Annotated in this window: 419 protein-coding genes, 7 tRNA genes, 4 pseudogenes and 1 riboswitch (2 of these 431 only partly in view); of the genes and pseudogenes, 222 read left to right on the forward strand and 208 right to left on the reverse strand. The window is 64.8% G+C overall.

Annotated elements, in window-relative coordinates:
- Nucleotides 1–366, forward strand: partial view of an SDR family oxidoreductase gene (locus tag GRI48_RS06020; RefSeq protein ID WP_160672827.1) — the 3' end only. It extends 429 nt beyond the left edge of the window; only the last 366 of its 795 coding nucleotides appear in the window; its start codon lies off the left edge, out of view; it ends in the stop codon at nt 364–366.
- A gap of 10 nt (nt 367–376) precedes the next feature.
- On the opposite strand, the gene GRI48_RS06025 is transcribed toward GRI48_RS06020, so the two are convergent.
- Nucleotides 377–1,321, reverse strand: coding sequence for an alpha/beta fold hydrolase (locus GRI48_RS06025; protein ID WP_202389190.1), 945 nt, complete (start codon nt 1,319–1,321; stop codon nt 377–379).
- A gap of 90 nt (nt 1,322–1,411) precedes the next feature.
- Nucleotides 1,412–1,485: transfer RNA gene (locus tag GRI48_RS06030), tRNA-Gly, on the reverse strand.
- A 157-nt stretch (nt 1,486–1,642) separates the two neighbouring features.
- Between GRI48_RS06030 and GRI48_RS06035 the strand changes: the two genes are divergently transcribed.
- The 10 genes from GRI48_RS06035 to mmsB all read left to right on the forward strand — a co-directional run bounded on the left by GRI48_RS06035 (nt 1,643) and on the right by mmsB (nt 9,589).
- On the forward strand, nt 1,643–3,139 hold the full coding sequence (locus GRI48_RS06035) for a CoA-acylating methylmalonate-semialdehyde dehydrogenase (RefSeq protein WP_160672830.1): 1,497 nt from the start codon (nt 1,643–1,645) through the stop codon (nt 3,137–3,139).
- Between the two features lie 5 nt (nt 3,140–3,144).
- Complete coding sequence (locus GRI48_RS06040) at nt 3,145–3,636, forward strand: hypothetical protein (protein WP_160672833.1); 492 nt, start codon at nt 3,145–3,147, stop codon at nt 3,634–3,636.
- A complete protein-coding gene (locus tag GRI48_RS06045; protein ID WP_160672836.1) occupies nt 3,626–3,943 on the forward strand; it encodes an I78 family peptidase inhibitor in 318 nt (105 codons plus the stop codon). Before GRI48_RS06040 ends, GRI48_RS06045 begins: the two co-directional genes overlap by 11 nt.
- Nucleotides 3,944–4,031: 88 nt before the next feature.
- The gene (locus tag GRI48_RS06050; RefSeq protein WP_160672839.1) at nt 4,032–5,006 is read left to right on the forward strand and encodes a polysaccharide deacetylase family protein; all 975 of its coding nucleotides are present in this window, start codon (nt 4,032–4,034) and stop codon (nt 5,004–5,006) included.
- Nucleotides 5,003–6,148, forward strand: a complete 1,146-nt coding sequence (locus tag GRI48_RS06055) for an acyl-CoA dehydrogenase family protein (RefSeq protein ID WP_160672842.1) — start codon at nt 5,003–5,005, stop codon at nt 6,146–6,148. Before GRI48_RS06050 ends, GRI48_RS06055 begins: the two co-directional genes overlap by 4 nt.
- Nucleotides 6,145–6,534, forward strand: a complete 390-nt coding sequence (locus GRI48_RS06060; RefSeq protein WP_160672845.1) for a VOC family protein — start codon at nt 6,145–6,147, stop codon at nt 6,532–6,534. Before GRI48_RS06055 ends, GRI48_RS06060 begins: the two co-directional genes overlap by 4 nt.
- Nucleotides 6,531–7,577, forward strand: coding sequence for an enoyl-CoA hydratase/isomerase family protein (locus tag GRI48_RS06065; protein WP_160672847.1), 1,047 nt, complete (start codon nt 6,531–6,533; stop codon nt 7,575–7,577). The genes GRI48_RS06060 and GRI48_RS06065 overlap by 4 nt, the downstream gene beginning before the upstream one ends.
- A complete protein-coding gene (locus GRI48_RS06070; RefSeq protein ID WP_160672850.1) occupies nt 7,574–8,371 on the forward strand; it encodes an enoyl-CoA hydratase-related protein in 798 nt (265 codons plus the stop codon). Before GRI48_RS06065 ends, GRI48_RS06070 begins: the two co-directional genes overlap by 4 nt.
- A gap of 1 nt (nt 8,372) precedes the next feature.
- The gene (locus GRI48_RS06075) at nt 8,373–8,726 is read left to right on the forward strand and encodes a hypothetical protein (RefSeq protein WP_160672853.1); all 354 of its coding nucleotides are present in this window, start codon (nt 8,373–8,375) and stop codon (nt 8,724–8,726) included.
- Nucleotides 8,723–9,589 (forward strand): 3-hydroxyisobutyrate dehydrogenase, encoded by an 867-nt coding sequence (gene mmsB, locus GRI48_RS06080; RefSeq protein WP_160672856.1) that lies wholly within the window; start codon nt 8,723–8,725, stop codon nt 9,587–9,589. The genes GRI48_RS06075 and mmsB overlap by 4 nt, the downstream gene beginning before the upstream one ends.
- Here mmsB and GRI48_RS06085 read toward each other — a convergent pair.
- Complete coding sequence (locus GRI48_RS06085; RefSeq protein ID WP_160672859.1) at nt 9,576–10,301, reverse strand: Nmad3 family putative nucleotide modification protein; 726 nt, start codon at nt 10,299–10,301, stop codon at nt 9,576–9,578. The two genes, mmsB and GRI48_RS06085, sit on opposite strands and share 14 nt — an antisense overlap.
- Nucleotides 10,302–10,413: 112 nt before the next feature.
- Between GRI48_RS06085 and GRI48_RS06090 the strand changes: the two genes are divergently transcribed.
- On the forward strand, nt 10,414–11,706 hold the full coding sequence (locus GRI48_RS06090; protein ID WP_160672862.1) for a lipopolysaccharide biosynthesis protein: 1,293 nt from the start codon (nt 10,414–10,416) through the stop codon (nt 11,704–11,706).
- Here GRI48_RS06090 and gcvPB read toward each other — a convergent pair.
- From gcvPB to GRI48_RS06135, 9 genes are all read right to left on the reverse strand, one after another.
- Nucleotides 11,703–13,307, reverse strand: a complete 1,605-nt coding sequence (gene gcvPB / locus GRI48_RS06095) for an aminomethyl-transferring glycine dehydrogenase subunit GcvPB (protein ID WP_160672865.1) — start codon at nt 13,305–13,307, stop codon at nt 11,703–11,705. The genes GRI48_RS06090 and gcvPB overlap by 4 nt on opposite strands.
- A complete protein-coding gene (gcvPA, locus tag GRI48_RS06100) occupies nt 13,304–14,671 on the reverse strand; it encodes an aminomethyl-transferring glycine dehydrogenase subunit GcvPA (protein WP_160672868.1) in 1,368 nt (455 codons plus the stop codon). The genes gcvPB and gcvPA overlap by 4 nt, the downstream gene beginning before the upstream one ends.
- Before the next feature lie 19 nt (nt 14,672–14,690).
- On the reverse strand, nt 14,691–15,062 hold the full coding sequence (gene gcvH, locus GRI48_RS06105) for a glycine cleavage system protein GcvH (RefSeq protein ID WP_160672871.1): 372 nt from the start codon (nt 15,060–15,062) through the stop codon (nt 14,691–14,693).
- A 4-nt stretch (nt 15,063–15,066) separates the two neighbouring features.
- A complete protein-coding gene (gene gcvT, locus GRI48_RS06110; RefSeq protein WP_160672874.1) occupies nt 15,067–16,272 on the reverse strand; it encodes a glycine cleavage system aminomethyltransferase GcvT in 1,206 nt (401 codons plus the stop codon).
- A gap of 155 nt (nt 16,273–16,427) precedes the next feature.
- Nucleotides 16,428–16,522: riboswitch (glycine riboswitch) on the reverse strand.
- Between the two features lie 73 nt (nt 16,523–16,595).
- Nucleotides 16,596–17,537, reverse strand: a complete 942-nt coding sequence (locus tag GRI48_RS06115) for a sulfite exporter TauE/SafE family protein (protein WP_160672877.1) — start codon at nt 17,535–17,537, stop codon at nt 16,596–16,598.
- Complete coding sequence (gene metH, locus GRI48_RS06120; RefSeq protein ID WP_160672880.1) at nt 17,513–20,125, reverse strand: methionine synthase; 2,613 nt, start codon at nt 20,123–20,125, stop codon at nt 17,513–17,515. Before metH ends, GRI48_RS06115 begins: the two co-directional genes overlap by 25 nt.
- Before the next feature lie 3 nt (nt 20,126–20,128).
- Entirely contained in the window at nt 20,129–21,175 is a 1,047-nt protein-coding gene (locus tag GRI48_RS06125; RefSeq protein ID WP_160672883.1) for a homocysteine S-methyltransferase family protein, read from the reverse strand.
- Between the two features lie 4 nt (nt 21,176–21,179).
- Nucleotides 21,180–22,100, reverse strand: coding sequence for a methylenetetrahydrofolate reductase [NAD(P)H] (metF, locus tag GRI48_RS06130; RefSeq protein ID WP_160672886.1), 921 nt, complete (start codon nt 22,098–22,100; stop codon nt 21,180–21,182).
- Complete coding sequence (locus tag GRI48_RS06135) at nt 22,097–23,083, reverse strand: ArsR/SmtB family transcription factor (RefSeq protein ID WP_160672889.1); 987 nt, start codon at nt 23,081–23,083, stop codon at nt 22,097–22,099. Before GRI48_RS06135 ends, metF begins: the two co-directional genes overlap by 4 nt.
- 121 nt (nt 23,084–23,204) lie before the next feature.
- On the opposite strand from GRI48_RS06135, the gene GRI48_RS06140 reads away from it, so the two are divergent.
- The 5 genes from GRI48_RS06140 to GRI48_RS06160 all read left to right on the forward strand — a co-directional run bounded on the left by GRI48_RS06140 (nt 23,205) and on the right by GRI48_RS06160 (nt 27,881).
- Nucleotides 23,205–23,948, forward strand: a complete 744-nt coding sequence (locus GRI48_RS06140; RefSeq protein WP_160672892.1) for a methyltransferase domain-containing protein — start codon at nt 23,205–23,207, stop codon at nt 23,946–23,948.
- Nucleotides 23,949–23,951: 3 nt separating this feature from the next.
- Complete coding sequence (locus GRI48_RS06145; protein ID WP_160672895.1) at nt 23,952–24,950, forward strand: hypothetical protein; 999 nt, start codon at nt 23,952–23,954, stop codon at nt 24,948–24,950.
- Nucleotides 24,947–26,197 (forward strand): WcaI family glycosyltransferase, encoded by a 1,251-nt coding sequence (locus GRI48_RS06150; protein ID WP_337190776.1) that lies wholly within the window; start codon nt 24,947–24,949, stop codon nt 26,195–26,197. The genes GRI48_RS06145 and GRI48_RS06150 overlap by 4 nt, the downstream gene beginning before the upstream one ends.
- Nucleotides 26,194–27,567, forward strand: coding sequence for a lipopolysaccharide biosynthesis protein (locus GRI48_RS06155; RefSeq protein ID WP_160672898.1), 1,374 nt, complete (start codon nt 26,194–26,196; stop codon nt 27,565–27,567). The genes GRI48_RS06150 and GRI48_RS06155 overlap by 4 nt, the downstream gene beginning before the upstream one ends.
- 176 nt (nt 27,568–27,743) lie before the next feature.
- On the forward strand, nt 27,744–27,881 hold the full coding sequence (locus tag GRI48_RS06160; RefSeq protein WP_160672901.1) for a hypothetical protein: 138 nt from the start codon (nt 27,744–27,746) through the stop codon (nt 27,879–27,881).
- Nucleotides 27,882–27,896: 15 nt separating this feature from the next.
- Here the strand turns inward: GRI48_RS06160 and GRI48_RS14490 are convergent, their stop codons facing one another.
- The gene (locus GRI48_RS14490) at nt 27,897–29,030 is read right to left on the reverse strand and encodes a glycosyltransferase (protein WP_160672904.1); all 1,134 of its coding nucleotides are present in this window, start codon (nt 29,028–29,030) and stop codon (nt 27,897–27,899) included.
- 103 nt (nt 29,031–29,133) lie between these two features.
- On the opposite strand from GRI48_RS14490, the gene GRI48_RS06170 reads away from it, so the two are divergent.
- Both GRI48_RS06170 and GRI48_RS06175 read left to right on the forward strand, forming a co-directional pair.
- Nucleotides 29,134–30,543 (forward strand): O-antigen polymerase, encoded by a 1,410-nt coding sequence (locus GRI48_RS06170; protein WP_160672907.1) that lies wholly within the window; start codon nt 29,134–29,136, stop codon nt 30,541–30,543.
- 101 nt (nt 30,544–30,644) lie between these two features.
- Nucleotides 30,645–31,649 (forward strand): phosphatase PAP2 family protein, encoded by a 1,005-nt coding sequence (locus GRI48_RS06175; protein ID WP_160672910.1) that lies wholly within the window; start codon nt 30,645–30,647, stop codon nt 31,647–31,649.
- Between the two features lie 20 nt (nt 31,650–31,669).
- Here GRI48_RS06175 and GRI48_RS06180 read toward each other — a convergent pair whose 3' ends face one another.
- The 8 genes and pseudogenes from GRI48_RS06180 to GRI48_RS06215 form a co-directional block, all read right to left on the reverse strand.
- The gene (locus GRI48_RS06180; protein WP_160672913.1) at nt 31,670–34,999 is read right to left on the reverse strand and encodes an error-prone DNA polymerase; all 3,330 of its coding nucleotides are present in this window, start codon (nt 34,997–34,999) and stop codon (nt 31,670–31,672) included.
- A gap of 13 nt (nt 35,000–35,012) precedes the next feature.
- On the reverse strand, nt 35,013–36,545 hold the full coding sequence (locus GRI48_RS06185; protein ID WP_202389191.1) for a Y-family DNA polymerase: 1,533 nt from the start codon (nt 36,543–36,545) through the stop codon (nt 35,013–35,015).
- Nucleotides 36,463–37,155, reverse strand: coding sequence for an ImuA family protein (locus GRI48_RS06190; RefSeq protein WP_160672919.1), 693 nt, complete (start codon nt 37,153–37,155; stop codon nt 36,463–36,465). The genes GRI48_RS06185 and GRI48_RS06190 overlap by 83 nt, the downstream gene beginning before the upstream one ends.
- 146 nt (nt 37,156–37,301) lie before the next feature.
- Entirely contained in the window at nt 37,302–38,747 is a 1,446-nt protein-coding gene (locus tag GRI48_RS06195) for a sugar MFS transporter (protein ID WP_160672922.1), read from the reverse strand.
- A gap of 66 nt (nt 38,748–38,813) precedes the next feature.
- Nucleotides 38,814–40,925, reverse strand: a complete 2,112-nt coding sequence (locus GRI48_RS14495) for a glycoside hydrolase family 3 protein (RefSeq protein WP_337190777.1) — start codon at nt 40,923–40,925, stop codon at nt 38,814–38,816.
- Nucleotides 40,820–42,103: pseudogene (locus GRI48_RS06205) on the reverse strand (MFS transporter); the annotation flags it as partial. The gene GRI48_RS14495 and the pseudogene GRI48_RS06205, both read right to left, overlap by 106 nt.
- Nucleotides 42,003–43,064 carry a LacI family DNA-binding transcriptional regulator gene (locus GRI48_RS06210; RefSeq protein ID WP_160672931.1) on the reverse strand — a complete coding sequence of 354 codons (1,062 nt, stop codon included), beginning with the start codon at nt 43,062–43,064 and terminating at the stop codon, nt 42,003–42,005. The pseudogene GRI48_RS06205 and the gene GRI48_RS06210, both read right to left, overlap by 101 nt.
- Before the next feature lie 155 nt (nt 43,065–43,219).
- Entirely contained in the window at nt 43,220–44,728 is a 1,509-nt protein-coding gene (locus GRI48_RS06215) for a TonB-dependent receptor domain-containing protein (RefSeq protein WP_337190809.1), read from the reverse strand.
- Here GRI48_RS06215 and GRI48_RS14500 point away from each other — a divergent pair.
- Nucleotides 44,651–44,899, forward strand: a complete 249-nt coding sequence (locus tag GRI48_RS14500) for a hypothetical protein (RefSeq protein WP_337190778.1) — start codon at nt 44,651–44,653, stop codon at nt 44,897–44,899. The two genes, GRI48_RS06215 and GRI48_RS14500, sit on opposite strands and share 78 nt — an antisense overlap.
- Nucleotides 44,868–45,212, forward strand: a complete 345-nt coding sequence (locus GRI48_RS06220; protein WP_237451741.1) for a tryptophan 7-halogenase — start codon at nt 44,868–44,870, stop codon at nt 45,210–45,212. The genes GRI48_RS14500 and GRI48_RS06220 overlap by 32 nt, the downstream gene beginning before the upstream one ends.
- Before the next feature lie 18 nt (nt 45,213–45,230).
- On the opposite strand, the gene GRI48_RS06225 is transcribed toward GRI48_RS06220, so the two are convergent.
- Nucleotides 45,231–47,255: a TonB-dependent receptor gene (locus GRI48_RS06225; protein WP_160672934.1), complete on the reverse strand. Its 2,025-nt coding sequence runs from the start codon at nt 47,253–47,255 to the stop codon at nt 45,231–45,233.
- A gap of 102 nt (nt 47,256–47,357) precedes the next feature.
- Between GRI48_RS06225 and GRI48_RS06230 the strand changes: the two genes are divergently transcribed.
- The 6 genes from GRI48_RS06230 (at nt 47,358) to GRI48_RS06255 (ending at nt 54,117) form a co-directional block, all read left to right on the forward strand.
- Nucleotides 47,358–48,848, forward strand: coding sequence for a flavin-containing monooxygenase (locus GRI48_RS06230; RefSeq protein ID WP_160672937.1), 1,491 nt, complete (start codon nt 47,358–47,360; stop codon nt 48,846–48,848).
- A 57-nt stretch (nt 48,849–48,905) separates the two neighbouring features.
- Nucleotides 48,906–49,670 carry a competence/damage-inducible protein A gene (locus tag GRI48_RS06235; RefSeq protein ID WP_160672940.1) on the forward strand — a complete coding sequence of 255 codons (765 nt, stop codon included), beginning with the start codon at nt 48,906–48,908 and terminating at the stop codon, nt 49,668–49,670.
- Nucleotides 49,671–49,703: 33 nt separating this feature from the next.
- A complete protein-coding gene (locus tag GRI48_RS06240) occupies nt 49,704–50,237 on the forward strand; it encodes a hypothetical protein (RefSeq protein ID WP_160672943.1) in 534 nt (177 codons plus the stop codon).
- A gap of 72 nt (nt 50,238–50,309) precedes the next feature.
- A complete protein-coding gene (locus GRI48_RS06245; protein WP_160672946.1) occupies nt 50,310–53,273 on the forward strand; it encodes a DUF2339 domain-containing protein in 2,964 nt (987 codons plus the stop codon).
- A gap of 113 nt (nt 53,274–53,386) precedes the next feature.
- Nucleotides 53,387–53,839 (forward strand): hypothetical protein, encoded by a 453-nt coding sequence (locus GRI48_RS06250; protein ID WP_160672949.1) that lies wholly within the window; start codon nt 53,387–53,389, stop codon nt 53,837–53,839.
- Nucleotides 53,836–54,117, forward strand: coding sequence for a transcriptional regulator (locus GRI48_RS06255; RefSeq protein WP_160672952.1), 282 nt, complete (start codon nt 53,836–53,838; stop codon nt 54,115–54,117). The genes GRI48_RS06250 and GRI48_RS06255 overlap by 4 nt, the downstream gene beginning before the upstream one ends.
- A gap of 105 nt (nt 54,118–54,222) precedes the next feature.
- Here the strand turns inward: GRI48_RS06255 and rplA are convergent, their stop codons facing one another.
- Complete coding sequence (gene rplA, locus GRI48_RS06260) at nt 54,223–54,915, reverse strand: 50S ribosomal protein L1 (protein ID WP_160672955.1); 693 nt, start codon at nt 54,913–54,915, stop codon at nt 54,223–54,225.
- Nucleotides 54,916–54,917: 2 nt separating this feature from the next.
- Nucleotides 54,918–55,349 carry a 50S ribosomal protein L11 gene (gene rplK, locus GRI48_RS06265; RefSeq protein WP_160672958.1) on the reverse strand — a complete coding sequence of 144 codons (432 nt, stop codon included), beginning with the start codon at nt 55,347–55,349 and terminating at the stop codon, nt 54,918–54,920.
- A 219-nt stretch (nt 55,350–55,568) separates the two neighbouring features.
- On the opposite strand from rplK, the gene GRI48_RS06270 reads away from it, so the two are divergent.
- The 3 genes from GRI48_RS06270 to GRI48_RS06280 all read left to right on the forward strand — a co-directional run bounded on the left by GRI48_RS06270 (nt 55,569) and on the right by GRI48_RS06280 (nt 59,132).
- The gene (locus GRI48_RS06270) at nt 55,569–56,042 is read left to right on the forward strand and encodes a hypothetical protein (RefSeq protein WP_160672961.1); all 474 of its coding nucleotides are present in this window, start codon (nt 55,569–55,571) and stop codon (nt 56,040–56,042) included.
- Nucleotides 56,043–56,106: 64 nt separating this feature from the next.
- Nucleotides 56,107–57,237, forward strand: coding sequence for a transporter (locus GRI48_RS06275; RefSeq protein WP_160672964.1), 1,131 nt, complete (start codon nt 56,107–56,109; stop codon nt 57,235–57,237).
- Nucleotides 57,238–57,392: 155 nt separating this feature from the next.
- A complete protein-coding gene (locus GRI48_RS06280; protein WP_160672967.1) occupies nt 57,393–59,132 on the forward strand; it encodes a TIR domain-containing protein in 1,740 nt (579 codons plus the stop codon).
- Between the two features lie 21 nt (nt 59,133–59,153).
- Here the strand turns inward: GRI48_RS06280 and nusG are convergent, their stop codons facing one another.
- Together nusG and secE are read right to left on the reverse strand one after the other, a co-directional pair.
- On the reverse strand, nt 59,154–59,690 hold the full coding sequence (gene nusG, locus GRI48_RS06285) for a transcription termination/antitermination protein NusG (RefSeq protein WP_160672970.1): 537 nt from the start codon (nt 59,688–59,690) through the stop codon (nt 59,154–59,156).
- Between the two features lie 26 nt (nt 59,691–59,716).
- A complete protein-coding gene (gene secE / locus GRI48_RS06290) occupies nt 59,717–59,947 on the reverse strand; it encodes a preprotein translocase subunit SecE (RefSeq protein ID WP_160672973.1) in 231 nt (76 codons plus the stop codon).
- Between the two features lie 240 nt (nt 59,948–60,187).
- Here secE and GRI48_RS06295 point away from each other — a divergent pair, with 240 nt between their 5' ends.
- On the forward strand, nt 60,188–61,720 hold the full coding sequence (locus GRI48_RS06295; protein WP_160672976.1) for an alanine/glycine:cation symporter family protein: 1,533 nt from the start codon (nt 60,188–60,190) through the stop codon (nt 61,718–61,720).
- Nucleotides 61,721–61,802: 82 nt separating this feature from the next.
- Here the strand turns inward: GRI48_RS06295 and GRI48_RS14170 are convergent, their stop codons facing one another.
- Nucleotides 61,803–61,955: a hypothetical protein gene (locus tag GRI48_RS14170; protein WP_202389192.1), complete on the reverse strand. Its 153-nt coding sequence runs from the start codon at nt 61,953–61,955 to the stop codon at nt 61,803–61,805.
- 129 nt (nt 61,956–62,084) lie between these two features.
- Nucleotides 62,085–62,160, reverse strand: a tRNA-Trp gene (locus tag GRI48_RS06300).
- 95 nt (nt 62,161–62,255) lie between these two features.
- Between GRI48_RS06300 and aat the strand changes: the two genes are divergently transcribed.
- Complete coding sequence (gene aat, locus GRI48_RS06305; RefSeq protein WP_160672979.1) at nt 62,256–62,954, forward strand: leucyl/phenylalanyl-tRNA--protein transferase; 699 nt, start codon at nt 62,256–62,258, stop codon at nt 62,952–62,954.
- On the opposite strand, the gene GRI48_RS06310 is transcribed toward aat, so the two are convergent.
- Genes GRI48_RS06310 through GRI48_RS06325 form a run of 4 tightly spaced genes read right to left on the reverse strand, consistent with a single transcriptional unit; the run spans nt 62,870 to nt 64,880 of the window.
- A complete protein-coding gene (locus GRI48_RS06310) occupies nt 62,870–63,412 on the reverse strand; it encodes a DUF2155 domain-containing protein (protein ID WP_202389193.1) in 543 nt (180 codons plus the stop codon). The genes aat and GRI48_RS06310 overlap by 85 nt on opposite strands.
- Nucleotides 63,394–63,792 (reverse strand): NADH:ubiquinone oxidoreductase subunit NDUFA12, encoded by a 399-nt coding sequence (locus tag GRI48_RS06315; protein WP_160672982.1) that lies wholly within the window; start codon nt 63,790–63,792, stop codon nt 63,394–63,396. The genes GRI48_RS06310 and GRI48_RS06315 overlap by 19 nt, the downstream gene beginning before the upstream one ends.
- A gap of 45 nt (nt 63,793–63,837) precedes the next feature.
- Entirely contained in the window at nt 63,838–64,320 is a 483-nt protein-coding gene (locus tag GRI48_RS06320; RefSeq protein ID WP_160672985.1) for a DUF192 domain-containing protein, read from the reverse strand.
- A complete protein-coding gene (locus tag GRI48_RS06325) occupies nt 64,320–64,880 on the reverse strand; it encodes a regulatory protein RecX (RefSeq protein WP_160672988.1) in 561 nt (186 codons plus the stop codon). Before GRI48_RS06325 ends, GRI48_RS06320 begins: the two co-directional genes overlap by 1 nt.
- 130 nt (nt 64,881–65,010) lie before the next feature.
- Here GRI48_RS06325 and GRI48_RS06330 point away from each other — a divergent pair, with 130 nt between their 5' ends.
- From GRI48_RS06330 to GRI48_RS06355, 6 genes are all read left to right on the forward strand, one after another.
- On the forward strand, nt 65,011–66,750 hold the full coding sequence (locus GRI48_RS06330) for a fatty acyl-AMP ligase (RefSeq protein WP_160672991.1): 1,740 nt from the start codon (nt 65,011–65,013) through the stop codon (nt 66,748–66,750).
- A gap of 156 nt (nt 66,751–66,906) precedes the next feature.
- On the forward strand, nt 66,907–68,121 hold the full coding sequence (locus GRI48_RS06335) for a toxic anion resistance protein (protein ID WP_160672994.1): 1,215 nt from the start codon (nt 66,907–66,909) through the stop codon (nt 68,119–68,121).
- Nucleotides 68,121–68,900 carry a hypothetical protein gene (locus GRI48_RS06340; RefSeq protein WP_160672997.1) on the forward strand — a complete coding sequence of 260 codons (780 nt, stop codon included), beginning with the start codon at nt 68,121–68,123 and terminating at the stop codon, nt 68,898–68,900. The genes GRI48_RS06335 and GRI48_RS06340 overlap by 1 nt, the downstream gene beginning before the upstream one ends.
- 1 nt (nt 68,901) lies before the next feature.
- Nucleotides 68,902–69,198 carry a polyhydroxyalkanoic acid system family protein gene (locus tag GRI48_RS06345; protein WP_160673000.1) on the forward strand — a complete coding sequence of 99 codons (297 nt, stop codon included), beginning with the start codon at nt 68,902–68,904 and terminating at the stop codon, nt 69,196–69,198.
- A gap of 218 nt (nt 69,199–69,416) precedes the next feature.
- A complete protein-coding gene (locus GRI48_RS06350) occupies nt 69,417–69,884 on the forward strand; it encodes a biliverdin-producing heme oxygenase (protein WP_160673003.1) in 468 nt (155 codons plus the stop codon).
- Nucleotides 69,881–72,460 carry an HWE histidine kinase domain-containing protein gene (locus tag GRI48_RS06355; RefSeq protein ID WP_160673006.1) on the forward strand — a complete coding sequence of 860 codons (2,580 nt, stop codon included), beginning with the start codon at nt 69,881–69,883 and terminating at the stop codon, nt 72,458–72,460. Before GRI48_RS06350 ends, GRI48_RS06355 begins: the two co-directional genes overlap by 4 nt.
- Before the next feature lie 7 nt (nt 72,461–72,467).
- On the opposite strand, the gene GRI48_RS06360 is transcribed toward GRI48_RS06355, so the two are convergent.
- The 3 genes from GRI48_RS06360 to GRI48_RS06370 form a co-directional block, all read right to left on the reverse strand.
- Nucleotides 72,468–73,241 carry a class I mannose-6-phosphate isomerase gene (locus GRI48_RS06360; protein ID WP_337190779.1) on the reverse strand — a complete coding sequence of 258 codons (774 nt, stop codon included), beginning with the start codon at nt 73,239–73,241 and terminating at the stop codon, nt 72,468–72,470.
- Nucleotides 73,238–74,269 (reverse strand): mannose-1-phosphate guanylyltransferase, encoded by a 1,032-nt coding sequence (locus GRI48_RS06365; RefSeq protein ID WP_160673009.1) that lies wholly within the window; start codon nt 74,267–74,269, stop codon nt 73,238–73,240. The genes GRI48_RS06360 and GRI48_RS06365 overlap by 4 nt, the downstream gene beginning before the upstream one ends.
- 62 nt (nt 74,270–74,331) lie before the next feature.
- Nucleotides 74,332–75,054, reverse strand: a complete 723-nt coding sequence (locus tag GRI48_RS06370; RefSeq protein WP_160673012.1) for an energy transducer TonB — start codon at nt 75,052–75,054, stop codon at nt 74,332–74,334.
- An 86-nt stretch (nt 75,055–75,140) separates the two neighbouring features.
- On the opposite strand from GRI48_RS06370, the gene GRI48_RS06375 reads away from it, so the two are divergent.
- Nucleotides 75,141–75,302, forward strand: coding sequence for a hypothetical protein (locus GRI48_RS06375; protein ID WP_160673015.1), 162 nt, complete (start codon nt 75,141–75,143; stop codon nt 75,300–75,302).
- Between the two features lie 226 nt (nt 75,303–75,528).
- Here GRI48_RS06375 and GRI48_RS06380 read toward each other — a convergent pair whose 3' ends face one another.
- The 3 genes from GRI48_RS06380 to GRI48_RS06390 all read right to left on the reverse strand — a co-directional run bounded on the left by GRI48_RS06380 (nt 75,529) and on the right by GRI48_RS06390 (nt 81,460).
- A complete protein-coding gene (locus GRI48_RS06380) occupies nt 75,529–78,969 on the reverse strand; it encodes a TonB-dependent receptor (protein WP_160673018.1) in 3,441 nt (1,146 codons plus the stop codon).
- 233 nt (nt 78,970–79,202) lie between these two features.
- Nucleotides 79,203–80,132, reverse strand: coding sequence for an isopenicillin N synthase family dioxygenase (locus GRI48_RS06385; protein ID WP_160673021.1), 930 nt, complete (start codon nt 80,130–80,132; stop codon nt 79,203–79,205).
- Nucleotides 80,133–80,140: 8 nt separating this feature from the next.
- On the reverse strand, nt 80,141–81,460 hold the full coding sequence (locus GRI48_RS06390) for a NupC/NupG family nucleoside CNT transporter (protein WP_160673025.1): 1,320 nt from the start codon (nt 81,458–81,460) through the stop codon (nt 80,141–80,143).
- A 148-nt stretch (nt 81,461–81,608) separates the two neighbouring features.
- Between GRI48_RS06390 and GRI48_RS06395 the strand changes: the two genes are divergently transcribed.
- From GRI48_RS06395 to GRI48_RS06420, 6 genes are all read left to right on the forward strand, one after another.
- Nucleotides 81,609–82,325: a queuosine precursor transporter gene (locus GRI48_RS06395; protein ID WP_160673028.1), complete on the forward strand. Its 717-nt coding sequence runs from the start codon at nt 81,609–81,611 to the stop codon at nt 82,323–82,325.
- A gap of 65 nt (nt 82,326–82,390) precedes the next feature.
- Nucleotides 82,391–83,353 carry a sulfate adenylyltransferase subunit CysD gene (gene cysD / locus GRI48_RS06400; protein ID WP_237451743.1) on the forward strand — a complete coding sequence of 321 codons (963 nt, stop codon included), beginning with the start codon at nt 82,391–82,393 and terminating at the stop codon, nt 83,351–83,353.
- Complete coding sequence (gene cysN, locus GRI48_RS06405) at nt 83,353–85,278, forward strand: sulfate adenylyltransferase subunit CysN (RefSeq protein ID WP_160673031.1); 1,926 nt, start codon at nt 83,353–83,355, stop codon at nt 85,276–85,278. The genes cysD and cysN overlap by 1 nt, the downstream gene beginning before the upstream one ends.
- An 8-nt stretch (nt 85,279–85,286) precedes the next feature.
- Nucleotides 85,287–86,006, forward strand: a complete 720-nt coding sequence (locus GRI48_RS06410) for a 3'(2'),5'-bisphosphate nucleotidase CysQ (protein WP_237451745.1) — start codon at nt 85,287–85,289, stop codon at nt 86,004–86,006.
- Nucleotides 86,007–86,091: 85 nt separating this feature from the next.
- Nucleotides 86,092–86,982 carry an aldose 1-epimerase gene (locus GRI48_RS06415; RefSeq protein WP_160673039.1) on the forward strand — a complete coding sequence of 297 codons (891 nt, stop codon included), beginning with the start codon at nt 86,092–86,094 and terminating at the stop codon, nt 86,980–86,982.
- 71 nt (nt 86,983–87,053) lie between these two features.
- Nucleotides 87,054–88,616, forward strand: a complete 1,563-nt coding sequence (locus tag GRI48_RS06420; protein ID WP_160673042.1) for an aldehyde dehydrogenase (NADP(+)) — start codon at nt 87,054–87,056, stop codon at nt 88,614–88,616.
- 19 nt (nt 88,617–88,635) lie between these two features.
- Here the strand turns inward: GRI48_RS06420 and GRI48_RS06425 are convergent.
- The 6 genes from GRI48_RS06425 to GRI48_RS06450 form a co-directional block, all read right to left on the reverse strand.
- A tRNA-Lys gene (locus GRI48_RS06425) sits at nt 88,636–88,711 on the reverse strand.
- Complete coding sequence (gene folK, locus GRI48_RS06430) at nt 88,711–89,241, reverse strand: 2-amino-4-hydroxy-6-hydroxymethyldihydropteridine diphosphokinase (protein WP_160673045.1); 531 nt, start codon at nt 89,239–89,241, stop codon at nt 88,711–88,713. The genes GRI48_RS06425 and folK overlap by 1 nt, the downstream gene beginning before the upstream one ends.
- Nucleotides 89,226–90,089 carry an N-carbamoylputrescine amidase gene (aguB, locus tag GRI48_RS06435; protein ID WP_160673048.1) on the reverse strand — a complete coding sequence of 288 codons (864 nt, stop codon included), beginning with the start codon at nt 90,087–90,089 and terminating at the stop codon, nt 89,226–89,228. Before aguB ends, folK begins: the two co-directional genes overlap by 16 nt.
- A gap of 12 nt (nt 90,090–90,101) precedes the next feature.
- Nucleotides 90,102–90,857, reverse strand: a complete 756-nt coding sequence (locus GRI48_RS06440; protein ID WP_160673051.1) for an SIMPL domain-containing protein — start codon at nt 90,855–90,857, stop codon at nt 90,102–90,104.
- Between the two features lie 74 nt (nt 90,858–90,931).
- On the reverse strand, nt 90,932–91,396 hold the full coding sequence (locus GRI48_RS06445; protein WP_337190780.1) for a YybH family protein: 465 nt from the start codon (nt 91,394–91,396) through the stop codon (nt 90,932–90,934).
- Nucleotides 91,393–92,235: a class I SAM-dependent methyltransferase gene (locus GRI48_RS06450; RefSeq protein ID WP_160673054.1), complete on the reverse strand. Its 843-nt coding sequence runs from the start codon at nt 92,233–92,235 to the stop codon at nt 91,393–91,395. Before GRI48_RS06450 ends, GRI48_RS06445 begins: the two co-directional genes overlap by 4 nt.
- A 100-nt stretch (nt 92,236–92,335) precedes the next feature.
- On the opposite strand from GRI48_RS06450, the gene msrA (GRI48_RS06455) reads away from it, so the two are divergent.
- Complete coding sequence (gene msrA / locus GRI48_RS06455; protein ID WP_160673057.1) at nt 92,336–92,881, forward strand: peptide-methionine (S)-S-oxide reductase MsrA; 546 nt, start codon at nt 92,336–92,338, stop codon at nt 92,879–92,881.
- Between the two features lie 19 nt (nt 92,882–92,900).
- On the opposite strand, the gene GRI48_RS06460 is transcribed toward msrA (GRI48_RS06455), so the two are convergent.
- On the reverse strand, nt 92,901–94,136 hold the full coding sequence (locus GRI48_RS06460) for an RsmB/NOP family class I SAM-dependent RNA methyltransferase (RefSeq protein ID WP_160673060.1): 1,236 nt from the start codon (nt 94,134–94,136) through the stop codon (nt 92,901–92,903).
- Nucleotides 94,137–94,195: 59 nt separating this feature from the next.
- On the opposite strand from GRI48_RS06460, the gene GRI48_RS06465 reads away from it, so the two are divergent.
- Complete coding sequence (locus GRI48_RS06465) at nt 94,196–94,354, forward strand: DUF1674 domain-containing protein (protein WP_160673062.1); 159 nt, start codon at nt 94,196–94,198, stop codon at nt 94,352–94,354.
- Here the strand turns inward: GRI48_RS06465 and GRI48_RS06470 are convergent.
- The 4 genes from GRI48_RS06470 to GRI48_RS06485 are packed head-to-tail and all read right to left on the reverse strand — an operon-like array spanning nt 94,351 to nt 99,899.
- Nucleotides 94,351–95,754, reverse strand: coding sequence for a cytochrome P450 (locus GRI48_RS06470; protein WP_160673064.1), 1,404 nt, complete (start codon nt 95,752–95,754; stop codon nt 94,351–94,353). The two genes, GRI48_RS06465 and GRI48_RS06470, sit on opposite strands and share 4 nt — an antisense overlap.
- Nucleotides 95,755–95,794: 40 nt before the next feature.
- Entirely contained in the window at nt 95,795–96,817 is a 1,023-nt protein-coding gene (gene hemH / locus GRI48_RS06475; RefSeq protein ID WP_160673066.1) for a ferrochelatase, read from the reverse strand.
- Nucleotides 96,814–99,153 carry a xanthine dehydrogenase family protein molybdopterin-binding subunit gene (locus GRI48_RS06480; RefSeq protein WP_160673068.1) on the reverse strand — a complete coding sequence of 780 codons (2,340 nt, stop codon included), beginning with the start codon at nt 99,151–99,153 and terminating at the stop codon, nt 96,814–96,816. The genes hemH and GRI48_RS06480 overlap by 4 nt, the downstream gene beginning before the upstream one ends.
- Nucleotides 99,138–99,899, reverse strand: a complete 762-nt coding sequence (locus tag GRI48_RS06485; RefSeq protein WP_237451866.1) for an Mrp/NBP35 family ATP-binding protein — start codon at nt 99,897–99,899, stop codon at nt 99,138–99,140. The genes GRI48_RS06480 and GRI48_RS06485 overlap by 16 nt, the downstream gene beginning before the upstream one ends.
- Nucleotides 99,900–100,168: 269 nt before the next feature.
- Here GRI48_RS06485 and hflK point away from each other — a divergent pair, with 269 nt between their 5' ends.
- The 3 genes from hflK (at nt 100,169) to GRI48_RS06500 (ending at nt 103,887) form a co-directional block, all read left to right on the forward strand.
- The gene (gene hflK / locus GRI48_RS06490; RefSeq protein WP_237451747.1) at nt 100,169–101,365 is read left to right on the forward strand and encodes a protease modulator HflK; all 1,197 of its coding nucleotides are present in this window, start codon (nt 100,169–100,171) and stop codon (nt 101,363–101,365) included.
- Nucleotide 101,366: 1 nt separating this feature from the next.
- On the forward strand, nt 101,367–102,236 hold the full coding sequence (hflC, locus tag GRI48_RS06495; protein ID WP_160673074.1) for a protease modulator HflC: 870 nt from the start codon (nt 101,367–101,369) through the stop codon (nt 102,234–102,236).
- Between the two features lie 124 nt (nt 102,237–102,360).
- On the forward strand, nt 102,361–103,887 hold the full coding sequence (locus tag GRI48_RS06500) for a Do family serine endopeptidase (RefSeq protein ID WP_160673077.1): 1,527 nt from the start codon (nt 102,361–102,363) through the stop codon (nt 103,885–103,887).
- A 91-nt stretch (nt 103,888–103,978) separates the two neighbouring features.
- Here the strand turns inward: GRI48_RS06500 and GRI48_RS06505 are convergent, their stop codons facing one another.
- The 7 genes from GRI48_RS06505 to metX form a co-directional block, all read right to left on the reverse strand.
- On the reverse strand, nt 103,979–106,201 hold the full coding sequence (locus GRI48_RS06505) for a transglycosylase domain-containing protein (protein WP_419956956.1): 2,223 nt from the start codon (nt 106,199–106,201) through the stop codon (nt 103,979–103,981).
- A 111-nt stretch (nt 106,202–106,312) separates the two neighbouring features.
- Entirely contained in the window at nt 106,313–106,717 is a 405-nt protein-coding gene (gene msrB / locus GRI48_RS06510; RefSeq protein ID WP_160673080.1) for a peptide-methionine (R)-S-oxide reductase MsrB, read from the reverse strand.
- A gap of 132 nt (nt 106,718–106,849) precedes the next feature.
- Nucleotides 106,850–107,521 carry a glutathione S-transferase family protein gene (locus GRI48_RS06515; protein WP_160673083.1) on the reverse strand — a complete coding sequence of 224 codons (672 nt, stop codon included), beginning with the start codon at nt 107,519–107,521 and terminating at the stop codon, nt 106,850–106,852.
- 76 nt (nt 107,522–107,597) lie between these two features.
- A complete protein-coding gene (locus GRI48_RS06520; RefSeq protein WP_160673086.1) occupies nt 107,598–108,074 on the reverse strand; it encodes a hypothetical protein in 477 nt (158 codons plus the stop codon).
- 85 nt (nt 108,075–108,159) lie between these two features.
- Entirely contained in the window at nt 108,160–108,531 is a 372-nt protein-coding gene (locus GRI48_RS06525; RefSeq protein WP_160673089.1) for a hypothetical protein, read from the reverse strand.
- A gap of 37 nt (nt 108,532–108,568) precedes the next feature.
- A complete protein-coding gene (gene metW / locus GRI48_RS06530; protein WP_160673092.1) occupies nt 108,569–109,171 on the reverse strand; it encodes a methionine biosynthesis protein MetW in 603 nt (200 codons plus the stop codon).
- Nucleotides 109,164–110,264 (reverse strand): homoserine O-acetyltransferase MetX, encoded by a 1,101-nt coding sequence (metX, locus tag GRI48_RS06535; RefSeq protein WP_160675494.1) that lies wholly within the window; start codon nt 110,262–110,264, stop codon nt 109,164–109,166. The genes metW and metX overlap by 8 nt, the downstream gene beginning before the upstream one ends.
- Nucleotides 110,265–110,357: 93 nt before the next feature.
- On the opposite strand from metX, the gene GRI48_RS06540 reads away from it, so the two are divergent.
- Nucleotides 110,358–111,455 (forward strand): pyridoxal phosphate-dependent aminotransferase, encoded by a 1,098-nt coding sequence (locus tag GRI48_RS06540; protein ID WP_160673095.1) that lies wholly within the window; start codon nt 110,358–110,360, stop codon nt 111,453–111,455.
- A complete protein-coding gene (locus GRI48_RS06545) occupies nt 111,455–112,360 on the forward strand; it encodes a prephenate/arogenate dehydrogenase family protein (RefSeq protein ID WP_160673098.1) in 906 nt (301 codons plus the stop codon). The genes GRI48_RS06540 and GRI48_RS06545 overlap by 1 nt, the downstream gene beginning before the upstream one ends.
- A 327-nt stretch (nt 112,361–112,687) precedes the next feature.
- Here GRI48_RS06545 and GRI48_RS06550 read toward each other — a convergent pair whose 3' ends face one another.
- From GRI48_RS06550 to ftsE, 5 genes are all read right to left on the reverse strand, one after another.
- Nucleotides 112,688–112,963 (reverse strand): hypothetical protein, encoded by a 276-nt coding sequence (locus GRI48_RS06550; RefSeq protein WP_160673101.1) that lies wholly within the window; start codon nt 112,961–112,963, stop codon nt 112,688–112,690.
- A 100-nt stretch (nt 112,964–113,063) separates the two neighbouring features.
- Nucleotides 113,064–113,744 carry a 1-acyl-sn-glycerol-3-phosphate acyltransferase gene (locus tag GRI48_RS06555; protein ID WP_160673104.1) on the reverse strand — a complete coding sequence of 227 codons (681 nt, stop codon included), beginning with the start codon at nt 113,742–113,744 and terminating at the stop codon, nt 113,064–113,066.
- A gap of 9 nt (nt 113,745–113,753) precedes the next feature.
- A complete protein-coding gene (locus GRI48_RS06560; protein WP_337190781.1) occupies nt 113,754–114,284 on the reverse strand; it encodes a YdcF family protein in 531 nt (176 codons plus the stop codon).
- Entirely contained in the window at nt 114,281–115,213 is a 933-nt protein-coding gene (locus GRI48_RS06565; protein ID WP_160673110.1) for a cell division protein FtsX, read from the reverse strand. The genes GRI48_RS06560 and GRI48_RS06565 overlap by 4 nt, the downstream gene beginning before the upstream one ends.
- Nucleotides 115,210–115,944 (reverse strand): cell division ATP-binding protein FtsE, encoded by a 735-nt coding sequence (gene ftsE, locus GRI48_RS06570; RefSeq protein WP_160673113.1) that lies wholly within the window; start codon nt 115,942–115,944, stop codon nt 115,210–115,212. The genes GRI48_RS06565 and ftsE overlap by 4 nt, the downstream gene beginning before the upstream one ends.
- A 158-nt stretch (nt 115,945–116,102) precedes the next feature.
- On the opposite strand from ftsE, the gene GRI48_RS06575 reads away from it, so the two are divergent.
- Nucleotides 116,103–117,017, forward strand: a complete 915-nt coding sequence (locus GRI48_RS06575; protein WP_160673116.1) for a zinc-ribbon domain-containing protein — start codon at nt 116,103–116,105, stop codon at nt 117,015–117,017.
- A 27-nt stretch (nt 117,018–117,044) separates the two neighbouring features.
- Here GRI48_RS06575 and GRI48_RS06580 read toward each other — a convergent pair whose 3' ends face one another.
- Nucleotides 117,045–117,296 carry a hypothetical protein gene (locus GRI48_RS06580; protein WP_160673119.1) on the reverse strand — a complete coding sequence of 84 codons (252 nt, stop codon included), beginning with the start codon at nt 117,294–117,296 and terminating at the stop codon, nt 117,045–117,047.
- A gap of 230 nt (nt 117,297–117,526) precedes the next feature.
- Here GRI48_RS06580 and GRI48_RS06585 point away from each other — a divergent pair.
- From GRI48_RS06585 to GRI48_RS06640, 12 genes are all read left to right on the forward strand, one after another.
- A tRNA-Leu gene (locus tag GRI48_RS06585) sits at nt 117,527–117,613 on the forward strand.
- 110 nt (nt 117,614–117,723) lie between these two features.
- A complete protein-coding gene (otsB, locus tag GRI48_RS06590; protein WP_160673122.1) occupies nt 117,724–118,470 on the forward strand; it encodes a trehalose-phosphatase in 747 nt (248 codons plus the stop codon).
- Between the two features lie 47 nt (nt 118,471–118,517).
- The gene (locus tag GRI48_RS06595) at nt 118,518–120,269 is read left to right on the forward strand and encodes a glycoside hydrolase family 15 protein (protein ID WP_419956957.1); all 1,752 of its coding nucleotides are present in this window, start codon (nt 118,518–118,520) and stop codon (nt 120,267–120,269) included.
- Between the two features lie 7 nt (nt 120,270–120,276).
- Nucleotides 120,277–121,656 carry an alpha,alpha-trehalose-phosphate synthase (UDP-forming) gene (locus GRI48_RS06600; protein ID WP_160673128.1) on the forward strand — a complete coding sequence of 460 codons (1,380 nt, stop codon included), beginning with the start codon at nt 120,277–120,279 and terminating at the stop codon, nt 121,654–121,656.
- Between the two features lie 62 nt (nt 121,657–121,718).
- Complete coding sequence (locus GRI48_RS06605) at nt 121,719–122,981, forward strand: dicarboxylate/amino acid:cation symporter (RefSeq protein ID WP_337190782.1); 1,263 nt, start codon at nt 121,719–121,721, stop codon at nt 122,979–122,981.
- Nucleotides 122,982–123,006: 25 nt separating this feature from the next.
- Nucleotides 123,007–124,092 (forward strand): CaiB/BaiF CoA transferase family protein, encoded by a 1,086-nt coding sequence (locus tag GRI48_RS06610; protein ID WP_160673131.1) that lies wholly within the window; start codon nt 123,007–123,009, stop codon nt 124,090–124,092.
- 77 nt (nt 124,093–124,169) lie between these two features.
- Nucleotides 124,170–126,104 (forward strand): DUF3604 domain-containing protein, encoded by a 1,935-nt coding sequence (locus tag GRI48_RS06615; protein ID WP_160673134.1) that lies wholly within the window; start codon nt 124,170–124,172, stop codon nt 126,102–126,104.
- A gap of 9 nt (nt 126,105–126,113) precedes the next feature.
- Nucleotides 126,114–126,923, forward strand: a complete 810-nt coding sequence (locus GRI48_RS14505) for a peptidyl-prolyl cis-trans isomerase (RefSeq protein ID WP_160673137.1) — start codon at nt 126,114–126,116, stop codon at nt 126,921–126,923.
- Nucleotides 126,920–127,891: a HupE/UreJ family protein gene (locus tag GRI48_RS06625; protein ID WP_337190783.1), complete on the forward strand. Its 972-nt coding sequence runs from the start codon at nt 126,920–126,922 to the stop codon at nt 127,889–127,891. The genes GRI48_RS14505 and GRI48_RS06625 overlap by 4 nt, the downstream gene beginning before the upstream one ends.
- Before the next feature lie 83 nt (nt 127,892–127,974).
- The gene (ftsH, locus tag GRI48_RS06630) at nt 127,975–129,936 is read left to right on the forward strand and encodes an ATP-dependent zinc metalloprotease FtsH (protein WP_160673143.1); all 1,962 of its coding nucleotides are present in this window, start codon (nt 127,975–127,977) and stop codon (nt 129,934–129,936) included.
- Nucleotides 129,937–129,973: 37 nt separating this feature from the next.
- Nucleotides 129,974–130,222: a class I SAM-dependent methyltransferase gene (locus GRI48_RS06635; RefSeq protein WP_160673146.1), complete on the forward strand. Its 249-nt coding sequence runs from the start codon at nt 129,974–129,976 to the stop codon at nt 130,220–130,222.
- An 88-nt stretch (nt 130,223–130,310) separates the two neighbouring features.
- On the forward strand, nt 130,311–130,688 hold the full coding sequence (locus tag GRI48_RS06640) for a hypothetical protein (protein ID WP_160673149.1): 378 nt from the start codon (nt 130,311–130,313) through the stop codon (nt 130,686–130,688).
- Nucleotides 130,689–130,706: 18 nt separating this feature from the next.
- Here the strand turns inward: GRI48_RS06640 and GRI48_RS06645 are convergent, their stop codons facing one another.
- Nucleotides 130,707–131,774 carry a DUF3667 domain-containing protein gene (locus GRI48_RS06645; protein ID WP_160673152.1) on the reverse strand — a complete coding sequence of 356 codons (1,068 nt, stop codon included), beginning with the start codon at nt 131,772–131,774 and terminating at the stop codon, nt 130,707–130,709.
- Nucleotides 131,775–131,873: 99 nt separating this feature from the next.
- On the opposite strand from GRI48_RS06645, the gene GRI48_RS06650 reads away from it, so the two are divergent.
- The gene (locus GRI48_RS06650; protein WP_160673155.1) at nt 131,874–132,107 is read left to right on the forward strand and encodes a DUF3072 domain-containing protein; all 234 of its coding nucleotides are present in this window, start codon (nt 131,874–131,876) and stop codon (nt 132,105–132,107) included.
- Nucleotides 132,108–132,170: 63 nt separating this feature from the next.
- On the opposite strand, the gene rpoZ is transcribed toward GRI48_RS06650, so the two are convergent.
- The gene (gene rpoZ, locus GRI48_RS06655) at nt 132,171–132,518 is read right to left on the reverse strand and encodes a DNA-directed RNA polymerase subunit omega (RefSeq protein WP_160673158.1); all 348 of its coding nucleotides are present in this window, start codon (nt 132,516–132,518) and stop codon (nt 132,171–132,173) included.
- A gap of 110 nt (nt 132,519–132,628) precedes the next feature.
- Here rpoZ and GRI48_RS06660 point away from each other — a divergent pair, with 110 nt between their 5' ends.
- The gene (locus tag GRI48_RS06660) at nt 132,629–133,819 is read left to right on the forward strand and encodes a phospholipase D-like domain-containing protein (protein ID WP_160673161.1); all 1,191 of its coding nucleotides are present in this window, start codon (nt 132,629–132,631) and stop codon (nt 133,817–133,819) included.
- An 18-nt stretch (nt 133,820–133,837) separates the two neighbouring features.
- On the opposite strand, the gene GRI48_RS14420 is transcribed toward GRI48_RS06660, so the two are convergent.
- Together GRI48_RS14420 and GRI48_RS06665 are read right to left on the reverse strand one after the other, a co-directional pair.
- A complete protein-coding gene (locus tag GRI48_RS14420; protein WP_272916734.1) occupies nt 133,838–133,960 on the reverse strand; it encodes a hypothetical protein in 123 nt (40 codons plus the stop codon).
- A 138-nt stretch (nt 133,961–134,098) separates the two neighbouring features.
- Nucleotides 134,099–135,568: a replicative DNA helicase gene (locus GRI48_RS06665; RefSeq protein ID WP_419956947.1), complete on the reverse strand. Its 1,470-nt coding sequence runs from the start codon at nt 135,566–135,568 to the stop codon at nt 134,099–134,101.
- A 197-nt stretch (nt 135,569–135,765) separates the two neighbouring features.
- Between GRI48_RS06665 and GRI48_RS06670 the strand changes: the two genes are divergently transcribed.
- The 3 genes from GRI48_RS06670 to GRI48_RS06680 all read left to right on the forward strand — a co-directional run bounded on the left by GRI48_RS06670 (nt 135,766) and on the right by GRI48_RS06680 (nt 137,443).
- A complete protein-coding gene (locus GRI48_RS06670; RefSeq protein WP_160673167.1) occupies nt 135,766–136,260 on the forward strand; it encodes a UPF0262 family protein in 495 nt (164 codons plus the stop codon).
- 98 nt (nt 136,261–136,358) lie between these two features.
- Complete coding sequence (locus GRI48_RS06675) at nt 136,359–137,033, forward strand: glycoside hydrolase family 25 protein (RefSeq protein ID WP_160673170.1); 675 nt, start codon at nt 136,359–136,361, stop codon at nt 137,031–137,033.
- Nucleotides 137,030–137,443, forward strand: a complete 414-nt coding sequence (locus tag GRI48_RS06680; RefSeq protein ID WP_160673173.1) for a cytidine deaminase — start codon at nt 137,030–137,032, stop codon at nt 137,441–137,443. Before GRI48_RS06675 ends, GRI48_RS06680 begins: the two co-directional genes overlap by 4 nt.
- Nucleotides 137,444–137,447: 4 nt before the next feature.
- Here the strand turns inward: GRI48_RS06680 and putA are convergent, their stop codons facing one another.
- The gene (gene putA, locus GRI48_RS06685; protein WP_202389284.1) at nt 137,448–141,056 is read right to left on the reverse strand and encodes a bifunctional proline dehydrogenase/L-glutamate gamma-semialdehyde dehydrogenase PutA; all 3,609 of its coding nucleotides are present in this window, start codon (nt 141,054–141,056) and stop codon (nt 137,448–137,450) included.
- The gene (gene ald, locus GRI48_RS06690; protein WP_160673176.1) at nt 141,053–142,168 is read right to left on the reverse strand and encodes an alanine dehydrogenase; all 1,116 of its coding nucleotides are present in this window, start codon (nt 142,166–142,168) and stop codon (nt 141,053–141,055) included. Before ald ends, putA begins: the two co-directional genes overlap by 4 nt.
- A gap of 272 nt (nt 142,169–142,440) precedes the next feature.
- On the opposite strand from ald, the gene edd reads away from it, so the two are divergent.
- Genes edd through GRI48_RS06715 form a run of 5 tightly spaced genes read left to right on the forward strand, consistent with a single transcriptional unit; the run spans nt 142,441 to nt 147,482 of the window.
- Nucleotides 142,441–144,261, forward strand: coding sequence for a phosphogluconate dehydratase (edd, locus tag GRI48_RS06695; RefSeq protein WP_160675503.1), 1,821 nt, complete (start codon nt 142,441–142,443; stop codon nt 144,259–144,261).
- Nucleotides 144,258–145,247, forward strand: coding sequence for a glucokinase (gene glk, locus GRI48_RS06700; RefSeq protein ID WP_160673179.1), 990 nt, complete (start codon nt 144,258–144,260; stop codon nt 145,245–145,247). The genes edd and glk overlap by 4 nt, the downstream gene beginning before the upstream one ends.
- A gap of 14 nt (nt 145,248–145,261) precedes the next feature.
- Nucleotides 145,262–145,888: a bifunctional 4-hydroxy-2-oxoglutarate aldolase/2-dehydro-3-deoxy-phosphogluconate aldolase gene (eda, locus tag GRI48_RS06705; protein WP_160673182.1), complete on the forward strand. Its 627-nt coding sequence runs from the start codon at nt 145,262–145,264 to the stop codon at nt 145,886–145,888.
- 60 nt (nt 145,889–145,948) lie between these two features.
- Nucleotides 145,949–146,926, forward strand: a complete 978-nt coding sequence (locus GRI48_RS06710; protein WP_160673185.1) for an NAD(P)H-dependent flavin oxidoreductase — start codon at nt 145,949–145,951, stop codon at nt 146,924–146,926.
- 1 nt (nt 146,927) lies between these two features.
- Nucleotides 146,928–147,482, forward strand: coding sequence for an NADPH-dependent FMN reductase (locus GRI48_RS06715; protein ID WP_160673188.1), 555 nt, complete (start codon nt 146,928–146,930; stop codon nt 147,480–147,482).
- Nucleotides 147,483–147,499: 17 nt separating this feature from the next.
- On the opposite strand, the gene GRI48_RS06720 is transcribed toward GRI48_RS06715, so the two are convergent.
- The 4 genes from GRI48_RS06720 to GRI48_RS06735 form a co-directional block, all read right to left on the reverse strand.
- Nucleotides 147,500–148,486: an acyl-CoA dehydrogenase family protein gene (locus tag GRI48_RS06720; protein ID WP_160673191.1), complete on the reverse strand. Its 987-nt coding sequence runs from the start codon at nt 148,484–148,486 to the stop codon at nt 147,500–147,502.
- Between the two features lie 20 nt (nt 148,487–148,506).
- Nucleotides 148,507–149,646, reverse strand: a complete 1,140-nt coding sequence (locus GRI48_RS06725) for an acyl-CoA dehydrogenase family protein (protein ID WP_160673194.1) — start codon at nt 149,644–149,646, stop codon at nt 148,507–148,509.
- 61 nt (nt 149,647–149,707) lie between these two features.
- Complete coding sequence (locus GRI48_RS06730) at nt 149,708–151,288, reverse strand: phytoene desaturase family protein (RefSeq protein ID WP_160673197.1); 1,581 nt, start codon at nt 151,286–151,288, stop codon at nt 149,708–149,710.
- Nucleotides 151,285–152,151 (reverse strand): LysR substrate-binding domain-containing protein, encoded by an 867-nt coding sequence (locus tag GRI48_RS06735; protein ID WP_160673200.1) that lies wholly within the window; start codon nt 152,149–152,151, stop codon nt 151,285–151,287. The genes GRI48_RS06730 and GRI48_RS06735 overlap by 4 nt, the downstream gene beginning before the upstream one ends.
- A gap of 110 nt (nt 152,152–152,261) precedes the next feature.
- On the opposite strand from GRI48_RS06735, the gene GRI48_RS06740 reads away from it, so the two are divergent.
- Genes GRI48_RS06740 through GRI48_RS06750 form a run of 3 tightly spaced genes read left to right on the forward strand, consistent with a single transcriptional unit; the run spans nt 152,262 to nt 156,546 of the window.
- Complete coding sequence (locus GRI48_RS06740) at nt 152,262–153,647, forward strand: proton-conducting transporter transmembrane domain-containing protein (RefSeq protein WP_160673203.1); 1,386 nt, start codon at nt 152,262–152,264, stop codon at nt 153,645–153,647.
- Nucleotides 153,648–153,649: 2 nt separating this feature from the next.
- Entirely contained in the window at nt 153,650–156,178 is a 2,529-nt protein-coding gene (locus GRI48_RS06745) for a DUF2309 domain-containing protein (protein ID WP_237451872.1), read from the forward strand.
- Nucleotides 156,179–156,195: 17 nt separating this feature from the next.
- Nucleotides 156,196–156,546 carry a P-II family nitrogen regulator gene (locus GRI48_RS06750; protein WP_160673210.1) on the forward strand — a complete coding sequence of 117 codons (351 nt, stop codon included), beginning with the start codon at nt 156,196–156,198 and terminating at the stop codon, nt 156,544–156,546.
- 39 nt (nt 156,547–156,585) lie between these two features.
- Here GRI48_RS06750 and fdhD read toward each other — a convergent pair whose 3' ends face one another.
- Nucleotides 156,586–157,947 carry a formate dehydrogenase accessory sulfurtransferase FdhD gene (gene fdhD / locus GRI48_RS14510; RefSeq protein ID WP_160673213.1) on the reverse strand — a complete coding sequence of 454 codons (1,362 nt, stop codon included), beginning with the start codon at nt 157,945–157,947 and terminating at the stop codon, nt 156,586–156,588.
- Between the two features lie 199 nt (nt 157,948–158,146).
- On the opposite strand from fdhD, the gene GRI48_RS06760 reads away from it, so the two are divergent.
- From GRI48_RS06760 to GRI48_RS06770, 3 genes are read left to right on the forward strand one after another with little or no spacing between them, the layout of a single operon-like run.
- Nucleotides 158,147–160,465, forward strand: a complete 2,319-nt coding sequence (locus GRI48_RS06760) for an FdhF/YdeP family oxidoreductase (protein WP_160673216.1) — start codon at nt 158,147–158,149, stop codon at nt 160,463–160,465.
- A 31-nt stretch (nt 160,466–160,496) separates the two neighbouring features.
- On the forward strand, nt 160,497–160,766 hold the full coding sequence (locus GRI48_RS06765) for a hypothetical protein (protein ID WP_160673219.1): 270 nt from the start codon (nt 160,497–160,499) through the stop codon (nt 160,764–160,766).
- The gene (locus GRI48_RS06770; protein ID WP_160673222.1) at nt 160,766–161,914 is read left to right on the forward strand and encodes a cupin domain-containing protein; all 1,149 of its coding nucleotides are present in this window, start codon (nt 160,766–160,768) and stop codon (nt 161,912–161,914) included. Before GRI48_RS06765 ends, GRI48_RS06770 begins: the two co-directional genes overlap by 1 nt.
- A 10-nt stretch (nt 161,915–161,924) precedes the next feature.
- Here GRI48_RS06770 and GRI48_RS06775 read toward each other — a convergent pair whose 3' ends face one another.
- From GRI48_RS06775 to GRI48_RS14545, 4 genes are all read right to left on the reverse strand, one after another.
- Nucleotides 161,925–162,506: a pseudouridine synthase gene (locus GRI48_RS06775; RefSeq protein ID WP_202389196.1), complete on the reverse strand. Its 582-nt coding sequence runs from the start codon at nt 162,504–162,506 to the stop codon at nt 161,925–161,927.
- Complete coding sequence (locus GRI48_RS06780; RefSeq protein ID WP_160673228.1) at nt 162,464–164,311, reverse strand: ABC-F family ATP-binding cassette domain-containing protein; 1,848 nt, start codon at nt 164,309–164,311, stop codon at nt 162,464–162,466. The genes GRI48_RS06775 and GRI48_RS06780 overlap by 43 nt, the downstream gene beginning before the upstream one ends.
- A gap of 446 nt (nt 164,312–164,757) precedes the next feature.
- Nucleotides 164,758–165,657: an MlaD family protein gene (locus tag GRI48_RS06785; RefSeq protein ID WP_082850750.1), complete on the reverse strand. Its 900-nt coding sequence runs from the start codon at nt 165,655–165,657 to the stop codon at nt 164,758–164,760.
- A gap of 23 nt (nt 165,658–165,680) precedes the next feature.
- On the reverse strand, nt 165,681–166,226 hold the full coding sequence (locus GRI48_RS14545; protein WP_160673231.1) for a MarR family winged helix-turn-helix transcriptional regulator: 546 nt from the start codon (nt 166,224–166,226) through the stop codon (nt 165,681–165,683).
- Nucleotides 166,227–166,334: 108 nt separating this feature from the next.
- Here GRI48_RS14545 and GRI48_RS06795 point away from each other — a divergent pair, with 108 nt between their 5' ends.
- The 3 genes from GRI48_RS06795 to GRI48_RS06805 are packed head-to-tail and all read left to right on the forward strand — an operon-like array spanning nt 166,335 to nt 170,544.
- The gene (locus GRI48_RS06795) at nt 166,335–167,462 is read left to right on the forward strand and encodes an HlyD family secretion protein (protein WP_050599652.1); all 1,128 of its coding nucleotides are present in this window, start codon (nt 166,335–166,337) and stop codon (nt 167,460–167,462) included.
- Between the two features lie 3 nt (nt 167,463–167,465).
- Nucleotides 167,466–169,019, forward strand: coding sequence for a DHA2 family efflux MFS transporter permease subunit (locus tag GRI48_RS06800; protein WP_050599572.1), 1,554 nt, complete (start codon nt 167,466–167,468; stop codon nt 169,017–169,019).
- Nucleotides 169,020–169,056: 37 nt separating this feature from the next.
- Nucleotides 169,057–170,544: an efflux transporter outer membrane subunit gene (locus GRI48_RS06805; protein ID WP_160675506.1), complete on the forward strand. Its 1,488-nt coding sequence runs from the start codon at nt 169,057–169,059 to the stop codon at nt 170,542–170,544.
- A 440-nt stretch (nt 170,545–170,984) separates the two neighbouring features.
- On the opposite strand, the gene GRI48_RS06810 is transcribed toward GRI48_RS06805, so the two are convergent.
- From GRI48_RS06810 to GRI48_RS06860, 11 genes are all read right to left on the reverse strand, one after another.
- Entirely contained in the window at nt 170,985–173,921 is a 2,937-nt protein-coding gene (locus tag GRI48_RS06810; protein WP_041685421.1) for a TonB-dependent receptor, read from the reverse strand.
- Nucleotides 173,922–174,340: 419 nt separating this feature from the next.
- Nucleotides 174,341–175,312 carry an alpha/beta fold hydrolase gene (locus GRI48_RS06815; protein WP_160673234.1) on the reverse strand — a complete coding sequence of 324 codons (972 nt, stop codon included), beginning with the start codon at nt 175,310–175,312 and terminating at the stop codon, nt 174,341–174,343.
- A complete protein-coding gene (locus GRI48_RS06820) occupies nt 175,309–176,946 on the reverse strand; it encodes an FAD-dependent oxidoreductase (RefSeq protein ID WP_160673237.1) in 1,638 nt (545 codons plus the stop codon). Before GRI48_RS06820 ends, GRI48_RS06815 begins: the two co-directional genes overlap by 4 nt.
- Nucleotides 176,943–178,553 (reverse strand): acyl-CoA synthetase, encoded by a 1,611-nt coding sequence (locus GRI48_RS06825; protein WP_160673240.1) that lies wholly within the window; start codon nt 178,551–178,553, stop codon nt 176,943–176,945. Before GRI48_RS06825 ends, GRI48_RS06820 begins: the two co-directional genes overlap by 4 nt.
- A gap of 63 nt (nt 178,554–178,616) precedes the next feature.
- Nucleotides 178,617–179,708, reverse strand: a complete 1,092-nt coding sequence (locus GRI48_RS06830; RefSeq protein WP_160673243.1) for an acyl-CoA dehydrogenase family protein — start codon at nt 179,706–179,708, stop codon at nt 178,617–178,619.
- Complete coding sequence (locus GRI48_RS06835) at nt 179,708–180,958, reverse strand: acyl-CoA dehydrogenase family protein (RefSeq protein ID WP_011415898.1); 1,251 nt, start codon at nt 180,956–180,958, stop codon at nt 179,708–179,710. The genes GRI48_RS06830 and GRI48_RS06835 overlap by 1 nt, the downstream gene beginning before the upstream one ends.
- Nucleotides 180,959–180,964: 6 nt before the next feature.
- The gene (locus tag GRI48_RS06840; RefSeq protein WP_160673246.1) at nt 180,965–181,441 is read right to left on the reverse strand and encodes a Zn-ribbon domain-containing OB-fold protein; all 477 of its coding nucleotides are present in this window, start codon (nt 181,439–181,441) and stop codon (nt 180,965–180,967) included.
- Nucleotides 181,438–182,610 (reverse strand): thiolase C-terminal domain-containing protein, encoded by a 1,173-nt coding sequence (locus GRI48_RS06845; protein WP_006834186.1) that lies wholly within the window; start codon nt 182,608–182,610, stop codon nt 181,438–181,440. Before GRI48_RS06845 ends, GRI48_RS06840 begins: the two co-directional genes overlap by 4 nt.
- Nucleotides 182,607–183,299, reverse strand: a complete 693-nt coding sequence (locus tag GRI48_RS06850) for a Coq4 family protein (protein ID WP_063511645.1) — start codon at nt 183,297–183,299, stop codon at nt 182,607–182,609. The genes GRI48_RS06845 and GRI48_RS06850 overlap by 4 nt, the downstream gene beginning before the upstream one ends.
- Before the next feature lie 80 nt (nt 183,300–183,379).
- Nucleotides 183,380–184,522, reverse strand: coding sequence for an NAD(P)H-dependent flavin oxidoreductase (locus tag GRI48_RS06855; protein ID WP_006834188.1), 1,143 nt, complete (start codon nt 184,520–184,522; stop codon nt 183,380–183,382).
- Between the two features lie 50 nt (nt 184,523–184,572).
- Nucleotides 184,573–185,301: a FadR/GntR family transcriptional regulator gene (locus GRI48_RS06860; RefSeq protein WP_011415894.1), complete on the reverse strand. Its 729-nt coding sequence runs from the start codon at nt 185,299–185,301 to the stop codon at nt 184,573–184,575.
- A 201-nt stretch (nt 185,302–185,502) separates the two neighbouring features.
- Between GRI48_RS06860 and GRI48_RS06865 the strand changes: the two genes are divergently transcribed.
- The 6 genes and pseudogenes from GRI48_RS06865 to GRI48_RS06890 all read left to right on the forward strand — a co-directional run.
- Entirely contained in the window at nt 185,503–186,765 is a 1,263-nt protein-coding gene (locus GRI48_RS06865; protein ID WP_160673249.1) for a cytochrome P450, read from the forward strand.
- Nucleotides 186,766–186,793: 28 nt separating this feature from the next.
- Nucleotides 186,794–187,120, forward strand: coding sequence for a 2Fe-2S iron-sulfur cluster-binding protein (locus GRI48_RS06870; RefSeq protein ID WP_006834191.1), 327 nt, complete (start codon nt 186,794–186,796; stop codon nt 187,118–187,120).
- 68 nt (nt 187,121–187,188) lie between these two features.
- Complete coding sequence (locus GRI48_RS06875; protein ID WP_160673252.1) at nt 187,189–188,400, forward strand: acyl-CoA dehydrogenase family protein; 1,212 nt, start codon at nt 187,189–187,191, stop codon at nt 188,398–188,400.
- An 18-nt stretch (nt 188,401–188,418) separates the two neighbouring features.
- A complete protein-coding gene (locus GRI48_RS06880; RefSeq protein WP_160673255.1) occupies nt 188,419–189,489 on the forward strand; it encodes an acyl-CoA dehydrogenase family protein in 1,071 nt (356 codons plus the stop codon).
- A gap of 166 nt (nt 189,490–189,655) precedes the next feature.
- The gene (locus GRI48_RS06885) at nt 189,656–192,388 is read left to right on the forward strand and encodes a TonB-dependent receptor (RefSeq protein WP_160673258.1); all 2,733 of its coding nucleotides are present in this window, start codon (nt 189,656–189,658) and stop codon (nt 192,386–192,388) included.
- A gap of 311 nt (nt 192,389–192,699) precedes the next feature.
- A pseudogene (locus GRI48_RS06890) lies at nt 192,700–192,879 on the forward strand (IS3 family transposase); the annotation flags it as partial.
- 155 nt (nt 192,880–193,034) lie between these two features.
- Here the strand turns inward: GRI48_RS06890 and GRI48_RS06895 are convergent.
- Entirely contained in the window at nt 193,035–193,448 is a 414-nt protein-coding gene (locus GRI48_RS06895) for a hotdog fold thioesterase (protein ID WP_160673260.1), read from the reverse strand.
- Nucleotides 193,445–194,332: an alpha/beta fold hydrolase gene (locus GRI48_RS06900; RefSeq protein WP_011415890.1), complete on the reverse strand. Its 888-nt coding sequence runs from the start codon at nt 194,330–194,332 to the stop codon at nt 193,445–193,447. Before GRI48_RS06900 ends, GRI48_RS06895 begins: the two co-directional genes overlap by 4 nt.
- A 263-nt stretch (nt 194,333–194,595) precedes the next feature.
- On the opposite strand from GRI48_RS06900, the gene GRI48_RS14295 reads away from it, so the two are divergent.
- The 4 genes from GRI48_RS14295 (at nt 194,596) to GRI48_RS06920 (ending at nt 198,085) form a co-directional block, all read left to right on the forward strand.
- Complete coding sequence (locus tag GRI48_RS14295) at nt 194,596–194,781, forward strand: MarR family transcriptional regulator (protein ID WP_228135198.1); 186 nt, start codon at nt 194,596–194,598, stop codon at nt 194,779–194,781.
- A 330-nt stretch (nt 194,782–195,111) separates the two neighbouring features.
- Nucleotides 195,112–195,678 (forward strand): MarR family winged helix-turn-helix transcriptional regulator, encoded by a 567-nt coding sequence (locus GRI48_RS06910; protein WP_160673262.1) that lies wholly within the window; start codon nt 195,112–195,114, stop codon nt 195,676–195,678.
- Nucleotides 195,675–197,261 (forward strand): ABC1 kinase family protein, encoded by a 1,587-nt coding sequence (locus tag GRI48_RS06915; protein WP_160673265.1) that lies wholly within the window; start codon nt 195,675–195,677, stop codon nt 197,259–197,261. Before GRI48_RS06910 ends, GRI48_RS06915 begins: the two co-directional genes overlap by 4 nt.
- 77 nt (nt 197,262–197,338) lie before the next feature.
- Nucleotides 197,339–198,085: an NUDIX hydrolase gene (locus tag GRI48_RS06920; RefSeq protein WP_103025102.1), complete on the forward strand. Its 747-nt coding sequence runs from the start codon at nt 197,339–197,341 to the stop codon at nt 198,083–198,085.
- Between the two features lie 485 nt (nt 198,086–198,570).
- On the opposite strand, the gene GRI48_RS06925 is transcribed toward GRI48_RS06920, so the two are convergent.
- Complete coding sequence (locus GRI48_RS06925) at nt 198,571–198,960, reverse strand: MerR family transcriptional regulator (protein WP_046903606.1); 390 nt, start codon at nt 198,958–198,960, stop codon at nt 198,571–198,573.
- 75 nt (nt 198,961–199,035) lie between these two features.
- Here GRI48_RS06925 and GRI48_RS06930 point away from each other — a divergent pair, with 75 nt between their 5' ends.
- The 3 genes from GRI48_RS06930 to GRI48_RS06940 are packed head-to-tail and all read left to right on the forward strand — an operon-like array spanning nt 199,036 to nt 200,912.
- Nucleotides 199,036–199,383, forward strand: a complete 348-nt coding sequence (locus GRI48_RS06930; protein WP_082347936.1) for a mercuric transporter MerT family protein — start codon at nt 199,036–199,038, stop codon at nt 199,381–199,383.
- The gene (locus GRI48_RS06935; RefSeq protein WP_053833516.1) at nt 199,376–199,588 is read left to right on the forward strand and encodes a GDCCVxC domain-containing (seleno)protein; all 213 of its coding nucleotides are present in this window, start codon (nt 199,376–199,378) and stop codon (nt 199,586–199,588) included. Before GRI48_RS06930 ends, GRI48_RS06935 begins: the two co-directional genes overlap by 8 nt.
- Nucleotides 199,581–200,912, forward strand: a complete 1,332-nt coding sequence (locus GRI48_RS06940) for a dihydrolipoyl dehydrogenase family protein (RefSeq protein ID WP_123880469.1) — start codon at nt 199,581–199,583, stop codon at nt 200,910–200,912. Before GRI48_RS06935 ends, GRI48_RS06940 begins: the two co-directional genes overlap by 8 nt.
- Before the next feature lie 166 nt (nt 200,913–201,078).
- Here the strand turns inward: GRI48_RS06940 and GRI48_RS06945 are convergent, their stop codons facing one another.
- Nucleotides 201,079–202,839: a TonB-dependent receptor gene (locus tag GRI48_RS06945; protein WP_237451751.1), complete on the reverse strand. Its 1,761-nt coding sequence runs from the start codon at nt 202,837–202,839 to the stop codon at nt 201,079–201,081.
- Nucleotides 202,815–203,156: pseudogene (locus tag GRI48_RS06950) on the reverse strand (PAS domain-containing protein); the annotation flags it as partial. The gene GRI48_RS06945 and the pseudogene GRI48_RS06950, both read right to left, overlap by 25 nt.
- Before the next feature lie 383 nt (nt 203,157–203,539).
- On the opposite strand from GRI48_RS06950, the gene dmeF reads away from it, so the two are divergent.
- The 10 genes from dmeF (at nt 203,540) to GRI48_RS07000 (ending at nt 215,416) form a co-directional block, all read left to right on the forward strand.
- The gene (dmeF, locus tag GRI48_RS06955; protein WP_160673267.1) at nt 203,540–204,493 is read left to right on the forward strand and encodes a CDF family Co(II)/Ni(II) efflux transporter DmeF; all 954 of its coding nucleotides are present in this window, start codon (nt 203,540–203,542) and stop codon (nt 204,491–204,493) included.
- 123 nt (nt 204,494–204,616) lie between these two features.
- Nucleotides 204,617–204,991 (forward strand): hypothetical protein, encoded by a 375-nt coding sequence (locus GRI48_RS06960; protein ID WP_054523295.1) that lies wholly within the window; start codon nt 204,617–204,619, stop codon nt 204,989–204,991.
- Between the two features lie 18 nt (nt 204,992–205,009).
- On the forward strand, nt 205,010–206,308 hold the full coding sequence (locus tag GRI48_RS06965; protein ID WP_237451753.1) for a TolC family protein: 1,299 nt from the start codon (nt 205,010–205,012) through the stop codon (nt 206,306–206,308).
- An 11-nt stretch (nt 206,309–206,319) separates the two neighbouring features.
- Nucleotides 206,320–207,468: an efflux RND transporter periplasmic adaptor subunit gene (locus GRI48_RS06970; RefSeq protein WP_067679325.1), complete on the forward strand. Its 1,149-nt coding sequence runs from the start codon at nt 206,320–206,322 to the stop codon at nt 207,466–207,468.
- A 37-nt stretch (nt 207,469–207,505) separates the two neighbouring features.
- The gene (locus GRI48_RS06975; RefSeq protein WP_143712266.1) at nt 207,506–210,769 is read left to right on the forward strand and encodes an efflux RND transporter permease subunit; all 3,264 of its coding nucleotides are present in this window, start codon (nt 207,506–207,508) and stop codon (nt 210,767–210,769) included.
- A gap of 22 nt (nt 210,770–210,791) precedes the next feature.
- Nucleotides 210,792–211,163 (forward strand): SpoIIAA family protein, encoded by a 372-nt coding sequence (locus tag GRI48_RS06980; protein ID WP_088712475.1) that lies wholly within the window; start codon nt 210,792–210,794, stop codon nt 211,161–211,163.
- Complete coding sequence (locus GRI48_RS06985; RefSeq protein WP_008603820.1) at nt 211,160–211,789, forward strand: cation diffusion facilitator family transporter; 630 nt, start codon at nt 211,160–211,162, stop codon at nt 211,787–211,789. Before GRI48_RS06980 ends, GRI48_RS06985 begins: the two co-directional genes overlap by 4 nt.
- A gap of 15 nt (nt 211,790–211,804) precedes the next feature.
- Nucleotides 211,805–212,293, forward strand: a complete 489-nt coding sequence (locus GRI48_RS06990) for a cation diffusion facilitator family transporter (RefSeq protein WP_263435099.1) — start codon at nt 211,805–211,807, stop codon at nt 212,291–212,293.
- A gap of 91 nt (nt 212,294–212,384) precedes the next feature.
- A complete protein-coding gene (locus GRI48_RS06995; protein WP_088712476.1) occupies nt 212,385–214,025 on the forward strand; it encodes an acetolactate synthase large subunit in 1,641 nt (546 codons plus the stop codon).
- Entirely contained in the window at nt 214,022–215,416 is a 1,395-nt protein-coding gene (locus GRI48_RS07000) for an aldehyde dehydrogenase family protein (RefSeq protein WP_088712477.1), read from the forward strand. The genes GRI48_RS06995 and GRI48_RS07000 overlap by 4 nt, the downstream gene beginning before the upstream one ends.
- Before the next feature lie 137 nt (nt 215,417–215,553).
- Here the strand turns inward: GRI48_RS07000 and GRI48_RS07005 are convergent, their stop codons facing one another.
- Nucleotides 215,554–215,952 carry a MerR family transcriptional regulator gene (locus GRI48_RS07005; RefSeq protein ID WP_088712478.1) on the reverse strand — a complete coding sequence of 133 codons (399 nt, stop codon included), beginning with the start codon at nt 215,950–215,952 and terminating at the stop codon, nt 215,554–215,556.
- 75 nt (nt 215,953–216,027) lie between these two features.
- Between GRI48_RS07005 and GRI48_RS07010 the strand changes: the two genes are divergently transcribed.
- Together GRI48_RS07010 and GRI48_RS07015 are read left to right on the forward strand one after the other, a co-directional pair.
- Nucleotides 216,028–216,645: a cation efflux transmembrane domain-containing protein gene (locus tag GRI48_RS07010; RefSeq protein WP_160673270.1), complete on the forward strand. Its 618-nt coding sequence runs from the start codon at nt 216,028–216,030 to the stop codon at nt 216,643–216,645.
- A gap of 96 nt (nt 216,646–216,741) precedes the next feature.
- Nucleotides 216,742–218,694 carry a cytochrome c/FTR1 family iron permease gene (locus GRI48_RS07015; protein ID WP_054522849.1) on the forward strand — a complete coding sequence of 651 codons (1,953 nt, stop codon included), beginning with the start codon at nt 216,742–216,744 and terminating at the stop codon, nt 218,692–218,694.
- A gap of 17 nt (nt 218,695–218,711) precedes the next feature.
- Here the strand turns inward: GRI48_RS07015 and GRI48_RS07020 are convergent, their stop codons facing one another.
- From GRI48_RS07020 to GRI48_RS07100, 17 genes are all read right to left on the reverse strand, one after another.
- Nucleotides 218,712–219,203 (reverse strand): hypothetical protein, encoded by a 492-nt coding sequence (locus GRI48_RS07020; RefSeq protein ID WP_230782967.1) that lies wholly within the window; start codon nt 219,201–219,203, stop codon nt 218,712–218,714.
- Between the two features lie 29 nt (nt 219,204–219,232).
- Nucleotides 219,233–221,572, reverse strand: coding sequence for a heavy metal translocating P-type ATPase (locus GRI48_RS07025; protein ID WP_160673273.1), 2,340 nt, complete (start codon nt 221,570–221,572; stop codon nt 219,233–219,235).
- Nucleotides 221,573–221,585: 13 nt separating this feature from the next.
- The gene (locus GRI48_RS07030; RefSeq protein ID WP_119511746.1) at nt 221,586–223,127 is read right to left on the reverse strand and encodes a multicopper oxidase family protein; all 1,542 of its coding nucleotides are present in this window, start codon (nt 223,125–223,127) and stop codon (nt 221,586–221,588) included.
- A gap of 58 nt (nt 223,128–223,185) precedes the next feature.
- On the reverse strand, nt 223,186–223,572 hold the full coding sequence (locus GRI48_RS07035; RefSeq protein WP_234029091.1) for a copper-binding protein: 387 nt from the start codon (nt 223,570–223,572) through the stop codon (nt 223,186–223,188).
- The gene (locus tag GRI48_RS07040; RefSeq protein ID WP_160673276.1) at nt 223,551–226,718 is read right to left on the reverse strand and encodes an efflux RND transporter permease subunit; all 3,168 of its coding nucleotides are present in this window, start codon (nt 226,716–226,718) and stop codon (nt 223,551–223,553) included. Before GRI48_RS07040 ends, GRI48_RS07035 begins: the two co-directional genes overlap by 22 nt.
- Complete coding sequence (locus GRI48_RS07045; protein ID WP_123882996.1) at nt 226,715–228,211, reverse strand: efflux RND transporter periplasmic adaptor subunit; 1,497 nt, start codon at nt 228,209–228,211, stop codon at nt 226,715–226,717. The genes GRI48_RS07040 and GRI48_RS07045 overlap by 4 nt, the downstream gene beginning before the upstream one ends.
- 8 nt (nt 228,212–228,219) lie before the next feature.
- A complete protein-coding gene (locus GRI48_RS07050) occupies nt 228,220–229,386 on the reverse strand; it encodes a TolC family protein (protein ID WP_337190785.1) in 1,167 nt (388 codons plus the stop codon).
- Nucleotides 229,387–229,989: 603 nt separating this feature from the next.
- Nucleotides 229,990–231,339 (reverse strand): MBL fold metallo-hydrolase, encoded by a 1,350-nt coding sequence (locus GRI48_RS07055; protein WP_160673282.1) that lies wholly within the window; start codon nt 231,337–231,339, stop codon nt 229,990–229,992.
- A gap of 43 nt (nt 231,340–231,382) precedes the next feature.
- Nucleotides 231,383–232,087 carry an NAD(P)-dependent oxidoreductase gene (locus GRI48_RS07060; RefSeq protein ID WP_066761559.1) on the reverse strand — a complete coding sequence of 235 codons (705 nt, stop codon included), beginning with the start codon at nt 232,085–232,087 and terminating at the stop codon, nt 231,383–231,385.
- Nucleotides 232,088–232,195: 108 nt separating this feature from the next.
- The gene (locus GRI48_RS07065) at nt 232,196–232,684 is read right to left on the reverse strand and encodes a DUF6692 family protein (RefSeq protein ID WP_066761563.1); all 489 of its coding nucleotides are present in this window, start codon (nt 232,682–232,684) and stop codon (nt 232,196–232,198) included.
- Entirely contained in the window at nt 232,681–233,208 is a 528-nt protein-coding gene (locus GRI48_RS07070; RefSeq protein ID WP_172807445.1) for a DUF305 domain-containing protein, read from the reverse strand. The genes GRI48_RS07065 and GRI48_RS07070 overlap by 4 nt, the downstream gene beginning before the upstream one ends.
- Entirely contained in the window at nt 233,205–233,618 is a 414-nt protein-coding gene (locus GRI48_RS07075; protein ID WP_054527894.1) for a potassium channel family protein, read from the reverse strand. Before GRI48_RS07075 ends, GRI48_RS07070 begins: the two co-directional genes overlap by 4 nt.
- Nucleotides 233,615–234,919, reverse strand: coding sequence for an APC family permease (locus GRI48_RS07080; RefSeq protein ID WP_337190811.1), 1,305 nt, complete (start codon nt 234,917–234,919; stop codon nt 233,615–233,617). Before GRI48_RS07080 ends, GRI48_RS07075 begins: the two co-directional genes overlap by 4 nt.
- Nucleotides 234,920–235,246: 327 nt before the next feature.
- Nucleotides 235,247–235,897 (reverse strand): AlbA family DNA-binding domain-containing protein, encoded by a 651-nt coding sequence (locus GRI48_RS07085; protein ID WP_123880436.1) that lies wholly within the window; start codon nt 235,895–235,897, stop codon nt 235,247–235,249.
- 249 nt (nt 235,898–236,146) lie between these two features.
- Nucleotides 236,147–236,428, reverse strand: a complete 282-nt coding sequence (locus GRI48_RS07090) for a DUF5676 family membrane protein (RefSeq protein ID WP_054527892.1) — start codon at nt 236,426–236,428, stop codon at nt 236,147–236,149.
- A 203-nt stretch (nt 236,429–236,631) separates the two neighbouring features.
- Complete coding sequence (locus GRI48_RS07095) at nt 236,632–237,096, reverse strand: DUF411 domain-containing protein (protein WP_160673288.1); 465 nt, start codon at nt 237,094–237,096, stop codon at nt 236,632–236,634.
- The gene (locus GRI48_RS07100; RefSeq protein ID WP_066761569.1) at nt 237,093–237,797 is read right to left on the reverse strand and encodes a class I SAM-dependent methyltransferase; all 705 of its coding nucleotides are present in this window, start codon (nt 237,795–237,797) and stop codon (nt 237,093–237,095) included. Before GRI48_RS07100 ends, GRI48_RS07095 begins: the two co-directional genes overlap by 4 nt.
- A 133-nt stretch (nt 237,798–237,930) precedes the next feature.
- Here GRI48_RS07100 and GRI48_RS07105 point away from each other — a divergent pair, with 133 nt between their 5' ends.
- From GRI48_RS07105 to GRI48_RS07145, 9 genes are all read left to right on the forward strand, one after another.
- Complete coding sequence (locus GRI48_RS07105; RefSeq protein ID WP_123880430.1) at nt 237,931–238,227, forward strand: hypothetical protein; 297 nt, start codon at nt 237,931–237,933, stop codon at nt 238,225–238,227.
- A gap of 3 nt (nt 238,228–238,230) precedes the next feature.
- Nucleotides 238,231–238,665 carry a Spy/CpxP family protein refolding chaperone gene (locus tag GRI48_RS07110; protein WP_008603940.1) on the forward strand — a complete coding sequence of 145 codons (435 nt, stop codon included), beginning with the start codon at nt 238,231–238,233 and terminating at the stop codon, nt 238,663–238,665.
- Between the two features lie 6 nt (nt 238,666–238,671).
- Nucleotides 238,672–239,232: an RNA polymerase sigma factor gene (locus GRI48_RS07115; protein WP_123880428.1), complete on the forward strand. Its 561-nt coding sequence runs from the start codon at nt 238,672–238,674 to the stop codon at nt 239,230–239,232.
- 55 nt (nt 239,233–239,287) lie between these two features.
- Nucleotides 239,288–241,096 (forward strand): copper resistance system multicopper oxidase, encoded by a 1,809-nt coding sequence (locus tag GRI48_RS07120; RefSeq protein WP_160673291.1) that lies wholly within the window; start codon nt 239,288–239,290, stop codon nt 241,094–241,096.
- A complete protein-coding gene (locus GRI48_RS07125; RefSeq protein ID WP_160673294.1) occupies nt 241,093–242,406 on the forward strand; it encodes a copper resistance protein B in 1,314 nt (437 codons plus the stop codon). Before GRI48_RS07120 ends, GRI48_RS07125 begins: the two co-directional genes overlap by 4 nt.
- Before the next feature lie 24 nt (nt 242,407–242,430).
- Nucleotides 242,431–242,949, forward strand: a complete 519-nt coding sequence (locus GRI48_RS07130) for a YybH family protein (protein ID WP_009823989.1) — start codon at nt 242,431–242,433, stop codon at nt 242,947–242,949.
- A 27-nt stretch (nt 242,950–242,976) separates the two neighbouring features.
- Nucleotides 242,977–243,708, forward strand: a complete 732-nt coding sequence (locus GRI48_RS07135) for a PepSY domain-containing protein (protein ID WP_160673297.1) — start codon at nt 242,977–242,979, stop codon at nt 243,706–243,708.
- 230 nt (nt 243,709–243,938) lie between these two features.
- Nucleotides 243,939–244,610 (forward strand): DUF2231 domain-containing protein, encoded by a 672-nt coding sequence (locus GRI48_RS07140; RefSeq protein ID WP_160673300.1) that lies wholly within the window; start codon nt 243,939–243,941, stop codon nt 244,608–244,610.
- 707 nt (nt 244,611–245,317) lie between these two features.
- Nucleotides 245,318–245,689: a hypothetical protein gene (locus GRI48_RS07145; protein ID WP_098104451.1), complete on the forward strand. Its 372-nt coding sequence runs from the start codon at nt 245,318–245,320 to the stop codon at nt 245,687–245,689.
- A gap of 41 nt (nt 245,690–245,730) precedes the next feature.
- On the opposite strand, the gene GRI48_RS07150 is transcribed toward GRI48_RS07145, so the two are convergent.
- Both GRI48_RS07150 and GRI48_RS07155 read right to left on the reverse strand, forming a co-directional pair.
- Nucleotides 245,731–245,955 carry a helix-turn-helix transcriptional regulator gene (locus GRI48_RS07150; protein ID WP_123880424.1) on the reverse strand — a complete coding sequence of 75 codons (225 nt, stop codon included), beginning with the start codon at nt 245,953–245,955 and terminating at the stop codon, nt 245,731–245,733.
- Complete coding sequence (locus tag GRI48_RS07155) at nt 245,948–246,439, reverse strand: hypothetical protein (protein WP_123880422.1); 492 nt, start codon at nt 246,437–246,439, stop codon at nt 245,948–245,950. Before GRI48_RS07155 ends, GRI48_RS07150 begins: the two co-directional genes overlap by 8 nt.
- A gap of 345 nt (nt 246,440–246,784) precedes the next feature.
- Between GRI48_RS07155 and GRI48_RS07160 the strand changes: the two genes are divergently transcribed.
- The 3 genes from GRI48_RS07160 to GRI48_RS07170 all read left to right on the forward strand — a co-directional run bounded on the left by GRI48_RS07160 (nt 246,785) and on the right by GRI48_RS07170 (nt 248,170).
- Nucleotides 246,785–247,369: a lytic transglycosylase domain-containing protein gene (locus GRI48_RS07160; protein WP_160673303.1), complete on the forward strand. Its 585-nt coding sequence runs from the start codon at nt 246,785–246,787 to the stop codon at nt 247,367–247,369.
- A 64-nt stretch (nt 247,370–247,433) separates the two neighbouring features.
- Complete coding sequence (locus GRI48_RS07165; protein ID WP_337190786.1) at nt 247,434–247,985, forward strand: thermonuclease family protein; 552 nt, start codon at nt 247,434–247,436, stop codon at nt 247,983–247,985.
- Complete coding sequence (locus tag GRI48_RS07170) at nt 247,976–248,170, forward strand: DUF6961 family protein (RefSeq protein ID WP_160673306.1); 195 nt, start codon at nt 247,976–247,978, stop codon at nt 248,168–248,170. The genes GRI48_RS07165 and GRI48_RS07170 overlap by 10 nt, the downstream gene beginning before the upstream one ends.
- A 136-nt stretch (nt 248,171–248,306) precedes the next feature.
- Here GRI48_RS07170 and GRI48_RS07175 read toward each other — a convergent pair whose 3' ends face one another.
- Nucleotides 248,307–249,530: a tyrosine-type recombinase/integrase gene (locus GRI48_RS07175; RefSeq protein WP_160673309.1), complete on the reverse strand. Its 1,224-nt coding sequence runs from the start codon at nt 249,528–249,530 to the stop codon at nt 248,307–248,309.
- Nucleotides 249,531–249,695: 165 nt separating this feature from the next.
- Nucleotides 249,696–249,782 (reverse strand) — tRNA-Leu (locus tag GRI48_RS07180).
- A gap of 182 nt (nt 249,783–249,964) precedes the next feature.
- Here GRI48_RS07180 and GRI48_RS07185 point away from each other — a divergent pair.
- Nucleotides 249,965–250,915: a complex I NDUFA9 subunit family protein gene (locus GRI48_RS07185; protein ID WP_160673313.1), complete on the forward strand. Its 951-nt coding sequence runs from the start codon at nt 249,965–249,967 to the stop codon at nt 250,913–250,915.
- Nucleotides 250,916–250,937: 22 nt separating this feature from the next.
- Here the strand turns inward: GRI48_RS07185 and GRI48_RS07190 are convergent, their stop codons facing one another.
- Nucleotides 250,938–251,417 (reverse strand): NfeD family protein, encoded by a 480-nt coding sequence (locus GRI48_RS07190; RefSeq protein ID WP_160673316.1) that lies wholly within the window; start codon nt 251,415–251,417, stop codon nt 250,938–250,940.
- Nucleotides 251,417–252,421, reverse strand: coding sequence for an SPFH domain-containing protein (locus GRI48_RS07195; protein WP_160673319.1), 1,005 nt, complete (start codon nt 252,419–252,421; stop codon nt 251,417–251,419). The genes GRI48_RS07190 and GRI48_RS07195 overlap by 1 nt, the downstream gene beginning before the upstream one ends.
- A gap of 239 nt (nt 252,422–252,660) precedes the next feature.
- Here GRI48_RS07195 and GRI48_RS07200 point away from each other — a divergent pair, with 239 nt between their 5' ends.
- The 3 genes from GRI48_RS07200 (at nt 252,661) to GRI48_RS07210 (ending at nt 257,297) form a co-directional block, all read left to right on the forward strand.
- On the forward strand, nt 252,661–253,473 hold the full coding sequence (locus GRI48_RS07200; protein WP_160673322.1) for a hypothetical protein: 813 nt from the start codon (nt 252,661–252,663) through the stop codon (nt 253,471–253,473).
- Between the two features lie 107 nt (nt 253,474–253,580).
- On the forward strand, nt 253,581–255,716 hold the full coding sequence (locus GRI48_RS07205) for a PQQ-dependent dehydrogenase, methanol/ethanol family (RefSeq protein WP_160673325.1): 2,136 nt from the start codon (nt 253,581–253,583) through the stop codon (nt 255,714–255,716).
- A gap of 153 nt (nt 255,717–255,869) precedes the next feature.
- A complete protein-coding gene (locus tag GRI48_RS07210; RefSeq protein WP_160673328.1) occupies nt 255,870–257,297 on the forward strand; it encodes an aldehyde dehydrogenase family protein in 1,428 nt (475 codons plus the stop codon).
- 56 nt (nt 257,298–257,353) lie between these two features.
- Here GRI48_RS07210 and GRI48_RS07215 read toward each other — a convergent pair whose 3' ends face one another.
- Complete coding sequence (locus tag GRI48_RS07215) at nt 257,354–258,220, reverse strand: dienelactone hydrolase family protein (RefSeq protein WP_160673331.1); 867 nt, start codon at nt 258,218–258,220, stop codon at nt 257,354–257,356.
- A 48-nt stretch (nt 258,221–258,268) separates the two neighbouring features.
- Between GRI48_RS07215 and GRI48_RS07220 the strand changes: the two genes are divergently transcribed.
- Nucleotides 258,269–258,730, forward strand: a complete 462-nt coding sequence (locus GRI48_RS07220) for a beta-lactamase hydrolase domain-containing protein (RefSeq protein WP_160673334.1) — start codon at nt 258,269–258,271, stop codon at nt 258,728–258,730.
- On the opposite strand, the gene purU is transcribed toward GRI48_RS07220, so the two are convergent.
- Genes purU through GRI48_RS07240 form a run of 4 tightly spaced genes read right to left on the reverse strand, consistent with a single transcriptional unit; the run spans nt 258,720 to nt 263,109 of the window.
- The gene (gene purU / locus GRI48_RS07225) at nt 258,720–259,556 is read right to left on the reverse strand and encodes a formyltetrahydrofolate deformylase (protein WP_160675515.1); all 837 of its coding nucleotides are present in this window, start codon (nt 259,554–259,556) and stop codon (nt 258,720–258,722) included. The two genes, GRI48_RS07220 and purU, sit on opposite strands and share 11 nt — an antisense overlap.
- A 20-nt stretch (nt 259,557–259,576) precedes the next feature.
- Nucleotides 259,577–260,593 (reverse strand): NAD(P)H-dependent flavin oxidoreductase, encoded by a 1,017-nt coding sequence (locus tag GRI48_RS07230; protein ID WP_160673337.1) that lies wholly within the window; start codon nt 260,591–260,593, stop codon nt 259,577–259,579.
- Nucleotides 260,594–260,633: 40 nt separating this feature from the next.
- A complete protein-coding gene (gene purT, locus GRI48_RS07235) occupies nt 260,634–261,830 on the reverse strand; it encodes a formate-dependent phosphoribosylglycinamide formyltransferase (RefSeq protein WP_160673340.1) in 1,197 nt (398 codons plus the stop codon).
- Between the two features lie 10 nt (nt 261,831–261,840).
- Nucleotides 261,841–263,109 (reverse strand): aspartate kinase, encoded by a 1,269-nt coding sequence (locus GRI48_RS07240; protein WP_160673343.1) that lies wholly within the window; start codon nt 263,107–263,109, stop codon nt 261,841–261,843.
- 52 nt (nt 263,110–263,161) lie between these two features.
- On the opposite strand from GRI48_RS07240, the gene ubiG reads away from it, so the two are divergent.
- Both ubiG and GRI48_RS07250 read left to right on the forward strand, forming a co-directional pair.
- Nucleotides 263,162–263,944: a bifunctional 2-polyprenyl-6-hydroxyphenol methylase/3-demethylubiquinol 3-O-methyltransferase UbiG gene (ubiG, locus tag GRI48_RS07245; RefSeq protein ID WP_160673346.1), complete on the forward strand. Its 783-nt coding sequence runs from the start codon at nt 263,162–263,164 to the stop codon at nt 263,942–263,944.
- An 89-nt stretch (nt 263,945–264,033) separates the two neighbouring features.
- Entirely contained in the window at nt 264,034–264,435 is a 402-nt protein-coding gene (locus GRI48_RS07250; RefSeq protein ID WP_160673349.1) for a hypothetical protein, read from the forward strand.
- 24 nt (nt 264,436–264,459) lie between these two features.
- Here the strand turns inward: GRI48_RS07250 and GRI48_RS07255 are convergent, their stop codons facing one another.
- Nucleotides 264,460–264,957, reverse strand: a complete 498-nt coding sequence (locus tag GRI48_RS07255) for a nucleoside deaminase (protein ID WP_160673352.1) — start codon at nt 264,955–264,957, stop codon at nt 264,460–264,462.
- Nucleotides 264,954–266,027, reverse strand: coding sequence for a glycerophosphodiester phosphodiesterase family protein (locus GRI48_RS07260; RefSeq protein ID WP_237451758.1), 1,074 nt, complete (start codon nt 266,025–266,027; stop codon nt 264,954–264,956). The genes GRI48_RS07255 and GRI48_RS07260 overlap by 4 nt, the downstream gene beginning before the upstream one ends.
- Here GRI48_RS07260 and GRI48_RS07265 point away from each other — a divergent pair.
- The gene (locus GRI48_RS07265; RefSeq protein ID WP_160673355.1) at nt 266,008–266,172 is read left to right on the forward strand and encodes a hypothetical protein; all 165 of its coding nucleotides are present in this window, start codon (nt 266,008–266,010) and stop codon (nt 266,170–266,172) included. The genes GRI48_RS07260 and GRI48_RS07265 overlap by 20 nt on opposite strands.
- 7 nt (nt 266,173–266,179) lie before the next feature.
- Here GRI48_RS07265 and GRI48_RS07270 read toward each other — a convergent pair whose 3' ends face one another.
- Both GRI48_RS07270 and GRI48_RS07275 read right to left on the reverse strand, forming a co-directional pair.
- Nucleotides 266,180–266,524 carry an ArsC family reductase gene (locus GRI48_RS07270; protein ID WP_160673358.1) on the reverse strand — a complete coding sequence of 115 codons (345 nt, stop codon included), beginning with the start codon at nt 266,522–266,524 and terminating at the stop codon, nt 266,180–266,182.
- The gene (locus GRI48_RS07275) at nt 266,521–266,835 is read right to left on the reverse strand and encodes an antibiotic biosynthesis monooxygenase family protein (RefSeq protein WP_160673361.1); all 315 of its coding nucleotides are present in this window, start codon (nt 266,833–266,835) and stop codon (nt 266,521–266,523) included. Before GRI48_RS07275 ends, GRI48_RS07270 begins: the two co-directional genes overlap by 4 nt.
- Nucleotides 266,836–266,969: 134 nt before the next feature.
- Between GRI48_RS07275 and GRI48_RS07280 the strand changes: the two genes are divergently transcribed.
- Nucleotides 266,970–268,286, forward strand: coding sequence for an MFS transporter (locus tag GRI48_RS07280; RefSeq protein WP_160673364.1), 1,317 nt, complete (start codon nt 266,970–266,972; stop codon nt 268,284–268,286).
- Nucleotides 268,287–268,368: 82 nt separating this feature from the next.
- Nucleotides 268,369–269,961: a carboxylesterase/lipase family protein gene (locus GRI48_RS07285; protein WP_160673367.1), complete on the forward strand. Its 1,593-nt coding sequence runs from the start codon at nt 268,369–268,371 to the stop codon at nt 269,959–269,961.
- Nucleotides 269,962–269,970: 9 nt separating this feature from the next.
- Here the strand turns inward: GRI48_RS07285 and GRI48_RS07290 are convergent, their stop codons facing one another.
- The 4 genes from GRI48_RS07290 to GRI48_RS07305 form a co-directional block, all read right to left on the reverse strand.
- The gene (locus GRI48_RS07290; RefSeq protein WP_160673370.1) at nt 269,971–270,321 is read right to left on the reverse strand and encodes a hypothetical protein; all 351 of its coding nucleotides are present in this window, start codon (nt 270,319–270,321) and stop codon (nt 269,971–269,973) included.
- Between the two features lie 104 nt (nt 270,322–270,425).
- The gene (ruvC, locus tag GRI48_RS07295; RefSeq protein WP_160673373.1) at nt 270,426–270,890 is read right to left on the reverse strand and encodes a crossover junction endodeoxyribonuclease RuvC; all 465 of its coding nucleotides are present in this window, start codon (nt 270,888–270,890) and stop codon (nt 270,426–270,428) included.
- 10 nt (nt 270,891–270,900) lie between these two features.
- Complete coding sequence (locus GRI48_RS07300) at nt 270,901–271,251, reverse strand: DUF3147 family protein (protein WP_160673376.1); 351 nt, start codon at nt 271,249–271,251, stop codon at nt 270,901–270,903.
- Nucleotides 271,251–272,003 carry a YebC/PmpR family DNA-binding transcriptional regulator gene (locus tag GRI48_RS07305; protein ID WP_160673379.1) on the reverse strand — a complete coding sequence of 251 codons (753 nt, stop codon included), beginning with the start codon at nt 272,001–272,003 and terminating at the stop codon, nt 271,251–271,253. Before GRI48_RS07305 ends, GRI48_RS07300 begins: the two co-directional genes overlap by 1 nt.
- Nucleotides 272,004–272,057: 54 nt before the next feature.
- Here GRI48_RS07305 and GRI48_RS07310 point away from each other — a divergent pair, with 54 nt between their 5' ends.
- Entirely contained in the window at nt 272,058–272,858 is an 801-nt protein-coding gene (locus GRI48_RS07310; RefSeq protein WP_160673382.1) for a CPBP family glutamic-type intramembrane protease, read from the forward strand.
- A gap of 39 nt (nt 272,859–272,897) precedes the next feature.
- Here GRI48_RS07310 and GRI48_RS07315 read toward each other — a convergent pair whose 3' ends face one another.
- The 3 genes from GRI48_RS07315 to GRI48_RS07325 all read right to left on the reverse strand — a co-directional run bounded on the left by GRI48_RS07315 (nt 272,898) and on the right by GRI48_RS07325 (nt 273,946).
- Nucleotides 272,898–273,215: a heavy metal-binding domain-containing protein gene (locus GRI48_RS07315; protein ID WP_160675521.1), complete on the reverse strand. Its 318-nt coding sequence runs from the start codon at nt 273,213–273,215 to the stop codon at nt 272,898–272,900.
- 68 nt (nt 273,216–273,283) lie between these two features.
- Nucleotides 273,284–273,520, reverse strand: coding sequence for a DUF2312 domain-containing protein (locus GRI48_RS07320; protein WP_160673385.1), 237 nt, complete (start codon nt 273,518–273,520; stop codon nt 273,284–273,286).
- Between the two features lie 111 nt (nt 273,521–273,631).
- On the reverse strand, nt 273,632–273,946 hold the full coding sequence (locus GRI48_RS07325; RefSeq protein ID WP_160673388.1) for a DUF1244 domain-containing protein: 315 nt from the start codon (nt 273,944–273,946) through the stop codon (nt 273,632–273,634).
- A 57-nt stretch (nt 273,947–274,003) separates the two neighbouring features.
- Here GRI48_RS07325 and pyk point away from each other — a divergent pair, with 57 nt between their 5' ends.
- Both pyk and GRI48_RS07335 read left to right on the forward strand, forming a co-directional pair.
- Entirely contained in the window at nt 274,004–275,488 is a 1,485-nt protein-coding gene (gene pyk / locus GRI48_RS07330) for a pyruvate kinase (RefSeq protein ID WP_160673391.1), read from the forward strand.
- Nucleotides 275,489–275,575: 87 nt separating this feature from the next.
- Nucleotides 275,576–276,583 (forward strand): NADP-dependent oxidoreductase, encoded by a 1,008-nt coding sequence (locus GRI48_RS07335; protein ID WP_160673394.1) that lies wholly within the window; start codon nt 275,576–275,578, stop codon nt 276,581–276,583.
- 10 nt (nt 276,584–276,593) lie between these two features.
- On the opposite strand, the gene gltX is transcribed toward GRI48_RS07335, so the two are convergent.
- The 7 genes from gltX to GRI48_RS07370 form a co-directional block, all read right to left on the reverse strand.
- The gene (gltX, locus tag GRI48_RS07340) at nt 276,594–277,949 is read right to left on the reverse strand and encodes a glutamate--tRNA ligase (protein WP_160673397.1); all 1,356 of its coding nucleotides are present in this window, start codon (nt 277,947–277,949) and stop codon (nt 276,594–276,596) included.
- Nucleotides 277,950–277,978: 29 nt separating this feature from the next.
- Entirely contained in the window at nt 277,979–280,357 is a 2,379-nt protein-coding gene (locus GRI48_RS07345; protein WP_160673400.1) for a putative bifunctional diguanylate cyclase/phosphodiesterase, read from the reverse strand.
- Nucleotides 280,358–280,585: 228 nt separating this feature from the next.
- A complete protein-coding gene (locus GRI48_RS07350; protein ID WP_160673403.1) occupies nt 280,586–281,077 on the reverse strand; it encodes a hypothetical protein in 492 nt (163 codons plus the stop codon).
- A gap of 100 nt (nt 281,078–281,177) precedes the next feature.
- Nucleotides 281,178–285,554, reverse strand: coding sequence for a DNA-directed RNA polymerase subunit beta' (gene rpoC, locus GRI48_RS07355; protein ID WP_160673406.1), 4,377 nt, complete (start codon nt 285,552–285,554; stop codon nt 281,178–281,180).
- On the reverse strand, nt 285,551–285,787 hold the full coding sequence (locus tag GRI48_RS07360; protein ID WP_160673409.1) for a hypothetical protein: 237 nt from the start codon (nt 285,785–285,787) through the stop codon (nt 285,551–285,553). Before GRI48_RS07360 ends, rpoC begins: the two co-directional genes overlap by 4 nt.
- 3 nt (nt 285,788–285,790) lie before the next feature.
- A complete protein-coding gene (gene rpoB / locus GRI48_RS07365) occupies nt 285,791–289,993 on the reverse strand; it encodes a DNA-directed RNA polymerase subunit beta (protein ID WP_160673412.1) in 4,203 nt (1,400 codons plus the stop codon).
- A gap of 290 nt (nt 289,994–290,283) precedes the next feature.
- Entirely contained in the window at nt 290,284–290,676 is a 393-nt protein-coding gene (locus GRI48_RS07370; RefSeq protein WP_160673415.1) for an ankyrin repeat domain-containing protein, read from the reverse strand.
- 180 nt (nt 290,677–290,856) lie between these two features.
- Here GRI48_RS07370 and GRI48_RS14425 point away from each other — a divergent pair, with 180 nt between their 5' ends.
- The 5 genes from GRI48_RS14425 to GRI48_RS07390 all read left to right on the forward strand — a co-directional run bounded on the left by GRI48_RS14425 (nt 290,857) and on the right by GRI48_RS07390 (nt 293,952).
- Nucleotides 290,857–290,988 carry a hypothetical protein gene (locus GRI48_RS14425; protein WP_272916735.1) on the forward strand — a complete coding sequence of 44 codons (132 nt, stop codon included), beginning with the start codon at nt 290,857–290,859 and terminating at the stop codon, nt 290,986–290,988.
- 40 nt (nt 290,989–291,028) lie between these two features.
- Complete coding sequence (locus tag GRI48_RS07375; RefSeq protein WP_160673418.1) at nt 291,029–291,556, forward strand: DUF2975 domain-containing protein; 528 nt, start codon at nt 291,029–291,031, stop codon at nt 291,554–291,556.
- Entirely contained in the window at nt 291,556–291,780 is a 225-nt protein-coding gene (locus GRI48_RS07380) for a helix-turn-helix domain-containing protein (RefSeq protein WP_160673421.1), read from the forward strand. Before GRI48_RS07375 ends, GRI48_RS07380 begins: the two co-directional genes overlap by 1 nt.
- A gap of 70 nt (nt 291,781–291,850) precedes the next feature.
- Nucleotides 291,851–292,921, forward strand: a complete 1,071-nt coding sequence (locus tag GRI48_RS07385; RefSeq protein ID WP_160673424.1) for a metallophosphoesterase — start codon at nt 291,851–291,853, stop codon at nt 292,919–292,921.
- Entirely contained in the window at nt 292,918–293,952 is a 1,035-nt protein-coding gene (locus tag GRI48_RS07390; RefSeq protein ID WP_160673427.1) for a hypothetical protein, read from the forward strand. The genes GRI48_RS07385 and GRI48_RS07390 overlap by 4 nt, the downstream gene beginning before the upstream one ends.
- Before the next feature lie 4 nt (nt 293,953–293,956).
- On the opposite strand, the gene GRI48_RS07395 is transcribed toward GRI48_RS07390, so the two are convergent.
- The gene (locus tag GRI48_RS07395; protein WP_160673430.1) at nt 293,957–294,766 is read right to left on the reverse strand and encodes an SdiA-regulated domain-containing protein; all 810 of its coding nucleotides are present in this window, start codon (nt 294,764–294,766) and stop codon (nt 293,957–293,959) included.
- 2 nt (nt 294,767–294,768) lie between these two features.
- Nucleotides 294,769–295,443 carry a DUF4956 domain-containing protein gene (locus GRI48_RS07400; RefSeq protein ID WP_160673433.1) on the reverse strand — a complete coding sequence of 225 codons (675 nt, stop codon included), beginning with the start codon at nt 295,441–295,443 and terminating at the stop codon, nt 294,769–294,771.
- 403 nt (nt 295,444–295,846) lie between these two features.
- Between GRI48_RS07400 and rplJ the strand changes: the two genes are divergently transcribed.
- From rplJ to GRI48_RS07415, 3 genes are all read left to right on the forward strand, one after another.
- Nucleotides 295,847–296,362: a 50S ribosomal protein L10 gene (rplJ, locus tag GRI48_RS07405; protein WP_160673436.1), complete on the forward strand. Its 516-nt coding sequence runs from the start codon at nt 295,847–295,849 to the stop codon at nt 296,360–296,362.
- A 72-nt stretch (nt 296,363–296,434) separates the two neighbouring features.
- Nucleotides 296,435–296,812, forward strand: coding sequence for a 50S ribosomal protein L7/L12 (gene rplL / locus GRI48_RS07410; RefSeq protein WP_160673439.1), 378 nt, complete (start codon nt 296,435–296,437; stop codon nt 296,810–296,812).
- Between the two features lie 195 nt (nt 296,813–297,007).
- Nucleotides 297,008–299,191 carry a DUF305 domain-containing protein gene (locus GRI48_RS07415; protein ID WP_160673442.1) on the forward strand — a complete coding sequence of 728 codons (2,184 nt, stop codon included), beginning with the start codon at nt 297,008–297,010 and terminating at the stop codon, nt 299,189–299,191.
- Between the two features lie 30 nt (nt 299,192–299,221).
- On the opposite strand, the gene GRI48_RS07420 is transcribed toward GRI48_RS07415, so the two are convergent.
- Entirely contained in the window at nt 299,222–299,770 is a 549-nt protein-coding gene (locus GRI48_RS07420) for an acyloxyacyl hydrolase (protein ID WP_160673445.1), read from the reverse strand.
- A gap of 165 nt (nt 299,771–299,935) precedes the next feature.
- Between GRI48_RS07420 and GRI48_RS07425 the strand changes: the two genes are divergently transcribed.
- The 3 genes from GRI48_RS07425 (at nt 299,936) to groL (ending at nt 303,475) form a co-directional block, all read left to right on the forward strand.
- Nucleotides 299,936–301,342 (forward strand): MATE family efflux transporter, encoded by a 1,407-nt coding sequence (locus tag GRI48_RS07425; RefSeq protein WP_160673448.1) that lies wholly within the window; start codon nt 299,936–299,938, stop codon nt 301,340–301,342.
- Nucleotides 301,343–301,493: 151 nt separating this feature from the next.
- A complete protein-coding gene (gene groES / locus GRI48_RS07430) occupies nt 301,494–301,781 on the forward strand; it encodes a co-chaperone GroES (RefSeq protein ID WP_160673451.1) in 288 nt (95 codons plus the stop codon).
- A gap of 53 nt (nt 301,782–301,834) precedes the next feature.
- Complete coding sequence (gene groL / locus GRI48_RS07435; protein WP_160673454.1) at nt 301,835–303,475, forward strand: chaperonin GroEL; 1,641 nt, start codon at nt 301,835–301,837, stop codon at nt 303,473–303,475.
- Between the two features lie 79 nt (nt 303,476–303,554).
- Here the strand turns inward: groL and GRI48_RS07440 are convergent, their stop codons facing one another.
- Genes GRI48_RS07440 through GRI48_RS07450 form a run of 3 tightly spaced genes read right to left on the reverse strand, consistent with a single transcriptional unit; the run spans nt 303,555 to nt 307,150 of the window.
- Nucleotides 303,555–304,481 carry a glutathione S-transferase family protein gene (locus GRI48_RS07440; RefSeq protein ID WP_160673457.1) on the reverse strand — a complete coding sequence of 309 codons (927 nt, stop codon included), beginning with the start codon at nt 304,479–304,481 and terminating at the stop codon, nt 303,555–303,557.
- A gap of 15 nt (nt 304,482–304,496) precedes the next feature.
- Nucleotides 304,497–305,792, reverse strand: coding sequence for an acyl-CoA dehydrogenase family protein (locus GRI48_RS07445; RefSeq protein WP_160675524.1), 1,296 nt, complete (start codon nt 305,790–305,792; stop codon nt 304,497–304,499).
- Nucleotides 305,792–307,150, reverse strand: coding sequence for a phosphotransferase (locus GRI48_RS07450; protein ID WP_337190787.1), 1,359 nt, complete (start codon nt 307,148–307,150; stop codon nt 305,792–305,794). Before GRI48_RS07450 ends, GRI48_RS07445 begins: the two co-directional genes overlap by 1 nt.
- Before the next feature lie 125 nt (nt 307,151–307,275).
- Between GRI48_RS07450 and GRI48_RS07455 the strand changes: the two genes are divergently transcribed.
- Nucleotides 307,276–308,292, forward strand: a complete 1,017-nt coding sequence (locus GRI48_RS07455) for a serine hydrolase (RefSeq protein ID WP_160673463.1) — start codon at nt 307,276–307,278, stop codon at nt 308,290–308,292.
- A 122-nt stretch (nt 308,293–308,414) separates the two neighbouring features.
- Here GRI48_RS07455 and GRI48_RS07460 read toward each other — a convergent pair whose 3' ends face one another.
- A complete protein-coding gene (locus GRI48_RS07460) occupies nt 308,415–308,666 on the reverse strand; it encodes a hypothetical protein (RefSeq protein ID WP_160673466.1) in 252 nt (83 codons plus the stop codon).
- Between the two features lie 262 nt (nt 308,667–308,928).
- On the opposite strand from GRI48_RS07460, the gene polA reads away from it, so the two are divergent.
- From polA to GRI48_RS07475, 3 genes are read left to right on the forward strand one after another with little or no spacing between them, the layout of a single operon-like run.
- The gene (polA, locus tag GRI48_RS07465; RefSeq protein ID WP_160673469.1) at nt 308,929–311,808 is read left to right on the forward strand and encodes a DNA polymerase I; all 2,880 of its coding nucleotides are present in this window, start codon (nt 308,929–308,931) and stop codon (nt 311,806–311,808) included.
- A complete protein-coding gene (locus GRI48_RS07470) occupies nt 311,805–313,085 on the forward strand; it encodes a sensor histidine kinase (RefSeq protein ID WP_160673472.1) in 1,281 nt (426 codons plus the stop codon). The genes polA and GRI48_RS07470 overlap by 4 nt, the downstream gene beginning before the upstream one ends.
- A 31-nt stretch (nt 313,086–313,116) precedes the next feature.
- A complete protein-coding gene (locus tag GRI48_RS07475) occupies nt 313,117–314,199 on the forward strand; it encodes a mechanosensitive ion channel family protein (RefSeq protein WP_160673475.1) in 1,083 nt (360 codons plus the stop codon).
- Between the two features lie 22 nt (nt 314,200–314,221).
- On the opposite strand, the gene GRI48_RS07480 is transcribed toward GRI48_RS07475, so the two are convergent.
- Together GRI48_RS07480 and GRI48_RS07485 are read right to left on the reverse strand one after the other, a co-directional pair.
- Nucleotides 314,222–316,561 carry a CDC48 family AAA ATPase gene (locus GRI48_RS07480; protein ID WP_160673478.1) on the reverse strand — a complete coding sequence of 780 codons (2,340 nt, stop codon included), beginning with the start codon at nt 316,559–316,561 and terminating at the stop codon, nt 314,222–314,224.
- A 280-nt stretch (nt 316,562–316,841) separates the two neighbouring features.
- Complete coding sequence (locus tag GRI48_RS07485; protein WP_160673481.1) at nt 316,842–317,411, reverse strand: hypothetical protein; 570 nt, start codon at nt 317,409–317,411, stop codon at nt 316,842–316,844.
- Nucleotides 317,412–317,461: 50 nt separating this feature from the next.
- Between GRI48_RS07485 and GRI48_RS07490 the strand changes: the two genes are divergently transcribed.
- From GRI48_RS07490 to GRI48_RS07515, 6 genes are all read left to right on the forward strand, one after another.
- Entirely contained in the window at nt 317,462–318,169 is a 708-nt protein-coding gene (locus tag GRI48_RS07490) for a CoA transferase subunit A (protein WP_160673484.1), read from the forward strand.
- On the forward strand, nt 318,166–318,729 hold the full coding sequence (locus tag GRI48_RS07495; protein WP_160673487.1) for a YybH family protein: 564 nt from the start codon (nt 318,166–318,168) through the stop codon (nt 318,727–318,729). Before GRI48_RS07490 ends, GRI48_RS07495 begins: the two co-directional genes overlap by 4 nt.
- On the forward strand, nt 318,726–319,541 hold the full coding sequence (locus GRI48_RS07500; RefSeq protein ID WP_160673490.1) for an HAD family hydrolase: 816 nt from the start codon (nt 318,726–318,728) through the stop codon (nt 319,539–319,541). The genes GRI48_RS07495 and GRI48_RS07500 overlap by 4 nt, the downstream gene beginning before the upstream one ends.
- A gap of 10 nt (nt 319,542–319,551) precedes the next feature.
- On the forward strand, nt 319,552–320,208 hold the full coding sequence (locus GRI48_RS07505; protein ID WP_160673493.1) for a CoA transferase subunit B: 657 nt from the start codon (nt 319,552–319,554) through the stop codon (nt 320,206–320,208).
- A gap of 65 nt (nt 320,209–320,273) precedes the next feature.
- Complete coding sequence (locus GRI48_RS07510; RefSeq protein ID WP_237451760.1) at nt 320,274–321,413, forward strand: NAD(P)H-dependent flavin oxidoreductase; 1,140 nt, start codon at nt 320,274–320,276, stop codon at nt 321,411–321,413.
- A 48-nt stretch (nt 321,414–321,461) separates the two neighbouring features.
- Nucleotides 321,462–322,616, forward strand: coding sequence for a CaiB/BaiF CoA transferase family protein (locus tag GRI48_RS07515; protein WP_160673496.1), 1,155 nt, complete (start codon nt 321,462–321,464; stop codon nt 322,614–322,616).
- 3 nt (nt 322,617–322,619) lie between these two features.
- Here GRI48_RS07515 and GRI48_RS14515 read toward each other — a convergent pair whose 3' ends face one another.
- The 7 genes from GRI48_RS14515 to hisS all read right to left on the reverse strand — a co-directional run bounded on the left by GRI48_RS14515 (nt 322,620) and on the right by hisS (nt 331,610).
- Complete coding sequence (locus tag GRI48_RS14515; RefSeq protein ID WP_160673499.1) at nt 322,620–324,518, reverse strand: alpha/beta fold hydrolase; 1,899 nt, start codon at nt 324,516–324,518, stop codon at nt 322,620–322,622.
- A 140-nt stretch (nt 324,519–324,658) separates the two neighbouring features.
- On the reverse strand, nt 324,659–325,924 hold the full coding sequence (gene metK, locus GRI48_RS07525; RefSeq protein ID WP_160673502.1) for a methionine adenosyltransferase: 1,266 nt from the start codon (nt 325,922–325,924) through the stop codon (nt 324,659–324,661).
- 40 nt (nt 325,925–325,964) lie between these two features.
- The gene (lnt, locus tag GRI48_RS07530; RefSeq protein ID WP_160673505.1) at nt 325,965–327,548 is read right to left on the reverse strand and encodes an apolipoprotein N-acyltransferase; all 1,584 of its coding nucleotides are present in this window, start codon (nt 327,546–327,548) and stop codon (nt 325,965–325,967) included.
- Nucleotides 327,549–327,578: 30 nt separating this feature from the next.
- Nucleotides 327,579–328,280, reverse strand: a complete 702-nt coding sequence (locus GRI48_RS07535; RefSeq protein WP_160673508.1) for a DUF4167 domain-containing protein — start codon at nt 328,278–328,280, stop codon at nt 327,579–327,581.
- Between the two features lie 185 nt (nt 328,281–328,465).
- Nucleotides 328,466–329,320, reverse strand: a complete 855-nt coding sequence (gene prmC, locus GRI48_RS07540) for a peptide chain release factor N(5)-glutamine methyltransferase (protein ID WP_160673511.1) — start codon at nt 329,318–329,320, stop codon at nt 328,466–328,468.
- Nucleotides 329,317–330,384, reverse strand: coding sequence for a peptide chain release factor 1 (gene prfA / locus GRI48_RS07545; RefSeq protein ID WP_160673514.1), 1,068 nt, complete (start codon nt 330,382–330,384; stop codon nt 329,317–329,319). The genes prmC and prfA overlap by 4 nt, the downstream gene beginning before the upstream one ends.
- Entirely contained in the window at nt 330,381–331,610 is a 1,230-nt protein-coding gene (gene hisS / locus GRI48_RS07550) for a histidine--tRNA ligase (RefSeq protein ID WP_160673517.1), read from the reverse strand. The genes prfA and hisS overlap by 4 nt, the downstream gene beginning before the upstream one ends.
- A 107-nt stretch (nt 331,611–331,717) precedes the next feature.
- Here hisS and GRI48_RS07555 point away from each other — a divergent pair, with 107 nt between their 5' ends.
- Together GRI48_RS07555 and ppa are read left to right on the forward strand one after the other, a co-directional pair.
- On the forward strand, nt 331,718–333,673 hold the full coding sequence (locus GRI48_RS07555; RefSeq protein WP_160673519.1) for a M61 family metallopeptidase: 1,956 nt from the start codon (nt 331,718–331,720) through the stop codon (nt 333,671–333,673).
- A gap of 126 nt (nt 333,674–333,799) precedes the next feature.
- Complete coding sequence (ppa, locus tag GRI48_RS07560; RefSeq protein ID WP_160673522.1) at nt 333,800–334,327, forward strand: inorganic diphosphatase; 528 nt, start codon at nt 333,800–333,802, stop codon at nt 334,325–334,327.
- Between the two features lie 3 nt (nt 334,328–334,330).
- Here ppa and GRI48_RS07565 read toward each other — a convergent pair whose 3' ends face one another.
- The 3 genes from GRI48_RS07565 to GRI48_RS07575 are packed head-to-tail and all read right to left on the reverse strand — an operon-like array spanning nt 334,331 to nt 337,522.
- Nucleotides 334,331–335,719, reverse strand: a complete 1,389-nt coding sequence (locus GRI48_RS07565; protein ID WP_419956958.1) for a mechanosensitive ion channel domain-containing protein — start codon at nt 335,717–335,719, stop codon at nt 334,331–334,333.
- Nucleotides 335,720–335,745: 26 nt separating this feature from the next.
- On the reverse strand, nt 335,746–337,095 hold the full coding sequence (locus GRI48_RS07570; RefSeq protein WP_160673525.1) for a TldD/PmbA family protein: 1,350 nt from the start codon (nt 337,093–337,095) through the stop codon (nt 335,746–335,748).
- A 55-nt stretch (nt 337,096–337,150) separates the two neighbouring features.
- Entirely contained in the window at nt 337,151–337,522 is a 372-nt protein-coding gene (locus GRI48_RS07575; RefSeq protein ID WP_160673530.1) for a hypothetical protein, read from the reverse strand.
- A 203-nt stretch (nt 337,523–337,725) separates the two neighbouring features.
- Here GRI48_RS07575 and lptB point away from each other — a divergent pair, with 203 nt between their 5' ends.
- From lptB to GRI48_RS07650, 15 genes are all read left to right on the forward strand, one after another.
- Nucleotides 337,726–338,493, forward strand: a complete 768-nt coding sequence (gene lptB, locus GRI48_RS07580) for an LPS export ABC transporter ATP-binding protein (protein WP_237451877.1) — start codon at nt 337,726–337,728, stop codon at nt 338,491–338,493.
- A gap of 26 nt (nt 338,494–338,519) precedes the next feature.
- Entirely contained in the window at nt 338,520–339,965 is a 1,446-nt protein-coding gene (gene rpoN / locus GRI48_RS07585; RefSeq protein WP_160673536.1) for an RNA polymerase factor sigma-54, read from the forward strand.
- A 180-nt stretch (nt 339,966–340,145) separates the two neighbouring features.
- Nucleotides 340,146–340,841 carry a response regulator transcription factor CtrA gene (gene ctrA / locus GRI48_RS07590; RefSeq protein WP_160673539.1) on the forward strand — a complete coding sequence of 232 codons (696 nt, stop codon included), beginning with the start codon at nt 340,146–340,148 and terminating at the stop codon, nt 340,839–340,841.
- Between the two features lie 156 nt (nt 340,842–340,997).
- The gene (locus tag GRI48_RS07595) at nt 340,998–341,426 is read left to right on the forward strand and encodes a GNAT family N-acetyltransferase (protein ID WP_160673542.1); all 429 of its coding nucleotides are present in this window, start codon (nt 340,998–341,000) and stop codon (nt 341,424–341,426) included.
- 136 nt (nt 341,427–341,562) lie between these two features.
- Nucleotides 341,563–342,327, forward strand: coding sequence for a sulfite exporter TauE/SafE family protein (locus GRI48_RS07600; protein ID WP_160673545.1), 765 nt, complete (start codon nt 341,563–341,565; stop codon nt 342,325–342,327).
- Between the two features lie 57 nt (nt 342,328–342,384).
- Nucleotides 342,385–343,086, forward strand: a complete 702-nt coding sequence (trmB, locus tag GRI48_RS07605; RefSeq protein ID WP_160673548.1) for a tRNA (guanine(46)-N(7))-methyltransferase TrmB — start codon at nt 342,385–342,387, stop codon at nt 343,084–343,086.
- Nucleotides 343,087–343,149: 63 nt separating this feature from the next.
- Nucleotides 343,150–344,520, forward strand: coding sequence for an NAD-dependent succinate-semialdehyde dehydrogenase (locus GRI48_RS07610; RefSeq protein WP_160673551.1), 1,371 nt, complete (start codon nt 343,150–343,152; stop codon nt 344,518–344,520).
- A 42-nt stretch (nt 344,521–344,562) separates the two neighbouring features.
- Nucleotides 344,563–345,357, forward strand: coding sequence for an exodeoxyribonuclease III (gene xth, locus GRI48_RS07615; RefSeq protein ID WP_160673554.1), 795 nt, complete (start codon nt 344,563–344,565; stop codon nt 345,355–345,357).
- Between the two features lie 35 nt (nt 345,358–345,392).
- Nucleotides 345,393–346,430: a GTP cyclohydrolase II gene (gene ribA, locus GRI48_RS07620; RefSeq protein ID WP_337190788.1), complete on the forward strand. Its 1,038-nt coding sequence runs from the start codon at nt 345,393–345,395 to the stop codon at nt 346,428–346,430.
- Nucleotides 346,431–346,722: 292 nt separating this feature from the next.
- Nucleotides 346,723–347,028 (forward strand): hypothetical protein, encoded by a 306-nt coding sequence (locus GRI48_RS07625; RefSeq protein WP_160673557.1) that lies wholly within the window; start codon nt 346,723–346,725, stop codon nt 347,026–347,028.
- 107 nt (nt 347,029–347,135) lie between these two features.
- On the forward strand, nt 347,136–347,342 hold the full coding sequence (locus GRI48_RS07630) for a hypothetical protein (RefSeq protein WP_160673560.1): 207 nt from the start codon (nt 347,136–347,138) through the stop codon (nt 347,340–347,342).
- 27 nt (nt 347,343–347,369) lie between these two features.
- Nucleotides 347,370–348,557 (forward strand): acyl-CoA dehydrogenase family protein, encoded by a 1,188-nt coding sequence (locus GRI48_RS07635; RefSeq protein ID WP_237451762.1) that lies wholly within the window; start codon nt 347,370–347,372, stop codon nt 348,555–348,557.
- Between the two features lies 1 nt (nt 348,558).
- Complete coding sequence (locus GRI48_RS07640; RefSeq protein WP_160673563.1) at nt 348,559–349,827, forward strand: CoA transferase; 1,269 nt, start codon at nt 348,559–348,561, stop codon at nt 349,825–349,827.
- Nucleotides 349,824–351,056, forward strand: coding sequence for an acetyl-CoA C-acetyltransferase (locus GRI48_RS07645; RefSeq protein WP_160673566.1), 1,233 nt, complete (start codon nt 349,824–349,826; stop codon nt 351,054–351,056). Before GRI48_RS07640 ends, GRI48_RS07645 begins: the two co-directional genes overlap by 4 nt.
- Nucleotides 351,056–351,910 (forward strand): HTD2 family dehydratase, encoded by an 855-nt coding sequence (locus GRI48_RS07650; protein ID WP_160673569.1) that lies wholly within the window; start codon nt 351,056–351,058, stop codon nt 351,908–351,910. The genes GRI48_RS07645 and GRI48_RS07650 overlap by 1 nt, the downstream gene beginning before the upstream one ends.
- Here the strand turns inward: GRI48_RS07650 and ppk2 are convergent.
- Nucleotides 351,907–352,722: a polyphosphate kinase 2 gene (gene ppk2 / locus GRI48_RS07655; protein ID WP_202389198.1), complete on the reverse strand. Its 816-nt coding sequence runs from the start codon at nt 352,720–352,722 to the stop codon at nt 351,907–351,909. The genes GRI48_RS07650 and ppk2 overlap by 4 nt on opposite strands.
- 98 nt (nt 352,723–352,820) lie before the next feature.
- Here ppk2 and phhA point away from each other — a divergent pair, with 98 nt between their 5' ends.
- Nucleotides 352,821–353,711: a phenylalanine 4-monooxygenase gene (gene phhA, locus GRI48_RS07660; RefSeq protein ID WP_160675542.1), complete on the forward strand. Its 891-nt coding sequence runs from the start codon at nt 352,821–352,823 to the stop codon at nt 353,709–353,711.
- Between the two features lie 82 nt (nt 353,712–353,793).
- On the opposite strand, the gene GRI48_RS07665 is transcribed toward phhA, so the two are convergent.
- The 6 genes from GRI48_RS07665 to GRI48_RS07690 form a co-directional block, all read right to left on the reverse strand.
- Nucleotides 353,794–354,048 (reverse strand): hypothetical protein, encoded by a 255-nt coding sequence (locus tag GRI48_RS07665; RefSeq protein WP_160673572.1) that lies wholly within the window; start codon nt 354,046–354,048, stop codon nt 353,794–353,796.
- Between the two features lie 156 nt (nt 354,049–354,204).
- The gene (locus GRI48_RS07670) at nt 354,205–354,483 is read right to left on the reverse strand and encodes a hypothetical protein (RefSeq protein ID WP_160673575.1); all 279 of its coding nucleotides are present in this window, start codon (nt 354,481–354,483) and stop codon (nt 354,205–354,207) included.
- A 117-nt stretch (nt 354,484–354,600) separates the two neighbouring features.
- Nucleotides 354,601–354,855 (reverse strand): GlsB/YeaQ/YmgE family stress response membrane protein, encoded by a 255-nt coding sequence (locus GRI48_RS07675; RefSeq protein ID WP_160673578.1) that lies wholly within the window; start codon nt 354,853–354,855, stop codon nt 354,601–354,603.
- A gap of 113 nt (nt 354,856–354,968) precedes the next feature.
- Complete coding sequence (locus GRI48_RS07680) at nt 354,969–355,781, reverse strand: undecaprenyl-diphosphate phosphatase (protein WP_160673581.1); 813 nt, start codon at nt 355,779–355,781, stop codon at nt 354,969–354,971.
- Nucleotides 355,782–355,852: 71 nt separating this feature from the next.
- Nucleotides 355,853–357,961 carry a M13 family metallopeptidase gene (locus GRI48_RS07685; RefSeq protein WP_160673584.1) on the reverse strand — a complete coding sequence of 703 codons (2,109 nt, stop codon included), beginning with the start codon at nt 357,959–357,961 and terminating at the stop codon, nt 355,853–355,855.
- A gap of 133 nt (nt 357,962–358,094) precedes the next feature.
- Nucleotides 358,095–359,888: an ABC transporter transmembrane domain-containing protein gene (locus GRI48_RS07690; protein WP_160673587.1), complete on the reverse strand. Its 1,794-nt coding sequence runs from the start codon at nt 359,886–359,888 to the stop codon at nt 358,095–358,097.
- Between the two features lie 165 nt (nt 359,889–360,053).
- Between GRI48_RS07690 and GRI48_RS07695 the strand changes: the two genes are divergently transcribed.
- Nucleotides 360,054–361,289, forward strand: a complete 1,236-nt coding sequence (locus GRI48_RS07695) for a polyhydroxyalkanoate depolymerase (protein WP_160675545.1) — start codon at nt 360,054–360,056, stop codon at nt 361,287–361,289.
- A gap of 9 nt (nt 361,290–361,298) precedes the next feature.
- On the opposite strand, the gene GRI48_RS07700 is transcribed toward GRI48_RS07695, so the two are convergent.
- Genes GRI48_RS07700 through GRI48_RS07720 form a run of 5 tightly spaced genes read right to left on the reverse strand, consistent with a single transcriptional unit; the run spans nt 361,299 to nt 365,023 of the window.
- Complete coding sequence (locus GRI48_RS07700) at nt 361,299–361,901, reverse strand: DUF4126 domain-containing protein (protein ID WP_160673590.1); 603 nt, start codon at nt 361,899–361,901, stop codon at nt 361,299–361,301.
- A 54-nt stretch (nt 361,902–361,955) separates the two neighbouring features.
- Nucleotides 361,956–362,759: an SDR family NAD(P)-dependent oxidoreductase gene (locus GRI48_RS07705; protein ID WP_160673593.1), complete on the reverse strand. Its 804-nt coding sequence runs from the start codon at nt 362,757–362,759 to the stop codon at nt 361,956–361,958.
- Nucleotides 362,756–363,340, reverse strand: coding sequence for a carboxymuconolactone decarboxylase family protein (locus GRI48_RS07710; RefSeq protein ID WP_160673596.1), 585 nt, complete (start codon nt 363,338–363,340; stop codon nt 362,756–362,758). The genes GRI48_RS07705 and GRI48_RS07710 overlap by 4 nt, the downstream gene beginning before the upstream one ends.
- The gene (locus GRI48_RS07715) at nt 363,341–364,522 is read right to left on the reverse strand and encodes an acetyl-CoA C-acyltransferase (RefSeq protein WP_160673599.1); all 1,182 of its coding nucleotides are present in this window, start codon (nt 364,520–364,522) and stop codon (nt 363,341–363,343) included.
- A 51-nt stretch (nt 364,523–364,573) separates the two neighbouring features.
- Nucleotides 364,574–365,023, reverse strand: coding sequence for a MaoC family dehydratase (locus GRI48_RS07720; protein WP_160673602.1), 450 nt, complete (start codon nt 365,021–365,023; stop codon nt 364,574–364,576).
- 206 nt (nt 365,024–365,229) lie between these two features.
- Between GRI48_RS07720 and GRI48_RS07725 the strand changes: the two genes are divergently transcribed.
- The 3 genes from GRI48_RS07725 to GRI48_RS07735 all read left to right on the forward strand — a co-directional run bounded on the left by GRI48_RS07725 (nt 365,230) and on the right by GRI48_RS07735 (nt 371,706).
- A complete protein-coding gene (locus tag GRI48_RS07725; protein WP_160673605.1) occupies nt 365,230–365,403 on the forward strand; it encodes a hypothetical protein in 174 nt (57 codons plus the stop codon).
- 206 nt (nt 365,404–365,609) lie between these two features.
- Nucleotides 365,610–370,250, forward strand: a complete 4,641-nt coding sequence (gltB, locus tag GRI48_RS07730) for a glutamate synthase large subunit (protein ID WP_160675548.1) — start codon at nt 365,610–365,612, stop codon at nt 370,248–370,250.
- Nucleotides 370,251–370,269: 19 nt separating this feature from the next.
- Nucleotides 370,270–371,706 carry a glutamate synthase subunit beta gene (locus GRI48_RS07735; protein WP_160673608.1) on the forward strand — a complete coding sequence of 479 codons (1,437 nt, stop codon included), beginning with the start codon at nt 370,270–370,272 and terminating at the stop codon, nt 371,704–371,706.
- 76 nt (nt 371,707–371,782) lie between these two features.
- Here GRI48_RS07735 and GRI48_RS07740 read toward each other — a convergent pair whose 3' ends face one another.
- The 3 genes from GRI48_RS07740 to GRI48_RS07750 form a co-directional block, all read right to left on the reverse strand.
- Nucleotides 371,783–372,850: a sensor histidine kinase gene (locus GRI48_RS07740; RefSeq protein WP_160673611.1), complete on the reverse strand. Its 1,068-nt coding sequence runs from the start codon at nt 372,848–372,850 to the stop codon at nt 371,783–371,785.
- A gap of 75 nt (nt 372,851–372,925) precedes the next feature.
- Nucleotides 372,926–373,705, reverse strand: coding sequence for an enoyl-CoA hydratase (locus tag GRI48_RS07745; protein ID WP_202389200.1), 780 nt, complete (start codon nt 373,703–373,705; stop codon nt 372,926–372,928).
- Between the two features lie 22 nt (nt 373,706–373,727).
- Complete coding sequence (locus GRI48_RS07750; RefSeq protein ID WP_160673614.1) at nt 373,728–374,411, reverse strand: uracil-DNA glycosylase; 684 nt, start codon at nt 374,409–374,411, stop codon at nt 373,728–373,730.
- Nucleotides 374,412–374,492: 81 nt separating this feature from the next.
- On the opposite strand from GRI48_RS07750, the gene GRI48_RS07755 reads away from it, so the two are divergent.
- The 4 genes from GRI48_RS07755 to GRI48_RS07770 all read left to right on the forward strand — a co-directional run bounded on the left by GRI48_RS07755 (nt 374,493) and on the right by GRI48_RS07770 (nt 377,510).
- Nucleotides 374,493–375,110: a ribonuclease D gene (locus tag GRI48_RS07755; RefSeq protein WP_160673617.1), complete on the forward strand. Its 618-nt coding sequence runs from the start codon at nt 374,493–374,495 to the stop codon at nt 375,108–375,110.
- 24 nt (nt 375,111–375,134) lie between these two features.
- Complete coding sequence (locus GRI48_RS07760; protein WP_160673620.1) at nt 375,135–375,800, forward strand: LPS export ABC transporter periplasmic protein LptC; 666 nt, start codon at nt 375,135–375,137, stop codon at nt 375,798–375,800.
- The gene (locus tag GRI48_RS07765) at nt 375,800–376,354 is read left to right on the forward strand and encodes an LptA/OstA family protein (RefSeq protein ID WP_160673627.1); all 555 of its coding nucleotides are present in this window, start codon (nt 375,800–375,802) and stop codon (nt 376,352–376,354) included. Before GRI48_RS07760 ends, GRI48_RS07765 begins: the two co-directional genes overlap by 1 nt.
- 91 nt (nt 376,355–376,445) lie before the next feature.
- Nucleotides 376,446–377,510 carry a nucleotidyltransferase family protein gene (locus tag GRI48_RS07770; RefSeq protein ID WP_160673630.1) on the forward strand — a complete coding sequence of 355 codons (1,065 nt, stop codon included), beginning with the start codon at nt 376,446–376,448 and terminating at the stop codon, nt 377,508–377,510.
- A 6-nt stretch (nt 377,511–377,516) separates the two neighbouring features.
- Here the strand turns inward: GRI48_RS07770 and GRI48_RS07775 are convergent, their stop codons facing one another.
- The 5 genes from GRI48_RS07775 to GRI48_RS07795 all read right to left on the reverse strand — a co-directional run bounded on the left by GRI48_RS07775 (nt 377,517) and on the right by GRI48_RS07795 (nt 383,597).
- Nucleotides 377,517–378,923 carry a sugar transferase gene (locus GRI48_RS07775; RefSeq protein ID WP_337190789.1) on the reverse strand — a complete coding sequence of 469 codons (1,407 nt, stop codon included), beginning with the start codon at nt 378,921–378,923 and terminating at the stop codon, nt 377,517–377,519.
- A 117-nt stretch (nt 378,924–379,040) separates the two neighbouring features.
- Nucleotides 379,041–380,069: a DNA polymerase III subunit delta gene (locus tag GRI48_RS07780; protein ID WP_160673633.1), complete on the reverse strand. Its 1,029-nt coding sequence runs from the start codon at nt 380,067–380,069 to the stop codon at nt 379,041–379,043.
- Nucleotides 380,070–380,073: 4 nt separating this feature from the next.
- Nucleotides 380,074–380,568 carry an LPS assembly lipoprotein LptE gene (lptE, locus tag GRI48_RS07785; RefSeq protein ID WP_160673636.1) on the reverse strand — a complete coding sequence of 165 codons (495 nt, stop codon included), beginning with the start codon at nt 380,566–380,568 and terminating at the stop codon, nt 380,074–380,076.
- A complete protein-coding gene (leuS, locus tag GRI48_RS07790) occupies nt 380,565–383,114 on the reverse strand; it encodes a leucine--tRNA ligase (protein ID WP_160673639.1) in 2,550 nt (849 codons plus the stop codon). Before leuS ends, lptE begins: the two co-directional genes overlap by 4 nt.
- 36 nt (nt 383,115–383,150) lie before the next feature.
- Nucleotides 383,151–383,597 carry a DUF3576 domain-containing protein gene (locus GRI48_RS07795; RefSeq protein ID WP_160673642.1) on the reverse strand — a complete coding sequence of 149 codons (447 nt, stop codon included), beginning with the start codon at nt 383,595–383,597 and terminating at the stop codon, nt 383,151–383,153.
- A gap of 386 nt (nt 383,598–383,983) precedes the next feature.
- On the opposite strand from GRI48_RS07795, the gene GRI48_RS07800 reads away from it, so the two are divergent.
- The 3 genes from GRI48_RS07800 (at nt 383,984) to GRI48_RS07810 (ending at nt 385,860) form a co-directional block, all read left to right on the forward strand.
- Entirely contained in the window at nt 383,984–384,739 is a 756-nt protein-coding gene (locus GRI48_RS07800) for a hypothetical protein (RefSeq protein WP_160673645.1), read from the forward strand.
- Between the two features lie 132 nt (nt 384,740–384,871).
- Entirely contained in the window at nt 384,872–385,594 is a 723-nt protein-coding gene (phbB, locus tag GRI48_RS07805; RefSeq protein ID WP_160673648.1) for an acetoacetyl-CoA reductase, read from the forward strand.
- A 26-nt stretch (nt 385,595–385,620) separates the two neighbouring features.
- A complete protein-coding gene (locus GRI48_RS07810) occupies nt 385,621–385,860 on the forward strand; it encodes a ribbon-helix-helix domain-containing protein (protein ID WP_160673651.1) in 240 nt (79 codons plus the stop codon).
- Nucleotides 385,861–385,867: 7 nt separating this feature from the next.
- On the opposite strand, the gene GRI48_RS07815 is transcribed toward GRI48_RS07810, so the two are convergent.
- From GRI48_RS07815 to murA, 3 genes are all read right to left on the reverse strand, one after another.
- A complete protein-coding gene (locus GRI48_RS07815; RefSeq protein WP_337190790.1) occupies nt 385,868–386,365 on the reverse strand; it encodes a DUF305 domain-containing protein in 498 nt (165 codons plus the stop codon).
- 77 nt (nt 386,366–386,442) lie between these two features.
- Complete coding sequence (locus GRI48_RS07820) at nt 386,443–386,673, reverse strand: hypothetical protein (RefSeq protein WP_160673654.1); 231 nt, start codon at nt 386,671–386,673, stop codon at nt 386,443–386,445.
- Nucleotides 386,674–386,734: 61 nt separating this feature from the next.
- Nucleotides 386,735–388,021 carry a UDP-N-acetylglucosamine 1-carboxyvinyltransferase gene (gene murA, locus GRI48_RS07825; RefSeq protein WP_160673657.1) on the reverse strand — a complete coding sequence of 429 codons (1,287 nt, stop codon included), beginning with the start codon at nt 388,019–388,021 and terminating at the stop codon, nt 386,735–386,737.
- A gap of 61 nt (nt 388,022–388,082) precedes the next feature.
- On the opposite strand from murA, the gene GRI48_RS07830 reads away from it, so the two are divergent.
- A complete protein-coding gene (locus GRI48_RS07830; protein ID WP_160673660.1) occupies nt 388,083–388,970 on the forward strand; it encodes a UTP--glucose-1-phosphate uridylyltransferase in 888 nt (295 codons plus the stop codon).
- Between the two features lie 4 nt (nt 388,971–388,974).
- Here the strand turns inward: GRI48_RS07830 and GRI48_RS07835 are convergent, their stop codons facing one another.
- The 6 genes from GRI48_RS07835 to GRI48_RS07860 all read right to left on the reverse strand — a co-directional run bounded on the left by GRI48_RS07835 (nt 388,975) and on the right by GRI48_RS07860 (nt 396,876).
- The gene (locus GRI48_RS07835; protein WP_160673663.1) at nt 388,975–390,294 is read right to left on the reverse strand and encodes a cytochrome P450; all 1,320 of its coding nucleotides are present in this window, start codon (nt 390,292–390,294) and stop codon (nt 388,975–388,977) included.
- Nucleotides 390,294–391,844, reverse strand: a complete 1,551-nt coding sequence (locus GRI48_RS07840) for an acyl-CoA synthetase (protein WP_160673666.1) — start codon at nt 391,842–391,844, stop codon at nt 390,294–390,296. The genes GRI48_RS07835 and GRI48_RS07840 overlap by 1 nt, the downstream gene beginning before the upstream one ends.
- Nucleotides 391,845–392,060: 216 nt before the next feature.
- Complete coding sequence (locus GRI48_RS07845; RefSeq protein WP_237451764.1) at nt 392,061–392,762, reverse strand: M23 family metallopeptidase; 702 nt, start codon at nt 392,760–392,762, stop codon at nt 392,061–392,063.
- Nucleotides 392,763–392,901: 139 nt separating this feature from the next.
- Nucleotides 392,902–393,705, reverse strand: a complete 804-nt coding sequence (locus tag GRI48_RS07850; protein ID WP_160673669.1) for a ferritin-like domain-containing protein — start codon at nt 393,703–393,705, stop codon at nt 392,902–392,904.
- Nucleotides 393,706–393,709: 4 nt separating this feature from the next.
- A complete protein-coding gene (locus tag GRI48_RS07855) occupies nt 393,710–394,183 on the reverse strand; it encodes a peroxiredoxin (RefSeq protein ID WP_160673672.1) in 474 nt (157 codons plus the stop codon).
- Entirely contained in the window at nt 394,180–396,876 is a 2,697-nt protein-coding gene (locus tag GRI48_RS07860; RefSeq protein WP_160673675.1) for a bifunctional [glutamine synthetase] adenylyltransferase/[glutamine synthetase]-adenylyl-L-tyrosine phosphorylase, read from the reverse strand. Before GRI48_RS07860 ends, GRI48_RS07855 begins: the two co-directional genes overlap by 4 nt.
- 118 nt (nt 396,877–396,994) lie before the next feature.
- Here GRI48_RS07860 and GRI48_RS07865 point away from each other — a divergent pair, with 118 nt between their 5' ends.
- From GRI48_RS07865 to GRI48_RS14430, 3 genes are all read left to right on the forward strand, one after another.
- Entirely contained in the window at nt 396,995–398,689 is a 1,695-nt protein-coding gene (locus GRI48_RS07865) for a M28 family peptidase (protein ID WP_160673678.1), read from the forward strand.
- Nucleotides 398,690–398,712: 23 nt separating this feature from the next.
- On the forward strand, nt 398,713–399,693 hold the full coding sequence (locus tag GRI48_RS07870; RefSeq protein ID WP_160673681.1) for an agmatine deiminase family protein: 981 nt from the start codon (nt 398,713–398,715) through the stop codon (nt 399,691–399,693).
- Nucleotides 399,694–399,761: 68 nt separating this feature from the next.
- The gene (locus GRI48_RS14430; protein WP_272916736.1) at nt 399,762–399,887 is read left to right on the forward strand and encodes a hypothetical protein; all 126 of its coding nucleotides are present in this window, start codon (nt 399,762–399,764) and stop codon (nt 399,885–399,887) included.
- Here GRI48_RS14430 and GRI48_RS07875 read toward each other — a convergent pair.
- The gene (locus GRI48_RS07875) at nt 399,884–400,624 is read right to left on the reverse strand and encodes a sulfite exporter TauE/SafE family protein (RefSeq protein ID WP_160673684.1); all 741 of its coding nucleotides are present in this window, start codon (nt 400,622–400,624) and stop codon (nt 399,884–399,886) included. The genes GRI48_RS14430 and GRI48_RS07875 overlap by 4 nt on opposite strands.
- Before the next feature lie 12 nt (nt 400,625–400,636).
- The gene (gene thrS / locus GRI48_RS07880) at nt 400,637–402,655 is read right to left on the reverse strand and encodes a threonine--tRNA ligase (protein ID WP_160675563.1); all 2,019 of its coding nucleotides are present in this window, start codon (nt 402,653–402,655) and stop codon (nt 400,637–400,639) included.
- 345 nt (nt 402,656–403,000) lie between these two features.
- On the opposite strand from thrS, the gene GRI48_RS07885 reads away from it, so the two are divergent.
- The 4 genes from GRI48_RS07885 to GRI48_RS07900 are packed head-to-tail and all read left to right on the forward strand — an operon-like array spanning nt 403,001 to nt 404,950.
- A complete protein-coding gene (locus GRI48_RS07885; RefSeq protein ID WP_160673687.1) occupies nt 403,001–403,174 on the forward strand; it encodes a hypothetical protein in 174 nt (57 codons plus the stop codon).
- A 21-nt stretch (nt 403,175–403,195) separates the two neighbouring features.
- Nucleotides 403,196–403,807, forward strand: a complete 612-nt coding sequence (locus GRI48_RS07890; RefSeq protein ID WP_160673690.1) for a hypothetical protein — start codon at nt 403,196–403,198, stop codon at nt 403,805–403,807.
- A complete protein-coding gene (locus GRI48_RS07895; protein ID WP_160673693.1) occupies nt 403,804–403,995 on the forward strand; it encodes a helix-turn-helix transcriptional regulator in 192 nt (63 codons plus the stop codon). The genes GRI48_RS07890 and GRI48_RS07895 overlap by 4 nt, the downstream gene beginning before the upstream one ends.
- Before the next feature lie 31 nt (nt 403,996–404,026).
- On the forward strand, nt 404,027–404,950 hold the full coding sequence (locus GRI48_RS07900) for an alpha/beta fold hydrolase (protein WP_160673696.1): 924 nt from the start codon (nt 404,027–404,029) through the stop codon (nt 404,948–404,950).
- Between the two features lie 18 nt (nt 404,951–404,968).
- Here GRI48_RS07900 and GRI48_RS07905 read toward each other — a convergent pair whose 3' ends face one another.
- The gene (locus GRI48_RS07905; protein ID WP_160673699.1) at nt 404,969–406,636 is read right to left on the reverse strand and encodes an alkaline phosphatase D family protein; all 1,668 of its coding nucleotides are present in this window, start codon (nt 406,634–406,636) and stop codon (nt 404,969–404,971) included.
- 128 nt (nt 406,637–406,764) lie between these two features.
- Here GRI48_RS07905 and GRI48_RS07910 point away from each other — a divergent pair, with 128 nt between their 5' ends.
- The 8 genes from GRI48_RS07910 (at nt 406,765) to GRI48_RS07945 (ending at nt 418,898) form a co-directional block, all read left to right on the forward strand.
- On the forward strand, nt 406,765–407,841 hold the full coding sequence (locus GRI48_RS07910; RefSeq protein ID WP_160673702.1) for a YjgN family protein: 1,077 nt from the start codon (nt 406,765–406,767) through the stop codon (nt 407,839–407,841).
- A 4-nt stretch (nt 407,842–407,845) separates the two neighbouring features.
- Nucleotides 407,846–408,922 (forward strand): M48 family metalloprotease, encoded by a 1,077-nt coding sequence (locus tag GRI48_RS14520; RefSeq protein ID WP_160673705.1) that lies wholly within the window; start codon nt 407,846–407,848, stop codon nt 408,920–408,922.
- Between the two features lie 57 nt (nt 408,923–408,979).
- Complete coding sequence (locus GRI48_RS07920; protein WP_160673708.1) at nt 408,980–409,753, forward strand: alpha/beta fold hydrolase; 774 nt, start codon at nt 408,980–408,982, stop codon at nt 409,751–409,753.
- On the forward strand, nt 409,750–410,409 hold the full coding sequence (locus GRI48_RS07925) for a tetratricopeptide repeat protein (protein ID WP_160673711.1): 660 nt from the start codon (nt 409,750–409,752) through the stop codon (nt 410,407–410,409). The genes GRI48_RS07920 and GRI48_RS07925 overlap by 4 nt, the downstream gene beginning before the upstream one ends.
- Nucleotide 410,410: 1 nt before the next feature.
- Nucleotides 410,411–411,394: an LLM class flavin-dependent oxidoreductase gene (locus tag GRI48_RS07930; RefSeq protein ID WP_160673714.1), complete on the forward strand. Its 984-nt coding sequence runs from the start codon at nt 410,411–410,413 to the stop codon at nt 411,392–411,394.
- A 298-nt stretch (nt 411,395–411,692) separates the two neighbouring features.
- A complete protein-coding gene (locus GRI48_RS07935; protein WP_160673717.1) occupies nt 411,693–416,438 on the forward strand; it encodes an NAD-glutamate dehydrogenase in 4,746 nt (1,581 codons plus the stop codon).
- 73 nt (nt 416,439–416,511) lie between these two features.
- Nucleotides 416,512–417,738, forward strand: coding sequence for an NAD(P)/FAD-dependent oxidoreductase (locus tag GRI48_RS07940; protein ID WP_160673720.1), 1,227 nt, complete (start codon nt 416,512–416,514; stop codon nt 417,736–417,738).
- Entirely contained in the window at nt 417,735–418,898 is a 1,164-nt protein-coding gene (locus GRI48_RS07945) for a CaiB/BaiF CoA transferase family protein (protein WP_337190791.1), read from the forward strand. The genes GRI48_RS07940 and GRI48_RS07945 overlap by 4 nt, the downstream gene beginning before the upstream one ends.
- On the opposite strand, the gene queG is transcribed toward GRI48_RS07945, so the two are convergent.
- On the reverse strand, nt 418,895–419,968 hold the full coding sequence (queG, locus tag GRI48_RS07950; RefSeq protein ID WP_160673723.1) for a tRNA epoxyqueuosine(34) reductase QueG: 1,074 nt from the start codon (nt 419,966–419,968) through the stop codon (nt 418,895–418,897). The two genes, GRI48_RS07945 and queG, sit on opposite strands and share 4 nt — an antisense overlap.
- Before the next feature lie 46 nt (nt 419,969–420,014).
- On the opposite strand from queG, the gene GRI48_RS07955 reads away from it, so the two are divergent.
- From GRI48_RS07955 to msrB (GRI48_RS07970), 4 genes are all read left to right on the forward strand, one after another.
- Complete coding sequence (locus GRI48_RS07955; RefSeq protein ID WP_160673726.1) at nt 420,015–421,034, forward strand: ABC transporter ATP-binding protein; 1,020 nt, start codon at nt 420,015–420,017, stop codon at nt 421,032–421,034.
- Nucleotides 421,034–422,308: an ABC transporter permease gene (locus GRI48_RS07960; RefSeq protein WP_160673729.1), complete on the forward strand. Its 1,275-nt coding sequence runs from the start codon at nt 421,034–421,036 to the stop codon at nt 422,306–422,308. Before GRI48_RS07955 ends, GRI48_RS07960 begins: the two co-directional genes overlap by 1 nt.
- A gap of 112 nt (nt 422,309–422,420) precedes the next feature.
- The gene (locus GRI48_RS07965) at nt 422,421–423,755 is read left to right on the forward strand and encodes a cytochrome P450 (protein ID WP_160673732.1); all 1,335 of its coding nucleotides are present in this window, start codon (nt 422,421–422,423) and stop codon (nt 423,753–423,755) included.
- Nucleotides 423,756–423,817: 62 nt separating this feature from the next.
- The gene (msrB, locus tag GRI48_RS07970; RefSeq protein ID WP_160673735.1) at nt 423,818–424,318 is read left to right on the forward strand and encodes a peptide-methionine (R)-S-oxide reductase MsrB; all 501 of its coding nucleotides are present in this window, start codon (nt 423,818–423,820) and stop codon (nt 424,316–424,318) included.
- A 4-nt stretch (nt 424,319–424,322) separates the two neighbouring features.
- Here the strand turns inward: msrB (GRI48_RS07970) and GRI48_RS07975 are convergent, their stop codons facing one another.
- The 5 genes from GRI48_RS07975 to GRI48_RS07995 form a co-directional block, all read right to left on the reverse strand.
- On the reverse strand, nt 424,323–425,717 hold the full coding sequence (locus tag GRI48_RS07975; protein WP_160673738.1) for a hypothetical protein: 1,395 nt from the start codon (nt 425,715–425,717) through the stop codon (nt 424,323–424,325).
- Nucleotides 425,718–425,878: 161 nt separating this feature from the next.
- Nucleotides 425,879–426,505: a PilZ domain-containing protein gene (locus GRI48_RS07980; RefSeq protein ID WP_160673741.1), complete on the reverse strand. Its 627-nt coding sequence runs from the start codon at nt 426,503–426,505 to the stop codon at nt 425,879–425,881.
- Nucleotides 426,506–426,645: 140 nt separating this feature from the next.
- A tRNA-Leu gene (locus GRI48_RS07985) sits at nt 426,646–426,730 on the reverse strand.
- A 127-nt stretch (nt 426,731–426,857) separates the two neighbouring features.
- A complete protein-coding gene (locus GRI48_RS07990) occupies nt 426,858–427,139 on the reverse strand; it encodes an integration host factor subunit beta (protein ID WP_160673744.1) in 282 nt (93 codons plus the stop codon).
- A gap of 179 nt (nt 427,140–427,318) precedes the next feature.
- A complete protein-coding gene (locus GRI48_RS07995; protein ID WP_160673747.1) occupies nt 427,319–427,660 on the reverse strand; it encodes a GntR family transcriptional regulator in 342 nt (113 codons plus the stop codon).
- Between the two features lie 181 nt (nt 427,661–427,841).
- Between GRI48_RS07995 and GRI48_RS08000 the strand changes: the two genes are divergently transcribed.
- Together GRI48_RS08000 and GRI48_RS08005 are read left to right on the forward strand one after the other, a co-directional pair.
- Nucleotides 427,842–429,473 carry a peptide MFS transporter gene (locus tag GRI48_RS08000; RefSeq protein WP_160673750.1) on the forward strand — a complete coding sequence of 544 codons (1,632 nt, stop codon included), beginning with the start codon at nt 427,842–427,844 and terminating at the stop codon, nt 429,471–429,473.
- Between the two features lie 162 nt (nt 429,474–429,635).
- A complete protein-coding gene (locus tag GRI48_RS08005) occupies nt 429,636–430,310 on the forward strand; it encodes an NnrU family protein (protein ID WP_160673753.1) in 675 nt (224 codons plus the stop codon).
- 39 nt (nt 430,311–430,349) lie between these two features.
- On the opposite strand, the gene GRI48_RS08010 is transcribed toward GRI48_RS08005, so the two are convergent.
- The 7 genes from GRI48_RS08010 to rpe form a co-directional block, all read right to left on the reverse strand.
- Nucleotides 430,350–431,147: a crotonase/enoyl-CoA hydratase family protein gene (locus GRI48_RS08010; protein ID WP_160673756.1), complete on the reverse strand. Its 798-nt coding sequence runs from the start codon at nt 431,145–431,147 to the stop codon at nt 430,350–430,352.
- Nucleotides 431,148–431,281: 134 nt separating this feature from the next.
- Nucleotides 431,282–433,204, reverse strand: a complete 1,923-nt coding sequence (gene dxs, locus GRI48_RS08015; protein ID WP_160673759.1) for a 1-deoxy-D-xylulose-5-phosphate synthase — start codon at nt 433,202–433,204, stop codon at nt 431,282–431,284.
- Between the two features lie 58 nt (nt 433,205–433,262).
- Entirely contained in the window at nt 433,263–433,727 is a 465-nt protein-coding gene (locus tag GRI48_RS08020; protein ID WP_160673762.1) for a Fur family transcriptional regulator, read from the reverse strand.
- A gap of 36 nt (nt 433,728–433,763) precedes the next feature.
- Nucleotides 433,764–434,600: a peptide-methionine (S)-S-oxide reductase MsrA gene (gene msrA / locus GRI48_RS08025; protein ID WP_160673766.1), complete on the reverse strand. Its 837-nt coding sequence runs from the start codon at nt 434,598–434,600 to the stop codon at nt 433,764–433,766.
- Nucleotides 434,601–434,668: 68 nt separating this feature from the next.
- Nucleotides 434,669–436,258: a bifunctional phosphoribosylaminoimidazolecarboxamide formyltransferase/IMP cyclohydrolase gene (gene purH, locus GRI48_RS08030; protein WP_160673769.1), complete on the reverse strand. Its 1,590-nt coding sequence runs from the start codon at nt 436,256–436,258 to the stop codon at nt 434,669–434,671.
- 7 nt (nt 436,259–436,265) lie between these two features.
- Nucleotides 436,266–438,158, reverse strand: coding sequence for a heparinase II/III family protein (locus GRI48_RS08035; RefSeq protein WP_160673772.1), 1,893 nt, complete (start codon nt 438,156–438,158; stop codon nt 436,266–436,268).
- A gap of 4 nt (nt 438,159–438,162) precedes the next feature.
- Entirely contained in the window at nt 438,163–438,864 is a 702-nt protein-coding gene (gene rpe / locus GRI48_RS08040) for a ribulose-phosphate 3-epimerase (protein ID WP_160673775.1), read from the reverse strand.
- A gap of 150 nt (nt 438,865–439,014) precedes the next feature.
- Between rpe and GRI48_RS08045 the strand changes: the two genes are divergently transcribed.
- From GRI48_RS08045 to GRI48_RS08055, 3 genes are all read left to right on the forward strand, one after another.
- Entirely contained in the window at nt 439,015–439,284 is a 270-nt protein-coding gene (locus tag GRI48_RS08045) for a PqqD family protein (RefSeq protein WP_160673778.1), read from the forward strand.
- Between the two features lie 218 nt (nt 439,285–439,502).
- Nucleotides 439,503–441,365 carry an asparagine synthase-related protein gene (locus GRI48_RS08050; protein ID WP_160673781.1) on the forward strand — a complete coding sequence of 621 codons (1,863 nt, stop codon included), beginning with the start codon at nt 439,503–439,505 and terminating at the stop codon, nt 441,363–441,365.
- A gap of 207 nt (nt 441,366–441,572) precedes the next feature.
- The gene (locus GRI48_RS08055) at nt 441,573–442,073 is read left to right on the forward strand and encodes a DUF2141 domain-containing protein (protein WP_160673784.1); all 501 of its coding nucleotides are present in this window, start codon (nt 441,573–441,575) and stop codon (nt 442,071–442,073) included.
- Nucleotides 442,074–442,100: 27 nt separating this feature from the next.
- Here GRI48_RS08055 and GRI48_RS08060 read toward each other — a convergent pair whose 3' ends face one another.
- Nucleotides 442,101–443,009, reverse strand: a complete 909-nt coding sequence (locus GRI48_RS08060; protein ID WP_160673787.1) for a hypothetical protein — start codon at nt 443,007–443,009, stop codon at nt 442,101–442,103.
- A 22-nt stretch (nt 443,010–443,031) separates the two neighbouring features.
- Nucleotides 443,032–444,069, reverse strand: a complete 1,038-nt coding sequence (locus GRI48_RS08065; protein ID WP_160673790.1) for a diacylglycerol/lipid kinase family protein — start codon at nt 444,067–444,069, stop codon at nt 443,032–443,034.
- A gap of 73 nt (nt 444,070–444,142) precedes the next feature.
- Between GRI48_RS08065 and GRI48_RS08070 the strand changes: the two genes are divergently transcribed.
- The gene (locus tag GRI48_RS08070) at nt 444,143–445,360 is read left to right on the forward strand and encodes a M20 metallopeptidase family protein (RefSeq protein ID WP_160673793.1); all 1,218 of its coding nucleotides are present in this window, start codon (nt 444,143–444,145) and stop codon (nt 445,358–445,360) included.
- Between the two features lie 34 nt (nt 445,361–445,394).
- Here GRI48_RS08070 and GRI48_RS08075 read toward each other — a convergent pair.
- Nucleotides 445,395–445,471 (reverse strand) — tRNA-Arg (locus GRI48_RS08075).
- A 143-nt stretch (nt 445,472–445,614) separates the two neighbouring features.
- On the opposite strand from GRI48_RS08075, the gene GRI48_RS08080 reads away from it, so the two are divergent.
- The 10 genes and pseudogenes from GRI48_RS08080 to GRI48_RS08125 all read left to right on the forward strand — a co-directional run bounded on the left by GRI48_RS08080 (nt 445,615) and on the right by GRI48_RS08125 (nt 455,181).
- Entirely contained in the window at nt 445,615–446,013 is a 399-nt protein-coding gene (locus tag GRI48_RS08080) for a hypothetical protein (RefSeq protein WP_160673796.1), read from the forward strand.
- A 59-nt stretch (nt 446,014–446,072) separates the two neighbouring features.
- Nucleotides 446,073–446,579 (forward strand): MmcB family DNA repair protein, encoded by a 507-nt coding sequence (locus tag GRI48_RS08085; protein ID WP_160673799.1) that lies wholly within the window; start codon nt 446,073–446,075, stop codon nt 446,577–446,579.
- 79 nt (nt 446,580–446,658) lie between these two features.
- Nucleotides 446,659–447,378 (forward strand): sterol desaturase family protein, encoded by a 720-nt coding sequence (locus GRI48_RS08090; RefSeq protein ID WP_160673802.1) that lies wholly within the window; start codon nt 446,659–446,661, stop codon nt 447,376–447,378.
- A gap of 11 nt (nt 447,379–447,389) precedes the next feature.
- Entirely contained in the window at nt 447,390–447,836 is a 447-nt protein-coding gene (locus GRI48_RS08095) for a DUF2141 domain-containing protein (protein ID WP_237451765.1), read from the forward strand.
- A 99-nt stretch (nt 447,837–447,935) separates the two neighbouring features.
- Nucleotides 447,936–448,541 (forward strand): annotated as a pseudogene (locus GRI48_RS14595) (PAS domain-containing protein); the annotation flags it as partial.
- A gap of 1,497 nt (nt 448,542–450,038) precedes the next feature.
- Entirely contained in the window at nt 450,039–451,139 is a 1,101-nt protein-coding gene (locus tag GRI48_RS08105; RefSeq protein WP_160673811.1) for a phosphatase domain-containing protein, read from the forward strand.
- 26 nt (nt 451,140–451,165) lie between these two features.
- A complete protein-coding gene (locus tag GRI48_RS08110) occupies nt 451,166–452,110 on the forward strand; it encodes an alpha/beta hydrolase (RefSeq protein ID WP_160673814.1) in 945 nt (314 codons plus the stop codon).
- 11 nt (nt 452,111–452,121) lie between these two features.
- On the forward strand, nt 452,122–453,477 hold the full coding sequence (locus GRI48_RS08115) for a M48 family metalloprotease (RefSeq protein WP_160673817.1): 1,356 nt from the start codon (nt 452,122–452,124) through the stop codon (nt 453,475–453,477).
- Nucleotides 453,478–453,505: 28 nt separating this feature from the next.
- Entirely contained in the window at nt 453,506–454,195 is a 690-nt protein-coding gene (locus GRI48_RS08120) for a DsbA family protein (protein WP_160673820.1), read from the forward strand.
- A complete protein-coding gene (locus GRI48_RS08125; protein WP_160673823.1) occupies nt 454,195–455,181 on the forward strand; it encodes a M48 family metalloprotease in 987 nt (328 codons plus the stop codon). Before GRI48_RS08120 ends, GRI48_RS08125 begins: the two co-directional genes overlap by 1 nt.
- Before the next feature lie 13 nt (nt 455,182–455,194).
- Here the strand turns inward: GRI48_RS08125 and GRI48_RS08130 are convergent, their stop codons facing one another.
- Nucleotides 455,195–455,812 (reverse strand): HD domain-containing protein, encoded by a 618-nt coding sequence (locus GRI48_RS08130; RefSeq protein WP_160673826.1) that lies wholly within the window; start codon nt 455,810–455,812, stop codon nt 455,195–455,197.
- 70 nt (nt 455,813–455,882) lie between these two features.
- On the opposite strand from GRI48_RS08130, the gene GRI48_RS08135 reads away from it, so the two are divergent.
- Entirely contained in the window at nt 455,883–457,106 is a 1,224-nt protein-coding gene (locus GRI48_RS08135; RefSeq protein WP_160673829.1) for a sensor histidine kinase, read from the forward strand.
- A protein-coding gene (locus tag GRI48_RS08140; RefSeq protein WP_160673832.1) for a LytR/AlgR family response regulator transcription factor crosses the window boundary here: on the forward strand, nt 457,103–457,268 show its 5' end (the start). 632 nt of this gene lie beyond the right edge of the window; only the first 166 of its 798 coding nucleotides appear in the window; the start codon lies at nt 457,103–457,105; its stop codon lies beyond the right edge, outside the window. Before GRI48_RS08135 ends, GRI48_RS08140 begins: the two co-directional genes overlap by 4 nt.

Raw genomic sequence — 457,268 nt, forward strand, 5'->3', positions numbered from 1 at the left:
GGCGAGCGCGGCTCGATCACGCTGACCGCCAGCGTCGCGGCGCAGGACGGCCAGATAGGCCAGGTGATCTACGGCAGCTGCAAGGCAGGAGTGAACGGGCTCGTCCTGCCGATGGCGCGCGACCTGATGGACCTCGGCATCCGGGTCAATTCGGTAATGCCCGGCATCTTCGCGACCCCGCTGATGCTCGGCATGAAGGACCGCAACCCGCAGATGTGGGACCAGCTCAACGCCAGCGTTCCCTTTCCCAAGCGGCTGGGCGAACCGGAGGAATTCGCGTCGCTGATCGTCGAGATCGCGCGCAATACCTATCTCAACGGGCACCAGTTCCGCATCGACGGCGCAATCCGGATGCCGCCCAAGTAGGGGGCGCGGGTCAGGCGAGCTTGGCCAAGCCGTCACGAATGGCGGCGACCAGTTCGAGCGGGTGATCCGCCAGCAGGTGATGATAGGCATCCTCGACCACGGTGGTGAACCGCAGGTCGTCGATCATCGCCTCGAGGTCCGCGAGCTGACCGTCGGCGAAGAGCGCGGATTTCTCTCCGATGATGACGCCCATCGGCACGCGCGGCTCGACGCCCAGGTCGCCGCGCTCGAACTTCTGCCAGAAACGCGGATCGAAGCGCCATGTCCAGCCGCCCGGCGCCTCGTCCGTTTCCGGCACCTCGTGCAGCGCATTGCGCGCCATCCAGTCGATGATCGCGGGCTCGCCGTGGTCCTGTTCCGGCATGAACCGGAACCGCCGCAGGGCGGATGCGACGGAGGGGTAACGGGGGTTCTGGTCGCGGCCTTGTGCGAGGCGCGGAGGCGGCCCGCCGTCGGGCCTCGGCGGTGTCGAATCGACCATGATTGCGCCCGCGATGGCCTCGGGATGGGTCCGCGCGAGATTGAGAGTCGGGAAACCGCCGAAGGAATGGGCGACGATCACCGGTGGCGATCCCGAGGCGGCCAGCCCGGCGGCATCGATCGCGCCGAGCGCCTCGCGCACGAAGATCGGAATCTCATAATGCTCGCGCCAGTCCGACCCGCCCATGCCCGACCACGATATCGCGGCGCAGCGATGGGTATCCGCAAACTGCGGCGCGATGAAACTCCACCAGTCGGCATGGGCCGCATTGCCGTGGAGGAACAGGAGGCCGGGCTTGCCCACCTCGCCCCATGTCAGCAGCTCGATCCGGGCACCGTCGACCTTGAACGTCGAGCGCTCTGGTGCATGCGCGATGGCCTCGTCGAACCACTCGGGAGCAGGAGGCCGTTCGCCGTCGAAGCGGCCAAGGAGCGTTCCGTCATAATCCGGATGCTCCGATGCGATTTGCGTCAAACCCCGACCCCATCGTCACGTTGCAAAAAGCTACCATTGCCTCGCCGTTGCCGCTTGGCAAGCGATCGACCGGCAAAATTCGGGAAGGGCTGGAGCGGGTAGCGGGAATCGAACCCGCGCGTTCAGCATGGGAAGCTGACAGGCTACCATTACATCATACCCGCGCTCCGGGCCGCGGGCATTTGCCCGACTGCGCCGCGGCGGTCAATCGCCAAGCGTATCTCGGAACCGGGAAGACCTGCCACTAGTCATAGGTGGAGGGGGCACCGTCTTGCGGAAGCGAAGCCAGCCCGCCATGGAGCCGGGCAAAGGAGATTACCGATGCGCACAGTCGACCATTTCATTTCGGGCGGAGCGGGTGGCTCGGCCGGACGCACGCACAAGATCTGGAACCCGTCGACGGGCGAGGTCCAGGCCGAAGTTCCGCTGGGCGATGCGGCGCTGCTGCAGCGAGCGGTCGATGCGGCCAAGAAGGTCCAGCCCGAATGGGCGGCGACCAATCCCCAGCGCCGGGCGCGCGTCATGTTCGATTTCAAGCGGCTGGTCGAAGAGAACAAGCAGGCACTGGCCGAACTGCTGTCGAGCGAACACGGCAAGGTCGTCGACGACGCGCACGGCGACGTGCAGCGCGGGCTTGAGGTGATCGAGTTCGCTTGCGGCATCCCGCAAGCGCTCAAGGGCGAATATACCCAGGGTGCAGGCCCGGGTATCGACGTCTATTCGATGCGCCAGCCGCTCGGCATCGGGGCGGGCATCACCCCTTTCAACTTCCCGGCGATGATCCCGATGTGGATGTTCGGAATGGCGATCGCGGCGGGCAACGCGTTCATCCTCAAGCCCTCGGAGCGCGACCCGAGCGTGCCGGTCAGGCTCGCGCAGCTGTTTCTCGAGGCCGGTGCGCCCGAGGGGCTGCTGCAGGTGGTCCACGGCGACAAGGAAATGGTCGACGCGATCCTCGACCATCCCGACATCCCCGCGATCAGCTTCGTCGGCTCGTCCGACATCGCACAATACATCTACTCGCGCGGCTCGGCCAACGCCAAGCGCGTCCAGGCTTTCGGCGGGGCGAAGAACCACGGCATCGTGATGCCCGACGCCGATCTCGACATGGTCGTGAACGATCTTGCCGGGGCGGCTTTCGGCAGCGCGGGCGAGCGCTGCATGGCACTGCCGGTGGTGGTCCCGGTCGGCGACGACACGGCCGAGCGGCTGAGGGAAAAGCTGATCCCGGCGATCAACGCGTTGCGCGTCGGCGTCTCAAACGATCCCGATGCACATTACGGCCCGGTCGTCACGCCCGAGCACAAGGTGCGGATCGAGCAATGGATCGACACCGCCGAGAAGGAAGGTGCCGAAGTCGTCATCGACGGTCGCGGTTTCAGCCTGCAGGGGCACGAGGACGGTTTCTTCGTCGGGCCGACGCTGCTCGACCACGTCACGCCGAAGATGGAGAGCTACCAGGAGGAAATCTTCGGGCCGGTTCTCCAGATCGTGCGCGCGAAGGATTTCGAGGAGGCCGTGCGGCTGCCCTCCGAACACCAGTACGGCAACGGCGTCGCCATCTTCACCCGCAACGGCCATGCGGCGCGCGAATTCGCCTCCCGCGTCAATGTCGGCATGGTCGGCATCAACGTCCCGATTCCGGTACCGGTCAGCTACCACAGCTTCGGCGGGTGGAAGCGTTCGGGCTTCGGCGACATCGACCAGTACGGCATGGAAGGCCTCAAGTTCTGGACCAAGAACAAGAAGGTCACCCAGCGTTGGCCGGACGGTGGCGGCGACGGGTCGAACGCCTTCGTCATCCCGACGATGGGCTGATCGCAATGCGTCGCGCCCTTGCATCGATCGGGATCCTCGCGAGCGCCGCGCTGCTCGCGGGTTGTGGCCAGTCGACCTCGCCCGATCCGAGTGAAACCGCAATTCCGGTAGAACCCGACGGCGGGATCGGCGATGGCGCGGGGCCTCCGGAGGGCTCGGCGGACACGATCCCCATGGCGCTCTACGGGCGCTGGGGCATCAGCCCCGGCGATTGCACGGATGCCAACGGCGATGCGAAAGGTTCGATCGAGATCTCGGCGGACGGCCTGAAGTTCTACGAATCGCGGGCTGTCGTCGACACGGTTGCCACCCGTTCGGACGACGGCATCCGCGCGACCTACGCCTTCACCGGCGAGGGGCAGGAATGGTCGCGTGACATCGAACTCGAACTGGCCGATGGCGGGACCAGCCTGATCCGGACCGAGTTCGGCCCCGAAGCCATCCCGGAACCCCTGACCTACGCTAAATGCCCAGTGGAGACCAACGATGCACAATAAGACCGCCGCGACATTTCTCGCACTTGCCGGCGCACTGACGCTCGGCGGATGCGTCACAGCGACCAGCACCGACGAGCCCGATCGCCGCCCCGTGGGCGCAGACCGCATCTGCAACGCGGCAGCCGTCCAGTCGCACGTCGGCCATTCCGCGACGCAGGACATGGGCGCAGCAATCCTTGCCCAGAGCGGCGCCGCGCAGCTGCGCTGGGGCGCACCGGGTACGGCCTGGACGATGGACTACCGGCAGGACCGTGTGAACGTGCGCTACGACAACGCCATGAAAATCACCGAAGTCACTTGCGGATGAGAGAGCGCCGCCGGGCGTTCACCGGCTCGCCTTACGAGGCGCAACACGGCTTCGCGCGCGCGTTGCGCGAGGCCGAGGCGATACTCGCATGACCAGGATTTTTCGTTGGATCGCGGCGCTCTGTCTGACCTCCCTGGCCTTATGCGCGCCCCTCGCCGCGCAAGATGTGCCAGCGCCGCAGGAAGCCAAGCGCGTCGCGCTCACCTTCGACGATATCCCGCGCCAGAAGGGGGCCTTTTTCACGCCCCAGGAGCGCACCGACAAGATCCTCGCCGCCCTGCGCGACTCGTCGGTCCGGCAGGTCGCGTTCTTCATCAATCCGGGCCGGCTGGACACGCCGGACGGCGTCGATGGTGAGGCTCATATCGACGCCTACGTGGCCGCGGGCCATGTCATCGCCAACCACAGTTTCAGCCACCGCCACCTGAGCAAGAGCACTGCCGAAGACTATCTCGCCGATATCGATCGCGCCGCAGACTGGCTTCGCGGACGGGCCGGCTACCGGCCCTGGTTCCGCTTTCCCTATCTCGACGAAGGCGCGGACGACAAGGTGAAGCGCGATGCGGTCCGCGCCGGGCTGAAGGCCCGCGGCCTTGCCAATGGCTATGTCACCGCCGACGGGTCCGACTGGCACCTCGAGTTCCTGACGATCGCCGCTCAGGAGCAGGGCAAGCCGATGGACATGAAGCAGCTGCGCCGGCTCTATGTCGCGGCGCAAATGAGCGCGCTCGACTATCACGACCAGCTCGCACTCGACACGCTGGGGCGCTCGCCCGCACATGTCCTGCTGCTCCACGAAACCGATCTCGCCGCGCTGTTCCTGCCCGATCTGGTCGCCGAGATGCGCAAGCGCGGCTGGCAGATCATTAGCCCGGACGAAGCCTATCGCGATCCGATCGCATCGACCCAGCCCGATGTCCCTTATGCATGGGGCACCTTGACGGGCTCGATGGCGTGGGAGAAGGACGTGCCGCCTCCACTATCCCCCAATTGGATCTCGACCGGTATGATGACCTACCTGTTCGAGACGCGCGTACTGAAAGCCAAACTGGACACAGAATGACCTCCCAATTCCAGCTTACCGAAGAGCAGCTCGCGATCCAGGAAATGGCGCAGCGCTTCACCGCCGACGCCATCACTCCGCACGCCGCCGAGTGGGACGAGAAAAGCCACTTCCCGCGCGACGTCATCCAGCAGACGGGCGAGCTGGGCTTCGGCGCGATCTACGTCAGCGAGGCGAGCGGCGGGATCAATCTCGGCCGGCTCGAAGCCGCACTGATCATGGAGGCGATGGCTTACGGTTGCCCGGCTACCAGCGCCTATATCTCGATCCACAACATGGCCGCATGGATGATCGATCGTTTCGGCGGGGACGAGGTCAAGCAGCGCTTCCTGCCGAAGCTTGTCACGATGGAACATCTCGCCAGCTATGCGCTGACCGAGCCCGGCAGCGGCTCGGACGCGGCAGGTCTGAAGACCAGCGCGGTCGTCGACGGCGACCATTACGTGCTCAACGGCACCAAGCAGTTCATTTCCGGCAGCGGTTTCAACGACATCTACGTGGTCATGGTCCGCACGGGCGAGCACAAGTCGAAGGGCATCACCTGCCTCGTTGTCGAGAAGGACACGCCGGGCCTGTCGTTCGGCAAGCCGGAGAAGAAACTCGGCTGGAATGCCAGCCCGACCGCGCAGCTGATCTTCGAGGATGCGCGCGTGCCGGTGGCCAACCGGGTCGGTGCGGAGGGCGAAGGCTTCGGTTTCGCAATGGCCGGGCTCGACGGCGGACGGCTCAACATCGGTGCCTGTTCGCTCGGCGGGGCGCAGCGCTGCCTGGACGAAGCGGTGGCCTACACCAAGGATCGCCAGCAGTTCGGGCAGCCGATCGCCGATTTCCAGAACACGCAGTTCATGCTCGCCGACATGGCGACCGAGCTGGAGGCGGCGCGCGCGCTGCTTTACCTCGCGGCCTGCAAGGTGACCGACAACGCGCCGGACAAGTCGCGCTTTTCCGCCATGGCCAAGCGGCTGGCGACCGACAGCGGCAGCAATGTCGTCAACAACGCGCTGCAGTTGTTCGGCGGCTATGGCTACTTGCGCGAATACCCGATCGAGCGGTTCTGGCGCGACCTGCGCGTCCACTCGATCCTCGAAGGAACGAACCAGGTCATGCGCATGATCGTGGGAAGGGACTTGCTCAGGCAGTGAGCGGACTCGCCCTCGCCACCTTCCTCGTCCCCGATTACGACGTAGCCATCGCCTTCTTTCGCGACGCGCTGGATTTCGCGGTCGTGGAAGACAGCGATCTGGGCGACGGGAAGCGCTGGGTCGTGGTTGGCGGGGCCAGCGGCGGCAGGCTGCTCCTCGCGCGGGCAGCAAACGAGCAGCAGCGGGCGGTCATCGGCAAGCAGGCAGGCGGGCGCGTCGGATGGTTTCTCCATACGGAAGACTTTGCCGCCGATCACCGCCGCATGGTATCCTGGGGCGTGGAGTTCACCGAGGAACCGCGCCATGAAACCTACGGCACGGTGGCGGTCTTCAGGGATCCCTGGGGCAATCCGTGGGACCTGATCGAACAGAGGAAAGCAGCATGACCGACGAGGTCCAGATCCACACGCACGGGGCTGCGGGTCATATCTCGCTCAACCGGCCAAAGGCGCTGCACGCGCTGACGCTTCCCATGTGCCACGCCATGAGCGCAGCGCTGAGCAAATGGGCGGGCGACGACGACATCAAGGCGGTGATCCTCGATCATGCCGAAGGGCGCGGTTTCTGCGCGGGCGGCGACATCGCCTTCCTGCGCGATTCCGCGCTGAACGATGGCGGCGCCTCGGGGCGCAAGTTCTTCCACGACGAGTACCAGCTCAACCACCAGCTGTTCACCTACGAAAAGCCGACGGTGGCCTTCATGGACGGGATCACCATGGGTGGCGGCGTGGGCATCGCCATGCCCTGCCAATACCGTGTCGCGACAGAGAACACGCGGTTCGCCATGCCGGAAACCGGCATCGGCCTGTTCCCGGACGTAGGCGGCGGCTGGTACCTGTCGCGCCTCGGCGGACGGACGGGCCAGTTCCTTGCGCTGACCGGTGCGCGGCTCGACGGGGCGGAGTGCCACTTCCTCGGCCTTGCCACGCATTACCTGCCCGCCGACAAGCTGACCGAAGCAAAGGCGCGGATCATCGACAATCCCGATCGCATTGCGGGCATATTGTCGGAGCTGTCGATCACCCCGCCCGAGCCGCGGATCGAGGCCAATTGCGACCGCATCAACCGGCATTTCGCTTCCGACCGGTACGAGGATATCCTCGCGAGCCTGGAAGCCGAGGACAACGAATGGGCGGCGAAGGAACTCGCGACGCTCGGCACCAAGAGTCCGCAGACCTGCAAGGTCGCGCTGCGCCAGCTGGCCACGAGCGCCACGCTCGACGATTTCGCGGACAACATGGCCATGGAGTACCGCATCGCCAGCCGGGTGCTGACCCGGCCCGATTTCGCCGAGGGCGTGCGCGCCGTCATCACCGACAAGACCAACGACCCCCAATGGGACCCGGCAACGCCCGAGGGCGTGAGCGACGAGCTGATCGACGGCATCTTCGCCCCGCTTCCCGACGATGAGGAATGGAAACCGCTATGAGCACGCAATCCAACAGTTACGAAACCATCACCGTCGAAACCCGTGACGCGGTCACGCTGATCACGCTCAACCGTCCGCAGGCGCTCAATGCCTTGAACAGCAAGGTGCTCGAGGAACTGATCGATGCCTTCGCCGCCTACCAGGCCGACGAAAGCCAGCTGTGCGCGGTGCTGACCGGATCGGGCGACAAGGCCTTTGCCGCCGGCGCCGACATCAAGGAGATGAGCGAGAAGGCGGCGGCCGACTTCTACCTCGACGACTTCTTCTCGCCCTGGACGTCGGAGATCGTCAAGAAGACCCGCAAGCCGTGGATCGCCGCGGTCAACGGCTTCGCGCTGGGAGGCGGCTGCGAGCTCGCCATGATGGCCGATTTCATCATCGCCTCGGAAAACGCCAAGTTCGGCCAGCCCGAAATCAACTTGGGCGTCGCGCCGGGCATGGGCGGCAGCCAGCGCCTGACCCGTGCGATCGGCAAGTCGAAGTCGATGGAAATGTGCCTCACCGGCAGGATGATGGGTGCAGAAGAAGCCGAGCGCAGCAATCTGGTCGCGCGCGTCGTGCCGCACGACAGCCTCATCGACGAAGCGCTGAAGACTGCCGCGACCATCGCCAGCAAGCCGCCGATGGCCGTCATCGCGAACAAGGAAATGGTCAATTCGGCTTTCGAAATGACGCTCGACCAGGGTCTGATCGTCGAACGCCGCATCTTCCAGATCCTCACCGCGAGCGAGGACAAGAAGGAAGGTATGGAAGCCTTCATCGAGAAGCGCGAAGGGAAATGGAAAGGACGCTAGGATGAAAACGTATTCACTGCTCCTCGGCCTGCTCTGGCTGGTACTCGTCGGCTACACGGCGATGGTGATCGGCGAATACGGGTTCAATGTCTTCCCATACTTCTTTGGCGACATGGCCGCCCTCGGCTGGCCGGGCCAGTTCAACCTCGATTTCATGCTGATGCTGGTCTTGTCCGCCAGCTGGACCGCATGGCGCAACCGCTTCACCGGCACCGGCTGGCTGCTCGCCATCGTCGCATTCTTCGGCGGGGCGGGCTTCCTCCTCCCCTATCTCATCTACCTCACGCGCAAGCATGACGGCGATCTTGCCGCGATTCTGCTCGGCGCGGATTACAGCAGGGATCCCAATCCATGAAAATCGCATTCATCGGCCTCGGCAACATGGGCGGCGGCATGGCCGCCAATCTCGCAAAGGCGGGCCACGAGGTCCGCGCCTTCGACTTGTCGCAGGAGGCGCTCAAGACCGCCGAAGCCAACGGCTGCACCACCTTTTCATCGGCGCGCGACGCCGCCGAAGATTGCGAGGCGGTCGTCTCGATGCTTCCCAACGGCGCGATCGTGCGCGATCTCTATACCTCCGACATCATCGGGCAGGCGCCGAACGATGCAATTCTGCTCGACTGCTCGACCATCGACGTCGCTACGGCGAAGGATGTCGCCAACCGGGCGGCGGACGAAGGCTATGCGATGGTCGATGCGCCGGTTTCGGGCGGGATCGCCGCGGCCAACGGCGGCACGCTCACCTTCATGGTGGGGGGTACGGAGGAGGCGTTCAAACGCGCCGAGCCGATCCTGCAGGCGATGGGCAAGGCCGTGATCCACGCCGGCGATTCAGGCGCCGGCCAGACTGCCAAGATCTGCAACAACATGCTGCTCGCCATCTCCATGATCGGCACGGCGGAAGCGATGAAGATGGCCGAGAAACTCGGCCTCGACCCGCAGAAGTTCTACGAGATTTCCTCGCAGAGCTCGGGCTACTGCTGGTCACTCAACGCCTATACGCCGATGCCGGGCGTGGGCGTCGAGAGCCCTGCGGACAACGGCTACCAGGGCGGCTTCGCGACTGCGCTGATGCTCAAGGACTTGCGGCTCGCCTCCGAAGCCGCGGAAACCGCGGGCGCGAGCATCGCGCTGGGTGAGCACGCCCGCGAGATCTACGAGGAACTCGCGAAGGAACACGGGCACAAGGATTTTTCGTCGATCATCACGACGCTCTGATCGCGTCGAGCACGCGCGCGAGCCATTCGCGCGGCGCGTGCCTGCGGCCGACATCGGCGACGAATTCCTGCCCGCGCGCAACGCTCCTCACACGACCACCGCGCAACCAGCGGTCGGCCCGGTCGTGATAGCTCAGCCCGCCGCGCTTCAACCAGTCGGGCCGATGCCACAGGCTCGGCGGGCCGCCATCCACCGTCAGGCGCAGCGCGACAGAGGCCGTGCGCGCCTGCTCGCCCGGCCCCCGATAGATGACGTCGTTCGAATGATGCATCGCCAATGCGTGCGGGTGGTTCAGCGCCACGATGTCGGCGGGAGCACCGCCGGCCAGCGCGACCGTCTCTGCGATCTCGAGAAAGCCGAAAATGCGGTGATGCGGTTCGCCGGTCGCTTCGTCGGCATAGAGGCCGAAGAACAGGAACACGTCGCCCTCGCCGACACCTTGGTTGGCGAGGTGCGTCTGCGCCGCGCCGCACTGGCCGAACAGGCATGTCCCATCGTCCAGGAACATGGGATCGTGGTGACACAGGTCGTCCGCGCCGAGCCGGCCGCGGCTCGCCCGGGCGGCATGATGGCCAAGCCCCAGCGCGCCGTAGCTCGTCCGCGAAGCGGCACCTGCGGGGATGGGCAGGCTGACCGGACGTCCCCCCACGATCGGCGATGGTCCGCCGCCAGCGGCGCTGTCGAAGCCCTTCCTGCTGAAGATAATCCGCATGAGGCATCGCTGCCGGATCACGGGCCTGCTCGCAAGCCTTGCGAAAAGTGGCGATAGGTCTAGGGCTTGGCCCCGTGAATATGCCTGCCGGGATCGGGGCCGAGGTCGCCATATGAACCGCCTGTTCCGCAACATCGGCTGGTTGCTGGGCGGGCGCGGCGTCAATGCTGCGCTCAGCCTCGTCTATCTCGCGCTCGCAACCAGGACCCTCGGGCTCGAAGGCTTCGGCCATTTCGCCCTGATCGTCGCGCTGGGACAGACGGTTACCGGCCTGGCCAATTTCCAGACCTGGCAATTCGTGGTGCGCTGGGGTGCGGGGCCCGACGGTCCGGGCGAGGCGACGGGGTTTGCCATCGCGCTCGATCTCCTGTCCGTTGCCCTCGGTTCGATCCTTGCCGCAGGTCTCGTGTGGTCGGCGCAATTCTGGCTGCCCTTGCCCAAGGACCTGCTGTGGATGGCGTTCTTCTATTGTCTGGTCATGCTGATCTCGATCAGGACGACGCCAACCGGGCTTTTGCGGCTGCGCTTCCAGTACGGGCGCGCGACCTTTGCCGAGGCGGTACTGCCGATCGTGCGCGCGATCGGAGCCGTCCTGGCCGCCCTCTACATGCCCACCGTCCTCGGCTTCATCATCACCTGGGCGGTGGCGGAAATGGCGGTCGCGGCCGCCATGTGGGCGGTCGCCGCCCAGCACGAGCGGATCGACTTGTCGCAGATCAGCTTCCGCCGGATCCCGCGCGATCATCCGGGCGCCTGGCGGTTCGTGTGGGCGACCAACATGACAGGCAGCCTGTCGGTCGGCAGCAAGCAGGTGATGATCCTGCTGGTCGGCGCGATCGGGGGCGAGGCCCTGGCGGGCGCGTTCCGCGTCGCGAGCCAGCTGGGGCAGGCGTTGGTCAGCCTCGCGCAGACGATCTCCAAGGCGATCTATCCCGAGCTGGTCCATGCACAGGAAGGCGCACAGGCGATCGCCAGGCGGATGGCGAACATCGCGCTGATCGGCGGCGCACTCGCGGTACTTGCCGCCATCTTCTTCGGCAGGCCCGCCATCGCTCTGGTCGCCGGGCCGGAATTCCGCAGCGCCTATTGGCCGATGATCATCCTCGCGATCGCCGGCGCGATCGAACTGGTCGGAGCAAGCCTGGAATCACTGTTGGTATCCGCCGGACGGGCGGGCACCGCCTTCATCGTGCGCGCCATCCCGACCGCGCTCGCCTTTGCCCTCCTCGGCACCGCGATGGGCTGGATGGGCCTGAAGGGCGCGGCATTCACCGTCATGGGGTCGAGCGCGCTGGCCGTGATGGGCTTCTGGGCCGCGATCCTCTCGATGCAGCAGATCCGCATCGTCGTGGAGCCGCCGGAGGGCGAACCGCCGCCGATCCTCGACGAGGACCGGGCGGCCTAGCTCCCGCCGATCTCGCTCGCGACCGGAATGCCAGCCGGCGTTTCCGGTTCTTCCCAGGTCAGCACGGGCTTTCTTGCAGCGAGCGTTTCGTCGAGCCTGCGGCGCGGCGCGTAATGCGGCGCGGACTTCAGGCTCTCGTCGCCCGCCTTCGCCCGCTCCGCCACGGCGCGCAGGCTCGCGATCAATCGGTCGAGACCCTGCTTGCTTTCCGTCTCGGTCGGTTCGACCAGCATTGCGCCATGCACCACCAGCGGAAAATAGACCGTCATCGGGTGATACCCCTCGTCGATCAGCCCCTTGGCGATGTCGAGCGTCGAGAAGCCCTCGGCAAGCCCGCGGTCGCTGAACAGCGCCTCGTGCATGCAGGGACCGCTGGCGCCGTAAGGCGCATCGAGCACGTCCTCAAGACTGCGCAGAATGTAATTTGCGTTGAGCACGCTGTCCTCGGCGACCTGGCGCAGTCCGTCGGCCCCGTGGCTGAGCATGTAGGTCAGCGCCCGGGTAAACATGCCCATCTGCCCGTGGAAGGCGGTCATGCGCCCGAAACTGTCGGGCAGCAGGTCCTTGGCCGCACGTTCCTCGACCAGACGCATCCGGCCCCTCTCGTCGCGGCGGACGAAGGGAGTGGGCGCAAAAGGTGCAAGCGCTTCGGACAGCACCACCGGCCCCGAGCCCGGTCCACCACCACCGTGCGGGGTGGAGAAAGTCTTGTGCAGGTTGATGTGCATCGCGTCGACGCCGAGGTCCCCGGGGCGCACCTTGCCGACGATCGCGTTGAAGTTCGCGCCGTCGCAATAGACGAGGCCACCGGCGGCATGGACCGCCTCGCTGATCGCTTTCATGTCGCGCTCGAACAGGCCGCAGGTGTTGGGATTGGTGATCATCACGCCGGCGACATCCGGACCAAGCCTTGCCTTGAGCGCTTCGAGATCGACGCGACCTTCCTTCGTCGCGGGAATATCCTCCACCCGGTATCCGGCGAAAGCGGCGGTGGCGGGATTGGTCCCGTGCGCGCTTTCGGGGCACAGGATCACCTCGCGTGCATCCCCGCGCGCTTCGAGCGCCGCGCGGATCGCGAGGATACCGCACAGCTCGCCATGCGCACCTGCCTTGGGCGTCATCGCGACCGCGCTCATGCCGGTCAGCTTGCACAGCCATTCCGACAATTGCTCGATGACCTCGAAGGCACCCTGCACCGTGTCCATCGGCTGGAGCGGGTGGATGTCGGCGAAACCGGGCATCCGCGCGACCTTTTCGTTGAGGCGCGGATTGTGCTTCATCGTGCAGCTGCCGAGGGGGAACGGTCCCAGGTCGATCGCATAATTCTGGCGGCTGAGCCGCGTGTAGTGGCGCACCGTTTCCGGCTCGGTCAGGCCGGGCAGGGTCAGCGGTTCCTTGCGCAGGTGCTTGCCCAGTTCGGGCGCGACCTCGCCCGGCTCCTGCCCGAAATCGACACCGCAATTGGCGCGGGTTCCGAGCTCGAAGATCAGCGGTTCTTCCAGCTGCAAGGCACGGTTGCCGCTCGCGGTCGCCGGGCCGGAGCCGCTAGTGCCAGCCTCGCCCATCTCGGGCTTCCAGCCGCTCTGGTTGGGGGCATTCATCGCAGTTCCTCCGCAAGAGCGTCGGCAAGGGCATCGATGTCCTCGGCCGTGCAGGTTTCGGTCACCGCGACCACCAGGCCGTCCGACAGGGCCTGGACATCCGGATAGAGCCGCCCGAGCGACACGCCCGCGAGAATGTCCCGCTTCGCCAGCGCCAGCGCGATGTCGCGCGCATCCTTGCCCGCCAGCCGCAGGGTGAACTCGTTGAAGAAGCCGCCGGTATTTACCAGCTCGACACCTTCGAGCGCAGCCAGCTTGGCCGCCGCGTCGCGCGCCAGCGAGTGGTTTATCCGCGCGAGTTTGCCCAATCCCTCGCCGCCGAGCAGGCTCATGTGGATCGAGAAGGCCAGCGCACACAGCCCGCTGTTGGTGCAGATGTTGCTCGTCGCTTTCTCGCGCCGGATGTGCTGCTCACGGGTGGACAGCGTCAGAACGAAACCGCGCTTGCCTTCGGCATCGACCGTCTCGCCGCACAGCCGCCCGGGCATCTGGCGCACCAGCTTGGTATCGCGGACTGCGAACAGCCCAAGATAGGGACCGCCGAAGTTGAGGCCGACGCCGATCGACTGGCCTTCTCCGACGACGATGTCCGCGCCGAGTGCTCCCGGGCTCTCTATCAGGCCGAGCGCGACCGGCTCGGTATTGACCGCGATCAGCAGCGCGCCCTTCTCGTGGGCAGCGTCCGCCACCCGGGCAAGATCGGGAATGCGTCCGAGGATGTCGGGATATTGCACCACGACGCAGGCGGTCGCCTCGTCGATCTGCGCGATCAGCGCGTCCTCGCCGCAGTCGCCCGAAAGGTCCGGCGCACCGCTGACGATTTCATCGCCGGTGAAGCGCGCCATGGTCTTCGCAGTCGAGACGTAATGCGGGTGCAGGCCCGGCGACAGCACTGCGCGCGTCCGGCGTTTGACGCGGGTCGCCATGGCGATCGCTTCCCAGCAGGCGGTCGAGCCATCGTACATCGACGCATTCGCGACCGCGCAACCGTAGAGGCGCGCGACCTGGGTCTGGAATTCGAACAGCATCTGCAGCGTGCCCTGCGCGATTTCCGGCTGGTAGGGCGTGTAGGCGGTCAGGAATTCGCCGCGCTGGATCAGGTGATCGACCGAGGCGGGAATGTGGTGGCGGTAAGCGCCCGCCCCCAGGAAAAACGGCACGTCGCCTGCCGCCGTGTTCTTCTGCGCGAGCCGCGCCATGTGGCGTTCGACCGCCATTTCGCTGGCATGCATCGGCAGGCCTTCGACCGGGCCGTCGAGCAGATGCTCGGCCGGAACATCGGTGAACAGCGCGTCGATATCGCTCGCGCCGACTGCGGCGAGCATCGCCGAACGATCGGCATCGGTCAGGGGCAGGTAGCGCATCGCGCGATTTTCCTTCGTATCAAAGCTCGTCGCAGAAGCTCTTGTAGGCCTTTGCATCCATCAGCCCGTCGAGTTCCGACTTGTCGGAGACGGCCAGTTTGAAGAACCAGCCTTCTTCCTCGGGCGAGGTGTTGACCAGTTCCGGATCGTCCTCGAGCGCGGCATTGGCTTCGATCACTTCGCCCGAGATCGGCGAATAGACGTCGCTTGCCGCCTTGACGCTTTCGACAACGGCAGCGTCGCCGCCCTTGTCGAGCATCGCGCCGACGTCGGGTAATTCGACGAAGACGATGTCGCCCAGCTGTTCCTGCGCATAATCGGTGATGCCGACGGTGGCATTGTCGCCATCGACCTCGATCCATTCATGCTCATCGGTGAAATAACGTGGCATCGGCTCATTTCCCTCTGTGATAGCGATGGGGGACGAAGGGCAGCGCGGCGACCTTCGCGGGCAATCTCTTGTTACGAACCACGACCTCGAGTTCGGTTCCCTCGGCACAGTGCGCGGCATCGACGTAGCCCATGGCCACGGGCACGCCGAGCGTGGGCGAAAAGCCGCCGCTCGTGACCGTGCCGACCCGGACCTCTCCGGCGAAGATTTCCGCGCCTTCGCGGGCGGGCAGCCTGCCTTCGAACAGCAGCCCGACCCGGCGCGTCTCGGTGCCTCTGTCGAGAAGCGCCAGCACGCGCTCGGCGCCCATGAAGCCGCCAGCCTCGCGGCGCTTCTTGCTGATCGCGAAACTCAGATCCGCTTCGACCGGGCCCGTTTCGGTCGTGATGTCGTGGCCGTAAAGCGGCAGGCCCGCTTCCAGCCGCAGGCTATCGCGAGCGCCGAGCCCGGCGGGGCGCACCTCGATCTCCGCGCACAGCCGCCCGGCGAGCAGTTCGACCTGTTCGGCAGCTACCGAGATCTCGAAGCCGTCTTCGCCGGTGTAGCCGCAGCGCGAGATACGCAGCGGCAGCTCGCCGAAGTCATAGGTCATCGACTGCATGAAATTGATCTGGTCGGGTACGCCGCGCATCGCCCGGCCCAGCGCGGTCGCGGCGTTCGGCCCCTGCAACGCGAGCAGCGCCTGATCATCCATATGTGTAAGCGTCACCTCGTCCGGGAGATGTTCGCGCAGGTGGGCGATATCATCCCACTTGGTCGCGCCGTTGACGACCAGGTAATACGCCGGCTCGCCCCAGCGGCCTTCCTCAATCACCTTGCCATTCTCGTCCTCGACCGGGTCGATCCATTGGGTCGCATTGGTGACCATCAGGTCGTCTAGGATGTTGCCGTCCTCGTCGAGCAGCAGCGAATAGCGTACCCGGCCCGGCTTCAGCGCCGAGATGTCGCCGGGCAGCAGCGCTTCGAGCGCCTCGGCCGCGCCCTCGCCCGTCACCATCAGCTGGCCCATGTGGCTGACGTCGAACAAGCCCGCCTGTTCGCGCGTCCACTGGTGCTCGGCGACGATCCCGCCACCCGCTTCCTTGGCATACTGGATCGGCATCTCGTAGCCGGCGAAGGGCACCATGCGCGCGCCCATGCGCCGATGCCACGCATCGAGCGGCAGCTGCTGCACTTCGGCAATCTCGGTATCGGTTTCGGTATCGCTCAATCTGTTTCCCCGGACAGGACGCGCACCGCGAATGCGATGGCCTGCCCCCTCTGTCGGGAAACCTGAGAGCTTAGCCTGACGCGCCGTGGCGCGCCGGGCTTTCCCCTTCGGTGGCTGCCGGCCTAAAAAGCCGGGAAGCGCTTTCCAGAGTGTCGATGACCCGCACGGTCCTTCTGCCTGAGAGATTCCGGGGCGGTTGCTCCTTCGGCGGCACGGGGACCGGCCCCGCACGCTCTCCCGTGCGCGCCTGCTGCAGAATCGCTCCCGCAGCCGACGGCAATCCCCTGCGCGAATAGTCTGCGCCGGTCAATCGCGCGGACGCCTCACCGCGCGTTAAGCCACAGGAGATAGAGCGCAGAGAGGACGATCCAGCTGCCATCGAGCGTCTTCAGCCGCCGCGCACCCAGCCACAGCGCGATCGGGCGGGCAAGAAAGCCGCCCAGTGCCGCGCCCGGCGCAGCGAGCAGCACGACTTCCCACTGCACCGTCCCGGCCTCGATATGCCAGACTGCCCCGGCGAGCACGCTGACGCTGGAAATGAGGCAGGCGGCACCGGTACACAGCAGCACCGGGTAATGCCGGATGAAGAGATACAACGCGACGAGTTCGCCAACGCCGACCGAGAACAGCGCGGTCAGGATACCGCCGGGGATCGCCAGTGCAGCCAGCACCGCCAGGTCGACGGCCTCCAGCCGGGATTTCTCCGGGCGCTTGGCATTGACCGTCCAGGTCGCGGTAATGAGCGCCAGCCCGAGGGCGATGGAAAAGGCCTTGTAGCCCATCAGCACCGCCTGCTGGTCGAACTGGGCAGCGCGCTGCGTCACCAGCATAGCAGGCAGGGACAGCGCGAGGACGAGAGCACTCGCGGTGAAGAAATCGCGCGGCCGCACGAGTGCGTGGAGCGGCGCGGGAGCGGACTGGTGATACAGGCGATCGGTCCAGCGGAGCGCCCCCATGGTCATGCCGAAACTCTGGATGCACATCGACACGCCGACCACTTGCAGTGGCGACAGGTCCATCGCGCCCCATTCGCGCAAGGCGTTGAACACCGGCACGAAGACCACCCCGCCCCCGGTGCCCGAGGTGTTGGCGATGATCGCGCCGACGACGCCGATGGCCGGGAGGAACCACAGCCGCGCCAGCAGGGCGCCGTCCAGCGGGATCAGCGCCGCCATCACGGCATAGGCGAGCGCGATCACGCACCCGCCGACCATGACCAGCCGGCCCGGCGCCAGCGCGCTCAGTCGAGGTTCGGGCGCAGCCAACGCTCGGCCGTGGCGATGTCGACGCCGCGCCGCGCCGCGTAGTCTTCGAGCTGGTCGCGCCCGATCCGCGCAACGCCGAAATACTGCGATTCAGGGTGGCCGAAATAGAACCCGCTGACCGCCGCCGTCGGATACATGGCAAAGTTCTCGGTCAGCGTGATGCCAGTGTTGGCCTCCGCATCGAGCAGGTCGAACAGCACTGGCTTGAGGCTGTGATCGGGGCACGCCGGATAACCCGGCGCAGGCCTGATCCCGCGATAGTCTTCCTTGATCAGCGCCTCGTTGGTCAGCTGCTCGTTCGGCGCATAGCCCCACAGGTCGGTGCGGGTATGCTTGTGCAGCCGTTCGGCAAAGGCCTCGGCAAAGCGGTCAGCCAGCGCCTTGAGGAGAATGTCGGAGTAATCGTCCTTGTCCTCGAGGAAGCGCTTCGAATGCTCTTCGATGCCGTGGATGCCGACGGCAAAGCCGCCGATCCAGTCGCCCGCCGGGTCGATGAAATCCGCCAGGCACATATTGGCTCGCTCGCGGCTCTTCTTCACCTGCTGGCGCAGGAAGGGGAGCAGGACATGCCGCTCTTCCTCTGCCAGGTGGATCGTCACGTCGTCGCCGTCGCGTGCGCAGGGCCAGAAACCCGCGACGCCGCGGGCGGTCAGCCATTTCTCGCCGATGATCCGGTCGAGCATGGCCTTGGCATCGGCGAACAGCTGCGTCGCCGTCTCGCCAACGACTTCGTCCTCCAGGATCGCGGGGTAGTTGCCGTGCAGTTCCCAAGCGCGGAAGAAGGGCGTCCAGTCGATGTATTCGGCGAGGTCCGCCAGGTCCCAGTCCTCGAACACGTGCACACCGGGCTTCAGTGGCGGAGCAGGCTTGTCGGAGTAGAACGGATCGTAGTGGTTGGCACGCGCCTCCTCGAGGCTGAGGAGTACGCTGGCCGACTTGCCGGCGCGCGCGTCGCGCACCTTTTCGTATTCGCTGGCCGTGCTCTCGACGAACTCGTCCTTCTGCGTGTCCGAGAGCAGGCGGCTGGCGACGCCGACAGCCCGGCTCGCATCGAGCACGTGGATCACCGGGCCGGGATAGGCGGGGTCGATCCGGAGCGCGGTGTGGACCTTGCTGGTCGTCGCGCCGCCGATCAGCAGCGGCATGGTCATCCCGGCGCGCTCCATTTCCTCGGCGACCGTGACCATCTCGTCGAGCGAGGGGGTGATAAGGCCCGACAGGCCGATCATGTCGGCTTTCTCGTCCTTCGCGGTCTGCAGGATGGTCGACCACGGGACCATGACACCCAGGTCGATCACGTCGTAGCCGTTGCACTGCAGGACCACGCCGACGATGTTCTTGCCGATGTCGTGGACGTCGCCCTTGACGGTCGCCATCACGATCTTGCCCTTGGAAGTATCGGCCAGACCGCTGGCTTCCTTCTCGGCCTCGATGAAGGGGATGAGGTGGGCCACCGCCTTCTTCATGACCCGGGCCGACTTGACCACCTGCGGCAGGAACATCTTGCCGCTGCCGAACAGGTCGCCGACCACGTTCATGCCGTCCATCAAGGGGCCCTCGATCACCTCGATCGGGCGATCCCTGGTCTGGCGCGCTTCCTCGGTATCCTCGACGACATAGGCATCGATGCCTTTAACCAGCGCGTGTTCCAGACGGCGCTCGACAGGCCAGCCGCGCCATTCCTCGGCCTCCTTTTCCGCCTTGGGATCGACGCCCTTGTAGCTTTCGGCGAGGTCGATCAGGCGCTCGGTCGCATCGGGCCGGCGCATCAGTATCACGTCCTCGCAGGCTTCGCGCAGTTGCGGGTCGATCTGATCGTAGACGTCGAGCTGGCCGGCGTTGACGATCGCCATGTCCAGCCCTGCGGGAATGGCGTGGAACAGGAAGACCGAATGCATCGCGCGGCGAACGGTCTCGTTGCCGCGGAAGCTGAAGCTGAGGTTCGACAGGCCGCCGGACGTCTTGGCGAGCGGGCAGCGCGCCTTGATCTCGCGGACCGCCTCGATGAAGTCGAGGCCGTAGCGATCGTGCTCCTCGATCCCCGTCGCGACGGCGAAGATGTTCGGGTCGAAGATGATGTCCTGCGGCGGAAAGCCGATGCCGGTGAGCAAGTCGTATGCCCGCGCGCAAATATCGACCTTGCGTTGTTTCGTGTCGGCCTGGCCGGTCTCGTCGAACGCCATGACGACCACTGCCGCGCCGTAGTCCATGCATTTGCGGGCCTGCGCGAGAAACGGCTCCTCGCCCTCCTTCATGCTGATCGAATTGACGATCGGCTTGCCGCTGACGCACTTCAGCCCGGCCTCGATCACTTCCCATTTCGAGCTGTCGATCATCATCGGCACCCGGGCGATGTCGGGCTCGGCAGAGATCAGCTTGAGGAAGGTCGTCATCGCGTGGACGGCGTCCAGCAGGCCTTCGTCCATGTTGACGTCGATCACCTGTGCGCCGTTTTCCACCTGGTCGCGCGCGACCTCCACGGCGGTCGCGTAATCGTCCGCCATGATGAGCTTCTTGAACCGGGCGCTGCCGGTGACGTTGGTGCGCTCGCCGATGTTGACGAAGCGGGCAGTGGTGAGATCGGACATGGTTCAGGCGGCAATCGTGAAGGGTTCGAGGCCGGCGAGCTGCATCGCCTCGTCGGCTTTTGGGGGAACGCGCGGGGTAACTCCGTCGACCGCGCGCGCCATCGCCGCGATGTGGTCGGGCGTGGAGCCGCAGCAGCCACCTAGGATGTTGACCCGGCCGTTGTCGGCCCAGATCCTCACCAGCGAGGCGGTCGTCTCCGGCTCCTCGTCGTATTCGCCGAGCTCGTTCGGTAGCCCGGCATTGGGATAGGCGAGCAGCAGGGTATCGGCAATCTGGCTGAGCAACTGGACGTGCGGGCGCAGCTGGTCCGCGCCGAAGCTGCAATTCAGCCCGATCGCGACCGGCTTCGCATGGCGGACCGTGTACCAGAACGCCTCGACCGTGTGACCCGACAGGTTGCGGCCCGACAGGTCGGTCAACGTCAACGAGATCATCAGCGGCACCTCGCGGCCCAGCTCGCGCTCGAGCTGCCTGACCGCCATGATCGCCGCCTTGCAATTGAGCGTGTCGAACACGGTTTCGATCAGGATGAAGTCCGCCCCGCCTTCGATCAGCGCGGCGGCCTGCTCGCGATAGACGGCGACGATCTCGTCGAAAGTCACCTCGCGGAATCCGGGGTCCTCCACGTCGGGTGAAAGCGAGAGCGTCTTATTGGTGGGCCCCATCGCTCCCGCGACGAAACGGGAAATGCCGTCCTGCGCGGTGCGCGCGTCGCAGGCCTGCCTGATGATCCGCGCCGCCGAGAAGTTGATCTCGTGCACCAGCGCCTCGGCCCCGTAATCCGCCTGGCTGATGCGGTTGGCGTTGAACGTGTTGGTCGCCAGCAGCCGCGCGCCCGCATCGAGATAGCTGTCACAGATGGCGCGGATGACCTGCGGCTGCGTCAGGTTGACGAGATCGTTGTTGCCCTTCTGGTCGGCGGCAAGGCCGGTCTCGCCCGCGTAATCCTCGGCCGACAGCTTCGCCCGCTGGATCTCGGTCCCGTAGGGCCCGTCCTTGATCAGGATCGCTTCGCGTGCGGCGGCGAGGAGTTCTTCGCGTTTGGTCATGGTGTCAGGCTTTCGGGCGCAGGCCGAGCATGTGGCAGATCGCGTAACTCAGCTCGGCGCGGTTCAGTGTGTAGAAGTGGAAATTGCGCTCGCCGCCCGCGTAGAGCCTGCGGCACAATTCGGCTGAAATCGTGGCGGAAACGAGCTGGCGTGCAGCCGGCCGATCGTCGAGCCCCTCGAAGAGCCCTTCCATCCAGCCCGGGATGGAAGTGCCACAGAGGCCCGACATGCGCTGGACGGCGGCAAAACTCATCACCGGCATGATGCCCGGCACGATTTCCGCGTCGATCCCGGCAGCAGCGGCCTTGTCGCGGAAGCGGAAAAAGCAATCCGGTTCGAAGAAGAACTGGGTGATTGCCCGGGTCGCACCGGCATCGATCTTGCGCTTGAGATTGTCGAGGTCGGCCGCTTCGTCGGCAGCCTCGGGATGGACTTCCGGATAGGCCCCGACAGAGATCTCGAACGGTGCGATGGCCTTGAGGCCCGCGACCAGTTCCGCCGCGTTGGCATAGCCGTCGGGATGAGCGGAATAGCCCGCCTTGCCGTCGGGCGGATCGCCGCGCAGGGCGACGAGGTGGCGTATGCCGCTTTCCCAGTAGTGCCGGGCAACCGCATCGACTTCCTCGCGCGTGGCCTCGACGCAGGTGAGATGGGCCGCTGCCGGAATGCCGGTTTCGTTGTTGATCCGCACGACCTCGTCGTGCGTGCGCTCGCGCGTGGAGCCGCCCGCGCCATAGGTGACCGAGACGAAGCGCGGGCCCAGCGGGGCGAGCATCGCCACGCTCTCGCGCAGGGTCTCTGCCATCTTGTCGGTCTTCGGCGGGAAGAACTCGAACGACACGGCAATGTCGCCGGGCAGGCCGGAAAACAGCGGCTCGTCGTGCGCGGTCCGCGCTTCGTGAACGGGGTCCAGCTGCTCGGTCATGCTTGTGCTCTCCGTCCCTCGGTGCTCGCCGGTCCGCCGCGCCGTTCGCCGAGCCAGATCTTGACCGTGAGGTCCTCGCCTTCCAGCGCCATGGGGGGAACCTGGCGATAGCCGGCCCGCGCCAGCAGATCGCGCATCGCCGCATCGCTGAAACCCAGCCGCGCATGGGCGTGGCGCTGGCGCAGTTCCTCCAGTTCGTGCGCAGCGAAATCGACGATCGCGATCCGGCCGCCGGGTGCAGTTACCCTAGCCGCCTCGGCCAGGACCCTCGCTGGATCCTGCGCGAAATGCAGTACCTGGTGCAGCAACACGGTGTCGAATGCCTGCGCATCGAAAGGCAAGGCGAGGAAATCACCCTGCACCAGTTCGACCCGTTCGGCGGGCAGGTGCTGCAGCTTGGCGCGCGCGACCCGCAGCATGTCCAGGCTCTTGTCGAGTGCGACCACGTGATCGGCGTCGGCGGCGAACAGTTCGGCCATGCGCCCGCTCCCGGTCCCGATGTCGAGCAGCCGGCCGAGCGGCGCTTCGCCGAGCGCCTCGGCCAGCGCGCTCTCGACCTGCGCGTCCGGGCTGTGACGGCGGCGCAATTCGTCCCATTCTTCGGCGTGCGCGGCGAAATACCGCTCCGCCCCCGCTTCTCTTGCATCGCGGATCGCGGCGAGCTTGCGCCGGTCGGCCTGGCAATCGCGGGCGAAGGCCTCGTCCTCGTTCTCCGCGATCGCGAGCAGCCGATCGACGGCCTGCGCCAGCGGCTCGGCCCCTTCCCCGCTTGCGAGCGAACGCAGGAACACCCAGCTGCCTTCGCGGCGCCGGGCAGCGAGGCCGGCATCGCACAATATGCCGACATGCCGCGACACGCGCGGCTGGCTTTGCGAGAGGACCTGTGCCATTTCGCCCACGGCGAGCTCCATCGCGCCGAGCATCCGCATCACGCGGAGCCGGGTCGGATCGGCCAGTGCCTTGACGATTGTTTCGATCTGCATCGGGGTGGATATAAAGATATATTTATATCTGTAAACGGTAGTCCGGATTGACTGCCTGCAAGACGGTCTTGTGTTCGCGCGGCGCTGCTGGAACAAGTCGCTGAAAAAGGGGCGTGCGCAAGTGTATCCATCGCAATGGCATCGCGAATTCGGCGACAGGACACTCGCTTCCGCGCACGTCATCCTGCCGCCTCTGCTCGACCGTTTCGCCGTGGCATCGATGGTCGAGGTGGGCTGCGGCCACGCGCACTGGTCTGCCGCGGCGCGAGACCACGGCGTTGCGAAGCTGCACTGCATCGACGGGGCATGGAACGACCGATCGCAACTGCTGGTCGATCCCGCGCTGTTTGCCGAACACGACCTTGCCCGGCCGGTCGCATTGCCGCAGCGCTACGATCTTGCCGTGTGCCTCGAGGTCGCCGAGCATGTCGCCGAGCATGGCGCGGCCACATTGGTCGCATCGCTGGTCGAGGCAGCGCCGGTCGTCCTGTTCGGCGCGGCCATCCCGATGCAGGGCGGCCACGGCCACATCAACGAGCAATGGCCGAGCTACTGGCGCGACCTGTTCGCCGATCACGGATACCGACCCCACGATCTCGTCCGCCCGCGCCACTGGCACGATCGGGAAATCCATTACTGGTATCGCCAGAACTGCTTCGTCTATGTCGACGAGAGCGATGCTGCGGCCTGCCGCAATGCCGCGAGCGCCGACCCGTGCCCGAGCATCGCGTTGATGGACGCGGTCCACCCTGAGAAATTCGAGGAGGTCGCCTCCTACGAAGCCATCGCCGGCAAGCGCCTGTTGCAGCGACTCCCCGGCTGGGCGCTCACCCGCCTGCGTTCGAAACTTACAGGCATGGGCTGAGCCGTGACCACGCAGATCGCGACCTGGTTCGTCGCCGACCTTGCGGCGGAAGCGAGCTACTTTCCGCAAGTCGGGGCGCGCTCCGATGCCCCCGAAACCCAGGCGATATACTGGCGGTGCGCGGCCGTGTTTTTCGCCAGCAGCCTTGTGGCGAACCCCGGTGCCCGCCACGTGTTCTACACCAATTCGGTGCTGCCGAGGATCGATGGCGTCGATCTCGCGTGCCTGTTCGCGCAGTGGGGCGTGGAGACGGTTCACTTGCCGATCAGCTACCGGCTCGATCCGGCGCACACGGACCAATGGGGAAACCAGTTCTACGTCTTCGACGTCCTGCGCGATTTCGTGGAGCGGCAGGTGGACGATCGGTTGATCCTGCTGGATAGCGACTGCCTGTGGCTGCGCGCCGTCGACCCGCTCGCCGAGGCGATCGACAGGCACGGCGCACTGACCTTGCCGCTCGGCCCGGACGAGCATCCGGCGGGCGAGCCGATCAACGGAGTCACCCGCGAGCAGCTTGCCCGCTTCGCCCGTCGCTTCGGAGAGGTGGCCGGCCGGTACCTGGAATATTGCGGCGGCGAAATCCTCGCGCTGAACCGCGCGGCCGGCGCCAGCGTGCTGCGGCAGTTCGATAGCCTGTGGGCGCAAGTCCGGGCAAACGCGCCGGATGCCCCGCGCGAGGAGGCGCACCTGCTCTCCGTGATCTACGCGCTCGAAGGCTTTGCGATGGGCACTGCGGATCCATTCGTCAGGCGATTGTGGACCACGTTCCGGCACAACAATCTGCACGATGCCGACCGTGATCTTGCGATCTGGCATCTGCCTGCGGAAAAGCGCACCGGTTTTGCAGAGCTGTTCGGCAGGATCGCCGCCAACCCGGGGGCGGAACCCAGCCAGCTGGGCCTGGATTTCGAAACCTATGCGAGCGCGATGGGCTGGCCACGGCGTCGTCCCGCCAAGTTCGTCCGCGATGCCGCCCGCAAGCTCGCCGAGAAGGTCCGGTGACTTCGGCACGCGCGGGGCGCATCCTCGTCCACGGAATCAATTACGCTCCCGAGACGATCGGCATCGGCCCCTACACGGCGGGCCTCGCGCAGCATTTCGCGGCCGCCGGGCACGCAGTGGAAGTCGTCACTGGGCGGCCCTATTACCCGGCGTGGCGACCTGCCGACGGATCGTCCGCCTTGTGGCGAACAAGCGTCGAGCACGGCGTCTCGATCACGCGCTGCCCGCATTACGTCCCCCACCAGCCGGGAGGCGTGAAGCGGATGCTGCATCACGCCAGCTTCGCCGCTTCGAGCGCGCTACCGCTGCTGCGCTGTGTGTCGCGCCGTCCCGATATAGTCCTTGCGATCGTGCCGTCGCTGATCGGCGCATTGCCTGCCGTGCCGGCCGCGAGGATCGCAGGTGCAAGACTATGGGTCCACGTGCAGGATCTCGAGGTCGACGCAGCCCTTGCAACCGGTCTCGTCCCGCACGGATCGATGTCCGCCCGGCTCGGACTTGCCGCCGAGCAAGCGCTGTTGTCCCGGGCAGACCTCGTCACCACCATCAGCGGGCAGATGGCACGGCGGATCGGCGAGAAAGGGGTTGCCGCCGACCGGATCGGCGAATTGCGTAACTGGGCCAATCATCTCGACGCGATCAATGGCGCGGACGGCGCGGCGGTGCGCAAAGAGATGGGCCTCCATGGCAAGTTCGTGGCGCTTTATTCCGGCAATATCGGCAACAAGCAGGGGCTGGAGATCGTCGTCGATGCAGCGCGCCTGCTGGCAGCGCGAACGGATATTGCCTTCCTGATCTGCGGCGAGGGCCCCAACCTTGCGCGGCTGGTGGGTCTGGCCGGCGGAGCCCCCAACATCCGCTTCGAACCCTTGCAAAGCCCCGAGCGTTTCGCACCGCTCATGCGGATGGCCGATTGTCATCTGCTGCCGCAACTCGCCGATGCTGCCGACCTGGTCCTGCCGTCGAAGCTGGCCAACATGTTCGCATCCGGTCGCCCGGTGGTGGCGACCGCGGAGCAGGGAACGGGTGTCGCAGAGGAAGTCGATGGGTGCGGTCTCGTCGTCTCGCCGGGCGATGCAGGAGCACTCGCGGCAGCGGTCTCCAGCCTCGCCGGAAATGCAGGACTAGCCCGCAGGCTGGGTGAGGCGGCGCGCGAGCGCGCCCGCCAGCGCTGGACCCGCGATGCCGTATTGCGCGATGCGGACGCCCACCTCTCCCGATTGCTCGCGGCCGGAAGCGGGAATTGAGCGGCCGTTTCCTCATCCGGCTGGGCAACGGCCTCTTCGGCAATGCGAGTGCGCAGGCCTCAGCCCTGCTCGTCCAGCTCGTGGTCGCGCTGGTTTCCGTGCCGGTCTTCGCGACGGTATGGGGGCTGGAGGACTACGGCGTCTGGCTGATCCTCGTGACCGTACCAGCGACCATCGCGCTGTCGGACCTGGGCTTCATCGGCGCGGTCGGCAATGCGATGACAGCCGCCGTAACCCGGGGGCAGGACGCCGGGGCGCGGGAGATGTTCAGCCAGCTGACCGCGCTCGCCTTCTGGGTGGGGCTCGGACTGCTGTCCTTGGTCGCGATCATCGGCTTCGGCATCGATCCGCCTTGGCTGGACTTCGCAGACGGGGCGACCGGCGGACAGGGCGGAGGGACGATCCTCGCCCTCGCTTCCTTCGCGGTCTTCGCGCTGTGGAGCCGCACGCTCTATGCAGCTCTTCGCGCGACCGGCCATTTCGCCAAGGGCTCCTACGCAACCGCCTTCGCCGCACTGCTCGAAATCACGCTTGCCGGGACCATCGCGCTGGCCGGTGGCGGCCTGCTCGGCGCGGCGATCGGTTACGCCTGCGGCCAGGCGATCGGCCTCGCGATCATGGCGAGCCTTGTGGCGAAGCTCGCGCCGGGGTTTCGCCCGGCACTGATTCCGCTCGCCTTCGGCCTGTTGCGCCCCCTCCTGCGGCCCGCACTGGCGCTGGTCATGACCATTCTGGCGCAGAGCGTGATCCTGCAAGGAGCGGTGGTGATACTGGGCATCGTGGCCGGGTCCGCCGCGGTCCCCGCTTTCACCGCGGTGCGGACCCTGGCGCGGATCGGCGTCCAGTTGGTGGGCGTGGCGAACCTCGCCATCATGCCCGAAATGACGATGGCCAGAGCGCGAACCGACGGGGAGCGGATCGCCGATCTGGCGGCGCTCAACGTTTGCGCCGGCATCGTCATCGCGCTGCCTGCCGCGCTGGGGCTGGCGCTGTTCGGGCCCGCCATCGTCGACCTGTGGAGCGGCGGAGTGATCGCGGCGAGCCAGGAACTGTGCACGATCATGGCCCTCGCCACGGTCCTCGGCTGCCTGTGGGGACCGTTCGCCGCCTTCCTGACCGCGGACAATCTGCAGGGGCGCTATGCGCTCTGGTTCCTAGTCGCGGCGTGCAGCGGAGCACTTGCGGTGTACCCCCTCGCGGAACGGATGGGGGCGGCCGGAGCAGCGCTCGCGACGGTCGCGGTGGAGCTGGCAGTGCTGATCGCTGCCGGCCTGGCAGCATGGCGCGCAGGCTTCTTGGTCGGCTTGAATCCGAGGGAAATCCTAGACCGAACCCATCGACTGCTTCGCAAAGCAGTCGAGTCGCGCTGAGGGCGCATCGACAGATTTGATTTTCCTATTCGGGCAGGGGTGCATAACCGATTCGGTTCCTAACAGCTCAGGAACCAACCATGTCAGCCAAGATACCAGTTCAGACACCGGCCGGTTTCGCCCCGGTCTAGCGGATCCGCATCTACAAGCGCACGGATCCCGGGGCGCTTCGCTTCGTGAAGGGAGCGCACCCGAGCTTCGTGGTCCCGCAAACGCGGGTGCTCGACAAGGGGCAGGACTGGATCGAGTTCGAATGGAACCCGCATGCAAACCGCTGGGAAGAATCGGCGTTTCGGAGCAGTTCGGCGACCTGACGTGAGAGCCTCGGCCTAGCCGGCGACCAGCCGGTTCACGGAGGCCACGAAATGCCGGATGTCGCCCCGCCACGCACTGGTGAGGGCGGCATCCGACATTCGTCGCCAGAGATCCTCGTTCGTATCGAGCGCAAGCATCGCGTCGAGCAGCGCCTGCCCGTCCTCGGGTTCGAAGATCAGGCCGTTCACGCCATGGTCGATCAGCACGTCGACCGAGCCCGCGCGCGAGGTCACGATCGGCATCAGCCCCTGTGCCAGCGCTTCGGTAACGACCAGCCCATATTGCTCGACCGTGCTCGGCAGGACGAGGGCTAGGGCGCGCCGCATGGCGACGGCGACTTCCGCCCGTGGCCTGCCCCCCAGCCAATCGACCCGCTCGCCGACCTGCAAGGTCGCCGCGAGCTCCTGCAACCGCGCCCGGTCAGGTCCCTCGCCGATGATGGCCAGCCTGCGTTTGCCGCCGTGGTCGCGAACGTAGCGGCCAAAGGCGCGCAGGGCCGCAGGGATGTTCTTCTTGCCGACCAGGCGCGCCACGACGAGAAACGCGCGGTCCCCGAAAGCGATCGGTTGCGCCGTCTCGCCCATCGCCTTCAGGCTGGCCACGTCGAGCGCGTTGTAGTCGCCCGCGATGCGATCTGCCGGAATGCCCAGCGATTGCGCGTATTCGCGTGAGCGCGGGCCGGCGACCAGCGCGCCACGATAGGGAGCCAGCGAAAGAAACCGCAGCCACCGGCTTGAGCGCGAGCGTTTCCGGTCGTCTTCCTTGCTGTCGAGCATGGTGAAGACCGCCATGCCGCGCGCGCGTAAGACGAGCGCGGCGAGGAACACTGCCGGCTCGTTGTAGTGGCACATGAAGGCATGGCGCGCACCGCTCTCGCGCACTGCATTAACGATCCTGCGAGCGAGCGCCATCGGCCCGATCGATCCGCGCTGCCGGGCCAGAGTCACCGTCCGCCAACCCCTCGTGTCGCCGTCGCGCTCCCAGTCGTAGACGTGCGAGGCACCGAACAGCTCGATCGCGGTCACTTCGTGGCCCGCTCCGGCGACAGCGCGCAGGCGATCGCGGTGCGAGGGTCCGAAGTTCTCCCACAGGAACACCAGCGGCAGCGCTGCCCGATCGTCCCCGGCTGCTGATTGGTCGCCCGTCACCGCGCCGGCTTTAGCCCTGCAACCGGCAGACGCAACCATCACCCACTTCCTATCCGGCGCCGAGACATGATACTGCTGCCGTGATGGGAGGCCGGGTCGCGCCATGATCGTCTATGACATCCTGCTGGCGGCGGGCGTTGTCCTGTTTGCAGGTGTCGTCTGGCTATACCTGCGCCATCGCGCGTCCTCGTTCTATCATCCGCTGACGATCTACCTCGCCATGCACGGCATCGTCTTCACGCTGCGCCCGATCCTCGCGCGGCTCTACGATTACCGCGCGCTCTACGCGTCGACCCAATTCCAGCCGTCGGTGTCGGACAAGATTACCGTGTTGCTCGCGGCTGATCTGGCGCTGATCGTCTTCGCGCTGGTCAGCCTGCGCGTGGCGCGAGAACCCGTCGCCGCCGGACCCGCACAGCGGACGCTGCACCGCGACCACCTGTGGGTGCCGTTCCTGATCGTGAGCGCGATCGTCGCCCCGGTCGCAATCTATGCATCGATCACCGAATGGCTCGAGGCGGCGACCAATTCCACGACCATGGTCATCGATCGCTATACCGGCGTGAACTACAACACGACCGCCAACGGCTGGTTCGGCGCGTCGCAGCTCGCACTGGTGCCGCTCGTCGCGATCTTTGCCTGGCTGACGCGTTTTCGCTGGTACTCGTTCGCGCCCTTCGCCGCCTTTTTTCCCTTGCGCGCCGGGACCGGCGGGCGCGGACCGATCGTCATCGCGACTGTGGCCATCGTCATCCTGTACCTGCTCGATCGGCAGCGGCGCTGGCCCGAATGGAGGAGCTTCCTTTTGATCGTGGTCGCCGCTCTTGCGTTCAACGCTATCGTCGCCGATCGCGGCAAGGCGGTGCGCGAGCTGTTCATCGCGGACAAGGCCTACCAGCCGCACCAGACGAGCGACATCAAGCCGTTCGAGCACATGGATTTCGCCAATCTCGAGTATTTCGAATTCGCGGTCTACGCGATCCCGCAGCGCAGCGGGACCTATGATTACTTCCTGCACAATCTCCAGATATTCACCGAACCGATCCCCCGCGTCTGGTGGAGAGACAAGCCCCTCGGCCCCCCGATCGCGATGTACCAGCTACCCGACTACGGCCGGCCTTACGGCTTCACCTATTCGATCGCGGGCGTTGGCTGGATGGCGTGGGGCTGGCCGGGCGTGGCGATCCAGGCGGCGATCTTCGCACTGATCTTTGCCGGTTCTCACAGGCGGCTGGCTACACGGCGAAGGACGCCGGTCTACACGCTCGCGTTCGCGATGATGATCGCATCGGCGGTCGTTTCCTATCGCGACGGAACGCTCTTGACCGTCGTGAGAGTGATCCCCTTCTACCTCGGGCCGATAGCGGCCATGTGGGCGCTGAGTTTCGTCGTGGCGCACCGGCACGACGTGCGATCCGGCCGCGCCCGTAACGGTTCGCGCCCGGCGCCGGACGTGCCCGCCCGACTGTCACCGGCGGATCGCCGCCGCGCGCTCGCTGCCCAGGTCGAATAAACATGCTTAATTTCCGGAAAGGAAATTAGGCAAATCGAAAGGCTCTCCCGCTAACCGCAGTTCTGCAAATGGACGCCGGAGCAGGTAAATCTATGAAGTCCGTGGGATTGACAGTCGGATACGGCACAATCGTCGCGCTGGCGCTGATCGGTCAATTGCTGCCCGTTCCGGACACCAATCGCTCGATCCCGCTGATCCTGCTGGCCCTGCAATTGGGCTTTTTCATCGCGCTCTTCCGCCCCCTGTCGCGCATCATCCGGCGCGAGCCGGACTGGTTCGCCCAGACGATGGACGATCTGCGCCGGAACTGGCCCTGGCTCCTTGCCACCGCGCTGGTCTACATCTCGCTGGCCCTGACGCTCGAGGCAGGGACGGGCATCAAGAAGTCGATCTCGCTCAACAACCCCTTCTATGCCGACGCCTTCCTCATCGATCTCGACCGGCGGGTGTTCGGAACCGATCCCTGGCACCTGACCCATGCCGTGCTCGGCTGGGCCACTCCGGCGATTTCGGGTGCCTACGTGCTGTGGCAGGCGGTCCAGATCGGCCTCGGTCTGCTGATCGCCTTCTCCTTCGATGATGCCGTGCGCATCCGGTTCGCCCTGTGCTTCCAGCTCGCCTGGCTGCTCATCGGGGGCGCGATGGCGACTGCCTTCTCGTCGGTCGGACCGATCATGGTCGGACATTTCTACGGCGACAGCTCGTTCGATCCGCTGATCGCGACGGTCGGACGCGACGCGCCGCAGGTGCTGCAGATTCGCGACATGCTCATCGGCACGCTTGCCGATCCCACGGTGGTCAGCGGCATTTCGGCCATGCCCTCGATGCATGTTGCGATCAGCGTGCTGTTCGCGCTGTTCGTCGCCCGGTTCGGCAAGCCGGTCCTGACCGGGATCGCCTGGGCCTATGCCCTGCTCATCTATATCGGGTCGATCCATCTGGGCTGGCATTACGCGAGCGACGGCGTCGTTTCCGCGCTTTGCATCGTCGCGATCTGGTGGCTTACCGGCCGCTACGTGGCGTGGCTGGAAACGCTCGCGCCCGCATCGGTGCGGGACGGTGCAAGTGCCGAGCAGGAGCGGGCGAGCCCGACCGGGCTGACCTGACAGCCGTTCGGCACGGCCCGCTAGTGAAAGTCGCGTGAGCGGGGCAGGATGCGCACTTCGCGCGGGTGGCGCGACTGACCGCCCGGCAAGGGGCTGATGACGTGATCGGCCCGCTCGAACTCGGTCTTGAGCAGGTCTTCGGACAGGTCGAACAGCCGGTCGGTCGCATCGACGATCTCGCGCACCACCACATGCACCACATCGTCGTCCTTCTGCATCGTGCCGCGTACTTCCATTAGCCGCGAGGACATGATCTGCTTGCGATAGCGGGCCATGATGTCCGGCCAGACGACGAGATTGATGACCCCGACCTCGTCCTCCAGCGTGATGAAGCACACTCCTTGCGCGCTGCCCGGTCGCTGGCGGATCAGCACGATCCCGGCGACCTGCACCGCCGCGCCGAACTTCCTGTCGCGCAGCTCGCTCGCGGGAATGAAACCGCGCGCGCGGTATCCATCGCGCAGGAAGGACAGCGGATGCGCTTTCAGCGACAGCCGCAGCGTCTGGTAATCGGCCACCACGTGCTCGCAAACCGGCATCGCAGGCAGAGCCACGGGCGCCGCCTCCCCGCCCTCGTCGCGTTCCTCGGCGAAGGTGAACAGCGGCAGGTCGGGTGCCTGTTTCAGCGCCCGCACGTGCCATAGCGCCTGCCGCCGGTCGAGCCCGCACGAACGGAAGGCATCGGCCTCGGCGAGCTTCTGGATGGCCGGCACCGGTATGCCCGACAGCGTGCGCAGGTCCTCGACATCGGTGAAAGCGCGGGTGCGATGGCTGACGAGCGCCTCGACATCCTCCTGCTTCAGCCCGCCGATCTGCCGGAACCCCAGCCGCACCGCCCAGCCGCCATCCTTCCCCGGCTCGAGCAGATTGTCCCATGCCGAGAAGTTCACGTCCGGGGCGCGCACCTCGACCCCGTGTTCGCGCGCGTCGCGCACGATCTGCGCCGGCGCGTAGAAGCCCATCGGCTGCGAATTGAGCAGCGCGGCGCAGAAGGCGTCCGGGTAGTGACACTTGATCCAGCTCGAGACGTAGACGAGGTGCGCGAAGCTCGCCGCGTGGCTTTCGGGAAAGCCGTATTCGCCGAAACCCTCGATCTGGCTGAAGCAGCGCGCGGCGAAATCGCGTTCATATCCGCGCTCGACCATCCGTTCGACCATCCGCGCCTTGTGCTCGGTCACCTGCCCGCGGCTGCGGAAGGTCGCCATCGCCTTGCGCAGCCTGTTCGCTTCTTCGGGCGTGAATTCGGCAGCGACCAGCGCGATCTTCATCGCCTGTTCCTGGAAGATCGGCACGCCGAGCGTGCGCTGGAGGATCTTCTTGAGCTCGTCGGGATCGTATTGCGGCCCGGGCGAGGGATATTCGGGCTTCTCGCGCCCCTGCCGCCGCTTGAGATAGGGGTGGACCATGTCGCCCTGGATCGGGCCGGGGCGCACGATCGCGACTTCGATCACGAGATCGTAATAGCAGCGCGGCTTGAGGCGCGGCAGCATGTTCATCTGCGCCCGGCTCTCGACCTGGAAGACGCCGATCGAATCCGCCCGGCAAAGCATGTCGTAGACCGCCGGGTCCTCGCGCGGGACGGTGGCGAGCGTGAAGCGCTTGCCGTGATGCGCGTCGATCAGGTCGAAGGCCTTGCGGATGCAGGTCAGCATCCCGAGCGCGAGCACATCGACCTTCATGATACCGAGTTCGTCGATGTCGTCCTTGTCCCACTCGATGAAGCTGCGGTCGGGCATCGCGCCATTGCCGATCGGCACGCTTTCGACCAGCGGCCCGCCGGTGAGGATGAAGCCGCCGACATGCTGGCCGAGATGGCGCGGCATGCCGATCAGCTGCTCGGTCAGCGCGATCACCCGGCGCAGGTACGGATCGGTCAGGTCGACGCCGGCCTCGTCCGCCTTGGCCTCGTCCATCGAACTGCCCCAGCTGCCCCAGATCGTGCCGGCGAGCGCGGCGGTGACGTCTTCGGACAGGCCCATCGCCTTGCCGACCTCGCGGATCGCCGAGCGCGGGCGGTAGTGGATCACCGTGGCGCACAGGCCCGCACGATGGCGTCCGTACTTGGCATAGATGTGCTGGATCACCTCCTCGCGCCGCTCGTGCTCGAAATCGACGTCGATGTCGGGCGGCTCCTTGCGCTCTTCGGAGATGAAGCGCTCGAACAGCAATTCGACTTCGGACGGGTCGACCGAGGTGATCCCGAGGCAGTAGCAGACCGCGCTGTTGGCGGCCGAACCGCGCCCCTGGCACAGGATCGGCGGATCGACGCTGCGGGCGTAGTCGACGATGTCCTTGATGGTGAGGAAATAGCGAGCGATGTCGAGCTTCTCGATCATCGCCAGTTCGCGCGTGACGAGGTCGCGGACCTTGTCGGGAATGCCGCCGGGGTAGCGGTTGTGCGCGCCCTCCCAGGCGACTTCGGTCAAATAATCCTGCGGCGTGCGCCCGCCGGGCACGGTTTCCTCCGGATATTCGTAGCGCAGTTCCGACAGCGAGAAGCGGCAGGCATCGGCGACATCGCGCGTGGCGGCGATCGCATGCGGCCAGTCGGCGAACAGGCGCGCCATTTCGGCCGGGCTCTTCAGATGCCGCTCGGCATTGGCGTGGAGCAGATAGCCGGCCTTGGCGATAGTGGTCTTCTCGCGGATGCAGGTCATCACGTCCTGCAGCGGGCGACGCTCCGGCGCGTGATAATGCACGTCGTTGGTCGCGAGGATACCCATGCCGTTCGCCCTTGCCAGCGCATCGAGCCGGGCGATCCGCGCGCGGTCGTCACCGAGATAGAGATAGCTTGCCGCGACATGACGCAGCGTGGGCAGGCGGGCACCCAGGTGCGGCAGCGCGGCCCCGAAGGCATCGAGGTCCTCGCCCGGGCAGGCGATCAGCTGCACGCCTTGCGAATGCTCGGCCAGCATGGCGAGCGTCAGCTGGCATTCGTCCTTGTCCTGCCAGCCGCCGTCCAGCGTCTGCATCTTGCCGAGCGAGAGCAGGCGGCACAGCCGGCCATAGGCCGCGCGGTCCGTCGGATAGGCGAGGAACTCGTGCGGTGGCCGGTCTTCATCGGGGACCAGGGCGATCCGGCAACCGATCACGGGCCGCATCTTCGCCGTGTTCGCCTCGGTGTGCAGCCGCACCACGCCCGCCATCGTGTTGCGATCGGCGATGCCGAGCGCATGGTGGCCCTGCGCATAGGCGGCGATGACGTAGTCGATCGCGTCCGACGCGCCGCGCAGGAAGGAAAAGCAGCTCGTCACGCCCAGCTCGACGAAGGCACTTTCCGGATTGGCCGGAAAATCCTCGTCCGAGCGCTTGAGCGTGCGCCGCGCCGGGGTCAGTGGGCCTTCGGGCATCCGCGCGGCTCCCTCAGGCGAACAGCCCGTGGACGAACCACTGCGGCGGGCCGCCGCGCCCGTCGCCGACCACCCCGCTGCGATAGATCCACAGCCGCCGCCCGGCCTCGTCCTCGACCTTGTAGTAATCGCGCAAGCGCACCTCGGAGCGTTCGCGCCACCATTCGGGCGCGATGCGTTCCGGCCCTTCGGAGCGCGCGACATCGTGCAGCTGCCGCCGCCAGCGGAACCGGCGCGGCGGGCCATCGGGAGTCGCGTAGATCACCGTCACCGGTTCGGGCCGGTCGAACAGGCGGATCGGCCGGTCGCGCAGGATTTCCCCGAAGGCGCCGGGCGCACCCATGTCCTCCTGCCAGACTATGGAGCGTTCGGGCACGTGGCTGGCACACGGCGCGGCGAGGCGCACATTGCCCGCTCCCAGCCGCACCCGCAGCCGGTCGATCAGGTGGGCGAAGGAAATGCCGGGCGCCTCGTCCTCCTCCAGCCCCTTCTGCAAGGCGTCCATCTGCTCGTGCCACAGCGCGGTGAGTGCAAAGGCATCGAAGCCGAAGCCTGCATCGAGCCCGTCGAGCTTTTCGGAAAACAGCCGCACGACATGCGCAGGGGCGCGCACCGGCGCAGCGGTTTCCACCTCCAGCTGCGCGATGTGCCCGTCGATCCGGAACGCCTCGAACCGCGCACGGCGCAGGCCCAGATGCGCTTCCTCCAGTTGCTGCGCGAGATCCGCCGCGAGGTCGGCGACGACCGGCTCGAGCACCGCGACGTGGCGGATCGGCTCGAGCACGCGGGCGCTGGCGCGATAGACCTTGTGCGGCGCGAGCGGGGCGACGACTTCCTCGACATCGCCATAGGCCTGCTGCAACCGCCGCAAGGGGTTGGCGATGGCGCGGCGGTGCTTGCGGAACCGGCGGCCGAGCGCCTCGGTCGGGATGCCCCGCAGCGCGCCGACGGTCTTGATCCCCAGCCGCCTCAGCAGCAGCACCGCGTCGGCATCGATCCTGAGGCTGGCGATGGGCAGCGGGGCGAGCGCGGCCGCCAGGTCATCCTCGGCGATCACCACCTGTTCCTTGCCGCCGTAATGCGCCAGCGCCCAGGCCGCGCCGATCGTGGGGGCAAGCGCGATCCGGCTGGTGTGGCCGAGAGCGCCGAAAGCACGTGCCATCCCGGCCAGCATCGCCGCCTCTCCGCCGAAGAGATGCGCCGCACCGCCGGTATCGAGCAGCAGGCCGTCGGCGCCGTCCACCGCGGTCCACGGGCTCCACCGCTGGGCCCAGCGCCCCATGGCGGCAAGCGCGGCGGCATCGCCCGCCGGATCGGCGGGCGCAATGGCGAGCGTCGGCAGGATCGCGCGGGCATCGGTCATCCGCTGGCCCCGACGAGCGCCGCCGTGGCGCGCCGCGGCATTGACCGCCGCGATCACCTGGCCGTGCGGCCCTTCCTCCGCCAGCGCGAGCGGGATCGCGTCATCCGTAGCGGGATGGGCGTTCCGCCATCGCTCCATCACCAGTTGCGGAAACCAGATCGAGACGATGCGCCGCCGGGTCATAGCCGACATCCCAGATGCCGGGCCGCATGTCGCGCGCGCGGAACAGATCGAGCGACCAGGCAGGCGCGCCCGGTGCCTTCGGGTCGTAGGGATGCGGCAGCGATGGGCGGCTTTCGACCCGCCAGCGCCGCCGCGCGCCGCTCAGCTCCGCATGGCCGCCGGTCCGCACCAGGAAAGCGGGCACGCCATGGCGTTCCGCCGCGACCGCCAGCCGCCGCGATGCGGTGAAGTCGAGCGCCTGCGGATTGCCGTGCAATTCGCCGATCACCGCGCCGAGCGAGGCGCATTTGAGCCCTTCCTCCATTGCCCACAGCACGTCGCGCGCCTTGCGCACGAAGACATGCAGAACCGGTCGCCGCAGGCGGGGCGGAAGGCCGTGGGCGAAGACGCGCCCCGCCTCGCCCGCCGCGCGCGCTTCCTGCACCCAGAACAGCGGCGCAGAGCCGCCCTCCCCGCCCGGCAGCTGCGCGAGCGCCAGCCCGGTGGCGGAAGCATCGCCGGGTGCTGCAAAAATCTCCTGCAGCATCGGGCGCGGAGCGACGATCGTCTCCGGCAAGAGGGAGGAGCAGGAGGACGAGGCGGTCGGAATCAGGCACGGTACATGGGTCATGGGAGAATCAGTGTTCCTATTATGTTCCGTTCGTTCTCCGACTGCAACGGGATTCGTCCCAAGCGGTTTCCGGGCACGCAAAAGGCCCGGACGCTGGCTGCATCCGGGCCTCGCGATCTGCCGGAGAGAGATGGCAGGTCGAAAGATCAGGCAGGTCTGCGGGCGAACATCCCGAAACCGGCGATGATGGCGTAGCAGGCGATCGGCAGGACCATCGCCAGGGCAAGGCTGCCCGTGCCGTCGGCCAGCACGCCGTACAGCAACGGCACGACCGCGCCGCCGAAGATGGCGACGTTGATGATGCCCGACCCGTCAGCTGCCCGCGGACCCAGCTTCTCGCAAGCGAGCGAGAAGATGGTCGGGAACATGATCGAGTTCATCAGCCCCACGGCCAAGAGGCTGTAGGCCGCAACGTAGCCGCCGGTCTGGGTGCTGAGGACGATCAGCACGATCGCGCCGATCGCATTGAAAGCGAGGATCTTGCCCGGCGAGAAGATCCGCAGAAAATACGAGCCGATGAACCGGCCGACCATGGCCGCGCCCCAGTACAGGCTGATCATCCAGCCGACCGCGCTTTCCATGTTCGCGCCGGGCATGCGCGTGGCGATCAACTCGCCCAGCACCCGGTCCTGGGCGAGGTAATTGATCATGATCGAGCCGATCGATACCTCCGCCCCGACATAGAGGAAGATGCACAGCGCACCGAAGCTGAAGCGGCTGCGACGCAGCAAGTCGTTGTTGTAGAGCCAGGCGAAGGGGGCGGCGATGATCAGCAGTACGCCGATCCATGCGTTGACGTAGATGGCAAGCAGCGCGCCCGCCACGATGATCGCCAGGCCGACCAGATAGCGGCCGTTGGAAACGAATTCGTTCTCACCCATCATCTTGGAATCGTGCGGCAGGCGATTGCGGAACAGCCACACCGCGAGGGCGACGACCGCGATCAGCGCGGCAACGCCGAGATAGCCCTGCCAGATCGCCTCGCTTTCCGCCTGGCGATAGGCCTGCAGTTCCGCGCCGGAAAGCTGGTCCGCGCTGACTGCGGCGAGACTGCCGAGAATGACGATTGCGCCGACCCACGGGAAGACCGTCGTGCCGAGCGAATTGAAGGCCTGCGCGAAGGTCAGCCGGCTATGCGCCGTCTTCTGCGGACCGAGCAGCGAGATCAGCGGATTCGCCACCACCTGCACGATCACCACGCCGCTGGCGAGGATGAAGAGCGCGAACAGGAAGATCTCGTAAGTCGCCGTCTGGCTCGCCGGAATGAACAGCAGGCAGCCGACCATCATCGTGAGCAGGCCAGCCACCGCACCGCGCATGTAGCCCAGCTTCTTCACGAGCTTGGCACCGGGAATGCCGACGATCAGATAGGCGGCGAAGAAGCAGAACTGCACCAGCATCGCCTGCGTGTAATTGAGCGTGAAGAGTTCCTTCAGCTTTGGAATGATCACGTCGTTGAGCGAAGTGATGCCGCCGAAGATGAAGAACAGGCCGAAGACGAAGTAGTTGAGGCCGGGCGCCTGGATGCCGGCACCGTCATCTTCGATCGGCCGTGAATCGGTGCTCGAGGCAACGTCGGGTACAAGGGCCATAGTCGCTATTCCTCCCAGATGTCGGCAGCGCCTTGGCCTACCAACGAGTTATCCTTGTCGACCGGCTCAGAAAGAGCACTGGGCGCCGTCGGACATTTCCTGTCGCACGATCCGCGCCACCTGCAGCGTCATCGGAGCCGTCGAGGTGAGCGACAGGCGATCGCCGAGGGTCGGAGCGCATTGTTCGGTTATGATCATCTCGCGCCACCCCTTGCCCGCGCTTAGCGCCAGGTTGCGGGTGATGTCGATCGTGTTTCCCCCGACCGTCAGCGTGACCTTGCCGGCGGGCTGCGCGGCAAGATTGTAAAGGATGCGATAATCGCCCTTGCCCTGTCCGGCCTGTGCGAGCGACAGCGTCGCGCCCGGTCCGAAGACGATCTCGCGCGCATCTTCCTGCCGATCCTTGTCGAGGCCCCGCGCGACGATTCCGCCGCCTTCGCCGCGCAGGTTCACGAGGCGGGTGTCGCCGCCATAGGCAGTGATCCCGCTCGCCAACCGACCGAGATCGTACCACGATGCCGCCGCGCCTTCGCTCAGATAACCGCAGTCTTCCGGCAGTTTCGCCGCGCCGCTCTTCTGCGCCAGGCCGAGGCCGTAGCCGACCTGGAACAGTGCGCCTTGCGAGCCATTGACCGGCGCTCCGCCACATTCGGCGGGCCAGCTGAAGGACAGCCTGCCGGTCGCCTCGCGACGGCCGAACAGAATGTCGGAAACGCCTGCGCCCTCGCTGCCCGGCAGCCAGGAGGCGACGAAGGCGTCGGCCGCGTTCATCTCGCGGTTCATCCACAGGGGGCGGCCGGATAGGAACACCGCAACCGTCGGGATGCCCGCCGCATCGTATTTGCGCAGCAGGTCGAGACCCTCGGTGTCGGCGAAGACCATCGTCGTCCGGTCGCCGACGAACTCGGCATAGGGTTCCTCACCGAAGACCACGATCGCGACGTCGGGCCTGCCGGAATAGGCGCCGTCCGCCGACAGCGTGGCCTTGCCGCCCTGCGCCTTTGCCTCTGCCTCGATCGCCTGCCAGATCGAGGTCGCGCCGGGAAACTTGCCGTCGTTGTCGAGCTCGGTCCCGCCCTGCCAGGTCAGCGTCCAGCCGCCCGAAGCCTTGGCGATGCTGTCCGCCGCGCTGCCGGCGACGAGCACGTTAGCGCCCGCCTTGATCGGCAGCACGCCGGTATTCTTGAGAATGACCTGCGACTTCGCGACCGCCTCGCGCGCGATGGCACGATGCCCGGCGCTGCCGAGCTGCGACCAATCGCCCGCGTAGGCGCGATCCGAAGGCTTCTTCGCATCGGGGCCGAGCAGGCCGAGCCGGTACTTGGCCCGCAGCACGCGGCCGACGGCCTCGTCCAGCCGTGCCATCGAGATCGTGCCGTCCTCGACATCTGCGACCATGTTCTCGATCAGCGCCTTCCAGTCGTCGGGCACCATGTAGATGTCGAGCCCGGCGTTGATGGCCTGCGGGCAATCCGACACCGTGCAGCCGTCGATCTGGCCATGCGCGTTCCAGTCGCCGACGACCACGCCGGTAAAGCCCATCTCGCCGCGCAGAACGTCGGTGAGCAGCGCCTTGTTGCCGTGCATCTTCACGCCGTTGATCGAATTGAAGCTCGCCATGACAAATTCCGTCCCGGCCGCGATTGCCGCCGGATAGGGATAGGCGTGGATGGCCTTTAGCGCCTCGATGTCGCCGTTGACGTCGCCCTGGTCGACGCCCTGCATGGTGCCGCCGTCGGCGAAGAAATGCTTGGCGGTCGCCGCGACATGACCCTTGCCGAGAAATTCCGTCGTGCCCTTGCGGCCCTGCAGCCCCTCGATCAGCGCCGCGCCGAGCGGTGCGACGATCCGCGGATCTTCGGAATAGCTTTCGTAGGTCCGGCCCCAGCGGTCGTCCCGCGCGACGGCGACCGTGGGCGAAAAGTTCCAGTCGATGCCGGTCGCCGCGATCTCCACCGCGGTTGCCGCGCCGATCCGGCGGAGCAGGTCGGCGTCGCGCGTCGCGCCCAGACCGATATTGTGCGGGAAGATCGCCGCGCCGACGACGTTGGTGTGGCCGTGGACCGCGTCGGTGCCCCAGATGGTCGGGACGATAGGCTCGCCATCGTCGCCAGGCCGGCAAGCAGCAGGAACAGGCCGGTAAAGCCGAAAACCGGCACGAGGCCGAGCGTCAGCCACGGCATGACGAGCGACGGCGCGGTGTTGGTGAGGTTGAACAGGCCTAGATCGCCTCCACGCACTTCGGGCCTCGGCAGGACGCGCAAGGTCTGCGCGGAATGCAGCGCGAGGAAGGTCGAACCCGCGATACCGAAGATGACATATCCCGCGATCGCTCCCGTCAGGCTTTCCGAAATGCCCATCGCGACCAATCCCAGGGCGACCGCGAAGGCACCGATCGCAAGTGGCAGCATCGGTCGCTCGCGCCGGTCGGCCCAGCGTCCGGCAAGCAGGGCCACGGGGATCGAGGCGGCCAGCACGAAGGAGAAAAGCGTCGCGGTCCGGTTGTCGCTGAAGCCGGGCTGGATGGAGCGCAGCCAGAGATAGAGGAAGGCGAACAGCGCCGCTTCGGAAATCTGGACCAGCAGGCGCGCGAGCCACATCTGCTCGACCGGACCGAATGCCCCGCGGCCTCGCCCGGCAGTCTCCGGCTCGACCTTGCGCGCGCGGGTCAGTTCGGGAAACGGGCGCGGATTGCCGAACACGACCACCGGCAGCACGGCTGCTGCGACCAGCAGGGCCACCAGCCACAGCCGCTCTTCGGGTGCGGCAAGGCCGGGCAATGTGACCAGCGCCCCGGCCATTGCGCCAAGGGCCGGCGCGACCGGCAGCAGCCCGCCCAGCAAGCCTTTCTGGTGATCGGGCACGCAGTCGCCCGCCCAGGCGCTGAGCGGACCGAGCATGAGATTGAGCGCGAACTGCCAGGCAACCACGAGCAGTATGATGGACGGCAAGGTCGTCACCCTCGGCATCGTCACCAGCAGCAGGCATGAGAGCACCAGGCCGGTGACGATCCACGGACGGCGGCGGCCCGAAAGGTCGCTCAGCCACCCGAACAGGATATTGGCGATGCTTGCCGCGATCGCGCCGGAGAAGGCGATGTAGGACAGCCACTCGATGCTCTGCGCCCCGCCGAGGATGGTCACGCGGACCGGCAGAAGGATCGTCAGGAACGGGACATAGGCGATCGCGCCGCCCGCCCAGGCAAGCGCGTAGAGCAGCAGGAAGCGTGTCGATTGGCGACCGGGCGCGGTCGCTTCAGCCGACACCGTTTGCGCCGGGCCGGGCAGTCGACGCGCGTTCGACCAGCGTTCCGGAAACGACCACCGGTTCGCTCGGCAGGTCTTTCTTGCCTGCATTGATGAGCAGTTCGACCGCGCGTGAGATGGTCGCCGCGATCGGCTGGTCGACAGCGGTCAGCGATGGTTCGGTAAAGCGGACGATGGGGGTGTTGTCGAAGCTGACCAGCGAAAGGTCGGCTGGCACGTCGAGGTTCATCGACCGGGCGACCTCGAGCGTGCCGGTGGCCATCTGGTCGCTGCTGGCGATGATCGCCGTGGGCCGGTCGGTTTGCTCGAGCAGTTTGCGCGCGGCAACCACGCCGCTTTCGAAGCCGAAGTCGCCCCTTTCGCACAGTCCCTCGGTGGAGAGGCCCGCATCGTCCATCGTCGCGCGCCAACCGTCGATACGCCAGCCGGCAACGGCGTAATCGGTCGGCCCTGCAATGAAGCCGATCCTGCGGTGGCCGAGGTCGATCAGGTGCTGCGTCGCCAGGCGGGCGGAGCCTTCGTCGTCCATTGTCATCGCGATGCCCGGCCCCGGCGTGACCGAACCGATCCGCGCGAAGGGAATGCGCGCTTCGGCCAGCAGCGAGGTGATGAGCGGATTTTCCGAGTGCGGGGGCGTCAGGATGATTCCGTCCGGCTGGAGCGCGGCGATGGCCGCGCGCAGCTCGCACTGGACGTGGTCGTTATGCGTGTCGACCAGCTCGAAGATCATCCGGTACCCGTGCTCGGCGCATTTGAGCATCCCGCCAAGCAGCATCTGGTCGACCCAGTCGGTACCCTGGCGCGACTGCCAGTCGGCGATGGTGCGCTCGCGGTCGTTGAGCGCGAGGATCAGGTAGGAGCGCGAGCCGCTCATCCGCTGGGCCGCGATCGACGGCACGTAGCCGAGCTTGTCGATCGATGCCTGCACCCGCTCCTTCATCTCGGGCCGGACATTGGGCTCGTTGTTGATGACGCGGCTGACCGTCTGCAGCGACACACCTGCATCGGCAGCGACATGCTTGATCGTTACTGATTGGCGCCGACGGCCCATCGTCCAAAATCCCCTGGCCCTGCCCACTGCCCCGAAGTCTCGCGGCTTTCAAGCCGCAAGGGGGCGTGTCGCTCGCGGCACGAAGCAGGAGGGCTCCGGGATTGTCGTCCCGAAGCCCCCTGTGGTTCGCATCCGTTTGCGGCGGGCGTTTCCGCCTAGAAATTGAACCGCGCGAGGAAGGTGTAGCGCCGGTCGTTGCGGAAGGCCGCGCTGAGGACGCGGGTTCCGTCGTAGTCGATGACCGTCGACAGCTTGGTCACCTGGTCGAGCAGGTTCACGCCCTGGACGCCGAGCTTGAGATGGTCGTTGACCGTGTAGAACAGCGACGCATCGAGCTGGCCGCCGGATTCCTGGAACGTCGGCGAGAACGGGAACAGGTCGTCGCGCGGAGTGACCAGGAAGCGGCTGCGCCAGTTGTATACGGCACGTGCCGAGATCGGTCCGCGTTCGTAAAACACGGTCGCGTTGACGGTATGCTTCGAGGTACCCGAATTCGGCACTTCGCCCGTGAAGGCACCGCCGTTGAGCGGGCCGCCCGACGAATTGACCGACGGCGAACCGATGTCGGAGATGTCGGGCGTGACGAAGTCCGACGCATCGACGTAGGTGTACGACAGCTGGGTTCCCAGTCCGCTGAGCAGTCCCGGCAGGAAGTCGTAGACCTGCTGGTAAGCCAGCTCGAAACCCTTGAGCGTGCCGTCGAGGTCGTTGGCCGGACCGTTGATGATGACGTCCTGCGACCCGCCGCTCGGGGCGGTATAGTTCACCAGGCCGGTACCGGTCTGGATGATCCCCGTGATGTCCTTCAGGAAGAAGGCCGCGGTGATCGAGCCGACGTCGTCGAAGTACCATTCGGCGCTCAGATCGTAATTCCACGACTTGATCGGTCGCAGGTTGCGATTGCCGGTGCGGATCGAAAGCGGCGGTCCGCTGTCGACGCGACCGCTGAAACCGAGCACGCCGCCGGCATTGAACAGATTGAGATCGGGCCGCGAGATCGCCTTGGAAACGGCACCGCGCAGCACCAGTCCGCTGCCGTTGTCGAGGCGGATGTTGAATGCGGGCAGCCAGTGATCGAACGTGATGTCGCGCCGGTCGGGGATCAGCTCGCCGGTGTAGAGCGAGGCGAATTCCGTCAGGCGGTCACCGGTCAGCTGACAGTACAGGATCTGCGGTGCATAGCCGCCATCCGGCGCACCCGGGACTGGCGGAGGACAGGAATCGGTGACCTCCGATACCTGGACCACGCCGTCGCCGTTGCCGCCGCCGACCTGGACGCCGTTCTCGTCGAAAACCGGATCGTCGAACTGCCCCGGATCGGGGAAGGCGATGAGCGCGTCGTTCTTGACCTTGGTCTCGACGTAACGCAGCCCGATGTTGCCGGTGATCGACCAGCCGCTGTCCATATCGATGCCATAATCGAGCCGCGCATAGGCCGCGTTGGTGATCTCGGTCACATCCGAGATTTCCGATGGGCAGTACGGATCGCACAGCACCTGGCGCCCGTCGAGCAAGGTGCGCGTACGACCGTTGACGCCGAGATTGCCCGCCTCGGGGGTCTGGCTGAAGGTGGTCAGTTCATCCCATTGCTGATCGGTAACGCCGTTCAGGTAATCCTGCAGGAAGTCGTCGCCGCCGTAGAAATAAGTGGCGCCGCCCGGGATCGGGGTGTTCGCTTCGCCGCGCTGGAAATTGTCGCCGAAGGGGGCGCGAACCTGCGAGTAGGCCGGGAATTCGTCGGCATAGGCACCGCCGGCAATGGCGAATTCCTGGTCCGGCAGACCGGTGTAGAACCGACCCGGCTTGAAGCCCGACCAGTCTGCGACCGAGCGTGACGATTCGGATTTCTGGAACTACTGCCGGACGATGGAGGTGCCCGATACGCTGCGCGAGAAGATCGAGATCTTTCAGGCCAACGGGCAGGTCTTCCGCGAAGAGGACGAGCTGTTCACCGAGACGAGCTGGGCCGCGGTGATGATGGGCCAGCGCATTCCGATGAAGGGCCACAACCCAATGGCCGACACCTTCGACCCGGGCGAGATTCGCCAGGAAGTCGACGAGATGGAAAAATCGATCCGCTACCTCGTGCAGCAGATGCCGCTGCACGGCCAGTACGTGCAGAAATACTGTCCGGCCGGCACGCTCTGACGCGCAGCCACGCGGGGGTCAGAACCCGTAGCGCAGCCCTGCCCAGAACGTGCGCGGTGCGCCGAGGTCGATCGACCCGCCCGAATTGCGCGTGACGACATCCTCGTCGGTCAAATTCTCGCCGCGCAGGACGAGCTGCAGCCGGCCCGCGAGGGGAAAGCCGAGAAAGGCACCGACGGTCGTCGCCGCGGGCAGCACGTCATCCTCCAGGTCGCCTTCGAATTGCGCGCCGACATGGCGCAAGGAGAGCGCGGCAACGAGGCCCGAAGCAGGTGCATAGGCGATGCTCGCCGCGGCAGACCAGCGTGGCACCTGCGGCGGGCGATTGCCGTCGAGCGCCAGCGAAATGCCTTCGCCGTCGACTTGTGAATCGGTGAAGGCGAGCGATCCGTCGAGGCGCAGCGGGCCGCGATCGAAGGCAATCTCGGCCTCGATCCCGCGCGCATCGATCGCCGGCAGGTTCTGCCGCTGGCGCAGGTTGGGGGCGAGTGTCACATTGGCGATGGCATTCTTCACCCGGTTGTCGAACGCGGTCACCGACAGGCGAAGCCCGGCCGCAGGGGTCAGGTCCGCGCCTGCCTCGAAGCCGGTGAGCTTCTCGTTGGCGAGCTCGGCATTGGCCTGCGTGACCACTGGAAAGACTACGAACGGGCGGTACAGCTCGTTGAGCGTCGGCAATCGCAACCCGCTGTACGCCGCCGCGCGCAACCGCACCGCCTCGCTAGCCTGCAACGCCGCCCCGCCGCGCCAGGTGACCGTCCAGTCCGAACGATCGGAGGCAATGGTCTCGTCGACCACGTTGCCGCGTGCATCGCGCGCTCGGTAGAACCCGTCGGCGATCCGCGTGCGATCGGCGCGCAAGCCCCCGGTCAGTACCAGGGCGCCGAGCGTCCAGTCGTGCTCGGCGAACAGGCCGAGGTCGGTAGTGACGCCTCCGGCACGTCGCCGCTCGCCGAGCCGGCCGGTGAAGGCACTGTAGCTTTCTTCCTGCAACTCGCCCGAAGCCCGGCGATAGTCGATGCCCAGCCGCAGGACGTGATCCTCGCCGACCGGCGGGCGCAGTTCGAGCTTGCCGCCAAGCCCTGTCGAGGGCGTGTTGCGCTGGTCGAGCACGCGGGTGAAACGGGTCGAGCTGATAACGACATTGCTGAAATTGCGCGCCTGGACATAGCCGAGCGCATCGAATTGCCAGGCACCGCGACCCACCAGCCTCAGGCTCGCATCCTGCCCCTCGCTCGAACTGTCCGCCCCGTCGAAGCGCAGGGTCCGCCGGTCGTCGAAGGCGGCGACGCGCGCCTGCAACTCGATCTCGTCGGAGATCGGCGCGACCGCGCGGATTGATCCCGAGATGCCGTCGAAGGCAGCGCGCGCGCTTGCCGGGACGCGCTGGTCGATTGGGGTCGTGAAGAACCCCTCGCCCCTGTCCCAGCGCGCTGCGGCGGTGACGAAGCCGCCGCCCAGTGCCGCCGAACCGAGCATCGCAGCCTCGGTTTCGCCGCGGTCGTTGACCAGTGCCGAAAGCCCCAGCTGCGGAAGATCTGCAAGGCCGGCACTCTCGAGCGCGATCGTGCCGGCCAGCGCCCCGGCTCCGAACGGGCCAGAACCCCCGCCCCGTGTGACCCGGATGCTGCCGAGCGTTTCGGGCATGATCGAGCCGAGCGGAATATAGCCGAAGAACGGGTCCGCGATCGGCACCCCGTCGAGAGTGACCAGCGCGCGGCTGGTCGCATTGCCGCCAAGCGCCCTAAGCGTCACCCCTTGCGCCGAAGGGTTGGCCGACCGGCTGTCCGCCCGGCGGAATTGCTGGAAGCCCGCGACCGCGCCGAGCGCGTCCTCGATCCGGCCCGAGGGCGACGTCACGATCTGCTCGCGATCGAGCTCGACAGCGAAATAGGCAGGGACACCGGGCGCATCGTCCAGCCCGCGTGCGGTCACGATGATGACGGGTGCTGCGTTCCGCGACTCGCTATTGTCGGCGTCCTGTGCGGAAGCGGCAGCCTGGGGGATACCGGCGAGCGAAAGAAGCAGGAGTGTGCGGCGCATCCCGCGCCTTTGCCCGCTAAGTGCATTGGGTTTCAAGGAGCAATGCTTATCGCTTGTCACGCCTGCTGGCCTGATTTACCCTCGCGTCAATGGGAGAGAGAGATGAGCGCACCCGAAAGTGACTTCGACGTCCTGATTGTGGGAGCCGGCATTTCCGGTATCGGCATGGCCGCCCACCTGGAAATGATGGCCCCGGGCCGCACCTATACGATCGTCGAGCGGCGCGCGGATCTGGGCGGGACATGGGACCTGTTCCGTTATCCAGGGATCCGTTCTGACAGCGACATGCACACGCTCGGCTTCAGCTTCGAACCCTGGAAGCACGAGAAGTCGATCGCCGATGCTCCGGCCATTCTCGATTATCTCAACCGGATCGTCGACGAGCGCGGCATCCGCCCGCACATGCAATTCGAACACAAGGTGGTTTCGGCCGACTTCCGGCACGAGGACGCACGCTGGCACGTGATCGTCGAGCACGAGGGCAAGCAACGCGAGCTGACCGCCAACTGGATCTTCTTCGGCGCCGGCTATTACGATTACGACGATCCCTACGATGCCGGCTTCGATTTCTCGGAATTTGCCGGCGAGGTCGTCCATCCCCAGTTCTGGCCCGAGGAGCTCGACTACAACGGCAAGCGCATCGTCGTCGTGGGATCGGGTGCCACCGCGGTTACCATCGTGCCAGCGATGAGCGACAAGGCGGCCAAGGTCACCATGCTTCAGCGCACGCCGACCTGGATGTGGGCGCGCCCGGCAAAGGATGCCTTCGCCAATTTCCTGCGCAAGGTCCTGCCTGAGAACACCGCCTACAAGATCACCCGCTGGAAGAACGTGTTCCTCCAGGAGGTTTCGTTCAAGAAGGCGCGTACCGAGCCGGAGAAGGTGAAGGACGCGCTCAAGAAGAAAATCGAAGGGCTGCTCGGCCCGGATTACGACGAGGCTGCGTTCACGCCACCGTACAATCCGTGGGAACAGCGACTGTGTCTGGTGCCCGACGACGACCTGTTCGTCGCCATGAAAAAGGGCAAGGCGGAAGTCGTGACCGGCCATATCGACAAGTTCGTCGCCGAGGGCGTCAGGCTGACCGACGGGCGCCTGCTGCCCGCCGACATCATCGTGACCGCGACCGGGCTCAGCCTGGCGATCGCCGGCAAGGTGAAGTGCAGCATCGAGGGCGAGCCCATCGATTGGTCCGAGCACTATTATTACAAGGGCTGCATGTTCTCCAACGTGCCGAACCTGGGGCACACCTTCGGCTATCTCAACGCTAGCTGGACGCTGCGCGCGGACATCAATTCCGAGTATGTCTGCAAGGTGCTCAACACGATGGAAGAAAAGGGCGCGGAGATCGTCACGCCGGTCCTGAGCGAGGCGGAAGAGGCCAGGATCGAGCAGGAAGACCTGTTCGATTTCTCCTCCGGCTACATCAAGCGCGGAATGCACATCATGCCCAAGAGCGCGACGAGCAATCCGTGGCGGCTCAGCCAGGATTACCGCCAGGACAAGCGCGATCTGCAGACCACGCCGATCGCGGACGGCGTGCTCGTCTTCGAGAACGCGCATGGCGAGGCGAGGCGCGAAGCGGCCGAGTAGGATTCCCGGCATCTCGCCCCTTCCATCGGGCGGGATGCTGGCCTAAGCCCCTTCGCCATGAGCGAAGGCGACAAGATCTGGACCGCCGGGCTCGTCGTCATCGGCGACGAAATCCTGTCCGGCCGCACCCACGACAAGAACATCGCGCAAGTCGCGAGCTGGCTGCAGGTGCAGGGCATCCGCCTCGCCGAAGTGCGCGTCGTGCCCGACGTGATGGAGCGCATCGTCGAGGCGGTGAACGCCTTGCGCGAGGCGAACGACTATCTCTTCACCACCGGCGGGATCGGCCCGACGCACGACGACATCACGGTCGATGCGGTTGCGAGGGCTCTCGGCGTCGAGGTCGTCGTCCACCCCGAAGCGCGCGCCATGCTCGAACGCTATTACAAGAGCATCGACAAGGAGCTGACCGAGGCGCGGCTGCGGATGGCGCGCGTGCCGGAAGGCGCAGACCTGATACCCAACCGCATGTCGGGTGCGCCGGGCATCAAGTTCGGCAATATCCACCTGATGGCGGGCGTCCCGCACATCACCGCAGGCATGCTCGATGCGCTTACCGGGACGCTGGAAGGTGGCGCGCCGCTCCTGTCCGAAACCATCGGCTGCTGGACCCCGGAAAGCGAGGTCGCCGATATTCTGCGCCAGGCGGAAAAGGATCACCTGCACTGTCAGATCGGCAGCTATCCCTTCTTCCGCGAGGGTCGGGTCGGGGCTAATTTCGTGATCCGCTCGACCGATCGCGAGGATCTCGACGCCTGCGTTGCAGCCCTGTCGTCCGCGCTCGAATCGGCCGGTTTCGCCACGACTTCCGGCGGCATCTGACTGCCGCGATAGACCCTCAGCGAACGTTTTCCTGTGACCAGCCTCACCGCCAGCACCAGCGCGCTCCAAGGCGAGCGACTTGCCGAACTAGAGGCCCTGCTCGCTGATAACGTAAGCGCGACGCTGGCGCTCGAGGAATGGTGCGCGCGTCACGCGGTCGGCGATCCGCCGGAAATCCTCGCGCTTCCCGTGACCGGGGACGGGGTCGCCATTCCCGACGATGCACAGGCCGTGCTCAAGCTCGAACCGGGCGAGACGATCCGGGTCCGGCACGTGCGGCTGGTGTGCGGCAACACGGTGCTCAGCTTCGCGCGCAATTTCTATGTTCCCGAGCGGCTGCCGGATGCCACGAACCGGGCACTGGAAACGACCAGCCTGCCATTCGGCAGGGTCGTCGCCTCGCTCGGATACACGCGCGAACGCCTCGATACCGCGCGCGGCAAGGCATGCGGATGCCCGGCGGACACGGTCTTGTCGCACCGCGCCATGCTACGCCTGCCAGACGGCAGGCCTCTCAGCCTTCTGGCGGAATGCTACACCCGGGATGCCATTGCCGCGGCAAGCTAGTTCGGGAATAGTTCGCCGGCCCGATTGCGCTGCGTCGGCAGGTCCGCGATAAGATTTGCCGGAGGGCAAGCGATGGAATGGCTGTTCATCTTCGGCCTTGCCGGAGTTGCCGCATATCTGTGGAACCGGCTGGATCGGGCCGAGAAGCGGCTCGACACGCTCGACCGGTTGCACGAGGCAACGCTGCTCCGCTTGCGCGATCTGGTCGCCAGCGACCAGTTGGTACCCGGCCAGACGACACCGCCACCGGGCGCGCAAGAGACCAGCGAAGCCTCCGCAATGCCGCAGCGTGCGGCGGTCACTGTCCCGAAGACTTCTCTCGAACCGGCGGTCCTGCGCGCCGGCCCCTCCCCACAGGTGCCGCAGGAAGCCCCCGCGGAGCCGGTCGCCGGGGAAATCCCGGATAGCGCAGAGGGCCCGAGAACTTCCCGCTTTTCCGCGCCGAAGCTGAGTTTCGATTTCGAGGACATCTTCGGCCGCAAGCTGCCGATCTGGGGCGGCGGGGTGGCCCTCGCCGTCGCCGGGGTGTTCCTCGTCCGCTATGCGATCGATGCCGGTTTGCTGACGCCATCGGTACGGGTCGTCATGGCATTCCTGTTCGGGATTGGTCTGATCGGCGGCGCAGAGGTTGCGCGCAGGTTCGAGCACAAGGTCGCGGACGAGCGGGTGCAGCAGGCACTCGCCGGCGCAGGCCTCGCGACGCTCTATGCAGGCTTCTACCTCGCCGGATCCCAATACGGGCTAATCGGCCAGCTGGTCGCTTTCGTGGGCCTGGCAGCAGTGACGGCGGTGGCGATCGCCCTGTCCTTCCGCTTCGGATTGCCAAGTGCGGTACTCGGCCTCGTCGGAGGGTTCGCGGCTCCGGCGCTGGTCGGCGGCGACGGAGCCAACGTTCCGCTGCTGGCGCTGTATCTGGGCCTCGTCACCGCCGGCCTCGCGTTTTCGGGCGAGCGGCAGAATCGCTCGTGGCTCGGCATCGCCGCACTTGTCGGCGGGCTCGGCTGGGGCGCGGTGCTGCTCGCAGCCGGCGATTTCGCGACCAGCGACGTAGTCGCTCTCGGTCTGTATTTCCTGGTGCTCGGCGCCGTCGTTCCGGCCCTGATCGCCAACGAGCGCTTCGGCAAGATCCTGCGGCTGGCTTCGGCGGGTGTAGCCAGCATCCAGCTCGCGATCCTGGTCGATGCGGGTGGGTATACGCCGCTCGCATGGGGGCTCTACCTGCTCATGGGCGGCGCACTGGCCTTCTTCGGCTGGCGCAAGCCGGAATTGCGCGAAGGGTGTGCAATTGCCTCGACCGTCGGCCTGCTGCTGCTGATGCAATGGCCACAGCCCGAAGGCATGGCTTTCACGCTGGTATCGATTGCCATGGCAGCGCTGTTCGCCGGCGTTCCGCTCGCTCACCTCGCCCTGCGGAGCGAGCGCAAATTGGATGCGGTGCAACTGGCAGCTGTCCCGCCGGCGCTCGCTTTGGTCGCCTACAGCCAGTTCGGCAGCTTTTCCGACGACCTGGAGGCGACGCTCGCCTGTGCCTGCCTCGCGCTCGCTGCCCTGCCGATTGCCGGTGCGTGGCTGGCGCATGGCCGCCTGCAACCGCGCCTGTTTGCGGGGCTGACCGGATCTGGCGCGGCACTGGTGTTCGCGGCTTTCCTCATGCTGACGCCCGCCTGGAGCGCGCCCTTGGTCATCCTTCCATCGCTGGCCGCCATCCTGTCGTTGGCCCATCGTCGCGCCGACCGGACGCTGGCGAACCTTGGGTGGACCTGGGCGGCGGTCGCAGTCATCGCGCTGGTGGCGACGCCCGATTTCTTCGCCGAGGCAGGCCGTTTGGGCGGAGAATCCGGCGATACTCAGGCCGTGCGCGCCTTGCTGCGCTGGATGGCGGTTGTCGCGCCTTTTGCTGCGCTTGCGTGGCTCGAGCTTCGCGACCCGGCACGGCGACTGGCCGAAGGGTTCGCCGCCGCAGCGCTCTACGGCGCGCTGTCGCAGGTTCTGCCGGTGGACGCTCTGGCCTGGACAGCGGCGCTTCTGGGCATCGTGCTTGCCCTGCTCCAGCCGGTTCGGCTGGCCGCACAGGCGGTCCTCGCCGCCATCGCCGGCTTGTGGGCCCTCCCCGTCGTGGCGACCTGGATCGAGGCCGGGCTCGCATCACTGGCGAACGATCCTATCTTCGTGATCGACTTGCCAGGGGTGAAGGCCATCGCGCTGCAATTGCTGCCAACCGTGGCGGTCCTCGCGTTCCTGCGCGGCCGGGTGGCGGAGCGCCGCCTGCGCCGTGCAATAGACATTGCCGCAGGAGGGCTTGGCATTCTCGCGGCGCACGTCCTGTTCAAGCAGATCTTCGCGATCGAAACGCTGACCGGCTTCGTCGAGCTCGGCATGACCGAGCGTACATTGTGGCAGGCCGTACTGCTCGGCGCAGCCTGGATCGCCGCGAGCGGCCTGCCACGGATTGGTACGCAAAAGCCGCTGGCGATCGGCCTTGCCGCGGTCTCGCTCGCGCACTTCATGGTCTACAGCTGGCTCATTCACAATCCGCTGTGGGACAGGCAGGCTCTCGGCCCGCTGCCGCTCGCGAATATCGCGCTCGCAGCCTATGCGACGGGAGTTGGCGCGGCACTCTCGCTGCGGGCATGGGTGGACGGGACGCTGCGCCCGTGGATCGACGGGCTCGTCGTGGCCCTCGCGGCCTTCGGCGCGCTGACCCTGCTGCGCCAGGCATTCGGCGGCTCCATTCCGTTCGACGAGGCCGTCGGCCCGACCGAGGACCTGTTGCAATCGCTCACCGGCATCGTGCTCGCCTTCGCATTCCTGTTCGTTGGCGCCCGGCGGCAGGAGCGCAGCTGGCGGGTCGGTTCGCTGGTGGTGATGCTTATCGCGGTGGCGAAGGTATTCGTGTTCGATGCCGCGGGACTTGAAGGACTGCTCAGGATCGCAAGCTTCCTCGCGCTCGGTTTCGCGCTGATCGGGATCGGCTGGCTCTACGCGCGGCAATTGCGCGGACCGGTCGCCGAAGCGGGCCCGGCTGACAGCGCGTAGCGATCCGCCCGGCAGCCATTCCTACCTCTCATTTTCCGTTTTGGAAAGTTATCGCTTGCCAACCTGGAAAGTCGAGCCTAACCAGTTTCCATTCTGGAAAGTGGAGTTTGGAAATGACCGATGAGAAAGCCGATGCCCGCGATGCGCTGGCAGCCTTGCAGCAGACAAGGAACAGTCTCGCCGCGAGTTACGACTACCCGTTCGCCCGCCACCTCGCCTTTGGGCTACTGATAGGATCCTTTGTCGCTGCCCAGGCGCTGCCGACGGGCTTGCGGATGGGCGCGCTGGGCCTGGCACTGGCCGGCATATTCCTGATCCAGCGGTGGGATCGCAGGCGAACGGGATCCTTCATCAACGGCTATCGCCCCGGCGCGACGCGCAAGGTGACCGCTCTCCTGCTGCTGGCCGTGCTGCCGATCCTGGTGGCAGCCGTCGTCTTCGGCGGGCCCGAGCGACCCACGCTCGTAGTCGCACTCGCGGGATTGGCGACCCTCGTCTGCATCGCCTTCAGCTACTGGTGGCAGGCGGTCTATCTGCGCGAACTGGGCGGCGAGGACGCATCGTGAGCGGCTTCGATCCCGTGATCCATCCCCCGGCGCGCCTGCAGATCATGGGGGTGCTGGGCGGCGTGAGCGACATCGCCTTCGAGAAACTGCGCGAGATCGTCGGCGTGAGCGATTCCGTGCTGTCCAAGCATCTCTCCGCCCTTGCCCAGGCAGGCTACGTGGTCACGCGCAAGACGCCGCTCGACGGGCGCCAGCGAACCTGGGTCGAACATACCGCCAAGGGGCGCAAGGCGTTCGAGCAGCACCTCGCCGAACTGCGCCGGCTGGCCGGCGGCTAGGCCGTAACGAAAGCAGGCCGGAGGATCGCTCCCCCGGCCCGTTGTTCGTTGCCGTGCCGCGTTTCACGCTACCCGAGCGCGAATGGCGGCAATCGCCTTGCAGGGTTATGCGCCTTCGACCTCGGCGAGATCGATCTTCAGGCCCGGGCCCATCGACGAGGTCAGCGAGATCTTGCGGACGTACTTGCCCTTGGAGCCCGAGGGCTTCGACTTCACGACGGCTTCGGTCAGCGCCTTGAAGTTCTTCACCAGGTCTTCGTCCTTGAACGACAGCTTACCGATGCCGGAATGGATGATGCCCTGCTTCTCCACGCGGTATTCGACCTGGCCGCTCTTGGCGTCCTTGACGGCCTGTTCCACGTTCGGGGTAACCGTGCCGAGCTTCGGGTTCGGCATCAGGCCCTTGGGGCCGAGCACCTTGCCGAGGCGGCCGACGACAGCCATCATGTCCGGCGTCGCGATCACGCGGTCGTAATCGAGATTGCCGTTCTGCATGTCTTCCATAAGGTCTTCCGCACCGACCTTGTCGGCACCGGCGGCGGTCGCCTTGTCGGCGTTTTCACCGCGGGCGAAAACGGCGACGCGAACGTCCTTGCCGGTTCCGGCCGGAAGCGACACCATGCCGCGGACCATCTGGTCGGCGTGGCGCGGGTCGACGCCGAGGTTCATCGCGACTTCGACGGTCTCGTCGAACTTCGCCTTGTGCTCGCGCAGCGTGGCGAGTGCCTCGTCCACGGTGTAGAGCTTCTCGCTGTCGAGCTTGGCGACAACCTGCTGCTTCTTGGTCTGCTTGGCCATGTTCAGCCCTCCACCACTTCGATGCCCATCGAGCGGGCGCTGCCACCGATGATCTTCACTGCCTGGTCGATGTCGTTGGCATTGAGATCGGCCATCTTGGTCTGGGCGATTTCGGCCAGCTGCGAGGTCTTGATCGTGCCGATGATGTTCTTGCCCGGCTCCTTCGAACCCGACTTGATCTTCATCGCCTTCTTGATGAGGTAGCTCGCCGGCGGGCTCTTCGTGACGAAGGTGAAGCTGCGATCCGCATAGACCGTGATCTTGGTCGGGATCGGCGTGCCCTTCTCGAGGCTGTCGGTCGCCGCGTTGAAGGCCTTGCAGAATTCCATGATGTTGACGCCGCGCTGACCCAGCGCAGGGCCGATGGGCGGCGAGGGATTGGCAGTGCCGGCGGGCACTTGCAGGTTGATGTAACCGTCGATCTTCTTGGCCACGATGGGCCTCCTTTCTCACTTTCGCCGCGCCTGTTTCCAGCCGGGGCTCATGGTAAGCGGTCAAGCGGTCCATTCGCATGAACCTCCCGCACGGGTTTCCCGAATGACTTGGGAAGGCCGCGCACATAGCGATTTTCGGGCGCGATGCAAGCGATTCGCCGTCTGCCGCAGGCCGCGCCGGACTTGCCTGGTCACGACACGGAAGATAGGCGCCCGGCGATGTTTGCGGGAAAGACGAACGGCCCGATCTGGCTCGCGATCTCAGCCGCGCTGTTCCTGCGCGCGCTGGTCCCGGCGGGCTGGATGATCGACGTCGACCCCGGCGATGGCGCCATCATGCTTCGCATCTGCGAGGCACAGACCCCGGGCTTTGTCGACAAGGTGCAGGGTCCTGCGCACGCACCGGTCGATCATGCCGCCATGGGTCACGCGGAGATGGTCGGCGAACACGAACGGGGTGCGCAAACCGATCACGAGGATGGCTCCGGACACCACCAGCCCGAGCACGATCGCGCCGAGCCACCCTGTGTCTTTGTAGGCTTCGGTGTAGCCGACCTTCCGCCCCCGCCGCTGGCGCTCGTCGCGGTCAAACTTCCGGACAACCAGCCGAATACCGACCAGATCGCACGCCTCGAATTGTCGCCGATCGCCTACGCGAAACCGCCTGTGCGAGGCCCGCCACCGCATTCCTGATCCGCTCCCTTCGGAGCGGAAGATCATTCACCCAAGAACCGATCTCATCAGGATTACCCTTGCAATGACAATGACTTTGAACGGCAGCGCCGCGGCGCTGCTGCTATTGACCTGTGCGTCGCCCGTTTTGGCCGACGAGACCATGATTGATGCGCCTGCCGAACAGGCCGAGCCGATCATCGTGACCGACGTTTCGCTCTATCCCGCGGCCGGGCTCATGAACGAACACACCCACGATGGTGGCGAGGCCATGATCGGACTGCGTTACGCGCACAGCCGGTTTTCGGGACCGAACCGATCCGGCACCGATACCGTGTCCGACGCCGATATCCTCGCAGCCGGGTACACCACCCGCGCCGCCCGGATGGAGATGGACATGGTGATGCTCGACATCATGTATGCCCCCAACGACAAGGTGACCCTCATGGTCATGCCGCACTGGATGCGGCACGAAATGACCATGGTTGGCATCGATCCGGCCAATACGGGGATGGGGATGGATCATGGAATGGGCACCGGCATGGATATGCCGCCGGGCCACGATCACGGACACGGCCTCGCCCTTGGCCAGACAATGACGCACACGTCGAGCGGGTTCGGCGATACGCTGGCGTCGGCCAGCTACCGCCTCGCCAACACGCGCTCGTTCAAGGCCCACGCGACGTTCGGCGCCTGGATTCCAACCGGTGAAGTCGCTCGCAAGAACCCCGACGGGACGTTCCTGCACTACGGCATGCAGGGCGGCAGCGGCACTTGGGACATCGAGCCTTCGCTTACGGTCTCGGGACGGAAAGCATCGTGGGGCTGGGGTGCGCAAGCCGCCTATCGCTGGCGGTCCGAGAGCGAGAACAAGTCAGGATTCGTCTTCGGCGACCGCTTCGTCTCGAACATCTGGACGAGCTATGCAGTCAGCCGCGCAGCCAGTCTGACTGGCCGGCTGGCCTACGAGCACGAGGGAGCGATCGAAGGCCATTACAATGGCCCGCACAATCACGCGACGCCTGCCGATCGCCAGCAGAATTACGGCGGTGACACCGTTCTTGCAGCGTTCGGGGTCAACATCGTTCTGCCTTTTGGCGGGGCGATGCCGATCCAGCTTGGTTTCGAAGGCGGCGTGCCAATCTACCAGAACCTCAATGGCATCCAGCTGCCGGAGAAGTGGCGTTTTTCGGCGGCTTTGACCACGACCTTGTAATTGCGGCATTGCACGTGAAGGAATGGCCCGTCCGGTTCGTCCGGGCGGGCTTTTCCTTGACCGCGACCAAGGCTGATCGGTGCGCGCGCTGGCCAAGGTTTCCCTTGCAATGCCCCCCGATGAGGGACAGACTTGGTGCGCACACAGGGACCATAATGTCCGATATCTTCATTTCCTATGCCCGCCCTAACGAACCGCTCGCGCGGCAGGCCGGCGATGCGTTGCGCGCGATGGGATATGACGTCTGGCGGGATGACGAGCTTCCGGCCCACCGCTCTTACGGCGAGGTGATCGAGGAACGTATCCGGACGGCGAAGGCCGTGCTGGTGCTGTGGTCGAACGATGCGGCGCGCTCGCAGTGGGTCCGAGCAGAAGCTGATGCCGCCCGCGAACTGGGCACGCTGGTGCAGGTCAGCCTCGACGGGATCCTGCCGCCCATGCCGTTCAACCAGATCCAGTGCGCCGACCTGATGGGCTGGCGCGGCGACACGGATGGCGCGGGCTGGCAGAAGGTGGTGAGTTCCATCGCTTCGCTGGCCGGCACCGCGACGCCCAGCCTGCGCGCCTCACGCGGAGACATCGGCACGAGCGAGGACGTGATGGTCTGCGTCCTGCCGTTCCAGAACATGAGCGGCGATGGCGAACAGGAATATTTTTCCGACGGCATCAGCGAAGACATCATCATCGACCTGTCGAAAGTATCGTCGCTTTCGGTCGTGGCCAGGAACACGGCGTTCGCGCTCAAGGGCAAGTCGCCCGACATCGGCCATCTGACCCGCGACCTCGGCGTGACGCACCTGCTCGAAGGCAGCGTCCGCAAGGCCGGCAGCAGGGTGCGGATAACCGCGGAACTGCTCGACTGCGCGTCCGGCCAACAGGTCTGGGCAGAGCGCTTCGATCGCGACCTGACCGATATCTTCGCCATCCAGGACGAGATCTCGAAGGCGATCGTCAGCGCGCTGCAGCTCAAGCTGTTGCCGCAGGAAAAGAAGGCGATCGAGCACCGCGGCACGAACAAGCCCGATGCCTACAACCTGTACCTGCTGGCGAGGCAGCATTGGGTCAGCGGCAATTCCGGCGACCGTCGACGCGACGAACTCGTGGTGCGGGTCTGCCAGCAGGCGACCACGATCGATCCGGGCTACGCCAAGGCCTGGGCGCTCATGGCGCTCGCACAGTCCGAACTCGGACGGCTCTACGGCTTGCCCGAGGATGGGAAGGAGGCGGCCGAAAAGGCGCTATCGCTCGATCCCCAGGTGCCCGAGGCCCGCTGTGCGCTGGCACGCCACTTGGTCCAGCAAGGCAAGGCGACCGAAGCCGAAGACCTGTTGCGCGACGTGCTCGCCCACCATCCCGATTCATGGGAAGCCAACAAGGAAATGGCCTATCTGGTTTTCCGCGAGGGGCGCGTCGAGGAGTCCGTGCCCTTCTTCGAGAAGGCCGTGTCGCTGATGGATACCGACTATCACGACGCGGGAATGCTGATGACCTGCTACGAATCGCTGGGCGACACCGCGAACATGCGCCGGGTCGGGCAGATCGCCTTCGAGCGGGTCGAGCGGGCGGTCGCGCAAGACCCGATGAACGGCACGGCCATGGCCATGGGTGCGGGCGCGCTCGGTGCCATGGGCGACGAGGATCGTGCACGCGAATGGATTTCGCGCACGCTGCTGCTGGATCCGAACAACATCCATGCGCGCTACAACCTGGCCTGCTCGCTCGTCAGCCTGGGCGACAACCAGGGCGCGATCGACCTGCTCGGACCCTATTTCGACAGGGTCGAGCTGACCGACTGGCATCACACCGGGGTCGATCCCGACATGGACAGGATCCGCGACGATCCGCGCTTCGTGTCGATGCGCAACGAGGCCGGCAAGCGGCTGGGCCAGATGTGACCGCAGCGCGAAAGCGCCGGCTTACTTGACCAGTTCGACCTGTTCGAAATCGAGTTCCACCGGCGTCGCGCGGCCGAAGATCGAGACAGAGACCTTGACCTTCGCCTTGTCGAAATCGAGTTCCTCGACCAGCCCGTTGAAGCTGGCGAAGGGCCCGTCGAGCACCTTGACGTTGTCGCCGATCTCGTAATCGACGCTGACCTGCTGCTTGGGCGCAGCCTTGGCTTCCTCGACCCCGCCGAAGTACCGCGCGGCTTCCTTCTCGGAAATCGGCTGCGGCTTGTTGTTCGAACCGAGGAAGCCGGTCACCTTGGGCGTGTTCTTGACCAGATGGTAGACGTCGTCGGTCATGGTCAGCTTGGCCAGCACGTAGCCGGGCATGAACTTGCGTTCGGACTGAACCTTCTTGCCACGCTTGATCTCGGTGACGGTCTCGGTCGGGACCTCGACCTCTTCGACCGCTTCGGACAGCCCGAGGCGCTCTGCCTCGGAAATGATCGAATCGCGAACCTTGTTCTCGAAACCAGAATAGGCGTGGATGATGTACCAGCGAGCCATGAAAGTTCCCGTTGTCTGTAGGCGGATCAGGCGAGGGTGAGCAGCCAGCGCACGATCGCGCCGAATGCCGAATCCACGCCGAGGAAGAAGAGCGAGAGGATCAGCATCATGATGAATACGAAGATCGCGGTGCGAACCGTTTCCTCGCGAGTCGGCCAGACGACCTTGCCCGCTTCGGTCCGGACCTGCCGGATGAATTCGCCCGGAGTCGGCTTGGGCTTCTTGGGCGTCGGCGCTGGGGTCGGTTGCTGGGCCATCTGCTCTTGCTCTTCGAATGTGTCTCTCGTGCCTTCCGGGTAGGGCTCCGCGCCGCCCCGATCGCGATCGGGAGGGGCTGTGAAGATTTCCGATGTCGGAAGACGAAGGGGTATCTAGGCGCGGGCCGCCGCCATGGCAAGAGGTCTGGTCGCGCGCCTGCCTCACGCGCTTTGTCCACCGGGCGGGGGTGGTCTTGATGGCCGCATCGCGATAGGCAACCAAGCTCGGGACGAAATTATATGAGGGACGCCACCTTGGCAGCGACGGACACAGCACCGGTCACTTTTCTCGACCACGTAACCAATATCTCCGATTTCATCTGGGCCGGCCTGTGGAACGGCGAGGAAATCCTTCCCTTCCCGCCGATGGTCCTGGTCCTGTTCGGCATCGGCATGTGGATCATGATCGGGCTGCGGTTCTATCCGATCCTCAAGCTCGGCAGCGCCTTTGCCGGGCTGTTCCGCGGCCGCAAGGGATCGGGTGCGGGCGAGATCAGCCCATTCGCTGCCCTCTCCACCGCGCTGTCCGGCCAGGTCGGCACGGGCAATCTCGCCGGCGTCGCCACCGCACTGGCCCTTGGCGGGCCGGGCGCGATCTTCTGGATGTGGATCACCGCGCTGATCGGCATGGCGCTGGCTTTTGCCGAAGGGTCGCTGGCGATCCGCTATCGCGAGAAAACCAGCGACGGCGTCCATCGCGGCGGTCCGATGACCTACATCATGATGGGCCTCGGGCCGAAGTGGACCTGGCTGGCCATCGTCTTCTGCATCGGCACGCTGTTTTCCGCGCTCGTCACCGGCAATTCGATCCAGGCCAATGCGATGGCCGACGGAATGAACGAGTTGTTCGGGATCGAGGAATGGCTCGGCGGCCTCATCACCGCAATCCTGGTGCTCGTGGTGATTCTCGGCGGGATCAAGTCGATCGGCAATGTCGCCGAAAAGATCGTGCCGTTCATGGCGGCGGCCTACATCGTGATGGCCTTCATCGCCCTGATGCTGGACATCCAGGATCTGCCGGAAACGTTTTCGCTGATCTTCAACGGGGCATTCAACGCCCAGTCCGCCGCCGGCGGCTTCGTCGGGGCTGCGCTGATCATCGCGATCCGGGCGGGCGTTGCGCGCGGGCTGTTCTCCAACGAGGCGGGACAGGGTTCGACCCCGATCGCCCACGCCGTGGCTCAGACCGACGATCCGGAAGTCCAGGGCCGCATGGCTATGCTCGGCACGTTCATCGATACGATCGTGATCTGCACCATGACCGCGCTGGTGATCCTGACCGTGGAAGGCGAGTTCACCGGCGCCGGCCAGCCGGTCATCCATGCATGGCAATCGGACCTGACCGGTTTCGCCATGACCAGCGGCGCCTTTGCCGCGGCCTTCCCGCTCGATATCGCGAGCATTCCGATCGGCACGCTGATCGCTTCGCTGGCGCTCATCCTGTTCGTGTTCACCACGCTGCTGACGTGGAGCTATTACGGCGAGCGGGCGATCACCTTCATCTACGACCGGGTGCCGGGCTCCACCCGCGAGGGCGAGAAACGGCTGCACTTCGCCTGGCGCTTGTTGTGGTGTGTCGTGATCTTCATCGGGGCGAGCCGCCCTTCGGAGGAAGTCTGGCGGCTGGGCGATATCTCGAATGCTGCGATGGCCCTCCCCAACCTGCTCGCGCTCGCGCTGCTGTCCGGCGTGGTCTTCAAGCTCGCGAGGGGCGACCGGACCGCGGGCCAGACCTTCGGCAGGGAAACGGTCGAGGAGCCGAACGAATACTGATCGAGGGTTTCGATCCTCCCATGACGAACGAAGGGCCGGCAGCACAAGCTGTCGGCCCTTTCCCGTTTATCCGGAATGGAAATCAGCGTGCGCGCAGGAACAGCCTGGCGAAGAACCCGGGTTCTTCCATCGGGCGGATCGGCCCGTGCTTCTGCATTCTCAGGCTCGCGTCGCTGTAGCCGCGCGGCTGCGACCAGCTGTCAGGCGTGCTGCTGCGATAAGTATAACTCGACATCGTAACTCTCCGTCAGATGCCCTCCCAGCGCCGATAACGTGCCGGTGGCCTACGGAGTTCCCCGAAACGGTTTACTAACCTTAAGGTAACTTGCGCGCAGCCTGAACGGATTGCGCCGCATGCGCCGCCTGGCAGGGGTGACAGGATTCGAACCCGTGGCCCTCGGTTTTGGAGACCGATGCTCTACCAGCTGAGCTACACCCCTGCAGCGCGGGGCGCGCTCTAGGGCGATTGGCGCGGCTTGGCAAGCGGCGACATGACCCGCGACGAAGCCACGGAGCAATGCTATGCGTATGTTCGATGCACGCCCCGGCTCGCTCCCCGATCCCGCTCGACACGCTGCTGATGGCCTACCGCAACGGCATCTTCCCCATGTCCGACGGGCGCGAGGACGACGAAGTCTTCTGGGTCGAGCCCAAAGAACGCGCGATCATCCCGCTCGACCGGTTCCATTGCAGCCGGTCGCTGCGAAAGGTGCTCGCCGCTGAGCGGTTCGAGGTGACCTGCAACGCCGATTTCGGGGCAGTGATCGAAGCCTGCGCCCAGCCCCGCCCGGGCCATCCGGAAAGCTGGATCAGCCACCCGATCATCGCCAGCTACCGCGCGCTGCACGAAATCGGCCATGCTCATTCGATCGAGGTCTGGCGGCACGGTTACCTGGTCGGCGGCCTGTACGGCGTGTCGTTCGACAGCGTGTTCTGCGGCGAATCGATGTTCAGCCGGGCCGACAATGCCTCAAAGGTCGCGCTGGCCTGGCTGGTCGCCGCCATGCGACGTGGCGGCTACCGCCTGCTCGATTGCCAGTTCATGACCGATCATCTCGCCACGATGGGCGCGGTGGGGATGCCCCAGGCCGATTACCTGATGCTGCTGGAGGACGCGTGCAGGCACAAGACACTGCCGCTGCCCGAAGCCTATTCGGCGCTCTCTTCCGACGCGGAGGCGTCCGGCGTCGCTCCCGGGAAGCTCATCGCGCAGTCTTTCACCCAGACATCGTAGATCGGGTGCTCGACCACATTGAGCGAAGGCGATTCCTTGAACAGCCAGCCGGAAAAGACCGAGCCGAAGTCGGCATTCTCGCCCCGACCGCGCACGAATACCTGCACGAATGCTCCCGTTTCCTTGGGCATTTCCCAGGGCGCGGTTTTCTCGCAAGCCTGCAACCGCACGATCACGTCACCGATGCGGCGCGTCTCGCCCGGTTTCATCTCGAGATCCTGCGTCAAATTGTTGCGCTTGTTGAGCAGGCCGAGCGTCGCGACCCGCTCCTCCATCGGCGTTCCGATCCCGGCATCGACCGGCTCGACCGGCTGGGCAGCGCTACCGATATTTTCGGGGACTTCGGTTTCCACCGGTCCGGGCGCAGGCGGATCCTGCTGGCAGGCCGCCAGCAAGGCCAGCGCCAGTGCCGGCAGCAAGGCGACGCGCCGGTGCACGGTCAGCCTTCCGGGCTCCATGCCTCGTAGTCGCCGGTAGCAGCCGCACGGCGCCCGCCGCGTTCGAGCGCGCCGGCCGGGCGATAGGCCTCGGCGGTTCCGGTCGCATTCGGCGTGTAGTCCGCTTCCCAGATCTTGGACGGCGGCAGATGGCTCTCGGGAATATCGTCGAACGAGCCGTGCAGCCACCCGTGCCACTCGCTCGGCACCCGACTCGCATCGTTGGCACCGTTGTAGATGACCCAGCGGCGCTGGCGCCCGTCACCGTGCTTCTGCTTGGAACGGTAGTACTTGTTGCCCTGCGCATCGGTGCCGACATGTTCGCCGTGACGCGAGGTGTGCAGCATCGTGGTCAGGCCGGCGCCGTTCCACCAGGTGAAGATCTTGCCGAGGACACTCATGGCCGCGCCGTTAGCGGATCGCGGCCCATGGGCCAAGCGCGAACCTTACCACGAGACCACATCGCCCGCTTCGATGCCACGTTCTGCGGTCAGGCCGCCGCGCAGTTCGAGCACCGCGATCACCGGGGCGGCGGAAGGCACCGATTCGAGCGAATAGGGCACGGTTTCGCGCGCGATGTTCACGATCCGGCGATCGGGACCGATGAACACGATGTCGAGCGGGATCGGCGTGTTCCGCATCCAGAAGCTGCGCGTCTGCGGGACGGCCGAGGGAAAGATCATGCCCTCGTCGTCGGCCAGGGCGTTGCGGAACATCAGCCCCCTGGTCTGCGCTTCCTGCGTGTCGGCAAGCTCGACGCGGAACTCGTATTTCTTGTCACCGGCGTCGATCGACAGGGTGATGACGGCGAGCCCCGAAACGGGGTGCACGGCGGCGGTTGTTTCCGGCGTCGGCGTCGGCTCGGCCGCCGACTGCGGCGAACACGCGGCCAGCGCACTGGCGACGGGAACCACGAAACTGCGTAGCATCAATCCATCCCTTCCGCTTCGGCGACCCATTCGGAAGCGCTGTCCGTATCGCGCGCCTCGACCATCGCGCGCGCCGCGTCGAAGCTATGGCCTGCGCGCACCATCGCCGCAATCTGCTTTTGCTGGCGGTCGCGATCGACCTCGCCGCCGAAGGGGCCGAACCGGCGACGCTCGGCGAATCGATAGGCTGCGTGACGCGCCTGGTATTCGCTGGGCGCAACCTGTGCCCTGATACCTTCCTCGATCCCGGCGGCGCGCAAGGCCTGCTCGACCCGCCGCGCACCGTAGCCCCGGCCGCGCAATCCTTCCTCGCGCGTGCGGGCAAAAGCCTCGTCGTCGATGTAGCCGAGTTCGACGTAGCGCTGGACGAGCGCGTCGATGTCGGGCGGCTCGCCCTCGAACCCCCGCTCGCGGATCTTGCGGCGCAGGTAATCCGCGAGCTTGCCCGAACTGGTCGCGAAACGGGCCACATAGGCGAGCGCCAGATCCTTCAGGCGCGTGTCATCGAGTGGTCGCGAATTGCGCCGCTTTCGCCTTGAAGATGTTTCCTCTGAAACCATTTCGCCATATTCGTGCCACACTCATTAGGATATGGGAAAGGCTCATCCGGCGGGAGGACACAATTATGCGTGGTTTCTGCGGGCAAAAGTGCGAAAAAGCACTGAAATTTCACGGGTTTCGCTAGGACAGATGAACGACGCCGCCATGACGCCGACGCCGAACGATTGCGACCTTCCGCGCCGTCGCGCGGACTTCGCCACCCTCACCGAGGCCATCGACTACGCTGCTGCCAGCGAAAAGGGTCTCAATTTTCACGACATGCGCGGCACGCTCGAACGCGCCTATCCCTTTGCCGAAATGCGCGACGATGCGCTGGCCATGGCCCGGCGGCTGGTTGCATCCGGCGTGAAGAAGGACGACCGCATCGCGCTGGTCGCGGAAACCGGCCCGGAATTCGCCGCGCTGTTCTGCGGCTGCGTCTATGCCGGCGCCTGGCCGATCCCGCTGCCGCTGCCGACGACCTTCGGCGGCAAGGACAGCTACATCGACCAGCTGGCGGTCCAGCTCGAAAGCAGCGATCCGATGATGCTGCTTTATCCGGCGGAAATCGGCGAGATGGCCGGCGCTGCCGCCGCCAAGCAAGGCTGCGAGGGGATCGACTGGGAGAGCTTCGCCACCCGTCCCCACCCCGAATGCGCCCTGCCCGAGGCCGCGCCCGACGATATCTGCTACCTCCAGTATTCTTCCGGCTCGACCCGTTTCCCGACGGGGGTTGCCGTCACCCACCGGGCGCTGCTCAACAATCTTGCCGGGCACAGCCACGCGATGAACGTGCGCGATGACGAGCGCGTGGTCAGCTGGCTGCCGTGGTATCACGACATGGGCCTCGTCGGCTGCTTCCTGTCGCCGATCGCCAACCAGGTGTCCGCCGACTACCTGCGGACCGAGCATTTCGCGCGCCGTCCGCTCGCCTGGCTCGACCTCATAAGCCGCAACCCGGGCACCACGCTCAGCTATTCGCCGACCTTCGGCTACGACATCTGCGCGCGCCGTATCTCCAGCCAGAGCCATGTCGGCGACCGGTTCGACCTGTCGCGCTGGCGCGTGGCGGGCAACGGCGCGGACATGATCCGGCCCGACGTCATGCAGGGCTTCGTCAACGCCTTTTCCGAAGCGGGTTTCAAGGCAAGCGCCTTCACGCCCAGCTACGGCCTTGCCGAAGCCACTCTCGCAGTCACCGTTATGCCGCCCGGAGAAGGCATCCGCGTCGAACTGGTCGAGGAAGAGCGTCTTTCGGGCACGCCGCGCGATCTTTCGCGGCCCGCCCGCTATCGCGCGATCGTCAATTGCGGCAAGCCGGTGCTCGACATGGATGTCGAGATCCGGGGCGAGAACGGGGCAGTCCGGGGCGATCACCAGATCGGCAAGGTCTGGTGCCGCGGACCATCCGTCATGCATTCCTATTTCCGCAACCAGGAAGCGACCGACGACTGCCTGGTCGACGGCTGGCTCGACACCGGCGACATGGGCTACATGGCCGACGGCTACCTGTTCATCGTCGGCCGCGCCAAGGACATGATCATCATCAACGGTAAGAACCATTGGCCGCAGGACATCGAGTGGGCCGTGGAACAGCTGCCGGGCTTCAACCACGGCGATATCGCCGCCTTCTCGGTCGAAACGGAGAACGGCGAGGAAGCACCCGCCGTGCTGGTCCATTGCCGCGTGTCCGATCCCGACGAGCGCATCCGCCTGCGCGACCAGATCGCCGACAAGGTCCGCTCGGTCACGGGCATGAGTTGCGTTGTGGAACTCGTCCCGCCGCGCACGCTGCCGCGCACCAGTTCGGGCAAGCTCAGCCGCGCCAAGGCCAAGAAGCTCTACCTGTCGGGCGAAATCGAACCGCTGGACCTGCGGCACGCAGCCTGACCCTGCGCGCCGCAGGCGCGGCCTTCAACAGCACTGGAATCATGGCGCTTTGCGCCCGGTCGTGCCATAGTGCGCCATCCTGCTTGAACATCGTGTCTTACATCACTAATACAGGTGGCAGACCGATCTTCATATCCGTGGAGCCGTGCGCCGATCATGACTGAAACCGAGACCGCTACCATGACCGCAACCGAGCTGGAGCTGACCGCTCCCGATCCGGTTCCTGCCGTTGCGCCCGAAAAGGCCGCCGGGCTCGTCCCGGTGAGCGATGAGAAGAGGTCCAAGCTCGAGGAAAAGGTCGACGGCTTCGTCGCCGAACTGGTCGCGCAGGATGCCAATTCTCCCGAGTTCGGCCAGAAGGTCGACCAGATCACCAACATGGGCCGCAAGGAAATCGCGGCCGCTGCGCAGATGTCGAACCGCTTTCTCGACCGCCCGATCCGGGCGATGGACAAGGACGAAGGCGTCGGGGCGAACCTGTCCGAACTGCGCCGGACGGTCGAAGAACTCGACCCCAGCCGCCGTGGCAAGCTGACCGGCCCGCGCAAGTTCCTCGGCATCGTGCCGTTCGGCAACAAGCTGACCAATTACTTCCGCAGCTACCAGAGCGCGCAGACGCACATCCAGGCGATCCTCAGCAAGCTGGCCAACGGCAAGGACGAGCTGCTGATGGACAATGCCGCGATCGACGTCGAGCGGCAGAAGCTGTGGGAAGCCATGGGCAATCTCGAGCAGATGATCCACATCTCGAAATCGCTCGATGCGAAGCTGGAGGACAAGGCGGACGAACTCGACGCCACCGACCCGGCGAAGGCCAAGGCGATCCGCGAAACCGCGCTGTTCTATGTCCGCCAGCGCACGCAGGACCTGCTCACGCAGATGGCAGTCAGCGTCCAGGGCTATCTCGCGCTTGACCTGGTCAAGAAGAACAACGTCGAACTGGTCAAGGGCGTCGACCGCGCCAGCACGACCACGGTCGGTGCGCTGCGCACGGCAGTCACCGTGAGCGAGGCGATGACCAACCAGCGCCTGGTGCTGCAGCAGATCACCTCGCTCAACGAGACCACGGCGGGCATCATCGACAGCACTTCGACGATGCTGCGCGAACAGACCGGCAAGATCCACGAACAGGCCGCCTCGAGCACGATCCCGCTCGAGACACTGCAGCGTGCCTTCCAGAACATCTACGACACGATGGACGAAGTGGACGAATTCAAGATCCGCGCGCTCGCTTCCATGAAACAGACCGTCGATGTGCTGTCCGGCGAAGTGGAACGGTCCAAGGGCTACATCGCCCGTGCGGAAGGACAGAACCGCGCGCAGAGCAAGATCGGCAGCGCCGACAGTTCGCTGCTGGCGCTGGAAGGCTAATGAACGACCTGACGCGCGACAGCGATCGTATCCTGCAGGAAGGGCGCGCGCTGGTGCGCGACAACCGGGATGGCGGCCGCCACCGCCTATCCGGGTCGATCGGTCGCGGCTCTGCCGACCTGAAGCGCAACCAGCTGGTACGAACGCTCCGCAATCTCGGCATCGCCACCGGTGGTATCCTGGTTGCGGCTATGGTGATCGGCTTCGTCATCAATGGCCTCGGCTTCGGCGGCATCATGGCGACCGCGCTCGTGCTGCTCGCCGCCTGGGTGCTGATCGGGATGATGGGCAAGGTGAAGGTGCCCAAGCGGGCAGACCTCGCCTCCTCGCTCGCCAAGGGTGACGTGCGGCAACTGGTGGCACGGACCGAATTGTGGCTCGAACATCAGACGCCCGCGCTCCCCGCACCGGCCGTGCAGGTCGTGCAGGACATGGGCGTGCAGCTGGATGCGCTCGGCCTGCAGCTCGAAAGCATCGACCAGAACCATCCCAAGGCACGCGAAGTGCGCAAGCTGGTCGGCGAGCACCTGCCCGAGATGGTCGAAAGCTATCGCAGGATCCCGGCGCACATGCGCGGCGAGAAACGCGGCGATCGTACGCCCGACGAACAGCTGACCGAAGGGCTCGGCAAGATCAGCGAGGAGATATCGAGCGTCACCCGCCAGCTGGCCGAGGGATCGCTCGATGATCTTGCAATCAAGCACCGCTATCTCGATTATCGCTATGGCAGCGGGCCCGAAGGCTCGGACGCCCAGCTACCACCACCCAAGGACATCTGACATGCGCGTCGCCATTCCGCACAATCTCGACCCCGACGAAGTGCGTCACCGGTTGAAGACCAAGAGCCACAAGATGGCCGACATGATGCCAGGCGGGCAGGCCCAGGTCGATACGGACTGGCCGACCGAGGACCGGATGAACATGCGCGTGCGAGCCATGGGCCAGCAGGTCGCCGGACATATCGAGATCGAGCAGGAGCAGCTGATCTTCGACATCGATCTGCCGGCTGCGCTGTCCTTCGTCGAACCGATGATCGCCGGGGCCATCCAGAAGCAGGGCCAGAAGCTGCTGCGCTAGTGCCGTCGCCTCGTATTGCTTCCTGAAATCGGGAACTTACCTAGGCTTCGGTCATTTCTGACTGACGGGTAAATGCAGGATTGTTACGTTAGACGTGGCGGAGCCATTCTTCACCAGGCCCGGGCACTGGTCTTGAACGAGCTACACATTTGACAATCCGAGAATTTTTACGATCCGCTACCCGCTCGAGCCATGAACGGCTCGACTCCTCCATCGATGTGAGCGGCCTGCAAGACCCTGCGCGTTATGCGCAGTTCCTGTCCGCACAGCTGCGCGCGCGCGAACCGATCGAAGCCTGTGTGGCCCGATCGCTTGCCGGCGACATGGCCCCGCCCGCAGTGTCGCACCTGCTGCGTGCGGATCTCGCCGAACTGGGCAGCCCACCCGCTGGCCCGGACCTTCGTTTCGCCATGCCTGACAAGGCTGAGCCGATCGGGCTGTCGTGGGCGATTGCCGGATCGCACCTGGGCAATCGAATGATGCTTGCCAAGCTGTCGGGACACGGCGAACTTCCGACGCGCTTTCTGGAAAGCGCGGAGATGATCGCGTTCTGGTCACGGCTGCGTCCGCATCTCGATCGCGAATTGCCGGAAGATGTCATGCGCCGCGCTGCCCAGGCGGCCGAGGCCGTGTTCGATCTGTTTCTCGAATCGATGCTTCCGACAACCCGGACGCTCGCAGCATGAGCGAGGCCACCACAATCGACAAGGTCGACCTCACCAATTGCGATCGCGAACCGATCCACCAACTCGGCAGGATCCAGGATTTCGGCGCGCTGATCGCGGTCAACTCCGACTGGTTCGTCTCCCAGCGATCGACCAATATCGCCGAGATCCTCGGCGAGGACATCGATGCGCCGCAAGGCGAGGCGCTTGCGAACGTCTTCTCGCCCGAGGCCATGACACGCCTGCGTTTCGCCGCCCAGTCTCCCGAAGAGATGGTGGTGGTCGATCGCATCTTCGGCATCGACCTCCTCGGAAACGGCAAGCTGTTCGATTGCGCGGTCCACCGTTCGGGCAGCCTCATCATCATCGAGTTCGAGCCGCATCCGGAAGGCGAACGCGCGCCGCAGATCGGCGTCCTGCGCCCGATGATGGCCGAGCTGGAAGCGCACAAGGATGTCAATTACCTGTGCGCCAACGCCGCTCGCCAGCTGAAAGCGCTGCTCGGTTTCGACCGGGTCATGGTGTACCGCTTCCACCAGGATGATTCCGGCGAAGTCATCGCGGAAGCCCGCGAACCGCATCTCGGTGCCTTCCTGCACCTGCGCTATCCGAAGACCGACATACCGACGCAGGCGCGCCGCCTGTACGTCCTCAATCCCTTCAGGATCATCGCGGACGTCAATGCGGAGCCGGTTCCGATCGAACCGGAAATGTCGTTCGACAACGAGCCGCTCGATCTCAGCCACAGCTCGCTCCGCGCCGTCTCGCCGATCCACATAGAGTATCTGAAGAACATGGGCGTAGGCGCCTCGCTGTCGATCTCGATCATCGTCGACGGCAAGCTGTGGGGCCTGTTCGCCTGTCACCACTACTCGGCCAAGGGCCTCCCCTACTCGGTGCGAAGCCTGTCCGAACTCTATTCGCAGTTCTTCTCGCTGATCCTCGAGCGCCTGCTGAGCCAGGCCACCTCGCGCCTGCGCGACAAGGGCCGGGCCATCCACCATCGGCTGATGGCGCAGCTGGCGGGCGGATCGCCGCTCGTCGAAAGCCTGCCGGCGATCGACCAGGCCATCGGCCAGGTGATCGCGCACGACGGCATGAGCGCCTATATCGACGGGGTCTACAAGACGCGGGGCATCGCACCCTCCAAGGACGAATTCCGTTCGTTGCTTTCCGCGCTCAACAGCGCAGCAACCAGCACGATCATCGCGACCGACGAGCTGGCGTCCAGGATTCCGGCAGCACGCGCATTCGCCGATCGCGTCGTCGGGGCGCTGATCGTGCCGGTTTCACGGCGGCCGCGCGACTACATCGTCTTTTGGCGCAAGGAATTGAAGCAAACCGTTGTCTGGGCCGGTAACCCGGAAAAGCCGGTGGAATACGGCCCGAACGGCGCTCGCCTCACCCCGCGCAAGAGCTTCGAGGCGTGGCAGCAGGAAGTCAGTGGGAAGAGCAGCGTCTGGAACACCGACGAGGTCGAGATTGCCGAGGCACTGCGCGTGACGCTGCTCGAAGTGATCCTGCGCATGACCGACGAAGCTGTGCAGGAACGCGCGCGGGCGCAGCAGCAGCAGGAACTGCTGATCTCGGAGCTCAACCACCGGGTCCGCAACATCCTCAACCTGATCCGCAGTCTCATCGGCCAGTCGCGGCACGAGGCGGTCAATATCGGCGATTTCACAGCCCTGATCGGCGGGCGCATCAGTGCCCTTGCGAAGGCCCACGATAACATAACCCGGGAAAACTGGTCGCACGCCTCGGTCGTCGAGCTGATCGAATCCGAGGCCGAGGCTTATATCGGCAACAAGCTCGATCGCATGACCATCAAGGGCCGTGACCGGTTCGTCGCACCGGAGGCTTACACCGTCCTCTCGCTCGTCATCCACGAGATGATGACCAATTCGGCCAAATACGGCTCGCTTTGCGACAGCCACGGAACGCTCGCGATCACGCTGAGCGAAAAAGACGACGGCGATCTGCAGATCGACTGGGTCGAACGCGGTGGGCCTCCGGTCCAGGTACCCAAGCGCCGCGGCTTCGGCAGCACCATCATCGAGAAATCGATACCCTTCGAACTGCAGGGCGAAGCGAAGATCGACTACAAGCTCGAAGGCGTCGAAGCCTGCTTCGTCATCCCCCAGCGTTATCTCGCCGCGATCGAGGACCAGGAAGAGGTCGAAGCCGATCGCGACCGGATGGCCAAGGCCCAAAGGACAAAAATGGATTCACAGCACAAGCTTCCCGATCACGTACTCGTGATCGAGGACAGCATGATCATCGCGCTCGATACCGAAGACTGTCTCGAACAGCTCGGGATCAAGTCGATCGATATTGCCGGCAGCGTGAACTCCGCGCTCGAGGCGATCAGCAAGCGCACGCCGGACTTCGCGATCCTCGACTACAACCTCGGAACCGAGAGCAGCGACCCGGTCGCGACCGAACTCCGCAAGCTCGGCGTGCCTTTCGTGCTCGCCACCGGATATGGCGAAATGGCCGAACGCCTCGAGGATATCGGCGCCTTCAGCCTCCTCAAGAAGCCATATGGCAAGGCCGAACTGGAAGGAGCGCTAACGCTCCTGACGAGCGGCGAGGCCTGAGCGAAGGCTAGCCGCGCGGGGAACAGACGAGGGTGACGGCATCTTCAGATGCCGAGACCTCGCCGAGCGAGCCGACCATCGCGCAGCTGCCGGCCGAAAGCGCCTCGGCATCACATTCGACCGAGCCGGCAAGCGGCAGGACGAGGCATCGCGACGGATGCTCCCGTGCGCTTTCGCCATCGATCGCCCCTACGATCCGGTCGAGGCGAAAGAATGGCCCGTCGACGAGGCAGGCGGTGGCATGGCCTGCACTGGTCCGTAATGCCGGATCGTGCGGCCCGCGTTCCGCATGGGTCAGCGCTTCTTCGAGATGCAGCTCGCGCGGCCTGCCGTAATCGTAGAAGCGGTAAGTGATGCCGCAATTCTGCTGCAACTCGACCAGCGTGCACCCCGCGCCGATGGCGTGGACCGTGCCTGCGGGCAGATACACGAAGTCGCCGGGCGCTACCGGGTGCCACACCAGCATCTGCTCAATCGATCCGTCGAGCGCGCCTTGCCGCAACTCGTCGACCGAATACTGCTTGCGAAACCCGACGGCCAGCGATGCGCCCGGGTCGCATTCCAGCACCAGCCAGCATTCGTCCTTGCCCGGCGGATGGACCTGCACCGAAAGCTTCTCGCTCGTGAACAGGTACTTGGCGAGCAGTGAGTCGAGCCCGGCCGGCGGATCGAACCAGATCTCGCCGATCCGCTGCCCGTCCGGGGCGCTGAAGGGTGCTGGCAGCTGCTCGCGACCCCATACCTTCTCGACCGACAGGGTCGGCAGGATCTGCGCGCTCACTGGTTGGAAGCCCCGTGCAGCTTGCCGACCTTCTGCGCTCCCTCAGCCGTCGTGACGAGCACTTCGTCGCCATCGACGACGATGACGATATTTTCCAAACCGATCGCCGATACGCGCGGACCGTCGCTGTCGACGAGAACCCCGCGGCAGTCGACCAGTTCGGCTCTGCCACGGGTGCTATTGCCGTCACCGTCTTTCTCCAGCGCCTCGTGCAGCGCCGTCCAGCTCCCGATGTCCGACCAGCCTATATCGGCCTCAACCAAGGCCGCGCGTCCCGTGTTCTCCATCACCGCGTAGTCGATCGAATCGCCCTCGATCGCGGCGAAGGGTGCGCCAGCCGGACGGACGATGGCTCCCTCGCGCGCCGCCCCATCCCCGGCTTCGGCCACGGCCCTTGCCATCGCCGGCCGATGCAGCGCGAGTTCTTCCCGGAAACGGCCTGCCGTGAACACGAAGATGCCCGCATTCCACAGGAAGCCACCGTCGGCGAGAAATTGCTCGGCCCGGGCGCGATCGGGCTTCTCGACGAACCGCGTGGTGCGATAGCCATCGCCCAGTACTTCGCCGCGCTGGAGATAGCCGAAACCCGTTTCGGGAGCCACGGGGACGATCCCGAGCGAAACCAGCCAGCCTTCCCGGGCCAGATCGGCGGCCGAACGCGCGGCCTTGCGAAAGGCATCGGGCTTCGCGATGTGATGATCGCTGGGACACACCAGCATGACGTCGTCATCGGCCAGCAACTGCGCGGCCAGTGCGATCGCCGGCGCGGTGTTCTTGGCTTCCGGCTCGATGACCAGCCTTGCCTCGGCGGAACCTAGCTGTTCTTCGATCAACCCGCGGTGCGCCTCGCCCGCGACGATGATCGGCGCCTCGAAATCGGATTCGTGTACGAAGCGGTCCAGCGTTTCGCGAAACAGCGAATCCTCCCCGACGAGCGGAAGGAAGGGTTTGGGAGCTTGCTTGCGGCTGCGTGGCCACAAGCGCGTGCCGCTCCCGCCGCACAGGATAACTGGTACGATATTACTCATGCGCTCGCCGTGTCTGCCCCTTGGCCGAATGCCGCTCGCCCGACGCTAGCGTGAGTTGCGCATCAATTGAAGAAGTCTTGTCGCCAGCCGTATTCGGACACCACCGGATCGCCGTTTCTGTCGCGCGCGGGTTCGAACCGGAAGCGCTGCATGGCGAGTTCGCACGTGCGCTGGTTCGTCTCCGGGAACGGGCCGGCGCGGATGACGCGGCAGCTCTTCGGCAACCCGTCGGTCCCCACCGTCACGGCGATCGTCACCGAAGTGCCGATCCTGGCCTGGCGGCCGCCCGGAGGAATCGGATAGTCGCGCACATTGGCTATGTCGCCCCTGGTCTTGACCGCCTTGGTCGCGATGCCGCCGCCCTGGCCGCCGCCGGAATTGCCGCTGCCGGTACCCTCGCCCGTGCCCGAAGCGCCAGTTCCCTCGCCGCTGTCGCGCGCGCCGGAACTGCTTGCCGTGCCGGTCGAGGAAGCCTTGGGCGCGGGCGGATCCTTGCGCACCGGGATCTTCGGTTCGGGGGCGGTGACAGGCTTGGGCACGGCCTCTTTCCCCGGATCGCCCTGCGCCCCTTCGTCCGGCTCCTCGGCCTTGGGCGGCTCCTCTGGAGGCGCGGTCACAGTCACCGTGAAGGCGGACACGACCGAATCCTCGACCGAGGCGGTGAAGTCCGGCGCGAGCGCCCGCACGAGGCCATAGAACAGCAGCACGTGCAGCAGGACGATCGCCACGATCACCAGCGGTCGCGGCTTGCGTTTCGCGGCGAGAAATCCCGTGTCCTGACTCATCTCTTCCTCGCAACGCGCAGATTAATTGGCCCGTTCCGCCCGGAATGCCGTGTTTCCGCCTATAATTCCTAAAACAGGGGAGCGAAATGACTGTATCGACTTCAGACTTGCTGCGCCGATCGCCGTTGCTGGTCGAACGCTGGAACCTGCGCCGGCGCGAGGCGGTGGAAATGCTCGCGCTGGCCGTGCGCGAGGGGACCTGGAGGGCGCGGCCCTCGACGATCTCGCAACGGCGGTTCACCGCATAGCCGGACGGCTGGCCTGTTCGGCGAGGTGTCTTTCGGCATCCGCGCAGCGGAGCTGGAACGGGCGATCCGCCGCGATGCACCAGCCGAAGAGCGGCTCAAGCTCGCGCGCGAAATGCTCGCCGCAGCCTGAGCCACGGGCTCCTTCGGAGTCGCACTGCAGAGGAGCAAACGAGAAAGGGCGGAGCCTCGCGGCCCCGCCCTTCCGTTGTTGCGACTGATCGAGAGATCAGAACTCGTAGCTGACGCCGAGCTGGATCTTCCACAGCGACGACGACGACTGGACGACTGCGTCGCGCGGACCGGTGAAGCGGTCGTAGACGTAGCGGCCCTGGCTATCGATGTTGTTCGCGCGGATCACGCCTTCGGTGTAGCCGTAGCGACGGAACACGTTTTTGTCGCTGTCGAGCAGGTTCAGGAAGTTGTCGAAGTCGACGAACAGCTTGATCTTGTCTTCGGTCAGACCGAACAGGCGCGCCGGCCCGGGCAGTTCTTGGCTGAAGCGCAGATCGAGATCGTAGAACCAGCTGTTCCGGCAGCTGTTACGCGGCAGGACCGAGCCCCGGTACTTCGACACGCAGGGCGTGGCGTTGATGTACGCGTCCAGATCGGCAGCTGCCGAAGAGTTCGTGTACACGACGTTCGGATCGTCGATGCCGGTGGGCACGTAGATCAGCGAGTTGAAGTCGCCGCTGGCACCGTCGTTGAACACGGTCGCCGGGTTCGACGGAATGCTGTCGAACACGATCGAGTACGGACGACCCGAACGGGCTACGAAGATCGCACCCAGGCTGGTCGCGTAGTCGCCGAAGAACTCCTCGCGGAAGTTGATGCCGGCGCTGATGTTGTGCCGGGTTTGGTATTCGGCGGTGGCAACATCGACGTTCTGGCGATCGAAGGCTGCGACGATGTCGAAGCTGGAGGTCGCCGTCGAGCTGTTGTTGTACCGGTTGTTCTCGGCATCGGTGTAGGCATAGCCCACGTTGAAGCGCACCGAACCACCGTCGGTCAGCAGGCCGCGGTTCCAGTACTTCGACAGGATCGCCGAGAAGATCTTGCTCTCGTAGCTCTTGCCGTTGGTCAGCTGGATTTCGTCGTCGCGGCTTGCGCCAAAGCAGGCCGGAGTAACGCCGGTGTACGTCGGCGGCACACCACCCTGGTTCTGCAGGACGGCGTTACAGCCGTTGCGGGTCGGGTCGATTGCACGGTAGATCGGACGACCGTCCGCCGTGTAACCGCCGAGACCCTGCGACGGATCGACGACCTGCGACAGGTCGACGAAGTCCACCGGATTCACGAACTTCGACCAGATGAAGTCGAGGTCGAGATGCCAGTCGCTGAAGAAGCCGTTCTCGGTCCCGAAGTCGGTCGACAGGCCGAGGTTGGCACGCCAGACGGTCGGCTGCTTGAAGTTCGGATCGGTCGATTGCGTATCGGCAAGGCCGCCTGCCGAGTTGGCAGCTGCGTTGTTGAGCACGCACTGCGGAATGCCCGTAAACGTGCCTGCCGGAGTGACGTCGACCTGCGTGCCGACGGCACAGCCACTGCGGCCGGTCTGGCCGAAGCCCACTGCGAAACCGTTGTTCGAGAAGGCGTTCGACACGTAGACCGCCGGATCGCCGCCGGTGAAGCGACCGATACCGCCCTTGATCGTGGTGTTGGAGACGAAGCCGTCATTGTACAGCTCGTAGGTGACGCCGATGCGCGGCAGCACGACAGGGTCGATCTTGCCGAACGAATTGGAGTTCGTGAAGCCGTAGCGGTTGAAGAAGTTCGGGTTCGCATCAGGCGCATCGCCCGACAGCCACTCGACCCGGACACCGGCCTGGATGCCGAGCTGGTCGGTCGCCTGCCAGTCGTCCTGCGCGTAGATCACGAAGGTGTTGCGCTTCCAGTCCGCAGCGGCATCGTTGATGTCGCCCGAAGCCGTGAAGTTGCCGTAGGCACCTGCCGCTTCGCCGTCGAAGATCGCTTCGCCATCGGGGAAGGTGTTGGTCCCGCCCGTAAGGATGCCGTTGGCGAAATCGTTCAGGTTGGCGAAGGTCAGCGTACCGGTCGAGTTCTGGGCGAACAGGTTGAACACGTCGAGCTGGTTGAATTCACCGCCGATCGTGATCTGGTGCGCGTCGAAATCGAGGCGGCCGAGCGCCTTGACCTGGGTGACCTTGGTCTTGAGGTCGTTGGAGGTACGCGAGAACCCGGGACCGGCGACGATCGAGCCGTAGATCGGGTCGCCGTCGCTGTCGATGCCGTCGACACCCACCACGAAGCGCGGGATCGGGTTGCCGCTCTGCGCTTCACCGCCGCCGACGGGGCCCTGGACGTCCTGGACTTCGGCGCGGCTGACGCGCAGTTCGGTCGAGAACACGTCCGACCAGGTCGAGTAGAGGCGCAGCGAGTAGTAGTCGCTGTCAGTACCTTCGTCCTCGAAGCTGTTGATGCCGGTGAGCACGCCCGAGCTGGTCGAAGTCGAGAAATCATCCGGCTCGACGTTGGTTTCTTCGAGATGCTGGTAGGTGGCTTCGAGGCGGTGGTCGTCGGTGATGTAGGCGTCGAGACGACCGAACCAGCGCTCGCTACCTTCGGGAAGCGAACGGGCGAGGCCACCGGTTTCGAAACCGTAGACGCTGCTGAGGATCTGCGAGAACTGGTTGAACTGGTCTTCGGTGACGAATTCCAGCGTGTTCGGATAGTTCGCGCCGACCGGACCGAAGTCCTGGCTGTCGCCGAGATCGGTCTTTTCATAGGCGCCGAAGAAGAACAGGCGATCCTTGATGATCGGGCCGCCGAGCGAAACGCCCCAGCGCTTTTCCTTGTAGGGCGAACCCGAGAAGTCTTCGCCGCCGGCGCGGTCGCCCTGGAGGCTGTCGCTGGCGTAGGTGTAGAAGGCCGAACCGTGGAAGTCGTTCGAACCCGACTTGGTCACGACGTTGATCGCGCAGCCGGTGAACTGGCCGTACTGGACATCGAACGGAGCGAACTCGACCGAGGTTTCGCGGACCGCGTCATAGGGAAGCGGAAGCGAGTTGCGGCTGGCGAAGGGCGTGCCGTTGAGGCCGAACAGGTCGGACTGGGCGATACCGTCGACGGTGAAGGCGTTGGAGCGGTCGTTGCCGCCGAGGCAGGACACGCGGTCGACTTCGTTCGAACGGTCGAGGCTGACGCGCGGGTCGATGCGGATGATGTCGCGAACGTCGCGGGTGATGGACGGGAACGCCTCGATCGTGCCTTCGCCGAACGACTGGCCGGGGCCGAGTGCACGGGTCGAAAGCTGGACGCGCGCGCCGGTGACGACGATCGTGTCGGACCCGGCAGCGGCTGCATCCGCGAGGTTGAACGAGAGCTGCGAGTTGCCCTGCAGGTTGAGGAACACGCCTTCCACCGACTGGCCTTCGAAGCCGCTTGCGGTCGCGGTGATCGTGTACGGGCCGCCGGTGACGAGGCTGTCGACGCGGAACTGGCCGTTGGGGCCGGCATTCAGCGTACGGGTGGCACCCGTGCGCGTGTCGGTGACGGTGACGGTCGCGCCGGCGATCGGGGTGCCGTCCTCGGCAGCGACCGAGCCTTCGACGCCCGAAGTGATCTGCTGCGCCTGGGCAGCGGTCGGCAGCATGGCTGCGGTAGCGGAGAGGCTGACGACGCTGGCAGCCAGAAGGTATTTGATCTTCATGAGAGAGACGATCCCTTGGTCTTCACTGGAGATATGGGCGGGTGACTGAGCGGCCCGATAAGGACCTCGTGCTAAGGCACAAGGTAACTTTTGTTACCAAGGCGTGACAACGCGATGCCGAGTTATCCACACGGCACGGAGTTGCGTTTACAGCATTGATTCAAATGGCTTTTTCAGTGTTGCTGCATTGCAACAACCGACGAGAAACTTGTGCCGTGAGCAACCGATGGCGTCTAGGCCAGATTGATCTCGCGAAGTCGCTGCAAAAGGAACTCGTGGCTCGAAATCGATTCGGGCTTGTCCTCGGGGTTATCCGGATCGACGCAGCTGTCGAGGGTTTCGATCACGTAGTCGGGCCGGAAATGGAGGAAGAACGGCATCGAATAGCGCGCCCGGTAGGCCGCCTCGCCACGCGGGTTCACGACGCGGTGCGTCGTCGAGCGCAACTTGCCGTTGGTCAGCCGGTCGAGCATGTCGCCGATGTTGATGACCAGCGCCCCCGCCGGAGGATCGACGGCGAGCCATTCGCCCTCGGCCGTCAGCAGTTCCAGGCCAGCTTCCTCGGCGCCGAGCAGCAGGGTGATCGTGTTGATGTCGCCATGCGCGGCGGCGCGGATCGCGCCTTCGGCCTCGGCGCCTTCCAGCGGCGGATAGCGCAGCAGGCGCATGACCGAGTTGCCGTCCTCGACCGTGGCCGCGAAGAAGTCACGCTCCAGCCCCAAGTGCAATGCGATCGCTTCGAGGACTCGTCCGCCGGCCTTCTCGAATGCTGCGTAGAGTTCCTCGAAGGTGTCGCGAAACTCCGGCATTTCCTCGGGCCAGACATTGGGTGCCATGAACTCGGCCAGCGCATGATCTTGCGGGAGCGAACGACCGACGTGCCAGAACTCCTTGAGGTCGTGGACCTTGGCGTCCTTGGCTTTCTCGGTACCGAAGGGAGTGTAGCCGCGTGCACCCCCGCCGCCGGGAATGTGGTACTTGCGCTTGGTTTCCTCGGGCAGGTCGAAGAACTGCTTCGACATCTCTTCGGCGCGATCGATCAGCGATTGCGGGATGCCGTGATCACGCACCACCGCGAAGCCGAACTCCTCGAAACTGCGGCCGAGTTCATCGGCGATCGTGTCGAGCGGCTGGGCAAGGGAGACTGAAGCGATTTCGGACATGGGTTTTCTCAGTAGGGAAGGAACAGGCCGGCGAGCGCCGCGCTCATCAGGTTGGCTAGACTGCCGGCGGCAAGCGCCCGCAGGCCGAGCCGCGCGATGACGGGACGCTGGTTCGGCGCAAGCCCGCCGGTCACCGCCATCTGGATCGCGATCGAGGAAAAGTTGGCGAAGCCGCACAGCGCGAAGGTGACGATCGCGCGGCTGCGCTCGGTCAGGGCACCTGCATCGACGCCGCCCAGTTCGATGAAGGCGACGAATTCGTTGAGCACGATCTTGGTGCCGAACAGACCGCCGGCGATCCCCGCCTCGTTCCACGGCACGCCGATGAGATACATGACCGGCGCAAAGACCCAGCCGAGCACCATCTGGAAGGAGAGCTCGGGGAAACCGAACAGCCCCCCGGCAGCCCCCAGTAGTCCGTTGGCCAGGGCCACCAGCGCGACGAATGCGAGCACCATCGCACCCACCGCGACCGCCAGCTTGACGCCGGTCTGCGCGCCCTGTGCGGCGGCCTCGATGATGTTCGCGGGCTTGTGGCCTTCCTCGAAGGTCTCGGCGACCTCGACCTCGTGCGGCTTGTCGCCTTCGGTGATGGCCGCCGGACCGTCGCCGCTGATGCGCGTTCTGGGCAGGGCGATCTCGCCTTCGGCAACGGCGCTCGGCTCGTCATCGTCGGGCATGATAATCTTGGCCATCAGGATGCCGCCCGGCGCGGACATGAAGGCCGCGGCGAGCAGAAACGGCAGGTAGGACGGACCGAGCAGCCCGGCATAGGCCGCGAGAATGGTACCCGCGACCCCGGCCATGCCGACGCACATGAGCGTGAACAGGCGGCTCGGCGACAGGCCGGCCAGGTAAGGCCGCACCACCAGCGGGCTTTCCGACTGGCCCACGAAGATGTTGGCGGCCGCGCCCAGCGATTCCACCCGGCTGATGCCGGTCACCCAGCCGATCGCTCCGCCGACCCAGCGTACGACCTTCTGCATGATGCCGAGGTGATAGAGGATCGAGACCAGCGCGGCGAAGAAGATGATCACCGGCAATGCGCCGAGCGCGAAAGTATTGGAAAGCGGATTGTTCTCGCTCGCGCCGAACAGGAACTGCGTCCCCTGATCGGCATAGGAAAGGAGGGCGGCAACGCCGTTCGCCATGCCCTGGATCACCAGCCGTCCGCCGCTCGTTCCGAGCACGAGGAAAGCGAGCAGGGCCTGCAGGGCGAAGGCAGAACCCACGATCCGCAGGCTGATCCGCTTCTTGCCCGTCGAGAGCAGGAAGGCGATCAGCAGGATGGCAAGGATGCCGACAAGGCTGGTAAGAATCGGTGGCATGAACTGAAAATCCTGCGGCCCGTTAGTATCAATCGAACCCATTTGCCAGAACGGAGCCTCCGGCGATAGCCGAGCCCGGCAGTTGCCGACAGGGGATCGCGCCGGGCCACCGGCTTGCATTCGCTGCGAAACGCCATATGCGCACAGCATGATCGACCCCGTCCAGACCGATAGCGCCATCACCCGCCCGGGTGCGCTTGCGACCGCCATGCCCCGCGGCCTCTTCGTTTTCCTGCTGCTCTACGGCGGCATGACGGTGCTCGCCGGGGTGCTCGCCTTCAAGCAGGTGCAGCTCTGGCCGACCAATCTGGCAGTCGAGGCCGGCATCTTCGCCTTCCTGTTCCTGGTCGTCATCTCGAGCACGATCGCGCAACTTTACGGAGAGGCGCTCGCGAGGCGGCTGGTCCTGTGGGGCTTCCTGCCGCTCGCGATCTCGGCTGCGCTGATCCTGCTGGTGCTCCAGTTGCCCGCATCGCCCGAGATGGTGGAATTCCGGGCAACCGACCTCGCCGCCTTCGAGACCGTGCTGGCGCAGACGCCACGAATCATGATGGCGGGTCCGGCGGCCTATATCGTCTCGCTCCTGCTGAACGTCTGGATCTTCTCGCGACTGCGCGGATCCGGTGACGATGGCACGCTGGGCCTGATGATCCGCGGGGCGATCGCCAGTGCGCTGAGCCAGGCGATCGATTCGGTGATCTTCATCACCCTCGCCTTCTACGGCGAGTTCGACATCACCAACCTGCTCATCGGACAGGTCATCGCAAAGGTCACCTTGTCCTTCGTGCTGGTGCCGTTCCTCATCACCATAGGCGTGGCCTTCGCGCGCTGGCTCGACCGGCGGGGCATCGGTCCCGCGCTCTAGTTCGCTTGCAGGGGTGCAAGAACTTCTGTCGCCCTGCCACCTCGCGGTTGTCCAATGCGTCCCATATGGGGGATGAAACTTCATCGCAGGACGCTAGACATCGCATCATGAGCGGCACGACCGGACTTACCCATCTGCAACGCCTCGAAGCCGAGGCGATCCATATCATGCGCGAAGTCGTGGCCGAGGCCGAGCGCCCCGTGATGCTCTATTCGGTCGGCAAGGACAGCGCGGTGATGCTGCACCTGGCGCGCAAGGCCTTCCATCCCGCGCCGCCGCCCTTCCCCCTGCTGCACGTCGACACCACGTGGAAGTTCCAGGACATGTACGCCATGCGCGACGAAATGGCGCGCGAGGCCGGCATGGAATTGCTGGTCCACCAGAACCCCGAGGCGGCCGAGCGCGGAATCAATCCGTTCGACCACGGCCCGCTGCATACCGACATGTGGAAGACCGAGGGGCTCAAGCAGGCGCTCGACAAATGGGGCTTTGACGCGGCATTCGGCGGCGCCCGGCGCGACGAGGAGAAGAGCCGCGCGAAGGAGCGCGTGTTCAGCTTCCGCACCGCTAGCCACGGCTGGGACCCGAAGAACCAGCGACCCGAACTGTGGAACCTCTACAACGCGCGCAAGAACAAGGGCGAGAGCATCCGCGTCTTCCCGCTCTCGAACTGGACCGAGCTCGACATCTGGCAGTACATCCAGCTCGAACAGATCCGCATCGTGCCGCTCTATTTCGCCGCGCCCCGCCCGACTTTCGAATGGGAAGGCGGGCTGTTCATGGCCGACGACATCGACCGGCTGGAAAAGGTCATGGGCAGGAAGCCCGAGATCACGACGAAATCGGTACGCTTCCGCACGCTCGGCTGCTTCCCGCTGACCGGCGCGGTGGAGAGCGAGGCCGCGACCCTTTCCGAGGTCATCCAGGAAACGCTGCTGACCACCACCAGCGAACGGCAGGGCCGCGTCATCGACAAGGACGCAGGCGGCGCCGGCATGGAGAAGAAGAAGCAGGAGGGCTATTTCTGATGGCCGACGCACCGCAAACCGGCCAGGTCTACGAAACCGACGCGTTGATCGCGGAGGATATCGACGCCTACCTCGACACGCATCAGCACAAGACCATGTTGCGCTTCATCACCTGCGGCAGCGTGGACGACGGCAAGTCCACGCTGATCGGGCGCCTGCTCTACGATTCCAAGATGATCTTCGAAGACCAGCTCGACGCGCTGGAAAGCGACAGCAAGCGGGTCGGTACGCAGGGTGGCGAAATCGATTTCGCCCTGCTGGTCGACGGGCTGGCCGCCGAGCGCGAACAGGGCATCACGATCGACGTCGCCTATCGCTTCTTCAATACCGAGAAACGCAAGTTCATCGTCGCCGACTGCCCGGGGCACGAGCAGTACACGCGCAACATGGTGACCGGCGCCTCGACCGCCGATCTCGCCGTGATCCTGATCGATGCCCGCAAGGGCGTGCTCGTCCAGACGCGGCGGCACAGCTACATCTGCCACCTGCTCGGCATCCGGAACATCGTGCTGGCAGTCAACAAGATGGACCTGGTCGACTATTCGCAGGAAGTCTTCGAGCGGATTGTCGAGGATTATCGCGGCTTTGCCGAGAGCATCGGGATCGAGAGCTTCACCGCGATCCCGATTTCCGGCTTCAAGGGCGACAACATCACCTCGTCTCCTAGCCACCACACGCCCTGGTACGACGGGCCGAGCCTGATCGACCACCTCGAGACGGTAGAGGTCCGCTCCGCCGTCGACCGGCAGAAGCCGTTCCGCATGCCGGTGCAATGGGTCAATCGTCCCAACCTCGACTTCCGCGGGTTCGCCGGGCTGATCTCGGGCGGCGAGATCCGTCCCGGCGATCCGGTGCGCGTGCTGCCTTCGGGCAGGACCAGCACGGTCAAGAGCATCGTCATGTGGGAAGGCGAGGCGGACGAAGCCGTCGCCGGCCAGTCCGTCACGCTGACGCTGGCGGACGAGGTCGACTGCTCACGCGGCGACGTGATCGCCACCGCCGACGATCCCCCGCAGGTCGCCGACCAGTTCGAGGCGACGATCGTTTGGCTTGCCGACCAGGATCTCCAGGTCGGGCGCGGTTACTGGCTCAAGCTCGCCACGCAGACCGTCTCGGCGACGGTGCAGGAGCCCAAGTACGAGATCGACGTCAACAGCCGCGAGCATCTTGCCGCCAAGACGCTGTCGCTCAACGAGATCGGCGTGGCCGAGGTTACCACCGACAAGCCGATCGTGTTCGAACCCTATGCCGACAACAGGGCGCTCGGCGGCTTCATCCTGGTCGATAAGATCACCAATGCGACCGTGGCCGCCGGCATGCTGAACTTCAGCCTGCGCCGTAGCCAGAACGTCCACTGGCAGGCGACCGACATCACCCGCGAACATCACGCGTCGCTCAAGAACCAGACTCCCCGCGTTCTGTGGTTCACCGGCCTGTCGGGCTCGGGCAAATCGACCATCGCCAACGAGGTGGAGAAGAGGCTCGCGCTGATGAACAGGCACACCTTCCTGCTCGACGGGGACAACGTGCGCCACGGGCTCAACAAGGACCTGGGCTTTACCGAGGCCGACCGGATCGAGAACATCCGGCGCGTGGGCGAGGTCGCGAAGCTGATGACCGATGCGGGCCTGATCGTGCTGACCGCCTTCATCTCGCCGTTCCGCGCCGAGCGGCAACTGGTCCGCGACATGCTGGCCGAGCACGAGTTCATCGAGATCTTCGTCGACACCCCGCTGGAAGTCGCCGAGGAACGCGACGTGAAGGGGCTTTACCGGAAGGCGCGCGAGGGTAAGCTCAAGAACTTCACCGGGATCGACAGCCCCTACGAGCCGCCCGAGAACCCGGAAATCCGCGTCAACACGGTCGAAATGACGCCCGAAGAGGCCGCCGACCACATCATCCAGCAGATCCTGCCGCTGAAATGAGCGCGTCGATGACCGATGCCGAGTTGGCCGCGCATTTGGCCGAGATCGCCGGGCGCATCCTGCTTTCGGTGCGCGAGGCAGGCGTGTTCGAGGGCAAGGCGCTGGGCAAGGCCGGCGACGAGACGGCCAACCAGTTCCTCGTCCATGCCTTGCGCGCGCAGAGGCCCGACGACGGCCTGCTGTCCGAGGAGAGCAAGGATACTCACGAACGGCTCGCCAAATCGCGGGTCTGGATCGTCGATCCGGTCGACGGGACACGCGAGTTCGGCGAAGCACGCGCCGACTGGGCGGTGCACGTCGGCCTCGCAGTCGATGGCGTCGCGCGTGTCGGCGCGGTGGCCCTGCCCGGCCTCGGCACGGTCTTGCGGACCGATCGACCGGTGGCGATTCCGCCAGCCCCCGAACGACTGCGCATGGTGGTCAGCCGCACGCGACCGGCCGCAGAAGCGGTGTCGGTGGCGGAGAAGCTCGGCGCCGAACTGCTCCCGATGGGCAGCGCCGGAGCGAAGGCGATGGCCGTCGTGCGCGGCGAGGCCGACATCTACCTGCATTCGGGCGGCCAGTACGAATGGGACAGCTGCGCGCCGGTGGCAGTCGCGCTGGCGCATGGCCTGCATTGCTCGCAGATCGACGGCAGTCCGCTGGTCTACAACCAGCGCGATACCTTCATGCCCGACCTGCTGATCTGCCGACCCGAACACGCCGAAAAGGTTCTCGCCCTGCTCTAGCCGACGTTGCCCGCCCGGCGAGGGGCGTTCGGCCCACTGAGCACCTTCACCTTGATTCGGCACGCAGGCCTGTCAGACGGGTCGCATGGCTGATCCGCACACCTTCGCCATTGCCGCCTCTGGTTGGCGCGCCGAGATCGCGCCGGGTGTCGGGGGCAGCCTGGCTTCGCTGACGCTCGACGATGTGCCCGTGCTGCGCAGCGCGCGCGCCGGATCGGCCGATCCGACCGAGCTGGCGTGCTTCCCCCTAGTTCCCTTCGCCAACCGGGTCGATCGTGGCCTGTTCTCGTGGCAGGGAACGAACGTCTCGCTGAAGCCGAACCACTTGGCCGAGGTGCACGCGCTGCACGGTTCTGGCTGGCAGGCGGAATGGGAGGTCATGCAGCGGCGCGAGTTCAAGGCGAGCATGCGCTACCGCCACGATGGATGCGGCCCGGCTCCCTTCCCCTCCGATCCTGACCGCTGGCCCTGGGCCTTCGAAGCGGAGCAGCGCGTGCGATTGGGCAAGCGCGGCTGCGCGATCACCCTCGATGTCACCAATTGCGCAAACGTGCCGATGCCCGCCGGCGTCGGGCTGCACCCCTATTTCCGCAGGCGAACCGAGACCCGGCTGCGTTTCCGGTCCAACGGAATCTTCCTGGTCGACGAACTTCTCGTACCGACGGGAGAGTTTGCTGCGTCCGACCACTTCGCGGATTTTTCGCACGGAGCCGCGCTGCCCGACCGAACGATCGACCATTGTTTCGTCGCGTGGGACGGCGAAGCGGTGCTCGAGGACGCGCTGGGCACGATCCACTTGAGCGCGCAAGGTGCGCCCTACGTGCATGTCTACGCACCTGCGGGCGCGGATTTCGTCTGTCTCGAGCCGGTCTCCCACATGCCCGATGCTCTCAACCAGGATCCCGGGGGAGTCACTTCGCTGCCACCAGGCTGTACCGCCAGCCTGCGCGTCTGGATCGAGGCGGAACTCGCCTGAACTAACACGGGCTGCGATGTCGGCAACGGTCGGCCTGTGCATTCGCTGCGTGACGCGATAGAGGGTCGCCCATGTTGCGTGGCAAGAACCTGATCGCCGGCGAATGGCGCACCGCAGACGAGACATTCCGCGCCGTGGAGGCGGCTACCGGTGAGCCGCTAGACCCGCCTTTCGCATGCGCGAGCGCGGCCGAAGTGGCCGAGGCCTGTGCCGCAGCCGCCGAGGCGCAGCCGCACTTTGCCGCGCTTCCGCTCGAGCGGCGGGCTGCGTTCCTGCGCCTGGTGGCCGACAAGATCGACGGGCTCGGCACGATACTCACCCGGCGCGTCATGGCCGAGAGCGGGCTGCCCGAAATGCGGCTCGACGGCGAGCGTGCCCGCACCGTCGGACAACTGCGGCTGTTCGCCGAGGAAATCGAGAACGGGGCGTGGCAGGCGCTGCGCATCGATCATGCCGATCCGTCGCGTACCCCGCCGAAACCCGATGTCAGGATGCGCAAGATCCCGATCGGCCCGGTCGCGGTCTTCGGCGCGAGCAATTTCCCGCTCGCCTTTTCGGTGGCCGGCGGCGACACGGCCTCGGCGCTCGCCGCCGGGTGCTGCGTGGTGGTGAAGGGCCATCCGGCGCACCCCGGCACTTCCGAGCTAGTCGCTGGCGCAATTGCCGAGGCAGTGGCTCAAATCGATCTGCCGGGCGGTGTCTTCTCGCTCCTCAACTCGACTTCCAACGCCTTGGGCGAAGCGCTGGTGAGGGACCCGCGCATCGCTGCCGTCGGCTTCACCGGCTCGCGCGGCGGTGGCCTTGCGCTCATGCAACACGCAGCCAACCGCCCCGTGCCGATCCCGGTCTATGCCGAAATGAGCAGCGTCAATCCGGTCGTCCTCATGCCGCACCGGCTGGCACGTGCGGCGGAGGAGCTCGGCAAGGCCTATGTCGCATCGCTAACGCTCGGCGCAGGGCAGTTCTGCACCAATCCCGGCGTGGTGCTGGGCATCGCCGGAGACGCGCTCGACACGTTTCTCGGTGCCGTGCGTGGCGAGTTGAGCCAGGTCCCGGCGCAGACGATGCTGACCGGCAACATCGCCGACGCCTACGCGACCGGTTCGCAGCGCTTGTCCGGCGAGGCAGGCGTCGAGCTTGTCGGCCTGGGTGCCGAAGGGTCGGCCCGATGCGGGCGGGCGCAGGTCTATACCGCCAGCGGCAGCGCGTTCGCGGCAAACCGTGTGTTGTCGGAAGAGAACTTCGGTCCGGGATCGATCGTCGTGCAATGCACCGACCTTGCCGAGGTTCGCTCGATCCTCGCCGCGATGGAAGGCCAGCTGACGGCCACGCTGCACATGGAAGAGGCCGACTACGAGGATGCCGCGGCGATCCTCGCCATCATGGAGAACCGCGCCGGCCGGATCCTCGCCAACGGTTGGCCGACAGGCGTCGACGTGACCCATGCAATGGTCCACGGCGGGCCGTTTCCCGCGACTTCGGATGGCCGCAGCACCTCGGTCGGGACGCTGGCGATCGATCGATTCTTGCGACCCGTGGCCTACCAGAACATGCCGGATGCTCTGCTACCCGCGAGGTTGCGCGAGGGCGATGCAGGAACGCTGCGTCGCATCGACGGCGAGTATGGTTGCTGAGCGACAGGTTGGGAAAAGGTGGTGAGCCGTGCTGGGTTCGAACCAGCGACCTACTGATTAAAAGTCAGTTGCTCTACCGACTGAGCTAACGGCCCTAACCACCGGGGCGCGGACTAGGGGCGGCGCGCGGTCGGGTCAAGCGTGCATCCAGTTGCGCCAGCGTCAGCCCGGTAACCGGGTCGCGCCAGCCGGGAGCGATGCTCGCGGCCGGACCCAGAACGAACGCGCGCCTGCGGAACAGCGGATGCGGCACCGAAAGGGCCGGTGATGCCCAGATCCCCCCGCTCCACAACACGATGTCGAGATCGAGCGGCCGAGCCCGCCAGCGCTGCCCTCGCCTGCGCCTGCCGAACGCGCGCTCGATCCGCTGGAGCCGGGCTAGCACCTGCTGCGGCCCCTCGGCTGTTTCGACCATTGCCGCTGCATTGGCATAGCATCGCTGCGAGGGACCGACCGGTGCGCTGGTGATGATCGGCGAGACGGCCAGGACCTCGAAATCCTCATGCTCGAGCGCCGCCATCGCTGCCCGGATCATCGCGCGCGGGTTGCCGACACCGCTCACGCGCATGTTGCTGCCGAGCGCGACGAGATATCGCTGCCGCGCTTCGGTCAGATGTCCTCGCAAAGCCTGCCGTAGAGTTGCGGGCGGCGATCGCGGAAGAAGCCCATTCCGGCGCGATGCGTGGCAGCCTGCGCTAGATCCAGCTTCGCGACGAGCACGCCTGTTTCGTCCTTGCCGAACTCCTCGACCATGTCGCCCCACTCGTCGCAGATGAAACTGTGCCCGTAGAAGCTCTGCCTGCGGTCGTCCGGCCCTTCGTGGCCGATCCGGTTGCTCGCGACCACCGGCATGCAATTGGAAACCGAGTGACCGATCATGGCGCGCCGCCACATGCGGCTGGTGTCGAGATCCGCATCATAGGGTTCGGAGCCGATAGCGGTCGGGTAGAGCAGGACTTCGGCGCCCATCAGCGCCATGGCGCGGGCGCATTCGGGATACCACTGGTCCCAGCAGATGCCGACGCCGATCCGCGCGCCGAACAGGTCCCAGACCTTGAAGCCGTCGTTCCCGGGCCGGAAATAGTATTTTTCCTCGTAACCCGGGCCGTCCGGAATGTGGCTCTTGCGATAGGTGCCCATGATCGCGCCGTCGGGTCCGATCATGGCGAGCGTGTTGTAATAATGGTGGCCGTCGCGCTCGAAGAAGCTGGTCGGGATCGCGACGCCCAGCTTAGCGGCAAGCTGCTGCATGGCGAGCACGCTGGGATGTTCGGCGGTCGGCCGGGCGAGCGCGAACAGCGCCTCGCCCTCCTCGCGGCAGAAATACTCGCCACTGAACAGCTCGGGCGGCAGGATGACCTGCGCGCCCCGGCCTGCCGCCTGCTCGACCAGCGCGGAGACGGCTGCGATATTGTCCGCCTCTTGCGGAGCACCGAGCGCGAGCTGCAGGGCGGCGACTGTGAGCGTTGTCATACCCTCGCGCGGTTACTTCGGCACGAGAGTGAAGTCCACCTGCACCGCGACGGCACTGGTCGTCTGGCCCGGCATGATCGTGGCCGATTCTTCCGCCGCGCTTTCGAGGCTGACCGGACTGGCGCGATAGATCGGTGGTGGCGGGGTGACGGGCGGCGGCGGTGCTCCGGGAATGTAGCGATCGCCCTGCGATCCTCCGGCATCACGAATGGCCAGGACGCGGCCGATTTCCATGCCGGCAGCATCGGCATAGGACTGCGCCCGCGCGCGGGCCGCCTTGTATGCGTTGCCATAGGCGGTGTTGGTCGCGCCCTCCGGATCGGAGAGGCGCAGGTCGGGACCGCTGACGATGTTCGCGCCGACTTCGGTCACGGCGGTTACCGCCTCGCCTGCCTTGCTTATATCGCGGACGACGACGGTGACCGTGTTGCTGGCCTGAAACTGGCCCTTGCGGTCGCCGTAATCGAGCCGCTGGACACTGACGGTGCGGGTCTGGATGTCCTTGTCCTCGACGCCGAGCGCCCTCAACGCTGCGACGATCTCGTCGATGTTTTCCTTGGTCGCGGCACTGGCAGCCTTGGCCGTGGCCGCCCAGTTCTGGATGCCGGCCTGGAAGCGTGCTTCGTCGGGGCGCGTATCGGCTTCGCCGACGGCGCTCACCGACAGCAGCGTTTCGCCGTGGTCGACCCCGCGCGGGTCATAGACCTGCTCGCCGCACGCCGCGAGAGCCAGCATCGGGCCAGCGGCAAGCCAGGGGGTCATTCTCATTCATTTTCTCCCATGATATACTATCACATGGGAAATCGCAGTCTGCCCCTGAACCGCAGGTGTATGGTACCGCGTCAGCTGGAATGGTCGGCGATGATCTTCCAGCCGCCGGGTTCGCGCTCGAACACCAGCGAGGTCAGCCCGGTGGCGTCCTCGCCCTCGGCCAGATCGACCGTATAGCGGCCGATCAGTAGCGCATGATCGGGACCGAGCCGGCGGAAATCGACCGTCTCGATCGAGAGCGTGCCGCGGGCAGCATCGTTCGAGAAATCGTAGCCCTGCTCGTAACTGCGCGCGAGAGCGGCCTTGCCGCGGATCATGTCCTTGCCGCCGACGTAGCTCGTCTGCGGATCGGCCGAGTAGACACCGAGGAAGCGATCCATGTCGCCCGCGTTCCAGCCCGCGACGCTGTCCGCCAGCGCCGCCTCGACCGCAGCCTGCGCGGCTTGCACCGAGACTGCGGCAGGTACCGCCGGCATCGTCTGGCAGGCAGACAGGGCCAGCGCAGCGAGCGCGGCGACGAAACTGCGCCGGATCACTGGCGCTTCCGGAACAGCAGCGTCATCCGGTCGCTTTCGCCGATGGGCCTCAGCGCCTCGTTCTTGCCCCCGAGGCTCGGCAGCAGTTGCCAGACACCGCCTTCATGGTCGGCCGTATCCTTCGGATTGGCATTGACGTCGCTCATGCCGACCAGTTCGAAGCCGTGCGCCTCGACAAGGTTGATGACGTCCTGCTGACGCAGGTAACCGTTGCCGCCCAGCGTGTAATCCGCCGGAGCATCGTCCTTTGCCCGGTGCTGGACGATACCGAGCATGCCATCGTCCTTCAGCATGCCGCGCAACCGCATCAGCTCGGAATACATTGCGCCCGAGCGCAGCAGATTGTGCATTTCGCGGAAGATCAGCACCCGGTCGACCGTGCCCTTCGCGGCTTCGGGAATGTCCTGCGATCCATAGACGGCGATCGGGGCACCGGTCAGCTTCCACCCCGGCGACGCGTCGGCGAATTGCCCCGGCAGTTTCGCGAAATAGTCTGCAAAGCCCTTGGCATCGGCGACCGCGGGATCGGGCGTCACGCCGATATAGGAGCCGTTGGCGCCGAGATAGGGCACCAGCACGCGCGTGTACCAGCCGCCGGCCGGCATGTAATCGACCACCGTCATCCCCGGCTCCACACCGAAGAAGGTCAGAGTTTCGAACGGGTGGCGCCATTGGTCGCGGGCGCGATCTTCCGCCCGGGCCGGAGCGGCCAGTGCCTGCATCAGCGCGTGATGCGAGGCGTGCGATTGCGGCATGGATGCCTTGGCCTCGTGATGATCGGCGTGGGCCGGTGCGGCAATGGCCAGCGCGGCGGCGGCGGCAAGAAGGATGTGCTTCACGGATGTCTCTCCCCTGGAAATCGTCGGGCGCACCCTACGGCTCTTCCCGCCGATGACAAGCGCCTGCGCGATACCTATCTGGTTGCCGAAGGAGATTGGAATGAGCGATACACGACAGGCCATTATCGCAGGCGGCTGTTTCTGGTGCACCGAAGCGGTGTTCCGCGACGTCGTCGGCGTAAGCGAGGTCGAAAGCGGTTATATCGGCGGCGACAAGGCGGACCCGACCTACAAGGAAGTCTGCAGCGGCCGCACCGGCCATGCCGAGGGGATCCGCGTGACCTACGATCCCGATACGATCAGCCTGCCCGAACTCTACGACGTTTTTTTGGGCACGCACGACCCGACGCAGCTCAACCGCCAGGGCAACGATGTCGGCACTCAGTATCGTAGCGCGATCTTCGTCGATGGCGATGAACAGCGCGCCGAAGCGGAAGCCGCCATCCAGCGCTGGAATGCGGACCATCCGGGGCAAGGCGCGGTCACCACGATCGAGGATGCGACCACCTGGTATCCGGCGGAAGATTACCACCAGGAATACTGGGAAGGCGAAGGCCAGCGGAACCCTTATTGCCAGGCGACCATTCCGCCCAAGCTGATGAAGCTGCGCAAGAGCTTCCAGAAATACCTCAAGGAAGACGCCTGAACTCCGCAGGCTCGGCGGCTCAATCCTTGCGCCAGCGCGCGACGAAGAAGCCGTCGAGCCCGCCCGCTTCGGGGAGCATCCCGGGATCGGTGCGCAACCAGCCTTCGCTGGTGGGGTCGATACCATCCGGCAATTCCTCGGATCGGATCGCGTCGGGCGCCAGTCCGACTTGCGAGACCTGCTCCTCTCCCTCCTGGCGTTCGAGCGAACACACGGCATAGACCAGCCGCCCGCCCGGCTTGAGCCAGCTTGCTGCCCGTTGGAGCAGCGCGGCCTGGAGCTCCGCCATTTCGGCAATCTGCCGGGCACCGATACGGTGGATGACGTCGGGATGACGGCGCGCAGTCCCGGTCGCGGTGCAGGGCGCATCGAGCAGGATGGCGTCGAACTGGTGCTTGGGTTCCCATTCCAGCGCATCCGCGCGGATCGGACTTGCTTTCAGACCCGTGCGCCTGAGGTTTTCCTTGAGCACGTCGAGTCGCCTGCGGCTGAGGTCGAGCGCGGTGACGTTCCAGCCGGCAGCGGCCAGTTGCAGCGTCTTGCCGCCCGGCGCAGCACACAGGTCGAGCGCGTGGCGGCCCTCGCCCGGGCCCAGCAAGCGCGCCGGCAGCGAAGCCGCCAGGTCCTGCACCCACCATGCGCCGTCCTCGTAGCCGGCCAGCCGTTCCACCGCGCTGCCGCGCGAAATGCGGACATGGCCGGGCATCAGGCTGTCGCCGGAAAGTTCGTGCGCCCAGTGCTGCGTGCGATCGGCATCGCGCAACGCGAGATCGAGCGGCGGTGGCAGCGCCAGCCCCTTCGCGATTTCCCCGGCACGCTCGCCCCAGCGCGCGGCGACCTCGTCCGGCAGGCCCGGGGCTGCGGGCAGCGTCACCTCTTCGCGCGTGAGCGTGGAGAAGACGCCATGCGCCAGCCGCTTCGGCCCGCCCGACAGCAACGGCAATGCGGTGGCGATAACGGCGTGCGGAGGCGTATCGAGCCGCAGCCATTGCGCCAGCATGATTCGCAGCACCATGCGCGGCTTGGCGTCGGGCGGAAGCGGGTTCTTGGTCGCGCTGTCGATCAGGCGGTCGAAATCGGTCAGCCAGCGCAGCACTTCGCCCGCGATCGCGCGGGCCAGCGCCTTGTCAGCAAAGCCGCGCAAGCCGCGGGTCGCGGCGCCGTAAGCCTGGTCGAGCGTCTCGCCCCGGCGCAGCACGGCATCGAGCATTTGCAGCGCGGCTCGGCGCGCGGGAAGTCCGGGAATGGATGGCATGGTCGACCGCGCCCCTAGCCTGCCTTGAAACCATGCGCCAGCGCGCGCATTTCAGCAGCATGACAAAGCGCAAGTCCGAAGCCGCGAAGAACTTCAAGAAGCCCGCCCACTGGAGCGACGCGCCCCCGCCGCAGCCCAGGGCGAGCGAGAACGACGAAGAACTGAGCCCGACCCGCTATGGCGATTGGGTCAAGGACGGCATCGCCATCGATTTCTAGAGTCTCTCGAACCTGACCTTGAGACCGTCCTTGGGCTTGGGGATCGGCCAGGGTTGCCAATCGGGCGCGTATCCGTCCGCTATCGCGATCCGGTATTGCGGCAGAAGATGCGCCATCAGGATCTTCACCTGCATGTAGGCAAAGTGCAGTCCGAGGCACATGTGCGCCCCGCCGCCGAATGGCACCCAGGCATACTTGTGGCGATCCCGGACCTTGTCCGGCGTGAACCGCATCGGATCGAACCGGTCGGGATCGGGCCAATGCTCTTCCATGTGGTGGACGTAATGGATGTTGATGCCCACCGGCGTGCCTGCCGGGATGCGGTAGCCGCCGAATTCGAAGTTTTTCAAGGCGCGGCGCGGCATGGAGGGAACCGGTGGGATCATCCGCAGCGCTTCCTTGAACGCCATTTCGGTCAGTTCGAGCTTGCCGAGGTCCTCGTAGGCGATCGGGCGGGTTCGCCCATCGGCATCGACGCCGCCCGTCACGGAGACGATCTCATCGCGCAACCGGTCCTGCCATTCCGGGTTGTTGGCCAGCTGCCACACCAGCGATGTCGCCGAGGAGGTGATCGTGTCGTGCGCCGCCATCATCAGGAAGTTCATGTGGTCGACCACCTCGTCGACCGGCATCAGCGAGCCGTCCTCGTGCGTCGCGTTGGCGAACTGGCTGAACATGTCCTGCCCCCCGCCAGCGGCACGCCGCCGGTGGGTTTCCTGCGTGAAATAGTCGACCAGGAACTCGCGCCCCTTCACCCCCTTGCGCATCTGCGTGAACGGCAGCGGCTTGCGGATCGGCGTAACCGAGGCCTGCACCATGTCGACGAAGGCCTGGTTGATCCGGTCGGCTTCGGGGCCGAACGGCAAGCCCACGAAGCTGTCCGCCGCGAGGTCGAGCGTCAGTTCCTTGATCGCCGGGTAGAACAGCATGTCCTTGCCGCCCCATTCGCGCACCGCACCCGCGATGCCGGCATTGAGCGAGCCGGAATAATGCCGCATCGGCTCCGGCTTGAAAGCGATCGACAAGGCGCGACGGTCCGCCCGGTGGTGGTCGAAATCGAGCAGCATCAGCCCGCGCGGGAACAGCTTGTCGAGGACCGGCCCCCACCCTTGCGTCGAGGAAAAGATCTTCTGCCGGTCGAACAGCACCAGCTCGTTCGCCTCCGGCCCGATCAGCATCACGTTCCATCCGCCCAGCGCTTTGCTGCGATAGACTGGCCCGTAGGTGTCGACCATGCGCCGGGTGAAGCCATGTGGGTCGGCGAGCATCCTGAATGTGTTGCCGATCAGAGGCGGCCCGGCATCGCCCGGAATGTGCGACAGGTCGTCGTCGGTCGGCTTGCCCTCGCTCCAGTGAGACGGGGCGAGTTCGGCGGGCGTGTGTGCTGCTAGAGTGGCCATGATATCCCCTTACTTACGCAGGTGTAAGTAATCGGTTTCGTCAAATCCAGCCGGAAAGCTCCCGCCGCACGAGGCGCTCCAGCATGGCCATGCCCGCATCGCCGTCGTTGAGGCAGGAAAGCGCGGCAAAGTTCTCGCCCCCGGCCTCGATGAACTGGTCACGACCCTGCAGCGCGATCTCTTCGAGCGTCTCGAGGCAATCGGCGGAAAAGCCAGGCGTGGCCACCGCGATCCGCCTCGTCCCCGCCCTCGCTTCCGCTTCCAGCGTTACGTCGGTCGCCGGCTCCAACCACCTGGCGCGACCGAAACGGCTCTGGAAAGTCGTCACGAAGCGCAAGCCCGGCCGTGCCATCGCCGCTTCGAGCAGGCGCGCGGTCTTCTGGCAGTGGCAATGATAGGGGTCGCCCAGATGCAGCGTGCGCTCGGGCATGCCGTGGAAGCTCAGCAGCAGAACTTCGGGCACGAAGTCGAGCGCGTCGACTTGCCTGCCGAGATCCTTCGCCAATGCGTCGATATAGGCCGGATCGTCGTGATAGGGCGGCAGCGTCCGCAGGCTCGGCTGCCAGCGCATGGCGGCAAGCTTGCGCGATGCCTCGTCGACCACGGTTGCGGTCGTCGCGGCGGAATACTGGGGATAGAGGGGAGCGAGCAGGATCCGCTCGCATCCGGCATCCATCATCGCCTGCAAGCGGTCGCCGATCGCCGGATTGCCGTAGCGCATCGCGAAATCGACCCGCACCCGTTCGCCGAGCAGGTCTTGCAAGGCGGCGGACTGGCGCCGGGTGATCGCCATGAGCGGAGAGCCTTCCTCGCTCCACACCTGGCTGTAGGCATGCGCACTCTTCTTCGGACGGGTATTGAGAATGATGCCGCGCAGGATCGGCTGCCACGCGATCGGCGGGATCTCGACCACTCGGCGGTCCGACAGGAATTCGGCCAGGTAGCGCTTGACCGAGGGCGCATCGGGCGCGTCGGGCGTGCCGAGATTGACGAGCAGCACGCCGATGCCGCCGCTCTTCACGGGTGGATGATCGGCGGGAAGCTGTTGTGGCTGGTGCGTCATGCGCCGTCCGCTAGCAGCGGGAGCGAACGAAGGCGATGCCCGGTTGCCGAATGGACCGCATTGGCGATCGCAGGTGCGATAACCGCCACGCCCAGTTCGCCCGGATCGAATGGCGGCGCCGGACTGTCGACGAAATCGACCTCGATTTCCGGGCAGGTCGCCAGGCTGGCGAGGCGCAGATCGCGCAGTCTCGCCGCGTTCGGAATACCCCGTTCGTAATCGAGCCGCGGGGCCAGCGCCAATTCCATGCCGTAGAGCAGGCCGCCCTCTATCTGCTGACGAGCGATGTCGAGATTGACGATCCGCCCGATGTCGACGGCAGCGGTGATCCGGTCGACGAGGATCCCGCCATCGCCCATGCGCGCCTCGACGATGCAGGCGATCCGCCCGCCGTCATCGCGCGAGCCCATGCGATGGCAGGCGAGGCCCTGCCCGCCCTGCCCGATGTTGCCGCCTTCCCAGCCCGCGATCGCCGCGCAGCGCCGCAGCACCGCGACCATCCTCGTGTCGCCACCCAGCATCCCGATGCGATAGGACAGGCGCTCGCGCCCGAGGCCGGCAGCGATCTCGTCGATCAGGCTCTCGTTGAAGAAGGCGGTGTAGCCATGGGCATTCGCCCGCATCCGGCCGCTCGGCAGGGGCAGCGTGACGGGCACGTGATCGATCGCGCAATTGGGAATGTCGTAAAGCGGCTCGGCCCCGGCGCAGACCATCGGATCGGCCTCTCCCTCGACTGCTTCGATCGCTGCCGGGGCGCTGGCATTATCGAACAGGCGTTCGCCGAATTCGCGGGCCGCGGGCGGCATGGCAATGCGCGCATGCCAGGTGCGGATCGTCCCTTCCTGCGGATCGACCTCCGCGCCGACCCGCGCGATCAGCGGCGGGCGCGGGCGGGTCATCTGGTGCTCTTGAGCGCGCGACCAGGTCAGCTGCACCGGCCGACCGGTTTCCTTCGCGATAATCGCCGCCTCGATCGCGTGGTCGAGTTCCAGCCGGCGATCGAAGCTGCCGCCCGCGGCGACCGGATAGAGCACCACGTCTTCTGGCGCGAGGCCGACGGCCCGCCCGGCCGCCACGCGGGCCCGCTCCGGCGCCTGGCTCGCGATCCACAGCTCGAGCCTGCCATCGATCAGGCGCGCGGTCGCGCTGGCGGTTTCCAGCGGGGCATGAAGAGCCGGGTGCACGACGTAGCGGGAGATATATCCAATCCGCGAAAGGCGATCGTCCGGTTCGCCCCATTCGAGCACGCGTTCGGCATCGCCCTGTTCGATCGCGGTCGCCAGCAGCGTGTCGTTCACCCGGCTGTCGACCGCCTGGAGAGCGCGGAACTTGGGCCGCATCGCATCCAGCGCGAGACTGGCGTACCACCAACTCGTCCCCACTGCGGCGAGCCAGCGCCTTGCCCGCACCGCGCCGACGAAGCCGGTCATCCCGGCAGCTTTCGCGGCATCGAATTCCGCGAGTTCGCCATCGCCCTGCGGCGCATGGCGGATCGCGGCATAGACCATCCCCGGCAGGCGAACGTCGCCGGCAAATGTCATGCTGCCGCCGACCTTGGCCGGAAGATCGATGCGCGGGTACGGCGAGATCGCATCGGTGTCGGACGCGAAGGGTTGTTCGGCGAAGCTTTCCGGGCGCAGCGGGGGCGGATCGGGCGGGTCGAGCAGCGCCGCATCGGCGGCAAGTTCGCCGAATCCTGCGCGCTTGTCGCCGTGGATCACGAAGCCGCCGGCCACCTCGCATTCTTCGGGAGAGACATCCCACCGGTTTGCGGCAACTTCCGACAGCATGCCCCGCGCACTGGCTGCGGCGATCCGGCATGGCTCTTCATAGGCCGCGAGCGAGGTGCCGTCGGCGGTGACCGTGAACCGTTCGCTCTCGGCAAAGCGCCTGACGAAATAGTCGTCCGCCTCGTCGGCCAGCCCCGGCAGAAGGTCGCGCCACAGCGGCGCCCAGGCGGCCGCCAGCGGCAGGTTCGGATAGGCACCGTTGGGCGGGACCGGCTCGACCGCGACCTGCCGCCAGTCGGCACCGAGCTCCACGGCCACGATCTGCGGCAGCACGGTGGTCACGCCCTGTCCCATCTCGAGCTGCGGAACGGCCACCGTTACGATCCCGTCCTCGCCGATCTTGAGCCAGGCACCGTAGGCATACTCGCCGCGGCCCGGCGACAACGGCGGCGCGAACTGGCGCGGCATAAGCGACCAGGCGAGCACCAGGCCTCCGCCCGCGGCCGCACCGGCAATCAATCCGCGTCGGCTTACCCTGGGGCCGGCATAGCGCGGCAAACCGGGCAATCTGCCCTTGATTCCTGGGATCTTCAGCCTGCCAGCCATGTCGCCAGTCGATCGGCTACGTCGCGGAAGATCGCGCCCGGCGCGCCCTCGCCAGCGGCCAGTGGCTTGCCGGCATCGCTTGCTTCGCGGATCGCCATTTCCAGCGGGATGCGGCCCAAGAGCGGCGCCCCCATGGCCTCGGCCGCAGCCTCGACCCCGCCGCGACCGAAGGGATCGCTCACTTCGCCGCAATGCGGGCAGGCATAGCCGGCCATGTTCTCGACCAGGCCCACGATCGGCACGCCGGCGGTTTCGAATAATTGCGCGGCGCGGGTCGCATCGATCAGCGCAAGGTCCTGCGGGGTCGAGACGATGACCGCGCCGGCAGGCTTGTGCTTCTGCAGCATCGACAATTGCACGTCCCCGGTGCCTGGCGGCAGATCGACGAGCAGCACCTCGACATCGCCCCAATGCGCGTCGATCAGCTGGCCGAGCGCATTGCCGACCATCGGGCCGCGCCAGGCGATCGCCTTGCCGGGTTCTACGAGATGCCCCATCGAGAGGACGGGCACGCCGTACTCGCTCGCGACCGGGACCAGCTTGCCCTCTTCCGCCACCGGACGCTCGCCCGCATTACCGAGAAGCACCGGCTGCGACGGGCCGTAGATATCGGCATCGACCACACCGACCTTGTGGCCCGACTGCGCAAGCGCGACGGCGAGATTGGCGGTAAGGGTCGATTTGCCGACGCCGCCCTTGCCCGAGCCGATCGCGACGATCCGCCGCTGCGCTCGCTCGGCAGTCATCGCGAGGCGCACGTCGTCAATCTGCTCATTTTTCAGCAGCGCCTGCTCGGCCGCTTGCCCGAGCGCGGCGCGAGCCTGCGCGTCGAGCCCGGCAACATCGAGCACCACCGTCGCGGTAGCGCCGGTCAGCCGCGCCGATTGCACGCGAGCGGCGATATCGGCGCGCAACAGGGCCTTGAGTGCATCCTGGTCCATGCGCGAGGCCTCCTAGCAGCAAAATCCGTGCGGCAACCCCTGTTTTTCCCGCAATCGACACCTATAAAGGTCGCATGAGGATTTTCGACGGGATCGGACGGTCGATCGGATTCGCCATGGCAGGCAAGGGCAATCCCTGGGGCAAGCCCCCGGGTGACGGCAGCGGCAGTGATGGCGGCGATGAACCGAAGGGCGACAGCCCGGGCAGCGACGGCGGCAAGGACCGGGGGCCGCGCAATCCGTGGTTGCCGGGTGGTTCCGGTACTCGCGGCAGCGACAGCGACGACCGGCGCCGCTCTGCCAGCATCGAGGATATCTTCAAGAACCGTGGTCCCGAAGGCCCGCGCCGCAGGGGCGGCGGTGGCCCGCGCGGTCCCAATTTCCGCATGCCCGAGCGACCTGGCGGCAAGAGCTGGTTCCCCATCGCGGTCGCAGCCATCGCCCTTTTATGGCTGGCAGTGTCCAGCATCCACTTCGTCCAGCCGCGCGAGCAGGGCGTCGTCACGTGGCTCGGTGGCAAGTATTCGCACACGATGGACCCGGGCACGAATTTCACTGCGCCCTGGCCACTCCAGACGGTCGACGTGATGGACGTCAGCGAAATCAGGCTCGAGGAGATCGGCTCGGGCGGGGAAAACCTGATCCTGACCGGCGACCAGAACCTCGTCGATCTGTCCTATATCGTGCGCTGGAACATCTCCGACCTCGTCGCCTACAAGTTCGAATTGCCCGATCCGGAGGAAACCGTCCGCGAGGTCGCGGAGAGCGCGATGCGCGAATCGATCGCCGAAACCGATCTCGACCGCGTGTTGTCGGGTGCCGGGCGCGAACAGGTCGAAACGCGGGTGCGGGCCCGCATGCAGAACATCCTCAACGCCTACGGGTCCGGGATCGCGGTGCAGGGTGTTGAAATCGCGCGGACCGAGGCACCGGAACAGGTGATCGAGGCATTCAACGACGTGCTCGCCGCGCGCCAGGACGCGGAACGCGAACTCAACCAGGCGCGCCGTTACGAACAGCAATTGCTCGCGCAGGCGCAAGGTAGCGCGGCCGAGTTCAACGAGATCTACGAGCAGTATCGCCTCGCGCCCGAAGTCACGCGGCGCAGGCTCTATTACGAAACCATGGAGAGCGTGTTGCGCGGTACCGACAAGACCATCGTCGAAACCGATGGCGTGACGCCCTACCTGCCGCTGAACGAAATGCAGCGCCGCAATCGCGGTGGCACGACGACCGTCACGCCGCCGGCGGCACCGCAGGGAGGCCAGTGAGATGAACACGATCTGGCAGGACCACAAGGCAAGCGTCATCGCGGTGATCGTGCTGATCGCCGCACTGCTGAGCACGATGGTGATCATCCCCGAAACCCAGCAGGCGGTGAAGATCCGTACCGGTGAGCCGGTGGCGGTCATCAATCGCTTCGATCCCGACCAGCCCTTCGGGCGGACCGGCGCCGGGCTGTGGTACCGCATCCCGATCGTCGAGCGGATCCAGATGGTAGACCGGCGGATTCTCGATCTCGACATGCAGCGCGAGACGGTCCTGTCGAACGACCAGCAGCGGCTCGAAGTCGATGCCTACGCCCGTTTCCGCATCTACGACCCGGTGCTGTTCGTCGAACGCGTCGGCAGCGAGGACCGGCTGCGCAACCAGCTTGCGCAGATCCTGACCTCGGTACTGCGCCAGGAGCTCGGTCGGCGGACGTTTGCCAGCCTGCTCACCGCAGAGCGCGGCAATGCGATGACCAATATCCGCGACCAGCTCGACCAGCAGGCGCGCCAGTACGGCGCGCAGGTTCTCGACGTGCGGATCAAGCGGGCAGACCTGCCGCGCGGCACGCCCTTGCAGGCCGCCTTCACGCGGATGGAATCCGAACGCCAGGAAGAAGCCGAGACGATCCGTGCGGGTGGCCGGCGCGATGCGCAGATCATCCGCGCCGAATCCGAAGCCGAAGCGGCGGAGATTTACGCGGAGGCCTACAACAAGGATCCGCAGTTCTACGACTTCTTCCGCGCGATGGAGAGCTATCGCCGCACCTTCGGACCCGCCCGCCCGGGCGAGAGCCCCGAGAACGTCGGCGAAAGTTCGGTGATCCTGTCGCCGGACAACGACTACCTGCGCCAGTTCCGCGGCGGTCGTTGAACCGAAGGTTCTGCGCGACGACGACAGTCGTTGTTCAAAAACCGTTCAGCGCTTGCAGCGTGTAGTCGCCAGCGATCGTGGGACTGCGAAACACACTGAGAGTAATCGGAAGGACCCTACCCCCGTGCGATATGTATATGGATTGACTTCGGCGCTGCTGGTGGGCGGCGCAGCGATTAGCCTCGTGACCGGCCAGCCTGCCGGTGCCCAGGTTGCCCAGAACGACGACAGCCACATGAGCAATGTCGTGCCGCGCGCCGGCGCGCCGTCGAGCTTTGCCGACCTGACCCAGCAACTCCAACCCGCGGTGGTCAACATCTCGACCCGCCAGCGTGTCGAAGTAGCCAACAACAATCCCTTCGCTGGCACTCCGTTCGAGAATTTCTTCAACAACCGCCGTGGCCAGCAGCAACAGCAGCAGCCGCAAACGCGCGAGGCCCAGTCGCTCGGCTCGGGCTTCATCATCTCGGCCGATGGCTACGTGGTGACCAACAACCACGTCGTCAGCCCGACCGGGCGCGGCACGGTCGAGGAAATCACCGTGACCATGCCCGACGGCACGGAATATCCGGCCGAGCTGGTTGGCGCCGATGCCGACAGCGACCTCGCGGTGCTCAAGGTGAGCCGCAGTTCGCCCTTCCCCTTCGTCAAGTTCGGTGACAGCAGCCAGGCCCGCGTCGGCGACTGGGTGATCGCGATCGGCAATCCGTTCGGCCTTGGCGGAACGGTCACGTCCGGAATCGTCTCGGCAGTGCTGCGCAACACCGGCGGCGGCGCATATGATCGCTACATCCAGACAGATGCCAGCATCAACCGCGGCAACTCGGGGGGTCCGCTGTTCGACATGCAGGGCAACGTGATCGGCATCAATAACGCGATCTTCTCTCCGACCGGAGGCAGCGTCGGCATCGGCTTCGCCATTCCGGCCGAAACCGCAGCACCGATCGTCGACCAGCTTCGCCGCGGCGAGCAGATCGAGCGCGGTTACCTCGGCGTGCGGATCCAGCCGGTCACCGACGACCTGGCCGCCGCGCTCGGCCTGCGCCGCAACTCCGGCGAGTTCGTCCAGATGGTCGAGCCCGACGGCGCGGCCGACAAGGCCGGCATCCGTGCCGGGGACGTCGTGGTCGAAGTGAACAACCGCGAAGTCACCGCCGACCAGACGCTGTCCTACCTCATCGCCAATACGCCGCCCGGCTCGCGCATCCCGATCGAGCTGTACCGCGACGGCAAGCGCCGCACGGTGACCGCGACGGTGGCTCGCCGGCCGAGCGCCGACGAGATGCGCCAGGCACAGATGTTCGATCCCGACGCCGAGCCGGAAGAGCCTTCGGGCGAGCCGAGCACGATCATCGAGGAACGGGTTGGCCTGCAAGTCATGCCGCTTACTCCGCAGATCGCTCGCCAGCTGGGTGCGGATACCGATACGCAGGGCCTCGTCATCGGCGCGGTCGATCCGAATTCCGACGCGGCACGCAAGGGCCTGCGGCGCGGCGACATCATCCTGGGCTCCGACTACCGGCCGATCGGCTCGGTCGAGGCGCTCGAGGCTGCGGTGCGCGCTGCCGATCGCGAGAACCGCGAAGCCGTGCTGCTGCAGGTGCAGCGCCGCGGCGGAACGGCGCAATACGTGGCGGTCCGGCTGAACTGATCCGGCCAGCCCGCGATACGAAACAGGCCCGGTCCCGCTAAGCGCGGGGCCGGGCCTGTTTCGTGCCGGTGCACAGACCGGCTGCGCGCGCTTACTGGCTACCGGACTGCGGGATTTCGATGACCCGTGGCCCGCGGTTGCGGGTGGTCGTCGACGAGGGAACCGGCGTCGGCTGGGCCTGCCCGCCAGTAGCGCGTTCGAGAAAGTCGTCGCTCGCGGCCGGTGGCGCGGAGTTGCGGCTCGGCACCAGCACGCCGTTGGGCGAGCGGCGGTCCGGCGCCGGCGGCTGACGGCCGGGTTGGCCTTCGCCTTCGACCGGGAACGGCATCTCTCCGACCCCCGGTTCCTGCGGGCGGCCCGGCTCGATCAGATTGCCCTGCTCATCGATGAAGTAATAGTCGTCCGGCTTGCCGAAGAAGAACTCGTCGTCCGGCTCGAGCTGCCATTCAGGCAATTGCACCTTGGTGTCGAATTCCTCGACCGGGCGATCCTTGACCGCATACCGCATGAATGCGGCGAAGGCCTGGGCAGGCGCACGCCCGCCCTGCAGCCCGCCGACCGGCTTGGCATCGTCGCGGCCCATCCACACGCCCGTCGTGATGCCGGAGGAAAACCCGAGGAACCAGCCGTCCTTGTTCGAATTGGTGGTGCCGGTCTTGCCCGCGACCGGGCGCCCGATCTGGGCCGCTCGACCGGTACCGGTGTTGACGGTGGTCTGAAGCAGGTCGGTGATCCCGGCAACGACGTAGTCGGGGGCGAGCGATGACGAACTGCGCGGGCGATGGCGATACAGCTCCTCGCCATCGGCGCTGGTCACCTTGACGATGCCGTAGGGCTCGACCGACTGGCCTTTCGACGAGATCGAGGCGAAGGCGCGCGTCATGTCGATCACGCGGACTTCGGAGCTGCCGAGCACCATCGAGGGATAGGTGGAAATCGGCGTGGTGATGCCGAAACGTCGCGCCATCGAGGCAACCGTGCCGAAGCCGACCTCGTTGCCGAGCTGGGCGGCAACCGTGTTCTTCGAATAGGCGAAGGCGGTGCGGATATCGATCTCGCCGGAAAATCCGCCAGTCGAGTTGCGCGGGCTCCAGCCGTCGATCGTGACCGGCGTATCGACCACCCGGTCGTCGGGCGTGTAGCCCGCTTCCAAGGCGGCGAGATAGACGAACAGCTTCCACGCCGAGCCGGGCTGGCGCATCGCATTGACCGCGCGGTTGTAATTGGTCTCGACGTAATCGGTCCCGCCGACCAGCGCGAGGATCGCACCGTCCCGGTCGAGGCTGACCAGCGCCCCTTGCGCGCCCTTGGGCACGTTGGCCTTGATCGCAGTTGTCGCGGCGCGCTGCATCCCGACGTCGAGCGTAGTCCAGACCTCGATCGGCTCGAAGGTCTCGGGCAGCAGCATGTCGAGCTGCGGCAGGACGTAGTCGGTGAAGTAGCGGACCGAGTTCTGCGCCTTGTCCTGCTTCAGCTTGACGGCGGACACGTCGACCGCGGCCTCGTTGGGCGAAATGCGGCCCTGTTCCTTCATCAACCGCAGCACCACGCTGGCACGGGCCACGGCCGCGTCGACATCGGCAGTCGGCGAATAGCGCGAGGGAGCCTTCACCAGGCCGGCGATGATAGCGGCCTCGCCGGTCGAAAGCTCGGTCGCCGGGTGGCTGAAGAACTTGCGGCTGGCTGAATCGATGCCGTAGGCACCGCCGCCGAAATAGACCTTGTTGAGATAGAGCTCGAGGATCTGCTCCTTGGAGAACTTCATTTCCAGGGCGAGCGCGAGAATGCCTTCGCGCGCCTTGCGATCGAGCGAGCGGTTGGAGTTGAGGAACAGGTTGCGCGCCAGCTGCTGGGTGATCGTCGAGGTCGCGCCGATCCGCTTGTCGCCGGTGACGCTGACATAGACCGCGCGCATCATGCCGAGCGGATCGACCCCGAGGTGCGAATAGAACCGCCGGTCCTCGACCGAGATCATCGCATCCTTCATCACTTGGGGAATCTCGTTCGAATCGAGCCATTTGCCGTAGCTCGGCCCGAGTTCGACGATCTCGGATCCGTCACGCGCGCGAACCACGATCGTCTGGCCGACCTGGGTCGCCTTGAGCTGGTGGTATCCTGGAAGCGAGCGCATCGCGAAACTGACGGCGAGCGCGAGAAGCACCAGCGCGACGATCGCCAGCCCGGCGCCCCACTTGAACAGTTTCACGAAAAAGCCCGGCCAGCCGCGTGCCCGCTCGTCGCGGCGACGCTCTTTCTCCTCGCGCCGACGCTTGTCCTGCGCGCCGGTACGCGCGCGGCCGCCACGCTTGGTGATTTTTCGACGCCTGTCAGCCAAGAAGTCTCATCCGGTTACGCGAGGACGCCGTGCATAGGGCACTTCTAACCGCGCGTGAACGGGCTGGAAACGGCTATCGACGATTATGCGTCAGTCGGCCTCGGGCGTGAAGTTCAGCGCGGCACTGTTGATGCAGTAGCGCAGGCCGCCCTGATCCCGCGGCCCGTCGGGAAAAACGTGGCCGAGATGCCCGTCGCACTTGGAGCAGACGACCTCGGTACGGATCATTCCGTGCGAGACATCGCGGTGCTCGGTCACGGCCTCGCCCTCTGCGGGCTTCGTAAAGGCCGGCCAGCCGCACCCGCTGTTGTACTTGGCGTCGTTGTCGAACAGCTTCGCACCGCAGCCGGCGCATGTGTATTCGCCCGGGTCGTAGTTCTTGTCGTACTTGCCGGTAAAGGCCCGCTCGGTCCCCGCCTGCCGCAGCACTGCGAACTGCTCGGGCGTCAACTGCTTGCGCCATTCCTCTTCGGTGCGTTCTACTTTTTCGGTCATGCAAACCTCTCTATCTCGCACTGATATCGGTTCGCGACCGTCGAACCGCAAGGCCGAATGGCGGCCTTGCGGAAACGCGATCGACAGAGAGTTCTCGCACGCGGCGGAGCTTGGCGAGAGACGCCGCCGATCTCAGATATCGATTTCGGAATAGTGCTTGGGCGGCTGGATGACTTCCATCCGCTCGGTCAGCAGCGGCCGGAAGCTGGGACGGCTCTTGAACACCGAATACCAGCCGAGCGTCTGTTCGTGGCCCTTCCAGTCGATCCCGCCGAGATAATCCGCAACAGAAATCTGCGCTGCGGCGGCGAGGTCGGCGAGGCTCATCGTCGAGCCGGCCAGCCAGGGACGGTTGTCGATCAGCCAGTCGATGTAGTCGAGGTGGCCATGCGCCATCTTCATCGCTTCGCGCAGCGCCTTGCTATCGGGCGGCTGGCGCAGCACCAGCCGCTTCTTCATGCGTTCGTGGAGAAGCGGCGCGGTAACGTCGAAATAGAAGTTCTCGTCGAACAGCGCGACCAGCCGGCGGATCTCCGCGCGACCGGTCGCCGTGCCGTTGATCATCGGCGATCGCTCGACCGTTTCCTCGAAATACTCGCAGATCGCCTGGCTGTCGCACAGCGTCACGCGCTTGTCCGGATCGTGCAGGACCGGGGTCCGCCCCGCCGGATTGAGGGCGAGGAAATCCTCCGTCCCTTCCCACGGGTTCTCGCGCCACAATTCGAACGGAATGCCCTTCTCGCCCATCAACAGGCGAAGTTTCCGGCTGAACGGGCAAAGCGGAAACTGGTGCAGGCGCCACATGGACGCCATTCATGCAGCAAGGTGCGCTGCGCGGCAACCGGCGCAGGCGCAAACTCCAAGAAATTTCAGCTGAAAATCAGTCGCGGGTCGCCATATCGGCAGGCAAGGCCTTTTTCATCTGCGTCGCCATGTCCTTCAGCGCCGGCATCATCGCTTCCATGCCCTTAGCCATCGAGGCCATCGCGCCCATCATCTGCGGCAACTTGTCTGCAATTTCCCCCGGCACTCGATCCGCCTGCGGGGCGAGCTTGCGCAAAGTGGTATCGTTCGGGATACGGTCTGCACTTTCCACTCCGGCTTCCGCCAGCGCGTCGGCGAGCGGCGCGAGCGGGAGGTCGAGCAGAACTTCACTCAGCACCGAAACGGTCGTCGCAAGCTGCTCCTGCACCACCGGATCGGACAGCTTCTCGACCAGCCTGTCGGTCGCCGGTCCCGTTTCCGCGGTCCCTGCCACGGCGTAGCTCTCGTCCGGATCGACGCTTTCGATCTGCGCCAGCGCAGGCACGGGCACGGCCAGCGCGGCAGCGGCAAAGGCGAGAGAAATCTGGCGCATAGCGAAACCCTTCGATGTTGCGAATCGATGGAGTGGACAATGGCCGGGCGGCGCTGAGCCGATCCTGAACGACGCCGGATGTCGCCTAGCGAATGCCCGATGCCTCGAGCAGCGTCAGGCAGGCCGGCATGACCGCGTCGACTTCGCCTGCGTCGAGCAGGCGCTGGGCCTCGAGCCGGACGAGCTCGGCAGCCGCTTCGCGGTCGACACCGGTTTCGTCCATCAGCTTCGCCATCGTCCGCACGAAATACTCGCGGCCGCGCGGATCGATCGCGGGCCATTGCTGCGCAGAGGCGACGCCGCGCTCCTGGTCATAGGCGACGAGCGCGAAAGCGGCCGAGCAACGCAGGCCGGCCTCCGCCTCGATCGATAGCCGGGCACCCTGCACCGGCTGCGCGGCGGGGGCTTCGGCGGGCTGCTGCGCGATCGCGGCGAGGGCAAGAAGGATTTCGATCATGGGCGGGACCTGTGCCACGGAAGCGATGAACCTGTCACTACCGCGTGACTTCGAACAGCGCGTATTCGGCGCGCCAGTTCGCGCCGGGATTGGCGATCGCCTGCTCGCGGGTGAAGAACCAGCGCCGCTCAATCGCGATGCCGAGATCGCGTGCCAGCTCCTCGAAATCGCGCACGGTGACGTGGTGAATATTCGCTGTTTCGTACCAGCTCACCGGCAGGTGCCGCGTGACCGGCATGCGCCCGCGTACCAGCAGCGCACGGCGCATCCGCCAGTAGGCGAAGTTGGGAAAGCTGACGAATGCGCGCCGCCCGACGCGCAGCAATTCGCCGAGCATGTGATCGGGGCGCGCCGCGGTCTGCAGCGTCTGGCTGAGTATCGCATAGTCGAATGCGCCATCGGGATAGAAGCCGAGGTCGCGGTCGGCATCGCCCTGCACCACCGACAGTCCGCGCGCCACGCAACGCTCGACCAGCTCGCCGTCGATCTCGATCCCGCGCGCATCGACGCGCTTCTCCTCGACCAGCGCCGCCATCAGCGCACCATCGCCGCAGCCGACATCGAGCGCGCGGCTGCCCGGCTCGATCCGCTTGAGGATCACTTCCAAGTCCGGACGAAGCCTCTCCCGCTGCTCAGCCATCGAGAAACCCCTTCATCACCCGGTCGAGCGCCGGAACGTCGAGCAGGAAGCTGTCGTGACCGTAAGGCGCGGAGAGTTCGACGAAGCTGACCGGCGCGCCCGCCGCGTTGAGCGCGTGGACGATGTGGCGGCTCTCGGCCGTCGGGTAGAGCCAGTCGGTATCGAAGCTGATCACGCAGAAGCGCGCCGTCGTTCCCGCAAAAGCCTGCGCCAGCGTGCCGCCATGTTCTTCCGCGAGGTCGAAATAATCCATCGCCCGCGTGATGTAGAGGTAGCTGTTGGCATCGAAGCGCTGGGTAAAGCCGCTGCCCTGGTAACGCAGGTAGCTCTCGACCTGGAAATCGGCATCGAAGCCGAACGTCTTTTCCTCGCGGTCCTGCAACCGCCGCCCGAACTTCTCTGTCAGGCCTTCTTCGGAAAGATAGGTGATGTGCGCCGCCATGCGCGCCACCGCCAGGCCGTTGTCGGGGGTCTTGCCGCTGGCGTAGTAATCGCCGCCGTTCCACGCCGGATCGGCCATGATCGCCTGCCTGCCGACTTCGTGGAAGGCGATGTTCTGCGCCGAGTGGCGGGCCGTCGTCGCGATCGCGAGCACCCTGTCGGCACGTTCGGGGAAATTCGCGGCGAGGCTCAGCGCCTGCATCCCGCCCATCGATCCGCCGATCACGCAATACAACCGCTCGATCCCCATCGCATCGAGCATGGCGACCTGCGCGCGGACCATGTCGCGGATGGTGATGACCGGGAAGTCCATGGCGTAGGGCGTCCCGTCCGGCCCGTTCGATGCAGGCCCCGTCGAGCCCATGCAGCTGCCGATCACGTTCGCACAGATGACGTGATAGCGATCGGTATCGATGATCTTGCCGGGACCGACCGACTGCTCCCACCACCCGGGCTTGCCGGTGATCGGGTGCGGGCTGGCGACATACTGGTCCATCGTCAGGGCATGGCAGACCAGCACCGCGTTCGACTTGTCGGCATTGAGCGCGCCATAAGTTTCGTAGGCGATACGCACGCCGGTAAGCGCCGCCCCGCTGTCGAGCGGAAGTGGATCAGGAAGCACGAGGCTATTCGAAGGGGCTGCACTGGCCATGGCGGCGGGTGATTGGGCGAGGCGGTACTGGCTGTCAATCGGCCTGATTGGCGCTGTCATTGAGACCGTAAAGCCGCTATGCGCGCCGCCGTCATGATCACCCGCCCGACCATCAAGCCCTGGATCGAGCAGATCCACGCCTATGTCCCGGGCGCATCGAAGGGCTCGGACGGGCGCGAACTCGTCAAGCTCTCGGCGAACGAGAACCCGCTCGGCTGCAGCCCGGAGGTGCGCGAAGCGCTTGCCGCCGCGGAAAATCCGGCGCTCTATCCCGACCCGGATGCGACTGCGCTGCGCGAAGCGATCGGCGCGCTCCACAATATCGATCCGGCCCGGATCGTGTGCGGCACCGGCTCGGGCGAATTGCTCCACGGCGCGGTCCAGGCCTTCGCCTCGGCAGGCGACGAGGTATTGTTTCCGCGCTGGTCCTTCTCGCTCTACCCGCTGCTGGCGCAAAAGGTCGCCGCGACACCGGTGCTGGCCGATGCACCCGATCACGCGCCGAGCGTCGACGCGCTGCTCGCCAGGGTCAGCGACCGCACGAAGGTCGTCCTGCTCGACAATCCGAACAATCCCCTGGGCGGCTGGCTGCCCGCAGGCGAAGTGGCGCGGCTGCACGCCGGCCTGCCTGCGGACGTTCTGCTGGTCGTCGACCAGGCCTATGCCGAGTTCGTCGGCGAAGGCGATCCCGACGGGGCCCTGGCACTGGCCGACGCCAACGAGAACGTGCTCGTCACGCGGACCTTTTCCAAGGCCTATGGCATCGCGGGCGAGCGGGTCGGCTGGGCGACCGGAACACCATATCTGATGGCCGCGCTCAACCGGCTCCGCGGCGCGTTCAACGTGACGCAGGCCGGTCAGCGCGCCGCGCTGGCGGCACTCGGCGACCAGGACTTCGTCGCCCATGTACGCGAAGAGAACCGCGCGGCCCGCACCGCCTTCGTCGAGGCGCTCGCAGCGCTCGGCAACCACGGCATCCGCGCCGTGCCGAGCGAGGCCAATTTCGTGCTGGTGCTGTTCGACGGTTCGCTGACGGCCAGGGAGGCGCAGGCCGCGGTGCAGGAAGCCGGCTATGCCGTGCGCTACCTCGCCGGGCAGGAACTCGACAACGCGTTGAGGATCACGATCGGCACCCGCGAGCAGATGGCCGAGGTCGCCGAAGCGATCCGGCGGGCAGCGGAGAGCGCGTGATGGTTTTCGAACGCGTCGCCATCGTCGGCCTCGGCCTTCTGGGCGGATCGCTGGGCCTCGCGCTGGGCGAACATTGCCCGGAAATCGCCACGAGCGGATTCGACGCCGATCCCGATACGCGCGCCCGGGCCGCCGAGCGCAAACTCGTCGGCACGGTTGCAAGCACCCTGGACGAGGCCGTCGCCGATGCCGACCTCGTAGTGCTGTGCGTTCCGGTCGGCGCGATGGGCGCGGTAGCCAGGGAACTTTCCGGCAAGCTGAAACCCGGCGCGGTGGTGAGCGATGTCGGATCGTGCAAAGCCTCGGTCCAGCGCGCACTGTCGCAGGCCCTGCCAGAACAGATCGTCATTCCCGCGCATCCGGTCGCCGGGACCGAGCAGAGCGGGCCGGACGCAGGCTTCGCCGCGCTTTTCCAGCAGCGCTGGTGTATCCTCACCCCTCCCGAGGGCGCGCCCGAGGAGCAGCTGTCCGCGTTGACGCAGCTATGGGAGCGGCTCGGCGCCCATGTCGAGACGATGGACGCGCAGCACCACGACCTCGTTCTCGCGGTGACCAGCCACCTCCCGCATCTGATCGCCTACACCATCGTCGGCACCGCCTCCGATCTCGAGGATGTGACGCAGGGCGAGGTCATCAAGTATTCCGCCGGCGGTTTTCGCGACTTCACGCGCATCGCCGCGTCGGATCCGACGATGTGGCGCGACGTCTTCCTCAACAACAAGGACGCCGTGCTGGAAATGCTTCAGGTCTTCAGCGAGGACCTGACCAGGCTGCAGCGGGCCATCCGCCGCGACGACGGCGAAGCGCTGTTCGATCTGTTTTCCAGGACCCGTGCGATCCGCCGCTCGATCATCGAGCAAGGCCAGGACGACGCGCGCCCCGACTTCGGACGCAAGGACCACTAGCAGCGGATGTCCGCTATTGGGTGGAAAGCCGACGTTAGAGGGAAATGGTCTGCTATTTTTTTTCAGAATTTCTCTTGTGCTCTTTATGCGACGCATAGTCTTTGTAGATCAGATAAGTCGCGACGCAGGAGATGTAACCAAAGAATAACGAAACCCAGGGATCGAACGTTACGACCTTTGGGCTTAAAATAGTTACTCCCAGTAGTATTCCGAATAAAAGCAGGTTTTTAGTTGTCAGTATTGCGTGTTCCTTAACGAGATTGGGCAAGTTAAACGTCCACAATTGGGTAGAAAGCGCACACCGGCTACCCTTTAAAATTGCCTAGGTCAGCTGCCTTTGGCGGCGCCCTTCGCCAGCAATTGTCTAAAGATTAGATAGCCGAGCGCACCAGAAGTCATGATGCTTATGGCAAGGGTTTTGGAAGCAGTCGCCATCACGGCAACATAGCCAACGAGGCTGACTGCTGTAATCAATTTTGCTACCCTTTCAGCCCGATCGCTCGCTAAGAATGCTTTCAGTACAAAGGCACTCACGTATCCGACGGCAATCGTCCCTGGTAAAGAGGCAATTCCGAAGAGGGCGAAAAAATAGATTTCGCTCACTAAGAGAACTTTCGGCGTGTCAATCTCATGTCAGCTTCATGGCATTCGCTATCAATGCCTGCAATTGGGTCGTTATCGGACATTCACTCCGCCACAGCATTCAACCATTGAGCGCATTGATCGCGGCATGGACCCGCGCCTCGACCTCGTCCCTGGGCAGGCCCGGCGGGATCGGCTCGGCGAAACGATAGGTGATCGTTCCCGGTCGCTTGATGCCGGCATGATAGAGAGGGCCGCTGTCGACCGCGACCGGCACCACCGGCAGGCCGATCAGCTTGTAGAGGCCGGCAAAGCCCGCCTGCATCCGCGGCTGCGTCCCATGCGGCACGCGCGTCCCTTCCGGGAAGATCACCAGCGGACGTCCGTCGGCGACGCGGGTCTTCGCTTCGGCAATCATGGTCCGCAGCGCTTTGGCCCCGGCGGTCCGCTCGACCTCGATCAGCCCGTACATCTTGGCGGTCTTGCCCCAGCCGGGTATCGCGAACAATTCCTGCTTTGCAAAAACGGCGGGCAGACGAAACAGCGTCGGCGCGTCGATCGCCTCGAAGAAGCTCTCGTGCTTGACGGCATAGAGCGCCGGTTCTTCCAGCGGGCGGCCTTCGAACACGATTGCGATGTCGAGGATGTTGATTACGCACCAGCGGTGCCAGCGGCTCCAGCCATGGACGGCTTTCCTGAAGCGGGCGCGGTCGAAGGGCAGCCAGAACAAAGACAGCAGCACGTACCAGACGGTGCCGAGATAGAATGCCGGGTAGAAGGCAAGGTTGCGCAGGATCGTCACGGCCGCAACCTACTCGCCCCAGAGGCGTGCCGCCATGCTGGCCAGCAGCTTGTGATATTCGAGGAACAGCGCGCGCAGCGAGGGCTCGGACGGCACCGCGTCGCGCACGATCGAGATCTCGCCCGGCAGCTGGGCCCGCAGCTCGGAAGCTGCGCGCCGCATGTGCCAGTCGGTCGTTACCAGCCGGATGGTCCTGACCTCGCGGTCTTCGGCCCACTGAGCGATCTCGGTGGCATTGCTTCGGGTGTCGACCGCGCCCTGCCCCAGCGTGACGCAGCAACGCATCTGGCGGGCGGGCACGTCGAACTCGCTTGCGAACTCATCGGTCTTCACTTCCGGATCGACGCCGCTAACGAACATTTCCTTGGCCAGCCCCTCGTCGAGGATTTCCAGCCCGCGGGCGATCCGCCCCGGCCCGCCGGTCGGCACCACCACCGCATCGGTGGTGAAATCGCCCGCCGGTGTCGGCAGCACGGCCGCAAACCAGACAAAACCGAGCGCCCAGGCGAGCACGATGGCGGCGGCAATACGGCGGATCACAGCATTTTCTTCAGGGCAGCGAAAACGGTCACGCGGGCCGTGTAGATGGCGATCAACACGCCGACAAACGGAATCAGCGCAAGCAACAGCCAATCGCTCCATACCAGTCCGCCGCCCGATATCATGCCCGACTGCAGGGCCGCGAACCGGCTGCCCAGCGCCAGGATCGCCACCACTCCGAGCGCCAGCCCGACAGCGCCGCCGAGCACGGCATCGAACGCGATCGAGCGCTGGAAGACACGGGCGATCTGGCCGTCCGTCCCGCCGAGCAGATGGACGATCTCGATCGTTTCGCGGTTGGCGCCGAAGGCGTTGCGCGCCGCCAGCCATACGGCCGCCGCGCTCGTCAACGCGAGCAGGGCGACCAACGCCACCGCCATCCACTGCAGCGAACGCAACGCCGAGAACACCGGCGCGAGCCAGCTCGCCTGCGCATCCACCCGTGCCTGCGGGACGCGGGCAGTCACCTGTTCGCGCAATTGGGCGAGGTTCGCCTCGTTGCCGGGCGCGAGCTGGACGTCGATTAGCGCCGGGATGGGCACGGTCGCCGCGGTATCGTCGCCGAGATCGAGCCATGGGTCGAGCAGCTGCTCCAACTCAGCCTGTGGAACCTGCCGGTGGGAAGTGGCGAGCGGAGAGCTGTCCAGCACCGCCAGCACCTCGGCGACCCGCGCCTCGCGCTCGGCAGGATTGGCCTCCAGCACCTGCACCGTGGCCCCGCCGGCCAGTTCCGCGCGCGCACTGTCGGCCAGATTGTCGAGCGCCAGCCCGGCCGCCGCGGCGATCGCGGTGAGAGCAACCATGATCGCGATGACCCAGGGCATCGGCCCGGACAGGCGAGCTTGCGGCACGAGCTGCGCCGCCCGTTCCCCCTTGAACGGGCGCAGGCCACGTTCGACCGCGCGCGCCAGGACCGGTGGCCCCTTCATTCCGCATTCCTGGCTGCCGGGCCGGGCCGTGGCGGATAGCGCAATGCGCCGGTCGGGTCCGACAGCCTTCCGCGATCGAGCCGCATGATCAGCGAATCCTTGACCGCGCGCAGCAGGTGGACGTCGTGGGTTGCGACCACGACGGTCGTGCCGAGGCGGTTGAGCGCTTCGAACAGGCGCAGCAGCTTAAGCGCCATTTCCGGGTCGACGTTGCCGGTCGGCTCGTCCGCCACCAGCAGGTCGGGCCTGCCGATGACCGCGCGGGCGATGGCGACCCGCTGCTTCTCCCCGCCCGAAAGCGTCGCCGGACGCGCATCGGACCGGTGCCCCAGGCCGACCCATTCGAGCATGTCGGTCACCGGCTGGGCAAGGTCGGCTTCGCGCACGCCCGCCACCCGCAGAGGCAGCGCGACATTGTCGTAAGCGGATAGATGCTCGACCATCCGGAAATCCTGGAACACCGTGCCGATGCGGCGCCGAAAGCGCGGCAGGTTGTCGCGCGGCATGGTGATGAGGTCCCTGCCGAACATGCGGATCGCTCCGCGCGAGGGCCGCTGCGCAAGGTATAGCAGCTTGAGGAGCGAGGTCTTGCCGGCCCCGCTTGCGCCGGTGAGGAAATAGAAGCTGCCTGGGAAAAGCGTGAACGACACGTCGCTCAACACTTCGGTGCCCGTACCGTAACGCAGGCCCACATTGTCGAAACCGACGATCTCCTGCGTCGCCTCGCTCATGCGGGTTGCGCCGTGCGCGAGAAGTCGGAAAGTGCCTGGAACATGGTCGAACGGGGCTATAGCCGCGCTTCGATGTGGAAAAAAGCCGACAAGCGGCAGGTGTCTACAGGCGAAGCCTTGTTGCGATTCGCAGCTGTGCTTAAGGCATGGCGCTAACCATGATTATCTCCTGCCCCGCCTGCAATACGCGTTACGTTGTCCCGGACAACGCGATTGGCGTGGAAGGCAGGACCGTTCGCTGCGCCAAGTGCAAGCACAGCTGGTTCCAGGAAGGGGCGAGCGCCGAGGCGGTCTCCGAAGGCGATGCGGTGACCCGGGCGGCCACGCCGCCGCCAGCAGCACCTGTTCCCGCACCCTCGCCGCCCCCCTCTTCGCCCCCATCGTCGACCCCGGCTGCAGAGCCCAAGCCGGAGCCGGTTTCGCAACCGGCAGGCGATTTCGGTCACGACGCCGGAGCGGATGCGAAGTTCGAAACCCGCGAACCCGATCCGGTGGACGGAGACGCCCGGCCGGCCGTCCCGCCGTCCGGCTACGTCGACGAGGTCGAGGACACCGAGCCGACCGTTCCGTCGAGCTACGACGCTCCGGATGAGGACGACTACGACGAGCCCTCGCAGTTCGATTACGAACCGCCGTTCCGTGCCCGGCGCAACCCCATCAAGATATGGACCGCGGCCGCGGTGATCTTTGCGGCGCTCGCATTGGGGACCGGGGTGGCAGCGAGCTATTACGGGCTGCCCGAATGGATTCCCGTCCAGCGACCGGTGTTCGGGGTCGAACAGGAAGACCTGCAGCTCGACTTCCCGGCGGACCAGCAGGACCGTCGCACGCTCGAGAACGGCGCCGAGTATTTCGGGGCCAGCGGCACGGTCACCAACGTCGGCAGCGAGACGCGAGACGTGCCGCCGATCCTGATCGTCCTTCGCGACGAGCGCGACCGGATCGTCTACAGCTGGGAAGTCACGCCCTCCAAGCGCACGCTGGCTCCCGGAGAGAGCGTGCGCATCATCGAGGCCGTGACCGATATCCCGTCGGCAGCGGCGATCGCCGAAATCGGCTGGAAGCCTTCCTGAACTGACGGGGCTGCAGGCTTTCGGGCCTCAGGTAAATTCGACGAGCGTACCGCCCTGCGGCGGCTCGGTAAGGCGGACGGCCTGTGGTCGCTTGCGCCGGATTTCCGCGACATCGGCGAAATGGACGATGGTCGGCGCGAGCACGCGCGCGGTGGCGGTCGCCTGCACGGCGATCGACGTACCGGCCGATGCGGCCGATCGCCCGCCCGCATCCGCCGGCTGCGAGGCCGGGGCAGAAGTCGCCTGGGCGAGGATCAGCGCGATGACGCCGGTAATCATCGGCCCTGTTCACCACTTGGTAACCATGGCTGCAAGCAATTCGTTAACGACGTGCCAGACCGGGACAAATTGCCCGGCACCGGCGCTGGCCGAGCCGATACGAGCGGGAATTTCGAGCTGGCAGGATCCATCGGCGCATGTCGCGCCAAAACGCTTGCGGACCTCTTGGCCTGTTGCTAGGGGCGCGCACCTACCGGCGAGGGGCCAGCCTTGGTCCATCGGTACGATGTGCGGTCGTGGCGGAACTGGTAGACGCGCAACGTTGAGGTCGTTGTGGCCGAAAGGCCGTGGAAGTTCGAGTCTTCTCGACCGCACCAGTAATGCCTTGGGGCCCGGCCCCGAGCGTTTCCCCGACAACAGAAAACCTGCTCCAGGCTGGAGCAGCCTTGTGGTGGACTTCGCCCGGCCGCCCGCTAAGCAGCGAGCCATGGGATCGCCCGAACCATTACCACCGCCACCGGCGCTCGCCGAGATCGCGCGCGAAGCCCCCGTGGCGCTGTTCCTCGATTTCGACGGAACGCTGGTCGACATTGCCGACAGGCCCGAACTGATCGATGTTCCCGGCCATCTTGCCCGCAACCTGCTGCGGCTGGCCGATGCGCTGGCCGGCCGTCTCGCCGTCATCAGCGGGCGCTCGATCGCCGACCTGCAGCGATATCTGGGCGACGTGCCGCTCGCATTCGGCGGATCGCACGGGCTCGAGGCGCGGCTTGCCGACGGAACGTCCGCCGCGCACAGCACGACCGGGATCGACGCGAGCCTTGTTTCCGAACTGGAGAGCTTCGTCGCACGGCACGATGGCCTGCAGCTGGAGACCAAGAGCCTGGGCGCAGCGGTCCATTATCGCGCCGTGCCGCAATTGCAGGACGCGGTGCTCGAGCGGCTCACGGCCCTGTCGCGCCAACACGCCCTCGCCATCAAGCAGGGCAAGTGCGTGGTCGAACTGCTGCCCCCCGGCGCGTCAAAGGCAGCGGCAGTGGGCGCATTGATGGAACGCGAGCCTTTCGGCACGGGGATGCCGGTGTTCATCGGCGACGACGTGACCGACGAGGACGGTTTCCTTGAAGCAACCGCGCGGGGCGGCTTCGGAATCGCGGTCGGCGAGCGGGTTTCGAAAAATGCGCGCTACCGCCTTGCATCGCCCGACGCAGTCCGCGAATGGTGCAAGCTGTGAGCACCCACGACAGCAGCCTGGAGCTATGGCCCATCGGCAATTGCCAGATGAGCGCCCTCGTCGACGAACGCGCTGGCATCGTCTGGGGGTGCATCCCCCGCGTCGATGGCGATCCGGTGTTCTGTTCCCTGCTCAACGGCGAAAAGCAGGACGAGGGCGTGTGGCGCTTCGAGCTCGAAGGCCAGGTGTCCTCGAGCCAGGAGTATATCCGCAACACGCCGAACCTCGTCACGAGGCTGACGGCGGAAGACGGCAGCGCCGTCGAGATCCTCGATTTCTGCCCGCGCTACGAGCGCTCGGGGAGGATGTATCGCCCCGTCGCCGTGGTCCGCATCGTGCGCCCGATTGCCGGCAGTCCGCGTATTCGCGTGCGGCTCAAGCCGATGCGCGATTACGGTGCCGAGGTGGCAGGCCGGACCAACGGCACCAATCACATCCGTTATCTGGTCGGGCGCCAGGCACTGCGCCTGTCTACCGATGCGCCGGTCGGCTACATCCTGGAAGAACGCACGTTCCGGATCGAGGACGACACGCATTTCTTCCTCGGGCCGGACGAGCCCTTCGTCGGCAATCTGCGCGAGGAGGTGCGCCGGATGGAGCAGCTGACCCGCAAGTACTGGCAGCATTGGGTCCGTGGCCTTGCCACTCCGCTCGAATGGCAGGACGAGGTCATCCGCTGCGCGATCACGCTCAAGCTTTGCCAGCATGAGGAAACTGGCGCGATCGTCGCCGCGCTGACGACCTCGATCCCCGAGGCACCCGGCAGCGAACGCAACTGGGATTACCGTTACTGCTGGATCCGCGATTCCTATTATACGGTCCAGGCGCTGAACCGGCTGGGCGCACTCGACGTGCTCGAGAAATACCTCGGTTACCTGCGCAACATCATCGACCAGGCCAAGGGCGGACATATCCAGCCGCTCTATTCGGTGATGGGCGTCGCCGAACTGGAAGAAGGCTTCGCGGAAAATCTCGCCGGGTATCGCGGGATGGGGCCGGTGCGCGTCGGCAACGAGGCCTACAAGCAGATCCAGCACGATTGCTACGGCCAGATCGTGCTGCCTACCGTGCAGGGGTTTTTCGACAAGCGGCTGCTGCGGCTCGCCGATGAAACCGATTTCGCCAGCCTCGAAGAAGTCGGCGAGATGGCGTGGAACATGTACGACCAGCCCGATGCGGGATTGTGGGAATTCCGCACCCGGCAGGAAGTGCACACCTATTCCGCCGTGATGAGCTGGGCCGCCTGCGACCGGCTCGCCAATGTCGCTGGCTTTCTCGGCAAGACCGATCGCCAGCAGCTCTGGCAGGGGCGCGCGGATACCATCAAGCAGCGGGTGCTCGCCGATGCCTGGACCGGGAACGGCGGCGACGGGGGCCATTTCACCGCCAGTTTCGAGAGCGATTACCTCGACGCGAGCCTGCTCCAGCTCATCGAACTGCGCTTCATCGACCCGCAGGATCCCAAGTTCGTCTCAACCTTCGAACAGCTGGAAAAGGCGCTGCGGCGGGGCGAACACATGCTGCGCTACGCGGCGGAGGACGATTTCGGCAAGCCGGAAACCGCTTTCAACATCTGCACCTTCTGGCTGATCGAGGCGCTCGCGCTGTCGGATCGCAAGGATGAGGCGCGCCACCTGTTCCAGGCGATGCTGCGCCACCGCACCAAATCCGGGCTGTTGAGCGAGGACCTCGATTTCGAATCCGGCGAACTGTGGGGTAACTTCCCCCAGACCTACTCGCTGGTCGGGATAATCAATTGCGCAGGCCTGTTGTCGAAAAGCTGGAACACCGTCCGTTGACCCCTTCATGAGCCGCCTTGTCGTCATCTCCAATCGCGTCGCCGTTCCCAAGGCGCGCGGAGCGGCGGGTGCGCAGGGCGGTCTGGCAGGGGCGCTGCTCGCCGCGCTCAAGCGGCACACGGGGCTGTGGGTCGGCTGGTCGGGAGAGGAACATGACGATCCCGCGCTCGAACCCGATGTCCAGACCGCCGACGGCGTCACCACCGCGACGATCGATCTCGCGCCTACGGACGTCGAGGAATACTATAACGGCTACGCCAATTCGACGCTCTGGCCGCTGTTCCATTATCGTATCGACCTGACCGAATACCGGCGCGAAACCGGCAAGGGCTACGAACGGGTCAACGAGATCTTCGCCGCCGCTGCCGCGCCCCTGATCGAGCCCGACGACATCGTCTGGGTCCACGATTATCACTTCATCCCGCTGGGCGAGCGGCTGCGCCGGCACGGTGTTGCCAACAAGCTCGGCTTCTTCCTGCACATTCCGTGGCCGCCGACCCGGCTGCTGGTCTCGCTGCCCTATCACGAGCGGCTGGTCCGCACGCTGCTTGAATACGACCTGATCGGCTTCCAGTGCGACGAGTGGCTGGAAAGCTTCCTGCACTACTGCCGCAAGGAACTGGGGGCAGAGGTCGACGAGGCCAGCGGAAAGATCACGCTGGGCGAGCGTACGGTTACCGCCCGCGCCTATCCGATCGGGATCGACTACGAACATTTCATGGCCCAGGGCGAGACCGGCGAGGCGCGCAATGCCCAGCAGCGCATGATCGCCAGCACCCGCCGCCGTACCGCGATGATCGGCGTCGACCGGCTGGACTATTCCAAGGGCCTGCCCGAGCGGCTCGACGGCCTCGCGCGATTCTTCGAACGCTATCCCGAGCGGGCACGCGAGCTGGTCTTCATCCAGATCGCCCCGCCCAGTCGCGAGGACATCAGTTCCTACCAGCAGATTCGCGAGGAACTTGAACGCAAGACCGGCCACATCAACGGCGCCTATTCGCAGATCGACATGGTCCCCATCCGTTACGTCAACCAGGGCCATTCGATGGCGGAACTGTTCGGCATCTACCGCGCGGCCAAGATCGGGCTGGTCACGCCCCTGCGCGACGGGATGAACCTGGTGGCCAAGGAATATGTCGCCGCGCAGGACCCGGAGGATCCGGGCGTGCTGATACTGTCGCGCTTCGCCGGTGCGGCCCAGCAATTGCAGGACGCGGTACTGGTCAACCCGCACAGTCCCGACGACATCACCCACGCGATCCGCACCGCGCTCGACATGCCGCTGGACGAGCGCAAGGCGCGCTGGGAAAAACTCAACGCGGGCGTCCGGGACGAGAATATCGCGCAATGGACGAACGATTTCGTCGGTGACCTGACAATCGCCTGAAATCACAGGTCATCTGCCGTTCGCGGCACTGCCCACTTGCGCTTGGCCAGCGGCTGTGGTGCATGAGCGCCAAGAGGGAGATACGCATGCTTCGGTTCTGGTTCGGTACGGCCCTGTGGAAGCGCGTGCTCGTCGCAATGGTGCTGGGGGTCGCGGTCGGCCTGTTCGTCGGCGAGGGTATCGTCGCGATCAAGTGGATGGGCGACCTGTTCATCCGCGCGATCAAGATGCTGGTCGTGCCGCTGATCTTCTTCAGCCTCGTCAACGGCGTCGTCTCGATCGGCGATATCAACAAGCTCGGCCGGGTCGGCGGACGCGCGATGACCATGTTCATCAGCACCTCGATCATCGCGGTGACGACCGGGATCACGCTGGGGCTGGTGTTCACACCGGGTCTCGGCCTCGATTTCACCATGCCTGCCGGGACCGATGTCCCTGCTCCGCCGGACCAGACACTGGTCGAGATGATGATCTCGATGGTGCCGGACAATCCCATCGCCGCGATGGCGGAAGGGCAGATCCTGCAACTCATCATCTTCGCCCTGCTGTTCGGCATCGCGTTGCTGGTCAGCGGCGAGGAAGGAAAGCCGCTCGTCCGCGGCGTCGAGGCAGGTGCTTCGGTCATGCTCAAGCTCACCATGATCGTCATGGAACTCACTCCATTCGGCGTATTCGCGCTGATGGCCTGGGTCGCCGGGACGTTCGGGTGGGAGGCCTTGCTGCCGCTCGCGAAGATCGTGGCGCTCAATTACGCCGGCTGTTTCGTGATGATCCTGCTGGTCTATCCGGCGCTGGTCCGCTTCGTCGCCAAGCTCAACATCGTCGATTTCTACCGCGGCATCTTCGATGCGCAGGCGGTCGCCTTCTCGACCGCTTCGTCGAACGCAACGATCCCCGTGACGCTACGCTGCACGCAGGACAATCTGGGCGTCTCCAAGAGCGTGTCGAGCTTCGTCGTCTCGCTCGGCGCGACCATCAACATGGACGGGACCGCGATGTATCTCGGCCTCGTCGCGATCTTCGGCGCGCAGCTGTTCGGCATCGATCTCAACTTCTTCAGCTATCTGATGATCGCGCTGACCGCGACGCTCGGCTCGATCGGCGTCGCGGGGGTACCGGGCGCCGGGCTGGTCATGCTCGGCCTCGTGCTGAGTTCCGTCGGCGTACCACTCGAAACCATCGCGTTCGTGGCCGGGATCAACCACATCATGGACATGATGCGGACCGCGACCAACGTCACCGGCGACAGCGCGATCACCGTCACCACGGCGAAACTGTCGAACGAGATCGACATCGCCGAATACGAGTCGGACATCGACGTCTGACCAGATCACTTCCGGGAGAGAATACATGTCCGAAACCGCTTCGAACGGTCCGCTGACCGGCCTCAAGGTCGTCGAATTCCAGGGCATCGGCCCGGGCCCGCACGTCGCGATGATGCTCGCCGATATGGGCGCCGAAGTCGTCCGGATCGAGCGCGAGGGCCACCAGCCGATGAACACCGTGGTCGAGCGCGCGCGACATCGGGCGGCGGTCGACCTGAAGTCTGCTGACGGGCAGGCGTTCGTCAGGAAAGCGCTCGCCCACGCGGACGTGCTGATCGAAGGCTTCCGCCCCGGGGTGATGGAGCGCCTGGGCCTCGGCCCGGACGAGACGCTCGCCGCCAATCCGCGCCTTGTCTACGCCCGCATGACCGGCTGGGGGCAGGACGGCCCGCTGGCGCAGGCTGCCGGACACGACCTCAACTATATCGCGATCACCGGCGCGCTCGACGCGATCGGCACGAAGGGCGAACTGCCGATCCCGCCGCAGAACCTCGTCGGCGACTTCGGCGGTGGTTCGATGTATTGCGCGATGGGCATTCTGGCGGCGCTGTTCGAACGGCAGACATCGGGCAAGGGACAGGTCGTGGATGCCGCGATCGTCGATGGCGTGACCAGCCTGATGAGCTTCTTCTACGGCCAGCCGCCTAGTGCCCTGCGCTCGACCGTGCGCGGCACCGGCCTGCTCGGCGGGGCGGCGCATTTCTACCGGTGCTACGAATGTGCCGACGGCAAGGAGATCAGCGTCGGCGCGATCGAACCGCAATTCTACGCCGAGCTGCTGCAGCGCGCCGATGCGCCCGAGGAATTGCGCCAGGGCCAGATGGATACCGGCAACTGGGACGATTACACGGACAAGCTCGCGGCGATGTTCAAGACCAGGACCCAGGCCGAATGGTGCGAACTGCTCGAAGGGACGGACGCCTGTTTCGCGCCGGTCGTGCCGCTCGATGCGGCAAAGGATCATCCGCACATGAAGGCGCGCAACGCCTATGTCGAACACGACGGCCGGATGCACACCGCTCCCGCGCCGCGTTTCGACCGGACGCCGAATACCATTCGATCGAGCACGCAGGACGGCGAGCAGGTCGTCGAAAGCTGGTCGCGCGGATAGCCTTCCTGACACCGACCGCTTGACGGACGGGGCCGGTCGGTCGCAGATTGCCTTCCAGGGGACAGGGAGGGCAATCGATGCGCGCATTTCAACGGTCGGTGTTGCTGGCTGCAGCCGTTCTGACGCTGGCTGCCTGCGGGACAGGCAGCGATGTCGACGAGGCCGCGCGCGGCAATGGCGAGAACACCATCGCGCTCTCGGAGTTTCCCGATCGGCCCTATTGGGGCGACACGCATCTTCACACCGACAACTCGATCGACGCGTTCGGCTTCGGCGTACGACTGGGGCCGGAAGCCGCGCTGCAGTTCGCCAGCGGGCAGGAAGTGACCTCGAGCACCGGGGTTAAGGCAAAGCTCGACCGGCCGCTCGATTTCCTGGTCATCTCTGACCATTCCGACGGGCTCGGCACGACCCGCCGGCTTTACGATGCGCCGCGCATCGCGGTGCTGGCGATGGGCGACGACACGGTGCTGCGCTGGTACGACATGATGCACGAAAGCCCCGAGCAATCGCAGCGGGCCATCGGCGAGCTGATCGCGGCGGCGGCGAACGACGACCTGCCGCCAGCGCTGCTTTCGAGCCCCGAAGAGCAGGCCGAGAACACCCGCAGCATCTGGACCGCCCATCTCGATATGCTCGACCGCTACAACAAGCCGGGCCGTTTCACCGCGCTTGCCGGGTTCGAATACACGCTCATGCCGGACGGGAACAATCTGCACCGCGTCGTGATGTTCCGCGACGGAAAGAATGCGACCGGGCAGGTCCTCCCCTATCCCGGACTCAATACCAAGGTCGAAGGGCTGTGGGACTACATGGACAGCTACGAGCAGGCGACCGGCGGGCAGGCACTTGCCATCCCGCACAATTCGAACCTGTCCAACGGGCTCATGTTCCAGCTGACGATGCCCGACGGCGGCGCGATGACTGCCGAGTATGCGCGGCGCCGGGCGGCGCGCGAGCCGGTGGTCGAGATCACGCAGATCAAGGGCGACAGCGAAACCCACCCGTTCCTTTCGCCGAATGACGAGTTCGCCGAATTCGGCGTCAAGGGCTGGGAACTGGGCAACCTGCCCCTAACCCGCAGGACGACCAACGACATGCTGGCGGGCAATTACGTTCGCGAGGCGCTCAAGCGCGGCATCTCGCTGGAAGAGAAACTCGGCGTCAATCCGTACATGTTCGGCGTCGTGGGATCGACCGACAGCCACACCGCGCTCGCCACGGCGGACGAGGACAACTTCTTCGGCAAGCACACCGGCAACGAACCGGCGGTCAGGGACCGGGCGCTGCATGGTCAGAACCTGGGCACCAATGTCGGCCGCTTCGGCTGGCATTACCTCGCAGGTGGCTATGCCGCCGCCTGGGCGCGCGGCAACACCCGGGCAGAAATCTTCGACGCGTTCAAGCGGCGCGAGGTCTATGCAACGACGGGACCGCGCATCGTGCTGCGGGTTTTCGCCGGTTACGATTTCACCGACAAGGACTGGGACGGCGACTGGGTCCGTTCCGGTTATACCCGCGGGGTTCCGATGGGCGGCGTGCTGGCCGACGATGGCCGTGCGCCGACTTTCCTGATCTCGGCGCTGAAGGACCCGGAAGGCGCCAATCTCGACCGGGTGCAGGTCGTCAAGGGCTGGGTCGATGCGAAAGGACAGCTGCAGGAACGCGTCTACGATGTCGCCTGGTCGGACCGAAAGGGCCGCCGCGCCGTCGACGGCAAGCTGGCCCCGGTCGGCGACACCGTCGATCGCAGGACCGCGACCTACGAGAACAGCATCGGCGCAGCGACGCTGAAAACGGCATGGACCGATCCCGACTACACCGTCGCTCAGAAAGCGTTCTACTACGTTCGCGTGCTCGAAATCCCGACCCCGCGCTGGACCCTGTTCGATGCCGTGCGCTTCGGCATCAAGCTGCCGCCCGAAGCGATGGCGGACGCGGTCGCGCAGGAACGCGCCTACAGCTCGCCGATCTGGGTCAAGCGCGTCGGCAGCGCAGCGGACGAAGCCTGAGCCCGCACCGTGCACCGACCGTCCTGGACGCGCGAGCCGCTGGTCCATTTCCTTTTCGGCGGGGCTCTCCTGTTCGCTTTCTTCGCCTGGCGGGGAGAGGAAGCCGATCCCGCCAGCCGGACCATCGCGGTTGGGCGCGCGGAGCAGGCGGCACTCGCTCAGCGCTTCGAAGCGACCATGCGTCGACCGCCGACCGATGCCGAACTCGACACGCTCGTCGATCAATATGTCCGCGAGGAAGTGCTGTATCGCGAAGCCCTCCGGCTCGGGCTCGACCGCGATGACGCAGTGGTCCGCCGCAGGCTGGCGCAGAAGATGGACGAGATAGCCGGTGCGCGCGCCGAGACCGCCCCGCTCGACGATGCCGTGCTGCGAAAATGGCTCGCAACGCATCCCGAACGGTTCGCCAGCGATACCGCCTTCACCTTCGACCAGCTGTGGTTCGAAAACCGTGACGATGCCGACACGGCGCTCGCCAAATTGCGCGCCGGCGCGGACTGGGAAAAGCTCGGACAGACGATCGACCTGCCGCGTACGGTAGAGGCGCGGCCCGCCCGCGATGTCGCCAGTCGGTACGGAACCGAATTCCTCGCCGCGCTGCGCTCCGGCAAAGCCGATGGACGATGGTCGGGCCCGATCCGCTCGGGCTTCGGCTGGCACCTGGTCAGGCTGGAAGAGGCGGCAATCGGCGCGGTCCCTTCCTTCGAGGATCTCCGTGCGGACGTCGAGAACGACTGGCGATCCTCGACCATCTCGCAGCGGCGCGAGGATGCCTATCGCGTCCTGCGCGACGGATACACGGTCACGGTGGCCGAGTGAGAGTGCTTCTCGCGCTGCTCGTCTTGCTCGCGCTCGCACAGCCCGCCGCTGCGGACGAATTGCGCCCCTCCTCGATCGAGTTGAGCGAACAGGCACAAGGGCGCTGGCACCTCGGCTGGAAACGCAATCTCGGCCAACCATCCACCGGGCAGCCGGAGACGCCCGCCTACCCGCGGAACTGCCGACCGGTCGGCGAACCGGTCGAGCGGCGCGTTGCCGCGCTGAGCGTGGTCGGCAATCTCGAACTGCGGTGCAGCGGTTCGCTTGCGGGACAGCGGATCGGCTGGCCGGGCCTGGTCGGCGAGGATGCGCTCGTGCGGATCGTGCCGCTCGACGGCGGCGCGCAGACCCATCTGCTCACGCCGACCGCGCCGATGGCCGCGATCACCGGCGAGCCCGGCCGCTGGCAGGTCGCGCGCAGCTATTTCGAACTCGGCGTGATCCACATCCTCGAAGGGTGGGATCACCTGCTGTTCGTCATCGCACTGGTGCTGCTGGTCGTGCGCGGATGGCAGGTAGTCAAGGCGGCAACCGCTTTCACCCTGGCCCACTCGCTGACGCTGACGGCAGTCACCTTCGGCTTCTTCGGTCTGCCGGCACGCCCGGTCGAAGCCGCGATCGCCCTCTCGATCGTGTTCCTCGCGGTCGAACTCGCCAGGGGTGACCGCACCAGCCTGACCCGCCGCTGGCCCTGGGCGGTTGCCTTCGCTTTCGGCCTCCTCCACGGCTTCGGTTTTGCCGGGGCGCTGCGCGACATCGGCCTGCCGCAGGGGGAGGTTCCGGCTGCGCTGGTCGCCTTCAATCTCGGGGTGGAAGCTGGCCAGGTGCTGGTCATCCTGGCGGTCATCGTCCTGCGGCTGACAACGCGCCGCCTGGTGCCCTGGGTCGAGGCACCGGCGCTTCGCACGGCGACCTATGCGATCGGCATCATCGCCAGCTTCTGGCTCATCGAGCGGCTGATCGCCTGATGATCGCGTCGATTTTCGGCGTGTGATCAACTTGCCATTCACCCCTGTGCTCCTACATTGTCGGCAACGAAAGGAATCCGTCGATGAGCGACCAGCACAACCCGCAGGATCCGGAAGGAAACGGGCCGAATCCCTGGGTGAAAAGCCTGATGATCTGGGGCGGGATCTTTCTCGCGCTCCTGGTCGTGGTCTCCGCTTTCGGTAACACCGGGCAGACTGCCGGTACCCAGATCGGCTATTCGGACTTCCGCGATCGCGTGGCCGAAGGGTCGGTCAAGGAAGTGCAGATCGCGCCCGACCGGATCACCGGCACGCTCAAGAACGACGAGGCTTTCACCACCATTCCGGTCGGCAGCGATACGCAGCTGACAAAGCTGCTCGACGACAACGGCGTGGAATATTCGGGCCAGACGCCCGAAGAGCCCAACCTGCTGTTCTACATTCTCGTCCAGTCGCTCCCGTTCATCCTCATCCTCGGCATCGCCTTCTTCGCGCTGCGCCAGGTGCAAAAGGGCGGCGGCGGCGGCGCTATGGGCTTCGGCAAGTCCAAGGCCAAGCTGCTGACCGAGCGTCAGGGCAAGGTGACGTTCGACGATGTCGCCGGCATCGACGAAGCGCGCGAGGAGCTGGAGGAGATCGTCGAGTTCCTCAAGGACCCGCAGCGCTTCTCCAAGCTTGGCGGCCAGATTCCCAAGGGCGCGCTGCTGGTTGGCTCGCCGGGTACCGGCAAGACGCTGCTCGCCCGCGCGATCGCGGGTGAGGCAGGTGTGCCCTTCTTCACCATTTCGGGTTCCGACTTCGTCGAGATGTTCGTCGGCGTGGGTGCAAGCCGCGTGCGCGACATGTTCGAACAGGCGAAGAAGAATGCGCCCTGCATCGTCTTCATCGACGAAATCGACGCGGTCGGTCGCCATCGCGGCCACGGCCTCGGCAATTCGAACGACGAGCGCGAGCAGACGCTCAACCAGCTGCTGGTCGAGATGGACGGGTTCGAGGCGAACGAAGGCATCATCATCATCGCCGCGACCAACCGGCCCGACGTGCTCGACCCGGCGCTGCTGCGTCCCGGCCGCTTCGACCGCCAGGTGGTCGTACCCGTCCCAGACATCGACGGGCGCGAGAAGATCCTCGCGGTGCACATGAAGAAGGTGCCGCTGGCGCCCGATGTCAATCCGCGCACGATCGCGCGTGGCACACCCGGTTTCTCCGGCGCGGATCTCGCCAACCTCGTCAACGAGGCGGCGCTGCTCGCCGCCCGCCGCAAGAAGCGCCTCGTCGCCATGCAGGAGTTCGAGGACGCGAAGGACAAGGTCATGATGGGCAGCGAACGCCGCTCTATGGTCATGACCGACGACGAGAAGAAGATGACCGCCTATCACGAGGCCGGCCACGCGCTGGTCAGTCTCAACGAGCCGGCATCGGACCCGATCCACAAGGCGACCATCATCCCGCGCGGACGTGCGCTGGGCATGGTGATGCGCCTGCCGGAGCGGGACAATTACTCGTACCACCGCGACAAGATGCATGCCGACCTCGCCGTCAGCATGGGTGGCCGCGTGGCGGAAGAAATCATCTTCGGTCATGACAAGGTGTCGAGCGGTGCCTCGTCGGATATCCAGTACGCGACCAAGCTGGCGCGCAACATGGTCACCAAGTGGGGCATGTCCGACAAGCTCGGTCCGCTCCAGTACGAGGAAAGCCAGGAAGGCTATCTCGGCATGGGCCAGACGGCGCGCACGATGGGATCGGCCGAGACCAACAAGCTGATCGATGCCGAAATCAGGGAATTGGTCGAAGGCGCGCACAAGCGCGCGACCGAAGTCCTGACCGAGAAGGAAGACCAGCTCCACCTTCTCGCCCAGGCCATGCTCGAGTACGAAACGCTGACCGGCGACGAGATCATCGAGCTGCTCGACAATGGCAAGATCGATCGCCCCGATCAGCCGCGTGGGCCGGTCAAGGTGCAGCCGATCGGCGGCAGCTCGGTCCCCAAGGCAGGCCGCAAGTACGGAACCGACGGCGACGCGGCACCACAGGGCGCGTGATGCGTTGACCCCTCGTCATCCACGAGGGAGTAATTCAATGCGCATCATCGTTCCGACCGCCCTGGCCGCAGCCGTCCTGCTGTCCGCCTGTAGCGAACAAACGCAGGACAGCGCCGAAGTCATGGCGGAACGCGCGGCCGAAGATACCAAGGCCAATGCCGAGGTCGTCGAGAACGCCGTGCGCGAGCAGACCATCGAAGTCGCCGACACCGTCAGCGAACGGCTCAAGGAAGACGAGAAGGACGACCCGAACCAGGGCGACGGCCAGCTCGACGGGACCGACTGACCCGCATTCCGGGGCCGGGATTTTCAACTGCGGTTCATCATCCGGCCCCGAGATACGTCATCGCATTTTGCAACTGGAGCATTCCTGCATGCGTTTCGTCCTGGCTGCCTGTCTTCTATCCATCGCCTCCGTCCCCGCGTTCGCCAGCCCGGCGGACGTCAATGCGGAGGAGTTCTACCGCGATGCCATCGCCCTCCAGCAGAAGGGCATGGGGGCGATGTTCGACAAGCGGACCAAGCCGCGGATGGAGCAGATGAAGGCCGCTGGCATGGCTGCCAAGGCGCGCAACGACGCCGCGACCAAGCGGGGCAATCCGATCTATTGCGTCAGCGACGCGCAGCGCAAGAAGGGCATGGGCCCGCAGCAGGTCGTCGCCATGCTCGGCAAGGTCCCGCAGGCGCAGCGCCAGAAATCGACCCTTACCGATGCCTGGATGGCGGCGCTGGTGCGCGAATACCCCTGCTAGTCCGCCCCGGGGTTTGCGTCAGTAGGCGCCGAGCAACAGCAGCACCTGCAGGAACAGCAGCAGGATGACCCAGATGAACAGCGAAAGCACCATCAGCCGCCAGAAAGCGGAGAAGCGCGACAGGTCGTAACCGTAGCGTAGCTGCTTGTAGAGGTGGAACGGCGGGATGAAGACCATCGCCGTCATCGCCAGCCAGCCCAGCGACGGCAGCAGCGTGAACAGCGATAGCACCACGAACAACAGGGTCATGAAGCTGAGCGAATAGGTCACGAAAATCGCGTGATCGTAAGCCCTGAAACGCCGTTTCCAGGCGAACAGCAGCCAGACGAAGGGTATCGACAGCGGTATCAGCAACCAGCTGAATTTATAGAAGTTGGCCTGCATCTTGTAGAGCATGAGGCCCGGGTTCGCGCGCCATTTCTTGACCACGCCACGGTCGATCGCATCGATTCCTGTGAGATTGACTTCCTGATACACCCGCTTGCCATCGGCCGTCTGGAAAGAGAAATTCTCGCCCGTGTCGATCAGCTGGAGTGCGCGCTCGAGGCCCGCGATCCGCGTTTCGATCTCCTCGCGTCGCCCGGTCTCGACCTCGGCGGCGTCGAGTTCGGCTAGCTTTTCCTTCTCTTGCGCCAGTGCTGTCTCGGCCTGTACCCGTGCTGTGGCCGGCCCGTTGCCGAATTCGGTCGGCGCGGTCAGCCCGACCATCTGGAATACCGCGAACATCAGGAAGACACCGAAGAGGAACAGAGCCATCGGCGATACGAAGCGCGCGCGCTGCCCTTCGATGTAGCGGCGCGTGAGCTGGCCCGGCTTGAACACCAGCATCGGGAGCGTGTGCCAGAACTTGCCTTCGAAATGCAGCGCCCCGTGCATCAGATCGTGCATGAAGCCGCCGATCGTCCGGTGAACATGGCCCTGCTGCCCGCAGGCCGAGCAATACGCCCCCGAAAGCGGCGCGCCGCAATTGAGGCAGTTTTCCGGCTGGTGCGGGTGCGGCGACTTGGCCCCGGAATCGGGCTCGAACGCACGCGCGAACAGGCCCCCTTCCGCGGCGGTGCCCAGCCCGTCGAAAATATCGCTCACGCGCGCCTCCCTGTCGCACGCTGCTTACCAAGCTTTCACGCACCGCGTCGAGCGGAACATTTGAAGAACATCGGCGTTGATTGTGCAAGGAGACAGATGATGAGTGCACCCCGGCCTACCGAACATCCCAAGGCAGACCCCGTGTCGAACGCGCAGAAGGACCCCGAGAACTGGACCACCGGTGACGAGCGCATGACCGGCGCACAGGCGAGTTACCTGAAGACCTTGAGCGAGGAAGCGGGCGAGCCCGATCGCTACGATCCGGATCTGACCAAGGCCGAAGCATCGCAGCGGATCGACGCCTTGCAGGACGCAACCGGCCGCGGAACCTGACCTCCCAAAACAAAAAGGCCGCCCCGATGGGACGGCCTTTGTTGTCTTGGGATTGCGAACCGGTCAGCCCGGATCGTAATCGGAGCCGATCGAGGTCGAACGGGTCGGGGCAGCCGCAGTGATCCGCAGCGCTTCGGCCGACTGGCTGAGCGAGCCGACTTCATCGGCCTCGTCCTCGTCGTCAGGCAGGATCTTCTGCAGATTGGTCACGACCGCTTCGTGCAGGTCCTTGGGACGCATTGTCTGTTCGGCGATTTCGCGCAGGGCGACGACCGGGTTCTTGTCGCGATCGCGATCGACGGTCAGTTCCGCGCCGCCGGAAATCTCGCGTGCGCGCTGCGCCGAAAGCAGCACCAGGTCGAACCGGTTCGGAACCTTGTCGACGCAATCTTCAACTGTAACGCGCGCCATCGGGCACTCCGTAAATTCAAATAGGTTGTCTGGAAGGCTCGCCACCTAGGGTTTGCCCCTGCCAGAGTCAAGGAATTGCACCGGCAGGAAGGGCAGTCTAAGCGCGTCTGATGACGAACGAGCCCGTAGCGCAGAGCACTTCGAGCGAAGTCGCCTATCACGATCCCGAACCTTTCGAGATGACCGCCCAGGGCCTCGACCTGCGTTTCGTGCCGGCAGGCCCGGACCGGCTCGACACCCTGGTCGGCCTCATCGACGGCGCGAACACGCGCGTGAGGCTGTGCTTCTACATCTTCGCCGACGATGCCTCGGGTATCCGCGTGCGCGACGCGCTTACTCGGGCAGCAAAGCGCGGGGTCGACGTCCACCTCATCATCGACGGCTTCGGGGCGGAAGCATCGAAGGAGTTCTTCAGGTCGCTGACGGACGCGGGCGGCAGCTTTCACGAATTCAGCGCCAAGTGGAGTCGGCGCTACCTCATCCGCAACCATCAGAAGATCGTGTTGGTCGACGGCAAGACCGCGATGATCGGCGGCTTCAACGTCCAGGATGCCTATTTCGACACGCCCGATTGCAACGGCTGGCACGATCTGGGCGTCGTTGTCCGGGGCGAAGCGGTCGACATGCTGGCGAAGTGGTACGACGAGCTCAACGACTGGGTGTGCCGGCCGAATGCGCAGTTTCGCGCGATCCGCCGCAAGGTCAGGGAATGGAACCCGGGAGAAGGCACCGTCCGGCTGCTGATCGGCGGCCCGACGCGCGGTCTGTCGAGCTGGGCGCGCTGCGTCGGCAAGGACCTGGCAGAAGGTGACCGGCTGGACATGGTGATGGCCTATTTCTCCCCGCCCAAGCGCCTCACGCGGCGGATCGGCAGGATGGCGAGCGGCGACAAGGCGCGGCTTGTGATGGCGGGCAAATCGGACAATGCCGCCACCATCGGGGCGACCCGCTCGCTCTATCGTTATCTCCTCAAGCGCGGCGCGGACATCCACGAATTCGCGCCATGCAAGCTGCACATGAAGCTGATCGTGATCGACGATGCGGTCTATATCGGCAGCGCGAATTTCGACATGCGCAGCCTCTACCTCAATCTCGAGCTGATGCTGCGGATCGAGGATGCAGCGCTCGCCGCCCGCATGCGCGAATTCATCGAACTGCACCTGCCAGCCTCGAAACACGTCACCGTCGAAAGTCACCGTGCACAGAACACGCTGTGGAACCGCATCCGCTGGAACCTGTCGTGGTTCCTGGTGTCGGTCGTCGACTACACGGTCAGTCGCCGGCTCAACCTGGGCCTCTAGGCCGACCCGAGGCGCGCTTCAGCCGCCGAGCAGCCGGTCGAGCACGGACCGCTTGCGCGCATGAGGCGGCGTTTCGCCCGTCAGCTGGAAGAGGAAGTAGCCGAGCTGGACGGCCTGTTGCCGGTCGAGCAGCAGGAACAAGCGGAGCCTTGGTGACGCTTTCCACCGTCAGCGTGATCCTCTCGCCGAGGCTCTGGCCGGTCCACCCGACCAGCGCGCCATGATCATTACGCGCTTCGTGCTCCATCGCTCGGCTGCCCCCCTGTTGCTGCTGGCCCCTCAGTCGTAATCGTATCCGCCGCGCCGGTCGTCCTCGGCAAGATCGGAGAAGCGGGTGATCTTCGGTTCGAACCGCATCCGCACCTTGCCGGTCGCGCCGTGACGCTGCTTCGCCACGATCAGCTCGGCCAGGCCGTGAACCCGCTCCATTTCCGATGCCCAGGCGGCATGCGCCTCGTGCGCGGCGATATCGTCGTCGCTCGATGGCATCTTGGGTTCGCGCGACGCGACGTAATAGTCCTCGCGATAGATGAACCACACCATGTCGGCGTCCTGCTCGATCGAGCCCGATTCGCGCAGGTCCGACAGCATCGGCCGCTTGTCCTCGCGCTGTTCGACCGCACGGCTGAGCTGCGAGAGCGCGATCACCGGCACCTCGAGTTCCTTGGCGAGCGTCTTCAAGCCGCGACTGATTTCCGAAATCTCGTTGACGCGGTTGTCCTGGCTGCGGCGAGAGCCCTGCATCAGCTGGAGGTAATCGAGCACGATCAGGCCGATGTCGTGCCGCCGCTTCAGGCGCCGCGCACGGGTCCGCAGCGCCGAGACGGACAGCGCGGGTGTATCGTCGATGTAAAGGGGCAGTTCCGCGAGCCGCTGGCTGGCGAATGAAAGCTGCTGGAAATCGTCCCGGCTGATCTTGCCCATGCGCAGCGCCTCGGACGAAATACCCGCCTGTTCGGCGAGGATACGGGTGGCCAGCTGGTCGGCGCTCATTTCGAGACTGAACAGCGCGACGGCGGCCCCAACCGACTGCGAGGGATCGATCCCGTCGCGCTTGTCGCGCAGCAGCCGGTCCGCGCAGTTGAACGCGATGTTCGTCGCAAGCGAGCTCTTGCCCATGCCCGGACGTCCGGCGAGGATGATGAGGTCGGAATCGTGCAAACCGCCGACCTTCTCGTTGATCGAGGTCAGTCCGGTGGTCTTGCCCGAAACATTGCCGCCCGAATTGATCGCCTTCTCGATCATGCCGAGCGCGGTGTGGGTCGCCGCACCGAAGCTCTCCGCCTGCGAATCGGTCGATGCGCCTTCCGCCACCCGGAACAGCTCGGCCTCGGCGTGTTCGATCTGTTCGAGCGGAGCGACGCTCTCGGACGTGTCGAGCGCCCCTTCGACCAGTCCGCGCCCGACGGTCACGAGCTCCCGCAGCAGCGCCAGGTCGTAGATCTGCTGCGCCAGTTCGCGCGGCGCGAGCAGGCCCTGTCCGTCGGCGGTCAGCCGCGCGAGATAGGTGATCCCGCCCAGCTCCTTAAGCCCCTCGTCGGCTTCGAAATAAGGCTTGAGCGTTACCGGCGTCACCACCGCGCCGCGCTCCAGCAGCGCAGCGATCCGCTCGTAGATGCGCTGGTGGAGCGGTTCGAAGAAATGTTCCGCCGCCAGCGGGACGGGCAATTCCTCTACCACGCGGTTGTCGATCAGCAACGCGCCGATGAACGCGGCCTCGGCCTCGATGTTGGCGGGCAGCGAACGCATGGCGGGCAGCGGGCTATTGCTCGCAGGTGCTTCGCGAAGGAGAAGATCGGACGATGCCATGCCCCTGCTTTGGTCGGGCTGCGACGGGCTGGCAAGGGTGATCGGTGGCCGATTTGCGTCAGCGCCTTGTGGATATCGGGGATGGAGGGCGAAAGGCTTGCCCTAGACCCTTCGCATCTGCGAAAGCGCTTGCCCACATGAGCGGCTCTCCCGACACCTGGCGCATCGCCCACATCTCGCTCGACGACGAGACGATCCTGTGGCGCAATGCCGATGTCGAGCAGGAACGTCGCGTCGCGATCTACGACCTGATCGACGAGAACGTGTTCAAGCCGCTGCGCCCGGTGGAGAACGGCCATGGCGGGCCGTACAAACTGCACTTGTCGGTACAGGACGGCAGGCTCGCGCTCGCGATCCGCGACATGGCGGACGAACCGCTCGAGACGATCATTCTCGGCCTGGCACGCTTCCGCCGGCCGATCCGCGAATACTTCGCCATCTGCGACAGCTACTACCAGGCGATTCGCAAGGCGACCCCGGCCGAGATCGAGACGATCGATATGGCAAGGCGCGGGATTCACAACAATGCCGCCGAGCTTTTGCTCGAACGATTGGAGGGCAAGGTCGAAACCGACTTCCCGACCGCCAGACGGCTCTTCACTTTGATCTGCGTCCTGCATATCCGCGGCTGACTAAGAACCAAGGTCGCACCATGGCAGCACGAAAGACATCATCGCGGCGTAGCGCAAGCCGCACGCGCGGCGCTTCGCAATCGCGGGCGCAGGCCAGGATGCGGCGATCGGTCGGCCTCGCGCTGCTGGTGGTGGTCGCGATCGCTGCCGGCTGGAGCTGGTGGCAGTTGCAGCACTGGACGCCGTCGCTGGACGACTACCCCGAGCAAGGCGTTGCAGTCGGCGGCGGCGAGGCGCCGGTCAACCTGCCAGCGGCCAAGGCGCTGGGCGCGGGCTTTGCGTATATCACCGCGAGCATCGGTGAAAGCGGCCGCGATCCGGCATTCGCCCAGTCCTTCCGCGCGGCACGCGAGGCGGGCTTGCGACGCGGTGCCGTGCATGTCTTCGATCCTTGCGCGATGGCCGACCGGCAATCGTCGAACTATGTCACCATCGTGCCGCGCGACGACGACCTTCTCCCGCCGGTGATCGCGCTCGAAAAGACTGCCGACGAATGCCTTGAACCGGTCGGCGAGGCCGCGGTCGAGAGCGAGCTGATGACCTTGATCAACCAGATCGAAGCCCATGCCGGCAAGCCCGCGATCCTGCGCGTCGGCCGCGCCTTCGAGGAGCGTTACGGCATCGCGAACAAGATCGAACGCAACCTGTGGCTCACCCGCACGCGCCTGGAACCCGAATATGCCGGGCGGCCATGGCTGCTCTGGACCGCCAATGCGCGCTTGCGTAGCGAGGCATCGAGCGGAACGGTCCGCTGGGTGGTGGTGAGACCATGACGACGATTTCCGACGAAGCCCTGATCGCTGCCGCGCGCGATGCGGCGCAGCACAGCTATTCGCCCTATTCGCACTTCGCGGTCGGCGCCGCGCTCGGCTTTGCCGATGGCAGCGTGGTGACCGGAACCAATATCGAGAACGCGAGCTACGGCCTGGCGCTCTGCGCGGAGACCGTCGCGGTGGGCAAGGCCATGGCCGACGGTGTGCGCGGCGGGCTGAAGACGGTCGCGGTGACGGGACCGGGCGCAGACCCGATCACGCCGTGCGGTCGCTGCCGCCAGGTGCTCAACGAGCTGGCACAGCTCGGCGGGACCGACCCGCGCGTGCTCTGCGTCGGCCCGAACGAAGTGCGCGAAACGCGCTTGTCCGCGCTGTTGCCAGACGCCTTCGGCCCCGCGAGCCTGGACTAGTAACCTAGCCCGGTAGCGCCATCAGGCTGGCGTTCCCGCCCGCCGCGGTCGTGTCCGTCGATCGGCTGACTTCGTGGACCAGCCAGTCGAGCCGCCATCCCGCCGGATCGTCGCCGCCTTGTGCGATCACGATCGGCCCGTCGATCTTGGCGAGCGCCTTGCGGCTTTCGATCAGCGCCTTGCCCGTACCCTCGAGCAGGGCGGCATCGACCCACTGCCCGACGTAGGGCTCGATCATGTCGCCGAGTTCGAACGGCAGTCCGGCGAGCGCATCCATCGGGCTGAGGATGTCGACCGCGACCCGGTTTCCGGTCGCCAGCGCGGCCGCCACCTGTCCATACAGCATCGCCGGAGTGCTCGCCCGCGCCAGCACTGTGCCGCGCGGCTCGCAATGATAGAGATCGGTTTCGCCGACCGGGCCGGGCAGCGACTGGCCGGGACCGAGCGGAGAATGCTCGCCGTACATGCGCGCGGTTGCAGCCGCTTCCGCATGGCCGTTCGCTTCCAGCCATTCGACGAACTGGCGCGACATCTCGGGCATTCCGGGCACGCGGCGCACCGTGTCCTCGCCGCTCACCAACCGCCCGAGGTAGAGCGGACCGCCGGCCTTGGGACCGGTGCCGGAGAGGCCGCAACCACCGAAAGGCTGCACGCCGACGACCGCGCCGATCATGTTTCGATTGACGTAGATGTTGCCGACCTCGATCCGGTCGGCGCAGCGCGCGACGAAATCGTCGATCCGCGAGTGAACGCCGAAGGTCAGGCCATAGCCGAGCGCGTTGATCGATTCGATCAGCGCGTCGAGGCCGCCGCGTTTCCAGCGCACCACGTGCAGCACCGGACCGAAGACCTCGCGCCCCAGTTGCCCGATATGATCGAGTTCGATCACCGTCGGCGCGACGTATGTGCCGTGCGCTGCCTTTTCTGCAAGCGCGCCACGCTCCACCCGGCAACCGGCTGCTTCCATGTTGGCGATGTGCGCCTCGATGGTCTCGCGCGCCTCGGTGGAGATGACCGGCCCGACATCGCAGCACAGCCGGGTCGACGGGCCAATGTCGAGTTCGGCGAGCGCGCCGCGCAGCATCTCCATGGTCGTGTCGTAGACATCGTCCTGCAGGCACAGCAATCGCAGCGCCGAACACCGCTGTCCCGCGCTGTCGAAGGCGGAAGCGACGACGTCGCGCACGACCTGTTCGGTCAGCGCCGATGAATCGACCACCATCGCGTTCTGCCCGCCGGTTTCGGCGATCAGCGGGATCGGCCGGCCATCGGGCGAGACGCGCTTCGACAATTCGGCCTGGATGAGCTGTGCGACTTCGGTCGAGCCGGTGAAGACGACGCCCTGCACCCTTTCGTCCGCGACCAGTGCCGCGCCGACATCGCCCGCGCCGGTGACCAGGATCAGCGCATCGTCGGGAACGCCCGCCTCGTGCAGCAGGCGCACTGCCTCGGCAGCGATGAGCGGCGTTTCCTCTGCCGGCTTGGCAAGGACGGTGTTGCCCGCGACCAGCGCGGCGCTCGCCTGGCCGATGAAGATCGCCAGCGGGAAATTCCACGGGCTGATCGCGGCCACCGGGCCGACGGGGGCGTGACCATCGGTCAGCACCTCGCGCGCCTGCACCGCGTAATAGCGCAGGAAATCGACCGCCTCGCGTACTTCGCCCACTGCATTGGCGGCGGTCTTGCCCGCCTCGCGCATGGCGAGCGCCATGAGCGCGGGCGTCTCGGCCTCGATCAGGTCTGCGGCGCGTTCGAGCACCGCGGCGCGTTCCTCGACCGACGTGTCCTTCCAGCCGCATGCCGAGGCCCGGGCAACCGCGTCGGATACCTGATCCACGGTGAAGTTCGCGCATTGGCCGACGATGTCGCGGGTGTCCGACGGGTTGACGATCGGCTGCCGTTCGCCATCCGGGCCCGCGGTCCAGCCATCACCCGTATGCCGGGCGAAGACCTCGCCCAGCCGACCCAATTCGCTTTCGTCCCACAGGGCCATGCCGCTCGAATTCTCGCGGCCGGGATAGAGCGCCTTGGGCAATGCGATCTGCGGGTTGTGCGAGCCGGGCTCGTCCTCCGCCATCACCTGCGCCACGGGGTCCTCGACCAGCTCCTCGGCGGGAATGTTCTCGTCGTGGATGCGATGCACGAAGGACGAGTTCGCCCCGTTTTCGAGCAGGCGGCGGACGAGGTAGGCGAGCAGCGTCTCGTGGCTGCCGACCGGCGCGTAAATGCGGCAGGGCCGGTCGAGCCGGTTGCCGCCGACGACCTGGTCGTAGAGCGGTTCGCCCATGCCGTGGAGGCACTGGAACTCCCAGTCGCCGATCTCGAATTCCGGTCCGGCGAGTTCGTAGATCGTCGCCAGGGTCTGGGCATTGTGGGTGGCGAACTGCGGGAAGACATCGGCACGTGCCTCGAGCAGCTTTCGCGCGCACGCCAGATAGCACACGTCGGTATGCGCCTTGCGCGTGAAAACCGGGAAGTCCGGCCAGCATTCCACCTGCGCGCGCTTGATCTCGGTATCCCAGTATGCGCCCTTGACCAGCCGGACCATGATCCGGCGACCCGTCTCGCGCGCCAGTGCGATCACGTGATCGATCACATGGGGGCAGCGCCTGGAATAGGCCTGCACCACGAAGCCGAGCCCCTGCCAGTCGGCGAGCGTCGCATCATGCGCCAGCGCATCGAGGATATCGAGCGAGAGGTCGAGCCGGTCGGCCTCCTCGGCATCGATGTTGAAGCCGATGTCGTAACCTTTCGCGAGCCGGGCCAGTTCGGCCACGCGCGGCAACAGTTCGGCATGCACGCGCGCGATCTGCGAACGTTCGTAGCGCGGGTGGAGGGCCGACAGCTTGATCGAGATGCCGGGTGCGCGATAGACGCCGCGCCCCGCGGCCTTCTTCCCGATGGCGTGGATCGCGCGCTCGTAATCTGCATGGTAGCGGTTGGCGTCGTCCATCGTGCGCGCCGCTTCTCCGAGCATGTCGAAGCTGTAGGAATAGCCCTTCGCCTCCATCCGCTCGCCGCGCTTGAGCGCCTCGTCGATCGTGCGCCCGGTAACGAACTGCTGCCCCATCATGCGCATCGCGACGGTCACGCTTTCGCGGATGACGGGTTCGCCGGCGCGGGCAATGAGGCGGGTCAGGGCCGCGCCGAGCCCGCGTTCGCTCACCGGTGCGATCAGTCTGCCGCTGACGACCAGGCCCCAGGTCGCGGCATTGACGAACAGCGAGCGGTCCTTGCCGAGATGCGAGCGCCAGTGACCCGGCGCGATCTTGTCGCGGATCAGCGCCTCGCGGGTTTCCTCGTCCGGGATGCGCAGCAGCGCTTCGGCAAGGCACATGAGCGCCACGCCTTCCTGGTTGGAGAGGCCGAATTCCTGGACCAGTTCGGCAATTCCGCCGGCATCGTCATGATCGCGCAGGCCCTTGACCAGGTGCTCTGCGGTGTTGCGGATTTCCTCCGCCGTTTCGGCTGGCACGCGCGCCAGTTCCAGCAGCGGTGCGAGCGCCTCCGGTTCCGGCCGGAAGGTCGCGGCGGTGATCGCCTTGCGGGATGGCGAGTGGGCGAGTGGTGCGGCCTGGAAGCCGGAGAACGTCTGGGTAATGGAAAGCCTCAGGAAATTGCTTGGGAAACGGGGAGGTGATCGTAGCCGAGCTCGTCGGCGACGGCTTCGTAGGTGACCCTGCCGGCGTGCACATTCAACCCCGCGGCCAGATGCTCGTTGCGGCGCATCGCTTCCTTCCAGCCGAGTTCGGCGATCCGCAAGGCGTGCGGAAGCGTGACGTTGTTGAGCGCATAGGTGCTGGTGCGCGCGACCGCGCCCGGCATGTTGGCAACGCAGTAATGCACGACATCATCGACGACATAGGTCGGATCGGCATGGGTGGTCGGCTTGCTCGTTTCGAAGCAGCCGCCCTGGTCGATCGCCACATCGACCAGTACCGCGCCCGGCTTCATGCACTTGAGCATCTCGCGGGTAACCAGCTTCGGCGCTGCCGCGCCCGGAATCAGCACCGCGCCGATGACCAGTTCGGCCTCGCACAGCATCTGTTCGATGTTCGCGCGGTTGGAAAAGCGCGTCTTGGCCCGGCTCTCGAAATGGATCCCGAGCTTCTCCAGCACCTCGGGATCGCGGTCGAGAATGGTGACGTCCGCCCCGAGGCCAACCGCCATCTGCGCCGCGTTGAACCCGACGACGCCCCCGCCGATCACCATGACGCGGCCCGGCAGCACGCCCGGAACCCCGCCGAGCAGGACCCCGCGCCCGCCATGCGCCTTCTCCAGCGCGGTGGCACCCGCCTGGATGCTCATGCGGCCGGCGACCTGGCTCATCGGCTTGAGCAGCGGCAGCTGGCCGTTCGGCCCGGTCACCGTTTCATAGGCGATCGCGGTCACGCCCGATTCGACCAGTTCCCTGGTCTGTTCCGGGTCGGGAGCGAGATGGAGATAGGTATAGAGAATCTGGCCTTCGCGGAGCATCGCACGCTCGACCGCCTGCGGTTCCTTGACCTTCACGATCATCTCGCAATTGTCGAACACGGTCTTCGCATCCGGCTGGATCACCGCGCCGCAGGTCTGGTAGTCCATGTCGGTCGCGCCGATGCCTTCGCCCGCGCCGGTCTCGATCCACACCTCGTGGCCGCTGACCACCAGTTCGCGCACGCTTTCCGGGGTCAGCCCGACGCGGTATTCGTGGTTCTTGATTTCCTTCGGACAGCCGACGCGCATGCGTGATCTCCTGAACGCCCGTTCCGCCTGATCGACGGCCGAGGGCAAAGCGGGTTCCTCCGCCACCGGGATGCTCCGGCGGCTCAGGCCGCCTCATAATGGTTGTTACCGGCGTGCGCAATTTTATTACGTATAGCCCAGGGGACTATCCGGCGGCCAAAGTTTTCGAGGGTCCGTCCAAGGAGCGGCAGCTTGCGCACGGACCCATGTTTGCGCATGACGCATGCTGACTGCCTCCCCAGTTCCGAAAGATGCCAGTGACCGACCAGAACGTGCCGCTCAACGAAACGCTCGTCCGCGTGACCGACCGGATCATCGAGAAATCCAGGTCCGGCCGGCGCGGCTATCTCGACCTGATCGAAGCCGCGCGCGATCGGGGGGTCAACCGGCCCAAGTTGAGCTGCGGCAACCTTGCCCACGGTTTTGCCGCCAGCGGCGAGGACAAGCCCGCGATCCGCAGCGGAGAGGCGATGAACATCGGCATCGTCACCGCCTACAACGACATGCTTTCCGCCCATCAGCCCTACGGCCGTTATCCGGAGCATATAAAGGTCTGGGCGCGCGAGGCCGGGGCCACGGCGCAGGTCGCGGGCGGTGTTCCCGCCATGTGCGACGGGGTGACGCAGGGCCAGGATTCGATGGAGCTGTCGCTGTTCAGCCGCGATGTCATCGCGATGGGTGCGGCGGTCGGGCTGAGCCACGGCATGTTCGAAGGCGCGCTGCTGCTCGGCATCTGCGACAAGATCGTCCCCGGCCTGCTGATCGGCACGCTGCGTTTCGGCCATCTGCCGACGATCCTCGTGCCGGCCGGTCCGATGCCTTCGGGCCTGGCCAACAAGGAGAAGATCCGCATCCGCCAGCTCTACGCCGAAGGCAAGGTGGGCGAAGACGAACTGCTAGAGGCCGAAAGTGCGAGCTATCACGGTGCGGGCACCTGCACCTTCTACGGCACGGCCAATTCGAACCAGATGATGATGGAGATTATGGGGCTGCACATGCCCGGATCCAGCTTCGTCAATCCGGGCCAGAAGATGCGGCAGGAACTGACCCGTGCGGCGACCCACCAGGTCACCAAACTCGGCTGGCGGGGGGAGGATTATCGCCCGCTCGGCCATTGCGTCGACGAAAAGGCGATCGTCAACGCGGTCGTCGGTCTGCTCGCGACCGGCGGATCGACGAACCACGTCATCCACCTGCCGGCCATCGCGCGGGCGGCGGGCATATTGCTCGACTGGGACGACATGGACGAACTGTCGCGCGCGGTCCCGCTCATCTCCAGCGTCTATCCCAACGGGTCAGGAGACGTGAACCATTTCCACGCGGCGGGCGGCATGCCCTACGTCATCCGCGAATTGCTCGGCGCCGGCCTCGCCCATGCCGACATCAGGACCGTGTACGGCCAGTCGCTGTGGGAAGGTGCGCAGGAACCGGTGATGGATGGCGACACGCTCGCCTGGACAGCCGCGCCCGAACAAAGCCGCGACGATTCGATGCTGAGGCCGGTGAGCGCGCCGTTCCAGAAGGACGGCGGGCTAAAGCTGCTCGCCGGCAATCTCGGGCGTGGCACGATAAAGCGCAGCGCGGTCGACCCCTCGCGCTGGACGATCGAGGCGCCGTGCCGCGTCTTTTCCGACCAGAACCAGGTCAGCGAGGCGTTCAAGAAGGGCGAGCTCGACCGCGACGTGGTCGTCGTCGTCCGTTTCCAGGGCCCGGCGGCCAACGGCATGCCCGAACTGCACAAGCTGTCCTCGCCACTGGGCGTCCTGCAGGACCGCGGCTACAAGGTCGCCTTCGTGACCGACGGGCGGATGTCGGGCGCGAGCGGCAAAGTACCCGCCGCGATCCACATCTCCCCCGAAGCCTATCACGGCGGCCCGCTCGCCAAGCTGCGCGATGGCGATATCGTGCGGGTCTGCGCGGCGGACGGCACGTTGCAAGCGCTGGTCGATGACGATGTCTGGGCCGGGCGCGAGAACGTCTCCGCACCTCCTGCCGACATGGGCACCGGCCGCGAATTGTTCGCGATGATGCGCCATCATGCCGACGAAGCGGAAAAGGGCGGCAGCGCGATGCTGGCGGAAGCCGGGCTGTGAGCGGGGCCGGGAGCACGCGGCGCGAGATCGTCGTAGCCGATGTCGGCGGCACGCATGCGCGTTTCGCCATCGCCGAGATCGCCGGCGGCAAATGCCTGTCGCTGGGCGAGACGACCAAGCTGGAGACTGCCGATCACGCGAGCTTCCAGACGGCCTGGGAAGCATTCGGCAGCAGGCTCGGCCGCGAACTGCCGCGTGAGGCGGGCATCGCGATCGCAGCCCCGATTGCCGGCGACACGATCAAGATGACCAACAATCCGTGGATCATCCGGCCCCGGCTGATCGCGGAGAAGCTCGGCCTCGATGCCCATGTGCTGCTCAATGATTTCGCCGCGGTCGCGCATGCGGTCGACGGAGTGGGCGAAGAGCACCTGCTGCACGTGACCGGTCCGGACAAGCCGCTGCCTGAAGAGGGCATCATTTCGATTCTCGGCCCGGGCACCGGCCTCGGCGTTGCAGCCCTGCTGCGCGAGAACGGCCGCTCGCACGTGATCCCGACCGAGGGCGGCCATGCCGACTACGCCCCGCTGGACAGCGTAGAGGACCGCTTGCTCGCCGCCCTGCGCGACAAACACAACCGCGTCTCGGTCGAGCGCGTCGTAGCCGGTCCCGGATTCCGTACGATCCTGGAGGTGCTCGCGGTGCTCGAAGGCCGCCCCGTTCCCAAGGGCAGCGACCCCGAACTGTGGACGCTGGCCCTTTCGGGCAAGGACAGCCTCGCCAATGCCGCGCTCGACCGGTTCTGCCTGTGCCTGGGGGCGGTGGCAGGCGACGTCGCGCTAACCCATGGCCCCGGTCCGGTGGTGATCGCCGGCGGGCTCGGCTATCGCCTGCGCGAATACTTGCCGCAATCCGGCTTTGCCGAACGCTTCGTCTCCAAGGGCCGCTACCGCGAGCTGATGAGCGCGCAGCCGGTCAAGCTGATCACCCATCCCGAACCCGGCCTGTTCGGCGCCGCGGCTGCCTTCGCCAAAGCCAATTCCTGAAAGTCACCAGCCAGATGAAACCCATCGAAACCATCATGCGCACGGCGCCCGTCATCCCGGTTCTCGTAATCGAGGAGATCGACCATGCCGTGCCGATCGCCGAGGCACTGGTTGCAGGCGGCCTGCGCGTTCTCGAGGTGACCTTGCGCACCACCTGCGGGCTCGAGGCGATCGCTGCGATGAAGCAGGTAGACGGCGCGATCGTCGGGGCCGGCACCGTGACCAATCCGGAACAGCTGCACCGGGCAGTCGAAGCGGGAAGCGAATTCATCGTTTCGCCCGGCCTCACGACCGATCTCGGCCAAGCGGCGATCCAGTCCGGAGTGCCGTTCCTGCCCGGCGTCGCGACGGCCGGAGACATCATGCGCGGGATGGATCTGGGGCTGGAGCATTTCAAGTTCTTTCCCGCCGAAACCAGCGGCGGACTGCCTGCGCTGAAGGCGCTCAGCGGGCCCTTCGGTGGACTGAAGTTCTGCCCAACCGGCGGCATCCGGCAGGAAACCGCGCCGGACTGGCTGGCCTTCGACCCGGTGCTGTGCGTCGGCGGCAGCTGGCTGGTCGGCCAGAAGGATTTCGCGAGCGGCAAGATCGACGGCGAAGCGATCACCGCCCGTGCCCGCGACGCGGCAGCGATCGCATGAACGATTGAAGCGGCGGCTTTCGCAAGCTAGCCGCAAGACACTTCGAGGAGAGAGAGAACAATGGCTTTCAAGACGCGCATCACCGAAGAATTCGGCATCGAGACCCCTATCCTGATGGGAGGCATGACCGGCGTCGGTTACGGCGAACTCGTCGCCGCGGTCGCCAATGCGGGCGCACTGGGTTTCATCACCGCCCACATGTTCGAAAGCGGCGCGGCGCTGAAGGAAGAGATCGCCAAGACCAAGGAACTGACCGACAAGCCCTTTGGCGTGAACCTGACCCTGCTGCCGTCGATCAACCCCATCCCCTATGACGAATACCGCGAGGCGATCATCGAAAGCGGTCTCAAGATCGTCGAGACCGCCGGCCGTGCACCGACCGACCATCTGCCCGCCTTCAAGGAAGCGGGCGTCAAGGTGATCCACAAGTGTACCAGCGTGCGCCACTCGGTCAGCGCGGTGAAAAAGGGCGTCGACATGATCAGCATCGACGGCTTCGAATGCGCCGGCCACCCCGGCGAGGACGACGTCGGCCTGATCGTGCTGCTGCCGGCTACGGTCGATGCGCTGCCCGACACGCCGATCATCGCCAGCGGCGGCATGGCGGATGGACGCAGCCTGGTCGCAGCGCTCGCGCTGGGCGCGGATGCGGTCAACATGGGGACCCGCTTCTGCGCCACGCAGGAAGCGGCGATCCACCCCAAGGTCAAGCAGCAGATCGTCGACAATACCGAACTCGACACGGTGCTGGTCGGGCGCAATCTGCGCAACACCGCGCGGGTCGCGCGCAACAAGGTTTCCGAGGAAGTGTTCGCGATCCAGCGCGACCCCGACACCACTTTCGACGACGTGAAACACCTGATGGCAGGCGCCCGCGCACGGACCGCGGTCTATGGCGAGGGCGACCTCGATGCTGGCATCTGGTCGGCTGGCCAGAGCCAGGCGCTGGTCCACGACATCCCGACCTGCAAGCAGCTCGTCGACAACATCATGGCTCAGGCCGAGCGGGTTCGCAGCCGCGTGGACGCTCTCGGCTGACATGGGACTGGTGGTCGGCATTGGCGGGACTACGCGGGCGGGCAGCGCGACCGAGCTTGCGCTGCGCCTCGCCTGCGAAACAGCCGCCAATGCCGGCGACGAGGTACGGGTATTCGATGGCGAGTATCTCGCCCATCTGCCGTTCTATCGCGGGCCGGGCTGGAGCAGGCAAAGCGCGTCGGACATGGTCGAAGCGATCCGCCTGGCGGACGGGCTGATCATCGCGTCGCCCGGCTACCACGGCACTATCTCCGGCGTGCTCAAGAACGCGCTCGACTACATCGAGGAGCTGGCGGGCGACGAGCGGGTCTATCTGCATGACCGGCCGGTCGGACTGATCGTGACCGCCCACGGCCACCAAGCCGCATCGAGCGCGATGATCACCCTGCGCACGATCGTGCATTCGCTGCGCGGCTGGCCGACCCCGTTCGGCGCGGCGCTCAAGATCGAGCCCGGGACGTTCGATGCCCAAGGCAATTGCACCGATCCGGACGTGCGCGACCAGCTGGCGATCGTCGGCAGCCAGGTCCGCGCGATCTTCCGGCACGAGGACTAGGGGCCAGGGATCAGACGTTAGGGATCGGTCCGGGCGACGAGGTCGGACCAGAGACGATCCGCCCCGGCAGCGACGATGGTTCGCCCGAGCCGCTCCGACCAGTAAGCTTCGCCGCCGAACTCGGACCGCCATGCGAGCATCCGCCGGGTCAGGTGATGCAGCGCATATTCCCTGGTGAAGCCGATCGCGCCATGCACCTGGTGAGCGAGCGCAGCGCCGGTCGAAGCCGCCATGCCGGCACGCGTTTTGGCCGCGGCGGTCTCGAAGCTCGCATCATCGCGATCGAGCGAACGGGCAAGCTCGAAGGCCGCGCAATCGGCGGCAGCCGATTCCATCGCCATCTGCGCCAGCGACTGCTGCACCGCCTGGAACTTCGCGAGCGGGCGGCCGAACTGCTGCCGTTCGGAGACGTAATTCGCCGAGATCGCGAGCGCCTTGCCCAGCGCACCGGCAATCTGCATCGCCCGGATCGCCGCGCCGAGAGCTAGCGGACCGCCATCGACGCGCACCGCACGCGCATTCTGAAGCGCAAGCGTGTCGCGCGGCTCGCCGGAAAGGCCGGTCCGTTCTGTGATCTGCGCATCGCTCGTGTCGATCGCCACGGCACCGCCTTCTTCGCCCGCGATGACGAAACCGGCGTGACGGCCCCATGGGACAGCGCTCAGCGTGCCGGACCATGTATCGCCGGACAGTTCGCCATCAGATGACGGGGCAAGCGTTCCAACGCCTTCGAATTCGAGGCCTGCAACAAGGCGGGATGCCACAGCGCTTTCGAGCACCGGCAAGGCCAGCGCATGTTCGCCCGCCAGCCGCGCGACGACCAGCAGATCGCTCCAGCTGCCGCCGAAGCCGCCCTCGTCCTCCGAAAGCAATAGGCCGGAAAAGCCCAGCTCAGCCATGCGGGGCCAGTCCCGGTCGAATTCTGCCTGCCAGCCAATGCCGGCAAAGACGCCTGCGGCCATGTCGGCGAGCATCGTCTGGCGTTCGGTGTCCATATCGGTCATCGTTTCGTTCATGGCTCCGCTCACCTGAGGCCCAAGCCGCGCGCGACGATCCCGCGCACGATCTCGCGGGTGCCGCCCCGCAGCGAGAAGCTGGGCGCGACTTGCATCGAATAGGCGACCAGCAGCTCGAGCGCGTCGTCCGCGGACAGGTCCAGTTCGATCGCCTGCGCGATCGCCTGCGGGATCGCCTGTTCGAAGGAATTGCCGAGATCCTTGACCATTACCGCCTCGAGCGCCGGGTCTTCGCCCCCCGCCAGTCGCGCCGCCACCGCCATCGACATCTGCCGCAGCGCGGACAGTTCGCTGACCAGCCGCCCGACGAGCCGAAGCTGGCCCGCATCCGCACCGCCTTCCAGCCGCCGGACGAATTCCGTCAACAGGATCTGGCTGGTGAGATAGCGTTCCGGTCCGGACCGTTCGAGCGACAGCTCCGCGGTAGCCTGCTTCCACCCTTCCCCCTCGGTGCCGACCAGCGCATCGGCGGGCAGCCGGACATCGTCGAACCAGACTTCGTTGAAATCGTGGCTGCCGGTCAGGTCGATGATCGGCTTGACCGTCACGCCGGGCGTGTCGAGCGGGATGAGGAACTGGCTGAGGCCGGCCTGCCGTTCGCTCCCGGCTTCGGAACGGAACAACCCGATCATGATGTGCGAGATATGCGCGCCAGTGGTCCACACCTTCTGGCCGTTCAGAACCCATCGGTCGCCGTCGCGCCGGGCGTTCGACCGGACGGACGCAAGGTCGGACCCCGCACCCGGTTCCGACAGGCCGATGCAGGCATAGACCTCGCCCGCGGCGATACCGGGGACCCAGCGGCGGCGCTGTTCCTCGGTGCCGTAGCGCAGCAGCAGCGGCGCGGTTTGCCGATCGGCGATCCAGTGCGCCCCGACCGGCGCAGCGGCGGCCAGCAATTCCTCGAGCACGACATAGCGTTCGAGCGCACTCATCTCGTGCCCGCCATATTCCTTCGACCAGCCCATGCCGAGCAGGCCTGCCTGCCCCAGCGCGCAACTGAATTCGGGATCGGGCGTGACCCAGCAATTGGCCCGGCGCGCCGGTTCGAAGCGGTGTTCGTGCTCCGCGACGAGCGCGCGGACTTTTTCACGAAGCGCCGGTGCGCTGTCCGGCATGGCATAGGGCTTGATGGTGAAGGTCTGCATCGCCCCTCTCGCTAGCACGCCTTAGCGCGCCTCGCGAGGTGGTACATTCGCTAGCGCCGCCTCACCGTCCGGCGAGCACTTCGCGCGCGCAATTGTGTCCGGGAGCCCCCGTCACGCCGCCGCCGGGGTGAGTGCCCGCGCCGCACATCCACAGCCCATCGACCGGCCCGCGGTAGGCCGCATGGCCGAGCACGGGGCGCGCCGAATACAGCTGGTCGAGGCTCATGTGCCCGTGAAAGATGTCGCCGCCAGCCAGGCCGAATTTCGTCTCGAGCCCCTTCGGGCTGAGCACCTGGCGCCCGAGGATCGAGGCACGGAAGCCCGGCGCTTGCGCCTCGACCGTGTCGAGGATCGCGTCAACGGCCGCGTCCTGGTGGTCGTCCCAGTCCGCTCCCTCGGGCAATTCGGGCGCGAACTGCTGGCAGAACAGGCTCGCGACGTGCTGGCCGGTAGGCGCGAGGCTTTCGTCCACCGTGCTCGGAATCAGCATCTCGACGATCGGCTTCCGCGACCAGCCGTGAAGCTTCGCATCGATGAAGGCGCGGTCCATGTAATCGAGCGACGGGGCGATGACGATGCCGGCGCGGTGATGCTCGCCTTCCCCGGGCAGGCAGGTGAAACTTGGCAACTGCGAGAGCGCGACGTTCATGCGGAAGGTACCGCCGCCTGCCTTGAAGCCGCGCATCGCCCGGCGAAAATCCTCCGGCTGGTGGCTTGCATCGAGCATCCGCCCATAAAGCAGCTTCGGCCCGACATTGGCGATCACCCGTCTTGCCGCGATCTCCTCGCCGCTCTCCAGCCGGACGCCCGCGACCGTGTTGCCGTCGACCAGCACTTCGTCGACCGGGCTTTCGAGGCTGATCTCGACCCCTGTTTCGCGACAGGCTTCGGCCATCAATCGCGTGATCGTGCCCATGCCGCCGACGACGTGGCCCCATGCGCCCTGCTTGCCGTTCACTTCGCCGAAGACATGATGCAGCAGCACGTAGGCGCTGCCCGGCGTATCGGGCGAGGCATAGTTGCCCACCACCGCGTCGAAGCCGAAGGCCGCCTTGACCGGCTCGCTTTCGAACCACTGGTCGAGGAAGCTGCGCGCCGATCCGGCGAACAGCGCCATGACGTCGCGCTTGGTCGCAAGGTCCAGCCGCGAGAGGCCCCAGCCCTGCGCCGCGCCGGCTAGCAGGGTGCGGACACCTTCGCCCATGTTGGGCGGGGTCTTCAGTGCGAGGTCGCGCAGCACCTGCGCCACGCGCTCCAGCGCCTCGTAGTAGCGGGGCAGCGCGGCCGCATCCTTGGCCGAGAACCTGGCGAACTCTGCTTGCGTGCGCTCGAGCCCGCCGCCGACCTTGAGATAGCTTGTATCCGACAACGGCAGGAAATTGGCGATCGGTCGCTCGATCACGCGATAGCCGCGCTCTGCCAGCCGCATGTCGGCGATCACCTTGGGCTGCAGCAGGCTGACGGTGTAGCTGGCGACCGAATTGCGGAACCCGGGATGAAACTCCTCGGTCACTGCCGCGCCACCGACCACATCGCGCCGTTCGAGCATGCGGACCTTCAGCCCCGCTCTGGCGAGATACCATGTGCAGACGAGGCCGTTGTGCCCCGCCCCGATAACCACCGCGTCGTATTGCGCCGTCATGCGCCTCTCTCCAGTGCAGAAACCACGTGTTGCGCCAGCCGGTGAGCCGTCTCCGAAAGCCCTGGCGCCTCGATGAGCGCGATCTCGGTATCGTAAAGCGGCGGCAGGTCCTCGTTCCCCGCGATCGCCGTCAGGTGCGCGGGCACCATTTCGCGCGGCAGCACGGCGATGCCAAGGCCCTCGGTGACCGCGAGCAGACTGCCGGCAAGGCTGGTCGAGGTATAGGCGACCCGCCATGGGCGCCCCATCGCCTCGAGCGCGTCGATCGCGCGCTTGCGATAGACGCAAGGGTCCGGGGAAACGACCAGCGGCACCGACCCGGCATCGGGGACCGCCTGCTCGTCCCGTGCGACCCAGACGAGCGGCTCGCGCCAGACCCGCATTCCTTCCAGCGGCGCTGCCGGTTCGCGCTTGACCAGCACGAAGTCGAATGCTCCGTCGTGAAACTTGTCGAGCAGGTTGAGCGTGAGGTCGCAGTTTACCTCCAGCTCGACGAGCGGATGGGCCGCCGTGAACGCGGACAGGACCGCGGGAAGATGCGCGGTGGCGAAATCCTCCGGCACGCCCAAGCGCACGCGGCCGGTGATTTCCGGTTCGAGGATGCGTGCAATGGTCGCGTCGTTCAATCGCAGGAGCTGGCGGGCGGGACCGAGGAGTTGCTTGCCGTCCTCCGTCAATTCCAGCGAGCGGGGCGTCCGGTCGAAAACCTTGCGCCCCAGCACGTCCTCGAGCCGCTTGATCTGCAGGCTGACGGCCGACTGTGTCCGGCCGAGCCGCTCCCCCGCCCCGGTAAAGCTGCCGATCTCCGCGATCGTCACGAAACTCCGGAGCAGGTCGAGGTCGAGATTTCGCAGCGCCGACATTCGAACCGAAATAGCGCAGCCATTTCATTTGTAAATGGATGATATTTGAACAACTCGTTTCTCTTATAACCAGCAGATAGCCAGATCGCCGCTTCGAAAGGACATTCGAAGTGACCGCAGCACGATCAGAAAACAGCATTCTCGCATCCTGGCGCGTCGTCCCGGCATTGCTCTGGGCGCTTCTCGTCATGCTGCCGATAGCCGCGCTTGCCTTGGCGGGAACCGCGCAGGCTCTCCCCGGCATGGCGGTGGCGATTGCCGCCCTGACGCTCTTCGTGGGCGCGCTGGTGGCCAGCTTCTCTGCCCGCTACATGCGCAGCGACAGCGCCCGGACGAGCTATTTCCTGACACTGGCTGCGCTCGTCCTCGCGGTGCTGGTGTTCGTCATGAGCGCGAACGCGATCCTCTTTGCGATCGCGTGGGTCGCCAGTGGCCTTTTGCTCTCGCGCTTGATCGGACATGCCGACGGCCTTGCCGAAGCCCGCGCCGCATCGCGCCGCAGCCGGGCGACCTTTCTGATCGGCGATGCGGCTGTTCTCCTGGCGGTCGGCATCCTGTGCTGGGCAGCCGGGTCCTTATCGCTGGGCAAGGCGATCGCTGCGAGCGGCGGGTTGTCCATGCCCCTGGCTGCACTGGCCGCGCTGCTGCTGCTGGCAGGGGCGGCGGCACGCTGCGCCTTACCGCCGTTTTCCGGCTGGCTGCTGTCGTCGATGACGGCGCCGACGCCGGTGAGTGCGCTGATGCATGCAGGGCTGGTCAACGCGGGCGGCTTCCTGCTGCTGCGCTTCGCTCCGGTTCTCGAGGCGGCGCCCGGCGTGCGCTATGCAGCGATTGCGCTCGGCCTCGGCGCTGCGGTGTGGGGCATCGGCATCATGGCGGTCCGGCCCGATATCAAGCGGTCGCTCGCCGGTTCGACCATCTCGCAGATGGGCTTCATGATCATGACCTGCGGCCTCGGTGCCTATGCGGCGGCGCTGTGGCACCTCATCGCCCACGGCTTGTTCAAGGCCTGGCTGTTCCTGAATGCCGGGTCGGCAATCGGCATGCGCAGGGCCGGTCCCGCCGCGCTCGATCCGCGGATGGTCGCCATGGTGTCCGTGGTTGCCCTCGGCGGCGGGACGCTGCTGGTCCTCGCAGGCTCCGCCACGGCCGAACTCGTTCCGCTTCTCCTTGCCAGCGCGACGGCTGCCGCAACCTTCGGCGCGATCGTACTGGGCAAGATGCACTGGCGCTCGCGAGTGATGCTCGGCGCAGCGCTCGCCGTCCTGGTCGGCGTCCATGTCGCCGGCTTTGCGCTTGCCCGCGCGATCGTCGAGCCGCCTGCCACGCCCCTGCTGTCGCCCCTCGCGACACTCGCCCTGCTGGCCCTGTTCCTTGCCTGCTGGGTCGCCCAGACCGTCCGGCTGGCGCAGCAACGCCCGATCCCGCCTGCGCTCTACGTCCGCCTGCTCAACGCCGGTCAACTGCCTTCCATCCAAGCCGGAGAACGCCCGTGAACATGTACTCGCCGCTCGCGACGTCCCAGACGATGCTGACCCGCGCCGAAGTGGCCAGCCTGGTCGCGCTCGCCGCCCGCACCGTGCCGCCGCTGTGGCCACTTGATAGCGCGATCGCGGTCAACCCGCTGGCCGGTTTCGAGGATCGCCCCTTCGCCGACGCGGTCACGCAGGCGGCCCGGACTTTCGGCGCGCGCGAGAGCCTTCCCCTCGCAGCCTGGCGGCAGGTGTATGCGCAGGGGCGGATCGGCGAGCGCGAGCTGCGCGATGCGGCAATGCGGCAGCTGGGCGGCTGCTATGAAGCGATGGCCAATATCGCTCCGGGCGTGATGGCGATCGACCTGCTGATGGCGCGACTCGTGCAGATCGAGCCCGCTTGCACGGAAACCCGGGCTAGCGGCCTTGCTCCCGATGCCGCCTTCATCGCGAAATGGTGCGCGGCCTATTTCAATAGCAATATCGCCGCCACGCCGATCCCCTATCGCGAGCTCGGCCTCTACCGCTGCGTTCTCGCTCTCGCGGCCCACGATCCGCAATTCCGCGATCTGGCTGGCGAGAGAGGTACGCAGCTGTTGCTGGCAGTTCCGCGCGACCCGTTCGAGGCGATAGCCGAAGGTCTTGCCGAGCGCGGCAGCGACGAAGACGCGCTCGACCACCTCGGTGCGCTGGTGGCGCGCCTGCCCGGCTGGGCAGGACACATACGCTGGCGCTGCGAGCATGCCGATAGCGACCGTGTCGCCGGAGCGCCTGCCGCAATGGCCGACCTGCTCGCCTTGTGGGTCCTGCTCGAGCGCGCCGATGCGCTGTCCTCCCCGCCCGGGCGCGTGACGCAAGGTCCGGCGCCCGAGGCGCTCGCAAGGCATTTCGGGCTCGATACCGCTGCGCTCGATGCCGCGCGCACGGAGCGCCTGGCCGCGATCGCCGCTCTCGACGACGATGCCCTCGGCGCGATCTTCATGGCGGCTGCGGAATCGACATATGCCAACACGCTTCTCCTGCGGCTGGAGGCATCGGCTCGCACGAGCGCGAGCGACGCCCGACCGGCGGCGCAGCTGGTCATGTGCATCGACGTCCGCTCCGAACCCTTCCGGCGCAGGCTCGAGCGGACCGGGGACTACGAGACCTTCGGTTACGCCGGCTTCTTCGGCCTGCCGATGGCTCTTCAGCCGTTCGGCGAACAAGGTCGCAAGCGCCTCCTTCCGGTCCTTCTGTCGCCCCGGCACGACCTCGTCGAAGCCCCGGCGGGCGGCGATGAAGCCGCTGCCGGCGCGCGGCGGATCGCCGCAGATGGCGAGCGCGACGAGCGCGCTAACGACCTGTTCGCTACCGCGAAACTGGGGGCGGCCTCCGCCTTTGCGACAGCCGAGGCGACCGGGCCGGTCGCGGCGCTGTCGATGTTAGCGCGCACGCTCGCGCCGACAGTCTCCGCCCGCGCCGCAGCCAGGCGGGCCAGGCGCCGGGCAGAAACGCTCGCACCCGTGCTCGATCCCTGTGCCGACGAGACCACCGGTGGCTTCCGGCTGGCCGATAAGATCGGCTATGCCGCCGCCCTCTTCCAGCTCACCGGGATGAAAGCGCGCACGGCGCGGCTGGTGGTGCTGGCCGGTCATGGCGGCAGCGCGGTCAACAACCCCTATGCCTCGGCGCTCGATTGCGGAGCATGCGGCGGGCATGCAGGCGGCTCGAACGCCCGGGTTCTGGCGGCCATGCTCAACGATCCGGCGGTGCGCGAGGGCCTGGCCGCACGCGGGCTCGAAGTGCCGGCCGACAGCCACTTCATCGCCGCCCAGCACGATACCACCACCGACCGGGTGGAGATCTTCGACCGGTGCCGCGTACCCGACACCCACCGCGAGGAGCTGGCCGCGCTGGAACGCGACATGGCAGCCGCCGCGGCAACCAACCGGGCCTGGCGCGCGCAACTGCTGTCGCGCGCTCCGGGCGACCTGTTCGCCGGGTCCGTCCACTGGGGCGAAGTCCGCCCGGAATGGGGGCTGGCCGGCAACGCCGCATTCCTGGTCGGGCCGCGGCAGTGGAGCGCCGACATCGATCTCGAAGGCCGCGCCTTCCTGCACAGTTACGACTGGACGGCGGACCCCTCGGGCGAGGCGCTGACGACGATCCTGACCGCACCGATGGTGGTCGCGCAATGGATCAACTGCCAGTACCTGTTCTCGACCGTCGACAACGAGCGGTACGGTTCGGGCGACAAGGTCACGCACAACGTGATCGGCGGGATCGGCGTGGTCCAGGGCAATGGCGGCGACCTGAAAGTCGGCCTGCCGCGCCAGTCGCTGTTCGATGACGAGGGCGCGCCATTCCACGTGCCGCAGCGGTTGCTGACCGTGGTGCTCGCGCCGCTCGATCGCGTGAAAACCGTCGTCGAGCAGAACGACATCCTCGCCCGGCTGTTCGGCAACGGCTGGGTCCAGCTGGTCGTCGTCGATCCCGAGACCGGCAAGGCGCTGCGCTGGCGCGAGAACGGCGCCGCATCGCCCGAAGGCACATCCATCACATCCCTTATCTGCTGAACCGGAGTTTCGCAGCCATGACTATGCACGACCTCACCCTTCACCGCCTGCGCAAGATCGAGATCGTCGTCCGCGCAGAGGACCACCAGCTTGTCGAGGACCTGCTACAGGCCTCCGGCATCGGTGGCTGGACCATGATCCGCGACGTCGCCGGCCTCGGCCACAGCGGGTTTCACCAGGGCAAGACGATCTTCAACGACCAGACCGGCCTGGTGATGTACGTCGGTGTCGCCGAACCTAAGGTGATCGCCGACGTCGCGCGCGGGCTCGGTCGACTGTTCGAGACGCGCGCGGGAGTGACTTTCCTGTCGGATGTCGAGGTGCTGCGCTCGGACTACTTCGCCGCGCAGGAATCGGCGGCGCGCTGAAACTCTTCCCGGGTCTTCGGTGTCGGCCCGGTGCTGCGCCTAGAACAGGCGGTGCGGGTCGGTCACCACGAGCGCGCTGTCGTCGCGGGCAAGGGCCAGCAGGGTCAGTCGCCCCTCGCGGGCGCGGGCGATCGCGAGGCTGGACGGCGCGCTGATCGTCACCAACATCGGGATCCCGGCGCGCACTGTCTTCTCCACCAGTTCCTGGCTGCAACGCGCGGATAGCAGGACGAAGCCCCTGTCGCGCCCGATGCCCTGCCGGCCAAGCGCACCGATCAGCTTGTCGAGCGCATTGTGTCGCCCGACATCCTCGCGCAGCAGCAGTATTTCGCCATGGTTCGAGCAGAATGCGGCGGCATGTGCAGCGCCCGTCGCCTGCCCGAGGTGCTGGTGATCGCGCATCTGCGACAATGCGCGGTGGATGGCTTGCGGCCCGGCGGCGGGCCTGGCAGCGACCGGCGCGAGGGGGGCCAGCGCGGCCGCGACCGAATCTATCCCGCAAATTCCGCAACTGCTTTCCGAGACCCGGGTCCGCGCCCGCTCCAGCAGCCGCGGCATGCTCGCTTGCGGCAGGTTCGCACGGGCCACCCATCCGCCGTCGGCCCGGTGCAGATGCACCTCGCCGATCTCGGTGGTGTCGGCGAGGCCTTCGGACAGCGCGAACCCGGCGACGAAATCCTCGAGATCGGTCGGCGTGGCCATCATCACCGCATAGCCGATGCCGTTCAATTCGATCGCGACCGGGATCTCGACCGGCACGGCTCTGGCGACTTCCTGCGCGCTGCCCGTCGCGAAATCCAGCTCGCGGAGGGCATGGAGCTGCGCGCCCTCGCCCAGCAACGCTCCATCTTCCAGCGCGGCCAGCATCTGCGGCGTGTTGAGATTGACCGGCGGCTGCCCGAAAAACTCGACCCGTCGGGCCCGGCACGCCTCGACCCATGACAGGACCGAGCGGTTGCCGGAAAGCAGATGCCGTTCGAGATCGTGGGCCAGTTCGGCGGGCCAGATGCCGAAGAGCCAGTGACCGGCCAGAATGGCCGGACCGGGAAAGCCGAGCAGTTCTGCCAAGCCATGCGGCACGGGATGCGCATCGACCGGGGCGCTCAGCACCGCGTGTTGGCCGGTCTCCTGCGCGCGAAACAGCGCCGCGCACAGACCGCCAAGCGGGCCGAGGTCCGGCCCCGGCCTGTCCGCGAGGACCGGCGTTCCGGTTTCGGCGAGAGCGCCTGCGCCCGCCCCGCCACACACCACCACCGCTTCGCATTCCGCCCGAAGGCTCGCGACGGAGTGGCTCAGGAGCGTTCGTCCCTCCCACAGGGCGGCGCGCTTGTCCGAACCGAAACGCTCGCTGCGCCCGCCCGCCAGCACCGCGCCGAGAATTCGCCGGTCGTCCGGCCTCATGACGTCATCCTTTTCGATGCCCGGCTCCTATCGCCTGCACCGCTTCGCGCAACCGCGCTGCACATGCAATATATGGATCCGCTGGCTTCGCGGCACGTTGCCATGCAGGGTGATGAGCGGCATTGCCCCCGTGTCGGTCGGCCTGCGCGCGAATTGACCGCACGCGGCAGATGCCGAGCGAAAGTTCCTTCAGGAGTGCATGGTGACCGACGAGAGCAGCAAAAACGCCGACGACCTTCCGCACTCGCCCGGTCCGGCCGGGGGCTGGGGCTCCATGAAGGGCATGGCCAGGGTCGTCGTGCAATCGAACGCCTCGCCCGGCGCGCTCGACAGCCTGCGCCGCCTCAACAAGCCCAAGGGCGTGATGTGCATGTCCTGCGCCTGGCCCAAGCCCGCCAACTACTCCGCATTCGAATTCTGCGAGAACGGCGCGAAGGCGACGCTGTGGGAACTGACACGGGATCGCTGCACCCCCGACTTCTTCGCGGAGGAGGGCCACACCGTTAGCGAACTGCGCGACTGGTCGGATCACGAGCTCGAGAAGGCGGGCCGTCTCACCCATCCGATGAAATACGATGCAGCCTCGGATCGCTATCTCCCGATCGACTGGGACGATGCCTTTGCGGGGATCGGCGCCACCTTGCGCGACCTGCCGCGCGATGACGTGGTGTTCTACGCGTCGGGCCACGCCGGTCTGGAGGCAAGCTATCTCTATGCCCTGCTCGCCCGCGTCTATGGCAACAACAACCTGCCCCAGAGCAGCAACATGTGTCACGAGACGACCTCGGTCGGCCTGACGAAGGTGATCGGCTCGCCCGTCGGTACGGTCACGTTCGACGACCTTGCCCAAACCGACTGCTACTTCTACTTCGGCCAGAACCCCGGCACGAACAGTCCGCGCTTCCTGCACAATCTCAAGGACCTTAAGGACCGCGGCGGCAAGATCGTCACCTTCAACCCCGTCATCGAGCAAGGGCTCGTCTCCTTCGTCGATCCGCAGAACCCTCTGGCCATGCTGACGGGCAAGGAAACGATCATTTCCGACCAGTATCACCAGGTGCAGTCGGGCGGTGACGTCGCCGCGATCCTCGGCCTGTGCAAGGTCGTGGTCGAAGCCGACGACGCGGCGAAAGCCGCAGGCGGGTCCGAGGTCATCGACCATGCCTTCATCGAACAGCACACGACGGGGTTCGACGATTTCATTGCGTGCTGCCGCGATACCGACTGGGTCGACATCGAGAGGGCCAGCGGCCTGACCGAGGTGGCGCTGCGCGAGGCGGCGCAGGTCTATATCGAGGCCGACAAGACCATCGGCGTGTATGGGATGGGCTTTACCCAACACACCCACGGTGCGCTCAACATCGCCATGCTCGTCAACCTGCTGCTGCTCAAGGGCAACATCGGCCGCCCCGGTACCGGCTGCTGCCCGGTGCGTGGCCATTCCAACGTGCAGGGCCAGCGGACGGTCGGCATCGCGGAAAAAGCGCACCTGGTCCCGCTCGACAAGCTGAAGGCGCTTTTCGACTTCGACCCGCCGACCAAGGACGGGATGCACGTCGTCGACGCGGTGCAGGGCCTGATAGCCGGCACGGTGCGCGGCTTCATCTCGCTCGGCGGCAATCTCGTGCGTGCCGTGCCGGACCAGAAACGGATGGAGGAAGGCTGGGCCGCCCAGGACCTCGTCGTGATGGTGTCGACCAAGCTCAATCGCAGCCATCTCCATCCCGGCAAGGACGCCTATATCTTGCCATGCCTCGGCCGCTCCGAAGTGGACGAGCAGGCAACCGGCAACCAGGCGGTGACCAGCGAAGACAGCTTCTCCATGATCAACGGGTCGATCGGTCACCGGCCGCCCGCGTCGGACCACCTCAAGAGCGAACTGGCGATCGTCACCGGCATCGCCATGGCCACGCTCGATCCCAATCCGAAGCTGAAATGGGACGAATGGACGGGAGATTACGCGCTGGTGCGCGAACTGATCGAGGCGACCTATCCACACGATTTCCGCGACTTCAACAAGCGCATGTTCGAGGCCGGCGGATTCTGGCGCGGCAATCCCGCGCGCGAGCGTATCTGGAAGACCGACAGCGGCAAGGCGGTCATCACCACCCCGCCGCAACTGACTTCGCTCGGCTTCGCCGACAAACCGGGGCGCTACCGGCTCCTCACGATGCGATCGAACGACCAGTTCAACACCACCGTCTACGGCTATTCCGACCGTTTCCGCGGAATCGAGGGGACGCGCGACGTGGTCCTGATGAACCCCGACGACATCGCGGAAGCGGGCCTGGAAGACGGCGATACGGTGCGGCTGGTCACCGATTACGACGGCGACGATGTCGAGCGGCAGCTGGGCGGGCTGACGTTGGTGGCCTACAAGCTGCCGCGCGGCACGATCGCGGGCTATTACCCCGAATGCAACGTGCTTGTGCCGATCACCCACCACGACGAGTTGTCGAAAACGCCCGCGTCGAAGTCCGTGCCGGTCCGCGTCGAGCGGGCTGTCGAGACCGGGTGACGTTCCCGCCCGTGCGTGGTAGCTGCTCGCGATGCAGTTCGACGATCTCCTCTACCGCTATTTCGGCACTCGCTCGCTCGACGATCTCGACGGCGCGGCGCAGCTCGCCGGGGTGGAAAAGATGCAGGTCGATTTCGGCCTGTCGCGCGATCGGGACCAGCGGTTCGCGCTCTGGTCGGTGCTCTACCTGCTGGGCGCCGCTCCCGATCTCGATGTCGCCTTCCCCGATGCGGGGGACCGCGATGCTGCCCGCAATTTCATGGACCTGATGGCCCGCGCCGACGACGAGCCGGAAAGCTGATGCCTGCGCTACGCGCGTTCGACGCCGAGGGGTTCCTGCGTGACACGTGGCAGAAGCGTCCGCTGCTGATCCGCAACGCCTGGCGCGACTGGTCCAATCCGCTCGAGCCGGACGAACTGGCAGGTCTTGCCTGCGAAGCGGAGATCCAGTCCCGCCTCGTCCGGCAGCCCAAGCCCGGTCGATGGGACCTCGAGCACGGACCATTTGCGCCCGAACGCTTCGCCGCGCTGGGCGATTGCCCGTGGACGCTGCTGGTCCAGTCGGTCGACCACCACGTGCCGGAAGTCGCCGCACTGATCGAGCCGTTCCGCTTCATTCCAGACTGGCGCATCGACGACGTCATGGTGAGCTACGCCACGGACGGTGGCGGCGTTGGGCCGCACTTCGACCAATACGACGTATTCCTCGTCCAGGGCCTGGGCCGCCGGCGCTGGCGCGTAGGCCGGCGCTGCGACAATACCGCCCGCCTGCTGCCGCATGACGGCTTGCGCCTGCTCGCCGAGTTCGAACAGGTCGACGAATGGGTGCTCGAGCCCGGCGACATCCTCTACGTGCCGCCCGGCTTCGCGCATGACGGGGTGGCAGTGGGCGAGGACTGCATGACCTACTCGATCGGCTTTCGCGCACCCTCGCGCGGCGACCTCGTCTCGGCCTTCGCCGACCACGTGCTCGATCGGCTGGGCGAGGACGACCGCTATACCGATCCCGATCTCGCTCCACCTGAGAATCCCGGCGAGATCTCCGCCGATGCTCTGGCGCGGCTCCATGACATGGTCACCGGAGCGCTGGCGGACCGCGAAGCCTTCGCCACGTGGTTCGGCGCATACGTGACCGAACCGCGCGACGAGCGGCTCGATTGGGCACCTGAAGACGAGGTGACGGCAGAAGACTTGCCGTCCGGCCCCGTCAGCCTCGAACGCAATCCCGCGAGCCGGTTCTCCTTCATCCGCCAAGGCGAGGATGCGGTCGCGCTGTTCGTCGACGGACGGACCTATAGGTGCAGTGGGCCGGCGGCCGATGCCGCCCGGAAAATCTGTGCGGACACGCAGCTGGAACTGGCCGCGGAAACGATCGACGATCCTGCAGTGGCGGAACTCATCGTCGATCTGGTCAATCGCGGGTGCCTCGCCGTGAGCGAGCCCGGCTGATCCGCCGCGATCAGGCGCGTCGCCACTCGCCCGGCATCAAACCGTCGAGCGTCCATTCTCCGACCGACCAGCGGACCAGTCGCAGCGTCGGGTGACCGACGGCCGCGGTCATGCGGCGAACCTGCCGGTTGCGTCCTTCGGTGATCGTCAGTCGCAGCCAGCTGTCCGGCACGGTCTTGCGAACCCGGATCGGCGGATCACGCGGCCAGAGCGCCGGGTCGTCGATGAGTTCGGACTGGGCAGGACGCGTCATGCCGTCCTTCAGCCGAACGCCGCGCCTCAGGGCCTCCAGCGCCTCGTCGCCGGGCTCTCCCTCGACCTGTGCCAGATAGGTCTTGGCCAGCTTGAACCGCGGGTCGGCGATGCGCGCCTGCGTGCGGCCATCGTCGGTGAGGATCATCAATCCTTCGCTGTCGAAATCGAGCCGCCCTGCCGGATAGAATCCCGGCGCATCGATGTATGCTGCCAGCGTCGGGCGCGGCGTGCCCTGCCGCTCGTCGGTGAACTGCGAAAGCACGCCGTACGGCTTGTTGAACAGGATGATCCCGCTCACGCGCCGATCTTTTCCAGGCTTTCCTGCGCGTCCAGCCATTGCAGTTCCGCTTCCTCGAGTTCCGAAGCGACGCCAGCCCGTTCACGCATCAGATCTGCCGGCGACCGGCCGGGCGCGCCATCGGGATCAGCGAGCGCGCGGTCGAGCACCGCTAGCCTGTCCTGCAGCCGGGCCATCGCCTTTTCCGAAGCGGTGACGCTGCTGCGGGCAAGGCGCACGGCCTCGCGATCCCTGGCAGACGCGCGCTTGTCCTTCTTCGGCTTCGCCCCACCTTCCTTCGGCTGGTTCCGGCCGAGAACGAAGTCGATGTAGTCCTCGATACTGCCGGCATATTCCACGGCGGTACCCCCATCGACCAGGACCAGCCTGTCGGCGGTCAGTTCCACCATGTGCCGGTCGTGGCTGATCAGGATGACCGCACCGTCGAAGTCGTTGAGCGCCTGGACCAGTGCCTCGCGCGCATCGACATCGAGGTGGTTCGTCGGCTCGTCGAGGATTAGCAGGTGCGGCGCGTCGCGCGTGATCAGCGCCAGCGCGAGCCGCGCCCGCTCACCGCCCGAAAGCGTACCGATGCGCGATGTGGCGCGGTGACCGGAAAATCCGAACCGGCCCAGCTGCGCGCGCACCGCGCCCGGCGTTGCTCCCTCCATCGCGCGCGTCATATGGTCGAGCGGCGTCCCGTCGGAAGACAGCTCTTCCACCTGGTACTGCGTGAAGTAACCGACCCGCATCCGGCCCGATGCCTGCATCGCGCCGTCCATCGGCGCCAGTTGGGCGGCGAGCAACCGCGCCAGCGTGGTCTTGCCGTTACCGTTGCGGCCCAGCAACGCGATTCGGTCGGCGGGGTCGATCCGCAGGTTGAGCCGCTGGAGAATCGGCGTCTCGCCGTAACCGACAGCTGCCAGGTCGAGGGTGATCAGCGGCGGGCGCATCTCCTCGGGCGGCGGGAAGTCGAAGCTCAGGCTCGGGTCTTCCATGAGCGCGGCAATCGGCTGCATCCGGGCGAGCATTTTCGCGCGCGACTGGGCCTGCTTGGCGGTGGAGGCGCGGGCGCTGTTGCGCGCGATGTAGTCCTCGAGCCGGGCGCGCTGGGCATCCTGCGCCGCCTTTGCCGCTGCAAGCTGCGCGGCGCGTTCGGCGCGCTGTTTCTCGAATGCGTCGTAACCGCCGGGATAGAGCGTCAGCTTGCCGTCCTGCAGGTGCAGGATCGCGGTGACCACGTTGTTGAGCAGGTCGCGTTCGTGACTGATCACCACCAGAGTGCCCTGGCAGGCCTTCAGGAAACTCTCCAGCCACAGGGTCGCTTCGAGATCGAGGTGGTTCGACGGTTCGTCGAGCAGCAGGATCTCGGGGTTCGAAAGCAACAGGGCACCCAGCGCAACGCGCATCTTCCAGCCGCCGGAAAAGGTGTCGAGCGGCTGGGCCTGCATGTCCTCGTCGAACCCGAGGCCGGTCAGGATGATCGCGGCACGCGACGGCGCTGCATAGGCATCGATGGCCAGCAGCCGGTCGTGGACATCGCCCAGCCGGTCCATGTCGGTGCAGGTTTCCGCTTCCGCGAGCAGGCTCGCGCGCTCCTCGTCGCCCGCCAGCACCGCCTCGAACGGCGTGCTCGACCCGCTCGGCGCTTCTTGCGCGATGTAGCCCACGCGCGCGCGGCGCGGCATTTCGATCGAGCCGTTGTCGGGCTCAAGCTCGCCGATCAGCGCCTTCATCAGGGTCGACTTTCCTGCCCCGTTGCGGCCGATCAGCCCGATGCGCGCGCCCGGGGGGATAGCCGCGGAGGCATCCTGCAGGATCGGCCGGCCGCCGAGGCGCACTGTAAGATTGTCGATCGTGATCATTGCGGCGCGGCCCCTAGCAGGCAGTGGCTTCGATCCCAACTTGTTAACGAGGGTACCATTCTAGCGATGCGTGCCGCGGGTCAGGTCGGGCGGATCGATCCGCGATCGCGCGCGGACGGTCAGCCGAGACTGGTCGGAATTATCCGATTGCGTGCAGCTGTTTTTGCTTAATCGCGATGCTCCACGAAGAAGCTACTGGTGCCAGAAGAGGCATCACATTCGAACTTCTTTTCCGTTTAATTTCTGATGTTTAGATATTTCGGTCAAGCTGAAAAGCCCGCAAAAGGCCCGCAAAATCCCTCTAATGTATTGGTTCGATGCCTTTTTTAGGACTCGGAATTTCAATTTCAAACTTGACCGCGGAGTAGGTCGTTATCCGCTTTGCGCTCCAATCTCCGCTATTCTACGGGCTGCGCGCTCTGCCCGGAAGCAGTCATCCGTTCGGTTTACTTTAAATCATCGATATTCGTTCCAGCTTCTCTTCTTTTTGGCCGATAGTCTGGGAGGGGAGGATTTGATGTAATTCCCTCAACCTGAATATCTTCGATTTTTTCACTGAGAGGAGCAAGTTCGCGACTAAGCTCGCGAAGGTCCGTTTCACCTTCAACCAAAGAATCTTCGACCGCCGGAATGCCACTCCTTATCTGGGAAAGTTTGTTTTCAGCGTTCTGCACCCCCTCCCTGAATTGGCGAAGGCGTCGTTGCGCGATAGCAGAAGCGCTCCGCCCTGAGATCCGCCGATCTGCATCTCGAAGATTATTTCCCCATCCACCAACCCTTTGCCCTAAGTCTAACAATCTTCCTTTTGTTGAGGCCAATCGTTCGTCCCAACCTTCGGCGTCCGATGCGAGTGCGGCCGTCGTGACTCGAAGCCGGACAAGATCGGAGGTGATCACCCGTTGCTTTTCTGGCTCCAGTCCTTCGTTCAGAGCGCGAATGCTATTTGCCACGGTCTCTACAGTGGCGGTCGCATCCCTCCCCAATAGTCCGGTTTCGTCCGCGGCGGGAATGATCTTTTTTCCTGACTTGTCGGTGTAAATGCCCTGACGACCCCGTCGGCCCTCGAGCACGAGCGCAGCCTCTCCAGTTATCAGATCCGTGCTGATTGTCGCTTCAAGGCCGTGGACTTTCGCCGCAGAAGGATCGAGAGTCAGAACAACGACCACGTTTTCCGGTTCATTTTCCGCCAGACGGACCGATGTTACCTGTCCCACAGGGACTCCCGATAGTGTTACAGTCGATCCCGACTGAAGGCCTTCCACGGAGCGATCAAACTTGATCTGATATGTTTCCTGATTTGGTCTGGGATCGATTAGCCACATCGCGAAAGCGATGGTCGTAAGCATCAGAATGCCAACGATCCACGCCACTAGGGAGAAGTTTGCGTTAGTTTCCATCTAGCACGCCGCCAGCGGTTTGTTCGTCCGGCAGAGGGCCGGTGCAATGAAAGTTCGCGTCCCGCATGCTCCATTCGGTTGTCCGCTATAGAACATGACCGAGGTTCGTCCCCTGGCGCAATCGCCACGAGCGGGGCATCCGGGCGCGTCGAATGTGTTTTGGTTTGAGATCGGCCTAGTCCCAACACGGGCGTGATGCCGCCCCGCCCGTGGCGACCGAATATTGCTATGACTTGCGCAAGCCGCGTCCGGTCACTCAAGCGCGAAGGCGTCATGTCTTCCAGGCCGCTGCTGGAGGATGTGATTTCAAGTCTCCTGGCGATGTCCGTCTGGTTCAGGGCAGGAGCTCTGATGAGCTGCGCCAACACACGCCACTGCGTAGGATTGAGGCTCAGCGGCTGTGCTCGGTCATCGAATGCCTTGCGCGCGGCGCGGCTGATCTGGTCCATCATGAAGATCGCTCGATCATCGTGGGTGATGACATTGTCGAGTGCGAGAGTGCCCTCATCTTCTGGCATGAGACATTCCTATCGATCGGAGAAAAATAGTAAAGGACTTTCGCATTTTGTTTTGGCCGCTATATCGCTCGCGCAGCGGCTCAAACGATGGCGAGGAGCGAAATAATCATGGCGGACGAGACAGCAGGGGCTAGCGATGAAGGCGCACGTCCGACGGGGTTGTCCAGTCCGCGGGTCCGGCTGGGTCTGCTGATCGCCGGCATTCTGGTCCTGCTCGCCGGGAGCTACTGGTATTACAATCATCAGACGTACGGCAGATTCCAGCAGTCCACCGACAACGCTTATATTGCCGCCGACAGCGTCATCATCTCCCCCAAAATTGCGGGCTACGTCGAGCGCGTATTAGTGACGGAGAATCAAACGGTCGCGTCGGGCGATGCACTTGTCCAGCTGGACGTGCGAGATTATCGTGCCCAAACGAACCAGGTCGAAGCCCAGATCGCCGCGTCGCTCGCCGGAGCAGATACGGTACGCGCCCAGCAACAAGAGCAGGACGCGGCAATTGCCCAGGCCCGTGCACAGCTCGCAGCAGCATCTGCACAGGCTGGTCTCGCTGCTGAGCAGGTTGTCCGGTACCGCCCCCTTGCCGCTTCGGGAGCGGAGCCGCGCGAGAGGCTCGATCAGCTGGAGGCCCAGGCCAGAGAAGCGCAGGCTCAAGTCGCGGCAGCGCGCGCCGCGCTCACGGCGGCACAGCGCCGACAGAACACGCTTAGCGAGCAGATAGACCAGGCCAATTCGCAAGCCAACGCCGCTCGTGCGCAACTCGAGGCCGCCCGTCTGAACCTGTCATCGACCACGCTCCAGGCCAGTATTTCCGGGCGGGTGGGTGACCTCACGGTCCGACCTGGACAATTTGTCCAGCCTGGCCAACGCCTTATGAGCCTCGTACCGACCGACCGCCTCTACGTGACAGCAAATTTCAAGGAAACGCAGCTCGGACTTGTCCGCCCGGGGCAACCCGTCACCTTGGAAATCGACGCGCTGCCGGACCTCGAGCTATCAGGAAGAGTGCAGAGCATCGCGCCGGGTACCGGGGCAGAATTCTCGATCCTACCTCCGCAAAACGCGACGGGTAATTTCACCAAGATCGTTCAGCGCGTCCCAGTGCGCATATCCATTCAGGCTTCGCCCGAGATCCTGCGTCTGCTGGTGCCGGGCATGTCTGTTGTCGCGAGTGTCGATACGCGCGCCGCTAGAGACCAACTCGATTCGATCCGCAACGCGGCCGGAGACTGACCGATGGCAGGCGCCGCTGCAGCGGTTTCGCCGCCGGTCGAAAAGGCCGATGCTACGGCCTGGATCGCCGTAGCCGCCGGTGCGCTGGGGGCGATGCTGGCAACGCTTGACATCTCGATCGTCAATTCGGCGCTGCCGACGATCCAGGGGGAAATCGGCGCGACCGGAACCGAAGGCACCTGGATCGCGACAGCCTTCCTTGTTGCCGAGATCATCATCATCCCTCTGAGCGCGTGGCTGGAAAGACTGCTCGGCCTTCGCACGCTGCTCATCGTCGCGGTTTCTGCCTTCACGGCCTTTTCGGTGTTGTGCGGCATTGCCACCGATCTGACGACGATGATCATCGGTCGCACCGGTCAAGGGTTCATGGGCGGCGCGCTTATTCCAACCGCCATGACCATCGTCGCAAAGCGACTGCCTCCATCGCAACAGCCGATTGGCATGGCGCTCTTCGGAATGACCGTGGTTCTTGGGCCGGTAATGGGCCCGTTGGTGGGGGGCTGGCTTACCGAGAACCTGAGCTGGCACTACGCCTTCTTCGTCAACGTGCCCGTCTGCGCGTTGCTCCTTGCTTTACTATTCATCGGGCTACCCCATGAAAAGCCCGACTGGGTTTACCTGCGCGAGGCTGATTGGGCGGGAATAGCTGGTATGATCCTTGGGTTGGGTGGGCTGACCATCGTTCTGGAAGAAGGCCACCGTGAGGAGTGGTTCGATTCCACGCTGATTGTCCAGCTCACACTGATGACGGTCGTGGGTTTTGCACTTCTGACCTACGGACAGCTTTACGCGCGCAAACCCGTGCTCAAATTGCGCCTGATGCTCAGCAGGCAGTTTGCCAGCGTCGTGGTGATGGCACTGGCGCTTGGCATGGTCATGTATGGCTCGACCTACGTGATCCCGCAATTTCTCGCGATAATTTCCGATTATAATGCCTTGCAGACCGGACTTGTGATCTTCTGGATGGGCGTTCCGGCTTTCCTGTTGATGCCCGTTCTCCCGTTCATGATCCGCAGGATTCACATCCGCATTGCGGTCGGCGCGGGCATGTTCATCATGGCGCTAAGCTGTTTCGTCAGCATAAATCTGACAGCGGAATCGGGAGGTGGAGTGTTCACCGAAAGCCAGTTCCTGCGTGGCATCGGCATGATCCTCACGATGATGTTCCTCAACCAGGCGACGGTAGCTTCGGTTGCCAAGGAGGATGCCGGCGATGCTTCCGGGATCTTCAACGCGGCGCGAAACCTCGGGGGCTCGTTCGCGCTCGCGGGGCTTGCCTCGTTCCAGGATCAGCGCCTGTGGCATCATAGTCGACGCATGGAAGAAACCCTCAACGCCAACAGCCCCCGGCTACAGGAATACCTGGACGGCATGACGGCGTCGCTGGGCAGCCCACAGGCCGCGCTGGAGATGCTTTCCGGCATCATTCAGCGCGATGCGTTCGTGATGACCTACAACGATGTCTTTTTCGCCATGGGCGCGATTACCCTGGTCACGGTGCCGCTGGTACTGTTCCTCAAGCCTCTCCCGAAGAACTTATCCCTTTCGATGCACTGAGAACTCTATGCGCAAGACCCTAACCCTCCTCGCTCCCATGGCGCTCCTCGCGGGTTGCATGTCCGGTCCCGACTATGCCGGTCCCCCGCAACTTGCGACCGCCGCAGGCAATGCGTTCGTACGCGCCGGCCCCGAAATCGATCCGTTTGCGCCGATTGCCGGCGACTGGTGGACGCTGCTCGGCGATCCGGTTCTCAATGAACTGGAGGCGCGCGCGCTGGTCGGCAATCCGGGCGTGGCCGCGGCGCGCGCTCGCATCGAACAGGCAAGGGCTTCTGTCCGCCAGGAGCGCGCCAACCGGCTACCCGCCGTGGCTGCGCAGGCGACTGCGGTCCAGGCGAATATCCCAGGGCTAGATATCGGCAGCGGCCCGCCCCCGGGATCGCCCGGCGCTCCTGCAGACACCGAAGAGCAGGACAGCCTCAGCGTCTACAACGTCGGGCTCAATGCAAACTGGGAGATCGATTTCGCTGGGGGGCAGGCACGGCGTGTCGAGGCCATTAACGCTCAGGCTGCGGCCTCGGTGGCGAACGCCGAGGATGCGAAAGTCCAGCTCGCCGCCGAAATCGCGCGGGCGTATGTGAGCCTGCGAGAAGCGCAAGGGCGGCTCGAGCTTGTCCAGCGAGAGCGCGACTTGCAGCAGCAAATTCTCGAATTGACCTATCAGCGCTATACACAGGGCGCTCTCGCGCTGTTCCCGGTCGGTAACGCGAACGCCGAGCTCGAACTGCTCAAGTCGCAGATCGCGGAAGCTCAAGCGGACATCGATGTATTCAAAGACACGCTCGCGGTGCTGACGGGCGAAGCGCCCGGCGCACTCGACGGGCTCCTGGCGGCTCCGGCCGAAATTCCGCTTCCCCCCGAACGGGTCGCGGTGGGCGATCCCGCAGCGCTAATAGCGCGGCGGCCGGATGTTCGAGCCGCCGAACGCATGCTGGCCGCGGCGAATGCGCGCATTGGCGTGGCAGAGGCTGCTCGCTTCCCCAAGATTTCCTTCATGGGGATTCTCGGTTTGGGCGGATCGGAGCCCGACGACATCCTGGACCCGGGCAACTTATCGGCAATCGCTTTGCCGCGGCTGCAGTGGAACCTGCTTGATTTCGGCCGCACGGCAGCATCGATCGATCAGGCCGAGAGTGCGCGCGACGAGGCCGAAGCGCGCTATCTTGAAGTGGTCCTGGGCGCACTACGCGACGCCGAACAATCGCTTGCTCGGTTCGGGCAACAAAGAGCCAACGTAGCCGCGCTGGCGCAGATCAGTCGGCAGGCCGACACGGCTGCGGAGCTTAACGAGCAACGCCGCGCCGCGGGGGTAATCTCGCAAGGCGAACTCGACACTTCGATCCGCAAGGGCGAACAGGCCAGAGCAAATCTCGATCGGGCGATCGCCGCCATGACAAATGGCTGGATCGCGATCCAGAAGTCGCTTGGGTTGGGATGGGTCGAATTGTCTCGCGACAATCGCACGTCGGTTGAGCCAGCTCCGGTCGATCGAAAATCAGTTATGAAACCTGAACAGAGTTAGGATAAGTTTTCTCAGAAGTCTGCCCCGCAGCCCCTTCCAACTTTTCCTAGCGCGTCAGCACCTCGTGCACTGCGACCCAATCTTGGATCATAGGGGTCAGCATGTTTCCGCCTTTCGCAGAGTGCGTTTGCCAGTATCACCATCGGATATCCCGATTGCACTATTCGGTGACTCTTCATTGTCGTTTCTATGTAAGGCCTTAAGCTTTCCGCGAGCATCTCGTAGCGACATCAACGAGCGATCGTACAGGCATTTCGAGTGCAGCTCGCATTTGGCCGGTTCGATGACCGCCTCGTCGGTAGGCTTACGAGGCGGTCATCGAGCATTACGCCGCTCTGGAAAAGCTATAAAGTCATGGGTCGAAATACGAACTAGCTGGCACTGTCCGTTCGGGTCGTTGGGAGGACCACCGATCTCCCCGCCAACACGATCTGGACCTGTTAGAAACTGAACCCCAAAGCAACACCATATCTACGAGGATCCAAAGTGTAGATATTGGTAAAATTCCCCGAGGATGCGTCGGTCAAGTACAATCCTGTCACCGAGCTGCTGTCGAAAATGTTCTGAACAAATCCGCGCACGAACCAACGCTCATCCGCACTGTTCAACTGCACGATCGCGTTGGCTTGCACGAATGGCTCGATCCGGTTGACCCTGCCGTTAAAGATATTGCCGTATTGCTCACCAGTCAGCGCTACGTCCACGCGAGGGACCAGAGTCATGCCATTGTCGAAAGTGGCGGTGTACTGCACACCCATCGAAACCTTCATTTCGGGGGCCTGCGGCAACTTGTTCCCTTTTATGTTGACCTCTACGCCAGGGCTTAATACCGCAAGGCCGCTGCCCGCCGGAACGGCTCCGGCCAAGACATCGCAAATGCTGAATGCGCCGCTTGACGCAAGATTGCCGTCATTAGGAAATTCTTCGGGACCACGAAGACCCAGAGCTGCGTTCACTCCGGCGACGAATGCGTCGGCCACGCCGGGGGCTGGCCCGGTTACGGCACAATTAGCACCGTTGCTGATATCCTTGATGATGACGGCATCAGGATCGCCGCCACCCGGGTCGCGCGGATTGGAGAAGAACTGGTCGCCGGCAACTTCCGCGTTGAGATAACTGAACGTCAAGTTGACAAGCCAATCGGGATCGGGCCGGATAACGGACTCTAGTTCCACACCCCAGATATCGGCATCGATAGTATCATTAACTGAGGTACGGGCGACGATGCGGCTAAGCTGCAACCCGCTATACTTATAGTAGAATGCAGTAGCGTTTAATTGCAGTGCGCCATTCGCAAAGGTATTTTTCGATCCGATTTCAAATGCGTCGATGGTTTCTGATCCGAAGCTTTCAGCCACATCGAAAACGGGCGAAAGGGGCGGGTTGATACCCCCGGATTTATAGCCCCTAGCATAAGATGCGTAAATCGAATTGTCAGGCGTAACTTCGTAGTCGAGCACCGCACGCCCGGTTATTTCATCGAAACCTACTTCTCTAAATTGCGTGAGCTGCTCACCTGGCGTACCAGGATCGGCATCAAAAAGACCAGAGGGACCGGTTAAGGGAGTGATCGGGCTGTCGAACGGCTCCCCGTCATTCGCGTAAGGATTGAGGAAGCTAATCAAGGTCGTGCGCGCAGTCACGTCTTTCTTGTCGTCGTTATACCGCAAACCTCCGGTGAAGGTCAGACGCTCGGTCAGGTCGACGTAGATCTCCCCGAACACACCGAAGCTCTCAAGATTAGCCTCGAGAGAATTGTTGCGGTACATGGATGTTGCGAAGTAGGATGGCGGTGCACCGCCTGCCAAAGTACCAAACGATCCCAGAATGGCACTGGCGTAGTCAAGCGCGAATGAGTTTACATAGTAACTGTTGTCGGTAGTCTTGGACTTTGCATAGATCCCTCCGAGCAGGAAATTGAATGCTCCGTCGAAATCACTGGAAAGGAGTATTTCGCCGCTCCAGGATTCGCGTTGCTCTGAAGACCTGTCGAAGGATAGCGGCGTTTCGCCGCACAATACATTACCTTCGAACGCGCCCCTGTTCCCATCATCGTTATCGGAGGTGCACAATACGCCCCCTGGGCCATTGGGGATGAGAGCCTCCACAATCGGGGTAAAATACGCCGACGAACCTGGCACGAACGCCGGTGCAGGTGCGGGGAGGCCGGTAGGCAAACCGTTGGCCGCGAAGCCGGACAACACGTTCAAGGCCGTAGCAAAGCCGGTACGATCCTGAATGCCCAGAAAGTAGTCCTGCCGGGAATCGACTTCGGTGTCCTGATAAAGACCGGTTGCAGTCAGTGTCATAGCTCCGATGCGCTGCTCGAGACGGGCCTGTAGCTGCACTTCATCGGCAAAATAGAATGGAGTATACGCCGTGTTTACCGTGCGCACATCGTCGGGCTTATCGAATCCTGCAAATGCATCGGGGCCGTACAGGCTTCCCAATCCCAGTACTGAGGGAATTCCCTGAATAGCGAAGAACTCTTGCGAACTGAGCGTTGCGCCGACTGTGGAATTGGCATTGGTGATGTCAAAGTCGCGGCGGTTGTTCAGACAACCCAGCACGCCGAGCGGGTCACGCTGGCAGGCCTGCTTTTGATTACGTAAACGGGTGTCATCTTCCCTGAAATAATATGCCATGAAGTCGAGAGTGGTATCGGCACCGGGTTCAAAACGAAGAGAACCACGAACAGCGTACATGTCTCGGTCGTCGACATCCGAATTGTCGAAAAGGTTTGTGGTGTAACCGTCGCGATTCAGAAAGAATCCGGCTACCCGAACGCCGATAGAATCGCCGATCGGGACATTGACCATCCCTTCGGCCTTGATGCTGTTGTAATTCCCATATTCGAACTCTCCGGCCGCGCCGAAAGAACCGAGGTCAGGCTTGGCTGTCACAAGGTTGACAACACCCGAGGTAGCGTTGCGGCCGAAGAGGGTGCCCTGCGGCCCCCGTAGGACCTCAATTCGCTCAAGGTCAAAATATTCTGTTTCGAACAGCCGGGTACCAAAAAGAGGGGAACCATTGATATGGATAGCCGTCGCTGCGTCACACGTCACACCAACACAAAGATCGCCGATACCACGGATGGTGAAGGACGACCCGGTGAAGTTGCCCTTCGAGAATGAGACGTTCGGGAGGGTCAATTGAAGGTCAGCAGCGTTTTCGATCTGCTGGCTTTCGAGAGCCGTAGCATCGAAGGCACTGACCGCGATCGGCACCTCTTGCAGACTTTGAGATTGGCGTTGGGCCGTCACGATGATTACGGATCCTTGGGGTTCCGCCTCATCAGTTGTGGAATCCTGCGCTAAAGCCATCTGCGGCCAAGCCAAGATGGCCGAAGTGGCGAGCACCATCGCTCTCAGTGTCATATAGCATCCCTTCCCATCTCTTCAGTGCGACGATAATTGGCTCCGCCGCTTACTGCAAAATGGGGCGACCTCGAGGGTCGCCCCTTAGTCTGTGGAGAGGAGAGGGAGAGAAATAGCCCAATCCCCGTCCATGGGCATATACATCCGCGTGATATTAGTAAAGCGCCTTATCTTTTGACCCCATGGGCCACGATCCAGATCGCACGCGGAGTGAACGTTTGCTAAAGATCAGCAATGGTTGGCGTGCTAAGCGAGTTGCTCCCGATAAAGCTTTTGCCCCAGCTGGCATCGAGACCAACGAAGCGTTCGCCGTGCCGACGGCGACAATAGTTCGGATATAGTACAAGATGAATATGGACGCCCTTTGCCCCCATCTCGCTGGCCTCTGACCAGGAACCAGCCTCTTAGTATGGGGGATCTCAGAGGCTCCAAAAGGCCAGTACCGCCCGTAGCGCAGCGACGAACGCGAGCGGCTGATCCAGCATGAGATGATGGCGTGCATCGGGCACTGCAACAATTGGTATCTTTCCCCCTCCCAGTTCCCGGATATAGCGGGCGGAATCGCGATCAAAGAGCTGACTTTTCTCGCCGTACACAATCGCTTTGCGCCCGGGCGCATCGACCAGCCTCTGGCCTACTGTCAGCCATTCGTCGGGCTTGTTGCTGCGCCGGAACACTTCGGAAGAAAACTTCCATGTCCACTCCTCGCCATCGCGGCGGAGAGAGTGATAGGCCATGTAATCCATCAGGAACGGCTCACCAACTGCCTGCGGCGGCGACAGGATATACCTCTCGCGCGCCGCTTCGTAGGTGGGGTAGCGTCGCACCGGTTTGTCAGGATTACCCGACCCGGGGCTCGATCTGCCCATGGTCCAGTATTTCTCCAGCTTTTCGGGCCGCATCACCATGAGATCGCAGACAATAACGCCGGCGAAGGCATCCGGCGATTGGGAAACGGCGGTCAGCGCTGCACCCGAGCCGAAACTATGGGCGATGATCGTCGGTCTGCTTCCATCTGCAAACAAATCGAGCGCTTCGCTGATCTCGACAAATTCCTTTCCCCGCGCAGCTATATCGGCCACGCCGCGCATCTCGCTATCGCCCATACCGGCAAGATCGAACGCCACCACGTCGTAGTCTTCGGCAAGGTACGGTGCGATGAAGGCAAAGCAGCGGGCATGGGCGAGAAAACCGTGAGTCATGAGCAATTTGGGCCGGTCACGCCTGCCCCAGCGAAGATAATGCACCCGCGCGCCACCAACCTCTACGAAGCCTTCCTCACGGGGCACGCTCAGCGCCCAGGCGAACCATTCGGGTATATCCGCCCCGTCGCCGGCCCATACGGGATCAATATCTGTTGACCCGTCGTGGATTGGTTTCATTTCATTCATTTCGGCGCAGTCTCCATACCGGATAGTGTATTCCTGATAAAACCACGATAATCGTGCCGTGCGACATCGTGGCATAGATCGGCGTAACCAGATACGCTGGAGAAATTGATCAGTTGTCGGGGTTTGCCGGGAATATTGGCTCTCATGTACCACGATTCAGCCTTGGGGAAGAGCGTCATCGACCCTACTTGGGCGACCATATCGGTCCAGCTTCGCTCGGCCAGCGCATCGGCTTCGAAAAGGCCGATCCTGTTATTGCGCAGCCAGATCAGGAAATCGCAGATCCAGTCACCCTGGATTTCGGCGCTTGTCGGACCGTTGGAAAAGCCTGAAGGGCTGAGCGGGCCGTAGGCGAACAGCATGTTCGGAAATTGGGCGACGGCCATGCCCAGATAGGCTTTGATCTCACTCTTCCATGCTTCTGCCAGCGCCAGCCGACCGCGGCCGGTGATGTTCATGTCGATGAGCCCGCCACGACCGGCATCGAAGCCGGTCGCGAAGACAATGAGATCGCACGGGATCATGCCAGTGGCTGTTTCTATCCCGGCCTCGGTGACGCGAGTGATCGCGGTGTCGTTCAGATCGACCAGCGTCACATTGTCTTGTGCGAAGATCTCGTAATAATTCTGTTCGAGCGATGGTCGCTTGGTCCCGAAGGGATGTGGCGGCTCATCGGGAGCGAGCTTCTCGGCAATGGTCGGGTCGCAGATCCGCTCGCGCACCTTGTCACGCCAGAACTCGTAGGCGTGGCGATTGGCGTCCTCGTTCGTCAGTATGTCAGCGAAATTATGATACCAGAAGCGCAACCCTCCTCGCTGCCACAAATCCTCGAAATGCGTAGTCCGCTCTTCCTCGGTCACAGCCAGGGCCGAAATGTCCAGCGATTGGCATTCGAAACCGCCACTTGTCGTAAGCCTTTTCTGGAAGACAGCGGGATATTCGGATTTTTCGCGAAGCTGACGATCAGCGTCCAGTTTTTCCTGCCGCATGGGAAGGGCGAGAATCGGGGTTCGCTGAAAAAGCGTCAGCTGCTCCGCGCAGCTTGCCGCCTCCTGCGCCACCTGTACGCCGCTGGCACCCGTGCCGATCAGGGCGATCCGGCGGCCGGAAAGGTCGATGCCTTCCTGCGGCCAGCGGGCGGTATGGCACCATTCGCCTTCGAAATCGCTAAGGCCCGGGATATCGGGAATGTAGGGTTTCGAGGCGAACCCCAGGGCCGGCAAGAGGAAACGCGCGCTTACTTTTCCGCCATCGTCGAGCTTCAATCGCCAGCAGGCGGTGTCTTCATCGAACGGCGCGCTTTCGACCCGTGTTTTCATTCTCATTGCCGGCCAGAGGTCGAGCGTATCGCAGACGTGGAGGAAATAGGCGCGCAGTTCTTCCCAGCCTGGAAATCGTTCGCTCCACGTCCAGCTTTTCCATACTTCCGCAATGGAAAATTCGTAAAGTGGAACCTGGGAATCGACCCGTGCTCCCGGATAGCGGTTCCAGTACCAGATTCCGCCCGGCTGCTCCGCTGCGTCTACCAGCAGAACATCGAACCCCGCCTGACGCAGCTTGTAAAGCAGGTATATTCCGCTGAACCCGGCCCCGACGATTACGACATCATAGTCAGGAAGGGGCGAATGGCTCACGAGGCCCCGGCACCCGCTTTCGCGATGTCTTTAGCCGTAGTATAATCCGCCTTGCCGTTTGACGCGCGCAAGGCGGTTTGCGTTGGGCAAATCGCCTTGGGCGTTTTGTAACCTGCCAGTTGCTGGCGCACGTGATCCTTGATCGCTTGCGCGTCGAAGTCCGCATCCTGGGTCAAATGCACCACAGCGGTCACCGCTTCGCCCCATTTTTCGTCAGGCACCCCGACGACAAGCGCGTCGGCAATGGCGGGATGGGTTTTGAGCACTTCCTCCACCTCCTCGGGGTAAACCTTTTCACCTGCGGTGTTGATGCAGACGCTGCCGCGGCCCAGCAAGGTCAGGCTTCCATCGGATTCCACCCGGCACCAGTCGCCCGGGATGGAGTAACGCACGCCATCGATCGTCCTGAAAGTCTTGGCCGACTTTTCCGGGTCCTTGTAGTATCCTGTGGGGATTGCGCCCTTGCGGGCAATAAAGCCGGGCACGCCGCTCCCCGCCTCGACCTTCCGGTCGTTCTCGTCGAATACGTCGCAAAATTCCCCGATCCCGAATTTCGCGGTGTTGGTGCCGCCCTGTGCGGTCGTCACCGACAAGCCGTAGCCCAGCCCTTCCGAAGCGCCAAAACTGTCCATGAGGATGACCTGGGGGATATGTTTGCACAGGCCCGCCTTTACCTGTTTACTCCACATGACGCCGGACGAGATGATCGAAATCAGGCTGCTCGTGTCCCAGCGCTTCGGGTGGGCGTCCAGCGCCTGCAGCATGGGTTTGGCAAAAGCGTCACCGACAATGGCGATGCTCTGCACCTTGTGCTGGTCCACCGCATCCCACAATTCTTCCGCGTCGAAGGATGGATCGGACAGCGTGACGATGGCCCCGCCCGACATGAGCGTGCCGATAGCAGTAATGAACCCGGTTCCATGCATCAGCGGGCACGCCGGCAAAGTGATGCGCGCAAGCTCGCCCTGCTTCACCAGGGCCACCATTTCCTCCATGGTCTGGGGAACCGGACCCAGCAGCTTTTGCGCGTCGAGCTGAGCCTTGCGCATATCATCGTGTCGCCACATCACGCCCTTGGGCATGCCGGTGGTACCGCCTGTATATATGAACAGCAGGTCATCGGGGGAACGCTCGATATCGAGAGGCGCGCCGTTACCTTCTACAAGTTTTTCGTAAGGAAGCGCGAAGGAAGCGATCTGCGAAGCATCGCCGATTTCTACAAATGTATGAACCTTGGTCAACCGTTCCTTCAGTTCAAGAATGCAGTCGCGGAACTCGGAACTGTAAACAATTACCTCGCTATCGGAATCGTCGAAGATGTAGAAAACCTCCTCGGGACGGTAACGATAATTGATGTTCACGTGCGTGAGGCGGCCCTTGAAGCACGCGGCCATCAATTCCCCGTATTCGGGACGGTTGCGCATGTAGAAGGCTATCTTCGCCCCGTCGCCTGCACCTTGCGCGCGCAGATTGCGCGCCAAATTGTTCGAACGCTTCGACATTTCGGGCCAGGTAATGATCCGGTCGCCGTGAATCAGCGCCGGAGCATCTTCCGGGACCGCAGGCTCGATTGCATCAAGGATGTCGCCAAGGTTCCAGTCGATCACGTATTAATTCCTCTCTCCTTGGTGGCCACGATTTTGTCGGTAGCGTGCGCCTAATTCATCGTCTCATGCGACCTGCGTCCACCCCTGCAAGGCCGCTGCTTCGGCCCGGACCGCTTCGGGACCTCCCAGAACCTGGCGGTCGAAACCGATTCGCTTGAACCAGAAATGCAGACCTAGGAGATCGGTAAAACCCATCCCCCCATGCACCTCGGTTGAGGTTCGGGCGACAAAACGGTGGACTTCGCCCGTATGTGATTTGGCATGGCATGCCACCAGCGAAGCCTCGTCGGGCGTCGCATCGAACGCATGGGCGGCATACCAGACCAGCGAACGGGATGGTTCATGGCGGGCAGCCATTTCCGCGCACATATGCTTGACCGCCTGGAAGCTGCCGATCACTCGTCCGAACTGTTCGCGCTGCCCGGCATAGTCGACCGCTTTTTCGATCATAGCCTGGCCCGCACCGAGGCTATCGGCGGCCAGGAGCACCCGGCCGGCGTCCCGCAGGCGCCTGACTGTGGCCCCACCATCGTCCGCGAGAGCCTCGCCCGCTACGCCAGAAAACCGCAGCTCCCCTACGCTCCGGGTGCGGTCGATCGTTTTGAGAGCAACCTTCTCCAGACCCGCAGCATCGCCAGCTACGAAGTGCATACGACCGGCGGTATCGGCTACCAGAAACGCGTCGGCTTCCAGGAAGTCGAGCGCGAACAAAGCCGTTCCGTCGAGCTTTGCGCCGTCGAAGTCCACGCCTGCCCGGTCCCGGATCTCCACCGTTTCCGCGATCGCGACGGCGATTTGCGCCTCGCCCTTCGCTATCCTCGGCAGCCAGTGCGCCTTCAACTCCTCGCTACCGCCCTGTGCCAGCGCAAGGGGTGCCAGTACATGGGCACCGATAAAAGGCACCGGCGCGACGGCATAGCCGAGCTGCTCGGCCACAACGGCGGCATCGAGCATTGTCATCCCGAGCCCGTCATGTTGCTCGGGAACCATCATTCCCCAAATGCCGATTTCGCCCAGCGCCGAACGCACGTTGTCGCTGAAGGGAACCGAGCCCTCCGCGCATTCGCGCACATGATCGAGCGGACAAGTATCAGCAAGAGTGCGGCTGATCGCGTCGCAGAGCATCTCCTGGTCTTGCGAAAGTCCGAAATCCATCAGGCGGCTCCCTTATTCTGCCCGCTTGCAACGGCCGTCGCCTGTTCGGCCGCGGGAGGCGTTGCGAACTTGGGTTCGCGCGGCATTTCCAGCCCGCGTTCGGCGATGATGTTCTTCTGGATCTGGGCGGTGCCTCCACCGATGATCAGACCAAGCTGGAACATGTAGTTCCACTGCCAGGCACCGTCTTCGCGCTCGCGCTCGCTTCCGTGATAAAGTATGCCCATCTCGCCCATTGCGTCGATCGCGAGCGCGGAAATCTGATGGGCGAGCTCACAGCTCTGCAGCTTCACGACAAGTTTCGCCATGCCGCCGGCATCCCCCCTAAGGCTGTTCGACAGGATGCGCATGCCGTTGAATTTCATCGCCGCGACTTCGGCTTGCAATGCAACCAGCCGGTCACGCAGAACGGCGTTGTCCATTGCGCAACCCTGGCCGATGCGTTCTTTTTGCATCAGCCTGACCAGCGCCTGGAGCCGGTTTTCCAGTGCATCGGGGTCGCCCAGCATGCCACGTTCATGGCCCAGTGTGGCATTGGCCACGTACCACCCCTGCCCGCGCTGCCCGACGATCTGGTCCAGGGGAACCCGCACGTCGGTAAAGAACGTTTCATTGAACTCGGCATGACCGGTCATGGTCTTGAGTGGTCGGACCTCGATCCCTGGTGTGTCCATCGAGAAGATCAAGTAGGAGATGCCGCCGTGCTTGGGCGCGTCCGGTTCGGTCCGAACAAGGCAAAAGATCATGTCCGCCTGCTTGGCCGTGCTGGTCCAGATCTTCTGTCCGTTGATGACAAAGTCGCCATTTTCGACGCGGGCGCTGGTCTTGAGCGCGGCGAGGTCCGATCCCGCTCCAGGTTCCGAATATCCCTGACACCAGACTATCTCGCCATTAAGGGTCGGCTCGATCCATTGCCGTTTCTGGGCTTCGGTTCCGAGTTCCAGCAGCGTGGGAACGAGCATGGAAATGCCCTGGTTCGCAAGGCCTGCGGGGATGCCAGCGCGCGAAAATTCCTCGGCAATGATCCGCGATTTCAGGATGTCCGGCTCGGCTCCGTATCCGCCGTATTCCTTGGGAATCGTACGCGCCGTGTAACCATGCAGGATCAACAGCTTTTGCCATTCGACGGCTTCGGGGGAAGGGCGCGCGGCACGGCCTTGGCCATCGGGTGCGCGGTGACCGTGGGTTTGCAGGAACTGGCGCACTTCCTCGCGAAACGCGTCATACTGGGGTCCGTAGTCGAGATCCATCTTGGTCTATCCTTCTGCGCGCGCGATCGAGACGGGTCGGAATACTGGCAGGCGAAAATCTTCGGAGATCGGCTCGAAATCCAGCGTGACCGGCAGATCGAGCTCAAGCTCGTCGAGCGCGCAATCGACCAGCCGGGTTGCCATGCGCACTCCCTCCTCCAGTTCCACCACCGCAGCGATGAAGGGAATCTCGCCGGCGAAGGCGGGATGCAGTGCCTGATGGGTCACCGTCCAGGAAAACAGCGTGCCATTGCCGGTGCTACGCTCCCACGACCATTCAGGAGAACCGCATCGGGCGCACATATAGCGCGGCAAATGCCGAAAGCTGCCGCATCCGTCGCACTGCTGGAAGTAAAGGTTGCCGTCCTGGCACCGGTTCCAGAATTCCTGCTCCACCGGATCCTGCGGGCGCGGCTTTGGCTTGGCTGGTGCGGCCTGCGCCGAGGGGCGCATCTTGGGCGGCAGATCTTTCTCGTCGCTCACGCAAACCTCCTCAAAATCGCTATACTGCCGTCACCCAGATCGCCCCAGCCGGTCACCAGGCCGGTCTGGGCGCCTTCGACCTGCCGCTCCCCACAATCGTGGCGCAACTGACGCACCGCCTCGACGACATGGTTCAGTCCCCAAACATGGGCCTCGCTCAGCAGGCCGCCATGGGTGTTGACGGGATAGCGCCCGCCCAGCTCGATCTGGCCATTCGCGACGAACTCTGCCTGTCCACCTGGTTCGCAATAGCCCAGGGCCTCCAGCTGCAGGAGAACCACGTAGGTGAAGCAGTCGTAGATCTGCAGAAAATCCATGTCTTCGCGATCGACCCCCGCCATTTCGAACGCGCGCGGCGCGGCGTAGCTCAGGCCGATCTTGAAGGGGTCGGGACGCGAAGGGATATCGTCGGCGGGGTAAGGATGCCCTTCAGCCGCACCGGCGATGCTCACGGGAACATGCGGCATGTCCCTGGCGCGGTCTATTCGCGAAACCACGACTGCGCATGCCCCATCAGTCTCCAGACAGCAATCGTAGAGGCGAAAGGGTTCGGATATCCAGCGCGCGGAATGGTAGGTTTCGGCATCCAGTTCCCGGCCATAAGTGAAGGCCTGCGGATTCATCTGCGCATGGCGACGGCACGCCAGTGCAACGGCCGCCATCGCTTCCGGGCCGATATCGTAAATTCGGGAGTGCCGGGTGGCGAGCCAGGCATACATCTGCACCGGCAGGAACACGCCATACGGAATGTAATAGCCTTGGATCGTATTCGTCAGGGTGTTCATGTTCATCGGCCGCGTCGGCGGTGCGCCAGGCTTGGGCCGCAAGGCGGAATAACCGTTCCACCCGAGCGTCACCAGCACATGGTCGCATAAGCCGCTGGCAATTGCCATCGCGGCGTTCTGGAGTGCCGTGGTAGGGCTCGCCCCGCCCATGTGGACCGTAGAGGCATAGCGCAGAACTTCGATACCGAGGTTAGCCGCCATCTCTTCCGAGGTGGTGTAGATCGGCGGAGGAACCATGCCGTCGATATCCGACGGCTTCAGCCCTGCATCTGCTATGGCTTTGCGCGATGCTTCCAGCATCATGTCGACCGCGGTTTTCTCGGTGCCTTTCACGAAAGCGGTTTCGCCCACTCCGGTGATGGCCGATTTGTCGCTTAAGCTCATGCCTGCCTGACCGCCTGGTAATCGCGTTCGAGCTGTTCGGAAAGAGCGCGCACCCTCTGATAGGTCTCCGGCGGACGCAGTCGCAACTCGCGGCGGACATCCTCCAACGGACGATCGAGATTTTCTTCCCAGTAGAAGGTGGTCAGATCGGCTGCAGCCCGGCCCCGGCGCCACGCTTCAAATGCAGCGCGCGCCACTGGCAACTGGGCAGCTTCCAGTTTCATCTTGGGAATGCCGACGCCCACGATGAAAGCGATCCCGTGATTATAGAATTGCGCGTTTCCGAAGGACAGCACGCACAATTCGCCCAGTGCGTCCCTGCCGTATCCGGTGACGACATGAAACAGGTCATGCGAATCGCGAAGGCGCCGACGATAGAGGGAAACATCGGGGTCGCCGAGGTCCTCCAGACCTCCGGCCTCGCTGGCTTCCGCCAGACCTTCTGCTGTCAGACCCTCCCCGTAAACAAAATCGAGGTAGGCTCGGCCAAGCGTGCCAGACGCACAGGTCGCAAGGCGTTTGCGATCGCACAAGGTTTCAAGTAGGTCGGCCCGGTCGGAAGCGATACGCCGCCCATCGCTCGACTTCATGAAGCGATTGAAATTCCGATAATAGGAATTGCCCGACAATGCCTTGACGATACGGAACACCTGCGCCGTATCCTCCTTGTCGGCAATCAACTGCCTCATTGCCCCAGCGCTCTGAGAGGCTCTACGGGGCGGCGCAATTCATGACCTTTGGCGTAAGCCATCTTCTTGCCTCCTGCGCTTCACTTGTAGATGCCAGCGGACGCCAACGCCTTCTCGGCTCCATCGACCAGGTCGCGCATCACTTCGGCGGCAGGCCGGATCGAATCGATCAGGCCGATGCCTTGCCCCGCGAAGCCGGGGATGACATCCTTGCGCTCTGCCTTGATCCCGGAGGCCATGACCGGGCCGGAGATCATCGACTGATAGGGCATCGGCAGAGGCTCCTTTCCGGCCTGCACCCAGGCGTCGGCCCATTTGTTACGGATCATGCGCGCCGGTTTGCCGGTAAGCGATCGACTAACGACCGTATCGGCATCGCCGCTTTCGGTGATCGCCTCTTTCTGGAAGCGCTCGATGCCCGCTTCCTCGGTCGCGAGAAATGCCGTGCCGACCCACGCGCCCTCTGCCCCCAGCATCATCGCAGCGGCAACACCCCGGCCATCCGAGATACCGCCGGCCCCAAGGACAGGAACACGATCGCCAACGGCGTCGACCACCTGGGGAATCAAGGAAATAGTCCCGATCGGCGAGTTGTGACCTCCGCCATCGTGCCCTTGCGCGACGATCATGTCGATGCCCGACCCGACGACCTGTTCGGCGTGCTTGACCTTGCCGATCACCGCCATGACCTTGGTGCCATTGGCATGGAGCCGATCCATCCACGGTTCAGGATTGCCAAGGCCGGCAGCATAAACCGGCACCTTTTCCTCGATCACCACTTCCATCTGCGCCTCAAAGAATTCCTTCGAGAACAACTGCGGGCCGCCCTTGCCCATTTCAGGCGCGCCCGCCGCCCGCATGGCGGCGGCAGCATCGACCTCCGGAAGCTCTTCACGATCCATGAAGTCGCGCGCGAACTGCTGATATTCACCCATCAGATCCATGGGATTTTGGGGTGCAGCACCGCTTTGAGGGGCAGAGCCGCGCCTGACCGACGCGGGGAGCAGCGTATCGACACCGAAAGGTTTGTCGGTCAATTCCCGGGTCTGGCGAATCCAGTCACGCAACTGATCGGGCGAACACGCCGCGGCACCCAGGACCCCGAGCCCGCCGGCATTCGAAACCGCAGCCGCCAGCGCCGGAACGCTCGCTCCGCCCATCCCGGCAAGCAGGATCGGGTACCGGATCCCCAGCATTTCGCATATTCGGCTCTTCAACGCCATTCTTCCTCTCCAGCCACTTGCCTAAACGCACACTCAAACTATTGAAAATTCTACAGCTGCCCCCACCGCACCCGCTGCGAGACCAGCTCGGGACTGCGCTCCGAAAGATAGACGGCAGAGCCGGCCACCAACCGGCTCATTGCTTGACGGGCCGCGGCGCTGTCGCCAGTCCGCACTGCCTCGAGCACCCGCACCAGAAACTTCATCTGCACCGCCCGTTCCTGTGCCGAATATCCCAGCGAATGGGAAAACTCGCGGGTCAACAGATGCATCGCAGAGGTCAGCAAACCGAACAGCGGATTGCCGCTCGCCCAACCCAACAAGTCGTGAAATCTGCGATTAAGTTCCTCGAATTGATCAGAGGCTTCATGATGCCTCAATTCCGCCAGACACCCTGCCAACGCGCTGAGATCAGCGGTAGTTGCACGCTGGGCTGCATACCCTGCGACATCGGGAGCAATTGCTTCGCGCAATTCAAGCAAACCACGCAAATCGGCTTCCATGAAATGCAGAATCAATGACAAACTGCTTGCAAAATCGCCGGTCTGCGGACGGGCTACGACGGGACCTCCACCACGGCCGAGCTGGAGATGGATGACCCCTTGCAATTCCAGGAACCGCAAAGCCTCCCGCAAAGTTGCGCGCGCAACCTCGTAACGCGCGAGCATTTCATCCTCGCGCGGAAGCCTGTCACCCGGGTTATGGCGACCCGCCTCGATGTCCCTCACGATGCTTTGCGCAAGAGAAAGGGCACGCTTGGCCTTCTTCACCGCTGGCATCCGCCACTCATCAGCACACCCGCACCTCTCGAATAAACAGTATAAGGATATTAGCAAACCTTCGCTGGATCGGCACACTATCCGATGGGATTGGTGTCTGCAAGGGACTAAAAGAGTATACGATTTATTGACTGCACGAGATGTCTCCCTTAAGGATGACTGAAGGCCGATCAGGCCTGAGATGTAGAAGGAATAGTTCTTATGGACAGCCAGATCGCCGAGCCGGATGCCGCGGCGAGGATCGCGTCAATTCCGATCGAGGAAATCGACGTGGCCCGGCCAAGCCTGTTTCAGAACGATACCATCGGTCTATTTTTTGACAGGTTGCGCGCCGAAGAACCTGTCCACTACTGCCGCGAGAGCTATGTCGGCCCTTACTGGTCCATTACCAAGTTCGACGACATCATGGCGGTGGACACCAATCATAAGGTCTTCTCTTCGGAAGCGAAGCTAGGCGGAATTGCAATCCAGGACATGCATTCGGTGGAAGGCGCGCTCGAACTTGAAATGTTCATAGCGATGGACCCGCCCAAGCACGATCAGCAGCGCAAGGCGGTGACTCCGGCAGTGGCTCCGTCCAACCTGCAACTGCTCGAGCCGATCATCCGCAAGCGCGCGGGAGAGATTCTCGATGAACTCCCGATTGGCGAAGATTTCGACTGGGTGGATAAGGTTGCGATCGAGTTGACGACGATGACGCTGGCAACCTTGTTTGATTTCCCTTGGGAGGAGCGGCGCAAGCTGACGCGCTGGTCCGATGTAGCAACTGCGGCACCTGAAACCGGGATCGTCGAATCCTACGAGGCGCGGCGCGAAGAACTCATCGGTTGCGCGATGTATTTCAAGACTCTGTGGGACGAACGGATAAACGAGGAGCCGAAGAACGACCTCATCTCGATGATGGCTCATTCTCCCGCCACGCGCGACATGCCGTTCCTCGAGTTTCTCGGCAATCTTATGCTGCTGATCGTCGGTGGAAACGACACGACACGCAATTCCATCAGCGGCGGCGTGCTCGCCTTGAACCAAAGCCCGGACGAGTACGCGAAACTCGACGCGGATCCTTCGCTCATTAGCAAAATGGTTCCGGAAATCATCCGTTGGCAGACCCCCCTCACTCATATGCGCCGCACCGCGCTGGAAGATTGGGAGATCGGCGGCAAACAGATCAAGAAGGGCGACAAGGTGGTGATGTGGTACCTGTCAGGCAACCGCGACGAGAGTGCTATCGAGCGCGCGGACCAGTTCATCATCGACCGCAAAAATCCGCGCCATCACCTCTCATTCGGCTATGGCATTCACCGCTGCATGGGAAACCGGCTCGCGGAACTGCAGCTGCGGATCATCTGGGAAGAAATTCACAAGCGCTTTTCCCGGGTCGAGGTTACAGGTGAACCAGAGCGTCTTTTTTCAAACCTCGTCCGCGGAATCACCAGGCTGCCGGTGCGGCTCCACGCCCGCTGACTCTCGAGATCGAAATGCGGAGTTCAAGATGATCAAAATTACGTTCGTGGCTAGCGATGGTGAGCGACGGGAGGTCGAAATAGAAGAAGGCGAGACAGCCAGGGAAGCGGCGCTATACAATGACGTGCCGGGTATCGATGGCGATTGCGGAGGGGTATGTGCTTGCGCGACCTGTCATGTGCATGTCGATCCCGAATGGATCGACAAGGTGGGTCGGCTTATGCATGATGGAATGGAGGCCGACCTCTTGCAGTTCGCCGAAGGCACCACTGAATACAGTCGCCTTGCCTGTCAGATTCCGATGAAGCCGATGCTGGATGGATTGGTTCTTCACCTACCCGAACAACAATACTGACGGAGGGATCCTCGTCCCCGTAGCCTACATTCTTATCTGTCTTTCCTTGATTCTTCGAGAAAACACCCATGGCCACACAAATCGAGCCCGCAACCCAGACCGACGAAGACGCCTTCCGCGCGGAAGTGCAGCAGTTTCTGGCGGACAATTTTCCCGCCGAACTCAAGGGCCAGTCCAACGCACTGGCCGGCGTGGACGGCCCCACCAACGAAACGCCGGCGCAGACCGAGTGGCGCGAAGCCGTGGGCGCGCGCGGCTGGGGCACCCCCACCTGGCCGAAGGAGTACGGCGGCGGCGGCCTCACCAAGGCGCAGGCCAAGATCATCGACCAGGAATTCGCCAAGGCGGGTGCCTACAACCCGATCGGCGGCATGGGCGTCATGATGTTCGGGCCGACGCTGCTCGAATACGGGAACGAGGCGCAGAAAAAGGAACACATCCCCTCGATCTGCCGCGGCGAAATCCGCTGGTGCCAGGGCTATTCGGAACCCAATGCCGGCTCTGACCTCGCGAACCTCCAGACCTTTGCCGAGGACAAGGGGGACCACTACCTTGTCAACGGCCAGAAGACCTGGACCAGCGGCGGCCAATGGGCCGACAAGTGCTTTGCAATTGTACGAACCGACAAGAGCGACAAGCACAAGGGCATCAGCTTCATGCTGATCGACATGGACACGCCCGGCGTCGAAGTCCGCCCGATCACCATGATCAGCGGCACGAGCCCGTTCTGCGAAACCTTCTTCACCGATGTGAAGGTGCCCAAGGACAATCTCGTCGGCGAGGAAGGCCAGGGCTGGACCATCGGCAAGCGCCTTCTGCAGCACGAACGCACCAACATCTCGGGCGGCGGCAGCCTCGCCCGACTCATGGGCCAGAGCCTTGGCAATATCGCCAAGAAGTACCAGTCGACGGGCGCCGACGGCGAACTCGCCGATGCGGTGCTGCGCGACAAGATCGCCGATTTCGAAATCCGCTGGAACAGCTTCCTGCTCACCGCGCGCCGCGCGATGGAAGAGAGCAAGGCAGCTGGCGGCGTCTCCGAAATCAGCTCTGTGCTCAAGAAGCTCGGCACCAAGCTGAGCCAGGAACGCAGCGAATTGCTGATCGAAATCCGCGGGTTGCAGGGCCTCGGCTGGGAAGGCGACGGCTTTTCGGACGGCGAGCTCGGGGCCGTGCGCGCGTGGCTCTTCGGCAAGGCGACCACCATCTATGGCGGCTCGACCGAAATCCAGAACAACATCATCGCCAAGCGCGTGCTCGGCATGCTCGACCACCAGTAAGAGAGGGGAGCAAGGACAATGGCCGTTCTCAACGAAGAACAGGAAATGCTGCGAGATATGGCGCGCGAATGGACCGTCAACGAAAGCCCGGTCACCGAATTCCGCAAGGTCCGCGCCAGCGGCGAGCCCGAAGCCTTCAACCGCGACGCCTATGCGACGATGGCGCAGATGGGCTGGGCCGGGGTCATCATCCCCGAAGAGCATGGCGGGTCGGACTTCGGCTTCCTGTCCGCGGGCCTCGTCGTCGAGGAACTCGGCAAGACGCTCACCGCCAGCCCGCTGGTGATGAACACCGTCGCCGCCTCGGCGATCGTTCTTGGCGGCAGCGACGAGCAGAAGGCCAGGTGGCTGCCCAGGCTGGCGAGCGGCGAGGCCATCGCCACCCTCGCCGTCGACGAAGGGCCGAGCCACGATCCTGCGAAGATCGAGACCAGTGTGTCCGACGGCAAGCTGAGCGGCACCAAGGCCTTCGTCCATGAAGCGCATGGTGCGGACCTGTTCGTCGTCGCGGCGAAGGACGGGCTTTACCTGGTCGAGAAAGGCGACGGCGTCGCGCTCACCACCCGCAAGCTGACCGACCAGCGCAGCCATGCCGACGTCACCTTCGACGGCGCGGCGGCGGAGAAGCTCGCCAATGGCGGCGACAGCCTGCTCGATGACGTGCTCGACCGCGCGCGCGTGCTCACCGCAGCCGAAATGCTCGGCATGGCGCAGCAAGTGTTCGACGACACGCTCGACTATCTGAAGCAGCGCGTGCAGTTCAACCAGGTGCTGGCGAGCTTCCAGGCGCTGCAACACCGCATCGCGGACCTCTTCGCCGATCTCGCCCAGATGCGCAGCGCGGTCGAGGCGGGCCTGCAAGCCGTCGATGCCGGCTTCGGCGTGGCGCGCGCGGCGACCATCGCCAAGGCGGAAGCCAACCGCGTTATGCACACCATGGCAAACGAGGGCATCCAGCTGCACGGCGGGATCGGCATGACCGATGAGTACGACGTCGGCTTCTATCTCAAGCGCGCCCGCGTGCTGGAGCAGAGCTTCGGTTCGTCGAGCTGGTTAAAGGACCGATTTTCCAAGCTTTCTGGCTACTAGAAACCTGCATGTAGTGACCTGCATGGCATTTTTGCCACATGCTTGTCGACAATGTGAAATAATCCGTCAATTCATCTACCAAGTCTTGAAATGAAACGCGATTATCGGCATCGTTTCTAACATCGACTAGTGCCTAGGATGGGGCACATTCTTAGAGGAGAGGCACATGAAAAGATTTCCATCACGCCACCATTGCGCCCTTGGTGCATTGGCAGCGGCACTTGCCTTCACACCGACAGCCGCCTTCGCCCAGGATGTTGGCGAACCCGATGCGGATCTGGTTGAAGGGGCCGATGTCGAAGACCAAAACGTAATCATTGTTACCGCGCAAGGGCGATCGCAGGTCTTGGCGGATGTTCCAGTCGCCGTGTCAGCTGTTTCCGGAGAAACCCTCCAGAATTCGGGCGCCAGCGACATACGTGAGCTGAACCAGGTTGCACCGTCCCTGCTGGTGTCTTCCACCGGCAACGAAGCTAACGGTTCCGCGCGTATTCGCGGTATCGGCACGGTCGGCGACAACCCTGGTCTGGAAAGTTCGGTCGCGGTTTTTGTCGATGGAGTCTATCGCTCTCGTTCGGGAAGCGCCCTGAGTGAGCTCGGCCCTATCGACAGGGTCGAAATCCTTCGCGGTCCCCAAGGTACTCTGGGCGGGCGGAACTCATCGGCAGGCCTGATCAATATCTACACCGCACCGCCCGAGTTCGATTTCAGCGCATACGGGGCCTTCACTTATGGCAACTATGATGCGATCCGCGTCGAAGGTGGCATAAACGCTCCGCTTGGCGACACCGTAGCTGCGCGTGTGGACGGCGTGTATTTTGAGCGCGACGGCTTCTACAACGATATTACCAACGGCGGGACGATCAACAATCGCGATCGTTATCTGGTCCGCGGTCAGCTCCTGTTCGAACCCAATGACGACCTGTCCATTCGCCTTGTCGGGGATTATTCCAAAAAGGACGAAGCGTGCTGTGCCGCGACGTTCGTCCAGCCCGAGTTTGCTCCGCTTGCACGGATCAGCGCTGGATTTGATCCCTTTACGAGGCCATCGGATGGGGCCGCCCTGACGAGTACCGCAAATCCGATCGTTCCCGTGTTGCTTGCGCTTGGGCAGGATCCGCGTGCCCTCACCCAGGATACATTCAACCGCGACCTGTACCCTACGCCGGGCAGAAGCTATAAAGGCGAAACCGAAGACTACGGTATTTCGGCTGAGATCAATTGGGATTTCGGGAACGTCACGTTGACGTCTATCACGGGCTACCGTGAATATGCCAACAGCCAGGGATCTGACACCGATTACACTACTGTCGATATTCTCTACCGCGCTCCGACCGAGAATGCTCTTGCTCGAGACTTTGAAACATTCACTCAGGAACTGCGCCTTACCGGTGAGGCCTTCGATGGCAAACTCGATTGGTTGATCGGCGCGTATTACGCCAATGAAGAACTGCAGGTGCGTGACAATCTGCGGTTCGGCACCCAGTACGGCAATTTCGTAGCGTGCCGCATCGCTATCGCGATCAACCCGGCTTTGGTCAATCCGGGGGCTTCCAATTGCCTGGGTGCCAACGTGGCGGCATTGGACGGTACGCTGACCGGAAGCCCGGCATTCGGCGCTGCAACCCCGGCGATCCTCGCAGGTATCAACAACCTTGCAAGCATCAGCGATTTGGGAACGGTCAGCGAGGTCTACAATCAGACGAGTGAGAACTTCGCGTTCTTCACGCATAATATCTTTGCGATCACGGATACGCTCGATTTGACGCTGGGGCTTCGTTATACAAACGAAACCAAGGACTTCGACGCAACTTTCCGCAACGACAACACGGTTTGTCCGACAAACCGCAATCTGCTCGGAGGCTTTCTGGGTGTTCCGACTTTGGCACCTCTGGCCGGTGGTATCATCAGCCTTTCCTGCCAAGGCAATTCGACATTGGAGCTCGATGGAGTTTCTCTCGAAGACTCGCGCGAAGAAGAGGAGTTTACCGGCACGGCTATCCTGAGCTGGAAGCCAACTCCCGATCTGCTAGTCTACGGTTCGTATTCACGCGGCTACAAGGCGGGCGGTTTCAACCTCGACAGGTCTGCACTGTCAAATCCGCTTGCGTTCGATCCGGCCAATATCTCGGCAGCCGCGCTGCAGTTCGATGAAGAAACAGTCGATGCATATGAGATCGGCCTCAAATACTCGACACGCGAGTTCGGGGTTAGCATTGCAGGCTTCCGGCAAGAGTTCAGTAACTTCCAGTTGAACACGTTCAATGGGGCGTTCTACATTGTGCAGACGGTCAATAGTTGCGATAGCGATCTCGGCGGGGCCGACAGAGACGCAAGCGCGACAACCGGTGCATGCTCTTCCGATGAAGTTGCACCAGGTGTGATCGCTCAAGGTGTCGAGATCGAAACCTATCTACGGCCCGCTCGTGATTTGGATATTACCCTTGGCGTCACCTATTCTGATACGAGCTTTGAAGACAATCTTATCGGGGACGATACCGGGGCACCGCTCGACCCCGCACTACGCTTGCTGCCAGGCGACAACCTGTCGAATGCACCAGAGATCGTGGCAACATCGTCGCTTACGTGGACGCCGCCAATCGGCGACAGTGGGCTCGAAGGCCTGGTCTTCGTGAACGCTCGTATGGCTGGTGATTACAACACCGGCTCCGACCTGCTCTTCGGCAAGGAACAGGACAGCTTCGTCGTAGTGAACGGGCGTGTGGGTCTGACCAATATTGCGGATCGCTTCGCGATCGAGGGATGGGTCAATAATTTGTTTGACGTTGGGTATACGCAGGTGGCCTTCAACACGCCTTTCGTGGCTCCGCAACAAACGTTCTCCGCTTTTCTTGCGGAACCGCGGACTTACGGCATCACCGTGCGCGGCAAGTTTTAAACTTACTCGCTAATCGCAAGAGGGTTCGGCGCTTCGCTGTGTCGAGCCCTCTTTTTCGAACTTTTATTTGCTCACGACTTGGTGGCGTCCGAACAAAAGTTCCGTGTGCTCAATATCGTCGATGATGTGATAGGGAGAGGCCGGCAGCGGTGTTCGCTGCATGAATCCCTCTTCGCTGGGCTACCAGCCGCCGGCCCCACAAACGATCTTGCCTCGTCCTGCCATGCTGCCTTACGCTGCGCTCCAGGCCGTCCAGCAGGGCGACCCCAACCGCCGGAACTCTAACTTAACCGGTGGACCACCCTGATGGGGCAGGTCAGGTGGAAGACTACAACCGAAAGAGACCGCCCTCATCCCTTGGCTACGCGACACCGGCGGCGTTCGCCGCCGAACTAGATAAGCAATGGCCTGCTTCGCCACGCCCTACGGGCTCCGCTGCGCAGCCCATTGCTTCAACCGCGCTCATACGCATCAACGCAGCTCGGCTCTAATCCCAGCTGGGGGAAGATCAGGGGGTCACGTCACTCATTGGAAGGCGGCTATCGCGACGCAATTCGCTCTGAAAGTCGTGGGACTATTTTGCAGGTCTTCGAGGAACAGACCTGCTAATTTTCGCCCTGCAGTTAGTTCCATTAGGATAACGCTGTTAGCATACGTAGGCACCGCGGCCGCTAGCCAAAAGGTTGCCAGTAGGACCGTATACACGTGTTTCAGCGACCGAGATATTTTTACCGATCTTGATTATTTTGCCCGATGCTACGAGTGGTCCCGAGGTTGCCGGGCGGTGGTAGTCGACCCTCAGATCGGCGGTCGCCTTGGCCCCTGTACCTTGCGACAATAAGGTGTAGAGCCCGGTTAAATCGATCAGAGAGGCGAGCACGCCGCCATGCGCTGAACCGATTGCCGGGTTTGACACGATCTCGTCGCGCCAAGGCATCTCCAGTTCAAGCTGCTCGTTCGAGCATGACCGTAAAGTGAGGCCAAGCCACCGGTGAAACGGGGTAATCTGCAGGATCTCTTCGAGGCGCTTAGGATCGATCCTTGTCAGATTATCGGTCATGTAACGGCTCCCTGCGGACTGTGATTACGCTTGAGAAAATCGAGTATCGCTGCCGAAAAGGCATCGTTGGCATCGCCAACCACCATATGTGTTGCCTCTGCGATGTCGGTGTATTCAGCGTGTGGAACAAGTTCGAGCAATTGCGCGACCGCGTCTTCGGAAACCAGATCGCTCGATCCGCCGCGAATAATATGCAATGGCAGCGAAAGCCTGCTGGCTGCATCGTTCAGCGCATCAAACTGGCGTTCCTGATGAGCCGGATCGCTTCGCTTGGCTAGTGTGATGTTGCGGATAAAGGCCGGATCCCAATGCCAGTAGTAGCGGCCGTCTTCCTTCTCTCGCAGATAGCGCCGTAAGCCCTTGCCGGCTCCGCGCTTGCGGCGATGTGGCATGTAGCGCGCGATGACCTCTGCCGCTTCGTCCGGTGAAGAGAAACCGGTCTCCACGTGCTCCTCCATAAAGCCGACTACGCGCATAACGCCCCCCGTCTCCATACGCGGCGCGATGTCGACGAGAGTGAGCGACGCGAAGCGGCCCGGCGCAAGGTGTCCTTCGGCGATCAGTCCGGCCAGCCCGCCAAGGGAGGCCCCGACGAGCGCTGGCTTGCGGTCCATTTTTGAAGCGATCGCAACGAGATCTGAAGCGAAGTCGCGCGTTTCGTAAGCGCCCTCGGCAGACCATTCGCTGTCGCCATGACCGCGCATATCAATTGCGATCGGACGAAATCCCGCATTGGCGAGATCGGCTGTGACACGTTTCCATGCGTGACGGGTCTGGCCGCCCCCATGCGCGAGTAAGACCGGTAAAGCATCGGCATTTCCGGTCGCTTCGGCTGCTATGGAGATGCCACCATCTCCCCCGATATGGAAAGTTTGCGACTGCATACCGCAACCTCATATTGTAAATCGATTTACAGTAAACGGCTTTATTTCCTGATCCGCTATGGTAGGTTGCCCTAGATGGCTGCCATGACGGGCTATGACGCGGATACAAAGGGGGGCAAGTTCCCTCACCGATACCGATCGGCTGTTCTTTCTTATGGAGGAAGTGACCCGGCGTTTGCGCAGGACCGCCGATTCTTCGGTTGAACAATTCGGGCTCACGCGGACGCAATGGCGTATATTGGCTTATCTTTCGGAGCCCAGGCATGACCCAGACAGAGCTGGCTCGGGAACTGAAGCTAGAGCGCGCTAGCATCGGCCAGACTATTGATCGCCTGGAAGAACTTGAGCTGGTGGAAAGACGCAGGCGCGAAGAACGACAGGCGCGTTTGGCGGGTTCATTTACGCCCTGCCGCAATCGAGCTACTTCCCAAGATGCGAGTAGAAGCTGATGCAATGTATGCTCGCTTGCTCGGGGGGATCCGTTTTGGGGAACTGGAGCGCTTACGCAGATCGCTGGCTAGGATGCATGACAATCTGGGCAGCGAGCCATAATCACTCGAAATCGAGCCCATGCCCCGCGTTCACGCCCGCGTTTGCCCTTCAGGGGGTCTGATGCTCAGATGAGGGACGCCGAGCGCATGCGATCATAACATCCCGGCAGTCGTGGCAGGCGAGGTGGCCGGAGCCCCCGCACTCACCCAGCGCCGTTCGGTTCCTTATCAGCTTGAGCGACCATCGGATTCAGTTTCTGCTGTAGCGTGAAATCAGCGAGTGTTTGCATGGCGGCACTGCTAGCGAATATGGTTGACGCTGAGCTTGAACACGCCAGGCATGCGCGAGTCTTCCAAGATAGCGCTATGGATAAGCATATGCCGAAAGATGAGATACGTGATTACGCCCCCAACGAAAAGGATGACATCCTTTATTTGCTAGAAGAGGTGAACAGGACCGCTCGGCGGACCTTCGACGCTCTGATCGTGGGGCTCGACCTCAATCAAACACAATGGCGGATCATCGCGTCCTTGTTGCGAGAACCTACGCTAACACAGACCGAGATTTCTCGCCTGCTCGAGCTTGAATCGGCGACGATAGGACAGGCTGTCGCAGTTTTGGTTGAAAAAGGTTTGATCGAGCGAGAGCGGGCGGCGCACGATCGAAGAGTTTGGAACCTCCACCTCACCGAGCAAGTAAGAACCATCTGGCCGGAACTGCGCGAAGCGGCTGATCGACTCCACGAAATTCTCTGGAAGGGAATGTCTGCGCCTCAAATCGACCTCCTGCGTACGATGCTTCGAAAAGTTGCGGAGAATCAGAAGCAGGCTGACACTTGCGAAGAAAGCCGATGAAGCATGATCTGGAAAACAGTGTCGGTGAACTGACGCGGCTAGCAGAACTCGGTCAGATTTTCGCCCGGCACGGTCTGAAAAATCTCGGAAGCTTGCTTGGCTTTATGCCGGTTTCGGAGAATGAGCCAGATACCGAGGACTTGCGTCCTGCATCGGTGGTGGCGCTGTTGCGCGATGTCGGCCCTGTCGGAATAAAGCTTGGCCAGCTCCTGGCGACCAGAAGCGATCTGTTTACACAACCCTGGATTTCCGCGTTCGGCACTCTCCACGACCAGGTGGAACCGCTGCCGTTCGATAAGATCGAACCGGTGATTGTATCGGCTTGGGGCAGCGACTGGGAACGTGAATTCGCCGCTTTCAAGAGAAACCCGATCGCCTCAGCCTCTATCGCGCAGACTTATGTCGCAACCCTGCTGGACGGAAGCGAGACTATCGTGAAAATCCGCCGACCCGGCATGGCGTCTAGGATCGAGGCGGACATGAGGCTGTTGACACGGCTCGCGGGCCTCGCCGAGCGTCGGTCAAGCGACATTGCCCGCTATCGACCCGTGGAATTCCTTCAGACATTCGCCAAGAATTTAGCGCGGGAGATGGACCTGGCGGCAGAAGCACGTGCCTGTGAAAGGATTGGCGGTTATCTGGAGATGCTTGGGGTGAAGACGCCCGCGATCCACTGGGAACTCACAGGCTTGACGATCAATGTGCAGGAAGCCCTGGGCGGAAAGCCCGCGTCGCGGCACCCGGCAACTGATCCGGCAGGGAATGCCCAGTTCGCGAAGCGCTATGCCGATGCAGTGCTACGGATGATCCTTCTCAATGGAGAGTTTCATGGCGACCCGCATCCCGGCAACGTCTTCTGGATGGAAGGGAACCAGGTAGGCTTCATCGATTTCGGCTCGGTCGGCTTTCTCAGCGGCGCGCGGCGTCAGGAAATCGTCCGACTGATTTTCGCTATCGCGAACGAACAGATAGACAAGGTGGCCGATCTGCTGCTCGACTGGGCAGGCAATCCACTCGTGGATCGCGCGCAATTGGTGATGGACCTGGATGAGCTGATCGCGGAATTTAGCGGCACAGCTCTTGCCGGGATAGAATTCGCGGCAATTTTCGATCGGGTTTTCGGATTATTGCGCGATTATCGCCTCGTATTGCCGCCCGACCTCGCTATTTTGCTGCGCACCCTGCTGACCGCAGAGGGCTTCGTTCGCTCTTTGGCGCCGGACTACAATATCGCCGAAGAAACGAAGCCGATCGTGATGCAATTGTTTGCCGAGCGATTTTCGATCGGAGCCGCGCGGGATCATTTGGCCAAGGTCCGCAGTGGCCTGCTGGATTTCTCGGCATCGCTGCCCGAGCTAATCGAGAACGTTACCTCGGTCGCTCGATCGGGTACGATTCAGGTTTCCATCGACCCAGCCAGTCTGAACCATCTGACGCGGGAAGGGCACCGCAGCACCCCCGTCAAGGGTCCCGTGGTCGGCGCGTTGATCGTCTCTGCCGCTTTGCTGGCCGACCAATCGTTGTTACTGGCAGGAATTGTTCTGGCTTGCGCGGGATTAGCACTCATTCCTAGATGGAACTGATAAGACCATACGCTGGAAACGCTTCGATCACGGCCGCCCGGCACCGATATTGGCTACATCCGGGGAGAAGAGTGGAAATGACCGAGCAGAAACCTGCCGAGGCGGTGCCTGCCGCCACCATGCTGCTGGTGCGGGATGAACCGGAGTTTCAGGTTCTCATGGTGAAGCGACATCATCAGATCGACTTCGCATCTGGAGCACTGGTCTTCACTGGCGGGAAACCCCATTCAGATGATTCTTTGGAGGAATGGGCCGCTTACTCTGACGGGTGGGATCAGGTCGATACGACCCAGAGAATTTTAAAGATCGCTGCGATCCGCGAAGCTTACGAGGAGGCTGGCATTTTGCTGGCGGTCAACCGCGATGGCAGCCCTTTCGAAGGGGCCTGTGACCCGGACAGCCGCAGGGCAGTCGAACAGGGCGAAAGATCGTTCCTCGATGTCGTCCGGCAGTCCGATGTGATCTTGCGGCTCGACAGTCTCACCGATTTTGCCCGGTGGATTACCCCGGTCTTCATGAAGAAACGGTTTGACACCTGGTTCTACGTCGCTCGAGCCCCCGAACGCCAGATTGCCGCGTGCGATGGCTATGAGACGGTGGATGCAGAATGGCTGTCACCCAATCGTGCTCTGGAGATGGGCAAATCGGGCGAGCGCACGGTCATTTTCCCGACCCGACTGAACCTGGAACTGTTGTCCAAGGCGAACAGTGCTGCGGACTGCGTAGATCGCGCGCTGGCGCGCACGATCTTGCCTGTCCTGCCGCGGGTCTTGCAGCGAGATGGCAAGAATATCCTGACCATCCCGGAGGATGCAGGTTACTGACCTGCCCCAGAAGAGGCATCACATTCGAAATAATTTTTTACGTCTTATCAGATAGCTAGGAATTCGGTCGTCTCCAAAAAGCCCTCAAAAGGCCCTCAAAAGCCGTCTAATGCATTGGTTCGATGCCTTTTTCGGGACTCCAAATTCAATTTCTCCCTATGCGAGTTGGGCGATATCAATGTCAGCTTTACGCCCGTATTGTGTTGAAAAAGTCGGCCCCGCCGCGCCGGAGGTTAATTTCGGGCAACAAAAATTCAGAGTGAGCTTGCCGCTTGAATCATTGTTACACTACGAGGCGTGCCAAAGTTCTAGTGTTACCGACCAAAACGGGTGGCAGAGTTTTTCAACACAATACGCCCGGATTCTGGACGTAGCCCGCGCATAGCAAGGTGCCCGAAAGCGGACCGCTTGCTTTTCTGCTCTGGCAGGCTGAGTCAATTGTGAGTGTTGGATGGAACGTTGGTCCGTAGCTTGGATCTGCTGGATTAGCCTTCGCCGGCTAAGCTTTCCAATACCGGGCACCGATCATCACTGGTAGTGCCACACTGCCTGATCAATTTTGTCAGAGCAGTTTCCATGCGCGCGAGGTCCGCCAGCTTGGCGCGGACGTTCCCGAGATGCTGTTCCGCGATTGATTGCACTTGATCGCAATGCACATCGGGCCCCGGTGTGAGGTCGAGCAGCGCCCGCACCTCTTCAAGGGAGAAGCCGAGTTCGCGCGCACGCCGAACGAAACGCAGCCGCTCGATGTCCCGAGGACCGTAGTCGCGGTAAGCGCCCCTTCGTGGAGGCGGGTCGATGACTCCTATCCGCTCATAATATCGGATTGTCTCGATTTTGCATCCGGTCTGTTTCGATACATCACCGATTTTCACACGAAACCCCTTGAGTCTGTAGTTGCTACAGACTGTAAATAATTGCGGGAATCGGGTTTTGGAAAGGGACGACTGGTGCGCAGCTTCAGCACATGGTGGAACGGATTAGCGGCGGGCAGCGGTGTCTTTGCTGCCTTCGGAGCAGCTGCTTGCTGTGCACTCCCATTGACGCTTACGTCAGTTGGTGTGGGTTCCGCGTGGCTTGGCAGCATCTCGCCTGTCGTAGCCCCCTATCGCCTCCCCCTGCTGACCCTCGCGTCGGCTCTTCTCCTCGCTGCGACCCTCCGTTTGCTCTGGCAGTTTAGGCAGGCACAAACATGCCCGGCGGACAGTGCATGCGGATCACCGACCTATCGAGCGCTGACCGCCATAGGGATTGCCATCGGTGCTGCGCTGCTGACAGGTGCCTTCCTCTATGGCTGATCCGATCCTGATCTCGCGCTTGCGCTGCCCCGAATGCGGTCATGAAGAAGACATGGAAATGCCGACCAACGCCTGCATGTTCTTCTACACTTGCACGGGCTGCGGCGTGCGTCTCAAGCCGCTCCACGGCGATTGCTGCGTGTTCTGCTCCTACGGCACAGTTCGCTGTCCTCCGATACAGGAAGGGGACTGCTGCAATGGCTGAGGCTTTCGATTTCATTGCGATCGGATCGGGAACGGCTGCGCAGGTCGCGGTCCACCAGATGGCCGACGCCGGGAAGCGTTGCGCGGTTATCGATTACAGGCCCTACGGTGGCACATGCGCGCTCCGAGGGTGCGATCCGAAAAAGATGATGGTGAGTGGAGAGGAAGCGCTCGCTGCACACAGGCGATTGAAGGGGAAGGGTATCGAAGGTTCTGTTTCGATTGACTGGGGTGACCTCCAGGCATTCAAGCGCAGCTTCACCGACCCCGTCCCTGAAAAGCAGGAAGCTCGCTACGAGCGAAAGGGCGTCGCGACCTTCCACGGCACGGCTCGCTTCGCTGGCCCCGGCCGGATCGTGATAGGCGAGACCGAACTGTGTTTTTCCCACGCTCTTATCGCGACGGGGGCGGAGCCTCGATCACTTGGCATCGAAGGCGAGCCGTTGCTGACCCACAGCGATGCATTCCTAGAACTCGAATCCCTTCCAGATCGGATCGTATTCGTCGGCGGTGGATACATAGCTGCGGAATTTGCCCACCTCGCGGCGCGGGCAGGTGCAAAGGTGACCATCATCCAACGAGGCCGCATTCTGAAAGCCTTCGACCCTGACACGGTCGATTGGCTCATGCCGAGTTTCGACGATCTCGGCATTGAAATCGTGGACGCCGAGGTGAACAGCGTAGCGAAGAGAGGCGGCGTTCTGACCGTCCATGCTGGCGACCGCAGGATCGAAGGGGACTTGGTGGTGCACGCTGCCGGAAGAGTCCCTGCGATCGGTTCGCTCGATCTGGGGGCGGGAGACGTCGCCTGTGACGAGGGTCGCTTGGTGCTTACCGCTCAACTACGAAGCCAAAGCAACCCCAAAGTCTTCGCGGCGGGTGACGCTGCTGCAAATGGTCCGCCACTGACTCCGGTCTCCAGTCATGATGCCAAAGTGGTTCTTGAGAACATACTCGAAGATAGCGGCCGAGCTCCGAACTATTGTGGGGTTCCTAGTGCACTTTTCACGGAGCCGCCGGCGGCGCGGGTCGGAATGCTGGAAAGCGAGGCGCACGAGGCAGGTTTGGATTTCACGGTGAATGCTGGATCGCACCCAGGTTGGTTTTCGGCAAGGCGGCTGAACGAAGAGATCTACGGCCACAAGGTGCTGGTCGAAACTGGAACAGGACGCATCCTTGGGGCTCACCTGGTCGGCCCTGACGCTGACGAACTGATCAATATCTTCGGCTTAGCCATCCGACATGGGCTTAATGCGGACGATATTAAATCGACTATGTTTGCTTACCCTACAGCTGCCTCCGACGCCGGATCTATGTTGGGTTGAGCAGCACCCGATCGCCGGAGTTCTCTCCATTCCAACCCAACGACTGCTTTCACACAGCGGTGTAATGCGACCAATGTCCGCTCACGGGTCGCAAGCCGAATGTCCGCTATCTGCGCCTTGTCGACCAGGACCGGACTGACCACTAGCGGCCCCATCGCAGCCCAACTTAGAAGTCGGCAGAGATGCTGGCTTTGATTGTGCGCGGGGTTCCTTGCAGCAGTGCGGCAGAAAAGACGTCGAACGCGCTGGCCCAGTACTTTTCGTTCGTGATATTATCGGCCGAAAGGCGGAGCGTGACCGGCGTGTCGTCCGCCGCGAAGACGTAGCGCGCACCGAGATCGATACGCGTCCAGCTATCGAGTTCGAGCGTGTTGGCGGCATCGACCCACTGCGGACCCGTGTGCACTGCACGCGCTGTGATCGTCGCGCCAGGCACAAAGCCCAAGTCCCACTCCAAGTCTGCATTGGCGGTGTATTCGGAAACGCCAGGTACCTCGTTGCCGCTGACGAGCTTCGCATCGGTCAGAGCTGCGCCGCCGATCAGCCTCAGGCTGGGTGTCAGATCGCCGTTGACCGTGAACTCGATGCCTTGGTGCGTCTGATCCCCGAGGTATCCGAAGCTGCCGTCGGCAAGCACACCCTCTCCCGGTCGCTCAAGGCGGTAGGCGCCGAGACCGACGAAGACATCGCCCAGTGCCAGCTTGCCTCCAACCTCGTACTGCAGCGACTTGCGGGGCGCGAGCACCTCTCCCGGATTGCTGACGAGCGCCGGATCGAGGAGCGCTGTCGGACCTTGCTGGAGCGCCTCGATCCGGTTGCCATATAGCGACAGGCCATCGAAGGGCTTGAGGACCACGCCGATTACGGGCGTGACTGCGCTTTCATCGTATTCGGTCGCCAGGTCGCCGCCGAAATAGCTGTAGCTCTTCACATTGATGGATTGCAGGCGCAGGCCCGCCGTGACCTGCAAACGGTCTTCGATCATCCCGATCGTGTCCGATGCGAAAGCACTCCAGAGCCGCGTCCGCGAAATCGGGAAGGGATCCTCAAGGTCGCCGCCGACGAGGGCCGAAGACGGCAGTTCGACCTGCGGGGCGTCGTAGATATTGGTGGCGTAGCCGGCAAAACCAGGCCCGTAACGGAAATCATAGGCGTTGCGGTTCACCTGCCAGCTGGCATTGCCGCCGAAATTGAACTCGTGGGTGATCGCTTCGCCCAACTTCACGCGGATGCCAGCTTCGACCGCTTCGTTATTGTCGGTCCGCGGGACGAACAGCGCCGTGCCGCTGGCAGCACCGCTACCGGCATCGAGAACGGTAATGCCGCCGTAAATGCCTTCCTCGCGCCCGTCGCGCGCACCGGCCCTGAAGTATGCCAATGCATTGTCGGCAAGATCGTATTCCACGGCCAGCGCGCCGAAAACATCGCGCAGTTCGGTGTAGGTGAAATCCTGCGCATAGTTCGCATCGCCATCGGGAACGGCGGGGATCGTTGCGCTTCCGACGGTGACCTTCGGCCGCAAGGCGTCGATCCGGACATTCTGGAACGCCAGGTCGAGAGCTGCCCGTAGCGGGCCACTGTCATAATCGATCGCACCGCCCACGACCTGAGTGCGGCGATCTTCACGGTCGATCGACGTTTCGCCGTCACGATAGGCTGCATTCAGGCGAACGCCCCATTCGCCGTTCTGGCCAAAGCGGCGAGCGACATCGAAGCTGCCGCCGAAGTGGGCATTCTCGCTGGCTGAAACGGTTACGCGATTGAGGTCGGTGTCTCCGGCCCTCTTGAGCTGCAGATTGACGCTTCCGCCAAGTCCCGATCCGCCCGGTGCTGCACCGTTCAGGAAGGCGCTGGCGCCGTTGAGGACCTGGACGCTTTCAAACAGTTTTGGAGGGCGGTGCGCTTCTGCTCGTCGATATCCGTACAAGTGCCGATCCAGCGCTGTATCTCACCCTGCTCGTTGAGGATCGGCAGCGCACGACCGATCATCCAGCGATAATCACCGCTGTGATGCCTCAGGCGATATTCAACCTCGTACGGTTCGCCGGTAGCGAGGCTGTGGTTCCATTTATTCCATGCATCGGCCTGGTCATCCTCATGAAACATCCCGGCCCATCCTTCGCCGTCGGTTGATCCGACAGGGACACCCGAGAATTCATACCAGCGCGCATTGTAATAATCGTGGGAGCCGTCGGGAAGAGTCGACCAAACCATCTGCGGCATGGTGTCGGCGAGCGCATGGAAAGCAGCTCCGGCGGATTGCAGCGCATGCTCTGTAGCCAAGGGCAAGACATCCGGCGCCGAGGAGGATTCGCGGCTGCCAAGCTGGAAATTCGTGATGACTTTTGCATTCATGGCCAGCTTGTGACCTTCCCGGGATGAACAGAATCGGACCGATAGGATACCTGTCGTATCTTGTTGATTTTCAAACGCTGACGCTCATCGCACAGGTAGGATTGAGAGTAAATGCAGCGGATATCGCGAGAAGTGAGGTCCTACTTTTCGCAATACCAGATTCTTGGTCTGACTGACGGGAAGGAATTACTAGGTCCGAAATTCACCTCGGTCTCGGAGTCGAACGCTCCATTCAGGTTTCGCCCTTCCGTAATACCGATTATCAGCCTCGCATGCACCACGCCGACTCTAAACCGCTCGCCCATGATCACAACTTTCTGAACGCTTCGCACGACGCGCATGAGCAGCGCACGCGCTATGTTGTCGCGTTGACCGCCGCGATGATGGTGATCGAAATTGTTGCGGGGCTGTGGACTGGATCGATGGCGCTTCTCGCCGATGGTATCCACATGGCGACCCATGCAGGTGCCTTGGGCGTCGCGGCCTTCGCCTACTGGTTTGCCAAGCGCCATGCGAACAACCCGCGTTTCACATTCGGTACCGGCAAGGTGGGCGACCTCGCCGGCTTCGCGAGCGCGCTTGTCCTCGCCATCTTCGCAATCGGGATCGCGGTTGAATCGGCTCAAAGGTTCGTCAGTCCGCTCACGATTGCCTATACCGAGGCTATCTGGATCGCCGTGCTCGGCCTCGTGGTGAACCTCGCGAGTGCCTGGCTGCTTGGTGCCGATCATCACCATGGGCATGATCACGACCATCATCATCACCACGACCATGCGCATGCCGATAACAATCTGCGCTCCGCCTATTTCCACGTGCTTGCCGATGCCCTGACCTCCGTCCTGGCTATCGTGGCCCTTCTCGCCGGCATGTACCTCGGCTGGGCATGGATGGACGCGGCAATGGGGCTGGTGGGTGCTTTCGTGATCGGGCGCTGGTCATGGTCACTGCTGCGCGATACCGCTGCCGTGCTTGTCGACGCCGAAGCGGCCTCTGAACGGTACACAGAGGTGCGCGAGGCGCTCGAGGACCGGGACGCCGCGATCGGCGATCTGCACATCTGGCGGATCGGTCCTGGCAAGTATGCAGTCATCGCCTCGCTCATCGCCGATGATCCGCTCGCGCCCGACAATTATGCCAGCCGACTTTCAGAGCATGCGGAATATGTGCACGTCACGATCGAAGTGCATCGCTGCGAGCATCCCCATCCCGAGCTTCGCGCGGCCTGATCGCGCCGTTCTAAAAGACCGAAACAGTATTGGAGGACTGTTATACTGTAACAAACGACTTATACTTCATCGTGTTACGGAGCTTGCAATCTTGATCCGGTTTGCTAGGAGCCGTCGGAATCCATGACCACAAGCTATCGTCGCCTTGTCCTGCATCCTTTCGTCGTCCTGCTCATGCTGGTCGCGATGGTGTTCGTGACGGCGGCGGATGCTGCTGCTTGCGGCGCCGAAGTGGCGCCCGGAAGCACGCCCGTTCTGGTTTCGCTCGACAGCGCGTCCGCGTCATCCGCAGCTACTGACGAAGTTCCGGGCGATCCGGATGCGCCGACCGAGCAACACGGCGTGTGTGGGCACGGCCATTGTCATCATGGGGCGAGCTTTGCCAGCACCGTGCAGAAGAATTCGGTTCCTCACTTGGTTGTGGTTCCCGATGCGCCTCCCGCCGAAGCGCTCGCTTCCGACATTGCCGACCGACTGAAGCGCCCCCCTCGCGCCTGACGACCGTCACCGCGCTGCATGCCGCAGCGCAGTTCGGATCGTCAGCAGAGGAATATTCGAAAAATGTCAGCCATTCATTGGCGAGGGGTCCTCCTTGGAGGGCTGTTCCTCGCCGCTCAAGCCACGACCGTGGCGGCGCAGGAGCGTGAGCTTCTGACGCTCGAAGCTGCGCTCGCTCGTGCGGGCATCGTCGACAGCGCAGATGAGCCCCCAGAAAATCCGCGCCTGATCGGACCGCGGGCCGAAGCCGACGCGGCGCGGGCCCTAGTCGACCAGGCGCGGCTGCGGCCCAACCCAGAAATTGCTTTCGAAGCCGAAAACATTGCCGGGAGCGGCGCGTTTTCGGGATTGCAGGCCACCGAGTATACTTTGTCCCTGAGCCAGCGGCTCGAATGGGGCGGCAAACGGGGAGCGCGCGTCCGCGCCGCCCAGGCGGAAGCGCGCGTCGCGACCCTTTCAGGAGCGCTCTCGGTTGCTCAGCTCGGGCGATCGGTGCGCGAACGCTATGTCGAAGCCGTCGCTGCGGCAGCCCGATTGGAACTCGCGCGGGACATAGTCGAGCGCAATCGCGAGCTTGCCAGGATCGCAGGCGTACTGGTCGATGTTGGGCGGGAGCCTCCTCTGCGATCGCTTCGTGCCGAAGCGGCACTTGCGGAGGCGCTCGCGGAGCTTGAAGCGGCCCTGGCTGCCGACAGTACGGCGAGGAACGCGCTCGCCGCGCTTTGGGGCGAGGCAACACCTGCTACGGACGTGCCTTCGGTGTTCCCCGAGATCGAACCTCCGGCGACGCTGCTCGCGTCACCTTCGGCCTTACGACTTCAGGTCGCCCGTGCCGAACGCGAGGCCGCGGATGCCGCGATCGCCCGGGAACGCTCTCTCGGCATTCCGGATCCGGCAATATCCGCCGGAGTCCGACGGTTCGAGGAAAGTCGAGACCAGGCGTTTCTCGTGGGGGTTTCGATCCCGCTTCCATTGCGTAATCGCAACCAGGGAAACATCGCCGCTGCCGAAGCGCGGCTTCGCGCCGCGACGGCGCGGGAAGCAATTGCCCGCACCGATTACGAACTCGAGGTCACGCAGGCCCGCGGACAATTTCTGGCAGCCGAAGCGCGGGTCGAGACCCTCGCGGAGACGTCCTTGCCCCAAGCCGAAGAAGCCTTGCGCCTCGTTCGGATTGGCTACCGCAACGGCAGGTTTCCGCTGATCGAAGTTCTGGCTGCGGCCGAAGCGCGTGACACCATCCGTGAAGCTTTGATTCAAGCTCAGGAAGATCGTGGTCGCCTGGCGGCGACACTGATCTGGCTCGGTGCACAATGAGGTATTTTCCGATGAACCGTAAACGTCTGGCCGTTGCGATCGGCCTTTCCATTCTCTTTGTAGTCGCGGCGCTCATGCTGTGGCCCGATAACGAAGCTGACCAAATCGCCGAGGAGACGAGTGAGGAGGTCGAGCTTCCCGAAGGCCTTGTCCTGCTTGGCGCCGAACAAATTGAAGCGTCCCAGATAGTGGTCGAAACCGTCGGCCAGGGATCGGCGGTCGAGCTGGTCTTCCCGGCCACCGTCGCGGCAAGCCCGACGGCAAGTGCCCGCATCGATGCCCGCGCGGCGGGCGTGGTCCGCAGTGTCGGCAAAACGCTGGGCGATTACGTGAGGCAGGGCGAGACGATTGCCCGCATCGAGAGCGCCGACGCGGCTGCTCTCGCAGCGCAGTTGAGCGCAGCGCGCGCGAGGGTCAACGAACTGTCCGCTGCCTACGATCGGGAGCGCCGCCTGTTCGAGGCCAATGTCACCGCACGGCAGGATCTCGAGGCCGCGCGAGCAAATCTGCAGGTCGCCCAGTCGGAACTTGCGCGCGCCCAGGCGGCAGTCTCCGCGGCGGGCGTTAGCGGCGACGGGCGCTCCCTTGCGGTCACGAGCCCGCTCGCAGGCCGAGTGACCTCGGCGCCTATCGTTCTCGGCTCCTTCGTCGATGCCGGGGAAGAACTCTATCAGGTCGTGAATCCGAGCGGCATGCAGGTCGAGGTTGCCCTCCCGTCGGCTGAAGCAAGCCGCATCCAGCCTGGCGACGAGGCGACGCTGGAAATCGCGGACAACCGGGAGGTGGGTGCGCGCGTGCGGTCTGTCACTCCCTCGCTCGATCCCGAAAGCCGCAGCGCTACGGCGGTCCTGTCGCTGGCAAGACCGATCCCCGGTCTGCAACCCGGGGCCTTCCTGCAGGCACGTATCCGCCCCTCGGGTGAGGTCGATACAGGCCGCATGTCGGTGCCGGAAAGTGCCGTCCAGACAATCGATGGCGCAGAAGTGGTCTTCGTTCGCACGCGCCGCGGGTTTCAAGCCCGTCCGGTGGTCACCGGTGCGCGTTCGGGAGGACGCGTGGTCATCGAGTCCGGTCTCGAAGCGCAGTGGCGGATCGCCACCGCCAATGCCTTTTTGCTGAAGGCTGAACTCGAGAAGGAGGAGGCCGAGCATGGACACTGATCACATGCAGGACGCGGATCGCTCCCACCGCCATGGCCTGATCGGCATGATCCTCGACGTCGCCGTGCGCTTTCGCTGGGCGATGGTCGTACTGACGCTCGGTGTGGCAATCTATGGCGTGGTGAATTTGCTGCGCCTGCCCATCGATGCCGTGCCCGATATCACCAATGTACAGGTGCAGATCAACACCGAGGCACCAGCCCTGTCGCCTTCGCAAGTCGAAACGCAGGTCACCTATCCCGTTGAAACCGGGCTTGCCGGTATCGAGGGTCTGGAGATGACCCGCTCAATATCGCGCAACGGGTTCAGCCAGGTGACCGCGATTTTCGAGGAAGGGACCGACATCTATTTTGCGCGTCAGCAGGTCAACGAACGGCTGACGCCCATAAGTGCCTCCCTACCCGAGGGTGCCGAACCGGTGATGGGACCCATCTCGACCGGCTTGGGCGAAGTGCTCATGTATACCATCGAGTACGAGTTTCCTGACGGCAAGGAAGCACCGCTGGGCGGAGCGGTCGGTTGGCAGTCCGACGGGAGCTTTGTGACCGAACGTGGCGACCGGCTCGACAGCGATGTTGCCAAGGCTGCCTATCTGCGAACCATCCAGGACTGGGTGGTTGCCCCCCTCATGCGGTCGGTCGACGGTGTGGCGGGTGTCGACTCGATCGGCGGCTTCGAAAAGCAATACCTTGTCCAACCCGATCCCGCGCGATTGACCGGGTACGGTTTATCGTTCGACGAAGTGATCGATGCGCTGGAAGCGGCCAATCTCGCCGAAGGGGCCAATTTCGTCGAGCGGGCAGGCGAAGCCCTCCTCGCCCGAGTTGATGCGCGCCTCGGCAGTGTCGAGGATATCGAGCAGGCGGTCGTTTCTACACGCGAAGGAGTCCCCATTCGCGTAGGAGACGTCGCCACGGTCAGCATCGGTGGCGACCTGCGAACGGGCGCGGCGTCGCTGAACGGCGATGAAGCGGTCGTGGGCACCGTGCTCATGCGCGCGGGCGAGAACAGCCGCACCGTGTCGGCCCAGGCGGCCGAACGGCTCGAGGAAGTTCGCAGCTCCCTGCCGGAAGGAATTGTCGCGGAGATCGTCTACAACCGGTCTTCGCTGGTCGATGCGACGATCGCGACCGTCGAGAAGAATCTCGTTGAAGGCGCGCTTCTGGTGATCGCGATCCTGTTCTTGCTGCTGGGCAACATCCGGGCAGCGATCATCGCGGCGCTGGTCATTCCCTTTTCCATGCTGATGGCATCGATCGGAATGAACCGGCTCGGCGTGTCGGGCAATCTCATGAGCCTGGGTGCGCTGGACTTCGGCCTGATCGTCGATGGTGCCGTCATTATCGTCGAGAACAGTGTCGCGAGGCTCGCGGCCCGGCAGGAACACGAAGGCCGGCTTCTCACACTGGGCGAAAGGTTGACGGAAACGCGGCTTGCCGCGCAGGAAATGATCAAGCCGACTGTGTACGGGCAGGCGATCATACTTCTCGTCTTCGCACCGCTTCTGACCTTTACCGGAGTCGAAGGCAAAACCTTCTCGCCCATGGCGATCACGGTCATGCTCGCCCTCGCCTCGGCGTTCGTGTTGTCGCTGACCTTCGTCCCGGCAATGATCGCCATCCTGCTCAACAAGAAGCTGACGGAAAAGGAGGTCAAGCCGATCCGGATCGCCAAGGAGCGATACGGACCGCTGGTCCGCAAGGCGATCACCCGCCCTTGGCCGGTCATCGGCATGGGCGTCGGCATCTTCGCCTTTGCGGCCTTCGTGTTCAGCTTCCTCGGGAGCGAATTCACACCGCAATTGGACGAGCGCGACATCGCCGTGCAATCGCTGCGTATTCCTTCGACCTCGCTCGAACGTTCGCTCGCGATGCAAAGGCGGGTCGAGGACCGGCTCGAGCAGTTTGAGCAGGTCCAGCTCGTCTTTTCGCGGACGGGCACGGCAGAAGTGGCTAGTGACCCGATGCCGCCGAACGCTTCCGATGCGTATGTGATCCTCAAACCCCGTGAGGAATGGCCCGATCCCGACCTCGCCAAGGACGAGTTGGTCGCGCAAATGGAGAGCGCCCTCAGCAGTCTCGTCGGCAACCTTTACGAGTTCAGCCAACCGATCGAATTGCGGTTCAACGAATTGATCGCAGGCGTTCGCGGAGATGTTGCCGTCAAGATCTACGGAGACGATCTCAGCGCCATGACCTCAGCGGCGAACGAGGTTGCGGGCGTGCTGCGCAATGTCGACGGCGCCGCGGACGTCAAGGTCCAGCAAGTGACCGGGTTCCCCACCCTCGATATTGCCTTCGATCGGCCAGCGATTGCCCGTTACGGGCTGAAGGTCGAAGACGTTGCGCAATCGGTGGCGATCGCACTGGGCGGTCGGCCTGCGGGCCTCGTTTTCGAAGGCGATCGCCGCTTCGATGTGGTTGTGCGGTTGTCGGACGCGACCCGCGACGATTTCGACCAGTTGGGTGCTTTGCCGGTGCTGCTCCCGAACGGGGCAACCATACCGCTACGCTCGGTTGCCGAGTTCCGTGTGGTGGATGGTCTCGCGGAGGTTCGCCGGGAACAGGGACGCAGACTGGTGATCGTCTCGTCCAACGTGCGAGAACGCGACCTCGGGTCTTTTGTAGAAGAGGCCCAGGAAAGGGTTGCGGCGCAAGTCGAACTGCCCGCTGCCGCGTTTATCGAGTGGGGCGGTCAATACCAGAACCTCCAAGCTGCCCAGGAAAGACTTCAGATCGTCATTCCCATCGCGTTCGCGGTCATTCTCCTGTTGCTCTACATGGCGGTCGGGGGCTGGGTGCCGGCGCTCGCCGTATTCAGCGCGATCCCGCTGGCCCTGGCAGGCGGAATATTCTCCTTGGCCCTGCGCGGGATGCCATTCTCGGTTTCTGCGGCGGTAGGCTTTATCGCCCTGTCGGGCGTAGCGACCTTGAATGGCCTCGTGATGGTGACTGCGATCCGTCAGCGGCTCGACAAGGGCATGGCGCTCGATGACGCCATCGTGGCCGGTGGCCTGGCGCGCCTGAGGCCGGTTCTCATGACCGCGCTCGTTGCATCGCTCGGCTTCGTGCCGATGGCGATTGCGACGGGGACCGGCGCGGAAGTGCAGCGTCCTTTGGCGACAGTGGTCATCGGAGGGTTGATCACCGCTACCGCTCTGACCCTCTTCGTCTTGCCCGCAATTTTGAAGCTGGTTTTCAGTACCAGAGAAGATGACCGGACCTGGCGACAGCGCTGGTGGGATCGGCTGCGGCGCAACGTGACAAGCGATGAGCAGCGCGAGCTGAAGGACATCGCATGACCGATCGGGAAAGGAAAAAACGGTGCTGGCACTGAAGGAAGAGAACGGACTGCTCTGGATACGCGCCGGAGGCAGGCTGGGGGATGAAGCCTATGACCGCTTTGTTCCCCAATTCGAACATATCGCAGAGCGCGAGGCCGGTACCGTCCCGATGGTGATCGAGCTCGCGCCTGACTTTTCGGGTTGGAACTTCGGAGGTCTCTGGCGCGATCTCAAGTTCGACATCCGGCATAAGGATTGTTTCGGCCGGATCGCCATAATCGGCGACAGCGAATGGGAAGAGTGGGGCACGAAATTGTCATCCTCACTCTTCCGCACCGAAATGAAGTTCTTCCGGCCAACACAGCGTAGTCATGCGGAAAGCTGGGTACAAACCGGGGAGGACGCAGCATGAGTGGCGGACATGAGGTCGATGTCGGGTCGCCTGAAAAGCGCAAGACCCTGTGGGTTGTCCTGTGGCTTAACGTGGCCATCGCGATCGGCTTTTTCGCGGTCGGGTATTTTGCCGATTCTAATGCGCTGTTGGCGAACGGCCTCGATAATTCATCCGATGCCATCGTTTATGCGCTCAGCCTGCTCGCGCTGACCCGCTCACGGACCTGGAAACGCGGGGCCGCACGTTTCTCCGGCATCATGCTGCTGATCTTCTCTGCTGGGGTTATCTTCGATGCTTACCGACGGTTTGTGGAAGGGTCCGATCCGGGCGGGATATTGATGATGGCGATGGCGTTCATCGCGGGGATGGTCAATCTCTATTGCCTGCGCCTGCTGCAGAAGATGGAGAACAAGGACGTCAATATGCGGGCGGCGACCACCTTCAGCTTCAACGACTTTATCTCTAATGGCGGGATCATTATCGCCGGCATCATTGTGATGCTGACCGGAACCAACTGGCCCGACCTCGTTGTGGGCATCGCGGTAGCTTGCATCGCTCTCTATGGCGGCATCGAGATTCTGCGCGACGCTCACATGGATAGCCACGACGATGCGGGAACCAAACACGGCGAGAAGAGGAATTGACCCTATTCGATCTTCCTGCACAATGTGTCCGATGCGCTGGCTTCGGCCGGTGTGATCGTGGCTGGCGTGCTCATTCTGCGATACGAACTTTATATCGCCGATCTGACCATCACGGTGGTCATTGGTGACTTTGTGATCTGGCAGGGCGTTACTTTGTTGCCTCGCACGGTGCGTCTCTTGATGGGCGCGGTGCCGGACGAAAGCGAGTTCGATCGCATTGTGAGCGACCTGCGTGACGCAGAAGGCGTGGCCGACGTCCATCACGTCCAAGTCTGGAGCATCAGCGAGCATTATCGCGCGCTTGAGGCGCATGTCGTTCCTGCCGAATCTTCGTTGCAGGCTTTCGAGGATGTGAAGGCGCGGGCTCGCGGTATGCTCGAGACGCGGCACGCCATCACCCATGCAACGTTCGAAGCCTGCCTCGCTGCCAACTGTGATCCGGTTATGGTCCCGGGCCATCAGGTCGAAAAGAACCAATGCCAAGACCATGATCACGACCATTGACAAGCGCGGCGATCAGGTCGGCCGCTGCAAGCAAGCAGTTTGGTAGCGCACGGCATGAACCGCCCTGCAACTCGTAAATGAGGACCGACGAATGAAAGCTTCCGATCTTATGGTCGCCGCGCTCGAGGCAGAGGGTGTCGAGTATGTTTTCGCCGTTCCAGGCGAAGAGAACCTGGATCTTCTGGAATCGCTGCGAACTTCCACCATCACGCTGGTTCTGGCCCGTCACGAACAGGGCGCTGGCTTCATGGCGGCAACTTATGGCCGCCTGACCGGCAAGGCAGGTGTGTGCCTGGCAACACTCGGGCCAGGTGCCACGAACCTGACCACACCGGCGGCCTATGCCGCGCTCGGAGCCTTCCCGCTCGTGATCATTACCGGGCAGAAACCGATCAAGACCTCGAAACAGGCCCAGTTCCAGATTGTCGACGTCGTTTCCCTGTTCACCCCGCTGTGCAAGGCTTCGACCCAGATCGTGAACGGCAATCGCATTCCCTCGCTCGTTCGCGAAGGTTTCCGTCTGGCGCAGGAAGAAAGGCCGGGCGCTGTACTGCTCGAGCTGCCGGAAGATATCGCTGAAGAGGAAACGATCGAACCGGTCATACCTCCGCATTACAGGCGTTATGCGGTCGCCGGAGATGCTGCGCTCGACGAAGCGGCCGAGCGCATCATCGCGGCTGAGCGGCCATTGCTCCTGATCGGTGCCGGAGCGAACCGCCGCCGCGCTTCGAAAGCGTTGCGCAAATTCGTGTCTGATACCGGCTTTCCATTCTTCGACACCCAGATGGGCAAGGGCGTGGTCGATGAAGATAGCGAGCTCTATCTGGGCACCGCGGCGCTATCGTCGGGCGATTATGTTCACTGCGCAATCGAAAAGGCCGATCTGATCGTCAATATCGGTCACGACGTGGTGGAGAAGCCGCCCTTCTTCATGGAGCCGGGCGGGCAGACCGTCATCCATATCAATTACAAGGCAGCCGAAGTCGATCAGGTCTACTTCCCGCAGCTCGAGGTCATCGGCGACATCGCCGGATCGGTCGAGCGGCTGGGAAACCGCCTGGATGGCAAGCTGCAGTGCGACCGCAGCTATTATACCGCCCTGCATCACGAGATTGCATCGCACATCTCCGAGACCAGCGACGACGAACGTTTTCCAATGGTCCCCCAGCGCGTGGTTGCCGACGTACGCAGCGTAATGGCGCGCGATGATATCGTTGCGCTCGACAACGGCATCTACAAGATCTGGTTCGCCAGAAACTACATCGCCCACGAGCCTGGCACCATCCTGCTCGACAATGCATTGGCGACGATGGGTGCTGGCCTTCCATCCGCCATGATGGCTGCGATGCTGGCGCCGGGGCGCAGAGTGCTCGCGGTATGCGGCGATGGCGGGTTCATGATGAACTCGCAGGAACTGGAAACGGCCGTCAGGCTTGGACTGAACCTTGTCGTTCTCGTTCTGAACGATGCAGCATACGGCATGATCCGCTGGAAGCAGGACCAGCTCGGCTTTCCGGACTACGGCCTGACCTTTTCCAATCCCGACTTCGTCACCTACGCACAAAGCTATGGAGCGACCGGTCACCGGGTCGAACGGAGCGCAGATCTTGTGGCGGTCCTGAACGACGCATTCGAGGCTGGCGGCGTGCATCTCGTCGATCTGCCCGTCGACTATTCCGAAAACAAGAAGGTGCTGATTGATGAACTCGGCGCAAAGGTGTGTGAGCTATGAAGACGATCGTTCACAATCCGTTCGACCGCGAGCCGGTTGCAGAAGTGCCGCTAATCGACTGGCCTCAAATCGATGAATGGCTGAGTGAAGCGCAGTTGCTCCACCGCGACCGCCATGGCTGGCTTGCCGTGCACGAGCGTATCGCCATCCTCCGGCGGGCTGCGGATATCATGCGCGAACGAGCCCAGGATCTGGCTCTCCAGATCGTCAGGGAGGGCGGCAAACCCCTGGTCGATGCGCGCGTGGAAGCCGGTCGCGCGATCAGCAGCGTCGACTTGTGCGTTCAGGCGCTCAGCGATGGCGGCGGCCACGAGATCCCCATGGACCTGACAGAAGCGGGTGCGGGAAGGACGGCATATACCTTCCGCGAGCCGATCGGTCCTGTCGTGGCGATCTCGGCATTCAATCACCCCCTCAACCTGATCGTCCATCAGGTTGCACCGGCGGTAGCAGCCGGGTGCCCCGTTCTCATCAAGCCTGCGCTGGAAACGCCTCTGTCATGCCAGAGCTTCGTGAGCATTCTCCATGAAGCCGGCCTGCCCGAGGCCTGGTGCCGGTTCGCACCTTGCGGCAACGATATCGCCGAAAGAATGGTAACCGATCCGCGCACGGCGTTCTTCTCATTCATCGGTTCTGCGAAAATCGGCTGGATGCTTCGCTCGAAGCTGGCGCCGGGGACCCGCATTGCTCTCGAGCACGGCGGCGCGGCGCCGGTAATCGTGGACAACGGCGTGGAGCGCGCAGCAGTGATCGCCTCGTTGCTTAAAGGCGGGTTCTATCATTCGGGTCAGGTCTGCGTTTCCGTACAGCGCGTATTCGTCCCTGCTGCAGAATTGAAAGACTTCGCCAATGACCTAGGGCGAGCTGCCGAAAAGCTGGTCGTGGGCGATCCCGCCGATGCTCAGACCCAATGCGGACCCCTGATCCGAACGGAGGAAGTTGACCGCGTCGAACGCTGGGTCGATGAAGCCATCGCAGCAGGCGGCACCCTGGTGTGCGGGGGAAGCCGTCTGAGTGATACTCTTTTCTCCCCGACCGTCATTGTCGATCCTCCCGAAAGTTCCAAGGTATCCCAGGAAGAAATCTTCGGCCCCGTGATCTGCGTGTATGGCTATGACGATATCGACCTGGCTATCAAGCAGGCCAATGCCCTGCCTTACGCCTTTCAGGCCGCTGTATTCACGGATCGCCTGTCAATCGCCAATCATTGCATACAGTCTCTGGCGGGATCGGCTGTGATGGTGAACGACCATACGGCATTCCGCGTCGACTGGATGCCTTTTGCAGGGCTGCGCCGCTCCGGGCTTGGCGTCGGCGGGATCCCCTACACTATGGCGGATATGAGCATTGAAAAAATGGCCGTCTGGAACTGGCCGACAGCAGCATCATAACCCGTTCGACAGACCCGGGATGGCGACACGGGCAGCTTCGCACCCGTCGGCCTTTCCCGAAGTTAAGTCTCTTAGGGGCGGCGGACAAAAGCCGTGCATCGGCGAGCCTGACCGAACTGGCGCACGAGGCGCGGGCATCAAGGCTCGGTGGTACCGGCAAGTACATCGATGATGCGACAATCGCCTACCGTGTCTTGCTCGCAGGCAGCGATCATGCGCCCAAGCTCCGTCCGCAACGCCTCCAGGCTGGCGATCTTGCGCTCGACTTCGCCGAGATGGCTTCTGGCCAGAGCGTCAATGCCCGCGCAGGACCGGTCGGCATCATCGGAGAGATCGAGCAATTCCCTGATGCGTGCCATCGAGAAGCCTAGATCACGCGCGCGCCGTATGAAGTTAAGGCGCGCTTCCTCTGCAGGTCCATAGTCGCGATAATTGGCCTTAGTGCGCGGAGGGGCAGCGAGGATACCCTCGCGCTCGTAGAAGCGGATTGTTTCGGATTTGACGCCGGTTATCCGGGCAAGTTGACCAATTCTCATGACAAAGGCTCCTACCGCTTGACCTTGTAGTTACTACAAGGTGCATAGGGCGGATCGACGCAAGGAGTCGAGTAAATGGGAAACACCTGCTGCGGTCCCGATGAGGCCGGTGCAAGCACCAACGATCCGACATGGCGGCGCATTCTGTGGATCGCGCTGGGCCTTAATGCAATCATGTTCGGCGTGGAGATCGTGGCAGGCATTGCTGCAGATTCGCGCGCCTTGCAGGCCGACGCGCTCGACTTTCTCGGTGATGCGGCAAACTATGCTATCAGTCTTGGCGTAGCGGGGATGGCGCTCGTCTGGCGCGCACGTGCGGCTCTCGTAAAGGCGGCGACCATGCTGGCTTTCGGCCTGTGGGTGCTCGGCTCGGCCATCTGGGGTTTCTTTGTCGGGGCGTCGCCCGACCCGGGAACGATGGGCGCCATCGGTTCTCTTGCTCTGGCGGTAAATCTCGCCGTCGCCGCGATGCTGTTCCGGTATCGCTCGGGCGATGCGAACATGCGCTCGGTGTGGATCTGTTCGCGCAACGACGCGATCGGTAATATCGCCGTGCTGGCGGCAGCGATTGGCGTTTTCGGCACCGGCCGTGCGTGGCCCGATCTGGTTGTGGCGAGCATCATGGCAGGACTGGCGGTGTGGGGAAGTGCCGAAGTCTTCAATCAGGCACGCGGCGAACTGCGCTCTACCTAAACTCCAGAATATCCCCGCGATCGGGGGTTGGAGGAAATACATTTCCGTCTACACCCTGCTATTGCGAATTAATTGCAACAGATATAGAGACCCCTCATGCATCGCATCGTCTCCGCCACCGTCCATCCGGCACTGCGGCTCATTCTGCTGGCGCTTGCGCTGTGTCTGTCCGTCACCGCGAACGCGGAAGAACCCGACGTGCGAACCACCTGGCGTCTGCTCGATTATATCGCGGTCGACTACGCCTCCGCCGTTTCCGAGGGACGTGTTGCCGACGAATTCGAATATCGCGAAATGGTGGAGTTTTCCGATGTCGTGGCGCGGCAGATCGCTGCATTGCCGGATACTAAAGACAATCAAGCACTCATCCGCCGATCGGACCAGCTGCGAGCTCTGATCGCCAATAAGGAACCCGCCGAGCGAGTTGGGCGCTTAGCGCGCGCGCTGGCAGCCTCGTTGCTGACAGCCTACCCGGTTCCGCTTGCCCCTTCGCAAGCGCCCGACCTTGACCGCGCCCGCACTCTCTTCGCGCAGAACTGCGCCTCGTGTCACGGCGCCGCCGGAAGTGCGCCACCGGCCGCAATGCAGGCACTTGATCCCCCGCCGATCGACTTCACCGATATCGACCGGGCGCGGCAGCGCAGTGCGTTCGGGCTTTACCAGGTCATCACGCAAGGGCTGGAAGGAACGTCCATGGCCAGCTTCGCATCGCTGTCCGACGAGGATCGCTGGGCGCTTGCATTCCATGCCGGCAGCATTGCTTTTGAAGATGTGGCCAAGGGCGAGCGTATTTGGCGGGAAGATGATGGCATACGCCAGCTTGTCCCCGATCTCGAGACGCTCGCCGCGCTCACACCGGAAAGTCTGGCCGAGCAGATCGGCGAGGACCGTGCGCTCGCCGTCATGGCCTATCTTCGCGCCAATCCCGATGCGGTGGGACAGGCAAATGACGCAGGTTCGCTCGCCTTCGTTCGCGATACGCTCGATCGCAGCCTGTCAGCTTATCGGGCTGGCAACCGAGAGGAAGCGCGGCAGCTTGCCCTGTCTGCCTATCTCGACGGGTTTGAACCCCTGGAGGCCCTCCTGGCAACGCGCGATGGCGGTTTGATGCGGGAGGTAGAACAGGCGCTCGGGCAATTCCGGGCCGGAATAGAGTCCGGTGCGAATCCATCCGAACTACAGCAACTAAGGGCTCGCATCGATAGTCTGTTGGCAAGAGCCGAGGAAGCGTTGGCTCCTGAGGCGGCCAGCGAAATCTCGACCTTTCTCGGGGCGTTCACCATTCTCCTGCGCGAGGGGATCGAAGCAATTCTGGTTGTGATCGCCATGATCGCCTTCGTGAAAAAGTCGCAGCGCTCCGAGGTATTGCCCTATATCCATGGTGGGTGGATCGCTGCTCTTTTCGCAGGTGTCGCCACCTGGGTCGTAGCAACCTACTTCGTAAGCATCAGCGGGGCGAGCCGCGAGATGACCGAAGGGATCGGCGCGCTGCTTGCGGCTGTCATTCTCGTATCGGTCGGGATCTGGATGCACGGCAAATCCCAGGCCGAGGAGTGGCGGCGCTATATCCAGGAAAAAATGGGCAAGGCGCTTTCGCGCGGATCGGCATGGTTTCTCTTTGGTCTTGCATTCGTGGTCGTCTACCGGGAAGCGTTCGAGACTATTCTGTTCTACGCTGCCCTGTGGAACCCGCAGAGCAGCGGCATCATATTGGCAGGTGCCTTGTCCGCAGTCGCGCTGCTAGCGTTCATCGCATGGGTTATGCTGCGCTACAGCCGCAAACTGCCGATCACCCAGTTCTTCCGCTATAGTGCTATCCTGATTGCGATCCTTGCGGTCATTCTCGCGGGCAAGGGCGTGGGCGCTTTCCAGGAGGCCGGAGTTCTTTCCGCCACTTTCATTGCCGGCTTGCCGCGCCTCGCCGAACTCGGCTTCTTCCCGACTGTCGAGACGATCGGCGCGCAATTGCTCACGCTGCTCGCTCTGATTGCCGGATTTCGGATAAGTCGATCACCATCGGGACCGCAGCCGGCAGCTGTCGAGGGATAGGTGATCCCGGTTTGCGATCAGCGGGGTCCGGTGCCGAGACGGCGCGCGAGCCACAAGGAGGCTGTGGGAACCGCGACCCACATCGCGATCGGTATGAGACCGATTTTGGTTCCGGGCACAAGCGGCATGATTGCACTATAGGACCACCCCCAGTCGGCACCGACAGCCAGCACTTCGACCATGGCAGTAATGGCCAGGCCGATTCCCAGGAACACGACAAAACGCGAGATCGGCCAGTCTACGAGCCACGGCGTTTTACCACTGCCGACAGAGGCGCCGAGATAAGCGGCCACCATGATCCCGGCATCGCCGAACGAGGCCAGGCCGCAGCGACGTGCTGCCTCGGCAGGCGACAGACCTCCCGACTGGTAGAAAGGAAGCTGGAGCATCTCCCAGGCGAAAGCGATGAGAATTCCGAATATCGCGATCCAGAGGGCTGGATGAGCACCGCGCCATTCGCGCGATTCCTCAGAGATTTGGTCCTGATCCTGCATCGTCTGATTCGTCACTCCTGCGATCTCCGTCCCGTCCCCATCGCTCAGGTATCGAATTTGGGAAGAGCGAGGCCGCGCAGGCGCAGGGCGTTGCCGATCACCGATACCGAAGACAGGCTCATCGCTGCGGCCGCGATCATCGGGTTCAAAAGCAACCCGGTCCATGGATAGAGGACACCTGCAGCGACCGGAATTCCGAGCGCATTATACGCAAAGGCAAAGAACAGGTTCTGCCTGATGTTGCGCATAGTGGCCCGAGACAGGACGAGCGCCTGAACAACGCCGACGAGGTTGCCGCGCACCAATGTCACGCCCGCGCTTTCGATAGCGACATCGGTACCCGTTCCCATCGCGATGCCGACATGCGAAGCGGCAAGCGCGGGTGCGTCGTTTATGCCGTCGCCGGCCATAGCGACCCGGCGACCATCGCTCTTCAACTGCTCGATCTTGCGATGTTTGTCCTCGGGCGAGACGTTTGCTTCGACTTCGTCGATACCGACCTGGCTTGCTACCGCACGCGCGGTGGCTTCGCTGTCGCCGGTAAGCATCACGATCTTGATGCCGCGCTCATGCAACGCGGCAATAGCGGTGCGGCTGGTTGCCTTGATCGGATCGGCGACCGCGATAAGGCCTGCCGGTGCCCCGTCCACGGCCACGAACATCACCGTCTGTCCGAGGCTTCGGCCTTCGTCCGCCGTTGACCGCCAGCCTTCTTCGAGCGCCCCTATACGCTCCATCATCTTTTCATTCCCGATCGCGACCAGGCGCTTGTCGACATTTGCCTGGATACCTTCGCCGGTCACGGATTCGATATCGGAAGCGTCGAGAATGGCAGCGCCCCTGTTTTGAGCCCCTTCCACGATCGCGTGGGCGAGCGGATGCTCGCTTCCTCTCTCAACGGCAGCGACAAGGCTCAGCAATTCCTGCTCGTCGAAATTTGGCTGCGGTTTTACGTCGACAAGATCAGGCTTGCCCCGGGTCAGCGTTCCGGTCTTGTCGACGACCAGCGTATCGATCTTTTCCAGCGTTTCGAGCGCTTCGGCGTTCTTGATCAGGATCCCGTGCTGCGCGCCCTTGCCGGTACCGGTCATGATCGACATCGGCGTCGCCAGTCCGAGCGCGCAGGGACACGCGATGATCAGAACGGCGACCGCGTTGACGAGCGCGTAGGCAAGGGCCGGTGCCGGTCCCCAGATGGCCCAGACGACAAAACTCACGATAGCGACAAGGACGACGATGGGTACGAACCATCCGGTGACCTGGTCGGCGAGCCGCTGGATCGGTGCCCGGCTGCGCTGGGCCTCCGCGACCATCTGCACGATCTTCGAGAGCATGGTGTCCGCGCCGACCTGCGTCGCGCGCATGGTGAAGCTGCCGGTCTGGTTTACGGTGCCCCCGATCACGGGATCGCCCGCGCTTTTCTTGACGGGAATGGGTTCGCCACTGATCATGGATTCGTCGATGGCACTGCTTCCATCCTCGAGCGTGCCATCGACGGGGACCTTGTCGCCCGGACGCACGCGCAGCAGGTCCCCCGACGTCAATTCATCGAGCGGTACTTCGCGCTCGTCCCCGCGACCGAAGATCTTCATCGCGGTCGGGGGTGCGAGTTCGAGAAGCGCTCGCAAGGCGCTCGATGTCGATCCGCGCGCCTTGAGCTCGAGCACCTGCCCGAGCAGCACGAGGGTCGTGATAACCGCTGCGGCCTCGTAATAGACGCCGACCCGGCCCGCATGATCGCGGAATGCCTCGGGAAAGATGTCCGGGGCGAGGGTTGCCACAAGGCTGAACAGATAGGCGATGGCGACGCCGAAGCCGATCAGGGTGAACATGTTGAGGTTCATGGTCCGGACCGATTGCAGCGCGCGGGTGAAGAAGGGCCAGCCGCCCCAAAGCACCACCGGAGTTGCCAGCAGGAGCTGCAGCCACTGCGCGATAGCGGGTTCGATGACCTGATCGAACGGTCGCGACGGGATCATGTCGCCCATCGCATAGGCGAAGAGCGGCAGCGTGAAGAGCGCGCTCCACCAGAACCTTCGCCGCATGTCGACGAGTTCGGGATCGGGGCCCTCGTTCAGAGTGACCGTTTCGGGTTCGAGGGCCATCCCGCATATCGGGCAAGAGCCCGGCCCCGGCTGCCGGATCTCCGGATGCATCGGACAGGTGTATATCGTACCTTCCGGGACATCCTCGACAGCATCGAGGTGCGCCTTCGAAAGATACATCTCCGGATCCGCGCGGAACTTGTCGAGGCAGCGCGAGGAGCAGAAGTAATGGTCGCCACCCTCGTGTCGATCGACGAAGCGGGCGCCGTCCATCTTCACGCTCATTCCGCAAACGGGGTCGGTCGCCATACCCTCGATTGCATTGTGCCCATCGCTCATCTGTCGTTCTCCCCTAATTGGCCATCACCACGAACTGCCCCATCATGCCTGCGTCCTCGTGCTCGAGGATATGGCAGTGATACATGTAGGGAGTGTCGGGATCGGTATTTTCTTCGAACCGCAACAGCAGCCTGACCTGTTCACGCGGGTTGACGATTACGGTGTCCTTGAAGCCCGCCTCTTCCGCCCGCGGAGGCCGACCGTCCCGGTCGAGCAAGCGGAACTGCACGTTATGAATATGAAAGGGATGGGCCATCATCGATGCGTTGGCGATTTCCCATATTTCCCACTGACCCACCGGTACGCGCTGATTGATGACGTCCATGTCCATGGTTTCGCCGTTGATCGACATGCCCCGGCCCATCATGCCCATATCGAGCACGAAACGGCGGCTGCGAACGGCGAGTGAGGGGTCTGGCGCAGCAAGCGCGGCCAGAGTGGGCGGGAGCATTACTGGAGTTGACGCGCCTGAGGGGCGCATATCGAGGATCGAAAACGTGCGCCCCTGCCTCTCGCGATCGGCCCGGTTTCCCATCATTCCGCCGCCCATCATACCCCCGCCTTGCCCGCCCATCATGCCCATGGCGTTAGCAGGGCTGCTGGCAATCAGCCGGAGCGGGCGCCCTTCGGAAAGATCGACGATCACTTGGGCGCGTTCGCCTGGGGCAAGGGTAAGACTGCGAACCTCGCTTGGCGCGGCAAGCAGGCCGCCATCGCTTGCGATGAGTTGCATCGGACGATCACCTTCGAGCAAGAAGGTGTAGAACCGCGCATTCGATCCATTGAGAAGCCGCAGGCGCAGCGGACCGGCGGTGGCGTCGAAAACGGCATTGGCCGTTCCGTTCACATAGATGCGCTCACCTATCACCCCCATCATCCGCGAGTGCATGTTGAGCGGGTAAACGAGGCGGCCTGAGCTGTCGATCACGCGATCCTGCACGACGAGCGGGATATCATCTACACCGTACCGGCTCGGCAGATCGAGGCGATCCTCTTCCTCGTCGCGCACGTAGATCGGGGCAGCAAGTCCGGCATAGACCTGTGGTCCGGCCCGGCGATGCGTATGAGAATGATACCAGTATAGCGAAGCGCGCTGGCGTATTTCGAAGGACGGGCTCCAGCGTTCGCCGGGCCGCACGAGTTGGTGCGGTCCGCCATCCGCGGTGGCGGGAAGTTCGAAACCATGCCAGTGGACGGTCGCATCCTCGGCAAGCTTGTTGTCGATATGAAAGCGAACCTGTTCGCCGCGGCGCATTTCGAGGGTCGGACCGAGATAGGATGCGTCGATACCGATCGTCGGTGACGGCGTGCCGGGCACGAATTCTTTCTCGCCCGGTGTCAGGGACAGGCGAAAGACACGCTCGCCCCGTTCGATCGTTCCGGCCTGTAGCCGAGGTATGGCAAGAGGATTGCTTGCTCCTCGCTGATCGAGCGACACCCTGCTTTGCGTGTCGCAACCCACCAGCGGCAGCGCCGCGAAACCCGTCGCCGCGAGGCCGGCGCTTTTCATGAAGTCGCGGCGATCCTTAAAGTCGGGCCTGTCGATACCGGGCATATTCACCTGTTTTTGCGTGGGAGGCACCGGCGCAACCGCGCGCCTCCCACCCATCATGCTATCGCGGCGTTACCGAGGTAACGACGCTGCCTTCGGTTCCAGTACGAAATTCAAAGGCTATTCCCTCACCGACACTGACCTGTTCGAGGATTTGCGCGTCGGCTTCGAAGGTCATGGTCATCGCGGGCCATCCGATACTTTCGACCGGACCGTGCTCGATGGTCACGGTGCCCGCCCCGGGATCGATGTCTGTTACCGTTCCCTCCGCGCTGGCGCTCTGCTCGCCGCCGGTCTCCTCCGCCATCGGCATTTCGCCTGACATGGGCATACTGTCCGAGTTCGCCATCTCGTCAGACATCATGGTCCCGGTGCTGTCGTCTGCAGCGTCGCAAGCTGCAAGCGCCAGCGGTGCCGCGAGCAGGATCATGTAGGTTGGGGTACGCATTCTTCTTCTCCTTGAGGGTTCGCCGGTTTTTCCGGACGGGGACGCCGCAACAACAGATAAGCGGCGGGAAGCAGGAACATGGACAGGAGCGGGGCGGTGATCATGCCGCCGACCATCGGCGCGGCGATGCGGCTCATGACTTCCGAGCCCGCGCCGGTGCCGATCAGGATCGGAAAGAGACCCGCAAGGATGACTGCGACGGTCATCGCCTTGGGCCGCACGCGCAGGAGCGCGCCTTCCCGGATGGCCTCGTCCACTTCTTCGGCGCCCAGGTCAGCTTGCCGTCGCTCCAGTGCGGCTTTCAGGTAAATCAGCATCACCACGCCGAATTCGGCGGAGACACCGGCAAGCGCGATGAAGCCGACCGCAGTCGCCACCGACTGGTTGTAGCCCATCAGATAGAGCAACCAGTATCCGCCCGTCAGCGCGAAGGGCAGCGTGCCCATGATCAGCAAGGCTTCGTCCCAGCGCCGGAAAATGAGATAGAGCAGCAGGAAGATGATCGCGAGCGTCGCGGGAACCACGATCTTCAGTCGCTCATAGGCGCGCGTCAGATATTCGAACTGGCCCGCATAGGACAGGCTGACGCCGGGAGGCAGATCGACGCCCGTGGCGACGGCCTCCTGCAGATCGGCGACCACCGAGGTAAGATCGCGGCCACGGACATCGACATAGATGTAGCTGGTCAGACGACCCTGCTCGCTCTTGAGCATCGGCGGACCGTCGCTGACGGCGATACGGGCGACAGTGCCGAGCGTAATCTGTTGGCCGGACGGCGTCAGAACCGGCAGGGCCCTGAGTTCATCGACGCTGTCCCTGATTTCGCGGGGATAGCGCACATTGATCGGATAGCGCGCCAGCCCCTCGACGGTCCGTGCGACATTGGCGCCGCCTATTGCACCAGAGACGATCTGCTGGATGTCGGCAATGTTGAGTCCGTATCGCGCGGCCGCCATCCGGTCGATATCGACATCGACATAGCGACCGCCCGACAGCCGCTCGGCCAGCGCGGAACTCACGCCAGGCACGGTCTTGGCGATACGCTCCACATCGAGTGCAACGCGTTCCAGTTGATCGAGATCGTCGCCTGACACCTTGACCCCGATCGGGCTCTTGATTCCGGTCGCGAGCATGTCGATCCGGTTGCGGATCGGCGGCACCCAGACATTGGCGAGGCCCGGCACCTGGACGACCCGGTCGAGTTCCTCGACCAGCAGATCGGGCGTCATTCCCTCGCGCCATTCTTCGCGGGGCTTGAAGCGGATCGTCGTTTCGAACATCGTCAGGGGAGCCGGATCCGTCGCCGTATCGGCGCGCCCCGCTTTACCGAACACCGTTTCCACTTCCGGGACCGACTTGATCAGGCGATCGGTGCGCTGCAGCAGCGCCGACGCCTCGCCGGGGGAAAGGCCGGGCAATGCACTCGGCATATAAAGCAAATCGCCTTCATCGAGCGGCGGGAGGAACTCGCCGCCAAGCCGGGTGAAGGGGATCGCGGTGGTCAGAAAGATCAGCGCCGCGATCGCCAGCGTTGCCTTGGGGCGCCGCATGACCCAGTCGAGCCCCGGACGATAGATTTTCGTCAGCCAGCGGTTTAGAAAATTGGAATCTTCCGAAGGGATCTTCCCACGGATCAGCCAACCCATCATCACCGGCACCAGCGTTACCGAAAGAATGGCCGCGGCAGCCATCGCATAGGTCTTGGTGAAAGCAAGCGGTGCAAATAACCGCCCTTCCTGCGCCTGCAGGGTAAACACCGGTAGGAACGACAGCGTAATGATCAGCAGGCTGAAGAACAGCGCCGGTCCCACTTCCTTCGATGCATCGGCGATGATCCGCCAGCGTTCCTTCACCGCGAGCACGGTATCGGGATTCTCGTGTTCCCATCGCTCGAGATGCTTGTGCGCGTTCTCAATCATGACGACGGCGGCATCGACCATCGCACCGACCGCAATGGCTATTCCACCCAGCGACATGATGTTGGCATTGACGCCCTGAAAGCGCATCACGATGAAGGCCGCGAGCACGCCCAAAGGCAGGGTGATGATGGCGACAAGTGCCGAACGCGCGTGCCAGAGGAACAGCGCGCATACGAGCGCCACGACGATAAACTCTTCGATGAGCTTCGTGGTGAGGTTTTCTATAGACGCATCAATGAGCTGAGAGCGATCGTAGGTCGTGACGATCTCGACGCCTTCGGGAAGGCTTGCCTGCAAGTCGTCGAGTTTCTGTTCGACGGCCTGTATGGCGCTTCTTGCATCCGCACCCTGACGCAGAACGATGATGCCGCCGGCAACCTCGCCTTCGCCATTGAGCTCGGCGATGCCTCGGCGCAGTTCGGGTCCGACCTGGATCGTCGCTACGTCGCCCAGCGTGACCGGGACACCGCCACTCGCAGTGCGTAGTGGAATTTGCCGAAAATCATCGAGGTCGCCGAGATAGCCAGAAGCGCGGACCATATATTCGGCTTCGCCCATCTCGACGATCGAGCCGCCCGCTTCCTGGTTGGCGGACTGGATTGCGCTCACGATCTCGGCGTGAGTCACGCCGAGCGATGCCATCCGGTAAGGCTCGAGAACGACTTGGTATTGCTTGACCATGCCGCCGACGCTGGCGACCTCGGCAATGCCGGGGATCGTCTTGAGCTCATAGCGCAGGAACCAGTCCTGCAGGCTGCGCAGTCCTGCAAGGTCGTGCCCGCCGCTGCGATCGACCAGCGCATATTCGTAGATCCACCCCACACCGGTTGCATCGGGGCCAAGCGTGCTCGTGACGCCATCGGGCAGGCGGTTCTGCACTTGGTTGAGATATTCGAGCACGCGCGAGCGCGCCCAGTAGAGGTCGGTTCCGTCCTCGAAGATGATATAGACATAGCTGTCACCGAACATCGAATAGCCACGGACGGTTTTCGCCCCCGGCACCGAGAGCATGGTCGTTGCCAGGGGATAGGTGACCTGGTCCTCGACGATCCGGGGGGCCTGACCCGGATAGTTTGACCGGACCACAACCTGCACATCGGACAGATCGGGCAACGCGTCGACCGGCGTCGTGCGCACCGCCCAGAAACCGGCCAGCGTTACCGCGACGGCGGCGAGAACGATAAACAGGCGGTTGGCGATCGAGGCATCGATTATCCGAGCAATCATTGTCCGGCCCTCGTGATAGACTCGATCCGGGGGCCGGCATCCTCCTGGGTGAAGGTGAAGCGCACCCTGTCTCCCGTCTCGAGCCCGCGCATTTGCGCCGCGCTCTTCGTGCGGAAGGTCATGGTCATCGCGGGCCAATCGAGCCGGGGCACAGGACCATGCCGCAGCGTCACCGAACCATTGGCGATCGACTGGATCGTGCCGGTGGCACCGAAGGTCGCTGGTTCGTCCTCGCCGCCGGTGGAAGCGTCATCTGCTTGATCGACCGGACGGACGTCCAGTCCGGTGAGGCTTGCTTCGGAATCGAGCAGGAACTGACCCGATGTTACGACCTGCTCGCCTGCCGACAGACCGGCCAACACTTCGCTCCTTCCACCCGCTTCGCGGCCGATCCGGACCTCGGCGGGCATGAAACCGCCCTCGTCCTGCTTCACCATCACGATGGTTCGACGTCCGGTCCTGATAACCGCTTCGGAGGGGACCAGCAGCGCGCGGCGTGTGTCCGGGGTCAGCGAGACCTGTGCGAACATGCCCGGCTTGAGGCGCCCGGATGCATTGGGCAGTTGCGCACGAACGGTGATCGTACGGCTTGCATCCTGCGCGCTCGGCAGGATAGCGATGATGGGCCCGGAGAAGCGTTCCTCGGGGAATGCGGTCAGCGTCGCGCTGACAGGTTGCCCGACGCGGACAGTCGCCGCCTGCCTTTCAGGCACCGCGGCTTCGAGCCAGATCGGTGAGAAACCGGTTATCTCGGCGAGCGTCTGTCCGGCCATGACTGTCATTCCCGGACGCACGCCGAGCGATGTGATGGCACCTCCAATCGGCGCGGTAACGGTGATCGTGGACTGCGGACGTCCATTGCGCCCTACCGATGAGATCAGGCCTGGAGGCATGCCCAAAAGGCGCATGCGTTCGCGCATGGCCTGCGCAAGTTCTTCATCACCGCTGTTCAGGACGGCCAGATACTCCTGCTGCGCTCCGCCCCATTCGGGAACCAGGATATCCGCGAGCGGCGCGCCCCGTCCAACGACATCGTCGGGCGCGCGGCCGTAGGTTCTTTGTACATAGCCTCCGGCACGTGGCTGGACGATCGCGACGTCGCGTTCATTGTAGGCCAGAACGCCTGTGACGGTTATTTCCGGCTCGAGGACGCCGTACTCGGCTTCAGTGGTGCGGATGCCGAAATTCTGCACCAGGCCGGGATCTATCCTGACGCCTGCAGTGGCCTCCTCGCCCGCGCACTTGGGCACCAGCTGCATATCCATGAAGGGCGACTTGCCCGGCTCGTCGAAGTGCTGCCCCGGCACCATCGGGTCGTACCAGTAAAGGACCTCCTCGCATTCGGTCGCACTGCCGCCCGCGTCGCTTGCACCACCCTGGCCTTCGCCGAGCTGCGAGAGACCATAGCCGGCGGCAAGACTGATGAGCGCGACCGTGCCTGCCATCATCCAGGATTTCTGGCGCGGCGACAGCCTGTCCCACGCGGCTCCCATTGCGGGTCTCATCGGCCATACTCCCCATAAGTCAGTCGCAGGTTCGCGGCGGCCTCGACGGACGCCTCTTCGCGTTGCAGAATTTCCACCCGCAGCATGGCGAGCGTTTTGATGGCGTCGATGATGTCGAGCAGATCCGCGCGGCCTGCGGCAAAGCTCGCGCGTTCGAGGTCCACGCGGCTTTCGGCAAGAGGGAGCAGTTCGTCCGTCGCGCGCTGCCATTGTCGATAAGCGCTGCGCCATGCGGCGAGATCGGTCTCGAACTGGGCTTCGAGTTCACGGAGCCGGTCTGCTCTGGCCGACTGCGCCGCCGCCGCCTCGGCGTCGGCGGCGGCTACACGCGGGTTTTGGCGCCGGTCGGCGAAAATCGGGAGCGTGATCGAACCCATCACCGAGACGACATCGCCAAAGTCGGGATCGCGCCTTCCATAGCTCACATTGACGCCGAAATCCGGACGCCTTTCCGATCGGGCAAGATCACTTCGCGCTTCCGCTTGACGAACCTGCGCAAGCGCCACGACAAGCTCCGGATTGCTTTGGAGCATGGCCCGCAAACCTTCGGGATCGAGATCGGCCGAAGGGATGGTTCCGGTCGCGGTGGCGGTCGGCAGAGCGGTATAGCGCGACAGCATGGCCTGAGCGGCCTCTCGGTCGGCCTCGATCCTGGTCCGCATATCCTCGACTTCGAGCACGGCACGGCGTATTTCCAGACTTTCGGCGGGTCTGGCCGAACCGGCGGCGACAGCACTGCGCGCGAGTGGTACGAGCCCCTCGATTTCAGCAAGTGCATCGTCGGCGACGGTCAGAGCCCGTTGGGCATAAGCCAACGAAATCCATGCCATTCCTGCTCCGACGCGTACCCTGTAACGGGTCTGACGCAATTGTGCTGCGGCAAGGTCGATGTCGGCGTCCGCCATTCCGAACCGGGCCCGACGTTTCGCGAGATTGGGAATCTCCTGTTCGATACCGACTTGGATTTGCGTAGGGAGCTGGCGACCCAGCTCGAACGCAGCCGGCCCGCTTACCGGCAGGTTCTGGATGCCCGCGCGAAGGCGCGGATCGGGCAGTTCATCGGCAGCGTCGGCGATCTCGCGCCGGGCGTCCAGTCGCAGCTCGCTTGTGCGAACCTGGGGCTGGTCGCTCGTTGCTGCTCGCAAAGCTTCTTCATAGCCCACCGACTGGGCATTACTCGCCGGCGCGAGGGCCAGCAGGACCGGAATCGCGGTCCAAGTAATTCGTTGCATGATCGTTCATCCGCAAAAGGAGCGCGTCAGACACGCGTTCCGGATCACCGGCCCGCATCGAGCGCAGGTCGTCCATCCAGAGGCAGGAGCGCACAGGCTTATGCCTGCACGCGGGTCATGCCGGAAATTGCGGAGGTGGCGGTTCTGGCCCCAGCCTTGGGGCCGCGAGCGAATTGGAGACTAATCTGCTGAACTGAGAAGCCTGCGCCGGTATTTCACCGACCAGGGTCGCATCACCCCCTGGAACGAGGGGCGGGATGCAGCCGAATGCCACGAGACAATCCAGCCGAAGGTTCTTGCAAGGCACGCCGTCATGATCGTCCATGGAAGCTGCGCCCGCCATCATCTCCATCTCGGCGCAGGCCGGTTTGCCTGCATCGACCGCCTGAGGCAGGGCAGATGCATGCGCTGCCGACTGGACGAACAGCCCGCAGGCGATCAGTAGCAGTCCAAGGGTGCGCAAGACTCGCATAAAAAAAGCGTAAAGCTTTGAAGAGCGCAAGACAAGGACCTCGCATCGGGTGCGATGGTTCATCACGACGCGTGCTGCCAGGCACCCATCGAGCCCAGATATATATCGAGCTTGCCAAATCCTTTGCTTTGCAGCCAGCCCGCCGCCACACTCGCACGCATTCCACTGGCACACATGACGGAATAGGCGCGTTCGCGATCGAGCTCGGCGAAGCGGGAATTGAGTTCGCCCACGTAGATGTGTTCCGATCCCTCGATCGCGCTGCTGCGCCGCTCATCGAGGTCACGCACGTCAAGCAAGGTCCAGTTGTCGCGCTTGCGCTCGAGACGATCCTGAACCTCGTTCGTCCCGATCATCGGAAGGCTCGCCATCTTCATTCCTTGCGCTGCAGCCGGCACGATACCGACATAGCCGCCGTCGATCGAGTCGAGCCCGATCCTCACAAGGTGCGTCATGGCCGAAGCCAGCTGGTCTTCCGCCGATCCGACGAGGGCGATTGTTTCACCCTCCCTGATGAACCAGCCCGCAAACGCCGAAATCATGCCGACCGGAAGGCATATCGAACCAGGCAGATGCCCGCTTGCGTATGCAAGCGGATCCCGCACGTCGACGACATGGTCGGCGTCGATTTCGCGGATGTCCGAGAGCATGAGACGTTTTGGTCGCAGGATCCGTGGCGCAGGAGATGTTCCCTCGACATTCAGACGCTCCATCAGTCTGAAATAGGGTGGCTGGTAATGATGCTCGGCGAGCTTCGCCTCGATGAATTCCTCGCGATCGGCTATCTGGAGCCGCGGATTGTTGCGACGTTCGTGGCCTATGGTCGAGAATTCCCGGTTCGCCATTCCCGAACCGCAGACCGAGCCTGCTCCATGCGCGGGGTAAATGATCGCCTGGTCACCCAGACCGCAAATCTTCTGCAGTGAATCGTACAGGAGGCCCGCGACCTCCCGCGCGCGCTCGGGATAGAAATCGGTGCGTCCGACGTCGCCAACGAAGAGCGCATCGCCGGTGAACACGCCGACCGGTCCTTCGGGAAAATCGTCGTCATGGAGGACGAAGGCGAGATGATCGTCGGTGTGACCGGGAGTTTCGAGCACCGAAATCCGCAACTTCCCGATCTCGAAAACGTCGCCCTCTCGCGCGGTGTCGGCGAAAACAATCTCGTCCGCAGGGTTTGGACCGTGCAGAACGCGGGCACCGGTCATTTTGGCCAATACCGGCGATCCCGTGATGAGATCCTCATTCCTGTGCGTTTCGAAGATATGCGTGATCTCCAGCCCTTCGGCGCGGGCACGCTCGACATAAATCTCGCAGTCCCGGCGCGGATCGATGACCGCTGCCTTGCCCTGCGAACCAATCAGATAGGAAAGGTGGGAGAGGCCGGGGGTCTTTATCTTCTCGAGCAGCATGTTTTGCCTCGTCGTTAGAGTGTTTCCGCGAGCCCGCGTCGATCTAGTCGATCCCGAATTCGGCTTTGAGCGCCGAGACGTTCTCGAAGCGGTCTGCTTCTGGCCGGGCGATAGCGGGTTTAGCGTTGACCCAGGTGTTCTCGCAGACGAATTCGAGCATGGCTGCCGCGAGGTCGGCGTGCCTGCAACGAAAGCAACCCTCGGCAAGACGCTCGTCGGTAATGACGGCTTCACCCGTATAGGGTTCGTCGAGGAGCCAGCCCGGTCGCGCAGCCGTCCATTTCAGGCCTTTCGCGCGCTCCAGAAGATCTTCCATGGCGCGCATCTGTTCGAGAATATTGTGCAAGGCTGGTCTTGCCGTGAGCTCGAACCATGCAGGAACGCTGGGTTGCGGCTCTACAAACGCCGCCGATATCACGACGATCTGGGAAATGCCGGTCGTCGACATCGCTTCTACCAGCCTGCGGGTTCCCTCCGTGTAAAGCGGAGGCGGATCGATCGTCGTGGATGGACTGAACCCTATACCGAGTGCGGAAATGACCGCACGACAACCTTCAAGCTCGCTGCTGAAGTCGTCATTGAGAACGTCGCACTGGAAATACTCGACATTGTCGACCCTGTCCGATGGTTCGGGCAGGGTGTGTTCGAACGCTCGTACCGCGATGCCCTTGCGGACCGCATGGCGCAATATTTCCGTGCCGGTCTTTCCTCCGGCACCGAAGACCGCAAGGGGGGCTGCATCGGTCACAGGCTCAGCTTCCACTGTAGCACCTCATTGTAAATTCGGCCGCGCTTGCCGGGCCGATCATGATTATGGAGCGGGCACCGACGGAAGCCGGCGCCCGCTCGCTCGTGTTCACGCTTCGCTGTTGCCGCAAGTCGTGTACCCCCAGAACCCGAACTCGTCCTTCATCCGGGGGCCGGCGACGATGAGCTCCTGCATTTGCAAGCCCGCGTCTCCTTCGTCATCGAGAATGCGCGTACGGATACGAAGCTCACCATTCGCATACTCACCCGAGGCGCTTGCCGTAACAGGGATCAGCTTGCCGTTGATCTTGATGGCCCCGCGACCGCTGTTGTCGTAGACGAATGACGGAAAAGCGACCTCGGTCAGGCGGAACTGGCACGTGTTTTCGGCTCCCAGCGCGGCGAGGTCCGCCTCGCTCATGGTCTCGGGCAGCATGAGGCCGGGGCTGAGGTTGGCAAGAGCGCTCGCAGCACTCTCTATCGGAGCTGCCGTCGCCGGAGGATCGAGCTGCGCTTCGCGATCATTGCCGACCGCGGTATTGGTGTTGCAGGCCGCCAGCGGGAGGGCTGCAAGCGTCAGAAGTGCGATCTTGTTCATTGCTGCATCTCCTCGGGCAGGCGTTCTTCGGTGCGTGGACCGTTCTCCTCGATGTCCTCGATGAGATATTTCATCTCGGCGATCTCACGCCGCTGCGCGACGATGATGGCCTGCGCAAGTTCGCGAACCCGCGGATCCTTCAGGCTCGCCCTCTCGCTGGTCATGATCGCGATCGAGTGGTGCGGGATCATCGCGGCCATGTATTCGGTGTCGTCGACCGTGGTCTGGCTGCGTACGAGCCATAGCGCGAGTGCGAATACGAGGGCTCCGACGCCCAGGATGATGAAGTTCTTGGTCCGGTCCTTGTACATGCCCCACATGAAGAGAAGCATGACCACCATCATCATCGCGCCCATGACGAACATCATCCAGAAGCGCGTCTCGCTCCAGAACACGTCGTCCATGTCGAAGCTGTTGGCGTACATCAGGAAGAACATGATCACGGTCGAGGTCGATACCATGGCCATGAATCGCCAGTAGTTCCCGCCCCCTCCCTTATCCGAGTGGGATGTGCTTTCAGTCATGCGTTTTCTCCTTCCTTCATCATGGTCCAGAACAATTGTGCCGAGCAGCTGATGAGCGCGAAGCCGGTCAAGGCTTCGACGCCGGCAATGACGCGCAGGTGCTCGGTCGGGTAGATGTCGCCGAGCCCCAGCGTGGTCACGTTGATCAGCGAGAAATAGAAATAGTCCATCGCACTCATCGCCGGCGTCTTGTCGAACCCGCCGAGGCCCAGCTCCGCGCCCAGCCAGAAACCGCCAGCGAAGAGCGTCGCGACAAGCAGGTGCGATGCCAGGACGAGAAGCGCGACCCCAAGTTTGGCGGAGAAATTTCCGGGTGCGTCGAGCATGCGATGCCCTGCGCCGAGGATCGACAGATGCACGCCGACCGAGGCTAGGAAAAGTGCAATGGCGAGAATTAGTGCGGCGATCATCGATGATCTCCATCGTGTGTGGCGGGCATTTCACGCAGCGCAGGATTCCGACGGAGATAGAACCATTCGGCTCCGAACACTGCGGCAATACCTGCGACCGCATAGGCGACGACCGCAGGGTCGGTTTTGAGCTTGGCGAGGGCAAAAGCTGTCAGGACTACGCCGTCCGCCATGAGCGCCGACCAGAGGATCCAGGCACGCGCGCCTATTTCTTCCCGCAAACCGCGCAGCACGCCCCAATGCACGAGCATGTCCATTACGAGATAGAAGAACGCTCCGAGCGAGGCGATCCGCGAAAGATCGAACAGGACCGCGAGCGTGCCGGCGACCACGACGGTATAGACCAGCATGTGACTGCGGATCGGTCCCTTCATCCCAAAATGGCTATGCGGGATCATCTTCATTTCGGTCAGCATCGTCAGCATTCGCGAAACGGCGAAAACGCTGGCGATGACACCCGAGGTCGTGGCTGCGATCGCGATTGCGACTGTGAAATAGAACCCAAGCTCTCCGAGCGCGGGGCGCGCAGCTGCCGCAAGCGAGTAATCGCGCGCTTGCGCTATTTCCGAAGTGCTGAGGCTGGCTCCGACCGCCACCGCGACCAGAAGGTAGACGACCACGCATACTGTGATCGAAATGATAATAGTTCTGCCAACATTTCGGTGCGGATCGATGATTTCGCCGCCGCTGTTGGTGATGGTGGTGAAACCCTTGAACGCGAGGATCGAGAAGGCGACCGACGCGAGCAGCGCGTCGAGACCCGAAAGCGCGACTGGCTCTGAGAAGGCGCCGCCCGAAAAGCCGCTGGCCCAGATCGCCGCAATCGCGAACAGGGCGATGCCGCCGATCTTGATCGCCGACATGACGAGAGAGAAACCGCTGACCGATTTGTTGCCTGCCGCATTCACGAAATAGGCGAAGACGATGAGCGCCAGTGCCGCGACGGAAACCAGAATGCCGCTGCTCTCGAGCCCAAAGGGCCGCAAGGCATAGGTCGCGAAGGTTCGAGCGACCAGGCTTTCGTTGATGACCATCGACAGCGCCATCAGGAGCGATGCCGAGGCTGCCACGACGCCTGGTCCGTAGGCTTTCTGAAGGATCATCGCGATGCCGCCCGAGGAGGGCCAGCGGTTCGACATCTTGATGTAGCTGTAGGCGGCGAGCGAAGTAACCAGCGCGCCGGCAATAAACGAAAGCGGAAATAGCGGTCCAGCCAGTTCGGCAATCTGGCCAGTCAGTGCGAAGATACCGGCGCCGATCATGACGCCGGTTCCCATCGCGACACCGCCCAGCAATGTTATCGAGGCCGCACTCTCGTTTTGTTGATCGTCGCCATCTGTCTGCAAGTCTTTCCCCTGTCGATGTCCTCCCGTCCGAGAAACATCACGCCAGACAGTACGTTAGGTAGTGCCTCACCCCTCAAAAAAGTTTCGACATGGTGCGCGCCTGCCCCAGGGGGCGGTTTGGCAAGATAGGGAGTCCGCTTTTCGCGAGGCTTCTCTTAGCACAAGGTGCGTCGATAGGAGGCGACGCGTATCGCCAGGGTGGCCCACTGTGAATTTTCTCTAGCAGGTCTCGCGAGAGGTAACTGGCCCTGTTCGATCAATCTGACGTGCCCAGCAGCCGGATTAAGCTCGACCGGGGGATCGATTGCGCAAATGTGCCTGCGCTTCGCGCACGTCGAGCTCACGCGTGCTGTTTCCGATACGTAACATCAGGCGCGCGGTACCTCCCTCTACGAGGTAAACAGGATCAGCGCTCCTTTCAGCAATGACCCGGCATACCGTCTTTTCTGTCATTTCGTGAAAACGGCAATGGACCAAAGCGCACGCGTGACCGCCGAAACCATCCTTCACGAGGTCCATCACAAGGCGCTCGAACCCATCCCGATTGGCATGTTTGAGTGTCTGCATATCGGCTTCAATGCCAGTGATGTTCCCATCGTCTCCAACCCCGATAAGCAGTGTTCCGCCCTCATGGTTGAGAAAGCCGGCAACCGTTTTGAGTACGACCTGCTGGAGTGACCGGTTGACCCGGTTCTCACGCCTGTCCCACCGCAAGGACGATTTGAATTCCAATCGCTCGCCCTCGCCGCGTGCGATAAGAAGCGGCAACTCCTCGTCGAGTTCGCGTTCGAGAAAAAGTACCTTGGACTGAGCTCGCGCCAACCGCATGTGATACATGCCAAATCCCAGACCAAGGGCGCCGCCGATCACCGCGTAGATGGCGCTCATGGGAAGCATTTCGAACGCGAAAGCATTTACCAGCCGGCCGATCATGAACCCAATGGCAGTATTGCTGCCGGTGTCGTGCGACGGACCGAACTCGTACCAGAAGACGAGGGTGGTTACCGGATGGAGGATCGTGATGCCGAGGGCAGCACCAAGGACCGCATGGGCGGTTAGCGTTCGAGCGCTCTGTGAAGGCTTTGTCCTGTAGATCGCGCATTCCCTTTTTTCGTTTTTTCAGGCTACCGGGCTAATGGCTTCGCGTGCAAAACGTCTTGTCCCGCGAAGGGCATCGGGAAATCAGACCGAATTACCAGTTCGTCTCCGGAAATACCGATAGAGCGGAACCGCGATGAGTGCGATGTACCAGCCATAGAGAAAGCTCCCCACCGCTCCGGCGAGGAACCCGCGCGGCGTTAGCCATTCGAACCATGGCAGCAACGGAGCCCAGGCTTCATGCATGTGAAAACGCTCGGGCGCGAGGACTCCAAAGGCAATGCAAAGGAGATAGCTGACAAGCAGGAACACGCTAAGCGTCCAGCCCCATGCGAATATCGAGCTCTTGATTGATCCTTTTACCATCGCATTTCTCCCACTTCGTGCGTGCTGAAATCATGCAATTGGACGGGTCCGGGGCGGTGGGGGCAGCCAGCCCCGGACCCTGCGAGAATTCGATAGGCTTCTTACCGCCTGTCCCGGTTTTACCGGGTTCTGTGTCGCTTCCCGCAAATAATCTTCATCACCTTCATCCCTTTCACGGTGACGCATGGTGTGGTTCCACACACTCACGGAAAGGACGCGAAGACGCTCCGTCCGGCTGAACCAAAGGCGATGACCTCGAAGGGCTGCACCCGGTCTCCTGCCTCCATGCCGGGAGATCCCAGCGGCATTCCCGGAACCGCGAGGCCGGCAACGCCGGCGGGCCGTTCGCGCAAAAGCTTGGCGACGGCTTCTGCAGGCACGTGACCTTCGATGATGTATCCATCGACCTCCATCGTATGGCATGACCATAACTCTTGGGGTACGCCCCGCGCGGTCTTGATCGCCGCCATGTCGTTGCTGTCGACCGATGCCACCTTCGTGTTCATCCCGTCTTCGACATGGCCTGCCCAGTTGAGACAGCACCCACATCCTGGATCCCGGAACATCGTATAGGTCGCTGCCTGAGCCACGTTCGAACAGGCTGCCAGCACGAGCAAGGCCGCGCTGCTAATCGATCGCCGGAACAGGGCAGGCTTTTTCAAATTCATTGTGCAATTCCTTTCTTGTATCCGCGCCATAGCGAGATCGTCCCGGTTGCCGTCGGGAACCGTTGGAGCAGGCATGGCTCGGTGAAGATTTCGGCGAACAGTTTTTCGACTTCGCCGTCGGCGCTGGGCTGCGTGTCGCTTATGCCGTCAAGAGACTGGACGGTCGCCCGGAAGAGGCTCCGCATGAGTGGGCTATCCTGCTTCATATAATCGGAGATCAACACGGTTCCGCCTGGCACGAGCAAGCTTTCGATGGTTTCCAGGATTGTCTGCTTCTTGCGCAAGGGGACCTGGTGCAGGACGAGGCTGCTGACGATCTTGTTCGGCTGCCACCCTGCGGGTAGCTTGAGGCTTTCGAGAAAGCCATTGTGCCATTTCACGAGATCGGCTCCCGCGCCAAACTTGCGCCGCGCAAGCGCGAGCGCATCCGGGTCGGGTTCGACACCGATCAGACCCGCTTCCGGACAATCCGTCATCAAGGCCTTGAGAAGAGTGCCGGTTCCGCTGCCAACATCGATCACCCGGTCGCCGGGGACAAGGTGCAGCTCTTCGACAATCCTTTGGCGCCAGAGATGTTCGCGGGTGAACAGACCGATCGCCCGGTCGTAAAGCGGCGTCAGAAAGCTCTTGCCAAGAAGAGGCGTAAATTCGCCGTGATCTTCAGGTGCGGTGATATTGTTCACGAGTTGGTTCCCATTCATCCCGGGTTCGACCCGATTCTGACAGACCCGTCTCGGTTACGTATGGCGGTGGACATTCCCTCAAAAAAAGAAGTTTAAGGGATTGTGCAGGCGAGCGCGTATAGGACACGTGCAACCCACAGGAGTTTTTCGGATGCGTGACAATCACTCTCTTGATGCGGTGCTCGGAACCCTTTCCGCCACCGGCACCAGCGAGGTCCCCGCCGACTTCATGGATGGCGTTTGGCAGCGCGCCGGACAGCTTGGCGAAATCGCCGACCGACGCCGCCGGACGGCTCTGTTCGTCGGTCTGTTCGTCGTCGGGCTTGGAGCTGGCGCCGGAACGAGCGGTTGGCCCGGCGGCTATGGCACGTCTTCCGCGTCATTTGGCGAGGGTCTTATCCTCGGCGAACAGCTGTCCCCATCGGCGCTCCTCCATGTGGAGCAATAGGGTTTGAAGACGACGCATATCGTTCTCGCGGTGCTTCTCGCAGCACTTGCAGGATGCCTCGGCGCGATTGCCGCGGATCGCTGGGCCAATCACGAGGCCGGCTCCGGCCTCCACGATTTCGTGCACGACGAGCTCACCCTGACGGCCGACCAGGAGCAGCGTCTCGATGCGCTCGAGGCCCGTTTCGCTGTCGAAAGGGCACGGCTCGAAGGATCGGCGCGCGCAGCCAATGCCCGGCTCGCCCAGGCGATGGAAAATGAGCACGAGTACGGTCCCGAGGTTTCGGCCGCGATCGACGAGGTGCATGCGCGTATGGGCGATCTGCAGAAAGCAACGGTACGGCATGTCTTCGACATGCGTGAAATTCTCGAACCCGAGCAGCAACGCCAGTTCGACCGCAAGGTCTCCGACGCCCTGACCCGCGACCCGCGCGACTGAAGCGCCATGTCGGGGGCGGGCGACACTCCGGATGAGGCCCTTGTCTCGCAGGTGAGGGCCGGTAACAAGCGGGCTTTCAGCAAGCTCGTCGAGCATGAAACCGGTCGGCTTCTCGCGCTTGCGACACGCATGCTTTCCTCTCCTTCTCAGGCCGAGGACGTTGTTCAGGACAGCCTCGCTTCGGTGTGGCTGACGCGCCATCGGCTCGATCCGGACAAGCCGATCGGACCCTATCTGACAACCGTCGTTCTCAACCGCTGCCGGGACCGTTTGCGCAGGCGCAAGGTCGCGGGCTTTTTCGGACTGTCGGGTGATGACGGACTCCATTCCATCGCCGACGATTTGCCGGGTCCTGAAGCGTTGGCCGTTTCCAGGGAAGAGCTCAATCTCGTTCAGGCCGAGATCGCACGAATGCCCGTAAGGCTGCGCGAAGCCCTCGTGCTCGTGACCATCGAGGGGCGTAGCCAGGCCGAGGCAGCCGATCTTCTCGGAACGACCGAAAAGGCGATCGAAACCCGCGTATACCGCGCGCGCAACAGGCTGAAGGAGCGCTTCGAAAAACTTTGAGGGGTTGGCTGGGCGCGCGCGTAAGTAACGGTAAACGCCACGTCAGGAGCCCTTTATGATCGCCGTCAATCGACGCAAGTTTCTCGGAGCCGGAGCAGGAGGAATGGGTCTGCTCGGCCTTGCCGGGGCGATGCCTGCCTGGGCACGGGGCGCGGACATCCTCGCAGGTAACGCCCGCAAGGGGCTGGACGAGATATCCGGCCCCAATATCGACCTCACCGTTGCCCGATCGGCCTTCGCGACCGGCAACAGGCGCGGCGGCGCGATCGCCGTCAATGGCACTATTCCTGGTCCGCTGTTGCGATTGCAGGAAGGCACGACCGTCCGGCTCAATGTCCATAACCAGCTCGAGGAAGATACCTCGATCCACTGGCACGGTCTGCTCGTGCCGTTTCAGCTCGATGGAGTGCCCGGCGTGAGCTTCCCCGGCGTCAAACCGGGAGAGACCTTCACCGCCGAGTTTCCGGTTCGCCAGTCGGGTACCTACTGGTGGCACTCGCATAGCGGCCTGCAGGAGCAGGCCGGGCATTACGGCGCGATCGTGGTCGACCCCGCCGGACCCGATCCGGTCCAGGCCGACCGCGAATATATCGTGGTGCTGAGCGAATTCAGCGAAATGTCGCCCCACACGATTTTCGACAAGCTCAAGAAGGGCGAAGGCTACTTCAACTACAACCAGAACACCTGGACCGACGATTACCCGCTTTCGGGCGAGGATCGCCGGATGTGGGCGAAAATGCGCATGATGCCGACGGACATCCTCGACGTGTCGAGCGCGGCTTATACCTATCTTCTGAACGGCCATGGCCCGCTCGACAATCTGGAATACCTCTTCCGCCCGGGCGAACGCGTGCGGCTGCGCTTCATCAATGCCGGCGCCATGACCTTCTTCAATATTCGCATTCCCGGCCTGCCGATGACCATCGTTCAGGCGGACGGGCAGAACGTCGAGCCGGTGGAGGTCGACGAGTTCCAGATCGGTGTGGCCGAGACATACGACGTCGTCGTGACGCCGGGCGCGCAACAAGCCTACACGCTGGTCGCGGAGTCGATGGACCGCTCGGGCATGGGTATTGCCACACTCGCGAGCGCACCCGGCGCTCGCGCCGCCATTCCGCCGCTGCGCGATCCGCCGCTTCTGACCATGGCCGACATGGGCATGAGCGGCATGGACCACGGCTCGTCTGGCGATGCCGGCATGTCGGGCATGGACCACGGAAGTGGCGGCGACATGGCGGGGATGGATCATGGTTCGTCCGGCCAATCCGAGATGGCAGGCATGGCCGGCATGTCGGGGATGCAGATGCGCGACACGTCGCTTCTGCCGCCCGATGTGAAGGTCGGGCCCGGTCTCGACACGGTCTCGATGAACCCGGTCGACCGCATGGGCGATCCCGGCATCGGTCTCGCCGATGTGCCGCATCGTACGCTCGACTATCGCAAGCTGCGCGCTCTGACTCCACACCGCGAGGGCCGCACGCCGTCCCGGCGAATGGAAATTCATCTGACCGGCAATATGGAGCGCTACATGTGGTCGTTCGACGGCAAGAAGTTCTCCGCCGTCTCAGACGAGCCGATCCGTTTCGCCTATAACGAGCGCGTGCGCGTGAAGCTCGTCAACAACACGATGATGGCGCACCCCATTCACTTGCACGGTCATTTCTTCGAGCTGGTCAATGGCGCGCCGGCCGATCGTCAACCGCTCAAGCACACGGTAAACCTGCAGCCGGGTGGCAGCGCGCAGTTCGACCTGACGGCGGACGAGCCGGGCGACTGGGCCTTCCACTGTCACCTTCTCTACCACATGCATGCCGGGATGTTTCAGATCGTCACGGTCGCCAATCCCGACGGGAGCGAAGCATGAAAATTCGTATTGTCAGCCTGCTCGCATCGGTCGCAGCCGGCTCAGTTCTCGCCTCCCCCGCGGCGGCGCAGCATGCCGGTCATTCGCCGGCGGAGCCGCAGCAAAGCGCCGAGGCGCAGGCTGACGCGAAGACGAAGTGCGAGGAAGAAGCCGAGCGCCATCGCGCGATGGGGCATCCGGTTGCAGATGGAGCATGCGAACCGGCTGCTCAACCTGAAGCCGCCATGGACCGCTCGCAGATGGATCACTCAACCATGGATCATGGTGCGATGACCGCTCAGGATGGCCATTCTGGCATGACAATGCCTGTGGACGCTGCCCGTCCACAGGCATCGCCCGAAAGTCATGAAGGAATGGATCACGGCTCGATGCCGCAGGGCAAGCCCGCCGAAGGCGCGATGGATCATTCGCAGATGAATCACGGCGAGATGGGTCAGGCGGAGGCCAGTTCGTCGATGGACCATGGGCAGATGGATCACAGCCAGATGAACCATGGGGAGACGCCTTCGCAGGACAGGCAGGGCATGGACCACTCGGCGATGCAGATGGGCTCGGACGATGATATCCCGCTGCTGCCGCCTCCTCCAGAAGCAGGGAGCGGCCCAGCGCGCGCGGCGGTCGCCATCTGGGGCGAGGAAGCCATGAACGAAGCGCGCCGCGAGCTTGTCCGCGAGACCGACGGAGGAATGCGCTTCTGGTTTCAGGGCGACCGGCTCGAGTACCGCGCCCGCGAGGGGAAGGATGGATATCTGTGGGACATCCAGGGATATTATGGCGGCGACATCGACAAATTCTGGTTCAAGTCCGAGGGTGAGGGCAGCTTCGGCGAACCCATAGAAGGCGCCGATGTCCAGGCGCTCTGGAGCCGCGCCATTGCGCCCTTCTTCGATTTCCAGGCGGGTGTTCGCCAGGACCTGACCGGTCCGGAACGCACGCACGCGGTTATCGGTATCCAAGGGATCGCGCCTTACCAGTTCGAGGTCGATGCCGCGGCCTTCGTCTCCACCAAGGGCGATGTGACGGCGCGTTTTGAGGGCGAACTTGATCAGCGCATCACGCAGCGGCTGATCCTTCAACCGCGTGCCGAAATCGCACTTTCCGCTCAGGATATTCCCGAACTCGGCATTGGCGCTGGCCTCGACCGGATCGAGGCAGGTCTGCGTCTTCGCTACGAGTTCGCACGCGAATTCGCGCCCTATGTCGGCGTTTCCCAGGAATGGCGCATCGGCGACAGCGCGGATTTTGCGCGGGCCGCCGGAGAGGATCCGAGCGTCACCAATTATGTCGTCGGTGTGCGATTCTGGTTCTGAAATCTCAAAAAGGATAGAACTTCCATGACCAAGACTTTGACACGCATCGCGGCGACTGCGCTTGTTGCCACGCTGATACCGCTGCCAGCCTTCGCGCAGCAGATGGACCACTCTTCCCATGCGAACCATCAGATGCACGCGATGGACGCTTCGGCGGACGATGTCGCGGGCGCTGAAGAAACCCTCAAGGCCTATCGCACCGCTCTTGAAGCGCGCGACGCGCAGGCAATGCGCGCGCTCTTCGCCGAGGACTCGGCGATCTTCGAGAATGGCAAGGCCGAAGGAAGCTTTGCCAATTACATGGAGCACCATTTGGGCCCCGAGCTCGACGCGATTGTGAGCTTCACCTTTACCGACCCCACGCTGACCGTCACCCGGATGGGGCACATGGCCCATGCCTATGAGACGTATGGCTATCGCATCGAACTTAGCGATGGCCGGGTGATCGAGCGCGACGGCGTGGCGACATCGGTGCTTGCTCACGATGCGGACGGGTGGAGAATCGTCCAGTACCATTCCTCGTCGCGCGCGCCGCGCAACTGATTACGGCTTTCGAAGAGGTAGCACCGGTTGGCAACGCCGTCGCTGAAGCTGCGCCTGCATGTGCTCGGCAGCAAGATCCACAAATGGCTGGCGATTTTCGTCGGTGTCCAGGTTCTCTTGTGGATGGGAACCGGCGCCCTCATGTCGTTTCTCGACCTGGAAGAAGTTCGCTCCGAACATGTCGTTTCGCGTGAACAAGAGGCGCTGCCCGCCGATGCCCCGCTCCCGGCCTGGGTCGCAAACGACGGTACTCTTGCAGCGGTAACGACACGTTCGCTCGACGGCGATGCCGTGACCGAGGTCCGCAAGTTTGACGGTAGCGTGAGCCTCCACGATCCGGTGACTGGGCGTAAACTCTCCCCCATCTCGGCGGCAACGGCAAAATCCATCGCCTTGCGCGCATGGACCGGGCCGCGCACGACCATCGAGGCCGCACGGATCGTCGATGACCCCATCGGAACCGAGTTTCGCGGCCCTTTTCCGGCCTGGCAGGTCACCTATGCTGACGAGGCTTCGACGCGCATCTACATCGATGCCGCCAGCGGCACGCTCGGGGCGGCGCGCAGCGATACATGGCGCCTGTTCGATTTCATCTGGGGCCTCCACATCATGGACTGGACCGAGCGCGACCGCATCAACAGTTGGTGGCTGCTGCTGTTCGGCATTGGCGGCACGATCATAGCCCTGTCGGGTTTCGTCCTGCTGGCGAACCGGATGCCGAGGCTGCGCCGCCGCGCAAAGAAGAGCAAGCTCGCCTGAGCCCATGGGGCTTATTCGCGTGGGCGAACGCCTTACCCTCGTTCGCCAGGCCGAACGCGGCCAGGAGCCGAATGCGTTCGACGATCGCGATGATGCCGCCAGCAAGCGTGACCACCCGGGCGCACTTCAGTCGCGCTGAACTATCAAATTAATGCGAGGGGCACGCGGCTGCCGTGCGTATCAGGCACATAGGTCGCACTTTAACTGCAGGGTCGGGAGACATACGAGACATGAAAGCCCCCTCATTTCTGGCGCTGCTCGTCGCAACCCTGCTCTTCGTCGGACCCGTTCAGGCTCATGGCGACGAAAAGCACGGCGAAGAGGCGAGCGCCGCGCCTGCTGCCACCAATGGCGATGTGCACGACCAGGCGGCCATGGCGCAGATGGGCGAGACTGCGGATGCTGGCGAGTCCTCCGGCGCGCACGATGAAGCGGGCGCAGCCCATGACGAGGCCGGTGGCCATGCGGATGAGAGCGAAACCGGCGTCATGGCCGTACTGAAAAAGCTGCATCCGGCAACGATCCACTTCCCGATCGCCTTGTTTTTCATGGCTGCGGCCACCGAATTGTTCGTGATGCGCCGGAAAGGAGCGGGCCTGGAAAGTGCGGTGCGCGTACTCGTCTACGGCGGAGCAATCGGCGCAGTCGTCGCAGTTCTGTTCGGATGGATTCACACCGGTCTGTGGTTCGGCGGCGATACTGTCATGCAAGTCCATCGATGGACCGGTATGCTGATCGCGGTTCTCGGTATTGCGATGGCATACCTCGCGAGCAGGCCGAGCCAGAGCCGCGCATGGTTGCGCGCGTCGATCTTCTCCATGGCGGCACTCGTTCTCATCCAGGGGTTCCTTGGCGGCGAGCTCGCGCACGGACCGGACCATCTTGGCGTTTCGTGGCTCTGAAGGAGTTGAATAACATGCGAATTCTGAAATCGAACACCGCGATAGCATTTCTCGCGACCGCGCCATTGACGTTCGCTCTCGCCGCTTGTGACCAAGCGCAGGAGAGCACACCGGCTGCTGAGGTTTCGCCTATGGGCGAAGCTGCGGTGGTGGCTGGCACGGCACCCGAGGCGGGTCTTGCCGATCCGGCAGCCTCTCCCTCCAAAGATGAGGCAGCGACCGCTCGGGAGGACGCTCTTTCGACAAATGGCGCCGCCACGCCCGCCTCACGGCACGCTGCCTCTCCCGCATCACGCGCAACCGCCACACCCGCACCTCCAGCAACACGCACGCAACCCGCGAGCGAGGCGACCCAGCCGGCCGATCCCCATGCGGGTCATGACATGTCCTCGATGGCCGATCACGACATGGAAGGTATGTGATCGGACGCGTTTCCCGGTGACACGGCTATCCAGGAGATACCCTCGGCAAAAACACAAACGAACATCGCAAGATCAGGAAAGGACGGCCCCGCCTCCCCCCGACGCCCTGCGGGTCGCAGGTGCCCCCAAGGGGCCGTTCAGGAACCCCGCGTGCAAACCAACCCGACGCGCGGGGTTCCGTTTGCCCGGCTTCGCTGTCGCCGTGCCAGGCGCGTCCCGGCATGGCTTTGTGCTATGTGAGCAGCGCGCAGACAATCGCCTCGGTGCTTATGAAAGGAACCGCATATGTCGGAAACGGGAAAAGCCGGTGCGCTGTCGCGCTGGGAAGACGAAGGCGGGGCATTGCCCTGCGGGCCGCAGGAAGCGCTCGCTGCCGATTGTGAGAAATGGGATATTCCGCCACTTTCCGATGCCGAAATGATCCAGTTGCGCATCAGGGTGATCGCCCTTGAGAACATGGTGCTCGGCCTTCTGTCGAAGGCCAGCGCCAATCAGCTGGCAGCAATCGAAGAAATCGCGGAATTCATATCCCCGCGTGCCGATGCGAAGCCGCATCCGCTTACCTTGCACGCTGCCACGCAGATGGAACACTTCGTCGAGCGCGCCCGCCGGCTTCGCGAGGCACCCTCCCCAGCTGATCAATCTACTGCACGGTAGCTAAGCGCTTTCTATTGGTCACAGGGGATACGTCGAGGTGGCTATGTCGAGTGCGTAATTCGATCGGCCACCCACCCGTCGATCTCGCTTTCCGCCCACGCAACCGAGTATCCTCCGAGCTGCACAGGCCTCGGAAACTTGCCCTCGCTCATCCAGCGATAAATCGTCGAACGGCCAAGCCCGACGCGGTGCTGCACTTCGGGCAAGCGAATAAGCCGCGTCACCCGGCGGGTTTCGGTCGCTCCCTTGTCGATCTCTTCACCCACGATGGCCTCCTTCGGCACCGGCGAAGACATCGCCAAGCAGGACGTCCTTGCGTTCAAGTTCATCGATGTGGTCGGAGAGGAGCCGTGCAACACGGTGCGCCGTGCCCTTAGCCCAGCGCGGCTTCACATCGTGAAGCTGGTTGCCCAGGACACGCTCGAGCGCCGAGGGCAGTTCGCCGGAAAAGTCCTCGAAGAATTGCGCGAGGTCAGACTGCAGCCACGCGATCGCATGATCGCCGCTGCTGACGAGGAACAGAAGCAGGTGTGCGTGCGGCGCGACGCCGCTCGCAGCAAGAATGCGCAAGGCTTCACCGAGGCTGGCCGAGCGTTCGCCGGCAAGGACGCGGCGCAGAGCATCTTTATGGATCTGCGCGTCGCGCGCGATGTCGCAGCGGGCACGGCCGCTGGCTTCGACAGCGGCCAGAAGCAGCCGGGCGAGGTCGGCGCGAACCTGTTGTTCGGCAAAGAGCGCCATGTTGGTCATCGACGAATCCTTATCTCTAGAGGTGATCGACTCACCGGCTACCCGCGAAGGAAGCCTGTAGGAAAACGAAAAGAACACTTGGAGAACATAGAGGAAGGGACGAATCAGCTTCCTTCGGTGATTCGCGCGAATTCCGGTCGTGTTCGCGCAGATCGCGGCTCCCTTCGCGCAGAAGTCGGCACAGTCGGCGCTGCTGTGCCATCAGCCTGCGCGAATCCCGTCTAGCGCACCGTCCGATGTCGCTTTTTGCTTGGTCGGCCGCCCAAAATACAGTTCCCGATTTCCTACAGGCACATGTTCTTTTTATGTTCTCTTTCGATTCGAATCAATGGAGCACAAGTCGAGATGAACTGCCTCAATTGTCTGACCGCGCTAGCGTTCGCCTGTCTGGGGATGATCGCGACCTCCTCACAGCAAGTTCGAGCGCAGGATTTCACCTTGTTCGAGCACGCGATCGTTCCGCCGAAGACGGACCAGCAGCCGGCAAGGGAATATCTTCCTGCAATCTACCAGGCCGAGCCAGCAAACGTATCCTACCGGGAAGGCCTGTATATGGCGGCGATAGCCGAGGCTGAACGCCGTTACGGGCTTCCGACCAACCTGCTTCGTGCTCTTATCTGGGCTGAGTCCCGCTTCAATCCGATGGCTGTTAGTCCAGCCGGTGCTGCCGGTCTGGCTCAACTTATGCCGGCCACGGCGAGAGAACTGGGCGTCCGGAACCGTCATGACCCTCTTGCATCGATCGACGGTGGCGCCAGGTACCTTCGCGATATGTTGGTTCGGTTCGACGCAGTCCACCTGGCATTGGCTGCTTACAATGCTGGCCCAGGTGCCGTCTCCCGATCACGCGGCATTCCCAACAATGGTGAAACGCCGCAATATGTCCGGTCTGTGTTGGGACGTTGGCAAGCAATTGGTACGTACAATTGACGAAACTACCTGATTTCCGGCTATTGTCTGAAATCATGTGCCCGAATGAAGACGGATAACGCCAGTGAATGAGACCCCCGGTGAGCCGTTCGACTTTCGCAAGGCGTCGAAGGCACAGAAGCGCCGGAAGCTGAGAAAGGAGATCGCGTTGGGTTTGGGAGCATTCGCGATCGTATTTGCTGGAGGGATGCTGGCACTCAACTGGCCAGTCCATGATGCCAGCCTTGCTAACGACGATCAGCAGCCTCAGGCTTTATTCCAACAAGCGAGCTCCCCACAATTCGACATCTGCGGATCCATCCGGCGCACATGCGTCGTGGATGGAGATACTTTCTGGCTTGATGGCGTGAAGATCCGGATTGCCGACATCGACACTCCCGAGATCAGCGAGCCTCGTTGCGACTATGAATACCAGCTCGGCATGCGCGCGACGCACCGCCTTGTCGAATTGCTGAATGGCGGGCCCTTTGAACTGAGGACCATCGGTAGCAGAGACGAGGATCAGTACGGTCGCAAGTTGCGGGTTGTAGCGCGCGGCGGCCGCTCGCTTGGCGATCAGCTGGTCAGCGAAGGCCTGGCGCGAACCTGGACCGGGAGACGTGAACCATGGTGCTGAACCGCGATCAGGAATTGTGGGCCGTCGTGCTCTGGGTCGAAAAGAACCATGGCGAAGAGGGAACCGCGTATATCGCGCAGCAAATCCAGCGGCTATCCAACGAAGGGGACGAGGCAGGCATAGCAACGTGGAAGACTGTTGCTGAGCGCTTCGATCAACTTAGCTGCCAAAGCTCTACGAACTGAGGCTCGGCACGATGCGGAATTGGCTTCGGATCTGGGGCATCAGAATTGAGTTCGCCGTGCTGGCGTCAGTGTCCCTGATAGGGCTGATCCTGAGCCTTCAATCCTGCATTGGCTGAGAAGAAATTCGATCTCCCGATCAACCCTTCGCAAACTTCCCCATGATGACCTTTCCTCCTGTCCGCAGCTCGTCGAGGTAGTCGCTCCACCATTGAGCCATGCGCACCCGCTCGTCCCAATGTTTGCCGCGATGGTAGATGCCACGCACAACATTGCTGTCGCCATGTGCCAGGGCACGCTCGATCGCATCCGGATTCCAAAGTCCCGACTCGTTCAGGAATGTCGATGCTGTCGCTCGGAGTCCGTGCGCGGTAACTTCTTCTTTCGAGTATCCCATGCGACGGAAGGCGGCGTTGAGCGTGTTCTCACTCATGGGACGCTTGGAACTGCGCGCAGATGGGAAAACATATCCTTCGCGACCGAGCATGTCGGCCAGGTCAGTGAGATAGCCTCTAACCTGTTTGGAAAGCGGGACGGCATGCTCTCGGCGCGCTTTCATTTTACCGGCAGGGATCTTCCAGACCCCATCGACGAGGTCGATCTCGTGCCATTCGGCGTGCCGGAGTTCGCCGGGACGTACGAACACATGCGGCGCGATCTGCAAGGCGAACTTCGTCACCATGTACCCAGTGAAGTCGTCGATTGCACGCAGCAGCCCGCCTAGCTCGGTGGGCTCGAGGATTGCTGCATAGTGCTTGGCTCTCGGCGTGACGAGAGCGCCCTTCAGCATACTGGTCGGGTCGGATTTGCAACGGGTCGTTGCAACACCGTAGCGAAACACACGGCCTGCGAACGAACGGCATTTCTTCGCAGTCTCGTGCTTACCAGTGGCTTCCAGTCGTTTCAGAGGAGCCAGGACTTCGAACGGCTCGATCTCGTGGATGGGTCGGTTACCGATGGCAGGCGCAAGCTTGTCGAGGAAATAATTGGCCTTGACGATCGTGCCATCGGCACGGCCATTCTGGACCATCATCTGTTCAATATACTCACGTGCGACTGCCTCGAACGTCTGTGCAGAAAGGAACTCGGCGCGGATTTTCCGCTTCCGCTTCTCAAAGGCCGGGTCGCCGCCAGAGGCAACAGCTCGTCGTGCCTCGTAGGCTGCGTCTCGCGCTTGTTTGAGGCTGATTTCGGGATAGCTGCCGATGCAGAGCTTCTTTTGCGCACCACCGATCCGATATCGGAATCGCCAAAGCTTGCTGCCGGTCGGCGTGACCTCAACATAAAGGCCGCGCTCATCGGTTACCTTGTACGGTTTGTCCTTGGGCTTGAGAGCGCGGAGGCGAGTATCTGTCAGCGGCATGTGGGGGCCTTTTCATCTGGGCCTTTGCGAAACGGCCTCAAAAGGCCCACAAAAGTGTCTGGAACCCCCGAGAACAGGCGGGACGATCCGGAACGATCCAAGGGCCAAATCCCTAGGATTTCTGCGGGTTTTATAGATTATTTGGGAGAACGTGAGAAGAACAAATGGTGCCCAGAAGAGGACTCGAACCTCCACGCCCTTGCGAGCGCCGCCACCTGAAGACGGTGCGTCTACCAATTCCGCCATCTGGGCACACATGCGTCCGGTCATCGTCGTCCGGGCCGCGGGTAGGGGCGGGCCACTAGCGAACGGGTACGAGTCTTGTCAACGAGATTGCGCGCCATCGTTGCCCCGGATTGCGGAACGCTTGCGAGAACTTCCGCGTTGCTTCATTGGGCCGCACGAACACCTCGGCGCCAATCACAGGGAAATCCATGGCAAACAGCGACGCTCTCAACGGGAAACTGGTGGTGCTCGTCGGCGGAAGCGGGTTTTTCGGTACGCATATCGCACAAGACCTGCTCGAACGCGGCGCACGCCTGCGGATCGCGAGCCGCAATCCGGAAACCTCGTTCAAGCTCAAGCCGCTCGCCAACCTCGGCCAGCTGCAATTCGCGCGGTGCGACGTCACCCGCCGCGACAGCCTGGAGGCCTCGCTGCAGGGCGCGGATGCAGTGGTCTACCTCGTCGGCACCTTCGAGGGGAACCAGAAGGCGCTCCAGGCGACCGGCGCCGGCAATGCGGCCCGGATCGCCGGCGAGCAGGGCGCGCAGGCTTTCGTCTACGTGTCCGCCATCGGTGCCGACGCGCAGGACGAGGAAAGCGGCTATGCGGCGACCAAGGGGCTGGGCGAAAAGCTCGTCCTCGAGGGGTTTCCCGCGGCGACGATCGTGCGGCCGTCGATCATCTTCGGCGAGGACGACCAGTTCGTGAACATGTTCGCCGGGCTGATCGGAAAGCTTCCCGCGCTACCGGTGTTCGGCCCCGATTCCCGGATCCAGCCCGTCTGGGTCGACGATGCGGCCGAAGCGGTCGTCAACGCGCTGGCCGATCCGGGTAAGCACGGCGGCAAGACCTACGAGCTCGCCGGACCGGAAGTCATCGACATGGAAGAGCTGCACCAGCGCATCGCGCGGGCGCAAGGGCGCGAGAGGACTTTCCTGCCGGTACCCGACTTCGCGGCCAGGATCTTCGCAGCCCTTCCGGGCACCCCGATCAACTCGGACCAGTTTCTCTTGCTGAAGCGCGGTAGCGTTGCGGGCGACACGTTGCCCGGCATCGAAAAGCTGGGTGTCAGCCCCAAGCCGCTGTCGCTGTTCCTCGAGAGGTGGATGGTGCGCTATCGCAAGCACGGCCGGTTCGGCGACGGCCCTTCCCTCGCCTGACGCTAACTTGGTTTAACCGAACTCACGCCCCTGCAGGTGGCGCCGTCCCCTCGTCCGTCAGCAAGTTGAGCGGCTCGACCAGCAGGAGCGAACCGTCGCTGCCGGTGATCCGGACCCTTTCGCCCACCGCGATGTCCGGCCCGCGAGCCAGCCACTCGCTGTCGCCATGTCGCACGCGGCCAGTGCCGCCGTCGAACGCCTGCGTCACAACCGCGGTTTCCCCGGTCATCCGCCCACCGCGCTTGTTGAGCAGCGGATCAGAGCTGACGATCGGCCGATCACGCAGGAAGCGCTTGGCCGAAAAGGCCGCGATCAGCGACAGGAAGACGAAGTTGATGATCTGGAACGGCACGCCGAGGTCGAACACGAAGGCGATCGCGCCGGTCGCGATGGCCGCGACCGCCAGCCAGATGAGGTAGACTCCGGGCACGACGATTTCGAGCGCTGCCAGCAGCAGCCCGATGCCGAGCCAGATCCACGGCATTTCGATGCCTTCGAACATCAGCTGTCTCCGCTACGCGGAACGCTGGCGCGCGGCACCGGCTGACGCTTGGGCGGCAATTGCGTACCGCTGTCGCCGCCGGTTGTAACCGTGCCGCCTTCCGGCCCGACCACGCCTCTCACCAATTCGCCGATCCCGCCGAGCGAGCCGATAAGCTGGGTCGCCTCAACAGGGAACAGGATGGTCTTGGCATTGGGGCTGTCCGCGAACTTGCCGACGGCCTTGGTGTATTCCTGCGCGATGAAGTAGTTGATCGCCTGATTGCCCGAAGACGCGATCGCATCGGACACCATTTGCGTGGCGCGAGCTTCGGCTTCGGCAGCGCGCTCGCGCGCCTCGGCATCGCGGAACTGCGCCTCGCGCTTGCCTTCCGCCTCGAGGATGGCGGACTGCTTGCGACCTTCGGCGCGCAGGATCGAGCTGGTCTTGTCGCCTTCCGCTTCGAGGATTTCGGCACGCTTGAGGCGTTCCGCCTTCATCTGGCGCGCCATCGCCTCGGAGATGTCGTGCGGCGGGCGGATGTCCTTGATCTCGACGCGGGTGATCTTGACGCCCCAGGGCGAGGTCGCATGGTCGACCACCGCCAACAGGCGGGCATTGATCTCGTCACGCTTGGACAGCGTCTCGTCGAGATCCATCGAACCCATAACGGTGCGCAGGTTGGTCGTCGTGAGGGCCATGATCGCCTGGTAGAGATTGGCGACTTCATAGGCCGCCTTGCCCGCATCGAGCACCTGGAAGAACACGACGGCATCGACGCCGACCATGGCATTGTCGGCGGTGATGATCTCCTGGCCCGGAATATCGAGCACCTGCTCCATCATGTTGACCTTCTGGCCGACGCGATCGACGAACGGCATGATGAGATGCAGGCCGGGTTCCGCAGCGAGAGTGTATTTTCCCAGCCGCTCCACAGTATAGACGTATCCCTGCTTCACGACGCGCACCGCCATCAGCAGGAACACCACCAGCAGTACCAGCAGCGCGATCAGTACAAATTCCATCTCATCCCTCCGTTTTCGCGATCGAGACTAGCGGATGGAACCACGCGGAGGAAGGAAAACCGGAACTTCGTTCGTCGATTTCGGACGCATGTTAAGCGTATCTTGAAACATGACGGCTAGCAGGCGAGGCTGGGATCAAACGGTCAGGAGGACAAGGAAAAGACGACGTTTTTCGCCAATGCTTCTTACTTGAGAGGGGCTAGCGGACCTGAAACCTCGTTTAACCGTTGTAATCTGTCATGCACCAGAACCTGGTCTCCGCCCCTGCCTATGTCATCAAGCCCGAGGAGCTGCTTGCGCTCAATTACCTCGGGAATGACTACCCGCACCCGGTGGATGCGGAATGGATCAACCGCGGAACCGACCAGAAATTGCGACAGTCGACCATAGACATGCTCCAGCGCACGCTGTTCAAGGACATGGCCGCACCAAGCGTCGTGCAACTCCACCGTTCCGCCGGCTTGCGGGTCGTCTTCGAGAACGAGCACGACCGGCAGGCTTTCGCGACCGCCTTCGCAAAGGCGCGCGAAGTTGAGCTGCTCAAGCGTCAGGCTTCGGTAACTGCCCTGTTCGACGGGCGGGAGCAGGCTGAACTTGCCGCCGACGCGCTGGTCGAGGCTGGCTTTCCCAAGGAATGCATCTCGATCCTGTGGCGGGTCAGCCAGATTTCCGAAACCAACGTCGCCAAAGCGGAAGGCCATACGATGATCAATGTCGCCAGCGCGGTTGCCGGCGGCGGGTTTGCGGGCGCCCTGCTGGGCGTCGCGGTGCTTGCCATTCCCGGCATCGGACCGATCGCGGCTGCCGGTGCGATAGCGGCAGCCGCCCCCTCGGTGGCGGGTGTCAGCGGGGTCATCGGCGCGACGGGCGGTGCGATCGCCCGCATGCTCGACGATCCCGATGTCGAAGGGATTGCGGCCAATCATTTCGAACAGCAGATCCGGCGCGGAAAGGTTTTCGTCTCGGTCGACGTGCGCGAAACCGACCTTAACCGCGACGATGCGCGCACGGTGCTGCGGCAGGCCGGCGGAAAGCCCCTGACGCGCGGCTGAGCGGCGCTCGACGTCGCCCCGGGGCCGCGCCCGACGCCCGGCTCGATTATCACGATGGACAATCTCTCCGTGGCGCGGCAACTTGCCGTCACGTGGGAGGAGAGACCATGCGATTCATCGGGCTTGCCGCAGCAGCGGCTTTGGCGCTTGCCGGTTGCAGCGATACCAACGACAACGCTGGAGGCAGCCGATCGGCGCTCGCGTCCGAAGGGGTGACGGATGCCTTGATCGCCGCCGGTAATGGCGATGAATGGCTGACGTACGGCGGCGATTACGACGAACGCCGGTTTTCCCCGCTCGACCAGATCAACGACGGCAACGTCGCGCAACTCGGCCTCGCATGGTCGGCCGACCTCGACACGGCACGCGGGCAGGAAGCGACGCCCCTGATGCACGACGGCACGCTCTATATCACCACCGCCTGGAGCATGGTGAAGGCGTACGATGCGAAGACCGGCGCGCTCAAGTGGGCCTACGACCCGCAAGTCCCGCGCTCCAAGCTGGTCGAGGTATGCTGCGATGCGGTCAACCGCGGCGTCGCACTCTACGGCGACAAGGTTTATGTCGCGACGCTCGACGGGCGGCTCGTCGCGCTCGACCAGGACACCGGCAGCGTAGTCTGGGACAAGCTCACCATCCCCGAAGGCTCGCAGATGGCGATCACCGGTGCCCCGCGCATCGCGAAGGGCATGGTGCTGATCGGCTCGGCCGGTGCCGAGTACTTCACCCGCGGCTATCTTGCCGCCTTCGACGCACAGACCGGCGAGGAATTGTGGCGCTTCCATACCGTGCCCGGCGATCCGTCGAAACCGCAGGAGGCCAAGCATCTCGACGCCGCCGTCAAGACCTGGAGCGGTGACTTCTGGAAGCGCGGCGGCGGCGGCACGGTGTGGGATTCGATTACCTACGATCCGACCACCGACCTCGTCTATTTCGGGACCGCCAATGCCGAGCCGTGGAACCCGGCGCATCGCAATACCGATGGTGCCGGCGACAGTCTCTACACCGCCTCGATTGTGGCGGTCAGACCCGACACCGGCGAATACGTCTGGCATTTCCAGGAAACGCCGGAAGATCGCTGGGATTTCGATTCCAACCAGCAGATCACCGTCACGGAACTTTCGATTGGCGGCAAGCAGCGCCGGGTCGTGATGCACGCGCCGAAGAACGGTTTCTTCTACGTTCTGGACGCGCAAAGCGGCAAGTTCATCTCGGGCAAACCCTTCGTCGACGGGATCAACTGGGCGAGCGGGCTCGATCCGGTCACCGGCAAGCCGAACGTCAATCCCGAGGCGAAGTACGAGATCACCGGCAAGCCCTTCGTCGGCGTGCCCGGCGCGGTGGGTGCGCATAGCTGGACGCCGATGAGCTACAGTCCGCTGACCGGCTTGGTCTACATTCCCACCAACAACACGCCGCAATATTACATGGGCGATCCAGACTGGGAGCCGGGCGAAACAGGCTTCCAGCTCGGCCTCGACGTCAGCGGTGGTGACATTCCGGCCGACAAGGCGGTCCGCGATGCGACGAAGGCTGCGCTGAACGGCGCGCTTGTCGCTTTCGACCCGGTCGCCGGCAAGATCAGGTGGAAGGTCGAACAAAGCAGCCCGACGAACGGCGGCACCCTGGCGACCGCCGGAAATCTCGTTTTCCAGGGCACGTCGACCGGCCAGTTCAAGGCATTCACCGCAGACACGGGGCAGGAATTGTGGTCGTTCCCGACGCAGACCGGCGTGCTGGCCGCGCCGATGACCTATGCCATCGACGGGGAGCAGTATGTCGCCGTGCTCGTCGGCTGGGGCGGGGTATGGGACGTGTCGGCCGGCAAGCTCGGCGGCGGCATCACGCCCAACGTCAGCCGCCTGCTGGTGTTCAAGCTGGGGGCGAGCGGCAAGCTGCCACCGCTGAAGGCCACGCCGGAGCTCGTGCTCGATCCGCCCGCGCCTTCCGGGTCGCCGCAGCAGATCGCGCTCGGCCAGAAGCTTTATGCCAACAGCTGCAGCGTGTGCCACGGCATCTCGGCGGTGGCCGGTAGCCTCAACCCCGATCTTCGCCACAGCTCGACGCTGGGCAAGAAGGATCTGTGGCAGCAGGTCGTGCATGACGGGATCCTCGCGGAAAACGGCATGGTCGCCTGGAACAAGCAGTTCAGCCGCGAACAGATCGAGGCGATCCGGCTCTATGTCCTGAAGCGCGCTAACGAGGACAAGGCGCTGGAGAAGGGTTCGGGCAAGGCGACCTAGCCGGCGATCGCCTGTCACTTCAGCCAGTACGGGGCTGGGGCGCGATGGCCGTGCTTACACGCGGGACATGCGCGTGATAGGTTGCCGACAACAACGCATTTGCGATTCGCAGATCTGCTGCCGATCGCGTGAAAACATCGAGAGGAGACACAGATGACCAAGACCTATCCCAATTTGATCGACGGGGAACTGGTGACCACCGGTGACACGATGGAAGTCATCAACCCGGCAAACGAGGAAGTGGTCGGGCTGGTCCCGTCGTGCGGCAAGGAAGAGCTCGACCGTGCGGTCGCTGCCGCCCGACGCGCGTTCAAGACCTGGTCCAAGACCCCGATCGAGGAACGCCGCGCCGCGATCATGGCGATCTCGGGCGCGATCAAGGACAATGCCGACGAGCTGTTCCGGCTGCTGACCACCGAACAGGGCAAGCCGCACGAACAGGCCAAGGGCGAGATCTTCGGGGCCGCCGGCATGGCCGCCGCGCAATCGACGCTCGAACTGCCCGAAGAGACGATCCAGGACGATGACACGCGCCTGCACCGCTCGCGCCGCGTTCCGGTCGGCGTGGTCGGCGGTATCGTGCCGTGGAACTTCCCGGTCATGATGGCGATCCAGAAGATCGTCCCCGCCATGCTTTCGGGCTGCACCATCGTGCTCAAGCCCTCGCCCTTCACGCCGCTCACGACGCTGCGCATCGCCGAGCTGATCGCGGACAAGGTACCGGCGGGCGTCGTCAACATCATCACCGGCGAAGACAGCCTCGGCCCGCTCATCACTGGTCATCCGGACATCGACAAGATCACCTTCACCGGCTCGACCGCGACCGGCAAGAAGATCATGGAAGGCGCCAGCGCCGACCTGAAGCGCATCACGCTCGAACTGGGCGGCAACGACGCCTCGATCGTCATGCCCGATGCCGATCCCAAGAAGATCGCCGAGCAGCTGTTCTGGGCGAGCTTCTCCAATGCCGGGCAGATCTGCGTCGCGGCCAAGCGCGTCTACATCCACGAGGATATCTACGACGAGCTCAGCCAGGCGATCGTCGACTATGCCAAGACCGTCACCGTCGGCGACGGATCGCAGCAGGGCACCGGCGTCGGCCCGATCCAGAACAAGAAGCAGTACGAGCGCGTGCTCGAACTGATCAAGGATGCCAAGGACAACGGCTACAACTTCCTGCTCGGCGGGGACAAGGATCCGTCGGGCACCGGCTACTACGTGCCGATCACCATCCTCGACAATCCGCCGGAAGACGCGCGCATCGTCGCCGAGGAACAGTTCGGCCCGGTCATGCCGCTGATGAAATTCTCGACTGAAGAGGAAGTCATCCAGCGCGCGAACAATTCGGACTACGGCCTCGCCGGGGCGGTCTGGACGGCCGATACCGACAAGGGCGTCGAGATCGCCGAACAGCTCGAAACGGGCACGGTCTGGGTCAACGAGTACCTGCACCTGTCGCCGTTCGCCCCGTTCGGTGGGCACAAGCAGTCGGGCTTCGGCGCGGAATACGGCATCGAAGGTCTGAAGGAATTCACCTATCCGCAGGTGATCACCGTGAAGAAGGATGCCCAGGTCGCGTAAGCGCCGGACACTTTCGCCAGTAAACAAGGGCCGCCCGACGGGCGGCCCTTTTGGTATCAGAGAGCCGTTGCGTACATCGCGAGCAGCTTCGCCCAGGCACGCTCGGCCTGTTCGCGATCGTAGGACGGGCTGTCGAGCACGCACCAGCCGTGATCGGCCGGATAGACCTCGATATCGGCATCACAGCCGGTTGCCTCGGCAGCATTAAGCAGCGCGGTCTTGTCGCCCGGTGCCTTCTGGTCGTCGTTTTGCGCGATGGCGATCAGATAGTCGGCATCCTTCTTCAACCGGCGATGCGGGCTCGTATCGCCCTCGCGCACCAGCCCGCCGCCATGGAAACTCGCCGCCGCCTTCATCTGCGGCACGGCTGCCGCGCCGAGGATCGCGAAGCTGCCGGTCATGCAATAGCCCTGCGTGCCCAACCCGCGCGAGGCATCGACGGCGTCCTGACCCTGCAGCCATCCCGCGCAGGCGCGCGCATCGCGCTGAATCGTTTCGGCGGAGAACTTCTCGCGCCACGGGGTGACTTTCTTGAACCCGTCATTGGCGGCGAAGGAAGCAAAATTGGCGAACTGCTCGCCCGCGACGTCACGGTAATAGGGATTGGCCAGCAGCACGGCATAACCCTCGCCCGCCAGCCGCCGCGCCATCTGGCGCTTGGCTTCGCGGATCCCGGCGATGTCGGGCCAGAAGATCACCGCGGGCGATCGCTTACCGGCCGGATGGACGAAGAACCCGTCCATCGTCTTGTCGCCGATCGCGAAGGTGACCGTGCTTTCTGACAGCGACCCCACACCGGTCGTGTCCGCATCGCCTGCCATCGGGGCGCAGGCGGCAGCGGTCGCCGCTGCTCCCATGGCTCCGAAGCTGCGGCGGCTCAGCCCGCGCTTCGCCCACTCGTTCAGCTGATCGGTATCGCACATGCCTGTTCTCCCTTGTTCGATTCGACGGTCAGTCTAGTGCATTAAGCCATGGCAGGAAGGGACGATCCCGAAGATATTCGCGGCTGGCAGCGCCTCGACATGCGGACGACCACCTCGGGTCGCCTGCTGCCGGACGACCCGCCCCGGCTGGCGGCGATCGGGGTGCGGCACGTCGTCAACCTCGCGCTCGACGATCATCCCGACGCTTTGGCACACGCGGCTGCGCTGATGGCCGACGCCGGGATCGCCTACACGCACATCCCCGTGCCCTTCGATGCGCCGACGACCGCGCATTACGAGGCTTTCAAGGCCGCGTTGGATCAAGCAGGGGACGAAGCGATCCACGTGCATTGCATCATGAACTGGCGGGTGAGCGCGTTCTTCAACCTGCTCCACCGCGAGCGGGGTATGCCGGATGCCCAGGCCCGCGCACTGATGCAGCGGCAATGGGACCCGTTGGCCAGCGACGATCCGAGGGCCGCGCCCTGGCGGGAGCTGCTCAGCCCCTGAAAACCACCGTTCGCTGGCCGTTGAGCAAGACGCGATCCTCGAGGTGCAGGCGGACCGCTTCGGCGAGCACGCGGCTCTCGATCTCGCGCCCCTTGCGGACCAGTTCGTCGGGCGTGTCGGCATGGCTGATCGCCTCGACGTCCTGGTGAATGATCGGCCCCTCGTCGAGATCGGCGGTGACATAATGGGCGGTCGCGCCGATCATCTTCACGCCTCGCGCATGCGCCTGGTGATAGGGCTTGGCACCCTTGGAGCCGGGCAAGAAGGAGTGGTGGATGTTGATGCAGCGACCCGCGAAATGGCGCGCCTGGTCGTCCGACAATACCTGCATGTAGCGCGCAAGCACGACGAGCTCGGCATCCGTCTGCTCTGCGATCGCGCGCACTTGCGCTTCCTGCTCCGCCTTCGTGTCGCGCGTCAGCGGCAGGTGGTGGAACGGCACGCCATCGATCATCGTGTGAGTAATCGCCTCGCGCGGGTGATTGGAGACGATCGCCACCGGGTCCATCGGCAGTTCCCCGATCCGCCAGCGATAGAGCAGGTCCGCCAGGCAATGGTCGAACTTGCTGACCATCAGCAGCACGCGGCGCGGGCGATCGCGCAGAGCCAGTTTCCACTCCATCGCGTGATCGCTGGCAATCTTGGCGAAACCCTCGCGGAGCCGTTCGCGCGAGGCCTCTCCCGGATCGAACTCGATCCGCATGAAGAAGGCATCGCTCGTCCGGTCGTTGAACTGCTGCGCTTCGAGGACGTTGCCGCCGTGCTCGAACAGGAAGCCCGTTACCCGCGCGGTAATGCCCGGCCGGTCGGCGCAGGACAGCGTCAGGACGAGCGGTTAGGCCATCCCTAGCGGCGCGTCAGCGCGTCCTCGCATTCGCTCATCAGTGTCGCGATGATGTCCGCGACCGGCTCCTCTGCCTTGACCATGCCGACCGACTGACCGGCCATGAGCGATCCGTTCTCGACATCGCCGTCGATCACCGCGCGGCGCAGCGCGCCGGCCCAGTAGTGTTCGACCTGCAACTGCGCTTCGGCCATCGCGATTTCCTCGCGGTCGAGGCTGCCGGCGATCTCGCGCTGCTTGGCTGTGAACTCCTCCGTGCCCTTGTTCTTGAGCGCCCGGACCGGGATCACGGGCAGCCGCGCATCGACCTGCACGCTCGCGACCGCATCGCGCGCGCTGGCGCGGAAGAAGGCCTTCTTGAAGTCGGGATGGGCAATGCTCTCGGTCGCGCAGGCAAAGCGCGTGCCGAGCTGGACACCGCACGCGCCCATCTCGAGATAGCCGGCGATCGCCTGCCCCCGGGCTATGCCACCGGCGACGAAGATCAGGTACTCGTCGGACAATTCGGGCAGCATTTCCTGTGCCAGCACGCTGGTCGAGACGGGGCCGATGTGGCCGCCCGCTTCCATCCCCTCGATCACCAGCGCGTCGGCGCCGGAACGCAGCAACTTCTTCGCCAGCGCGAGCGTTGGCGCGAAGCAGATGACCTTGGCCGGATTTGCACCGCCCTTGATCGCCTCGACGCTGCCCTTGGGAGGAATGCCGCCCGCCAGCACGACGTGGCTGACCGCGTGCTTTTCGCAGACCGCGATCAGGTCGAACAGGTCAGGGTGCATGGTGATGAGGTTCACGCCGAAGGGCTTTTCGGTCAGCTTCTTCGTCTCGGCGATCTCGGTGTCGAGCAGGTCGGGCGTCATCGCGCCGCAGGCGATCACGCCGAAGCCGCCGGCGTTGCTGATCGCGGAGACGAGATTGCGCTCGCTCACCCAGCTCATGGCACCGCACAGGATCGCATGCTCGCAGCCGAGGAAGTCGCTGCCGCGCCGCATCAGCGCATGGCTCTTGGGACAATCTGTCATGGCGAGCGCGCTTAAGTCAGGCCGGACGAGGCCGCAAGCGTCACGAGCCGTAGGTGAGGCGAACCTTGCCTGCCGCCTCGGCAGCAAGCGCGCGCGCCTCGTCGGTCGAACCGGCCGTCGCCAGCGCTACGCCCATCCGGCGATAGGGGCGGGTGACGGGCTTGGAGAAAATCCGGATATCGATGCTGCCGTTGGCGACGCCCAGCGCCTCTGCGATCCCCTCGTAGCCGACCGTTTGGCTCTCGCGGTCGGCGAGGATGACCGCGCTCGCGGCCGGGCGGGCGCGGATCTGCTCCGGAACCGGAAGGCCCATGATGGCGCGCGCGTGAAGGTCGAATTCGGACAGGTTCTGGCTGACCAGAGTGACCATTCCGGTATCATGCGGGCGCGGCGAAAGCTCGGAGAAGATGACCTCGTCGCCCCCGTCCCCGCCCTTCGCGACGAAGAACTCGACGCCGAACAGGCCGTAACCGAGCCCGCTGCTCGCCAGTTCCTCGACAACCTTGCGCGCCATGTCCTGCGCGCTGCGGAGCGCGGCATCGCTCATCGCCATCGGTTGCCAGCTTTCCTGGTAGTCGCCGCGTTCCTGGCGGTGGCCTATCGGCGGGCAGAAGCTCACGCCGCCTGCGTGCCGAATGGTCAGCAGCGTGATCTCGTAATCGAAATCGACGAATTGCTCGACGATCACCCGGCTGCGGTCGCCGCGCATTCCGGCGACGGCATAGTCCCACGCCGCTTCCAGATCGCCCGCCTCGCGCACCGTCGACTGGCCCTTGCCGGAAGACGACATGACCGGCTTGATGACGCAGGGTAGCCCGGTGAACTCGGCCGCGGCACGGACTTCTGCCAGGCTTTCGGCATAGCGATAGCGCGAGGTCACGAGGCCCAGCTTGTCGGCCGCAAGATCGCGGATCGCATCGCGGTTCATCGTCATCTGCGTCGCCCTCGCGCTGGGCACGACGGTGAAGCCCTCCTGCTCCAGTTCGGCGAGGACTTCGGTGCGGATCGCCTCGATTTCGGGCACGATCAGGTCCGGGCGGTGTTTCTCCACGACGCTGCGCAGTGCCGCGCCATCGAGCATGGAGAATACCTCGCGCGCGTCGGCGAACTGCATCGCGGGCGCGTCGTCATAGGCATCGCAGGCGATGACGTAAGCGCCGAGCCGCTTGGCCGAGACGACGAACTCTCGGCCCAGCTCGCCCGAACCGAGCAGCAGGATCTTCGCCGTGTGGCTCATGACGGGCCGCTCAGGCAGCCTCGTCCTCGGCATCCAGCCCATAGGCGGTATGCAGCACGCGCACGGCCAGTTCGGTCTCGTCCTCGTCGATCATCACGCTGACCTTGATCTCCGAGGTGGAAATCGCCTGGATATTGATCCCGCGGTCGCTCAGGGCCTTGAACATCGTCGCCGCGACGCCCGCGTGGCTCTTCATGCCCACGCCCACGACGCTGATCTTGGCGATATGGCTGTCGGTGATGATGCGATTGAAGCCGATGTCCTCGCGCTTGTCCTCCAGCAACGCCTGCGCCCGTGCGAGATCGGTCTGCGGCACGGTGAAGGTCACGTCGGTCTCGCCCTTGTCGCGACCGACGTTCTGGATGATCATGTCGACATTGATCGAGGCATCGGCCAGCGGCCCGAAGATATGCGCCACCGCGCCCGGCTTGTCGGGCACGCGGGTGAGGATGATCTTGGCCTCGTTCTTGTCGTGGGCGATGCCGGTGACGAGTTGGCGTTCCATGTCGATCTTCTCCATTTCTTCGTCCGAGACGATCAGCGTTCCGGGCAGGTCGTCGGCGGGTATCGCATCGTCGCCGACGAAGCTCGAGAGTACCTGGACCGGCACCCCTTCCTTCATTGCCAGCCCGACCGAGCGGGTCTGCAGCACCTTCGCACCGACCGAGGCGAGTTCGAGCATTTCCTCGTAGGTGACGGCCTTGAGCTTGCGCGCCTTGGCGACGATCCGTGGGTCGGTGGTGTAGACCCCGTCGACGTCGGTATAGATGTCGCAGCGGTCGGCGCCGATCGCCGCGGCGACGGCCACTGCCGACGTGTCCGATCCGCCGCGCCCCAGAGTTGTCACGCGCCCATCGTCGGAAACGCCCTGAAACCCGGGAACGACCGCAATCTCGCCGCGCTCGAGCGAGGCGACCAGATCGTCCGATTCGATCGATTCCACCCGCGCCTTGGCATGCGCCTCGATCGTGTGGATCGGCAATTGCCAGCCGAGCCAGCTACGCGCCTTGCAGCCCAGGGCCTGCAGCGTCAGGGCCAGCAGCCCGGAGGTCACCTGTTCGCCGCTGGCAACGACCACGTCGTATTCCGCCGGATCGTAGAGCGGATTCGCCTCGCGGCAGAAATTCACCAGGCGGTCGGTCTCTCCGGCCATGGCCGAGACCACCACGACGACTTGGTTGCCGCCGGCCGCCTGCTTGCGCACGATATTGGCGACGCGCCGGATGCGCTCGGTCCCGGCCATCGATGTGCCGCCGAATTTCATCACGATCCGAGCCACGTTCCGCCTTTCGGTGCTGGTCTGCTGTCCAAGCGGCTGTTAGGCAGCGGCCATGCCCGATGCAACCGATACGGCTGATATGAATACTTCACGCAAGCCAACACAGGGGGCAACCGTCACGGCGACCATTCGCCCCGACGAAGCCGCCCATTTCGGCAAGCTCGCGCGGGACTGGTGGGATCCTAGGGGCTCTTCCGCCATGCTGCACAAGCTCAATCCCGTCCGCCTGGGATATATCCGCGAGGCGATCGACCTGCACTGGGGCGGCGATATCGAGAGCCGCCGACCGCTCGCCGGCAAGCGCGCGCTCGACGTGGGCTGCGGCGCGGGCCTGCTGTGCGAACCGCTGGCGCGGATGGGGGCCGAGGTGACCGGCGTCGATGCCGCGCTGGAGAACGTGGCCGCCGCCATGGCCCATGCCGAGGGCACCGGCCTGTCGATCGACTATCGCGCGGGCGAGCTCGGTTCGATGAGCCTCGGGCAGTTCGACCTCGTCACCTGTCTCGAAGTGATCGAGCATGTCGCGGACAAGCCCGCCTTCATGACGCAGCTCGCCAGGCACCTCGCTCCCGGCGGGCTGATGATCCTGTCGACGCCCAACCGCACTCCGCAATCGAAACTGCTGATGGTCGAGGGAGCCGAACGGCTGGGCCTCATCCCGCGGGGCACGCACGAATGGGCGGATTTCGTCACTCCGGAGGAACTCGAGAACCTGGTGTCCGCCGCCGGCCTGCGGATGCACTCGGTAAAGGGCATCGGCTTTTCCCCGCTCTCGGGTCTTCACATCGGCGACGATCTCTCGCTCAATTACATCTGCACTGTCACGGCAGTTTAGGTCCCGATTTCAGCCAGCCGCCCGCAACCCGTCCGAATGGCTTACGGGCCGTTAACTAATTCGCGCTAGTCACAGGCTGCAGACTTCACGTGCCGACAACCGGCGGCGAACGGGGATATTCGATGGGCAAGGAATTTTTCGACGATCAGCGCAAGGACGATCGTCGCGACATCGGGGCCTGGGGGCGCTATCGGACGGGACGCGGCGTAGCCCGCGACGTCCAGATTCTGGATGTGAACATGTTCGGTTGCCGCTTTCGCGACAAGTTCGGCAATCTCGTCCCGGACAACCATATCACCATGAAAATCGGCAATATCGGCCCGATTCTCACGCATATTCGCTGGCGCGACGGGGCGATCGTCGGGACCGAGTTCGAAGAACCGCTTTATGGCGCGGTACTCGATCACATCACCCGCTATTTCGACGAACGGACCGCCGAGGAAAAGGCGCGGATTGCAGAAGCGCGGGCCGCCGACGCAGACGATTTCTAGCGCCGGTAATTTCCGCGCCGGTACCTAGGTGTTGGCCTGCATGTCTTCCGGGACATCGTCCCACGGACGGAAATAGAGGCGGGCACATTCGTCGGACAGGACCCCGCCTTCGAGCACGATGTCATCCTTGTAGGCATCCGCGAGGTAATCGAGCGTCGAGAGATGCCGATCCTCGAAATACATTTCGTGGACATCGTCGCGCCCGGCTCCGTAGACGACCCGGCTGACGCCCGCCCAGATGCTCGCGAACGAGCACATTCCGCAGGGCTGAAGCGTCGAATAGAGCGTCGCACCCTCGAACCGCATCTGCCCCTCGGCGCTACCCGCTTGGCGGATCGCCTCGATCTCGGCATGAGCCGTCGGATCGCAGTCCTCGGCGGTGTGATTGACCGCGCGGGCAACCTCGCGCCCGTCATGCACGATGACCGCGCCGATCGGCGTATTGACCGGATCCGTGCCCTTCTCGGCAATCGCGTGATCGATCGCCACGCGCATCCAGCGCTCGTCGTCCGCCTGGCTCATCGGGCCAGTTCCTTCCTCGCTGAAACGGCCAGCCCGGGATCGTCGGTGAAGATTCCGTCGACGCCATGGGCCTTGAGGATGCTCACCATGCCGAGCACATCGCCGGTTCCGTTCTCGCTCGTCCCGCGCTTCAGGATCGGCGGCAGGAACGCGTTTTCCTTGCGGAGCGTCCAGGCGAAGACCTTGAGGCCCGCATCATGCGCCTCTTCGACCAGCCCGGTCGGCGCCCCTTCGGTGGTGAACAGCAGCGTCATCTCGGGCGCGAGAACGTCGGCATAGCTCGCAACTTCGGCCAGTCCGGCCGGCTGGATCATCGCGGAGAAATCGGTGCCCGGTTCGTCCTGCGGGCCGCCTTGCGGCCCGACCAGCTGGACCAGCATGAAGTCGCTCATCGCATCGAGCCGCTTCAGCGGGGCGATATCGAAGCTCTGGATCGCGACATGGGCATCGTCCTTGGAGTAACCGGCACCCGCCAGGTCGTTGAGCACCAGTTGCACCGTGTCGAAACCATCCTGCAGCAGGTAGGTCGGATGCTTGAGCTCGGGCATCACGCCGATCCGCCTTCCGGTCTCGGCTTCCTTGGCGCGGACCAGCTTGAGCACCTCGGCAAAGGTCGGGACGGAGTACAGACCGTCGAAACGCGCATTGGCGGGGCGCATGCCGGCCAATCGTTCCTTGGCGCGCAGCGTGCGGATTTCCGCCAGTGTGAAATCCTCCGCGAACCAGCCGTTGACGAGTTCTCCGGCGATGGTCTTGCCGCGCCGCCGGTCGGCGAACTCCTCGCGCGATCCGACATCGGTGGTCTGCGAAAGGTCTGTGTCGTGCCTCGCGATGAGGACGGCGTCCTTGGTCACGACGAGATCGGGCTCGATCCAGTCGGCCCCCTGGTCGATCGCCAGTTCATAGGCGGCGAGCGTGTGTTCGGGCCGTTCGCCGCTCGCGCCGCGGTGGGCGATGATTTCCTGCGCGGCGAGCGGCCCGGCCGCCATGGCAGCGAGCGCCGCCAGCGTTAACCGGACAGTTACGAGGCTGCGCGAGAATCGGGCGGCCATGTGGAAGAAACTCGTCATCGTCACTGTCCTCGTCATTGGCGGGCTCTGGGGTCTGGGATTCGACTTCGCCGGGCTGAAGGACGATATCGCGGGCGCAGCCAATGGCAATGCCGACCAGATGGTCGGTCGCGGCGGTCCGGCCGACTGGGGGGACGAAGACTAGGCCTGCGTCATAGCGCTTTCGTCCACTCGGCTTCGGAAAAGCCGACCAGCACGCCGCCGGGATGCTCCACCACCGGGCGTTTGATCATGCTCGGATGCGCGACCATGAGACGGATCGCCTTCGCCCGGTCGATATCGGCCTTGTCGGACTCTTCCAGCTTGCGGAAGGTCGTCCCGCGGCGGTTGAGCAGCGCTTCCCACCCGGCCGAATCGGCCCACGTCTCCAGCTTTGCGGGGTCGGCCCCTTCCTTCTTGAAGTCGCGAAAGGCGTAGTCGATGTCGCGCGCATCGAGCCACTTGCGCGCTTTCTTGACCGTGTCGCAGTTGGGAATGCCGTAAAGCTGGATCGTCATGTGTGGTCCCGTAATTGGAAGCGATGGATGCGCGGATCGTCGCAGCCGAACAGCGTGTAGTCTGTATAGTATCGCTCGCGCCCGTGCGCCTGCGCCAGGCGGTGTTCGGCGACCTGCCCCCACGCGCGGGCAGAAGCCTCGTCCGTCCATTCGGAAAGCGCGATCACCTCGCCGTCTTCGGCGGTGTAGCTCTTGAAGGCGAGGAAGCCGGGCTGGCCGGCGGCCAGTTCCTCCATGCGCGCATTCTCCGCCTCGTAGGCGGCCTGGTCGATATCGCTGCGCTTTCGATTGCGGAAGACGACGAGGTACATGCGTGCCGCTCATGCAGCGGCGCTTGCGGCAGCACAAGTATGCCGGTGCAGCGCGATCACCGTTGCGACATTGTGTCGCGCACGCAGGCGTGCGAAGCTGCGCGGGCGGATCGCGTGATTTGAGGGGGAATGGCTTGGTTCAGGCAGCCGTATCGTCGCGCCTGGTGCTCAGCGAACATCGCTGGCTCCGCTTCCTGACGCTGGCACTGTTTTACGTGGCCCAGGGCGTGCCGGCGGGAGTCACGATCATCGCGATACCGGCCTGGGCGGCGGCGAACGGCGCATCGGACGAAGCGGTAGCCTCGCTGGTTGCTGCGGCCTATGCCGTGCCGAGCTTCAAGTTCCTGATCGGTCCGGTCGTCGATCGCTACGTGTACATCCCGATGGGACGTCGCAGGCCCTGGCTGATCGGAGCGCAGGTGCTGATGACCCTGGGGTGGCTCGGGGCAGCGATCATCGCACCCGGCCCGCACGACACGGCCCTGCTGATCGCGGTCACTTTCCTCGTTTCCGGGACGACCGCGGTGCAGGACGTGGCGGCCGACGGACTCGCGACCGATATCCTCGAAGAACGGGAAACCGGCAGCGCCGGCGCATTCACCTTCGGATCGGCAGTCATCAGCATGGCGGCAACCGGCGGCTTGGCCGGATACCTGTTCCAGAACTTCGGCTCGCAGGCGACTTTCCTCGCCACGCTGCCACTGATTGCCGTGGTCACGATCCTTGCCATCTTGGTTCTCGAGCGCCCCGGCGAGCGCCGCCTGCCGTGGAGCAACGGCGAGGCTTCGGAACAAGCGCAGGCGACCCGGGCACAGGCTTGGCTGCCGCTGGCCGTCGCCGTATTCCGCCAGGTCATCACCCGCGACAGCCTCATCTTCATCGCGATCATCCTGGCCACGGGTCTGGGCGCAGGAATGATAACTCCGCTGCTGCCGATCTACGGGACAGCCATCGTCGGGCTCGACACGGCGGGCTTCGCCACGCTCCAGTCGAGCATCGCCGTGCCCACGGCGGCAATCAGCATGGTCGTCCTGGCGGCGCTCGCACCGAGGCTCGGCCTGCGCCTGACGCTCGTGGTGATCCTCGCGCTCGACGGGGCGCTCGTCCTGCTTTGGGCGATCGACCCGCTTGTACTCACCGCCTTCGCGGCGTTTGCGGGATACCTCGTGATCTACGGAACGCTCAGCGCGTTCCGCCAGATGGCGATGCAGGGAATGCGCATGGCCCTGAGCGAGACGCGCGTCGGGGCGACCCAGATGACGGTCTATAATTCGCTCGGAAACCTGCCGCTGAGCCTGGGCGCGGGACTGTTCGCCCTGCTCGGCGGGTCGGGCGCGTTGACGATCGTATTGGGAACTGCGGGTGCCCTGCTGGTGGTCGGCGCAGTGCTGACGCTGCTGCTGCGCATCGGGCGGCGCGAGCCACGGCCGGTCTCCATACCCCAATCCTGAAACCCGGCGAAACGGCGTGACAATCTCACCAATTCGGTGCTACCCCATCCATGAAAAGAAATCACTCTGGGGAGAGAGAACGATGAAAAGAGCCATTCTTGGCGCCCTCTTGGCTGGCTGCATTCCGATTGCAGCGAGCGCGCAACCGGTCGCCACGCCGGTCGTCGAAACCGAGAGCGGCAAGGTCCAGGGGCTGGAAGATCGCGGCATCGATGCCTTTCTCGGTATCCGCTACGCTGCGCCGCCGATCGGCGATCTGCGCTTCATGCCGCCAGAAAAGCCGGCGAAGGACAGCGGCATCTCCGATGCGACCGGCTACGGCGCGCCCTGCATGCAGCTCTACACGCCGTCCGGCCCCAACGAGAGCGATGTGACGCGCGGCATCCAGGCGATCTTCCCGACCTCGACCGAGGCCAAGATCGACAACGAGGATTGCCTGTTCCTCAACGTCTGGACGCCGGCGGCGGGCGATGGCGGCAAGCGCCCGGTCATGGTCTGGTTCCACGGTGGCGGCTATGCCTATGGGTCGGGCAACTGGCCCGCCTACAACGGGCGCAATCTCGCCGAGAAAGGCGACGTGGTGGTGGTGACCGTCAACCACCGGCTCAACGCCTTCGGTTATCTCAATCTCGCGGAAAAGTTCGGCGAGGATTACGCCGCTTCGGGCAATGTCGGAAACCTCGACCTCGTCCGCTCGCTCGAATGGGTGCGCGACAATATCGCGGCCTTCGGCGGCGATCCCGGCAACGTCACGATCATGGGCGAATCCGGGGGCGGGTCGAAAGTCAGCCACCTGATGGCGATGCCCGTGGCCGACGGGCTGTTTCACAAGGCGATCGTCCAGTCCGGGCCGGGTGTCGTCAGCGGCAAGCCGGCAGAGGCGGCTGCCTATGCCGCCGATATCCTGAAGGCAGCAGGTGTCGAGACCAGCGAGGACCTGGTCGCGGTCCGCGCCGACGAGATCGTCGACGCCGTGCGCAAGGCAACCCCGCCGGGGTCCGGCATGGGCCGCGGCCCGCAATTCGGCCCGATCGCCGACGGGACCATCGTGCCGCGCGATCCGTTCCTTCCGGCCGCGCCCGAACAGTCACGCGATATCCCGTTGCTGATCGGTTACAACAAGGACGAGATGACCTTGTTCGTCGCCTCGCAGCCCTGGTTCGGCCGGCTCGACGAGGCGGGGCTGGCCGCGATGAGCGCGATGCTCGGCAAACAAGCGGTCGCTGCGGTGGATGCCTATCGCAAGGCCTATCCCGATTATTCGCCGACGCACCTGGCCGCCATCGCGATGGGCGGACGCTTCGTTCGCGGGACCTACCTGCTGGCGGACCAGCAGAGCCGTACGGCATCGGCTCCGGTCTTCGTCTACCGGCTGGTGTGGGAGACGCCGGTGGCCGGTGGCATGTTCCGCACGCCCCACACGCTCGACATTCCCTTCATGTTCGACAATGCGCAGGAAAGCGCGGCGCTGGTCGGTACGGGCGAGGCGCCCGAGCGAATGGGCCAGATCATGAGCGATGCGTGGATTTCCTTCGCCAAGTCCGGCTCCCCGTCGAGCGAACTCCTGCCCGAGTGGAAACCGTACACCGCCAAGGCCCGCATGGTCATGGAGCTCGATATCGAATCGCGGCTCACGGACGACCCCGAAAAGGCGATCCGCGAACTCAGCGACTAGACGGGCGCGTCAGCGCAACTGGAAGTCGACGATCCGACCGTCGTTGCGGAAGCTGCAGTAGAACTGGTCGCGGCTGGAATCGCGCGTGTCGATCCGGCCGACGACCTGCACGATCTCGCGGCTGGTCTGCTGCACGCGATCGATCGCGACGCGACCGTAGCGCGAGGCTTCCTTGCCGCAGGCATTGTAGGCCGCACGCTCGAATTCGTTCGAACCCGATTGGTTGTAGTCGCCGTATCCGTCGTTTCCGCCGAGAATCCCGCCGAGGATTCCGCCGCCGCCGAGGCCGCCATACTGGTTGGCGCAACCGCCAAGCGCCAGAGCACCTGCGGCAACAATCGTGAAAGTCGTGATACGCATCGAAGCTCTCCTGTCTGCAAGCTCCGGCGCATCGTCTCCGCGCGAAGGCTCGGGAGAACTACGCTTGCTTCAAGTGCTTGTTCCGCTGGACGTTTTCTGCCGCTTCAGCCGAGATTGGCATCGGCGATCGCGACCGCCAGCGCATCGGCAGCATCCGCCCCCTCTACCCGCGCGCCCGGAAGCAGCACCCGGAGCATCGCCTGCACCTGCGTCTTGTCCGCGCCGCCGGTCCCGACCACCGCCTTCTTGACCAGCCGCGCGGCGTGTTCGTTGACGAGAAGGTTCGCCTGTCCGCAGGCGGCCAGCACCGCTCCGCGCGCCTGCGCGAGCTTGAGCGTGGATTGCGCGTTCTTGTTGGCGAAGACCTCCTCCGCCGCCGCACGGTCGGGCGCATGGGCGGCGATCACCGCCGCGACCGCGGAATGGAGATGATCGAGCCGCGCAGCGATGGGCGCCTTTGGATCGGTCTTGACCTGCCCGTTGGCGACATGGCTGATCCGGCTGCCCTCGGCGCGGATGATGCCCCAGCCGGTACACGAAAGCGAAGGGTCCAAGCCCAGGATCAGCATTGCGGCGACCTCACAGTCGCAGGCCGAACCGCGGACCGATGTTCATCATCACCAGGTACAGCGCGACGGTCAGCGCGCAACCGATCGCCAGCGCGATCCAGAAATGCAGCCCCGCGCGCAACAGCATCGGGATGACGAGAAACATGGGCAGGCTCGGCAGCACGTACCAGAACGTCGCTTCGCTATGGATGGCCATGTTCCGCGCATCGGGCCGCGCATGCCACAGGAAGATCATGCCGAGCACGCTGACGAGCGGCAGGCTGGCGACCAGCGCCGCCATGGCCGGCAGGCGCTTGCCGAGTTCCGCAATGGCCGCGATCATCGCCCCGGCGAGCAGCGCCTTGGCGATGAAGGACCACATCAGTCGAGCTTGGCCATCACGTCGTCGGGGATCTCGTAATTGCCCCAGACGGTCTGCACGTCGTCGTCGTCGTCGAGTGCATCGACCAGCTTGAGCAGCGTTGCCGCGCCCTTCTCGTCCATTTCGACGGTGATGTTCGGCTTCCACGCGAGCTTCACGTTGGCCGCCTCGCCGAGAGATTTCTCGAGGTCGCTCGCGACCTGGTGCAGCGCATCGGCCTCGGTCCAGATCGTGTGGCCGCCGTCTTCGCCCATGTCGCTTTCGATATCGTCCGCGCCAGCTTCCATCGCGGCCTCGAGGACCGTTTCCTCGTCGCCCGCGCTCACCGGATATTCGATCAGCCCCTTGCGCTCGAACCCGTGCGCGACCGAACCTTCGGTACCCAGATTGCCGCCGTGCTTGCTGAAGGCGGTCCGCACGGCAGTCGCGGTACGGTTGCGGTTGTCGGTCAGGGCCTCGACGATGATCGCGCTGCCGCCCGGGCCGTAGCCTTCGTAGCGCACTTCCTCGTAATTCTCGCCGTCGGCCAGGGTCGCCTTGTCGATCGCGCGCTGGATGTTGTCCTTGGGCATCGACTGCGCCTTGGCGGTGTTGACCGCCAGCCGCAGGCGCGGGTTCATGTCCGGATCGGGCGTGCCCATCTTCGCCGCCACGGTGATTTCGCGGCTGAGCTTGGAAAACAAGTTGGAACGCTTCTTATCCTGTGCACCCTTGCGGTGCATGATGTTCTTGAATTTGGAATGGCCTGCCATAGGAGTGTTTCTGACTTTGTATCTTGACGGGAAATCGGGGGCCGCATTAGCCGCATGAGCACTCATCTAACAAGCCCCGAGGCGCAGCCAGGGGCAAGCGGCGCGCTTGCGCAAAGTACCGTGGGCCAGTGGCAGCGCTTTTTCGCGTTCCTGCGCCGCCCGGTGCTGCCCGATCGTGCCTTGCCACCTTCGCGCGATGGACTGGTAGCGGTTGTCCGGATGCTCGGCCTCGATGCGCTGGCGATGGGCGTGCTCATGGCGATCGCGGGCGCGGTCATCGCGCTGGGTTTCGATCTTCCCGAAACGGCGCTGGCCGACATGGACATCACCCCCGCCCTGCTCGCGCTGGTGGTCGTCGCCGCGCCGATCGGTGAAGAACTGGTCTTTCGCAGCTGGCTATCCGGTCGGCCGGGCCACGTATTGGGCGCGATCCTGTTCGCGATCTTCACGCTGGTCGCGACCGGCGTGCTCGGCGCGACGGTGTTCAAGGGCAGCGATCCCGTCGTATCCGGCGTGGCATCGCTGATAACCGGTGGTGCCATCGGGATGGTCGCCGCCGCCGCCGTCGTCTTCGCCTTGCGGCGTCGCGGCGCGATGCGCTGGTTCCAGCGCCTGTTTCCGCTGTTCTACTGGCTGAGCGTGCTGGCTTTTGCCGGGGTCCACGTGTTCAACTTCGCCGGGCAGGCCTGGTGGCTGGTCTTGCCGCTGGTGATACCCCAGTTCGTGCTCGGGGCGATCCTCGGCTACCTGCGCGTCAACTTCGGCCTGTGGGCGAACATCCTCACCCATGCCGTCCACAACGGGACGATCCTGGGTTTCGTCCTGCTCGCGAGCGCGCTGGTCGGGGGCGAATGATGGCCGTTCGGCTGGACAGCCAAGCGGCCCAGCCGCTCGCTAGATCACCACTGCCGTCCCGCTGACCGATACCATCAGCATCGAGCCGTTCTGCCCGAGTACCTCGTAGTCGATGTCGACCCCGATTACGGCATTGCCGCCGAGCGAAAGCGCTTCGCTCTTCATCTCGGAGATCGCTTCCTTGCGCGCGCGGCTCAGCACTTCCTCGTATTTGCCCGAGCGTCCGCCGACGATGTCGGTTATGCTGGCGAAGATGTCGCGAAAGAGGTTCGCGCCGACAATGACTTCCCCGGTCACGACGCCGAGATAGCTCTTCACCGGCCGGCCCTCGATGGCGGTCGTGGTGCTGACGATCATCCCGCCTTCCGACGGCTTGCTTTCCCAGGGGCTGGCCATTTCTTCGTTTCCTTCGCTTGGCGACCGCCTCAGCCCATGCCGAGCGCGGCCTTGTAGGTGTCGAGGATCATTTCCTGTTCGCTCCGGTCATCGGGCTTCATCTTCCTCAACCGGACGATCTGGCGCATGATCTTCGGATCGTAGCCGACCGCCTTGGCTTCTGCATAGACGTCGCGGATATCGTCGGCGATGCCCTTCTTTTCTTCCTCGAGGCGTTCGATGCGCTCGATCAGCAGGCGCAGGCGGTCGTCGGTGGCTTCGGCCATCTTGTCTAAACTCCGGTGAATTGAGAATCGGTTGGCGGACCGGATAGCCAGCCGGGGCCCGGCGGTGAACCCGAAGTATCGTCAATCCACCACGTTTTTGGTCGGGACGCTTCAGGAACCGGCGTTCTTCGCCACGCTGGCTTCCATGCGTGCCAGCTGTTCGTCGGTCGCGGGCGTCTGCCGGGTCGCCTTCCATTCGTCTTGCGGCATGCCGTGGATGAGCTCGCGCGCCTTGGCCTTGTCACCTTCGTAGCCCGCGTCCCGGATCCAGTCGGCGAGGCAATTGCGGCAGAACCCCGCCAGCCCCATCAGCTCGATGTTCTGCGCGTCGTGGCGATGGCGCAAGTGACGCACCAAACGGCGAAACGCCGCTGCCGCTACGTCATCGGGCAATTCGTCGAGCGGATCGGAATCGTTCACGGCCATTCAATCGGTCCTTATTGTCGCTTGTAATGTAGCCAAGCTCTGACATAGCCGCGCCCCATGAGCAAACGCGATACCGAGCGCTTCGAGCCGCGCAGCCGCAAGGTCAAGATCCTCGCCACCACCGGTCCGGCCAGCCGCGATCCGGAGATGCTGCGCAAGCTGTTCAAGGCCGGCGCCGATGCCTTCCGCGTGAACATGAGCCATGGCGAGCACGCGACCCACGCGAATACGATCGAGGCGATCCGCGCGCTCGAAAAGGAATTCAACCGGCCGATCACGATCCTCGCCGATTTGCAGGGGCCCAAGCTGCGTGTCGGGACCTTCAGGGAAGGGCAGGCCGTGATCCGGCATTCGGGACATTTCACGCTCGATCGCAATCCCGAGCCGGGCGACGAAACGCGCGTCGAACTGCCGCATCCAGAACTCTTCGGCCTGCTCGAGAAAGGCCAGCGGCTGCTGATCAACGACGGCAAGATCCGCCTGAAGGTGCTCGAAGCCAGCGACGACGCGATTCTCTGCACGGCGGAAGTCGGCGGCGTCATTTCCGACCGCAAGGGCGTGAACGTGCCCGATGCGGAAATCCCGATCCCCGCACTGACCGACAAGGATCGCCGCGACCTCGCCTTCGCGGTGCAGCAGGGCGTCGACTGGATCGGCCTCTCCTTCGTGCAGCGACCTGACGACCTTGCCGAGGCGCGGCGGCTGATGGGCGGCGGCGTGCGCCAGGGTGCGCCGGCGCTCTGCGCCAAGATCGAGAAACCGATGGCGGTTCGCCGCCTGGCCGAGATCATGGAGCTGGCCGACGGCATCATGGTCGCGCGCGGGGACCTCGGGGTCGAACTCGAGCCGCAGGAAGTCCCCCCGTTTCAGAAGAAGATCGTCAATCTCGCGCGCACCGCGGGCAAACCGGTGATCGTGGCGACGCAGATGCTCGAATCGATGATCGAGAGCCCTGCACCGACCCGTGCCGAGGTCTCCGACGTGGCGAATGCGGTCTATGACGGGGCCGACGCGGTGATGCTGTCGGCCGAAACGGCAGCGGGCGACTGGCCGGAAGAAGCGGTCACGATCATGGACAAGATCGCCCAGCATGTGGAACGCGACGAGAGCTTCCTCGAGCGCGTGCGCTTCCACGATACGCCGCCCGATGCGACCACCGCCGACGCGCTGAGCCATGCCTGCATGACGATCGCCGACACCGTGCCGATCAGCGCGATCACCGTCTTCACCGGCTCCGGCTCGACGGCCCGCCGGGTCGCCCGCGAACGTCCGAGCGTGCCGATGCTGGTGCTGACCCCGAGCATGAAGACGGCGCGCCGCGTCGGTCTCCTGTGGGGCGCGCATGCCGTTGCGACGAAGGATATCGGCAGCTTCGAAGAGATGATCGCCAAGGGCAAGCGGATGGCGCTGCGCCACGGGTTCGGCCAGGCGGGAAGCAAGCTGATCGCGCTGGCCGGGGTTCCGTTCGGCACGCCGGGAAGCACCAACCTGCTGCACGTCGTCACCCTGACTGGACAGGAACTCGACAAGCGCGAAAGCTAGGCCGATGCCTAGTCAAATGGCCACTTGAGGCTGTGATCCGGCTCGCCCAAGCAAGCGGCAACACTGCGGCTGTTGGGTGAAAGAACGATGTTCGAGAACACACGGGTCTATCTCGCGGCCTTCGCCGACGAAGCGCCGACGCTCGACAATTTCGGCGTCGAGACCGTGACGATCGATGGCGTACCGGACGGCCACTTGGTGGTGAAGACGCACACTCTGTCGGTCGATGCATGGATCCGCACCACGCTGAGCGATGCGGGCATGCACAGCAAGTCGCCGCTCGGTCAGACGATCCGGGCCTTCGGCGTCGGCGAGGTCGTCGCGAGTTCAAGTCCCGACTGGCAAGTGGGCGACTGGGCCTATGGAACGCTGTCTGCGCAAAGCCACGCGCTGGTCGATGCGAGCACGGTCAAGAAGGTTCACCCCGGCAACGGGATCGAACCGGGGGCCTTCGTCGGCGCACTCGGTATCACCACCGGCCTCACGGCCTGGGTCGGGCTTGTCCCGGTCGGCGAACTGGCCGACGGCGATACCGTGCTCGTCTCGGGCGCGGCCGGCGCGGTCGGCAGCTGCGTGGTGCAAATCGCGAAAGCTCGCGGCGCACGCGTGATCGGCATCGCAGGCGGACCGGAAAAATGCGCCTATCTCACCGGCGAAACCGGGGCGGACGTCGCGATCGATTACCGGGCTGGCGACGTGGCCGCGCAAGTGGCCGAGGCAGCGCCGGGAGGGATCGACCTGTTCTTCGACAATGTGGGCGGCGAAATCCTCGATGCGGCGCTCGCCAATTTGCGGCCCGAAGGCGGCGCGCGGATCGCGATCTGCGGCGCGATCTCGCAATACGAGAATCTCGACGACGTGCGCGGCCCCAAGCTCTACCTGCGGCTGGCCGAACGCAATGCGACAATGCGCGGCTTCGTCGTCAGCTATCATGCTGCGCGCTTCCCCGAAGCGATCGAGGAGATCTCAGGTCTCATCAAGGCGGGAAAGCTGACCCTGCGCGAACATGTCGTGGACGGGGTCGAGAATTTTCCGCAGGCCTTGCTGCAGCTCTATTCGGGCGGGCATCACGGCAACCTCGTGGTGCGCGCCTGACCCCTGCGGTCTAGCCTGCCGCTTGCTCGAGCCGGGCACGCGCTTCCGCTTCGCCGATGAGCGGGAGCAATTCGCGCATGTCGGGCCCGTGATCCATCCCGGTCAGCGCTTGGCGAAGCGGCAGGAATAGCGGCTTGCCCTTGCGGCCGGTCGCATCCTTCAGCGCATTGGTGAGCGCGTGCCATGGATCCTCGCCCGAAAAATCGAGCGCGGCGACTGCTTCGCCCAGAAAGGCGCGATCCTCGCTCGAGAAGGCGGGCTGGTCGATCGGGCCGGTCACCAGCCGCCACCATTCGCCGGCTTCGCCGACATGGGTGAGGTTCGGGCGGATCGCGTGCCATGCTTCCACACCCATCCCTTCGGGCAGGCGGTCCGCCACATCTGCGTGATCGAGCTGATGAACGATCGCCGCGTTCAGACGGTCCAACTCGCCTTCGTCGAACTTTGCCGGGGCGCGGCTGAAGGTGGACAGATCGAACCCCTGTAGCAGTTCATCGCGATCGGCGATCGGCTGCACTGGTAGCGAAGTGCCGATCCGCGCGAGCAAGGCGATCACCGCTTCCGGCTCGATCCCGGCGTCGCGAAAGGCATCGCAACCGAGCGAGCCCAGGCGCTTCGACAGCTTGCCTTCCCTGCCGATCAACAAGGCCTCGTGGGCGAAATCGGGAAGCGGTTTTGCTGCAGCGAAACCCGCAGCATAAAGCGCGGTAAACATCTGAATTTGAACGGCGGTATTGCTGACGTGGTCTTCGCCGCGCAGCACCTGGTTCACACCCATCTCGATGTCGTCGACCGTGCTCGGCAGCATGTAGAGCCAGCTGCTGTCGGCGCGCCGGATGACCGGGTCGGACAGCTGCGCGGGATCGAACTTCTGCGCGCCCCGGACGCCGTCGATCCATGCGATCTGCTCGTCGTGATCGAGCTTGAAGCGCCAGTGCGGCGCGATGCCAGCCGCCTCCATCGCCGCGCGGTGGTCATCGTCGAGCTTCAACGCCGCGCGGTCGTAGATCGGAGGCAGCCCGCGCCCGAGCTGGATCTTGCGCTTGACGTCGAGTTCCTGCGCGGTCTCGTAGGCCGGATAGACGCGGCCCGCCGCCTTCAGTGCCTCGAATGCAGCCTCGTAGCGATCGAGGCGCTGCGACTGGCGCTCCTCCCCATCTGGCTCGAGACCGAGCCAGGCGAGATCGGTCCGGATCGCGTCGACATACTCCTCGCGGCTGCGCTCCTCATCGGTATCGTCGATCCGCAGCAGGAACCGGCCGCCGGCCTTGCGCGCAAGCATCCAGTTGTGCAGCGCCGTGCGGATATTGCCGACATGCAGGCGGCCGGTCGGCGACGGCGCAAAGCGGGTGATGGTGGTGGTCATGGCTGCAGCGCCCTAGCGCGCAGGCACTCTTATTGCGAGCGGACTCTCGCCTCGCCGCCATCCTCTGAAGTGCTGCCGGACTGCCGGCGCTGCGCCGCTGCACGGCGCGCCTTGCGGTAATCGATGATCTCCGCCGGCAGCGGCGTCGGCAGTGCCAGTTGGGCCTCCTCTTCCTCAAGGTCCGCCGCCGCTACCGGACGCGCGATCAGGAAGCCTTGCGCTTCGTTGCAGCCGAGCGTGCGCAGCATGTCGAGCTGTTCGATCCGCTCGACCCCTTCGGCGGTGGTGCGCATGCCGAGCGCCGCGGCAAGCCGGGTGACCGCGGCAATGATCGCCTGGCTGTCGGCCTGTTCGACCACGTCCGCAACGAAGCTGCGATCGATCTTGATCCGGTCGAACGGAAAGCTGCGCAGGTAGCCGAGCGAGGAATAGCCGGTGCCGAAATCGTCGAGCGCGATGCGGATGCCCATTTCGCGCAGCTTGAGCAGCACGGCACGGTTCGCCTCGCTGTTCCGCAGCAACGCGCCCTCGGTGATCTCGAAGGTCACACGACGTGCAGCGATCCCGCTCGAATCGAGCGCCTGGCGAACTGCCTGCACGAGATTGGGGCTGCGGATCTGGACCGGCGACAGGTTGATGGCGATCTGGTTGCCGCCGTTCCAGCTGCCCGCCTCGTGTAGTGCCCTCCGGATGACCCATTCGCCGATCGGAACGATCAGGCCCGTCTCCTCCGCGATCGGGATGAACTCGTCCGGGGTGACCAGCCCGCGCGTGGGATGGTTCCAGCGCAGCAGCGCCTCGTGCCCCAAGACCTGTCCGCGATCGAGATCGATGATCGACTGGTAGTGCACCTCCAGCTGGTCGCGCACCAGCGCCTGCCGCAGGTCGAGTTCGAGCCGTCGCCGCTCGCGCACCGCCTCGTCGAGCGAGCTTTCGTAGAGCGCAAACCCGTCGCGTCCGCGGGCCTTGGCCGCATAGAGCGCAAGGTCCGCCCGCCGCAGCAGTTCCTCGCCGTCGCACTCGCCTGCCCGGCAGCGGGCGATGCCCATGCTGGCCGTGATGCGCACGTCCTGCTCGCCGATCTCGATCGGTCGGCGCAGGGCTTCGAGGACGGCTTCTGCGCGCTGGGCAAGAGCGCGGTCTGCCATGTTCCCCGCGATCAGGATCGCAAACTCGTCGCCGCCGAGCCGCGCAACCGTGTCCCGGTCCCGCACGCAGCCGACCAGCCGCTCCGCGACTTCGCGCAACAACCGGTCACCGAAACCGTGCCCTTGCGTATCGTTGATCGTCTTGAAATCGTCGAGGTCGAGATAGAGCAGCGCGATCGTCCGTGCATCGTCTCCAGCCTCCCCGGTCTTTGCCGCCTCTCGCAGCGAACTTGTCAGGAGGTTGCGGTTGGCGAGCCCCGTCAGGCCATCGAAATGCGCCATCTGGCGAATGCGATCCTGCGACAGGCGCGCTTCGGTCACGTCGCGAGCGAAGCCGCTGATCCTGCCATCTTCGTGCGGCCTGCCCGACAGCGACCAGTAGCGGCGAACTCCGTCGATACGCAGCGGCACGACGAGGTCACGGAACGGTTCGCGGCGATCGAGCGCGGCTGCCAGCCGTTCACGCTCGCTGCCTTCGTCGAACATCGCGACGAGCGGACGCCCGTCGAGCGCCGATGCTCCCTTGCCCGCGACTTCGGCGAACCGGTCGGAGACTACCTGGAGATGGCCTTCGCGATCCGTCGTCCACAACCAGTCGGACGAATGCTGTTCGTAGTCGCCGAGGAGCAACCGGACCGTCGCATCGGATTCGCGGCGTCCGTACTCGCGCCGGGCGCGCTCGAGGAAGAAGGCATCCTGTGCCGCGACCACCCGCAGCAGGATGCCGGCCTGCGCCACCAGCACGACGGCGATCGGCAAGACCGCCAGCCCGCCGATCAGCCAGCTCGCCGCGATCGCTCCGGCGGTAATGGCGAGGACGAGCGAGCGGTTGACCTGGGGAGCCGCCCGGCCCGAACCGAGCAGAGCGCCCAGCACTCCCCCCATCGCGAGGAAGGCGATGCCCGCCTGCAGCCAATTCGCATCGGCCAGCAGCAGCGGCAGGCCCGCGCCGAGCACGACTGCATTGGCATGGCCGCAAGCCTGGAACCCGCGCCACAGGTGGCGCGCGCGCACCGCCTCGCTCTCACCCGGATCGACCGTCTGGGTGAGAAACAGCCGGGCGACGTTCAACGCGATGGCAAGAGCCAGCCAGACGGCCCCGGCGACCGCGTTCGTGCCGTCGATCAGCACGATCCCCAGCACGAGCGCGGCAAAGGCCGAGGCCACCGACACGATCGGTGCGGTGCGCACGAGATCGTCCACTCGCAGCGCGGCAAGGTGGTTCGATTCGAGTCGATGCGGGGTCGGATGTTCGAGCATGCGGGCAGCTTCCGTGCGACTGTTTTGCCCGATGGTATCAGCGCCGCGGAGCTCAGACGACGCGTTGCACGTCCGCTCCTGTGGAGCGGGAACGACTTTCTTCGCCCCTGTACCGGGACGGGACACATTTGAGAGCCAGGGCGCGGAACATCGCGATAACCGGTTAAGAAATAAGGGTTTATCGTTAACCGGTTTGTTGTCTTTGCAGTTCTCGCGCTCGCGAATCGTTTACTGCGAGAACAGCGTGACCGAGCGCCCGCCGCCCGAAAGCCTGACCGAATTGTCGGGCAGGCGCTCGGCCGTGGTCGCCATGTCCATCGCCGCCCACAGATCGTCGAGCCGTTCCGGCAGGGCGATATCGCAGGTGATCGCCGGCCCCTCGCTCGGTGGAATGCTAGCCGAGAAATCCGTTCCATCGAGCGCGTAGAGACGCTCCTGCCCGGCGCAGGTCGGCTCCCAGTAGATCAGGCTGTCCGTGGCGTAGAGGCCGAGCCCGTAGGCCTCGTCGAATTGCTCGCCGTCGATGCCCGCCACCCGCCAGCCACCCGCAAGCGTCTCGATCGAGCGGGGATCGGCCGCGTTCGCGGGCTGCGGATCATTCGCCGGGGCCGTTGGCTCGACACCGGGAAGCACGCCCTCGTCCGGCGGATCGGGCTGACATGCGCCCGCAGAAAGCAGGAGGGCGGGCAGGATCAGGCGAGCGGGCGAGGGGTGCGGCATCGCTCCAGTCTATCCTATCGCAACCAAAGAAAAACCCCGCCGGAGCGCGAACTCCGGCGGGGCTCTTCGATCGTGTTCGACGAGAAGTCGATCAGGCCGCTCAGGCCTCGTCGTTCTTCTCGATCGCGTCGGGCGCTTCGGACTGGTCTTCACGCAGGTAATCGCCAGCGTCCGCATCGGTGCCGTGGGTTTCCCCTTCGACCCGGGCCAGCGGATCGTCGCCGATCGCTGCTTCGGGACCCTGCGCGAGTTCTGCAGCGTGCTCTTCCTCGGCGCTGTTGGCGGCGATGATCGCTTCCTGTGCCTTCTTCCACGAAGCGCGCAGCGCGGCGTCGCGGCTCGAAGCGGTCACCCGCATGCGGTTCATCGAGGCACCGGTACCGGCCGGGATGAGACGGCCCACGATCACGTTCTCCTTGAGACCGATCAGCGTGTCCTTCTTGCCCTCGACCGCGGCCTGCGTGAGCACGCGCGTGGTTTCCTGGAACGAGGCGGCGGAGATGAACGAACGCGTCTGCAGCGAGGCCTTGGTGATGCCGAGCAGCACCGGCTTGCCTTCGGCCTTCTTCTTGCGCGAAGTCAGCTTTGCGTTGGCCGCGTCCATTTCGTCGCGATCGACCTGCTCGCCCGGCAGCAGCGTGGTATCGCCACCGTCGGTGATCTCGACCTTCTGCAGCATCTGGCGAACGATCACCTCGATGTGCTTGTCGTTGATCTTCACGCCCTGGAGTCGATAGACTTCCTGGATCTCGTTCACGAGATACTCGGCCAGCGCTTCGACGCCCATGACCTCGAGGATGTCGTGCGGGTTGGGCGAGCCGGAAATCAGGGTGTCACCCTTCTTCACGAAGTCGCCTTCCTGCACGTCGATCACCTTGGTCTTGGGGATCAGGTACTCGACGGGTTCACCCTCCTCGGGAATGATCGCGATCTTGCGCTTCGCCTTGTATTCGCGAACGAATTCGATCTTGCCCGAAATCTTGGCGATGACCGACATGTCCTTTGGAAGGCGGGCTTCGAACAGCTCGGCAACACGCGGCAGACCGCCGGTGATGTCGCGGGTCTTGGCCGCCTCTCGCGAAGCACGGGCAAGAATGTCGCCGGCTTCGACCCGCTGGCCGTCCTCGACCGAGAGCGTGGTGCCCGGAGCGAGCATGTAGCGCGCCGCTTCGGTTTCACCGGAGTCGCTCGAGCCCTTGCCGCTTTCCTCGCCCAGCAGGGTGAGGCGCGGACGAAGCTCTTCCTTCTTCTTGCGACCCGAGGCACGCAGTTCGGTCACCACGCGCTGGGCGATACCGGTGGCATCGTCGACGCGTTCTTCCATCGTCGTGCCGTCGACGAGGTCCTGGTAGCGGACCACGCCCGACTGCTCCGTGATGATCGGCAGCGTGAACGGATCCCACTCGGCAAGGCGATCGCCTTCCTTCACCTTCTCGCCGTCCTTGTGCATCAGGACGGTACCGTAAGGCACCTTGTGGATTTCGCGCTCGCGACCCTCGGCATCGATCACCGAGAGTTCGCCGTTGCGGGCGAGCGACAGGATCCGGCCGCGCTTGTCGACGATGGTCGGCATGTCGCGATAGACGATCGTGCCGTCGGAAATTGATTCCAGGTGGCTCGTTTCGTTGAGCTGCGCCGCACCGCCGATGTGGAAGGTCCGCATCGTCAGCTGGGTGCCGGGCTCACCGATCGACTGAGCCGCGATGACGCCGACCGCTTCGCCGATGTTGACCGGCGTACCGCGGGCAAGGTCACGACCGTAGCAGGTTGCGCACACGCCCTGGTCCGCTTCGCAGACGAGCGGCGAACGGATCTTCGCCTGCTGCACTTCGGCATCCTCGATCGCCTTGACCATCGGCTCGTCGAGCAGCGTGCCTGCCTTGACGATGACCTCGCCGGTCGCCGCGTTGACGATGTCTTCGGCCGTGGTGCGACCGAGGATACGCTCGCCGAGCGAGGCGATGACGGAGCCGCCCTGCACGATGGCGCGCATGACCAGCGCGTTATCGGTCTTGCAGTCTTCCTCGACGATGACGCAGTCCTGCGACACGTCGACGAGGCGGCGGGTCAGGTAACCAGAGTTGGCGGTCTTCAACGCCGTGTCCGCGAGACCCTTGCGGGCGCCGTGGGTCGAGTTGAAGTATTCGAGGACGGTCAGGCCTTCCTTGAAGTTCGAGATGATCGGGGTCTCGATGATCTCGCCCGAAGGCTTGGCCATCAGGCCGCGCATGCCGGCGAGCTGCTTCATCTGCGCCGGCGAACCACGCGCACCGGAGTGGCTCATCATGTAGATCGAGTTGATCTGCGCCTGCTTGCCGTCGTCGCCGATCGGCTGCGAGCGGATCTCTTCCATCATCGCGTCGGCCACCTGATCCCCGCAACGGCTCCAGGCGTCGATCACCTTGTTGTACTTTTCCTGCTGGGTGATCAGGCCGTCCTGGTACTGCTGCTCGTAGTCGGCAACCAGCGCCTTGGTTTCCTCGATCATGCCGTCCTTGGATTCCGGGATGATCATGTCGTCCTTGCCGAAGGAAATCCCGGCCTTGAACGCATGGCGGAAACCGAGGCCCATGATGGCATCGGCGAACAGCACCGTGTCCTTCTGGCCGGTGTGACGATAAACCTCGTCGATCACGTCGCCGATGTCCTTCTTGGTAAGAAGGCGGTTGACGATGTCGAACGGAACCTTGTGGTTCTTGGGCAGGCATTCGCCGATCAGCATGCGGCCCGGCGTGGTCTCGAAGCGGGTCATCGCCACATCGCCGTTCTCGTCGGCCTGCGGAACGCGGGCGATGATCTTGGTGTGGAGCGTGACCGACTTGGTTTCCAGCGCCTGGTGCACTTCGGCCATGTCGCTGAACATCGGCAGCTTCTCGTGCTTCTTGCCGTCGCTGTCCTCGGTGTATTCCGGAGCCTTCTCCTGCCGTTCCATCGACAGGTAATAGATCCCCAGCACCATGTCCTGCGAAGGCACGATGATCGGCTTGCCGTTAGCGGGCGAGAGGATGTTGTTGGTCGACATCATCAGGACGCGCGCTTCCAGCTGGGCCTCGAGGCTCAGCGGGACGTGCACGGCCATCTGGTCGCCGTCGAAGTCGGCATTGAATGCGGCGCAGACCAGCGGGTGCAACTGGATCGCCTTGCCTTCGATCAGGACGGGCTCGAACGCCTGGATGCCGAGACGGTGAAGCGTCGGGGCGCGGTTGAGGAGAACCGGGTGTTCGCGGATGACTTCATCCAGGATGTCCCAGACTTCCTTGCGCTCCTTCTCGACCCACTTCTTCGCCTGCTTCAGGGTCATCGACAGACCCTTGGCGTCGAGACGGGCGTAGATGAACGGCTTGAACAGCTCGAGCGCCATCTTCTTGGGCAGGCCGCACTGGTGCAGCTTGAGTTCCGGCCCGGTCACGATGACCGAACGGCCCGAATAGTCGACGCGCTTGCCGAGCAGGTTCTGGCGGAAGCGGCCCTGCTTGCCCTTGAGCATGTCGGACAGCGACTTGAGCGGACGCTTGTTGGCGCCCGTGATCACGCGGCCACGACGGCCGTTGTCGAACAGTGCGTCGACGGCTTCCTGCAGCATGCGCTTTTCATTGCGGACGATGATGTCCGGCGCGCGCAGTTCGATCAGGCGCTTGAGGCGGTTGTTGCGGTTGATCACGCGGCGGTAGAGATCGTTGAGATCCGACGTCGCGAAGCGGCCGCCGTCCAGCGGAACCAGAGGGCGCAGTTCCGGCGGGATGACCGGGATCACTTCGAGGATCATCCATTCCGGGCGGTTGCCCGAATCGATGAAGCTTTCGACGACCTTCAGGCGCTTGATGATCTTGGCGGGCTTCAGCTTCGACTTGGTCGTCGCGAGCTCTTCCATCAAGTCATCGCGTTCCTGCTCGAGGTCGAGATCCATGAGCATCATCTTGACCGCTTCGGCACCGATCCCGGCACTGAATGCGTCTTCGCCATACTCGTCCTGCGCTTCGAGCAGTTCGTCCTCGGTCAGCAGCTGGAATTTCTCGAGCGGGGTGAGGCCCGGCTCGGTCACGATGTAGGCCTCGAAATACAGCACGCGCTCGAGCTGCTTCAATTGCATGTCGAGCAGCAGGCCGATGCGCGACGGCAGCGACTTCAGGAACCAGATGTGCGCGACCGGGGCCGCCAGTTCGATGTGGCCCATCCGCTCGCGGCGGACCTTGGTCACGGTGACTTCGACGCCGCACTTCTCGCAGACGACGCCCTTGTACTTCATGCGCTTGTACTTGCCGCACAGGCACTCGTAATCCTTCACCGGGCCGAAGATGCGCGCGCAGAACAGGCCGTCACGCTCGGGCTTGAACGTGCGGTAGTTGATCGTTTCGGGCTTCTTGATCTCGCCGAAGGACCACGAGCGGATCCGTTCCGGCGATGCGAGGCCGATCTGGATCTGGTCGAAGGTTTCCGGCTTGGCCAGCTGGTTGGTGAATTTGGTCAGTTCGTTCATTTCTCAGTTCCCTTAGCGCGGGGAAATTGGGCAACGGCTTCGTGCCATTTGGCGCGGAGGTCCATTGGAACCAGATATTTCCTGCCGCCCCAAATTAGAAAAAGGGCAGCGATAAAAAACAATATGGCGCGTGCGCCCCAAGCCGGACCGTCGCTTCCATCGATGAGAATGTAGCTGGCGAAACCAGCCCACATGCTCGCCACAGCGGCAATGATCCATTTGGCTCGGGTCATGAATTACTCCGCCGCGATCTGGCCCCAGTCGTCCTCTTCCTCGCCATCGTTGAGCGAGGTGAGTTCGACGTTGAGGCCGAGGCTGCGCATTTCCTTGACGAGAACGTTGAAGCTCTCCGGAATGCCCGCCTCGAAGGTGTCGTCGCCCTTGACGATCGCCTCGTAGACCTTGGTCCGGCCGATCACGTCGTCCGATTTGACGGTCAGGATTTCCTGCAGCGTGTAGGCAGCGCCATATGCCTGCAGGGCCCAGACCTCCATCTCGCCGAAGCGCTGGCCGCCGAACTGCGCCTTACCGCCCAGCGGCTGCTGGGTGACGAGGCTGTAGGGGCCGATCGAGCGAGCGTGGATCTTGTCGTCGACGAGGTGGTGCAGCTTGAGCATGTAGATGATGCCCACCGTGACGCGGCGGTCGAAGGCATCGCCCGTGCGACCGTCGTAGAGCACCGACTGGCCCGAGCTGTGCAGCCCGGCCTTTTCCAGCTCGGTCGTCACGTCGCCTTCGCGCGCCCCGTCAAACACGGGCGTACCCATCGGGACGCCGGTCTTCAGGTTGCCTGCAAGCTCGACGATCTCGGCGGTCGAGCGACCGTCGATCTCTTCGTGGTACTGCTCGCCGTAGACGTCCTTCAGGCGGGCGATGACTGCCTCTGGCGGTTTCGCCTTGGCATAGTCTTCAGCCGCATTCGGATTGGCCGCTTTCCACTCCTCGAGCTGCTCTCCGATCTGCATACCCAGGTTGCGGGCAGCCATACCGAGGTGAGTCTCGAAGATCTGCCCGACGTTCATGCGCGATGGCACGCCCAGCGGGTTCAGCACGATGTCGACCGGGGTTCCGTCCTCCATGAACGGCATGTCCTCGATCGGCAGGATGCGGCTGATGACGCCCTTGTTCCCGTGACGGCCGGCCATCTTGTCGCCCGGCTGCAGCTTGCGCTTCACCGCGACGAAGACCTTGACCATCTTGAGCACGCCCGGGGCGAGTTCGTCGCCGCGTTCGAGCTTTTCCTTACGGTCTTCGAACTTCTCGTCGATCAGCTTTACGGCTTCGTCGTACTGCGACTTGACCGCCTCGATCTGCGCCTGGCGGCCATCGTCCGCGACTGCGAACTTGAACCACTCGAAGCGATCGAGACCTTCGAGAAGATCCTCGTCGATCACCACGCCCTTCTTGACGCCCTTCGGCGCGGCAGAAGCGGTCTGCCCGACGAGCATGTCGCGCAGGCGGTTGTAGGTCGCACGGTTGAGGATCGCGCGTTCGTCCTGGCTGTCCTTGCGCAGGCGCTCGATTTCCTCGTTCTGGATCGCGCGGGTACGGTCGTCGATCTCGATGCCGTGGCGGTTGAACACCCGCACCTCGACGATCGTGCCGGCCACGCCCGGCGGCAGGCGAAGCGAGGTGTCGCGCACGTCGCTGGCCTTTTCGCCGAAGATGGCGCGCAGCAGCTTTTCTTCCGGGGTCATCGGCGATTCGCCCTTCGGCGTGATCTTGCCGACCAGGATGTCGCCCGGGTGCACTTCGGCACCGATGTAGACGATGCCCGCCTCGTCGAGGTTGCGCAGGGCTTCCTCGCCGACGTTCGGGATGTCGCGGGTGATGTCTTCCGGACCCAGCTTGGTGTCGCGGGCCATGACCTCGAATTCCTCGATGTGGATCGAGGTGAACACGTCGTCCTTCACGATGCGTTCGGAGATCAGGATCGAGTCCTCGTAGTTGTACCCGTTCCACGGCATGAAGGCGACGAGGCTGTTGCGGCCCAGTGCCAGCTCGCCGAGATCGGTCGAGGGACCGTCGGCGATGATGTCGCCGACTTCGACCACGTCACCGACCTTCACCAGCGGACGCTGGTTGATGCAGGTGTTCTGGTTCGAACGCTGGAACTTGACGAGCGTGTAGATGTCGACGCCCGACTGGCCGGCTTCGACATCGCCCTGGGCGCGGATCACGATCCGGGTCGCGTCGACCTGGTCGACGATGCCGCCGCGGGTGGCGGTGATCGCCGCGCCGCTGTCGCGCGCCACGGTTTCTTCCATGCCGGTGCCGACGAAAGGCGCTTCCGCCTTCACCAGCGGGACGGCCTGGCGCTGCATGTTCGAGCCCATCAGTGCGCGGTTGGCGTCATCGTTTTCCAGGAACGGAATGAGCGATGCGGCAACCGACACGAGCTGCTTGGGGCTGACGTCCATCAGCGTGATCTGTTCGCGGGGCGCCATGAAGTAGTCGCCGTTCTGGCGAGCGCTGACGAGCTCCTCGACGAAGCTGCCGTCTTCCGTCAGTTCGGCCGAAGCCTGTGCGACGGTGTGCTTCTGCTCTTCCATGGCGGACAGGTAGACGACGTCTTCGGTCACCTTGCCGTCCTTCACCTGGCGGTACGGCGTCTCGATGAAGCCGTATTTGTTCACCCGGCTGAAGCTGGCGAGCGAGTTGATCAGGCCGATGTTCGGGCCTTCCGGCGTTTCGATCGGGCAGATGCGGCCATAATGCGTCGGGTGGACGTCGCGCACCTCGAAGCCGGCACGCTCGCGGGTGAGACCGCCCGGCCCGAGCGCCGACACGCGGCGCTTGTGCGTCACTTCGGACAGCGGGTTGGTCTGGTCCATGAACTGAGAGAGCTGCGAGGAACCGAAGAACTCGCGCACCGCGGCGACCGCGGGCTTCGCGTTGATCAGGTCGTTCGGCATGACGGTCGACACGTCGACGCTGCTCATGCGCTCCTTCACGGCGCGCTCCATGCGCAGCAGGCCGACGCGGTACTGGTTTTCCAGCAGTTCGCCGACCGAACGGACACGGCGGTTGCCGAGGTTGTCGATGTCGTCGACCTCGCCCTTGCCGTCCTTGAGGTCGACCAGTTCCTTGACCACCGCGAGGATGTCTTCCTTGCGCAGCGTGGTTACCGTATCCTCGGCATCGAGGTCGAGACGCATGTTGAGCTTGACGCGGCCGACGGCCGACAGGTCGTAACGCTCGCCATCGAAGAACAGGCCTTCGAACAGCGCTTCGGCGGTTTCCTTCGTCGGGGGTTCGCCCGGACGCATGACCTTGTAGATCGCCTCGAGACCCTCGTCGCGGTTCTCGGCCTTGTCGACCTTGAGCGTGTTGCGGATCCACGGGCCGGTGGTGATGTGGTCGATGTCGAGCAGTTCGAGCTTGTCGACCCCCGCGCCGTCGAGAACCTCGAGATTGTCGGGCGACACCTCGTCACCGGCCTCGATGTAGATGCGGCCGGTCTTCTCGTCGATCATGTCCTTGGCCGCATAGCGACCGAAGATCTCGTCGGTCGGCAGCAGCAGCGTCTCGAGACCGTCCTTGGCCGCCTTGTTGGCAGCGCGCGGGCTGATCTTCTGGCCTGCGGGAAAGACTTCCTCGCCGGTCTTGGCATCGACCAGCGCGAAGGCCGGCTTCTGGCCGCGCCACTGGTCGGCCACGAACGGGATCTTCCAGCCGTCGCCGGCCTTGCCCGATACGCGTTCCCACGCGACGGTGTTGTAGAAATGGTCGAGAATGTCCTCGGCATCGAGGCCCAGCGCGTACAGCAGCGCGGTGACCGGCAGCTTGCGCTTGCGGTCGATCCGGACGTTGACGATGTCCTTGGCGTCGAATTCGAAATCGAGCCACGAACCGCGGTAGGGAATGATGCGTGCGGCGAACAGCAGCTTGCCCGAGGAATGGGTCTTGCCGCGGTCGTGGTCGAACAGCACACCCGGCGAACGGTGCATCTGCGAGACGATAACGCGCTCGGTACCATTGATGATGAACGTGCCGTTCTCGGTCATGAGCGGCATGTCGCCCATGTAGACGTCCTGCTCCTTGATATCGAGCACCGAACGGGTTTCGGTTTCCTGGTCGACCTCGAAGACGATCAGGCGCAGCGTGACCTTCATCGGCGCGGCATAAGTGATGCCGCGCTGCTTGCATTCCACGGTGTCGTGCTTGGGCGGCTCGAGTTCGTAATGGACGAAATCGAGCTCGGCGGTGCCGGCGAAGTCGCGGATCGGGAAGACGCTGCGCAGGGTCTTTTCGAGGCCCGATACGTAGTCGATCGCGGGATCGGAGCGCAGGAACTGCTCGTAGCTTTCGCGCTGGACCTCGATCAGGTTCGGCATCTGCACCACTTCGTGAATGTCGCCGAAGATCTTGCGGATGCGCTTCTTGGAGGTGCCGGTGTTGGTGCCGGCCTTCTTCTGCGGCTTCGCCTTGGTTGCCATGGGAGAGTGTTCGCCTCTTGGTCTGGCCGAGGCGGAAGCGCCCCGGCGAATGTGTCATGCCTCGCGCGGGGTCAGGCCCAAATCGGACGCGCAAAAAGGCCGCAGCATGACGGCCCCTTCTTGGCAGGGTGTCGCTGCAGCCGGCGTCGCGATTATGGAAACGCCGCTTCCATCCTGTGCCCGATTCCCGCGCATGAATCGGACTCGCTCGAAGCGTGCGGTCGGGGAGCCATATAGGAATGGTGCGGCGCAGCGTCAACCGCGGCCAAGCGCGATCGCTCGCGAAACTCTCAATAGTTCTGCCGGGCGTATTCGACCAGCAGCATCACCATCGGCTCGTCGTCGCGCTCGAGCGCATGGGCGAGCGCATTCCTGCCGGTATCGTCGGCTGCCGCACTGTCGGCGCCCAGGTCCAGCAGCCGCGCGGCAAGGGCCCGCGAGCCGGTGGCAGCAGCGGCGATCAGCGGCGTCGCACCGCCTGCGCCGCGCTGGTCGACGTCCGCTCCTGTCGAGAGCAGGTAATCGGCGCGTTCGCCATCGCCTGCCAGAATCGCGGCGACGAGATCCCGGTTCTCTTCCGGCCGGGCGACCATCTCCTCGGGCAGCCGGTCGATCCGGCCATAGGCACATCCCGCCAGGCAGAGCGCCATCGCCGCACCCAGTCCGATTCGATTCGCTCGCATTCCGTCCTCCCCCGGGCCCGCCCGCTGCCTGCCACAGGTGAGGCTGGCTGGCAAAAATCCGCCATTTTTCACGCTATTATCGTTTTTCGATATTATCGTTTGACAATATGCGTTCCGAGATTATTGATTATCGATATTGGACGCATCGATTTTCAACTAGACACATATCGGAGAACGAAAATGTCGACCATCCAGACCAATCTCATCGCTGCCTTCGCCGCTCTCCTGATCGCCGTCGGGACGATCGGGCCGGTGGTGACCGTACCCCAAGCCGACAGCGTGACGGGGATCTACGCACCCGAACTCGCCTGACCCGAAACCCGGCCCGATCCGAAAGCCGAAAGGAGCCATCATGACTTCGATCAAATCAGACCCCCTGCTGACCGTCTGCAAGGGCATCATCTATTTCCTGCTCGGCGTCGTCGGGTTTGCCGGGGTGGCCGTCGCCCTCACCGTGCCCGCCCTGCTCGTCTTCTACCAAAAAGCCACGGCGCAGATCGTCGAAGCAGGCGCGCCCGAAAGCCTCTACTGGCTGATCGTCGCCCTGCTGCTCGTGGTGGCCGGCCTCCTGTACCTGGGGTTCCGGTTCTTCCGGCACATGCTGCACATCGTGCAGAGCGTCAGCGAAGGAGACCCGTTCACGCCCGACAACGCGGACCGGCTGACGGCGATGGCGTGGCTGATGCTCACAATCACGGCGATCTCGATCCCGGTCGCCGCCCTGGCCGTCTACATCACGAAGGTTGCAGGCGAGGACGCCGGTAACATCGATGTCGGCGTAGACGGTGGCGGCATCCTGCTGATCCTCACCCTGTTCGTCCTCGCCCGCGTCTTCCGCAAGGGAACCGAGATGCGCGCCGACCTGGAAGGGACCGTGTGATGGGCAACGATACCGAAGGAACCAACATCGTGATCAAGCTCGACGATCTGCTGCACGACCGCCGCATGACCCTGACCGAACTGGCCGAGCGGGTGGGCCTGACCCTCGCCAACCTGTCGATCCTCAAGACCGGCAAGGCCAAGGCGATCCGCTTCTCTACGCTCGAGGCTATCTGCCGCGAACTCGAATGCCAGCCTGGAGACCTGCTCGGCTACCAGGCCTGACCCGCCCCGGCCGCCCGCGCTTCGCTTTTCGACTGCCTATGGTAAGCTGGGCGCGGGAGACTCGGGGGGCATGCTCAGACAGCTTCTGACGATACTGGCGACGGCGCTCTTCATGGGCGCCGTCTCCGCGTCCGCGCAGGCACCGGGCGATGCGCAACGGATCGTCGCGGTGGGCGATCTCCACGGCGATCTACCGGCCTGGGAAGCGATCGCCACCGCCGCCGGCCTCGTCGACACGCAAGGCGAGTGGGCTGGCGGCGAGACCGTTCTCGTCCAACTTGGCGACGTTACGGACCGTGGACCCGATTCGCTCGCGATCATCGAACGGCTGCGCGCCTTGCAGCTTCAGGCCCCCGGAGCCGGCGGCAAGGTCGTGCTGTTGATCGGCAATCACGAAGCGATGAATGTCTCCGGAGACCTTCGCTACGTTCATCCGGGCGAATACGCCGCCTTCGTCGATCGAAAGTCGGCTGCACGCCGCGAAGCCGTCTGGCGAGCGAACGAGCAGCGCATCGTCGATTTTTACAGGAGCGATGATCCCGACCTTCCCGTTTCGGCGATACGCAAGCTGTGGTTCGAGGCGAACCCGCCCGGCCTTCTCGAACACCGGCAGGCATGGCGGCCCGATGGCGAACTGGGCCGCTGGGCCGCATCGCTTCCGGCCGCGGTGAAAATCGGCGACACGCTTTTCGTTCACGGCGGCCTCAGCATCGAACGCGCATTGCGGCCGCTGGACGAGATCAACGCGGCGATCCACGCGGCGCTCGGGCCAGGAGACGAAACCGACCGAACGGCTGCTCAGGACCCGTTCGGTCCGCTCTGGTATCGCGGCAACGTGATGCGCGATGCGGATGTTGCGGCGGATGCGGCCCGGCCATCGATCGCCGACGAGCTGGCGCAAGTCCTCACCTATCACGATGCAGCGCGGCTGGTGGTAGGGCACACGCCTTCGGTGAAAGGCATTCTCGCCTCGAACGACGGGAAACTGATCCGGGCGGATACCGGCATCTCGGCGCATTACGGCGGACCTGCCAGCTTCCTCGAAATCACGCCGGACGGAGTAACCGCGCACGAACGCCGGGCCGACGGGACATGGGCCGCACATTCGCTCGACCAGCAACCGGATGGAGACGACCCTTGAGGACATTCCCGATCGCGCTCGCCGCGGCGCTCGCCCTGCCATCGGTCGCGAACGCGCAGGAGACAGCCGGCAAGGTGACGCCCCTGTTCGCAGAGGATGCCGTGCTCGAAGTGACGATCACAGGGCCGATTAAGCAGATCGTGCGCAAGGCGAAACGTTCTACCGATGCCTATCCGGCAATCCTGGCCACCGCGGGCGAGACGCTGCCGATCGAGCTGTCTGCGCGCGGGCTCTCGCGCCGCCAGAAAAGCTGCAGGTTCCCGCCGCTACGCGTGAAGTTCCCCGAGACGAAGGCGGACGGCTCGCTCTTCCGCAAGCAGGGCAGCATCAAGCTCGTCACCCATTGCCTGACGAGGTCGTCGGCGGAACAGCTCGTGTTGCGCGAATACGCGGCCTACCGCTTGTTCAACGTCGCCACGCCCAAAAGCCACATGGTGCGGCTGGCACAGATCACCTACGTCGACGAGGGCGAGGTCGTGGATCGCAAGCTGGGCTTCTTCATCGAGGATACCGACGACACGGCACGCCGGCTGGGCATGGAAGAGGTCGATGTCGACCGGATTTCTCCAAGGTCGCTCGATCGGCAGGATGCCGCCCGCTACGCGCTGTTCCAGTACATGATCGGTAATACCGACTGGGCCATGATCGTCGGCCCGAAGCCGGGCGATTGCTGCCACAATTCCAAGCTCCTGCAAGCGAAGGAGCCGGGCAGCACGGGGATGACGCCGGTCCCCTACGATTTCGACAGTTCGGGGATCGTCGATGCGCCCTATGCCGAGGTCAACGAAACGCTCGGCATCCGCGATGTGAAGCAACGAAAGTACCGCGGCTTCTGCCAGTTCAACGATCTCATGCCGTCGCTCGCAGCACGATTCCGCGCCCAGCGGACGGATTTCGAAAGCGCGATTGCAGCCATCCCCCGGCTCGACGCGGAGAACAGGGCACAGGTGCGCGATTACCTGGCGAGCTTCTTCGCCGACATCGCCGACGATGCCGCCCTGCAGAAGAACCTGCTCGACGACTGCCGGTAACGGCTCAGGGGCAGGGATAGATCGCGAGGCGGGCCTTGGCCGTGTCCGAGCCCTCGTCCGCGAGCGCCAGCTTGCAGCCCGGCAGGATCGCGATCCCCTCGGCCTGGCGGTGGCGGCGCGGATCGAGCGAGCGGATCGATACCACTTCTCCCGTCTCGTCGATCTCCACAAGCAGATGGCTCCTGCCCGAGACGACGAAAAGCTTGCGGCGCGCCTCATCCCATTCGAGGCCGGACGGCGCGAAGCGCGCGCGCTGGTCGCTGTCGAGGAACCGGGCCAGCGGGATCGCCAGCCACGGGGTCAGGTCCGCATGCTCGGTGCCGAGCTTCCAGCGGTAGATTTCCAGCCGCGGCGTTTCTTCGCCGACCCGCAGCCGCTTGCACAGGAGCAACAGGTGATCATCGTCCGGCGCGCGCGACAGGCCTTCCAGCTCGCAGCGCGGACCGATGCCGCTGTCGTGCGCGCTGTAGGCGACGCGCTGGCGGTGTTCGCCCGGGTCGAAGGCATAGATCAGCCCGTCGCTGGTGACGAGATAGATCCGCCCGGTGCGATCGGTCGCGATACCTTCGAAATCGCCTTCGATGGTCGGTTTGCCCAGCGCGAAGGAGCGCACGATGCGGCCTGTCTTCGTGTCGAACTCGTGCACGATGGCGAACTCGTCGTCGTGCGCGAACACGCGATCGGGTCCGGCCACGGCGAGGCCCGACACCTCGCGCAGGTTCGTCGGCAGCGCGAAATTCTCCGCGCCTTCTGGGTCGTCCGCTTGGCAGCCCGCCAGCGCGAGGACGAGACCGAAGGTGGATAGCCGACGCATCTTCAGGGCTTGTCGGAGTGCGCGGGCATGGTTTCGGCCTCCTGCTCCTCCTGCGTTTCGGGGGGCAGGTGGTTGGGCCTCAGATAGCGGTGTGCGCCGCGCAGGGCGCCGTAGTCGGCGACCCACAGGAAGGTCATCGTGTAGTTGAAGAGCACCGTCATCACGAGCGCGATCTCCAGCGCTCCGATGCCGGCCGACAGGCCGATGCCGATTGCCAGCAGGATGTAGATCGCATCGCCCGAACTCTTGAGCGTGTTGCGAAAGCGAACGCCGCCGACGATCCCGGCAAGCGAGAATGCCAGGGCGAGCGAATTGTGCACCATCACCACGATCGCGGTCACCGCCAGCGGCAGGACGATCATGGTCTCGACCAGGGCCTGGTCGTACTCGGCACGATTGCGGCTCGCCATGTAGGTCCAGGTGACCGGCAACGTGGTGAACAGCGCGCCGAGGATCGCGATCACCAGCCAGACGATCGAACCGCCGAGATTGGCGACCCGGCTCGCGCCGATCTCGATGCTGTCGAACGGATCGCCGGTCGGGCCGGACAGCAGCGACTGAGCGCCGCCGATCGGCAGGTAATCGGCAAAATGCGGGACGAGCAGGGTCGCCGTGGCGACCGCGCCGGTCACGATGGCGTAGAAGATCGTCAGCCGGACGAACAGTCGCAGGACCATGTTACCCCCTTCGCCCGCTGTGGACGCAGGCGCTCCCTGCCGTCGAGTATAGGCGCGGGCGATTCCTTGGCAACCGGGCGCGTGGGGCGGCAAGTCGAACTCCGGACACCGGATTGACTTGACTCGATCCGCCAGTCCGCTAGAGGCGCGCACCGACTGCGGGCTCGCCCGTGGTCATCCGTCCGAGACAGTTGGTGGCCGGGATTTGCCGGTCTTAATTTCCAGCCTAGGCGGGGAAAAGAGAAATTCATGCGGCGCGGCCCCTCGTGGCCTGTCGCACTCCGGTGCAAATTGCACCCTCCTTCCCTGATCGACGGACTCGCCCGTGCCGGTTTTCCGGCATGGACACACGTAGCCGGTCGTCCGGGAGCCATCCCGGCCGATCATATTGAAGGAGTATGGCATGGATCGTTCGCAGAAATCCGAGTCGGTCGCCCAGCTCAATGCAGTCTTCAACGAGAGCGGCGTGGTGGTAGTCACCCGCAACCTCGGCCTGACGGTGGCCCAGTCCACCGATCTGCGCGCGAAGATGCGTGAAGCCGGTGCGTCCTACAAGGTTGCGAAGAACCGCCTCGCCAAGCTCGCCCTGAAAGACACCGACTACTCCGGTATCGACGAATATCTGAACGGCCCCACGGCCCTCGCATATTCGGAAGATCCGGTTGCGGCCGCCAAGGCCGTGGTGGAATTCGCCAAGACGAACGACAAGCTCGAAATCGTCGGCGGTTCGATGGGGAGCCAGGTGCTCGACGAAGCAGGGGTCCGGGCGCTCGCCTCGATGCCTTCGCTCGACGAGCTGCGCGGCAAGATCGTGGGTCTCGTCAACGCCCCGGCGACAAAAATCGCCCAGGTCGTCAACGCCCCCGCAGCCAAGCTTGCCCGCGTGTTCGGTGCCTATGGCGCCAAGGACGCAGCGTAAGCGGTTCAACGCATTCGATACGAAACATCCGGGGCGCAACTTTCTGCCCCATCAATTCTGGAGTGATATAACATGGCCGATATTGCCAAGCTGGTCGAAGACCTTTCCAAGCTGACCGTCCTCGAGGCGGCCGAACTCGCCAAGGCACTGGAAGAAGAGTGGGGCGTCAGCGCCGCTGCTGCCGTTGCCGTAGCCGGCCCCGCCGGTGGTGGCGATGCCGCAGCTCCCGCCGAAGAGAAGGACGAATTCGACGTCATCCTCACCGGCGACGGCGGCAAGAAGATCCAGGTCATCAAGGAAGTCCGCGCCATCACCGGCCTGGGCCTCACCGAAGCCAAGGGTCTCGTCGAAGGCGCGCCCAAGCCGCTCAAGGAAGGCGTCAACAAGGCGGAAGCCGAAGAAATCAAGGGCAAGATCGAAGCAGCCGGCGGTACCGTCGAGCTCAAGTAAGCCTCTTTCTCGCATCTGCGATTGTCGAAGGGCGGTGCCGCGAGGCGCCGCCCTTTTTCGTGCGCGAGGCCGCGGTCCGGAGCCCGCCCGACGAACGACAGATACGGCTCGACACAGGCACTTCCCCTCGACGCGCATTCGGGTAGTTAGCAAGCTCAGGACAACTGGAATCTTGGGGACTTGCACTTGCACATCATGACCTTGCGCCTTGCCGGCGCCTCTGCCCTTGCTCTCGCATCTTCGACCGCCTTCGCGCAAAGCGCGCCGATCGTGCATCCGGGCGCTCCGGGCGCTCCCTCGCAGGTCATCTCGCCCGAACAGGCGATCGCGGTGGCAGGGGTCAATTACGCTCCCGGCGATGTCGCCTTCATGCAGGGCATGATCGTTCATCACCAGCAAGCGGTCGAAATGGCCAAGCTCGTCGCCAAGCGGACCAACAACGAAGCCGTCGTCGCCACTGCGGACCGGATCGAGGCCGGGCAGGCCGACGAGATGAAGTTCATGCGCGAATGGCTCGAGACCCGCGGTGAGCCGATCAAGATGGCGCATATGGATCATGCCGGCCACACGATGATGGGCATGGCCAGCGCCGCCGACATGGCCGAGCTCGCACGCCTCTCGGGCACTGCGTTCGATCGCAAGTTCCTGCAGCTGATGATCGCCCATCACAAGGGCGCGGTCGACATGGTCGAACAGCTGCATCGCCAGCCGGGCACGGCCTACGAACCGACCGTCTACGCCTTCACCAACGAAGTCGTCTCCGACCAGCAAGCCGAAATAAAGCGTATGAACGCGCTGCTCGCCAAGCTGTCGACCGATCCGCGCGCGACGCTTGCGGCGGGTTTCCGCGATGCGGGTGAAGCGATCAGCAACATGCGTCTCGTCGCCGCGCAGGGTAAGGCACCGGGCTTCTTCGACCCGGACAACCCGGCCCAGCTGCAGCCGCGCATCGAGTCCGGTGACGAGAAGGCTGAATCGACCGGTGGCGACGCCGACGAGGGCGACGAAACCGATCCCCAGTTCGGCCAGCGCGGCTCGCTGCTGACGTTCTGGAACACCGACATGGCGTTCAAGGACGACCTGCTGGTGACCGGCTCCTACCACGGGTTCAACATCTACCGTCTCGGCCAGGACGGCGTGCCGGCGCTGGTCAGCTCGACCGTGTGCCCGGGCGGACAGGGCGACGTCTCGCTGGTCGGCGACCTGTTGATCATGAGCGTCGAGGACAGCAAGGGCCGCGTCGATTGCGGGCTCCAGGGGGTACCCGAGAAGGTCAGCAAGGAGCGGCTGCGCGGCCTGCGGATCTTCGATATTTCCGATGTCACCCGTCCCAGGCAGGTCGGCATCGTCCAGACCTGCCGCGGCAGCCATACGCACTCGATCGTCTCGTCCGACGACGACCGGATCGTCGTCTACAATTCGGGCACGAGCTACGTGCGCGACGACCAGGAACTGGCGGGCTGTATCGACACGCCGGGCGATGATCGCACCGCGCTGTTCAGCATCGACGTGATCGAGATCCCGGTCGCCAATCCCTCGGCTGCACGGATCGTCGATTCGCCGCGCGTCTTCGCCCGCGACGGGCAGATCGCCGGCCTCTGGCGCGGCGGCGACCATGGCGAGGGAACGCAGGAAACCTACATCACCAACCAGTGCCACGACATCACCGTCTATCCGGCCAAGAAGATCGCCGCCGGCGCGTGTTCGGGCAATGGCATCGTGATGGACATCTCCAACCCGCTGAAGCCCAAGCGGATCGCCGACGTCACCGACAAGGGCTTCGCCTACTGGCACTCGGCGACCTTCAACAACGACGGCACCAAGGTGCTGTTCACCGACGAATGGGGCGGCGGCGGTCGCCCGCGCTGCCAGGCGAGCGATCCGCGCAACTGGGGCGCCGATGCCATCTACACCATCGACGGCGAACGGCTGACCTACCAGAGCACCTACAAGCTTCCCGCTCCGCAGGGCGAGAAAGAGAACTGCGTCGCCCACAACGGCTCGATCATTCCGGTGCCGGGCCGCGATATCTTCGTCCAGGCCTGGTACCAGGGCGGCGTCAGCGTGATGGATTTCACCGATCCCAAGAACCCGTTCGAGATCGCCTATTTCGACCGCGGCCCGATCGATGACGAGCAGCTGGTGCTGGGCGGATACTGGTCGGTCTACTGGTACAAGGGCCGCATCTACGCGACCGAGATCACCCGCGGGCTCGACATCTTCGCGCTCGAGCCGAGCGAATTTCTCTCGGCCGAGGAAATCGCCGCTGCTGAAGCGGCGCAGTATCCCGACGACCAGCTCAACCCGCAGACGCAGACCCGCGTGACCTGGCCTGCCGAGGTGCTCGCGCGGCTGGAAGCCTCCCGCAAGGGGGGCTGAACCTGCCCGAGGCGCTCGCGTCCGGCTGGACTACAGGCGGTAGTTCAGCCGGATGCCGATTGCATCGATGCCGGGATTCTGGCGCGAGTTGAAGAGGCGCGCATTGCTGATGTGAACCCAGCTCGCTTCGATTGAGAAGCGCTCGCTGACCTGCGTGCCGATCGCGATTTCAGGCTCGAACAGCAAGCGGCTGCCGAGATCGGTACGCAAATTGGTTTCCGGGTCGACCCGGAAGCCGGGCGCATCGTGCACCACCAGCCCCACGCCGGGCCGCAGATAGACGGGGCCGAGTTCGGCCTTCCAGCTCAGGCCGACACCGGCAAAATTGGTGCCGCCGTCCGAATTGACCGAACCGAAGATATAGGGCTGCGGACCGCCGAGCTTGTCAGTCACGGGATCGAAGCGATAGCCCAGTTGCGCGTCGACCCCGCCCTCGCCCGTATCAAAGGTAAACGGGGTATCGACAGCGTGGACGTAGGCCCCGCCGTAGACCTCGCCGGCCTGTGCGGGCGCTGCGCCGATCGAGGCTGCCGCGGCCACCGCCACGAGAGTTGCCAAGGCCAAGTCTGTTCTGGTCATTCGAGCGATCCCTGAAGTGGAGCCGGGCGCAATGGCTGTGGCCGGATTGCCGCAAGCTGAAGCGTTTGATGGCCCCAACGCGCAGACGCGCTTCCGGTTGCTGCGAGGCTCCATTATCCGGACCGGCTGCCCTCGCGACTCGGATCGTGCGCGCAGACGTATCCAATGGACGAAACCCACGCCTCTGTGCCCCTGCGGATCCGCAGCGACGGCTGGCGCGACGAGATCGCCGCCACCTACCGGCTCGCCTGGCCGCTGGCGCTCGCCAACCTGCTGCAGATGCTGGTCCATGCGGTCGACGTCGTGTTCGTCGCACGGCTCGGCGAGAAGGAACTGGCGGCATCGGCGCTCGGCATCGCGCTGTTCGGGCTGACCATGTGGGCCCTGACCGGCCTGTGCGGAATCGTCGCGGCGCTGATCGCGGAGGAGCTCGGCCGGCGCAAGCACGCGGTGCGCGAAGTGCGTCGCTCGGTCCGCATGGCACTGTGGCTAGCCGTCGCGAGCGGTCTGTTCGGCATGCTTTTGTGCGCGCAAGGCGAGGCGCTCATGCTCGCCAGCGGACAGACGCCCGAGCTCTCGCGGCGCGCCGGGGCTTTCCTCGGCATCATCCTGTGGGCGATGGTGCCGATGGTGCTGTCGAGCGTATTGCGCAATTTCGTCAGCGCGCTCGGGCGCCCGATCTTCGCAACTGCCATCACCTTCATCGCGCTCGGCGCGAGCCTGCTGTTCAACTACGCGCTGGTGTTCGGCAACCTTGGCGCACCTGCCCTCGGCCTCGAAGGCTCCGCGCTGGCCAGCGTGCTGACTGCGCTGGTCCAGCTGCTGAGCTACGTTGTCGCGATCCTGTGGGACCGGCGGCTGCGGCGCTATCGCATCTTTGGCAACTGGTGGCGACCCGAGTGGGAACGACTGCGCGAGATCATCCGCCTCGGCACGCCGATCATGGTCATCATCATCGCGGAGGCAGGCCTGTTCAGCGGCGCCGCGCTGCTCATGGGTCGGATCGGAGCGTCCGAACTTGCCGGCCACACGGTCGCGCTGCAGATCGCCGCGCTCGCCTTCCAGATCCCGTTCGGCATCGGCCAAGCGGCAACGATCCGGGTCGGCTATCACTACGGCGCCCGCAACCGCGAGGCGATCGCCCGGGCCGGCTGGGTGGGCATCGCGATGGGCGGTGCCTTCATGTGCCTGACCGCCAGCGCGATGATCCTGGCCCCGACGCTGCTGCTGCGGATCTACGTCGACCCGAACGCGCCCGCCAATGCCGCCATGGTCGGCTTCGCAGTCCAGTACATGGTCATCGCGGCCGCCTTCCAGCTGTTCGACGGGGTCCAGGCGGTGGCGGCAGGGGCACTGCGTGGCCTGCAGGACACGCGCATGCCGATGTGGATCGCGATCTTCAGCTACTGGGTGCCGGGCTTCGGCACGGCCATCTGGCTCGGCTTCAACACGCCGCTGGAAGGCACGGGCGTATGGATCGGCCTGGCGACCGGGCTTGTCTTTTCCGCCGGGCTGCTGACATGGCGGTGGGCACGGCGCGACCGCCTCGGGCTGACGGCTCGACCCGCCTGAACTGACGGTCGCCGCGTCGAAAACTGCGGAAATTTTTTGTCGCCCCACCCGTTGACACTGCAATCGCGCCACCCCATTTGCGCCGCGCTGGCACTCTCCGGGCGAGAGTGCCAATCGAACATCAACCAGTTACTCAAGGAAGAGGTCCATCATGGCATTCCGTCCGTTGCACGACCGCGTTCTCGTCCGCCGTATCGAGGCCGACGAAAAGACCGCCGGCGGCATCATCATCCCCGACAGCGCCAAGGAAAAGCCGAGCGAGGGCGAAGTCGTCGCCGTCGGTTCGGGCACCAAGGCCGAAGACGGCACCGTCACCGCGCTCGACGTGAAGGCAGGCGATCGCATCCTGTTCGGCAAGTGGTCGGGCACCGAGGTCAAGCTCGATGGCGAAGACCTGCTGATCATGAAGGAAAGCGACATCATGGGGATCATTTCCTGATCCGCTGAACCGACTGCTTCCCAGACACAAACGACATTTCAGGAGAAACACACATGGCAGCCAAGGACGTAAAGTTCGGCCGCGACGCTCGCGAAGGCATCCTCAGGGGCGTCGACACGCTCGCAAACGCCGTCAAGGTCACCCTCGGCCCCAAGGGCCGCAACGTCGTGATCGACAAGAGCTTCGGCGCACCCCGCATCACCAAGGACGGCGTCACCGTCGCCAAGGAAATCGAACTCAAGGACAAGTTCGAGAACATGGGCGCGCAGATGCTCAAGGAAGTCGCCTCGAAGTCGAACGACGCCGCCGGTGACGGCACCACCACCGCCACCGTGCTCGCCCAGTCGATCGTGACCGAAGGCATGAAGTCGGTCGCGGCCGGCATGAACCCGATGGACCTGAAGCGCGGCATCGACCTCGCGGTCGAAAAGGTCGTCGCCGATCTCAAGGGCCGTTCCAAGGAAGTTTCCGGCTCCTCCGAAATCGCGCAGGTCGGTATCATCTCGGCCAATGGCGACCGTGAAGTCGGCGAGAAGATCGCCGAAGCCATGGAAAAGGTCGGCAAGGAAGGCGTGATCACCGTCGACGAGAGCAAGGGCCTCGAATTCGAGCTCGAGACCGTCGAAGGCATGCAGTTCGACCGCGGCTACCTGTCGCCGTACTTCATCACCAACCCGGACAAGATGACGGTCGAACTCGAAAACCCGTACATCCTGATCCACGAGAAGAAGCTGTCGAACCTGCAGGCGATGCTGCCGGTGCTCGAAGCGGCCGTCCAGTCGGGGCGTCCGCTGCTGATTATCGCGGAAGACATCGAAGGCGAAGCGCTGGCGACCCTGGTGGTCAACAAGCTGCGCGGCGGCCTCAAGGTCGCAGCCGTCAAGGCTCCGGGTTTCGGCGATCGCCGCAAGGCCATGCTGCAGGACATCGCGATCCTGACCAAGGGCGAGATGATTTCCGAAGACCTCGGCATCAAGCTGGAAAACGTTACGCTCGGCATGCTCGGCGAAGCCAAGCGCGTCACCATCGACAAGGACAACACCACCATTGTCGACGGTGCCGGTGACGAGGGCGACATCAAGGCCCGCGTTTCGGAAATCCGCACGCAGATCGACAACACCAGTTCGGACTACGACCGTGAAAAGCTGCAGGAACGCCTGGCGAAGCTCGCCGGCGGTGTTGCCGTGATCAAGGTCGGCGGTGCGACCGAAGTCGAGGTGAAGGAGCGCAAGGATCGCGTCGACGACGCTCTCCACGCTACCCGCGCCGCGGTCGAGGAAGGCATCGTCCCGGGCGGCGGTACCGCGCTGCTCTACGCTGCCAAGTCGCTCGAAGGCATGACCGGTGCCAACGAAGACCAGACCCGCGGCATCGACATCGTTCGCCGTGGCCTGCAGGCTCCGGTGCGCCAGATCGCCCAGAACGCCGGCCATGACGGCGCGGTCGTCGCGGGCAAGCTGATCGACGGGAACGACGAAACGCTCGGCTTCAACGCTGCGACCGACACCTACGAGAACCTCGTTGCTGCCGGCGTGATCGACCCGACCAAGGTCGTGCGTACCGCGCTGCAGAACGCTGCCTCGGTGGCCGGCCTGCTGATCACGACGGAAGCCGCGATCGTCGACAAGCCGGAAGACAAGGGCGCTGCCCCGGCAATGCCCGACATGGGCGGCATGGGCGGAATGGGCTTCTAAGTCCCGACCGACCCGAGACCATAAAGAAAGGCCCGGTGGAGCGATCCGCCGGGCCTTTTTCTTTGCGTGACGGGAACGGTCAGCCGCCGTTCGGCAAGAGGACGAAGCCGGCGCGCGGGAAATGGAGCTGCATAGCGCCCAGATCGCCATCGTCGCGCGCAATGACGATCCTCTCGGGACTGGCGGCGACGAGCGTGCCCGCGATCGGATCGCGGCCGTAATCGTCGGCCATCACGACCACCTCTGCGCCGCTATCCATTCCGGAAGCCGAGACCGGATCATGCGCGACCGGGCAGGGGGCCGGTTCGCACTTGCGCGCGAGATCGAGGGCTTCGCTGCCGGTGATCTCGTTGCGCTCGCCCTGCCCGCATCCCGCCAGCCGTTCCCGCCATTTCGCTACCTGCGGCAGCCCCTCCAGCAGCTCTTCGGCGAGGTCGGGGAATGTGTTGGCCAGGAACCAGATGTTCATATGCGCCGCGACGTCGGCGATACCGGGCCGCTCGCCTGCGAGGAAGTCCGTGGAGTTCAGTGCTTGCTCGATCCACCCGGCAAACGCCCGCCATTGCGTTTTGGCAGGTTCCACCGCCCGTCCCATCGCCGCGACATCGAAGGGTCGGCCCGATAGCTTCTCGCGGTCGGCCACGAAACCGGGATCGACCCGGTCGCCCATGGAACCGAAGATGATCGCAACCGTCGGCGGAAAGAACAGCCGGTCGGCCCACAGGTTCACCGCCCAGCCCGGACCTATGTCGGTCGCAGGCTCGGGATGCCGCCGCTCGATCTCGGCCATGATGACCTGGCTGTCGCAGTAGACGTCGGCCCCGATCTGCATCACCGGCGCGCGGCGATACCCGCCGGTGAGCGGCACAAGATCGGGTTTCGGCATCCGGTCGGGCATCTGCACCGAGTGCCAGGCCAGCCCCTTCATCCCGAGCAGTTCGCGCACCTTCTGCGAGAACGGCGAGCGATCGTAGTGATGCAGGACGATGTCTTCGGGGCCGGGCATCGGCATGGTCTCCTGCTAGTCCTTCGCCGCGAATTTGCCGCGCCGCGGCCCGAGATAGCCGAACAGATAGGCGCCGACCTTGCGCATCTGGATTTCCTCGGCGCCTTCGGTGATCCGGTAGCGGCGGTGGTGGCGATAGATATGCTCGAACGGCTTGTGCCGCGAATAGCCGATCCCGCCATGCACCTGCATCGCCCGGTCGGCCGCTTGGCAGACCAGCCGGTTAGCCCAGTAATTGCACATCGAGACCTTGTCCGAGATGGTCTTCTCGATCTCGGCATGGGGCATGTTGTCCATTTCCCACGCGGTCTTGTAGATCAGCAGCCGCAGCATCTCGCACTGCGTCGCCAGCTCGACGAGCGGGAACTGGATCGCCTGGTTGCGCGCCAGTTCCTCGCCGAAGGGCTTGCGCTCGCGGGCGTATTTCACGCTTTCCTCGACGCAGAACTGCGCCGCGCCGAGCGAACTCGCCGCCTGCCGGATGCGGTTCTGGTGGACGAAGCTCTGCGCCAGCGCGAGGCCGAGCCCTTCCCTGCCCAGCATGGCGCTTTCGGGGACCCAGACATCCTTGACCGACAGGCGAGGATGGTCCGTCGGCATGTTGAAGGTCCACATCCATTCCTCGATCTCGAGGCCCTCTGTCGGATTGGGCACGAGCAGGCAGGTGATCCCGCGCGCATCGCCATCCTCGCCGTCAGTGCGGCAGAACATGGCGCAATGCGTCGCGACGTGCATACCCGTGATCCACATCTTCTCGCCGTTGATCAGCCAGCCGTCTACGCCGTCACGGGTTTCGCGCACCGCGCGGGTTTCCATGAATGTGGCGTCGGACCCGTGATTGGGCTCGGTCAGGCCGAAGGCGACCCGCCGCGTGCCCTCGAAGCCGCCGAGGATGAATTCCTCTTTCTGTTCCTCGGTGCCCCATTGCTCGAACATCTCGACGAAGGGGAAGTTGCCGACGATCGAATGTTCGTTCTGCAGATCGTTGTGGAGGCCGAGGCCGCGCTGCGCGAAGCGGTCTCGGATAACCGCCATCCACAGGTTCGACCCATCCTTGCCGCCGTATTTTTTAGGCGCGGAAAAGCGCCAGTGGCCGGCCTTGTCGGCCAGCCGCTTCGCCTCGACCAGCAATTGCTCCCATTCGTGGCGCGGCAAGCCGCCCTCCTCGAAATTGGTCCGCGCCCATTCGCGACGATGGTCGAAGAAGCGCATGTTGTCGTCGCGCTCCTGCAACGGAGTGATCTCGGCCTCGATGAAATCGACGAGTTCGGCGTAGTAGTCTTCCAGGTCCTGCGGGACGGCAAAATCCATCATCTCTCTCCTTGCGGGGTCGTATCGCCCCATTTGTCGCGGGCCACGGCCAGCATCGAGTACTTCGGGATATCGGCGGCAAGCGTGTCGAGCGCCTGCCTTTTCAGCGAGGCGAGCAGCCCCTGTGTCGCCAGGCCCTGCTCTCCGGCGAGGATCGCCTGCGCCAGCGCACGGTCGTGCGGATCGGGTCTGGTTTCCTCTTCGCGCGTGACGATGCCGAGCGCATTGCGCGCGACGGCCAGCTGGAAGCGATCATGCCCCTCGATCTTGTCCTTGAGGGTGGCGAGCCATTCGGAAACGGCGGCGGCGATCTCTCCGGCGGACGATTCGCCTCGCGGTTCGGCGCGTTTCGGCGCGGCGTCGGGTAGGGGCCGCTGGCGCTCCTCGCGCGGGGCCATCTCTTCCAGCAGCAGCAGCAAGTCGACTTCCTGCTCGCTCGCCCGGCGCGAAATGACGACGCGCTCGACCATGCGGTCTTCCCCGCTGCGCCAGACATGGCCCTGGCGCAGACAGCCGAGCGCCCACCAGACGGTGCGGTAGATCATCCAGAAATCGAACCGCGCGCGGTCCACCGTCCTCCCGCTCTCGTCTTCGTAGGCTGCAAAGAAGGTTTCGAGCGATCCCAGGCCCATCGCCGGGCGATCGACCCGTCCGAAACGCCAGACCGGCAGGCAGGCGAAGGCAAGATCCTCGTGAGGATCGCCGAAATGGACGATTTCCCAGTCGAGCACGCCGGTGAGCCGTCCCTTGTCGGCGAGGATGTTGCCGAGCCGGAAATCGCCATGACACATCACCGGCTCGACCGGCTCGGGCAGATTGTCCGCCAGCCAGGCCAGGCCCAGCGCGACGATCGGCCGGTCGCCGCCCGCGTCCTCGAACTGCTGCTTCAGGCCCGCGACCGCCGCGCCGTAGTCCATTGTCGACACCGCGTCGGGAACGTCGGCCGGGCCGAGCGAGTGGATCCGCGCAAGGTCGCGCGCGGCATCCTCCAGCAACAGGGCTGGGGTTTCCATCGCCAGGATCGCGCGCGGATCAGGGGTGCCGGCAAGCGCCTCCATCACGAAGCCGCTGCCGAGGCCGTCGGCCTCTTCGAGCACGACCAGCACATTGGGAGCGGAGACCCCGGCATCATGTGCCGCCTGGACGATCGCTGCCTCGTCCGCGTGTCCGAAGGGCCGCCCTTCCATGAACTCCATGCTCGGCGCACGGCGCAGGACATAGGCTTCGCCATCCGACTCGAAACGGGAGCTTTCCATCATCGCGCCGCCTGTCAGGCGCTTGAGACCGGACGGTCTGCCTTTCCCCACACGAGCGAGTGCCCGCTCCAATCCTGCGATGATTGCTGACTCGTCGACCACGGTCTCTCCCAAAATCCGTTTATCCGACTATCCCGATAACCACCCAGCCTGTCCAGAAATTGCTTGAACAGCGGACTCGAGTGCCGTTAATCCCTTGCCAATCATGTTCGGGGTATGGTGGACAAATGGGTAGAGGACTGATCTCTGGCGCCATTGGCGCCCTCGCACTGGCCCTCGGCGGTGCTCCTGCCGCTCTGGCTCAGACAACTTCGCTCGAAGCGCAGTTCGACCGGACGCTCGGTACCGAGGTTCGCGCACCGCAATCCTTCAACGCAGTCTACGACAGTTCGCTCGAAAGGCGTGTGGCAATGGTCGCGGACGGCGATCGTGGCCGGATCGGCGTCTATGCGATCGATCTGACCACCGGTCGTGAAGTCGGTATCCTCGCGGACCAGCGCTTCCCCATGGCCAGCACCAGCAAGGTCGCCATCGCCGCCGCCTATCTCGCCGGCGTCGACAAAGGGCGCTGGACACTCAGCAGCGAATGGCGCCTGCCGCGCGCCGGCGGCACCTACATGCCCGCCCACCAGCACCTCAAGCTGATGATCGCAAAGAGCTGCAACGACTGCACCGATGCGCTGCTCGAAGCCGTCGGCGGCCCGGCGGCGGTCAATCGGTGGATGAAGGAAGCCGGGATCGAGGATTTCCAGCTCAACCGCTATATATCTTCGCTCGTGCGCGAAGACGGTGCAATCGATCCCGCGTCGAGCATCGATCTCAAGGACAGCGCGACGCCGCGCGCGATGGGCCAGCTTTTGGCCGGGATCTACCAGGGCAAATGGCTGAGCGCATCGTCGCGCCGCGTCCTCCTCGACGCGATGGAGCAGACGACGACCGGCAAGAAGCGCATGCCTGCCGCGCTGCCCATGAGCGCCAACCTGGCGCACAAGACCGGCACGCTCAGCCGCACGGCGAGCGATATCGGCATCTTTTACACGCCCGACGGCAGGGCCATTGCGGCGGCAATCTACGTGACCGGGCAGAGCCCCTCGATGGCGGCAGAGAACAGCGATCGCGGCGTCAAGCTGTCCGCCCGGGCGAACCGCGATATGCGGATCGCCTCGATCACGCGGGCGCTCTACGATGGTTATGCGAGCCAGCCGGAACAGCGCTGGACCGGCGCGAATTACGGCGGGAACTGAAGCGGCGCTCTCGCTCTGATCCCGGACGTCGCCGGGCCAGGCCGGAGATACCACGAACACACGAAAAAGGGCGGCACCTTGCGGTACCGCCCTTCGTCTCGGTGGTAAAACCGTGAAGTGGCTTAGTCAGCCTGAGCTTCTTCTTCGGTTTCGTTCTGCGCGGCAGCTTCAACGTCGGCAGCGGTTTCGTCGACCGAAGCAGCGGCTTCGTCAGCAGCGCCTTCAACAGCTTCACCCATCGCTTCAGCGTTGGCTTCGGTGTCGGCAGCAGCCGATTCAGCAGTCGTTTCAGCAGCGTCCTGGGTGCCTTCCGAGCAAGCGGCGAGGGTCAGGGCAGCAGCGCCGGCAGCGGCGACAAGAGCGATCTTACGCATAAGTATCAATTCCTTGAACAGCGAGTATTGGTCGCAGGCAGCTCGTTGACCGCCTGCACAAAACCAGTCTTTGTGACCGGCTTCGACTGGCTAAATAATGGCGACTTTGTGACCATGCAAGCGATTTTGCCATAATCTCGCCTCTTTCTCGCCGCGTCTTGCCACATTTCGCCTGAGCTCCGCGCGAATGAAAGTGATGAATCGGGGGGCGGGAAGGCCGTTTCGTGCTGCTTTTGGGCGGGCCGAATGCTAGCGAATGCGCATGGCAGCCAAACAGCATCTCTATCTGGTCGACGGGTCGGCCTACATCTTCCGCGCGTATCACCGTCTCCCCCCGTTGACCGATCCGGAAGGAACGCCGGTAGGCGCCGTCTACGGCTACACGACCATGCTGTGGAAGCTGGCCGACGATCTCGACAAGGCCGACGGACCAACGCACCTGGCAGTGGTGCTCGACAAGTCGAGCCACAGTTTCCGCAACGAGATCTACGACCAGTACAAGGCCAACCGCCCCGATCCGCCCGAAGACCTCGTGCCGCAATTCCCGCTGATCCGCGACGCGACCCGCGCCTTCAGCCTGCCGCTGGTCGAGGAGCCCGATGTCGAGGCCGACGACATGATCGCTTCCTATGCCCGCGCGGCGACGCGCAAGGGCTGGGACGTGACGATCGTCTCCTCGGACAAGGACCTGATGCAGCTCATCGGCCAATGCGCCGACCATGATCTCGACGACGGGGTCGAAGCCGGCGGCTGCATCGACATGCTCGACACGATGAAGAGCCAGCGGATCGGGCGCGAGGAAGTGATCGAGAAATTCGGCGTCGGGCCCGAGCTGGTCGGCGATGTACTGGCGCTGATGGGCGACAGCGTCGACAACATCCCGGGCATCTTCGGCGTCGGTCCCAAGACGGCCAGCAAGCTGATCAACGATCACGGCTCCCTGACGGCAGCGCTGGACGCTGCTCCGGAAATGAAGACGTCCAAGCTCAAGGAACGCCTGCTGGAAGGGCGCGGCGATGCCGAGCTCAGCCGGGTGCTGGTGACGCTGAAAGAGGATTGCGAGCTGCCGATCGCGCTCGACGACATGAAGCTCGATGGCGTGCCTCCCGAACCGCTGGCCGCCTTTCTGGAAAAACACGGCTTCACGTCGTTGCTGCGACGGCTCGACGCGGGCCGAGGCAGCCCCGACCGGCCGAACAATCTCAATCCCATCAAGCCGGAGAACAAGGGCGCGCCGGCGAGCAGCGAAGGCAATCGCCAGCCGCTGCCCGAGATGCCGGCAGTCGACCGCGCGGCCTACGAATGCGTCCAGACCATGGAGCGCCTGGAGCACTGGATCGCGCGGGCCTTCGCTGCCCGGCTCGTGGCAGTCGACACCGAGACCAGCAGCCTCGACTGCATGCAGTGCGATCTCGTCGGCTTCAGCTTGGCGCTGGGCCCCAACGATGCCTGCTACGTTCCGCTGGCGCACGGGGGCAGCGACATGTTCGCCGAGCGACCCGACCAGATCCTGCTCGACGAGGCTCTCGCCGCGATCCGGCCGCTGCTAGAAAGCGAGGCCGTCCTCAAGGTCTTCCACAACGGCAAATACGATCTCAACGTCCTCGCCCGCAACGGCATACTCGTCGCGCCGGTGGATGACACGATGGTCATCAGCTTCGCTCTCGATGCGGGACGCCAGATCGACGGGATCGGTGCCGGCGGGATCGGCGGCGGACACGGCATGGACGAGCTTGCGGAGCGCCACCTGTCGCACAAGTGCCTCAGCTTCAAGGACATCTGCGGCACGGGCAGGAAGCAGATTCCCTTCGGCGAGGTGCCGCTCGACAAGGCGACCGAATATGCTGCCGAGGATGCCGACATCACCTGGCGGTTGTACGCGACGCTCAGGCCCCGGCTCGCGATCGAGGGCGGAACGCGCGTCTACGAGCGGGTCGACCGACCGATCGTGCCGGTGGTCGCCGGCATGGAGCGTCACGGTATCAAGGTCGATCGCGCCGCGCTCGCCAAGCTGTCGGAGAGTTTCGCCGCGCAGACGGCCACGCTGGAAGGCGAGATCCACGAGATCGCGGGCGGCGAATTCACCATCGGCAGTCCCAAGCAATTGGGCGACGTGCTGTTCGACAAGCTGGGTTACAAGGGCGGTCGCAAGGGCAAGAGCGGCCAGTATTCGACCGACCAGACCGTCCTCGAACGCCTCTCGGGCGAAGGCGCGGAAATCGCCGACAAGGTCCTCGAGTGGCGCCAACTGACCAAGCTCAGGACGACCTACACCGATGCGTTGCAGGCGGCGATCAATCCGAACACGGGCCGGGTCCATACCAGCTATAGCCTGGTCGGCGCGCAGACCGGCCGGCTGTCGTCGACCGATCCCAACCTGCAGAATATCCCGATCCGCACCGAGATCGGCCGCCAGATCCGCGATGCCTTCGTCGCCGACGAGGGCAATGTCCTTCTCGCCGCCGACTATTCGCAGATCGAGCTGCGGCTGGCAGCGCACATGGCCAACGTCGAATCGCTCAAGGAAGCCTTCGCCGCGGGCGAGGACATCCACTCGCGCACCGCGAGGGAAATGTTCGGCGAGGTGACCCGCGATACGCGCGCGCAAGCCAAGACGATCAATTTCGCGATCCTCTACGGCATCAGCCGCTGGGGCCTTGCCGGAAGGCTGGGTATCGAGGCCGACGAGGCGCAGGCGCTCATCGACACCTATTTCCAGCGCTTTCCGGGCATCCAGCGCTACATTCTCGAAACGCTCGAGAAGGTGAAGGAGCGCGGCTATTCGGAAACCCTGTTCGGGCGCAAGACATGGTTCCCGCGGATCAATTCGAAGAACCAGGCCGAACGCCAGGGCAGCGAACGGGCCGCGATAAACGCGCCGATCCAGGGCACCAGCGCCGACATCATCAAGCGTGCCATGGCGCGGATGGGTCCCGCACTGGAAGAGGCGGGGCTGCATGACGTTCGCATGCTGCTGCAGGTTCACGACGAGCTGGTGTTCGAATTGCCCGAAGGGGACGTGGAGAAAGCGTCGACCCTGATAGCGAATGTTATGGCGCAGGCAGCCGAGCCTGCGGTAAGGCTCGACGTTCCGCTCGATGTCGAGATCGGCACGGGCAAGAGCTGGGGCGCCGCACATTGAAACGAGTTTTCGCCTATCTGGCCCAGGACGGGGCCCTGCGCTGGCTCAACGTGGCACTGCTGGGCACGATGGCGCTCGCCATGCTGGGCGCGATCCTGTTGATCTACAACACGATCGATTCCGAACGGTCGGAGCGCGAACAGGTCGAGCTGACCACCGAAGTTCTCACCGAACTGCGCAACGTCAGCCGCGCGGCGATCAACGCCGAGACCGGGCAGCGCGGCTACCTGATCACGCTCGATCGCCGCTACCTCGATCCCTATCGCACCGGACGCGAGCTGTTCCGCCCGTCGCTCGACCGGCTCCGCGCGCTGATCGGCGAGGAGGCGACTCCGCGGCAGGCCGAGTTGCTCGAGGCCATCGAGAACCTCGGCGAGGCGAAATTCGCCGAGATGGACGAAACCGTAGCGCTTCTCGAGGCGGGCGATCTCCTGGGAGCGCGCCAGAAGGTCCTGACCGACGAAGGGCAGGAAGTGATGGAGCGCCTGAGGCGCGCGGTCAGCGAAATGGAAACGATCGAGACCGAAATCCTCGCCAGGCAGGTCGAGGAGACGGCCCGCTCGGAGGCACGCGTCCTGCCGATGCTGGCCGGCCTCGCCGTCCTGCTCCTGCTGGCGATCATCTCGACGATCCGGCTGGTGGCGCGCACCGCCCGCGCCGAAGCCGAAGCCGCGCAGGCGGCCCAGCTGGGCGAAGCGCGCGACCGTGCCGACCTGCTCGCGCGCGAGCTCAACCACCGGGTCAAGAACATCTTCGCCGTCATCATCGCGATCGTGAAGATGAGCGGGCGCGACAATCCGGAAGCCAAGCCGCTGCTCGACAGCATCACCGATCGCATCCGCGCCCTCCTCACCGCGCACGAGGTGACGCAGGGCGCGCTCGACAAGCCGGTCGCCTCGCTGCAATCGCTGATCGAGACCACGCTCGCGCCCTATCGCTCAAGCAATCAGCAGGCGGAGATCGACGGGCCCGAGATCCTCCTGTCGGCCGAGAAGGTCACGCCGCTCGGCCTGGTACTCCACGAGTTGACGACCAATGCCGTGAAGTACGGGGCGTGGAGCCAGGGCGGCAAGCTGGCCGTGCACTGGGAGAACGTCGGCGGCGAGATTCGCATCGCCTGGCGCGAAACCGGCGTGGAAGGGCTGCCCGAGGCGCGCAGGGAAGGCTTCGGATCGCTGCTGATGACCAGCGCGGCGCGGCAGCTGCGCGGCTCCATCGACCGCAAGTTCGCCCGCGGAGAAGTGGCCGTGGACATCGCCTTTCCCGCCGGAAATTGACGGCGACGGGCATGGCGCATAGGGCGCGTTGATGTTCGAGCGCTACAATCCCGCCAACTGGCCGATTTCGTGGGAGGGGCTGATCCACGCCGCGATCATGCTCGGCAGCGCCGTCCTCGTCGCGCTGCTCGTGCATTACATCGTGTTCGCGCTGGTCCGCCGCATCGCGCGCCTGTCGCCTACCACCATCGACGACATCGTCGTGCGCGCGGTGCGCAGGCCGATGCGCTGGGCCATGATCGGTTTCGCGCTGTCGATTGCCGCGCAGACAGACGTGCTGGTCGGCGAAGGATGGGACATCGCCGCTCGTTTCCTGACGCCGGCACTGCTCGGCTGGGTCGCCTTCGCCATCGTCCGCGGCGTTTCGGCAGGGCTCGAAGCCCAGATCGAGCACAGCGGAGACCCGGTCGCCAACCGCAGCCGGATGACGCGCATCTCGATTTTCTCGCGTACCATCAACATCGCGATCGTCATCATCGCCGTGTCGCTGATGATGCTGTCGATACCGGGCGTGCGCGACATAGGGACCGCCATGCTCGCTTCGGCGGGCCTCGCCGCGCTGGCGGTGGGCGCTGCGGCGCAACCGGCGCTCAAATCGCTGATCGCGGGCCTGCAGATGGCGCTCACCCAGCCGATCCGGCTCGGCGACCTCGTCAAGGTCGACGGACAGGCAGGCCGGGTCGAGGAGATCCGCATGAGCTTCGTGACGGTGCGTACCTGGGACGAGCGGGTGATGGTCGTGCCGACCAGCCGGTTCCTCGATCAGAGCTTCGAGAACTGGTCGCGCGTGTCCGAAGCCCTGACCGGTCCGGTCATGCTCCATCTCGATCCGGCAGCAGAAATCGAGCCCATTCGCCGCGAGTTCGAGCGTTTCATCAAGACGTGCGAGGAGTGGGACGGCCGCACGGCGACCGCGCTGATGACCGAAGCCTATCCCGAAAGCGTCGAGATCCGGCTCGCGATGAGTTCAGGGACTATCGGCGACCTGTTCGCGCTGCGCTGCACGGTTCGCGAACACATGCTCGGCTGGCTGCGCAGGAACATGCCCGACGCGCTCATCCACCATCGGCTCGAGGTCGAAGCCGCCAACGCCAGGGCTGCCGGCGGAGCCTGACGGCCCCGCCTGCGCCATGCACCTACTCGATCGGCGTCTCGACCGGCGCCGACTCGTGCTTCTTCGGCCGCGTCGATTCGACCATGCCTTCGTGAATGAAACCGATCGGCTGGATCTCCGCCGCGCGCTTTTTCAGTTCGCCGCGCATCTTCTTGTATTCGTCTTCCATCTTGGCGGTGACCGTCGCGCGCGAATCCTCGAGCGCTTCCTCGAAATCCGCCGCGGACACCTCGTCGACCTCGTCCCCGAGCCGGCGCAGCGCATTGAGGCCAGCCCGGCGGACGACATCTTCCAGGTCGGCTCCGGTGAAACGCTCGGTCTTGGAAGCCACCGCACCCAGATCGACATCGCTCGCGAGCGGCATGTTCTGGGTGTGGATGCGCAGGATCTGCTCGCGGCCCGGCTTGTCCGGCGTGCCGACGTAGACCAGTTCGTCGAAGCGGCCGGGACGCAGCAACGCCGGGTCGACCAGCGTCGGACGATTGGTCGCGCCGATAACGACGACCGACTGCAATTCCTCGAGCCCGTCCATCTCCGCGAGGATCGTGTTGACCACGCGCCCAGTCACCTGCGGCTCCGCCGTGCCCGATCCACGGGCCGGAACGAGGCTGTCGATCTCGTCGATGAAGACCACGCAGGGCGCGACCGAACGCGCCCGGGCGAACATCCTGGCGATCTGCTGCTCGCTCTCGCCGTACCACTTGCTCAGCAAATCGGACGATTTCATCGAGATGAAATTCGCTTCCGATTCCTTGGCGACCGCCTTGGCGAGCAAGGTCTTTCCGGTACCCGGCGGTCCGTAGAGCAGGAAGCCCTTGGCGGGGCGAATGCCGAGCCGCCTGAAGGCATCGGGGTTCTTGAGCGGCAGCTCGACCCCTTCCTTGAGCTTGTCGATCGCCTCGGTCACGCCGCCGATGTCTTCCCACGCGATGTCGGGCACCTGCACCATCACTTCGCGCATGGCGGACGGCTGGACGCGCTTCAGCGCCTCCAGGAAGTCCTCGCGGCCGACGTACAGCTCCTCGAGCACTTCGGGCGGAATCACCCGCTCGTCGAGGTCGAGCTTGGGCATGATCCGGCGGACTGCCTCGATCGCCGCCTCGCGTGCGAGCGCAGCGATATCGGCACCGACGAAGCCGTAAGTTGCCTTGGCCAGTTCCTTCAGATCGACCTTGTCGCCCAGCGGCATCCCGCGGGTGTGAATCGCCAGAATCTCGCGCCTGCCGTTCTCGTCCGGCACGCCGATGACGATCTCCCGATCGAAGCGGCCCGGGCGGCGGAGCGCCTCGTCGATCGCGTCGGGGCGATTGGTCGCCGCGATGACCACCAGGTTCGCTCGCGCCTCCAGGCCGTCCATCAGCGTCAGCAGCTGAGCGACGAGGCGCTTTTCCGCCTCGCCGGAAACCTGGCTGCGCTTGGGAGCGATCGAATCGATCTCGTCGATGAAGACGATCGCGGGCGCAGCTCGGGTGGCCTCCTCGAACACCTCGCGCAGCCGCTTCTCGCTCTCGCCGTAACCCGAACCCATGATCTCGGGCCCGTTGATGGTGAAGAACTCGGCATCCGATTCGTTGGCGACCGCCTGCGCCAGCCGGGTCTTGCCGGTGCCCGGCGGACCGTGCAGCAGGACGCCCTTGGGCGGATCGACGCCGAGCCGGGTGAACAGTTCGGGATAGCGCAGCGGAAGCTCGACCATCTCGCGCAATTGCTGGATCGTCTCGCCGATGCCGCCGACATCGTCGTAGTTGACGGCAGCGCGCGCATCGCGCGGCTCCTCGAACTCGGGCCGGAGCTCGACTTCGGTATTCTCGTCGATGTGGACGATACCCTTCGGGCTGGTCGAGACCACCGACAGGCGAATCTGGGTCAGCGCATAGGCGGGCGTGTTGATCATCCGCTGGACCTGAGGCGGCATGTTCTGGACCGGCTGCTGCCCGGTCGTCGCGACGAGATCGCCGGCCACCAGCGGCTTCCTGAAGAAGTTGCGCTGCAACGCCTGCGTCGGCCCGTGCAGCCGCATCTCGCGCTGGGCGGGAGCGAACACGACCCGGGTCGCCGGGCGCGACTGCGCCGCCGCGATCACCACGTGCTCGCCCGATCCGACCTCCGCATTGCCGCGCTGCAAACCGTCGAGCCGGACGACATCGAGCGCCTGGTCCTCGTCGTAAGCCGACATGGCGATGGCGGCAGTGGTGCGCTTGCCGCGAACCTCGACCACGTCGCCCTCGGTAATGCCCAGGGCCTGGAACGCGGAACGGGGCAGGCGCGCAAAGCCCTGTCCCGATTCTTCCTGCCTGGCGGCCGCGACCTGCAGCCGGACCGTGTTTTCGTCTGATGCGATTGCCGTTGCGGCATCGGCCATGGAATGATCTCCGTCTTCGTCTTTGCGGCCCTACATGGGGTCCGATCCCGGGATGTTAATGCCCTAGGATAATGGACGAGGCGGCAAACCGTGCCGGAAAACGGGATCGGCATCCCGAGCGACGCGGACCGGACAAGAAAAAGGCCCGGCTGGATAAACCGGCCGGGCCATGAAGTCTTGGGAGAGGATGCCTAAAAGGCAGGTAGACATATGCTGCTCTGCACAATTTTGTGCAAGTGCGAAATGAACAAGCCCTGTTGAATGTTTTGCAACGGCTGCCTTACGGCTCGAAATCTCCGGGCCACCGCTGCGGTTCGCCCACGATACGGGCGCAGCCGGGATGCGGGCGGTTGCGACCGGGCGACGTGAAGCCAGCTTTGAAGTCGGTGATTTCGCCGGAGAACTCGTCGTCGCACTCGCCCGGCTCAACCGTAACCGCAAAATCGTATCGCTCGCCCCATGGGTTCTCGATCATTCCGGAGAAGGCCCAGCCAGAACCCTGGCGGCGGCGCTCGACCGGTACGATCGTGGCAAAACGCTCGCCCGATGTGTGGTCGCTCACGAGCATATCCTTTCCCCGCGTCTCGAACCCGAGGAAGGGTTCGCCGAATTTCACGACGAAATCTTCGCGGCCGGCAGGCCGGGCGAGGAAGGCCGCGACGGCGGCATCGCCGAGGCCCGCACGCGGAGCCGGTGGACCCGGATCGGCCGGGGGCGTCGGTCGAGGCGATTGCACAACCGGAGCGTCCGGTGGCTGGGCGGCCTCGTCACCGCAACCCCCCAGACACAGGAGCACCGGAGCAGCAAGCGCCGCCGGGCTTCGCAGCTGCAGCAGGGGTGACAGACTCACGCGCGCCTCCTAACAGATTGTCATTGGCTCGAAACCGTAATGGAAGCCCGATGAACAAGCTCTTTCCCGATGCTGCCGCCGCCCTGAACGGGCTCCTGAAGGACGACATGCTGATCGCCAGCGGCGGCTTCGGCCTCTGCGGCATTCCCGAGCGACTGCTGACCGCAATCCGCGACAGCGGCGTCAAGAACCTGACTTTCGCCAGCAACAATGCCGGGATCGACAACGAAGGCATCGGCATGCTGCTGCGGACGCGGCAGGTGAAGAAGATGATCTCCAGCTACGTCGGCGAGAACAAGGAGTTCGAGCGGCAGTTTCTTTCCGCCGAACTCGAAGTCGAATTCTGCCCGCAGGGTACGCTTGCCGAACGCATGCGTGCAGGCGGCGCCGGCATTCCGGGCTTCTACACCAGGACCGGCGTCGGCACCCAGGTGGCGGAGGGCAAGGAAACCAAGATCTTCGACGGCGAGGAGTTCATTCTCGAGCGCGGGATCTTCGCCGATCTCGCCATCGTCAAGGCGTGGAAGGCCGACGAAACCGGAAACCTCGTATTCCGCAAGACCGCGCGCAATTTCAACCTGCCGGCAGCAACCTGCGGCAAGGCCTGCGTGGTCGAGGTCGAGGAAGTCGTGCCGGCCGGTTCGCTCGACCCCGACTGCATCCATTTGCCCGGGGTCTACGTGCAGCGGATGATCGTCGGCGCACCCTACGACAAGAAGATCGAGTTCGAGACCACGCGCGAAAGGGAGGCGGCATGAACTGGCGGGCCATTACTGGCGCGCTCGGGCTGATGGCGCTGGCCGGCTGCACGACCACGCACGAGGAAAACGTCGTCAACCAGGTAACGCACAACCACTATGCGGCTAGCGAGCGGGTGGAACAGGAAACGGCCGAGGCGATCGATACCGCGCTGATCGCGGTCTACGCCGCCATCTCCGGCCCGGTCGGGCAGGACCGCGACTGGGATGCGATGCGTGCCCTCTTCACGCCCGATGCACGCCTGACCGCGATCACCCCGCGCGGGCTGATGGGCGGCACGGTAGAGGATTACATCGCGCGCTCCGGCCCGGTCCTGGTCCAGAGCGGCTTCACCGAACGCCAGCTCGATCGCCGGCTCGAGGTCTATGGCGATCTTGCCCATGCATGGTCGTCCTACGAGGGCCATTTCACCGGCACCGACGGCAAACCAGCGAGCGTGCGCGGCATTAACAGCTTCCAGCTGGTCCGCCAGGCCGACGGGCGATGGCTGGTGCAGTCGATCTTCTGGCAGGCCGAGACACCGGACAATCCCCTGCCGGACGACCTTTCCGGCCGATGATGGCGGTCGCTCGCCTCGCGACACTTATGCTCGCCTGTGCGAGCCTTTCGGGCTGCGTCGCAGCGGCCGCGATCCCGGTGCTGGCGGGGGGATCGATGCTGCGCAGCGAGGCGGTCACCGGCGACAAGCCCGCTGCACCCGCACCGCGCCAGCCGGTCGCGTCGACGCCCTCGGCCAATCCGGGGATCGTGATGACCGACCTGCGCGCCCTGCCCGAACCGGGCAGCGGCGACATCGCACAGGGGATGCGAGACAGGTCCGAGGCGCGTTCCTTCGACCAGTTCTACGGCTACGCGCTGGCACAGGCTTCGCTCGACCCGCTCGAGGCACCGATGCGCTCGGCGCTTCTCGACAGCCCCGGATCGCTGCAACCGGTGCGCCAGCATTGCACCACGGGCGACCCTCTCGTGCTGGTCGATCTCGATCCGGCAGGTGCCACCTTCGACCCCGCCACACCCGGCGCTGCGAGCCGGCCTCTCGCCGAAGTGCTCGCGGTCCTGCGCGCGCGGGGGCTCGGCGTTGCCTGGCTGTCCGATGCGCCCGAAGCAGCGGCCGATGCGGTTCGCGCAGCCTTGCGCGCCGGTCGCCTTGATCCGCAGGGTAGCGATAGGCTGCTGCTGGCCGACGGCAATACCAGCAAGCAGCAACGCCGACAGGCGCTTGCCGAGACTGCTTGCCCGGTGGCCGTCGCGGGCGACGACCGCGCCGATTTCGACGAACTCTACGCCTATCTGAAGAATCCCGAGGCCGCTTTCGAACTGAACGAGATGTTCGGTTCGGGCTGGTTTCTCACCCCTAATCCGTTCGACTGAAGGAAGATGCATGTCCGATAGTGCCACCAAGACCGGCTGGACCCGCGATGAAATGGCCGCCCGCGCCGCGCGCGAGCTCAAGGACGGGTATTACGTCAATCTGGGCATCGGCATCCCGACGCTGGTCGCCAACCACATCCCCGAAGGCATGCAGGTCACTCTCCAGAGCGAGAACGGCATGCTCGGCATCGGGCCGTTCCCCTATCCCGACGAGGTCGACGCCGATCTCATCAACGCCGGCAAGCAGACGATCAGCGAGCTGCCGCATTCGGCCTATTTCGACAGCGCGGCGAGCTTCGCCATGATTCGCGGCGGGCACATCGACCTGACCGTCCTCGGCGCGATGGAAGTGGCGGAGAACGGCGACATCGCCAACTGGATGATCCCGGGAAAGATGATCAAGGGCATGGGCGGCGCGATGGACCTGGTCGCCGGGGTCAAGAAGATCATCGTCGTGATGGACCACACCGCCAAGGACGGCAGCCCCAAGTTCATTCCCGAATGCACGCTGCCGCTGACCGGGCGCAATGTCGTCGACATGATCGTGACCAATCTCGCTGTGTTCCAGCGCCCGGACCACGACAGCCCTTTCAAGCTGGTCGAACGCGCGCCGGGGGTGAGCGCCGAAGAGATCGCCGCCAGCACGAGCGCCCATTACGTCACCTGACAAAACGGGAGTTGCCAGCCCGCGCTCGCGGTCGCAGTGTATCGCCCGAATTGGGAGAGATATCGATGGCGATGAACCGCGTATGCGAAATGACCGGGGCGGATTTTCCGCTATTTGCTTTCAGCCACTGCCGCGACGTGGTGGCGGCGGTCAGCAAGGCGGGCGGCTTCGGGGTGTTCGGGGCGACGCGGTTCGGCCCCGAGGAGCTCGAGGAAGAACTGCAGTGGATCGACGCGCATGTCGACGGCGCACCCTATGGCGTCGACGTGCTCGTACCCGAAGTCATCGATGCACGCGTAGCCGGTCTCAAGGACAACTCCGAGCGCGCCGCGGCGATCGACCCGTCCTATCGCGACTTCGCCTATGACCTGCTCACCAGCCATGGCGTGCCGAGCGAGCGGGAGTTGCCGCCGTTAGACGACCGCAAGGGCATCACGCCGGAGAACGGCCTCGCCCTGATGGAAGTCGCCTTCCGCCATCCGATCCGCTTGATCGCCAATGCGCTGGGCATCGCGCCTCCGCAGATGATCGAGGAAGGCAAGAAGCGCGGCGTGCCGGTCGCCGCGCTGGTCGGCGCGAAGGAACATGCGATCCGCCAGGCCGAGGCCGGGGTCGACATCATCGTTGCGCAGGGCGGCGAGGCCGGCGGCCATTGCGGCGAGGTATCGACGCTGGTGCTGATTCCCGAAGTCGTCCGCGCGCTGGGCAAAGCGGGTTACGATATTCCGGTGCTGGCCGCAGGCGGCATCATGACCGGCGGACAGATGGCGGGAATGATGGCCGCTGGCGCGCAAGGCGCATGGACCGGATCCGTCTGGCTGGCGACGCCCGAGGCCGAGACGAGCGAGACGTTCCGGGAGAAAATGGTTGCCGCGCGCAGCCGCGATACCGTCCGCTCGCGCAGCCGCACGGGCAAGCCCGCGCGCCAGTTGCGCACCCCGTGGCACGATGCCTGGGACGCGCCCGACGGTCCCGGAACGCTGCCGATGCCGCTGATGGGGCTGGTCTCGGAGCCCAGCTTTGCCCGGATCGAGCAGGCGGCCGCCGCCGGCAATGCGGAAGCGCGCGAACTGGTGAGCTACTTCGTCGGCCAGGGCGTCGGGCTGATCGAACAGGTCCGCTCGAGCCGCCAAGTCGTACAGGATTTCCGCGAGGAGTATCTCGACGCGGTCGGGGCGCTGGCTGCCACCGTCGGCATGGAATGACCGCGACGGTCACTTGACCGGCCGCGCGCCCGCCCGCAGGGCTGCGATATGTGGCTCGACGCTTCCCGCAATCCGAACTCCCCGCTCGCCGGGCTGAAAGTCCTCGAACTCGCGCGCGTGCTCGCCGGGCCGTGGTGCGGGCAGATCCTCGCCGATCTCGGCGCGGACGTGATCAAGGTCGAGGGGCCCGACGGCGATACGACTCGCCACTGGGGCCCGCCGTGGATCGAACGCACGAACGCTGCGGGGGAGACGGTCCGCGAAGCCGCCTATTACCACGCGACCAATCGCGGGAAGCGCGACATCGTGGCCGACTTTCGCGATCCCGACGACCTCGAGCGGGTGAGCACCCTCGCGCAGGGCGCGGACGTGCTGCTGGAGAATTTCAAAACCGGCACGCTGGCGAAGTTTGGCCTCGACCATGCAACGCTTTCCGCGATCAACCCGGCGCTGGTCTATTGCTCGATCACCGGCTTCGGTCACACCGGCCCGCGCGCCCACGAACCCGGCTACGACGTTCTCATCCAGGCGATGAGCGGGTTCATGTCGCTGACCGGCGAACCCGATGGCCAGCCGATGAAGATGGGGGTGTCCATCTCCGACCTGACTTGCGGCATGTGGGCGGCGAACGCGATCCAGGCGGCGCTGCTTATGCGGCACAGGACGGGTTTGGGCCAGCACATCGACATGGCGCTGCTCGATTGCTCGGTCAGCCTGCTGGCCAATCAGGCGATGTATTACATGACCACCGGTCAACAGCCGCCCCGGGCGGGCAATGGCCACGCGGTGGTGAGCGCCTACGGGGTCTACCCGGCCAGCGACGGACCCGTGATCCTCGCTCCGGCGAACGACAGCCTTTTTGCCAGACTGCTCCAGGCGCTCGGACGCGACGACATGCTCGGCGACGAGCGCTTTGCGACCAACGAGGCGCGCCTCGCCAATCGCGAGGCGCTCGACCGGGAGATCGCCGGGACGACGGGCCGGATGACCCGCGAAGAATTGCTGACGCGCTGCGCGGATGCCGGCGTTCCGGCGGGTCCGATCAATGACCTGGAAGCAGTGTTCGCCGACCCGCAAGTCCGCCATCGCGGGCTTGCGCTGGACCTGCCGGGTGGTCTTCCCGGGCTGCGCACGCCCTTCTCGTTTTCGGACGCGGAACTGGCGATCGCCGATCCGTCCCCGACCTTCGGCGAGGACGACTAGCCGTCAGCTGGCAGGATTGTGCTTGTCGAGGAATTTCTCCATTTCCTCGAGGAACTGCGCCCGGTCCGCCATGCGCGAGAAGAAGTGATCGCCTTCTGCCTGCTCGATGTAGACGACATCCTTGCCGGCGGCTTTCAGTTTCTCGGCCAGTTCGCGCGACTGGTTGATCGGCACCCGCCAATCCTCCTTGCCGTGCACGAGCAGGATCGGAATGCCGAACTTGTCGACGTGGTTGATGGGTGAAACCCGAGCCAGGTCATCTGCCCGTCCCAGCCAGTACTCGCGCGATGATGGCCCGAAGTAGGAGTCGGACGAATAGCGCAGCATGCGCGGCATGTCCGAAACCCCCGCGAAACTGATAGCACAGCGGTAAATATCGGGATTGCGCTGCGCTGCGCGCATGGCGACGTATCCGCCGTAGGAACCGCCGACGATGCAGACGCGCTCCGGATCGGCCAGGCCCTTCTCGACCGCCCAGGTTACCGCGTCGTCGACGTCGTCCTGCATCTTGAGGCCCCATTCGCCGTCGCCAGCGTCCACGAACGCCTTTCCGAACCCGGTCGATCCGCGGTAATTGGGCTGGATGACAGCGTAACCGCGATCGGCGAGGAACTGCGACCACCAGTCCCACCGCTCGATGTCGCGGGCCCGCGGGCCACCATGCGGCAGGACGATGAGCGGCAGGCCCTTGGCCTCCCTGCCCGGTGGAAGGGTCAGGATTGCCGGGATCTTGAGACCGTCGCGCGCGGAATAGGTAACGGTTGTCACCGAACCGTTGCCGCCCCGGGCAAGTTGTTCGAGCGGCTTTGCGAGCAGCCGGACATCCTTTTTCGCGACGTCGAGCAGGTAATATTCCGAGGGACCGGCAGCCGTGCCGATCGAGGCGACGACGCGGTTGCGATCGTCGTCCGTGGTCAGGATCGACACTTTCTTTCCAGGAAAAGTCAGGTCGAGAAGCTCCTGCGCGGTCTTCAGCCTGGGGTCGATCCAGAAGTTCTGACGCACCGTGTCCACCCAGGTGTATCCGGCGAGTTCGCCGTCGACCGTGATAATGCCGTCAAGGTCGTAACCGTTGACGCCGTAGACCTTCTCGCCGAATGTCATTGTTTCCAGGTCGAGCTTGTAGGCCCCCTGGTATCCATCCACCGTTGCCAGCGCGATGGCGGACTTGCCGTCTTCGAGGAACACCGACGGTACCGGCAGATCATCGTCGCCTTCCGCCCATGCACGCTCTTTCAGATTGCTGCCTGCGCCATCACGATAGATCAGACGGACCCTGCGGCCGCCGCGTTCGTGGCCCACGCCGAACCGGATCACCCCGTCAGCGTCGGTGTAGTAGTTGCGAACCTGCTCATGAGGGTTGAGCTCGAGGGAGAAGCGGTTCTTCGGCACATTCACGCGCATGACCAGTGGAAAGAATCCCGGGTCCTTCCAGAAAACCGAGGTCGGATAGGAAATCAGGATTTCTGGGTTTTCGTCGTCTCCGGTCCAGATGACGTTGCCGCCATTGGCGAGCGGCTTGTCCTTCTTCGATTCCAGAGTGTGCAGATCGGTCCCATCGGCCTTGAACGCGATAAGCCGGCTCATCTGGGTTTCCTCGCCGAAAAGGCTCCGTTCGGAAATCCGGCCGTCGAACACGACATTCAGGACGAGCCAGTCGTTTCCGACCCAGTCGATGTCCCAGATTTCTGTCTCTCCGGCACTGACCACCACCGGCTTGCTGGAGCCGTCCAGCCCGATGATCACCATCCGCTGTTCGCCGTCGACTGCCATTTCCACGGCGATCTTCGTCCCGTCGGGCGAAAGCGTCGGATTGCTGAAGGTCGGCAATGTGGCGAAATATTCGAGCGGCCGCTCTGCCAGCGCCTCGCTGGAGAACGTGGACAGCAGGAATGCGGCCACAATCATGGCCTTGATACGATGGATTTTCAAAGCGACCCCCCCGGGAATTCAGTCAACAGTGGACGAGCTTAATGCCCTGCCGCAGTTACGCCAGCAAAAATTTCACGTGCATTTCCTGCTGACGCCGAGTGCCTCCCGCTTCAGCCGATCGCAGCCTTCAACTCGTCGACCAGATCGGTGCGTTCCCACGGGAACAGCTCGCCTTCGGCCTGCCGACCGAAGTGGCCATAGGCCGCGCTCTGGCGGTAGATCGGCTTGTTGAGCCCGAGATGGGTGCGGATGCCGCGCGGGGTCAGGCCGCGCAGCGCCCCAATCGAGCCGATCGCCTTTTCCAGGCCCTCGTCGGTCACGCCCTCGGCAGCGGTGCCGTGGGTGTCGACGTATAGCGAAAGCGGCTTCGACACGCCGATCGCATAGGCGAGTTGGATGGTGCAGCGCTTGGCGAGGCCGGCTGCGACGATGTTCTTTGCCAGATAGCGCGCGATATAGGCCGCGCTGCGGTCGACCTTGGTCGGGTCCTTGCCGCTGAACGCGCCGCCGCCATGCGGAGCCGCGCCGCCATAGGTATCGACGATGATCTTGCGCCCGGTCAGGCCGGCGTCGCCATCCGGCCCACCGATCTCGAACGCGCCGGTCGGGTTGATATGCCATTCGGTCCGCTCGGAGAGCCACCCGTCGGGCAGGATCTCCGTCACGACACCCTTCACGTAGTCGCGCAATTCCGCGTATTTCGCAGGATCGGCGTATTCCCCGGTTTCGCAATAGCCGCGCTTGTGCTGCGTCGAGACGACGATCGCCGTCGCTTCGACCGGCTTGCCATCCTCAAACCGCAGGGTGACCTGGCTCTTCGCATCGGGTTCGAGGAAGGGCGCGGCCCCACTCTTGCGGTCGGCAGCAAGGCGCGCGAGGATCTTGTGACTGTAATCGAGCGTCGCGGGCATGAGGTCGGGCGTCTCGTCGCAGGCGAAGCCGAACATGATGCCCTGGTCGCCCGCGCCTTCGTCCTTGTTCGAGCCTTCGCTCCCGGCATCGACGCCCTGCGCGATATGCATGCTCTGGCCGTGCAAATGGTTTTCGAAGGTCAGGGTCTGCCAGTGAAACCCGTCCTGCTCGTAACCGATTTCGCGCACGGTGCGGCGGACGGCCTTTTCGATCTCTTCCTTGGCACCCGGTGCCCAGCCCCCGTTTTCGGCCCACTCCGGCTTGTCCGCATCATACATCGGCGCACAGCGGATTTCGCCCGACAGGATCACCCGCTGGGTGGTCGTCATGGTCTCGCAGGCGACGCGCGATTCGGGATCCTTGGCCAGCATCAGGTCGACGATCGCGTCGGAAATCTGGTCCGAGACCTTGTCGGGATGACCTTCGGAGACACTTTCGGAGGTGAAGAGATAATCGCTACGCATGGGGCCCCATATAAAGAAAGCTTTATGTGTTGATCCCGGCCTAGCTGCTGCGCCTGCGCATGGCAACCAGCGAAGCGGCGATCAGCAGCAGAGCCCAGCCGAGCGGCAGGATGTTCCCGGCACGCGCGAACAGTGTCGGTGCGACAGCGGGCGGGATGATCCCGTCGATCCGCTTCGCCTCGTGCCGGCCGATGTGCTGGCGGACCACGCCGCGTGCGTCGATGACGGCGCTGATACCGGTCGTGGTCGAGCGCAGCACCGGCAGCCCTTCCTCGATCGCGCGGAGCCGCGCCTGCGCCAGGTGTTGCGGCGGCCCCCAGGATCCGAACCAGCCGTCGTTGGAAGGATTGAAGATGTAGTCCGGGCGATCGTCACCATCGACGACCTGGCCCGAGAAGATGATCTCGTAGCAGATCTGTACACCGGCCCTACCCCATTCGCCCAGTTCGAGCGTCTGCGGTCCGGGCCCGGGGAGGAAATCGATCGTGCCGGCCACGAGCCGCGTGGCGCCGAGCGGTTCGAGCAGCCAGCGCAGCGCCAGATATTCGCCATAGGGGACGAGGTGCGCCTTGGCATAACTGCCGACGATGGCGCCCTGCGGGGTCAGCGCGGTCACCGAGTTGCGGGCGCCCACGGCACGATCCACTCCGTCGACTTCCTCGATCTCCAGATCGACAGCGCCGGTCAGCAGCAGGCTGCCCTCGCCGATCACCTTCCCGATCCGCCAGCGGGCGAAGCGCGGATCGCCGCCCGCGGTCATCTGGTCGTAGTAGCGCTGGGGATAGCCATCCTCCAGGTAATCGGGCACGCCGCTTTCCGGCCACAGCACGAGACGTGTGCTGCCCGGCCGGCTCGGCACGCTGAGCTGCGCGATGCGGGCGAACTGCTCCTCGTACTTGGTCGGGTCATCGAGCTCTTGCTGCCGCAGGTCCGGCTGGACCAGCGTGTAGGCAAGCGTGCCTTCGCGCTGCGCCGGACCGGGCGCATACATGCCCGCAACGAGTACCAGCGCGAGGATGCCGAGCGGGAGCCAGCGCCTGGCCAGCCCGAAAGCCAGCAAGCCGGTGGCAGCCAGCACGACCAGACCGGATAGCGCGTAGGTCCCGGTCCACGGCAGCACCATCGCGATCCCCGGGCGCGCGGAGTCGCCGAGAAAGGCGAGCGCCAGCGGCCCCCAGGCATAGCCCGTGAAAACCCAGCTCTTGAGCCATTCGCCCACGATCCAGCATCCCGCCAGCGCCACGCCCGTCCATGCGATCGACAAGCGGTGCCGCGTGAGCAGGAAGGCACCAAGCGTTGCGAGCCCCGGATAGACCGCGAGGTAGAGCGCGAGCAGCGGTACGGCGAGCCAGCCTAGCCAGGCCGGCATTGCAGCCTGGAAGGTGAAGGCGGTGGCGATCCAGAAATTGCCGACGGTGTAATGCCCGAGGCCGAAGAACCAGCCGGTGGCGAAGGCGCGCTTCGGGCCATTGGCATGGATGGTCAGCCAGACCAGCAGGGCCATGCCGATCAGCGATAGCGGCCAAAGACCGACAGGGGTGAATCCGCAGGCGGCAATGCCTCCGCCGAGCAGCGCTGCAAGCCGCGGATGACGCAGCAGCAGGTCGCGCAAACGAGCGGTCATCGGGCCTGGTCGCAACCCCGTGGGGACCGGTCAGCCGGCCGCGCTGGCTTCGCTGTCTTCGCTTACCCTGCGACGACGGCGCGGCGGCGCAGCCTCTTCGTCACCGGCACCGATCGACGGCGGAAGGACGCTCACGTCGATTTCCGCGCGCTTGCCGTTGGCGGCAGGCTTTTCGGCGCGCGGCTTGCGCGGCGAACGCGCACGCTTCTGGCGCGGCTGTTCATCGGTATCGTCGTCGTCGTCGGCGTCGTCGCCGTCATCCGAATCCGACATGTCTTCGCCGTCGTTCTCGTCTTCGTCGCGGCGCGAACGGCGGCGCTTCTGGCGTCCGTTGTCCTGATTGTCGTCGTCGCGATCGCGGCGACCACGCGCCTGCTGGCGTCGGTTGTCGTTGCCGTCGTCCTCGTCCTGATCGTCGTCGTCGTCCGAATTGTCGCCGCGTTCCTGCTGGCGCTTGGTCCGCTGTTCGTCCTGGCGCGACTTGTTGTCGGAAATGACGCGGAAATAGTGATCGGCGAACTGCAGGTAGTATTCCGCCTGCACCCGGTCGCCATTGTGCTGGGCGTCCTGCGCCAGCTTCTTGTACTTGTCGAGCAGCTGCGGGGCATTGCCCCGTGCGCGACTGTCGATCCGGTTGGCCTGGTTGCCTCCGCCCTGGTTGCGATTTCCGCGGCCGCGACGGCGGTTATTGTTGTTGTTGCGATTGTTATTCAAAGGGAATGTATTCCTCATCCGGGACCGGCATCCGCACCCCTGCTGGTGCATGGCCGATCACATGATCCCTTGCCGCGGGGCACATGCCAAGCCGCGGACGCTCCTTATGCGCAGCAAAACTGGGGGTCAGACCCAAAATTCCTGCAGATTCCGGAGCTGGCCCCAGGGAATACTGCGTTTCCAGCGGGGGCCTGACCTGTGATTTAGACGTTGGGCCCGTCCTTGCCAACCCCTCTTGTGAGAATAGCCGCCCGGTCGCGACCGGCGAGATCTTGCCGAACCGCGCATTCCAGCCCGCCGACCCTGGCGATTTGGGCGATCGCTGCCGCCTGCCGATGACCGATCTCGAAGATCGCGGTGCCGCCCGGAGCCAGCAATCCGCTGACCTGCGGGACCAGGTGGAGATAGTCGTCGAGACCCTCGGGGCCGGCGAACAGCGCGCCCGCTGGCTCGAACAGGCGAACATCGGGGTCGAGCGCTGCATCCGCCTCGACATAAGGCGGGTTGCACAACACCAGGTCGAACCGGCCCAGGTCTTCGCTCCAGCCGTCCTGCAGCCAGTCAAGCAGGAAGAAACGGGCGCGACCCTCTATGCCCAGCGCATCGGCATTGCCATGCGCTACGGCGAGCGCGGCGGGCGAGCGATCGGTGCCGACGCCCGTCCAGCCGGGCCGGTTGGCGAGGAAGGCGAGCAGCAGTGCGCCCGAACCCGTGCCCAGGTCCAGCACCCGGCCCGTGTCGCCTGCCATATCCAGTGCGGCTTCGACGATCGTCTCGCTGTCGCCACGCGGGATCAGCGTGTCCGGCGTGACAGCGAGGTCGAGGCCGTAGAATTCCTGCCGCCCGACGATATGTGCGACGGGCTCGTGCAGGGCGCGGCGATCGACCAGCGCGGCAAAGCTTTCGGGCATCGGGTCGCGCATGTGCTTCAGCAGCATGTCCGAGCGGGACATGCCGAGCGCATGAGCCATCAGGATCTCGGCATCGAGCCGCGCCGTGTCACTGGTCGCGGAAAGGCGTTCCGCCGCCTCGCGCAGCGCCTCGGCGACCGTTCTCATTCCTCCAGCGCCGCGAGCCGCTTGGCCTCGTCCTCGGCGATCAGCGCGTCGATCACTTCGCCAAGTCCCGGCCCGGCGATGATCTGCGGCAGCTTCTGCAAGGTGAGGCCGATCCGGTGGTCGGTCACGCGGCCCTGCGGGAAATTGTAAGTGCGGATGCGTTCCGACCGGTCGCCCGATCCGACCATCGCCTTGCGCGCCTCCGCTTCCGCGCCCTGCGCCTCGTCGCGCGTCTTCTCGTAGAGCCGCGCGCGCAGGACCTGCATCGCCTTTTCGCGGTTCTTGTGCTGGCTGCGCCCGTCCTGGCAGGTGACGACGATGCCGCTCGGCTCGTGGGTGATGCGGATCGCGCTGTCGGTGGTGTTGACGTGCTGGCCGCCGGCCCCGCTCGCGCGGTAGGTGTCGATCTTGAGGTCGCCCGGGTCGATCTGGATATCGACCTCGTCCGGCTCGGGCAGCACCGCCACGGTCGCGGCGCTGGTATGAATGCGCCCGCCGCTCTCGGTCTCCGGCACGCGCTGGACGCGGTGGACCCCGCTTTCGAACTTCAGCTTGGCGAACACTCCGTTGCCGGTGACATTGGCGACGATTTCCTTGAACCCGCCCACTTCGGAGGTGCTGATGCTGACCGGTTCGACCTTCCAGCCGTTCTCCGCCGCGTAGCGTTCGTACATGCGGTAGAGGTCGCCCGCGAACAGCGCGGCCTCGTCCCCGCCAGTCCCGGCGCGGATTTCCAGCATTGCGGGCCTCGCATCGGCGCTGTCACGCGGGAGCATGGCGACGGCAAGCTCGCGCTCGGCCTCGGGCAGGCGCTCGCGCAAGCTGGCGAGCTCTTCCTCGGCCATGGCCTTCATTTCCGGATCGCCGAGCATTTCCTCGAGGTCCGCGATCTCGGCGCGGGCGACCCTGATCTCGTTAGCGAGCTTCGCGACCGGCTCGAGCTCGGCATAGTCGCGGCTCGCCTGCACGAAGGCATCGCCTTCGAGCTGGCCGGACGCCATCCGCGCCTCGAGTTCGGCGAAGCGATGGCTGATCTGGTCGAGGCGTTCGGCGGGTATGGTCACGCGATGAGCGATTCTATCTCGTCTTGACGGGCACCGCGCACGCGCACCTCGTCCGCACCCGCGAATGATACGATCGAGCCCGCGCCCATCTTCTGCGCCTTGTCGAACCGCTTGCGCGGGCTTCCGCTCGCCATCAACTCGCCGCTGAACCCGGCCGCGCGCAGTTTTCCGAGCGCAGCAATCGCCTCGGCAGTCATGGCATCGTCCTCGACGACCACGATCACGTCGGCGACCTGCTCTCCGCGATCCCCCACCAGCATCGCCAGCCGCTCGATCCCGGCGGCCCAGCCGACCGCAGGCGTCGGTGCGCCGCCGAGACTTTCCATCAGGCCATCATAGCGCCCACCGCCGAGGATGGTGCTCTTGCTACCGAGCTTGCCGGCGGCATCGCTGCCCTCGTCAGGAATGAATTCGAAGGCGGTGTGGCGATAGTAATCCAGCCCGCGCACGAGGCTTTCCGCGCGGGTCCACTTCACCCCGGCGGCATCCAGCCCGCTGGTCACCGCGTCGAAAAAGCCGCGCGCCTCGTCCGAAAGGTAGGCGTCGATCTTGGGTGCATCGGCGACGAAGCGCTGGTCGCGGCGGTCCTTGGAATCAAGGATGCGCAGCGGGTTCTTCTCCAGCCGCTCCTGCGAATCCTCGCTCAATTCGTCCTTCACCGCGCGGAAGTGCTCGACGAGCGCAGCGCGCCATGCCTCGCGGCTGTCGCCATCGCCGAGCGTGTTGAGGTGCAGCGTGACACCCTCGATGCCCAGTTCGCGGATCACCTGTTCGGCCATCGCCAGCAATTCGACATCGGCCTGCGGCTCGGGTGCGCCGATGATCTCGGCGTCGATCTGGTGAAACTGGCGATAGCGGCCCTTCTGCGGACGCTCGTAGCGGAACAGCGGCCCGTGCGTCGCGACCTTGAGCGGGGCGTGCTGCTGCCAGCCGTTGGAGAGATAGGCGCGCGCGATGCCGGCAGTGAATTCCGGACGCAGCGTCAGCGAATCGCCGCCGCGATCCTCGAAGGAATACATCTCCTTCGACACCACGTCGGTCGTCTCGCCAATCGCGCGGCTGAACACCTCTGTCTTCTCGAACACCGGCATTTCGACGCGGCGGAAGCGATAGAGCTTGCGCACCCGTTCGAACGTCTCGACGACGAAGGCGAAGGCGTCCGCATCAGCCCCGAAGATGTCCTGCGTGCCCCTGATCGCCTGCGGTGTATTGCCGGTCTTGCTCATGATTTTCCTTCGTTCCGGGCGCGCCCTAGCGCCTCCGGCGGACCCGGAAAAGCCGTTCGTCGAAGACAAGCTTGCGTTCATCGGTCCGCCTGCACATAGCGCGCGCCATGAATCCCCACTCGAAGAAGCGGCCCTTCGCCGCCAGCGTCGCCCTCCTCCTTGCAACCGCTCTCGCCGCCCCGGCCATGGCGCAGGACGTCAACCGCTCCTCGCCACAGGTCGTGCCCGAGGAAGCGAGCAATCTGCCGCCCACGTTGGATGCGCCCTATCCCGGCGGTACGATGCAACTGGAAGTCGATGCGAGCGACACCCGCACCCGCGCCTTCCGCATCAAGCAGACCATCCCCGTCGCCGCCGGCACGAGCGAGTTGACGCTGGTCTATCCCAAATGGCTGCCGGGCAACCACTCGGCCACCGGCAAGATTTCTGAACTGGGCGGCATCCGCTTCCTGGTCGACGGCAAGCCGGTGAGCTGGGCCCGCGACCCGGTCGAAGTGCACGCCTTCCATCTGGACCTGCCCGCAGGCGCGAGCGAGGTGGTCGCCGAAATGGTCTTCACCTCGGCGCTCGAATCGAGCGACGGGCGCATCATGATGACCGATGCGCTGCTCAACATGCAGTTCGAGAAGGTCAGCCTCTACCCGGCCGGCCACTACGTGCGCCGCATCAAGGTCGAGCCGAGCCTCAAGCTGCCGCAGGGCTGGACCGCGGCGAGCGCCATGGACGGCCAGAGCCAGTCGGGCCAGTGGGTCCGCTGGGCAGAAACCGATTACGAGACGCTGGTCGATTCGCCGGTGTTCGCTGGCGAGCATCACAAGAGCTTTGATCTCGGCCACAATGTCGATCTCGAACTGTTCGGCGACAACGCCAAGGACATCGAGACCAAGCCCGAGCAGATCGCCGCGCACCGCAAGCTGGTGAACGAAGCGCTGGCCGCATTCGGCGCGTTCCATTTCGACCACTACGACTTCCTGCTCGCCGCGAGCGACGAGATCGGCGGGATCGGGCTGGAGCACCACCGTTCGAGCGAGAACCAGCTGGCCGCCAATGCCTTCACCGACTGGGAAGGCCAGGAGTTCGATCGCGACCTGCTGCCGCACGAAATGTCGCACAGCTGGGTCGGCAAGTTCCGCCGCCCGGAAAAGCTCTGGACCCCCGACTACCACCGCCCCATGCAGGACAATTTGCTGTGGGTCTACGAAGGGCAGGACATGTTCTGGGGCCTCGTGCTGGCGGCACGTTCGGGCCTGCAGTCGCCCGAGATCGTGCGCGGCGCGCTCGCCAATTACGCCGGCATCTTCACCGCCCAGCCGGGCCGCGAGTTCCGTTCGGTCGAGGACACCACTTTCGAACCGATCATGTCGGGCCGCAAGTCGCGCCCCTTCCCCTCGCTGCTGCGCAACGAGGACTATTACATCGAGGGCGCGCTGGTGTGGCTCGAGGCCGACCAGATCATCCGCAAGGGGACCAGCGGCCGCAAGGGCCTCGACGATTTCGCCAAGGCGTTCTTCGGCATCAAGCCGGGCGACTGGGGCGTGGTGACCTTCGATTTCGACGAGGTGGTGAGCACGCTGAACGGCGTCTACGCCTACGACTGGGCGAACTTCCTCGACACGCGGTTCCGCCAGCCGAACCAGCCGGCGCCGCTCAAGGGCTTCGAAATGGCTGGTTACACGCTCGCCTGGACCGAGGAGGAGAACCCCTATCTCAAGCAGGCCTACGCCGGCAGCGGCTCGGTCAACCTGTTCTATTCGCTCGGCATCAACGTAAACAAGAGCGGCAAGGTCACCTCGACCCTGTGGGAAGGTCCGGCATTCAAGGCGGGCCTCGTCAACGGCGCGGAGATCGTCGCGGTCAACGGCAAGGCGTTCTCGGCCGACCGGATCAAGGAAGTCGTCTCTGCGACCAAGGATGGCGGCAAGGTCGAACTGATCGTGAAGCGTGGCGACGAGTTCGAAACGATCGCGATCCCCTACACCGGCGGGCTGCGCTATCCGCAGCTGGTAAAGACCGCCAAGGGCGAGGCCGGGCTCGACCGCCTGCTCGCTCCGCGCACCAAGTAGGCCGCTGGGATCGGGCCTAGCCAAGCCCGCATCCAGCGCATAAAGGCTTCCTCCAACGAGCACCGGGGCACGTATTCCGGCGCCGTGGGGAGGGATGCACCGTCATCCAACCAGGAAAAGCGATCCATGCGCATCGACAAGATTCCGACCGGGACCAACCCGCCCGAAGACCTCAACGTGATCATCGAGGTTCCGACCGGCGGGGAGCCGGTTAAGTACGAATTCGACAAGGAATCGGGCGCGCTGTTCGTCGACCGTATCCTTCACACCCCCATGCGCTACCCGGCGAACTACGGCTTCGTGCCGCATACGCTCTCGCCCGACGGCGACCCGCTCGACGCGCTGGTGATCGCCCGCTCGCCCTTCATCGCCGGATGCGTGGTGCGCGCGCGCCCGATCGGCGTGCTCAACCTGGAAGACGAGCATGGCGGCGACGAGAAGCTGATCTGCGTGCCGATCGACACGACCTTTCCCTATTACTCGGACGTGGCCGAAACCAAGGACCTGCCGAGCATCATCTTCCAGCAGATCGAGCACTTCTTCACCCACTACAAGGATCTCGAAGCCGAGAAATGGGTGCGGGTCGGCCAGTGGGGCAATGCGCAGGAGGCCAAGCGCATCACGATGGAAGCGATCGAGCGCTACAAGGCCTGAAGATCACTCCACCGGGCGGCGCGAATCGAGCAGGTCCTTCTCCTGCCCCTCGTCCGCGGTGGAGCGCTCCGCCTCGACCATCCTGGCCACTTCGTCGTCGGGCCGCACGTCTTCGGAATGGCTCGCCGAAGAGGCGGACGCAGCAGCAGCCATCGCCTTGCGATCGGCGGCAGACGGGCCCGGCGTCCGGCGGCCGCTCTCGGTGATGTTCTCGAACGGCAGGGGCGTCGTGCGCTCGTCAAAGCGCAAGCGGTAGATCGGCTCGGGCAGAGCGAAACCTGCATGTTCCAGTGCCGACTTGGCCGCCGCGATGGCGAGGCTGCGGGCGCGATACCAGTCGGCTTCGCGCTGGTCGATCCAGGCGAGGAACTGCAGCACGACGTTCGAATCGCCGACCTGCATGATGCGGACTTCTGGCGGCGGATCGTCGAGTACGAAACTCAGCGACGAGAGCGTTTCGCGCCCGAGCTTGCGCGCCGCGTTCGGATCGTCGTCGGCATCGATACCAAGTTCGAAGTCGAACCGCCGTTGCGGGTTGCGTGTGTAATTGAGGATGACCGCGCGGAAGACCTGGCCATTGGGAATGCGCAAGTGGTTGCCGTCGAGCGTCATCAGTACGGTCGCGCGGCTGGTGAGGCGGATAACCCGCCCTTCGCGATCGTCGATGATAACGTGATCGTTCGGGCGGAACGGCTGGCGCAGCGACAGCATCAGCGAAGCGACGTAGTTCTCGACCGTGTCACGCATCGCGAAGCCGAGCGCCAGGCCGATGACCCCCGCGCCGCCCAGCACCGCACCCATCAATGCTCCGGCACCGATCATGTCGAGCGCGATTACGATTCCGCCGGTCACGAACACGAAGCGGATCGCGCTCGCGATCAATTCGGCGAGGAAGCTGTTCGGCGCGATCCGGTGCCACAGGGCGGTCAATCCGGCGATCGCATAACCGATCGCGGCAATCGCCAGTGCGACGAGGACGGCCACGCCGATCAGCGGCAACATGGCGGCAAAGCCTGCCAGCTTGTCCTTGAGCGAGCCGATCCCTCCCACGTTCTCGCCCAGCGAAAGGTCGCGCTCGAGCCCGTTTTCGACCGTCACGACCCCGCTCACCCGCGAAGCGATGTTCTCGGCGCGGTCGATGTCCTCGCTCGATGGAACCTTGCCCGACAGCGAGACCACGCCCTGCTGGACAGAGACGCGGACGTTCTTGAACGCCGGCAATTCGCCGTAGATTCCGGCCAACCGCCCGGAAATGCGCTCGTCCGCCCCGTCGTCCTGCGCGGCATCGATGGCCTGGCTGACATTGTCCGCGGGTTGCGGTGCGGTCTCCTCGGCCACGGGCAAGGCCGCGAAGGCCGGCGCGGCGAGCAGCTGCGCGAAGGCCAGCAACAGCGCGATCGAAAATTTCGCCAGAACGCTTATTCGCCGTCTCCCGCAACCGTCATGCCGTCGATCCTCAAGGTAGGAACGTTGATTGCGCGATGGGTTTCCGGATCGTTTGCCGGAGTCATTCGCGCGAACATGTCGAGCAGATTGCCCGCGATCGTGAATTCGGCGACCGCTTCCGCGATTGCGCCGTTGCGAATGCGGAAGCCCGCCGCACCCCGGCTGAAGTCGCCGGTCACCCCGTTAACCCCCTGTCCGAAGGCATGGGTCACCAGCACGCCGTCCTCGATCTCGGCGATCATCGACTCGCGCGAGATCGTGCCAGGCGCCATGTCGACGTTGGACACGCTGGTCCCGCCCGCGCCTTTCCCGGCGTGACCGGTCAGCGGCAGGCCGAGTTGCAGCGCCGCGGCACGGTTGGTCATCCAGCCGAACATCCGGCCATCGACGATCAGGTCGCGCCGCTGCGTTGCCACCCCCTCGCCATCGAACGGACGCGAGCGAAGGCCGCGGGGTTTGTGCGGATCCTCGACGATCCGGATCGCCGGATCCATCAGCTCATCCTGCTCGTGACCGAGCAGGAAAGTGGCTTTTCGGGCCGCCGCCACTCCGCACATCGAGCCGACGAGATAGTTCACCAGCGAGGCGCTGATCCGCCGGTCGAAAACCACCGGCATGACCCGGCTCGGCAGCTTGGCGGGGTTCAGCCGGGCGACGGCGCGCTCGCCGGCCAACCTGCCGACCTCGTCGGGCGGCGGCAGATCTTCCAGATGCCGCGCCACGCGCTGCGCGCTGTCGCGCTGCATCGCGCCGCCTTCGCCCGCGATGACGCCGCAATAGAGCGCGTGCGTCGTCGCGCCGTAGCCGCCCGAAAAGCCTTCGCTGGTCGCCAGCGAGACCAGCGCACGGGTCGCACTGGCAGCCGATGCCTCGCTGTTGGCGACGCCCGCTACGGCGCGCGCCGCATCCTCGGCAGCCAGCGCACGGTCCCTGAGAAGTTCGGGCGATGGCTCGTGCGGGTCGACGAGGTCGAGTGCGGAGGCGTCACGCGATCCGCCAGCCAGGTCTGCGCTGTCGACCAGCCCGCTGTAAGGATCTTCTGGCGCCAGCCGCGCCATCGCCACCGCCCGCTCGGCCATTTCGGCGAACGCCTGGGCAGTGAAATCGCTGGTTCGCACCGATGCCGATCGCTGCCCGACGAAGACGCGCAGCGCGATCTCCTCGCCCTCGGAGCGTTCGACGTCCTCGATTTTGCCGAGCCGCACCGTGACCGCTTCGGAACTCCCGGCCGCGGCCGTGGCCTCCGCAGCGTCCGCACCGGCACGGCGCGCGGCGTCGAGCGCCTGGGCGCAGCGATCCTGTGCTGTCTGGGCATCAATCATGGGTCTGCTCTGCCGAGCGGTTCGGCACAGCGCAAGTGCGGGGGCGGCCGGGAAGTCAGCCGATCGAGGTCAGCAATTTGAAGAGCGCCGTCAACGCCAGCGGCAGCCCGATGGCGAGCAACCAGAGGAGAATGCGGTCCCGGCGGTAGGCGGCCGCAAGCGATCGGTCGTGCGCCTGCTCCTCGCTCAGCGTCTGCCAGCGTCTCTCGAACCAGCGGCATGCGGGAATGATCATCGCGACCAGCACCACGAGCGCCAGGTAGGGCAGGATGCTGCTGCTACCGTCCTTCATCGCGTCGACCGTCACGAAAATCTGCAGGCCTGTATAGACCAGCAACGCATAGGCGATGTTGTCGCTCATGCCCTTGCGCCAGTCGACCGTTGTCTCGGTCGTTGCCGGCGCGCCTTCTTCGAGCGTTTCGCTCATCGACTGCATCCCCGAATTTCCTCTCCGCAGCAGAGTATTCCAGCTTACGATAGTTCGCGCAAGCTGCCGCGAAGGGAAGTCCGGGGCCGCGGCCCGCCCCGTGCCATGCACGAAGCCTGCCATTTTTCCCGCCGCGGGGCTTTTCTGCGCCTGCGCCCATGCTAAGGCAGGACACGATGACCACGCTCGAGGATACCGCCGCGATGGACGAAGCGCAGCTGGAAGAAGGCGCCGCGCCGCCGATTCCGCAAGGCGGCCTGGAAGTCATCTCGATCGCGAAGAGCTACGACAAGCGGGCGGTGCTGACCGACATCTCGCTGACCGTCGGCAAGGGCGAGGTGCTCGGCCTCCTCGGCCCCAACGGCGCGGGCAAGACCACCTGTTTCTATTCGATCATGGGCCTCGTGAGGCCCGATGCCGGTCGCATCCTGATGGACGGCGAGGACGTGACCAAGCTGCCGATGTATCGCCGCGCGATCCTGGGCCTCGGCTACCTGCCGCAGGAAACCAGCATCTTCCGCGGCATGACCGTCGAGCAGAACATCGCCTGCGTCCTCGAGATGGTCGAACCCGACGCAGAGACGCGTTCCGCCGAACTCGAACGCCTGCTCGACGAATTCGGCCTCACCCGTTTGCGCACCAGCCCGGCGATGGCGCTTTCGGGCGGTGAACGGCGCCGCTGCGAAATCGCCCGGGCGCTGGCGGCCAAGCCTTCTATCATGCTGCTCGACGAACCCTTCGCGGGGATCGACCCGCTTTCGATCAGCGACATCCGCGACCTGGTTAAGGACTTGAAGACGCGCGGCATCGGCGTGCTCATTACCGATCACAACGTGCGCGAAACGCTCGAAATCGTCGATCGCGCCTGCATCATCTACGGCGGCGAAGTGCTGTTCGCAGGGACGCCGGAAGCGCTGGTCGCCGACGAGAATGTCCGCCGCCTGTACCTGGGCGAAAGCTTCAGCCTGTGACACGGCACCACGGCTGGAGCTGAACCATGGCGCTGGGTCCTCGGTTAGACCTCCGGCAAACCCAGTCGCTGGTAATGACGCCGCAGTTGCAGCAGGCGATCCGCCTGCTCGCGGCCTCCAATCTCGAGATTGAGAGCTTCATCGCCGAGGCGCTCGACGACAATCCGCTGCTCGAGATGGGCGAGGTCAGCCGCGAAGCCGGCGAGGGCGACGTTTCCCCAGCCGAGGAACACGACTCGGGTCCGGGCGACGGCGACCAGGCACTCGACATCGACCCCGCAGCGCTCGACCGCGACCGGGAGACGGGCGACGGCGAATGGGGTTCGGCCGCCAGCCTCGGCGGATCGGGCGACGACCTGCCCGGCATCGACGAGCATGGCGGCGACGAGCCGACGCTGGCCGAACACCTGCTCGACCAGGTCGGCGCTGTAGCGGGCGACGCGCGCGAAGAATTCGTCGCGCGCTTCCTGATCGGCCTGCTCGACGAAGCCGGCTATCTCACCGCCGACCTGCGCAGCGTCGCGGCCGAGCTGGGGATCGCGCTGGCGGAAGCGGAACGCGCGCTCGAGGTCGTCCAGTCGCTCGACCCGACCGGCGTCGGCGCGCGGACGCTCGGCGAATGCCTGGCGCTGCAGGCAAAGGAGGCCGACCGCTACGACCCGTGCATGGCGCGGCTGATCGACAATCTCGACCTCGTCGCGCGCGGCGAACTCTCGCGCCTCAAGCGCATGTGCGATGTCGACGACGAGGATTTCGCCGAGATGCTCGCCGAATTGCGCAGCTACGATCCCAAGCCCGGCTGTCGCCACGGCGGCGCGACCGAGCGCGCTGTGGTGCCCGACGTCCTGCTCGCCCCCGGCAAGGACCAGGGCTGGGACATCCGCCTCAACGAGGAGACCTTGCCCCGGCTCGTCGTCAATCGCGAATACGCCGTCGAACTTCGCGACGGGTCGAGCGACAAGGCCACCCGGAGCTGGTTGCGTGAAAAGCTGGCGGACGCGAACTGGCTGATCAAAGCGCTCGACCAGCGGCAGAAGACGATACTCAAGGTCGCCGCGCAGATCGTGAAGAAGCAGGAAGGGTTCTTCCGGAGCGGGGTGTCGGAACTCAGGCCGCTGACCTTGCGCGAGGTCGCCGACGAGATCGACATGCACGAATCCACGGTCAGCCGGGTGACCAGCAACAAGTACCTGCATTGCGCGCGCGGAACCTTCGAACTGAAGTATTTCTTCACCAGCGGGGTCGGCAGCGCCGACGGCGAAGGCGCCTCGAGCGAGGCGGTGAAAGCGCGCATCAGGGCGCTGTGCGACGCGGAGGATCCCAGGAAGATCCTGAGCGACGACAAGCTGGTCGAACTGCTGAAGCAGGAAGGGTTCGACATCGCCCGGCGCACGGTCGCCAAGTACCGCGAGGCGATGGGCATCGGCAGCTCCGTCCAGCGTCGGCGACAGAAGAAACTGGCCGGACTCTAGCGTTTCCGAGCCTGTGGATAGGCTGTGGAAAAGTGTTGCAGAAAAGTCTCGGCGCTATTTCCGCGTTCCCTTTTACCACGCGTTAACCTTTTCCGTTCAGACCTTGTGTGGTTAACAAGCGGCAACACCTCTTTCGGGAGAGTTACCGCGAGAGGTTTGGGGCAAACAGGGGGCAAACCCATGCGCGTACTGTTGATCGAAGACGAGCCGACGACCGCGAAAGCGATCGAGCTCATGCTGACTACCGAGGGCTTCAACGTCTATTCGACCGACCTGGGCGAAGAGGGTTTGGACCTGGGCAAGCTGTATGATTACGACATCATTCTGCTCGACCTGAATCTGCCCGACATGCACGGGTACGACGTGCTCAAGAAGCTGCGCGTCGCCAAGGTGCAGACGCCCGTACTCATCCTGTCGGGCATCTCGGAAATGGATTCCAAGATCCGCTCCTTCGGCTTCGGCGCCGACGATTACGTCACCAAGCCATTCCACCGCGACGAACTGATCGCCCGCATCCACGCCGTCGTGCGCCGTTCGAAGGGCCACAGCCAGTCGATCATCCGCACCGGCAAGCTCGCCGTGAACCTCGATGCCAAGACCGTCGAAGTCGACGGCGCGCGGGTCCACCTGACCGGCAAGGAATACGCGATGCTGGAGCTGCTTTCGCTCCGCAAGGGCACCACGCTGACCAAGGAAATGTTCCTCAACCACCTCTACGGCGGCATGGACGAGCCAGAACTCAAGATCATCGACGTCTTCATCTGCAAGCTGCGCAAGAAACTGAGCCATGCGTGCGGCGGCGAGAATTACATCGAGACCGTCTGGGGCCGCGGCTACGTCCTGCGCGACCCGGACGAGCAGGCCGAGGCTGCCTGACGCGCCGATATTTCGGAATTCCCGGATGGGAATGGGGGATGCGCCCGGGGCCTCGTGCTCCGGGCGCTTTTCGCTTCTCGACCCGTTACCGTGAGGTGTACTCTTAGCCTGATGACTTTGACGACTCGCGTCGCTCGCCCTGAAGATGTGCCCGCCATGGTCGAAATGGCCGAGGCACGCAGACGCCAGTATCAAACCTACCAGCCTGTGTTTTGGGCGAAGGCGGAACAATCCGCCGGGATGAGCCAGATGTGGTTCACTCACCTTGTCGGGCTTAAAGATGCCGATGTCCTGGCGCTGGAAGAGGACGGCGAAATTGCCGGGGTCGCGATCATCGAGCGGATTCCAGTTCCGCCGGTCTACAAGGGCAAATCAGCCATCAAGCTCGATGACTTTTACATCAGGGATCAGTCGCGTTGGGACGAGCTCGGCCATGCCTTGCTGGAAGGAGTCCGCGCGCTCGCGAAAGAGCGCGAATGGGACATGCTGATCGTGGTTAGCGCACAATTGGACGAAGCGCGGAATGACTTTCTGGAACGCGAGGGGCTGAGCGTGGCTTCGGTCTGGTACAATCAGCCGCTATAAGACGGACAGGCAACTTGCCCGGGGCCTCGTGCTCCGGGCGCTTTTCTTTGTTGCCTGATAGGCGAATGATTATCGCCGGGTATTCTGCCGCGAAGTAAATCCGTGCCCGGAAGCCTTCTTCGGGAATCACGCGGTCATGGAACTGTTCGGCGTCAATTTTTCGGACATCCTCCCCTTCATCGCCATCGGCTTTGCCGCCCAGCTCGTCGACGGTGCGCTCGGCATGGCGTTCGGGGTGATCACCAGCACGTTGATGGTCGGCCTGCTGGGCGTGCCGCCCGCCGTCGCCTCGCAGCGGGTCCATGTGGTCGAGTGCTTCACCACCGCGACCAGCGGCATCAGCCATCTGATCCATCGCAACATCGACAAGCGATTGTTCTTCCGCCTGCTCATCCCCGGCGTGATCGGCGGGGTGACCGGCGCCTATTTGCTGGCCTCGATCGATGCCAGCGTCGTCAAGCCGTTCGTGCTGATCTACCTCGCGGGCATCGGCATCTATCTGCTGGTGCGGGGCCTTCTCTATCCGCCGACTTTGCGCGAGGCGAAGCACGTCGCCCCGCTCGGCCTGCTCGGCGGTTTTCTCGACGCGGCTGGCGGCGGCGGCTGGGGCCCGGTCGTGACGTCCAACCTGCTCATCCAGGGCGCCGATCCGCGCAAGGTCGTCGGCACGGTCAATTCGGTCGAATTCTTCCTGACGCTCGCGATCTCGGCGAGCTTCATCTACCATCTCGGCATCGCCGACCTTGCCGGTGCTACACTCGGTCTGTTGATCGGCGGCGTGGTGGCGGCCCCCTTCGGTGCGGTGGCGGCGAAATATCTCAAGCCCAAGGTGGTTCTGATCATGGTCGGAATCGTGCTGACGATCACCAGCGCCTACGGCATCTACAGCGCCTGGTTCTGACCGGCTGATCCCGGAGGTGGCTTGAGGCTGCCGGGAATTCCTGTAAGCGGCGCGCCCATGTCAGCATTCAAGGAAGGCGATCCGACCACGCTCAACCGGCTCTACGGACGCAGCCAGGGCAAGCCCCTGCGCGCGCGTCAGCAGGGGCTGGTCGACAAGCTGCTTCCGCAGATCTCGGTTCCGTCCGAAGGACCTGTGACGAGCGAAGCGCTGTTCGGACACGACAGGCCGCTCCATTTCGAGATCGGCTTCGGCGGCGGCGAACATCTCGCCGCGCGCGCCGACATGCTGCCGGACCATGGCTTCATCGGGGCCGAGCCCTTCATCAACGGCGTTGCGCAGGCGCTGACCCACATCGAGGACCAGCGCCTCGCCAATGTCCGCCTGCACATGGGCGATGCGCTGGAAGTTCTCTCGCGCGTGCCCGACGGGGCACTGACGATGCTCTATCTGCTGCATCCCGACCCCTGGCCAAAGAACAAGCACGCCAAGCGGCGGATGATGAACGACGGGCCGGTGCAGATGTTCGCCGACAAGCTCAAGCCGGGCGGCGAGTTCCGCTTCGGGACCGATCATGCCATCTATCTGCGCCACGCGCTGATGGTCATGCGGCGTTTCACCGACGCGTTCGAGTGGATCGTCGAGGGGCCGTCGAGCTGGCAGAACCGCCCCGGCGGCTGGCCCGAAACACGCTACGAGCACAAGGCGCGCACCGTCTACGACCACGAAGTATGGTATTTCCGCTTCCGGCGACGCTGACCGGCAGGAACGCGAAGCCGCGGGCATCCGTTAGGAATAAAACCCCGACACGGAGCCTTTCCCTTGATTACCACGACCAACCCCGCGACCGGCGAGACGATCGCCGAATACGAAACGCTCGACCGCAACGGCATCGACGCGAAGCTGGAAACTGCGACCCGCGCCTATCGCGACTGGCGCACGCGCGATGTCGGGCGTCGAACGGACGTTCTGCAGAAATTGTCCGAGCTGTTCGGCCGCCACGAAGACGAGCTGGCCAAGCTGGCGACCACGGAAATGGGGAAGCCGATCAAGCAGGCGCGGGCCGAAGTGCAGAAATGCGCCAGCCTGTTCGCCTATCTCGCCAGCGACGGGCCCGCGATGCTCGAAAGCGAGTGGTGGGAGCTGGGCGATGGCGGCAAGGCGGAAGGGCGCTGGTTGCCGCAAGGCCCGGTTCTGGCGGTGATGCCGTGGAACTTCCCGTACTGGCAGGTCGTGCGGTTCCTCGGACCGACGATCCTTGCCGGCAATGTCGGGGTGCTCAAGCACGCCAGCCTCGTTCAGGGGGTTGCCGCGAAGCTGGAGGAACTGACGCTGGAAGCAGACGCGCCCGAGGGCGTGTTCCAGAACCTGTGCGTCTCGTCCAAGCCGATTGGCGACGTGATCGCCGACACCCGCATCGTCGCCGCCACCCTGACCGGCAGCGAGGGCGCCGGTCGCGCCGTTGCCGAGCAGGCTGGCAGGAACCTCAAGAAGGTCGTCCTCGAACTGGGCGGATCGGACCCGTTCATCGTCATGCCGTCCGCCGACATGGACCAGGCAGTCAAGGACGCGGTCACCGCACGCATCCAGAACAACGGCCAGTCTTGCATCTGCGGCAAGCGCACGATCGTCCACGCCGATGTGTACGACGACTTCGCCGATCGGTTCGTCTCGGCGCTCAAGGACATCGAGCCGACCGACCCGATGGACGAGGATTGCGAGCTCGGACCGCTTTCGAGCGAGGGACAGCGCGACACCGTGCTGGATCAGGTCGCCAAGGCGAAGGACGAAGGCTGCACCCTGCTGTTCGGCGGCGAGAAGCTCGACCGCGACGGCGCGTGGATGACCGCGGGTCTCCTGACCGACGTCGAGCTGGGTAGCGAGACCGGCACGGACGAGATCTTCGGGCCCGTCGGCCAGCTCTACAAGGCGAAGGACAAGGACCATGCGCTGACCATCGCCAACGCGATCCCTTTCGGTCTTGGCTCGGCAGTCTGGACCAACGACGATGGCGAGCGCGAGTTCTTCGCCAACGGCATCGAGGCGGGCATGACGACCTTCAACGCGGTCAACGGCTCCAAAATCGAAGCGCCGTTCGGCGGGATCAAGAATTCCGGGTACGGGCGCGAATTGTCGCACCACGGCCTGCACGAATTCATGAACCTGAAGACGCTGGTCTATCCGGCAGACTGAGCCAGCTTGCCGATGACCATGCGCGCCTCTAGGGGTCGCCGCATGGTTTCTATCGCTACCTGGAACATCAATTCCGTCCGCCTGCGGATGCCGATCGTCGAGCGCTTTGTCACCGAACACGCGCCCGATGTCCTGTGCCTGCAGGAGATCAAGTGCCAGGAGCACCAGTTCCCGCACGAGGCATTCGAGAAGCTGGGCTACACGCATCGCGCGGTGCATGGCCAGAAGGGCTATCACGGCGTTGCGACCGTCAGCAAAGTGCCGCTGCGCGAATTCTCCCGCCACGACTGGCAGGCCAACGGAGAGGCGCGCCATGTCGGCGTCGAATTGCTCGGCGAGGGCAAGGGCATGATCCTCGAGAACGTCTACGTTCCGGCGGGCGGTGACGAGCCCGATCGCGAAGTGAACGCGAAGTTCGGCCAGAAACTGGACTTTCTCGAGCGCATGGCGCGCTGGGCGGACGCGATCGATCGGCCGACCATGATCGTCGGCGACTTCAACATCGCCCCGCTCGAAAGCGATGTCTGGAACCACAAGGCTTTGCTGAAGGTCGTCAGCCACACGCCGGTAGAGGTCGAGAGCCTGCAGCGCTTCATGGACGCCCACGGCTGGTCGGACATCGGCCGCGAACAGATCGCCGCGCCGGAGCGCTACTACAGCTGGTGGAGCTATCGCGCGAAGGACTGGAAGGCGAACGATCGCGGTCGCCGGCTCGACCACATGTGGGCCAGCCCGGAAGTCGCCCGCGAAGTCACCGCGCACACCGTGCACGAGGAAGCGCGGGACTGGGAAAAGCCGTCGGACCACGTGCCGATCATCACCGAGGTCGCGCTCTGAGCACACCGTCGCCTTCTCGCCGCGCGGCGCAGGCCGTGGACGCGCTACGCCACGGCTGGCCGCTGGCGATGGAGCGCGAGGGCGGCGATCCGCTGATTTTTCTGCCGGCGGAAACCGCGATCGCGGCTGGCGCGACGGCACGGAAAATGCTGCTCGGCGCGGCCCGGGCCGAAACGCTCAAGCTCGCCAACCAGCGCGAGGCCGCGGTGCCCCACGCACCGGTCGTGGTCCATGCAGCGGTCCCGTTCGACCTCGCAACCGCACGGGCGGTCGCCGACCCTGCGCAGGACCTGCGCAACCCGCTGAAAGGCCCGTTCCGCGCCGAGGATTTCGACTGGCGCGACGAGGCCGAGGCGGCACTTGAGCTGGCGCGGATCGCCGGCGTGCTGCCTGCCTTCATGGTCGATGCGACGGACGCGGGCGAACCGGTAGCGGTCGCCGCCGCCGACCTGCGCGCCTACGCCGCGGCCCCCGCCCTGCGCATCGCGACCCGCGCGCGCCTGCCGGTTTCCGCGAGTGCCGATGCCGAGATCGTCGCCTATCGCAGCGCCGACGACCTGCGCGAACACGTCGCGCTGGTGCTCGGCAATCCCGACGGCGACCAGCCCCCGCTGGTGCGCCTGCATTCCGAGTGCCTGACCGGTGACGTGCTCGGCAGCCTGAAGTGCGATTGCGGCCCGCAACTCGATGCCAGCCTCGCCGCGATGGCGAACGAGGCGAGAGCCGGTCGCTGGGGCGTTCTGCTCTATCTGCGGCAGGAAGGGCGCGGCATCGGCCTCGTCAACAAGCTGCGAGCCTATTCGCTGCAGGACCAGGGTTTCGACACGGTGGATGCGAACACCCGGCTCGGCCTCCCCGACGAAGCACGCGATTTTCCGGTCGCGGCGCGGATGCTCGACCTGCTCGGCGTGCGCGCGGTGCGGCTGATGACGAACAACCTGCGCAAGGTCGTCGCGCTAGAGAACGCGGGCGTGACCGTGGTCGAGCGGGTGCCGCACGAATTGCCGCGCAACCCGCATAACGAGCGCTATCTCGCGACCAAGCGCGATCGCTCGGGCCACCTGCTCAAATAGAGAGAAAGGTTCGCTCAGCCCGCGTGGGCGAGCAGCGCCGCGACCGGGATCGCGAGGATGGCCAGCGCACAGATCGCTCCTGCAAAAAGCAGCGAGGGCCGTGCCGGCACGCGATCATTTGGCTTTGACATGACGCCGCTATAACCTTTGATGGTTAACAAGCCGTCAACGCTATCGCGCCCCACCGCGAATGCGGCGGCGAGGCAATTGTGGCAATTGCGCGGCGGCGCCCTCGACGCTATCTGCTTTCGCGACAGCCGCAAAGCCGCGGCCCAACTTTCGGAGTCAACCCATGAACAAGTTTTCCATCGCGGCCGCTGCCGGCCTCGCCCTCTCCCTCGCCGCGTGCGGCAGCGCCGACGACGCCTCGACCGAGGCGGAAGCCGATACGGTAGAAGTACCGGCCAACGACGCGCTGGAAGGCGTTTCGGAAGATGCCGTGGCCGACCCCGCCGCGACCGCGGTCGAAGACGCTACCGCGGAAGCGGAAGCTGCCGCTGCCGAGCAGACCGCCAGTGCGGAAGCCGCCGGCGATGCCGCAGCCGATGTCGCTGCCCAGGTCGAAGCGGCCGCCGCAGCCGAAGACGAAACGCAGTAAGTTTCGCTTCCAGACGTTACGGAATGGCGGGTCGTCCTCGGCAAGGGGGCGGCCCGTTTTTCTTTGCGTCTTTCCCTCGCCCCAAGGGCGTGTCTATGGTGTCGACGATGCGCGCGATTCCACCGATCCTCACGCTTGTGCTGGTTGCCTGCACCGGGCCGGCGGACGAACCGGTCGCCGCCGACACGCTGCCGGGCGAAGAGCAGGCGGTGGCAGACGCGCAGGCGATGATCGACGAGCATCCCGAGAGGCTGGAAGGCTCGGAAGCATCGCCCGACGATGAAGGTACGAGGCAGACACCTCCCCGGGACTGACCGACGAGTACAAGCAATGGAGAGAGCATGAGCCAGACCGAGGCGCAGCACGGCATGGATGCCGAGATTTTCGACCAGTTCCTCGACCAGCTCGAACGCTATGTGCGCGAGCGGTTGATCCCGGCCGAAAAGGACGTGATCGCCAACGACGCGATCCCCGACGACATCGTCCAGGAAATGAAGGACATGGGGCTGTTCGGCCTGACGGTGCCGGAAGAATACGGCGGCGCGGGGCTCAACATCACCCAATATGCCAAGGTCGTGAAGACCATGGCCTATGCCGCGCCCGCCTATCGCTCGATCTTCTCGATCAATGTCGGCATGTTCAATTCCGCGATCAAGAACGGCGGCACGGACGCGCAGAAGGCCGAATGGTGGCCGCGCATCGCGGCGGGCGAGATCGCCTGCTTCGGCCTCACCGAGCCGGGCTCGGGCTCCGACAGCGCGGCGATGGCGACGATCGCGAGGCCCGACCCGGACGGCAACGGCTGGGTCCTCAACGGGACCAAGCGCTACATCACCAATGCGCCGCACGCATCGGTCGGGCTGATCATGGCGCGCACGGAAAAGGACGCGCTGCCCAAGAACGCGCACGTCAGCGCCTTCATCGTGCCGATGGATACGCCCGGCGTCACGGTCGGCTCGCCCGATCACAAGATGGGCCAGGCGGGCAGCCACATCGCCGACATCATGCTCGACGACGTGCACGTACCGGGCGATGCGCTGCTCGGCGGGGAAACCGGCAAGGGCTTCCGCTTCGCCATGCAGAGCCTCGACAACGGTCGCATTTCCGTTGGCGCGGCATCGACCGGCTATGCCCGCCGCGCGCTCGATTCCGCGCTGCGCTACGCCAACGAGCGCAAGGCGTTCGGCGAACCGATCGCCAATTTCCAGCTGATCCAGCAGATGCTCGCCGAAAGCTGGACCGAGATCTACGCCGCCGAAAGCATGATGGCCGACGTTACCGCGCGGGTCGATCGCGGCGAGAACACGATCCGTCACGCCGCGGCCTTCAAGGTCTTCGCGTCGGAGATGTGCGGCCGCGTGGTCGACCGGGTCGTGCAGATCTACGGCGGTGCGGGCTATCTCGCCGAATACGATGCCGAACGGTTCTTCCGCGATGCACGCATCTACCGCATCTACGAAGGCACGACGCAGATCCTCCAGCTCCAGATCGCCAAGCACATGCTGCGCGAATGGGCGGGGAGCGTCTGACTTGTACAATCTGCTGAGCGGCCTTTCGATCATCGAGGCATCGAGCTTCGTCGCGTCGCCGACGATCGGTCTCTATTGCGGACAATTCGGGGCCGAGGTCATCCGGGTCGACCACCTGGCGGGCGGTCTCGATTACGATCGCTACATGCTGACCGGCGAAGGCCGCTCGCTCAGCTGGGAAAACCTCAATCGCGGCAAGAAGTCGGTCGCGCTCGATCTGCGCAGCGGCGAAGGTCGCGAATTGCTGGTCGAACTGGCGGCGAAGACCGGCAACCTGGTCACCAACCTGCCGGAGAGGAGCTTCCTCGGCCACCAGGCGATCAGGGCAAAGCAGCCTGACGGCGCAGCCGAGCTGGTCAGCGTGCGGATCATGGGCTGGCACGACGGGCGCCAGGCTATGGACTTCACCGTCAACGCCGCGAGCGGTTACCCGCTGATGTGCGGACCGGAAGACTGGGACATGGAAACCGCGCCGCCGGTCAACCAGGTGCTCCCGGCATGGGATTTCATCACCGGCGCTTACGGTGCCTTCGCGCTCGTCTCGGCGATCCGCCACCGCGAACAGAGCGGCCAGGGCAGCGAGCTGCGCATTCCCCTGGGCGATGTCGCGATCGGCACGGTCGCCAATTCGGGATCGATGGCGGAAATGCTCTATCGGGGCGGTGACCGCGAGCGGCTGGGCAATGCCATCTGGGGCGCGTTCGGGCGCGATTTCCGCAGCCGTGACGGCGTGCGATTCATGGTCGCCGCGCTGACCGAGAAGCAATGGCACGGCCTGGTTGCTGCCTTCGACGCAGACGCGAAGATTGCCGAACTCGAAAGCGAACTCGGCGTGTGCTTCACCGATGGCGACACTCCTCGCTTCGCCAACCGCCATCGCCTGTTCGCACTGTTCCAGTCGATCGCGGAGACCATGGACTACGACGAACTGGCGGCGCGCATGGCGGCAGAAGGCACCACGTTCGAGCGCTATCGCACCATGTTCGAGGCAGCGAACGATCCGGTACTGGTCGGCGACAATCCGCTGTTTGCCCGGACCACCGGCAATCCGTCGGGCTTCGAATATCCCGCGCCGCGCAGCTTCGCCAACATTCCGGGCCGCGAGGCGGGCGACCCCGCTCCCGCGCCATACCTCGGCCAGCACACCGAAGAGGTTCTCGCCGAACGGCTCGGCCTCTCGTCGGGCCAGATCGGCGCGCTCGTCGACAAGGGTCTCGCCGCGCTGAGCGACGAGGCAACAGATTATTCCAGGATCAGGACCATCCCATGACACAGCTCCGCAAAGTCGCCATCTGCAAGCCGCTCCGCACTCCCGTCGGCAAATATCTCGGCAGCCTTGCCCCGCTGGAAGCGGGCGCGCTAGGCGCGGTGATCCTCAAGGCGCTAGTCGAGCGCAGCGGGGTCGATCCCGAGCGGGTCGACGACGTGATCTTCGCGCAAGGCTATGGCAGCGGAGAGGCTCCCGCCATCGGCCACTGGAGCTGGCTTGCTGCCGGCCTGCCGCTCGAAGTGCCCGGCTACCAGGTCGACCGGCGCTGCGGATCGGGCGTCCAGGCGATCGTCAACGCGGCCATGATGGTCCAGACCGGGGCGGCGGATTGCGTGGTCGCGGGCGGCGTCGAGAGCATGTCCAATGTCGAACATTACACCACCGGTGCCCGCAACGGCGTGCGGATGGGCGACATGGTGCTGTGGGACCGGCTGACGCGTGGCCGGTTGATGAGCCAGCCGATCGACCGCTTCGGCGTGATCACCGGCATGATCGAGACGGCGGAGAACCTCGCCAAGGATTACGACATCAACCGCGAGGCCGCCGATGCCTTTGCCGTGCGCAGTCACCAAAACGCGGCCGCGGCATGGGATGCCGGCAAGTTCGACGAACAGCTGGTCAAGGTCGAGATCCCGCAGCGGCGCGGCGACCCTGTCGTGTTCGACCATGACGAGGGCTACCGTGCCGATGCGAGCATGGAAACGCTCGGGTCGCTGCGCGCGATCGATGCCAAGCGCGATTCAGACGCGATCGTGACCGCGGGCAATGCCAGCCAGCAGAACGATGCGGCGGCGGCCTGCCTGGTCGTGGCGGAAGACAAGGTCGAGGAACTCGGGCTCGAACCGATGCTGTGGTTCAGCGGATGGGCGGCGGCAGGATGCGATCCTTCGCGCATGGGCATCGGCCCAGTCCCCGCGGTCGAGCGCCTGTTCGCCCGCACGGGCATGGGCTGGGACGACATCGACCTCATCGAACTCAACGAGGCCTTCGCTCCGCAGGCGCTCGCCGTACTAAAGGGCTGGGGCTTTTCGGAGGACGACAGCCGCCGCGAGATCGTCAACGTCAACGGCTCGGGCATCTCTCTCGGGCACCCGATCGGCGCGACCGGGGGCCGCATCCTCGCCGACATGGCACACGAGATGCACCGGCGCGGCGCACGCTACGGGCTGGAGACGATGTGCATCGGCGGAGGCCAGGGTATCGCGGCGATCTTCGAGCGCGCCGCCTGATGAGCGAATGGGATGCCTGGGTGAGGCGGGCGGCGCGGGCGCGCGACATCCTCGATCCCGCGCTGGCCCGGCGCTGGCTGGCGACCTTCGACCTGCCGCAACCCGATGGCGGGACAATGCCGCAAGGCATCCACCTGTGCCTGTGCACCCCGGAGGCTCCGCAAGCAGCGCTCGGCGAGGACGGTCACCCGGCACGCGACGACAGCGATGACAGTTTCTTTCCCCCGATCCCGCTGCCGCGCCGCATGTGGGCGTCCTCGCGGATCGAATTTTTCGCTTCCCTTGCGATCGGGGCCACGGTCGAGCGCACCAGCCGCATCGTTTCGGTCGCCGAGAAGGACGGCTCCACCGGCAAGCTCGGCTTCGTCGATGTCGAACACCTGACGACGGCTGACGGCGTCGATGCGATCCGCGAAGTCCAGACGCTGGTCTATCGCGCGGCTTCCGCGCCCGACGCGCCGCTCCAGCCAAGCGAGCCGGGCGATGGCGCCTTCGACGGGACGGCCTGGGACGCGCAGCGCACGCTCGTGCCCGATCCGAGGCTGCTGTTCCGCTATTCGGCGCTGACCTTCAACACGCACCGCATCCATTACGACTTGCCCTATGCCCGCGATGTCGAGCGGTATCGCGGCCTCGTCGTGCACGGCCCGCTGATCGCCAGCCTGCTGCTGCAACTGGCGCAAGACCGGTTCGGCGAAAATGCGCTGGCCACCTTCGACTTCCGTGCTGTCAGCCCCGCGATTGCCGACGAGCCGCTGACGCTGGCGCTGCGGCGCACCGACGACGGGCTGGAGCTCGGCAGCTTCGCCAGCGACGGGCGCCAGACCCTGAAGGCCAGCGCCACGCTCGCCTAGCCGGCAATCGGGTAGGGCGCGATCGGCTGGAGGACCGAGTAGTCCTCGACCAGCGGCTCCGTCCCCAATTCGGGAAACTCGATCGGGTCCGGTTCGCAGCGCGTATCGGGCAGCCGGTCGAGCAGGTCGCGGATCAATGTCAGCCGGCCACGTTTCTGGTCGTTGAAATCGACCAGCGTCCAGGGTGCGTGGTCGGTGTGCGTCGCGCGCAGCATCGCGGCCCGGGCTTGTGTGTAGGCGGCATACTTGTGCCGTGCCGCCAGATCGATCGGCGATAGTTTCCAGCGCTTGAGGGGATCGCCGAGCCGTTCGCGCAACCGCTCTTCCTGGTTCGCCTGATCGGTCGTCAGCCAGTACTTGAACAGCAGTATGCCGTCATCGACGAGCATCTTCTCGAACACGGGAGTCTGATCGAGGAAAGCGTCGACCTGCGCTTCGTCGGCATAGCCCATCACCCGCTCGACACCGGCGCGGTTGTACCAGCTGCGGTCAAACAGGACGATCTCGCCCTCGCTGGGCAAATGCGCGACGTAACGCTGGAAATACCATTGCGTCTGCTCGGCCTCGGTCGGCTTCGAAAGCGCGACGATGCGGCACTGGCGCGGATTGAGCCTTTCGCTGACCGCGCGGATCGCGCCGCCCTTGCCGGCCGTGTCGCGCCCTTCGAACAGAACAACGATCCGCTGCCCGGTCACCCGCGCCCACCGCGCCATGCCGACGAGCTCTTCTTCGAGCGGATCGAGCAAGTCCTCGTATTCCTTGCGTTTCAACTTGCCTTCGTCCTTGCCCAAGCGCACCTCCCGGTTTGTCATCCGCCCTTCCCGCAGATATGGTTGCAGCCGAAACCATGACCCAGACCGACACACAAAGCATCGACGCTGCAGAGCAGGACTTCGCGACACTGCCTGAAATGCCGGCCGATGTCTTTACCGCTCCGCTGCGCAAACCCGATCATGTCGGCGACGACTGGCTGGAGCCGAAGCAGGCGGAATATTCGTCCGAAGACGATGCCATCTGGAACGACCTGTTCGAGCGGCAGATGGGCGTGCTGCCGGGTCGTGCGGCGAGCGCTTTCATGGCCGGGCTGCAGAAGCTCAACCTCAATCGTGGCGGCGTGCCCGAGTTCGGCAAATTGTCGGAAGACCTCGGCCATCTCACCGGCTGGTCGGTGGTCCCCGTGCCCATGCTGATCCCCGATCACGTGTTCTTCTGGCACCTCGCCAACCGGCGCTTCCCGGCGGGCAACTTCATCCGCACGCGCGAAACCTTCGATTACATCCAGGAGCCCGACGTCTTTCACGACGTGTTCGGGCACGTCCCGATGCTGACCGACCCGGTCTATGCTGACTACATGCAGGAGTACGGGCGCGCCGGGTGGAAGGCGATGCGCTACAACCGCCTGAAGGCGCTCGGCTCGCTCTACTGGTACACGGTCGAATTCGGCCTGATGCTGGAGAACAGCGAGATCAGGGCTTATGGGGCCGGCATCCTCTCCGGGCCGACCGAGGTGGTCTATGCGACCGAGGCCGAAAGCCCCAACCGCATCATGCTCAATGTCGACCGGGTTATGCGGACGGATTACGTGATCAGCGACCTGCAGCCGACCTATTTCGTAATCGAGAGCTTCGAGGACCTGTACCGACAGACGGTGGAGCGCGATTTCGACCGGCTCTACCGCAATCTTTCGCCCGCCTTCACCTATGCCAATTCGGCGGTGATCGACGTCGACAACGTGCTCCACCGCGGCACGCAGGAATACCTGCTGCGCGGTGGGCGTGGCAGCGGTGCGCGGCCGGTCTGAAGCCGCCCGCCTGGCTGCCAAAAGAAAACCGGCGCAGGATCGCTCCCGCGCCGGCCTGTCTTCAGCCCGAAAGGGCCGATCGTTACATGGCGTCGTTGCCGTCGATCTCGTCGGCCTGCTCTTCCATCGACTCTTCCATCGCGTCGGTCTGGTCGTCCATCGCGTCGGCCTGGTCTTCGGTGATCTGGCCGGCTTCTTCCATCGCGTCGACTTCGTTGTCGCGGGCGTCTTCCATCGCTTCGATGTTGTCTTCAGCCTGGTTCTCTGCAGCGCTGTCACAAGCGGCGAGGCCAAGGCCGGCAATCGAGGCGATGAGGGCTACTTTGGCGAATTTCATAATCATTCTTCCTTTTCAGCGATCACGGCCGCGTCAGCGCGGGCCTTGTCGATCATGGCAAAAATGTGTCGAAGCCTCAATGGTTCCCAGAAATACGAAAACCGGCCCGGGGTTGCCCCCGGACCGGCTCTCGAAACGATTGAATTCCGTGCGGAATTACATGGTCGATTCGTCGACCGTGCTGCCGATCGGATCGTCGTTGGTGCCCATGTCGGTGTCACCTTCGGCGGCGTCTTCGACGCGGTCAGCCTGCTCTTCCATCACGTCGGCTTCGGCGTCAGTGATCTGGCCGGCGTCTTCCATGGCATCAGCCTGGTCTTCCATCGCTTCAGCCTTTTCTTCTGCAGCTTCTTCAGCCGGGCTGTCGCAAGCGGCGAGACCGAGACCGAGAGCGGCGACGGCAGTGACCATGGCGGTCTTGGCAGTGAACTTCATCAATATTCCCCTTTTATGCAAAACAGGGCCGTCCGTTGACATCGAGCCCCAGGTAGAAGGTTTCAGCAACCAGACGGTCATGGTGCGCTTCCCAGCGGGCCATGAACGCTCAAAAAATCAGGAGGTGACGCGCGCGCGCACCACATTGGCTATCGCCAGACTTACAAGAGCGGCCGCGAAGGCCGCTAGTAGCGCCGTAGCGCTGATTCCGATGAGAATCGATCCTCGATTGACCAGAATACCGGCAAGCATCGCGCCCGCGATTCCGACGACGACGTTCATCAGGATGCCCTGGCGATCTTCGGATCGGGTGATGATCGACGCGAGCCATCCCAGGATGCAGCCAACGACCACCAGAATTACGAAACCCATTATTTAGTTCCCAATACGCACATATCGCACAAAGCAACCATCGGCACGATGGTTCCGGAATTCAGAACGAAACGAAGTTAATCGGCATCGGTTCCCGCGCAAGAACAACAGTTTCAGCGCAGGGCCAACCACGCCACCGCTGCCGCTCCGACGACGATGCGATACCATGCGAACGGCGCGAAGCCATGGCGGCTGACGTAGGCGACGAAGGCACGGATAACGACCAGCGCGACCACGAAGCTGACGACGAAACCGATCGCGATCTCGCCCCAGCCGACGCGCGCCGTGCCGGCCATCAGATCTCCGCCCTTCTGCCACAGTTCCAGCGTGGAGGCGCCGATCATGGTTGGGACGGCCAGGAAGAAGGAGAACTCCGCCGCGGTCTTGCGGTTCACGCCCATCGCAAGCGCACCCATGATGGTCGCGCCCGAGCGGCTGACGCCCGGCACCATGGCGAGGCACTGCGCGAAACCGACCCCGATCACCTGCCGCAAGGGCAGGTCGGCGACCGTCTCTTCCCCCTTCGGATTTGCGACCTTCTCGATCCCGAGAATGGCGATGCCGCCCAGGATCAGGGCCCAGGCGACGATCGACGGGCTGCCGAGCATGATGTCGATGTAATCCTTGAACGCCAGGCCCAGGATCGCCGAAGGAATGAAAGCAACGATGATGTTGCGGGCGAAGCGCAGCCCTTCGCTCTCGAGCCGGAGAACGCCCATCCCCGCATTCCAGAAAGTCCCCCAGTACTGGTAGACCACGGCGAGGATCGCGCCGAGCTGGATGACGACGTTGAACATCGCCCATTCGGCCGCGTCGTAACCGAACAGTTCGGAGGCGAGTATCAGGTGGCCGGTCGAGGAAACCGGCACGAATTCTGTCAGGCCCTCGACGATGCCGAGGACGATTGCGGTGAGGGTCTCGTTCATGCGGCGCGGGCTTTGGGCGGGCGGACGGGGATGTCAAGCACTCCCCGCCCGCACGGCCTCGATGGGTCCGATCAGAAGACCGTGATACGATCTTCCGGTGCCAGGTAGAGGTCGTCGCCGGGCTTCACGTCGAAGGCATCGTACCATGCCTGCATCTGGCGAACCGTGTTGTTGACGCGGAACTCGTTGAGCGGGTGGCTCGCGCTCACCAGCTGCGAACGGCGAGCCGCCTCGCGCATGATGACGCGCCATTCCTGCGCGAAGGCGAGGAAGAAGCGCTGGTCGCCGGTCAGGCCGTCGATCACCGGGGCTTCCTTGCCGTTCAGCGACTTGCGGTACGCGCGGTATGCCATTTCCAGCCCGACCGTGTCGCCGAGCACTTCGCCCATCGACTGGCGACCGGTCATGCACAGCGCACCATCGTCGAGGGGGCAATAGGCCTCGATCAGCTTCGCCATCTTGTCGGCGCGTGCTTCGAAAGCGGCACGATCGGCGTCCTGCCACCAGTTACGCAGCGTTCCGGTGCCGTCGTAGCGCGAGCCGCTGTCGTCGAAGCCGTGGCCGATCTCGTGCCCGATGACCGAGCCGATCGCACCGTAGTTGACGGCTGCATCGGCTTGCGGATCGAACATCGGCGGCTGCAGGATAGCAGCCGGGAAGACGATCTGGTTGGTCAGCGAGGAGTAATAGGCGTTGACCGTCTGCGGGGTCATGAACCACTCGCTGCGATCGACCGGCTGGTCGAGCTCGGCGCGATTGTCGGCGGTCGCCCAGGCCAGCACGCGCTGGCGATTGCCGAGCGCATCGTCGCCCTTCATCACCAGGCCGTCGTAGGTTTCGAACTTTTCCGGATAGCCGATCATCGGGTCGAAGGCCGCCAGCTTGGCCAGCGCTTCCTTGCGCGTAGTCTCGGTCATCCAGCTGTTTGTCTCGAATGCCTCGCGGAAGGACGCCTGGATATTGGCGACCATCTCGTCCATCTTGGCCTTCGAGGCAGGCGGGAAGTTGCGCGCGACGTAGAGCTTGCCGAGTTCCTCGCCGAGATAGCCCTGCACCGTGGCGATCGCCCGGTCTTTCAGCGGACGGGGCTGCTGCGCGCCGCTCATGGTGGTGCCGGCGAACTTGAAATAGGCATCGTAGACATCCGACGGCAGCACCGCTGCATTCGAGGCCACGAAACGCGCTGCCATCAGCGCCTTGAGCGTCGCGAGCGGCGTCTTCTGCAGCAGGTCCATCATTGCCGGCAATCCGCCGCCGATCTGCGCGAGGTCCGCATCGGTCAGCCTTGCGGCCGCGATTTCCTCAGCCGTGGGCGGGATCTGCGTTGCCAGGAACACGTCGGTATCCTGGTAGTCACCGGATTCGAGCAGCGCCTGCAGCGGAAAACTCGGCGACAGCGCCTGGAATTCGGCCCGCGTCAGCTTGTTGTAGGTGAGCGTGGGATTGCGGAAATACTGCCGGTCCCACTCCAGTTCGGCGACCTTCTTTTCGAAGGCATAGACCGATTTCGCTGCTGCGGCCGGATCGGCGTAGCCCGCCTTGCCGAGCATGAACTCGAGCATTTCCATGTAGGATGCGCGGATCTGGAGATTGCGCTCGTTGTCGACGAGGTAATAGTCGCGATCGCTCATCCCCATTCCCGAGAAGCCGACTGCCGCAACATGCGTGTCGGGTGCCTTGCTGTCCGTGGTCACGCCGATACTGATGAGGCCGGTGTACTCCGGCGCTTCGAATAGCCGCACCAGCGATTCGAAATCGGGCGCGTCGTAGATCTTCTGCAGATAGGGCTGGGCCGGAGCCATGCCGGCGGCATCGATCGCGTCGCGATCGAGATAGGAGTTGTAGGCATCGAGAATGCGCCGCTCGCTGGTGCCCGGAGCCGGGTTGGATGCGGCGATCTGGGTGATCAGTCGCTCGATTTCATCATCCGCCCGCTCGTTGAGCAGGTGCGCGGTGCTGAACACCGACCGGTCCGCGGGCAGTTCGGCCTGGCCGACCCACTTGCCGTTCATGTAGGCGAAGAAATCGTCGCCCGGATCGACCGTGGTGTCGATCGAAGCGACATCGATGCCATGCTCGCCGAACGACATTTGCGGGTAATCGGGTTCGTCCTGCGCCTGGGCCGATGTGGCGAGGGCAAGCGCGGCGAGCGAAGCGCCGAAAGCGAGCAAGTTACGCATTGGTGGTATTCTCCTGGTCAGAACTGCCATGTCGCAGCGGACCTAGCGCGCGAAACGGCGATGGGAATGCAGTTGGTCGAAAAGCGTTAGCGTTTCGAAGATTAGCCTAATCCTAACAAGCTCTTCCAGCCTGTCAGATCTCGACATCATCGAATTGCAGCGAGGCGAGCCGGGCATAGAGCCCGCTGCCCGCCGTCAGCTCGGCATGGGTGCCCTGCTCGACGATCCGGCCTTCGTCCATCACCACGATCCGGTCCGCGGCGCGCACGGTCGCGAGGCGGTGGGCGATGACCAGCGTGGTGCGGCTCGCCATCAGTCGGTCGAGCGCTTCCTGCACGAGCCGTTCGCTTTCCGCGTCGAGCGCGCTGGTCGCTTCGTCGAGCAGCAGGATCGGCGCATCGCGCAGCAATGCGCGGGCAATGGCGATGCGCTGTTGCTGGCCGCCCGACAGGCGCGTGCCGTTCTCGCCGAGGAACGTGTCGAGACCGTCAGGAAGCTCCGTCAGGAAACGCTCCGCATTGGCGGCGCGGGCGGCTTCCATGATGGCCTCGTCGCTCGCGTCCCAGTTGCCGTAACGCAGGTTGTCGCGCGCATTGGCGCTGAACAATACGCCGTCCTGCGGAACATAGGCCATCCGCTGGCGGATATCGGCGGGGTCGGCGCTGGTCAGCGGAACGCCATCCAGCCGTATCGTGCCCGCCTGCGGATCGTAGAACCGCTCGGCCAGCTGGAAGATGGTCGACTTGCCCGCGCCCGAGGGCCCGACGATCGCGACGGTTTCGCCCGGCTCGACCTCCAGCGTGAAATCCTTGAGCGCCACCGCGTCCAGCCGCGTCGGATAGCGGAAGGTGACGTTGCGGAACGAAAGACTGCCGCGCGGCGGCAGGGGCAGCGCCTGGGGCTTGGCCGGGGCGGCAATGGTCGGCTTCTCTTCCATCAGTTCGCTCAGCCGGCTTGCAGCGCCGGCCCCGCGCAAAAGATCGCCGTAAACCTCGGTCAGTGTCCCAAAAGCGCCCGCGACCAGCCCGCTGGTAATGACGAAGGCGGCGATCGTCCCCCCGGTGATCTCGCCCGCGCTGACGCCCAGCGCGCCGCGCCACATGATCAGCGTGATCGCGCCGAAGATCAGCCCGATGATGATCGAGGTCATGGCGGCGCGGATGATGATCCGTTGCCGTGCCGTCTCGAATGCGCGTTCGACACCGGAGGCGAAGCGTTCGCTCTCGCGCCGTTCCTGGTTGAAGCCCTGCACGATCTTCATCGCAGAGAGGACTTCGGTGACCATCGCCCCGACATCGGCGATGCGGTCCTGGCTGTGGCGCGATACCGCCTGCAGGCGGCGCCCGAAGAGCAGGATCGGCGCGATCACCACCGGAATGCCGAGCAACAGGTAGAGCGTCAGTTGCGGGGCGAGATAGAACAGGTAGGCCGTTCCGCCGATCGCCATGAGGATATTGCGCAAGGCGACCGAGACGACCGAGCCGACGACCAGCTCGATCTGCGTCGTATCCGAAGTCATCCGGCTCGAAATCTCGCGCGGGCTGTTCTCCTCGTAGAAGCCGGGCGACAGGCGCAGGAGGTTGCGGTGCACCGCCAGGCGGATGTCCGCTACCACGCGTTCGCCGAGCATGCTCACGAAGTAGAACCGCATCGCGGTCCCGATCGCGAGGACCACGACGATGCCGAGCAGGTAGCGGAACCAGCGACCGATGTCCGCCGGATCGCCGCCCTCTGCGAAACCGCGATCGATCACCAGCTTGAAACCCGCCGGGATCGCGAGCGTCGCGGCCGCGGTGATGACGAGCGCGAGAACGCCGAGCGCCACGGTGCCGGGATATTGCGAAGCCGCGCGCCAAACCATGCGCAGCGGTGCGACCGTCTTTGCCTTGGGCGGCCTGCTGTCGCTGGAATTGGTAGTTCCGTTCATCGGCGATCGCCTAGCCGTGCGGACCGTCAAAGGAAACCGTCAGCACACGGCAATCCGCACTGGCTGGGGCACCGCGCTGGCAATTGTGCGTTGCACAAAGATCGCAAACCCGTCACTGTATGCGACAACGCGCTCGGGAGAAGCGCAAGAGCAGGGGAATTCGCTATCCTTTACCATGCCTATGAATTGCAGCGCTCGTGGCTCAGCAGCGCGAGCGCCATGGCTTCGATCGGCGCGGAAATGCTGACCAATCCGGCCAATCCTTTCGGCTATACCGGATTGGGCCCGATGGCCGCCTCCGCACTGGAAGTCTTCGCCCACGCCGCGGCACCGCGCGGCAAGCCGGCCTGGAACATCGATTCGGTCGATGTCGGCGGCAAGACGGAAGCGGTCGAGGAAGCCACCGTGGTCAACAAGCCGTTCGGCGACCTCAAGCGCTTCCGCCGTGAAGGCTTGCCGGAGGATGCGCCGCGCCTGCTGATCGTTGCCCCGATGAGCGGGCACTACGCCACGCTGCTGCGCGGAACGGTGTGGCGCATGGTCGAAAGCTGCGAGGTCTACATCACGGACTGGGCCGACGCGAAGACCGTGCCGCTGCACGAAGGCGCCTTCGATCTCGACGATTACATCGACTACATCATCGAGTTCGCGCAGTTCATCCACGAGGCTGCCGGCAAGCGCACGCACATGATGGCAGTATGCCAGCCATCGGTCCCCGCATTTGCCGCGACCGCGTTGATGAACCTGCACAAGGATCCGGCGCGCCCGGCTTCGCTCACCATGATGGGCGGCCCGATCGACACGCGTTGTTCGCCCACCACGGTCAACGACCTGGCGATGGAGCGCCCGATCGAATGGTTCCGTCAAACGGTGATCGCGACCGTGCCCATGCAGCACCGCGGGGCGGGTCGGCGGGTCTATCCCGGCTTCCTGCAGCTTGCAGGCTTCATGAGCATGAACCTGGGCAGCCACATCCTCAGCCATTACGAGATGTTCAAGCACCTGACCGCCGGCGACGACGACAGCGCCCAGCTGACCAAGGATTTCTACGACGAATACCGCTCGGTCTGCGACATGACCGCCGAGTTCTACCTTCAGACGGTGGAAGAGGTTTTCCAGAAGCATTCGATCCCGAACGGCACGTTCGAGCACAAGGGCGAGGTCGTCGATCTCGGGAAGCTGACCGATACCGCGCTGCTGGCGATCGAAGGTGAGCGGGACGATATCTCGGGCCTCGGCCAGACCAAGGCCGCGCTCGACCTCGCGACCAATCTGAAGGCCGCGGACAAGCGCTACTACATGGCCGAAGGCGCCGGGCATTACGGGATCTTCAACGGCAGCAAGTGGCGCGGCAGCATCGCCCCGGTGGTCGAGGAATTCATGGCCGCCCACGGCGGCTGACGGGTTGCCTCAGCCCGGCGGCGGCCCCGGTCGCGGCCGGAACAGTTTGCGGATGAACGCCCGCGCCAGCAGCAGCAGGCCGACAACCAGCGCCAACAGGACCGCCGCGACGCCCGCCGCCACGTAGGGATACTCGTAAACCGTGTAGAGCAGGCCCGCGGTCGCCACGTCCTCGACGCTCGAGACAGCGATATTGCTGACGGGCTCCGGACTGGCGTTGACCACGCCGCGCGCGCCGGCCTTGCCGGCATGGGCTGCAAGGCTCGCCCCGCCGCCGAGCAGGAAGGCGACGACCTGGGTGGTCGGATCGGACGGATCGACGATCGCCAGCGCCAGTAACGCGCCGCCGACCGGCCGGACCAGCGTGTGCACCGTGTCCCAAATCGAGTCGAGCCACATCACCTTGTCGGCCAGGAATTCGACGAGCGCGGCAATTGCAGCGATGCCCATGACCCACGGGTTGGCAAGCGCATCGAGCGCGGCGAGATGTTCCGGGAGCGGCAGCGCGCCGAGCCGCATGGCGAGCCCGGTTGCGAAAATGCACAGGTAGAGCCGCCAGCCAGCCAGCAGGCTCACGCTTCCCGCGATGCCGATGATTTCCATGATGCCCATGAGCCGCTCGCTCCTCTCGGGGCGAATAATGCGCGCATATCAGCGGCTTGGCAATCAGCCGATGCGGGCACCCTGTCCGCCGTCGACCGGCAGGAGCACCCCGGTGACGAATGCGCTCTCGTCGCTGGCGAGGAACAACGCCGCATTTGCGACATCCTCGGCCTGCCCCATGGCTCCCCGCAAGGGCACGGTCGCCGCGCGTGCTGCACGCTGCTCCTCGAGCGAGCGGCCATCGCGCGCGGCTGTTCCGCCGACTCCCATCGGCGTGTCGATCAGGCCCGGCAGGATCGCGTTGCAGCGCACACCGCGCTTCGCCGACCCCAGCGCGGTGGCGATTGTGAGCCGGTTGAGCGCAGCCTTGGAAACCTCGTAGGCGATCATGTTCGCCCCCGCCGTCGAAGCGAGCGAGCTGATATTCACGATGCTGCCCTGGCCCGCATCGCGCATCGGTCCGAGCGCTGCGGCCAGGACCCGGCGCGCACCGGTGAAGTTCACGGCGAACACTTTTTCGAACGCCTCGTCGTCACAGGCGTGGGCAGGCCCGTCGCCCGCATGACCGATCCCGACATTGTTGACGAGAACATCGATCCGGCCCCAGCGCGCCAGGGCCTCGCCGACGATCAGATCCGCATCGGTGACGACGTCGGCAGCAAGCGCAAAGCCCGTGCCGCCAGCCGCCCCGATTTCCCCGGCGACAGCCTCGGCGCGGTCAGCGTCGCGATCGACGCACAGGACTTCGGCGCCCTCGGCGGCGAACCGCAGGGCGATGGCCCTGCCATTGCCCATGGTTTCGCCCGGTTGCTGGCCGGCACCGACGACAACGGCCGCCTTTCCGGCCAGCCGCCCGTTCGACGTCATGCGCAATCGAGGTCCGGATCGGGCCGGTCGCCGTCCTCGAGCTGGATCCCGAAGCTGTTCAGTATCATCGAGACCTGCGTGTACTGGCCGACCGTGAAGACGAGGTCCATCCGGCCCTTGTCGCCCAGTTCCGTCAGCGCCTTCCAGGTCGCGTCGGAAACGAAGTGGTCGGCGACCAGTTCGTCCGCCGCGCGCAACATGGCGCTTTCGAGGTCGGTCCAGCCTTCCGCGTCGGGGCCGGCCTTGATCCGCGCGATCTCCGCATCGGTCAGGCCGCAGTCCTTGCCGATCCGGGTGTGCTGCGCGAATTCATAGCCCGATCTGCACAGCCAGCCGGTCCGCAGGATGACCATCTCGCGCTCGCGCTCGGGCAGGGCGTTGCGCCGCGAGAGCACGTAGCTGCCCCAGCCGAGAAACGCGTTGAGCGCCTTGGGTGCATGGGCGAGCGTGCGGAAGATGTTGAGCACCCGCCCCCCGCCAACCTTGTTGTCGGGGTTGGTGAAGGGGGCGAGCGCCTGTTGCTGCTCCTCGTCGAGCCGGTCGATGTCGACCGGCTCGATGCGGGGTGCACGCAATCTCACTTACAGAACCTCGAACAGGCCTGCCGCGCCCATGCCGCCGCCGACGCACATGGTCACGACGACATACTTGACGCCCCGGCGCTTGCCTTCGATCAGCGCGTGGCCGACGCAACGCGCGCCGGTCATGCCGAACGGGTGGCCGATCGAGACCGAGCCGCCGTTGACGTTAAGCTTGTCGTCGGGGATGCCGAGCTTGTCGCGGCAGTAGATCACCTGCACCGCGAATGCCTCGTTCAGCTCCCACAGGCCGATGTCGCCGACCGAGAGGCCGAACCGGTCGAGCAGCTTCGGAATGGCGAATACCGGACCGATGCCCATCTCGTCGGGCTTGGTGCCCGCGACTGCCATGCCGACATAACGGCCCATCGGGGTGAGGCCGCGCGCCTTGGCGACTTCGGCTTCCATCAGGACGCTGGCCGCCGACCCGTCGGCCAGCTGGCTGGCGTTGCCCGCAGTGATCGTGTGGCCTTCGCCCATCACCGGCTGCAGCGAGGCGAGGCCTTCGAGCGTGGTGTTGGGGCGGTTGCAGTCGTCCATCGAGATGGTGACCTGCTCCTCGCTCGTCTCGCCGGTTTCCTTGTTCTTGACCAGCATGGTGGCGGTGACCGGCACGATCTCGTCGTCGAGCTTGCCGGAAGCCTGCGCGGCGGCGGTACGCTGCTGCGACTGGAGCGAATACTCGTCCTGCGCCTCGCGGCTGATACCGTAGCGCTTGGCGACGACTTCGGCGGTGCCGATCATCGGCATGTAGATATCGGGATGCATCTCGAGCAGCGCTTCGGACGGGATCAGCCCGCCGGTGTTCTTCTGCATTCCGCTGATCGATTCGAGACCGCCGGCGACGCAGATGTCCATCCGGTCGACGATGATCTGCTTGGCGGCAGTGGCGATCGACATCAGGCCCGAGGAGCACTGGCGATCCATCGTCATGCCCGCGACCGAGGTCGGCAGGCCGGCCATCAGTGCGATCTGGCGACCGACGTTCATGCCCTGCATGCCGGTCTGGCTGGCAGCGCCGATGATGACATCGTCGATCTCCGCGCCTTCGAGGCCGGCACGCTCGACCGCGGCCTTGACCGAAAACGCGCCCAGTTCGACCGCGTGGGTGTTGTTGAAGGCCCCGCGGCCCGCCTTGGCGAGCGGCGTGCGGGCGGTGGAGACGATGACTGCGTCACGTGACATGGTAATTCCTTGAAGTTGCTGTTTGTCGCTTCCGTCCCGGGGAGGAGACGATCAGACGAAGAACTGCATAATCCATTCGGTGATGAGGGCGGGCTTGTCCTCGCCTTCGATCTCGATGGTGATCTCGTGGGTCTGCTGCCACTGGCCGGGGCGCTTCTCGACCAGTTCGAGCAGCTTCCAGTGGCCGCGGATGCGCTTGCCGCTCTTCACCGGGGCGATGAAGCGCGTCTTGTTGCCGCCGTAGTTGACGCCCATCTTGACGCCGTCGACCTTGGGCAGGTCCGAATTGGCCGACAGGTAGGGGATCATCGAAAGGGTCAGGAAGCCGTGCGCGATGGTCCCGCCGAACGGGGTCATCTTGGCCTTTTCCTCGTCGAGATGGATGAACTGGTGATCCCCGGTCGCTTCGGCGAACTGGTTGATCCGCTCCTGGCTCATCTCGACCCATTCGCTGGTGCCGATGTTCTCGCCGACCTTGGCTGCTACGTCCTGCGGGCTCATGTCTCTCTCCTTCGAAGTGCTGATCTGAATTTCCGGTCCGGAGCGACTCTCAACGCCCCGAATGCGCAGGGACTCATGGCGCATCGCGGCAAGCGGTGCAACGCACGGATTGGTGCCGTTACGGCATCGGGGCCCGTCATCGCCGGCCTCGCGGGAAGGGTATGGCGTTAGGACGCGATTTACTTCTGGCCCCTAGCCTGTGCCGCATGGATTACCGCAAGATCGGCCTCGTGCTCGAACGCAACCGGGAGGGCGAACGCGCCGCACGCGCGCGCTTCGTCGAGGGCAGCCTCGCGGACAGGCCGCTTGCCGAACTCGGCCTTACCGGCCTCGTCGAACGCTTGGCACTGGCGATCCACCGCTCCCAGGGCGGCCGCTGAGCGAGCGCAAACGCGGGGCACCAACCCTCCCAAATTCTTTCGTTCGCCGAAAGATTCCTTCACGTCTCGCAGTTGCAAAAAAACGATTCTGTCGGCAATAGGATTGCTCGCGACATTTTCGCCACCGGCGTCGTGCCTGCGCGCGACCCTGCCGGCCCCGTCGAGGGTCCGGTCGGCCACAGGTGGCTGCAGTGATGGGATGGATTATGGGCTACCCCGGGCCTCAGGGCTTGTACGATGAACGCAACGAACACGATGCCTGCGGCGTCGGCATGCTCGCGCACATCAAGGGGGTCAAAAGCCACGACATCGTCACCCGCGCGCTGGAAATCCTCGCCAATCTGGACCATCGCGGCGCCGTGGGCGCCGACCCGCTGCTGGGCGATGGCGCGGGCATCCTCCTGCAGATCCCCGACCCGCTATTCCGAAAGTGGGCCGAAGCGGAGGGCAAGACCCTGCCGCAACCGGGCGACTACGCCGTCGCCATGTGCTTCATGCCGCAGGACAAGGCGGCACGCGAATTCATAACCGAACAGTTCGAGAAGTTCATCGCGAAGGAAGGCCAGTCGCTGGTCGGCTGGCGCGAGGTGCCGGTCACGCTCGACGGGCTCGGCAAGGCGGTGGTCGATTCGATGCCGGTCGTGCGACAGTGCATCATCGCGCGCGGCGAGAACTGCGCCGACCAGGACGCCTTCGAGCGCAAGCTGATCGTCATCCGCAAGCAGACGCAGAACCCGCTCAAGGCCCTTGCAGAAAAGCACGACCTGCCCGGCCTCACCGATCTCTACATCCCGAGCTTTTCCTCGCGGACGATCGTCTACAAGGGCCTGCTCCTGGCGAACCAGGTCGGCTCCTTCTACGACGACCTTCGCGATCCGGATTGCGTTTCGGCACTGGGCCTCGTGCACCAGCGCTTCTCGACCAACACCTTCCCCAGCTGGCGGCTCGCCCACCCCTATCGCTTCATGGCGCACAACGGCGAGATCAACACGGTCCGCGGCAACGTGAACTGGATGAACGCGCGCCGGCGCACGATGGAATCGCCGCTGCTCGGGGCCGATCTCGACAAGCTGTGGCCAATCATCCCGCACGGCCAGTCGGACACCGCATGCCTCGACAATGCGCTGGAGCTGCTGCTGGTCGGCGGGTACGACCTGGCCCATGCGATGATGATGCTCATCCCCGAAGCCTGGGCGAAGAACGAGCAGATGGATCCGGCGCGCCGCGCCTTCTACGAATACCACGCCGCGCTGATGGAACCGTGGGACGGGCCGGCGGCAGTGTGCTTCACCGACGGGCGCCAGGTCGGCGCCTGCCTCGATCGCAACGGCCTGCGGCCTGCGCGCTATTGCGTCACGAAGGACGATCTCATCTGCCTTGCGTCCGAAAGCGGCGTGCTGCCCTTCGCCGAGGAAGACATCGTGCGCAAATGGCGACTGCAGCCGGGCAAGATGCTGCTGGTCGATCTCGAACAGGGCCGGATCGTCGAGGACGAGGAACTCAAGGCCGAACTCGCCAATGCCCAGCCCTATGCCAAGTGGCTGGAAGATGCGCAGTACAAGCTCGCCGATCTCGAGGAGATAGAGCCCGAAGGTTCGGAACTGCCCGATTACGAAACCACGCTGCTCCAGCGGCAGCAGGCTTTCGGATACACGCAGGAAGACGTCACCCGTTTCCTCGAGCCGATGGCGCTCAACGCCGACGATCCGATCGGGTCGATGGGCACTGATACGCCGATCGCCGTGTTGTCCGAGCGTTCGCGCCCGCTCTACGACTATTTCAAGCAGAACTTCGCGCAGGTCACCAATCCGCCGATCGATCCGATCCGCGAGGAACTGGTGATGAGCCTTTTGTCGATGATCGGGCCGCGCCCGAACCTGCTCGGCAAGGAAGCAGGCACGCATCGCCGCCTCGAGGTCAGCCAACCGATCCTCACCAACGACGATCTGTCCAAGATCCGCTCGGTCGAGACGGTGCTCGACGGCGCGTTCCGCACCGCAACCGTGGACACGACATGGGATGCCGCGAGCGGCGCCGACGGCCTCGCCATGGCGCTGAAGGAAATGTGCTGGGCCGCGACCGAGGCCGTGCTGCAGGACCGGAACATCCTGATCCTGTCGGACCGGGCGCAGGGTCCGGACCGGATTGCGATGCCTGCACTCCTCGCGACATCGGCGGTCCACCACCACCTGGTCCGGCAGGGCCTGCGGATGCAGACCGGCCTGGTCATCGAGACCGGCGAAGCGCGCGAGGTGCACCATTTCTGCGTCCTCGCCGGTTATGGCGCTGAAGCGATCAATCCCTACGTCGCCTTCGAGACGATCGAGGACCTGCGCGCGCGCCGTTTCCCCGAACTCGACGAGGGCGAGGTTCGCCAGAACTACGTCAAGGCCGTCGGCAAGGGGATCCGCAAGGTCATGTCCAAGATGGGCATCTCGACCTACCAGTCCTATTGCGGAGCGCAGATCTTTGACGCGGTCGGTCTGTCGAGCGAGTTCATCGAGCGCTATTTCACCGGAACGGCGACCACGATCGAGGGTGTCGGGCTCGAACAGGTCGCCGAAGAAGTGGTGCGGCGTCACGCCGCCGCCTACGGCGACAACCCAATCTATCGCAGGATGCTCGATGTGGGCGGTATCTACCAGTACCGCATCCGGGGCGAAGACCATGCCTGGACTCCGGCCAACGTCGCCCACCTGCAGCACGCGGTGCGCGGCAATAAGCCGGCCGACTACGACGAATTCGCGCGCTCGATCAACGAGCAGTCCGAACGGCTGCTGACGATCCGCGGGCTGATGGAACTCAAGCCGGCGGACGAGCCGCTCGACATCGACGAGGTCCAACCGGCGGTCGAGATCGTCAAGCGTTTCAGCACCGGCGCGATGAGTTTCGGCAGCATCAGCCACGAGGCGCATTCGACCCTCGCCATCGCGATGAACCGCATCGGCGGGCGTTCCAACACCGGCGAAGGCGGCGAGGAGCCCGAACGCTTCGTCGCGATGGACAACGGCGATTCGATGCGCAGCCGGATCAAGCAGGTCGCCAGCGGCCGGTTCGGCGTGACGACCGAATATCTCGTCAACTCGGACGATATCCAGATCAAGATGGCGCAGGGCGCAAAGCCCGGCGAAGGCGGCCAGCTGCCCGGCCACAAGGTCGACAAGCGGATCGGCGCGGTGCGTCATTCCACGCCGGGCGTCGGCCTGATTTCGCCGCCGCCGCACCACGACATCTACTCGATCGAGGATCTGGCGCAGCTGATTCACGACCTCAAGAACGTGCAGCCGAGCGCCCGCATTTCGGTCAAGCTCGTCTCCGAAGTGGGCGTCGGCACCGTCGCCGCGGGGGTCAGCAAGTGCAAGGCGGACCATGTCACGATTTCCGGCTACGAGGGCGGCACCGGCGCCTCCCCGTTGACCTCGCTCACCCATGCCGGAAGCCCGTGGGAAATCGGCCTCGCCGAAACGCAGCAGACGCTGCTGCTCAACGATCTGCGCAGCCGCATCGCGGTTCAAGTCGACGGCGGCCTGCGCACCGGGCGCGACGTCGCGATCGGCGCTCTGCTGGGCGCGGACGAATTCGGTTTTGCCACGGCCCCGCTGATCGCGGCGGGCTGCATCATGATGCGCAAGTGCCACCTCAACACCTGTCCGGTCGGCGTCGCGACGCAGGACCCTGTGCTGCGCGCGCGCTTCACCGGCACTCCGGAACACGTGATCAACTACTTCTTCTTCGTCGCCGAGGAACTGCGCGCGATCATGGCGCAGATGGGCTTCCGCACGCTGGAGGAAATGGTCGGCCGGGTCGACCGGATCGACATGAAGCGCGTCCACCGCCACTGGAAGGCGGAAGGAGTGGACCTGTCCAGGCTGCTCCACACGATCCAAGTGCCCGAGGGCAAGGCGCTCAACCACACCGAGACGCAGGATCACGGACTTGCCGCGGCGATGGACAACGAGCTGATCGAGGCTTGCGGGCCCGCGATCGAACGGGGCGAGACCATCCGGCTCGAACGGACAATTCGCAACGTCAACCGCACTGTCGGCGCGATGCTGTCGGGCAGGATCGCGGAAAAGCGCGGCCATGCCGGCCTCGCTCCCGACACGATCAAGATCGATTTCACCGGTGTCGCCGGACAGAGCTTCGGCGCATGGCTGGCCCATGGCGTCACCCTGTCGCTGACCGGCGATGCCAACGATTATGTCGGCAAGGGACTTTCCGGCGGCCGGATCGTCGTTCGCCAGCCCGATGGCGTGCCGCGCCAGCCGGGCGAGAACATCATCGTCGGCAATACCGTGCTTTATGGCGCGATCGCTGGCGAGGCCTATTTCAACGGCGTTGCCGGCGAACGGTTCGCGGTCCGCAACTCGGGCGCGATCGCCGTGGTCGAGGGGACCGGCGATCATGGCTGCGAATATATGACCGGCGGCGTGGTCGTCGTGCTCGGCCAGACTGGGCGCAATTTCGCGGCCGGCATGAGCGGCGGCCTCGCCTATGTCTACGACCCCGATGGCACCTTCGCGCAGCGGTGCAACATGGCGCAGGTCGACTTGCGCAAGATCGGCTCGGAACCCGATGCGGACGAGGGCATCGGCCGTCCGCAGCAACGCCCGCTGAGCGTTCACGATTTCGGCATGGGCGACATGCTGCGCCACGATGCGGAGCGGCTGAAGATCCTGGTCGAGCGGCACAAGCTGCACACCGGCTCGGCAAAGGCCGCGGAAATCCTCGACGACTGGGACAATGCGCTGGGCAAGTTCGTCAAGGTCATGCCGACCGACTACGAACGGGCGCTCAAGCTCCTCGAAGCCGAGCGCGAGGATGCCGCCTCGGTTGCAGCTGAATAAGAGAACGGGACGCTAGGACATGGGCAAGGAAACCGGCTTCCTCGAGTACGAACGCGAGGACCGCACGTATATCGCTCCCGAGGAGCGGCTGCAGAACTACAAGGAATTCGTTGTTCCGCTCGACGCGGACAAGCTGCGCAATCAGGCGGCCCGCTGCATGAACTGCGGCATCCCCTATTGTCACAACGGCTGTCCGGTGAACAACATCATCCCGGACTGGAACCACCTGGTCTATGAGGACGACTGGCGGAGCGCGCTCGAAGTGCTCCACTCGACCAACAATTTCCCGGAATTCACCGGCCGCGTCTGCCCGGCCCCGTGCGAGGCGAGCTGCACGCTCAACATCACCGACAATCCGGTGACCATCAAGTCGATCGAATGCGCGATCGTCGATCGCGGGTGGCAGGAAGGCTGGATCGAGCCCCAGGTGCCGAAGGAGAAAACCGGCAAGTCGGTCGCGGTCATCGGTTCCGGCCCGGCAGGCATGGCCTGCGCCCAGCAGCTCGCGCGGGCCGGCCATTCCGTCACCCTGTTCGAGAAGAACGACCGGATCGGCGGCCTGCTGCGCTACGGCATCCCCGACTTCAAGATGGAGAAACACCTCATCAACCGCCGCGCGGTGCAGATGGAGGCCGAGGGGGTCGAGTTCAAAACTTCCAAGGAAGTCGGCGTCGACATCTCCTTCAAGTCGCTGGAGGAAAACTACGACGCGATCGTGATGGCGGGCGGCGCGGAAGACGCGCGCGCGCTGGCGATCCCGGGGGCGGAACTGCCGGGCGTCCGGCTGGCGATGGAGTTCCTCACCCAGCAGAACAAGCGCAACGCTGGCGACGACGAGACCCGTGCGGCGCCGCGCGGCACGCTTACGGCGACCGGCAAGGACGTCGTGGTGATCGGCGGCGGCGATACCGGGTCGGACTGCGTCGGCACGTCGAACCGCCAGGGCGCGAGGAGCGTCACCCAGCTCGAGATCATGCCGAAGCCTCCTGAAAAGGAAGACAAGGCGCTCACCTGGCCCGACTGGCCGCTGAAGCTGCGCACCTCCTCCAGCCACGAGGAAGGCGTCGACCGCGACTGGGCCGTGCTGACCAAGCGGGTCGCCGGTGAAGATGGACAGGTCACCGGGCTCGAATGCGTGCGCGTCGAATGGAAGGACGGGCAAATGCAGGAGGTCGAGGGGAGCGAGTTCACCATTCCCGCGCAACTGATCCTGCTCGCCATGGGCTTCGTCGGCTCGAAGAAAGCCGGGATGATCGACCAGTCGGGCGTCGAGATGACCGATCGCGGCAACATCGCCGCCGACACCCACGACTATCGCACCAGCAGCGAGAAAGTCTTCGCCTGCGGAGACATGCGCCGCGGCCAGAGCCTGGTGGTCTGGGCCATCCGCGAGGGACGCCAGGCCGCGCGCTCGGTCGACGAATTCCTCATGGGAAGCTCGGAACTGCCACGCTGAGCTCCGCTTGGCCGGCTATCGGATCACCGGCTGTTCGGGCGCGGGGGTCTGGTTCTGGCGCAGGTCGCGCCCTGAACTAGGTCGCGGCCGGCGTGGCCCTCAGGTGCTTGGAGATGTGCACGCAGACAAGCCCGCCATCGTCCTGCGAATCTTCAGGGATGTCGATGAAGCCATCGTGCAAATGCGCGATGCGCTGGCACTGCGCGAAACCCAGCCCGTAGCCGTCGTCGCTTTCCGAAGCGCCGAACGGGCGTAGCAGCATGTGCCGTTTCTGCGCCGAGATGCCGATGCCGTTGTCCTTGACCGTGAAGATCAGCTCGTCCTCGGTCTCGTTGTAGCGGATCGTCACGGCGGGCTTGTCGACACCGCAATGGCGGATCGCATTCTCGATCAGGCTCTGCAGCATCTGGCGAAAGAGATTCGGCTCGACATGGGCGACCGGCAAGCGCGTGGATTGCACGACGGCGTCGCGCGAAGTCCGCAGCGCGAACAGGTTGAAGCGGGCTTCTTCCAGCAACAGGTGCAGGTCGGACTTGGTGAACACCAGCGACCTCTGCTCCGACTGCGCGGCATTGAGCATCGACGTCAGATGTGCGGACATGCCGAGCGCGCTTTCCTTCATCGCTTGCGCGACCATCTGCGATCGCTCGGTCAGAACATTCTTCTTGTCGCGCTCGAGGATGTTGACGCCGCTGATGATGCTGGCGATCGGCGAGCGAAGGTCGTGCGCGACCGACTGGGCGTAGTCGCGCAGCTGCCGGTTGACCCGCACCAGCGTCTTCTCGCGTTGCGAGAGCTTGGTGATATCAGTCGAGATCGCGAGCAGCATCGTGCGCCCCTTGCTGTCGACAAAGGTCTGCTTGCGAGTGAACAGGGTGAGCGATGCGCCCTGCCAGTCGACGATGTCCTCGATGATCTCCGAATAGCCTTCCTCGAAGGCCCGGCGATCCTCGGCCATGAAGACTTTTGCCTCTTCGGGCAGGAAATTGTCGATCGTCGTCGTCCCGACTACGCTTTCGCGATCGGCAGGAGCGTAGATTTCCAGGAATCTCGGGTTGGCATAAACGATCCTGAGATCGCGGTCCTTGACGAAGACAAGGTCCGGCATGGTGTCCAGCACCATCTCGTAAAATCGTTCGTCCATGACCCGTCTTTCCTTCCCGCAGCCCCATACGACACGATGACGGTTTCTTACAAGTTTTCGATGGCTTGCGTGCGGTTACTGACCGCGCCCGCGCTCCTGCACGGCGGCGCGGCGCGCCTCGACTTCCTCGGCGGAGACCTGGCTGTTGGCGGCCGTCGAACGTTCGGCTTCCAGCGCCATGCCGTCGGCGAAACTCATCGCGAAGCCGTCGTCGATCAGCCGCTTGTAGTTCGCGGCAAACTGCGGATCGATGCTTGCCATGTCGCGCGCAAGCTTCTCGCAGAACGGCATCAGCTGCCCGGGTTCGACCACGTGATTGACCAGCCCCCACTCGTAGGCCGTCCTGGCGTCGAGGAAGTTGCCGGTGAAGGCCATTTCCTTGGCGCGCCCGATGCCGATCATCCGGCTCAATTTCTGCGACAGACCCCAGCCGGGCACGATGCCGACCCGCGCATGGGTGTCGGCAAACCGCGCATTGCTGCTCGCGACCAGTACGTCGCAGGCGAGCGCCACCTCGAACCCGCCGGTGATGGCGACCCCGTTGATCGCCCCGATGACCGGCTTGGCGCATTGTTCGATCGCCTTGACCGGGTTGTCGGCGGGAGTCGTCGCATTCGCCGCGCCCAGAGACGACGCGTCAGAACCCAGCTCCTTCAGGTCGAGCCCGGCAGTGAACGCGCGTTCGCCCGCGCCGGTCAGGATCACGGCGCGCACGGCATCATCCTCGTTCACCGCGCGCATCACCTCGGCCAACCGGTTGCGCAGGTCGCGCGACAATGCATTCATCGCTTCGGGCCGATTGAGCGTCACCGTCGCCACGCCCTCGCTCACCTCGCACAACACCATGTCGCCCATACCGGCAATCCTCTCCTGCAATTCAGACGCGCCAGTCTATCGGCGTGATACCCCTTTCGGCAAGGAAGGCATTGGCGCGGCTGAAGGGGCGCGAACCGAAGAAGCCGCGGTGCGCCGAGAGCGGGCTGGGATGCGGCGAGCGGATGACGAGGTGGTCGCTGCTGCGCCCAAGCGCCGGGATCCGGGCGGCCTTGGCCTGTGCATGGCTGCCCCAGAGAACGAAAACCGCCGGATCGCCCCGCTCCGCCACCGCCGCGACGCAGGCATCGGTGATCGCGTCCCACCCCTTGCCCGCATGGCTGCCCGCCTTGCCGTCCTCGACCGTCAGCGTGTTGTTGAGGAGCAGCACGCCTTGCCGCGCCCAGGCTTCGAGATTGCCGTCGGCGGGTCGCGCGATGCCGCAATCGGATTCGAGCTCCTTGTAGATATTGGCGAGGCTTGGCGGCGGCTTCACCCCCTCCGGCACGGAGAACGCCAGCCCATGCGCCTGCCCCGGCCCGTGGTAGGGATCCTGCCCGAGGATCACGACCTTCACCGCGTCGAGCGGCGTGAGCTCCAACGCACGCAGACGGGCACCGCGGGGCGGGTAGATCGCCTTGCCCGCTTCTTCTTCCGATCTCAGCCAGCCTCCCAGCTGGCGCGCCTGTCCGCTTGCCAGGACGGGTTCCAGCACGGGCTTCCAGCTGTCGGGGATCGGATCGCTCATGCCCGGGCGATAAAACCGCACCGCCTGCAGCGCCAGCGAACCCTTCCCCTTCTCCCCAAGTCGGCCTAAGGCGCACGGCATATGACAGTGCATTTCCACGAAGAAGACCTGCCCGCGGGCGTCCTCGCCGACGGCCCGGTCGCGGTCGATACCGAAACCATGGGCCTCGTCACGCCGCGCGACCGGCTGTGCGTCGTCCAGATCAGCGACGGGCAGGGCGACGAACACCTCATTCGCTTCAAGGTCGGCAGCAATTACGATGCGCCGAACCTGAAGGCGGCGCTGGCCGATCCGCAGCGGCTCAAGATCTATCACTTCGCCCGCTTCGACCTCGCCGCGATCGAGTATTACCTGGGCGTCACCGCCGCGCCCGTGTTCTGCACCAAGATCGCGAGCAAGCTGACCCGCACCTATACGGATCGGCACGGGCTCAAGAACCTGGTCGAGGAACTCCTCGGCGGGAGCATTTCCAAGCAGCAGCAGTCGAGCGACTGGGGCGCGCCGGAACTCAACGATGCCCAGCGCGATTATGCCGCGAGCGACGTTCGCTATCTGCACCGGCTGCGCGATGTCTTCGTCGAGCGGCTCGCAAGGGAGAACCGGACCGAGCTCGCGCAGGCCTGCTACGATTTCCTGCCGACGCGCGCGAAGCTCGACATTGCCGGCTGGGGCGATCACGACATCTTCAGCCACATGTAAGGACGCCTCAGGCAGAGCGAGACGATGATCGGGACACGGCGGATCGAAACGGACGAGGCGAAGGAGCTGCGCAACGCGCGGCAGCACTTCGCAGCGCCCGGCGGAACGCACGACCGGCTGGTCCGCTTCCTCGCGCGTTCCCTGCCCATGGCGATAGGCGTCATCGCCGCGCTGATGGTCATCACGCCGCTCAGCCCGCGCGGCGAAGTCAGCTTCCTGCTCGACCGGAACAAGGTCGCCGTCATCAACGAGCGGCTGCGCGTCGACAATGCCATGTACCGCGGCCAGGACGACAAGGGCCGGCCTTTCTCCCTCACCGCGGGCGAAGCCGTCCAGCAATCGAGCGCGGAAGGCGTGGTCCGGATGGAGGACATGGTCGCCCGCCTGCTGCTGCCAGAGGGTCCGGCGAGGATCGTTGCCGCGGGTGGCGCCTATGACATCAGCGACGACCTGATGATGGTCGACGGCCCGCTGCGACTGACCGCTGCCGACGGCTACCGGATGCAGGTCGACGACGTGACCATGAACCTGCGCACGCGGATCGCGCGCGGCGATGCCGGGGTCGAGGGCGAGATTCCTGCCGGAACCTTCTCTGCCGATCGAATCGTTATCGACGTCGACGAGCGGACGATCCAGCTCGCCGGAAACGCCAGGGTCCGCATGGTCCCCGGCCAATTGAGGATGCCGTAATGCAACAGCTTGCCCGTACCGCCGCCCGCTGGGGCCTCGCCAGTTTCGCCCTCACGCTGGCGACCGTGGGCGCGATGCAGCTGAATGCCCAGGCCATCGCCGGCCACAATTCGCGCGCGCCGGTGTCCTACGCGGCGGACCGGATCGAGCTGCAGGACCGGCAGAACCGCGTCGTCCTGTCGGGCAATGTCGATATCACCCAGGCGGGCCTGCGGTTGAAGGCCGATCGGACGCTGGTCAATTATTCGGACGCCGGCACGCTGAGCATCCAGCGCATCATGGCGACCGGCGGCGTCACCGTGACCCGCGGCGACGAAAGCGCGACGGGCAATGTCGCGGTCTACGATTTCAACCGGCGCATCATCACCATGGCCGGCAACGTCCGGCTGCGGCGGGGCAGCGATACGCTCAACGGCGGACGGCTGGTGATCGATCTCGCCAGCGGCGTATCGAGTGTCGACGGCAGCGCCAGCGGATCCTCGGGCGTGACCGGCAGCAGTACCACGACCAGTGGCGGCCGGGTGACCGGTTCCTTCTCCGTCCCGCAGGACTGAGCGCATTCTCACCGCAGCCGAACGGGGTCTTCTGACGCTGCTCGGCCCGCGCGAGCGCCAGGGCGCGATCGCTCGAGAGCTCTGGCCTGACGTGGATGCACTGGCCGCCGACCAGCGGCTGCAACCGCACCTGCACGCACGTATGCAGCGTGGTGCTATCGCCTATCATGTACCGGACGCCATCGCCGCCCGCTGGCAGGCGGCGCACCGCGCGGCGGCGCTGGCGGCACTCGTCCAGCGGCGGGATATTCTCAAGGCCGCAGCCACTCTGCGGACGGCCGGCGTCGACGCGATCGTTCTCAAGGGCGGTTGGCTTTCCTGGACCGTCTATCCCGATCCCGCCGAACGGGTGCTGCGCGATCTCGACCTGCTCGTGCGCGAGAGCGATGCCCCCCGCGCGCTCGCCGCCCTGCTGGCGGCCGGGATGGAAGCCATCGAGGCTTTTCCGGACGATCCGGCGGACCATGCCGTTTCGCACAAGGAACTGGCGGTGCTCGCGACCGAAGCGGGAACGATCGTCGAGTTGCACGCCCATGCCTGGGAGCCGCCAGGCAGCCTCCAATGGCCGACCCCGCCGCTCGCCGACGAACGCCTTTTCGCACATTCAGTGCGCGACCGGGACAGCGGCCTCCTCGCGCTGTCGGCGCAGGACATGCTCGCGCATCTCGCGATTCACGCGGCCTACAGCCACCGGTTCGAAGTCGGGCCGCTGATCCTCGCGGACGTCGACTACCTGCTGCGCGAGCACCCGCTCGATTGGCCCACATTCTGGGATGCGGCGGAAACTGGCCGGTTCGCGCGCGGAGCGGCGCTAACGCTCGCGCTGGTCGACCGCTGGCGCCTGCCCGGTCTCATCGAGAGGAGCGCTTGCCCGCTTCCCGTCGACGAGTTGGCGATCGACCATGCCTCGCGCCTCCTGCTCCAGCCGTCCGGTCAGCGCCGCGATACGCGCAGCCTCGCCGCCATCAGGCAGGTGCACGCGGCCGAGGGTATCGCGAAAGCGGCGGCACTGGGCTTCGCACGGCTCGGCAAGACGATGCACGATCCCGCGCACATGCTGCGCCGGCTGGGCGACACCGCGCGCGCCCTGCGCGACCCGGCAATCGCGCGCGCGGCAGAAAGCTCGCAAATGGTCGGGGACTGGCTCGACGGCTGATCGCGCTCAATATGCGCGGCGGTGAACCAGCACGAGCAGGGTCCGGAGCATGATCGCTGCATCGCGCAGCAGGTTCCAGCGCGCGATGTACTCGAGATCGGCCTGCAGGCGGACGGCGAGATCTTCTTCCTGCTCGGTGCTGCCGCGAAGGCCGCGCACCTGCGCCAGGCCGGTCAGGCCGGGCTTGAGCGAGTGTCGATGCCAGTACCGGGCGTCGACTTCCCAGAACAGCTTGTCGCCTGCCTGCGAGGCGAGGGCATGGGGGCGTGGCCCGACGATCGCCATTTCGCCGCGCAGCACGTTCCACAGCTGCGGCAGTTCATCGAGGCTGGTGCGCCTGAGGAACCGACCGATCGCCGTCACCCGCGCATCGTCGCGTTCGGTCGAGCGCAGTCCGTCCCGGTCCGCGCTGCCGGATCGCATCGTGCGAAACTTCAGCATCGGGAAGATGCGATTGCCCTTGCCCACCCGGGGCTGGACGAACAGCACCGGGCCGCCATCGCCGAGTTTGACGGCCAGCGCGATCGCAGCCAGCACCGGCGCCAGCAGCACCAGCGCCGGACCGGCAATCGCAAGGTCGAACATGCGTTTCACCGCCCGGGCCCGCAAGCCGAGCGGCCCCATCGCCACAACCAGCGCGCTCTGCCGTTGCGCGTCATAGCGGGTGACGTCGATCGCCCCGATGGAATGCGCGGGCTCGCTGAGGATTTCGCCGGTCACGCCGCTTGCCTTCAGAACATAGGCCCATGGCTCGCGCCGCTCGCGACTGCAGGACACGATCACCTTGTCCCTGTTGCGCAGGTGCTGGCCGAGCCTGTCGAGCGCCTGCGGGTCCTGCGCTGCCGGGTCGAGGCCGGCATCCGCCGCGTCGGCAACTACCGCGCCGGGCAAGGTAAACTCTGGCCCATCGTCGCGGATCACGAGGATGTTCGAAACGCGCCCGTCCCAGATGCGGGCGACCACGCCATGCGTCGCCAGCCGGACGAGCGCGATCGCGCCGCCCGCAATGACGATCGCCAATGCCGACGCCGCACGCGAGAACACTGCCCCGGTCTTGGCGTAGAACAGCACGAAGCTCAGCAGCGCAGCCGAGATCAGCAGCGCCTGCATCGCTTTGCCGAGCGCAAAGCGCAGGTCTTCCAGCGCGCCGAGCGAGTATGTGGCGTTGTAGAGGCCGATGGTCAGGTAGATCGGCAGCAGCAACTGCGCCTGCAGCCAGGCGGTGGGGTGCGGGAAAAGCCCCTCGTAGAGCCAACCTGCCGCCAGTCCTGCCACCAGGATCGCGCAGACATCGGCCAGCAGCATGGCGAGGTAGGCGCGCAAGCGGCGGCGCTCGAGCGAGGGCGCGACCGGGGGCGCCATCCGGCGCGCCTCGGCCAAGGCCTTCTGTGCTTCGAGAAATTCTTCCGACACTCTGGCGGCGTCCCATCAAACCCGGACCCAGGTAGTAACACGTAGGCCGCAGGCTTGCGAGCGCAGGAAGATGAATTCTGTGCAGCCGCTCCGCAGCGTTAAAAAAGGTGGGCGGCCTCAGCGGCGTCCGGCGAAGCGCGCAATCTCCGTGAGTTCCTGGGCCAGCAGCAATTCGGATGCCTGGCTGTTGGCGAGCATAGCCTGGTGCAGCTTGGTCAGCCGCGTCGTCAGCCGCTCGAGCCGGCCGCCGCGCCACGTACCGATCTGGCTGGCGATGTCGCGTTCGTCGCGAAAGAAGATACCCAGCGATGCCTTGCGTCCCCGGTCGAGGTCGCCCATCCGCCCGCGCGGCCCGAGCGCCGCGGAAACGCGCGCCAGCTGGGCTGTCCGCCGCTCGAACGCGAGAAGCAGGCCGACCGGATTCAGCGAGAGCTCGCGCATGCGCCGGATCTCGCCCGGCACATTGCGCGCATCGCCCGAAAGCACGGCGTTGACCACCGGCATGAACCCGTCTTCCTCGCAATTCGCACCGATCGCATCGAGGGCGGCCGCCTCGACCAGGACCGGCGACTGCGGCGAGGCGTCGCAATAGAGCGCGAGCTTGTCGATTTCCGACTGGGCCAGCCGCACGTCGAGGTTCGCCCCGCGTGCGATCCGCTCGGCAAGATCGCCGGCGAGCTTGAGGCCCGCCGCGCTCGCCATGGTCCGGACAGAACTTGCCACCGAAGACAGGTCCGGCGGCCAGAACATCGCCATCAGCGCATCCTTGCGGGGGCTGAGCAGCTTGGCGGTGCGCGACTTGTCGGTAGCCGACGTGGCGACCACGATCACCGGACAGGCTTCGGCGGTATGCGACAACAGGTTGCCGATCGCGTCGAAAGCCTCGTCTCCGCTGGCGCGGACCCAGATGTGCCTGCTGGTGCCGAACAGCGATGTCGAACGCGCCTCGTCCCCTAGTAGAACCGGGTCCTTGCGCAGTTGCGCGCCGGAAAGCTCGACCCGCTCGCCGGGATCATCGAGGAGTTCGACAGTGCGCTGGGCGGCGGCAGCGGCCCCCGCTTCGTCCGGTCCGCAGAAGAAGAATACCCGCGCCTCGCGCACGGCACGCTGGACGACGCTGGCGAAATCCTTCTGGGTCGCCTTCATCGCATCATTGCTGGCCGCTGCGCAGCGCCAGCGAGAGTTCGGTCACGATCCGGTCGGCAATCTCGTTCGACAGATTCTCGAGCGCGGTCTGCTCGGCCGCGATTGTCGCGTACTCGCTCGACACGACGTCGATCCCTGCATCGTATCCGGCGGTCGCATCCAGCAGGATGTCGCCCGAGGCGATATCGACCAGCTGATACCTTGCGCGCAGGATCCGGCGTTCGCGGCTGATCGTGTCGTCGTTGAGCACGCCCAGCGCTTCGAGATCGTCGTCGAGCCGCACGTCGAGGCGATAAGTCGCCGCGCCCGCATCGACCATGCCGAGCCGGTCCTGCAAGGCATTGCGGACGAGCCAGCCCTGCCGTCCCGGAATCGCTGGCACGGAAATCTGCGACAGCCCTTGCGCAACCGCGCCGCTGCCGCCGCCGGCATACATCGGCTGCAGACCGCATGCCGAAAGCGAGACAGCGGCGCCGAGCAGGAGCAACAGGCCTCTCATGTGACGATATTGACCAGCCGGTCGGGCACCACGATCACCTTGCGAACCTCGGCCCCGTCGATGGAGCGCTGCACCTTCTCGCTCGCCAGAGCCATTTCTTCAAGCGCCTCCTTCGAGGCACCCTTGGGTGCGGTGAGCGTATCGCGCAGCTTGCCCATGTGCTGCACGGCGATGGTAACTTCATCCTCGACCAGCAGCGCCGGATCGACTTCGGGCCAGGCAGCCTCGGCGATCAGGCCGGAAAAGCCTGCGCGGTGCCAGGCTTCCTCCGCCAGGTGCGGCATCATGGGCGCGACCATCAGCATCATCGAGCGGACCGCTTCGCTGCGGGTGGCGGTGGCATCGGCCTTCTCGACCGCGCTCGCCAGCTCGTAGAGCCGGGCGACCGCCTTGTTGAACGAGAGCGCCTCGATGTCATCGGCGATCGCGGCAATCGTCTGGTGGAGCTTGCGCGCCAGTTGCCTGTCTTCGCCGGTGGCACTGCCATCGTAGGTGCCAAAAATGCGCCACAGCCGGTGGACGAAGCGCGCACAGCCTTCGATCCCGGCTTCGGACCAGGGCAGGTCGCGTTCGGGCGGGCTGTCAGACAGCATGAACCAGCGGACCGCGTCCGCGCCGTGCTGGGCGACGATCGTGTCCGGGTCGACGACGTTCTTCTTCGACTTGGACATCTTGATGACGCGTCCGATCTCGACCTCGCCGCCATCCTGGGTCAACAGCGCGCGATCGGCCTCGCGGCTGATTTCCTCGGGCGCGTAATAGACCGTCCGCTCGCCGTCCTTGCGGCTGTAGGTCTCGTGCGTGACCATGCCTTGCGTGAACAGCGAGGCGAAAGGCTCCTTCACCTCCAGCTTGCCGGTGCTCGCCAGCGCGCGCGTCCAGAAGCGGGCGTAGAGCAAGTGCAGGATCGCGTGCTCGATTCCGCCGATATACTGTTCGACCGGCATCCACTTGGCGACTTCTTCCGCGTCGAACGGCTTGTCGGCGGGCTGGCTCGCAAAGCGCAGGAAATACCACGAGCTGTCGACGAAAGTGTCGAGCGTGTCGGTTTCGCGCCGGGCCGCCCCGCCGCACCCCGGACAGTCCACCTTGCTCCAGGTCGGATGGCGTTCGAGCGGGTTGCCCGGCGTCTTGAAGTCGACGTCTTCGGGCAGGACGACGGGGAGCTGGTCCTTCGGCACCGGGACCACGCCGCAATTATCGCAATGGATGAAGGGGATCGGCGTCCCCCAGTATCGCTGGCGGCTCGCGCCCCAGTCGCGCAGGCGCCAGACGGTCTTGCCTTGGCCCTTGCCCATCGCCTCGATGCGGGCGATGATTTCGCGCTTGGCATCCTCGACGCTCATGCCGTCGAGGAAGTCCGAATTGACGATCACGCCTTCACCGGCTTCCGCTTCCCTGCCGAAGGGCTTGTCCGCATCCTCGACACTGGGCGCGACGACGCGCGGGATCGGCAGGCCATACTTGGTCGCGAATTCGAAATCGCGCTGGTCGTGCCCGGGCACGGCCATGATCGCCCCGGTGCCGTAGTCCATGAGCACGAAGTTCGCGATGAAGACCGGCAGGTCCGCCCCGGTGAAGGGGTGCCTGGCCGTGATGCCGGTATCGAAGCCGAGCTTCTCCGCGGTCTCCAGCTCCGCAGCCGTCGTCCCGCCGCGCTTGCACAGCGCGATGAACTCGCGCGCCTCGGCGCTATTTGCCGCCACGCCTTGCGCGACCGGATGATCCGCCGCCACGGCGACGAAGCTTGCGCCGAAAATCGTGTCGGGCCGCGTGGTGTAGACCGGAAGCGTGTCGCCGCTCGACAGGTCGAAACTGAATTCCAGCCCGGTCGACTTGCCGATCCAGTTGCCCTGCATCAGCCTGACCTTGTCGGGCCAGTCCCCGAGGTCGCCCAGCCCCTCGAGCAGGTCTTCGGCGAAGGCGGTGATCTTGAAGAACCACTGGTCGAGCTTTCGCTTTTCCACTTCGGCGCCCGAGCGCCAGCCCTTGCCGTCTATCACCTGTTCGTTGGCGAGCACGGTCATGTCGACCGGGTCCCAGTTGACCTCGCTCTGCCGGCGATAGACCAGCCCGGCTTCGTAGAGGTCGAGAAACAGCGCCTGTTCGTGGCCGTAGTATTCCGGATCGCAGGTCGCGAACTCGCGGCTCCAGTCGAGCGCGAAACCGAGCCGCTTGAGCTGTTCCTTCATGTTGGCGATGTTCGCGCGGGTCCAGCCGCCTGGGTGGACGCCCTTTTCCATCGCAGCGTTTTCCGCCGGCATCCCGAAGGCATCCCAGCCCATCGGATGCAGCACCTCGAAGCCGCGCATCGCCTTGTAGCGCGCGAGCACGTCGCCCATCGTGTAATTGCGTACGTGGCCGATGTGGATGCGCCCGCTGGGATAGGGGAACATCTCCAGCACGTAGCTCTTCGGCTTCGCGCTGTCGCTGTCGGCTTCGAAAACGCGCGCTTCTTCCCAGGCGCGTTGCCAGCGGGAATCGGCCTCGCCCGGATCGAAGCGATCCGCGGGAGCCTCCGACGGGTCGAAGGATGTATCGGTCATGGAATCCACCGTCCCCCAAACGGGGGTCTAGTCAAGTCAGGAGATCGCCTGGCGGCGCAGGTCGCGGGCCTTGGTGAGGATGATGTCCTCGAGCTTCTGGACGGTGGCGGCCTGGACCGGCGCATCCACCCAGTTGCCGCCCTGCGCGACCTGGCGGCTCGCGGCGACGCGCAGCGCATCGGCGCGCAGGTCCGAATCGAGAATGGTCACGGTCATCTTGACCCGCTCCCCCGGATTGTTCGGATTGGCGTACCAGTCGGTCACGATCACGCCGCCATTGCTGTCGGCCTGGAGCAGCGGCGCGAAGCTCACCGTGTCCAGCGCAGCGCGCCAGAGATAGGAATTGACGCCGATGGTGGTCACCTGCGCGGCGGCGAGATCGGCCTTGGGCCGCTCCTTGCTGCCGCCGCATGCTGCGAGCGCACCCATCGCGGCAACGGCGATAACCAGTCGGGCGGAATTCGGGAAAGCGATGGTCGGCATGTGAAAAATCTGTTCCTGTCCTGCGGGGCCCGTCGCATGATGCGCCGGTCGCTGCCAAAATCGTGCGACGACCTATACAGGCCGCATGGCCTGCGGCAAGCCGGGAAAGCGGGCGCAGGCACCCGGCTTTTGCGCGCCGAAGCAGTGAATGCGCGCTTAACCGGCCGCCCCGAATGGAGCGAGTGTGGAGAAGCGGCCACACCGTCCGGTCCCTTTGCGGGGCAGGCTTGTGGAAAAGCTGGCGTATCCCGGTCCGTGACCCTAGCGTTAGTGCGACTCGACTGCTGCGAGTCGGCGTGGCACGACGCTGTCGTACATGGCCGGAACGGGTCAGGAACCGTTCAGCAGCCTGTGGGTCTTAGAGCCGGGGAAAGGGCAAGTTTTCGATGCGCATCAAGCGGGACAGGTTTGGCAAGGGTGGGTTCGCTCCCGCACTGCTCGCCGGTGCCGCAATGGCGCTTGCCTTGCCCACCGCAGGCCTGGCGGTGGTATCCGCCGGCCTCGATACCGCGACCGACACCGACGCCGGTTTCGCCCAGTTCACCCCTGCACAGGTCGACCCTGCTCTCGCCCAGCGCGTGGCGAAGGTCGCCCGCGCAAAGGGCGTGCGGTTCACGCCCGCCGAAATGGGCACGCGCAGCAACCGCAGCGTGACCGTGGCCGTCCGGGTCAACGACAAGACGGCGCGCGCGATTTCGGTCCGCAGCGCGCTCAAGGCTGCAGCCGGCGAAATGGGCCAGGGCAGCAGCATCGCTCTCGCGCCCACCCGCTACAATCTCGGTGTTTCGCGCGGGTACCAGACCTTCGCCAAGCAGCCGCTTAAATTGCCCGACACGATCAGCCGGGTATCGATGCCAGACCTCGCCGCTTTCAAGCCGAGCGAAGGCACAGCTGCGGCAAAGCCCGGCCGGTTCCAGTCGCGCATCGCGCTGGAAGAAGAAGGCAAGATCGGCCGCGCCCCCAACACCCTGGAAGGTGCCGGCGAACAGTCGGTCGAAGTGTCCGGCAGCTACCGCGTCCTGCGCAATCTCGACGTCACCGCGGGCGTGCGGCTGTCGCAGGAACGCGACCGCCTCGCGCCGCTTACCGATTCGGTGCAGGACAGCCAGGCGGTCTACGTCGGAACCCAGTTCCGCTTCTGATCGCTCGCGCCTTCTGCCCTTACGGCATTGCAGCATGACAAGCCCCGCTCCGGCGGGGTTTTTCTTTGCCTCTTCGCCAGTTGCGCATAGGAAGATGCCTGGAGAGGCACTGCCACTGAAGGAGTCTTGCACATGGGCCGAGTTGCCATCGTCACCGGGGGAAGTCGCGGAATCGGGGAGGCGATCAGCCTCGCGCTGAAGGAACAGGGACGCACCGTCGTCGCCAATTACGGAGGCAACGACGAAGCGGCCAAGGCCTTCACCGAACGCACCGGCATCCCCGCGCGCAAATGGGACGTGGGCGATCACGAGGCCTGCATCGCGGGCTGCGAGGCGGTGGTCGCGGAATTCGGCGAAGTCGATATCGTGGTCAACAACGCTGGGATCACACGCGACGGCACGTTGCACCGGATGACCTATGAGGACTGGAACGACGTCATGCGCGTCAACCTTGGCGGGTGCTTCAACATGGCCAAGGCCTGTTTCCCCGGCATGCGCGAGCGTGGCTGGGGCCGGATCGTCAACATCGGCTCGATCAACGGCCAGGCGGGGCAATACGGCCAGGTCAATTATGCCGCCGCCAAATCCGGCATCCACGGCTTCACGAAAGCGCTGGCGCAGGAAGGCGCCAAGTTCGGCGTGACCGTCAATGCGATCGCTCCGGGTTACATCGATACCGACATGGTCGCCGCCGTGCCCGAGCCGGTGCTCGAAAAGATCGTCGCCAAGATCCCCGTCGGCCGACTGGGGCATGCAGAGGAAATCGCGCGCGGCGCGGCTTTCCTGACCAGCGACGATGCGGAGTTCGTCACCGGGTCGACCATGTCGATCAACGGCGGCCAGCACATGTACTGAGAGAGGACGCATCCCCGGCACGAACCGTGGCGCACACGCCTTACCATCCGCCTGTCAAACGCTCGGTCGAGATCGCCGGGCACAAGACCTCGATCAGCCTCGAACCGGTGTTCTGGGACATGCTGGTCGAGGCTGCAGGGACCGAAGAACTGCCGATCAACGCGCTGGTCGCGAAGATCGACGAACAGCGCATCCGCGCCGAGACGCCTCCGGGCCTCGCCAGCGCGATCCGCGTCTGGCTGGTCGAACGCCTGCTCGAGCGGTAGCCGATCCTCAGTGAACAGGCGCGGGTTCGCCTGCCGCGTCGCCGTTGGCTTCGATGTCAGCGATCAGCGCCTCCATCTCGTCGATTTCCCGCACCTGTGCATCGATGATGCCATTGGCGAGTTCGCGCACGCGCGGATCGGATATGTGGGCGCGGCGGCTGGTCAGGACGGCGATCGAGTGATGCGGGATCATCGCCTTCATCCATGACACGTCGCCGACCGTCTCCTGGCTGCGGACCAGCCACAGGCTCCCTGCGAAAACCGCGATCGACACGCCGAGAATCAGCAGGTTCAGCTGCAAGCGGCGGTACATGCCCCACATGAAGAGCAGCATGATCACCGCCATCACCGCGCCCATCAGCAGGGCCATCCACATGCGCGTCTGGCTGAACCATACGTGGTCCCAAGCGTAGGTATTGAGATACATCAGCCCGTACATGACGAGCGTGGACGTGGCGATCATGGCGAAGAACCGGCCGTAGCCCATTCCGCCGCTGCGATTCATTTGCTCCATGCATAAGGAAGCGGGCGGAACCGCGAAAGTTCCACCCGCCATCCATACGGTTGTCCGGAGAACTTGCGTCAGTAGTTCGCCGGCGGATCGCTTGCCGGGAAGCTTTCGTCCGATTCCTCGTCGGTTTTCGTCCATGCGCGCTTGGGCTCGTCGCGCATGGCCGTCGGACCTGCATCGCGAACGCTGGCGTCACCCTGATTGCCGGCGAAGGCGGGGGCGTTCTTGTCCGCGTAGTTCTTCTCGTAATATTTATAGCCACCGTAACCGATGGCGCCGAGCGTAAGTAGCTTCAAAAGCATGGTAAATTCCTTTCTTGCCCGATCAACGTGCGAGCACAAAGAAAGGTCCGACCGTCGTGCCTCAGTCGTCGCCGACCCGTTCGATATCCGCGCCGACCAGCTGCAGCTTTTCTTCCAGCCGCTCGTACCCGCGATCGAGGTGATAGAGACGGCGCACCGTCGTCTCGCCTTTTCCAGCAAGCCCGGCAATGACCAAGCTCATCGATGCGCGCAGATCGGTCGCCATGACTTCCGCACCGGTGAGCTCCACCGGACCGCGCACGATAGCGGTGCGCCCCTCGGTCTCGATGTTTGCACCCATACGCGTCAGCTCGGGCACGTGCATGAAGCGGTTCTCGAAGATCGTTTCCTTGAGAACGCTGGTGCCTTCAGCCTTGCACAGCAGGCTCATCAACTGGGCCTGCATATCTGTCGCCAGGCCGGGGAATGGCGCGGTGGTGAGGTTGTGCGCCTTCAGCTTGCCGGTTTCGGCCGAGACGGTGATGCCTTTCTTGTCGGTGTCGATCTCGACGCCGATGTTGCGCAGCGCGTGGATCGTCGAGCCCATGTCGCCGGCTTCCGCGCCTTCCAGCCGGACTTCGCCGCCGGTGATAGCCGCGGCGCAGGCATAGGAGCCCGCCTCGATCCGGTCGGGCATGACCTTGTAGGTCGCGCCGTTCAGCTTCCTGACTCCGTGGATCGTCAGCTCGGACGTGCCGATGCCTTCGATTTCCGCACCCATCGCGGTCAGGAGATTGCACAGGTCGACGATTTCCGGTTCGCGCGCGGCATTGATCAGCCGGCTAGTGCCATTCGCCAGCACCGCCGCCATCAGCGCGTTCTCCGTCGCGCCCACCGAGACCACCGGAAAGTCGAACTCGCCGCCGGGCAGGCCGCCGTCGGGGGCCATCGCCTTTACGTAACCGGCGGCCATCTCGATTTGCGCGCCGAACGCCTCGAGCGCCTTCAAATGCAGGTCGATCGGGCGGTTGCCGATAGCGCAGCCGCCGGGCAGCGACACGGTCGCCTCGCCGGTACGGGCGAGCAGCGGGCCGAGCACGAGGATCGAGGCACGCATCTTGCGCACCAGGTCGTATGGCGCGACCGAGCTGGTGATCCGCATCGCCTCGAGCGTCACGTTGCGCCCGAAGTCCTCCGGCCGCTTGCCGGGGATCGTGTGGCTGACCCCGAACTGCGTCATCAGGTGCTGGAACCCGTCGATATCGGCAAGCCGCGGCAGGTTGCGCAAGGTCACCGCCTCTTCGGTCAGCAAAGCACAGGGGATGAGCGTGAGCGCGGCGTTCTTCGCGCCCGAGATCGGCAGCGTGCCGGAGAGGCGATTGCCGCCGCGAATGAGTAGCTTGTCCATGGGCCGATGCCTTACCGCATTGGCTTGCGCTGGCAAGGTGTCGCCCGTAACCCCTTGAGTCATGACCACACACAAGCCCATTCGCAAGGCCGTGTTTCCCGTCGCCGGGCTCGGCACCCGCTTCCTGCCGGCGACCAAGGCGATCCCCAAGGAACTGCTGCCGATCGTCGATCGCCCGCTGATCCAGTACGCCGTGGACGAGGCGCGCGAGGCGGGGATCGAGCAGATGATCTTTGTTACCGGGCGCGGCAAGACCGCGATCGTCGAACATTTCGACATGGCCTACGAACTCGAGGCGACGATGGCCGAACGGGGCAAGGACATGGGCGCGCTGGATGCCACGCGCGCTACGCCGGGCGACATCATCACCGTGCGCCAGCAGGTGCCGATGGGTCTCGGCCACGCGATCTGGTGCGCGCGCGCGATCGTCGGCGACGAGCCCTTCGCGATCTTCCTGCCCGACGAGCTGATGGTGCCGCACAAGGGTGGGGGCAGCGGCTGCATGAAGCAGATGGTCGAGGCTTACGAGGAAGTCGGCGGGAATCTGATCTCGGTGCTCGAAGTGCCGCGGGACGAGGTTTCGAGCTATGGCGTGATCGATCCCGGCGAGCAGGTGTCGGCCGGCCTGACCGAGGTACGCGGCCTGGTCGAAAAACCGCCGGTTGCCGAGGCCCCGTCGAACAAGATCGTCTCGGGCCGCTACATCCTCCAGCCCGAAGTCATGCGGGTGCTGGAAGACCAGGGCAAGGGCGCGGGCGGAGAGATCCAGCTGACCGACGCCATGGCGCGGATGATCGGCACCCAGCCGTTCCATGCGGTGACCTTCGACGGGCGCCGCTTCGACTGCGGCAGCAAGACCGGCTTCGTCGAGGCGACGCTGGCGCTGGCACTCGAACGCGAGGACATGGGCGCGGACGTCCGCGCGATCATGGAGCGTTTGCTGGGTTGAAAACTCAGCTGGCGGTGAAGCGCAGCGGCAGGGCCTTCAGCCCGCCGACGAACGTCGAATTCGCGCGCTTGGGCTCGCCCGCCAATTCCAGCGTCTCGATCCGGTCGAGCAATGCTTCGAACAGGATCCGCATTTCCAGCCGGGCAAGGTGCAGGCCCAGGCACTGGTGCGCGCCCGCGCCGAAGGCGAGGTGCCGGTTGGGCGAGCGGGCGGCATCGAACTTGCGCGGATTGTCGAACTGCGCAGGGTCGTGATTGGCCGCGACATAGCTCATCATCAGCCAGTCGCCCTCGCGGATCGTCTGCCCGCCGAGCTGCGTATCGCGGGCCGCGGTGCGCATGAAGTGCTGCACCGGCGTGCTCCAGCGGATCGCTTCCTCGACGATGCCGGGCAGCAGCGATCGGTCGGCCTTGACGCGGGCGAACTGCTCCGGATCCTGGGCCAGCGCCATCATTGCCCCCGCAGTGCTCGCACTGGTCGTGTCGTGGCCGGCGGCGGCAAGGATGATGTAATAACCCGCCATGTCGCGTTCGGGCAAAGGCGCGCCGTCGACCTCGGCATTGGCGATCACGCTGGCGACGTCCTCTGTCGGGTTGGCCCGGCGGTCGGCAGCGATGCCGGCGAAGTATTCCTCGAAGTTCTTTACCGCGCCCGCGACCAGCATGGTGATCTGTTCGGGCGTCATGTTCTCCATGCCGCTGCCCGACAGGTCCGCGTCCTGCCCGCCGAACAGCTGCTGGGTCAGCATGAGCATGCGCGGCTCGTCCTCCTCCGGCACGCCGAGGATCTGCATCACGACATGGAGCGGATAGGGCGCGGAGACGAGCGGAACGAAGTCCGCCTCGCCCGGCTTTCCGGCACCGGCGTCGCCGGCCTCGATGAACTTGTCGACCACCCGGTGGGCGAGCGTGCGGATCTCGTCCTCGACCGTCTTGAGGTTGCGCGGCATGAACCACTGCTGCGTCAGCTTGCGGTACTTGGGATGGATCGGCGCGTCGAACACGACCAGCGAATCGACGAGCATGTTGCTGCCGGTAGCCTGCTGGGCGAAGGCGATAGCCTCGGTCGTGCTGAAGACGACCGGCTTGGGGTTGTTGAGGAAGGTCTCGTTGTCCTTGCTCATCGCCATGACGTCGTCATAGCGGGTGACCAGCCAGAACGGTTCGAAATAGCCCGGCTCGTCGGGCTGGACGATCGCCAGCGGCGCTTCGGCGCGGACGCGGTCGAACGTGTCGAGCAGGCTGTCCCAGCTGGCGTAGCTTTCGGGCGCGAGCACCGCGTGGGCGGTCGCCGAATCGAGTACCGGGCGTTCCTTCGTCGCCATCACGCGCCCTCCCGCTCTTCGTTCCGGGCCTTCGCGGCGTATTCGTCGCGCAATTCGCGCTTGTAGAGCTTGCCGTTGGCCTCGCGCGGCAGCTCGGGCCGGAAGTCGAACTGCTTGGGCATCTTGATACGCGACAAGCTCGGCGCAAGGAAATCGCGCAGCTCCTGCTCGAAGCCGTCGCCTGCATCCGCCATGTCCATCGGCTGGACCACGGCGACGACTTTCTCGCCCAGGTCGTCGTCAGGCGCGCCGATCACCGCGGCGTCCATCACCTTGTCGTGCGTGACCAGCAGGTTCTCGATCTCCTGCGGGTAGATGTTGACCCCGCCGGAAATGATCATGTGGCTCTTGCGATCGGTCAGGAAGAGATAGCCGTCATCGTCCAGGTGGCCGATGTCGCCAAGCGTCATCCAGCCCTTCGGATGCATGGCGTCTGCGGTCTTGGCGGGATCGTTGTGATAGGTCGGCAGGAGGTCGTTCTCGAAATAGAGCACCCCGTCCTGGCCCGCCGGCAGCTCCTCGCCGTCTGGGCCGCAGACGTGGATCGTGCCGTAGATCGCCTTGCCGACCGTGCCGGGATGGGCGAGCCAGTCCTCGCTCCTCACCATGGTCATGCCGATGCTTTCGGAGCCGGCGTAATACTCCACGATGATCGGCCCCCACCACTCGATCATCTGCTGCTTGATCGGGATCGGACAGGGCGCCGCCGCGTGGATCGCGCGCTGGTGGGACGACAGGTCGTAACGGGTGCGCTCATCCTGGGGCAGCTTGAGCATGCGCACGAAGTGGGTCGGCACCCACTGGCTGTCGGTGACCTGGTATTTCTCGATCGCTTCCAGCGCGCTTTCGGGGGTGAACTTCTCCATCACCACGACCGTCCCGCCGAGGCGATGGACGGTGCTGCACCAGCCGATCGGCGCGGCGTGATAGAGCGGCGCGGGCGAGAGATAGACCATGTCGCCATCGGCGGGCATCCCGGCGCCCATCACCGCAAGCCCCATCAGCGGCGCGACGGCATCGATTGCCGGATCGGTGGGCGGAGCCGGGCGCACGCCCTTGGGCCGGCCGGTCGTGCCCGAAGAATAGAGCATCACCATGCCCGGCCACGGATCGTCGAGTTCGCCTGCATCCTGCGCGGCAACCGCAGCTTCGTAATCGTCTTCCCCGCCGCTGCCGACGACGAGCACGTCGAGCCCCGGGCACTCGGCGCGGATATCATCCAGCAGGTGCGCGTATTTCGGCGTGGTGATGAGCAGCTTCGTCTGGCTGTCCTGCAGGATGTAGGCGATCTCCGGCGCAGTCAGCCGGGTCGAGACCGGCACCATCATCGTGCCCGCGCGCTGGGAACCCCAGACGATCTGCAGGTATTCGAGATTGTTCTCCATCAGCACGGCAAAGGCGTCTTCGCGGTCCAGCCCCCGCGCGTGCAGCATCCGGGCGATGCGATTGGCCGCTTCGTCGAGCTCGCGATAGGTGATCTGCTCGCCGCTCGTCGCCATGATGATGGCTGGGCGATCGGGACGCGACTTGGCGTGATGGATGGGATGCATTGACAGGCCTCTCTCTGGTTGCGCGATCCGCTCGTTGTCGTCCGGGAATCGCTGCAAGGTTCTGAATTGAAACCTAAGCGAGAGAGGTTTGCGGGCAAGGAAAAAACGCCGCGTCGGCCCGCGCAACAAAAAAGGCGGCAGGTTGCCCCACCGCCTCCATTCCGGACACCCTCTCCAAAGTATCCGTTCGCCCCTCTCTGGGCTTGTTCGTGAATCTTACTCCGGGCCGCCCTGGCCGCCCTGGCCGATAGCGATCGCGAAGGCCTGCTGCGCTTCCGATTCTACCATGTAGGGAACCGGGTTCACGGCATCGCCGGCGACGCGGACTTCGTAATGCAGGTGCGGACCGGTCGAACGGCCGGTGCTGCCGACGTAACCGATGAGGTCGCCCTTGTAGACGCGGTCGCCGGCCGAAACGGCCAGGCGCGAAAGGTGGGCGTAACGCGTTTCCAGTTCGGCACCGTGTTCGATGCTGATGTAGAGGCCGTAGCTCGAGAACCAGTCGGCGCGGCCGACGATGCCGTCAGCCGTAGCGTAGACGGGCGTGCCGGTCGGCGCAGCGAGATCGACACCCTTGTGGTTGCGACGACCGCCGATGACCGGGTGGGTGCGCATGCCGTAATCGCTGGTGAGGCGCGCATCGTCGAGCGGCATGCGCGACGGGACGCGGACGCCGTAGCTGGCGGCCATGTTGGTGCGGCCGCGATTGTCGAGCTGCTCCCACTTGGTGAACAGCTGTTCGAACTTGGGATCCTGGGCCGAACCGAATTGGATATCCTTGGTCCGGGTGGGAACGCTGGCGGTCGCTTCGGTCGCGACAGGAGAAGCGCTCTGTGCCATCGCCGGAGCGGCGGCAATCGAAAGGCTTCCTGCAGCGAGCACGGCAAACAGCCGCTTGATGACTGGTGATACGATCAAAGACCCGTCCTTTTTATCCCCGGCGCCGAAGCGCCCCCGTCCGCGATTTCGGGACCCCCGGTCCGTCGTCGCAAGAATTTTCCAGCAGTCCGGGAACCTCCCCTTGGCTGCTGTGTTAACGGGTTATCCCTGAGAATCTTTACGAAGCAAGGCTGCCGTAGAAGTCTAGCGACAAACCGGCTGCAAGACGCGCTGAGTCGTTGAACGGAGGCTTCAGGGACCCCCGGAAGTAAGATTTTACTAAGGTTTGCCAGCGGTTTTCAGGCGATTCACCGCGTTTTGCGCAGATCGTCGAGAAATGCCTTGTGCCGATCGCGACGTGCCGGATTTCGTCGTCAAGGATCCGCTCAAGGATACGGGCGCCGTTCTCGTCCCCCGCAGCACGCACCCGCGCAAGCGTCGACGGCGTGACGTCGAGGCCTCTTGCCTCCAGCACCATCGGTACGATCGCCAGCCGCGCCTCGACCGATTCGGCCGTCTCGCGCGCGGCGTCCCACAAGCCGCCATGCGCCGGTAACGCTCCGTAATGGCTGCCGAGGCTGTGCAGTTTTCTCTCGAGCAGAGCGAAATGCATCGCCTCGTCCGCCGCCACCGCCAGGAAATCGGAGACGAATGCGTCCCCCATCTGCTCCCCGAATCGCCCGGCCATGTCGAGCGCGAGGTCGATGGCGACAAATTCGATATGCGCGAGGGAATGCCACAGCGCGATCCGGCCCCGCTCCGACCCAGCCTTCCCGCGCCTCGGCATGCGATTGGGCGCCAACAGTTCCGGGCGATCCGGTCGTCCCGGCTCGTCGGGCATGGCCAGCGGGAAACCCCGTTCCAGCCGGCCCAGCCGCCAGTCGCGGGCAACCTGCCGCGTGGCGAACACCTTGTCGCGCGGGTTTGCCGCGAGCAGCGCGGCGCGAATCGCCTCCCCGACGGTAATAATCCCAGCAGTCATCTGATCAGAGAGCGCGAGCCGCCTCGAGGACCTGCGACGCGTGATCCTTCACGCGCACCTTGTTCCAGACCCGTGCGATCGTCCCGTCGGCATCGATCAGGTAGGTGGTCCGCACCATGCCCATGTAGGTGCGCCCGTAATTCTGCTTCTCGGTCCAGATCCCCAGGGTATCGGACAGACCGCCTTCCTCGGCGTCGGTCGCGAGATCGACCGTCAGGTCGTACTTGGCGATGAAGTTCTGGTGCTTCTTGGCCGAATCCTTGCTCACGCCGAGCACTGCCGTGCCCGCCTTTGCGAACTCGTCCCTCAGCGCGCTGAAATCCTTCGCCTCGGTCGTGCAACCCGGCGTATTGTCCTTCGGATAGAAGAAAACCACCAGCTTGCGCCCGCGAAAATCGGCCGCCGTGACGCTGCCTCCATCCGGCGTCTCCAGAGCGATGTTGGGAAACGTATCGCCTGCGTCGAGCCTGCTCGTCATCTGTCCACCTCCAGGTCCTGTCCGAATGCGCCGCGCCAGTGGGCGGCCACCACGTCCCTTGCAGCCGCGATCCGCTGCATCAAGTCGCTGTAGTCGTCCGCTCCGCAAGTGCGTGCGAACACGGCGGCTGCCGCGTCGGAAGGCGGCTGTAATTCGGGTGCGAGCAGGCGCGCCGATACGAGCACGCGGGTCATCAGCGCATTGGCATCGACCAGGTCGGGCGACACCAGCGCCGCGTCGGCCAGCAGCGCGATCGCCTTGCCGAGATCGGGCGACAAGCCGGTCCGCTCGCGCAATTGCAGGTAGTGGACGAGGAATTCGAGGTCGACCAGTCCGCCGCGCTGGAGCTTCACGTCGAGCGGCCCGCGCCCCGGCTTGTGGGTCGCCATCTCGCCGCGCATTGCCAGCACGTCCTCGCGCAGGGTGTCGGGATCGCGCTCCCGACCCAGCACCTCGCCGATGATGGCATCCAGCTCCTCTCGCGATTCCCTGGAACCGACCAGCACGCGGGCACGGGTCAGCGCCATGTGCTCCCACGTCCAGGCGTCTTCACGCTGGTAGCGCGCGAAGCTCTCGCAATTGACCGCCAGCGGCCCCTGCGCGCCTTGGGGCCTGAGCCGGGTGTCGACCTCATAAAGAGCACCTTGAGCGGTCGGCACGCTCAACGCCGCGCTCACCCGCTGGCCCAGCCGGTTGTAGTAGAGCGTCGCTCCGAGCGGGCGTGGACCATCGGATTCTGCGTCGTGCGGACCGGTATAGAGGTAGATGATGTCGAGATCCGAAGCATGGGTCAGTTCGCCGCCGCCCAGCCGCCCGAGGCCCAGCACCAGCAGTTCGCTGCCGGCAATCCGCCCGTGCCGCTGCGCGAACTCGGCACTTGCCGCGTCCACCGCGACTTGCAGCGCTGCCTCGGCCGTGCGCGACAATCCTTGCGCGATGGCCAGTGGATCATGCGCCGCCTCGATTAGTTGCACGCCAAGCGCAAAGCGGGTTTCGCCGGTGACGATCCGTATCCGGTCGAGCTCGGCCTCGTAATCGCTCCGCAAGCCTCCGCCGCGCATCTTGGCCGCGAGTTCCTCGCGCGAACCGGGCAGGTCCAGCGCGCTGCGATCGATCAGCGTATCGAGCAGTTCGGGCCGTCGACCCAGCTCCTCTGCGAGCGGCGGTGCCAGCGAGAGCAGGTGCACCAGTTGTTCGAACAGCGCGGGCCGCGCCTCGAGCAGGCGGAACAGGTTAATGGCGCTGGCGACATTGCCGAGCATCGCTTCCCAACGCAGCAGCGCCCGGTCGGCATCGTCGGCCTCGGCAAAGGCATCGAGCAGCGCCGGCAGCATGGCATCGAAGGCTTCGAGCGAGGCTTCGCTGCGCAGCGCGCGGAAACGCCCGTCGCGCCAGCCCTCGATCCGCGTCGCGATCCGCTCGGGGTCCGAAAAGCCGAGTTCCCTCGCGCGCGCGGAGACCGAGGCCGGATCGATGATGGCAGGCTCGTCGGTGTCGTCCTCGGCGATCAGTGCGTCGAAGCGAGTCGCGACCGTTTCCTGCAGGCCGCGCAATTCCTCGACCAGGGTTTCTGCATCCGGCAAGCCGTCCAGCCGGGCGACATGGTCCAGCGCCGCACCTTGCGGCACGGTGTGCGTCTGATGGTCCTCGATCATCTGCAGCCGGTGTTCCACCGTGCGCAGCCGGTCGTACGCCTCGCCCATCGCCGCCGCATCCTCGCCCGCGATGTGCCCGGCTGCGGCCAGCGCGTCGAGCGCGGCCCGTGTGCCGCGAACCCGCAACGACGGATCGCGCCCGCCGTGGATCAGCTGGTGGGTCTGGGCGAAGAACTCGATCTCGCGGATGCCGCCCCGGCCGAGCTTGACGTTCCAGCCCGGCCCCGCCTCGCGCGCGCCGCGGGCATTGGTGCGGATCCGGCGGGTCAGCCGGCGTATCTGGTCGATCGCACCGAAATCGAGGCTGCGGCGCCAGACGAAAGGTGCGATCTCGCCGAGAAAGGCCTGCCCGCGCGCGACATCGCCGCTTGCGGCGCGCGCCCGGATAAAGGCGGCCCGCTCCCATGCCAGCGCCGAGCTCTCGTAGTGCACCGTCGCCGCGTCGAGCGATATCGCCAGCGGACTGACTTCCGATGCCGGTCGCAACCTCAGGTCAACGCGAAAGACGTAGCCCTCGGCAGTATTCGTCGACAGCAGCTCGACGATGTGGCGCGCATAGCGTTGCGCCGCTTCGCCCGGCTCGTCACGGTCGCGCCGCGGCAGGGCCTGCCGGTCGTAGAGCAGGATCGGGTCAATATCGGAGGAGTAGTTGAGTTCGCGCGCTCCGTGCTTGCCCAGCGCCAGCCCGACAAGACCGGTCGGCTCGGCACCGCCGACCCGTCGCAGGATCGCGTCCTCGATCGCCTTGTCGAGCGCATGATCGGCGAAGTCGGACAGTTCGGCCATGACGCGGGGCACGTCGAAGTCGCCGGCGAGATCGGCAATCGCCACGACCAGCGCCAGCCCGAGCCGCTCGCGCCTGAGAGCGACCCCGGCCTCCAGGCCGTCCTCGCGGACAGCGCGGACCTGCGCCAGCGCCTCTTCCACCTTGCCGAACGCCAGCAGTTCCGCAAGTTCCGGTCGCCGCTCAAGCGCACGCGCGAGGAACGGCGCATGATCCCGCGCCCGTCCGATCGCATCCTGCCAGTCGCCCGTCATGCCACCAGTCCTGCCTGTGGCGACCCCGGCAGGCAAGGCCGATCCTTGCCCTCGATCGCCGGCTCTGCAACACAGCCGCGCATCCATTCTCTCGCCATCGAGCCACGGGAACAGCCCTATGATCCACCATGTCGCGAAAGTACTTCCCCTCGCGGTCGCCGGCCTGCTGAGCGCCTGCACCACCTATGCGGAACCTGAGGGCAGCAGTCTCGATATCGCGCGCGTGGCGCCCGGCGAGATCTCGGAACGGACGCTCAAGGACGTGACCCGCACGCTTTCCTCCGACGAGTTCGAGGGGCGCATGCCCGGTACCGTCGGCGAGGAAAAGACGGTCGCCTATCTGATCGACCGCTTCGCCAAGGCGGGCCTACAGCCGGGCAACAACGGCAGCTGGACGCAGGACGTGCCGCTGGTCGAGATCACCGGAAGCGACTTTTCGGAGCTGCGGATCGGTGGTCCGGCGGCGGACATGCGCTTCGCCCCGTCGAAGGATTACGTCGCAGTGACCTATCGCGAAGCCCCGTCGATCGCGATCGCCGACAGCGAGCTGGTCTTCGTCGGCTACGGCATCGTCGCGCCCGAGCGCGGGTGGAACGATTATGCCGGGATCGACATGAAGGGGAAGACCGCCATCATCCTGGTCAACGATCCCGATTACGAGACCGAAGGGCTGGACGGCCCGTTCAACGGCCGGGCCATGACCTATTACGGTCGCTGGACCTACAAGTACGAGGAAGCCGCGCGGCAGGGCGCCGCCGCCGCGCTGATCGTCCACGATACTTTCCCCGCCGCCTATGGCTGGAACGTCGTCGAATCGAGCTGGACCGGCCCGCAGGCCTTCGCCCAGACCGACAACGGCAACATGGACGAGACCATGGCCAACGGCTGGGTCCAGAAAGGTGTCGCAGAAGCGATCATGAAGGCGGCAGGGACGGATCTGGCCACCTTGAGCGCGGCAGCGAAGACAAAGGGCTTCAAGCCCGTGCCGCTGGGCCTGACCGCATCGCTCGGCTTCAGGAACGACATCCGCAAATACGCCTCGCAAAACGTGATCGCCATGCTGCCCGGTAGCGAGCGCCCCGACGAGGTCGTGATGCATACCGCGCACTGGGACCATCTCGGGCGCTGCACCCCGGATGCGACCGGCGACGATATCTGCAACGGCGCCGTCGACAATGCGACCGGCACGGCCGCGCTGGTCGCCCTGGGCGAGGCGCATGCCAAGGCCGGCCCCGCCGATCGCAGCCTGGTATTCCTTGCAGTAACAGCCGAGGAACAGGGCCTGCTCGGCGCGGCCTATTACGCGGCCAACCCGGTATTCCCGCTCGCCAGCACCGTGGGCGGCGTCAACATGGACGCGATCCGGATGTACGGGCCCGCACGCGACATCACGGTCGTCGGCGGGGGCAAGAGCGAGCTCGACCGGTACGTCGGTACGGCACTCGACATGGTTGGCCGCCGCGCAACGCCCGAATCGACGCCGGAAAAAGGCTTCTACTACCGGTCCGACCATTTCGAGTTCGCCAAGCGAGGCGTGCCAATGGTCTACCTGAAGGACGGCGAAGACCTGTTGGACGGAGGGGTCGAGGCGGGCAAGGCCAAGGCTGCAGCCTACAACGACCAGGCCTATCACGGGCCGAACGACGAGTATCGCGAGGATTGGCCGTGGGGCGGCTTCGTCGACGATGTCGAACTGTATTATCTCATCGGGCGGATGCTGGCCGAAGGCGAGAGCTGGCCGAACTGGCTTCCCGGCGACGAGTTCCGGGCGATCCGCGACAAGAGCTGCGCGGCCAGCGCCGGCGGCTGCTGATCGTTGCTGCGAAGGACATCAGCATGGGCGTGATCATGCCTCCCGAATGGGCGCCGCAGGACTGGTTGTGGATCGGCTTTCCGCACGATGCGGACGAATGGCCCGACGTGCTTGGGCGCGCGCAGGAGCAGATCGCGGCCTTCGCCAATGCAGTCGCCGAAAGCGGCCAGCAGGTCCGCCTGCTGGTGCACGATGCGGCCAACGAGGCGCGTGCGCGCTCGCTGGTGACGGGCGACGTCCTGCTCGAGCGGCGAGCCTACGGCGACATCTGGCTGCGCGATACCGGCCCGCTGGTGGTGCGCGATGCCGCAGGCGCGCGCGCGGCGCGGCGCTTTGCCTTCAACGGCTGGGGCGGCAAGTATCTCATGGAAGGTGACAGGACGATCGGCGCCGAGCTGGCCGAAGATGCGGCGCTGTCGCTCGCGAGCGTGGACTGGGTGCTCGAAGGCGGCGCTGTCGACGGCGATGGCACCGGCCTCGCGATCACGACCGAGCAATGCCTGCTCAATCCCAATCGCAACCCGTCCATGAGCCGCGAGCAAATCGAGGCCGGCCTGCAAGAATCGCTGGGCTTCGAGCGGGTCGTCTGGCTCGGCGACGGGCTTATCAACGACCACACCGACGGCCATGTCGACAACCTCGCCCGCTTCGTCGCACCTGGCGAAGTGGCGCTGCCGGTCGCGACCGGCAATGCCGATCCCAATGCCGCGATCTACGACGACGCGCGCGAGCGCCTGCGCGCAGGCGGAATCAAGGTGCACGACATCCCTTCTCCCGGGCTCGTCACCCGCGGCGACATGATCGAGCCGGCGAGTTACGCGAACTTCGCGATTACCTCGCAGCTGGTCGTGGTGCCGACCTTCGGCAGCCCGCACGACGAGGAGGGTGTGGCCGCGATCGCCGCGCTGTTCCGCGATCGTGCGACGATTGGCCTGCCGGGCGACGCGGTGCTGGCGGGAGGCGGCGGCTTCCACTGCGCGAGCCAGCAGATGCCTGGCGCCTGAAGCCCGGCCCGAGACACCGCAGGCGCTGTTTAACGACCCGTTAGCATTTGGCCGCGATACTTGCCGGCATGGCAAAGGTCATCGCCTTCGCGCAAACGCAAATCCCGGACGAGAGGGTGGCAGTGCTGCGCCACCTGCTCGTCTACACTTGCGCGCTATCGCTGATCTTCGCCGGACGCGCGTTGCCCTTCTAGGCAAACGCCTTCCATAGCGCCGCCAGCGCTGCTCCTCCGAGCACCAGCCCCACGCATGTGCGCCATGTCCGGTCCTCGATCCGTCCCGATGCGCGGTCCCCCAGCCAGTTGCCCAGCAGCACTGCCGGGAACAGCAGCAGCGCCAGCAATCCCAGATGCCAGTCGAGCACGCCCATCGCCGCGCCGCTGGCGAGGCCGACGCTCGATGCGCAAGTGAAGATCAGCATCATGCTGGCTTTCGCGACTTCGCGCGGAATGTCGCGCCCGACGTAATAGGGGACGACCGGGGGCCCGGGCATGCCAGCATAACCCGTCATCAGTCCGCTCATCACGCCGACTGCCCCGGTCGTGGCGGGACGATGATCGAGCGCACCGCGGCGCGGCAACAGGATCGCGAAGAATGCGGACACCGCGATCAGTGCTATGACGACGCGGGCGATATCGGGTGTCGTGATGCTCAGCAGGTAGAGGCCGGCAGGCGTCGTCACCGCGACGAGCGCGATGATGATCCAGGCCGATCGCTCGGCCCCGCGCAGCAGCCGGCGGATTTCCGAAAGGCCGATGAAGACCGACAGGAAGTTCGCCAGCAGGACCGCGGCGACCGGCGGCAACGCCAGCGCCAGGATCGGGACGAGCAGGATCGCCATCCCGAACCCCGTGAGCCCGCGCACGAAAGCCGAGCCGAAAGCGGCGAGCAGCGCGGAGAGTATTGCAGCCGCGCCATATTCGCCGATCATTTCCACCCGTCGTCAGGCCTGGTCGCGCAGGTCCGGCGGCGTTGCCTCGCGCTTCAGCATGGCGATCGCCTCGTCGAGGCTCATCACCTTCTGGTGCTGCTCGCCGAGCGTGCGGACCGCGACCGTGCCTTCCTCGGCCTCGCGATTGCCGACCACCAGCAGGTGGGGGACCTTGGCGACCGAGTGTTCGCGCACCTTGTAGTTGATCTTCTCGTTGCGCAGGTCTGCTTCGACCCGGATGCCCTCGGCCTCGAGCTTCGCGGCCGCTTCCTTCGCATATTTGTCCGCATCGGAAACGATCGTCGCGACGACCGCCTGCACCGGCGACAGCCACACCGGAAGACGCCCGGCGTAGTGTTCGATCAGCACGCCGATGAACCGTTCGAAGGTACCGAAGATCGCACGGTGGAGCATGACCGGCCGGTGACGCTCGCCGTCCTCGCCGACATAGCTCGCATCGAGCCGTTCGGGCAGCACGCGGTCGCCCTGGATCGTGCCGACCTGCCAGGTCCGCCCGATCGCATCGGTCAGGTGCCATTCGAGCTTGGGGGCGTAGAACGCGCCCTCGCCCGGCAGTTCTTCCCAGCCGAACTCGTCGTTCGCCATGCCCGCCGCCTCGACTGCGTCGCGCAGCTCCTGCTCGGCCTTGTCCCACATCTCCTCGGAGCCGAAGCGGTTGTCCGGCCGCAGGGCGAGCTTGACCTGGTAGTCGAAGCCGAAATCCGAATAGACCTCGTCGACCAGCTTGCAGAAGGCGCGCACCTCATCGACCACCTGGTTCTCGGTGCAGAAGATATGCGCATCGTCCTGCGTGAACTGGCGCACGCGCATGATCCCGTGGAGCGCGCCGTGCGGTTCGTTGCGATGGCAGCAGCCCATTTCGCCCAGCCGGATCGGCAGGTCGCGATAGCTGGTGATGCCCTGCTTGAATACCAGCACGTGAGCCGGGCAGTTCATCGGCTTGATCGCCATCCAGTCGGCATCGGAGGCGACCTTGGGGATCGCGCCCGCGTCCCCTTCGTCGACTTCGGGGACGATGTCCGGCACGGCGAACATGTTCTCCGCATATTTGCCCCAGTGGCCCGATTGCTCCCACTGGCGGATGTCCATCAGCTGCGGCGTCTTGATCTCGCGGTAGCCGGCCTTGTCCATCTTGCGGCGCATGTAGGCTTCGAGCTCGCGCCAGATGCGATAGCCCTTGGGGTGCCAGAAAACCGAACCCTGCGCCTCTTCCTGCAAATGGAAGAGATCCATCTCGCGGCCCAGCTTGCGGTGATCGCGCTTGGCCGCCTCCTCCATCCGGTGAAGGTGCGCGTCGAGCTGCTTCTTGTTGAGCCAGCCGGTGCCGTAGATGCGCGTCAGCTGCGGGTTGCGCTGGTCGCCGCGCCAGTACGCGCCCGCAACGCGCGTCAGCTTGAATGCGCGCGGATCGAGCTTGCCGGTGCTGGCAAGGTGCGGGCCGCGGCACATGTCGAGCCAGTCCTCGCCCGAGCGGTAGACCGTCAGTTCCTCGCCTTCGGGCAATTCGCGCGCCCATTCGGCCTTGAAGACCTCGCCGTCGGCCTCCCACTTGTCGATCAGCTGCTGGCGGCTCCAGACCTCGCGCGTCAGCGGCTTGTCGGCCTCGATGATGCGGCGCATCTCCTCCTCGATCGCGGGCAAGTCGTCCATGCCGAAGGGGTCGCGGCTGTCGGGAGCCTTGACGTCGTAGTAGAAACCGTCGTCGGTCGCCGGGCCGAAGGTGATCTGCGTTCCGGGAAACAGCGACTGGACCGCCTCGGCCAGCACGTGGGCGTAATCGTGCCGCGCAAGCTCCAGCGCATCTGCCTCGTCCCGCGTCGTCACCAACGCCAGTTCGGCGTCGCCTTCGAAAGGCCGGTTGATGTCGCGCAATTCGCCGTCCACGCGCGCGGCGATCGCCGCCTTGGCGAGGCCCGGTCCGATCGCTGCGGCGACGTCCGCCGGGGTCGAACCCGGTTCCATTTCGCGCACCGAACCGTCGGGCAGGCTGATCTTGAGCAGTTCCGTCATCATCTCATCCGTTCGTTTCGCGCGCCCATGACACAGGAGAGCGCGCGCTTGAAGCGGCGTTTTGCGACAAATCCGGTTCCGGGAGCAACGCCGACCGCCCGAAACCGGGCGGCGTCGGCTGGCTTAACGCGCGACCGACCGCCCCCGGTGACCGGGAGTAGTGGTGGTAGTCGCGGGAGCAAGCAGCATGGCCATGGCCGGGTTTATAGCGCCGGGTGCGCAGGATGTCATCCGCCTTGTATCCTTGCCATTCTGCCAAGTGTGCAAGACAATGTGCAAAGCGACCTTGACACAACAGCGAATCATGTCTAGCCACCTTGACATTCAATCAAGGAAGTTTGACCAATGACCAACCTGACCAAAGCCATTCTCTGGGCGATCGCCATCCTGGCGGTAGCCGCCATCTGCCGCTTCAACGATGTCGGGCAGAGCGAAACGTTCGCTTTGATCCTGGGGCTGACTGCAGCCGCCTGGGCCACGCTCAGCAACCGGCGCTGCTGCACCAACACCAGCAACTGACTGCACAGGGGGTACCAGGACATGAGCGCGCAAACCTTGCCTTTCCATCGCAGGCCGGCCTTCTGGGTCGTGTCGCTCCTCGCCAGCTTTGCCGTCATCGCGGCGCTGCGGATCAGCGATGCGATCGATCCCACCGTCGGGTTTCTTCTGATGGTGCTGGCGATGGTGCAGATCATCCCGCTGACCCGCGCCAGCATGGCGAAGCAGAAGTCGACCGGGCACCTGAGCCCGGCGATCAAGAACTACACCCGCCGGTTCATGCTCGCGAGCTTCGGCTACATGCTGGGGCTGGGCATCGCGGTGACGATCAACAATCGGATCGAGCTGTCCCAGGGCGGCGCGTTCCTCATCGCGCTGCTGCCGGTCGTGCCGATCTTCGGCATGATCTGGACCATGGGCCGCTACGTCCACGAAGAGGACGACGAGTACCTGCGCCACCGCGCGATCATGGCCTCCCTCTTCGGGCTCGGCGTGGTCCTGTCGGTCGGCACCTTCTGGGGCTTTCTCGAAAGCTTCGAGGTGGTCCCGCATGTCGAGGCCTGGGCCTGCTTCCCGATCTGGGCGATCGGGATGGGTATCGCCCAGTGCTGGATGACCATCCGCGATCGCGCAGGAGAGGGAGAGGCGGAATGAAGAACCGCCTGCGCGTCCTGCGCGCCGAGCGCGAGTGGAGCCAGCAGCTGCTGGCAGAGAAGCTCGAAGTCAGCCGCCAGTCGGTCAACGCCATCGAGACCGGCAAGTACGACCCCTCCCTGCCCCTCGCCTTCCGCATCGCCGACCTGTTCGAGATGCCGATCGAAGAGATCTTCCTGCGGGATTGATCCCCGCCCTCTTTTGCCAAGGACCTGAACGATGAAACTGCTTTACCCGGCCCTGCTGGCCGCAACCCTTCCGCTCGGCTTCGCCGCACCCGCATTCGCCGACGAAACCGCCCCTGCCGCCGCCACCATGCAGCAGGAGAGCGTGCGCGATCACATTCGCGCGCAAATGCATGGGAATGCCGGCCCGGTCGTCGTGCTGATCCCCGGCATGTCCACGCCCGGCGCGGTGTGGGACGATACGGTCGCGGCGCTCCAAGGCGACCATCGGCTGCTGGTCCTGACCTTGCGCGGGTTCGACGGGGAACGCGGCACTGCCAACGAGAGCGAAGGCGCGATCGACGGCGTGGTGGCGGACCTTTCAGCGGAACTTGCCAGCCGGGGCATCGGGCAAGCGACCATCGTTGGCCACAGTCTCGGCGGATTGATCGCGATGAAATTCGCCCTCGCCCATGCCGGGCAGGCCAAGAACCTCGTCATCCTCGATTCGCTGCCGTTCTTCGGCATGGTGTTCAGCCCCGACATGACGCTCGAGACGGTGGAGCCGCGGGCCGTGTATATGCGCGACATGATCGTCACGGGCGCCGAGCGGATGCGTGAAGCAGGCTTGGCCAATACCACCAGCGGCGCAGGCGCGGCGGGCATGTCGATCGACGAGGCGACGCGCGTCACGATCGCGAACTGGTCGCTGGACGCCGAACCGCTCGCCGTCGCGCAGTTCGTCTACGAGGACACGATGACCGACCTGCGGCAGGACATCGCCGCGCTGACGATGCCGGTCACCGTCGTCCACATGGCCAATGGCGAACACGCGGAGATGGCCAGGGAACGCTATGCGACCGACTACGCCGCGCTGCCCGGCGTGCGGCTGGTGCCGGTGGACCGCTCGCTCCACTTCGTCCAGCTCGACCGGCCGGAAGTGGTGCTGGCAGAAATCCGGCGCGCGACCGGAAGCTGACCCGTCTCCTGTAGCCGATCAGGCGGCGAAGTTTCGCGAACCGGCCGGGGCCACCATGCGGTGCGTCCCGGCCAGCTTCGTCGAACGCTGGCGCACCGTGTCCATGAACCGGTATTCGCAAGTGGCGGCCTGCGGTGTCAGCTCGACCGCCATGTACCCGCGGCGCGAGGAATCCATCCAGGCGAGCTGGCTGTTCGTCTCCACGCTGAGCCGCGCCATGGTGTCGGGCGCAAGCTGCGGCAGCGAGCTCTCGATGCCAGGCGACGTCACCGACTGCCCGCCGAACTCGACCCCGACCCGCTCGCCCGCAAGATCTAGCTCGAACGCCCAGGCATTGTGCGTGTCCCCCGCGAGGCTGACGAGGTTCGCATCGGCGGCCAGCGAGGCCTCGAACACGCGTTGCCGCGCGGCGGGGTAGCCGTCCCATGCATCCATGTTGAGCGGCAGCTCGGCCCGGCCCGCCAGCGCGCCCGACTGGACGCGGCGGCGCACGTAATCGGGAACGTCCGCAGGAAGATTGTCGGCAAGACCTTTGGGTGCCTTTAGATTGCCCATCAGCACTTGCTGGACGAGGACTTGCCACGGCCGGCCCGACCGGGCGGAGGCGCGCAAGCCGTCGGCCAGCCACGCCTGTTGCGCCGCGCCGAGCATCTCGCGGGCGGGATCGGCGTAGTCGCCGCTGCGGAAGGCATCGAGCGAGGCGATCGCCGCCTCCGCATTGGCGGCACCGCTCGTCAGCGCAGACAGACTGAACTGCTCGGCGCGCGCGGTCAGCCGCGTCTCAAGCCGGAACAGCGTGGCGAGATTGCCGACCTCGTACGTGGCCCAGGGATCGTCCGACACCGGCATCCACTCGCGATAGGCGCGCATGGCAGCCGCCTTGCGCACGCTCCATTCGCCCTCCGCGTCCGGCTGGTGGTTCTGCGCGCCGCCCGCCCACGAATCGTTGGCGCTCTCGTGGTCGTCCCAGCCGGAAATCATCGGCCACAGCTGGTGCACCCGCTGCAGGTCGGGATCCGCGCGATAGCTTGCGTAGCGCAGGCGATAATCGGCCAGCGCGACGATCTCGTGGTCAGGCCAGATCGTCCGCCCGGCAACGGCCTGCTGCTGGTTGGGATAATTGTCGACGTCGTATTCGTAGAAATAGTCGCCAAGGTGCAGGGTGCAGTCGAAGCCGTCCTCCTGCGCGGCATGGGCATAGGCGTTGAACCAGCCGAAGCGCAGGTTGGAGCAGGAGAACACCGCCATCTTCCAGCTGGCCGTCTCGCCCACCGGCAACGTGCGCGTGCGCCCGAGGGGCGAATAAACGCCGTCGGGAGAAACGAAGCGATAATAGTACCAGGTGCCGGGCGCGAGGCCGGTCGCGTTCGCCTTGGCGCACCAGTCACGGTCCGGCGATGCCACCACTTCGCCGCCGCTCGCGATCTTCGCGAAATCGTCCTTCTCGCACACTTCGAAACGCAGGGTGACCGGCGCCCCGTCACCGCGAAACCGGGTCCACAGCAACACGCTGTCCGCGCCCGGCTCGCCGCTTGCGACGTTGTGGGTGAAACCGCGAGCCGTATCGAACTGCGCTGCCAGCAGGGGCGCAGGCGCCGCCGCGAGGCCGAAGACCCCGGCGCGCAACACCATGCGCCGGTCGATGGCGGGTCCCCGCGTAACCGGCGGTTTGTCGAACAGTCCCATGCGTGCACCTTCCTCTCTCATTGCGCGTCATCGGACCTGGCGATGAGCGTGTCAAAAAGTCTTCTCACCATTTGACAAAGCTTTTGTGACAGGTGAGCACTGAGACGGGACGGCAAACGGGGGCGCAATTGGATCATTCACACGAAGACGGGGACAGTGCGTTCGGTTTCGAGGGCACGTGGCAGGAATTCGCCCCGATCGCCTTCACCAATCTGCTGCTGACGATCGTTACGCTCGGCATCTACCGTTTCTGGGCGACCGCGCGCGAGCGTCGCTACTTGTGGTCGCGGAGCCGCTTCATCGACGAGCGGCTCGAATGGTCGGGCACGGGCATGGAACTGTTCATCGGCTTCGTGCTGGTGATGGTGCTGTTCCTCCTGCCGTTCTTCATCATCACCAATGTCGCGCAGGCGATGATGCTGCGGGGCGAGGAAGCGGTCGGCATCGCGATCACGCTCTTCTCCTTCCTGTTCATCTTCTACCTCGGCGGCGTGGCCCGCTTCCGCGCGCTGCGCTACCGCCTCAGCCGGACGCGCTGGCACGGTATCCGCGGCGGCAGCGACAACCAAGGCTGGCTCTTCGGCCTGTCCTACATGTGGAAGAACGCCGTCGGCTGGCTGCCGGTCGGCCTGCTGATCCCATGGTCGATGGTGAGCCTGTGGAACGAGCGCTGGAGCAAGATGAGCTTCGGACCCTTCGATTTCGAAGCGAACGCCGATGCCGGCCCTGTCTTCGCGCGCTTCCTGCTGTTCTACCTTTTGCCCTTCATCCTGTTCCTGGCCGCGATTCCGCTCGCATTCGCCGGCATCGCAACCGACCTGGAGAGCATCGAGCCGGGTGCCGGGTTCATCCTCGCGATGATCGCCTCCATCTTCCTGTTCTATTTCGGGCTCGGCCTGATCGCGGTCGCGTTCTACGCGAAGTTCTATCGCGTCGCAGTCGGCTCGACGCGGCTCAAGCGGCTGCAGTTCCGCTTCGGTGCCTCCACCATGGACTGGATCAAGCTGCTGCTGGGCGACGTCCTGCTGGTCGTGTTCACGCTCGGCATCGGGTGGATTTTCCTGAGCTACCGCCACTGGAAGTTCTTCATCCAACACATGGAGGCGAGCGGCGAAGTACGGCTGGACGAGCTGACCCAGTCGACCACCCGCACGGCCGGCCACGGCGAGGGCCTGCTCGACGCCTTCGATGTCGGTGCGATCTGATCCGGTGAGCGAACCGGTGCGCATCGCGGCAAGCTGGTACGACGGGCATTCCGCCCGCCGCCACGAAGGCGCGCTGCACTGGGATGGCGGCGACAGCTTCGTGCTCGACGACGGCTACGGCGGGCGCGAGAGCATCGCGCTGAACGACCTCAGGGCGATCGACCGGCAGCGGGATGCGACGGTCTACTCTCGCACCAGCATGGCCGACTTCCGCCTGACGCTCCCGAAGGATTTGCCGGCGGGGTTTGCCCGGAACCTCCCCTCGTCCGGAAACTACGGCGCGTGGATCGACAGGCATGGCCTCCTGAAAATGAGCGCGGTCTTCGCCGTGGTAAGCGCCGCGGCAGTCGCACTGTTTCTGACCGCGCCCGAGTGGCTCGGCCCGCGCATACCCGAAAGTTGGGAGCGGCGCATGGGCGACGCCATGGTCGGCGATTTCGGCGGAAGGGTCTGTCATTCGCAGTTCGGCGACGAGGCTCTCGCCAAGCTGGTCGCCAAGGTCGATCCGGCGCGCGAGAAGGTCCGCGTGGGCGTGGCCAATATCGACATGATCAACGCGGTCGCATTGCCCGGCGGGCACGTGCTGATCTTCGACGGCCTTATCCAGCAGGCCGAGAGCCCCGAGGAAATCGCAGGCGTTCTGGCGCACGAGATCGGCCATGTGCGCGAGCGCCACGTGATGACCGCGATGCTGCGGCAGTTCGGCCTGTCGATCCTCGCCAGCGGGTTCAACTCGGGTTTTGCCGAAGGCGCTTTCGGTATCGCGACGCTCGGCTATTCGCGCGATGCCGAACGCGAAGCCGACGATTACGCGCGCGCCCGGATGCGCGTCGCCGACATCTCGCCGCTCGGCGCGGCAGGATTCTTCGACCGCATGTCCCGGCAATATGGCGACGGCGAGGACCAGCCGGCCATGACCGGGTGGATCGCGACCCACCCCGCATCGGGTGAGCGGGCCAGGGCCTATCGCGATAGCGCCGGCCGCAACGCCTATCCGCCGGTCCTCAGCGAACAGGAATTCGGCGCGCTCAAGACCATGTGCGAGGAGGATGAAAACGTCGAGGAGTTCGAGTTCTTCTGAGCCTTCCTGCCGCAGGCGGGGTTGCAACATGCGCCGCCCGGCCCGACATCGCCCGTGATGAGCGATACTCCCGAGCAAGCCGACGTCCGGTTCCATGTCCTGCCCGACGGACGGCGAATCGCCTTTCGCCTCGCGGACGGTCGCGGCCCCGCGCTCGTCTTCCTGCCCGGCTACATGTCGGACATGGATGGCGGCAAGGCGACCACTTTGTTCGAATGGGCGAAGGACAACGGCCGCGCGATGCTGCTGCTCGATTACTCGGGCTGCGGCAGGAGCCAGGGGGATTTCGCCGACGGCACGCTCGGTCGCTGGCGCGACGAAGTTCTGGCGCTGATTGAAGCGCTTTTGTCCGGGCAGCAGGTAGTGCTCGTCGGCTCTTCCATGGGGGGCTGGCTCAATCTGCTGGTCGGGCTCGCGCTGGGCGACCGGCTGGCCGGCCTGGTCGGAATCGCGTCCGCGCCCGACTTCACCGACTGGGGCCGGTCGCGCGCCGACAAGGCAGCGCTGGCTGCCGGGGTCACGGTCTTCGACGAGAATCCCTACGGTCCCGAGCCGACCCCGATGCATCCGGGGTTCTGGGAAGACGGGCAGGACCGGCGGCTGCTGCGCGCACCCATCGGTATCGCCTGTCCGGTCCGGCTGATCCACGGCCAGCGCGATGCCGACGTGCCCTGGAAGATCTCGATGAAGCTCGCCGAGAGGCTCGATTCAGACGATGTGCAGGTGACGCTGGTCAAGGATGGCGACCACCGATTGTCGCGGCCGCAGGATATCGCCCTGCTGCTGCGGACGGTCGAAGCGCTCCTCCAGCCGGCGGAACCCCAGCCATGATCCTCGCAGCTCTCCTTCTGTCGATGCAGGTCGGACCCGACCCGATGGGGGTCCAGCTCGAACCCCTCCCGATCCCGCGCGCGCAACAGCAACAGCAACAGCAAGAATCGCCGCCAGCACCCGATTCGGCGCAACGCGAGCTGGTCGAAGCGGCCGTCGCCGCCGCGATCTCGGGCAACGAGGCGATCCTGGCCGGCGACTATGCCGGTGCGCTCGCCCTGTTCGAAAGCGCGCAGGTCCAGGCTTTGGCGGCCGGCCGGAACACGCTTGCAGCCGAGGTCGGGCTCGATCGCGCCCGCGCACTCGTGCTGCTCGGGCGCTACGCGCAAGCCGAAGGCATCCTTTCCGAAGTGCGCCTGCGCAAGCCCGACAATGCGGAGGGCTGGCGCGCATCCGCGCTCGTCGCGCGCAATCTCGACAAGCTCGATGAAGCACAAGGCTTCATCGCCCGCGCGGCCGAACTCGCGCCCGCCGACCCCGCCGTCGGCCTGGAAGCCGGCGCGATCGCCTTCTACGCAGGCGACACCGCTGCCGCGCACAAAAGCTGGCAGTCGGTCATCGATCTCGCGCCCGAGGGCGAGGAGGCAGCGCTGGCAAGAACCTATATCGCGCAGACGGGCGAGAGCCCCGCGCAGCCATCATCACCGGAAGACTGACATGACCGATTTCGCCGTTCTCGACCTGGTGCCCGTCCGCGAGGGCGAGACGCTGACGCAGAGTTTCGATGCCGCAAAGGCGCTGGCGCAGGCCGCCGAGAAGGCCGGCTACACGCGCTTCTGGGTTGCCGAACACCACAACATGGAAGGGATCGCGGGCGGGGCGACCGCGGTGGTGCTGGCAGCCATCGGCCATGTCACCAGCACGATCCGCATCGGTTCGGGCGGCATCATGCTGCCCAATCACAATCCCTTCGTCATCGCCGAACAGTTCGGCACGCTCGACGCCCTGTTTCCCGGCCGGATCGACCTGGGGCTGGGCCGCGCCCCGGGCGCAGGCCCAGAATTGCAGAATGCGTTGCGCAAGAACCTGCATCAGGCAGCGGAGTGTTTCCCGCAGGACGTGATCGAGTTGCGGGCCCTGCTCACCGGCGACATCGACCTGCCGGTCAAGGCGACGCCGGGCCTGGGATCGAAGATCGAGATGTGGATGCTCGGCTCCAGCCTCTTCGGCGCACAACTCGCCGCCAAGCTCGGCCTGCCCTACGCCTTTGCCAGCCACTTCGCGCCCGACCATCTCGATGCGGCGCTGGCGATCTACCGCCGCGATTTCCAGCCATCGGAGGCCTTGGAAAAACCGCATGTCATGGCCGCGATGCAAGTCGTCGCAGCCGACACCGACGAGGAGGCGGAGTATCTCTCGACCAGCCAGGCCCAGGCCTTCGTGAGGCTGCGGACCGGTTCGCCCGGCAAGCTGCCGCCACCGGTGCGCGGCTATCACGACACGCTGCCCGCGCAGGCGAAGGCAATGCTCCAGCACATGGGCCAGGCCCATGCCATCGGCAGTCCGCAAACGGTCCGGTCGAAGATCGAGCAATTCATCGAACGCACCGGGGCGGACGAGATCATCGTCGCCGGGTCGACCTACGATCCCCAAGCCCGGGTCCGATCGCTCGAATTGACCATGGAAGCGCTCGCTTCCTGAACGACCGGACCCGGGGGGCCGGGTCGGGGGACCGGCCGAGGACCGAAGACCGGTCCTGGGACCGGACTGCATGACGGCAACCGCGGATGCGAGCGGCCAGAAGGGAAACACCGCCATGCATTTCCGTTATAGGCGAGGCGCGGCAATTTCGGGCGACGGGCGGCGAATTTTAGCCCAGCCTGCGCTTGCCGGGTCGGTGGCGGAAGCCTATCGCGCATGGATGCTGCACGGAGCGGCAACAAAATAACAAGCAGGAAAACGGGCTCGGCGTAACAGCGCGGCCCGACGGAGCAGCAGGATGGGTGATACCAAGACCCGCAAGAAGTCCGACAAGACGGCCGGCAGCAAGACGGCAGCCGCGAAAATCCCGGCCAAGCTCGCCGGATCGCTGGTTGCAAGGATGCGGGCCTCGCTGCTCCCTGGCGAAACGGATACCGATGGCGAGCACCTCGAACAGGCGGCCCGCTTTCTCCTCGAGACAGGACTTGAGCGCGAGCCCGGACGCTCGGCGATCGCGCTCGCCTCCGCGAGCGAGGAACACCGCTACATGCGGATCGCCATCGTCAACGACGACATGCCCTTCCTCGTCGATTCGATCGCGGCAACCATCGCGGCCAACGGGCTCTCGATCGACCGGCTGCTCCACCCGGTCGTGGCCGTCAGGCGCGATGCCTCGTGCAAGCTCGTCGCGATCGACAAGAACAATGGCGACGACCTGCTCGAATCGATGATCTACATCGAGACCGGCAGGGTCGACGCGCGCCATCGCCGGGCGATGGAGGCGGCGATCCGCACCACGCTGGCCGATGTGCGCGCCGCCGTCGTCGACTGGCCGAAGCTGCAGGAAGTCATGCTGCGCGATGCAGAGGCGAGCACCGACGAGGAAGGTCGCGCCCTGCTGGAATGGCTCAATTCGGGAATGCTCACCCAGCTGGGTCACGTCACCTATGCGCGCGACGGATCGCGGTCCGAAGCGCTCGGCGTGTGCCGCAAGAGCGCGAAGGATATCCTCGCGCCTGCTTCGATTGCGCGCGCCTTTGCATGGTTCGACGGCAAGGGCAGCGACCAGCGCCAGCCGCTGATCGTCAAGGCTAACGTGATCAGCAACGTGCACCGCCGCGTGCCGCTCGACCTGTTCATCATGCCGCAGATGGCCGACGGGGAAGTCGTCGCGCTGTCGATCCACGCCGGGGTCTGGACGAGCGCCGCGCTTGCCGCGCCGCCGATCTCGGTTCCGCGCCTGCGCCGCCAGCTCGACGATCTTTTCGACAGGCGCGGGTTCGACCCCAACGGCCATGCCGGCAAGGCGCTGGTCCACGCGATGACCACCTTGCCGCACGATCTGGTGATCGGCTTCAGCGATGCCGATGTCGAGCGCGTCGCCAGCGCGCTGATGGGACTGGTCGACCGGCCGCGCCCGCGGGTCGCGCTGGTGGAGGCTCCTCTCGCCCGGCACATCTTCGCCTTCGTCTGGCTCCCGCGCGACATGCTTTCGACCCAGGTGCGCGAGCAGGTGCAAGATCTGATCGAGGACGCGACGGGCGCCACCTTGCTCGACTGGAGCGTGCAGGTCGAAGGCGGCAATCTCGCCATGATGCGCTTCGTTTACGATTCGCGCGAAACCGGTTCTTTGCCCGACGGCAAGGACCTCGACGAACGCTTGCAGACCCTGTTGCGCGGCTGGGCCGAGGGCGTCGAGAGCGAACTCGCGCGCGACGAGGATCCGAATCGCGCGGCCGCGATCGCCGGCCGTTATGCAGAGGCCTTCCCGCCTTCATTCCGGGCCGCCCAAGGCGCGGCCGAAGCCGCGCGCGACATCCGTCGGCTCCGCGCGCTCGGAGCGCACGATGATGCAGACGGTGGCTCCGCCGAACCGCACCGGCGTCGCGGCGCGAGGCTCTATCGCGCCGAAGGCATGAGCAACGGCTGCCTGCGCCTCAAGGTCTACCAGGAGACCGGGTCGCTGGCGCTGTCGGACGCGGTCCCGGCGCTCGAGAATTTCGGCTTCGAGGTCATTTCCGAGATCCCGACCTCGCTCGAGGGCGGGTCGCTGGGCACGATCCACGATTTCACCGTCGAGCTGCCCGAAGGCATCGATGCCGATGCGGTCCTCGATCGGGCCGGCGCAGTGGAGGCCGCGATCTCGGCCGTCCTCAACGGCGAGGCCGAGGACGACGATTTCAACCGGCTGGTCGTGGCCAACGGACTGGCGGCTTGCGAGGCGGTGTGGCTGCGCTCCTTCTACCGCTACCTGCGCCAGACCGGCATGGGCTTCACCATCTACACGGTCGTCGATGCGCTGCAGGGCGCGCCGAAGGTGACCGCGGGCATCGTCGCGCTGTTCAAGGCGCTGCACGATCCGGACTTCTCGGGTAATCGCGAGGAAGAAGCGGAAAGCGCCCGCGAAGCCATCCGCCGCGCGCTGGTCCAGGTGAACGCAATCAACGACGATCGCCTGCTGCGGCTCTACCATTCGCTGGTCGAAGCGATCCTTCGGACCAATGCCTTCGCCGCCGCGTCGGACGAAGCGCTGGCCTACAAGATCGATTCCTCGCTCGTGCCTGGTCTGCCCAAACCGGTGCCGTGGCGCGAGATCTGGGTCTATTCGCGACGGGTCGAGGGCATCCACCTGCGTGCCGGGCCCATCGCACGCGGAGGCCTGCGCTGGTCCGACCGGCGGGACGACTTCCGCACCGAGATCCTCGGCCTGATGAAGGCGCAGCGGGTCAAGAACGCGGTCATCGTTCCGACCGGCGCGAAGGGCGGCTTCTATCCCAAGCTGCTTCCGTCGCCGGCAAAGGACCGGGCCGGCTGGGCCGCCGAAGGGCAGGCCAGCTACGAAGTCTTCATTCGCAGCCTGCTGTCGATCACCGACAACATCGTTGCCGACAAGGTCGTCCACCCCGAGCGGGTGGTTCGGCGCGACGGAGACGATCCCTATTTCGTGGTCGCGGCGGACAAGGGCACGGCGCGTTTCTCCGACGTCGCCAACGCGATCGCCGAATCGCGCGATTTCTGGCTCGACGACGCTTTCGCAAGCGGCGGCTCGAACGGTTACGACCACAAGGCGATGGGCATCACCGCCAAGGGCGCGTGGGTGTCGGTGCAGCGCCACTTCCTCGAAATGGGCGTCGACGTGCAGACCGATCCAGTCCGCGTCGTCGGCTGCGGGGACATGTCGGGCGACGTGTTCGGCAACGGCATGCTGCTATCGAAGGCGATCAAGCTGGTCGCAGCCTTCGACCATCGTCACATCTTCATCGATCCCGATCCCGACGCGGCGGCAAGCTGGAAGGAGCGCAATCGCCTGTTCGACCTGCCCTCGTCGAGCTGGGACGATTACGACCGCGACGCGATGTCGCGCGGCGGCGGCATCTGGTCGCGCAGCGAGAAGAAGATCAAGCTGAGCAAGGCCGCGCAGGCCGCGCTCGGGATAGAGGTCGACGAGCTCGAGCCCGACGAGGTCATCTCGGCCATTCTCAAGGCCCCCATCGATCTCGTCTGGTTCGGCGGCATCGGCACCTACATCAAGGCCACCAGCGAGACCAACGCGCAGGTCGGCGACCCTGCCAACGACGCGCTGCGGGTGAACGCGGAAGACGTGCGCGCCAAGGTCATCGGCGAGGGCGCCAACCTGGGCGTCACCCAAGCCGGGCGGATCGAGTTCGCGCTCGAAGGCGGGCGCATCAACACCGATTTCATCGACAATTCGGCCGGCGTCGATTGCTCGGACAACGAGGTCAACATCAAGATCGCGCTGGCTGCCGCCAAGCGCGCCGGAAAGCTGTCCGAAAAGGCGCGGAACGCGCTGCTCAAGGACATGACCGACGAGGTCGCCGATATCGTGCTGGAAGACAACCGGCTGCAGGCACTGGCGCTCTCGATCGCCGAGCTGCGCGGGCCCGGTGCGACCGACAGCTATCTAAGGCTGATCGAGACGCTGGAGACGCAGGCAGATCTCGACCGCCGCACAGAGGGGCTGGCGGACAACGAGACTTTCGCCCGCCGCGCGAACGACGGTCAGGGACTGACCCGGCCCGAACTCGCCGTCCTGCTGTCTTCGGCAAAACTGCGGCTGCAGGACGCGATCGAGAACAGCGACCTCGCCAGCGATCCCTCGCTCCGGCAGACGCTGCTGGAAGCATTTCCCGAACCGATGCGGGTCAAGTTCCGGCAGCAGATCCTCAATCACCGCCTGCGGACCGAACTGGTCGCCACCAAGCTCGCCAACCGCATGGTCAACCGGCTCGGCATCATACATGCCTTCGAACTGGTCGAGGAAGAAGGGGTCGATCTCGCCGAGGTCGCCGCCGCTTTCGTGACCGTCGACCAGCTGTTCGGCCTGGACGAATTGTGGAGCGAACTCGACACGGCGAAGATTACCGAAACCGCCCGGCTCAGGCTGTTCGACACCGTCGCTGCCGCGACGGGCAATCTCATTTCCGACGTGTTGCGCACGGCATCGGGCCATATCGAGCCTTCGGCGATGGTGAAGGACATCGGCAAGCCGGTAGCGACGCTCGCCGCCTCGACCGACCAGTTGCTCGCCAACCAGTCGCGCCGCCAGTCCCGCGAACTGGGCGAGAGCCTCGTCGCGGCCGGCGCGCCGGACAAGCTGGCAGCGCGCATCGTGCACCTGTTCGACCTCGACGGATCGGTAGGCCTTGCGAAGCTTTCGCGCGAGACCGGCATTGCGCCCAAGCCGCTCACCCAGGGTTTCACCGACGTGGGCGAGACGCTCGGCCTCGACTGGGCGCAAAGCACCGCGGCGCTGATGAGCCCCTCCGACGTGTGGGAGCGCCTGCTCGTTTCCGGGCTGGCGCGCGATTTCCAGCAGATGCGCCTCGATCTCCTGCGCCGGCTCGCCCGCCGCAAGGATGCCAGGAAGGACATGCCGGGCGTGGTCGCGAAATGGTCGGAGGACAACGCGCTGGCGATCAGTCGCTTCCGCATGGTCATCGCCCGTGCGCAGCGCCAGACGGCCGTGGCCCCCGCGATGCTCGCCCAGATAGCCAGCATGGCGCGCAACCTGCTGGCACGCTGAGCCGGCCTGCAGGTGCGCCCTGCGCAATAGGCAGGGTTGACGAATGGCGCTTTTGCGCCAATCCCTCGCGCCCATGGACAAAGCCGATGTAGTGATCGTGGGGGCGGGTCATGGCGGCGCGCAGGCGGCAATCGCCTTGCGCCAGGCCGGGCACGAGGACAGCATACTGGTGATCGGGCGCGAGCCCGAATTGCCTTACGAGCGTCCGCCGCTGTCGAAGGAGTACTTCGCCGGCGACAAACCCTTCGAACGCATTCTCATCCGCCCGGCGCAATTCTGGGAAGAGCGCGACATCGTGTTCCGCACGGGCACGAATGTCACCGAAGTCGACTGGATGGCGCACGAGGTCGTGCTCGGCGACGGGTCGCGGGTCGGCTATCGCAAGCTGATCTGGGCCGGGGGAGGCGCGGCGCGCAGGCTTTCCTGCCCCGGTGCCGATGGCGAAGGCATCCATACCGTCCGCACGCGCGCGGATGTCGACCGGCTCAAGGCCGAGATCGAGGCCGGCTCGCGCCGTGCGGTGGTGATCGGCGGCGGCTACATCGGGCTCGAAGCGGCTGCGGTGCTGCGCAAGTTCGAGTGCGAGGTGACCTTGCTCGAAGCCTTGCCGCGGGTCCTCAACCGGGTGGCGGGCGAAGAGCTTTCCGCTTTCTACGAGGCCGAACACCGCGCGCATGGCGTCGACCTGAGAACCGAAGCCGCGGTCGAGCGGATCGAGGTCGAGGATGGCAAGGTGGTCGCGGTGCAGCTGGCCGACACGACCCGCATCGCCTGCGACATCGTGATCGTCGGCATCGGCATCGTCCCTTCGGTCGGCCCGCTGATCGCGGCCGGGGCATCCGGGACCAATGGCGTCGACGTCGACCAGTTCTGCCGGACCACTCTCGACGACATCTACGCGATCGGCGACTGCGCCGCGCACGCCAACCCGTTCGCCGACAACGCGGTGATCCGGCTCGAATCGGTGCAGAACGCCAACGATATGGCGACCACGGCGGCCCGGGCAATCATGGGCGACAAGCAGCCTTATGCCGCCTTCCCGTGGTTCTGGTCGAACCAATACGATCTCAAGCTGCAGACCGCCGGCCTATCGCTCGGCCATGACGCCACCGTGCTCCGGGGCGATCCGGCGAGCCGCAAGTTCTCGGTCGTCTATCTCAAGGAAGGGCGGATCATCGCGCTCGATTGCGTCAATGACGTCAAGAGCTACGTCCAGGGCCGCAAGCTGATCGAAGCGGGCGCGAGTCCCGCGCGCGAGGACCTCGCCGATCCGGACAAGCCGCTCAAGGAAATGCTGTGAGCTTCGCGCCGGGAGACGGAAAACCAATGCTCGAGGGCCTGAAGGTTCTCGATCTCACCACGGTCGTTTTCGGCCCTTATTGCACCCAGATCCTCGCCGATTTCGGGGCCGATGTCATCAAGGTGGAGGCACCGGGCGGCGACATGTTCCGCTATGCCGCCAAGGCGCCAAATACTCCGGGAATGGGGCCGGGTCACATGGCGCTCAATCGCGGCAAGAAGTCGCTCGAACTGGACCTGAAGCAGGACGAGGCGCGCGAGCGCCTGCGCGAACTTGCCGCTGAGGCGGACGTCTTCATCCACAACATCCGCCGCGAACCGATCGAACGGCTCGGCTTCGGCTACGAGGCGGTGAAGGCGCTGCGCGAGGACACGATCTATGTCCATTGCGTCGGCTTCGGGTCGAACGGGCCCTATGCCGGCCTGCACGCCTACGACGACGTCATCCAAGCAGCTTCGGGCACCACCAGCCTGCTGCCCCGGGTCGACGGCAATCCGGCGCCGCGGTTCTTCCCGTCGCTGATCGCCGACAAGGTTTCCGGCCTGCACGCCGCCTATGCGACCATGGCGGCAGTGATCCACCGGATGCGGACGGGTGAGGGGCAATTCGTCGAGGTCCCGATGCTCGAAGCCTTCACCAGCTTCATGATGAAGGAGCACCTGGGCGGGCTGACCTTCGATCCGGCGGTGGGCGATGCCTGCTATGCACGGCAGGTCGATCCGCATCGTCAGCCCTTCCCGACCAAGGACGGTCATGTCGCCATCGTGCCCTATCGGCCCGGCCATTTCCTCAAGGTGATCGCGCTGCTCGGAAACGAGGAGTTCGGCAAGGACGAGCGGTTTGCCGACCCGACGGGGATCCTGCGGCACAGCGGGGAATGCTACGACCGGATCGGCGAACTTTCCGCCGGCTTCACCACCGAGGAAATCCTCCGGCTGCTGCGCGACAACGCTATCCCGGCGATGCCCGCGCACGACGTGGCCGATGTCATCCATGACGAACACCTGCAGGCCGCGGGATTTTTCCGCCAGAGCGAACACCCGACCGAAGGCACGATCAACCAGATGCGCGAACCCTCGCGCTTTTCGGGCTGGGAGCAATCCTTCGACCGGCCCGCGCCGCTGGTCGGCGAGCATAATGACGGCGGCGGCTTCGGCTAGAGAGCGGCGAGTTTTCGCGCTGCCCATGCGGCCGCCTCGGCGACCACCGGATCCTCGTCGCCCCGCAGTCCCTCGACCCGCGGCAGAAGGCTCGCATCACCGCTGTTCCCCGCCGCGATCAGGCAATTCCTGACGAAGCGATTGCGCCCGATCCGCTTGATCGGTGAACCTGAGAAGAGCTGGCGGAACCCCGCATCGTCGAGCGCGAGAAGCTCGCCGAGCCTCGGCGCGACCAGTTCGGCACGCGGCAGGAAGGCGCGGTTGGCCGCGGCGGCATCGGCGAACTTGTTCCACGGGCATACGGCGAGGCAATCGTCGCAGCCGTAGATGCGATTTCCCATGGCCTCGCGGAATTCGTCCGGGATCGGCCCGGCGTGCTCGATCGTGAGGTAGGATATGCAGCGCCGCGCATCGAGCACGTAAGGCTGCGGGAAGGCCTCGGTCGGGCAGGCCTGCTGGCAGGCGGTGCACGATCCGCAGCGGTCGTCGTGCGGCTGGTCGGGCGCAAGTTCGGTGGTGGTGTAGATCGCCGCGAGGAACAGCCAGCTGCCGTGATCGCGGCTGACGAGATTTGTGTGCTTGCCCTGCCAGCCGAGTCCCGCCTGCTGCCCGAGCGGCTTCTCCATCACCGGCGCGGTATCGGTGAAGACCTTGAGTTGCGGCTCGGGAAGGCCGAGCCCTTTCGCCTCCGCCACCATGAAGCGGGCCAGCGCCTTTGCCGCCTTCTTCACCGTATCGTGATAGTCGCGTCCCTGCGCATACACGGAAATGCGGCCGACTTCGCCGAGCCCCTCGAGCGCGAACGGATCGGCCTCGGGCGCGTAGCTCATGCCGAGCGCGATGACGCTCTTCGCCTCGGGCCACATGGCATCGGGGCCGCGACGGACATCGGCGCGCGCCTCCATCCATTCCATCGTCCCGTGATATCCCGCCTCGAGCCAGGCATCGAGCCGCTTGCCGCGCTCCGCATCGCGCTGCGCACGGGTCACACCGAAGGCGGCAAAGCCGATGCGCTCCGCCTCCGCTGCCAGCGAGGCCTTGAGCCTTTCGGAAAGATCGGCATTAACCACGCTTGGGGTTGCTCCCGTTCACTCCCTAGGGTTAACCACCCGGGTCATGGACATGGCGCTAAGCGATCCCGCACCGATGGACAATGGCGCCGCTGCGAATGGCAATGCCGTTCGCCCACTCGCGATCGAGGCGCGCGGCCTCGTCAAGCGGTTCGAAGGCACGCTGGCAGTCGACGGCGTGGACATCTCGGTTCCTCAGGGCGCGATCTACGGGATCCTCGGCCCGAACGGGGCCGGCAAGACTACGACGCTCAGGATGCTGCTCGGCATCATCGACCCGGACGAAGGCGTGCGCCGCGTGTTCGGCCACGACAAGCCGCAGGAAATCGCCCGGCTGATCGGCTATTTGCCCGAGGAACGCGGCCTCTACCCGGCGATGAAGGCATATGAGGCAATCGCCTTCATGGGCGCGCTTCGCGGCGTGCCGCTGAAGGAGGGGCGCGAGCGGGCGCACGAACTGCTCGAGGGCCACGGGCTCGGCCATGCCGCCGACCGGCAGATCCGCCAGCTTTCGAAAGGCATGGCACAGACCGTCCAGCTGCTCGGCACGCTGGTCCACAGGCCGAGGCTGGTCGTGCTCGACGAGCCGTTCTCGGGCCTCGACGCGATCAACCAGGGCAAGCTCGAGAAGCTGATTCGCGACCTCGCCCGGGATGGGGCGACGGTAATCTTCTCGACGCACGTGATCGCCCATGCCGAGCGCTTGTGCGAAGGCATTGCGATCATCGCGGGCGGCAAGGTTCCCTATGCCGGCAGCGTGGACACGGCACGCGACCGCATCCCGGCGCAGGTGAGGCTCGAAACCCGCCAGTCAGACGGCTCGTGGCGCCGCGCCCTGCCTGCCGACGCGCAGGGCGAGGCAAAGGCCGACGGCACCGCGCTGTGGAGCTTCGACTTGCCGGAAACGGGCGTCGAACCGCTGCTCAAGGGCCTCGTTGAAGGTCATGCGGGCATTCTCTCGCTCTCGATCGAGCGGGCAGGCCTGCACGATGCCTTCGTCCATATCGCGGGCGAGGCAGCCGCCCGTGCGCTCGATGAAAGTCCAGACGGGGAGGTGCTGCGCTGATGGACGAGACCGCCACGCCCAATTCGCGCCTGTCGCTGCTGCAGGCGGCGTGGGTCGTCGCGCGCCGCGATTTCGTCGCCGTGCTGTTCAGCCGCGCCTTCCTGTTCTTCCTGCTGGGTCCGATGTTCCCGATCATCGTCGGCGGGATCGCCGGCGGGATCGGCGGTCAGGTCCAGCGCCAGTCGGCCGCCTCGGAAATCGGCGTGGCGATGTCGCCGACCGACATCGAGCGGCTGCGCGGGGCCTATGCCCGGCTGAATGGCGATATCGGTTCGCTGCTTCCGCCGATGGCGACGATCGACCCGCCCCCTGCCAATAACGAATCACCGCGCGACATCCTCGCCCGCAAGGGGAGCAATTACGCCGCGCTGCTGTCGGGCACGATCGAGGAGCCGGTGCTGACCGGCACGCCCGGGCAAATCCGCCGGATGACGCCCGGACTCAAGATCGTGCTCGCCGAGGCTGCCAGCGGTCCGGGTACCGAGTTTCCGCGAATGGAAACGGACGAGGTTCGCGCGACCGGCAGCGCGGCCAATGTCCGCACCGATCGCATCCGCACGGGCCAGGTCGCCCAGATGCTGCTGTTCCTGCTGACCATGCTGCTCGCCGGCATGGTGCTGTCGAACCTGGTCGAGGAAAAGGCCAACAAGATCATCGAGATCCTGGCCGCCGCGATTCCGCTCGACGCGCTCTTCCTCGGCAAGCTGTTCGCCATGCTCGGCGTGTCGCTGGTCGGCATCGCGGTCTGGGGCAGCGTGATCGGCCTGCTGTGGGCCTCGGTCGGGCCGGCAGTGATGGCATCGACCGGCCAGGACATGTCCAACCTTCCCGCGCCTGCGCTCGGGTGGCCGCTGTTCCTCGTGCTGGGGCTGGCATATTTCTCGATGGCCTACCTGCTGCTCGGCTCGCTGTTCCTGACGATCGGCGGGATGGCGGCCACGGTGCGCGAGGTCCAGACGCTGTCGATGCCGGTCACCATGGTCCAGTTGCTGGTATTCTTCTTCGCGGCATCCGCCATTCCCTTCATCGGCTCCAATTACGAGATCGCGGCGACCATCTTTCCGTTCTCATCGCCCTTTGCCATGCTTGCCCGGGCGGCGCTTATGGACGGGATCGGGCAACACCTGCTGGCACTGGCATGGCAGGCGCTGTGGGTGCTGCTGGTCATCCGTTTCGGGGTTCGCCTGTTCCGCAAGCGCGTGCTCAAGTCGGGCAATGCCGGCACGGCGAAGAAACGGCGGCGCGGCCTCTTCGCGCGCCGTTCGCCCGCCTGACGACACGCCCGATCGGTTGCCGAACGCAACCTTATTGACATTCGTGTAAGCAGGTGCAGGATGGCGGCAATGGACGGGCGAGTCCCGATACCGTCCGCTTGTGGAGAGAGACATGGCGACCCAGGCCGCTGAGAAAACCCAATGGAGCAGTTCCCCGTCCGCCTATGAGGCGATCCTGGAGCATCGGCAGAAGCACCCGGAAGACGCGCTCGAACACACGCACAAGTGGGACGTCAGCCGCTCCGACATCTATTTCAACCACACCTGGATGCCGATCTTCAAGGAGATGCGCGACGCCGGGCCGCTGCATTACATCCCCGAAAGCCCGTTCGGCCCCTATTGGGCGGTCGTCCAGCACAAGGCGATCCAGCACATCGAGGCGCTGCCCGAATTGTTCTCTTCCAGCTGGGAGCACGGCGGCATCACCATTCTCGAGCGGCTGAGCGACGAGCAGCTCGAGGAAATGGGCCGCGAGCGTTTCGAACTGCCCATGTTCATCGCGATGGACCGTCCCAAGCACACCGGCCAGCGGCGTACGGTGGCTCCGAAGTTCACGCCTTCGGCGATGACCGACATGGAAGTCGAAATTCGCCAGCGGACCGGCGAACTGCTCGACACCCTGCCGCGCGGCGAGGTGTTCGACTGGGTCGACCGGGTTTCGATCGAACTGACCACCGGCATGCTCGCGATCCTGTTCGGCTTCCCGTGGGAAGACCGCCGCCTGCTGACCTTCTGGTCGGACTGGGCCGGCGATACCGAGGGCGCGACCATTCGCGATCTCGACGAGATGCGGCAGGGCTTCCTGCGCGAGATGGCCGCCTATTTCATGCAGCTGTGGACCGCCCGGGCGCAGAATCCGGAGGGCGAGGATCTGATCTCGATGATGATCCGCTCCGAAGCGATGAACCAGCAGAGCCCCGAGGAATTCATGGGCAATCTGGTGCTCCTGATCGTCGGCGGCAACGACACGACGCGCAACACCATGAGCGGCATCGTCCACACGCTCGACAAGTTTCCCGACCAGCGCAAGCTGTTCGAGGAGAACCCGAGCCTCATCCCGAACGCCGTGCAGGAAATCCTGCGTTACCAGGTTCCGCTCGCCCACATGCGGCGGACCTGCACCGAGGATACCGAGCAGTTCGGCCAGAAGATCAAGAAGGGCGACAAGGTCGTGCTCTGGTATCTTTCGGCCAACCGCGACGAGGAAGTGTTCGAGGATCCGGACAAGCTGGACATCACGCGCGAGAACGCGCGGCGCCAGCTCGCCTTCGGCTACGGCATCCACCGCTGCGTCGGGGCCCGCCTGGCGGAACTGCAACTGCGGGTGCTGCTGGAGGAAATGCACAAGCGGCGCATGCGCGTGCACGTTGCAGGCGACGTCGAGCGTGTCCGGGCGAACTTCGTCCACGGTTTCCGCAAGCTCGAGGTCGAGGTGACCGAGTTCTAGGATTGCCGTCGCTTTCCCTCGCGTTCTTGCCCCGTTCAGGGTGACATCGCTAGGAAAGCGGCATGCAAAAAACCGTCACGAATACCGATCGTCGCTCGGCTCTGGCCCTGTTCGCGGGCGTCGCTGCGATGCCCGTGCTCGCTGCCTGCGGCGGTGCCCCTGCCGAAGCGAAGAGTTTTCCGATCCAGCGCAGCGATGCCGAGTGGCAGAAGCGCCTGACGGCGGAACAGTACAGGGTGCTGCGCAAGGCTGCGACCGAGCGACCCTATACCTCGCCGCTGAACAAGGAAAAGCGGGCCGGGATCTTCCACTGCGCGGGCTGCAACAACGCCCTCTATTCCTCGAAGACCAAGTTCGAGAGCGGGACCGGCTGGCCGAGTTTCTGGAAGCCGCTCGCCGGTGCGATCGGCACGTCCACCGACTACAAGATCGGCTATCCGCGAACCGAGGTGCATTGCGCCGATTGCGGCGGACATCTGGGCCACGTCTTCGACGACGGGCCCAAGCCGACCAGCAAGCGGTACTGCATGAACGGTGTCGCGATGACCTTCCGGCCGGCCTGACTGGTCAGGCGCGGGCGACGACCGCGGCGATGCTGGTCGCGGCATAGCGCACGGGGGCGGGCCAGGTGATCGCTCGCCCGTCGACCACGCTGAAGGCGATTCCGCCGACGACCGAGCCCCCGGTCGGGGTGAGCACGAAAAGAGCCAGCGCTATGCCGGTCACGCGGAGCGGCGCATTGCCCATCCGGCTCGCCACTCTCAGCGCGTCGCGCAACAGCAGGGCGAACAGCGGAATTGCGAGCAATTGCGCAAACAGCGCGGCGCGGTAGCTCAGCAGGGAGAGCAGCACCATTGCCCCCGCCAGCGAGGCGACCGCCAGCCAGCCGCGCGGATTGCCGGATCGGCTCATCTGGTGCCACCGTGTCGTGACACTGGCCACCCACAGCACGAAGGTCGCCACCACCATGCCGATCGGATCGAGCCATCCGCCCGTGCCGGAATGGACGGCTGCGAAGCCCTGGCCGCCGGTGAAAGGTCCCGGTGCGACTACCGGCGCCGGGATAGCAGCGCCGAAAGCGAGCAAGGGAGCAGCGAGAGCCGCCGCGACCAGCGCCCCCGCACCGATAATCCGCGAAACCGGCGCCGATCTGGAATTGCGCATGGCCAGCACACCGGCGATCGCAGCCGCCGACCAGCATCCGGCAAGATGCGGCCAGCTCATCCACCCCGGGCTCGCGAAGAGCCAGTTGGCTATCGGCTGGGTCGCGAGGAACAGGCCACTGGCCCCCACAGCCATGGCACCCAGGTAGGCCGCCAGGCAGCGCGCGTCCCCGTCGCGTAGGTACAGCAGCAAGAGCAATCCGCCGGCAGCCGTTGCGACGACGAAGCCGGCGAGAGAGAAGGAAGTCAGGAGCCCCGCGACAAGCCCCGCAGCAGCCGATTTCATGACTATCGCGCGGCGATCGACCAGCAGGCGCAGCATGGCGAGGACGCAGAGCGCCTCCCAGCCTTGGGAATCGAGCCGCATCGGGGCGAATGCCGCGACTGCCAGCGGCAGCAGCGGCACGATCAGCAGGCCGATGTTCGCGGCGGCACCGGTGAATTCGAGACAGCGGAGCGTCCCCCGCACGAGAACGAGCGCGACAAGCAGTTGCACCAGCGGAATGACCGCGCTGGCCAGGATTTCGGCAGCCAGCCGCGGCAGGACGAAGTCCAGCGCCAGCACACTCGCGACCAGCGGGATGTCGGACAGCGTGTTGATCCTGCCAACCGGCGCGCCGGGTCCGTGGGCCAGGCCAGGCAGAGCGGCGAAGAGCAGCACGGCGACCATGGCCAGCCAGGGAAGCACGATCGCGGACCGGTTGTGCGCATCCCCGAGCGCTGCCCAGGGCAGAGTCAGGCGATCGGTCGCGAAATGGGCTTGCTGGATCGGCCGGCGGCGTTCGGCGACGTAATTCACCGCGAGGCTCCAAGGCGGACAAGTCGCACAATCGAACGGCTGCGCCCACCGCTGCGTCGCTGAGAAAGGCTGTCCATTTTCGCTGCCCCCTGCCTGTGGATAAACTGGCAGGGTCGCGTTACCGTAAAGTTAACGATGCTTCCCCGCGCAGCGCCCGGCGGTCAGCGGCCGAGAAGTGCCGGACACTGCAGGGCGGCCGCCTTCAAGGCGAAGTCCCTCAGGCTGAACGTATCGTCGAACGCGAGACCGTAGTTCTCCTCCCGCCGCCAGCGCACTTTTGCGCGTACCTCGGGAAATTCGCGCGCTTCGAGCCTGATCGGCTGTTCGATCGCCAGCAAGGCGTCGCATTCGAGCAGCGCGCCCTGTTGCGAGACATTGTGGATGACCGCGTTGAGGCGCTGGGTCAGCGTGGACACCGTCGCCGGGATACTGACGCTGATGCGCAGCTGGCGCTTGGGATACTTGCCGGTCTCGACGATGAGCTGCTGCACGTCGACCGTGTCGGCAAAGGTGAAACTCGCTTCGCCGTCCTTCGCCCGCACCTTGTCGAGTTCGTAGCGCATCCCGTTCTGCAGCACGAGTTCCTGGCGATCGGCGCGAGGCAGCGAGTGGAAGGTGCGAAGGCTGATCCCGGTTTCCGACACGTCGCGGATGACGCAGACGAACTCGCCCTGGTCGGACACGATCTTGGCCGCACGGATCAGCGACGTGTAGCGTGCCGAGCCGCGCCGGTCCTCGCCGGTATGTTCGGATTTGCCCGCCGCCTGTTCGGTCGAGAAGTAATCCATGCCCCTTTGCACCCCCGGAACTCTGCGACCGCGACGGCCAGACGCCATCGCCCTAGCCGCAGAGACGTGTGAACATGGCTATTAGCCACCTAGGGGTTAAAACGGATTAAAAGCCTTTTCGGAGGGCCCGGCCGACATGATGGTGCGGGTGGTGGGACTCGAACCCACACGTCCAAGGGACAGGGGATTTTAAGTCCCCGGCGTCTACCATTCCGCCACACCCGCAAGGCTCCGGCCGGAGCGCGCGCGTGTAGCCTGCGCGATGGCAGCCGACAATCTCGGCAATCGAGGGCCGGCTAATCGAAGGCTTGGCTATCGAAGGCGCTGGCGCCGGACGGGCGATGGAACCGCCTCAGTCCTCGTTGAGCGCGATGCGCATTTCCTTGCCGGGCTTGAAATAGGGGACTTTCTTGGCCGGCACGTCGACGCTTTCCCCCGTCCGCGGATTGCGACCCTTGCGGGCCTCGCGCTCGCGGGTCGAGAATGCGCCGAAGCCGCGCAGTTCCACCCTGCCGCCTTCGGCAAGCCGGTTGGCGATCTCGTCGAAGAAGATATCGACGATCTGCTCGACCTCTTCGGTCTTGAGATCGGGATTTTCCTTGGCCATCGCCTGCAACAGTTCGGATCTGATCATCGCGTTCTCCCGGCGGCTTTCGGCCCCTGTGCCGTTAGCGAGCTACTCGTCCTGACCCGTCGCCGGAAACGCCTTTCCGGCTGGCTCCCGGTCGATGCCGAATGGTGCCAGAAGACCGTGCGAGAGGCAAGTTCACCGGTTAACATTTGTTAAAGCGGGCACCCTTCCGCCCGGCACCGTCAGGCATCGGCGAGCAGGTCGCGTGCCGAGATGCCCAGCCGCTCGATCCGCGAGCGTATCTCGGGCCACTCCTGGGCCAGAAAAGTTTCGCGCTCGCTGCTGCGCAGCCGGGCAGCCGCCCCCTGGACGACATACATGCCGACACCGCGCTGCACTTCGACCAGGCCGTCCGCCTGGAACTGCTGGTAGGCCTTCGCGACGGTCAGCGGGTTCGCCCCTTCCTCAGCCGCAAGCGCGCGGACCGAAGGCAGCATCTCGCCCTCGCGATAACGTCCTTCGATAATGGCGGCTGCGATCTGGTCGCGCAGCTTGAGGTAAACCGGGCGGCTTTGCTGGCTCATGACAAGTCCCTTCGAGTGCATCAGTGCCATAATACAGCGCGGCGCGTCAAGCGCGGCGGCATGCGCATTTGCGCCCGCACATCGCGGTTTCGCTTGTAACTAATGCTTCACACTGGCGAATTCGCCGCTAGGGTGCGCCGCTTATCTGCCGCCAACGGCAAGCATTACGGGACAGCAACGCATGAAAGACATGGCTTTGTGGAACGAGGGCGACTGGATCGCAGCCATCGCATTTATCGTTCTGGTGGCCTTCCTGGCTATCGGAGGGTTGATCGCAGCCAGCAAGAAGCCGGAATTCGCGGGCCATCCCAAGGGCCTCTACATGCTGTTCTTCGCCGAGATGTGGGAGCGTTTCTCCTTCTACGGCATGCGCGCGCTGCTGATCTTCTACCTGACCCAGCACTGGCTTTTCAGCGACGGTGAATCGACCGTCATCTACGGTGCCTACGGCAGCCTCGTCTACATCACTCCCGTCCTCGGCGGCTGGCTGGCGGACCGCTATCTCGGCCAGCGCAAGGCGGTCCTGTTCGGCGGCGTGCTGCTGACGCTCGGCCACCTGGCCATGGCGGTCGAAGGCGGCGGTGGTCAGAGCGATCCGGCGATCAACGTCTTCTGGCTCGCCCTTGCGCTGATCATCGTCGGCTCGGGCTTCCTCAAGGCGAACATCTCGGTGATGGTCGGCCAGCTCTACAAGCTCACCGACGTGCGTCGCGACGCGGCCTACACGATCTTCTACATGGGCATCAACGCGGGCGCCGCCTTCGGCGTCATCCTCGCCGGTTATCTCGGCCAGACGATCGGCTGGGCCTACGGCTTCGGCCTCGCGGGGATCGGCATGCTCGCCGGCCTCGTCGTGTTCGTGATCGGCAAGGCCGCCCTGCTGGGTGCGGGCGAGCCGCCGGCCCTGCTCGCCAAGGGCAAGGAAATGGCGATCTACGCATCGGGCATCGGCGCGGTCGCGGTGATGTGGCTGCTGATCCAGTACCGCGAGGTCGTCCAGACGCTGCTGATCGTATCGGGCGTCGCCCTCCTCGGCTGGGTGCTGTTCCAGGCATTCAAGCTGCCCAAGGAACCGCGCGAACGCATCTTCGCGATCCTGTTTCTGATCGCGCTCAACCCGCTGTTCTGGGGTCTGTTCGAACAGGCCGGCGGCAGCCTCAACCTCTACACCGACCGCTTCGTGGCGATCGGCGACACGCCGGCATCGATCTTCCAGTCGATCAACTCGATCTACATCATCCTGTTCGCACCGGTCTTCGCCTTCCTGTGGCAGTGGCTCGGCAAGAAGGGCCTGGAACCGAGTGCGCCGGCCAAGTTCGCGCTGGCGCTGTTCCAGGTCGGCGCCGGCTTCCTGGTGTTCGTCTGGGGTGCCAACACGGTCGGCGCCGAAGTCATGACGCCGGTTCTGTTCGTCTTCCTGATCTACCTGCTGCACACCACCGGCGAGCTCTGCCTCAGCCCGGTCGGCCTGTCAGCGATGAACCGGCTGGCGCCCAGCTTCATGGCATCGCTCATCATGGGCGCGTGGTTCTACATGACCGCGGTCGGCAGCTTCGTGGCCGGCAAGATCGGCGAGGCAACGGGCGGCGAAAGCGGCGAGATGACCAAGGACGCGACGCTGGCCATCTACACCCAGATCGGCTGGGTCGGGATCGCCGTCGGCGCGGTCGTGCTGCTGCTCAGCCCGATCGTGAAGAAGTGGATGCACCTCGATACGCTGGCCGACGACAATGTCGGCGACGACCTGCTCGGCAGCGAGGAAGTGGGCGAGCCGCAGGCCGCCGGGATGCATCCCGAAACCAAGCCCCGCTGACGCGGGCGCGCCGCCGGAACACTCCGGAATACAAAAGGGCGGCCACTCGCGATGAGTGGCCGCCCTTTCGTTTGCCCCGCAACCCCCCGTTGCGGTACCCGTAGCGGCGATCTTCCACCGGGCCGGGCTATGCTGTAGCATGGCGCCAAGGGGGAGACTTGGATGGATACGTCACTGGTTTCGCTGGCTGCCGCGAGCATCGCCTTCGTCGGCACGCATTTCGCGCTATCGCATCCGTTGCGTGCGCCGCTGGTCAAGGCGCTCGGCCCGAACGGTTTCATGGGCCTCTATTCGCTGGTCGCCTTCGCGACGCTGGGCTGGATGGCCCTTGCCTTCAGGTCCGCGCCTTCCTTCGACTTTCCGGGCTCGGGAGAGATCGGCTGGATTATCGTCTCGCTGCTGATGATCCCCGCCACCGTGCTGCTGCTGGGCTCCTTCGTCCGCAACCCCGCCTTGCCCGCGCCGGGGGCAGAGAAGCTCGCCCTGCAGGAGCCACACGGCGTCTTTCGCGTGACGCGCCACCCGATGATGTGGAGCTTCGCCCTGTGGGCGATCGCGCACCTGATCCTGTTCTGGAGCATGCGGACCACGATCGTCGCGCTCGCAATCCTCGTCCTCGCGCTGGTCGGTGCGCACATGCAGGACCGCAAGAAGGAACGCCTGATGGGCAGTGCCTGGGCCGAGTGGGAAGCGAAAACCAGTTACTGGCCGAAGTGGACCGCGCTGTTCTCGGCCGGCCCCGTGCTGTGGCTGGCAGGCATCGTGGCGTGGTTGCTGCTCACCTGGCTGCACATGCCGGCAGCGGGCATTCCCGCCGGCGCATGGCGGTGGCTGTAGAGCAATCGGCGAGAATAGCCCTCACGGGCCTCCGGCGATCTACCGACCCTTGAAGTCCGGCACGCGCTTCTCGATCAGCGCGTCGACGCCCTCCATGTGATCGTCGGTCAGGTGCATCAGCGCCTGCGTGTTCGCCGCCATCTCGAGCGCGGTGTCGTAGCTGGTCGAGCGACCCTGCCGCATGAGGTTCTTGGCCTGCCTGAGAGCATGAGGCGGCATGACGGCGACCTTCGCCGCGAGGCCGCGCGCCTCGTCCATCAGGGTATCGGCTTCGACTACCCGGCTGACCAGCCCCCAGTCGAGCGCGGTCTGCGCGTCGATCACGTCGCCGGTGTAGAACAGCTCCGCCGCGCGCGCTTCGCCGATCACGCGCGGGAGGATCCAGGTGCCTCCATCGCCGGGCACGATGCCGAGCTTGAGGAAGGTGACGCCGAACTTGGCCTTGTCGCTCGCGATGCGGATGTCGGCGAGGCAGGCGAGGTCGCAGCCGAGGCCGATCGCCGGGCCGTTGACCGCCGCGATCAGGGGCACGCGCAGCCCGTAGAGCGCGCGCAGGACCTTGTGGATGTTGTTGCGATAGCCGTCGGAAATGGTCGGCGCGTTGCCGCCGAAGGTACCGGTCCGCTCCTTCATCGCCTTGATGTCGCCGCCCGCGCTGAAGGCCCGGCCCGCGCCCGTGAGGATCACGCAGCGCACGTCCATGTCGGCGTTGATCGCATCGCAGGCCTCGGCAAAGGCATCGCCGTCGCCCTTCGCGCCCAACGGGTTCATGGTGTCTGCCCGGTTGAGAGTGAGCGTGCGGACATGGTCGGCGGTGTCGATGGTGAGGAGGGTCATGAGCGGGAAATCCTTTCGCCCACCTCCATGCCACCGGCCATCCACTTCGTCACCCCGCAGTCACGGGCCAGCTCTCGCCAGTTTTGACAGGTTTTCTCCACGCCGCGATTCTCAAGTCGCGCCGGGACAGGCGATCAAGCCCGCACTTCCTCGATGCCCGCCGAATTGTGCCGCAGCGCTTTGAGCACCGTCTCGACGATGTGCGGCGCGTTGAGGCCGGCCTCGTCATACTGCTTCGTCGGGTCGTCGTGATCCTGGAAGACGTCTGGCAGGCGCATGGTCCGCACCTTCAATCCGCCATCCGTCAATCCCTCGTCGCTGGCGAGCGTCAGTACATGCGCGCCGAGGCCGCCGATGGCACCTTCCTCGACCGTCACCACGACTTCGTGGCTGCGCATCAGCTTCTCGATCAGTGCGGTATCAAGCGGCTTGGCGAAGCGCAGATCGGCGACGGTCGTGGAAAGACCTTTGGCCTCGAGCTGGTCGGCAGCCTTCAGCGCCTCGTGCAAGCGCGTGCCGAGCGACAGGATGGCGACCTTCGAACCTTCGCGGACGACACGGCCCTTGCCGATCTCGAGCTTTTCCGGCGTTTCCGGCAAGTCCACGCCGACACCGCTGCCCCGCGGATAGCGGAAGGCGATCGGCCCGTCGTCGTATTCGGCGGCGGTGTAGGTCATGTGGACCAGTTCCGCCTCGTCGGCCGCGGCCATGACCACGAAATTCGGCAGGGTCGCGAGATAGGTGATGTCGAAGCTGCCGGCGTGGGTCGCACCGTCGGCCCCGACCAGGCCGGCACGGTCGATCGCGAAGCGGACCGGCAGGTTCTGGATCGCGACGTCGTGGACCACCTGGTCGAAGGCGCGCTGGAGGAAGGTCGAATAGATCGCGGCGAAGGGACGCATCCCTTCGGCGGCCAGGCCGGCGGCGAAGGTCACGCCGTGCTGTTCGGCAATGCCGACGTCGAAGGCACGATCCGGGTGCGCCTTGGCGAAGCGGTCGACGCCCGTGCCACTCGGCATGGCGGCGGTGATGGCGCAGATCCGGTCGTCGGTTTCGGCGAGCTTGGCCAGCGTGTCGCCGAAGACGTTCTGGTAAGCGGGCGGGCCGCCCGCGCTCTTCTTCTGTTCGCCGGTGACGACGTCGAACTTGGCAACGCCGTGATACTTGTCGGCGCTGTTCTCCGCCGGGGCATACCCCTTGCCCTTGGTCGTCACGACATGGACGAGGACCGGTCCCTGTTCGCTGTCGCGCACGTTCTCGAGCACGGGGATCAGGTGGTCGAGATTGTGCCCGTCGATCGGGCCGACGTAGTAGAAGCCGAGCTCTTCGAACAGGGTCCCGCCGGTGACCATCCCGCGCGCGTATTCTTCTGCCTTTTCGAGGCCGGAATGGACCTTGCGGCTGAGCTTCTTGGAAAGGCGCGAGGCAAGGTTGCGCAGGCCGAGATATTCGCTGCTCGAGACCATCCGCGCCAGGTAAGCCGAGAGGCCGCCGACCGGCGGCGCGATCGACATGTCGTTGTCGTTGAGGATCACGACCAAGCGATTGCCGGCCTGTTCGGCATTGTTCATCGCTTCGTAGGCCATGCCGGCGCTCATTGCGCCGTCACCGATCACCGCGATGCCCTTGCCCGGCCGCCCGCGGAGCTTGTTGGCGACCGCGAAGCCCAGCGCGGCGGAGATCGAGGTGCTCGAATGCGCGGCGCCGAACGGATCGTATTCGCTTTCGGTCCGCTTGGTGAAACCACTGAGGCCGCCGCCCTGGCGCAGGGTGCGGATGCGATCCCGGCGACCTGTGATGATCTTGTGCGGATAGGCTTGGTGGCCGACGTCCCACACCAGCCGGTCTTCCGGCGTGTTGAAGACGTAATGGATCGCCACGGTCAACTCGACCACGCCGAGCCCGGAGCCGAGATGGCCGCCCGTCGAGCCGACGGCGTCGATCATCTCGGCGCGCAGTTCGTCGGACAATTGGCGCAGCTGCGCCTGGTCGAGCTTGCGAAGGTCGTGCGGCGTGTCGACGGTGTCGAGCAGGGGCGTGTCAGGCGTATTCGTCATCGGGAACCAGCCCTAGCCCCGCCGTGCCTGCTTGTCGATGAACAGGTTGCAGTCGTGACTAGACGCAATCGGCGCATAGTCCGCGCAGTTCGACCACCGGCCTGACTTCGGAGAAACCCGCGGCATTGCCCGCCGCGCGCAGCGAGGACGTCAGCTTGTCGTCGTCGAAGTGGCTCGCCGTTCCGCAATCGTCGCAGATCAGGAAGATGCAGTCGTGGCGGCAGCCGGGGTGCGTGTTGACGAGGTAGGCGTTGGCGCTCTCGATCCGGTTGGCCAGATTGGTCCGCACGAACAGGTCGAGGATGCGATAGACGCTGTTGGGCGCGACGCGCTTGCCGCGGGCGGCGGAGAGGTTGTCGGCGATATCATAGGCCGAGGCGGGGCGATCGTGCCGCGCCAGCTCCTCGAACACGGCGGCGCGCATGCCGGTCCATTGTTCGCCTGCTTCCGTTAGCGCGACGCGCGCTTCTTCGACGAGTTGCTTGCCCGAATGTTCGTGATGCGTGTGTGCGTGGCTTGCCATGCGCCGCAATATAGCGTGCGCATGTGCGTTTCGCCACTAGTTGCGCTGGAAGTCCGCCCGATAGACACCGGGGTAAAGGCGCTTAAGGGCCGCGACCTTGGGCGCATCCCACCGCTGGATATAACCGTGGCGAGAGTTCTTCGCGGCGAAGTCCTGGTGATAGTCCTCGGCAGGATAGAAGGCCTGCGCACGGACGATATCCGTGACGATCGGCCGGTCCCATTTACCGCTCGCCTTCATCTGCGCGAGATAGGCCTTGGCGACGGCAAGCTGTTCCGCCGACATGGGCGCCAGTTCGGCATTGTAGTGCGCGCCGCGATCGGGGCCCTGGCGGTTCTTGAGCGTGGGATCGGCGATGACCGCGAAAAAGATCCGGAGCAGCTGGTCGTAACGGATGACGCTGGGGTCGTAGACGACCTTCACCGATTCGACGTGATCGGTCACGCCCGAAGAGACGAGCTTGTAATCGGCCTGGCGGGCGGTGCCGCCGTGATAGCCGGAGACCGCGCTCTTGACGCCTTTCACATGGCTGAAGACGGCTTCCACACCCCAGAAGCACCCGCCGGAAAAGATCGCGGTCTTGAGGCCGCCGGTTTCCTTCGACGTGCGCTCTGCAGCCGGTGCGTTGACGATGTTCTCGCTGGCGAAGGCGGGTTGCTGGCAAGCGGACAGCGCAAGGCCTGCAGCTGCCAGCAGCGGCAGCGCGCGGCGCGTCAGAACGGGAGGATGGCGGCGATCGCCGCGCTGATCGAACCGAAATGGGCCGAACCCGCCTGCGCGCCCACTATCGCCGCGCCAGCTGCGAAGCCAATTGCGAAATTGCGATAGAGGTCGGCGGTGAAGAGTCCCATCAGTCGGTCCGTTCTGTGTCATGTCATCGGTCCATCTAGCGAAAGATCCGTTGCCATTGTGTGAACATGCCGGTTGTCCGGGGTTAGGCATCAGTGCCGGAAATGGCGCATCCCGGTGAAGACCATCGCAAGGCCCGCCTCGTTCGCAGCCGCGATCACCTCCTGGTCGCGGATCGACCCGCCCGGCTGGATCACCGCGGTCGCGCCCGCTTCGGCTGCCGCGATCAGACCGTCGGCAAAGGGAAAGAATGCATCGGAGGCGACCGCGCTACCGACCGTGCGCGACTGGTCCCAACCGTATTTCTCCGCCGCCTCGGCCGCTTTCATCGCGGCGATCCGCGAACTGTCGCGCCGGTTCATCTGGCCCGCGCCGATCCCGGCGGTGGCCCCGTCCCTGGCATAGACGATGGCGTTCGACTTCACATGGCGCGCCACCGTCCAGGCGAACAGGCAGTCTTTCAGCTCCTGCTCGCTCGGTTCGCGCTCGGTGACGACTTTCAACTCGTCGGCAGTGATCGCGCCATTGTCGCGCGTCTGCACCAGCAGGCCGCCCGCGATGACGACCTGGGTCACGCCCGGACGGCGCGGATCGGGCAATCCATCGGTGATGAGGAGGCGCAGGTTCTTCTTGGCGGCGAAGGCGGCGCGCGCGGCCTCGTCCGCGCCCGGTGCAACGACCACCTCGGTGAAGATCTTGCAGATCGCTTCGGCCGTCGGCCCGTCGAGCGGGACATTGGTGGCGACGATCCCGCCGAATGCACTGACGCTGTCGCATTCGAGCGCCGCGTGCCAGGCATCGAGCAGGTTGTCGGCCTGGGCGACACCGCAAGGGTTGGCGTGCTTGACGATGACCACTGCAGGCTTGCCGCCGGCGAATTCCGCCGCGAGTTCGAGCGCGGCATTGGCATCGTTGTAATTGTTGTAGCTGAGTTCCTTGCCCTGCACCTGTTCGGCCTGCGGAAGGCCGGGTGAAGGTACGCGCCGCGGGACATAGAGCGCCGCCTGCTGATGCGGGTTCTCGCCGTAGCGCAGCGTCGACACCAGGTTCGAGGCCATGGCGCGCGTCTGCGGGAATGTTTCGCCCTGGTCGGCATAGGCGAACCACTGGCTGATCGCCGCATCGTAGGCAGCCGTCGCGGCGAATGCCTTGGCAGCCATGCGCTTGCGGAAATCGAGCGAGGTCGCCCCGTCCCGCTCCTCCAGCTCGCCGAGAAATGTCTCGTAGTCGGAAGGATCGGTCAGGATCGTGACATATTGGTGATTTTTGGCCGAGGAGCGAACCATGCTGGGACCGCCGATGTCGATGTTCTCGATCACCTCGTCGCGTTCTGCGCCTTTGGCGACGGTCGCTTCGAACGGATAGAGATTGACGACCACCAGGTCGATCGCGCCGATGTCGTGCGCTTCCATGGCTCGGGCGTGCTCGGGATTGTCGCGCACGGCCAGCAGGCCGCCGTGCACCGTGGGGTGAAGCGTCTTGACCCGGCCGTCCATCATCTCGGGAAAACCGGTCAGCTCGGACACGTCCTTCACCTCTAGGCCCGCATCGCGGAGCGCCTTCGCGGTACCGCCGGTCGAGACCAGTTCGACACCGCGCGCGGCGAGCGCCTTGCCCAGTTCCGCCAGCCCGCTCTTGTCCGAGACCGAAAGCAATGCCCGGCCGATTGTCACTTCGCTCACGTTATGCTTATCCCATTTTCTTGAGCAGCCAAGGGAAGTTCCCCCCGCCGCGCGATGTCATTCCCTGGATGACGAGCTGGCGGGTCTGGCGCGGGCGGCCCTGCCCATCGACCCACAGGCTGTCCTCGATTGCCAGTTCGCCATGTTCGGCAGCGCCATCGCCGCCGAGCCGGAATTGCCAGTACGACCCGTCCGGCAAGGCAAGGCCGGCGCCGCGCCCGTCGTCGGACAGGCCGATGTCGATCCCGGGCGCGAGATGGAACCGGATCGCGTAAGCGATCTTGCCGCGCTGCCCCTTCTTGCGGGCCGGCGCGAGCACGTCCTCGCCGCGCAGCTCGGTGCCGTCGTCACGCAGCATCAGGATCCGCCGGTGCGTGAGCGCATAGCGTGCGGCATAGCCATTGTGGCTGGCCTCGATGGTAATTGCCCCCGCTTCTCCGGATACCGGCTCGCGCCGCTCGACGTCCACTTCCTCGACGCCCTTGCCGAGCGCGCCGTTGATCAGCACCGCCGTCGAATTGACGTTGTCGAGCACCAGCGTCGAATGCGCTGCAGTGGCGCGAAGGCCCTGCTCGATCCGGACCGGGACCATGCCGCCAGCCCATGCGCCGCCGCCGCAATTGACGACGATCCGCTGGGTGCCGTGCGAGAACTCGAAAGCCAGGGTGGAGGCGCAGCCGTGGCGCGAATTGGTGCCGCGTGGCGGGGGCGCCGCATCGAATTGCAGGATCGCGTTACCGGCCCTGATCCGGTGGAAGCCCCACTGCCCCGTTTCGCGCAGGGCCCGCTTGCGGATCCCGCTCGCCTCGACCAGCGAGGCCAGCCGCTCGGTCGATACGGCCCCCGCGCCTTGCCAGCTGCCAAGCCCTCCATCCCCGTGCCGCAGCGCGAGCAGCGGCGGAACCAGCAGTTCCTTCATCGTGCCGAGCATCGCCGGCGGCGCTCTGCCGGTCGCCTCGTAGCAGGCGGCCAGGTCGACGAGCAGCGCGATTGCTTCCATCTGGGCGACCGGACTGCGCGAGCAATTGCCGCCATCGTCGTGGATGAAATCGCCGAGTGCGCGCACGAGCCCTGCCTCGCCGTAGAGCCGGCGCGGCTTGCCATCGGGCAGTAGCAGGCCTGCGGCGGTAATCGCGCACCACGCCGCCACCCGGGCGAAACCGTCTGGTGCCTTGTCGGCCTTGCGATCGAGCCAGTTGGCGCAGGATGTCAGCTGCTTGAGGGCGCGCCCGCGCAGCTTCCCGTCGCCGCTCGAGAACAGCAGCGGCGCGTGGACGAGCCAGCCCATGACGCGCAAGGCGGTATGCTCGATCTCCCAGGCCGGGTTCTTCGCCTGCTCGCCATTGGCGGCAAGCCAGCGGACCAGCAGGCTCTCGGCCAGCCTTGCGCATTCCTCGCGCGAGCCGGCCATCGACAGGTCGCGCAGCCAGGTGAAACCGTGCAGCATCCGCTCGACCGGCGGCGTCGAGCGCGCCGCACCGGCCATGTCGACCTGCTCGATGGGCAGCTTGAGCCCGTGGACCAGAAAATGCCCGGTGCGCAGCGCCATCCCGGCGGCGCGATCTCCGGTCAGCGGGCTCGACACGGTGGCAAGGATCCGCGGTGCCGAGGGCCGGCCGAACGGCACGGAAAGCAGGGCCGACGGCAGGCCGAGCCGGTAGGCGACGCGCGTCAGCCGGTCGCCGAGATGCGCGCGCGGCGGAGCAAGATCGGAAGGCACAAGTGCGCGAGCGGGTTCGAGCGGCTCGATCTCTTCTTCCGGCGCAGGCGGGATGGCAGTGGCGCGACGCTCGCGCCGCATCGGCTCGAGTCCGGGGATCAGCGGGATGGCGCGCGCCGCGTCCGCAGGCGATTCGAGTTCTTCCAGCTCCTCGTCGCGGCTGCTGGCGGCCATGTCCATCGCGCTACGCCGCTCCCTTCGAGGCGGCGCCTTCGCCGGCACTGCCGCCCGCCTGCTTGAGCGCGGCGATATTGGCCGCATAGCGCTCCGGCCCGCCTTTGAAGGTGGCACTGCCCGCGACCAGCACGTCAGCCCCTGCATCGATGCACAGTTTCGCCGTTTGCGCGTTCACCCCGCCATCGACCTCTAGGTGGATCGGCTTGCCGAGCTTGTCGATCGACTTGCGGATCGCCTCGATCTTGCGCAGTTGCGAATGGATGAAACTCTGCCCGCCGAAGCCCGGATTGACGCTCATCACCAGGACCAGGTCGACTTCTTCGAGCAGGTAGTCGAGCATCTTGGCCGGAGTGCCGGGATTGAGCACCACCCCCGCCTTCTTGCCGAGCGCCTTGATCGCCTGCAGCGTGCGATGGATGTGGGGCCCTGCCTCGGGATGGACGGTGATGATGTCCGCGCCCGCTTCCGCGAACTCCTCGAGATAGGGATCGACCGGCGCGATCATCAGGTGGACGTCGAAGGGCTTGTCGGTATGCGGCCGCAGCGCCTTCACCACCGCCGGACCGATGGTGATGTTGGGGACGTAATGGCCGTCCATCACGTCCACGTGGATCCAGTCGGCTCCTGCCGCATCGATAGCGCGAATCTCCTCGCCCAGCCGGGCAAAATCGGCCGAGAGGATCGAGGGCGAAATGAGCGGTGCGGACATGGGTGCCGATCGTGCGAGGGTGCCTGCCTTCCCGGTTACGCGGGGCAGGGGGCGCTCTCAAGCGAGGACGCCGCCTTTTCCACACCGCACGGGCGCGAATTGCGCCGGGCAGAGCTTCAAATCGCCCGAACCGACCGCTAGGCAGCGGCGATGGCCACTCCGCGCAAGCTCACCGACAATTTCGTCGCCACGACCGTCGACGACGAGATCGTTATCGTGGACATGGCTGGGGGCGAGCTGTTTTCGCTCAAGGGCACGGCACGCGCGGTCTGGGAAGCGATCGACGGCGATACACCGGTCGATGCCATCGCGCAGGCGATGGCGGCGCGCTACGACGTGACGCCCGACGAAGCGGGAGCGGATATCGCAGCGCTGGTCGGCGAACTCGAGGCCGCGGGACTGGTCGCCGGGCGGTCCTGAGTGAACGAGCCTTTGCAGATCGCTCGAGAATCCGTATGGTGCGGGTTCGGAAGTCGCCAATGTACGAAAAACCCAGCCCCAAGCGCCCCGAGCGCGCGCCCTGGCGCAGGCCCCGCCTCGAGCGGCTGGGCGCTATCCGCGACATCGCCGGACCTCCGATTCCCTTCCTGCAAGCGGCCGGCAACAAGCATTCCTGAGCCTGCGCGCGTCGCATTGCGATGATTGCCGCGCTTCACGGAGGGCCGTTTCCCGACGGAGCCCGGAAAGCAGTCGCACGTGCCCTGACGCTGGGCCGGGGGGCGGCGCGAGACAGCTCGGGCGCACTCACCGATTTCCAGTGGCTTGGCCCGGCCGGACAGCATTTCGGCCGGTTTGGCCCGGTCTGCGCACTGGTGCAGGGATGGATCGACAATGCCGGTGACCTTGCCGGCCAACTCGAACTCGCCGATGCGCATCCCGCCCGGGTCTATGCCGCGGCGCTGGTCCGCTGGGGGGATGACGCTGACCGCCACGTGGTCGGCAACTATGCCGCCATCGCCGAACTCGCCGACGGAAGCCTGCGCCTCGCCCGCTCGCCATGGGACGCGCCGCCGCTCTACCACCACCACGCAGCCGGCAGCACGGTCGTCTCGCCGCTCTTGCGCGCGATCTTTGCCGCAGGGGTGCCGCGCCGGCTGGACTACGACCGGGTCATCGACGAACTCGCCTACGTTTGGCGCGACGGCGAGGAGCGCGGCTGGTACCACGATGTTCTGCAAGTCCCGCTCGGCTGCGCGATAACGTACGGATCATCGGGGCGCAGGCTGGACAGATGGTATTCGGTCGACGAGCTTCCGCAGGTCCGGTTCGCCGATGATCCGGACTACGTCGAGGCGGCGACCGCCCTGCTCGACGAGGCGGCCCGTAAGGCACTGGCAACATGCCGCCGCCCTGCCATCGCGCTGTCCGGCGGGCTCGATTCTCCGCTCGCTGCGGCCGCGCTGACACAGGCCATGCCCGAACCGCAGCGGCTGACCGCCGTCACCTTTGCGCCGCATCCCGATTGGGACGGCATCGCGCCGCCGGGCACGATCGGCGACGAAACCGAAGTCGCCCGCGCTTTCGCGGAACACAACGGGCAGATCGAGCTGCACGAGGCCGACCCGCAGCAGGGCGGCTTCGACTTTCGCGCCGACGAGATGTTTCGCGCGATGCAGGTCTACGCCCCCGGACTGGCCAACGTGGGCATGATGCACGGTGTCTGGGCGAAGGCGGCCGAGCTGGGATGCGACATGCTGTTCACCGCCGACCTGGGCAACCAGACCGTGAGCGATGCGGGCCGCTGGGCCTATGTCGAATACGCGCGGCGCGGCAAATGGGGCGAACTTGGCAAGCTGCTCGATGCGCGCGCGGGCGACAGCCGCAGCATGGCACGCAAGATCGCCGCGCTCAGCATCCTGTCGCAACTTCCGGCGGCGGCACGGCGGATGCTGCGCGGCGTGGTCCACCCCGAAAGGCGCGACATGACCGCCTTGTTCACGCTGTTGTCGGCCCGTGCGCGACGAGAGAGGCGCGGCGCCTGGAACGACGTGACCCTTGGCCGAAGCCGTAGGGAGGTGATTCGCAATGCCGCGCTGCAGGCAAACGGGCCCGCTGCCGACGTCCACCTCGCCTTCGAGCAGCTTTACGGGCTGCGCCGCCGTGACGTCATGGCCTATCGACCGCTCGTGGAGTTCTGTCTCGGCCTGCCGACCGAACAATTCGCGAGCCAGGGCGTCGAGCGCCGCCTTGCACGGCGGATGGGCAAGGGCCGGTTGCCCGAGGCACATCGCCTCGCAGCGGCCACGGGCCAGCACAACGTCGACTGGCATGCCCGCCTGACGCCTCGGCGCGAGGAATTGCTGGCCTATACCGACGCGCTCGCCGGTCACCCGTGGCTGTCCGAAACGATCGACCTGTCCCGGATGCGCGACCTGCTCGAACGATGGCCCGATACGTCGGACTTTTCGTGGGACGAGGGCATGTCGCGCGCCATGGCCCTGCCGCGGATCGTCCTCGCCGCGAGATTCATCGCCATTGCCGAGGGGCGCAACGATCTGTGAGCTGCGCTCGGGCAGCGATCCGCGCTCGCCACGCCCTTTGAAGGTGAACGGCGAAGGCTTACGCAATTAAGCCACAATTCAGCGGCAACGGGCCATTATTGGTGCACATTGGGGGCCGATCGGCGCGCGCGTCGCGCCGGATTTCCCCTTGCGATTTCCGCGAAAGGCACAATTTGCGTGCCGGAAAGAACACGTTCCACGATGAACATGACGACAAAACTCTCGACCGTTATCTCCGCCGCGGCGGCGACCGCCATGGTGTTCGCGATTCCGACTGCGGCCCAGGCCCAGTACCGGCAGACCATCTCGAACAATCCGGCCAAGTGCCAGTCGGGCGGCGGCAAGCCGGCCGTCTGGATCACGATCAACAACGTCTCGGCATCGCGCGGCACACTGCGCGTGCAAAGCTACCGCGGCACGTCGGCGGACTGGCTCAAGAAAGGGCGCTGGCTCAGCCGCATCGAACTGCCGGCCAGGGCCGGGCAGATGAACGTGTGCATGCCCGTGCCCGAAGCCGGGACCTATGCGATCGCGATTCGCCACGACCTCAATGGGAACGGTGATACCGACCTCAGGGAAGACGGCGGCGGCATGTCGAACAACCCGTCGATTAACATCTTCAATCTCGGCAAGCCGAGCCATACGAAGACTGCCTTCAGCGTCGGCAACGGGGTCAAGTCGATCACGATCAACATGCGGTACTGGTAACCGCACGCGAGGTGCGGGGCACTGCGATCAGCCGCCCCGTTTCGCTTTCCATAATTCCCACAGGACGCCCGGCGCGGCCAGCAGCGGGTATTTCTCGCGGAAGGGAGTGACTTCGAGCGCGACGCCCGTGTGGCGCTCGATCTTCCAGGCCGCATAGCGCGAGGCGCCGTCGAATGTCGTACTCGCCTTGGCGAGGCGCACGAGGTTGAGCGGCTTGCCTAGCCGCCTTCGGCTTGCCCACCAGTCGCGCACACGCGCCTTCTGCGGCTCGGGCATGTGCGGAATGATGATCTCGCCGCTATCGGTGCCGCCCGCACGCTCGAACGCGATGCCCTGCGCGGCAAGCGCCAGCGGCAGCAAGCCGTCGAAGTGCGCCGCATTGACCGACAGGATCGAATCCTCGCGTCCGGGCTTCTCGACCCGGAACTCGGCTTGGTAGGTCGCGCGAAACAGCGCGCGCCAGAAGTCTTCGGCCGTTCCCTTTTCCGGGCCCAGTGCCACGGCCAGCCGCGCCGCCGTCTGCGCCGCTGCACCGATCGCATCGCGCACGGCATCCTCGCTGGCCGCCTCGCGGCTCCAGACCAGCGCCGAAGGCTGGACGAAACGGGCCCAGATGGTCGTATCGCGCAGCTCGCCGCGCGCGGCCTCGGCAAAGGTCTCCATCGCCATCGTCGCGACCTTCGCGCGCAGCGTCTCGCCCTCGTAATCCCACTCGTGATAGCTGACCCTCGGCCAGATCCTCTCGCGCTGCGGGCCAGGCAGCAGGATGTAGAAGTCGAGCACGCCTTCGCGCGATCCGGTTCGCAGGTTCGAACCGTAGAAAAGCACGGCCAGCGCATCGCTGCCCTGCGCGAGCCTGGCGGCAAAGGCGCGTGCGGCAGGGTCCACATCGCGCGCAAGCTGCGCCTCCACGCGTTCGGCCAGCGCCTCGCTCACGAGGTTCGCTCCACGCAACCGCTCACGGAACGACGAAGGTCAGCGGTGCGCCTTGCGCGACCCGGTAATGGCCGGGAGGAAAGGCCTCGCCATCGAGGATGAACTGGTCTTCCAGGTCGACTTCGAACGCCTCGACCGCGCAGCGATGCAGCCCGGCCTTCTCGAGCCAGTCGGGCAGATAGCCCGCGATCACCGCCGGCAGCACCGCCATGATCCGCCTGCGCGGATGGTCGAGGATCGCGATCTTGAGCGCGCCGTCCAGCCCGTCGAACAGCTTGATCCCCATCGGGAGGCGGTGGAGGGTGGACGCAAGCAGTATCGCGCGCCTGCCAGGTTCGCCGAACGGGCTGCGCGGCATCGGCCTGCCATCCGGCAGCAGCCGCATGTCCATCGCCACGCCGCGTCGCCAGGCGTTGCGGTCGCTCCCGAAGAACGTCTGCAACATGCCCCACAGCGCCGTCACGCCGACCGCGAGGCTGTCGAAAGCGCCCAGCCGATGCGCGTCCTGTCCGGCCTTTACCGCGATGGTGAACGCGCCTGCACCGAAGAAGAAGCCGCGGACGCTGCCCGATCCATCGGCGAGGCCGCTGATCTCGAGCGGGCGGCGCTCGATCCGCTTGCCCGTGGCGAAGGCATCGACCGCCTCGCTCAGCGACCAGCCGGCCGGCGCGCCGAGATCGACATTGAGCGCATTGGTCTTGCCCTTGGGCAGAACCGCGATCTCGGGCCAGTCGTCGCCGAACACCGTCTGGCCTGCGCTCAGCACGTCGCGCACCGTGCCGTCTCCGCCGTTGATGACCAGGTAGTCGATACCGTCGCGCGCGAATTGCAGCAGCGTCTCCGCGATCCGCTCGCGCCCGTGCGGCAGCCGCACCGTTACGTTGGGCAGGTTGGCGGCGACCAGGTCCTGCCCCTTGTTGCGATGGCTGCGCGGATTGTAGATCACGCCCACTCGGGGCGGCTCCCCAGGCGCGGAGCGTTTGCGCCGCACGGGGGCATCGGGGGCCGTATGGGCCACCCCGCCGTGCAGATCGCCGAACTGATGGATGCGCTCGCTCATACGAGGGCGTGCCTTAGCCGCGCCTCCTCAACTCCGGCTAGGATTTTCTGGCGGTTGAGGTAACCTGTGCGCCATGCTCACAACCGACCTGCTCGATGCCGCACAGGGCGAATCCGCGACGATCGTCGCGCTGCGCCGCGCAATCCACCGTGAACCCGAACTCGGTCTCCAGACGCCCATGACGCTGGCCAAGGTGCGCGATGCGCTCGCCGACCTGCCGCTGACATGGAAAACCGGCGGCAAGACGACCGGCGCGGTGGCCACCCTCAAGGGCGGAAAACCCGGCGCCACCGGTCACGGCCGGGTGCTGCTGCGCGGCGACATGGACGCTTTGCCCATGGAAGAGCGGACCGGGCTCGATTTCGCCTCGACCATTCCCGGGCGGATGCACGCCTGCGGTCACGATACGCATACCGCCATGCTGGTCGGCGCGGCGCGGATCCTGGCAGCGCGGGCAGGCGATCTGGCGGGCGAGGTGCAATTCATGTTCCAGCCCGGCGAGGAAGGCTATCACGGCGCGCGCCACATGCTCGACGACGGGCTGATCGACCCGCTGCCCGATGCCGCCTTCGCGCTGCATATCATGCCCAACTCGCCTTATGGCCGCATCGCCGGACGCGCGGGGCCGCTGATGGCGGCGGCCGACCAGTTCACGATCACCGTCAAGGGCGCGGGCGGCCATGCCTCGATGCCGCACGACACGCGCGATCCGCTGCCCGGCTCCGCCGCGATCGTCACGGCGCTTCAGACGATGGTCACGCGCCGGTTCAGCGCCGCTTCGCCCGTGATCGTCACCGTCACCCAGTTCCATGTCGGAACGGCCCATAACGTCATCGCCGACGAGGCGGTTCTGGGCGGCACGATGCGCACCCTGTCCGCATCGCACCGGGCGAAGGTTCATCAGCTGCTGCGCGAAACCGCGGTGCTGACAGCCCAGGCGCACGGGCTGGAAGCCGAGGTGGAGATCACCCCCGGTTTCCCGGTGACCGTGTGCGACGGGCGCGCCGTGGTGCTGGGCGAGCGCATCTCGGGCGAGCTGTTCGGCGAGGAAGCCTGGCACGCGCTCGCGGACCCGATCATGGGAGCGGAAGACTTTTCCTACCTGCTCGAGAAAGTGTCCGGCGCGATGTTCTTCCTGGGCGTCGCGGCAGATGGCGAAGACTGGAAGAGCTGCTGCGCGATCCATTCGCCGCGGATGACGGTCGACGAAGGCGCGCTGCCCAAAGGCACGGCGATGCTGGCCGGTTGTGCGGTGGAGTTCCTCGAGAACGGATTTTCGACGCCGGGCTAGTACCGTGAGGGGCTTGGCCGCTTCGACTAAAGACTGGCGCACCCGACAGGATTCGAACCTGTGACCTCTGCCTTCGGAGGGCAGCGCTCTATCCAGCTGAGCTACGGGTGCATTTCGCCGTGCGAGGCCGGTGCGCTTAGCAAAGCCCCTGTGCGGCGCAAACCCCATATCGCGCGAAAGCCCATTTATGCGCTCGCATCAGGGTGCCGGTTAGCGATTTGGCAACCCGATCAGCCGTATTCCTGCGACTCGTCATGAGCGTTCCGTTTCATCATTTCGACATCGAGAGTGAAGTCGCCCCGCCTGCCGAGCTCGATCTCGAGCTGCCGCTGACGCACGACTTCGCGCGCAAGTGGGACGCGCTGCACCGGGATGCAGCCAGGATCGCCGCATTCGCCCAGTTCGCGAACGAGAAGTCCGATCCGCGCATCCGCGATTTTCCCCAGCGCGCAGCAGAGGCGCTGGCATGGAACCGCGCGCTGGCGGCCCGGTCGCTCGACGATCTCGCCGCCGTGCTGACCCCCGGCCTGCTCGCCCTGCGCCTGATCGAGGCGGAGGGACGCGATCCGACCGCTGCCGCGGTCAACCTGTGGCGGGAATTCCACCGGGCGCGCAGCGCCCTGCTCGACCTGGTCGAGGTCCGCGCCGCCTGAGCCAGCCGGCCGACGCCTGGCCGCTTGACCAGGTTCCCTTTCTGTTCCTATCAAGCGCCATGGCTGCCGCGCTTGATTCGCTTTCCGATACCGCTTCGTGCCCGCTTCCCGCCGATGCCGCAGGCGTGGCGCGCGGCATCATGCGCCTGTTCGCGCGCAACAACATCTGGTGCCTGCCCGAGATGCCGCTGCGCGGCGGGCGGCGCGCAGACCTGATGGGGATCGATGCCAAGGGGCAGGTCATCATCGTCGAGATCAAGGTGCAGCGCGGCGACCTGCTGGGCGACGGCAAATGGCCCGATTACCTCGATCATTGCGACCGGTTCTACTGGGGCGTGCCGCCAGGGCTCGATCGCAGCCCGCTCGAAGGGCTCGATTACAAGCCCGATTGCTGCGGCATCATCGTCGCCGATGCCTATGACGCTGAAATCATCCGCCCCGCCCCCTCGCACCCGCTCAACGCGGCGCGGCGCAAGAAGGAAATCGAGATGCTGGCGCGCGCCTCGATGCGGCGCTTGACGGTGGGCGTCGATCCCGATTGCGTGCCGTGGGGCCAAGGCGAGTAGCATCGTCCGGCAAGGCCCGGCGCCGGCCGACCACGACAAGGCACTCGTCGCCGCGCTCCTGCCGCGCTAGAAGGACGACATGGTCGCCGCGATCCTCCTGTCCGCTCTCGCCATGACCGCGATCGTCGCGGTCCGCTATCTGGCGACCAGCGGCTTTTTCGCCTGGCTCACCGACCGGACGAGACCGGGTCATCACGATGCGCTCAAGCCGCAGATCCGCAAGGAAATCGCCTGGTCGCTCGCCTCCGCAGCGATCTACGGCATCCCGGCGGGAATCGTCGCCTGGGGCTGGCAGGAGCGTGGCTGGACGAAGATCTACACCGGCTGGAGCGACTATCCGCTGTGGTATCTGCCGGTCGCGCCGCTGCTCTACCTGCTCGCGCACGATACCTGGTTCTACTGGACGCACCGGTGGATGCACGTGCCGCGGCTGTTCCGCACCATGCACGCCGTCCACCATGCCAGCCGCCCGCCGACCGCCTGGGCGGCGATGAGCTTTCATCCGTGGGAAGCGATCACCGGGGCGATCGTCATTCCCGCGCTCGTCTTTCTCATCCCGATCCATGTCGCGATGCTGGGAACCGTGCTATTGGTGATGACCGTGATGGGGGTCACCAACCACATGGGGTGGGAGATGTTTCCGCGCCGGCTGGTTCACTCGGCGTTAGGGGGCTGGCTGATAACCGCGAGCCATCACCAGCGGCATCACGAAGAATACCGCTGCAATTACGGGTTGTATTTCAGGCATTGGGACAAGTTATGCGGGACGGATCGGGGACTTTCGCGAAGCTGGGATTGACAGGGCTGGCCATGGCACTGGCGACGGGCGGGTTGCCTGCCAACGCCGGTGAAGGATCGGGCGCGCCCGCTACCCGGGCGACGGGCGGCGACGTATCGATCACCGTCACCGAAATGCGCAACGCCAAGGGCACGGTCCTGGCCTGCATGACATCGGACCCGGAGCGGTTTCCGAAGTGCCGCGGCGATGCCGATGCCTACATGGTCAAGGTTCCGGCGGGCAAGGCCGCGCACCTCACATTCAAGGACGTGAAGCCGGGCCGCTATGCGATCGCGCTGCTCCATGACGAGAACGGCAACGGCAAGGCCGACCGCGCCCTGGGCATGATGCCCAAGGAAGGGTTCGGCTTTTCGCGCGATGCACCGGTCAAGATGGCCCCGCCCAAGTTCGGCGATGCCGCCTTCGACTACAGCGGCAAGTCGACCAGCCTGACGATCAGGATGCGCTACATGCTGTGAAGCGTTTGGCCGCGCTTCCCGCGATAATCTTTAATCATATGTTTACCATGCTGCTCCAGAACGGACCTCGACCAATGCTCAACGGGGGCTTTCGAGGCGATGGACACTCTGCGCGGACAATTCGATCCGGCTGATTTCAGCGAGGAATTGCAGGATTACGACCTTGCCGAGGACGAAGGTGCGCCCGAGCCGCCGCCATCGCCGATTGGCCAGGACGAGCGCCGCATGCAGGTGCGCGCCTATAACCACTGGGCAGGGCTGCTGGGCGACCGCGCTTTCCCTTCTATCGAGGACCTGGAACCCGAAACGCTCGACGATTTCGGTCCCTATTCGGTGCTGCTCGACTTCTCGAACGGCATCGAGGACCCGCATGTCCGGTTCGTCGGCACCGAGCTTGCCGGTGAATGCGACATCGTGGAAGGGATCGAGCAGCTCTCGGACGTACCGAGCCGCTCGCTGCTCAGCCGCATCACCGATCACTACATGCAGATCCTCGCCAACCAGGCGCCGATCGGCTTCGAAGCCGAGTTCCTGAACCAGCGCGAGCGCACGATCCTCTATCGCGGGATCCTGCTGCCCTATTCGAGCGACAACGACACGATCGATTTCATTTTCGGCGTGATCAATTGGAAGGAAGTCGCCGACCAGCAGACCACCGACGAACTGCTGCTCGAGATCGATCAGGCGCTCGAAGGCGCACCCGCGCCGGTTGGCGCTTCCGATAATGACGACAACGTCCTCGACCTGTCGAGCTACGGCAACCGCGAGCCGGAGACGCAGGAAGATGATGCCGGTGTCCTCGAGCCGCGCCTGACGCGCCCGAGCTTCGCCTCGCTGCTGACGCCGGAAGGTTTCGACGAGGAAGACGAGGACGAGGACGACTTCTCGCTTCCCGCCAACTGGAGGCTGTCGGATCCGACCGCGGAGACCGACGGCGACTATGCCGACGACAGCGCCGACGTTTACGACGAGGATTTCGATCCGGAAACGGATGGCGAGGACGACGAGGAAGACGGCATCGAACTGGGCCTTTCGCGGCTGATCGAAAGCGAGTTCGAACGTGCGGAACGCGCCGAACGCAAGCCGATCGACCTGGCCGCGCTCGACATCGCGCAGGACGCGATCGATCCCGACGCGGCTGGTTACACCACCCGGGAATTCGACTTCGGGACCGGTGGCGAAGCCGATCCCTTCGCGATCGCAGCGCAGGACGAGCCAGTCGCCGAAGCGGAGGATGCCGCCATCGGAGCGGAGCCTTTCGAAGAGGAAACTTTCGAGGAAGAGTCGCTCGACGAGGAGGCTTTCGAGAACGATTACGCCGAGCCGGGCGAATTCGAGGACATCGATCTCGACGATCCGTTCTCCGAGGCGGCAGAACCGGCCGACCACGCCGAAGCGTTCGACCCGGAGATTCCGTTGACCATGGCCCCGATGCCGATTGGCATGGAGACCCCGGCTGCGGATTCCGAAGTTGCCGGAGAAGAAATCTCGGAAGACGACGCGCCGATCGCGCTCGAGCCCGAGGATCCCGACGCTGACGGCCTTTACGACGCTCTCGCCGATGCCCGCGAACTGGCCCAGGTCGCGCAGCACAGCGAGGATCGCAGCCGCACCGCACTCTATGCCGCGGTCGGCCGGGCCTACGACGTAAGCCTCGCTGCGCAGGACGCGCCGGACGATTTCGCCGAACTGCTCGATGAAAGCGGCCTGACGGCGCAGGATCGCGCGCCGATGACCCCGGTCGTCAAGCTCGTCTTCGGTGCCGAATACGACAAGACCCGCCTGACCGAATATGCCGCCGCGCTCAGCTATGCCCATCGTCTGGGAATCGCGCGCGGAAAGCTCGGCAGCTTCCTTTACGAAGCCGAGGGCGGCCTCAAGGGCGTGGTCAGGGAAGAGCGCCGGATGCGGCGCGAGGAAGCGGGCAAGCCCGTCGAGACGCGCACTGCCCCGCGCGAGGCGCTGGCGAAGAAATTGCGCGCGATCGACGGCATAGATCTGGCCGACATCCCTGTCGACGGCGAGGAATTCGCGCTGGTGATGATCCGCCGCACGCCCGAAGGCGACATCGTGGTGCTGGGCGAGATTGCCGACGACGTGCCGCTGATCGAGCGTGCCGCGCGCAAGATCCTCGGCTGATCGCGGCCGCTTTTTCCGAATAACGGGTGACTTGCCCGCACGCTTCGCGCTAGCGGAGCGGGCATGGACTTCATCCACGGGCCGCCTGTCCGCATCGAACCCTATTTCGGCTATCGCTCCGCCACCTGCCTGACGATTTCGGGCAGGGCGCTGCGCGCGAACAAGCCCGGCCTCGAGAAGCGCGGTCGGCTACAGGCGATCCGCACAATGATCGCGCAGTTCGCTTCGCGCGAGGAGCCCGACCTGGCCGTCGAGCTCGAACTGAAATCGACCGCCGGTGTCACTACTCGTCATGCCGCGACGACCGATCGCGAGGGCTACGTCCATTTCGACCTGCCGCTTTCGCCGGCATGGGACCAGCCCGAGCATACGCGCTGGGAAACGGTGACCTTCCACTGGCGCAATCGCCACGGCGCTGCCTGCGTCGACGGCTACGTGCTGGTTCCGGGGACGGCCGACGGGTTGGGTGTCATTTCCGACATCGACGATACGATCATCGAAACCGGCATCACCGGGGGCTTCAGATCGGTGTTGAGGAATTGGCGCCGGGTGATCGCCCAGATGCCGGAAGAACGGCTCGCCGTGCCGGGCGTCGATGCCTTCTACGGATCGCTCGGCGGCGGGGCCGTTCTGAGCAGCGAAGAGGGTCATGCCGGCGAACGCCTGAACGCCACGCGTCGGCCGTTCTTCTACGTCTCGTCGAGCCCGTGGAACCTGTTCGCCTATCTCGTCGCCTACATGCACGTGCGCAAGCTGCCGCTCGGGCCGATCCGCCTGCGCGACTGGGGGCTCAACCGCGAGACCTTCGGATCGTCAAGCCACGGGGCCCACAAGACCCAGGCGATCCAGCAGATCCTCGATTTCTATCCGGAGCGCAAATTCGCGATGATCGGCGACGATACGCAAGGCGATTTCGCCGCCTTCTCGCAGATCGCGGTCGGCAACCCGGAACGGATCGCGGCGATCTTCATTCGCAGCGCCGGCGATGCCCTGTCTCCCGAAGAGGAAACGGCGAGGCAGACGATCGAGAATGCCGGCGTCCCGCTGTGGACGGGCAATGATTACACGACGGGTCACGAATTTCTCGCCGCGATCGGCCTCGACGGCGACGGAGAAGCGAGCGAGATCGTCGATGCAGTCGAAGACGAGCAGGTGAACGCATGACGACGAACAGAACCAGGAGATGGGCGATGGTCACGGCATTGGTGGTGGGGGTGCTCGCGCTCGCCGGGTTCGGCATCTGGCGCATTGCCGTGGCCCAGGGTTCGGCCGCAACGCTCGACTGGATCGATGCGCGCTTCGTTCGCGAGCGGGCATCGAGCCTGGTTGCTGAAGATCGTTACGGCCCGGCGAACAACCAGAATGTCGAACTGTGGGTGCCCGAAGGACCGCCGCCCGAAGGTGGATGGCTGCTGGCGGTGTTCGTTTATGGCGGCGGCTGGCATTCGGGCGATACGGCGAGTTACCGCTTCGTCGCGCGGACACTGGGCGAGCGCGGTTATGCGACGGCGCTGGTCGGTTACCGGCTGGTCGGCGATGGCGGAAAGTTTCCGGCGATGCTGGAGGACACGGCGGCGGGCGTCGGCGAGGCGCTGGCACTCGCAAGCGCCGCCAGCGATGTCTCGGCGACAAAGACTGTGCTGATCGGCCATTCGGCGGGGGCCTACAACGTCCTGATGCTCGGCCTCGACCCGCAATGGCTGGCGGGCGCAGGGGTCGACCCGGAACGCATCGGCGGCGTCATCAGCCTTGCCGGGCCTGCCGACTTCTACCCCTTCACGAGCGATTCGGCGCGCAACGCCCTCGGCAACGCGCCCGACCCGCAGATGACCCAGCCGATCCATTTCGCGCGCAGCGATGCCCCGCCGATCCTGCTGATGCACGGGACCGCCGACGATGTCGTCCGGGTGCGCAATTCGCGCGCACTGGCGGAGGCGATCCGGACGAGCGGTGGCAGGGTCGCGGAGCGCGAGTTCGAAGGCATGGGCCACGCGGGGATCATCATGGCACTGAGCGCGCCGTTCGCGCAGGGAGACAAGGTGATCGATCCGCTGCTCGCTTTCCTGCGCGCAGGCACTGCCGGACGGGGAGCGACCGATGCGCCTTCAGTTCCGGTTCAGGGCGAAAGCGGCTAGACCTCGACCCGATGCGCATCCGTGCCACTCTGGTTTCCCTAGCCGCGGTCTTCGCGCTCGTGGCGCAGCCCGTCGCGGCGCAATCCGTCCTGCGCGACGCGGAAACGGAGAAGCTGCTCGACGACATGGCCGCGCCACTGGTCGAGGCGGCCGGGCTCGAGCCGGAAAACGTCGATATCGTTCTGCTCAACGATCCCTCGCTCAACGCTTTCGTCGCGGGCGGACAGGCGATCTACATCCACAGCGGACTGATCGATGCCGCGGATACGGCAAACGAAGTACAGGGCGTGATCGCCCACGAGCTCGGCCATATTACCGGCGGGCACATCATCCGCTACGGCGAAGGCGCGAGCAAGGCGGGCAAGGTCTCGATCCTGTCGATGCTGATCGGGCTAGCAGCGGCAGTCGCCGGGGCAGGCGATGCGGCGATGGGCGTTATTGCCGCCGGCCAGCAGGCCGCGATGGGCAAGTTCCTCGCCTTCACCCGGGTGCAGGAATCGTCCGCCGATGCCGCGGGCGCGGAGTATCTCTCCGAAGCCGGCATTTCGGGACGCGGCTCTTTGTCCTTCTTCAAGAAGCTGCAGAACCGCGAATTCCGCTATGGCTACAGCCAGGACGACGACCAGGAATTCGTCCGCACCCACCCGCTTTCCGGCGATCGCATCGCGCGCCTGCGCGAGGATTACGTGAAGGACGCTGCGTGGGAAGCGCCCGACGATCCGGTGCTGCAGGCGCGGTTCGAGCGCGCGAAGGCCAAGCTTTCGGGCTATCTCGACGAGCCCAAGGCGACCTTGCGCGATTTTCCCGAGAGCCGGACCGACGTGCCCGCGCGCTATGCCAGGGCATACGCGTTCCACAAGTCTGCCTACATGGACAAGGCGCTGGCCGAAACCGATGCGCTGCTCGCGAGCGATCCGGACGATCCCTATTTCCTCGAGCTGAAGGGGCAGGTGCTGCTCGAATCGGGCAAGCCGGACGAAGCCCTGCCGCTGCTGCGCCGTGCGACCGAATTGACCGGCAACGAACCACTGATCGCCTCGACCTTCGGCCACGCGCTGATCGCGACCGAGGATGCGAGCCATCACGAAGAGGCCGCACGCGTACTCAAGGCAGCGGTAGCGCGCGATCGCTACAACCCCTTCGCCTGGTACCAGCTCGGCGTGATCTACGGCGCGCAGGGCGATATTCCACGCGCGCGGCTCGCCAGTGCCGAACAACAGGTGATGAGCGGGAATTATCCCGAGGCGCTGCGCAGCGCTCAGGCCGCCGAGGCCGGACTGGACAAGGGCACTCCGGACTGGATCAGGGCACAGGACATCTCGATGCAGGCGCGCGCTGCGCTGGAGCAGATGCGCGACAAGCGCTGACGGCGATCGGATTACAGGTGGGGCAAACATGAAACAGCATTTGATCACGGCGGCGCTTGCGCTCGTCTTCGGATTTCTAGGGGCAGGTATCTGGCAAGTCAGCGGGGCCGGAGATTCTTTCACGCGGACCTATCTGATCGAAAACGCGGACGTGCTGCCGGAGATGGCTCAACGCCTCCAGCGCATGGAGATGGAAAAGCAGCTGGCCGGTGCCGGCGATGCGACGCAGCCTTTCCCCGGCGCGATCATCGGTAACCCCAACGGTTCGAAAACGATTGTCGAGTTTACCGATTACGCGTGCGGATACTGCCGTCAGACCGCGCCAGAACTCGCGGCGATGGTCGCCGCCGATCCCGAACTGAAGATCGTCATCCGCGAATGGCCGATCTTCCCGGGGAGCGAGAACAGCGCGCGTATGGCGCTCGCCGCTGCCAAGCAGGGCAAGTATCGCGCGTTCCACGATGCGCTGTTCGCCAAGGGACCGCCGACTACCGAGACCATTCGCGCGGCAGCCACCGAGGCCGGGCTCGACATGGAGCGGGCACAGGCAGACGGGATGTCGCCCGAAGTCACGCAGGAACTCATGCAGAACATGCAGCTGGCGCAAGCTTACGGCTTTTCGGGCACGCCGAGCTTCGTGATCAACGGCCGCCCCTACGAAGGCGCCATTGGCCGGGCCGCGCTCGAGCGCGCGGTGGACCAGCCCGCCGACAGTTGATGCGCCTGCGGGTCGCCCTTCCCGCCGGCGCGGCCGCGCTGCTGTTGCTGCTCGCGCATCCGCCTGGCGCTCTGGCCGCTCCTTCGGACGAACTGGCCCGATCCTTTGCCGAACTGCAGGCGCGCGACCGCTATCTGCTCGATGTCGGCTGGAAACTGGCGACCGGCAATGCACCCTATTGCGCCGATGCCGCGCCTGCGATCGGCCTGCTGGTCACCGATATGGCGGCATACGGGAAGCAGGGCCCGGCACTGCGGGAGGCGCTAGACCTGCCGGGCGACATCGCCTCGCTCGCGGTCGCGAACGGCGGCCCAGCGCAGCTTGCCGGCATCCGGCCGGACGCGCCCCTGCTGGCGCTCGGCGGGGAAGACCTGCTTGCGCCCAGCGCGTCCGACGCGCCCGCGTGGCAGCGCGCACAGCGCCTGCATGAAACGATCGACCGGTCGTTGCGCGAGAACGGCAAGGTCGCGATCACCTGGCGTGACAGCCCCGACAGCGTCGTGACTGCAGAAATTGCCGGCATTCCCGCCTGCGCGAGCCGCTTCGAGGTCTGGGACGACGGCACGCGAGCCTCGGCCGAAGGGACGCGCGTGATCTTCGGGCGCGACTTTCCCGGCTTCGGCTATCCCGAAGCCGAGTTCGCCGCCGCAGTAGCGCACGAAATGGCGCACAACCTGCTCGGCCACCGTGCATGGCTGGCCGAGAACGGGCGCAAGCGGAAGAACATCCGCCTGACGGAGCGCGAAGCGGACCGGCTGATGCCATGGCTGCTCGCCAATGCCGGTTACGACCCCGCCGCCGCGAAACGCTTCATGGAGCGCTGGGGCCCGGCGCACGGTGGCGGTCTGCTGCGCAAGCGCACGCATGACGGGTGGGACGAGCGGGTCGACCAAATCGACGCCGAGCTGACGCAGGTCGCGCAAGTGCGGGCCGGTAACGGCCCCGCCGACTGGGCGACGCATTTCCGCCGCGAGATCGAGCCCTAGGCCTTGGCCGGTGTCAGGCCGCCTCGCTCTCCAGCGCGGCCTTGTACATCGACGCGAGCGGCTTCTCCATCACCCGGCGGACCATCGGTTCGAAGAATTCCAGCGGTTCGCTCTCGTAATCCGGGTCGAAGGCGGCCTGGTCGTACTTCTCGCAGAATTCGCGACACGCCTCGAAATGCGGATTGTCGCGGAACTTCTCCCGCGCGTTCTGGTCCATGCCGAGGAAGTGGAAATAATAGTAGCCCTGGAATGCGCCGTGATTCTGGCAGATCCAGTGGATTTCCTCGGTGACGAAAGGCTTGATGATCGATGCGCCGACTTCGGGATGATTGTAGCTGCCCAGCGTGTCGCCGATGTCGTGCAACAGGGCCATGACCACGTATTGCTCGCTGCGCCCGTCGCGATGGGCGCGAGTCGCGGTCTGGAGCGAATGTTCGAGTCGGCAGACGGGGAAGCCGCCGAAATCACCGTCGAGCAGCTTGAGGTGTTCGAGCACGCGGTCGGGCAGGCCCTTGGCGAATTCGCGGTATTCCCCGCCGATGATCGCCCAGTCTTCCTTGGTGCCTTCCTTCATCTCGCGGAATTTCGCCCGTTCGGCGATGCCGTGCGCGGTCTGTTCGCTGACGTCCATGATGCTCTCTCCTCGGTTGCCTATCCTAGCGTCTGGCGCACCCTCGTGCAATTCGTCTAGGGGTAGGGCCATGGCCGTGCTGCCGTTCCAACCCACGCCGTTCTTCGCCAACAAGAACCGCGCCTTCTGGAACCTGCAATTCGCAGGCTGGGGCGGCGTGCTGGTGTTCCGCACCGTTTCCGGCCTTGCCGGCGGGCAGGACCTGTCGTTCTTCGTCATTCCGCTGATCGAGGCGATTACCGGGTTCTCGATCACCCTCATTCTCTCGACCATCTATGGCAAGCTGATCACCCGGCGCCCGCTGGTGACCTGGGGGGTCAGCGCAATCGTACTGGCGGTGGCGGTGATGGTCTTCGCGTTCATCACGGCCTGGGTGCTGAGCCTGACACGCCCCGACAGCGAGACCAGCTTCACCCAGTTGCTGATCGGCTACCTGATCTTTCCCATGACCCTGCTCGGCGCATGGTCGGCGCTTTACTACGCGATCAATTTCTTCCTCCAGGTGGAACAACAGGCCGACCAGCTCGAGCGGCTGGAAGCGCAGGCGACCAGCGCACAGCTCGCGATGCTGCGGTACCAGCTCAACCCGCACTTCCTGTTCAACACGCTGAATTCGATCAGCACGCTGGTCCTGCTCAAGCAGACCGAACCGGCCAATGCGATGCTGATCCGCCTGTCATCGTTCCTGCGCCATACGCTGGTGACCCAGCCGGGAAGCAAGGTGACGGTCGCGCAGGAGGTCGAGACGCTCCAGCTCTACCTCGGGATCGAGCGCATGCGGTTCGAGGAGCGGCTGCGGACCGATTTCCGCATCGATCCCGATGCCGCGGATGCCTGCCTGCCTTCGATGCTGCTTCAGCCGCTGGTCGAGAACGCGATCAAATATGCCGTGAGCCCGCAGGAAGAAGGCGCGCATATCGGCCTGTCGGCTCAACTCGTCGGCAACCGCTTGCGGATCGCCGTATCGGACACCGGACCCGGCTTGTCGGCGAGCGGGGAGCAGCTAACACTGCCGGCCGCCATTGCAGGAGAAGGACACACAGTTTCGACCGGGGTGGGACTAGCTAATATCCGGGACCGGCTGGCGCAGGCCTATGGCGAGGATCACCGGTTCGAGATCCGCACCCCGCCCGAAGGCGGCTTCACCGTCATAATCGAAATCCCGCACGAACCTTCCGAAGACGGCTCCGCGACGGCGGCCGCCAAGGCAGAAATGAAACAAGAAGGCACTTCGCCCGTTGATCGGGATACCGATCGCGGAGAGGGCCGCTTTGCCAGTGGAATACACGCATGACTATTCGCACCATCATCGTCGACGACGAGAAGCTCGCCATCCAGGGTCTGCAGCTGCGGCTTGAACCCTTCGAGGACGTCGAGATCATCGATACCTGCTCGAACGGGCGCGAGGCGATCCGCAAGATCAAGACCGAGAAACCCGACCTCGTCTTCCTCGACA

Origin of the sequence: Qipengyuania oceanensis (assembly GCF_009827535.1) — a bacterium.
In the GTDB taxonomy this organism is placed as follows: Bacteria; Pseudomonadota; Alphaproteobacteria; order Sphingomonadales; family Sphingomonadaceae; genus Qipengyuania_C; species Qipengyuania_C oceanensis.

Excerpts from the sequence above, each read along its gene's own strand:
- GRI48_RS06035 (WP_160672830.1), top strand. The coding sequence starts at position 1,643 with ATGCGCACAGTCGACCATTTCATTTCGGGCGGAGCGGGTGGCTCGGCC.
- GRI48_RS06040 (WP_160672833.1), top strand. The coding sequence starts at position 3,145 with ATGCGTCGCGCCCTTGCATCGATCGGGATCCTCGCGAGCGCCGCGCTG.
- GRI48_RS06045 (WP_160672836.1), top strand. The coding sequence starts at position 3,626 with ATGCACAATAAGACCGCCGCGACATTTCTCGCACTTGCCGGCGCACTG.
- GRI48_RS06050 (WP_160672839.1), top strand. The coding sequence starts at position 4,032 with ATGACCAGGATTTTTCGTTGGATCGCGGCGCTCTGTCTGACCTCCCTG.
- GRI48_RS06055 (WP_160672842.1), top strand. The coding sequence starts at position 5,003 with ATGACCTCCCAATTCCAGCTTACCGAAGAGCAGCTCGCGATCCAGGAA.
- GRI48_RS06065 (WP_160672847.1), top strand. The coding sequence starts at position 6,531 with ATGACCGACGAGGTCCAGATCCACACGCACGGGGCTGCGGGTCATATC.
- GRI48_RS06070 (WP_160672850.1), top strand. The coding sequence starts at position 7,574 with ATGAGCACGCAATCCAACAGTTACGAAACCATCACCGTCGAAACCCGT.
- GRI48_RS06075 (WP_160672853.1), top strand. The coding sequence starts at position 8,373 with ATGAAAACGTATTCACTGCTCCTCGGCCTGCTCTGGCTGGTACTCGTC.
- mmsB (WP_160672856.1), top strand. The coding sequence starts at position 8,723 with ATGAAAATCGCATTCATCGGCCTCGGCAACATGGGCGGCGGCATGGCC.
- GRI48_RS06085 (WP_160672859.1), bottom strand. The coding sequence starts at position 10,301 with ATGCGGATTATCTTCAGCAGGAAGGGCTTCGACAGCGCCGCTGGCGGC.
- GRI48_RS06090 (WP_160672862.1), top strand. The coding sequence starts at position 10,414 with ATGAACCGCCTGTTCCGCAACATCGGCTGGTTGCTGGGCGGGCGCGGC.
- gcvPB (WP_160672865.1), bottom strand. The coding sequence starts at position 13,307 with ATGAATGCCCCCAACCAGAGCGGCTGGAAGCCCGAGATGGGCGAGGCT.
- gcvPA (WP_160672868.1), bottom strand. The coding sequence starts at position 14,671 with ATGCGCTACCTGCCCCTGACCGATGCCGATCGTTCGGCGATGCTCGCC.
- gcvH (WP_160672871.1), bottom strand. The coding sequence starts at position 15,062 with ATGCCACGTTATTTCACCGATGAGCATGAATGGATCGAGGTCGATGGC.
- metH (WP_160672880.1), bottom strand. The coding sequence starts at position 20,125 with ATGTCCGATCTCACCACTGCCCGCTTCGTCAACATCGGCGAGCGCACC.
- GRI48_RS06125 (WP_160672883.1), bottom strand. The coding sequence starts at position 21,175 with ATGACCAAACGCGAAGAACTCCTCGCCGCCGCACGCGAAGCGATCCTG.
- metF (WP_160672886.1), bottom strand. The coding sequence starts at position 22,100 with ATGACCGAGCAGCTGGACCCCGTTCACGAAGCGCGGACCGCGCACGAC.
- GRI48_RS06135 (WP_160672889.1), bottom strand. The coding sequence starts at position 23,083 with ATGCAGATCGAAACAATCGTCAAGGCACTGGCCGATCCGACCCGGCTC.
- GRI48_RS06170 (WP_160672907.1), top strand. The coding sequence starts at position 29,134 with ATGATCGTCTATGACATCCTGCTGGCGGCGGGCGTTGTCCTGTTTGCA.
- GRI48_RS06180 (WP_160672913.1), bottom strand. The coding sequence starts at position 34,999 with ATGCCCGAAGGCCCACTGACCCCGGCGCGGCGCACGCTCAAGCGCTCG.
- GRI48_RS06185 (WP_202389191.1), bottom strand. The coding sequence starts at position 36,545 with ATGACCCGGCGGCGCATCGTCTCGATCTGGTTTCCGCAACTGGTGATG.
- GRI48_RS06190 (WP_160672919.1), bottom strand. The coding sequence starts at position 37,155 with ATGACCCATGTACCGTGCCTGATTCCGACCGCCTCGTCCTCCTGCTCC.
- GRI48_RS06195 (WP_160672922.1), bottom strand. The coding sequence starts at position 38,747 with ATGGCCCTTGTACCCGACGTTGCCTCGAGCACCGATTCACGGCCGATC.
- GRI48_RS06210 (WP_160672931.1), bottom strand. The coding sequence starts at position 43,064 with ATGGGCCGTCGGCGCCAATCAGTAACGATCAAGCATGTCGCTGCCGAT.
- GRI48_RS06225 (WP_160672934.1), bottom strand. The coding sequence starts at position 47,255 with ATGCGCCGCACACTCCTGCTTCTTTCGCTCGCCGGTATCCCCCAGGCT.
- GRI48_RS06230 (WP_160672937.1), top strand. The coding sequence starts at position 47,358 with ATGAGCGCACCCGAAAGTGACTTCGACGTCCTGATTGTGGGAGCCGGC.
- GRI48_RS06235 (WP_160672940.1), top strand. The coding sequence starts at position 48,906 with ATGAGCGAAGGCGACAAGATCTGGACCGCCGGGCTCGTCGTCATCGGC.
- GRI48_RS06245 (WP_160672946.1), top strand. The coding sequence starts at position 50,310 with ATGGAATGGCTGTTCATCTTCGGCCTTGCCGGAGTTGCCGCATATCTG.
- GRI48_RS06250 (WP_160672949.1), top strand. The coding sequence starts at position 53,387 with ATGACCGATGAGAAAGCCGATGCCCGCGATGCGCTGGCAGCCTTGCAG.
- rplA (WP_160672955.1), bottom strand. The coding sequence starts at position 54,915 with ATGGCCAAGCAGACCAAGAAGCAGCAGGTTGTCGCCAAGCTCGACAGC.
- GRI48_RS06270 (WP_160672961.1), top strand. The coding sequence starts at position 55,569 with ATGTTTGCGGGAAAGACGAACGGCCCGATCTGGCTCGCGATCTCAGCC.
- GRI48_RS06275 (WP_160672964.1), top strand. The coding sequence starts at position 56,107 with ATGACAATGACTTTGAACGGCAGCGCCGCGGCGCTGCTGCTATTGACC.
- GRI48_RS06280 (WP_160672967.1), top strand. The coding sequence starts at position 57,393 with ATGTCCGATATCTTCATTTCCTATGCCCGCCCTAACGAACCGCTCGCG.
- nusG (WP_160672970.1), bottom strand. The coding sequence starts at position 59,690 with ATGGCTCGCTGGTACATCATCCACGCCTATTCTGGTTTCGAGAACAAG.
- secE (WP_160672973.1), bottom strand. The coding sequence starts at position 59,947 with ATGGCCCAGCAACCGACCCCAGCGCCGACGCCCAAGAAGCCCAAGCCG.
- GRI48_RS06295 (WP_160672976.1), top strand. The coding sequence starts at position 60,188 with ATGAGGGACGCCACCTTGGCAGCGACGGACACAGCACCGGTCACTTTT.
- GRI48_RS14170 (WP_202389192.1), bottom strand. The coding sequence starts at position 61,955 with ATGTCGAGTTATACTTATCGCAGCAGCACGCCTGACAGCTGGTCGCAG.
- aat (WP_160672979.1), top strand. The coding sequence starts at position 62,256 with ATGCACGCCCCGGCTCGCTCCCCGATCCCGCTCGACACGCTGCTGATG.
- GRI48_RS06310 (WP_202389193.1), bottom strand. The coding sequence starts at position 63,412 with ATGGAGCCCGGAAGGCTGACCGTGCACCGGCGCGTCGCCTTGCTGCCG.
- GRI48_RS06315 (WP_160672982.1), bottom strand. The coding sequence starts at position 63,792 with ATGAGTGTCCTCGGCAAGATCTTCACCTGGTGGAACGGCGCCGGCCTG.
- GRI48_RS06320 (WP_160672985.1), bottom strand. The coding sequence starts at position 64,320 with ATGCTACGCAGTTTCGTGGTTCCCGTCGCCAGTGCGCTGGCCGCGTGT.
- GRI48_RS06325 (WP_160672988.1), bottom strand. The coding sequence starts at position 64,880 with ATGGTTTCAGAGGAAACATCTTCAAGGCGAAAGCGGCGCAATTCGCGA.
- GRI48_RS06330 (WP_160672991.1), top strand. The coding sequence starts at position 65,011 with ATGAACGACGCCGCCATGACGCCGACGCCGAACGATTGCGACCTTCCG.
- GRI48_RS06335 (WP_160672994.1), top strand. The coding sequence starts at position 66,907 with ATGACTGAAACCGAGACCGCTACCATGACCGCAACCGAGCTGGAGCTG.
- GRI48_RS06340 (WP_160672997.1), top strand. The coding sequence starts at position 68,121 with ATGAACGACCTGACGCGCGACAGCGATCGTATCCTGCAGGAAGGGCGC.
- GRI48_RS06345 (WP_160673000.1), top strand. The coding sequence starts at position 68,902 with ATGCGCGTCGCCATTCCGCACAATCTCGACCCCGACGAAGTGCGTCAC.
- GRI48_RS06355 (WP_160673006.1), top strand. The coding sequence starts at position 69,881 with ATGAGCGAGGCCACCACAATCGACAAGGTCGACCTCACCAATTGCGAT.
- GRI48_RS06365 (WP_160673009.1), bottom strand. The coding sequence starts at position 74,269 with ATGAGTAATATCGTACCAGTTATCCTGTGCGGCGGGAGCGGCACGCGC.
- GRI48_RS06370 (WP_160673012.1), bottom strand. The coding sequence starts at position 75,054 with ATGAGTCAGGACACGGGATTTCTCGCCGCGAAACGCAAGCCGCGACCG.
- GRI48_RS06375 (WP_160673015.1), top strand. The coding sequence starts at position 75,141 with ATGACTGTATCGACTTCAGACTTGCTGCGCCGATCGCCGTTGCTGGTC.
- GRI48_RS06380 (WP_160673018.1), bottom strand. The coding sequence starts at position 78,969 with ATGAAGATCAAATACCTTCTGGCTGCCAGCGTCGTCAGCCTCTCCGCT.
- GRI48_RS06385 (WP_160673021.1), bottom strand. The coding sequence starts at position 80,132 with ATGTCCGAAATCGCTTCAGTCTCCCTTGCCCAGCCGCTCGACACGATC.
- GRI48_RS06390 (WP_160673025.1), bottom strand. The coding sequence starts at position 81,460 with ATGCCACCGATTCTTACCAGCCTTGTCGGCATCCTTGCCATCCTGCTG.
- GRI48_RS06395 (WP_160673028.1), top strand. The coding sequence starts at position 81,609 with ATGATCGACCCCGTCCAGACCGATAGCGCCATCACCCGCCCGGGTGCG.
- cysD (WP_237451743.1), top strand. The coding sequence starts at position 82,391 with ATGGGGGATGAAACTTCATCGCAGGACGCTAGACATCGCATCATGAGC.
- cysN (WP_160673031.1), top strand. The coding sequence starts at position 83,353 with ATGGCCGACGCACCGCAAACCGGCCAGGTCTACGAAACCGACGCGTTG.
- GRI48_RS06410 (WP_237451745.1), top strand. The coding sequence starts at position 85,287 with ATGACCGATGCCGAGTTGGCCGCGCATTTGGCCGAGATCGCCGGGCGC.
- GRI48_RS06415 (WP_160673039.1), top strand. The coding sequence starts at position 86,092 with ATGGCTGATCCGCACACCTTCGCCATTGCCGCCTCTGGTTGGCGCGCC.
- GRI48_RS06420 (WP_160673042.1), top strand. The coding sequence starts at position 87,054 with ATGTTGCGTGGCAAGAACCTGATCGCCGGCGAATGGCGCACCGCAGAC.
- aguB (WP_160673048.1), bottom strand. The coding sequence starts at position 90,089 with ATGACAACGCTCACAGTCGCCGCCCTGCAGCTCGCGCTCGGTGCTCCG.
- GRI48_RS06440 (WP_160673051.1), bottom strand. The coding sequence starts at position 90,857 with ATGAGAATGACCCCCTGGCTTGCCGCTGGCCCGATGCTGGCTCTCGCG.
- msrA (WP_160673057.1), top strand. The coding sequence starts at position 92,336 with ATGAGCGATACACGACAGGCCATTATCGCAGGCGGCTGTTTCTGGTGC.
- GRI48_RS06460 (WP_160673060.1), bottom strand. The coding sequence starts at position 94,136 with ATGCCATCCATTCCCGGACTTCCCGCGCGCCGAGCCGCGCTGCAAATG.
- GRI48_RS06465 (WP_160673062.1), top strand. The coding sequence starts at position 94,196 with ATGACAAAGCGCAAGTCCGAAGCCGCGAAGAACTTCAAGAAGCCCGCC.
- GRI48_RS06470 (WP_160673064.1), bottom strand. The coding sequence starts at position 95,754 with ATGGCCACTCTAGCAGCACACACGCCCGCCGAACTCGCCCCGTCTCAC.
- hemH (WP_160673066.1), bottom strand. The coding sequence starts at position 96,817 with ATGACGCACCAGCCACAACAGCTTCCCGCCGATCATCCACCCGTGAAG.
- GRI48_RS06480 (WP_160673068.1), bottom strand. The coding sequence starts at position 99,153 with ATGGCTGGCAGGCTGAAGATCCCAGGAATCAAGGGCAGATTGCCCGGT.
- GRI48_RS06485 (WP_237451866.1), bottom strand. The coding sequence starts at position 99,899 with ATGACTGCCGAGCGAGCGCAGCGGCGGATCGTCGCGATCGGCTCGGGC.
- hflK (WP_237451747.1), top strand. The coding sequence starts at position 100,169 with ATGAGGATTTTCGACGGGATCGGACGGTCGATCGGATTCGCCATGGCA.
- hflC (WP_160673074.1), top strand. The coding sequence starts at position 101,367 with ATGAACACGATCTGGCAGGACCACAAGGCAAGCGTCATCGCGGTGATC.
- msrB (WP_160673080.1), bottom strand. The coding sequence starts at position 106,717 with ATGACCGAAAAAGTAGAACGCACCGAAGAGGAATGGCGCAAGCAGTTG.
- GRI48_RS06515 (WP_160673083.1), bottom strand. The coding sequence starts at position 107,521 with ATGTGGCGCCTGCACCAGTTTCCGCTTTGCCCGTTCAGCCGGAAACTT.
- GRI48_RS06520 (WP_160673086.1), bottom strand. The coding sequence starts at position 108,074 with ATGCGCCAGATTTCTCTCGCCTTTGCCGCTGCCGCGCTGGCCGTGCCC.
- GRI48_RS06525 (WP_160673089.1), bottom strand. The coding sequence starts at position 108,531 with ATGATCGAAATCCTTCTTGCCCTCGCCGCGATCGCGCAGCAGCCCGCC.
- metW (WP_160673092.1), bottom strand. The coding sequence starts at position 109,171 with ATGGCTGAGCAGCGGGAGAGGCTTCGTCCGGACTTGGAAGTGATCCTC.
- metX (WP_160675494.1), bottom strand. The coding sequence starts at position 110,264 with ATGGCCAGTGCAGCCCCTTCGAATAGCCTCGTGCTTCCTGATCCACTT.
- GRI48_RS06540 (WP_160673095.1), top strand. The coding sequence starts at position 110,358 with ATGATCACCCGCCCGACCATCAAGCCCTGGATCGAGCAGATCCACGCC.
- GRI48_RS06545 (WP_160673098.1), top strand. The coding sequence starts at position 111,455 with ATGGTTTTCGAACGCGTCGCCATCGTCGGCCTCGGCCTTCTGGGCGGA.
- GRI48_RS06565 (WP_160673110.1), bottom strand. The coding sequence starts at position 115,213 with ATGAAGGGGCCACCGGTCCTGGCGCGCGCGGTCGAACGTGGCCTGCGC.
- ftsE (WP_160673113.1), bottom strand. The coding sequence starts at position 115,944 with ATGAGCGAGGCGACGCAGGAGATCGTCGGTTTCGACAATGTGGGCCTG.
- GRI48_RS06575 (WP_160673116.1), top strand. The coding sequence starts at position 116,103 with ATGATTATCTCCTGCCCCGCCTGCAATACGCGTTACGTTGTCCCGGAC.
- GRI48_RS06580 (WP_160673119.1), bottom strand. The coding sequence starts at position 117,296 with ATGATTACCGGCGTCATCGCGCTGATCCTCGCCCAGGCGACTTCTGCC.
- otsB (WP_160673122.1), top strand. The coding sequence starts at position 117,724 with ATGGGATCGCCCGAACCATTACCACCGCCACCGGCGCTCGCCGAGATC.
- GRI48_RS06595 (WP_419956957.1), top strand. The coding sequence starts at position 118,518 with ATGAGCGCCCTCGTCGACGAACGCGCTGGCATCGTCTGGGGGTGCATC.
- GRI48_RS06600 (WP_160673128.1), top strand. The coding sequence starts at position 120,277 with ATGAGCCGCCTTGTCGTCATCTCCAATCGCGTCGCCGTTCCCAAGGCG.
- GRI48_RS06605 (WP_337190782.1), top strand. The coding sequence starts at position 121,719 with ATGAGCGCCAAGAGGGAGATACGCATGCTTCGGTTCTGGTTCGGTACG.
- GRI48_RS06610 (WP_160673131.1), top strand. The coding sequence starts at position 123,007 with ATGTCCGAAACCGCTTCGAACGGTCCGCTGACCGGCCTCAAGGTCGTC.
- GRI48_RS06615 (WP_160673134.1), top strand. The coding sequence starts at position 124,170 with ATGCGCGCATTTCAACGGTCGGTGTTGCTGGCTGCAGCCGTTCTGACG.
- ftsH (WP_160673143.1), top strand. The coding sequence starts at position 127,975 with ATGAGCGACCAGCACAACCCGCAGGATCCGGAAGGAAACGGGCCGAAT.
- GRI48_RS06635 (WP_160673146.1), top strand. The coding sequence starts at position 129,974 with ATGCGCATCATCGTTCCGACCGCCCTGGCCGCAGCCGTCCTGCTGTCC.
- GRI48_RS06640 (WP_160673149.1), top strand. The coding sequence starts at position 130,311 with ATGCGTTTCGTCCTGGCTGCCTGTCTTCTATCCATCGCCTCCGTCCCC.
- GRI48_RS06650 (WP_160673155.1), top strand. The coding sequence starts at position 131,874 with ATGAGTGCACCCCGGCCTACCGAACATCCCAAGGCAGACCCCGTGTCG.
- rpoZ (WP_160673158.1), bottom strand. The coding sequence starts at position 132,518 with ATGGCGCGCGTTACAGTTGAAGATTGCGTCGACAAGGTTCCGAACCGG.
- GRI48_RS06660 (WP_160673161.1), top strand. The coding sequence starts at position 132,629 with ATGACGAACGAGCCCGTAGCGCAGAGCACTTCGAGCGAAGTCGCCTAT.
- GRI48_RS06665 (WP_419956947.1), bottom strand. The coding sequence starts at position 135,568 with ATGCGTTCGCTGCCCGCCAACATCGAGGCCGAGGCCGCGTTCATCGGC.
- GRI48_RS06670 (WP_160673167.1), top strand. The coding sequence starts at position 135,766 with ATGAGCGGCTCTCCCGACACCTGGCGCATCGCCCACATCTCGCTCGAC.
- GRI48_RS06675 (WP_160673170.1), top strand. The coding sequence starts at position 136,359 with ATGCGGCGATCGGTCGGCCTCGCGCTGCTGGTGGTGGTCGCGATCGCT.
- GRI48_RS06680 (WP_160673173.1), top strand. The coding sequence starts at position 137,030 with ATGACGACGATTTCCGACGAAGCCCTGATCGCTGCCGCGCGCGATGCG.
- ald (WP_160673176.1), bottom strand. The coding sequence starts at position 142,168 with ATGCGCGTCGGCTGTCCGAAGGAAATCAAGAACCACGAATACCGCGTC.
- eda (WP_160673182.1), top strand. The coding sequence starts at position 145,262 with ATGAAACCCATCGAAACCATCATGCGCACGGCGCCCGTCATCCCGGTT.
- GRI48_RS06710 (WP_160673185.1), top strand. The coding sequence starts at position 145,949 with ATGGCTTTCAAGACGCGCATCACCGAAGAATTCGGCATCGAGACCCCT.
- GRI48_RS06715 (WP_160673188.1), top strand. The coding sequence starts at position 146,928 with ATGGGACTGGTGGTCGGCATTGGCGGGACTACGCGGGCGGGCAGCGCG.
- GRI48_RS06720 (WP_160673191.1), bottom strand. The coding sequence starts at position 148,486 with ATGACCGATATGGACACCGAACGCCAGACGATGCTCGCCGACATGGCC.
- GRI48_RS06725 (WP_160673194.1), bottom strand. The coding sequence starts at position 149,646 with ATGCAGACCTTCACCATCAAGCCCTATGCCATGCCGGACAGCGCACCG.
- GRI48_RS06730 (WP_160673197.1), bottom strand. The coding sequence starts at position 151,288 with ATGACGGCGCAATACGACGCGGTGGTTATCGGGGCGGGGCACAACGGC.
- GRI48_RS06735 (WP_160673200.1), bottom strand. The coding sequence starts at position 152,151 with ATGTCGGCGCTGCGAAATCTCGACCTCGACCTGCTCCGGAGTTTCGTG.
- GRI48_RS06745 (WP_237451872.1), top strand. The coding sequence starts at position 153,650 with ATGTACTCGCCGCTCGCGACGTCCCAGACGATGCTGACCCGCGCCGAA.
- GRI48_RS06750 (WP_160673210.1), top strand. The coding sequence starts at position 156,196 with ATGACTATGCACGACCTCACCCTTCACCGCCTGCGCAAGATCGAGATC.
- fdhD (WP_160673213.1), bottom strand. The coding sequence starts at position 157,947 with ATGAGGCCGGACGACCGGCGAATTCTCGGCGCGGTGCTGGCGGGCGGG.
- GRI48_RS06760 (WP_160673216.1), top strand. The coding sequence starts at position 158,147 with ATGGTGACCGACGAGAGCAGCAAAAACGCCGACGACCTTCCGCACTCG.
- GRI48_RS06765 (WP_160673219.1), top strand. The coding sequence starts at position 160,497 with ATGCAGTTCGACGATCTCCTCTACCGCTATTTCGGCACTCGCTCGCTC.
- GRI48_RS06770 (WP_160673222.1), top strand. The coding sequence starts at position 160,766 with ATGCCTGCGCTACGCGCGTTCGACGCCGAGGGGTTCCTGCGTGACACG.
- GRI48_RS06775 (WP_202389196.1), bottom strand. The coding sequence starts at position 162,506 with ATGGCTGGACGCGCAGGAAAGCCTGGAAAAGATCGGCGCGTGAGCGGG.
- GRI48_RS06780 (WP_160673228.1), bottom strand. The coding sequence starts at position 164,311 with ATGATCACGATCGACAATCTTACAGTGCGCCTCGGCGGCCGGCCGATC.
- GRI48_RS06785 (WP_082850750.1), bottom strand. The coding sequence starts at position 165,657 with ATGCTTACGACCATCGCTTTCGCGATGTGGCTAATCGATCCCAGACCA.
- GRI48_RS14545 (WP_160673231.1), bottom strand. The coding sequence starts at position 166,226 with ATGCCAGAAGATGAGGGCACTCTCGCACTCGACAATGTCATCACCCAC.
- GRI48_RS06795 (WP_050599652.1), top strand. The coding sequence starts at position 166,335 with ATGGCGGACGAGACAGCAGGGGCTAGCGATGAAGGCGCACGTCCGACG.
- GRI48_RS06800 (WP_050599572.1), top strand. The coding sequence starts at position 167,466 with ATGGCAGGCGCCGCTGCAGCGGTTTCGCCGCCGGTCGAAAAGGCCGAT.
- GRI48_RS06805 (WP_160675506.1), top strand. The coding sequence starts at position 169,057 with ATGGCGCTCCTCGCGGGTTGCATGTCCGGTCCCGACTATGCCGGTCCC.
- GRI48_RS06810 (WP_041685421.1), bottom strand. The coding sequence starts at position 173,921 with ATGACACTGAGAGCGATGGTGCTCGCCACTTCGGCCATCTTGGCTTGG.
- GRI48_RS06815 (WP_160673234.1), bottom strand. The coding sequence starts at position 175,312 with ATGAATGAAATGAAACCAATCCACGACGGGTCAACAGATATTGATCCC.
- GRI48_RS06830 (WP_160673243.1), bottom strand. The coding sequence starts at position 179,708 with ATGGATTTCGGACTTTCGCAAGACCAGGAGATGCTCTGCGACGCGATC.
- GRI48_RS06835 (WP_011415898.1), bottom strand. The coding sequence starts at position 180,958 with ATGGATCTCGACTACGGACCCCAGTATGACGCGTTTCGCGAGGAAGTG.
- GRI48_RS06845 (WP_006834186.1), bottom strand. The coding sequence starts at position 182,610 with ATGAGCTTAAGCGACAAATCGGCCATCACCGGAGTGGGCGAAACCGCT.
- GRI48_RS06850 (WP_063511645.1), bottom strand. The coding sequence starts at position 183,299 with ATGAGGCAGTTGATTGCCGACAAGGAGGATACGGCGCAGGTGTTCCGT.
- GRI48_RS06855 (WP_006834188.1), bottom strand. The coding sequence starts at position 184,522 with ATGGCGTTGAAGAGCCGAATATGCGAAATGCTGGGGATCCGGTACCCG.
- GRI48_RS06860 (WP_011415894.1), bottom strand. The coding sequence starts at position 185,301 with ATGCCAGCGGTGAAGAAGGCCAAGCGTGCCCTTTCTCTTGCGCAAAGC.
- GRI48_RS06865 (WP_160673249.1), top strand. The coding sequence starts at position 185,503 with ATGGACAGCCAGATCGCCGAGCCGGATGCCGCGGCGAGGATCGCGTCA.
- GRI48_RS06870 (WP_006834191.1), top strand. The coding sequence starts at position 186,794 with ATGATCAAAATTACGTTCGTGGCTAGCGATGGTGAGCGACGGGAGGTC.
- GRI48_RS06875 (WP_160673252.1), top strand. The coding sequence starts at position 187,189 with ATGGCCACACAAATCGAGCCCGCAACCCAGACCGACGAAGACGCCTTC.
- GRI48_RS06880 (WP_160673255.1), top strand. The coding sequence starts at position 188,419 with ATGGCCGTTCTCAACGAAGAACAGGAAATGCTGCGAGATATGGCGCGC.
- GRI48_RS06885 (WP_160673258.1), top strand. The coding sequence starts at position 189,656 with ATGAAAAGATTTCCATCACGCCACCATTGCGCCCTTGGTGCATTGGCA.
- GRI48_RS06895 (WP_160673260.1), bottom strand. The coding sequence starts at position 193,448 with ATGACCGATAATCTGACAAGGATCGATCCTAAGCGCCTCGAAGAGATC.
- GRI48_RS06900 (WP_011415890.1), bottom strand. The coding sequence starts at position 194,332 with ATGCAGTCGCAAACTTTCCATATCGGGGGAGATGGTGGCATCTCCATA.
- GRI48_RS14295 (WP_228135198.1), top strand. The coding sequence starts at position 194,596 with ATGACCCAGACAGAGCTGGCTCGGGAACTGAAGCTAGAGCGCGCTAGC.
- GRI48_RS06910 (WP_160673262.1), top strand. The coding sequence starts at position 195,112 with ATGGCGGCACTGCTAGCGAATATGGTTGACGCTGAGCTTGAACACGCC.
- GRI48_RS06915 (WP_160673265.1), top strand. The coding sequence starts at position 195,675 with ATGAAGCATGATCTGGAAAACAGTGTCGGTGAACTGACGCGGCTAGCA.
- GRI48_RS06920 (WP_103025102.1), top strand. The coding sequence starts at position 197,339 with ATGACCGAGCAGAAACCTGCCGAGGCGGTGCCTGCCGCCACCATGCTG.
- GRI48_RS06935 (WP_053833516.1), top strand. The coding sequence starts at position 199,376 with ATGGCTGATCCGATCCTGATCTCGCGCTTGCGCTGCCCCGAATGCGGT.
- GRI48_RS06940 (WP_123880469.1), top strand. The coding sequence starts at position 199,581 with ATGGCTGAGGCTTTCGATTTCATTGCGATCGGATCGGGAACGGCTGCG.
- dmeF (WP_160673267.1), top strand. The coding sequence starts at position 203,540 with ATGCACCACGCCGACTCTAAACCGCTCGCCCATGATCACAACTTTCTG.
- GRI48_RS06960 (WP_054523295.1), top strand. The coding sequence starts at position 204,617 with ATGACCACAAGCTATCGTCGCCTTGTCCTGCATCCTTTCGTCGTCCTG.
- GRI48_RS06965 (WP_237451753.1), top strand. The coding sequence starts at position 205,010 with ATGCCGCAGCGCAGTTCGGATCGTCAGCAGAGGAATATTCGAAAAATG.
- GRI48_RS06970 (WP_067679325.1), top strand. The coding sequence starts at position 206,320 with ATGAACCGTAAACGTCTGGCCGTTGCGATCGGCCTTTCCATTCTCTTT.
- GRI48_RS06985 (WP_008603820.1), top strand. The coding sequence starts at position 211,160 with ATGAGTGGCGGACATGAGGTCGATGTCGGGTCGCCTGAAAAGCGCAAG.
- GRI48_RS06995 (WP_088712476.1), top strand. The coding sequence starts at position 212,385 with ATGAAAGCTTCCGATCTTATGGTCGCCGCGCTCGAGGCAGAGGGTGTC.
- GRI48_RS07000 (WP_088712477.1), top strand. The coding sequence starts at position 214,022 with ATGAAGACGATCGTTCACAATCCGTTCGACCGCGAGCCGGTTGCAGAA.
- GRI48_RS07005 (WP_088712478.1), bottom strand. The coding sequence starts at position 215,952 with ATGAGAATTGGTCAACTTGCCCGGATAACCGGCGTCAAATCCGAAACA.
- GRI48_RS07010 (WP_160673270.1), top strand. The coding sequence starts at position 216,028 with ATGGGAAACACCTGCTGCGGTCCCGATGAGGCCGGTGCAAGCACCAAC.
- GRI48_RS07015 (WP_054522849.1), top strand. The coding sequence starts at position 216,742 with ATGCATCGCATCGTCTCCGCCACCGTCCATCCGGCACTGCGGCTCATT.
- GRI48_RS07025 (WP_160673273.1), bottom strand. The coding sequence starts at position 221,572 with ATGAGCGATGGGCACAATGCAATCGAGGGTATGGCGACCGACCCCGTT.
- GRI48_RS07030 (WP_119511746.1), bottom strand. The coding sequence starts at position 223,127 with ATGCCCGGTATCGACAGGCCCGACTTTAAGGATCGCCGCGACTTCATG.
- GRI48_RS07035 (WP_234029091.1), bottom strand. The coding sequence starts at position 223,572 with ATGCGTACCCCAACCTACATGATCCTGCTCGCGGCACCGCTGGCGCTT.
- GRI48_RS07040 (WP_160673276.1), bottom strand. The coding sequence starts at position 226,718 with ATGATTGCTCGGATAATCGATGCCTCGATCGCCAACCGCCTGTTTATC.
- GRI48_RS07045 (WP_123882996.1), bottom strand. The coding sequence starts at position 228,211 with ATGGGAGCCGCGTGGGACAGGCTGTCGCCGCGCCAGAAATCCTGGATG.
- GRI48_RS07055 (WP_160673282.1), bottom strand. The coding sequence starts at position 231,339 with ATGCTGCTCGAGAAGATAAAGACCCCCGGCCTCTCCCACCTTTCCTAT.
- GRI48_RS07065 (WP_066761563.1), bottom strand. The coding sequence starts at position 232,684 with ATGAACAAGATCGCACTTCTGACGCTTGCAGCCCTCCCGCTGGCGGCC.
- GRI48_RS07070 (WP_172807445.1), bottom strand. The coding sequence starts at position 233,208 with ATGACTGAAAGCACATCCCACTCGGATAAGGGAGGGGGCGGGAACTAC.
- GRI48_RS07075 (WP_054527894.1), bottom strand. The coding sequence starts at position 233,618 with ATGATCGCCGCACTAATTCTCGCCATTGCACTTTTCCTAGCCTCGGTC.
- GRI48_RS07085 (WP_123880436.1), bottom strand. The coding sequence starts at position 235,897 with ATGATCGGCCGGCTGGTAAATGCTTTCGCGTTCGAAATGCTTCCCATG.
- GRI48_RS07090 (WP_054527892.1), bottom strand. The coding sequence starts at position 236,428 with ATGGTAAAAGGATCAATCAAGAGCTCGATATTCGCATGGGGCTGGACG.
- GRI48_RS07095 (WP_160673288.1), bottom strand. The coding sequence starts at position 237,096 with ATGAATTTGAAAAAGCCTGCCCTGTTCCGGCGATCGATTAGCAGCGCG.
- GRI48_RS07100 (WP_066761569.1), bottom strand. The coding sequence starts at position 237,797 with ATGAATGGGAACCAACTCGTGAACAATATCACCGCACCTGAAGATCAC.
- GRI48_RS07105 (WP_123880430.1), top strand. The coding sequence starts at position 237,931 with ATGCGTGACAATCACTCTCTTGATGCGGTGCTCGGAACCCTTTCCGCC.
- GRI48_RS07115 (WP_123880428.1), top strand. The coding sequence starts at position 238,672 with ATGTCGGGGGCGGGCGACACTCCGGATGAGGCCCTTGTCTCGCAGGTG.
- GRI48_RS07120 (WP_160673291.1), top strand. The coding sequence starts at position 239,288 with ATGATCGCCGTCAATCGACGCAAGTTTCTCGGAGCCGGAGCAGGAGGA.
- GRI48_RS07125 (WP_160673294.1), top strand. The coding sequence starts at position 241,093 with ATGAAAATTCGTATTGTCAGCCTGCTCGCATCGGTCGCAGCCGGCTCA.
- GRI48_RS07130 (WP_009823989.1), top strand. The coding sequence starts at position 242,431 with ATGACCAAGACTTTGACACGCATCGCGGCGACTGCGCTTGTTGCCACG.
- GRI48_RS07140 (WP_160673300.1), top strand. The coding sequence starts at position 243,939 with ATGAAAGCCCCCTCATTTCTGGCGCTGCTCGTCGCAACCCTGCTCTTC.
- GRI48_RS07145 (WP_098104451.1), top strand. The coding sequence starts at position 245,318 with ATGTCGGAAACGGGAAAAGCCGGTGCGCTGTCGCGCTGGGAAGACGAA.
- GRI48_RS07155 (WP_123880422.1), bottom strand. The coding sequence starts at position 246,439 with ATGACCAACATGGCGCTCTTTGCCGAACAACAGGTTCGCGCCGACCTC.
- GRI48_RS07160 (WP_160673303.1), top strand. The coding sequence starts at position 246,785 with ATGAACTGCCTCAATTGTCTGACCGCGCTAGCGTTCGCCTGTCTGGGG.
- GRI48_RS07170 (WP_160673306.1), top strand. The coding sequence starts at position 247,976 with ATGGTGCTGAACCGCGATCAGGAATTGTGGGCCGTCGTGCTCTGGGTC.
- GRI48_RS07175 (WP_160673309.1), bottom strand. The coding sequence starts at position 249,530 with ATGCCGCTGACAGATACTCGCCTCCGCGCTCTCAAGCCCAAGGACAAA.
- GRI48_RS07185 (WP_160673313.1), top strand. The coding sequence starts at position 249,965 with ATGGCAAACAGCGACGCTCTCAACGGGAAACTGGTGGTGCTCGTCGGC.
- GRI48_RS07190 (WP_160673316.1), bottom strand. The coding sequence starts at position 251,417 with ATGTTCGAAGGCATCGAAATGCCGTGGATCTGGCTCGGCATCGGGCTG.
- GRI48_RS07195 (WP_160673319.1), bottom strand. The coding sequence starts at position 252,421 with ATGGAATTTGTACTGATCGCGCTGCTGGTACTGCTGGTGGTGTTCCTG.
- GRI48_RS07200 (WP_160673322.1), top strand. The coding sequence starts at position 252,661 with ATGCACCAGAACCTGGTCTCCGCCCCTGCCTATGTCATCAAGCCCGAG.
- GRI48_RS07205 (WP_160673325.1), top strand. The coding sequence starts at position 253,581 with ATGCGATTCATCGGGCTTGCCGCAGCAGCGGCTTTGGCGCTTGCCGGT.
- GRI48_RS07210 (WP_160673328.1), top strand. The coding sequence starts at position 255,870 with ATGACCAAGACCTATCCCAATTTGATCGACGGGGAACTGGTGACCACC.
- GRI48_RS07215 (WP_160673331.1), bottom strand. The coding sequence starts at position 258,220 with ATGTGCGATACCGATCAGCTGAACGAGTGGGCGAAGCGCGGGCTGAGC.
- GRI48_RS07220 (WP_160673334.1), top strand. The coding sequence starts at position 258,269 with ATGGCAGGAAGGGACGATCCCGAAGATATTCGCGGCTGGCAGCGCCTC.
- GRI48_RS07230 (WP_160673337.1), bottom strand. The coding sequence starts at position 260,593 with ATGACAGATTGTCCCAAGAGCCATGCGCTGATGCGGCGCGGCAGCGAC.
- purT (WP_160673340.1), bottom strand. The coding sequence starts at position 261,830 with ATGAGCCACACGGCGAAGATCCTGCTGCTCGGTTCGGGCGAGCTGGGC.
- ubiG (WP_160673346.1), top strand. The coding sequence starts at position 263,162 with ATGCCCGATGCAACCGATACGGCTGATATGAATACTTCACGCAAGCCA.
- GRI48_RS07255 (WP_160673352.1), bottom strand. The coding sequence starts at position 264,957 with ATGAGCCAGGCGGACGACGAGCGCTGGATGCGCGTGGCGATCGATCAC.
- GRI48_RS07265 (WP_160673355.1), top strand. The coding sequence starts at position 266,008 with ATGTGGAAGAAACTCGTCATCGTCACTGTCCTCGTCATTGGCGGGCTC.
- GRI48_RS07260 (WP_237451758.1), bottom strand. The coding sequence starts at position 266,027 with ATGACGAGTTTCTTCCACATGGCCGCCCGATTCTCGCGCAGCCTCGTA.
- GRI48_RS07270 (WP_160673358.1), bottom strand. The coding sequence starts at position 266,524 with ATGACGATCCAGCTTTACGGCATTCCCAACTGCGACACGGTCAAGAAA.
- GRI48_RS07275 (WP_160673361.1), bottom strand. The coding sequence starts at position 266,835 with ATGTACCTCGTCGTCTTCCGCAATCGAAAGCGCAGCGATATCGACCAG.
- GRI48_RS07285 (WP_160673367.1), top strand. The coding sequence starts at position 268,369 with ATGAAAAGAGCCATTCTTGGCGCCCTCTTGGCTGGCTGCATTCCGATT.
- GRI48_RS07290 (WP_160673370.1), bottom strand. The coding sequence starts at position 270,321 with ATGCGTATCACGACTTTCACGATTGTTGCCGCAGGTGCTCTGGCGCTT.
- ruvC (WP_160673373.1), bottom strand. The coding sequence starts at position 270,890 with ATGCTGATCCTGGGCTTGGACCCTTCGCTTTCGTGTACCGGCTGGGGC.
- GRI48_RS07300 (WP_160673376.1), bottom strand. The coding sequence starts at position 271,251 with ATGTGGTCCTTCATCGCCAAGGCGCTGCTCGCCGGGGCGATGATCGCG.
- GRI48_RS07305 (WP_160673379.1), bottom strand. The coding sequence starts at position 272,003 with ATGGCAGGCCATTCCAAATTCAAGAACATCATGCACCGCAAGGGTGCA.
- GRI48_RS07310 (WP_160673382.1), top strand. The coding sequence starts at position 272,058 with ATGAGCACTCATCTAACAAGCCCCGAGGCGCAGCCAGGGGCAAGCGGC.
- GRI48_RS07315 (WP_160675521.1), bottom strand. The coding sequence starts at position 273,215 with ATGATCGTCAGCACCACGACCGCCATCGAGGGCCGGCCGGTGAAGAGC.
- GRI48_RS07320 (WP_160673385.1), bottom strand. The coding sequence starts at position 273,520 with ATGGCCGAAGCCACCGACGACCGCCTGCGCCTGCTGATCGAGCGCATC.
- GRI48_RS07325 (WP_160673388.1), bottom strand. The coding sequence starts at position 273,946 with ATGGCCGTGAACGATTCCGATCCGCTCGACGAATTGCCCGATGACGTA.
- pyk (WP_160673391.1), top strand. The coding sequence starts at position 274,004 with ATGAGCAAACGCGATACCGAGCGCTTCGAGCCGCGCAGCCGCAAGGTC.
- GRI48_RS07335 (WP_160673394.1), top strand. The coding sequence starts at position 275,576 with ATGTTCGAGAACACACGGGTCTATCTCGCGGCCTTCGCCGACGAAGCG.
- gltX (WP_160673397.1), bottom strand. The coding sequence starts at position 277,949 with ATGACCACCACCATCACCCGCTTTGCGCCGTCGCCGACCGGCCGCCTG.
- GRI48_RS07345 (WP_160673400.1), bottom strand. The coding sequence starts at position 280,357 with ATGCTCGAACATCCGACCCCGCATCGACTCGAATCGAACCACCTTGCC.
- GRI48_RS07350 (WP_160673403.1), bottom strand. The coding sequence starts at position 281,077 with ATGCCGCACCCCTCGCCCGCTCGCCTGATCCTGCCCGCCCTCCTGCTT.
- rpoC (WP_160673406.1), bottom strand. The coding sequence starts at position 285,554 with ATGAACGAACTGACCAAATTCACCAACCAGCTGGCCAAGCCGGAAACC.
- GRI48_RS07360 (WP_160673409.1), bottom strand. The coding sequence starts at position 285,787 with ATGACCCGAGCCAAATGGATCATTGCCGCTGTGGCGAGCATGTGGGCT.
- rpoB (WP_160673412.1), bottom strand. The coding sequence starts at position 289,993 with ATGGCAACCAAGGCGAAGCCGCAGAAGAAGGCCGGCACCAACACCGGC.
- GRI48_RS07370 (WP_160673415.1), bottom strand. The coding sequence starts at position 290,676 with ATGCGAGCGAATCGAATCGGACTGGGTGCGGCGATGGCGCTCTGCCTG.
- GRI48_RS14425 (WP_272916735.1), top strand. The coding sequence starts at position 290,857 with ATGTCGACCATCCAGACCAATCTCATCGCTGCCTTCGCCGCTCTCCTG.
- GRI48_RS07375 (WP_160673418.1), top strand. The coding sequence starts at position 291,029 with ATGACTTCGATCAAATCAGACCCCCTGCTGACCGTCTGCAAGGGCATC.
- GRI48_RS07380 (WP_160673421.1), top strand. The coding sequence starts at position 291,556 with ATGGGCAACGATACCGAAGGAACCAACATCGTGATCAAGCTCGACGAT.
- GRI48_RS07385 (WP_160673424.1), top strand. The coding sequence starts at position 291,851 with ATGCTCAGACAGCTTCTGACGATACTGGCGACGGCGCTCTTCATGGGC.
- GRI48_RS07395 (WP_160673430.1), bottom strand. The coding sequence starts at position 294,766 with ATGCGTCGGCTATCCACCTTCGGTCTCGTCCTCGCGCTGGCGGGCTGC.
- GRI48_RS07400 (WP_160673433.1), bottom strand. The coding sequence starts at position 295,443 with ATGGTCCTGCGACTGTTCGTCCGGCTGACGATCTTCTACGCCATCGTG.
- rplJ (WP_160673436.1), top strand. The coding sequence starts at position 295,847 with ATGGATCGTTCGCAGAAATCCGAGTCGGTCGCCCAGCTCAATGCAGTC.
- rplL (WP_160673439.1), top strand. The coding sequence starts at position 296,435 with ATGGCCGATATTGCCAAGCTGGTCGAAGACCTTTCCAAGCTGACCGTC.
- GRI48_RS07415 (WP_160673442.1), top strand. The coding sequence starts at position 297,008 with ATGACCTTGCGCCTTGCCGGCGCCTCTGCCCTTGCTCTCGCATCTTCG.
- GRI48_RS07420 (WP_160673445.1), bottom strand. The coding sequence starts at position 299,770 with ATGACCAGAACAGACTTGGCCTTGGCAACTCTCGTGGCGGTGGCCGCG.
- GRI48_RS07425 (WP_160673448.1), top strand. The coding sequence starts at position 299,936 with ATGGACGAAACCCACGCCTCTGTGCCCCTGCGGATCCGCAGCGACGGC.
- groES (WP_160673451.1), top strand. The coding sequence starts at position 301,494 with ATGGCATTCCGTCCGTTGCACGACCGCGTTCTCGTCCGCCGTATCGAG.
- groL (WP_160673454.1), top strand. The coding sequence starts at position 301,835 with ATGGCAGCCAAGGACGTAAAGTTCGGCCGCGACGCTCGCGAAGGCATC.
- GRI48_RS07440 (WP_160673457.1), bottom strand. The coding sequence starts at position 304,481 with ATGCCCGGCCCCGAAGACATCGTCCTGCATCACTACGATCGCTCGCCG.
- GRI48_RS07445 (WP_160675524.1), bottom strand. The coding sequence starts at position 305,792 with ATGGATTTTGCCGTCCCGCAGGACCTGGAAGACTACTACGCCGAACTC.
- GRI48_RS07455 (WP_160673463.1), top strand. The coding sequence starts at position 307,276 with ATGGGTAGAGGACTGATCTCTGGCGCCATTGGCGCCCTCGCACTGGCC.
- GRI48_RS07460 (WP_160673466.1), bottom strand. The coding sequence starts at position 308,666 with ATGCGTAAGATCGCTCTTGTCGCCGCTGCCGGCGCTGCTGCCCTGACC.
- polA (WP_160673469.1), top strand. The coding sequence starts at position 308,929 with ATGGCAGCCAAACAGCATCTCTATCTGGTCGACGGGTCGGCCTACATC.
- GRI48_RS07475 (WP_160673475.1), top strand. The coding sequence starts at position 313,117 with ATGTTCGAGCGCTACAATCCCGCCAACTGGCCGATTTCGTGGGAGGGG.
- GRI48_RS07480 (WP_160673478.1), bottom strand. The coding sequence starts at position 316,561 with ATGGCCGATGCCGCAACGGCAATCGCATCAGACGAAAACACGGTCCGG.
- GRI48_RS07490 (WP_160673484.1), top strand. The coding sequence starts at position 317,462 with ATGAACAAGCTCTTTCCCGATGCTGCCGCCGCCCTGAACGGGCTCCTG.
- GRI48_RS07495 (WP_160673487.1), top strand. The coding sequence starts at position 318,166 with ATGAACTGGCGGGCCATTACTGGCGCGCTCGGGCTGATGGCGCTGGCC.
- GRI48_RS07500 (WP_160673490.1), top strand. The coding sequence starts at position 318,726 with ATGATGGCGGTCGCTCGCCTCGCGACACTTATGCTCGCCTGTGCGAGC.
- GRI48_RS07505 (WP_160673493.1), top strand. The coding sequence starts at position 319,552 with ATGTCCGATAGTGCCACCAAGACCGGCTGGACCCGCGATGAAATGGCC.
- GRI48_RS07510 (WP_237451760.1), top strand. The coding sequence starts at position 320,274 with ATGGCGATGAACCGCGTATGCGAAATGACCGGGGCGGATTTTCCGCTA.
- GRI48_RS07515 (WP_160673496.1), top strand. The coding sequence starts at position 321,462 with ATGTGGCTCGACGCTTCCCGCAATCCGAACTCCCCGCTCGCCGGGCTG.
- metK (WP_160673502.1), bottom strand. The coding sequence starts at position 325,924 with ATGCGTAGCGATTATCTCTTCACCTCCGAAAGTGTCTCCGAAGGTCAT.
- lnt (WP_160673505.1), bottom strand. The coding sequence starts at position 327,548 with ATGACCGCTCGTTTGCGCGACCTGCTGCTGCGTCATCCGCGGCTTGCA.
- GRI48_RS07535 (WP_160673508.1), bottom strand. The coding sequence starts at position 328,280 with ATGAGGAATACATTCCCTTTGAATAACAATCGCAACAACAACAATAAC.
- prmC (WP_160673511.1), bottom strand. The coding sequence starts at position 329,320 with ATGAGAACGGTCGCCGAGGCGCTGCGCGAGGCGGCGGAACGCCTTTCC.
- hisS (WP_160673517.1), bottom strand. The coding sequence starts at position 331,610 with ATGAGCAAGACCGGCAATACACCGCAGGCGATCAGGGGCACGCAGGAC.
- GRI48_RS07555 (WP_160673519.1), top strand. The coding sequence starts at position 331,718 with ATGAATCCCCACTCGAAGAAGCGGCCCTTCGCCGCCAGCGTCGCCCTC.
- ppa (WP_160673522.1), top strand. The coding sequence starts at position 333,800 with ATGCGCATCGACAAGATTCCGACCGGGACCAACCCGCCCGAAGACCTC.
- GRI48_RS07570 (WP_160673525.1), bottom strand. The coding sequence starts at position 337,095 with ATGATTGATGCCCAGACAGCACAGGATCGCTGCGCCCAGGCGCTCGAC.
- GRI48_RS07575 (WP_160673530.1), bottom strand. The coding sequence starts at position 337,522 with ATGAGCGAAACGCTCGAAGAAGGCGCGCCGGCAACGACCGAGACAACG.
- lptB (WP_237451877.1), top strand. The coding sequence starts at position 337,726 with ATGGACGAAGCGCAGCTGGAAGAAGGCGCCGCGCCGCCGATTCCGCAA.
- rpoN (WP_160673536.1), top strand. The coding sequence starts at position 338,520 with ATGGCGCTGGGTCCTCGGTTAGACCTCCGGCAAACCCAGTCGCTGGTA.
- ctrA (WP_160673539.1), top strand. The coding sequence starts at position 340,146 with ATGCGCGTACTGTTGATCGAAGACGAGCCGACGACCGCGAAAGCGATC.
- GRI48_RS07595 (WP_160673542.1), top strand. The coding sequence starts at position 340,998 with ATGGTCGAAATGGCCGAGGCACGCAGACGCCAGTATCAAACCTACCAG.
- GRI48_RS07600 (WP_160673545.1), top strand. The coding sequence starts at position 341,563 with ATGGAACTGTTCGGCGTCAATTTTTCGGACATCCTCCCCTTCATCGCC.
- trmB (WP_160673548.1), top strand. The coding sequence starts at position 342,385 with ATGTCAGCATTCAAGGAAGGCGATCCGACCACGCTCAACCGGCTCTAC.
- xth (WP_160673554.1), top strand. The coding sequence starts at position 344,563 with ATGGTTTCTATCGCTACCTGGAACATCAATTCCGTCCGCCTGCGGATG.
- GRI48_RS07625 (WP_160673557.1), top strand. The coding sequence starts at position 346,723 with ATGAACAAGTTTTCCATCGCGGCCGCTGCCGGCCTCGCCCTCTCCCTC.
- GRI48_RS07630 (WP_160673560.1), top strand. The coding sequence starts at position 347,136 with ATGCGCGCGATTCCACCGATCCTCACGCTTGTGCTGGTTGCCTGCACC.
- GRI48_RS07635 (WP_237451762.1), top strand. The coding sequence starts at position 347,370 with ATGAGCCAGACCGAGGCGCAGCACGGCATGGATGCCGAGATTTTCGAC.
- GRI48_RS07645 (WP_160673566.1), top strand. The coding sequence starts at position 349,824 with ATGACACAGCTCCGCAAAGTCGCCATCTGCAAGCCGCTCCGCACTCCC.
- GRI48_RS07650 (WP_160673569.1), top strand. The coding sequence starts at position 351,056 with ATGAGCGAATGGGATGCCTGGGTGAGGCGGGCGGCGCGGGCGCGCGAC.
- ppk2 (WP_202389198.1), bottom strand. The coding sequence starts at position 352,722 with ATGACAAACCGGGAGGTGCGCTTGGGCAAGGACGAAGGCAAGTTGAAA.
- phhA (WP_160675542.1), top strand. The coding sequence starts at position 352,821 with ATGCCGGCCGATGTCTTTACCGCTCCGCTGCGCAAACCCGATCATGTC.
- GRI48_RS07665 (WP_160673572.1), bottom strand. The coding sequence starts at position 354,048 with ATGAAATTCGCCAAAGTAGCCCTCATCGCCTCGATTGCCGGCCTTGGC.
- GRI48_RS07670 (WP_160673575.1), bottom strand. The coding sequence starts at position 354,483 with ATGAAGTTCACTGCCAAGACCGCCATGGTCACTGCCGTCGCCGCTCTC.
- GRI48_RS07675 (WP_160673578.1), bottom strand. The coding sequence starts at position 354,855 with ATGGGTTTCGTAATTCTGGTGGTCGTTGGCTGCATCCTGGGATGGCTC.
- GRI48_RS07680 (WP_160673581.1), bottom strand. The coding sequence starts at position 355,781 with ATGAACGAGACCCTCACCGCAATCGTCCTCGGCATCGTCGAGGGCCTG.
- GRI48_RS07685 (WP_160673584.1), bottom strand. The coding sequence starts at position 357,961 with ATGCGTAACTTGCTCGCTTTCGGCGCTTCGCTCGCCGCGCTTGCCCTC.
- GRI48_RS07690 (WP_160673587.1), bottom strand. The coding sequence starts at position 359,888 with ATGAACGGAACTACCAATTCCAGCGACAGCAGGCCGCCCAAGGCAAAG.
- GRI48_RS07700 (WP_160673590.1), bottom strand. The coding sequence starts at position 361,901 with ATGGGCATCATGGAAATCATCGGCATCGCGGGAAGCGTGAGCCTGCTG.
- GRI48_RS07705 (WP_160673593.1), bottom strand. The coding sequence starts at position 362,759 with ATGACGTCGAACGGGCGGCTGGCCGGAAAGGCGGCCGTTGTCGTCGGT.
- GRI48_RS07715 (WP_160673599.1), bottom strand. The coding sequence starts at position 364,522 with ATGTCACGTGACGCAGTCATCGTCTCCACCGCCCGCACGCCGCTCGCC.
- GRI48_RS07720 (WP_160673602.1), bottom strand. The coding sequence starts at position 365,023 with ATGAGCCCGCAGGACGTAGCAGCCAAGGTCGGCGAGAACATCGGCACC.
- GRI48_RS07725 (WP_160673605.1), top strand. The coding sequence starts at position 365,230 with ATGGATTACCGCAAGATCGGCCTCGTGCTCGAACGCAACCGGGAGGGC.
- gltB (WP_160675548.1), top strand. The coding sequence starts at position 365,610 with ATGGGCTACCCCGGGCCTCAGGGCTTGTACGATGAACGCAACGAACAC.
- GRI48_RS07735 (WP_160673608.1), top strand. The coding sequence starts at position 370,270 with ATGGGCAAGGAAACCGGCTTCCTCGAGTACGAACGCGAGGACCGCACG.
- GRI48_RS07740 (WP_160673611.1), bottom strand. The coding sequence starts at position 372,850 with ATGGACGAACGATTTTACGAGATGGTGCTGGACACCATGCCGGACCTT.
- GRI48_RS07745 (WP_202389200.1), bottom strand. The coding sequence starts at position 373,705 with ATGGGCGACATGGTGTTGTGCGAGGTGAGCGAGGGCGTGGCGACGGTG.
- GRI48_RS07750 (WP_160673614.1), bottom strand. The coding sequence starts at position 374,411 with ATGAGCGATCCGATCCCCGACAGCTGGAAGCCCGTGCTGGAACCCGTC.
- GRI48_RS07755 (WP_160673617.1), top strand. The coding sequence starts at position 374,493 with ATGACAGTGCATTTCCACGAAGAAGACCTGCCCGCGGGCGTCCTCGCC.
- GRI48_RS07760 (WP_160673620.1), top strand. The coding sequence starts at position 375,135 with ATGATCGGGACACGGCGGATCGAAACGGACGAGGCGAAGGAGCTGCGC.
- GRI48_RS07765 (WP_160673627.1), top strand. The coding sequence starts at position 375,800 with ATGCAACAGCTTGCCCGTACCGCCGCCCGCTGGGGCCTCGCCAGTTTC.
- GRI48_RS07780 (WP_160673633.1), bottom strand. The coding sequence starts at position 380,069 with ATGAAGGCGACCCAGAAGGATTTCGCCAGCGTCGTCCAGCGTGCCGTG.
- lptE (WP_160673636.1), bottom strand. The coding sequence starts at position 380,568 with ATGAGAGGCCTGTTGCTCCTGCTCGGCGCCGCTGTCTCGCTTTCGGCA.
- leuS (WP_160673639.1), bottom strand. The coding sequence starts at position 383,114 with ATGACCGATACATCCTTCGACCCGTCGGAGGCTCCCGCGGATCGCTTC.
- GRI48_RS07795 (WP_160673642.1), bottom strand. The coding sequence starts at position 383,597 with ATGCCGACCATCGCTTTCCCGAATTCCGCCCGACTGGTTATCGCCGTT.
- GRI48_RS07800 (WP_160673645.1), top strand. The coding sequence starts at position 383,984 with ATGCGCATCAAGCGGGACAGGTTTGGCAAGGGTGGGTTCGCTCCCGCA.
- phbB (WP_160673648.1), top strand. The coding sequence starts at position 384,872 with ATGGGCCGAGTTGCCATCGTCACCGGGGGAAGTCGCGGAATCGGGGAG.
- GRI48_RS07815 (WP_337190790.1), bottom strand. The coding sequence starts at position 386,365 with ATGAATCGCAGCGGCGGAATGGGCTACGGCCGGTTCTTCGCCATGATC.
- GRI48_RS07820 (WP_160673654.1), bottom strand. The coding sequence starts at position 386,673 with ATGCTTTTGAAGCTACTTACGCTCGGCGCCATCGGTTACGGTGGCTAT.
- murA (WP_160673657.1), bottom strand. The coding sequence starts at position 388,021 with ATGGACAAGCTACTCATTCGCGGCGGCAATCGCCTCTCCGGCACGCTG.
- GRI48_RS07830 (WP_160673660.1), top strand. The coding sequence starts at position 388,083 with ATGACCACACACAAGCCCATTCGCAAGGCCGTGTTTCCCGTCGCCGGG.
- GRI48_RS07835 (WP_160673663.1), bottom strand. The coding sequence starts at position 390,294 with ATGGCGACGAAGGAACGCCCGGTACTCGATTCGGCGACCGCCCACGCG.
- GRI48_RS07840 (WP_160673666.1), bottom strand. The coding sequence starts at position 391,844 with ATGCATCCCATCCATCACGCCAAGTCGCGTCCCGATCGCCCAGCCATC.
- GRI48_RS07850 (WP_160673669.1), bottom strand. The coding sequence starts at position 393,705 with ATGACTGCTGGGATTATTACCGTCGGGGAGGCGATTCGCGCCGCGCTG.
- GRI48_RS07855 (WP_160673672.1), bottom strand. The coding sequence starts at position 394,183 with ATGACGAGCAGGCTCGACGCAGGCGATACGTTTCCCAACATCGCTCTG.
- GRI48_RS07860 (WP_160673675.1), bottom strand. The coding sequence starts at position 396,876 with ATGACGGGCGACTGGCAGGATGCGATCGGACGGGCGCGGGATCATGCG.
- GRI48_RS07865 (WP_160673678.1), top strand. The coding sequence starts at position 396,995 with ATGATCCACCATGTCGCGAAAGTACTTCCCCTCGCGGTCGCCGGCCTG.
- GRI48_RS07870 (WP_160673681.1), top strand. The coding sequence starts at position 398,713 with ATGGGCGTGATCATGCCTCCCGAATGGGCGCCGCAGGACTGGTTGTGG.
- GRI48_RS14430 (WP_272916736.1), top strand. The coding sequence starts at position 399,762 with ATGGCAAAGGTCATCGCCTTCGCGCAAACGCAAATCCCGGACGAGAGG.
- GRI48_RS07875 (WP_160673684.1), bottom strand. The coding sequence starts at position 400,624 with ATGATCGGCGAATATGGCGCGGCTGCAATACTCTCCGCGCTGCTCGCC.
- thrS (WP_160675563.1), bottom strand. The coding sequence starts at position 402,655 with ATGACGGAACTGCTCAAGATCAGCCTGCCCGACGGTTCGGTGCGCGAA.
- GRI48_RS07885 (WP_160673687.1), top strand. The coding sequence starts at position 403,001 with ATGACCAACCTGACCAAAGCCATTCTCTGGGCGATCGCCATCCTGGCG.
- GRI48_RS07890 (WP_160673690.1), top strand. The coding sequence starts at position 403,196 with ATGAGCGCGCAAACCTTGCCTTTCCATCGCAGGCCGGCCTTCTGGGTC.
- GRI48_RS07895 (WP_160673693.1), top strand. The coding sequence starts at position 403,804 with ATGAAGAACCGCCTGCGCGTCCTGCGCGCCGAGCGCGAGTGGAGCCAG.
- GRI48_RS07900 (WP_160673696.1), top strand. The coding sequence starts at position 404,027 with ATGAAACTGCTTTACCCGGCCCTGCTGGCCGCAACCCTTCCGCTCGGC.
- GRI48_RS07905 (WP_160673699.1), bottom strand. The coding sequence starts at position 406,636 with ATGGGACTGTTCGACAAACCGCCGGTTACGCGGGGACCCGCCATCGAC.
- GRI48_RS07920 (WP_160673708.1), top strand. The coding sequence starts at position 408,980 with ATGAGCGATACTCCCGAGCAAGCCGACGTCCGGTTCCATGTCCTGCCC.
- GRI48_RS07925 (WP_160673711.1), top strand. The coding sequence starts at position 409,750 with ATGATCCTCGCAGCTCTCCTTCTGTCGATGCAGGTCGGACCCGACCCG.
- GRI48_RS07930 (WP_160673714.1), top strand. The coding sequence starts at position 410,411 with ATGACCGATTTCGCCGTTCTCGACCTGGTGCCCGTCCGCGAGGGCGAG.
- GRI48_RS07935 (WP_160673717.1), top strand. The coding sequence starts at position 411,693 with ATGGGTGATACCAAGACCCGCAAGAAGTCCGACAAGACGGCCGGCAGC.
- GRI48_RS07940 (WP_160673720.1), top strand. The coding sequence starts at position 416,512 with ATGGACAAAGCCGATGTAGTGATCGTGGGGGCGGGTCATGGCGGCGCG.
- GRI48_RS07955 (WP_160673726.1), top strand. The coding sequence starts at position 420,015 with ATGGACATGGCGCTAAGCGATCCCGCACCGATGGACAATGGCGCCGCT.
- GRI48_RS07960 (WP_160673729.1), top strand. The coding sequence starts at position 421,034 with ATGGACGAGACCGCCACGCCCAATTCGCGCCTGTCGCTGCTGCAGGCG.
- GRI48_RS07965 (WP_160673732.1), top strand. The coding sequence starts at position 422,421 with ATGGCGACCCAGGCCGCTGAGAAAACCCAATGGAGCAGTTCCCCGTCC.
- msrB (WP_160673735.1), top strand. The coding sequence starts at position 423,818 with ATGCAAAAAACCGTCACGAATACCGATCGTCGCTCGGCTCTGGCCCTG.
- GRI48_RS07980 (WP_160673741.1), bottom strand. The coding sequence starts at position 426,505 with ATGGATTACTTCTCGACCGAACAGGCGGCGGGCAAATCCGAACATACC.
- GRI48_RS07990 (WP_160673744.1), bottom strand. The coding sequence starts at position 427,139 with ATGATCAGATCCGAACTGTTGCAGGCGATGGCCAAGGAAAATCCCGAT.
- GRI48_RS07995 (WP_160673747.1), bottom strand. The coding sequence starts at position 427,660 with ATGAGCCAGCAAAGCCGCCCGGTTTACCTCAAGCTGCGCGACCAGATC.
- GRI48_RS08000 (WP_160673750.1), top strand. The coding sequence starts at position 427,842 with ATGAAAGACATGGCTTTGTGGAACGAGGGCGACTGGATCGCAGCCATC.
- GRI48_RS08005 (WP_160673753.1), top strand. The coding sequence starts at position 429,636 with ATGGATACGTCACTGGTTTCGCTGGCTGCCGCGAGCATCGCCTTCGTC.
- GRI48_RS08010 (WP_160673756.1), bottom strand. The coding sequence starts at position 431,147 with ATGACCCTCCTCACCATCGACACCGCCGACCATGTCCGCACGCTCACT.
- dxs (WP_160673759.1), bottom strand. The coding sequence starts at position 433,204 with ATGACGAATACGCCTGACACGCCCCTGCTCGACACCGTCGACACGCCG.
- GRI48_RS08020 (WP_160673762.1), bottom strand. The coding sequence starts at position 433,727 with ATGGCAAGCCACGCACACACGCATCACGAACATTCGGGCAAGCAACTC.
- msrA (WP_160673766.1), bottom strand. The coding sequence starts at position 434,600 with ATGACACAGAACGGACCGACTGATGGGACTCTTCACCGCCGACCTCTA.
- GRI48_RS08035 (WP_160673772.1), bottom strand. The coding sequence starts at position 438,158 with ATGGACATGGCCGCCAGCAGCCGCGACGAGGAGCTGGAAGAACTCGAA.
- rpe (WP_160673775.1), bottom strand. The coding sequence starts at position 438,864 with ATGTCCGCACCGCTCATTTCGCCCTCGATCCTCTCGGCCGATTTTGCC.
- GRI48_RS08045 (WP_160673778.1), top strand. The coding sequence starts at position 439,015 with ATGGCCACTCCGCGCAAGCTCACCGACAATTTCGTCGCCACGACCGTC.
- GRI48_RS08050 (WP_160673781.1), top strand. The coding sequence starts at position 439,503 with ATGATTGCCGCGCTTCACGGAGGGCCGTTTCCCGACGGAGCCCGGAAA.
- GRI48_RS08055 (WP_160673784.1), top strand. The coding sequence starts at position 441,573 with ATGACGACAAAACTCTCGACCGTTATCTCCGCCGCGGCGGCGACCGCC.
- GRI48_RS08065 (WP_160673790.1), bottom strand. The coding sequence starts at position 444,069 with ATGAGCGAGCGCATCCATCAGTTCGGCGATCTGCACGGCGGGGTGGCC.
- GRI48_RS08070 (WP_160673793.1), top strand. The coding sequence starts at position 444,143 with ATGCTCACAACCGACCTGCTCGATGCCGCACAGGGCGAATCCGCGACG.
- GRI48_RS08080 (WP_160673796.1), top strand. The coding sequence starts at position 445,615 with ATGAGCGTTCCGTTTCATCATTTCGACATCGAGAGTGAAGTCGCCCCG.
- GRI48_RS08085 (WP_160673799.1), top strand. The coding sequence starts at position 446,073 with ATGGCTGCCGCGCTTGATTCGCTTTCCGATACCGCTTCGTGCCCGCTT.
- GRI48_RS08090 (WP_160673802.1), top strand. The coding sequence starts at position 446,659 with ATGGTCGCCGCGATCCTCCTGTCCGCTCTCGCCATGACCGCGATCGTC.
- GRI48_RS08095 (WP_237451765.1), top strand. The coding sequence starts at position 447,390 with ATGGCACTGGCGACGGGCGGGTTGCCTGCCAACGCCGGTGAAGGATCG.
- GRI48_RS08105 (WP_160673811.1), top strand. The coding sequence starts at position 450,039 with ATGGACTTCATCCACGGGCCGCCTGTCCGCATCGAACCCTATTTCGGC.
- GRI48_RS08110 (WP_160673814.1), top strand. The coding sequence starts at position 451,166 with ATGGTCACGGCATTGGTGGTGGGGGTGCTCGCGCTCGCCGGGTTCGGC.
- GRI48_RS08115 (WP_160673817.1), top strand. The coding sequence starts at position 452,122 with ATGCGCATCCGTGCCACTCTGGTTTCCCTAGCCGCGGTCTTCGCGCTC.
- GRI48_RS08120 (WP_160673820.1), top strand. The coding sequence starts at position 453,506 with ATGAAACAGCATTTGATCACGGCGGCGCTTGCGCTCGTCTTCGGATTT.
- GRI48_RS08125 (WP_160673823.1), top strand. The coding sequence starts at position 454,195 with ATGCGCCTGCGGGTCGCCCTTCCCGCCGGCGCGGCCGCGCTGCTGTTG.
- GRI48_RS08130 (WP_160673826.1), bottom strand. The coding sequence starts at position 455,812 with ATGGACGTCAGCGAACAGACCGCGCACGGCATCGCCGAACGGGCGAAA.
- GRI48_RS08135 (WP_160673829.1), top strand. The coding sequence starts at position 455,883 with ATGGCCGTGCTGCCGTTCCAACCCACGCCGTTCTTCGCCAACAAGAAC.